Source organism: Roseibium sp. LAB1 (genome assembly GCF_054658235.1).
In genome coordinates this window covers 421,116-870,501 of record NZ_BAAGIB010000001.1, presented here as the reverse complement: position 1 = coordinate 870,501, position 449,386 = coordinate 421,116, and the positions used below count along the sequence as shown (strand labels likewise).

Below are 449,386 nucleotides of genomic sequence, written 5' to 3'. Positions count from 1 at the left end.
TCTCCGATCAGGAATTCAAGGGCGCGGTCAAGCCGGATATGCGGCAGGGACAATGTCAGGCCGTCGGCGGTCTTGTCGAGTTCCGGTGGCCGGAACCTCAGGAACTGAAGATCTGCCTGAGCGGTTTGAAAGCTTGCTCGAAGCGCTTCAGAAACTGATTCAGCTTGTCCAAAAAGTGATTCAGGGTCGTCCGGCAAGTCCCCGGGAAACATGGCGATTTCGGTTTTGCCATCATATGTGTCGCCGTTCAGCCGTTCCCCCGGTAACGGCGTTCCAAGTATGGCGGGAAGAGCTTCGCCGCGATGCTTGACCGTTGCCTCACGCGTTGCGCGGACGGCAGCCATGGCGAGAACCTCGACCTCAGCCCCCTTGAAGGTCGCGCGTTCCTCTGCCCGGGCAACCAGTCTCTTCAGGATCAACTCCAGCCGGTCGTGATCCGACCTGTGCAGGTGGTCGGCCTTGGTTGCCGCAAACAGGATGCGGTCGATCCGGCGCGACAGGATCGAGGACAGCCAGCTGCGTTTGCCGGGACGGAATGCGCCCAGCACTTCGGTCAGGGCGGTTTCCAGATCTGCGATCGCATGGGCTCCCGCGTTCAAGGCATGCAACACATCGACCAGAACGATCTGGCGGTCGAGACGGGCAAAATGATTTCGGAAGAACGGGCGTACCACATGGGTCTTGTAGGCTTCATACCGCCGCTCCATCATGGCGCGCAGGGTACCGGTGCGGGCCGGGCTCGCGTCTGCGGGAATGTCCAGCGGCGCAAAGGTCAGGGCAGGAGAGCCCTCCAGATCGCCCGGCATCAGGAACCGTCCGGGAGGCAGCATCGACAGGGCATGGGCGTCCGCACGGCAAGCCGCCAGATAGGTTTTGAAGCTTGCGGACAGCTCTTGCGCCGCCGGTTCGCTTTCCTCCGCATTGGGATCTGTTGCCGCGAGGATCTGCAAAAACGGCTCGGCGATCTCCGCCCGGTTTTCCGCGCGGGCGCGTTGCATCGCTTCGGCGGAAAAGGCGGCGTAGTCCTTGCCGAGCAGAGGCAGGTCCAGCAACCATTCACCGGGATAGTCGATCAGATCTAGATGCAGACGTCCCGGTCCGAGCTTGCGGTGAAAGTAGGAGGCGCTTTCATAGTCGATGGTCAGGCGCAGTTCCGAAACCTGACGTGTGGATTCCGGCCAGATCCGCTCGCTGACGAGAGCACGGACATGTGCCTCGTAGTCGAAGCGCGGCACAGCGTCGTCCGGTTGCGGCTGAAGCCGCGCGCCTGTCATCCTGTGCCCGGAGACGGCGCTGAACAGCGGCAGGCGGCCACCGTGAACGAGATTATGCACAAGCGCGGTCAGAAAGACGGTCTTGCCCGCCCGCGCCAGACCGGTCACGCCCAGCCGGACGCTCGGCACCGCCAGATCGGTCGCTGCATCGGCAAGGTTGGCCAGCGTCAGCCGGGTTTCTTCTGCAAGTGTCGTCAATGGGTTCACAAGGGCCTCCAGCGCGTTCATGTAGGCGCTGGCGGGGTCAAGCGCAATCTGGCTTTAGGTCGGGACGATGCTTTAGTCGGGGTCTTCCTTCAGATCCCGCGGCTTGATGAACCGCTCCAGATGACCGGTTTTGGGCTGCAGTTCAGACCAATCGGCGATGTCGAAGTCGATCACGGCAAGCGCGCCGGTAGGAAACTTTTCCTGGATGTCGGCAAGCGCACCGGCAGCGGTGGTGCCGCTCAGGCTCAGCGCAGTGTCCTCGCTGGCCGGGTTGTGGCCGATTACCATGAGGTTCTGCGCGCGGCCACCGTAGCGGCGGATCAGTCCGACATAATCGTCTTCGCTTTGCTGGTAGAGGTCGGAGACCAGATGAATCTGGGCTTCCTGGGTGAGGGTAGGCAGAAGGCGGGCCAGGGTTTCCCGTGTGCGCTGAGCAGTGGAGCACAGGATCTGGTTCGGCTGCAGGCCCTGGTCCTTCATATAGCGGGCCATCTTGACGGAAGCGGTCTTGCCACGGCTGTTCAGAGGCCGGTCAATGTCGGCCAGATCCGGATCGCCCCAGTCTGATTTTGCGTGTCTGAACAAAAGGAGCCGCATTGTTTTTCCTGGTTCCTTGGATACGGGAGACATGCCAGCGGTGCGTTAGCCGGATTGCCGGTCAGTTCTGGTTTGCCAGTGCCATTGTGAAAGCGGTTATGGCCGGTCCGATCTCCACCTCCTGCGTCGGCAGGGTGTAGGAGAGCCACAATGTATAGTCTGACTCGGCTCCAGAGAAGTACCACAGCGTTTCGCAAAGGTTCGTCGGAGTCCAGTTGCGGGTCCGGAACGAGATGCCGGATGCCGCGGCGCCCGTCAGCTTGATCGGTTCGAATCCTGCCGCCTTGTAACTGCGGGAAAAGGTCAGCGCTTCGCGGCGGCCGGTACCCTGCAGATGCTTGCGCAGGACCGCCGTGATGCCATCGCGTCCGGTGTAGATGCATCCTGCCTGACTGACGGCGTCGCCCTCCATCACCTTGATGCGATAGTAATTGCCGATCATGTCGGGGCAGCGCAGGCCGGTGAAATGTCGCAATCCGTCGACATCGCTTTGCCAGCCTGCATCCTTTTCGGGAGGCACTTGAGCATCAGCAGGCCCGCCTGCGGCGCTCGTCAGCGCAAGCATCGCGATCACCAGACATGCAGCAGCCTGTTTCGCCAAGTCAGTCTCCTCGTCACCCGAACCGGAACGTCGCGTTGTTGCCGGACCGGCACTGAACGAACGGCATGTTCGATCAGGATTTACATCCGCTTGCCCGGAGCCTTCAGGATCGTTCCCGACGTGCCATGAATGCAAGGCGTTCGAACAGGTGCACGTCCTGTTCGTTCTTCAGCAGCGCGCCGTGCAACGGTGGTATCAGTTTGGAGCTATCTTGTTGACGAAGGGTTTCAGGATCGATGTCTTCGTTCAAAAGCAGCTTGATCCAGTCGATCAGCTCAGAGGTTGACGGTTTCTTCTTCAGTCCCGGAACGTCGCGTACGTCGTAGAAGAGGCGCAGGGCCTCCGACAGGAGCCGTTGCTTGATACCCGGGAAATGCACCTCGACGATTTCCGTCATGGTGTCGGCATCGGGGAACTTGATGAAATGGAAGAAACACCGGCGCAGGAAGGCGTCGGGCAGGTCCTTTTCATTGTTGGACGTGATGATCACGATCGGACGCTGCTTTGCGCGCACGGTTTCGCCAGTCTCGTAGACGTGGAACTCCATGCGGTCGAGTTCCAGCAGAAGGTCGTTCGGAAATTCGATGTCGGCCTTGTCGACCTCATCGATCAGCAGAACCGGCCTCTGCGCAGAGTCGAACGCTTCCCAGAGTTTGCCCTTGCGGATGTAGTTGTTGATGTCCTTCACGCGTTCGTCGCCGAGCTGACTGTCGCGCAGGCGCGAGACGGCATCATATTCATAAAGACCCTGCTGTGCCTTGGTCGTGGATTTGACGTGCCACTCGATCAGCGGGGCTTTCAGGGCTGCCGCAACCTGTTCGGCCAGCACCGTCTTGCCGGTGCCGGGTTCACCCTTGATCAGCAACGGCCGCTCCAGGGCGACGGCGGCGTTGACCGCGACCCTGAGATCTTCCGTGGCGATATAGCTTTCAGTTCCTTCGAAGCGCATTTGGCCGTCCGTTTTTCCTCAATCGGCCGCAAGGTGGCAGGCCGCGCGCGGCTGTGCAAGCCCGTAAAAGGCAGGAGAGCCGGCGTACGGCAATTTTGGACATCCGTGCCTGTCCAGAGCGGAAGTTTTTGCCTGCCAGGTCGCGACCTGCCGGGTTCCTTTTTCCGCTTCTGCAAAAGCAAAATTTTCTAAGTCTCTGAAATAAAGGGGAAATGTTGGTTTTTGACAAACTGGCACGACCCTTGCGGAGGAAGGCCGATTAATGGGCGTAAGCCCGCGTCGCAGTGCCCGATCTATCAAGAGGACCGCAAATGGGTATTTATGGGGCTATCAACTCGGCTGTCTCCGGACTGGCTGCGCAGGCTACGGCTCTGGAAAATATTTCCGGTAACGTCGCGAACTCGCAGACGACCGGTTACAAACGGCTCGACACGACCTTTTCCGATCTGGTTTCCGGAGGCGGGGCGAAGCAGGCCCAGCAGGTTTCCGGTACGACCTTCGCCACGTCTCGCGCCACCAACACAGTGCAGGGCGACATCACGTCGGTCGACGTGGACACCTATATGGCGATCAACGGCTCTGGCTATTTCGTCGTGACCAAGGCGTCCGATGTGGTCGACGGCTCGACCACCTTTGCTGATGAGACCTACTACACCCGCGCCGGCGATTTCGAGCGCGACAAGGAAGGTTATCTGATCAACAGCTCCGGCTATTATCTGCAGGGCTTCCCGCTGGATCCGGATACGGGCAACGCGATCGGCGACAATCCGGGCGTGATCCGGATCGAGAATCAGCCGCTGGCAGCATCCGCAACCACGACAGTGGACTATCAGGCCAACCTGCCGCGCGTTCCTGCCACCAACGACTATGACGGCACGGATGAAGACACGGCGCTTCTGAACGCCTCCGTCGGCGCCGGTAACGTTGCTGTCGCGAACGAGACCGACTTCCTGAACAGCTCCATCTCCGGCGGGTCGATCACGATCTATAACCAGAACGGTACGGCGATGAACGTCGAGGTCCGTTACGCCAAGACCGCAAATGATGACGGTGCCTTGGTGAGTGACACCTGGAGCATGTATATCGGGACTGGCGGTGACGCTACCAACGCGTGGTACGACGTGGGCGACGTCCAGTTCGACGACACAGGTGAGATGACCACCCTGACTGCCGGTGCAATGACCGGTGCAGCAGTGAATGGTACGGGCGACGGCTTCACCATTGCGTCGCTGGACATCGGCGGAACCACGGCTACGAACGTGGAATTCTCCTTTGCCGACGGCTCGCTGACCCAGTATTCGGATCCGGACGGCTCGGCCAGTTCCGTTGCACTGGAACAGGACGGCTTCCCGGCCGGTGAACTGACCGGTGTGGCTGTTGATGCCTCCGGCCGTGTCATCGCCAGCTATTCCAACAACCAGCAGCGTCCCGTTTACCAGATCCCGCTCGCGACCTTCCAGGCCGAGCAGGACCTGCAGCGCGTCGATGGTGCCGCCTTTGCGGCAACCGCCGGATCGGGCGACGCGGATCTTTCCGGTGGCGGGCAGATCCTCGCCAAGAAGCTGGAACTCTCCAACGCCGATATTGCGGACGAGTTTTCCAAGCTGATCATCACCCAACAGGCCTATTCGGCAAACTCGAGAATCGTCACCTCTGCGGACGAAATGCTCGACGATGCCCTGAATATGGTCCGGTAACACCGCCTTGGCCGGCGGGGTCTTGACCCGCCGGCCAGCCTGGCCTGGTCGCGTATAACGAAGGAGAAGCCGCCATGGGTCTTACGAGCGCCCTGAATACTGCGGTTTTCGGAATCACCTACAATCAGCGTCAGCTGGACGTCACCGCGTCCAATATTGCTAACGCGGATACGGCCGGCTATTCGAAGAAAACAATTTCGGCGAACGTCTTTTTCGATGGCAACGGCAACGTCGCCGGAATGAACGCGACAGAAGTGCGCCGGATTGTCAACGAACAGATCCAATCCGACTATTTCAACTCTCTCGCCGACACCAGCTATTCCCGCCAGATCGCGGATTTTACTGACCGGCTGGATGATATTTTCGGAACCATCGATGACAAAAGCTCCCTGTCGTCACTTGCAGGCAATCTTTCTGCCGCACTTGCCGGCCTGGTGAACGATCCGGGCAATTATGCCATTCAGAAGGATGTGGTCTCGGCTGCGGAGGCTTTCGCCCGGGAAATCAGCTCCTCCTATGAGCAGATTGCGGGCCTGCGCCAGGAAGCGGACAACGCACTGGCCGGGCAAACGGATACGGTGAACAACCTTCTCTCGAGCATCGAGGATATCGACGAAGCCATTCAGGACGCGACCCAGTCCGGCGTATCGACCGCTGACATGGAAGACGAACGCGACCGGCTCATCGAGCAGCTGTCCGGCTATCTCGATATCGACGTTGCCAAGAACGCCAACAATTCGATCACCATCAGAACCGCCAACGGCAACCAGCTTTATGCCGACGGCCAGGCATCGACCCTGACCTTCGATGCAACGCACCTGCTGCAGCCCGGACAGGCCGGAAACGCGGTGATGGTGAGGACGCCGGGTGGAACGCAGTTTGACCTCTTGGCATCGTCCAAATCCGGTTCGATACTGGCTACTGCGGAACTTCGCGACGATATCCTGGTCGAGGCGCAGACCCAGCTGGACACGATCGCCGCCGAAGTCTCGCTTGCCTTTTCCAATGTGACCGTAGACAGCACCGCTGCGACAGTCGGCCTGGACAGCGGTTTCGATCTTGATGTGTCCGCGCTACAGCCGGGCAACACCATCACGCTGGATTACACCGACAGCAGCGGCAATCCGCAGACTGTCACCCTGGTTGCGGTGGACGATCCCGCGCTGTTGCCGCTGGACGACTCAGCCACTGCAAATCCGGGCGATACCGTCTTCGGTATCGATATTTCGAGCGGTGTTCCGGCAACCTACATCACCAACATCACCGCCGCACTTGCCGGTACCGGACTGCTGGTCAGCAATGACGGTTCGGACAACCTTCGTGTTCTGGGCGACAACACAGCGCCGACCAGCGTTGAAAGCCTGAGTGCAAATGTCACCGTGACGGCCAATTCCGACCAGGGACTGGGCCTTGCGATCTTCGTTGATCAGAGGGCTGGAACGGACCTCTTTACCGATGCGCTTGAAGATGGCGGTCAGCGGCTCGGCTATGCCGCCGGTATCCGGGTGAATCCCGATCTTCTGGCCGACAGCGCGCTTCTGGTGAACTACCAGACCACGCCGACACCGAATACGAGCAACGATCCGGCCCGGGCGCAGTTCCTGTCGAATGCACTCAGCACCGGCACGAAACACTACGACCCGGGATCAGGCATCGGCAGTGCGTCGACCCCGTTCCAGGGCACTCTGGTGGATTATGTCAACCAGACTGTGGCGTTTCAGGGCAACCAGGCAGAAGACGCAGCCACTTATGCGGATTCCAAGGAGGCGCTGACCATGAATCTCGCCATACGGTACGAGCAGAGCTACTCGGTGGATCTCGACACCGAGCTGGCCTTCATGGTTCAGCTCGAAAACGCCTATGCGGCCAATGCCCGCGTCATGCAGACCATCAAGGATCTCTTCGAAGAGCTCCTGAACATCGTTTAAGGTTGGGTGCGTTATGGCAGTTTCGAATATCACCACCTCCCGGACTTATCTGACCCGCCAGCTCGGCGAGCTCAACGATCTGCTGGCAAGCAAGACAACCCAGCTTGCCAGGGGCAAGGTCGGCACGACATACGGCGAGGTGGGCGATCGGCGGCTTCTGGACATTCAGCTGACCCAGAAGGTCAGCATGATCGAGAGCTACCAGGACACCATCACCATCGCCAATCTGCACCTGCAGACCTCGACCATGTCGCTGGAGCGGCTGGAAGACATCCGGCAGGACGCAAAATCCGCGCTCGATACCAATGATTTCGTGTTGCAGGATGACGGACAGACCCAAACCCAGTCACGTGCCAAGCTGCTGCTGAACGAAGCGCTCAACATCCTGAACACGGAAGTTGCCGGATTTTACGTCTTTGGCGGCACAGATGCCGTTCAGGACCCGGTTGCCAGGATCGATGCCATTCTGGATGGGGCGAACGGCCTCGACGGGCTGAGAACGGTCATGAGCGAGTATTCCCAGGCAAACCTTGGGGCCGGCAACAATGGCCGCGTGACGACCTCCGCGCTGACGACCAATTATGCCGGTCCGGTGCCGACCGATTCCACCTTCACCATTGCCGAAGATGGAGCGCATGACTTCGGTTTCGACATTGCATCGGTTGCCTCTACCTTGACCAACGTCGCGATCACCGGTCCTTCTGGCACCGATCCGGACAGCTTCGATGTGCAGTTTACCGGGCAGCCGGAACTCGGTGAGACAATCACGGTGGAATTCTCACTGCCGCCCGACCACAGCGAGACGATCTCCATAGAGCTGACTGCGGCCAACAGCACCGCTGAAGACGGGACGTTTGCCATCGGGGCCGATCTTGAGGAAACGGCGCAAAACCTGCGCGATGCCCTGGAAGCGGAGATCGAGCACCAGGCGCAGACGACCCTTCGCGCAGTGTCGGACGAATGGGCGGCGGAAGAGTTCTTCAAGACTTTTGGTGGCGAGGAACCCCAACGGGTTGACGGACCTCCCTTCGACAGCGCAACGGCGCTGACGGGTGGCGGATCTACGACTGTCGCCTGGTATACGGGGCGGAACACGGCGACGGACGATCCGCGCACGGACAAGAACGCAGTGATCGACAGCAATCTGACGGTCAGCTACGGCGTCCGGGCCAACGAAACGCCGCTGCAGGAACTGGTGCAGTCCCTTGCGGCTTTCGTTGCTGCGGATTTTTCCGGTGGCGCGACGATCGACGAAGAATACTACAATACCCTGTCGACCAATTTGCGCACCACCTTGCAGCCGCCGGGTGTCGATCAGTCGGGGATCACCGACATTGCAACGGACATCGCCATCACGCACCGGACGGTATCTCTGACCGATGACCGGCATGTGCAGATGAAAAGCAGCTATGAAGGCACGATTGCGGATATCGAGGGCATCGATCAGGATCAGGTCGCGGCCGAGATCCTGCAATTGCAGACCAATATCGAGGTTTCCTACAGGGCTTCGTCGATCGTCTTCAATCTGACCCTGTCCGATTACCTGTAAGATCGCCCGGAACTTCAAGCGTTTTCAGGGGCGGTCTTCGCCCACCATTGTCCGGACTGCCGGTCAGGGCCGGGAAAGGTCTTGAAATATTCCCCCATTGGGGAAACACTCTCCATGTTGCCTTTCTTCCCGACGGATATCTTCTGGTGTCCAGAACCAACCGGTTTGCCGCCGGGGCCTTTGGCAACGGTGCGTTCTTTTCATTATCCCTTTTCAACAAACGGATCGCGGCATACCGCGTAAAGATCGACACCATGGGAGGGAGAGCCGATGTGTCACGTATTTGCCGGACAGGATCCGGAACGTTATGCCAGCCAGACCCGGCGGCTGCGGCTCAACGGACAGAGCACGAGTATCCGTCTGGAGAATTCCTTCTGGGCGATTCTGGACCAGATCGCCGCATCGGAAGGGGTGACGACACCGCATTTCATCTCGACGCTGCACTCCGAAGTGATCGAGCTGCGGGGTGAACCGAAAAACTTCACATCATTGCTTCGCTGCGCCTGCCTGAAGTTTCTCGAGATTTCGTCGAACCAGCATGCGGCTTCGATCGCCGCAGAATGACATTTTGCGCTGCAGCGCAAGTTTTCTCGCTCGCAGTATAAGCATACTACCCGGCCGATAGTTGCCACGCGCTACGCTTCCCTCATGCAAATACAAGCAGAGCGGAGTAACGCGTGGCGAAAGCAATCCATTCTATGATCCGTGTTCTGGAAGAACACAGATCTCTTTCCTTTTATGAAAAAGCATTCGGACTGACCGTAGCGGATCGTCTGGATTTTCCGAATTTTACCCTGATCTACCTTCGCAACGGCGAATCCGGCTTCGAGTTGGAGCTGACGGTGAACAAGGGGCGGACCGAGCCCTATGACCTGGGCGACGGCTACGGCCATCTGGCGTTCAGCGTCGATGATCTCGACAGCGAGCATGCCCGGTTCGAAGCCGAAGGTCTCAATCCACGAAAACTGGTCGATTTCGCACCGGCAGGAGAGGTCATTGCGCGCTTCTTCTTCGTTGCGGATCCCGATGGCTATCAGATCGAGGTGCTTCAGCGCGGCGGTCGATACGAGTGACTTGAACGGGAGGAGAGCATGAAAACCGAAAACAGTCCGAGAGGCTTGACCAGACGGCAGCTTCTGGCCCGCGCGACGGCGGCGGGAGCCGCCTTCGTCACCGGGTCCGGATTTCTGGCGGCCAGAGACGGAGCCTGGGCGACGGAGCTGACCGCACTCAAGCCGGGCAGTTTCGCAACCCTGGTTCAGATGGCGCGGGACATCTATCCGCACGATCATGTCGGCGACGAATTTTACGTCATCGCCGTCAAGGGATACGACACGCCCGATCATGCCGAGGATATCGAGGCCGGTGTCGAGGCCCTGAACGGAGCAGCCCAAGGGAGAGGGCATGCCTCCTATCTCGCAATCGGCTGGGAGCGCGACAGAGCGGATCTGCTGCGGTCCATAGAGGACAGCCCGTTCTTTCAACGGATCAGGGGCGGTCTTGTGACTGGTCTCTACAATCAGAAAGCGGTCTGGCCGTTGTTTGGCTACGAGGGGGCTTCCTACGAGTTGGGCGGCTACATCGACAGGGGCTTCAACGACATCAACTGGCTTTGAGCCTGAGGGAGGAAACCAATGGCTGCACCTTTTGACCTGAATGACGACACGGTTGTTGTCGTGATCGGCACAGGCGCCGGCGGCGGTGTGCTTGCCAACGAACTGGCGCAAAAAGGCGTGAGTGTCGTGGCACTGGAGGCGGGCGGACGCTACCTTCCGGATGATTATGTCAACGACGAGTGGGAAAGCTTCGGGCAGCTTGCCTGGGTCGACCCCAGGACCACATCCGGCGACTGGCGAGTTGCCAAGGACTTTTCCGGCCTGCCAGCCTGGATCGTCAAGGCGGTCGGCGGAACCACCGTTCACTGGGCCGGGGCTTCGATCCGCTTTCAGCCGCATGAGTGGAAGGCAAAAAGCTCCTACGGCAATGTCCAGGGCGCCAACTTGCTCGACTGGCCGATCGATGCGGAGGAAATGGACCCCTGGTACACCCTGGCGGAAACCAAGCTTGGCGTGACGCGGACAGGAGGCAGGGCCGGCCTGCCGGGCAACAACAATTACCTGGTCTTTGAAAAAGGTGCCAAGGCGCTGGGGTACAAGGAAGTCCATACGGGCCGGATGGCCATCAATTCCGCCGATTACGACGACCGTATCTCCTGTCAGCAGACCGGCTTTTGTTTTCAGGGCTGCAAATGGGGGGCGAAGTGGTCCGCCGCCTACACCGATATCCCGCGCGGCGAGGCGACCGGTAACCTGGAGGTTCGTGATCACGCCCATGTCGCACGGATCCTTCATGACGATACCGGCAAGGTGACTGGTGTCGAATATTTCGACAAGGACGGCAATCTGCAGCTTCAGAAGGCACGGGTTGTCTGTGTTGCCGGCAATTCCTTCGAGAGCCCGAGGCTCCTGCTGAATTCCGCATCCTCGATGTTCCCGGACGGTCTTGCCAACAGTTCCGGTCAGGTCGGGCGCAACTACATGCGCCACACCACCGGTTCAGTCTATGCCGTTTTCGACCAGCCGGTGAAGATGTGGCGCGGCACCACGATGGCCGGCATCATTCAGGATGAAGCCCGTCACGACCCCTCGCGTGGCTTCGTGGGCGGATATGAGCTTGAAACCCTGTCGCTTGGCCTGCCGTTCATGGCGGCCTTCCTGGACCCGGGGGCGTGGGGCCGGGAGTTCACCAGTGCACTGGACGGCTATGAAAACATGGCCGGTCTATGGATCGTCGGCGAGGACATGCCGCAGGAAACCAACCGCGTCACGCTCAACCATGATGTGAAGGACAGCTGGGGCCTGCCCGTGGCGAATGTTCATTTCGACGATCATCCCAACGACGTCGCCATGCGCAATCATGCCTACAAGCAGGGTATGGCCATCTACGATGCGGTTGGTGCGACACGGACCTTTCCGACGCCGCCTTACCCGTCAACCCACAATCTGGGCACCAACCGGATGTCCGAAAAGCCGCGGGACGGTGTGGTCAACCGCTGGGGCCAGACCCACGACGTAGCCAATCTGTTCGTGTCTGACGGGTCTCAATTCACCTCGGGGGCTGCGGAAAACCCGACGCTGACAATCGTGGCACTTGCCATCCGGCAGGCCGACCATATCGCCCGGGAGATGAGCGCAGGCAATCTCTAGTCCGGCGGAGGAACTCTTCCGGGAAGCTGGACGGTCAGGCCTTCAACAAGCTTGAGGTGTTCGGCATTGTCGCCTGCGTTCTCTGGAATGCAGGCGGCTCCGGACACCCGCAGACCGCTTCCGGGACCAGGGCCGACAGGCTCACGGCTGCAAATCCTGCCCGCAGCTTGAGGACCCGCTGATCTCCGGTGGAGGCTTCCTCCGTTTCTGCCGGAGGAGGGCAGGGACAAATTGCAGTCAAGAGAAAGGCCGCCGGGGGTTCCTGGCGGCCTTTCTTGATTTCTGAACCTGTTCTTGAACCGGCACCGCCGGGATCAGGATCTCAGACCCTCGGCGATCGAGCGGTTGATGCTGATGAGGGTATCGAGCTTGTTTTCATCGTCTGTCGTCATGACCGTCATGGTCTGCTTGAAGACGAAAACGCCAAGCGTGGCGATGTTGTTCTTGATGTCCTGCGGCAGTTCGCTCTCAGGACTGGTCGCAGACGTCACAAGAATTGTCCAGAGCTTGCGATTGTACACCAGAGCGTCGTCTTTTTCCGCAAGCGAGGAATTCCCCCATTCATCCTTGATCAACTGAAGCCGGGCTGCGGCCTTCATCAGCAGATTCGCTTCCAGCTCCCTCGGTGACATCGCCACCTGGCTTGTTTTCTGGTAAGCCTGCGCTGCCTGTTTGTACATGACTGATCAGCGTCCCTTCATACTCGATGAGCTTACGTGCTTCTTTCAGTGCTTTATAGAAGGCGCCGGTTAGTATGGCGTTACTAATCCTGGTTACAAAAGGGATGGTACTCGGCGCGGCCTTCACTATGTCATTGACGAGGCTGAAGTAACTCTCCTGTATCTTCTCCAAGTCAGTAGACAGATACATCAGCTGAACGGCCAAGTAGACCCGTTTGGCTGGCGTATCCGCAGTGGCCGGCGTGAGAATATCCTTTTCTCGCAGAATGGGAGCCTGGCCTTCGATAAAGAGACGAGTGCGTTGATTGTCATTGGTGATAACGCTTTCGCCAATGATAATTCGCTCGCCCGGTTTCAGCTCGACCTTGAGCGCCATTCCGTGACCTCCACGCATCAGTATCGCTGTGAAACGTTAACGAAATCGTTAACGGTTTGCCGCCGATACCTTAATGATAACTGCCTCCGGTGTTAACCGAACAGGCTCAGGACGCTCTGATCTGCCTGGTTGGCCAGAGACAGAGCGGTCGAAGAAAGCTGCTGACGGGTCTGCAGCGCCAGCATGTTAGCACCTTCTTCGTTCATGTCTGCAATTGTTAGGTGGCCTGCGCCAACCTCAAGCGTGTTGATCAGATTTTGAGTGAAATCGGTGCGAATTTCCACAGTCGAAAGAGCCGTGCCCATTGAACGGGCCGCATTGCGAAGCTCATCAAGCGCCGCGTTGATGGCCTGAAGCGTTCGATCGATATCCGTATCAGATTTGAACTCGGATGCAGCTGCGGTCAGTGACACGGTTCCCGACGTCGATCCGAGTGTCGTTCTGTTGAAATCGCTGTTGCTGCTGGAAATGTCGAAGGACACTTCGCCGATAAGACTGATGCTGCCTCCCGAGAAGGTCGCATCCAGGCCTTTGACGTTGTTGATGAAGGTCACGAGATCGCTGACCGTGGTTTCTTCATCGATCTCCAGAGATGCAGGCTCGAAGCCGTTGCCGTCGGTGATCGTGATCGTGTCGCCAGCCTGGAAGCCGCCGGACGAGACCAGAGTTGCCGTCGAACTGAGAGGCGACACCGTCATCGTGGTCGTTGTTCCGCCAGTGTCGCCACCGTCCGTCGCCGCGCCACCGCCGGTATTGTCCTTTGAAATATAGAGCGCGTTGTCGAGGCCGGACGTGATCGTGATCGAATCCGTGGTTTCGTCGAAAGTGGCGTGAACGCCGCTCAGATCATTCAATGCGTCGACATAATCCTGCACCGTGGTGATGTCGGTACCAACCGTCAGGTTGGTGGTGCCGGAGGAGTCGGTGATGCTGACAACGTTGCCGGTTGCCCAGTCGGCGAGGTCCGTCAGGTTTGAGGACGCCTGCAAGCCCGAAAGGGAAATGGTGGTGGTACCGCTGTAGAGGTTGAAGGACGATGTGCCGGTGCCGCCGGCATCCAGATCGTCCAGGTTCAGACCATCATCCAGCGAAGTATCTGTAAAGTCGACCGGATTGACAGTGAGGTTCGAGGTGCTGTCCTCGTTGAAGATAACTTCAAGTTCGTTGCCGGCGCCTGCAAGAAGGTTCTTGCCCTTGTAGCTGGAGTCCCGCGCCATGTCCTCGATCTGCTCCAGCAGATCGTTGTACTGGCTGGTGAACAGCTTGCGTTCGTATTCACTGGAGGTCTGCAAGGCCTGGTTGGCGATGGCCTTGGCGGATTCCACCAATTTCGTGATCGACGTGATGCCCTTGTCTGCAGCGCGGATCGTCTGGACCGCCTGGCCCATGTTATCTAGCAGGTTGGACAGATCGCTTGCGCGGTCGTTCAGGGATTGCGCCGTGAAGTAGGAGTTCGGATTGTCGAGCGCCGTGTTGACTTTCAGGCCTGTTGCCAGGCGCGTTTGCGTGATCGACTGCAAATCCGCCGTCTGTTTCAGCGACAGGAGATTGTCCCGGACAGCACTGGAGAGAACAATATCAGGCATCAGACTTCACCGCTTTCCCTATTCAGGTCTCGCCAAAGGCTCATGCAGGTGTTTCAAGTCGAGCATGCACCTTTGCCGTAAATCTAAATGGAAAGTTAATCACTGATGCACGTATTAACGTCCCGTAAATAAAAGTTACCAAAAGCTTTCTTTTAAGGCCTTGATTCTGAATGACAAAAATTTTCGGTTTCAAACAGTATTTGAGGCGGTAAACGAAAACGGCGGACCAGTGGCCCGCCGTTTCCGTTGCTTGTCTGTGAGTCGTGCGTCCGACTGATTCTCTTTGAATTAGAAGAGGGATAGCACGGTCTGGTCCGCCTGCGAGGCGAAGGACAGAGAGGTTGAAGCAAGCTGCTGACGGGTCTGCAGGGCGAGCAGGTTTGCACCTTCCTCGTTGGTATCGGCCAGGGTCAAAAGACCTGCACCTTCCTGCAGAGTATTGATCAAGGTCTTCGTGAAGTCTTGCCGGATCTCTACTGTGGAGAGGTTCGTACCGAATTCGGAAGCCTGGGACCGCAGGTTGGACAGACTGGTATTCAACCGGTCTATGACGCGATTAATGTTCGTATCCGTTGCGAACCCACTGTCGGAAATCGCCTCGATCACGATACCGTCTGCGTCTGCGGTGAAGCCGGAGCTTGCGAAGTCCGTGTTGTCACTGGTCAGCGACAGGTCGGTTTCAGACGTGATGGTGATGCGACCGGAGCCGTCGTCGAACTTGGCTGAGACGCCGTTGAAATCGTTGATGAAGTTTTCCAGGTCATCAACCGTGCTGTCTTCTTCAACTTCGAAGGTGCCGAGTTCGTAGCCGTTACCGTCCGTCAGCGTCAGAGTATCGCCAACCGCAAAGGAACCGGAGTCGATCAGGGCATCCGTGGTTGAGCTGAATGCGGTCGCATCGACGAGAGTGCCTGCAAAGCTCGTGGTCGCAGAACCGTTACCACCGATGTAGAAGTCTTCATCGGAGTAGATGGTCAGCTCACCCGTGCCGTTGTCGAATTCCGCACGAACTCCGGAGATGGCGTTGAGGTTGTCAACCAGATCCTGAACGGAAGCCGTCGAGGAAACACCACCGGACAGCACGGCCGGGTTGGTGGCAGTGTCGTTGACGAAGGACAGGCTCTGGGTCGTGGAGATCAGAGTGGAGTCCGACAGGGTGGAGGAGGTGTTCAGTGCGGAGCCACCGGCGTCCTGAAGGGTAATGACGGTTTTGCCGCCCTGCAGCTGCAGGGAAGAGGTTGCGCCTTCGCCTTCTGCCAGGTCGGAAAGATTCAGGCCGGTAGAGAGTGCGGTGTCCGTGTAGTCGACCGCTTCAATTGTCAGCTTGGAAGTCGCATCTTCATTAAAGATGGTGGTCAGGTCGTTGCCGGCACCCGCAAGCAGGTTCTTGCCTTTATACGAGCTGTCCTTGGCGACATCTTCGATCTGTTCCAGCAGGGCGTTGTACTGTGCTGCGTAGGTTTTACGCTCGTACTGGCTCTGTGTCTGCAGGGCCTGGTTGGCTTTCGCCTTTGCGGTTTCGACCAGATCCGTGATGGTCTGAATGCCTTTGTCCGCGGCTTTGATCGTCTGCAGGGACTGGCCCATATCGTCCAGCAGGGTGCTGAGATCGCCTGCGCGGGAGTTCAGGCCGGACGCCGTGAAGAAGCTGTTCGGATTGTCCAGCGCAGAGTTCACCTTCATGCCGGTTGCCAGCTTGTTCTGGACGCCCGACATCAGGTCTGCAGTAGATTGAAGTGTGAGGAGGTTTTGCCGCACGGCGGCTGACAGCGTAATGTCACGCATCGAATTATCCCTTTCCTGGGTCAAATTTCAACTGCTCTTCCTGAGCAGGTTGGGACCGATCATCGAGCGTTAACCTTAATCAATGGTTAAACGCCTGAAAAATAGGGTTATCAGTACGTTAACGCTGCTGACGACCTCGCCAGAACTGTCATGGCCATTGCATTTCAGGTCCGGCTGACGGTTCCAAAAAGTATCAATGAGCTTACTGCGGGGGCGGGAGGCTTTGGGCGGGAAGGGAGCTCGCAAGCCAAGAGTTTCTGCGGGGTCGGTTACGCATGAGATCCAGGCCGTCGAAACGATCGGAAAAAAATGCAAGACCTGGCATTGGGGGCTGCAAAGACGGCCAGCGGTCGGTTGAGTGGGCATCCGGCGCCGGCAGGACGGCCTTGATCACGGCAAGGCGTGTGCGCAGATTGCGAGCCGCGTTTTCATCTGTCGGCGCGAAGGTCTTAACAAACGCGCCAGAACCGGAGTTCCCGGCAGAAGCTGCCGGAAACGGAGCGGCTGCAAAGAAACAACAAACACCTGCAATTGGGAAGAGGCAGTCGCCGGCCCTGCTTGGGGCGGCCTGGCGACGTGTCTTGCCGCGATCCGGCGGCAGGTTGTGCGAGTGCCGGAAACAAGAAAAGCGGGCCGGAGCCCGCTTTCCAATTTCGTCTTAACCGAAGTGTCTGGCTTAGAAGAGACGCAGAACGTTCTGGTCTGCCTGTGCTGCGAAGGACAGCGAGGTAGAAGCCAGGCTCTGACGGGTCTGCAGGGCCAGCAGGTTTGCACCTTCTTCGTTGGTATCGGCCAGCGTCAGCTTGCCTGCACCTTCTTCCAGCGTGTTGATCAGGTTCTTGGTGAAGTCCTGACGGTTTTCAACGATGGAGAGGTTGGTACCGAATTCAGAAGCCTGCGTTCTCAGGTTGGACAGAGCGGTGTTCAACCGGTCAACCGTACGGTTGATGTCGGTATCCGTCGCAAAGCCGCTGTCAGAGATTGCCGAGATGCCGATGCCTGTGGTGTTCGCGGTGAAGCCGGAGCTTGCGAAGTCCGTGTTGTCACTGGTCAGCGACAGGTCGGTTTCAGACGTGATGGTGATGCGGCCCGAGCCAGTGTCGAAGTCAGCGGAGACGCCGTTGAAGTCGTTGATGAAGTTTTCCAGATCATCAACAGAGCTGTCGTCTTCAACTTCGAAAGAGCCGAGCTCGTAACCGTTACCGTCCGTCAGCGTCAGAGTGTCGCCAACCGAGAAGGAACCGGAGTTGATCAGGGCATCCGAGGTCGAGGAGAACGCGGTCGCATCGACGAGAGTGCCTGCAAAGCTCGTGGTCGCAGAACCGTTACCACCGATGTAGAAGTCTTCATCGGAGTAGATGGTCAGCTCACCCGTGCCGTTGTCGAATTCTGCACGAACGCCGGAGATGGCGTTGAGGCTGTCTACGAGATCCTGAACGGAAGCCGTCGAGGAAACGCCGCCGGAGAGCACAGCCGGGTTGGTGGCAGTGTCATCGACGAAGGACAGGCTCTGGGTCGTGGAGATCAGAGTGGAGTCCGACAGGGTGGAGGAGGTGTTCAGTGCGGAGCCACCAGCGTCCTGAAGGGTGATGGTGGTTTTGCCACCCTGCAGCTGCAGGGATGCGGAAGCGCCTTCGCCTTCTGCCAGGTCGGAAAGGTTCAGACCGGTGGACAGGGACGTGTCGGTGTAGTCAACAGCTTCAATGTCGAGCTTCGAAGTGGAGTCTTCGTTGAAGATGGTTCTCAGGTCGTTGCCTTCACCTGCGAGCAGGTTCTTGCCTTTATAACCGGAGTCCTTCGCCAGGTCTTCGATCTGCGTCAGCAGGTCGTTGTACTGAGCGGCAAACTGCTTGCGCTCGTACTGGCTCTGGGTCTGCAGGGCCTGGTTGGCCTTTGCTTTTGCAGATTCAACAAGCTTCGTGATGCTCTGAATACCCTGGTCGGCTGCCTTCAGGGTCTGCGTGGACTGGCCCATGTCGTCCAGAAGAGTGGACAGGTCGTTTGCACGGGAGGTCAGGCCGGAAGCAGTGAAGAAGCTGTTCGGGTTGTCCAGCGCCGAGTTCACCTTTTTACCGGTCGCCAGTTTGTTCTGGACGTCCGACATGAACTGTGCGGTGGACTGAAGGGTGTTGAGGTTCGCGCGAACCGCGCTGGACAGAGTAATGTCGCCCATAATGTTTCCTTTCTAGGAGTACAAGATACGAGAACCCTTCCTGGGTCCGAGAACATCTATCGGCGGTTTCTTGTAACAAGTTCTAAACAAACTTGGTTAGCGCGAATTAACCTTAACAGGGGACTAAGCCGAGTAAGTAAAATCTTTGCCATATAGAGTTGAAGTCATTGTTTTGAAAAGAATATTTTTGTCTGAATGAAGATCTTAATGAGGCTCTCCGATTGCTTTGGGCGGGTGGTCAAACCGGCCTTCAAGCAGCGCAAATTTCCCCGAAGTCAGTTCCCCGACCGGAAACCTGACGGACTTGTTAACTCGCTGCCGGAAGGGGCCACGAAGTGCGTGGTGAAACAGGGATGACAGGAAGCTGCCGCCTGGCTGGCATCGGGCACCTGAGAGGGACGAGAGCCTGGCGAAGCACTCAATCAAAGGCCAGGGGAAGATGACGGGGAAGGGGAGACGAGCAGCTCTGTTGACTGGCCGGGGCGGAGATCAAGGTGCCATGCTGATCATGACTGTCGTGCAAGTGGCCGGCGGGCGGAACCAAAGGCGTGCCGAAGCACCGTTCAAAAGCGGTTGGGGCGGGAGACCGCAGTTGGTCAGATCACGCGTTGAACCGGTTGCGTCGGGGCCTGGGTCTGCTGGGTTTCGATCGACTCGTTGTAGGCTCGCAGTCGCAGCAAGGTCTCGGCTGGAATCTGCCGGACGACCTGACCGGTTTCGGTGTTGGTCGCGACATAGACCAGGCGGTCATACTCCGGATCGATGATGTTCTGGCGTTCGACAGAAGATGAGAACCGGTCGCCCAACGGGCGCCGCTCGCGCTCGTTGTTCGCGCTGCGCTGTCCGTTTTGCGTCTCGGTGGACGGTCTGACGGTCTCTTCGACCGGAAGATCCGTCTCAACAGAAGGAGCATTTCGCTCCGGTGCCCGTGCAACCGGCGTAATCGCCGTATATGTCGGCGATGGCGGCCGGGCAAATCCCGTGTCCAACATCTTTTCCTCCGGGTTACTGACTAAATTTACCCGATTGAAATTGAAAGGTAACGTAAGGGAATGAATCCTCTGTTAACGAAATAATTAGATTTTTAGGGATTGCGCTCTATCCGTTTGCAGCTGTTCCTGATTCGTTGCCGGAGGCGAATGCAGGCGGAAGGGAAGGGCCTTCGCAGGTTTCCCGAGGCTGCCAAATACACGAAAAGCTCCCGGCGTGGGAGCTTTCCTTGTCAGGTGTTCGACGGCGCAGTTTTTGCACACCGGCAAAGATAATCAAAGAGACTGGTTGACCGCGATACCGCGTGCTGACTGAGGCCCGGTCGGCGCGGAGCCATTGCGTCCATAGGTCGTTGGAGCATTAGCATTCTTCGCGCCGGCTACCTTGGCCACGGTTGCGACGATGTTGTTGGCAACGTCCCTTGCGGTTGAAAGCACCGCCAGGTTGATGCGCAGGACAGGCTGGAATTCACCGTGCTGGCGGCGCAGCGACTGGGTGGAGGCCGGCGACAGGTTGCCCAGGGCCACTGCGTGTTCCTTCGCGGTCATCATGCCACGGGTATACTCATGGATCAGTCGGGCCTTGTCCGCCTGCAGCTCACCGGCTTCCCTGAGTTTGCCTGCCCTGACCAGATCGGTTTCCATTTCTATCACGGACAAAAGAGCTTCCATCGTGCCGGACAGGGCAGTGCAGAATTGCTCTGCTTCCTGTTGGCTGGTGGGCCGTTCCAGAGAAAATGGAAAGGTGGATGCGTTGGGTTGTGCGGTCATCTTGACCCCTCCTGCAATGCGAGCAGTTCACGTTCCACGCTGTCGGCAAGACCGATACCGCCGGTCTGGGCGATGTTGCGTGCATATTCATCGACCAGAAGGCTCTGCCAGGCATCCGCCCCGTGACCGCTGCCCCAGGTGCCGCCGTTTTCAAGGCCGGTGAACATGTTCTGAAGCATGGTGTTCAGGAAAACAGCTTCAAATTCCTCGGCGGCTTCGCGAACCCGTGTCTTGTTGGTCCGGTCAACACCGCGCAGCGTGTCCAGCGGGCTCTGCTTGAAGGAAGAGGGAGAAACCAGCTCAGCCATCAGAGCACCTCGATATCGGCCTGGAGGGCACCTGCAGCCTTGATGGCCTGCAGGATCGAGATCATGTCGCGCGGACCTATCCCCAGAGCGTTCAGGCCATCGACCAGCTGCTTCAGCGTGACGGTTTGCGGAACGATGGCGAGCTTGGAACCGTCTTCATCGACACTCACGTCGGAGCGCGGCACGACGGCGGTCTGGCCGTTTGCGAAAGGCAGCGGCTGCGAGACTTGAGGAGATTCGGCGATGGTCACGGTCAGGTTGCCCTGCGCAACGGCGACCATGGACACTTTCACATCCTGCCCCATGACGATGATGCCGGAATTCTCGTCGATGACGATGCGAGCGGCAAGGTCCGGCTCGACGATCAGCTGCTCGATGTCGGTCAGAAGATCAACGATGTTGCCATCATATTGCTGCGGCAGGTCAATGCGCACCGTTGCCGGATCGAGCGGTTCGGCGGTGGGCATGCCGATCAGTTCGTTGACGGAGAGCGCGATGCGTCGCGCGGTGGTCAGATCCGGGTTGCGCAGGGCCAGGCGAAGTGTCGTCAGAGACGCCAGTTTGAAATCCAGTTCGCGCTCCACCAGACCGCCGTTGGCAATGCGCCCGGCGGTTGGAACACCGCGGACAACGGAAGCGGCGTCCGCCTGTGCGGAGAAGCCGCCGATTGCGATCGAGCCCTGGGCGATGGCGTAGACTTCACCATCGGCGCCAACCAGCGGCGTGACGAGAAGCGTGCCACCCTGCAGCGATTCAGAATCGCCAAGCGCACTGACGTTGACGTCGATCCGGGTGCCCTGGGTAGAGAAGGGCGGCAGGTTGGCCGTCACCATGACTGCGGCGACAGTGTTGGTATTGAGGTCAATGTTGCGGGTGTTGACACCGAGACGCTCCAGCATGGCCTGCAGGCTCTGCTGTGTGAAGGGCGAGTTGTTGAGCGAGTCGCCGGTACCATTCAGACCGACCACGAGGCCGTATCCGATCAGCTGGTTTTCGCGAATGCCTTCGAAATCGGCGATGTCCTTGATGCGGGAGGCGGCGTGCGCCGGTGCCAACAAGGCCGTCGCAGCAAACGCGGCTGCCGCACCCAGAAGTGCGAGCCGTTTGAACCCTCCGCAGATCACTTCACCAAATTGTCGCATTACCGATCTGGCCCGTCTTTCGTGTTCCCGGCTCCGGTGCCGGTCGACATGTTTTCGTGAAGCGCAATGCGAGAGCCGTGCCACTTTTGACAAAGGCGATGGGTCGCTGCATCAAAGTGACGGAATTCTGCGCCCTTTGCTGGTATGATGGCGAGCATATCCACGCAAAACTCTCGCTTGGAGTTAAAGAAATGCGCCTGTTGGTCGGCAAATATTGCCTCATCCATAAGGACTCATTTACCCTTACCGGCAGAATCTGACGGGCAGAGCCACTCCTTGCGCCAGAATTGCCGTCAGTCCGACTGGAAGATCGACCATGCGAATTACAGGCAATAAACCCATTACCGGCGTTCAGGGACGCGGCGCCAAGAAGCGCGTTTCGTCCGACAGTGACCAGTTCGCACCGGATCTGGGGGAAGAGGTATCGCAGTCCTCCCAGACCGCGGGTGGTGCATCCATCCAGGGCATGGATGCCCTGCTGGCCCTGCAGGAGGTCGATGACCGCGCCGAGCGCCGATCCCGCGCCGCCAAACACGGGCACAACCTTCTCGACACGCTGGAGTCTGTGCGGGCCGATTTGCTTGCCGGGCACGTCTCGGAAGACAGGTTGGAACTGCTTGCCCGGCAGGTTTCCAAGCGCCAGACCAGCGGTGATCCGGAGATTGATTCGGTGCTGGACGAGATCGAACTGCGGGTCAAAGTCGAGCTTGCAAAGCTCGGCCGATTCCAGGACTGACGGCGCGCGAATACGGATAAAATTTGCTACCAACTTGGCCAAAATTTACGCAACGTCTTGAAAGGTATAAACTTTCTTTGATGCCATTTTTAACAAATGAACCGTTGTCGACTGGCGGAACCGGCTATATATTGCGCCCGGCATAACGGTAATCCGGAGCTATCGATGACGGTTGAAATTGAGTCTGAATATCGACCCTCGGAAGACGAGCCGTTCATGAACGACAGGCAGCGCGAATATTTTCGGAACAAGCTGCTTGCGTGGAAAGAAGAGATCCTGAAGGAAAGCAAGGAGACCCTCGCCAATCTTCAGGAGGAAAGCCAGAACCACCCCGACTTTGCCGACCGTGCGTCGTCCGAAACAGACCGCTCCATTGAACTGCGTGCCAGGGACCGTCAGCGGAAACTGATTTCGAAGATCGATGATGCACTGGAACGCATTACAGACGGAAGTTATGGCTATTGCGAAGAGACCGGTGAGCCGATCTCTCTTCGGCGGCTCGAGGCGCGCCCGATCGCGACTTTGTCGATCGAGGCTCAGGAAGCCCACGAGCGTCGGGAAAAAGTGTATCGCGACGACTGATTTCCAGAAAACGGCCGGTTTGCCGCGCAGACGGCAGATCCGTAACGACTTTCAAGACCTTCCCCTCGCGGGAAGGTTTTTTTATGGCCGGGCGGCTATCCGGCTTTTGGTCATCAACAACGATCCCATCCTTTGGAGGACTGTCAGGTTCGTCTTGAAAGAAGGACTGCAAACGCCTGAGCGAGCAGGCCATCCTTCGAGACATCACGTGTGCGCTTCCTCAGGATGAGAATTGTGGGGTAGCGCCTGCTCAGTCAAGCAGGCGCTCAGTAGCCCGGACCGTCAAAGCGTTATCCGGTAAAGGGCAAACCCGTCCGCACCGTCGCCGGCCGGTTCGATGCTGACACCTTCAACGGTGGCTGCGTGTTCCGTGCCGCCCGGGCCTGTTTCGAACAGGACGGTGGTGTCCGGCATCGGCTTGAAAGACCAGTTGGCATCGGCCGACGGGTTGATCGTTCCCTGTTCGACGATATAGCGCACCAGAACGTCGCGATTGGTGTCCGGTCCGACGAAAACGACCACGTCGTCACTGATGCCCGGGAAATTGCCGCCACCACTCGCGCGGTAATTGTTGGTCGCGACCACGAAGCTTGCCTCGGGATCGACCGGAGCGCCATTGAACTGCAGGTTGACGATGCGGTTGGCTTCCGGATTGATCACTTCGCCTTTCGCGTCGTACTTCGACGGCTGACTGAGGTCGATCTGGTAGGTGACACCATCGATCACGTCGAAATTGTAGCTTGGGAATTCCGCGTTGATCAGCGTCTGGTCGGCCTTTCCCGGCTCGATTTGCCGGAAAATACCGGCAGAGCGCTCCAGCCATTCCTTCACCGTGCCGCCCTTGATGGCGACCGCGCGAACGGTGTTCGGATAGAGATAGAGATCGGCGACGTTCTTGATGGCGACATCGCCGACCGGAACGTCGGTGTAATAGTCTGGGCCGCCCCGGCCACCGGCTTTGAAGGGCGCAGCGGCGGAGAGCACCGGCAGACCTTCCCATTCTGTGCCTTTCAGCATCTGTTCGATGTACCAGATCTGCGCCTTGGATACGATCTGGACGCTTGGATCGTCAGCTACCAGTGCGAAATAGGAATGCAGCGGGGCAGAGGTCTTGCCGACAGGGCGGCGGACATAGGCAAGGGTTGCCTCGTGATCTTCCTTGACCGCGTCGAGCATATCCTGCTGGCTCTCCACCAGCGGAGTGACGGTGCGGCCTTCCTTTTCGTAGATCGGGCGTGCTTCGGTCATGAAATTGGCGACACGCCAGCCGCTGCCGTCGCGCTCGATCATCAAGTCGATCACACCCAGATGCGATCCCCAGAAGCCACCCATTGCAGCCGGCTTGCCGAACAGCGTGCCTTTTTCGCTGTCGATACCCGGCAGGCCTTCGTATTGCGGGCCGGGGAAAACCAGATGCTGGTGACCGGTGAAGACGGCGTCGATGCCGTCGACGCCGGCAAGGTGCAGCGAGGCATTTTCCATGCCTTCGGAAAAATCGTTGGCATCGATGCCAGAATGGGAGAGGGCGATTACGAGATCACAGCCCTGTTCGCGCATTTCGGGGACGAACGCCTTGGCGGCCTCGACGATGTCGCGTGCATTGGCGTTGCCTTCGAGGTGACGGCGGTCCCAGTTCATGATCTGCGGCGGTACGAAGCCGATGAAGCCGATCTTGATCGGATATGCCTTGCCGGAGCCGTCGGTGACCTGCTTTTCGACGATCACGTAAGGCTTCAGAAACAGGGCGTCGTCGCGCGGATTGCCGGCCAGTGTGGATCCCTTGACAAGGTTGGCGCAGACAACAGGGAAATTGGCACCGGCAAGTACCTTCGTCAAAAAGTCCAGGCCGTAATTGAATTCATGATTGCCGAGCGTCGCCGCGTCGAAATCCAGGACATTCATGCCCTTGATGACGGGGTGGAGGTCGCCTTCGCGCATGCCGCGCTCGTAGGCGACATAGTCCCCCATCGGGTTGCCTTGCAGAAAGTCGCCATTGTCCACCAGAACGGAGTTTGTCGCCTCGTTCCGGATATTGCGGATAAGTGTGGCTGTTCGGGCGAGACCGGCGGTGTCGACAGGTTTGTCGCTGTAATAGTCGTAGGGGAAAACATGGACGTGGAGGTCCGTGGTCTCCATCAGGCGAAGATGAGCCGTGCCTTCCTTGGCCAGAACGGAATAGGGGTGCAGAGCCGCCGTGAAGCCGGTTGCCGCAGCGCCCATTAAAAGCGAGCGCCGTGAGATTGAAAAATCTTTGAGTATGGACATGGAAAGGCTCCTGTTCGGCCGCTCGGCGATTGTTGTTGTCTTGCCTGGCGGAACAGTGCAGCCCCGGACGGATAACCGCGGGCACCCGCCAGACAGCATGCTCCTGCCGCACGGTTTTGTTCCTGAAGGATTACAACCGTGAGACGGAAATTGCTGCCCGGATCGGGAGTTTTGTCAAGTCGGTTTATGCGTGCTCAAGCACAGATCATTCGCTGATCTGTCCTGCCATCACCGAGATGGTTTCCACGTAGACGCTGGCCTTGTTCCATTGTTTCAGGACTTTGTAGTTGGCCGTACCTGGACCCCAGCCCTGGCCGCGGCGCCAGCCCTTCTTGGCCAGGTAATTGGCAGTGGAGGCAAGCACGTCCGGGATGGACCGGATCAGGTCCTTGCGGCCGTCCCGATCATAGTCGACTGCATAGCGGACATAGCTGGTTGCGAGAAACTGGGTCTGGCCGAGTTCTCCGGCCCAGGCTCCCTTCATTTCCGCCGGCTGCATGTCACGTCTCTGCACGATGGTGAGTGCCGCGATCAGTTCGGCGGTGAAGAAATCGGACCTGCGGCAATCATAAGCCAGCGTGGCGAGGGACTGAAGAACCGGCATGTTGCCGGAGAAGCTGCCGTAATTGGTTTCAAGACCCCAGATGGACAGAATAATAGGGGCCGGTACGCCGTATTTCTTTTCGATGCCCCGGAAGATGCGGGCGTAGGTCTTGCCGAGCTGTTTGCCGCGCCGGATCATCGCGTTGTTGACCCGCTTTGCATAGAACTGGTTGAAGCTGAGCTTGAAGGATTTCTGGTTCCGGTCGAGCGAGATGACTTTCTTGTTGTAATTCACATTTTTGAGTGAAGCTTCAACGACCCTTTTCTTCAGGCCGTAGCTTTGTGAATTGGCGATGAAGGACTGTTTCCATGCCTCGAAACCGCCTGGCCCGTTGCCGCAGCTGGCACTCAAGGCAGAAGACGCTGACAGAAGAACAAAACCAATAGCGAATGCAGTAATGAGGCGCATCGAATCCCCGCTGTGCCAATATGATGTGATCCCCATTCTATCCGAAAAAGCACCAGCGTCATCCGGCAGATAAAGGAAAAGAGTTCCTGCGTCGGGCAAATTCGGACGCGGTCTTCACCGGCTGTTGCCGGATCAGGGGTCGTGCCGGATAAAGTGACTGTGGGAGGTGGCGCCGGGCAAAAGGGCGCCGGCACGGTCGAATTCGCTGTCGGCATTGAAGGTTATCCGCGGAAGCGTTTCGAAGCTGGCGATCGTTTTCCGATGGTGTTCGATCTCGTTGCGAAGTCGCGCTTCCAGGTCTTCCCTGGCTGCACCTTTGTGATAGCCGTGGATACCGTGAACGATCCTGGGAACCAGGACGCTGAAACCCAGGTAGCGCAATGTGTAGGCCAACGGCCACAGCAACATCTGGATGTCGCCTTCCTTGCCGTTGTGGGCGCTTTCGCTCGCCTTGGAACCGGTCGTGACGCAGAACAGGACCGGTTTGCCTGTGAAACGGCCGGTGTCGAAGCGGTTCGACGTGTCGTGCAAGCCGCCATTGGCCAGAACACGTTCGCACCAGCCTTTCAGCATGGCGGGCGGCGCGAACCACCAGACCGGAAAATGAAACACAATGCGGTCCGCCTTGTGCAGCTTCTCGACCTCGCTGGCGACATCCCCCGGAAGTTTGTCCGTTTCACATGCTGCGGCCTGGGTCTTCAGGACGTCGTAAGGATCGGTGACGGTTTCCTTTGCATAATGCTCCGGACGTTCCGCCGGATCGAAGCCGAGCCGGTAAAGGTCGGACCACAGGACTTCGCCGCCTTCGGCGCGGCAGGCCTCTTCGGTTGCCAGCGCCCAGGCAGCATTGAAGGATGTCCGGGCGGGGTGGGCGAGAACGATCAGTGTGGTGGTCACGCGGTCGGGCCTTCCGGAATGAGCAACAAATCACGCAAGGGTTCTAAACGGTCTTTTGCGATCTGGAAATGAGAACGGGCACGATGCTCGGGGAGCGAGACATCGTGCCCGTCATCAGCCGTGCCGGCGACGCTTCTAGAACACGTCGCCGGGTCCGGCCGGGGGACCGTGAAAGGCTTGGGATCAGAACGGCAGCAGAATATCCAGGACCTGGTTGCCGACCCGCGGCTGCTGCACATCGGTAATCTGGCCGCGGCCGCCATACCCGATCCGCGCTTCTGCGATCTGCTCGCTGGCGATGCGGTTGTCGGACGTGATGTCCTCAGGCCGTACGATACCGGCAACGATCAGTTCGCGGACTTCGAAGTTCACACGAACTTCCTGCCGGCCTTCGATCACCATGTTGCCGTTCGGCAGAACCTGGGTCACCACGGCAGCGACAGTGGTCTGCAAGACTTCGTTGCGGTCGACACTGCCGTCACCCGAGAAGCTGGAGTTGCTGTTGACGTTGGCAAGATCGCTTGCGGCAGCACTTGCCGGCAGGAAGATCGTATCGATTGCGGTACCCAGAGCGCCACCGACGTCGGCCCCGCTGGACTCGGACCGCGTCCGCTCGGTCTTGTTATCGATCTCGGCCTGGTCATCGATGGTGACGACGACCGTCAGGATGTCGCCAACCTGGCTGGCGCGCTGGTCCTTGAAGAAGGCGCGGCTGCCGGACTGCCAAAGCGAGTTGGGATTGTAGTGGGCCTGCTGCGGTTCGGGCATGGGCATCTGCACCGGCCGGTAACCCGGCGTGGTGGTCGGGTCCTGAATGGCGTTCAGGGCTGGCTGCTGTCCGACATTCGCGAGTTTGTCGGCGGTGCCGCACCCTGCGGCCATGGCGGAAAGGGCGATGCTTGCCAGCAGGTGTCTGGGGAAGGTGCTCAGCATTTAGTTTTTCTCGCTGTTCAAGCTTGCAACAATCGGATTGGCGGCGTGAACGCGTACTTGGCCGCGGGAGGTAATCGTCGCCGGCACAATGCGGCGCGACTGCAGGTTCATGACATCGATAACGTCGCCCTTGGCGCCGGTATCCATGGCCTGAGCCCGCGAGGTCAGTTTCATGCCGGGCATGACGTAGGTGACCGTAATCTTCTCGCCGCGCTCGATGAGGATCGGGCGCTGAAGGTCGTTGCGGGACAGGGGTGCGTTTGCACGCAAGGTTGTGCGGGCCTGTTTGCCGACGATGTCTTCCATCTCGGTGAGGGCACCCGCAGGCACTTTGGTACGGGCTTCGCGGATGATGTTCAGATCTTCTTCGCGCACGATGTCGCCGCGGCGAACAGGCTGCACCAGAGCAATGACATCAACCATTTCCGTGGCAGTGCCGGACAGGGTCAGCGGTTCGGTGCCGAACTCGACCGCCACGGCCGCATAGATGGTGAAGCGACCGCTGGACTGGCTCCATTCGACCCGGTCGATCCGGATAGGGTCGTGGACCTTGGGATCGGCAATGACCTGGTCAGGAGCCTGCGTCAGCCGGATATCCAGCCGCTCGGCATCGATGCCGGCATTGCGGTCTGCCAGAGCCTTGCGGGCAAGGCCGGCAAGCTGGTCACGGTTCAGCCTGGTGGCACCACGAAAGACGACGACAGTTCTGAGGCCATCGGTACCGGCAGCTTCCAGGCCGGCCGCCCGGGCGCGTTCGGCAACGACATCCGCGGGCACATTGCCGGAAGTTCCCATATCCGGAGACCGGAACAGCGGTTTGGAGGCCAGTAGTCCGGCATTGGAGTAGAAGTCGCCGACAGTCACGATGTCCGACAGGGTCATGACCTGCGACCGGAGGACCGGTTTGTCGTCCGCCTGCGCAGGCAGGGCCAGGAAGCCCGCCAGCAGCAGTCCGGTTACGGCTTTCAGCAGATGTCTCATCATCGTCTCAAGCCTCGGGTTTAGCGCAGGTTCGTGGTGGTGGAGTACATCTCGTCGGCGGCCTGGATGATCTGGGAGTTCATCTCGTAAGCGCGCTGTGCGGAAATCAGGTCGGCGATTTCCGTCACTGCATCCACGTTGGCCATTTCGAGGAAGTACTGCTGCACCGTGCCGTAGCTTTCGTCGCCCGGATTGCTCGTGTCCGGTGCGCCGCTGGCATCGGTTTCCAGGTAGAGGTTGTCGCCGATGGCTTCGAGGCCTGCCTTGTTGACAAAGCGGGCAAGCTGGATCTGGCCGAGCTGCACCGTGTTTCCGGCCTGGTCGACACCCTGGACGACACCGGTGTTGGAAATGGTGACGTCCTTGACGGTCTGCGGGATGGTGATGCCCGGATTGACGGAGTAGCCGTCAATGGTCACCAGCTGTCCGTCTGCGTCACGCTCGAACGAGCCGTCACGGGTATAGGCCGTCGTCCCGTCTGGCATGTCGATCTGGAAGAAGCCTTCACCGCGGATGGCCAGATCCAGTTCCTTGCCGGTCTGCTCGAGAGAGCCCTGGGACATGATGCGGCCGGTGGCCGCGATCTTGACGCCGGACCCGATCTGAATACCTGTCGGGACGATGGTGCCGGAGTCTGAGGTCTCGGTGCCCATGCGCCGCAGGTTCTGGTAGAGCAGGTCCTGAAAGTCGGCCCGCTGCTTCTTGAAGCCCGTCGTCCGCATGTTGGCGACGTTGTTCGAAATGACTTCGACGTTCAGTTCCTGGGCCTTCATGCCAGTTGCGGCGATATGAAGTGCTTTCATGATGGTGGTCCCTTAGAGGCTCTTAGGCCTGCAGCTTGCCGAGAGTCGAGATCGCCTGCTGGCGCAACTCATCCAGATCTTTCACGATCTTGGAAGTGGAGTCGTAAGCGCGCGTCACTTCGATGAGGCGCGTGACTTCCGTGATGCCGTAGACGTTTGATCCTTCCACGGCACCCTGCACCATGCGCACTTCCTGGGCTGGTATCGGGTTCTCGCCCTTGAACATCGTGTTGCCGATCTTCTCCAGCGTCCGCGGGTCTTCAAAATCGACCACCTTGATCCGGCCGCGAATGCCGAGCCGCGTCGAGATCGTGCCGTCCTTGGCAATTTCGACACGACCGTCATCGGCGTTGAAGGTGATCGGACCCTGGTCTGTCATGACCGGGCTGCCATCCGCGGAGATCAACTGGCCGGTCGAGTCGAGCCGGAACGCGCCGCTGCGCGTATAGGCTTCGGTGCCGTCGGGCATCTGCACAGCGAAAAAACCGTCGCTGTTGAGGGACAGGTCGAATTCATTACCCGTCATCTTGATCGGACCATGCGTGAAGTCGGTCCGAGTCGTGAACATGTCGACATAGGAAATGGCGCGGTCCTGCGGCTCGAAAGCCGTGCCGTCCGCCACAGGCATGATGTATTCCGAAAAATGCAGATTCTGCGATTTGAAACCGGATGTATTGATGTTCGCCATGTTGTTGGCGATCACATCCAGGTGGTTCCGCAGGATCGATTGCCTTGATAAGGCAACTAGTTGAGCGTTCTCCATAGTGAACGGTTCCCTTCGTGCTCCCCGAGTAAGCCGGCCGATCTCCCCAGATCCGCTGGCTCGTTAAGGTTAATGCACGAGGCGTGCCAGTTTTTAAATCCTTGGGAAATCTGGGTAAAAATCGAAAGGGGCGGGTGCACGCGGCAAGAGATTCCGGCAGAAGTTAACCAGTTGGCAATTTTTGCCCGGTGACTCGCGTTAATGGCTCGGTAACCATTCGTTAACCATTAACTCTTTAGTAATAAATAAGCGCGCGCGAGCGCTTGCTGATCGGAGTGCGGAATGACAGATGAAAATGCCGCAGCCGGAGAAGACGGCGAGGATGGAGCTGAAGGTGCTGCCGGTGGCCGCAAGAAGAAGCTTATCCTGTTCGGCGGCATTGGTCTGGTGGTTCTGCTCGCCGCGGGTGGGGCGGCCTATTACTTCCTGATGGGACCGAGCGCACCGGCGCCAGTTCCCGGAGAAACGGAAGCGCCCCAGGAAGTGCAAAAGCCGGTGGTCTTCTATGACCTGCCGGAGATGACGGTGAATTTGGCGACGGAGGGGCGCACGACCTATCTGAAGGTCCGGATTGCCCTGGAAGTCGAGAACCGCGCGATGATCGATCAGATCCAGCCGTATCTGCCGCGTATCCTGGATGCGTTTCAGATCTATCTGCGCGAGCTTCGCCCTGCGGACCTGGAAGGGTCTGCCGGTTTGTTCCGTCTGAAGGAAGAATTGCTCAGGCGGATCAATCTGTCGGTCTATCCGGCGAAAGTTGAAGGGGTGCTGTTCAAGGAAATCCTTGTTCAGTGACTTTGTGAATGGCTGATATCGACGATGACGACGACCTGTCCGAAGAGGACATGGCCGATGCCTGGGGGGCAGCCCTTGCAGAGCAGGGGGCCGGCAGCGACGACGACGACGATCTCGCCGCGGCGTGGGGTGCAGCTCTAGAGGAGCAGGGCGCCGGCAGTTCCGACGACATGGCAGCCCAGTGGGCGGCCATGATCGACGACAGCGAGCCGGATCTGGAAAACGCCACGCGCGGCGCCGACCGTGTCCTCAACCAGGAAGAAATCGACAACCTCCTCGGCTTCAACATCGAGGACACGATCGCTGGCGACCAGAGCGGTATCCGCGCACTGATCAACTCGGCAATGGTTTCCTACGAGCGTCTGCCGATGCTCGAAATCGTATTCGACCGTCTCGTACGCCTGACAACGACGTCCTTGCGCAACTTCACGTCGGACAACGTGGAAGTGTCGCTCGACTCCATCAGCTCGGTCCGTTTCGGCGACTATCTGAACTCCATTCCGCTACCGGCCATTCTCGGTGTCTTCAAGGCCGAGGAGTGGGATGGCTTCGGTCTGATCACCGTTGAATCCAGCCTGATCTATTCAATCATCGACGTGCTCCTGGGCGGCGGACGGGGGACGTCCGCAGTGCGTGTCGAAGGCCGGCCTTACACCACGATCGAAACCGGTCTGGTCCAGCAGATGGTGGCGTTGATCCTTCAGGATGCGGAGCATGCCTTCGCGCCGCTGTCACCGGTCCACTTCAATCTGGAGCGCCTCGAAACCAACCCGCGCTTCGCCGCGATCTCCCGGCCTGCCAACGCCGCCATCCTTGTCGAACTCAGAATCGACATGGAGGACCGGGGCGGGTCCGTTGAAATCATGATGCCCTATGCAACGCTGGAACCGATCCGGGATCTGCTGCTGCAGATGTTCATGGGGGAAAAATTCGGTCGCGACCCGATCTGGGAAGGCCACCTGGCAACCGAGATCCATGCCGCGGAAGTCGAGGTCGATGCTGTCCTCTACGAGACCTATCTGCCGCTCGGGCGGGTTCTCAGTCTCGATATCGGCCAGACGCTCGTCTTCGACAAGGAGCCGACCGATCCGGTGATGATCAAATGCGGCAATATTCCTCTCACCGAGGGTACACTCGGGAAAGTGGACGATTCCATTGCCATCCGTGTCGCAAAGAATTTGCGCAAGCCAAAAATGACACTGGCCGCCTTTGAGCGTGCCATGCAAAGCGAAATGGGGGACCAATGAGCGCATTGCCACTCGGAATGATCATTGAAGGACTGGTTGCGGTTCTTCTGGTGATCACCATCGGCTACTGCTTCACGCTTAACCGCCGTCTGCAGCGACTGCGTGCCGACGAAGAGGTCCTGCGGGCAACCATTTCGGAGCTGATGACGGCAACGGAAATTGCCGAGCGTGCCATTCTTGGCCTGAAGACAACCGCGGCGGAGGTCGACAAGACGCTTGGCAGCCGTCTTAAGCAAGCGGAAACCATGTCTCACACTCTTGCCGAACAAGTCGGTGAAGGTGAGTTAGTATTTACCAGGATATCGCAAATTGCGGAGGCCGCTCGTTCGGCTGCTCCGCAGCGGGATGCGGTGCCGAGGAGCGATCCCTATGCGGCTCAGCCGCTTCAGGAGCCGCAACACTACGCGCAACAGGCTGCAGGCTATGGTCAGGCCGCTCCGGCGGTCGAGCCGGAACGCCGCAGGAGCAGCCGGACTTCCGACATCCGCAGTGCTGCGGCGGAAGCGACGGCGCGGCTGGAACAATTCCGTAAACGGAACGGTGCTGCTGCATGAATGTAAGACTGCTGCCTTTGTTGGGTATTTCGGCAAGCGCTTTGCTGGCCCTGAAGCTGCTTGGCTTCGCGTTGGGGCCGCAGAGCGGCAGCCTGCCCATCAATGGTGCGGTCGCACAGGAAACGCCGGGGGACGGCGGCGGGGGCACGGCGTCGTCTTCCGCGGACATGGCCGCGGATGGACCGCCACCGCCGCCACCTCCAGGTGGCGGACTTCCCGACCAGCCGGTCTTGCCGGACAGTCTTGAAATCGGCGGTTCGGCCGCCGAGCGAGCGGTTCTGGAAAGTCTCGGCAAGCGGCGCGAGTCGCTGCAGGAGCACGAAGGCCAGCTAGATCTGCGTGAAAAGCTGTTGCAGGCCACCGAAGAGCGCATTCAAAAGCGGGTCAACGAGCTGAAGAAGCTCGAGGAACGCATCGAGGCGGCTGTCGGGCAGAAGCAGGAGCAGGAAGAAAACGAGATTGCCGGCCTCGTGACCATGTATGAAAGCATGAAGCCGAAGGATGCTGCACGGATCTTCAACCGGTTGAGCTTGCCGGTCCTGCTGAAGGTCGTACGCCAGATGAAGCCTCGCAAGATGGCGGATATCCTCGGGAAAATGGATCCTGAAGCGGCCGAACGCCTCACCGTCGCGATCGCCAGTGCCTCGCCTGTCCCCGCTGCGGACAAGAAACCGATGCAAGCGCAGGCGCAAGCGCCGGAGGCGTTGCCGAAAATTCCGTCAAACTGACCGAAAAGACCGGATTCCGGCTCATCGCGTAAGGGCACGTTAACAAGACCTGACTAACAATAGTGTGTTGGCGTCATCCGAGGACAGAACATCTTGCCAGGACCGTTCCTGACATCCCAGACCGGCGGAACTCCCGCGTTTTCGGACAGGGTGCGATCTTTCGCGCGCCTGCTGGCTGCGGTCTGGCTTGTTCTTGCGTGCCTCACGAGCACCGCCTCGGCCCAGACCGACAATCTTGAACCGGTTGATCTGAGCGTCTCTCAGGAAGAAGGCTATGGCCGTATCGTCCTGACTTTCAAGGACCGCACCCTGCTGCCGATCTATGACGCGGTCATTACCGGCGGTGTCTTGCGGATTTCCTTCGAGGACCCGATCGACATCAATGTCGACGACGTGCCGTTGGACCTTGGCAACTACGTTACCATCGCCCGCCGCGATCCGGATGGCAGCGCCATTCGGTTTGCGCTGAAGAACCAGTTCCAGATCAATACGCTGGAAGCTGGTGAAAAGCTGTTTGTCGACATCCTGCCTTTGGACTGGCAAGGCTTGCCGCCGGGCCTTCCCGACGATGTCGTGCGGGATCTTGCCAAGCGTGCCGAAGAAGCGATGCGCAAGGTTCGCGCCCTCGAACAGGCACGGCTGAAGGCTCAGGAAGGCCCCGAGGTGACGCTGCACGTCGGCGAGCACCCGACGTTCACCCGGCTGGTGTTCGACTGGTCGATCAAGTTCGACACGGCTTTCGTGCGCGAAAACGACATCATCAAGGTGACGTTCAACCATCCGGCCCAGCTCGACATTGCCCATCTGCGCGCGCATCTGCCGCAGGGCGTGATCGATGCGACTTCCTTCCTGGACCAGGGCAAGCTGAAATTCCTGATGCGGGTGGAGCCTTCGGTCGATATTCGGGCGTTTCGCGAAGAGCAGACCTACGTCATCGACGTGACGCCGGAAAACATGGAAGTGAATGATCCGGCAAATGCCCTGATCAACAAGGAGCTGTCCGTCGAGGACAATGAAGACCGCAAGGACATGATTTCGGCGCCGGGCCTGCGCGACACGCGTGAGGTCAAGAACCCGCGTGGAAATCCGACGGCCGGAACGACCACGTCCGGTGGCGGTGGGGTGCTGAAGGAATCGAAGGCCGATGAATCACCGGCCTATACCGTCGTTCCGCTGGGAAACACCAGGAGCGACGACGGCGCACAAGCCCCGCAGGTGCCGCAGCCGTCGCCAGGACAGGCGCCTGACCAGTCAGCGATGCTGTCCGCCGAGCCCGATCCGGAAGCGGGCCGTGCCGGCGGACCGGATGAAAATCAGCTCGCGATGGTACCGCGTATCAAGCCGGCAATGCCTGGTGAAGCGCCGCCCGGACCAACTGCCGGTTCTGAAATGGCCGCTGCTGGTGTCGATGAGACCCCGACCGCTTCGGCGGTCGAAACGCTTCCTGCACCGGAGCTTGCCGCGGCTGTTCTGCCGACATCGGCCGATGCTTCGGCAGATGTGCTTACCACTGCCGCCATTCCTGCGACCGGTCTGACGAGCAACGCCGGCGCTGCAGGGGAAACCGGCGATGACCAGATGACCGTGGCCCAGGCCGACCCGGGGGCCTTGCCTCTTAACGAAGTGCCGCCTGCGGATGAGGAAATCGTCCGCGAGGCTCCGATGCTGGACCTGTCGACCCAGAAGATCGACGATCAGCAGCAGAACGCAGCACCCGAGAACAACGGTATTCCCACCCTGCAGCCGGTTGAGACAATCAACCGGGGCAGTCAGCCGAATGCACCTTACGGCACGACGCCGGTTCAGATCATGGACACGCCGACACTCGGCGGCAGCGATGTTCCGGCCGGGATAGAACTGCCCAGCCGGCAGCAGCAGGCGCCGGAAACCTGGCGTGCCACCGGTGGGCAGGACGTGAACCAGGAACGGCCGTCACCGGAGCAGCCGCCTGAAAATTTCGCCGAGGAAGTTCGCAATTTCGTTTCTGCCGAAGCCCGGCGCATCGGCAACACGGTCCGGGTGGTGTTCCCGTTCTCCGAGCCGGTATCCAGCGCCGTGTTCCGGCGCAATGACAGCATCTGGCTGATCTTCGATACCGATGCCACGATCGATACCCGGGGCATGGTGTCGGCGCTTGCCGAAACGGCGGAGACCATCGAGGTCCAACAATTCGAGGATTACCAGATCCTCCGGATGGACATGACAGACCCGGTGCTGGCGACGGTTGGTGTCGACGGAAACGCCTGGTCGCTCGTGATCGGTGATCTGATCCTGGAGCCTTCCATTCCGCTGCAACTGGAACGGACCGTTCGGGGCGACGGCGGCTCCGTGCTGCGTGTGCTCTATCAGGATCCGCAGAATATCCGCCAGGTGACCGACCCGTTCGTGGGCGACACGATTTCCCTTGTCACCGGTTTCGGTCCACCGCGCGGTCTTTTGAAACCGCAGACGTTTGTCGATCTCGATGCGCTGAGTTCCGCGCAGGGGATTGCCGTCGTGCCGAAATCCGACGGCTTGAAGATGAAGATCCTGGGTGATGACGTGATCATCGAAAAGGAAGGTGGTCTTGCACTCTCCAACCAGCATCTGCGTGGCGGCACCGGTTCCGGCACCACGATCGTGGATCCGGAAGAAGGCAGCTTTATCGAATTCGTTTCCCTGAGTACGGAAGGGCCGGGGGCTTATCGCACCAGACTGCAGGAACTGCAGGACAAGTTGGCCAAATCTCCTGCAGGAAAACGTCGCAAGCCGTTGATGGCCCTGTCGCGCTTCTATCTTGCCCATGAGTTTGCCCAGGAAGCGCTGGGGTTGATGAAGCTCGCACTGGAAGAAGAGCCGGCTCTTGCCGAAGACAGTTCCTTCAACCTGATGATGGGCGCCGCACAGACCCTGGCCAACCGCCCCGATGAGGCGTTTGCTCATTTGAACCGGCCGGACCTGAAGAACAGTCCCGATGCTGCAGTCTGGCAGACGATTGTCGATGTGAAGCTCGGAAACTGGACGTCCGCCCGCATTGCCATGCCTAGAGGGCGTGCGGTGGTCGGCAACTACCCGGAAGCCATCCAGACCGAATTCAAGCTCGCAGCCGCCCAGGCGATGGTCGAGGTGAATGACTTTGGCGTTGCCAACAGCGTGCTGGCCGAGATCGAACCTGCCGAGGTGACGCGAACACAGGCCGCCAGATACGATATTCTGCGTGGCCGTGTCGCTGACGCCTCCGGTCGGTCGCAGGAAGCGCTGACCGTGTTCGACCTGGTGACCAGGTCCGACGACCGGCCGCGGGCGGCCGAAGCGGAGTACCGGGCCCTCAGGATCCGCTACCGGGACGGCGAACTTAGCATGGATGACGCCATCGACCAGTTGGCAGGACTTGCTACGTCCTGGCGCGGCGATGAAATCGAACTGAAGACCTTGCGGTTTCTGGCGCAGCTCTACGCGGAACGCGGTCAGTACCGCGAAGCGTTCGAAGCCATGAAGTCTGCCGTTCAGGCGGAGCCCGACGCGGACACGACACGGCTGCTTCAGGAAGAGATGAATGGTCTCTTCAACTCGCTGTTCCTCGACGGCAAGGCAGACGAGATGCAGCCGGTGAAAGCGCTGGCACTGTTCTACGATTTCCGCGAGCTCGTGCCGATCGGCCGTCAGGGTGACGAAATGGTCCGCCTTCTGGCGAAACGGCTGGTGGAAGTCGACCTGCTGGATCAGGCGACCGAACTGCTGCGCCATCAGGTGGACAACCGGCTGAAAGGCGCAGCCCGTGCGCAGATCGCAGCTGATCTGGCGGCAATCTATCTGATGGATCGCAAGGCCGAAGAAGCTCTGCGGGTGCTCAACCGGACACGGCAGGCCAGCCTGCCATCCACGCTGGAACGCCAACGCAATATTGTCGAAGCCCGCGCGCTGACAGAAAGCGGGCGGCCCGATCTTGCGCTGGAACTGGTTCGCAACATGCGCGGGTCCGACGTCGACCGCTTGCGGGCGGATACGTTCTGGGCGGCCGAAAGCTGGCGGGACGCAGGTGAGCAGCTTGAGGCCATGCATGGCTCGCGCTGGTCCGACAACATTCCGCTGGACGACCTCGAACGCCGAGACATCCTGCGCGCCGCCATCGCCTATTCACTGGCCGGCGATCAGCTCAGCCTTGAGCGGCTGCAGACGAAATACATGACCAAGATGGCCGACAGCCCCGAGGCAATGTCCTTCGAAGTCGTCACCCGGCCGATCGAGTCTCAGGGCGTCGAGTTTCTCGAAGTCGCCAACCGGCTCGCCGATATCGACTCTCTCGAAACCTTCCTCAAGGAATACCGGCGCCAGTACATGTCTCCCGACCGCAGCCCGGATCAGTCCGCGGCCGGTCCTGTCATGGATGAGGCGGCGGGCTGAAGCTGACGTTGTGTGAAAATTGTCCGGTCGCGGGGATTGCTCTTGCACGCCGGCGTCAACTTTTGTTCAGTTGCAGTCGTTGACCATCCCAAGCGTGTTGCGATCCTTCACGCGTTCTCACCAAGACCCTGATTGTTCAGCCTCCAGGCCCGGTCCTTCCGTGTTTGGCGGTGGACGAGACGGTCCAGTGAAGCAGGCATTCGGGAACAGAGGAACGCCTTCATGTCCTTGAAAATCGTCAGACGTCTCATCCCTGAATGGGGCACGACCTATGGTCCGGCGGGGGAAGGGCCCTTTCCCGCCGTCATGGTGTTTCACGGTTCGGAAGGTGCGTGGTCCGGCTGGAGCCACCGAAATGCGGTTCTCCTGGCAGCGCACGGGTATCTGGCCTTTCCATTCGGCTATTCGAAAGGCGGCAATGCCTGGAATGCGGGAAACATCGAAAACGTTTCTCTGGATAGAAGCCTGGATGCACTTCGGGCTCTGCGCGCGTTTGAAGCCGTTGGTGAAAAGGTGGCCTTTTACGGCGTGTCGCGGGGAGCCGAACATGCCCTTTTGCTGACAGCCCTGATGGCAGAGGAAGGTCTTGCGGGTTTGCCTGATGCCGTGGCTGCGCACAGTCCGCCAGACGTCGTATGCGGGGCGTTCGACAGCAAGGCCCATCGCGACGCCGGAGACCCCGGCTGGCAGCCATGGGATCCGGGTGAGCGGGCGTGGTCCTGGCGTGGGTCTTCAGAAAACCTTCTGCCGACGAAACAGATCGAGATCGAGCGGTATGACGGACCGATTTTCCTGAGCCACGGGTCGGCCGACCGGGTCTGGTCTGTGGCCATGACAAAACGACTGGAGGCGCGGCTGCTTGCCCGTGGCCGGACCCCGGAAGTTCATATCTATGAAGGGCAGGACCATATCCCGACCAGTGCTGCTGAAAACGTACATCACGAGTATTTGCTGTCGTTTCTGGACAGGCACCTGCGCGCATCGTGAAGCAGCCGAGGCGGGTTGGTTCGCTTTGGCGCTGCGTACGCACCTGTGTTGAGCACATGGTGAACCATCACCAGGTCCGAAAACGCGGTGAGTGTATCAGGTGGCTGCTTTGAGAAGTGACTGCGGCTGCGGCTCGTCCGGGTTCATGCGCGGCTTCTTGAGTTCGGACTTGTAGCGCATGACAAGTTCGGGAATGGAACGGTTGCTCCGGTCCAGCCATTCGCAGCGGGCCTTCAGAAAATCACGATAGGTCTTTTCGTGAATACCTGTCTGAAGCATCAGGCGCATGATCGCACCGTCCGCATCCGACTTCAGCGTATCTGAGACGACTTCATCGGCAAGGTTGATCTTGCGGCTGATCAGCCAGATCGCCGCGTCGAGGCGGCCCTCCACGAACAATGTCCGCAGGATTGCATCGAAAGACAGCTCGCCATTGGCAATCTGGATGCTGGCCTCATGGCGCGAATAGGTGACGCCGTCGAGGTCGATGCTGCCGTCGTGACGTTCCTCGATGGTTTTCGCCAGACGCTGAAGCTCACCCGCTTCCAGCGCCTTCTTGAGGGGAGGCGGGATCAGTGGGCAGTTGGTCTCCAGAATATCCATCTGGGTTTGCAGAAACTCTTCGTCCTCCAGGGCGCGTCTGGCAATGCCGGCGAGCACATCAGCTTCGCTGTTCGCGAAAATCAGAAGAGCGAGCGTGCCCCGGACGGAAAAAGGCGCACTCATGTTGTGCAGAAGTTCGTGAACCACGTCACGACTTGCCCGGGCGATCATCGTGTCGGTCATCTCTTCGGAGAGATCTGGCCTTTGCGCCGCGGACTTGCGCTTGTCGTTGCCACCACTCTTCGCAATCTGCATGAGGGCGCCCTGGCTGATCATCGGCGAGCATTCGATGACCGGTTCCGACAGTTCATATTCTTCCTGTGCAAGGCGGTCGGCAAGGTCCGGGATGATGCGGTCGGTTTTGGCGAGGCGCACCACAAGTTCGTAACGGGCGGCGCGGTCCAGCTGATCGAATACCGAAAGAACAATTCTCGAAAACAGCTCCCGTTCCACCTCCGTCGGCTCGTGGTCTTCCGACCGCGCATATTCACCGACGAGCGTGCGGATGAGCTTGGATCTCGCCTCCGGCTCTTTTATCCGGGCGAGCTGTTCTAATTGTTCTCTTAACACTGTCCTGCCGCAATTAAAAAAGGGGCACAGTTCAGGCCCGCTAGGCTGTAACTATTACAGTCCTATCTTAATTTTCTTCTACTTTTAACGACTTGACCGGCGCTTCAGCCGCCGCCGAAGCTCTTTACCAGAGACCCGGCCACAAGATTCCAGCCGTCGACGAGTACGAAGAAGATCAGCTTGAACGGAAGAGAGATTACCACCGGCGGCAACATCATCATACCCATGGACATCAAAACAGATGCAATCACGAGGTCGATGATCAGAAACGGCAGGTAGAGCAGGAAGCCGATTTCAAAGGCGCGCCGCAATTCCGAGATCATGAAGGCCGGGATCAGCGTGGCCATGGAAAGATCTTCCGGGCCTTCCGGTGCTTCCTCTGCCCCGGAAAGCTCTTCAAACAGCGCGAGATCCTTTTCGCGGACCTGGGACAGCATGAAGGTGCGGAACGGGTCAGATGCACGCTCGAAGGCCTGTTCGAATTCGATGTCGCCGTCGATGAGCGGCTGGACACCGGCATCATAGGAGGCCTGCAGCGTCGGCATCATGATGAAGGCCGACAGAAACAGCGCAAGGCTGACCATGACCATATTGGGCGGAGCGGTCTGGAGACCGATTGCGGACCGCAGCAGCGACAGCACCACCACGATGCGGGTGAAGCTTGTCACCATGACGAGGATAGAGGGCGCCAGAGACAGGATGGTCAGAAGGATGACCATCTGGACGGCGCGTTCGGTCAACGTGGTGTCCTCGCCGAACCCGACCGAGATTTCCTGTGCCGCAGCTGGCCCGGCCAGAACCGCAAGCAATGCGGTCAGTATGAGCATCAGACGGATGATGCCGCCGGGACGCTGGAGCGATTGGAAGCGCATCATCCGTTTGACTGTCCACCCAGTTCGTCCAGGATCTTCGCCATTTCTTCCTCAATGGGATTTCTGTCGCCAAGACCGGCGGATGGCCTTGCCTCTGCCTTGACCGGCGGAGCCGGGCTGGTGACCGGGCTTGCCGAAACGGGTGCTGTTGCGGGTGCGAAGGTAGGTGTCGGGCTGGTTACTGTTGCGGTGGCTGTTGCGGCCTCCTGCTTCGGCTCTTCAGGCAATTCGACAGACGCTTCTTCGGCCTGCGGCGCCGGTGCAACAGGTACATCTGGTTTTACCTCAGCCGAAACTGCGGGTTCCGGCACATCTTCCAGAAGATCGCCGATATCCAGGGAGACCTCTCTGGAGGGGGCAGCTTCATCGGCAGGTTGAGACGGCGTAGAGGCACCGTCATCTTCGGCTGACGCCTTTGTCTGGTCAGCGTCATCCGGCGTGGTTGCCGTACCTGCCTCGGCAGCTTCGGTCTCCAGCACATCACTTGCATCGCCCGGGGTGGCCGCATTCGAAGCGGTTTCGTCCTCTGCTTCCTGCGATTGCTGCGTGGATGTTGCGGCTTCTTCCGGTTTCGGTCCGGTGTCTTCCGCTGGAATAACTTCAGGTTCGGTAAGTTGCGGCGCTGCGACTGCGGTTGCTATCACCGTTGTCGTTGCTGTGAGCACGGGTTCGACCTTGTGCTCCGGCAGGACCTGCTCAACAGGCTTCAGAAGTGCGGTCTTGGCGCGCGCAGCGGGCCCGGACGCCGGCGGCGTGATCGTGCCGCCGTAAGAAGGCCGATCACGGGCAGTGAAAGGTCGAGCCAGGGTCTTCAGTGTTGAAGCGGCCTTGCTTTCCTGAGGGACGGCAGCTGCTGAAACCACGGGGCGAACTTCCGGGGCCCTTGTTGGCGCTGTCGCGGCGTCGCTGGCCTGAACTTCAGCGTCACCCGAGCCGGCAACTGCAGTTTTGCTTTCAACGGCATTTTTGGCGGCTTGAGCGTCTTGCGCCGGTGTCACGGGGGCAGATGATCTCGAGACCGTTCTGTTGAAACCGTTCTGGGTGGCTGCGCGCAGCAGGTCGCTTGCGCGGTTCACTCCGCTGCCGGCTTCCGGCTTGTCCTCGCCGACCCTCGGGGAGGCAACCTGTTGAACGGGGGACGGCGTCGCTGCCGCCGGAGCCGGGCTGTGAACCGGAGCCGGAGCTGCCTCCGGTGCGCGGGCCGTCATCGGCCGGGAGGCCACCGGGTCCGGGTAACTGCGCTGAGGTGCTGCTGCGGTCTGGCTGGGGGCAGACGGCGCCGGGGCGGACGGCATCGGGGCAGACGGCGGGACAGGTGCCTGGTAAGCGGGGGCTGCGGGCGCGGGATGCTGCACCGGTGGCCGTGCCTGTGCGGCGGGTGTGGGAGGCGTTGCTTCCTGGTCTTCGAGCAGGTCGTCGGGCCGTGCCGGAATTTCCGGTCCGGGAGCAAGCGCGGCCTTGACCGGCATCGGCATGTTGGACGGGGAGGGCGCGTGCTGTCCGGTCCTTGGCTGGGTCAGAGGCGTGTTGCGGACAATATTCTGTTCCACCACCACATCGCTTGGCCCCCCGACCAGAATAAGATGTTCGATGTTGTCACGGCGAATGAGCAGCAGGCGGCGCCGGGCATCGACCGTGGCACTGTCCATGATGGCAATCCGTGGCTGCCGGTTGCGGCTTTGCGGGGCATTGGCCCCCATCAGGCGTTTCAAAACGAAAATGAACAGGCTGAACAGCAGCAGCACAACGGCCAATGCCAGGATCACTGCGATTGCCTGCGTGACGCCCCCGCTCACGTTGAATGTGGTCTCAATCCAATTATACATCTTACCCTCGTGCCGCCCCGCTTGCGGTTTGATCGCGTTTGCCGGTTACTCCGGTTTTTTGCCTCAATTGGGGAGGATTGCCTTTATCCCCAGTAATTCCGGCAGTTGCGCCGGTGCAGGCTCCTGTCTCGCAAACCTTTCGGCTTTTTTGTCTTTCCCGGTGCCGGCGAGGCTGTTTTGCCTTGTCGGCTCCGGTTCGGCCGCTTGCTGATCCGCTTCGAATCTCTCTAGGACTTAAAGTTAACAGAGGCAGGCAAATTTTGCCTGTTGGCGGGGCTGCTCTTTTCGCGAAATGCAAAGGAAAGTTGCCTCCTCCACTGGTTTTTGAAGAGTTTGGGCCGGAAGTGGTAAATGGCTGTTAACTTTTCATTAACTATTTGAACGGCAATCATTGCCGGGTTGGTTAACGAATGGTGAATCGGAATGGCCATAACGGATCTGCCGCTGTTCCAGGCATTGAAGTCGAAGATGCAGTGGCACCAGACGAGACAGAGCGTGCTGGCGCAGAACATCGCCAATGCCGATACGCCCGGTTACATGGCGCGGGACGTCAAGGAGTATTCCTTCAAGGACCATATCGGCCGGCAGTCCCTGAACCTGGCGACCACGACAACCGTATCCGGCCACATTACCGGGAAGCTGGCTGCCACGGGGTCGGCCAAGATCGAGGAAGACGACACGTTCGAAGTCACACCGAGCGGCAACAGCGTCAATCTGGAAGAGCAGATGATGCACATCACCGAAAACCAGATGGACTACCAGGCCGCGACAACGCTTTACACCAAGGGGCTCGGTCTGATCCGGACGGCGCTTTCCAAGAGCGTATGACGCAAGGCAGCACAAGCTAGAGGACCGATAACATGGACCTGATCAAATCCCTGTTCATCTCGGCAAGCGGGTTGAGAGCGCAGAACGGGCGCATGCGCATCATCGCGGAGAACATCGCCAATGCGAATTCCACCGCAAAGACGCCCGAAGAACTGCCGTACCGCCGCAAGATTCCGACCTTCAAGAGCCACTTCGACAGGGAGATGGGCGCGGATATGGTCGAGTTGGGAAAGATCGCTGAGGACAACACCGATTTCCGCTCGGTGCTGATGCCCGGACACCCGGCTGCCGATGCCAATGGCTACGTGCTTCAGCCCAACGTCAACACCTTGATCGAAACGACGGACATGCGCGAGGCGCAGCGGTCCTACGAAGCCAATCTGAACGTCATCGATTCCACGCGGAAGATGCTGCAGCGGACCATCGATATCCTGCGCGCCTGAGCGGTAGCCAAAATCCGGGAAGGGAACTTAAGTCATGTCTACTCCGTCGGTCGCAAATAATGCCTATCAGATGGCCGCCAAGCTGCAGCAGCAGGCACGGGCGATCGAGGACAAGGCAGGCGTCACCGAAGCTGCCGGTCTCGATTTCAGCAAGTTGGTTCATGAGGCTGTCGGCGGTGTTGTCGACAAGGGCCGTGTGGCCGACGACAAGGCCGTCGGTCTGGTGGAAGGCAAGGCGGATGTGGTCGATGTGGTCACCGCGATCGCCGAAACCGAAGTCGCGCTGGAAACGATGGTCGCCGTTCGCGACAGGGTGATCTCCGCTTATGAAGAAATCATGCGGATGCCGATCTGATATGAAGCGGCAAGGGGGCATCTGATGACCGCCGGTGAAGTTCTCGATCTCGCCCGCGAAGGCGTCTGGACCATGATCCTGGTGGCGGGACCGGTGATGATCATCGGCCTGTTGGTGGGGGTCGTCATTGCCCTGTTCCAAGCTCTGACGCAGATCCAGGAAATGACGCTGGTGTTCGTTCCGAAGATCCTGGCGATCTTCGTGACGATCCTGATCGCGCTGCCCTTCATGAGCCAGGTTCTGGAGGCCTTCATGAGCAGGGTTGCCGAAATGATCCTGACCACCGGTTAGGATGTGACCCTTCATGACCATCCAGCTCGATTATCTGCCGAATGTCGCCGCCATCTTCATGCTGATGTTCGCGCGTCTCGGCACGATGATCATGTTGCTGCCTGCGCTTGGCGAAAGCACGATCCCGACACGGTTCCGTTTGACCATAGCGCTGGCTCTGACGATGGTTCTCTATCCTGTTGGTGCGCCCTTTTACCCGGCCGACCTGACTGCGAACACCTACCGGATGATCGCGCTCCTGTTCGGAGAGCTGGCCATAGGTTTCGGCATCGGCCTTTGCGCGAAGATGATCACGTCCGTCTTGCAGATCGCCGGCATGATCATGGCCAACCAGTCGGGCCTCGCCTTCGCGCTTGGTACGGATTTCGCCAACCAGGGTCAGCAAGGTGCGCTGTTTGGCAACTTTCTGTCGATTCTCGGCATCACCATGGTCTTCGTCAGCGACAGCCACTATCTGGTGATTGCCGCTCTCCACGACAGTTTCACGATCTTTCCGCCTGGGCTGGCGCCGCCGGTAGGCGATTTTTCACAGAACGCGGCGGAAACCGTCGCGCACGTGTTTTCCATCGCGGTGCGCATGAGCGCGCCTTTTCTGGTTGTCGGTCTGGTTTTCTATTTCGGCCTTGGCCTGCTCAACAAGCTGATGCCGCAGATGCAGATCTTCTTCATCGCCATGCCGGTGAATATCGCGATCGGGCTTTTCATGCTTATGGCGCTCATCTCGACCCTGATGATGTTCTATCTGGATCATTTTCAGGAATCGCTCGGCAAGTTCATCGTGGGGTAGCGCTGCAGAATGGCTGACGATACCGACGACTCAGAAAAAACAGAGGACCCCACGCACAAGCGCCTGAAAGAGGCGCATGACAAGGGGGACGTACCGAAATCTCAGGAAGTCAGCACCTGGTTCACACTGGCCGGCGCGACGCTGATGATCGCCATTTTCGCACCCAGCACGGCCGTGTCCCTGGGCGAGATGATGAAAGGCTACATGGAGCATGCCCACCAGATTGCCGTGGACGGTTATGCGCTGAAGGCCCTGTGGCGAGACACTGGACAGTCCGTCGCCCTCATCGTTGGTGTTCCGCTGCTGGCGCTGGTGGTCATGGCGGTGGCGGGCAATCTGGTGCAGCACCAGCCGCTGCTGACGGCGGAAACGATCAAGCCGAAACTGTCCAAGGTCTCGCCGGCATCCGGATTCAAACGTCTGTTTTCGGCGGATAGTCTGGTAAACTTCGCCAAGGGGATGGTGAAGATCTCCATTGTCGGCGCCATCATGGTGGCGGTGATGTGGCCGCACCGCGATGAAGCGGAAGTCATGGTGTTCGCTGATACGAGCATCATTCTGGAGGAGGCGCGGGTTCTGATCCTGCAGCTTCTGGCCGCCGTGCTGGCGGTGATGACCGTCGTCGCCGGAGCCGACTTCATCTATCAGCGCAACAAATGGTTCAACAAGCAGAAGATGTCGCTGCGTGAGGTCAAGGAAGAATACAAGCAGACCGAAGGCGATCCGCAGATCAAGGGCAAGATCCGTCAGCTGCGCATGGAACGCTCGCGCAAGCGCATGATGTCTGCCGTACCGCAGGCGACGGTGGTCGTGACCAACCCGACGCACTATGCTGTGGCGCTGAAATACGAAGAGGGCATGGGCGCACCGCTCTGCCTTGCCAAGGGAACGGACGCGGTTGCGCTGAAGATTCGAGAAGTCGCCAAGGAGAGCGACATTCCGGTCATCGAAAATCCACCGCTGGCCCGGGCGCTTTATGCGACAGTCGAAATTGATCAGGAAGTTCCCGAGGAACACTACAAGGCGGTCGCCGAAGTCATCGGCTTCGTCTTCCGCATGCGCAAGCGCGCATCCTGGCGCGCCAACTAAGTTGCTCTCAAGGATAGCGGGATGAAAAAGTCCGCTGCAAACAGGTGAATTTCAACAGGACTTGGTCGCATATCAGTTGAAATCGGCTATTAAGCACAGAATGCTTATGTACGGCCCCTTCATGAACCGAATCGGGCCCGGGAGACAGGATTGATGAGTGACATGGACGGGGCGCCGAGCGGACCGATGATCAGCCGCCCGGAACGTTCCGGTAATATAGGCCTTCTCATAGGCCTCGCACTGCTGCTCGTCGGCGCTGCTGCTGCCTTTGCGGTCATGGACCGCGAAGTGGCGCAGCCGTTTATTCTTGCGCTGCTCGGCATTCTGGCCGTTGTGGGCGTATTCTGCCTGTTTGCCGGGGCTATCGGCTTTCTGCGCCTGTCCGCTCGCCCGGGCGAAGCCAACCCTTTGGCGTCCGCTTTTGTCGATACGCTTGAGGACGGGGCTCTCATCACCGATCTGGACGGCAGGCTCGTTTATGCCAACAAGGCGTATGCAGACCTGACCGGAGCTGAAACCGCTGCCGATATCCGTGTGGTCGAGCGGGTGTTCTCGTCCGATCCAGATGCCGCAGATGCCATTTTCAGGCTGTCTCAGGCCATGCGCGACAGCCGCAGGGCACAGGAAGAAATCCGCATGCCGTTTCCGCTTGGCCGGGCAGACGGTGCTGCACGCTGGTACCGGGTGTCGATACGCCCGCTGCAAGTGCCCAAGGAACGCGGCGGCGGCAAGCCGATGGCGGTCTGGCAGCTTGCCGACATCACCCGCGACCGGGCCGAACAGGAAAATTCATTTCAGGAACTGCAGCGCGTCATCAACTTCCTGGATCACGCTCCTGCCGGGTTTTTCTCCTGTGATGCGGAAGGCCGCATCGTTTATCTGAACGCGACGCTGGCAGACTGGCTCGGGTACGATCTCGCCCAGTTCGACGCAGGCGATCTGGATCTGTCCAGCATCGTGCGCGGTGACGGCACGGAGCTGATCCGCTCGATCAAGGGGCAGGCCGGCGAGGTCAAGAGTGAAACCTTTGATCTCGATTTCGTCACGCGCAACGGCCGCGGACTGCCTGTGCGTCTGCTGCACCGTGTGCCCTTCGGCGAGAACGGTCAGCCGGGCGACAGCCGGACACTGGTGCTCAACCGGTCGCGCGGCGAGGAAGCGTCCGAGGCGCTGCGGGCGGCAGAGGTTCGCTTTGCCCGCTTCTTCAACAACACGCCGATCGCCATTGCATCGCTCGACAAGGAAGGCCGGGTTCTGAGAACCAATGCGCCGTTCCTGAAGCTGTTCGGTGCGGTCGATAGCGATGACGAATCTCCCAAGCTCGAGGCCTATGTGGCCGAGAGCGGGCGCCGGGAATTGGCAAAGTCTCTGCAGGCTGCTGCGAACGGGATCGGCGAGATTGCCCCGATCGACATTCCGCTGGTCGAGGGCAATGATCCGCGTTCGGCAACCTTCTACGTCTCCGCAGTGCAGGAAGGCGAGGGCGATGGGGAAGCGGCCATTGTCTATGCGCTGGAGACCACGCAGCAGCGGGCGCTGGAAGCCCAGTTTGCCCAGAGTCAGAAGATGCAGGCGATCGGGCAGCTTGCCGGCGGTGTCGCCCATGATTTCAACAACGTCCTGACTGCGATCATCGGGTTCTCCGACCTCCTGCTGGCCAGCCACAGGCCGACCGATCCGTCCTTCCAGGACATCATGAACATCAAGCAGAACGCCAACCGCGCTGCCGGCCTGGTGCGGCAGCTTCTGGCCTTCTCGCGCCGTCAGACGTTGCGCCCGCAGCAACTGGAGCTGAACGACGTTCTGGCGGATCTCTCCATCCTGCTCGACCGCCTGCTGGGCGAGAAGGTGGAACTGAAGGTGATCCATGGCCGCGACCTTTGGCCGGTCATGGCCGATCTCAACCAGTTGGAGCAGGTGATCGTCAACCTGGCGGTGAATGCGGGCGACGCCATGGCCGACGGCGGCCGGCTGACCATCCGCACGCGCAATGTCAGCGAAGCCGAAAGCACCCAGTTCGACAACATCCGTGGCATGCCTCCGGGCGAATACACACTGGTCGAGGTGGACGACACCGGCCATGGCATCCCGCCCGACGTGATGGAGAAGATCTTCGATCCGTTCTTCTCCACCAAGGAAGTCGGCAAGGGCACGGGCCTCGGACTGTCAACGGTGTACGGCATCGTCAAGCAGACCGGCGGGTTCATCTTCTGTACCTCCGAAGTTGATGTGGGCACCAAGTTCCGCCTGTTCCTGCCGCGCCACATTCCGAAGGTGGTGGAAAAGAAGAAGCCGGAGCCCAAGGAAGCCGAACCGGAAAAGGTCAAGGATCTGACCGGTTCCGCGTCGATCCTGCTGGTGGAAGACGAGGAGGCTGTGCGCGCCTTCGGTGCCCGTGCGCTCGCATCTCGCGGCTACACGGTCTACGAGGCTGGCTCGGGCAACGAGGCGCTGGAGGTCATGGAAGAGACCGACGGCAAGATCGATCTCGTCGTTTCCGATGTGGTCATGCCGGAAATGGACGGTCCGTCGCTCTTGGTCGAGTTGCGCAAGACGCGTCCGGACCTGAAGATCATCTTCGTATCCGGTTACGCCGAGGACGCGTTCGAAGAGAACCTGCCACCGGGCGAACAGTTCTTCTTCCTGCCCAAGCCCTTCACGCTGAAGCAGCTGGCGACGACCGTAAAGGATGTCTTGAACGGATAGGCCGACCTGGTCCAGACTTGCCTCAACACCATCCGTTCGAGGCAAGAGGTCCATGCAGCTTCCAGATTTCATCCGAAAGTTTCCCGCTCTCGATGTTCCCTTCCCCGAGGACGTTGTCAGATCCTACGCAGTGCGCTCGGACGCCGGGCTGGTCGTTTTTTTCGATTTCGTGAAGGACATGGTCCTGCCTCCGCATTCGCATCTGGCGCAATGGGGCACTGTCCTGAGCGGCGAGATCGAATTTACCATCGCTGGTGAAACCAGGACGATGGGGCCGGGCGCTATCTACGACATTCCCAGCGGGGCGGAGCACAGTGCGGTCATCAAGGCCGGAACCAAGGTGATCGATGTCTTCGAGGAGCCTGACCGCTATCCGGTCAAGGGATAGCACTTGATACAGGCTCTGGGCGTTGCCGCCTGCCACTGCGTTGCGCCGGTTCAGCTCTGACGGCATTCGGGTGAGGATTGCAGTTACCCTTCCATCCCGAATGCGCTAGAGGAAGGGCACGAAAGGCTGTCTGCGACGAAAAGGGCTGACACGTTGACCGCACATCATGCATCTGGTGAAGGCGCTCCGGGCAAAGATGGAACAGCTTTCGACCAGGAGGCATCCTGGCGGCGGCTGATATCCGTCTTTGGCAGCATTGGTCTGCTGTCTTTCGGCGGTCCGGCTGCACAGATCGCGCTGATGCACCGCAAGCTGGTTGATGAGACCGGCTGGCTTTCGGAAAAAAGCTACGTCAACGCTCTCGGGTTCTGCATGTTGCTGCCAGGTCCGGAGGCCATGCAATTGGCGACTTACTGTGGCTGGAAACTGCGCGGCGTTGCCGGTGGCCTGCTGGCGGGCCTTCTGTTTGTCGTTCCCGGCGCCCTCGCAATTTTCGCGCTTGCCGCGGTTTACGGAACCTTCGGCAATGTTCCGCTGGTCAATCAGCTGTTTCTGGGTATCAAGGCAGCCGTCCTGATCGTGGTTCTGGAGGCGCTGCTACGCCTGTCAAAACGTGCGCTCACCATCAGGCGGCAATGGGTCATTGCGGCGCTCGCCTTTGTCGGGATTTATTTCCTCGCCCTGCCGTTTCCGCTGATAGTTCTGGTTGCCGGGCTTTACGGCGCGGCGTTTAGCGGTCTGCAGACCGCAAGCCAGACCGAAACCAGCGTTACCGTCGCCAGGCCGGTTGTGAAGACGCTCCGGACGGTGTGTCTTTGGCTCTTCATCTGGATCGCGCCGCTGGCGCTGCTGGATCTGGCTGGCAGCGTCCCCTTGCTGGCGGATATCGGCTGGTTCTTTTCAAAGCTCGCTGTCGTCACCTTTGGCGGCGCTTATGCGGTGCTCGCCTATATGGCCCAGGACGTTGTCGCCATTCACGGCTGGCTGAGCGCAGGCGAGATGATGGACGGGCTGGGCCTGGCGGAAACAACACCTGGCCCGCTCATTCTGGTGACCCAGTTCGTCGGCTTTCTGGCTGCCTTTCACGAGGGAGGGCTCCTGCTTGGCCTGGCTGGGGGGCTGGTTGCGCTGTGGGCGACCTTTGCTCCCTGCTTTCTCTGGATCTTTGCCGGAGCGCCCTACATCGAGTGGATCTCGGCGCAGCCGAGGCTCAAGTCGGCACTGTCGGCCATCGTCGCGGCAGTGGTCGGCGTCGTGCTCAACCTGTCGGTCTGGTTTGCGCTGCATGTCTTCTTCGAAGAGGTCACGGCCACAAAGTGGAGTGTCGTGACACTCTGGGTCCCTGACGTCGCCAGCCTCGACTGGCGTGTGCCGGTGCTGGCGGCGCTGTGTGGTCTGATGCTTCTGCGGTTCCACGTGGGTCTGGTCTGGGTGCTGCTGACGTCGGCGCTTGGCGGAGTGTTGTTGTCACAAATCGGGTGAAGGGCCTTGCCCGGTACCGGCTCACCAGCCAGCGTTGAGAAAATAGTTGGCATAGACAAATGGCCAGACGGCAAGGCAAAGGGCGAGCTTTCGCTTGTCGCTGAGACGGGCGCCGACGAGCCGGGACAGCGACCAGGAAATGAAGGCGACAAGGACAAACCTGGGTAGTCGCGCCGCTGGAGAGACAAGAAAAAGCGTTTGAGCGGGAACCGAGGCGTACCCCGCTTCGGCCGAAAGAACCTTGTAGGGGATACCGCTGAAGGCGCCACCGAGCAGTCCCTCGAACAGGCCTGCCTGCAAAAGTTGCCCGGCCATTTCAAAGGTTGATCCGGAAATCCCGGGCACAAGCAGCAGGACCTGCAACGTCTCTTCGGGAAAGTGCTGTGCGCAGGTCCAGACAATGAGGCCGCCGAAGGCAGCCGCGAAAGATGCCACAAGTGCCGCCATCATGGCCTTGCCCAGGGAGCGAAGCGCGATGATGCTCAAAAGTGCGTCAGGAGCGATGAAGAACAGCGTCGCCTCGACAAAGCTCCAGAGCGCCACCAGATAGAAAAGCGCCAGCGTACTACTCCCAGGACGCAAAGGTCTTTTCCGTCGAGAGCGCGTTAAAGCGCTCCTTCAGCTCGGTCATAAAATGAGTCCGGTCCTCGTTCCAAGTTATTGGTTCCCCGACGAAAATATCGCAGAAGAACGGTACCAGCAGAAACGATCCCTTCGGCAAGGCCTTGCCTAGGCCGTGGGTGAAAACGGGCACGACCGGTGCTTCCGGAAACCGTTCAGCAAGAAAGGAAACACCTTTCTTGAGATCCGTCATCTGTTCCGGTTCACCGCGCGATCCTTCCGGAAACAGGATCAGAACCTTGCCCTGACGCAGGACCTCGTAGCAGCCTTCCAGCGGGTCGATATTTTTCTCCTTGCGGCCACGCTCCACGGGGATGATGCCGAGAACATGTTCCGACATCCAGGCCTTCAGCGGGGTTGAGAAAAAGTAGTCGGCCGCGGCAACCGGCTTGATGTCCTTCAGCTTCGACAGTGGCATCAAGGCCATCAGCACCATGGTGTCGAGATGACTGTTGTGATTGGCAACGATGATGGCCGGACCGCTCGCCGGCAGCAGTTCCTTGCGGCGCACGTTCAGCCCGAGCAGGAACAGGACGGCGATCTTGACGAAGATGTAGAAGATCTTCTGGAGCATCAACGGAGGTTCCCAGCCTTGGTCTTTCCAGGAACGCCAAGGCCCTTTTTCGTCATCCCGGCCAAGCGTAGCGCGAGCCGGGATCGGGGAGCCGAGGGCCTCTGCAAATTGAACGAAAACAGTCTCGACGCTTTGGCTCGCCGGCCCCGGATCTCCGCTTCGCTACGTCCGGGGTGACGATGGAGGAGGGAGTGACTGCGGTGACGATGAGGCGAGTGCGTGCGCAGAGTGGGAACGGTCATCCTGACATCCCCCTTCAGTAATAGAAATAGCGGGTGAAGTGGAAGAACAGCGGCGCAGTGTAGGTCAGGCTGTCGATGCGGTCGAGAATGCCGCCATGACCGGGGATCAGGCTGCCGGTGTCCTTGACGCCGAGATCACGCTTCAGGGCGGACACGGTGACATCACCGACAAAGCCGGCCACAGGGATCAGCAAGCCTGCGGCGGCGGCGTGGATCATGTCGAAGGGTGTCACCAGCGGCGCCGTCAACAAGGCAAGCACGAAGGTCGTTGCAACACCGCCCAGGAAGCCTTCCCAGGTCTTGTTGGGGCTGACGCCCGGAATGATCTTGTGGCGGCCGAACAGTTTGCCCCAGGTGTATTGGGCAACATCGTTGAACTGTGTCAGGAACAGGAGGAACAACAACAGGCCCGGTCCGCCGGTGCTGTTGGCCTCGGTCGCCGGCAGGATCAGGAGGAAGGCGGCATGGCTGATGGAGAAGACGCACAGCATCAGGCCCCAGTTGAGGGTGCCGACGGCCCGCAGGAAGCCCTCGGTCTGCTGGGTGAGCAGGCTGACGAAGGGCAGGAACAGGAACATGTAGACCGGGATGAACACGGCAAACATGCCGTAGTAGCTGTCGTAGACCCAGAAATACTGGACGGGGATTGACAGATAGGCCCAGAACAGCACCCGCCTGTCTGCCCGGCGGGTCGGGATCATCGAGAAGTACTCCTTCAGCGCCAGGAAGCTGATCAGGGCAAAGACGATGATTGAGACCGTGTTGCTGACAAGAAACGAAACCGTGAAGATCGCCACCATCACCCACCAGCTGACGGTGCGCTGAACCAGCTCGCTCATGTTCTTGGCGGAGCGTTTCGAAATCAGGAAAACGATCACGCTGGCGAGGCAAAGAACGCCCCAGATGCCGATCAGCGCCCAATGGATGGTCAGGAGGTTCATGCGGGTTGTTTCTCCCTGATTGCCGCCCTGGCGCGGTTGAAGATGGTGATAGCGGACAGCGCCAGCCCGGCACCGAAGAGGATCTGGTAGAGGAAGGGCGCGGTCAGCCCGAAGGCTATCAGGAAACCGCAAAGACCGAAAAGCGCCGCCCGGTCGCTCTTGCCGAAGGGGCCGTCATAGCGGCGGCTTGCGCCGATCTGTACTGCGATCACGCCGGTCATTTCCCCGATGATGGCAAGCACCACAAGGGCGACGACGATAGGGCCATTGACGAAGGGCAAAAGCGCGAAGGGCAGGTAGAGTGCAGCGTCGGACAGAACATCGCCCAGTTCGTTGAGCACCGCACCAAGGTCGGATTTCTGATCGTGCTCCCGCGCCAGCATGCCGTCGATCGCATTGAGGCCCATGCGGATGAACAGAACCACCGGCAGCAAGATCAAGGGCAGAACGGCGCCCGGAAAAAGCCAGAGCAGCACGCCTTCGGCAATCGACAGGCCAAGAGCGGTCAGAGTTACCTGATTGGCCGTCACCCCGTTTGCGGCAAGCGATCTGCAAATTGGGCGAAGCAGGTCCTGAAACCGGGACTTCAACTGGTAAATTGTTGGCATTCAAAAACTTTCCCGACTAATTTTCGGGAAAGATATAGGCATAAAGCACAGGGTGCACGCTGGAATTTCAATTGCCTGCTGTCACTTCCTGACAGAATTGCGCTGCAGAAGGCGTTTCAGGTGCTCGGTGACTTTTTCCGGCTCTTCCAGCGGTGTCAGGTGGCCGCTGTGCTCCAGAACAACAAGATCCGCTTCCTGAATGAGACCAGCCATGTCCCGGTGCAATTCCGGCGGTGTCAGTTGGTCGTGACGGCCGCAAAGCACAAGCGACGGACAGGCAATGCCGGAGAGCGAGGCGCGGCTGTCGGGGCGGGCGATGTGGGTTTGGCGGATGAAGACCTCCGGACCGAGCCGTTCGGTCATCGCCCGTACCCGGTCGATCAAATCGGTATTGTTCTGATTTTCCGGCGCCAGATAAGACTGGGCCAGTTTCCTGCCGAAGCCGTGGAACCGGCCGGGTTTCGCAGCCTGGACAATCAGCTGTTCGCGCTCCGCTGCCCGTTCGGGAGTGTCAGGCAACATGGTGGTGTCGAGCAGGGCCAGATGGGTGACCCGTTCCGGTGCACGGCGCAGGATCTCCTGGGCAACGATGCCGCCGAGGGAAAATCCTGCAAGCGCGAAGCGGTCCTCGCTGGTTGCCAGAACCATTTCCGCCAGGACAGCCAGCGACTTTCCACGCGTGATATCGGCAACCCGCGGCCGGGCGACGCCAACAAGCCCGGAGATCTGCTCGCGCCACAGGTCCGCGTCGTTCAGGAGACCCGGGATCAGGACGATCTGCGGCATGTTCATGCATCGGTCTCCTGCGCGGAGGAGAGGATTGTCCGGGCACGGATGCGGACCGGCTCGTCGACCATTGCCCCATCGACATTGGCTGCTCCGTCACCGGAGGCGAGAACACGTCTGGCCCACTCGATTTCGGCGAGGGTCGGGGCGAAAGCGCGTTTGATCTCGGCGATCTGTTTCGGGTGAATGCAGAGTTTGCCGGTCATGCCGAGATCCCGCGCATGGGACGCCTCCTCGAACGTCTGTTCAGGATGGTCGAGCTGGGCTGTGACGCCGTCAATCGGGGCTGCGATGCCGGCAAGCCGGGACGCCAGAACCAGTTCGAAGCGTGCCGGAAGGAGAACCTCCTTCAGGTGTGCGCAGCCGAGGTCGGCGCAGTAATCGATTGACCCGAATGCCAGCCGCACCACTCCTTCTGTGCGGGCGAGGACCCGGGCATTGGCAAGCCCGGCAGCGCTTTCAACGAGTGCAATAACGGGGATCGCGCCACCAAGGGCAGCGTGCAGAGAGGAGACCTGCTGAGGGTCTTCCGCCTTCGGCAAAATGACGGCATCGGGTGTCAGCCGTTGAAGGGCCGCGACATCTTCCTGATGCCAGGCGGACCCAACCGCGTTGATCCGGAAGATGACCGGTTTTCCGGTGAAGACAGTCGTCAGGTTGGCGCGGGCGGCGTCTTTTTCCGCAGCCGGAACCGCGTCTTCCAGATCGAGGATGATGGCGTCGGCTTCAGTCGCGGAAGCCTTGGCAAACCTGTCTGGCCTGTTTGCCGGCACGAACAGAGGTGTCCTGACTGCCGTTACCATGCCGCTGTCGCCTCCATGGCGAGCGGGCCGCCAAGCTGTGCCGTCCAGAGTTTCATGGTTTCGCCTTCCGTTTGCGCATTCACCGTGAAATCCGCTGTGTCGAATATGGTCGAGAGGCTGCGAAACCGGAAGGTTCTCGGCGCGCTTCCTTTCAGATCTGCGGCGAACTGGCAGAGCAGCGTTGCCTGCAAGGGGCCGTGCACAATGAGGCCGGGATAGCTTTCGACATCGCGGACATAGTCCTTGTCGTAATGGATCCTGTGGCCGTTGAAAGTCATGGCCGAATAGCGGAAGAGATACGCTGCCGATGGTGTGATCTGCATGACGTGTGCGCCAACGGCGGCCGCTTCGGGCGATTGCTTCGTGGCGACCTGGCCTTGTGCCTCGCGGTAGACGATGTCCTGGCGTTCGCTCAGCACAGGTTGGCCATCTGACGTGACCTCATGGTTGACCGTGACGAAACAGAGCGGGCCGGTGCGACCCTGTTTCAAGACCACTTCCTTGACGGTCGACACCCGTCTGACCTCTTCACCGATGCGGATGCCACCGTGGAAGGTGAACTCGCCGCCAGCCCACATGCGGCGGGGCAGGGGCACGGGTGGCAGGAACCCGCCGCGGGCGGCATGGCCGTCCGGCCCAAGACCAGCCGTCGGGGCCGTGGGCTGGGCAAGGCAGAAATGGATCAGCAGCGGGGCGACGTCGCCTGGGCTCTCGCCGGACGTCCTGTCAAAGGTCGCGTTGAACTGGCGCACCAGTGTGGGGCTCAGGACTTCGGAGGACCTGTCCTCGCGCCCAATCCAGCCGCGCAGATGGTCGATGTCGAGTTCCATGGTCATGCCTCCAGGGGCTTCAGGGCCGGGATCGGGCCGTAAGTCCGCGGCGCGCTGGAAAAGATCGCAGCGGGGGCAGGGAAGGAGACAGGGCCGTTCGGGCTGTCTACGGTGATCCGCCTGAGGTGCGGATGGGTCGACAGGCCTTCCATGTCGTTGACCGAGGCCAATGCGATATTGGCATTCGTCAGCAGCCTGACGGCGGTTTCGGCGTCAACTTTCGCAAAGGCTTCGGCAACCGCGGCATCCGTTTCCTTGCGGTTGTTCACCCGCACCACGTTGGTTGCAAACCGGGGATCGGTGCCGAGTTCGGGTTTTCCGATAAAGTCGCTGCAAAGGGTTCGCCATTCCCGGTCGCTCTGAATGGCTATCAGGATTGCCGGGCCTTCCTTCGGCTGAAAGACGCCGTAAGGCGCAATCGAAGGATGGGCGAGGCCGACCCGCTGCGGGCTCTTGCCGCCTTCATGATTGAGAAGGGGGACGGTCAGCCAGTCGGCCAGAACATCGAACATGGAAACCGAGATCTGCGTGCCCTTGCCGGTGATCCCACGCTGGATCAACGCTTCCAGAATGGCGGTATAGGCTGTTGCTCCGGTGGCGATGTCGACAAGGGAGATGCCGACACGCGCGGGTTCGTTCGGCCCGCCGGTGATCGAACACAGGCCGGTTTCGGCCTGGATCAGCAGATCGTAGGCCTTGCGGTTGGCCATCGGCCCGGTTTCGCCGAAGCCGCTGATGGAGCAGGTGATAAGGCGCGGATAATCCAGCACCAGCCTGTCCGGGTCAAAGCCGAGACGGGCCAAGGCGCCAGGCTTGAGGTTCTGGATCAGGACATCGGCGTCTGTGATCAGGTGCGCCAGCTTTTCCTTGCCCTTGTCGGAACCAAGATCCAGCGTGATGCTGTCCTTGCCCCGGTTCAGCCAGACGAAATAGCTCGACTGACCTTTGGCAACATCGTCATAGCCACGGGCAAAGTCGCCCTCCGGCCGTTCGATCTTGGTAACAGTGGCCCCGGCATCGGCAAGCCGGGACGTGGCATATGGGGCGGCGACCGCCTGTTCAATGGCAACGACCTTCAATCCTTCCAGCGGCAACACCATCAGAACGACCTCGGCAGGCCAAGCACATGCTCGGCGACATAAGACAGAATGAGGTTGGTGGAGATCGGCGCAACCTGGTAAAGGCGCGTTTCGCGGAACTTGCGCTCGACGTCATATTCGCAGGCAAAGCCAAAACCACCATGAAACTGGATGCAGGCATTGGCCGCTTCCCAGCTTGCCTTTGCGGCCAGATATTTGGCCATGTTGGCTTCCGCGCCGCAGGGAGCGTCGGCATCAAACAGACTACAGGCCCTGTAGCGCATCAGATTGGCTGCTTCGACTTCGATGAAAGCTTCGGCAATCGGGAATTGAACGCCCTGGTTCTGGCCAATCGGGCGACCGAAGACTTCGCGTTCGCGCACATAGTCGGTTACCTTGTCGGTGAACCAGTAACCGTCGCCGATGCATTCAGCGGCAATCAGCGTGCGTTCGGCGTTGAGGCCGGTGAGGATGTATTTGAAGCCCTTGCCTTCCTCGCCGATCAGGTTCTCTGCCGGGATTTCCAGATTGTCGAAGAAGAGCTCGTTGGTCTCGTGGTTGACCATGTTCAGGATCGGGCGCACCTCCATGCCCGATTTCATCGCTTCCCGGATATCGACCAGGAAAATCGACAGGCCTTCCGACTTCTTCTTTACATCGGCAAGCGGTGTTGTACGCGCCAAGAGGATCATCAGGTCGGAGTGCTGCACACGGCTGATCCAGACCTTCTGGCCGTTGACGACGTAGCGATCGCCCTTCCTCACGGCAGTGGTCTTGATCCTGGTGGTGTCCGTGCCGGTGGTCGGTTCCGTCACCCCCATGGACTGCAGACGCAATTCGCCACTGGCAATCTTCGGCAGATATGTCCGGCGCTGTTCCTCCGAGCCGTGCCGCACGAGCGTGTTCATGTTGTACATCTGGCCGTGGCAAGCGCCGGAATTGCCGCCCGCGCGGTTGATTTCTTCCATGATCACCGAGGCTTCGGTGAGCCCTAGGCCGGAACCGCCATAGTCTTCCGGGATCAGCGCCGCCATCCAGCCTTCACGCGTCAGGGCGTCGACGAACTCTTCCGGATAGGCACGGGCTTCATCGATCTTGCGGTGATATTCGGCGGGAAACTGGGCACACAAGGCGCGGATACCGTCGCGAATGTCCTGGTAACTGTCTGCTTGGCTGGTCATGTCGGCTTTTCGTCTGGCGTGTTCGGTGAGCGCAGTTAAGCCGCTGAAGTGATATTGAACAAATATATGTTTTGGATAGTTATCATATAAATTTTATATGTTAGTTTGCGGACATGGACATTCGTCAGCTCCGTTATTTTCAGGAAATTGTCGCGCAAGGTTCGCTCACACGGGCCGCCGAAAGCCTTCATGTGGCGCAGCCGGCCTTGTCGCTGCACCTGAAGAACATGGAAGAGCAACTGGGCACCAAGTTGTTGACGCGCAGCCGGTCCGGTGTGACGCCAACGGAAGCCGGTGAATTGCTTTTGCAACGGTCGCGCAGCATCCTGGACGATCTGGCGCGCACAGAAGACGATATCCGCAATCTGGAATCCGATCCGTCCGGCATCGTTCGCATCGGCCTTCCGGGAACGATCAGCGCGATGGTGTCCCTGCCGCTGATCCTGGCGGCTCGCGAACGCTATCCCAGGATCACGCTGAACATCACAGAGGCCATGAGTGGATTTGTCCGCGACTGGCTCAGCGACGGCAAGATCGACCTGGCAGTTCTCTACAGCCGCTCGAAAGATCAGCGCATCCGGTCCGAGCTGCTGCTGGAGGAGGAGCTGGTGGTGCTGTGGCCCGGTGATGCTGCATGCCCGCAGGAAATGAGCCTCGCCAGTCTCGACAAGGTACCGATGGTACTGCCGAGTGGCGTTCATGGGTTGCGGGTACTGATCGACCGGACGTTCCATGCGCTGGGCTTTGCACCTGACATCGCGATGGAAATCGACTCCTTCAACAACATAAAACGTCTGGTCGCTGCCGGTTTCGGTCCGTCGATCCTGCCGCTTTATGCCGTGACCGAGGAAGTGGCGGCGGGTGCCCTTTGTGTGAGCCGTATTGCGGCACCTGGCCTTTGGCGCGGGGCCCATCTGATGTCTCCCGCCGGGCGGCCCGCCACACGGGCGCTTGAAGCCGTGCATGCTTTGCTGCGCGATGTCATTCTGGATCTGCGCGACAAGGGTGCCTGGGCTGCCTCACGACCGCCGCTGTGCCTCGTGCCACCGGGTTGATGCAGAGGCCTCCCGCGGTTTTTGTGCTGCAGTCACACGGCTGATGTCGGGCCACAATGCCTGTTTCGTCAGGCGAGCGACCACTTCACGATCCGCCCGGCAAGTGCTGCCTGTCCGGAACCAAACGCGGAGCACTATCGTTTACCCGAGACTGCCGTATGGTGGTTGCGCAAGCAGTCTGTCGATCCGCGGCAGGGCTTCCCCCTTTTCAGGAGAACCTACTGACGATGATCGACGCTGTCCTGCTGACCTCACCCCGCATTTCCACATTTGATGACCAGACCTATCTGACGAATGCCAGCAGCTTCTTCTTCGAGCGTGACGAAAGACTGTTTCTTGTCACCAGCCGTCATGTCATGGTGGATGAGGCAAGCGGGCACCATCCGTCCCGGATCGAAATCGAGGTGCACAACGATCCCGAAAACCTTGCCAGGTCGATTGGCTTTTCGATCCCGCTTTTCCGGGATGGCAAGAGCCTCTGGCGTCAGGGAGGGGATACGGCGGGAGATATCGATGTGGCCGTGATCGAGATAGACCGGCCGGCATTGCCTGGAGATATCCTCTACCGGGCTTTCGGTCCGGAGCACCTGAGCGACCCGCAGGACCATGTGGAAATTGGATCGTCCATCCTGGTTGTCGGATTTCCACTCGGGTTTCATGACACGCTGCATCATATGCCCGTTGTCCGCCATGCGGTCATCGCCTCGTCCTTCGGCTTCCGGTTTCAAGGCATGGGGTATTTCCTGACCGATGCCCGCACCCATCGCGGCACGAGCGGGGCTCCGGTCGTCATGCGCAATCCCGACGGCGCGCCGGGCGACCTGCCGTGGAAACTGCTCGGTGTTCACTCGGCCCGCCTCGACGTCGGTACGCGTGACCTCGTGCTGGATGAAGCGTTGGGCCTCAACTGCGCCTGGTATGCCGATATTCTCATGACCCTGACAGAAGCGTAAGAAGAGGGCGGCCGTCAGGCGGGTTTGAACCTGTAATGTCCGGTAATCTCGAAATCGAACAGCCGATCCTCCAGCTGTGTGCCTGCACCGATATTGTGTACCAGCATCGGCCGAGTACCGTCGGCGGACGCACGATGACTGACGATCGCCATATGCGGCAGGTTGCCGGGTAACATCTGGGAGACGATGTCGCCGGGTTGATAGTCCATTGCGGCTTCCGTAACCGGAAGCGCTGCACCCTGCCGCCTGAAGAATGTCTGCAGGTTGGGCACGCGGCGGTGGTCGATGTTCCGGTCCGGACGCTTGAGACCCCAGATTTTGGGATAGGAGGCAAAATCCGATTTCATGTCCGCGTTGACGGCTGACTGGAGGTCATAGCCGAAGGCGTCACGGTAAGCGCGAACAACCACGTCGGTGCAGACCCCGCGCTCGCGCGGCAGGTCGCCATTGGGAAACGGGAGCGAGACATAGGCCGGATCGTAGATTACGGTAACGCCGATCTGGCTTTCGGCTGCTGTTATCAACTGATCGGCCCAGGCGTCTGGCCTTGCAAACCCGGCTGCCCCTGTCAGGGGTGGTGGTGCTGCGGAGGGGCCGGCAAGGGCCAAATTGACCAGCTGAAAACCGGTTTCCACCCGATACGCCGGCAATGTTTGTGCCGCAAAGACACCACCGGTCGCGAGAACTCCGGAACCGATCAGGAATGTACGCCGCTTCATTCAAACGCTCCCAAAAACCTGAAACCGGAATAGAGACGGAGTGAGACCGGAATGGGGCGATACGGCAATTTCCAGACTTCCCGGGGGAAAAGCAGGAGTCGAATATCGTTGCGGAAGTTGAGCAATTGCGGGCATTTTGTTTTATAAAATTTAATCTGATGAGGCTTTACTGCAGCAAAAGGCGGAAAGTGTTGACGATTTTTAGGAAAATACTGTTAAAATCGACGATATTATTCTGGTTGTCTTGGCTGGTAATGCCCGCCCAAGCCGCACAGGCATCCTTGTCCTATGATCAGTTTTTCCTTCGTCACAGTGCAACGATGATCCTGATCGACCCGGACACCGGAAAAATTCTCGATGCCAACATTGCTGCGGAAAAGTTCTACGGGTTTGATCGGGACACGCTGCGCAGCATGTCCATTCAAAACTTCAACCAGCTGACCCCGGAACAAGTTGAAGCCGAACGCCAGCTTGCCAAGACAGAACACCGCAATTTCTTCATTTTCCGCCACAAACTGGCAGATGGTTCGGTCCGGAGTGTGGAAGTTCATTCGACGCCAGTGGATTACGGGGGCGGGAAGGCGCTGCTTTCGGTGGTGCACGACATCTCGGCAGACCGGGAACGACAGGAAGAGCTATGGCACTACAAGAACCGCCTGGAGGAAATGGTCGACAGCAAGAGCGCGGAACTCTCGTCGGCCTATCATGCCCGGAACCAGTGGATGCTCGGCCTGGTTGGCACGCTGGGTCTGTCGCTTGTCGTCGTCTGTTTTCTGCTGCTTGAACGAAATGGCGCGCATAAGAGGCTGCGGTCCTCGGAGCAACGTCTGCGGGAAATCATCTTCGGCACAAATGTCGGAACCTGGGAATGGAACATTCAGACCGGAGCAGCGGTCTACAATGAACGCTGGGCCGAAATCCTCGGCTACACGCTGGAGGAGCTTGAGCCGGTCAGCACGCAGACATGGCAGAGGCTAACCCACCCGGAAGACGTGGAAGAATCGTCGCAAAAGCTGTCTGAAGTCTTTTCCGGCAAAAAGGAAGCCTATGATTGCGAAATCCGCATGCAGCACAAGGAAGGCAAGTGGGTCTGGGTTCTGGACCGGGGCCGTGTTGTCGAATGGAGCAAGGACGGTCAGCCTCTGCGCATGTCCGGAACCCATGCGGACATAACCCGCCTGAAGAAGACGGAAGAGGAAGTGCGGCGCCTGGCGATGACCGATCACCTGACCGGCCTCTCCAACAGGGCCCATTTCAGTCAGAGCCTTGAGGAAAGCGTTGTCATTGCAGACCGGGAAAACCGCAAGTTCGCGCTGATGATGCTGGACCTGGACACGTTCAAGCCGGTCAACGACAGCCATGGACACCCGGTCGGCGACGCTCTGCTGCAGGCTGTTGCATCCACCATCAAGCGTTGCACGCGTGAAGGTGACGTCGTGACCCGGATTGGCGGAGACGAGTTCGCGGTGATCATCGGCGATTATGCCGAGGAGAAAGACGTACTGGCCTGTGCAGCCCGGATTTGCCGCGAAATCTCAAGGCCGATGGAAATCAAAGGCAAGAAAATCAATATCAGCATCAGCATCGGGGTTTCGTTCTACCCCGACGATGCAGAGGATGCCAAATCGCTGATCACCCATGCCGACCAGGCCATGTATGAGGCCAAAAACAGCGGTGCGAACGTGCTGACCTTTCAAGACTATAGAATGCGCGAGGCGAGCTAGAGAGCCGCAGGGGCCGGGGTGCCGGACTTCTACCCGGGTCCGGCAGATTGTTCCTCGACCTGGAGCCAGCGCGCCAGTTCCGTTTCATAGGGTGAGATATCGCCGATCTTTGCCGCGACCCAGTCCGGATTGTAATAGGTATCGAGATAGCGCTGTCCGCTGTCGCACATCAGCGTGACGATTGAGCCTGTTTCACCCGTCGCGATCATCTGGCGGGCAACCTGCAACGCACCCCACAGATTCGTGCCGGTGGAAGCTCCCGCCTTGCGGCCGATCAGCTTTTCCAGCCAAAGGATGGTTGCGACGCTGGCAGCATCCGGGACCTTGATCATGTTGTCGATGACGTCCGGCAGGAAGGAGTGTTCCACCTTGGGCCGGCCGATGCCCTCGATCCGGCTGGAACAGTTTTCGGTGAGAGTGTAGTTCCCGGTGCGGTAGGCATCGTAGAAGACCGAGTTTTCCGGGTCGACCACGGTGAGGCCGGTATCGTAGCCCCGGTAGCGGATGAACCGGCCAAGCGTTGCCGACGTGCCGCCGGTGCCGGCACTCATCACGAGCATCTTCGGTATGGGATGCGGTTCGCGCTCCATCTGGCTGAAGATGCTTTCGGCGATGTTGTTGTTGCCACGCCAGTCGGTTGCCCGTTCGGCATAGGTGAACTGGTCCATGAAATGACCGCCGAGGCTCGCGGCAAGGTCCACCGCCGCGCCGTGCATTTCAGGCGCCGAACCGACGAAATGCGGTTCGCCCCCATAAATCCGGATCTGTTCGATCTTGCTGTGTGCGGTGCTTTGCGGGACGACGGCAATGAAGGGCACACCGATCATCTGTGCGAAATAGGCTTCCGAAACAGCCGTGCTGCCCGAAGAGGCTTCGATGACGGTCGTGCCTTCGCGGATCTTGCCGTTGCACAGAGCGTAAAGAAACAGCGACCGGGCAAGGCGGTGTTTCAGACTGCCTGTCGGGTGCGTGCTTTCGTCCTTCAGATAGATATCGACGCCGGCACAGCCGAGGCCATGCAGCTTGAACAGATGCGTATCGGCGGACCGGTGCGCATCCGCGTGGATCTTTGCGACAGCATCCCGCACCCAATTGTCCATCAAGGCTCCCCCTATGGTGTTCTGCCAAGAGTGGCGCTAATGCGGTATCCCCGCAATATGGGCGATGAGTTCCAGACTGTTGCGGGCACTGAATTTTTTCATCAGGCGTGCGCGGTGGACCTCGACCGTACGCGGTGACAGCCCGAGCAGACGTGCGATTTCCTTGGTGGTGTTGCCTTCGGCCAGGAGTTTTGCCACCTGGCGTTCACGCAGGCTCATCTCGGCCAGGGGCCGGTCTTCGGAGATGTCGGCAAAGCTCCAGACCGCCCGGGCGAAGGGAGCATCGGGGTTGAGGGACTGGCCGCGCACGCGGCACCAGAACAGATCTCCGGACTTTCGGCGCATAATGCGTTCGTCCCGGTAGCGACCGCTGCCTTTCATCCGTTCCAGCCCGATCTTGCCGATGCGGAGGAATTCTTCCGAAGAGGGGTAAAGGACAGACAGCGAAGCGCCCGACAGTTCCTCCGGCAGGAAACCGAACATATCGGCAAGGCGGGCGTTGCAGCGCCTGATCTGGCGCTCTTCGGTCAAGGCCAGTCCGACAGGCGCATTGTCGAAGGCAAGCGCTGCAAGGTCGTCCATGGGCTCCCCGTTACGTGTTTTGACGGAATTTTCGCTCTAAGGGCTTGAAGAGTATCAGATAGCTGTTCCGCGGGGCCGTTTTTCTGGAAACCATATCTGGCCCGGAAGAAACAGCGGGCCGAAGGGACGAGGGAGGGGCCGGGAGGCGTTAGGCTTGGATGTCGCGAGCAAACAAGGAATTGCGACCGTTGCACTGGCCCAGCCCGGACGAAATAACGGGGGAGAGAGAACAGAATGAATCCGGCAGAATGGTTATACCGGACGGCGGCCCGAAGCCCGCAGAGCCCGGCATTGCTGCAGGGAACCGAGCGCAAGGCGACCTATCTGGAGTTTGCCCGCAGCGCAGGAGCCATCAGCGCAGCGCTTGCCGGACACGGTATCGGCAAGGGGGATCGGGTCGCGCTGTTTGCCTCAAATTCCACCCGGTATCTGGAAGCGCTTTACGGCATCTGGTGGTGCGGCGCCGCAGCCGTGCCGATAAATGCCAAGCTGCACGAGAAAGAAGCTGCCTGGATGGTGGAAAACTCCGGTGCGCGGCTTGTCTTTGCCGACAGAAAGACTGGCCGATTGTTGGCGCCACTTCTGCCGGATGGCGTGCGTCTTGTCTCGCTCGACAGTCCCGAATTCGGCGCCATGTGCCGGACAGCACCGCAAACCTTGCCCGAGCCTCTGGATCCTTCGGACCTCGCCTGGCTGTTCTACACCTCCGGCACCACCGGCAGGCCCAAGGGCGTGATGCTGACTTGCGGCAATCTTGCCTCGATGGCGCTGAGCTATTTTGTCGATGTCGACGACGTCAAACCGCAGGATGCGATCCTTTATGCCGCGCCGATGAGCCATGGCGCGGGGCTCTACAATTTCATGCACGTGATGAAAGGCGCCCGCCACGTCGTGCCGGTCAGCGGCGGGTTCGACGCCGCCGAAATCCTGCAGATCGCGCCTGTGATCGGCTCCATCTCCATGTTCGCTGCGCCCACCATGGTGCGCCGTCTGGTGGATGTCGCCAAGGCTTGCGGAACCACGGGCCGGGGGCTGCGCACCATCGTTTATGCGGGTGGGCCGATGTATGAGGCCGATATCCTGGAAGCTGTCGAGGTGATGGGTGCGCGCTTCGTGCAGATCTACGGCCAGGGCGAATGCCCGATGGGCATCACCGCTCTGCCACGCGCCGAAGTCTGCGATCGCACGCATCCGCGCTGGCGCGAGCGGCTCAATTCCGTCGGCACGGCCCAGTCGGTGGTGCGCGTTGCCATTGTCGACAGCGAAGGCCACGAGCTGCCTCGCGGTGAGGTCGGAGAAATTGCCGCGCGCGGCGACACGGTGATGCAGGGCTACTGGCGGAACGAGGAAGCGACCGCGCAGACCATTCGCGATGGCTGGCTGTGGACGGGAGACGTCGGCCGCATGGATGAGGATGGCTACGTCACGCTGCAGGACCGGTCCAAGGACGTCATCATCTCAGGCGGCTCCAACATCTACCCGCGCGAAGTGGAAGAAGTGCTGCTGACGCATCCGGCTGTGCATGAGGTTGCGGTCATCGGCCGGCAGGACCCCGAATGGGGCGAGGTCGTTGTCGCCTTTGTTGCATGTCACCCGGGCCAGAGCGTGAGCGCGGCAGAGCTGGACACGCTCTGCCTGGACCGGATTGCCCGGTTCAAGCGGCCGAAAAACTACCACTTTCCGGAAACCCTGCCGAAAAACAACTACGGCAAGATCCTGAAAACGGAGTTGAGACAACAGCTTGAAACGGAGGAAACGGCATGACAGATCTCACCGGAAAAACAGCTCTCGTCACGGGTTCTGTGCAGGGCATAGGCCTGGCAATCGCCGAGGCTCTGGCGGGTGCGGGCGCGCGTGTTGGCGTCCACGGTCTGGCGAGCCCGGAGGAGGCGCAAGCGGTGGTGGCCCGGATCAGGGCTGCGGGGGCACCGGATGCCCGGTTCTTTGCCGCCGACATGCGCGACGTGGCCGCAGTCGAGACGATGATGGCTGACGTTGCCGCCTGGGGTGGGCCGGATATCCTGGTCAACAATGCCGGTATCCAGAAGACCGTCAGCTTTGCCGAGGCGGATGTCGCCACCTGGGATGCCATCATCGGCGTCAATCTTTCGGGTGTCTACCACACGATGCGCCTCGCCCTGCCGGCGATGGCGGAACGCGGCTTTGGCCGGGTCGTCAACATTGCCTCGGTGCACGGGCTGGTCGCCTCGGTCAACAAGGCGCCCTACGTGGCCTCGAAATTCGGTGTCGTCGGCATGAGCAAGGTTGCGGCGCTGGAGTATGCGGCAAGTGGTTCAAGAACCTCGGGCGGGGTGACTGTCAATTGTATCGCGCCCGGCTGGACGGAGACCGCAATCATAGAGCCGCAGGTGGCCGCCCGCGCCGCACTTCATGGCGGCGATCGCGACAAGGGTGTTGCCGATCTTCTGGCGGAAAAGCAACCGTCTCACCGCACGTCCGACCCGTCTGAGATCGGTGCTCTGGCGCTTTGGCTGTGCAGCCCGATCGCCCACAACGTAACGGGCGTGACGATCCCGGTTGACGGTGGCTGGACGGCCCAGTGAGACGCGTCGACGCGCAAAACGGAAGACGAGCCCCGGGCCGGGGCTCGTCCTTGTGAAACGCTAAGGGAGATCAGAGATCACCGATGGCTGTTTCGCGGATTTCCGGCCACTTGGCGTAAGCGCCGGCGAGGACTTCGTCCTTCTGCTCCAGGTACTTGTCGAAGATAACGGCATTGACGAAGAGGTACAGTTTGCCGTCGACGATGTCGGCGAACCGGACGTCGCCGTCGAGTTTCTTGCCGACATAGATGCCGAAGGCACAGAAGCCGCCGAATTGCGGCAGGAAGCTTTCCGGCGCAGCGTCGAACTGTTCCTTGGTTTCGGCCGTCGCGAAGTAATAATCGACGCCGTCATGGCTGGAGGTGTGGACAGCGTCCCCTGCGCCCGGCGTTTTGCCAGCGAACATCGACACCGGGTCGATGCCGTGCATGCCGAGCGGGTTGCCATTGAGCGTCAGGCCGTTGGCAACGTTGTATTCATCGGCGGCAAGGGCGGCGGTGGACAGAACAAGGGCTGCGGCCAGGGCCGGAAGGGCAAATTTGAGTTTCATCGGTTTGATCCAGTCTTGGGTTGGGGGAGTCGGTTTGGAGGGGAAGTGCCGGTCAGGCGGAACGGGCGATGCGTTCGACCGCGTCGTCGGTCCACCAGACGCCATTGGCGACCATGCGGAAATTGATGATGGCAGCGAGATACCCGTCGCCCTCGGGCACCTTGGCGCCTGCGGTCGCATCACGAACCACCGCCACTTCGAAGCCGAGTTCCAGCAGTTCATAAAGATGGGCCTGCGTGCACAGGTTTGCGGACATGCCGGCCAGGATCACCTTGTCGATGCCGCGCTTGCGCAGCTGCAGGTTCAGGTCGTTCTGCGCCGGGCTGTAGACCTTGTGCGGCGAGCAGATGACGGTTTCACCGTCCTCGATGTATTTCTTGTACTGCGGCATCCAGTCGGCGCCGGAGCCTTCGAAGTTTTCCAGGGAAAGCGGGCCCGGGCGATCGAACATGCCGATGGAATGCATGGTCTTTTCCAACGTGCCCTCGAACTGCCACTTGTGGTCGTGCGGATAGTAGTAGTGGGGCGAAATGAACACCGGCATCGATGCGGCCTTGGCCGCCTTGAACAGCCGTTCGATGTTGTCGACCGTGCCCTGCTCGGTGACGCTTTCGCCAACGACACCCCAGGTGACGCCATCTTCGGAGAGGAAGTCGATCTGCGGATCGGTGACGACGAGCGCGGTGCGCCCGGCGGCAATTTCCATGTCGATCTGCGGCAGGCCAGGCTTTTCCGGATCGGCATAAAGAGCGCGTGCTTCTTCGGTTGCAGCTGTTGCCGAGCCGGTGGCCATGGCTACGGCTCCTGCCGTTGCCGCGCCTGCAGCACCTGCAAGCAGGCGGCGGCGGGCGTGGTCGACCGTTTCCGGTGTTACGCAGCAACCGCAGGTCTTGTCATGTTCATTGTCCAATTGAAGTCTCCTTTGCTTGGGTTGGACGGGACTTGAGGTGGACAGCGCATCACCTCGAAACGCTGTCAGGTTCGTGGCCTATTTTCCGGTGCCCGAAGGCACGGCTCTCCCGTTCCCGGCAACGGGGCCGGGGCGGCATCGGGCTTGGCCACGCTCCATGAGGCCGGCACCGGCTTACCTGTGCCGGAAAGCTGAAAATCAGACTGCTGCGAAGTCTCGTGCCTTGCAGGCTCGTTCGGGAACCTTCCGGCGGATCGAGGCCGGTTTCGCGTCATTGGCGGGCAGGGCCGGCAGGCGCACGGTCAGCACTGCGCCTCTATCGCTGCTTCCGCCACCGTACTGGGTCGCAATCTCGCCCTGTCCGCCGTTCTGGGCGGCAATCTTGCCCCGTCCACCGTTCTGGGCGGCAATCTTGCCCCGTCCACCGTTCTGGGCGGCAATCTTGCCGCCGTGCCGTTCGGCAATCAGCCGCGCGATCCAGAGACCGAGGCCGGAGGAAGGCCCGGGCCGGGTGGCCTTGGCGGAAAGTTGCGTAAAGGGGCGGAAGGCCCGGGCAATATCGGCGGCGGTAAAACCCTGACCCTGGTCGCTGATGCGCACGCTCACGCTGCCGTCTTCCACAGGTGTGATCGCGCACAGAACAGTGCCTTTGTCCGGGCTGTGGTGCACGGCATTGCCGATGAGATTGTCGAAGGCCTCGAACAGCAGCTCTGCATCGCCGCAGATCAGGCAGGGGGAGGCCGCGTCAATCTGGAGGTCGACCGCATGACGGCGGGCGAGGGGCTGATTGACGGCGACTGCAAGCGCCAGAACCTCTGCCAGATCGATCGGTCGAAGCACGCAGGAGAGCGGATCCCTGCCTTCCTTACCACGCCTGACCAGGGCGCTGAGACTGCTGGTCAGGTGCTGGAGAATGCGGTCAGCCTTTGCGGCGTTGTCCGCAATGGCGGGCTGGCCTTCCCAGGTGGCGCATTGCGCGATGTCCTCGATCAGCAACGAGAGGTTGGATAACGGGCCGCGCAGGTCGTGGGCGACGATGGAAAGTGTTCTGCCATAGGCGTTGCTGTCGCCCGTCTTGTCTTGCCGGGGCAACGCTGCCGGAATGTGTGACGATGCATGATCATGCCTGGCCGGACTGCGGGCCGTGATCTGTTCGATAATCATTTGGCGCTCCTTGTCTCAAAAGCCCTGGAGCGCTGCGGGAAAGTGCCCGGTGATGACCGCTCCGTCGTTCGATGACCTTTGAATACGCCGGGAGAGGCCTTGCGGTATCGGCCGGGCCTGCCACTGTTTTGGCCCTTTCTGCCAAGCTTGGTGAAACCTGCCAAAAGCGAGCAAACACGCCAAACCCGGCCAGGGTTGGCCGGGTCTGTCCGTGTCCCGCGGGGGAGGGCTTTAACGGGGCTTTCGGAAGCTGATAGCCGCCGGTGGCTTCAGGCGATTACGGCCTGCTGGCGGAATTGTGCTGGTGGCTGGCCGACCCAGCGCTTGAAGGCGCGGGTGAAGGTGCTCTGTTCGGAAAAGCCGGTCAGAAAGGCAATTTCGGCAATAGAGCAGCTGCTGCCGGCCAGCAGTTCCCGGGCCAGTTTCGTCTGTGCCTCGCGCAGCATGTCGCGATAGGTCAGACCTTCCTCCGCAAGGCGGCGATAGAGCGTGCGTTCGCTCATGCCGAGATCGCGTGCAATCTCGGCTGCGGAAGGCACGCCGCTGCTGAGGGTTTTTGACAGACGGTTCAGGAGATCGCGCGTCAGTGCACTGCCGGCGGGAAGCGCGTCGATTTCCGTATCAAGATGGTCCGTCAGGAAGGTGCAGACGCCCTGATCGCCAAGCCGGTTCGGCAGATCCAGCATCGGGCGGGGCATCACAATTGCGTCCTGCGCCGCACCAAAGCGGACCGGGCAGCCGAAAAATTCCGCGTAGCGCTCTGCCGCGCCCCTGCAGGGATGGCGAAAGGTGACCGCCTCAATCTGCAGGCGCGGGCCAATTTGAGACGCCAGATTATGGGCAAAGCCGGCAAGGGCACATTCGTTGCGAAGATGCAGGATCGGCTGGGGCGAGGTCTGCCCGGCAATGGAGAAGACAGCAAGCGGTCCGTCTTCCTCAAGGCAGTAGACGGCCGTGTCGGTCACCAGCCGGAAGTAGCGCTCGATCAGATGCAACGTGTTGCGGAGGGTCGGTGCTGTTTTCAGGGCAAGGCCCAGAACACCGAGATCGTCTGCCTTGATGTTCCGTGCATAGGCAAACACCAGTCCTGCCTCGTCCGGGTACCAACTGCGGATCCAGTCTAACAATTCGAAATGGGCCGTATCCGGTATCCGGCCGTCCTCGGTATGCACGACGTGGCGGACGGTGCCGTCGGCCGAGACTAGCTTGCCGTCACTGGTCATGGTCAAGCCGGCGGTGGCGGCCATGGCGCGGGCAAAGGCGGAAATGATACTGGCCATCGTCAGCCCCTCCGTGCTGAAGGGCGCACCGAGGAAGGGGCCTGATCTTGCACTGTCGCAGAACACACGCCGGATGCGGGTTCACCACCAAGGGCAATGCTTGAGACCAGACGCCGGTGTCCGGGGCAAGTGCCCGCGTCGGCAAGAGCGTGTACCGCGATCTGTATTCCGGACATGACAACCGCCTTCCTGATCGAAAACGTGACGTTGAGGAATTTTATACAGACAGGTCTGTCTATTTGTCAATAAGGCGTGATATCCTTGTGTGGGGATGGACGGGAAGGGGGCGAACAGGATAGAAAAACAGACAAACCTGTCTGTATATGGAGATGATGGTGCAATCACGCCGAGACGAGCTCGTGGATACCGCCCTCAGGCTGTTCTACACGCGCGGGTTCAATGCGACCGGAATTGACAAGATCCTCGCAGAGGCTGGGGTGGCCAAGATGACGCTCTACAAGCACTTCCGCTCAAAGGAGGAGCTTATCCTGGCCGCGCTCAACCGCCGGGACGAGCAGTTCCGCAACTGGCTGATGGGTGAAATGGAAAAAGCCTCGCCCCGGCCCAGAGACCGCCTTCTGGCCATGTTCGACGCGCTGGAGGAGTGGTTCAACGGCCGTGCCTTCAAGGGGCTCGGTTTTCATGGTTGCGCCTTCATCAATGCCGCGAGCGAGTTCGGTGACCATCAGCACCCGATCCACCGCACGGCGGCGGAACACAAGCAGAGGATTGTCGATTATCTGGAGCCGCTGTGCCGGCAGGCGGGAGCCGAAGACCCTGCAGCCCTTGCCGAACAGCTCGCCCTTTTGAAGGAAGGCGCCATCGCCACCGCTCAGGTGCGCGGCATGCCGGCCGCCTCCAGAACCGCCAAGGCAATCGCTGAAACGCTGATCCCCACCTGACGGCAGGCGTTCGGCGGCAGAGATTGCTTCAGCACTCAAAGCCCGGTCAGATGCGGAAGGCGATGCCGGTCTGCTGTTCGGCCAGCTTGCCGAAATGCAGCTTCAACAGCTTGTGGTCATCCTCGGTGGAGGTCTGGAAGCTGCGCCGTTCGGTGTCCTTGACGATCAGGAAGGCGGCGGCCCAGATGCCGATCAGGAAGCCGGTGTCGTCGCGCAGCTCCAGCCGGTGGCCGATCAGGTCACTGCCATCCAGGCCCACCGCATCCTTGCTGCCGCAAACCTCCAGGCAAATCAGTCCGTTCTCGTAGAACCGCCAGGAGATCTTGTGCAGGACACAGTCCTTGATGGCCTGATCCGACGTCCAGACGAACTCCTTCCAGGTGACCGCGTCTTTCTCCGGGCCGATCTCGCCACTGTTGTGGATGTCGGACACCATCAGCCGGTGGGTGGAAAAATCGAGCGTCGCGGAGGGGCGCGACAGCGGAATCCAGGCTGTGCCCGTGTCCCCCGTCACCGCCTTCTGCAACGCCTCAAACCTCTCCCTGGCCTCATCACCGACACCAAGTTTCCCCAGCAGGGGCTTTGCAAAAACCGAAGCAAGCTGAATCACGACCGCCTCCCGTGGTGGACGTTACCGGGTCACCCCGTTTGCCGGGACGAAAAGCAGGGTACAGGGGAGACGGGGATGTGACGAGGGGGATGACCGGAATGGGGACGAGAGGGGACTGGCGGGTTGCTTGCGCCAATTGGGTTTAGCTGACATTCGTCTGCCCTGAATGCGCTGGCGCTTCCGGCCCAAAGCTGCAATAGGGCAGGGGCTCAATTAATGTCGGCTTCGTGCCGCCCATTCAGCCGTCCGACCGTTTTTGCAACTTCCTAATAGCAGACGCTGGCAGCGGTCCGAGCCAGTCGTCAGCAGTGCGCCGTTTGTCAGAATTCTGGGCACACAACTAACCGTTGAAGCTTTTTTAGGCGGCCCTATACTGCACCAATGACATTTGTTTATTGCAGTTGGGCACTCGCGGAACGCAACCCGCCAGAGTGGGGTGAGCATGTTTGAGTCCGCAGAAAAGCTTCTGAGCGACGCCGAAGCACGGGGCATGAGGAAGGCGCTGATCATCACAGCGCTGCCGCTGGAGCTTGCCGCTGTCAGAGCGCACCTAAATCATCTTGGCTCCGTCATGACGGCCAACAAAGATGCCGTGTTCGAGTTCGAGCAATTCAGCGCCTCGGGTCAAGAATGGCTAGTGGTGACGGGTGAAAGCGGCGCTGAAGTTTTGCCTGCGGGCATTTTCGTCAAAAACGCCCTTCAGGAATTCGGCCCATTCGAGATCATCTTCTTCGTGGGAGTAGCTGCCACACGCAAACCCGACGACGCCCCGGTAGGTTCGGTGATGGTATCACGCCATGTTTATCTCGCCGAAGTCGGCAAGTACAAGGACGGGAAATTTCAGGCGCGTTCGCGCATGCTGCATGCCAATCCTATCCTTCACGCCCTTGCACAAAAGGTTGTTCGCGATGCGAAGTGGCAGGCAAGAATCGCGCCTCCCTATGCAGACACGAGTCCGGGTGAGAAGAACTATCCTGAGCCCTTCCCGCCAGACGCGGTCGTTTGCCCAATCGTTTCAGTAAACTCGGTTTCAGCAGATCCCGATTCTGCCCTTGAGGAGCATATTTCGCAGACCTATCAGGATGCGACAGGCCTTGAGATGGAAGGGTACGGCGCGCTGTTCGCCGCCGAGCGGGAACTCACGCCTTGTATAGTCATTCGCGGCGTTTCCGACGATCGTGAGCACAAGGAGCAGAAGCTCGACAAGATACACCAGCCTATAGCGGCTGGGCACGCCACCGCATTCGCACTCGAGCTTCTTGATGTGTGGAGTCTAACACAAGAGTCTCCATCACTGTATGCTCAAGCAATTGTTACTCCAACTAATCCACCAGCCGCACCAACACTGGCTAACCCTGAAGAGAATGCCGAGCGAACTGAGGTCGTGGAGCACTTGCCGGGGTCTGCAGCAGACTATCCTGCGGAACGCCGTGATCAACTGCTCGCGGCGTTCCGCAGTGCATCTGATGACGAAACAGCGGAGATTGTAGGCACGGAAGAGGGCTCCTTCCACCTCTTCATCAGTATGCTCAAGTCCAGATGGGACAAGTTGAATCCAACTGAGTTCGCCAATGCACTGGAAGAGCGCTCTGCTGTGCGAGTGTTCGGCGTAAGTACGGTGGAAGAATTCCGAAGCGCGGACGAAATCGGAACAAAGCTTCTCGCAGCCTCACAGCCGCTTTTAAACTGGCCGCAGACGCTGCCAGATGGAACATCTATCACGCGGCCAGAGCTCACGACATTGATCGCTGCGATAGACGGCCATGATTCAACGGCAATGGTCCTTCTAGGAAAGCCTGGGTCCGGCAAAACATCCTTGCTGGCCAAGCTGGCCGATACTCTCAAGGCGAATGGCACTCCGTTTTTGGCGATCAAAGCTGACCTGTTGGATGCATCTGTAAAGTCCGAAGAGGATTTGCGCGCCGTTCTCGCGTTACCCTCCCTTCCGTCCACGATGCTTACCGATCTCGCCCAAGTTAGACCCGTCGTTCTCATTATTGATCAGCTAGACGCTCTAGCAGGTTATCTCGACCTGCAGACTGGGCGCTTAAGCGTCCTCTTGAACCTGGTTCGGCAACTTGCGTCGGCGCGTAATATCAAAATTGTTCTCTCCGCGAGAACGTTTGAGTACGAGCATGACGCGCGTCTGAAGAGCGTACAAGCCTCTAGCCTCAACCTTGAGCTTCCAGCGTGGAGCGAAATCGAAAAACTTTTGAAGGAAAAGGGGATCAATGCGGCCGCTTGGCCCGCCGACGCACAGGACCTCCTGCGTACTCCGCAGCAACTAGCGACTTTCCTGAAGCTTCCCAACTCCTCCCAGAAGGAGCCGTTCCTCAAATATCATTCGATGCTTGAAATGCTTTGGCAAGAACGGCTGCTGAAAGCTCCAAACGGTCCCGAAGTTGTGAAACTGGCAAGCAGGATCGCTGAGGACATGGCGGAGAAAGAAGTTCTTTGGGTTAGTCGCGCGCGCTACGACGACCGAGTGCAGGAGATAGAGATACTACTCGCAAACGCGATTCTAAGCACACCTCCAGACACACCAGCGAGCATAGGGTTTTCTCACCAGACAGTGTTCGAGTATGCGCTCGCACGACTTTTCGCACAGAATCCCGGCGAATTGACCGCCTACGTCCTAAGCCGCGAAGGATCGCTTTTTGTTCGTCCTAAACTTTGGGCCAGCCTGACTTATCTGCGCGCGGTTGAACTCCCAACCTATGAGGGAGAAATCAAGAGCCTCTGGGATAGTGAAAACCTTCGCGACCACCTACAGCTGCTCTTGGTTGAGTTTATCGGACAGCAGACGAAACCGACGGAAATGGAGGCGGTCATACTTGGCGAAGCGCTGTCCTCTCCTGCGCAAAGACGGATCGCGCTGCAATCCATTTCCGAAAGTCCGGGGTGGTTCCACCGACTGAAGAACACACACATCGCTCAAGCGATGAAAGATCCCGGTGAGGCAGGTATAGCTGTTCCTATTCTCATGCGTGCAGGAGCCGTAGAGGATGTCATCGAACTCATTGAAGAAAACTGGCTGCCCGACCAGCAGTTTGACACATATTCCTGGTATGTCCTTGAAGACGCGAGCCCATGGTCAACACGGCACCTAGAGGCAGCAAAAAGAATCATCGACCGAACTAACATCGCACCGTTTGCATTCGATGGCCTGCTGATGACGGTCGGAGCCGAACAACCGGAATATGCGATCAAACTCGCTGCGCACAGACTGACGGTAAAACTTTCGGAGGCGAGCGCTGAGGCCGAACGTCGGGCGGCGTTACCTGAGGTGCAAGACGAGCAAAACAGGATCGTGTTTTCCCTTCAAACGCCCGGGCATGCTCTGGAGAAATCCGCTGAAGAGGGTGACGGATGGGACTCCCTTGAAGCGCTCGCGAAGGCAGCGCCTGAGGTGTTTCTGCACGAGGTCTGGCCTTGGTTTCACAATCTCCTGGAACTTCTCCGAGGGTATGAGAAAGGCAAAGTAACCAGACGCTTTCCGGTATGGGGTCTAGATCTTCGATTTGAAGAGGAGGGAACGCTAAACCTGCCAGAGCGTCCGATCTTGGGAGCACTTCGTGTCGCCCTCGAAACATTGGCTGCTGCAGAAGGCAATGGGTTCATTGATTGGCTCGCCGTTCATGGAGCTGAGAACGCTGAGCCTGCGCAGCGGCTTTTTGCAAACGCGCTCGCTGTGGAAGCAGAACGCTACGCATCAAGGTCATTTGAGTTCTTCCTACACGATCAACGGCGTTTCCACCTTGGAAATATCGAAGACCTGTCGGAAACCTCTAAGCGTCTGGTACGGAGGGCATCACCTTTCTGGACGGATGGAGAGTTGGCTCTATTCATAAAGACGGTGCGTGCCTATACGCCAGAGCCTGAAGAAGGCTTTGATGCTTCCCAGCGCAAGCACGTTATCCGCGATACAGCCAAACTGAGGCTTGAACTGCTCGAGGAACTACCACAAGACCGTTTATCGCAAGAAATCTTACGATTCATAGCCGAAGAGCAGCGGCGGTTTGGCGTTTCTAAACGAGGCTCTACCTTTAGCGGCCCGATGTCTATTGGATCACCGATGTCGTCCGAGGAAATCGGTCTTGCTAGTGATGACGATGTCATAAACGCCTTTAACGAATTGCCTGATGCCACGGATTGGGACAATCCGAAGACATGGGAAAAGGGGGGCAACATCCAACTTTCTCGCGCGTTGGCGGAGTACGCTAAAACTGATCCTGAGCGTGTTGTTTCATTGTTGTCCAAGCTCACCCCAGAAACCGGTAGCCGGGCAGCGGGCTATGCGCTCGATACGATGGCAGAACAGGCCGATCCCAACCTTATAGTCAAAACGCTTGCGGACCTCGACGATCAGGGTTTCGGAGGGGAGGAGTTTCGTGGCAATGCCGCAAGGGCAATAGAGCGCTTGATCCGCCGTGACATAGCGATCGATGACGTGACATTAGACAGGCTGATGAGTTGGCTCGCGCCGCCAACGCAAGTCGAGCCGGAAGAACCAGACGAAGATGAGGATCTTCTTGCGGAAGTCATCAGCGATGTAGGCGGGCGCGACAAGAGCGAGAGAGTCGAAAGCATCTTATGGGGCATGGGAGGCGGGTCGACTTTGCCTCAGGGGAATTATCCCATTCTCGAATCCATTGTTCGAGTTTTGCTCGCTCGGCGTGATCCCGAACGAGCCCTTGCGATCCTGAGTAAGCACTTGGAAATGGATGAAGATGAACGCGTCTGGTCAGCGCTTATCAGGTTTTTCCGGTATCTGGTGCCTAAGGACACCGCGCAGCTGTCCGCATTTTTGACCAAGCTCTATGAGAAATACCCGAATCTCGTCCATACACGTGAAACTGCTATAAGCTTCGCCTATCTGCACTGGAACATTCCCGACTTCATCCATCAAATGATGGAAAACTGGAAGGCGATGTCTCAGCCACGGATGCAACAAGCCTTTGGTGAGATTACTACCCTTGTGTGGCTCATGCAGCCCAAACTCACTTGGACTGATCCACTGATTGAATACATTGTTACCGCCGCGCCAGAACAGGCGCGCACAGGCGCTGCCTACGCTTGCATAAATGTCTGGTCTGACATCGGCAAAACGAATCTGCCAGCCGATCTGCTAATCCGCATTATTGCGCTCCATGAGGAAGAGCCGTGGGGTGTTGTCATGGACATCTTCCGGCTCGTCGACGAAATCGAGCCAACGCCCGATTGGTCCCGCCTGCTTGAAGTGATTGCGGACGAAATTCCGCGGCAAAAAACGGTCTATCCAACCTTTGTCGTGGAAAGGCTTCAAACTTTGCTGCCGCACAAGGCCGGCCTCGTTGCACGCTTAGCGCTTGCTCTCACTGAAAAATGGAAAGCTGAACTTGCGGATATGGCGACGGATACTGCCTCCGCCGCGCCAGAACTTGTCGATCTGGCGATCACGCTTCACCGGCTTTCACCTGACACGCGAGATGAAGGGATAAAGCTCTTTGAACAGCTTCTGTACCTAAACGCTTATACTGCTCGTGACACCCTCAATCAGATTGATAATCGCTTTCCAGGTCGAGGCTCGGTACCAGCCAGACGACGTTTGCCGCGTCGGAGCAGAAAGAGCGATCGTAAGGCGCGGCGGGCTGCCACTGCTTAGCTCTGAATAAAAGCTGTTTGAGTACTTCTGGCCCCAAAACCGCCTTCAGCATTGAGGTTCGATGAACGGCAGCTTTTCAACTGGTTCGGCTGGAAGTGGTCAGGCCGCTCTCCGCCTCTTTTCGGTCCTTCGTTCCAACTGCCGCGAACGTCCGCTTCCCGCCCAATTTAGACTTTCGCACATCAAGCAGCGAATGAGCGCATTGCAGATCGGGCCGAAAACTTGCGAATGTCCGGTTGGGGAACGCAAAGCTGCCCCGTCGCCTTCCACAAACAGCGACAACGCATCCGGAGACCGGGCTGTTGCCGACTTGCCGTGTCAGCCGGGATAACCCGAGGACTGACGTAAGCTTTCACTCAACGGTCGAATGCAGCTTGCTGCCAAAGGATCAGCAGGAGGGAGACGCTGTTTTTATCGCCGACGGAGCCGGAGCGCACAGCTCGGTCTCCCTCCAGGGAGTTGACCTTGTGTTACTGAAGGCAGATCAGAGCGCGGGGATGCGCAGGACCTGACCCGGATAGATCTTGTCCGGATCGGACAGCATCGGCTTGTTGGCTTCAAAGATCGCCTGATACTTGGCGCCGTTGCCGTAGACCGTTTCGGAGACCTTCCAGAGCGTGTCGCCCTTGACCACCGTGTGGAACCTGGCTTCCGGCTCGTTGCTCTCGACGGTGATTTCTTCCTCGACCTTGGAAATGCCGAGCACGTTGCCGGCGGCAAGGATCAGCTTTTCACGGGCTTCCTGGGTGGGGGCCGCACCTGCGATCTTGACGGTGTCGCCGTTGACTTCAACCTTGACGTCGCCGTCGAGGCCAAGGTCGGTAACTTCCTTTTCGATGGCTTCCGCACTTGCTTCCGGTGCATCGTCGTCGCCAAACAGCGTCTTGCCCGCATCCTTCACGAAATCAAAGAAACCCATGTCTTTTTTCCTCTAAGTCAATTCAGCCGAAATCCGCCGGTACGCCCCGGCGGAGGCAATTTCACGGTACGGAACCATATTGCAAAATTCTCCGGTGGGCGGAAGCAAATTCCGGCCGGGCAAGGCGCGGACTGCAGGAGGCGGAGGGAGAGGGCGAAGCCCTCAGGCGAAGCGCTTGGCGCCGGCAACGCAGCCCACCACCAGCGTGGTAACGAGGATCATGGTGGAGGACACCGGTTCGTGCAGCAGCAGGCTGGCCAGCATCAGCCCGAAGAAGGGCTGCAGCAGCTGCAACTGGCCAACACCTGCAATGCCGCCGATGGCAAGGCCCCGGTACCAGAAGATGAAGCCCACCAGCATGGAGAAGACAGACACATAGCCAAGACCGACCCAGGCGGGCGTTTCGACGCCCGACCAGCTGTCCGGCCATGTCAGCAACGCGAGCGTGCCCATGACGGGAAGCGACAGGGCAAGCGCCCAGGAAATGACCTGCCAGCCGCCAAGACGACGGGAGAGGGCACCACCTTCCGCATAGCCGAAGCCGCAGACGATGACCGCCGCAAGCATCAGGAGGTCGCCCTTCAGTGAAAGATCGGCGCCTTGGGACAGCGCATAAGCGGCAACCGCCGCACTGCCTGTGCAGGAAAACACCCAGAAGAGGGGTTTCGGCCTTTCGACCCCGCGCAGCACGCCGAAAAGGGCAGTTGCAAGGGGCAGGAGGCCGATGAAGACAATGGAATGCGCGGCGGTGACGTGTTGCAGGGCGAGTGCCGTCAGCAGCGGAAAGCCGACGACGACACCAAGGGCGACAATCAGCAGTGAAACCAGATCGCTCCGCTGCGGCCGCGCCTGCCGAAGAAGCAGCAGCACGGCAATGCCGAGGAATGCCGCCACGACAGCGCGGGCGGAGGTCAGGAACATCGGGCTGAAGCCGCCGAGCGCAACCCGCGTCGCCGGCAGTGAGCCGCTGAAGATGAGAACGCCCAGGAGCCCGCTGCCCCATCCTGCCATCGATGCCTGCATGTCTGGTTTTCCTGTTGTCTTGTCTTCGAGTGTTCCCGTTTGGCGGAACAAATTGCACGATCAGGACTAGTCCGGCGGGGCTGGTCAGGACAGAGACAGTGCAATACAATTTATAAAAACTGTACTGCTTACACTTGCCATACACTTCAACGGATGCAGCCATGGAACAGGACACGCGCACAGCCAGGGTGATGGGCGCCGTCAAGCGCAAGATCGCCAGCCGGGCGTTGGAGCCGGGCGAAAAACTGCCGTCCATCCGCGGCTTTGCCGCCACCATGAGGGTGTCGCCCTCCACCGTGGTGATCGCCTATGACCGGCTGGCGGCGGAAGGTGTGATCTATGCCCGTCGCGGCTCGGGCTTTTATGTTGCCGATGCCGCGCGGCCGTTCGCGGTTGCGGAGGTCGGGCCGCAGCTTGACCGGGAGATCGACCCTTTCTGGGTGTCGCGCCAGTCGCTGGATGCCGGGCCGGATGTTCTGAAGCCCGGCTGTGGCTGGCTGCCGGCGGACTGGATGCCGAACGAGGCCATGCGCCGTGGCCTGCGCGCGCTTGCGCGGGCTGGTGGGGGCCATCTGTTCGACTATGGCGAAACCCGGGGCGCTGCGAACCTGCGCCACCTGCTGGCGCGGCAGTTTTCAGAAGAAGGCCTGGAGGTGAACCCCGCCCAGGTCCTGCTCACGTCCTCCGGCACGCAGGCCATCGACCTCATCTGCCGATTCTTTCTGCGGCCGGGCGACACGGTTCTGGTCGATGACCCGTGTTACTTCAATTTTCAGGCGCTGCTGAAGGCGCACAGGGTGGAGGTTGCCGGTGTGCCGTTCACGCGCTGCGGACCGGATACCGAGCTGTTCGAAGAAGCGCTGACCCGGCACAAGCCCAAGCTCTACATCACCAACTCCGGCCTTCACAATCCCACCGGCGCGACGATCTCGCCCCAGGTTGCGCACAAGGTCCTGAACCTTGTGACAGCCCACGGCCTGGTGGTGATAGAAGACGATATTTTCGGCAGCTTTGCGCCAGAACCCCTGCCGAGCCTCGCCGTTCTCGATGGACTGGAGCGTGTCATCCGCATCGGCAGCTTTTCCAAGACCCTGTCTGCCTCCGTGCGCTGCGGTTACATTGCCGCTCGAACGGACTGGATCGAGGCTCTTGTTGACCTGCAAGTGGCCACCAATTTCGGTGGCCCAGGACCGGTCGCGAGCGATCTTGTCTATGGCGTCCTGAGCGACGGCAGTTATCGCAAGCACATGGAAGCCTTGCGGGTGCGCCTTGCGAAGAAGCGGCGCGAGGTTGCCGGTAGGCTGGAGCGGCTCGGTATTACGCCCTGGCTCAGCCCCAAGTGTGGCTTTTACCTCTGGTGCAGTCTGCCGGACGGCCGGGATGCAGCCGCCATTGCCCGCTCCGCGCTGCGCCGGAACGTCGTTCTTGCCCCCGGCAATGTCTTCAGTGTTTCACAGTCGATGACCGGGTTCCTGCGGTTCAATGTCAGCCAGATGGGAGAGGGGCGCGTGTATGAGGTGCTGGAAAGCGCAATAGAGCAAGCTGGCACCTGATGACCCGCAACCATCGGGTTCCTCTTGCGTTTGCCAGACACAAAACAGCATCTGGCCGATGCGGCATGCCCAAGTCTCGTGAGACGATTGTTCCTTCGATGGAGGTGAATGCGCCCGGTCAGACCTTGCTTGACCAAGGAGCCTCATGTGATGACTGGTACAACCGCCAAACAGACAGCCCGCCTTCACCGCATGGTCATGCCCGGGCATATCTGTCCCTACGGTCTCAAATCCAAAGACCTGCTGGAGCGGCAAGGCTATGAGGTTGAGGATCATCACCTCACGACCCGTGAGGAGACCGACGCCTTCATGCAAAAGCACGGTGTCGAGACGACCCCGCAAACCTTCATCGGAAACAAGCGGATCGGCGGGTATGACGCCCTTCGTGTCCATTTCGAACTCGACCCGCCTGAAGAGGAACGGAGCGACACGACCTACCGGCCGGTGATTGCCATCTTTTCCGTCGCGCTGCTTCTGGCGCTTGGCCTGTCCTGGCATCAATATGGAACGCCTGTCAGCTTGCGGGCAGCCGAATGGTTCGTATCGCTCTCCATGACGATCCTTGCGATCCAGAAGCTGCAGGATGTGGAGAGCTTCTCCACCATGTTCCTCAACTATGACCTGCTGGCCCGACGCTGGGTTCCCTATTCCAGAATCTATCCCTATGCCGAGGCTTTTGCCGGCATTCTGATGACGGCCGGTGCCTTGGTCTGGCTGTCGGCACCGGTGTCCTTCTGCATCGGCCTGATCGGTGCCGTCAGTATTTTCAGGGCGGTCTATCTGGAGAAACGTGAGCTGAAATGCGCCTGTGTTGGTGGCGGTTCCTCGGTTCCGCTCGGTTTCGTCTCGCTGACCGAAAGCCTGATGATGATGGCCATGGGGCTGTGGATGCCTGCTCGGGCATTGCTGCTGGGGGGATAATGCCGGGATGACGTCCTTTTCCGGTGACACGCAGCCCAATTACCAGGCGCGCATTCCTCCAATCCAGGAAATATTTGCGCTAACCATTTGACTTAAAAGATATTTATCCTGTTTCTGGTTTGGTTTTCCGTGAAAACTTAGCCAATCGACGAAGTTTTTTCTTGCGCTCAGAGTGGCTTTCGCAATACTTAGCAATATGGCTAAGCATGATCCTGACCTCTCCCTGTTGTTCCATGCGCTGTCCGACCCGACGCGCCGGGCAATGTTGACAAGGCTCGCCAGTGGCCCGGCACGGGTGACGGACCTTGCCGAACCCACCGGGCTGAAACTGCCGACGGTGATGCGCCACCTGTCCGTGCTCGAGGAGGCGGGGTTCATCACCACCGCCAAGGATGGGCGCATACGCACCTGCGCCATCGTTCCGGAAGCCATGGAACCGGTGCGGACATGGATCGATGAACAACGCGCCATCTGGGAGGCCCGCCTCGACAGGCTGGATGCATTTGTAATGAACGTCATGAAGGAGACCGGAGAATGACGCAGAACGTGGCTCTGGACAGCACAGCCTCCAACACGGCTGGCGAAGGACTAATCGGATTTGCAACGCTCAGTTTCGAGCGCGACATGGCAGCACCTGCCGAAACCCTGTGGCAGGCCTGGACGGCGCCAGCGGCCAGGGCGGTCTGGGCAGCGCCATCACCTGCAGTCACCGTGGAGTTTCTGGAGGCCGACACAAGGGTGGGGGGACGCGAGATTTCGCTCTGCAAGGTGGATGGTCAGCCCGACATGCGCTGCGAATGCGGTTGGCTGGAACTGCAGCCACCTTTGCGCAGCGTGAATTACGAAGTGATCTCGTGCCAAGGTGAAACGCAGTCGATTGCTCTGGTGACGGCAACTATCGCCGATTTGGGCGAAAGCAGCCGGCTGGCCGTGACAGTGCAGCTTTCCTCGCTGGGCTCGGATATGGAAGGCGGGTATCGGGAGGGCTTCAATGCGGGGCTGGACAACCTTGCAGGCGCTGCTGAGCGCACGATGATCCTGCAACGGGTGATCCGTGCACCGCGATCCGTCGTGTGGGGAGCCTGGATGAATCCGGAGACGCTGCCGCAATGGTGGGGGCCGGACGGTTTCTCCTGCCGCACCAAACGGATCGATTTGCGCGCAGGCGGCGAATGGGTGTTCGACATGATCGCGCCTGACGGCACGGTGTTTCCGAACCATCATCTCTACGCTGATGTCCGGCCGGATGAACGGCTCAGCTACACGCTTCTGTGGGGCGAGAACGGCCCGAAACATGCTGATGCCTGGGCCTCGTTCGAGGAAGAGGACGGAGCAACGAAGGTCACCCTCGGCATGGTCTTCAGCACAGCGGCGGAATTCCAGGAAGCGAAGGGCTTCGGCGCCGTGGAACTGGGACAGCAGACCCTGGGCAAACTGGAAAGCTTTATCCAGGCAGGCTGAGCGGTTTTGCACCTGTCATCTCGCTGGGGCGCCGAAGGTGGCCCCAGCGGACGTCTCCTGCGCACGCATCATCCGTTGCCTGGAGGGCGAGACAGTCATCAAAGCGGAGGCTCCGCAGGGCAAGCAGGTTGTATGTCGGCCTGGAGAACACCTTTCCGCTTAATCCGCCTTGCCCTTCCGCTCAATCTCCGCAAGTCTCCATTGGAACGTTCCTGCCCCTTGAACTCCGCGGAGACCCTCCATGCACATTCTCGTCATCGGCGCTGCCGGTATGGTTGGCCGAAAGCTTGTTGAAAAGCTGGCAGCGGAACCGGGCATTCTCGGTTTCGAGGTGTCGCGGCTGACCCTTGCCGATGCTGTTGCGCCCGCCGTTCCTGCGGCGCTGCCAGGTGTTGCGGAGGCGGTCACCGTGGACCTCTCCAAGCCCGGAACGGCACAGACGCTGATCGCTGTCCGCCCGGATGTCATCTTTCACCTTGCGGCCATCGTCTCCGGCGAGGCGGAGCAGGAATTTGAAAAGGGCTATGCCGTCAATCTTGACGGAAGCCGCGCGTTGTTCGAGGCCATCCGGATCGAAGGCTCGCGCGAGCCGTATTTTCCGAAGGTGATCTTTGCCTCATCGATTGCCGTGTTCGGCCAGCCGTTTCCCGAAAAGATCGGCGACGAGTTCTTCACAACACCTCTGACAAGCTACGGCACGCAAAAGGCGATCGCCGAGTTGCTGCTGGCAGACTATAGCCGCAAAGGCTTCTTGGATGGCATTGGTCTGCGCCTGCCGACGATCTGCATTCGTCCGGGCAAGCCAAACAAGGCGGCCTCCGGTTTCTTTTCCAACATCATGCGCGAGCCGCTTGCCGGGGGGGAGGCCGTTCTGCCGGTGGATGACAGTGTGCGCCACTGGTTCGCAAGTCCGCGCGCCGCAGTCGGCTTTTTCGTTCATGCCGCGCGGCTCGACACGGCTCGCATGGGCCCGCGCCGCACGGTTACGCTGCCGGGTTTGTCCGCCACAGTCGGCGAGCAGATCGAGGCATTGCGACGGGTTGCCGGAGAAAAGGCTGTCAGCCTGATCCGCCGGGAACCGGACGAAGCCATTGTCCGTATTGTTGACGGCTGGCCAACGAATTTCGATGCCAGGCGAGCCCTGGAGCTTGGGTTCCAGGCGGAAACCGGCTTTGACGACATCATCCGCATACATATCGAAGACGAACTGGAAGGCAGAATTCCATGACCGCAGACGGGTTTGACGTGAAGGGCAGGATCGCACTTGTGACCGGTGGCGGCACGGGTGTCGGCAAGGCTGTTGCCGCTGGTTTGAGCCGGGCCGGCTGGCGGGTTCTGATCAGCGGTCGTCGCAAGGATGTTCTGGAAAAGACTGCTGCCGAGCTTTCTCGCGACAGTGGCAACGAAGTGTCCTGGATTGCTGCGGATGTAGGCGATCCGGCATCCGTGAAGGCCCTTTTCGACGAGATTTCGACGACGTTCGGAAGGCTGGATCTGCTGGTCAACAACGCCGGTATCTCAAATTCTTCCGTTCCGTTGGAGGAGATTTCGTTCGAGGAGTGGAGCGCTGTCGTGGCGGCGAACCTGACCGGGGCGTTCCTGTGCACCCAGCAGGCCTTCCGGCTGATGAAGGCGCAGGAGCCGCGCGGCGGACGCATCATCAACAACGGCTCCATTTCGGCAACGACGCCAAGGCCGAATTCTGCCCCCTATACGTCGACCAAACATGCCATCACCGGGCTGACGAAATCGACAGCGCTGGATGGACGGCCTTTCGATATCGCTTGCGGTCAGATCGACATCGGCAATGCGGCAAGTGACATGACGGCAAAAATGAGCGGCGGTGTGTTGCAGGCCAATGGCGAAACCGCTGCCGAGCCGACCATCGATCCGGCACATGTCGCCAACGCTGTCACCTATATGGCCAGCCTGCCGCTGGATGCCAATGTGCTGACCTTGACGGTGATGGCGACCGCCATGCCCTTCGTCGGCCGGGGCTAGGACCGCGGCGCGAGCGGCTCTGGTTCGGGCTCAGGCTTCAGAGTCAGGCCGCTTTTTCCGGCTCGTTGCCAAGGCCGGAAAGACATGCGGCCCGGATCTCCTCGGCAAAGAGGCGCATGCGGCGGTTGAGCCGGTGTTCGCGGGCGTGGAGCAGATAGATACCCCAGGCAGGCACGGCGATGTCCGGTAGCAGGGACACCAGCTTTCCGGCAGCCAGCGCGTCCGTCACGATGAAATCGGGCAGACGGCTGATACCGTGACCCTGTACGGTCGCGTCCAGAAGAAACGCGCCACTGTTGGAATTGAGTGCAGGCTGGAATTCAATCCGCTGACGCTTGGCCTTTTGCGTTTGGAACTCCCAGGCAGCCCGGCGTGCCCAGCCGAAATGTAGAAGCCGGTGCTGCTGCAGGTCGTCAATCGACTGCGGCACTGGGTGCTGGCGCAGGTAGTCGGGGCTTGCGAACAGGCAATGCTCCACTGTGCCCAGCTTCATTGTGATGGCGTTTTGGGGCCGCGTTTCGGTGATGCGGATCGCAAAGTCATAGTTTTCTCTTGCAAGATCGACCAGCCGGTCATCGAAATCCACGGTCAGCTGAATTTCCGGGTGCCGGGCCTGGAAATCGATCAGCGCCGTGTTGAGGAATCCATGGCCGAAATCCCTCGGGATGGAAATTGCCAGGGGGCCGGAAGGGGCCGTGCCGCTGCTCAGGAAGTCGTCCTCGATCTCATCCACATCGCTGACGACACGGCTTGCGCGCTGGTACAGCTCCCGTCCGGGTTCGGTCAGGTCCCAATGCCCGGGCGAGCGATCGACCAGCCGGGTTCCATAGCGGTCTTCCAGCAGGGACAGGCGCCGGCTGACGGCCGACTTGGCAATGCCGAGCTCCGAAGCGGCTTTCGAGATACTGCCGCTGGCAACCACCTGAACGAACAGGCGCAGGTCTTCCATCTGTCCCAACATGTTCTCCAAATTAGAACGTATGGCTCTTATTTTGATATCTGGTTATGAAAATTGCAACTTCCTATCTGTGGCAGAACCTGATGTGCCGGACCGGTTCACGCGAGAGGACTCGTGGTCGGGCCTGCCGACAAGCTGATAGGAAACGTCATGACCGCAGATATTGAAATTCGCACCACGGAAATGCCCGCGGACATGCGCATTCTGCTGGATGCGTATCCGCGCGAGACCTGGGAGGCTCACCCGGGCTTCAAGGAGAAAACAAGCAACTGGCTGGGGGCACATGTGATGTTCCGGCAATTGGCGGAACTGGTGCGTCTCGAAACGGAGGCCTACCTGGAAAAACAGCGGGAACCGGTCGGTTTTGCGGCAAGACTGTCACGTTACGGTGACCTGCTGGTGCGCAATCTTCACGGGCATCATACCTGGGAAGACAAGAGCTACTTTCCGGAACTCTGTGAGGCTGACCCGCGTTTCGAAAAGGGTTTGCAGATCCTGGAACAGGATCACGAAGCACTGGACGGGATGCTGTTCCGGCTCTCGCGAACCGCCAATCGGGCTATCAAGCTGGTTCAGCTCGACGAAGCGCAAGCGCGAGAGGAAGCCGGTAAACTGCAGCCGGTGACGGAAACCATCGAAACCCTGCTCGCACGCCACCTGAGCGATGAGGAGGAACTGGCGGTGCCGATCATCCTGCACCATCGCCTGCGCGGTTAGTTGCAAATCCTGGCCGGGAGCAACTTTGCCCCCGGCCATGCCTTGGTCGTAAAGTGAAGGAACCGGAGGAAGACTATGCCGAAGCCGACTGCCGATTTGTCGAAGGAAGAAAACCAGGCCGATGCCGCCAGCCGCCGTGCGGAAGGAGAATTCGTGCGCGGTGTCAGCGGGTTTCGCTCTGCTATCGGCGATGCGGATTTTCCGGCGGAACCCGGACGTTATCACCTGTTCGTTGCGCTCAATTGCCCCTGGTGTCACCGGGTAACGCTTGCCCGAAACGTGCTCGGGCTTCAGTCCGGCGTTTCCATGGATGTTGCCTTTCCGGGACGGACGGACAAGGACGATCCGGCAGGTGAGAACCTTTGGCAATTCAGCCCTGAGAAGGTCGCGAGTCTGACGGGGGAACCCTTGCCGGAATGCACGCAGGAAACGGCGACGGGCGAAGGCCTACGGCTGGTACAGCAGATCTACCGGGCCGAAGGGTCGGAGGAACGATCGGTTCCGGTTCTCTATGACAAGAAGCAGAAGCGCATCGTCAACAATGAAAGCGCCGAGATCATCCGCATGCTGAATGCTCACGCGGGGGAGCTGGGCAGCACGATTGCACAAGACATACGCCTTGACCTTTATCCGGACGACGCCGACCTGCAGGCAGAAATCGATGCCCTGAACGAGGCGATCTATACGCGGATCAACAATGGTGCCTACAAGGCCGGGTTCTCATCCGACCAGAGTGTCTACGCGGCGGCTTACGAAAGCTATTTCATCATGCTGGCAGAGCTGGAAGACCGTCTGGCAGCCGGTGGCAGGCCGTATCTGACCGGCGACGATTTCACTGAAGCGGATCTGAGGTTGTTCCCGACGCTTTACCGGCACGACCCAGTTTATTTTTTGCGCATGAAACTGAACGGTGCGCGCATTCTGGATTATCCAAATCTGTGGCGCTGGCTGTGCAGGGTTCACGCCTTGCCGGGAGTTGCCGAAAGTTCGTCACTGATCCATTGCAGGCAGGGCTATTTCGGGCGGTCCTGGAACAACGTTGTGCCGCTGGGGCCATTCCGGCCGATGCCTTATCCGCAAGCCTATTCGCATCCTGAACTTGCAGGTCGCTAGTAATTGGCGCGAAGACGTGACTTGACCTCGTTTGTCGTCCCAAACGCGCCGTGGTCACCGGTCGGGAAGGCGGCCGTAACTCAGCCGGTACTGTTTCGGTGTCATGCCGGTCCGACGCTTGAACGCCCGCTCGAAGGCGGTCTGATCAGAATAATCCAGTTCGCAGGCGATCTGGGCCAGTGAATGACTGGTGTCGACGAGGGCGTGGCGCGCCACGCGATAGCGGCAATCGTCCAGAAGCGTTGAAAAGCGCAAGCCTTCCTCACTCAGATGTCTGTGAAGACTGCGGCGGGACAGGCCGAGCCTGCGGGCAACGGCTTCCTGGTCGGACGTGCCGGTGCCAAGCCCTTCATAGATTGCCGTACGAGTGCGCGCGGTCAAGGACTTGGCGCGGGCCTTGCCGGCAAGTGCCTGGCTGAGGCTGGCAAGAGCGTTTCTATAGTGTCCGCTGCTATCCTGTGGCATCGGTGCGGACAGGACCTTTTCAGGAAAACTGAGAGCGTTCGTTTCGCAATCGAACAGGCAGAAACTGCCCGCTGTCTGCGCCCAGACCGACAGCGGGCGGGCGGCGGTATGTTCAAAGCAGATGAGATCCGGCTGCCAGTTGGGCCCGGCACCGCGCCGAATGAGTTCGGTGAGGACGGAAAGCGTGAATTCGGCGTCCTGCCGGCGCGGCCAGATGTCAGGGTTGAGAATGCGGTAGGTGAGGGTGGCAACACCATCTTCGACGGTCAGCTGCAGATCCGTCTCGCTCTGAACGAATTTTATGAAACGTTCGAAAGTGCGCAATGCGGATCCAACGGTAGACGCGGTCAGAAGCGCATCGCCCAGTTCACCCAGGTCGCGAAGGTTCAGCATGGGACCGGATTGCCAGCCGATGCCTGGCTGGCTGAGCATGGCAGCGCCATGTTCGTAAATCTCGACAAATGCATAGAGCGGAATTTCAAACTGAGGGTGCTGCCAGGCGTCGACCGGCACGCCGCTCTGGCGTCCCAGGGCAGCCGGCTCAAGTCCCTTGTCGATCAGCATGGACTGCAGACCGCTCAAGGCACCTGATATGATTGTGGCACCTGTTGGCATGACCCCCGCCTCTCCCGAAAGTCCCGCTTTGTCCAACTGCCGCGGTAAACGGCAAGTGGAAGCGACAACTACACCAGAGTTCCGGACCTGTTGCAATTGACGAGATTCGCATTTCAAGGGGTTCGCGAAGATTGGCCAAAATTGTCGAGAAGTACGTAAAAGCACTCTCTCTAATGGCAGGCACAGAGAGATCCGGTTCAGCACCTTGAAAACTTGGGCGTCCGGACGAGGGAACAGATTTGGTGACCTGCATCGATGTGGCAGTGGCCGGCGGTGGACCCGCTGGTGCATTCACAGCGCGTGAGCTGGCTCGTGCCGGGCTCAGCGTGCTCCTGATCGACCCGGCAACCTGCCGCCCCAGGCTGGAAGGCCTCGGCGAACGGGTGGCTCAGCTTCTGATTGCCAAGGGGCTTGGCGAAGCACTGGGAGCTGCCAGCGAACCTTTACCCCGACATGTGACATGGGCCGGTCTGACCGGCACGGCCAACGGAGAGCGGCTGGTTCGCCGACATGACTTCGATGACGCCTTGCGACGTGCCTCCTTTGCAGCAGGTACAGAAACCCGGCAGGCCCGTGTTAGCCGGATCCTGAAATCCGACCGGCAAAACGGCGTACTTTTGAAGCTTTCCACCGGCGAGGAGATCAGTGCCCGGTTGCTGATCGATGCACGTGGGCGACAGGCCTCCTCCGCCCAGCGCCTGAAAGGTCCTCAAACCCTCGCAATTGCCGGGTTGACCGACGGACCTGCAGGTCCTGCCAGCACGCATGTGGAGGCGACCCCTCAGGGCTGGCTCTGGGTTGCAGAAGATCCGGACTTTGGCCGGTGGCTGCAGATTTCCATCGGTGCGGACGATCTCCCCGGATCCGGTCAAGCGGCCTTGCAGGAGCGGATGATCCGGTTCCTCGCCCAGGAACAACTTGCGGAGCGGTTTGAAGACCTCTCCTGTTCAAAGCCTCTGATCGCAAGACCGGCCGGGCTTGTTCTTGCAGCCCCGAGGTTGCCGTTGCCGGTCATTCCGGTTGGCGATGCCGCTGTTGCCATCGATCCGTTGTCCGGTCACGGACTGTTCTGGGCCTTGTCCTCCGCACTTTCCGCTGTGCCGAGTGTGTTGACCATATTCGAAAACCCGGAGGAAGGGGGGCAGCTTGCCGCCAGGTTCTACCGCGACCGAGTTGTGGAGACCTTCTGGCGCCAGGCCCGCACCGGACGCGACTTCTACCGACTGGAAACGGGTTTCTCCGCCAATCCGTTCTGGGCAGAGCGCATCAACTGGCCCGATGATGAACCGTCACATCCGCCCGTGGCTGAAACCCACCTCGAGCAACGTGTCGTTGTCGACAGCAACCGGCTGGTGGAACGCGAAGTTCTGGTGACACCGCAGGATCCCGGCGGTGTTGCCTATGTCGCGGGCATCCCGGTTGGCGATCTCAAGCCTTTCTTCCCGTCGTCCGTCTTGGCGCAACCGCCGCCACGCACGCCGTCTCCCGCGCTCAAGGCTGCCTTTGGCTGGCTTGAAAGTCGCGGACTTCTGCATGGCTCACTGAGCTGCACAAAACAACACCAGACCAAAACGAGGGAAACAGCATGATCAAACGAATGCGAAAGGGGCATCTGGCCGGCATCGCCGGGCTGATGCTTCTGTTGCCTCTTCCGGCGGGGGCGCAGGATGGTGCCACGCTTCTGGAGGAAAATTGCAGCGGCTGTCATATGGCTGACGACAATGGCGCGCTCAGCCGCATCAGCGGTCAACGCAAGACGCCCGAAGGCTGGCTGATGACCATCGTGCGCATGCGGCTCTTCCATGGCATGGAAATCGAGCCTGCCGTGCAGAGTGAACTGGTGCATTACCTGGCCGATACCCAAGGCCTCGCCCCCAGCGAGACTGATGGTCTGCGGTACGTTCTGGAGCGCGAACCAGCGGTGTTGGAACAGGTGGAAGCTCCGCTCGGCGAAATGTGCTCGCGTTGCCATTCGGCGGCCCGTTTCAAGCTTCAGCGACGGACACCGGAAGAATGGGCGCTGCATATCGACTTCCATGTCGGTCAGTGGCCGACCCTGGAATATCAGGCCCTCGGCCGTGACCGGGAATGGCTGAAACTGGCCCGCGAGGAAGTGGTGCCGCTACTGGCCGAGCGCTATCCGCTCGAGTCGGAAGCCTGGAGCAAGTGGCTGGAGGCACAAAAGCCCGAGGCCACCGGCAGCTGGGTGTTCGCAACCAGCCTGCCCGAGAAGGGCGAAGCTTATGGCACGCTTGAGGTTTCAGGTGACAGCCAGCCCTATTCGGTTTCCGGTACGCTGATGACCGTTGGCGGAGAGGAACTCACCCTTTCCGGAAAGCTCAACGTCTATACCGGCTATGAATGGCGCGCCAACCTGGACATCGGCGGCACGAAATACCGGCAGATCCTGGCGATCTCCGAAGACGGAAACAGCCTGAGCGGACGTCAGTTCCTGCATGCCGAAGACAGCCTCGGCGGTACCTTCAAGGCGGCGAAAGCCGGCGGTGCACCGGCAATTGTCGGCGTCATCCCGTCGACTGTTCCTGCGGGCAGCGCTGCCACTGTCCAGGTCGTCGGTACCGGGCTGAGTGGTGTTGCCCTAAGTGGTGCGCTTGAAGCCTCGGGCGGAGCCGCAAATGCCTATGGGGCGGCCATCGACGTGGCGCCTGCGGCAGATGCCGACGGCCTGGTGACGGTTGCCTCCGGCGATGCCGCTACCGAAGACACGCTTGCGGTCTATAGCCATGTCGACAGCCTCAAGGTGGAACCGGCCTTTGCGGTCGCCCGCGTTGGCGGCGGTGGCGGGTCTGCCGGAAAGGTTCCGGCGCGCTTCAATGCGGTCGGGTACTGGAATGGTCCGGACGGCCAGCCGGGAACCGACGACGATATCCGCATCGGCTCCGTGCCAGCCACCTGGTCGGTTGCGCCCTTCAATGAAGAGGCGGAGCACCTGAAAGACACGAAATTCGCAGGGACGATGGACGAAACGCTCGGCATCTTCGTGCCCGCCGTTGCGGGTCCCAATCCCGAGCGTCCGTTCTCCACCAACAACGCGGGCAATCTGAAGGTGCTGGCAACCAGCGGCGAGGCGACCGGTGAAGGTCAGCTCATCGTCACGGTGCAGCGCTGGAACGATCCCCCGATCCGCTGAAACAGGAGTTTGAAACCATGGGCTATCTCTTTTTTCAGCCGCAGAACGCGCATCGGGTCGAAGTGGACGGGCGACATCTGCTGTTCCACGTGCCGACGACATCTCTGTTCGAGATCGACCGGCTCGACAATGACGTGATCGACCTTTTCAGCAACCGGACGAAGGTTTCCGAAGCGGATGTTCGGGAACGCTTCGGTGGCCGGGTCGATCCGGTTGAAGTGACCGAGCGCATCCGGTCGCTGCTCGATCTTGACATCATCACCGACGGCCGCCCGCCACGGGCGGAGCGGCCGCCGATCCATATCCAGAACTTTCCGCTGACGACGATCGTTCTCAACGTCAACACCGGCTGCAATCTCTCCTGCACCTATTGCTACAAGGAGGATCTGGACACGCCGTCCAAGGGCCGGCGCATGGCCTTCGAGACTGCAAAACGCTCGATCGAATTGCTGCTGGCGGAAAGCCCGGACCGGGACAGCTACAATGTTGTCTTCTTCGGCGGTGAACCGCTCAGCAACCTGGCCCTGATCAAGGAAGTGGTCGCTTATGCGGAAGACCGCTTCGGCAATCTCGGCAAGCGGGTCGACTTTACCCTGACCACCAACGCGACGCTTCTGACGGAGGAGATTGTCGACTGGCTCAATGCCCACCGGTTCGGCCTGACTGTTTCGATGGACGGGCCGAAGGCGCTTCACGACAAGAACCGCAAGACCGTCGGCGGCAAGGGCACCTACAACGTTGTCGCCTCCAAGACAAAGATGCTGCTGGAACGCTACACCTCCCGGCCTGTCGGCGGGCGGGTGACGCTGACCCATGGCGTTACGGCGGTCTACGAGATCTGGGATCACCTCAAGAACGAGATTGGCTTCCAAGAAGTCGGCTTTTCTCCGGTGACCTCGGGCCCCATCGCTCCGTTCAACCTGACCGGTGACGAGCTGTTGACGGTTTTCGACGAGATGAAACGTCTCGGCCGGCATTATCGTGACGAAGCGCTGATGGGGCGCAACATCGGCTTTTCCAACATGCACCAGCTGATGAGCGATCTCTACGAAGGCCGGTCCAAGGCACTGCCCTGCGGGGCCGGCCTTGGCATGCTGGCGGTTGATCACGAGGGTGGTCTCAATCTCTGCCACCGGTTCACGGGCTCCGATATGGACACCTATGGAACGGTCGACAGCGGCATTGAAAAGCAGAAGCTGGCCCGCTTCATCGAGGACCGGGCCGACCGCACCGACAAGGGCTGCTCGACCTGCCGCATTCGCAATATCTGCGCAGGTGGCTGCTACCACGAGAGCTACGCCCATTTCTCCGATCCGATGAAGCCGACCTACCACTATTGCGACCTCATGCGCGACTGGGTGGATTTCGGCATCGGTGTCTATGGCGCGTTGATCGCCGGCGCACCGGCCTACTTTTCGGATCACATCATGCCTCGGAGGGCATTCGGCAAATGAGACACATGAAACCCCTGAACCAGAAAGCCGATCGTGTGGTCAATGCGGTCGAAACCGACAAGATGGACGAAGTAAGGGCCATGCAGACGGTGGTCGTGGGCTGCACATCAACGCTCGATCCCGGCTGGGAAGTCGACCCGTTCGGCGGCGTCGCAGCGCTGTGCCAGCCGATGGAAGCCGACCTCTACGGATGTTCGGACCCGTGCTGGTGGCCGGCACAGGTGCCGGACACGATCAATTCCTATCGGGACTGGAACGCCGATGCCGACAATGCCGGCAAGGACTGGCGCTCGCTCGGCACGGTTTTCCCGTCCGACAGCGAAACCTGACCGGCTGAAGCCCTTCAAGATATTCGGAGAAACCCGATGCGAAACCTGATTGCTGCGGCAAGCGCAGCCCTGGCCCTGAGCCTTACCGCTCTGCCGGCCCTCGCCAAGGACCTGATCGTCACGGTCGCAAAGCCCGACCGGCTTTACGTGATCGACGCCAAGGCGCGGACGATAGAGACCGACTGCAAGCTCGACTTCAACCTGATCCCCGGTGTCGTTGTCGTGTCGCCGGACAACAAGATCGCCTATATCCTCGGCAATCGCTGGGAAGATGTTTTCGGGATCGATCTGTCCACCTGCGAAACCGTGTTTTCCGCGCATCAGTCCGAAGGCGATATCCGGCGCAAGACAATTGCCTCCCTGGCTGTTTCCAAGGACGGTAAAGAGGTCTACACGGTGCGCAATCCGGTGCGGTTGCTCGCCGACCGCTACGAGGTTCTGGAACCGGAGATCGCCGTCTATGAGACGTCGGCCGGCCTTGACGCCAAACCGGCCCGGACCTTTCCAAGCCCGCGCCGCATGACGGTGATGGCGACCGGCCGGGACGGCATGCTCTATGCCGCCGGGCACGAGATCTATGCCATCGACCCGAAGACAGGCGAGATCTCGATCAAGATCAAGAACGCCACCTGGGACAGGCCGACCTACTCACCGCCGGACGTGCTGGCCTTCTGGCCCATCGGCACCCAGGCGGACGAGTTCATGTTGCTCTATTCGGCTGCCAAGTTCACCGACGAGACCATGAGCGAGATTGCCGATTTCGTGTGGGGGTACCAGTCGGTCGACCTGACGACCGGTGAAAGCACCATCGCCGATTTCGCCAGCCTGGAAGTGATCATGTTCTCCGCCGTGCGCGACCCCAACGACAAGAGCAAGCTTTATGGTGTCTACACCCAGCTTTCCAAACATGATGTCGACAAGAAGGAGCTGATCAAGCGGGTTGACCTGCCGCATACCTATTACTGTGTGAACATCTCCTCCGACGGCACGGAAATCTATGTCGGCGGCACCAATGACGATATCGGCGTCTACGATGCCGAAACCCTTGAGCGTATCGGCGAAATCCGTCTGCCTTCTGGCGGCGACATGGCAGCCGGCACAATGCAGGTAATCAGTACCGGCAGTTAGGTTCCGCGATAACCTTCTTTGTCATCCCTGGCAAACGAAGCGGGGCTAGCGACGTGGACTTCGTGAACGCGCGTTTGAGCGGCGGATGCATGAGGTTCCCGGGTCCCCGCTTTCGCGGGGATAACAGGGGGAGCGCAGGAGACATGGAAAGCGGATGAAGCAGGCAGTTTCCTTGCAAGGAACAGATCAGGCCGGGGCAGTGCCGTCCCGGCCTTTGCTGCTGCGTGGCCTGTTCAACCGGGTCTTCGGCACCCGTGAGGCGGCGTGGCTGGTGCCGCTGGTCGCGCCCTACCGCTGGCCGCTGGCAATGCTGTTTCTGTTTTCGCTTGTGGCAGCAGGCGCAGCACTGGTGCCGCCTTACCTGACCAAGCTCGTCATCGACCGGGGCCTGATCGCCGGGGACAAGCAGGCGCTTGTCATGTTCGTGGCCGTCCTCTTTGCCGTCGGGCTGGCTGCTTTGGCGCTGGGCGCACTCAATTCATTGATGCACTTGCGGTTTTCGGCAAGACTTCTGGCGGATCTGCGCCGTTCGGCCGTTGACAGGATCCTTGCCCAGTCGCCCCGCTGGCAGGCGAAACAATCCATCGGCGAACTCATGAGCCGGCTGGATGGTGATGCCGGGGAAGTTCAGCAATTCACGTTCGCGGTTCTGGTGAATGGAGGCGGCAGTCTGCTGAGGCTGGTGGGCGGCCTCGTCATGCTGTTCGTATTGGCACCGAAACTGGCCCTTCTGGCGCTTGCTCTGGCTCCGGTGGAGCTTTTGTTCTTCGCCCGTGCCCGGCTCGTGACCCAGGCGAAGGCACGCGACGTGCGGCAGGCTCGCGGTGTTCTGGCATCAGGACTTGCAGAGACTGTCGCCGGGCTGTCAGCCTTGCGGGCATTGAATGCGACCGGAGCTGCGGCAAAGCGAATTGAAACGCGGCAGCAGGGCCTTGTTGCAGCGCTGTTGTCGGCGCAAATGTGGAACGAGGTGACGCGCGCGGTGCCGATGGTGCTGACAGCGATCCTGCGCGGTGCGGTGTTTCTGGTGGGCGGACTTGCAGTGATCGACGGCACGATGCCCCTCGGATCTCTGATTGCCTTCACCGCTTACCTCGCTTTCCTGATCGGCCCGATGCAGTCGCTGATTTCGCTCTGGCACGGACAGGCGCGGATGAAGGCGGCACTCGACCGGCTGGACCGTATCATGAGCGCTGTTCCGGATGTGCAGGATCCGGCGTCGCCTGTGCCACTGGCCGCCGATGGCGGTGAGTTGGTGCTGGCAGGCGTTGCCTATGCACCGGACGGTGGATCTCCTTTGTTCGAGGATGTTTCCCTGATCGTGCCCAAAGGGCAGAAAGTCCGGCTGTGTGGGCCGTCCGGCATCGGCAAGACATCGCTCCTGTCGCTGGTACAGCGTCATGACGACCCGAGGAACGGAACGATCCTTCTGGATGGCACAGACCTGCGCCAACTGTCGCTTCACGACCTCCGGGCTGCGGTTTCGCTGGTTCCGCAAAAGGGCCATGTCTTTTCCGGAACCCTGGCGGACAATCTCCGTCTTGGATCGGCTGATGCGAATGAGCAAGACATGCATGCCGTTCTGCAGCTTGTGGAACTTGAAGACCGCTTCGCCGAAGAGGGACTTGAAACGGTTCTGGGCGAGGGAGGTCTGGACCTGTCAGGCGGCGAGCGCCAGCGGCTGTGCCTTGCCCGTGCCCTGTTGCAGCCGTTCCGGGTGCTGATCCTTGATGAAAGCCTTTCGGAAGTCGACGCAGACCGGGTGTCGCGGATCATGGCCCGGATCGATGCCCGGTTCGGCGACCGTACCCGCCTTGTCGTTACTCATGGGAACGCTGAACGGTATGGCTCTTTTGACGGCGAGCTGACGTTGCAGGAGAGGGAGGCGAGATCTTGATCCGGGTCGGGCTGATAGACGGCGCCTTGCCATCAGACTGGCCGGGGTTGGCAGGCCAGGAATGGTTTTGTGCGCAGGATGGAGCCGAATTGGCATCAGCGCACGCAACTGCCATGGCGCAGACCGTGTGCTCCCATGCAAAAGACGTTCAAATGCTCAATGCTGTTGTGTTTCCTGGGCAGCTCTCGACATCACTTCAAAGCGTTTGCGATGCCTTGAGCTGGCTGGCCGAGGACCCGCCCGACATCGTCCTGTGTGCCTTCGGCATGGCGCGATCTTCCATCGAGATGTCGGTGGCAGTGGCTCGGCTTCAGCAGGCGGGCAGTCTGATCGTCGGCTCTGCACCGGCACGCGGCGGCAACGCCTATCCGGCAGCGATTGATGGTGTCCTGTCCGTGCAGGGTGATGCCCGCTGCGGGCTGGATGAGCTTTCGCGGCTGGATCTGCCACACGCAGTGTTCGGTGCTTGTCCGATTGCGGTGGGACGAGAGGACATCCGCGGCGCCAGTGCAGCGGCGGCGCATCTGGCAGGATTGCTGGCAAAGTCGGCACAGGAGAGCGAAGGAAATGCCCTGTACGGACTGCAGACATTTGTTCGCTACCGAGGGCGGGAACGCCGCGGCGATGGGGCTTTGGCCGGGATGGGAGCTGCCGGCGGGTAGTCTTATTGGAAAGACGTTGGAGTTTCTGGCGATCCCGAGGAGGACCGTCAGGTCCGTCTCGTAGGATGGGCCACATACTCGCAGTCGCAGATTTTCCGAGTTTCAAAACCGTGGCAATGAAGAGGGAAAGTCCCGCCTCAACCCATGCCGTCAAAGCCTGCGCACGCTTTCCAGGACGACCTCGTCGAGACCTGCGCCACCGGTCTCGGCGTAGGCGGTCAATTGAGCGCGCATGCGCGGTTCCCAGAAATCCTTCAGATGATTGGCAACCTTCTCAGCCTGGTCAACGCCGGGCTGGGTCTTGAAGAAGGTGGCGATCTGGTTGGCCATATAGACCATCTTTTCAGGCGACATCGGCAACTCCGGATAAGACGCGCTCAGGATGCGCGTAAAGATCAAACCCGCCGTCCCGAGTAAAAGCCGCGACCGTGATACCGGCCTCATCGGCGAGGCGGAGTGCGGTCGATGTCGGGGCCGAGGCGGCAATCAGTGCTGGACAACCGGCGAAGGCGCATTTCTGCACCAGTTCCACCGACAACCTGCTGGTGAGGACAAACGCGCCGCTCGCCGGGTCGGTTCCGGCACGGGCGAGGGCGCCGATCAGCTTGTCGAGCGCATTGTGTCGGCCGACATCCTCGCGCGCCACGACCACACCTTTGCCCGGCTGGAGGAAACCGGCAGCGTGGGTGGCGCGCGTCTGGTCCCGAAGCGGCTGCAGTCTGCTGAGCGCATCGGTCGCTCTGGCCACATCCTGGCGGGACAGGACTGTTGTGGTACCATCAACCTTCGGCAAGCGCCTGAGGGCCTGCTCCAGACTGTCGATACCGCACAGGCCGCAGCCTACCGGACCGGCCATGGCGCGGCGGCGGGCAAGTAGCTTTGTCGAACGATCTGCACGCAACCACAGACGAGCCTCGATGCCTTGCCCATGTGAGACTTCCTCGAAGTCCTGGATCTCCGCGATATCTTCGATAATGCCTTCACTCAGAGCGAAGCCGACGGCGAAATCGGCGATGTTTCCCGGTGTCGCCATCATGACGGCATGAGTGGTGCCGTCGAAAACGAGGGCGATTGGGCTTTCCTCGGGCAGGCTTCGCGCGACCGACACCTGGCCGTCCGGGTGGACAGCATGGCCAGGCATGGAGCGGGAGAGCGGGCGATCCATCACCATCACTCCGCAGCCGGAAGGATCCGGCGGGAGAGCGCCGCCTGGGCGGCATAGTCTTCCTGCCAGTTGGTTGGTCCGTTGGAAAGGCTGACCTGAACCGCTGTCACCTTGTATTCCGGACAGTTGGTGGCCCAGTCGGAGAAGTCGGTCGTGATGACGTTCGCCTGTGTGTCCGGGTGATGGAAGGTGGTGTAGACGACGCCCGGGCTGACCCGGTCGGTTAGATGGGCCCGCAAGGTCGTTTCGCCGGAACGGGACGCCAGCTTTACCCAGTCGCCTTCCTTCAGGCCGCGGTTTTCCGCGTCATGCGGGTGGATTTCCAGAAGATCCTGATCATGCCAGATCACATTGTCGGTTCGACGGGTCTGGGCACCGACGTTGTATTGGGACAGGATCCGGCCCGTGGTCAGCAGCAGCGGGAAGCGCGGGCCGGATTTTTCGTCCGTCGCCACATATTCGGTGACAATGAACCGGCCCTTGCCACGCACGAAGCCGTCCACATGCATCAGTGGTGTGCCGTCAGGAGAAACTTCATTGCAGGGCCATTGTACCGAGCCTTTTTCCTCCAGCAGATCATAGGACACACCGGCAAAGGACGGCGTTGTCGCAGCGATCTCGGCCATGATTTGCGACGGATGGGAATAGGTCCAGCCGGCCCCCATGGCATTGGCGAGCATCTGGGTGATCTCCCAGTCGGAATAGCCGTTGCGCGGTGCCATCACCTTGCGCACTCGGTTGATGCGGCGCTCGGCGTTGGTAAAGGTGCCGTCCTTTTCCAGGAACGTGGAGCCGGGCAGGAACACATGGGCGTAATTGGCGGTCTCGTTCAGGAAGAGGTCGTGAACAATGACGCATTCCATGGCCGCAATACCGGCCGCCACGTGTTTGGTGTCCGGATCGGACTGAAGAATGTCCTCGCCCTGGCAATAGAGCCCCTTGAAGGTACCGTCGACGGCGGCGTCCAGCATGTTGGGAATACGCAGTCCTGGCTCGGAATCGATCTCCACGCCCCAGGCGTCCTGGAAGATTGTGCGGACGTCCTCGTTCTTGACATGACGATAGCCGGGAAGCTCATGCGGGAAGGAGCCCATGTCACAGGAGCCCTGGACGTTGTTCTGACCACGCAGAGGGTTCACGCCGACACCCTTGCGGCCGACATTGCCCGTGAGCATGGCAAGGTTGGCGATGCCCATGACGGTGGTCGAGCCCTGGCTGTGTTCGGTCACGCCGAGGCCATAGTAGATCGCGCCGTTGCCGCCGGTGGCGAACAGGCGTGCCGCCTTGCGCAGCTCTTCCGCCGGAACGCCGGTCAGGCGTTCGCTGGTTTCCGGGGCATGGCGCGGATCGCGGACGAAGTCCGCGTAGGCCAGGAACTCGTCCCAGTCGCAACGTTCGCGAATATACGCCTCGTCGAAGAGACCTTCCGTGACGATGACATGGGCGAGGGCGGTTACCACGGCAACGTTGGTGCCGGGGCGCAGCTGCAGGTGATGGGACGCCTCGATGTGGGCCGATTTCACCAGGTTGATCCGTCGTGGATCGATGACGATCAGTTTTGCACCCGCGCGCAAGCGCTTCTTCAGGCGGGAGGCAAAGACCGGGTGGCCGTCGGTCGGGTTGGCCCCAATCACGATGACGACGTCGGTATGTTCGACGGAATCGAAATCCTGCGTGCCTGCTGATGTTCCGAAAGTCTGGCCGAGGCCGTAGCCGGTGGGAGAGTGGCAGACACGGGCGCAGGTGTCGGTGTTGTTGTTGCCGAAGACCGCCCGGGTCAGTTTCTGCACCAGGAAGGTTTCCTCGTTGGTGCAGCGGCTGGAGGTGATCACGCCGATGGACTTGCGGCCGTGTTTTTCCTGAAGACCGCGCAGGCGGTTGGCGGCAAAGCTGAGGGCCTCGTCCCAGGACACTTCCTGCCAGGGCTGGTCGATGCTGTCGCGGATCATCGGGTTGAGGATGCGGTCCTTGTGGGTGGCATAGCCATAGGCGAAGCGGCCCTTGACGCAGGAATGGCCGCGATTGGCCTTGCCGTGCTTGTAAGGCACCATGCGCACCAGTTCGTCGCCGTTCAGCTCGGCCTTGAACGAACAGCCGACGCCGCAATAGGCGCAGGTGGTGACGACGGAACGCTCCGGTGTGCCCAATTCGATGACGGATTTTTCCTGGAGCGTGCCCGTGGGGCAGGCCTGCACGCAGGCACCACAGGAAACGCAGTCGGAAGACAGGAAATCGTCGAAGGCAGCACCGGGCGAAACGCGGCTTTCAAACCCCCGGCCTTCAATGGTCAATGCAAAGGTGCCCTGAACCTCTTCACAGGCCCGCACACAGCGCGAGCAGACAATGCATTTGGCCGGATCATAAGCGAAATAGGGGTTGGAAACGTCCTTCGGGACATACTCCGGGTTCGGGCCGACAGAGGAACGCTGTTCGAAGTGGTTGCGGCCCGGCTCGTAACGGACATCGCGCAGGCCGACCATGCCGGCCATGTCCTGCAATTCGCAATCGCCGTTGGCGGCGCAGGTCAGGCAGTCCAGCGGGTGGTCGGAGATATAGAGCTCTATCACCCCCTTGCGGATCTGCTTGACCCTGGACGACTGGGTGTGAACGACCATTCCCGGCGCAACCGGCGTCGTGCAGGACGCAGGTGTGCCGCGTCGTCCTTCAATCTCGACCACGCACAGGCGGCAGGAGCCGAAGGCGTCAATGCTGTCGGTGGCGCAGAGCTTGGGGACCTGAAGACCGATTTCCGAGGCGGCGCGCATGACCGATGTGCCTTCCGGCACGGTGACCTCGAAGCCGTCGATGGTTAGCGTAACCGGGGCGCCTTCCTTTGCCGGGGTGCCCATGTCGCGGTCGTCGTGGATGGTGGCGAGATCCGTCATTCGGCAGCCTCCTTCTGGCGGGAAAAGTCTTCCGGGAAGTGGGTGAGGGCACTCATGACGGGATAAGGCGTGAAGCCGCCCAGGGCGCAGAGTGAGCCGTCCTTCATGGTGTCGCAAAGATCAGTCAGAAGGCTGACCGCGCCTGCATCGCCCGCGTCGATCCGGTCGATGGTCTCGACACCGCGCACGGCGCCAATCCGGCAGGGTGTGCATTTACCACAGCTTTCCACTGCGCAGAACTCCATGGCGAAGCGCGCCATTTTCAGCATGTCGGCCTTGTCATCGAAGACGACGAGCCCGGCATGTCCGATGAGACCACCCTGACCATCGAATTCTTCATAGCCGAACGGAGTGTCGAACCTGGAGACGGGCATATAGGCTCCAAGCGGGCCGCCGACCTGCACAGCCTTGACCGGCCGGCCGCTGGCGGTGCCACCGGCAATATCGTTGACCAGCTCTCCGAGCGGCATGCCGAAGGCGGTCTCGAAAAGGCCGCCATAGCGGACATTGCCTGCGATCTGGATCGGCATGGTGCCCTTGGAGCGGCCAAGACCAAAACCTGCGTAGAACTCCGCGCCTTTTTGGAGGATCACCGGAACGGTCGCCAGTGACAGCACGTTATTGACGACAGTCGGTTTGCCGAAAAGGCCTTCGAGTGCCGGCAAAGGCGGTTTGGCGCGCACGATACCGCGCTTTCCTTCCAGGCTGTTGAGGAGAGAGGTTTCCTCGCCACAGACATACGCGCCTGCACCGGTGCGGATTTCCAGGTCGAAGATCTTGCCGGAGCCGAGAATGTTCGTCCCGAGCATTCCGGCCTTGAGGCCGATCCTGACCGCGGCTTCCATCACCTCGATGGCATCCGGATATTCGGAGCGGATGTAGACGAAGCCCTTGGTGGCGCCGGTGGCGAGACCGGCGATGATCATGCCTTCAATCAGCGTGAAGGGGTCGCCTTCCATGATCATGCGGTCGGCAAAGGTGCCACTGTCGCCTTCATCGGCATTGCAGACGATGTATTTGCGAGCCGCTTCCGCCTTGCGCACCGTGTCCCATTTGATGCCGGTCGGGAACCCCGCGCCGCCGCGGCCGCGCAGGCCTGACGTCGTGACCTCCGCGACAATCTCCTCAGGCCTGAGGCCAAGAGCCCGTTTCAGCCCGGCAAGGCCGCCATGGGTTTCGTAATCGGTCAGGCTGAGCGGGTCGATCAGGCCGCAGCGGGCAAAGGTAAGCCGGGTCTGACGGGCGAAGAAGGGAATATTCTCGACGGTGCCGAGGCTTTCCAGCGTTTCGTCAAGCAGGGCGGGAACATCCTCTGCCGTCACCGGGCCGAAGGCCTTGCGGACACCGTCCGTCTCGATCTCGACCAGCGGTTCCAGCCAGACCATGCCGCGGCTGCCGTTGCGCACCAAGGTGACATCGAGACCGCGGTTGCCGGCCTCGATTTGAATTGCTGCTGCGATGTCGTCAGCACCCAGTGCCTTTGCAGCGCTGTCTCGGGGGACGAAGATCTTCATACGCCGGCCTCCTGGAGAATGCGCGTCATGCGATCTTCTGTGACACGGCCGATGACCTTGCCGTCGATCATCGCGGCTGGGGCGCAGGCACACAGGCCAAGGCAGTAGACAGGTTCGAGAGTGACCGCACCGTTGCGGGTTGTGCCGTGCCAATCCAGCCCGAGCCTGGCCAGAACCGCTTCGCCCAGGGCTTCGCCGCCAACAGCCTGGCAGGCCTCCGCCCGGCAGATCTTGATGACGTGTCGTCCCGCGGGGGCCTTGCGGAAATCATGGTAGAAGGAGATGACGCCGTGGACTTCCGCCCTGGACAGATTGAGGGCGTCGGCAATCAGCTCGACCGCTGCCTGGGGAACATAGCCAAATTCCGCCTGCAAGCCGTGCAGCATCGGCAGAAGTGGACCTTCCAAGGCAATAAATTCTTCCATCACGGCCGAAATCTGATCGTCCGTGGGCTCTCCCGTCGCATACGGCATGCGCGTCCTCCCGTATATTTCGAGGCGCATCACACCATTAAGTTTGATTTGATATCAATAATGATTTTCCGTTGATCGATTACAAATCATAATCGATCAGGTTTTAACCGTTTCGGCTAACTTCAGTTCAGACCTCGGAAATGCGTCTTGCTTCAGATAGAAGAGCCCGCAAAACCGGGGTGTGCGGTTCGCGATAAGGGGCGACGAGACCGACAGTGTGGCCGGCGTGAACGCCGACGAGCGGGATCGTCTTCATGGGTTTTCCGGCCGTCAAAAATTCGGCGAGATCCGCCGGCAGCACGGTTATCCAGCCGCCGTCCAGCACATTTGCCACCAGCACCACCGTGGAGTTGGATTCGATCCGGGCCTCCGGCATGATGCCGGCCTCCTCGAAATGCCTATTGATGATCCGCCGGTTCTGCATGTCCGGGGTCAGCAGGCAGATCCTTTCCTCTGCCAGTTCCTTCCATTTGACCGACTTGCGCCCCGAGAAGGGCGAAGTCTCATTGCAGACCAGCATGTAGCTTTCATTGTAGAGCGGCTCGGTGCTGACCCTGCCGGTTGGTTCATTGTCGAGATAGGAAATCCCGGCATCGATATCGAGGTTTTCCAGCATCGACAGGATTTCCATCGAGTTGCGGGACAGGATGGTGAAGCGCACGTTGGGATGCTTGTTGCCGAACCATGTGGTCAGCTTTGCCGCCCAGGTCAGCGCGGTCGGAATGACGGCTATGCGAAGCTGCCCGGTCAAACCGTCGCGGGAAAAGCGCATCTCCTCGCGCAGTTGGCGGGCATCGCCAACAATCTGGCGGGCCCAGACCAGGGCACGCTGGCCTTCCGGTGTCAGGCCGCCGAAACGGGAGCCTCTGAAAAACAGCTGAACACCGAGCTGGTCCTCAAGCTGCTTGATGCCGGTCGAGAGCGTCGGCTGGGCGATGCCCAGGCTTTCGGCGGCACGGCCGAAATGCTCTTCGCGGGCCACGGCGAGAAACATCTCCAGCTTTTCGATCATCTGATGGGCTCCGGGACGGTCAAGACAGGGTAACCGCCTGTTTCATGACATTTGACCGGGTGAATTGAAAGCGGTGTTTTCGATCCGGTTTTTCAATCGACGGGGTGTTAATTGCGGCAAATCACCTGTTGAAGGATCTCGCTTGGGCCCCTGCCAGCTGCTACAGGAGTGGCCATGAACGGCACGGTCAGATTTGAAAAATGGCAGCACCGGATCGACAGGGCGGAAAGGGCACTGATCCTTCCAGATGGCTGTCGCGACGTGCTGGTGGTGTGCGAAACGGGCCAGCCGGAGAGGGTTTTTCTGACGGACCTGGATTTCCAGCCACGGATTTCCGAACTTGCCGCAGGAACGCGGATTACCGGTTTCCGGCTGCGGCCGGGTGCTGTCGTGAGAGACGACGTCCTTCAAGCCATCGAGCGGGATTGCGAACGGGTTGAAGACATCCTGGGCAATGCACTCGATGAGGCAAACGACCTGGACGAGGTGATCGTTGCCCTGACGCTGCCGGGGGCAAGTATCGAAAAGGTGTCGAAAGGGGCCGGCGTTTCGCTCAGAACGTTGCAAAGGCGGTTCCGGGAGCAGGGCCTGCCGCCGCCGGAATATTGGCGCCTTCTGGCGCGCGCCCGCAGGGCGGCAGGGTTTCTGGCCACAGACTTACCGTTGGTGGAGATCGCGTCAGTCTGTGGCTTCAGCGATCAGGCGCATATGACACGCGACCTGACGCGTTGGTTCGGCGGGTCGCCGGCACAATTGCGCCGGGACCGCCATCGCCTGATGCTGCTGTCTCAACCGGCACTCGGCAACTGGACCGGCGAGCAGATTTCTACGAGGTAGCCGAAGGGATCGGCGACATAGGACGTGATCTGTCCCCACGGTTCTTCCCGAGCGTCCTGCAATTTGGATGCACCGGCTGCGACCGCGCGGGCAAGTGACGCTGCAACGTCGTCCGTCTCGAAAGCCAGTTCGAAGACCGGTGATTTCGGGTCGGGCGTACCGGGTGTCTTGCCAAGTTGGCTCATCAGCGATTTGGAGGAAAACGCGAGTTTTGTCTCGCCGGTCGCCAGTTCGCCGTAGTCGCCGGATTCATGCAGGAACAATCGTTCCAGGCCAAAGGCCTTTTCGTAGAAATCGAGTGCGGCGGCGACATTGTCGACGTAAAGGATGGTGTATCTGAGGATCACTAGGCTCTCCCGATTTGTTGGTGTGTAGCAAGCCATAGAGCGATGCGGCCAAGCCGTCTTGAAAGATCGCGACATCAACGCCGATCATCCGTCAGTTATCCTTCAGCCAGGAGCCCGGCCAGCAGTTTGCGGGTTGCGGTTTCATAGGCCTGTCTGCCCCCTCCATTTGCAATGGCAAGTGCGGCCCGGTCGAAGGCGGAGGAGAGCAGGTCGGCCAGCGGTTCCAGCGGGATGTCTTTCAGGGCGCCGTGATTTTTTGCGTGACGCAGGCCCTCCAGAAGTGTCGCGCCACCGGTCTGCCGGTCAATCTCGGCCATTTCTGCCAGACCTAATACGGTTGGCCCTTCCAACAACATGATCCTAGCTCTGCCTGGTACGGACATTGCCGAGAAATAGGCACTGGCGCCTGACATGAAGGCATCGAGCGGTGTCTGGCCGGTGTTTGTCCGGCTGTTGATCTCTTCCGCGATCGCTTCCGATTCCCGGTGAACCAGCGCCCGCATCAGGTCAGCCTTGTCGGCGAAGTGATGATAAAGCGCCCCGCGAGTGACATCCGCCGCCTTGACGATCTCCGGTGTTCCGGTTTCCGCGTAGCCCTTTTCCACGATCAGCGCCCGTGCCGCGTCCAGCAGGGCCTTGCGCGTCTCCGCGCGCCGTTCCGCCTGCGTACGTCGTTCGCCGGATTTCTCAGTGGTTCTTCCTTGCATACATGCAGCCTGTATGTTAATTGAAAAATACATACAGACTGTATGTCTTTTTGTTGCGATTGAAAAGCCTCTGCGACAGCCGGACGTCAAACGCTTCAGGCAACTCGCATTAAGGCGCCGGCAGGAAACAGGAGAGAAACGATGAAATGCACCCAGTATTATCCGGTCCTCATGACGGACAAGGTCGCCGAGACGGTTCGGTTCTACTCTGAAAACTTCCGTTTCAAGGCGATGTTCGAAGCCGACTGGTATGTGCATTTGCAGTCGGAAGAAGACGAAAGCGTCAATCTTGCGATTCTGGACCAGACCCACGAAACCATTCCGGAAGCCGGTCGCGGACGCGGGGCAGGGGGGCTTCTGCTTAATTTCGAGGTCGAGGACGTCGACGCAGTTTACGAAGCCGCGCAGGCAAATGGGCTGCCTGTTCTACAGGTGCTGCGGGACGAGGCGTTCGGGCAACGCCATTTCATCACCTGCGATCCGAACGGGGTCCTGATCGATGTGATCAAGCCGATTCCGCCCAGTGAAGAGTTCCTGAAGCAGTTCGCCGCTGAAGCTGTACCTGCCTGACAGATCGACAGTCATGCCGGTGAGTGTGTCCGGAGCGAGGGAAAGTCTCCCACTGCTGTGACCCGCTTCGGTATCGGCCGGCATGAAAGAGGCGTGGCCGGAGACCCTGCCACGCCTCTTTTCTTTCAAGACTGATGATCAGGCCGTCACGACGAAAGCGGCGGGCAGGTGCTGCCTTGTTCGGCGCGCGATTTCAGGCCTTGCAGGCTCTGCATCGTGTTCGGGTTGCCCGGCAGGACGAAGCTCTGTTCCAGTGCCGTACGAACGTTGTTGATCACGGCAAGGTCCTGGACCGCGAGGGTCTGGCAGGGTGTGCCGGTGAAGCGGACACGGATGCGTATCACGCGCTGGCCGTTGTCGGATGGACCGAATTCGGAATCGAGCGCCGGGTTTGCACCTGTCATCGGCCGCTCCAGAACCACCATGTTGGGCTGGTCCTGCAGAACGACGGTGCCGCGTTCCTGGGCGCTGGAGACGAGTGCGGAGCGCACGTTTGCCGGATCGGCCGCAATCTTCACCGATTGCGCACCTGCCGGCACGTCCAGCCTGGGCTGATCGGGCTGTGAAGTGCGTTGAGAGGATCCGGACTGGCAGGCGGCAAGAGCAAGAGCGCAAATTGCGGATAAAAGGATAGGTCGCATGGGCAGTCCCAAGGTTAAAATGGTCATATCAAGAGCCGGTCTAGAACACGTCTTCATCAAGCACAAGAAAACTGCATGTGACCGCCACCCAGTTCTGACAGTAAACTGACATAACACTCCTAACGAAGCCTTGTGGCGGCATGGGGGCAAAGAATTTCATGACGGCCGATCAGAATGTGTCGCCCGTCTTGAATCCGCTGCCGCCGAAACTTCCACCGCTCTTGAAGCCTCCACCGCCAAATCCGCCACTGCTGCCGGATCGTTTACCGGAGCCGCCGCCGAAGCCGCCACCAAAGCCTCCCATGGATTTCGGAAGGCCGGAACCGTTCGGAAACGCCACCTGGCGGCCCTTCGGTTTGCGGCGTTTGTGGGACCGTTCCGCGCGGGACCAGTATTCAGCGCCGGTGATCGCACCCTTGACCAGTTCGCCCAGGAGAACGGTGGTCAGCTTTTCATCGGAAAAGGTCGATTCCCAACTGCCGTAGCCACTGGAGCGGAACCGTTTGATGACGTCGGCAAGTTCCGCCCTGCGCCGGCCAATGTCGCGCTGGAGTTCCCGGTCCTGGCGGATCTCGCGGATGACCTGGTCAACGCGTTCCTTCAGGTCCTCGATCCGTTGCACGATTTTCTCGTCCTCGGGCGATGGAGTGTCGAGCGCGGCGCGCCACAGGTCGTTGAGGTCGTCCGCCTGCAGGGATACGGACAGATGCTCCTCCGCCTTCTGGAAGTCGGCGTCTTCGCCGCTGGAGAATTCGGCAAGGGCGGAGGACAGCGTTTCTATGCGCCTGTCCAGGTTGTCGAGTTCGCCGTCGATACGGTCGATGTCTGCACTGAGCGTTTCAATGGTGCCCACAAGATCCGTTCCGGCCGCGTCGGTCATGGCATTACGGCTGAATTCCGCCAGCTTGTCCTGTTCTTCGCGGGCGATCTCGGCGCAGCGTTCCGCGTGGCGGGCCATCCGCTCCGGAATGCTGGTCAGCATGGCAAAATTGGCGCGGGCATCGTTGAAGCCGACAAGGCCGGCAACCCATCGGTCGAGCGAGCGCACAAGGCCGCGGTGCGTATAGGACGGTGTTCCGAACCCGCGCTGCCACAGATACATGAACAGCGGATCCGCCTTGTAGGCCTTGCCTTTTTCCTGGCGATCCCTTTCTGAGGTTGCGGCCTTGGAGGCTGCCGCCTCGGCGGTCGCAAGGGCAGCTTCCGTCTTGTCACGCTGTGCCTGGTAACCGGCGTCGCCTTCCAGGCGGCCGTCGACGGCCTCCATCAGCTCGTCCATCTGGTTTTCGGCGCTGTCGCGCGCACTGTCCAGTTCAACCCGCTTCTTCTGCAACTGGCTGCGGTCGCTTTCGCACTGACGCAATTGGTCAGTCAGGACCTTGTAGTCGGCGCTGCGCTTGTCGAGAAGCTTGCGGGCTTCCCGTGCAGCGCTGTCGAGTCGGGTGTTCAGCGCCCCGGCGCTGTCGGTGTCCAGACGGAACCGTGCAAGGTCCCGGTAGGCTTCGCTCTGGCGTTCCTGCAGATCCGTGAGGGCTCTGGTCGAGCGCTCGATCCGCTTGCTCAGCTCGGCTTCTTCCCGGCGAAGGTCGGCGAGCGACTGCTCGATCGTGCCCAGGGTCTGGCGTCCCGTCAGCATGCCGATGCCTCCCGGTGAGGCGGTGCGAACCTAACAGCTACCATTTCGTAATTGCTCCGTCCTGAACGCCGCTGCGCCATTTGATGTCGAGCTCGCCTCGCCGCTTCTGGCCAAGGACACCCTTCTGCACGATGCCGTCTTCCATCTTGTCCCGGCGAACCGCGTTGTAGATGGTTTCCGAAACGCGCTGGCCCCACTTGTCGACGAGTTCGGCCTGGCTGCTTTCCTCCGACACGATCTTGCGCTTCAGGGTCTTGCCGTCCGGATCCACAGCCTCCACCACGATGTAGTAGTTTTCGGTGTCGGGATTGGCTTCAGGAATACGGGACACGCCCGTCGGCACGCCTTCGCGGGAAATGATCCGGACTTCAAACACTTCCTGCAGACGTCCGGCCAGATCGCGCAGATCGGCTTCCGCCTTGAAGGCTGCCTCGTTGTTGCCGTCCGAAAGAGCCAGGTTTCCGTCGGTGGCCAGGCGGTTGGCGTCAGCTTCGATTTCGGTGTTTTCGGTCAGGGCGTCGATGCGTCCTACAAGTTCGGTATAGGTCGCCGGCAATGCCTGAAGCCTTGCCTGCAGATCCGCTTCCGCGCGTTGTGCAGGCAGTTTGACGATGAAGTACCAAGCTGCGACGCAGGCGATCACGACGGCAAGGGCGGCCGCCAGCCATTTTGACCAGGTGCCGCGCGAGATGTAGATCATCGCCAGGGAGCGCTGGAAACCGGCTGCAGGCGGCGAATAGACGAAGCGGTCGCGCTTCAGGTCCTCGACACCGGCCTTCAGGATATGGTCCGGAACATCGATGCCTTGCGAGGCATAGACCTGACGCAGCCGCTCAACCATGGCTGCATCGCGTTCGTCGGTTTTCAGCTCGCGGGTGACCTGCCCCTCTTCATGGCGCAGCGTGTCGACCACGTCCATCGCCATCATCAGATCGTCGAGCGGGGCGTCGGAATTGGTTGCCATGAATGCATGTCTTCTTGAAATGGGGCGGGCCGGAGGCTCCGGCCTGCCGGATTATCGTAAGATCAAAGGCCCTTGCCCTGGGCGGTCAGCTTGGCAAGCCGCCGCTTGCCGTCTTCCACGGCATTGCGGATTTCTTCGGAGTTCCTGGTCGACATCTCGCGCATTTCGTCAATGATTTCACGCGACTGGACCTGGAAGTTGACGACGGAATCGACCAGCTTCTTTACCGAGGCTGCGGCAACGGTCGGTCCGTAGCCGGCTTCGAGCGCCTTCTTCTGCACTTCGTCGCCGATGTCGGCCAGCGTTTCAAGGCTCTTGTTGATGCCATCCTTCATGGCGTTCAGCGTTTCGGTGCTTTCGTGCAGCCCCTGCAGGCCGGTGAAGGAAGCATTGAGCGCCGTCAGAACGGATTCGTTGGTGGAGAAGAAGCTGACCGACTGGGCGTAGACCCGCTCCTTGGCATTGGTGGTCTGCACCAGGCGGGCCATGATCACTTCGGACGTGTTGTAGCCGATCGTGAGGTTGTCGGAGAGGTCCTTGGCGATCTGATACCGCTTCTCCTCGTCCTGCATCTCGCGCAGCTTTTCGTCGCGTGCCAATTCAAGGCGTGCCTTTTGCGCCGGATCTTCACCGGTATAGGCTTCGACGTCTCCGGAGGAAGCTTCAAGGGCGGCCTTGGCGGCGTCGAGTTTGCCGGTGGCAATGTTCAGGAGTTCAAGCGCGGTCACTTCCGCCTGTTTCAGCGCACCGCGGAAGTCCCGGTAGGCTTCCAGGATGGTCTGTTCCCGCTCGATCTGGTCTTTTGTCGCCCGGGCAACTTCCTTGTAGGTGCCGCGAATGTCGTCGAAACGGTCGGAAATTGTGCCACGGCGGAAATCGCGCCACTTGTTGGAAAGGTTCTCGGTGAAGGAGATTTTGCCGTCGGCAAGCTGGTCGACCAGAGCCTTGGCGTCGTCCCGGATGGAATTGAATGCCTCGGTGATCTGCTCGTAACGCTCACCGATATCCATCTGCTGGACCTGTGAGCGGACAACCTCGTTGAAATTCGAGGCCTGAGCCAGCGTGCGGGTGATGATCAGCACCTTGTCCGGGGACAGGTCGGTAATCTGCTCGAGCAGGGCGTTGATCGGTGCATCCTGCTCGCTTTCCGGTGTGATGCCGATATCCCGGAGTGTCGACAGCGCGCGGTCCAGATACTGAAGCGGGGAAATGCTTCCCGCCGGGGCCGTTGCGCTCTGCGGGGATTGTGGGGCTGCCGCGTCTGTCATGTCTGACCTCCTTCAAGGACGCGGCCCGGTTTCTGGTCTTTTGCCGCAACGTCCTGTTAACGTCATAATTTCGCATGTTAGGGCAGGCTTACGCCGCTCTGTCAACGGCTTGGCACGCTTTTCGGGCCAAAGCCGGGCAGCCGGATAAGCCCCCCGTTGCCTTTCCTTAGGCCGGTTTTGCGACAAATATGTATCCATGGTGAAAGAACTGTCGAAATTGGCACATAAGCTGGCACTTCGAATCGGCTGCGAAAGGAAGCATATGCATTAAAGCCCTCCCGGCTTCTTTTTGGAAAGCGGTCGGCCTGCAAACCGGAACCGGACCTTGGTCCGAGATGTGATGGCGTCTTCATGAAGTTTCTTAAAAAATTTTTGCTGTTTGTGGTGGTCACCGTTGCCTTGGCTGGTGGCTTGCCGGCCGGAATGACGTTCGCCCAGGAGGCCGGGCAGGTGGTGCCCGACGTTTCGACACGGGCAGCCGAGTTGTTCAACAGGGCGGCAACCGCGCTTGAAGAACGCAGTATTTCCGCAAAGACACTCGATCAGCTCCGGTCTCAGCTCGTCGAGGTCCGTGACGCGAATGTCGCCATCATCGAGCGCGGCAATATTCGGGCCAGTGCGCTGGAGGCCCAGTTGAACAGCCTTGGTCCCCCACCGGCTGACGGGCAGAAAGAAGCCGAAGAGGTCGCAGCGAGGCGTCTTGAGCTGACCAATGCGCTGGCAACCGCAAACGCACCGGTGCGCAAGGCTGCGGAAATTCATGATCAGGCAGTCTTTTACATCCGGCAAGTCGACAGACAATTGCGGGCGCGCCAGCTTGCGACACTCTTCGACCGGTATCCGTCGCCACTCGCTCCCTCGACATGGGCCGCCGGCTTTCAGGAGATCTCGCAGTTCGTGAAGCGGTTCGAACGCGACGTGCAGAACGAACTGGCCCGCCCGAGCGTCTCGAAAAAACTGAACGAGACGGTGCCGCTTGCCGTCGGTCTGATGATTTTCGGGATCCTGTTCCTGTCGGTACTGCAACAACCTATTTCCCGTGCCCTGAAGCGTTTTTGCGATAAACCTGCCACTGGTGCAAAGGCGTTGATGCTGGCCGTGATTTACAATGCCAGCTTCATAGTACTGCCGACGATCGGTGCTGCAGCCCTGATTAGCGTTTTTCGCATTCTCGATATCTATCCGAACTCCGTACGCACGGCGGTCATAGCCGTTCCGGCCATGGCGCTGGTGATAATCATCGCGAACTGGCTTGGACATACGATTTTTGCACCCGGGCAAGGCCGCTGGCGTCTGCTCGATCTGGGTGACCGTGAAGCAAAGCTCGGGCTGCGTCTCTGCCAGGGACTGGGTGTTTTCATGGCCGTTGAAGTTGCGGTCGAGGCTTTCGAGCTCGACAACGCCTTCGGTTTGTCAGCGATTTCCGTTCTCTCGGCACCTCCCATTGCGGTGGCGGCTGTGCTGCTCTGGTCGCTGGCCAGCATCATCAGGTCCAACGAGACTGTGCAGGGCAAATCCGCGGAGAGCGAACAATCGGCGGAAGAACCCGAGGAAGCATCGGTGAAGCCTCAGGAATCCGGCTTCCTGCTGTTCCTGTCACTGCTGATGCGTACGTCGGCCATTCTTGCGGTCTGTGTAACGCTGCTCGGGTATGTCCAGCTTGCCAGAGTGGCGATCCTGCCGGTGATCATGACCGTCGCTCAACTGGGTTTCGGATTCTTGCTCTACCACCTTGTGCTGGTGATCGTGAAAGCGGCGCTCGGACGACGTGAGGAGGATGAGGCCCCTGTCCTGGTTTCCTTCGGGCTTATTTGCGTGCTGACGCTGGTCTTTGCGCCCCTGATCGCGATGACCTGGGGCGCGCGCGGTACTGATATCGTCGAAGTCTGGTACCTGCTTACCAAAGGCGTGCAGCTGGGTGAGGTTCACCTGTCGCTGGATTCCTTCATCCTGCTGGTCTCCATTTTCGGCATCGGCGTGGTGGTGACGCGCTGGCTGCAGAACCTGCTGAAGGGGACCGTGCTGCCGCAAACGCGCATGGACAGCGGTGCGCAGAACGCGGTGGTCACCGGAACGGGCTATGTCGGGCTTACGTTGGCGGCGCTGATCGCGGTCTCGACGGCGGGGCTCAACCTTTCAAGCCTTGCCGTTGTTGCCGGTGCCTTGTCGGTTGGTATCGGTTTCGGCCTTCAGACCATCGTTTCCAACTTCGTCTCCGGGATCATCCTCTTGATCGAGCGGCCGATCAAGGAAGGAGACTGGATCGAGGTTTCCGGGCAATCCGGCTACGTCCGCAAGATTTCCGTTCGCTCGACACGTATCGAAACCTTCGACCGGCATGATGTGATCATTCCCAATTCGGACCTGATTGCCGGCACGGTCAAGAACATGACGCTGACCAGCAAGTCAGGTCGGCTCATCCTGCCGGTGGGCGTTGCCTATGGCAGCGATCTGGAAAAGGTGAAGTCGATCCTGTTCGATGCGGCGCGAGGGCACAACACCATCGCGCGTTACCCGACCCCGCAGGTTCTGTTCATGGGGCTGGGCGACAGCTCGCTGAATTTCGAACTGAGATGTTTCCTGAAAGACATCGGCAACGTGATGACTACCAAGTCGGACCTTTATTTCACGGTCTATAACGAGCTTGGAAAGGCGGGCGTCGAGATACCGTTCCCGCAGCGCGACCTGCACTTGAAGGATATCGACCGGTTGGCGGCTGCTCTTGAACGCCGGCAGGGCATTCCGAATCCGAATCCTGCAACCGACCCCCAGGCCTGACGGGCTTTCGGGCTTTCAGCTCATGAGAGGGGAGAGCCCGAACGTATCCCTGGCAGAAGCGTCTTCAGACAAGTTCCGCGGCAATGCGGGCGGCAAGGCGGGCGTTGTTGCGTACCAGCGCGATGTTGGTGTCGAGGCTGCGGCCGCCGGTCAGCTCCAGGATGGCGCCGAGCACGAACGGGGTCACATCCTTGCCGCGAACGCCCTTGGCAGCGGCTTCCGTGATGGCCGCATCGATATAGCCGGTCATTTCCTCCCGCGGGATCTGGTTGGCTTCCGGCACCGGATTGGCGATCAGCACGCCGCCATGGTCGGGGAACCGGGACCGCATCTTCAAGAGGGTGCCGATTTCGGCAGCCGAATTCAGGGAGTAGGGCGCCTTGAGGCCGCTCGCCCTGGACCAGAACGCAGGTAGCTCTTCCGTGCCGAATGCAATGACCGGGACCCCCTTGGTTTCAAGAACCTCCAGCGTCTTGGGAATGTCGAGCAGCGCCTTGGCTCCTGCGGATACCACGCAGACCGCCGTGCGGCCAAGCTCGTCGAGGTCGGCTGAAATGTCGAAGCTGTCTTCTGCGCCCTTGTGGACACCGCCGATGCCACCGGTGGCAAAAACCTTCAGGCCGGCCGCGTGTGCAGCCATCATGGTGGCGGCGACGGTGGTCGCGCCGTAGCGCCCGGTGGCAAGGGCGAAGGTGAGGTCGGCACGCGAACATTTCATCACGTCCCTGGCCTGCGCCAGACGGTCGAGATCCGCATCGGACAGGCCCACCATGATCTTGCCGTCCATCAACGCGATGGTGGCCGGAACTGCGCCTTCCGCGCGGATGTCGGCTTCCACGTCACGGGCCGTTTCGACGTTTTTCGGAAAGGGCATGCCATGGGTGATGATGGTCGATTCCAAGGCAACGACCGGCTTGCCGCTCGCAAGAGCCTCGCGCACCTCATCGCTGTAGACAATCAGGTCTTCAATAGCGGCGGTCGTTGTGGGAGTTGTCACGGCGTGTGCCTTTCTGTTTGTCGTCCAGCCTCCGAGGCCGGGTCATTTCTGCGGGGTCTTATAGGCGCAAGACCGGACTGCGCCAAGATTGGAATTTGTCCAACTGGTCAAAAGTTGGCGATAGCATCCCACGAGAGCTCTTCTGCCAATGCGCCGGTGCTGCGCAAGGTCAGGGCTGCGGCCGCCAGACCGGCAGGGACGGCTTGCGTCAGACCGTAACCTCTGGCGAGGGCGGCGACGGTGCCGGCGGTCAGCGCGTCTCCCGCACCGGTGACATCGACAATCTGCGTTTGAAGCGGCTTAAACCTGTGAAGGATGCCGCTTTCCAGCACCAACACGTCCGAGGCTGCGCTGGTCAGGACAAAACGCCTGAGGCCGGTTTGTCCAAGGGCTGCTGCCAGATCTTCGGAAGAGGCGTCACGGGACAGACCGGCGAGCGTCGCCGCTTCGCCGCGGTTCAGCATCAGGCAGTCCAGTTTCTCTAGGACTGCCTGCAGCCGGATCGCCTTGGCGTCGGACACGGCGTTGGCAATGAGGCGGCCAGGCCGCGCAAGGTTCGTCAGCCGAACAAGCATCGCTTCGGGCAGGTTCGCATCCAGAAACCAGATGGTGCCGTCCGTTGCACTGGTAGCAAGATCCGCCACGATACCGTCAAAGAGATCCTCCGGAGCGTCCGAGAGAACACGGTCATCGACACAGGCCGCCGCCAGATCCCCCGCCGGATTATGCAGTGCAAGATACTGACCCGTGGCAAAACCCGCCCGTGTCGTCACGTGAAGCTCGAGGCCTTCCTGGCGAAGTTGGCGGGTCAGAATGTCGGCAGCACCATCCTCACCAACCGTTCCCACCAGATGTGTCCCAACGCCCAGGCGCACAAGCGCACGGGCAATGTTGGTCGCGACGCCACCGGGCTTTGCGCTCAACCGCGAGGGTGTAGAGGTTTCTGGGCGGATGGGCTCACTGGCATGTGCAATCGTATCGTAATGGATCGCACCGATTGCGATGACGGGAGAGGACTGGGCTGAAGTCACGTTCTGGACTGTCTCACAAAAGGCCGGGGTGCGAACCGGATGGTTCGGTTTTCCGGGGCAGGCAATCGTTGAAGAGGCGGGCTAGCAGATTACAACAGGGGCGGCAACAGTCGGCGGGCGGAGGCAACTGATTCTGCCTGTGGGTGGAATCACGAGATGTTCCCATTCTTTGCTGACGTTGGGTAAGTTGGAAAATGCATCAAGGAGAACATATTGGAAACAAACGGTCATTTCCATTTTAATACCAATCGGTTTTGCCTTCTTGTCAAACGAGAACAAAATGTGTACAAAAGCTCTCGTTGAAACGGCACGTCCATCGTGGAATAAGGAGCGTAAGCCATGTCGCAAAGTACACTTCGTCTCGTAGAAAGCAGCCAGATGGATAAGACAAAAGCGCTGGACGCAGCGCTCAGCCAAATCGAACGCGCCTTCGGCAAAGGCTCCATCATGAAGATGGGCCAGGGTCAGGTGGTCGAGGTGCAAGCCGTCTCGACCGGGTCGTTGGGCCTCGATATCGCGCTCGGGATCGGTGGCTTGCCACGCGGACGTATCGTCGAGATCTACGGTCCGGAATCGTCCGGTAAAACAACGCTTGCCCTGCATGCGGTTGCCGAAGCCCAGAAGACCGGCGGCATCTGCGCCTTTATCGATGCGGAACACGCACTGGATCCGATCTATGCGCGCAAGCTCGGTGTCGATATCGACAATCTTCTGATCTCCCAGCCGGATGCCGGTGAGCAGGCTCTGGAAATTGCCGACACGCTTGTGCGGTCCGGCGCCATCGATGTGCTGGTCATCGACTCGGTTGCCGCGCTGACGCCGAAGGCCGAACTTGAAGGCGAGATGGGCGACAGCCTGCCGGGCATGCAGGCCCGTCTGATGAGCCAGGCGCTTCGCAAGCTGACTGCTTCGATCTCCAAGTCGAAGTGCATGGTGATCTTCATCAACCAGATCCGCATGAAGATCGGTGTGATGTTCGGATCGCCGGAAACGACGACCGGTGGCAACGCGCTGAAGTTCTATGCATCTGTCCGTCTGGACATCCGTCGTATCGGCGCGATCAAGGACCGGGACGAAGTCGTTGGCAACCAGACCCGCGTTAAAGTCGTCAAGAACAAGCTGGCACCTCCCTTCCGTCAGGTCGAATTCGACATCGTCTATGGCGAGGGTGTTTCCAAGACCGGTGAGCTGATCGACCTCGGCGTCAAAGGCAACATCGTTGAAAAATCGGGTGCCTGGTTCTCCTACAACAGCCAGCGTCTCGGCCAGGGCCGGGAAAACGCAAAACAGTTCCTGAAGGACAATCCGGAAATGGCCGATGAGATCGAACTGGCGATCCGTCAGAACGCCGGTCTGATCGCAGAGGCGATTATCGATCCGGACGCGGCATCGGAAGAAGCCGAGGACTGATCCTCCGCTTCCGGTTGTCCTTCGCAAAAAGCTCCGGACGTTTGTCCGGTCTTCCAAGGGCCTCCTTCCGAATTCGGGAGGGGGCCTTTTGCTGTCTGGGGTTCCGGTGGGGGCGGAAACCGAAGAGGTCAGAAGATGCCGCCCGGGGGCGAATGAGGCTTTCACGCTGCCTGCACGCTGAAAATCGCCCATAACCGTGCCGGTTTCCGTTAGGTCGGGCACCTGCAACCGCTGGACAGGGTTGGAGGTCAAAGTTAAAAGGCTGTTCCGGTGCGGATCGGTGACAAGATCCCGCGCCCTCAAGATTTTCAACAGGCCCTCATTTGCGGGGCTGTGACCGATGCGAGATCCGAATGACCGGCGTAAATGAAATCCGCTCTGCCTTTCTGGACTATTTCAAGACAAACGGCCACGAAGTGGTCGAGTCCGGGCCGCTGGTGCCGCGCAACGATCCGACCCTGATGTTCGCGAACGCGGGCATGAACCAGTTCAAGAACGTCTTTACAGGTCTGGAAAAGCGTGACTATTCGCGTGCAGTGACGGCACAGAAATGCGTGCGTGCCGGCGGCAAGCACAACGATCTGGACAACGTCGGTTACACTGCGCGCCACCACACCTTCTTCGAGATGCTGGGCAATTTCTCCTTTGGTGATTATTTCAAGGACCGCGCGATCGAGCTGGCCTGGAACCTTGTTACCAAGGAATTCGGCCTGCCGAAGGACAAGCTGCTGGTGACCGTCTATGCCGAAGACGATCAGGCATTCGATTTGTGGAAGAAGATCGGCGGGCTGAGCGAAGACCGGATCATCCGTATCCCGACGTCGGACAATTTCTGGTCCATGGGCGACACCGGCCCGTGCGGACCGTGTTCAGAAATCTTCTACGACCATGGCGACCATATCTGGGGCGGACCTCCGGGCTCGGCTGAAGAAGACGGCGACCGGTTCATCGAGATCTGGAACCTCGTTTTCATGCAGTATGAACAGATGCCGGAAAAGCGTCTGGATCTGCCGCGCCCGTCCATCGACACCGGCATGGGGATCGAGCGTATCGCCGCCGTCATGCAGGGTGTTCACAACAACTATGACATCGACCTCTTCAAGGCGCTGATTGCAGCTTCAGTCAATGCGACAGGCGTGGAAGCGGAAGGCGATGCCACTGGCAGCCACCGGGTGATTGCCGACCATCTGCGGTCCACCAGCTTCCTGATTGCCGATGGCGTTCTGCCGTCGAACGAAGGCCGTGGTTATGTGCTGCGCCGTATCATGCGCCGTGGCATGCGCCATGCTCATCTTCTGGGTGCAAGCGAACCGCTGATGCACAAGCTGGTGCCTGCGCTTGTGCGTGAAATGGGCCGCGCCTATCCGGAACTGAGCCGAGCCGAAGACCTGATCACAGAGACGCTGAAACTGGAAGAGACCCGGTTCCGCAAGACGCTGGAGCGGGGGCTCGGCTTGCTCGACACGGCAACGGAAGATCTTGAGGCCGGCGCCCGCCTTGACGGGGAAACCGCGTTCAAGCTTTACGACACCTACGGTTTTCCGCTGGATCTGACCCAGGATGCGCTCAGGACGCGCGATATCTCCGTCGATATCGATGGGTTCAATGCGGCGATGGAGCGCCAGAAAGCCGAAGCGCGTGCCGCGTGGTCCGGATCGGGCAGCGCAACGACAGAAGCTGTCTGGTTCGCGCTGAAGGAAAAACACGGTGCGACGGACTTCCTCGGGTATGAGACCGAAACGGCCGAAGGCGTTGTTGCCGGTCTTGCTGCGGATGAAAAGGAAGTCGACAAACTGTCCGCCGGGGACAGCGGTTTCGTCGTTCTCAACCAGACGCCGTTCTACGGCGAAAGCGGCGGCCAGGTGGGCGACACCGGCTGGATGCTGGCCAATGGCGTCAAGGTTGCTGTGACCAACACGCAGAAAAAGACCGACGGCCTCTTTGTCCATTCGGTCACTGTGGAAGAAGGCGAGCTGGTACCGGGTCTTGCTCTGGAACTGAAGGTCGACCATTCCCGCCGCAAGTCGATCCGCTCCAACCATTCGGCTACCCACCTGGTTCACGAAGCCCTGCGAGAAGTGCTTGGCAATCACGTGGCACAGAAGGGATCTCTGGTGACCCCGGAGCGCCTGCGTTTCGACTTCTCCCATCCCAAGCCGGTGAGCGACGAGGAACTGGCGACGGTTGAGACCTTTGCCAATGAGATCGTGTTGCAGAACGCGCCGGTCGACACCCGCCTGATGGCGGTTGACGATGCCATCGAGGCTGGTGCCATGGCCCTGTTCGGCGAGAAATACGGCGAGGAAGTTCGTGTCGTCTCCATGGGAACAGCTCTGCACGGCCCGAAACAGGGCAAGTCTTACTCGCTGGAACTGTGTGGCGGTACCCATGTGAAGCGGACCGGCGACATCGGCCTGGTGACGCTGGTGTCCGAAGGTGCCGTTGCAGCAGGCGTTCGCCGGATCGAAGCGCTGACCGGGGCAGAGGCCCGTGAGTATCTGGACGCACAGGACAAGCGCATGCGGGAACTGGCCGGTCTGCTGAAGATCAGCGCTGATGATGTTCCGGCACGGGTGGCGCAGCTTGTTGAAGACCGCAGGAAGCTGGAGCGTGAACTGGCGGATGCCAAGAAGAAGCTCGCCATGGGTGGCGGCGCGGACGGCGGCACGCCGGTGAAGGACGCCGGGGCTTTCAAGCTGATGGCCCGCACCGTCGAGGGTATCAACCCGAAAGACCTGAAGGGCATGGCCGATGAGGCCAAGACCCAGCTCGGCTCTGGAGTAGTGGTGCTGATCAGTGTTGCCGAAGACGACAAGGCGGCCATCGTGACGGCCGTGACGCAGGATCTGACCGACAAGGTCAGCGCCGTGGATCTGGTGCGGATCGGGTCGGAAGCCCTTGGAGGCCGCGGTGGTGGCGGTCGGCCGGATATGGCCCAGGCCGGCGGACCGGACGGATCCAAGGCAGATGCGGCCGTTGCCGCGATCGAAGCTCACCTGGCAGGGCTCTGACGGTACGGCCGGTCATCAAGATTGAAAAAGGGCGGCCCCATCGAGGCCGCCCTTGTTTGTTTACGGCCTTGGACATTTCCCGAGGGGTGGAAATAACGCAAGCCCCTCTCTGGTCATCCCGGACGCAGCGCAGCGGAGATCCGGGATCGGGGAGCCTTACGGCCTCATTAATTCCAGCAAGACCCGTGGTTCCCCGGTCCCGGTACGCGCTTCGCTTGGCCGGGAAGACGGTGGAGGGTGCTGGTTGTTTGGTGGTTCGGAGCGGTTCAACCAAGGTAGCCCCTGGTCGCCTGCCAGTTGGTTCAGTTCAGCAGAGCGGTGATCGCCAGTGCAGCGGCCGCGACGAATGTCGAAACCAGCAACATCTTGAGCACGATGTGATGGGGCGTCGTTTCGGCGGCGCGGACCTTGTCTGTGTCGATTGTCATGGTGTCCTCCTTGAAACCGGTTGCCTATTCAAGAAGATGGGGTCTGCGGCAAATTAACCCAATCACGATCGGGTCACCCCTGTGCACAGCTTCGTGCTACGCGGGAAGGGCTGTTGGCGGGGAGGGCTTTGTCGTAGCCTGTCTTTCCGCTATTCATGAATATGCGAGCAAAATCAGAAACGGGGGGCTCGGTGTCCGGCCACGAATTCAAACGGGCGCTCTATGAGGTGCTTGAGGACACAGGCAAACGCCGCATCGGCGCGCGTGTGCTGCGGAACTTCCTGATCGTCCTCATCCTGATCAACATCGCGCTTGCGGTGCTGGAAACCGTGCCGGAAATCCGCGACATCCTGAGCACGCACCTGCGTCTGATCCAGTTGGGCAGCGGACTTGTCTTTCTGGCCGAGTATGTCATGCGTCTTTACGTGGCCGATCTCCACCCACCGTTGCGCCGTTACGGGCCGGTGTTTTCAAGGCTGCGCTATGCGATCCAGCCGGACGCGATCATCGATCTGATCGGGGCCTTGCCGCTGTTGTTCGTGGTGTTCCTGCCCAATCAGGCGGTCACGATGGTCGTCATCCTGAGGCTGCTGCGCTTCCTGAAGCTGGCCCGTTATTCACCGGCGTTGCGTTCGTTGATTTCCGCCGTCGGCAACGAGCGCAGGGCGCTGCTTGGGTCGAGCATGATCATCTTCGGGGTTATCCTTATGGCCGCCACCTTGATGTATCTGATCGAGCATGACGACCAGCCGGAAAAGTTCCGAAGCATTCTGCACGGCATCTATTGGGCGATTACCACCGTGACGACCGTCGGCTATGGCGATGTCGTGCCGGTCAGCAACCTTGGCAAGATGGTGGGAGGCATCGTCATGCTGATGGGCTATGGGCTCATCGCCTTGCCGGTGGGCATCATTGCCTCCGCATTCGCCCGCGAAATCCATAGCCGTGACTTTGTCGTCACATGGTCGATGGTGGCCCGTGTGCCATTGTTCGAGGATCTGAAGGCAACCGAGATCGCCGAAGTGTCGAAGCTGCTGCAGTCTCTGCGGGTGCGCAAGGGCGGCACGATAGCCGACAAGGGCGACGTTGCCGACAAGATGTATTTCATTGCCGATGGCGAGGTGGAAATTCGCCTGCAGCACGACACGGTTTATCTTGGCGAAGGCAGTTTCTTCGGCGAACTGGCGCTGATCAACCAGACGCCAAGGACCGCGAAGGTGGTAGCCTACAAGGACTGCCAGCTTCTGGTGCTGGAAGCTGAAGCCCTGAAACACCTGATGGACAGGGACGAGGGGCTGGCCAAGAAAATCATGGAGGAGGCCCGAGATCGCGTGGCCGCCGGCAAGCGTGTGCTGGGGGAACTGGCGGAAGAGGAATTGCAGCAGGCAGGCGTGTTCGCCTCGTCGGAGGGCGCCGAGCAGGAGCCGGAGCTCTTCCAGGGGGACAAGCCCCCGGAAGAGGCCGACACCGAAGAAGACGCTCCGGAAGATGCTGCCGACAGGGAGACCGATCGGGACCGTTAGGCCGGTCAGTAGGGCGTCAGGCCACGGGGCACTTGCGCGTAAAGCGGATCGCCCTGCCAGAAGACATCCGTGGGGCCGACGACAAAGTCGACCAGGTTCCATCGGTTGAACTGGAAACGCAGCAGCGCGAAGGTGACGAGACCGTCCATGTACTCCGCCTGCGAAGCAAAGGTCGTTCGGGAAAGGTCGATGACGCCGCCACCGGGGCGTTGCGGTGACACCTGAACAAAGGCCCAACCGTGACCGGAGCGCATCCAGTTGACCACGAATTCGACCGGAGGACCGACCCTTGCTTCCATCATCGGACGCACCGCGTCGAGTATGTCCTTGCGTTCGGCCGTGCCGCGCGCGGGCTCATGGACGGATTGTGCCGATGCGCCCAAACCGGCGCATGCCAGCAAAAGACAGCTCAAGAAAACAATCGCAAGCTTCTGAAATTTCATCAAAAATATCCTTTCTTCAGAAAATGATTCAAAGGCGGTGTGCTCTGGAACGGATCTGGAAATCGAGCAATGTGAGGCGATCCAACATTATCAAGATTACCCGGGATTAGCCGTGAGGACAGGCAAAAGACCTGCGGCATTTGCCTGTTGTCATGACACTTGCGCTAAGGGCTCGCCGGTTCGCTCATCCTGAAACTGTCCCGTTCCTTGAACCTCTGCAGCCAGGCGAACAGTCTGGGTGCGGAGCGCAGTAACAGCCGGCCTTCGTCCGCTGCCTCGAACAGGGTCAACATCGGGGCTGCATGGCAGTCGGCGAGGGTGAGTTGGTCACCCATCAGAAACGGGCCATCCGCAACAAGCGACTCCAGAGCGGTGACAATTGTCCGGGCGGGGCCGAGTGCGGAGGCGATCTTCACCTCGTCGGCGGGGGCGCCCTTTCGGGTTTTCGAAACCCGTTCGACATAGATGTCCCAGACCAGGGTTTTGTAGGCCTGACTGTCGAGGATGGATAAGAACTGGGTCATGCGTGCCCGCGGTCGAGGCGATCCGGGCTGGAGCGGTGGTCCGTCGAAAGCTTCATCGACATAGCGCAGGATGGCCGCTGTCTCGTAAAGCGTGAAATCATCGTGTTTCAGCGCCGGGATCTTGCCGAAAGGCTGCAGCTCGAGATAGCTCGCCGGTGGCCCGCCGGGGGCAAACACGTCGATCGGGATGAGCTTGAAAGCGACCCCTTTTTCGAAAAGCGCCAACCGTGCGGAGCGCACGTAAACCGAATAGTCGGCACCATAGAGTTCTATCATCAGGACCCTCCGTTCAAACGATCGAGACGCAACCGGTCCCGACTGTCAGTCAAGCGCCACAGGCTGCCAAAGGTTGCGCCAAGGACGCCGAGGCCGGTAGCGCCCCCCAGCAGGAACATGATCATGAGCTGGTATTTTACTGCTTCGCGCGGGTCTACGCCGGACAGGATCTGGCCTGTCATCATGCCGGGCAGCGACACGACGCCAGTGGCCGCCATGGCGTTGATGATCGGTGTGAACCCGGCCCGCAGCGCCTGCCGGGCGAAAGGGCGTGTCGCCTCCCAGCGGGTTCGCCCCAGCAGCAACTGGGCTTCGACTTCCCGGCGGCCACGAGCAAGTGCAGTGTGGAGCGTGTCGAGGCCGAGACTGACACCGGTCATGGTGTTGCCGAGCACCATACCAAAGAGCGGCAGCGCATATTGCGGCATCCAGAGCGGGTCGGGCCGGATGAGGCCTGCCAGGGCATAAACCGTGACCAGGGTTCCTGCGACCAGCATGGCGGCAGCACCAAGCCCCGGACCCCAGAAACCGGCCAGTCGCCGGTCCTGCCGGGCCCAGATTTCGCGGCCGGCAAAAGCCAGCATCACGGCGGCGGCCAGCAGTGTCCAGAGCAGAGACCCGGCAAGGAAGATTGCCTTCAGCACTAGCCCAACCAGGATCAGCTGCACACTCATTCTCAGGGCCGAGACGATGAGCGTCCGGGTGAGACCGAGATCCAGAACAATGGAAAAGACTGCGTTCAGAAGCAGAAACACCGATGCCGCCACGAGATCCCAGTAAGTGAGGGCGAGATAGCCGGTCATGAGGCAGGCTCCTGGGTGTTGGCTGCTCTCAGGCTGCCTTTCTCCATGACGAAGCACCTGGCGCCGAGACGTTCCGGCTGGCCGGGGTCGTGACTGACGATAAGCAGGGCGCGATTGGCTGCAAGCTGGTGTTTCAGAAGGGTTTCGACAAGCTTTACAGACGGCGGGTCCAACGCGGAGGTGGGTTCGTCCAGAAGCAGCACCTGCGGCGCGGCCTGGAGCGCACGCACAAGCGCAAGGCGCTGGCGTTCGCCGGTGGAAAGCCGGGAGACTTCCCACGGCAACGCATCGGCAAGGCCGACCTGCTGCAGCAGAACGGGGAGATCGTCAGTTTGGGTAAAATGGTCCCGGACACGATCCGCCCACCAACCGCTTTCCGCGGGCACATAGGCAACCTTGCGGCGCCATTCCGGGGCGGGAATGCTCTCGCGTTCAGTACCCTCCAGTGCGACATGGCCGGTGCTTTCGTCCAGATCGGCAATTGCCCTGAGGAAAAGAGATTTTCCGGCACCGGACGGACCGGACATTGCAACGGCTTCGCCGGCATGCAGGGACAGGTCTATCGGTCCGATCAGAGGCGTTTTCAACTCGCGGATCGTCAGCACCCGTCCTCTCCTCTGGTTTCCGGCCAGGTGAGCCTAGCGCGGGGAGGGGGCCGGGACAATCGGGTGGTTGACGTGTTGTCGCCCAAAACCGGAACACCGCGAACCATGTCCGCGGTGTTGTCGTGAATGCCTTTGAAGGCGGACCGTCAGAGTGCGGCCATGGCTTTTGCCAGGTTCTCGTCGATCTTGTCGAGGAAGCCGGTGGTGGTGAGCCAGGCCTGGTCCGGGCCGACGAGCAGGGCGAGGTCCTTTGTCATATGGCCGGATTCCACCGTGTCGATGCAGACCTTTTCCAGCGTCTGGGCAAACCGGGCAAGCTCCTGGTTGTCATCGAGCTTGGCCCGGTGGGCGAGGCCGCGGGTCCAGGCGAAGATCGAGGCAATCGAGTTGGTCGACGTACTCTCGCCCTTCTCGTGCTGGCGATAGTGGCGGGTAACCGTGCCATGGGCGGCTTCCGCCTCCACGGTCTTGCCGTCCGGGGTCATCAGTACGGAGGTCATCAGGCCAAGCGAGCCAAAGCCCTGGGCAACCGTGTCGGACTGGACGTCGCCGTCATAGTTCTTGCAGGCCCAGACATAACCGCCCGACCATTTGAGTGCAGAGGCGACCATGTCATCGATCAGCCGGTGTTCGTACCAGATGCCGGCTTCTGCGTACTGGTCCTTGAATTCGGCGTCGTAGATTTCCTGGAACAGGTCCTTGAAGCGGCCGTCATAGGCCTTCAGGATCGTGTTCTTGGTGGAAAGGTAGCAGGGCACTTTCCTGGTGAGCGCGTAGTTCAGCGACGCGCGGGCAAAATCGCGAATCGAGTCGTCGAGGTTATACATCGCCATGGCAACACCGGCGGACGGTGCGTCATAGACCTCGTGCTCGATCACCTGGCCGTCTTCACCGGTGAAGGTGATTGTCAGCTTGCCCTTGCCGGGGAAACGGAAGTCGGTGGCGCGATACTGGTCGCCGAAGGCGTGACGGCCGACGATGATCGGCTGGGTCCAGCCGGGTACCAGGCGCGGCACGTTCTGCATGATGATCGGTTCGCGGAAGATCACGCCGCCAAGGATGTTGCGGATCGTACCGTTGGGCGAGCGGTACATGCGCTTCAGGCCGAATTCTTCCACCCGGGCTTCGTCCGGCGTGATGGTGGCGCATTTGACGCCGACGCCGTGTTCCTTGATGGCGTTTGCGGCATCCACCGTGATCTGGTCGTCGGTCTCGTCGCGCTTCTGGATCGACAGATCGTAGTAAAGCAGGTCGATGTCGAGATAGGGATGGATCAGCTTGTCCTTGATGAAGGCCCAGATGATCCGGGTCATCTCGTCGCCGTCAAGCTCGACGACAGGATTGTCGACTTTGATCTTTGCCATGGAACGCATTGCCTCGCAGGTCTGGAAAAAGGGAAGGCGAAACGGAAATCTGAACGATACAAGTTGTACCGGATTTCTATTGTGTGCGCTTGTATACAATGCTGCAGCGCAAGGCAAGAGGCCTGCTCATTTCGCCCTGGAGATTGCGTTCCTTGATTTCACCCGGTTTTGCGCCAGGTGTCTGCACTCAGTTTTTGCACCCAAGGTTTTCACCCTGAGTTTTTATCAAGTGTTTTCTGACGTGGATTGGAGTCACCGCTTTTCCTGCGCGTGGCGGATTTCCTGCGCATGCGGCCTGACCAGATCCGCCACGGTTACCTGCCCAAGCTTTTCATGAAACGTTTCCCGCGCAGCTTCCAGCGCGGCTGAGGTCGCCCGGTTGGCGGCCTGTTCCAGAAGACAGGTGGGAGCGTCGCCGGACTGGCCTACGGCGAAGAGCTGTGGCGAGCCGAGGGCGGAATAAACCTCGGCCAGAGAGATACTGTCCAGGTTCTTGGCCAGCACCCAGCCACCACCGTGGCCCTTGGTGGCGCCGACGAAACCTGCTTCGCGCAGGCCAGCCATGGTGCGCCGAACCAGCGATGGATTGGTGTTGAGCATCTTTCCGATCTGGTCGGACGTTACCGGCTCCTCTGTCTGGTCCAGATGCAAAAGCACGTGAAGAACGCGGGGCAATCGACTGTCGGTTCGCATGGAAGTCTCCGTTTGGCAAACCTTATGCCGGATTCGCATACGTGACAAATCAAGACACATGAGATTGACGAGCCTGATTATGTAACTTTATAAGTAACGAAATAAGATTCACGTTATTCCGGGAGTTCCGAATGTCGCTCTTGCTCAACGATACGACCAGGGAGAAGGGCAATCGCTGGGCAGCGCTCGCTGCGCTCTACCTTGCCATGTTCATGAATATTCTCGACGTGTCGGTGGTCAATCTGGCGTTGCCGTCAATCCGTCAGGGGCTCGGAGCCACGGATACACAGCTTGAATGGGTTCTGGTCGTCTATGTGCTGGCCTTTGCCGCCGGGTTGCTGCCATTCGGCCGTTTCGGAGATGTTGTCGGCAGAGGCCGGGTGTTCCGCTGGGGTGTCGCCGGATTTACCGTCAGTTCGCTGGCATGCGGATTGGCGCCCGACATCACCTTCCTGATTGCCAGCCGGGCGCTGCAGGGGCTTTGTGCGGCGATGATGGTGCCTCAGGTACTTGCCATCGTTCACGTGATCTTCCCGGTGGAGGAAAAAGGCAAGGCCATCGGTTTATTCGGCTCCGTCAGTGCGCTTGGTGCGGTTGCCGGACCGCTGGTCGGCGGAGTGATTGTGGCTGCAGATATCTTCGGGCTGGGCTGGCGACCTATCTTCCTGATCAACCTTCCCATCGGGCTGATTTCCTTCGTTGGGGCGCATCGCTTTCTGCCGCATCTTGAAAACGAAAACCGAGCGACGCCGGATTGGGCGGGAACGCTGCTGTTTGCCGTTGCTGTGCTGGCGTTGGTGTTTCCGCTGGTGGAAGGCAGGCAATTTGGATGGCCGGTCTGGTGTTTTGCCTTGTTGGGCCTGAGTGCCGTTCTGGCCGTGCTGTTCTTTCGACTGCAGCAGCGCAGGGCGCGTCTCGGCAAAGCGCAGCTTCTGCCAGTGCTGTTGACGCAGGACAGGGTATTTGTCGGCGGTGTTACCTTTGTCGCGCTGTTTTTTTCCGGCCTTGCCGGTCTGTTCTTCATGATGGCGCTCTTCCTACAGGCAGGCCTTGGATTGTCGCCGATGACAGCCGGGCTCATCCTGGCACCGCATCCGGCGGGCGTAATGCTCGCTTCCGCGCTGACGGGCCGGTTCGGCACCCGGCTTCAGGCGCTGCGGATCAGCCTTGCCATGCTTGCCGTGCTTTGCGGACTGGTTGCGGTATGGCTACTCGTAGCCGGTGGCGTATCCCCAGGGGTGCTGTCGGGACCGTTCCTCATTGTCGGTCTTGGAACCGGAACGGCGATCCCGGCCTTGTTTCAGCTTGTGCTGTCACGGGTTTCCGGGCCGGATGCGGGAGCAGGTTCTGGAGTTCTCCAGGCCTTTCAGCAGGTCGGCATGGCCCTTGGTATCGCGGTTCAGGGCCAGATCTTCTTTCAGGTTCTGGCGGAAGGTCGCGATGAAGCCCTTTACCGGGATGCCGCCGCCGCAACGCTGCTTTATCCGGCTGGTGTGTATGCGGTCCTTACACTGCTTGCCGTTGGTCTTGCTTGCAAAGTCAAAAGCAGATGAGCGGCAGGTTCATGCAATCTGCTATCTGGAGGATGGTCGACCTTCCCCGCCGGAGACCGCCGGGAAAGATCGGGTTACCGAGCATCAGCCAGCAATCAAACCGGGCTTCAGCTTCACGATGACCCTGACGACAGCGTCCGGATCGCGGCGTCCGGCTAACGGGTCATGATAGGTGAGCACGATCGTCGCCCCGGGAGCATCGAAGCGCGAGGGCGGGTTTTCCATGCTGGAGCTCTGCTGCTGGTGCAGGTCGAGCGCGGTGATGTCGAACAGCTCCGCGCATTCGCGAACCGTCGTGCGCTGGTTCTCGTAGGTGTCGCGGGCAATCGCCTGATAGCCGCCTGCCTTAAGGGCAGTGGTCGTCGGGACGGTGCCTTTGGCGGGATGAGCGGACTGCAACGGCAAGGCCTGTTTGGTGATTGTCGACGGGATCTGCAGGAGACGGCGGATCGTGAACCGGACTTCGGACTGCGGACACGGCACGATATGCGGATAGCAGTCGTGATAATAGGCGTTTACCAGCGAAGCGCGCAGGTTCTGCTCACTCAGCCAGCTGGCGCCCATGCCCGAATAATGCCGGGTGCCAAGCATGTCCCGGCCCATGTACATGGCATTGAGGCCCTGCCAGAACCCGTCGGGCTCCCAGTCAAGGTAGTCGTCCTTGTTCTTGAAGTACATGTAGTCGCCCGGGATCGGCGGATCCTGCAGCGATGCCTTTTCAGCCATGAATTCCGTCGCCGGATTGTCGGTCCATGGCCCGACCAGCATGGTGCCGAATTGCTTTGCTATGTCACTGAAACGGTCGGACCCAAGCCCGTTCAGCAGCCCCCAGAAAACGGTCAGCTGAAAGGCTCCGGCGCATTCGCCGCGGAAGGGCAACGTGTGTCCGTCCTTCGGCAGGATGGCGGCCAGAGCGTCTTCACCAACGACCTGTTGCCAGTCGGCGTCGGTTCCCCCGGGTGTTTCGAACGTCCAGTATTTGGAAACGCGGGCATCGTCCGTCGTACCCAGCCTCGCTTCAGGCCCGGTCGCAGGATCATAATAGTCACAATCGTAGACGCCGGATGTCAGAGCGGTCATCGAGGCGACGGCGCCGACCCGCAAAAGCAGGTCTTCCCAGAAATGCTTCAGCGAGGGAAATTCGATTGGCAGGGTTTGCGCGTGGGATGCGACGATGATCTCGTCTGCGATGCGGCCCTGAATGGTTTCCTTGTGATCGCTTCCGGCGAAATCGATCAGATCGAGCTTCAGTTGTGCGGTGTCGCGTATCATTTGGCCATCAATCAGAAGACCATGTTTCACAGGTGTCTGTATCGTCATATCTGCCCCCATCAACCCTCTTTCGCCTTTTAAGCGCATTGTCAGAATATGCAGCTATTGATTTAGATTTGATGACCGACGAGAAGCGGGCGTTTGTCTGCTGGTGCTTTGATTGGAAGGGAACCGCTTAGCGTGAGCCCCAATGAATGAAGCGACAGGGCACGGGAATTTGGGAGGCCGCGACAGCAAAGGGGTGGAGCAGGCCTTGTGCCCGATCAGGCAACTTGCCTTGACGACCACCAATCCGCCTCAAACCACTTCGTCTCCAGTCATGGAGCCGTAGCCGAGGTGGGTCAGAACGTTTGAAAGATGCAGGTCCGTGCCTGTCCGGCGGGCGTGGCTGGCCGATTTGTCGAGAAGCGTGCCCACCAGACGCCCGGCGTCCGGCCGGGTTGCACTTGCTGTGAGTGCAGACAGGCGCAGCAATTCGGCGTCGTAATAGCGCTCGCTGGATCTGCGGGTGAAACGGCGCACAGCAATCAGGCGCTCGCAGGCAGCGCCAGCATCTCCGCGTTGAAGATGGGCTTCGGCAATCCAGGCTTCCGCGTAGGGACGCGCCAGCACCGCCCCGGTGTCCAGATAGGCCTTCAAACCGTCCAGCATTCTGTCCAGTCCGGACGGATCGCCTGATGTGACGTGAGCGCGGCCGAGATTGATCTCAGCCTGGGCAAGCTGCTGCGCGAAACCCTGCTTTCGGCTGAGGGAGGCTGCGGCCAGAGCATGGCTTTCGGCTTCGGCGGAATTGCCCAGGAAGTTATGGGTGGTTGACAGGAAACAGCTGCTGAAGGCCTGGCAGAAGGCGTGGTCCGACAGGAGGGCGGCCGTTTCCAGAGACAGCGCGTTGTTTCGCAAGTCGTCCGGGCGGTCCATCAGAGCGTAGCACCAGCTCAGATAGGACCGTGCCAGAATACCGAGATCCAGGCTGTACTTGGTGATCATCTCGTCGAAATCGGCAGCCATGGCAGCTTCCACCGAAGACAGCAGCAACTGTTCGGCTTCAACCAGATTACCGACATAGAAGGATCCGACGCCGGCCATGTAAAGACCGGCAGAGACCTCCAGGCCGTTCTGTCTTGCCCGGGCAATGCGCAGGAAATCATCGCTGAGCGTCTTGGCAAAGGCGATGTCCGCCTGGACGATATGCGCACCCCAGAGGCCCCAAAGCATTTGCAGCATTTCCGGCGAACCGGTCTTGTTGGAGGTCAGGGTACGCGCGCGGGTATAGACCTCATGTACTTCGTTGGAGGCAAAGCCGTGATTGGTGATCAGTTGCGGCCCCAGGAGCAGCAGGAAACGGCTGACCGCGAGATCCCTTTCGGCCGTGTTTCCAATGTTCTGTGCCAGCTCCAGCGCCTTTTGAAAGTAGCGCCCGGCTTCCCGGTGGGCGGCAACGCGAACGGCCTCGACACCGGCAACCTCCAGATATTCAAGCGCGGCCGGGATGTTGCCGGCGTGCTGAAAATGTCGGGCAATGACTTCTGCGGCGACCGGTGGATAGCGTCCCGGAGCTGCGGTAAGCGCTTCGACGACACGCGCGTGATAGCGGCTACGTACCGTCGGCTCGATGGACTGGTAGGCAAGGTCCTGAACCAGACTGTGCTTGAACTCGAACAGACCATCTTCAGGAGCGCCGACCCGGTAGACCAGATTTGATCGTTGAAAGCTCTCCAGCTGCGTTTCCAGCACCTCTTCGGGCAATCCGGTGACCCCGGCCAGCAACGGGATGCTGAACTCCCGACCGATAACGGCGGCGACAAGCAGAATGTCCCCGTTGCCTGCAAGATGCGACAGCCGGGCCGCAAGGGTTTCCCTCAAGGATGCAGGAATGAGATTTTCCGCTCCCTGTTCGAAAAAATTGCTGCCACGTTCGCACGCGATGTTCATCAGCTCTTCCAGAAAGAGCGGGATGCCGTCGCACCGGTGGACGATGGTCTCTAACTGGACATCCGTCATGTCGGACGGACGCAACAGGTCCGCCAGTGCCCGGGCTTCGGGCTCGGGCAGATGGTCCAGCCGGCAGACGGCGTTGACGGAGCTTTCCAGATGCTCAGGACCAGAACCGGGACGTTTGCTGACCAGGGACAGAATCCGGCTGTTGCCAAGTGCGCCATGGAGCGCAGTGATCAGCTGCAGTGTGCTGGGGTCCATCCAATGGGCATCCTCGAAAACGAGAATGACCGGATTGACATCCGCGAGTTGCCGAAAGCAGGAGACAAGAGTTTCGACCGGATTGTCCGCTGCGACATGCGGCTGTGTGACGTGGCTGTCGATGCCGCCGCCCTTGAGTACGGCGCGCAAGTTGGCACTGTCGCGCAGGGTGTCGAGGCCGAGGTCATTCAGAAAATTATGGATGACAGTGCTGAGCAAGGCCGGGCTTTGCATACCCTTGAGACCCAGAAACGAGTAAAGACCCTGCGCAACCGGAAAATAGGGGGTGCGCCTGTGGTGGGCGGAGCCTAGGAAACTGAGAACGAGCGGTTGATCCGCCTGAACCTTTTTCAGGAAGGCGTTCAGAAGGCTCGACTTGCCGATGCCCGGTTCGCCTTCAATGAGGATCGATTGCGCCAGGCCTGTCTTCGCGGTCGACCAGCTTTTCGCCAGAACGCGCAGTTCCTTCATGCGGCCCATGAAGAAACGGAGTCTCGTATCCCGATCACCAGTGTCGAAGCGTGTTGATGGAACGATTGCAGGAGACACTTCCCAGGCGGTTTCTTCCCCTTTGCCGAGCTGAACCTTTCGCGCCATGAAGTTGCTGCGAAAGAGCGCCCGTGCATCTGCCGAGACCAGCAGGACATTTCCCGGTGCATGCTGTTCCAGGTGTGAGGCGGCTTCGTAAACGGGGCCGGAAACGGCCCTGGGAGACATGTTCGGGCCGGAATCGAGACGAATGAAACCTTCGCCGCTGGCAATGCCGCAGCGTAAACGCGCCGGACACTTGAAACTGCTCCATTCGAAACTGCGAAGTATTTTCTGGGAAGCGAGCACTGTTCGCTCTGCATCCAGTTCGTGAGGTTGAGGCACCCCGAAGACAAGAACCTTCTGACCGCTCGGCAGATTGACGAGCTTGCCACCGAATTCGGAAGCGGCCACGGCGCATACGGTGGCGAACCGGCGGTCGAGAACCGCCAGGTGCTCCTCACTCATCTGGTTGTGCACTGCTGCCGGATCATCAAACCCGAAAACGGCAACGCTCAGGGACGCTCGGAACGAGCTGTGTGAACTATCAAGATCTGCTTGTAAATTACCGTTATCCGGAGACTTTTCAGTCTTCCGGGGCGATGGCGTCTTAGCCTTTCCGGTAGAAGAGAATGTCATTGCCACCCCGAAAATTCCAAGAATTATTCAAAAACAGAATCCGGTGCCGGTACAGTCAAAACAATTTATAGTTGCTTTGACCCAACAACAAACCACAAAAGTTACCAACAAACCAACAATGTCAAAAATACTATGCGTCAATGCTGATTTGACGCTTGGAGAGGCCCAGCGTCAGTTCAGATCGGGGCTGGAAAGGCAGTCGCCGTGTCCTGGAATCGTGCGCAGGCTACCGTTATTGGAGACATGGTCTCGATTGGCATTTCCAGGGATTGGATTTGCGTTCGTGAGAGACGTTTGCGAATTTCTGAACGGCGAACTGACCGGCCGGATTTTCACCCCGCATACGATGCGAGGTCTGACCGCAAGTAATTGCAAGGGCGTGCGTATCTGCCGCCGGGTCTCGGAAATTGCCGAGCGGCGTCAGCCGTAAACGTCAGTCGCGTGGCTTCGATAGCTGCTGGCGGTCAACAAAACCGTCGCAAGCCGGCTTCGAACGCGAATGCCTAGTCGTGGACGTCCACGAGGCCTTCGAAGAGTGCATTCTTCGCACCTTCTGACAGGCATTCCACGGTTACTGCATCAGCAAAGGCCTGCTTGTCGGAGGCTTCAACCGGGCTTTTTGCCAGCAACGTCAGGATGTCATCGCCAAGGCGCAGCAGCTCCGGCCGGACGTCCTTGATGAGGTCGGGAACGTTCTGAGGGCGGGGTTCGCCGCTGTCCCATCTTGCAATCCAGCAGGTCTGAATGTCCTTGGCGGCATCGATCTGAGCCTGGAAAAACAGCGTAACATTGTCGGCGGACAGACCGTTTTCGACAGCCTTGGCGCGGGCTGCATCCAGAACCACTTTTTCCCGCGGCAGGTCCTCGACGGGCTTGTCGTTGTCCGCTTTCCAGGCGGCAACCGGCTTCATGAAGGACAGACGCTCATTGATGGCGCTGAACAGTTCTTGCGGAGCCGCCCAGCCAGGGACGGCGGTGGCAGCAAGGAAGGAGGCCGCAAGAGCGGTCAGGGGAATCGATTTCAACATGCCGACAGACTTTCACAGGTGTGTTCCCGCTTCAAGTCTTCAGGTTGTGAGTTATTTCTTTTCAACCGACCTGCTGATTTCGGTGATCACACCGAAGGCCACGGCAGCCATTATCTTCAAAAGTCCGCTGTCGATGGCCTGTTCGCGGGTCATGTTACCAAGGAATATCCCCGGATACGGTTCTGCGATGGCGCCAAGGGCGACACCGGCGGCGAGACCGACCTGAATACAACCCAGGAAAAAGACGACGCCAGCGATAAGCGTTCCCAACTTCGTAAAGGGCATTGTAAAGTCTCACAATGTGCTTTGTATGCGATTGAGGTTACCTTTCATTATGGTTTCCGCAAGTAAAAGTAACAATTACCCTAAATATAGAAAAGTTTAATAAAACATATATATATTTTACATCTGCGTGATTTTGGCTGTAGATACTGAAATTACCTGAAGTTTCAATCTTTTGGCCGAGTGAATTTGTTTCGTGTCTCGGCTTTCCTGTTTGCCGAGACGACCGTTTTCACCCTGTATCCTCAGGGCGCAAAATTTCGGTGCAATGTCGCATTCTGGCCGAAAATGGCGAAAATTCGCTTGCAGTGTTTCGCCAATCCCTGCAAACCTAAAGCGTGCGATGGTTCCGCCCGAACAAGCGTAAGGGCGGATGAAATGGGAACACGGTGAGGCGTACCCAACAGGGACCTAGACCGTGGCTGCCCCCGCAACTGTAAGCGAAGAGCAAAGCCCTTCAAGCCACTGGAGTGATCCGGGAAGGCGGGCAGCGCAGAGACTCGCGAGCCAGGAAACCTGCCATCCAGCGGTCCCACCGGGGCCGACCGACAACATCTGCTCGCGCACGGAGGGTGCGCAATGGAGAAATGACATGCATATCGAACCCGGCATCGTCGACGGTGCCAAGATCGTTCTCAGCTACGGTACCGCTGCTGCTTCCTTCGGCCTCTTGGGCAAAATGGCCCTGGACACGATCCGCAAGAGCGGCCTCGTCAGCCTTGCCGTGCGCTCCGTCATCACGACGGTTGCCGTATTCTGCTTCTTTGAAATTCTGCCGCATTATCCGGTCGGCGTTTCCGAAGTGCACTTCATTCTGGGGTCCACCCTGTTCCTGATGTTCGGGGCCGGCCCGGCTGCCATCGGTCTTGCCGCCGGGCTTCTGCTTCAGGGCGCGCTGTTTGCCCCCTTCGATCTGCCGCAGTACGGCATCAACGTCACCACGCTGCTTGTGCCGCTGTGGGCCGTCAGCATGCTGGCCAAGCGGATCATTCCGGAAAAGACCGCGTATGTTGACGTCAGCTACGTTCAGGCCCTGGCCCTTTCCACCACGTTCCAGGCCGGTATCGTTGGCTGGGTTGCTTTCTGGGCGTTCTATGGTCAGGGCTTCGGTGCCGAGAACATGGCGTCTGTCGGCTCCTTCGGCTTTGCCTACATGCTTGTGATCCTGGGCGAGCCGCTGGCCGATCTGGCTGTTCTTGCCGCTGCCAAGACACTGGCACCGCTGACCAAGAACCTTGCGTTCGAAAGCCGTCTGCACGACGCGGCAGCCTAAGTCTCCAGGCTTTTGCTGATTTCAAACCACAAAGGGCGGCCTTGGGCCGCCCTTTTTTTGCCTGTCGGCCGGGTGAACCGGCGAACCTGTCAGAGATCCGTAGCCGCAGTCGTGCGGATCTTCTTCCAGTTGGCGTCGGCCTTGGCGATGGTGCCGGACTGGTCCTTCTGGAATTCGCGGAAGATCGCTTCGTTCAGGAACAGGTAGAGCTTGCCGTCGACAACGGCGGCGAATTGCGGGTCGCCGTCGAATTTCTTGCCAACGGAAACGCCAAAGGTGCAGAAGCCGCCGTTTTGCGGCAGATAATGGTCAGGATGCGCGGTGAACGCGTCCATGGCTTCCTGCGACGCGAAGTAATAGGCAACACCGTCGTGAACGGCGGTGTATTGCGCAGTTCCGTCAATGCGATTGCCCAGGCTGACAAAGGCCACAGGATCGACGCCGTGGAGGCCGAGCGGACTGCCGGCGGCGGTCAGCCCGCTGGAGGTGTTGTATTCGTCAGCAGCCAGCGCCGGGGCGGAGAGGACGGCAAGGCTCAGCAGCGTTGCGGCAACAGCGGATTTCATCAAGGACATTTTCTACTCCTGAAAGGATGTGAAGGTTGAAGGCCGGACTTGTTCCGGTGCCTCTACCTTGCGTCCGCTTTGCCGGTGTCTCCATGTCCGCAAGTTCCCGAGGATTTGCAGATCGTCCGGATTGCGGGGTAAAAAAACACCGGCTCGAGGGCCGGTGTTTTCACGCCAGTCTGCGGGTGGGAGACGCTGCTCAGGCAACCTGCGGAACCGTTTCCTGCGGTTTGGCAAGCCCGACCACGGTCAGAACGGCAATGGCGTTGACCAGGTAATAGGCAAAGTCGAGGCCGGTAAAGCCGAAGGCAAACGGTGCAGCCAGAAAGACGATGCCGACCGCAAAGTCGACAGCCAGATGGACCGAATAGGGCAGGATGCGAATGATCCCGGTCTGATGATCCGTCAGGATCGTCAGGGCAAGGGCCGCGAACCCGGTCAGGAAGGACAGCCAGAAGGCAAGCGGGTTGGATTGGCCAAGGTCCAGAAAAACAGGCAGGGATATCAGGCCGAGGGCGACAGGATAGTCGAGATAGGCATGCATGGTCTTGGTAACGAAGCGGAGGGACATCTTTCAAGTGCTCCAGGTTGGGTTGCCATGGGCGAATTGCCCACGTGCACAAAGATGTTGGCCTCTTCGGCTTCTATCCATGCACGAAAGTCCCTCAAAATTGACTGATCGTCCGGCAGCCTTGCGCTTTGTGAGATTGAGGCAAAAATGCCGAGGTAACACCCAAACCGGAACCCGACGCGCATGAAACACGACGCCCTGACCCAGATCCTGGACGCCTTGAAGCTTCGCGGCTCTGTCTATTTCCATACCTGCTTCTCGCCGCCCTGGGCGGTACGGGTGCCGGCTTTCGGCAATGTGGCGCGGTTCCACATGGCAATGCGCGGCGGTTGCTGGTTGGCTGTCGACGGACTGGAAAAACCGATCCGCCTTGCTACGGGCGACCTGGCAGTTATTCCGCATGGGGCCGCTCATGTCCTGAGCGATGAACCTGACCGTCCCGCTGCCGATGTGGACGAAGTCGTGCGGCAATCGGGATACACTGGTGAAGGCGCGCTCTATTATGGCGGTCCGGACGAGGAGCTGGCCTGCAAACTGTTCTGCGGCCATTTCGAATTCGAGGAAGGCTCGGTGCATCCGCTGCTGGACGCCTTGCCCGCCGTCATTCATCTGCCCAACACGCAGACGATGAATGCCTTCTGGCTGGAAGCGGTCATGCGTTTTGTTGCCAGCGAGGTGCGTGCCGGGCAGCCGGGGTCCGAGGCAATCGTCCACCGGCTGACGGAGATCATCTTCATCCAGGTGGTGCGTACATTTGTCGACAGGGAAGGGGACAGGGCCGGATGCCTGGCGGCGGTGCTCAACCCGAAGCTTGGACGCAGCATGTCCAAGATCCATCTGGCACCGGAAAAACCCTGGACGGTGGAGAGTCTTGCCCGGGAGGCAGGCATGTCCCGAACGGTTTTCGCCGACCGGTTCACAAATCTTGTCGGTATGACGCCGCTCGCCTATGTCACACACTGGCGCATGGAGCGGGCACGGCGGGATATCCGGGAGACCGATCTGCCCCTGATCGATATTGCCGAGAACATCGGCTACAGCTCGGAGGCTGCCTTCAACCGGGCCTTCAAGCGTCAGTTCAACCAGACGCCCGGGCAGGTGCGACGGCAGGGTGCGGGATCCTTCGCCTGAAATCTCTGCGACGCCGGTAGAGACAGGTGTCCTGTTCCGGGTCGTCACCCGGTCTTGTCAGCCGCGACATTCAGCTGGTCTCAAGGCTCTTCGTGAACGCTCGCCAGCAGGTTGATTATCTGGTCGCGAAGCCAGGCATGAGGCGGATCTGAGGTCATCTTGCGGTTCCAGACCATGATAATCCGGGCCGGGTCCACAGGCATGGGAGGCAAGTAGATCTCCAGATCGGAAATCGGTGCCATCCGCCGTGCGAACTGGGTGGGCAGCAGAGCGATGAGATCCGATCCGGAAACGGCGCGGCAGACGCCGCCGAACACAGGCAGCGTCATCGCAACGCGCCGCTTTCTGCCGACGCGTGCCAACGCGGCATCACCCATCGCGCTGCGCTTGCCTTCCGGAGAAAACAGCACATGTCCCAGGTCGCAGAAGAGATCGATAGGGATAGCCTCTCCAGGCGCAATGCCTGCGCGTTGGAGCCTCGGATGATTCCTTCGGGCGACCACGGAAAAACTTGAGGTGAACATCTCCCTGCTTTGAACCCACTCCGGCAACGGCGCGGCAAGAATCATAGCCAGGTCGACCCGATATTCTTCAAGCGTGTTGATGTAATTGTCCGGCACGAGATCAACCAGATGCACAAGCATTGACGGTGCGGTGTGTGCCAGATGGGCTGCAAGCCCGGGCATCAGCATCTCCGCAAAGTAGTCGCTGCCGGAAATCCTGAAACTGGCTGTCGATGTTTCGGGTCTGAAGGTTTGCGGGCCTTTCAGCAGAACGCTCAATGCCTCCAGATGATCGCGCAAGGGCACTTCCAGGCTTGCCGCGAAAGCGGTGGGTTCGAGATGCTGTCCCTTGCGAGGGAAAAGGTCGTCCTCAAGGGCCGTTCGCAGCCGCCCAAGAGCAGCGGATACTGCCGGTTGCGATAAACCCAGCCGTTCTCCGGCTCGAACGGTCGATCCTTCCTGGAGAACTGCATCCAGGACCTTCAGGAGATTGAGGTCGAAGGTCGATAAATTCACCATGGTAATAGACTATATGAGAAATATAGATTTTTCATATAGATTCTGCCGCGATAAGCTTCCTTCCACGAAAGCGCTTTCGTTTCCCGATGCTCAATGGAGGAAACGATGTCAGATATCTTGCTGGGTCCTGACGCCATCGAGTGGCTCGGAGTGACCTACCGAACCATTCTGTCGACCGGCGCGAGCGGCGGTGTCATGTCTATCGTGGATAGCGTCTCTCCACCGGGGTCCGGACCACCGAGGCACATTCACGAGGATGCCGACGAAACCTTCGTGCTGCTGACCGGAGACTGTGAATTCTGGCTTGAAGGGGAACGGTCGGTTCGAGGGCCCGGGCAGACAATGTTTGTGCCAAAGGGCAGGGAACACACGTTTCTCGTCGTCAGCGACCTGCCAAGCCGGCATCTCGTCATCCTGACCCCTGGGGGGCTTGAGAATTTCTTTGAGGAGATGGCTGCGGGCCAATTCAGAATTCCCGAAGATATGCCGGCCATCGAAGCATGCGCCCGCCGGTATCACCTGACCCTAACCGGTCCACCACTCAACGTGCAGTGAGGGCATCATGAACAGCAAGTCTCTTGGAACACTTTTCCTGGCAACCGGCGTGGTCTTCGCTCTCATGGGCATGGCCTGGGGCATCCAGATGTCCGTGACCCAGGATCACACTCTCGCGCCGGCACACGGTCACCTCAACCTGATCGGGTTTGTCGCCATGGCGATATTCGGCATCTACTACACGCTGACACCGCAGGCCGCGCAGGGCTGGCTCGGTAAGATCCATTACCTGTTGGCGGTCACGGCCGTTGTCGTACTGGTGCCGGGGATCAAATTCGCAATTGCAGACGGCGAGGAAGGTCTCGCGAAGGCCGGTTCCCTGCTGGCGGTTGCCATGATGGCTTTGTTTCTGGTTATCGTCCTGCGTAACGGGATCGGATCAAAGGACCGTTGAAGGACTTTCCCGGGAGGACCCATCCTGCCGGGGAGCCGTTTTTCGGACTGTCAGTCAGCCGTTCGTCACGCAGGTGCGCCGGCCATATACGCCGGCAAGTCGGCGACGCTGTTCAGAACAGCATCTGCCAGGGCTTCCAGGTCGCGACGTGCGCTTGTGCCTGTCAATACGCCGATGCACAGGCCGGCCCCTGCCGACCGGGCCATTTCCAGATCATGCGTGTTGTCGCCGACCACGGCGATCCGATCTGTTGCAAGGCAGGTTGCCTCGGCAAAGCCGCGTACCATTCCCGGTTCCGGCTTCGGGCCAAATCCGGTGTCGTAACCGGTTACAAAGGCGAAGCGGGGCGCAAGGCCTGTGCCGGCGAGAAAGGCACGGATGGCCGCTTCACTGTCGCTGCTGGCAACACCCAGGGTGAACCCGGATCCATCGAGAGCACCGACGGCCTCCGGAATGCCGGGGAGCGGTGCGGCATCATGCATGCAGCCGATGAAGGCCCGGTCAAGGTCTGCCGTCAGCGGGCCTTCCTGGAAGTCCGCACCGCAGGCAATCCAGGCCGCGGCGATTTCGGCGGAGTTGCCCGCCGCAAGCAGTGAGCCCGCCGCGGACTTGCCAGTCGCAAGGTCCATTCCGGTCTGTTCCAGCAGCTTTTCCGCCAGCGTACGGTCGCCCCTGGCAGCGTACAGCGAGGTTTCGCGATAGGCCGGCGCCCAGGTCGCATCGAAATCCAGAAGCGTGCCGTCCTTGTCGAACAGGATGGCCGTGATGTTGCCTGTGCCGTTATTCAACTCCGGTCTCCCGTGGATTTCAGGTTGGAACGCAAGGTGTCGAGAGTCGACTTCAGATCCTCAAAAGCCTTGTTCGAAAGGCCCGATGCCTCTGCCACGCATTGCGGTACTGCCGCGGCTTTTTCCCTGAGTGCGCTGCCTTTGGCCGTCAGGCAGACATTGACAACGCGCTGGTCGTTTGTATCGCGCACCCGGGAGACAAGCTCCATCGCTTCCAGGCGTTTCATCATCGGTGTCAGAGTGTTGTATTCGAGGCTGAGCGCATCACCGATATCCTTGACAGTGCGCTCGTTCCGGCGCCACAGCAGGGTCATCACCAGGTATTGCGGATAGGTCAGGCCAAGCTCTTCCAGCAGCGACCGGTAAAGGTGGTTGAAGGCAAGATTGGCCTCATAGACGGCAAAACAGAGGAAATCGTCGAGATCTCCACCGAGGCCGTCCGGGCTGGTGTTCGTCAAGGGCTCCGAGGCGCCTTTGTTTTCAGTGCGTTCTGACATGAACCGTTCCTAAGCAGCATTTTTTTTCTTGGCAAGCGTTGACAGAGCGAACTTGCCGATACATATACATCGCACACGATTAAATCGTGCACGAGTTAAATGGAGATCATCCGATGGGAAACAAGATCGTTGGGCCGCAGGTCAACCGTCGCCAGGCGCTGATTGGCGGCGGTGTCCTTGGGCTCGGTCTGGTGATGGCGCCGAGGTTCGGTGCCGCAAAACAACTGCTTGAACAGGAGAATCTGAAAATGACGACATTCACGACATCAGATGGCGCAGAGCTTTTCTACAAGGACTGGGGGCAGGGGCAGCCGATCGTCTTCTCACATGGCTGGCCGCTGTCGGCTGATGCCTGGGACGCGCAAATGCTGTTTTTCGGCCAGAACGGGTTTCGGGTGATTGCCCATGACCGCCGCGGCCACGGCCGCTCCAGCCAGCCCTGGGACGGCAACAACATGGACCGCTACGCGGATGATCTGGCCGAACTGATCGAGCATCTGGACCTCAAGGACGTGATCCTGATCGGTCATTCGACCGGTGGCGGCGAAGTTGCCCACTATGTTGGCCGGCATGGCAATGACCGGGTCGCCAAGGTCGTTCTCGTCGGTGCGGTGCCACCTCTGATGCTGAAGACGGCAGACAATCCGGACGGCACACCGATGGAGGTGTTCGACGGTATTCGCCAGGGAACTGCCTACAACCGATCGCAGTTTTTCAGGGACCTGACGGTGCCGTTCTATGGGTTCAACCGTGATGGGGTCGAAACCAACCAGGGTCTGCAGGAAAGCTTCTGGTTGCAGGGCATGGCCGGTGGCATCAAGGGGCAGTACGACTGTATCCGAGAGTTCTCGGAAGTAGACTACACGGCAGACCTGAAGGCCATCAAGGTGCCGACGCTGATCGTACATGGCGACGACGACCAGATCGTGCCCATCAAGGCGTCTGCCCATCGGGCTGCGGAGATCGTCGATGACGCTACCTTGAAGATCTTTGCGGGCGGCGGCCACGGTCTTGCGCAATTGCAGGCCGAGGAGTTCAACAACGACGTTCTGGCATTCATCCGCGGATAAGCGGTGTCGGTAAAAACGGGCGGCTCGGTGAGCCGCCCCTTTTCAGTTCTTGATTTCCTGGAACGAGTCTCCCCGAAAGACCCGAACCGGATTGCCGCGTTCCAGTTGGCCGTGTTTGCGGTTTTGTTCTGACCGGTTCCGGGCTGCTGCTTCCTGCTCCCTCAACAGAAACCTGGCCTTCAGCCGTTCCAGGGCGACCTGCCGGTTGCGGTGCTGGGAGCGTTCGTCGGTCGAAGCCGCCGAAATGCCGCTGGCGACATGGGTGATGCGAACCCCGCTGTCGGTGGTGTTCTGGTGCTGGCCACCGGGACCGCCGGAGCGGAAGGTCTCGATCCTCAGTTCCTGCGGGCTGAGGTCAGCGGACGGCTCCCGGTCCGTTTGCAAGGGGAAGACACCCACAAACCAGTTCTGCCGCTTGTGATGCGGGCGGAACGGGCTTTTGCAGATCCATTGCACCGTCCCGGTCCAGCGGGCAGCAAAGCGCATCGCGTCTTGCCCGCTGAGCGAGACCAGGGCAGAGGCCGGATCGTCCTTTGCTGCTGTTTCCGGCACCTCAACTTCAATCCGGAGGCCGGATTGACCGGCTTCCCTTGTCATCTTGTGCAGAACAAGTGCAAGCGCCCGGCGGCATTCGCGTGGTCCGTCACCGCTTGTCACCAGCAGCCTCAGGCAAGGCGATGTGGTCATCGGGCTGCCCTCCGGTTCTTCAGACGCTGCTGTTTGTCTTGCCGCGCCTTATCCCGTTGCTCTGTTTCGGCTTTCTTGTAGGTCAGCAGCGGTTTCAAGCTTGCCACGGCGTCAGCAAGTCCTGCCGAGGTCAGGTCTTTGACGACCTGTGCCGGATCCTTGTAGGCGTTCGGAGCTTCCTCGATCAGCAATTGGCGGTCCTCGCAGATCACAAGGCCGCCGAAGGAGGTCCTTGTCAGGGCCTGCCGGTCGGAACGGGTGGCACCTGCGCGGCCAGTCATGGAGCGCCTGTCGTATTTGCGACCCGCACCGTGGGCAAGGGAGGCAAGAGCCTCGGGCTTGCCGCCTGCCGGTTTCAGGAGATAGCTCATTGCATCCCGTGAGCCTGCAAGCGGGACAAGCGGCAGATCAGCCTTGGCGGCCCCCTTGCGATGCAGCACTCCCTTCGCGCTGACCTCGATCAGGTTGTGCGGGACATCGCAGAGCGAGCGGAGATCGCAGCGCAAGGCTTCGGCCGCCCGCTCGGCAATCAAAGCCCGGTTAAGCGCTGCCCAACGAACAGCCCTCAAGTGGGCATCCAGGTAAGCTTTCCCGGCCGAGCCTTCCGGGTCCAAGCCGGCAAAGCCATCAAGAATGCTGCCGAACACGGCCATACCAAGTGACCTGGAGCCGGAATGGACAAGCAGAACAAGGCTGCCCTTGTTCAAGCCCGCTGCGGCCGAGGGGACCTCGTCGGCAAGTGCTTCCACCATCTGCAATTCGCAGAAGTGGTTGCCACCGCCAATGGTACCAAGTGCTTGTGCGTGCAGGTCGGCAGGCAGGTCCACTGCCTTCAAGCGAGACGCGGCATCACCGTTCCATGGCCCCTCGAGTGTACGAAGTTTCTGCGCAACCTTGTCCTGCCGCAGTTTGCGGAAGGGAAGGTCGAGCTCAAACAGGCTCATGCCGCAACCGATATCGTTGCCGATGAGCTGCGGATAGACCCGATCGGCCAGAATGGCGCTTCCGACCGGGCCGTATTTGCCCGGGTGCAGATCCGGGAACGCTGCGACGTGCGATACGCCTGCCATGGCCGCGACGATCTCAAGTTGGTCTTCCGCCGCCCCTTCAATCCAGGACGCAGCGGAATAGAAACGATGGATGGGGGCCACGCCTTTGGCCGGCGCAGCACCATCCTCATGAGAAGTGCCCATGTCGGGAACCTTTTTGAAAACAGGATAAGGCTCAGGAGCAAGATGATCTTGTCCTGGTCAGCCTTCGGCGCACCGCTAACGCGGATCAGCGAAGGGTGGCGGCCTCTCTGGGCGCGCAGGTCATGTGCGACATGTCCGGGTGTCCCGTTTTCAAATCGAAATCAGTGCACGGCGTGTGCGGTGGAAACCAGGTAATGAGTTGCATCCGTGGATGCAATGGAGGAACTGGCCGGTATCCAGATCCCGGGGAGAAGTGTTGCAACAAGGCAACTGCCCTTCGGACGCTAGTGTCTGACCGTTGCCCCCCGCGCTTTCAGCAGCAGATCGAACAGAAACGGCACATTCATGGAGCCGAACCGGGTCGCACGCGCGACACCTTCGTCGGAGATCTCCGCAATGCCGAACATCTTGTACAGCCGGAAAAGATAGTTGGAAGATTGGTCCAGTTCAAAATCATAACGGGGATCGGAGAAGAACATCCGGAACGTATGCAGCGCCTCGAGCGGGAAACCCGAGTGATGCTCCCGCAGATTGTCGAACTTGGTGCAGAAGTCTTCCAGTGGCTCCCGGTCGCCGCCCAGCTCCTCCATCTGGATCCGTTGGGCAATCACGAAGTCGGCGATATGTTCCCTGCCGTAGTCGGACAGGCCGCGTTCGACCAGGTGCCCGTGGAGTTCTTCGGGCAACGGTTTTTCGGTGACACTCATGTAGCCGAGGTGCTCCAGACGGGCATACAGTTCGTTCGTGACGCTGCCTGGCCCGGTCAGGAAGACAGGTTCGCGGTCATCGTCCATGAGCTGTATGGCACCGCGCAGGGTCGAAAAATCTCCTTCGCTGAGAGCGTGCACCAGAAAACTTGTATCGGGCCACCACGTGGGGGAACGGGTGTCATCTGTGGCCGAATAGAGCGCAAACTCTTCCTTGGCCCCGTTCCGGACGACCAATTGCTGCTGCTTGTTTTGATAAGGCATTTAATATGAGCTCCCTGGCACAAAAAAGGGCGGCCGGAGCCGCCCTGTTTCTACCCAAGAGTGTATTGGCAAATCAACCGATAATGCCGTTGAGCGTTGCGCTCGGACGCATGACCGCATCCACCTTTTCCTGCGGGGCGTGGTAGTAGCCACCAGTGTCGGCGGGAGACCCCTGAACGCCGTTGAGTTCGCCAACGATGGCGGCTTCATTGGATGAAAGCGCTTCGGCTATCGGTGCGAAATGTGCCTTCAGCTCGGCGTCCTTGTCCTGTGCGGCCAGGGCTTCAGCCCAGTAGAGCGCGACGTAGAAGTGGCTGCCACGGTTGTCGAGGCCGCCAACCTTGCGGGACGGAGACTTGTCGTTATCGAGAAGCTTCTCGACAGCCTTGTCGAGCGCGTCGGCCAGAACCTGGGCCTTCGCATTGCCCTTGACGTTGGCCAGATGCTCCAGCGATGCGCCGAGGGCGCAGAACTCGCCCAGGCTGTCCCAGCGCAGGTAGTTCTCTTCCATGAGCTGCTGGACGTGTTTCGGAGCCGAGCCACCGGCACCGGTTTCGAACAGACCGCCGCCGTTCATCAGCGGAACGATGGACAGCATCTTCGCCGAGGTGCCGACTTCCAGGATCGGATAAAGGTCGGTCAGGTAGTCGCGCAGCACGTTGCCGGTGATGGAGATCGTGTCTTCACCGCTGGCAATACGCTCGGTGGTGTATTTCGCCGCATCGGCCGGAGCCATGATCTGCAGGTCGAGACCGGAGGTGTCATGTTCCGGCAGATAGGCTTCCACCTTCTTGATCAGTTCCGCGTCGTGGGCGCGGGTCTTGTCCAGCCAGAAGACGCCCGGCATGCCGGATAGGCGTGCACGGCTGACACCAAGCTTGACCCAGTCGCGGATCGGGGCGTCCTTGGTGCGGCATGCGCGCCAGATGTCGCCTTCTTCGACAGCATGTTCGATCAGGGTGTTGCCGGCAGCATCAACGATGAGGATGGTGCCGTCAGCTGGAGCCTTGAACGTCTGCGGGTGAGAGCCGTATTCCTCAGCCTTCTGCGCCATCAGACCAACGTTCGGCACGGTGCCCATCTTGGCCGGATCGAGCGCGCCGTTTTCGCGGCAGAAGTCGATCACTGCGGAATAGACGCCGGCATAGGAGCTGTCCGGGATCACGCATTTTGCATCGGCTTCCTTGCCGTCCGGGCCCCAGCCCTTACCGCCCGCGCGGATCAGCGCCGGCATGGAGGCGTCGATGATGACGTCGGACGAGACATGCAGGTTGGTGATGCCCTTGTCGGAGTTCACCATGTACATGGCCGGGCCGTTGTCGAGGGCGGCCTTGATGTCGGAGTTGATCTCGGCGGCCTTGTCGGCCGGCAGCGTGGCGACCTTGGCTTCAATATCACCGATACCGAGATCCGGATTGACGCCAAGCTCGGCAAAGGTTGCGGCGTGCTTTTCGAAGACGTCCTTCAGGAAGGCGCGGACACAAAGGCCGAAGATGATCGGGTCGGAGACCTTCATCATGGTTGCCTTCATGTGCAGGGAGAACAGGATGCCCATGTCCTTGGCGTCCTGAATTTCCTTTTCCAGGAACGCGAACAGCGCCTTGGCACTCATGTAGGTGCCGTCAACAACGTCGCCTTCATCCAGTGCAAAGTCGCCCTTGAGGACCGTAGCAGCCCCGTCCTTGCCGACGAATTCGATCTTCGCCTTGCCGGCGGATGCGGCGGAAACGGTCACGGACTTTTCGTTGGAGAAGAAGTCGTTCTCACCCATGGTGGCGACGTGGGTCTTGGAGGAGGGCAGCCATTCACCCATGCGGTGCGGGTTCTTCTTGGCGTATTCCTTGACCGCCTTCGGTGCGCGGCGGTCGGAGTTGCCTTCGCGCAGCACCGGGTTCACGGCAGAGCCCTTGATCGCGTCATACTTGGCCTTGACGGTCTTTTCCTCGTCCGATTTCGGCTCGGCCGGATAGTCGGGCAGCTTGTAGCCCTGGGCCTGCAGTTCCTTGATAGCTGCGTTCAGCTGCGGCTGGGACGCGGAGATGTTCGGCAGCTTGATGACGTTGGCGTCCGGCTGCTTGACCATGTCGCCGAGGACCGCAAGATCGTCGGACTGCTTCTGTGCGTCTGTCAGATACTCCGGGAAATTCGCCAGGATACGGCCTGCGAGGGAGATATCCTTGGTACCGACAGTCAAACCGGCTGCCTTGGTGAAGGAGCGGATGATCGGCAGGAACGAGGCGCTGGCGAGTTCCGGTGCTTCGTCGACCTTGGTGTAGATAATGTCGGCCATGACAGTCACATTTCCTAGCGTTCGAACTTTGGTCAAAGGAGTGGCGCGGAACCGCTCCCGATGAATTTCGACATGCGTATACAATTGTACGCAATCAATTGAAAGCCCTCCGGAAGGCGAAGGGTGTGAAGTCCGCTGGTGTTCTAGCAAAGCCGTTGGAAAAGGCAATCGGGAGTGAAGGAGGCGGCATTGCTCTGGAGCTGGTCCGCGCTAAGCAAACCGGTGCCCGGCATGCGGTAGATCCGCAACGGCAGACCGCCTGCAGGACAATGCGTCCCGCGTCCGGAACATCCTTTTCCCGCTGAAAGCAGTGACGGCCGGCGTCAGGCAGACTTGCGGACGAGGAAACCCTGCAGGTCGGCGACGTTCATAGGCTTGCTGAAGGCATAGCCCTGCACATAGTTGACGCCGAGCATACGCAACTTGTTGATCGTGTCTTCTGTCTCCACCCCTTCGGCAAGTGCTTCGATGCCGAGCCCGTGTGCCATGTCGACGATTGTCTTGATCAGCTTGATCTGTTCGGGATTGGAGGACAGCGGAGAAATCAGGGCCCTGTCGATCTTCAAAAGATCAGGTTTGAGCTTCGTCAGCGCGATGATGGATGCGTGGCCGGTTCCGAAATCGTCGATTTCTATTCGAATACCGAGATTGCGAAGGGCGTTGACGGTTTCGACCTCATCGTCGGACAAGGTGTCGAAGTAGACAGACTCTACCAGTTCGAATGCGATTTCGGCACGGACTTTCGGCAAGCCTTGAATGAATTCTGCAAGCCCGGGTTCCGCCAGCCTCTGATAGCTGATGTTGAAACTCACCTTCGGAAAAATGACCCCGGTGTTCTCCAGAGACTGAATGAGATCGAACGCCTTCGACATGATGTGGCTGTCAAACGCCGCAGCTCTGCCTGCCTCCTGAACCGCGTCCAGGAAAACTGCCGGACCAAGGATGCCCCGCTTGGGATGGTTCCAGCGGGCGAGCACCTCAACACCGGCAATGGCGCCCGTGCGGGTGTCGTGCTGCGTCTGGAAATAGGGCTCGAACTCGTCATTCTCCAGTCCGTAGAGCACTGCTTCGGCGGTTTTTACAAGATGTTGTGCGTCTTCCTTCAAACGCGGATGGAACACAACGGCCCTGTTCTTTCCGGCCTTCTTGGCTTCGTAGAGCGCTATGTCCGCGTCGACCATCATGCCGTCGAGGTTGCCGCCGCTGATGCTGGAATGGGTCACGCCAACCGAAGCGCCCACGCGCAGCTTGGTTTTCGAAATGACATGGGGGCGTTGCATCCAGTTTTTCAGTCCGTCCAGAAAATCCGATTGCTGGCTGGCGTCGATTGCCGGCGAAGCCACCACGAATTCGTCTCCGCCGATGCGAGCGATGATCGAATTTGGCGGCGCAATGGCATTCAGTCGTTTCCCCACCAGAACAAGCAGCCTGTCGCCTGCTGCATGGCCAACCGTGTCGTTGATGTTCTTGAAACCGTCCAGGTCGATCTGGAACAGCGTCAAGTCGGGCAGGGGGGCATCGGCCTGGTACAACTTCTCGACCGCAAGGCGAAGTCCGCGGCGGTTCATCAGGCCGGTCAGGTCGTCGTGAATGGAACGGTGGTGTGCCTCCTGCCTGGCGCTTTCCATGTGGTCGAGAAAACGTTTGAGAGAGGCGGCAATATAGATGCCGCCCAGGCAATTGATCGTTCCCAGGATGTAATGGTTCATCAGGTGCCACCAGGCATAACTGGAGGAAGGCCAGACAAGTTCAGGCTGGATGAGCGTCAGAACCGAATGATGAACGAGTGCCGCGACTGTGGTCATCAGCACCGATCGCCAGCAGACATATGCAATGATGATCGAGGTGTTGATGAAATAGAGCATATGCACTTCAAGCATATACTCGCCATTGTGGATGTCGGAGGCGACGTAGAGCCCGAACATCCAAGTGGAATTGATCGCAACCGTCACGATCAGGCGGGTCCGCAGCGCAGACGCGTCAGCCATGACGGTTGTCGTCGTGACGAGCCCGATGACAGCCAGCGGCAGCGCAACGTAAAGAACCGAGCCCCCGGTGAAGAAAGAGGCGATTATGGCTATCGCGGCAGCCAGCCAGAAATACCAGACGAGAATCCAGCTCACGGCCTGGCGGAGCCGCTGAACGTTCAGAGACGCGACATCAATCCAGAAATGTTTCAGGAACGAAGGTTTCATTCGGCTGAAAGAACCTCCGGTGACCTGGTCGCATGTTGTCCAGCGCCGCAAAGCCGCGCAAATTCGGCATTGAGCAAAAACAGCGCATTGGAGGACTGCAGGTCGTGCGACTGCTGATCCGACTGCGGAATGGCAATGACCATCCAGTCTACCGGCCCGGGTGCTGCGATGGGGGCTCCCGTAATCGCTACCGAAGTGAAGCTTTGTTGTTCAGAAAACCAAGGTGGAAAGACAGCCACTGCCTGCAGCCCCACAGCACCGGCGTTCTTGGTCACAAGAAGTCCGGCGCTGAACAGTACGGCAACGCAAAGCATTGAAATCGCGGGACTATATGTCCACAAAAAGGACCTTGGCTTCTGCACGGAATACTCTCGAACTGACACTCAACAGGTAGCATCCCATACACTTATTGAGGGTATGTAAAGTTGACCTTCTATCTTTCCTACAATTAATCTCAAACGCTAATGGTCCGGTGGCTGGGTCCCCTGGGTCAAATTTACATTGTTGTTTGAATGGAGGAGGTTATCGAACGATTTGCGGCTGTCTTGACTTCCAGAACTTCGGAAGAAGTAAGGTATCCCGAAGAAGCGTGTTTCAATCTCAAACAGTGACGCTTTCCGGCTGCCAGAATGCGGCTGCACGGTCGGGAAAGTTTATAAGCATCCGGTCCGGTTCCTGCTCATCGATCGATGAGCGGCGCAGGAATGCAGCGACATCTTCAATCACGCTGTCCAGTGCCGGGTTGTGGTGCCGGCGGACCGACTTCACTTCCCCGATCAATGTTGCCCGATCTGGAAAAGGAGAAGGTGCCTCGCCGGAGTGGTGCCGGTTCTCGACAAAAATCATCGCATTTATTCGGAGGAATGAGGCAGACCGCAGGGGCACCGCAGGCCTTTCGGTCTTTTCATCTGACGTTGCTTCCGCTAAATCCCCGCTTCATGAGCAAGAATGCACACATCAGAGACGAAGCGCGCGCGGTGACGGCAAAGCCGCCGGCGGTGATCCTGTGCGAACCGCAGCTTGGCGAGAACATCGGCACGGCGGCAAGGGCGATGGCCAATTTCGGCCTGGTGGATCTGCGGATCGTCAATCCGCGCGACGGCTGGCCGAGTGAAAAGGCAAGAGCTGCCGCAAGCCGGGCGGATCATGTCATCGACAAGGTGCAGGTTTTCGACAGCGTCGAGGCGGCCATTGCCGACCTGCAATTCGTTTTCGCGACCACCGCCCGGTCACGCGAAGTGCCTAAGCCCGTGCGCGGGCCGGACGAAGCTGCGAAAAAATCCGTAGAGCTGGGCACGAACGGCCATGCGACCGGCTATCTGTTTGGCCGGGAGCGCTGGGGCCTCAATAACGAGGAAGTGGCGCTGGCCGACGAGATCGTTACCCTGCCGGTCGATCCGGATTTTGCCTCGCTGAACATTGCCCAGGCAGTGCTGGTGTGTGCCTATGAATGGCGCAAGACCGCGACGTCCGGTGCATTGCCCTTTATCCTGTCGGAAGAAGTGCATCCACCGGCGAAGAAGGACGAAGTGCTACGCTTCTTCGAGCACCTGGAAAGTGCGCTGGACAAGGCCACCTTTTTCCGTCCGCCGGAGCGGCGTCCGCATATGGTGCGCACGCTGCGCAACATCTTCCAGAAGGCGGAGTTGACCGATCAGGAAGTGCGCGCGCTGCGCGGTGTCGTGGCCTCGCTGGAAAAACGAGAAACGCGACCGCGCAAGGACAGATCAGGTTCAGGCAGCGAAGAATAGAGGCAGACCTTGCAGGGTTCGGGACCGGTACTCTTTTTCGATTCAGGTCTTGGCGGGCTCACGGTGCTGCGCGAAGCGCGATATCTGCTGCCCTATGAGCCGCTGCTTTATGTCGCCGACGACGCGGCCTTTCCGATCGGCCGCTGGCCGGAAGCGGAGTTGAAGACCCGGATCGTTACCCTGTTCGACGAGCTGATCGCCGAACACGGCCCCAGGGCTGTGGTGATTGCCTGCAACACGGCCTTCACCCTGGCTGGAGACGCGCTGCGCGAGGCGCACCCGGATGTGCCATTTGTCGGCACTGTTCCCGCCATCAAGCCGGCGGCGGAGCGCACGTCGTCCGGGCTGATATCGGTTCTGGCAACACCGGGCACCGTGCGGCGAACCTACACCAGAAGCCTGATCGAGAGTTTTGCCAGCCAGTGCCACGTGCGGCTGGTCGGGTCGGACAAGCTGGCGGAACTTGCCGAAAAACACTTGCGTGGCGACACCGTCTGCGATGACGCGCTGCTGCCGGAAATCGCCGATTGTTTCCTGGAACAGGATGGCAAGCGCACGGACATTGTCGTTTTGGCCTGCACTCACTATCCGTTTCTTGCCAACCGTTTCCGCAAGATCGCGCCCTGGCCGGTCGACTGGCTGGATCCGGCCGAGGCAATCGCCCGTCAATTGGTGCGGGTTCTGGGCGAGGGGGCAGCCAGGGAACCCTCACGACATCTGCCGGACCGGGCGATCTTTACCTCGGGGTCGAAGGATCCTGGGCTGGTGCGGTTACTGGCGGGGTTCGGCCTCGTGCTGGACTGACCGGTCGTGCGGTAACGGTAAGATGTTTCTTGGGGGCAATCACCGGCCCGGAACTTTTTCGGCTGTCGAGCAGCAGGGCAACCTGGCGGCCATATCCCGAGGACGACCGTCAGCTTTGTCTTGAAGGTCGGGACGCTCGCTCTGATACGCACCAGCCCTCCTTCGTGACTGCGCAGCGCGCTGCCCAGGGATGAGGGCGAGTTAAGGGAAGTGAGGGCTTGCCTTTCAGGCTGCCAGGCATTTCACGGCGAGGCCGTCGTCGGAGCGTTTGGCGGCTCGTTTCAGGTCCATGATCTCGTGGTTGAGCATGTCCGGATTGAGCGTCAGGCCCTTGGGCAGGGTGAGGATGGAAATGGAACATTGCAACAGCGGGAAATGCCGCGTTGTGCCGAAGCGGTCCTGGGCTTCGATATAGCCCTGTTCCCGGTGTTCGGCATCATAGAAGCTTTCCACATCCAGACGGAAGGCGCGCTTCAGGGCCAACATGCGGGCTGCGACATCGGTCTGGTCGACATTCTGAAACCCGGCAAAGAAATCGTCTCCACCGATATGGCCGTAAAATGTGCCTGATCCCGAAACATGACGCTGCAGCAATTCGCTGAACAGGATGATCGCCCGGTCGCCCTGGCGATAGCCGTAGGTATCGTTGAACGGTTTGAAATTGTCGAAGTCGAGATAACACATGTGGCGGTCGTAGGTGCCCTTGCGGCCGCTTTCTGCAATAAACCGGGAAATGGCACCGTTGCCCGGAAGGCGGGTCAGCGGGTTCTGGTCCTGGGCTTCCTGCAGGCGTTTCTCGTGAATGATCTTCAAAAGCGAAGTGGCTGACAGAAAACCGGCATAACGGAAGTTCTCGGTGATGATGATGCCGTCCGAATTGATCGAGGAGGCAAAGGTCACCAGCAGCATGTCTGCGTTTGAATCGATATCGGCGATCGGGCAGGCGCGCACGAAGGAGCGCAGCGGGAAATCAAGCGCTGCCTTGGCATCTTCGTCATCGGGTGCTCCCGCGTAGAGATAGGCCTTCAGATCGCGTTCGTGGATCAGGCCGCGCGGTTCGTTGTTGGCATCCACAACGGGAACCACACTCGCCTCCTGGTTATTGACCACCATGTCGAGAAGATCGTTCATGGAGGCGTTCGACTGGATCGTCGGCACCTTGATCAGTTCGTTGCGAATCCGGTCCAGCTCTTCCCGGCGCTTGCGACCGACACCCGGCGCGCGCACGTGGTCATAAAAGAGCTTGGCGGAAGAGGCTTCCTGGAAGGGTTTGGCGACGAAGTAGCCCTGGATCAGGTCGCAGCCGGCTTCCCGGCAAGCCTTGAACTCGCTCTCCGTTTCAACTCCTTCGGCAATCACCCTTGCGCCCAGCACGTGCGCGAGGTTGGCCACGGTGGTCACGAACAGCTTGCGCCTGGCATCGCAATCGATCCCGTTCAGGAAGAAACGGTCAATCTTGACGTAGTCGGGTGACATGTCGTGCAGCAGGCGCAGCTCGGAAGAGCCCCGGCCGAAATCGTCGAGCGCGATCAGGAAGCCCAACTGGCGCAGGTCGTTGACGGCGTGGTGGGTGACGTCGGTGAAGGTCTGCTGATGCCGTTCGGAAAATTCCAGACAGATCTGGTTCACCTGCAGACCGGCTTCGGCGACCAGGGCGCCCAACCGCATGCGCGGGTCGTTGTCCTGGCCGAGGTCCCGTCCGTCCAGCTTGAAATAGAGTTTTGTGCCCTGGGCGATCTTCATGCTGCCGAAGCGCTTCATCGCCTTGGCCAGCAGACGGGCCTCCAGTTGGGGCAGATATCCTTCGGCGTGGGCAAAATCGATCAACTCGTCGGGGGACTGTGCCCCCACAAGATCGCAGTTCCGGATCTGGGCTTCGTAGCCATAAACAACGCCGGTGCCGATATCGACGACCGGTTGAAGCGCATAGTCCAGTTTCGCCAGCGTGTCCTTCGGCGTACGACAGAGCAAACCGGGACCTTCCGGAACAGTCTGAAGAACAGGTTGACGATTCGCTGACATTCTTGATCCTATTGCCAAGGTCCGGCTGATAAGCTTCCGTTATATGATGGGGTCTCGGACAGTCCGTTACACTGATATTATTCGCTATGGTTGTAACGGCGATTGCATAGTGAAAAGCTGCAATTAAAAATCTCTAAATGTATGCATTGTTTTCCCCATTTTGTGGACGCTACGTCACAAATTATGGCAATGAATTGCGTCTGAACCGTTAAATATGCCTGCTTGTCCGACAAAATCGTCAGAAAAGGTCAGGTTCGGCCGTGCTTTTCCGGCGCTGGCCGGGTGCATGGATTGACATTTCCGGGCTCCGCCTGTATCCCCGCGCAGTCCGGCATGCAATGCCTTCCGGATCTACGCACCCGTGGGTATCCAGCCGGCGCCGTCTAGCTGGGTCCCTGTCGATCTGACCCTCTCGTCGCAAGACGGGTTGTGACGATAAAGGAGGGCGCGTTTCCTTTTAAATAACAACGCGAATTCAAAGGAAACCGCGATGTCGAAGCGCCATAGCGTTAAGTACAAAATTGACCGCCGGATGGGCGAAAACATCTGGGGTCGTCCGAAGAGCCCGGCCAACAAGCGTGAATACGGCCCGGGTCAGCATGGCCAGCGCCGCAAGGGCAAGCTGTCCGACTTCGGTGTTCAGCTTCGCGCGAAGCAGAAGCTGAAAGGCTACTACGGCAACATTTCCGAAAAGCAGTTCCGCAAGGTTTATGCCGAAGCGTCCCGTATGAAGGGTGACACTTCCGAAAACCTGATCGGCCTGCTGGAGCGCCGTCTGGACGCGATCGTGTATCGTGCGAAATTCGTCCCGACCGTTTTCGCAGCCCGTCAGTTCATCAACCACGGCCACGTGAAGGTGAACGGCAAGCGCGTCAACATCTCGAGCTACCAGATCCGTCCGGGTGACGTGATCGAGGTTCGTGAAAAGTCCAAGCAGCTCGGCCTGGTTCTGGAAGCAGTCCAGTCCGCAGAGCGTGACGTTCCGGACTACATCGACGCCGACCACAACAAGATGACCGCGACCTATTCCCGCGTTCCGGGCTTCTCTGACGTACCGTACCCGGTACAGATGGAACCGAACCTGGTGGTCGAGTTCTATTCGCGCTAATCAGCGCCGAATACGGTTTGACGGAAAGGCCCGCCTTCTGGCGGGCCTTTTCTTTTTTGCAAGGTTCCGTCACTGACTGGCTGCTTTTTCTTTCATCCCGCCTTGCAGCACCTTGGCGCTACTGCTGTGAGAACAGCCGTTGCATATGTTTCTCAAATGCTTTTTGCGTTGGCGACTTTCGAGACTTGTCGGCAGGAACATAGATATCATCGTCGGCCAGTCTGGCCCACAATTCTGCCCGCTCCTCGGTGCTGAACCGGCGCGTCTGGTTTCCGAGCTGCCGCATGAGCTCCAGCGTTTCCGCAGCTGACTGCAATGACAGCGTTTCGCCGTCATGGAGGCCTTGCTGGTCCGGATCTGCCGTTCGGCGAACGGTCGCCGAAAAATGAAGTTCCGCTCCCGAGCGGCTTTCGGACCTGAACAGGCAGTGGAAGCTGGCTCCGCCATAAAGCGGTTCCCTGAACTTGCCAGCCCTGCCGTAATGGGTGCTGACCCTGGGGCAGTCGATCGCGTTTATCCTGCCAAGCAGGGACACGGAAACCTCCACTTTTTCGCCATCCGGGGCGACGGCGTCGAAGGTTCTCTCCTGCTTGTCGCGGAGCGTTTGTTCCAAAAGGCGTTCCGCCGAAAGCGGAGGCATGGGGCCGGTTCCGCGGGTGACCAGGAACAGGTAGTAGCCCAGCGAAAGACAGACCGCGATGACAACAAGTGGCTTGTAAGACTTGCCGCTCATGAAATCGTTCTCCTCAACGGTACGCAACAACGCGCCGGAAGGGACGAGAAGGGGTGTCTTAGATATCGTTGCGCGGTATCCGAAGCACCTGACCCGGGAAAATGACGTTCGGACTGCTTAAAATGTGCTGGTTGGCATCGAAGATCGGCTGATAGTCACCGTTACCATATTGGTCTTGCGCGATCTTTGTGAGCGTGTCGCCAGCCTTCACGGTGTAGGGCTGCCAGCCGCCGTAACCGGCCAGGATTCTCGGGCCGAACAGGATGGGAATAACGACGGACGGCCCGTTTTCGTTGCCGGTATCGTCGGTCAGGGTCAGGAACAGGCGGTTCATCTGAAACTGGTTGGTGTCCGGGATATCGATGAAACCCTGGAACTGCTTCAGGCCAAGCGCACCGACCTGGGTGAACGAGGCATATTCGTCATGGCCCTCGGAAACGCGAATGCTCAAGGTGCCTTCGAAGGCAGTCGCGTTGCCTGCGATCAGAATTTTTGAGCCGACCAAATCGAACGGCTGTGGCTGCTGGATGTCGAGAGTTGCCGTCATATCAATACCTTCTGCATGAACTGTCTCAGGTATTTTCGCTGCCCCCCAGCTAGCACCCATGAGGGTACAACGTTTTGGCGGGAAAGTGATAGATGCAACTTTGCCGAAGTGTTGCCCTGGGCAGGGCGGCGCCGGGACTTGACGGTTTTGCCCTGATCACCATGCGGCGATCAGGGCATTCGGTCGGCTATTGAACGCCGATTTCCTTGTAGTAGCGGGCCGCGCCCGGGTGGAACGTCGCCGTTCCGAGTGTCTGGGAAGCATATTCAGGCGAGAGGGCCTTGGCCCAGGGCGCATCGGTGGTGATGCTGCCAAGGTTCTCCCAGAAGGCTTTGGTGATCCGGTAGACCAGTTCTTCGTCAAGGTCCGCACGCACGCCGATCCCGACCGCCGTGTCGTTGGACATGACGGGGCCATCATTCACCTGGTTCTCGTAGAGGCCTGCCGGAATTTCGGCCCGCTGGCGGAATTTGCCTAGAAACTTGTCGACCTCTTCACCCTGATCGTCTTCCGGTCCGATGAAGCGGACAGTCTCGGTTTCGGTGAACTGGATGAACTGCTGGCAGGGGTCGATGCAGCCGTTGACATACATCTCCACCTTGCCGTCCAGGAACGACTGGAAGCCGGTTGCCCAATTGGCCTTGATGGCGTCGTAGTCTTCACCGGCGACAAGGCCAGTGGTGGCCTCGATCCAGCCTTTGGCGGCGTTGTAAGCGCCGCCGCCCTGCGGCCCGAGGAAAACCGTAGCCCCTTCGATGTCGTCCAGAACGGTAATGTCGCTGTCACCGCGCACCGCGAAGTGATACTGGCCGTAGGGGAACCACATCAGCACCTGCACGTTCTTGGCAAGCTCGGGAGCTTCCGGCTCGTTCTTGTACATGGCCGCCCCCTTGCTCATCAGGATGTGGATGGTGGGAGAGATCATGTACATGTCCAGATTGCCGCGTGCGGTTTCCATCTGGTGCAGCGTTGCCGCGCCACCACCGGCAACCTCGATCGAGACATCGTCGAGCTTGTCGGTGACGATGTTGGCGAAGGTCGCCATGGTGATCGCCTGGCCGAGGCTCGGCTCGATGGTCTGCATCTTTAGCGTGGTGTCTTCAGCCGACGCGGAGCCAGCCAGAAGCAGGCCCGCAAGGGCCGTAACAGCAAATCGTTTCATTCCGTCCTCCCGTGAATTGTCGCTCTTGTCATTGTGATGAATTGGGTGTGGAGGCTGAGCCCCGCTGCCGAATGATGTGAAAGGCGATATCCGCCAGGATCAATGCGGTGGCGGCACTTGCGATGGCCACGTTCGGCACCAGAATCAAAAGCCCGAGGCAGACGCGAAGAAGACGTTCCCAAAGGGGAAGGCGTCCCCGGTCAAACCCGGCAAGTGCGGAGGCGATGGACCACATGGCCAGCACAAATGCGGCGATGATCCAGAAGAAGGCTCCCCAGGAGACGGTGGCGAGGTCGACCATCGCCTTGCTGTCCGGTGCCCCCGTGCCGAACCAGACGAACAGCACCTGCAGCTTGTAGAGAACGGCCGGGTGATAGACGAAGATGAAAGGGATCAGGAAGCCAGCGATGCCGATGCGGGCCGCCTCGAAACCTGTGCGGATCGGGTCGGCCCCGGCAATAGGGGCGGCGGCAAAGGCGGCAAGTGCAACGGGGGGCGTGACCGTGGACATGACCGCAAAGAAGACCACGAACATGTGCAGCGTCAGCTCGGGAATACCGACTGCATCAATACCGGAAGACAGGGCGATGACGATGATGAAGTAGGTCGCTCCGGGCGGCAGACCCATGCCGAGCACGATTGCGCCGAGGGCTACGACCACCAGCACCAGCGGCAGCGGCCCGCTGGCCAGTTGAGTGAGTAGCAGCGCGAGGCGGCCTGCAAAGCCCGATACCTGGATCAGGCCGACAATCAGGCCAATGGCCGTGACGATGACGACAATGGAGGCGGCCATGCGTCCCGCATTGACGAAGGCCTGCCAAAGACGTGTTCGGGAACGGAAATCGCGGAAGAGCACCAATGCGGAAAATATGGCGGCGACAAAGCCGTAGAACCCTGCCTTGGGCACGGAGGGCTGGCTGAACAGGAAATAGGTGAGCACACCCAACGGCACGACAAAGACGAGACATTGCACCCACTCCTTGCCGGTCAGTGGCGGGCGCTGTTCTTTCGGCAGGGCGCCGATGCCGAGACGCCGGGCCTCGAAGTAGACCGTCAGGAAGGTCGCGAAGTAATACATGATCGCCGGCAGGATGGCGGCCACCACGATGTAGCGGTATTCCAGCCCGATCTGTCCGGCGACGAAGAAGGCAACAACCCCCATCACCGGCGGCATGACCTGTCCACCGGTGGAGGCCGCCGCTTCCACGGCTCCTGCGAAGGCAGGCTTGAAGCCGGATTTCTTGATGACGGGAATGGTCATAACGCCTGTGGAGACGACGTTGGAAATGGCGGCGCCGGACAAGGTGCCGAACAGCGCGGAAGAGGCGACCGCCGCATGGGCCGCACCGCCGACGAGCCCACCCGTCAACCGGTTTGCGATCTTCATGAGGAGATCGCCGGCTCCCGAGGCCATCATCACCGCGCCGAAGACGATGAAGATCAGCACGCTGCTGGAGACCACCTGCAGGGGCTGACCGAACTGGCCGCCGGTCTGCGCCCAGAAGTTCAGCACCATGGCACGCAGGCTCTGGCTGAAGGTGGAGTCGGATCCGGCCAGAATGCCGGTCCAGTCCGGCAGGTAGCCGCGAATGAAGAAATAGACCACCCAGAACAGGCAGAAGGCCACGATAAAGCCGCCGAACATGCGCCAGGTCAGATAAAGCGTGATGGCGGTTGCAATCGGAAACATCACGAAGTCTAAAGGACTGGCGCTGGGCAGGGCGCCGCCATCGGTGGCGAAGATCTTCACCATCCAGGATACGAAAGCGGCAAGCGCAAGCAGGGTCAGCGCCCAGTTGAGCCAGCGCCAGGCCGGGCCGCGATGAAGCGTCAGCAGGGAAATGGCGAAGGAGAACACGATCGGCAGACCGATGATCAGCCCCGTCGGCAGCAGGAATGAGCGCTCGAACGAGCGGTAGCCCGAGCCCAGCCAATGTTCGCGCAACAGGGCGCGCTGGTCGCGGCGCGACAGCTCGTCGAAGCCCTGTGTGGTGGCCTCGATGAACCAGCGGACAAAATCCGTGATCGGGCCGGAGGCTGCATAGGTGACGATCACCAGCACGAATAGCACGGCGAGACAGTCGGCAATCCACTTGTCGCTACGGGCGATGGCCGGGCCGTCGCCCGTTGCCGTGCTCACCTCAACGTCCTCCCTTTTCGGAGGAGACGTGATCCTGCAGGGCAGGGCCACGATAGGCCTTCGTCAGTTCCTCCGGCACTTCCGACCCATCTTTCAGGAACGGCAGGATGCCGCGCCGGGCGGACTTGCCGCGCATGGCGGCAATGTCGGCATCGGAGCGGGTTACGCGCTGTGACATGCGCCGGCCCCACCGAGCCAGAAGGTCATACATCCGGGCAATCTCGGCATCATGGCTATCTGCCTTGGCAAGATCGTGGAACTCTTCCGGGTCGTTCTCCAGATCGAACAGCATTGGCCGGAAGCCACCTTCGGCATGGATCAGCTTGTAGCGGCCGTCGAACACCATGAAGAGACGGGCATCACGGGTGGTAACACCAAGAGAGGCACACATGGGCGTGACGGAATAGTCGTATTCGCTGATAACCGCCTCGCGCCATTCAGGGGTTTCGCCGCGCAGCCAGGGCGTCAGGCTGCGGCCTTCCAGAATGTGACCGGCTTCGGCTCCGCCGGCGGCTTCCAGAAAGGTCGGGGCAAGGTCGATGGCTTCCACCAGTGCATCACAGGTGGTGCCTCTGGTGGCATCGGCTTCACTGCGCGGATCGTAGACGATCATCGGGATCTTGACGGAAGGTTCATGGAACAGATCCTTTTCACCAAGCCAGTGGTCGCCGAGATAATCGCCGTGGTCGGAGGTGAGCACGATCATCGTGTCCTCCATCCGTCCGGTCTCTTCCAGGTAATCCAGAAGCCTGCCAAGCTGGTCGTCGCATTGCTTGATCAGGCCCATGTAGGCGGGGATGACCTTCCGGCGCACGTCATCCTGCTGAAAGGCGGCCGCGATCTTGTTGGCCATGAAGGCGGCATAAACCGGATGCGCATTGTCGCGCTCAACGTCGGCGCGGATTGCGGCGGGTACATGGTTCTGCCCGTACATGTCGTGATAGGGCGCCGGGACGATGTAAGGCCAGTGGGGTTTGATGTAGCTGACATGCGCGCACCAGGGAGCCTTGGCCTGCTCGATGAAATCGATGGTACGGGTGGTCAGCCAGGGGGTCTCGCTGTCTTCCTCGCGGATGTTGGCCGGCTTGTCCGCGTTGTCGAACATCCAGCCGGAGGCCTTCTCGCCGTTTTCGACGCTGGCGTTGGCGAAGTCCGCCCAGGGGTTCTCGCCGGCATAGCCGCGAGACTTGAGGTATTCGTTGTAAGGTGAGCGTTTCTCGTCATAAAAGCCGTCCGGCCCTTCGCCCCAGAGCCCGTCGTCCCGCACCCAGACATCGAAGCCGCACTCGGCCTGCCGGGCGCCGATGATGCTGTCCGGGGAGAGCCCGAGCCGGGTCATGCCCTCCGCGTCCACCTTCATGTGGGTCTTGCCGATCAGCCAGCAGTCCATGCCCGCCTTGCGCAAGTGATCGCCGAGCGTGTGTTCGCCGACACGAAGCGGGAAGCCGTTCCATTGTGCCCCGTGCGAGGACGCATAGCGGCCGGTGTAGAAACTCATCCGGCTGGCGCCGCAGATGGGGGATTGCACATAGGCGTTGGTAAAGCGCACGCCCTTGGCGGCGACCCGGTCAAAATTCGGGGTGTGCAGATAGGGGTGTCCCGCGCAGCTCAGATAGTCAAAGCGCAGCTGGTCGTACATGACGAACAGGATATTCACTCAGATGTCCTCCCAAGGAGCCGCTTCTGCGGCCTTCTTGGGGAAAGACTAGCACTCCTGGGGTATATCTCTCAATTAACTCAAGTTCATGGGTATAACTTCAGGTTATGTCTTTTTCTCCCTGGGATCCCAGTTGCGTCCTTCCTCGCGGACGATGTCGGCAAAGGCGAGCGCAGCAGGTGTCAGTAGCCTTTCCTTGGTCCAGGTTAGCGCGATGTCTACCGTCAGCATGCTCAGATCGACAGGCAAGGCCGACACGGCCCAGCGTTGCCTGACCTCTTCGACAATGAGCGAGGGAAACGAGCAGACGATGTCGGACTGTTCGAGAACGGACAGGATACTGAGGATCGAATCGGAGCGAATGACAGGATCGGGTCCCTGCAAACCGTGCAGGCGGAAATAGTCCTGAAACAAGGGGCGGCGGCTGCTTGGACCGATGACAGCCCATCTTGCATTCTGCAGGTCCTTCGGGTTCGAAAGGTCCTTCAGATAGGACTGCTGTCCGGCTAGGAAGGTCACCGACGTGGTCAGCAGTGGCTCGACATGCAGCCCGGCCTTGGGCTGGCCGTCAGGGGCAGGCCCAATGACGAAATCCGCTTCGCCGGACCTCAGTGCGTGAAAAGCCTTGGGGGCGTGACCGCCGGTGATGTTCAGCTCAATGCCCGGAAACCGGCTCTGAAACCGGCGCATCACCGGTGGGATGATCTTGAGCGCGGCCAACGGCGACACCACCACGGAAATCGTGCCGACATATTGCCCGCGTGATTGGGCCACATCTTCCGACAGTCTCTGCAGGTCGCTTTTGATGCGGCGGCACCGGTCAATGACGGTCTGGCCTTCCAGCGTGGGGACGATGCCGCTCGGCACCCGGTGGAACAGCACCACTCCGAGATCGCCCTCGATCTTCTTCAGCGCCTTGGTGATAGCCGGCTGAGATTTTCCGAGGGCCTTTGCGGCTGCCGCGAGGCTTCCAAGGGTCGCGACCGCATCGATCAGTTCCACATATTGGGCTTTCACGCCAATGGTCTTCCGGTTGGTTACTGGCTGGGCCGGACTGTGCCAAAGATTGGCGGATCAGGCTACAGCCTCCCGGACCTGAAGGCGGCTTTGCGTCAGACGATCCCGCCACCGGCGCCGGACACTTCCGGGCGAACCTCCGCCACCTTCTGCCGGTAACCGGCCGCGCGGTAGGCCGCAACGGGATCAATGGCGCCACCGTTTTCCAGTCTTGCCATGGCCAGGATCGGCTCCACGTCGGTTCGGAAAGCGGTTTTCAGCGTTGTTGTGGCCATCAGGGCGTCATTGGAGTCCTGAAAACCGTCCAGCGCTGACCGGTCGACCAGAAGCGCCTGGGCATAGGCACGCTGCACCTCCATGGCGGAGACCATCAGGCTTTCGATGGGGTCGGTGACATTGTGAGACTGGTCGAGCATATGGGCCGGGTTGAACCCCGGAGCCTGTCGCGTTTCGGCGTCTACCAGTTCGTTGAACACCAGGAACAGCCGGTACGGATCGATGGAGCCGGTATCCAGATCGTCGTCGCCATATTTGCTGTCGTTGAAATGGAAACCGCCGAGCTTGCCGAACTGGATCAGCCGGGCAACGATCATCTCGATATTGACGTTGGGCGCATGATGGCCGAGATCGACAAGGCAAAAGGCCTTCTCGCCCAGTTCCTGCGCGATCATGTAGTTGGTGCCCCAGTCCTGCACGACGGTGGAATAGAAGGCGGGCTCATACATCTTGTGCTCGGTGAACAGCCGCCAGTCGTCCGGCAGCTTCGCATAGATGGTCTTCGCCGCATCCAGGTATCGCTCGAACTGACGCGTGAAGTTCGTCTGACCCGGGAAATTCGATCCATCGCCAATCCAGACAGTCAGGGCCCGGGAGCCGATGGCCTTGCCGATCTCGATGCATTCCAGATTGTGCTCGACCGCCTGCTGTCGGGTGCCGGCGTCGGTATGGCTGAGCGAGCCGAACTTGTAGGAAAGCGCCTGACCGTCCTGATCCTGAAAGGTGTTGGAGTTCATGGCGTCAAAGCCAAGCCCGAGCGAACTTGCCTTGGCCTTCAACTCCGCCGGATCGGCCTTGTCCCAGGGGATATGCAGGGAAACATTGGGCGTTGCGCGGGTAAGCTGCTGAATGACGCTGCAGTCTTCCAGCTTGTCGAAGATGTTGCGCGGTTCGCCCTTGCCGGGAAACCGTGCGAACCGCGTGCCGCCGGTGCCGACGCCCCAGGAGGGGACGGCAACGCCATAGGCGGCGACTTTCGCCTTGACCGTGTCGATGGAAACGCCGCGCCGGTCGAGCCGCTCGCTCAGGGTTTCATAGTCACGCTTCAGGTCGGCTTCGCGGGTCTCGTTTTCCCCGGCGACCAGCGATGTGTCGATCATCATGAGAAGATCCTTTCCTGCCCGAAGAACCTCATCCTGAGGAGGGCCGCAAGGCCCGTCTCGAAGGATGGGCCGCTTGTCTGGAGTGTGCCGCCCATCCTTCGAGACAGCGCTTTGCGCTTCCTCAGGATGAGGTCTGCTTTGTGGATGTGCCGTTTACCGCGTGAACGCCTGCACGTTGCCGGCATCGACATTGAGAATGTTCCCGGTCGACTTGGCGGAAAACTCCGAAGCAAAGAAGTAGGTCGCCTCTGCAATGTCTTCCGGCAGCACGGAGAGTTTCAGCAGCGAGCGCTGGCGGTAATGTTCCTCCAGCTCCGACGTGTCCTTGCCGTAGGCTTCGGCGCGTTCCTTCAGCCAGTCGCCGGACCAGATCTTGGAGCCGCGCAGCACCGCGTCCGGGTTGACCACATTGACGCGGATCCCTGCCGGAGCACCTTCCAGTGCGAGACAGCGGGCAAGATGCAGCTCGGAGGCCTTTGCCGTGCAATAGGCGCTGGCACCGGGAGACGCGGCGAGACCGTTCTTGGAGCCGATGAACACGATGGACCCGCCGATACCTTGGGTCTTCATCACCTTGAAGGCCGCTCGCGAGACCAGGAAATAGCCGGTCGACAGGATCGACATGTTCCGGTTCCACAGATCGAGCGTGGTGTCCTCAATGGGGGCGGAAGAGGCGATGCCGGCGTTGGAAACGAGAATATCGACCCCGCCGAATTCCAGTGCCGCGCGGGCGAAGCTGTCGGCCACGGCGTCTTCGCTGGTGACATCCATCGTCACCGTACGCACGACGTCTCTGGAATGGCGGGCGGTGAGATTGTCGGCGGCAGCGGCGAGCGCGTCCGCATCGATATCAGCCAGCACCACGCAGGCGCCTTCGCGCAGGAAGCGTTCCGCGGTGGCTGAACCGATGCCGCCTGCGCCGCCGGTGACCAGCGCGATCTTGCCGGCAAGGCTCTTGGGTTTCGGCATCCGCTGAAGTTTGGCCTCCTCCAGAAGCCAATATTCGATGTCGAAGGCTTCCTGCTCGGGCAAGCCGCAATAGGCGGAGACGCTTGAAGCGCCGCGCATGACGTTGATGGCGTTGGTGTAGAACTCGCCTGAAATGCGTGCCGTCGCCTTGTCCTTGGCAAAGGTGATCATGCCGACGCCCGGTATCAGGTAGACGACCGCATTCGGGTCGCGCAGGGCGGGACTGTCGTCGTGCTTGCAGCGTTCATAGTAGGCCGCGTAGTCGTCGCGATAGGCTTCCGCTGCCTGGCCGAGACCGGCGAGCGTTGCCTCGATATCCGGACTGGCGGGATCGAAATCGACCACAAGCGGGCGGATCTTGGTGCGCAGGAAATGGTCCGGGCAGCTGGTGCCGAGAGCGGCGAGAGATTCCATGTCGTTGGCGCAGACGAATTCCAGCACTGCGTCGCTGTCATCGAAATGACCGACCATATGCTGCTTTCCGGAGACCATGCCCCGGATCGCCGGCATCAGGCGGGCGGCAACGGCGCGCCGGTCTGCCGGGGCGAGGGCCCGGTGTTTCGAGCCACCGAAGGCGTCCTTGCCGGCTGTCTTTTCCTCGAACCAGGCAATCGCCTTGTTGATGATCTCCAACGTGGTTTCGTAGCAGGTCCTGGCATCGTCGCCCCAGGTGAACAGGCCATGGCTTTCCAGCACGACACCGCGGGCGTCCGGATTTTCCAGGCAGAATTTCTCCAGCCACAGGCCCAGTTCGTAGCCCGGGCGCTTCCAGGGCAGCCAGCCGATGTCGCTGCCGAAGATTTCCTGCGTGATTGCCTTGCTGTCGCTTGCGGCCGCAATGGCGATGATCGCGTCGGGATGCATGTGGTCGACATGACTTTTCGGCACATAGGCATGAAGCGGCGTATCGATGGAGGCTGCACGCGGGTTCAGGTTGAAGGTGCAGTGAGGAAGGCAGGCGACCATTTCGTCTTCAAACTCGACGCCGCGGTAAAGCCCTTTCAGCGCCCGCAGCTTGTCCATGTAAAGTGTCGCAAAGCCATCCATCTTGATGGTGCCGACATCGCCGCCTGAGCCCTTGACCCAGAGAACCTCGACCTGATCACCGGTGAGGGGATCCTTCTCCATCGCCTTGGCGGAGGTGTTGCCGCCGCCGTAATTGGTGATGCGCTTGTCGGACCCCAGGAGGTTGGAGCGGTAGAGCAGAAGCTCCGCTTCGCTCATGCCGGAAGCCTTCTGGTCATCCCACAGGTTGGCAAGCCGGGAACCGGCAGCGGAATTCAACATCTTTTCCTCCCAGATAAGCCTGACGGCTTGCGTCTCGTTGTTTAGAAACTCGCTTGAACGGATCTGGTTGTCAATCAAAAACGATCATTATCGATCATATTGCGCTGCAAAATGATCATTTTTGATTTTTTATGATTGACATTGACCGGTGTTGGTGGAAACGTTTGATCAATGGGAGGACCAGATGCACGAGAAAGAACGCCACAGGATCATATTGTCCGCAGTCCAGGATCGTCCGGTTGTGACGGTTCAGGAGTTGGTGGTGTTGACGGATTCCTCCGAGGCGACCATCCGGCGCGACATTGCCCAGCTTCATGTGCAGAAGAAGCTGCGCCGTGTGCGGGGCGGGGCGGAGAGCATTCATCCGCCGCAGTTCGTCGGTCTGGCGGGGCGTCCGTTCAGCGTCAACGAAACGATCAACATCGCTCAAAAGCGCGCAATCGCGCAAAAGGCCGTAGAGCTGTGCGAGGATGGCGATGCGATCATCATCAACGGCGGCACCACCACGTTTCAGATGGTGCATCCGCTGGCAACCAAACGCTGCCAGGTGTTCACCAACTCGTTTCCGATCGCAGAGCATCTCCTCAAGAATTCCAAGAACACCATCATGCTCTCCGGTGGTGTGATCTACCGCGAACAGAACATCATCCTGAGCCCCTTCGACAACGACGTGACCCGGAACTTCTATGCCAAGCGCATGTTCATGGGCGCTCAGGGGCTTGGACCGCTTGGGCTCATGGAGGCCGATCCGCTGCTTATTCAGGCCGAGCAGAAGTTGATTGGCCAAGCGGATGAGCTCGTGGTTCTGGCAGATTCATCGAAATTCAGTGCGCGTTCCAGCCTGATCCTGTGCCCGCTCGAGCGGATCTCAACCGTCATCACCGATGACGGGATCCCCGACAGCGCGGCCAACATGCTGGAACAGGCCGACATCCATCTGATCGTGGCGGAAACAAGCGCTGCGCAGACCAAGGCAACCTCGAACGGGTAGCCGGCATACTGTCCGGACCTTGGGAGGGGCCGGCAGCATTTTAGGGAGGAAGACCATGAAATTGCTCAAGTCACTTCTGGCGGCAACAGCAGTCGCCGCCGTCTGCATCGCCGCACCGGCCAGTGCAGCGGAAAAGCGCATCGCTCTCGTCGTCAAGGCGCTCGGTATCGGTTTCTTTGAAGCCGCCGCCAAGGGAGCCGAAGAAGCCGCCAAGGAACTCGGCGATGTCGAGATCATCTACACCGGGCCGACAGACACGACCGCTGAAGGCCAGATCGAGGTCATCAATGCGCTGATCGCCCAGAAGGTCGACGCCATCGCGATCTCCGCCAATGATCAGGACGCCCTGGTTCCGGCCCTGAAGAAGGCCATGGACCGAGGCATCACCGTGATTTCATGGGACAGTGGTGTTGCGCCGGAAGGCCGTCAGCTGCATCTCAACCCGTCGTCCAACCCGCTGATCGGCAACATGATCATCAAGCTGGCCGCCGATCATCTGCCCGATGGCGGTGATGTCGCCGTCCTGTCCGCTTCCGCCACCGCCACGAACCAGAACATCTGGATCGAGGAAATGAACAAGGTGAAGGACAATTATCCGGGTATCAATGTGGTTGCCACAGTCTATGGCGACGACCTTGCCGACAAGTCCTATCGTGAAGCGCAGGGCCTGATGCAGACCTATCCGGACCTCAAGGCGATCATCGCGCCGACGTCCGTGGGCATCGTTGCTGCGGCACAGGCTGTTTCTGATGCTGAAAAAGCCGGTCAGGTCAACGTGACCGGTCTCGGCCTGCCGTCCGAAATGGCCGGTCACATCAAGTCCGGTGCCTCCAAGTCCTTCGCGATCTGGAACCCGATCGACCTAGGCTACTCGGCAACCATGCTGGCCTACAACCTGTCCACCGGTGCGGCGGAAGCCAAGCCGGGTGCGGAAATCCCGATGGGCCGTATGGGCACGCTGACGCTGGACGAAAACAACGAAGGCGCGATGGCCGATCCGTTTGTCTATGACAGCTCCAATATCGACGACTTCAAGGACATTTTCTAAGCTGGTCGCCACGACCGGACATTAGAAATCTGTCAGACCCGGTGCGCACGGCACCGGGTCTTTAAAACCAGCAACGAAACTCCAGGCTTCGGGACATGGTAATGCTTGCGAACACGCAGGGCATGGCGGACACGCATCCGCAAACGGCAGACGGCGCGGGGCCGGTACTGACCCTCAGCGGCATCTCCAAATCATTCCCCGGCGTGAAGGCCCTTTCCGAGGTTTCGCTGGAGCTTTTTCCGGGTGAAGTCACCGCTCTGGTGGGCGAGAACGGCGCGGGAAAATCCACCATCGTGAAGATCCTGACCGGCATCTATCAGCCGGACGAGGGAACGATCTCGATCAACGGCACCCCGGTTTCCTTTCCCACCGCGCAGGATGCAGGACGGGCCGGGGTGACGGCCATTCACCAGGAAACCGTCCTGTTCGACGACCTGTCGGTGGCGGAAAACATCTTCATCGGCCATGCGCCGAAAACGCGCTTCGGACTGATCGACCGCAAGGAAATGTTGCGCAAGGCGCAAGCGCTGCTCGACCGGATCGGCGCAAGGATCGATCCGAATGTCACGTTGAAGGACCTCGGTATCGCCAACAAGCACCTTGTGGCGATTGCCCGGGCGCTCTCCATCGACGCCAAGATCGTTATCATGGATGAGCCGACCGCCTCGCTCTCCCACAAGGAAATCGAGGAAACCTACGAGTTGGTGGAGCGCCTGAAAGCCGAGGGCAAGGCGATCCTCTTCATCAGCCACAAGTTCGACGAGATCTTCCGCATCGCGGACCGCTACACGGTCTTCCGGGACGGCCAGATGGTTGGCAATGGCAAGATCGACACTGTTTCAGAACAGGAGTTGGTCAAGCTCATGGTCGGTCGGTCGGTCGATCAGGTTTTCCCCAAGCGCGCACCGCAGCTTGGCAAGGAAGTGCTGAAGGTTGTCGGCTATTGCCACCCGACCGAGTTCGAGGACATCGGCTTCACGCTGCGTGCGGGCGAGATCCTCGGGTTTTACGGTCTGGTCGGTGCCGGACGCAGCGAATTCATGCAGGCCCTGTTCGGGGTGACCAAACCTTCCAAGGGAGCGATCCGGATCGACGACACGGTCGCGGTCATTCGCGACCCCAACGAGGCCATCCGGCACGGCATCGTCTATGTGCCGGAAGACCGGGGCAAACAGGGTGCCATCAAGGGACTGCCGATCTTCCAGAATGTCTCGCTGCCGTCGCTCAAGGAAACCTCGCACAAGGGGTTCCTGCGGCTCGCAGAGGAATTCAAACTGGCGCGCGATTATACGCAGCGGCTGGATTTGCGCGCTGCGGCGCTCGATCAGGATATTGGCGAACTGTCCGGCGGCAACCAGCAGAAGGTCGTCATCGCCAAATGGCTTGCGACCAGGCCGAGAGTGATCATCCTGGACGAGCCGACCAAGGGCATCGACATCGGATCCAAGGCTGCGGTGCACGAATTCATGGCGGAACTTGCTGCCGAAGGTCTGGCGGTGATCATGGTGTCGTCCGAAATTCCGGAAATTCTCGGCATGTCCGACCGCGTGATCGTGATGCGCGAAGGGCGTATCGCGGCCGAATATGAAGGCGAAGACCTGACACCGGAACATCTGGTGCGGGCGGCTGCCGGCATCACGGAGGTGCGCTCATGATCCGTTCGCTGATGAAATCCCGCGAGGCCATCCTCGCCGGCGCGATATTGCTTCTGGTGATCGCCATCGCCACCCGCTTTCCCGGCTTTGTCGCACCGTCAAATCTCGCCAATGTCTTCAACGACACGGCACCGCTGGTCATACTGGCACTCGGCCAGATGGTGGTGATCCTCACCCGCTGTATCGATCTGTCGGTTGCCGCCAACCTTGCGCTCACCGGCATGGTGGTTGCCATGCTCAACATGGCCATGCCCGGCCTGCCGGTGCCGGTGATCCTGGCCCTGGCAATCAGCCTCGGCGCCTTGATGGGGCTCGCCAACGGGCTGCTTGTGTGGAAGCTGGATATTCCGCCCATTGTCGTCACCCTCGGCACCATGACCATCTACCGGGGGATCATCTTCGTGATTTCCGGCGGGGAGTGGATCAATGCCCACGAGATGAGCGATTCCTTCAAGGCATTCCCGCGAGAGATCGTGCTTGGTCTGCCGGTCCTTTCGTGGATCGCGATTGCCGTCGTGATCGGCTTCATCGTTCTGGTCGGGCGGACGCCACTCGGCAGGGCTTTCTTTGCCGTTGGCGGCAATCCGCATGCCGCGGTCTACACCGGCATCAATGTCGGTCTCACTCAATGCGCGGCCTATGTCATTTCCGGAGCGCTTGCCGGTCTCACCGGCTATCTCTGGGTGGCACGTTACGCGGTTGCCTACGTCGATATCGCCGGCGGCTTCGAGCTGGAGGTGGTCGCGGCCTGCGTCATTGGCGGCATCTCGATTGCCGGGGGCATCGGGTCGGTCGGCGGGGCGCTGCTTGGGGCGTTGTTCCTCGGCATCGTCAAGAATGCGCTCCCGGTCATCAACATCTCGCCCTTCTGGCAACTCGCCATTTCCGGCAGCGCGATCATCATTGCCGTTGCCTTCAACGCCACGTCCAGCCGGGCCAAAGGCCGGGTGATCCTGAAAAAAGCGGAGCACGCAGCATGAGCCTCGCCTCGACAGACGCAAGTGCCAAGGGACGCCAGATCCCGGACAGGCTGAAGTCACCGTTGCAGCGGTTCCTTGTGAGCTGGGAACTGCTCCTGCTGGTGGTTGCCGTTGCCGTCTTCACGCTGAACAGCTTTGCCTCGCCGTATTTCCTCGACCCGTGGAATCTCTCCGACGCGACCTTCAACTTCACCGAAAAGGCGATGATTGCCTTTGCGATGGGGCTTTTGATCATATCGGGAGAAATCGATCTTTCGGTTGCCTCGATCATCGCACTTGCGTCCACGGCCATGGGTTTTGCCGTCCAGATGGGGGCCGATACGCCGGTTCTGGTGATAATTGGTCTGGGTACCGGGCTGCTGTGCGGTGCTTTCAACGGCTTTCTGGTGACCGGTTTCGGCCTGCCGTCCATTGTCGTGACCATCGGTACGATGAGCCTTTTCCGCGGTATTTCCTATATCGTGCTCGGCGATAAGGCCTACACCGGATATCCCTCAAGCTTTGCCTTCTTCGGGCAGGGCTATGTCTGGTGGGTGATCTCCTTCGAATTCGTGCTGTTCGCTCTCCTGGCGATTGTCTTTGCGGTCATCCTGCACAAGACGAATTTCGGTCGCGCGGTTTTTGTCGTCGGCAATAATCCGGTCGGCGCGCTCTTTTCCGGCATTCGTGTGCCACGGGTGAAATTCTCGCTCTTCCTGCTCACCGGCCTGATGTCCGGCGTTGCCGCCATCTGCCTGACCTCGCGCCTCGGGGCGACAAGGCCGTCGATCGCCTTCGGCTGGGAACTGGAGGTGGTCACCATGGTGGTGCTGGGCGGTGTCAATATTCTCGGTGGCTCCGGGTCCATTCCGGGCGTGGTGATCGCCGCCTTCGTCATGGGCATGGTCACCTTCGGTTTCGGCCTGCTCAACGTGCCGGGCATCGTCATGTCGATTTTCATCGGCCTGCTGCTGATTGCGGTCATTGCCTTGCCGCGCATTGCCGGCCGGGTCCTCGCACACAGGAAGGCTTGAGCCATGGAAAAATATGCCTTCAAGATGCAGCTCAACCCGGGCATGGAAGCCGAATACCGGAAGCGCCATGACGAGATCTGGCCGGAACTGGTGGCTCTGCTGAAAGAAGCCGGCATCAGCGACTATTCCATTCATCTGGACCCGGAAACAAACATCCTCTTCGGTGTGCTCTGGCGTCAGGACAGCCACGCGATGGACGACCTGCCGAACCACCCGGTGATGCGGAAATGGTGGGAGCATATGGCCGATGTGATGGCAACCAAGCCGGACAACGAGCCGGTGGCAACGCCGCTCACAACCGTCTTTCATATGGATTGAGCGCTGATGGCAGCGATCCGGAATGTGGGCGTCATCGATATCGGCAAGACCAACACCAAGGTCGCCGTGGTCGATCTGGAGCAGCGCAGGGAACTTGGGGTCCTGACGCGGCCGAACACCGTCCTGCCGGGGCCGCCTTATCCGCATTTCGATCTGGAAGGCCATTGGGATTTTATCTGCAAGGCGCTGTCGGAGTTGCATCAGGCCCATGGCATCGATGCCCTGTCGGTGACGACACATGGCGCCAGCGCGGTTCTTCTGGACGCGGAAGGGCAGCTGGCAGCGCCGATGCTCGACTATGAGTTCACCGGTCCGGATGATCTTGCGGCTGACTATGATGCGATCCGGCCGGACTTCGCAGAGACCGGTTCGCCCCGGCTCGGCATGGGTCTCAATCTGGGTGCGCAGCTCCACTGGCAGTTGAAAACGGACCAGGATCTGCTTGGCCGGGTGGCGACGGTTCTGACCTACCCGCAATACTGGACCTACAAACTCACCGGAGTTCTTTCCAACGAGGTCACGTCCCTCGGCTGCCACACCGACCTCTGGTGTCCATCGGAAAACCGGTTCTCTTCGCTGGTGGAAAGGCTCGGTCTGACGGACAGGATGGCGCCCGTGCGCAAGGCTGGAGACAGTCTCGGTTCGCTTCTGCCGGACGTGGCCGCCCGGACCGGTCTGCCACAGGACATCAAGGTTGCCTGCGGCATTCACGATTCCAATGCCTCGCTTTATCCGCACCTGATCGGGCGTGAACCGCCGTTCTCGGTCGTCTCCACCGGCACCTGGGTCATTGTGCTGGCAATAGGCGGTGGCGAGGTCACGCTCGATCCTTCGCGCGACACGCTGATCAACGTCAACGCGTTTGGCGATCCGGTGCCATCGGCAAGGTTCATGGGGGGGCGCGAGTTCGACATGATCCTGCAAGGCCGTGAAAAAGGCTGCTCTGAAGGGGAGATCGAAACTGTCCTTTCTCGCGAGATCATGCTCTTTCCTGCCGTCGATCCGCGCTCAGGCCCTTTCCAGGGGCGGGAGCATCACTGGAGCGTCGACGATACGACATTGAGCGATGGTGAGCGCTTTGCGGCGACCTCCTTCTATCTTGCCCTGGTGACCGCGGAGTGTCTTGCCATGAGCGGGGCTGATGGCCCTGTTGTGGTCGAAGGCCCATTTGCGCAGAACCGGCTTTATCTCGACATGCTGGGGGCTGCAACAGGTCAGCCGGTTGAAGCGACATCCGGATCGGTCACCGGAACGAGCATCGGGGCGGCGCTACTGGTCGCAGACTGTGGAACTCGGCCAGCGGGAAAGACTCAAGCAGGCGGTACAGGTGGCAATTGCGTTCCGCGGATCGCGAATTACGTCCAAAAATGGCGCGAGCAGGTCTGCTGACCGCACGGCCCCCCCTTGATAAGCACGGCTTTTTCCTTTTCCCGGCAGCCTTGATCCGCTATGTCAGCGCAAGGACAGCGAACCAATAAGCCACCGAGCTTCTCAAATGAACGATATTGCCGACAGTACCGACATCGACGTGCCCGCGTTGCTCCGCAATGCGCCTTCCAGCGTTGAGTTCAAGAAGCTGCGCAAACGCCTGTTGCGCCAGGCGCGCGAGGCGATTGCCGATTTCGGGATGCTGCCGGAGGGGGCATCGCAGGAAAACCGTCCGAAATGGTTGGTCTGCCTGTCGGGTGGCAAGGACAGTTACACGCTGCTTGCAGTTCTGATCGAACTGAAATGGCGGGGTCTGCTGCCGGTCGACCTGATTGCTTGCAATCTGGATCAGGCCCAGCCCGGGTTCCCGGCAGGCATCCTGCCGAAATTCTTCGAGGACAATGGCATCGAGCACATCATCGTGCGCGAAGACACCTATTCCATTGTCACCGACAAGATCCCCGAACACCGTACCTATTGTTCGCTGTGCTCGCGTCTGCGCCGCGGTATTCTCTACCGGATCGCACGGGAGCAGGGCTGCGAGGCCATCGTGCTCGGACATCACCGGGAAGACATTCTGGAAACGTTCTTCATGAACCTCTTCCATGGCGGACGTCTGGCGTCGATGCCACCGAAGCTGATCAATGACGAGGGTGACCTGCTGGTGCTCCGCCCGCTTGCCTATGCCGCCGAAAGCGATATCGCCCGCTTTGCCACCGGTATGCAGTTCCCGATCATTCCGTGCAATCTCTGCGGCTCGCAGGACGGTCTCCAGCGCGAGGAAGTCAAACGCATGCTGCAAGGCTGGGAAAAGGCAACTCCTGGCCGCCTCGGCGTCATGGCCCGCGCTCTTGGCCACACCCGTCCGTCGCATCTTCTCGACCGCTCGCTGTATGACTTCGTCAACCTGCGCCCGGCTGAAGGTGGAGCGACAGACGAAAGCGAAGCAGAAGAACTCTGCGGCGCAAGTCTGGCGATGACGGCCAGCCTGTTCGCGGCAGAGTGATCCCCACTGACGCAGCGGCGTTCTGACGGCCCGTTCCTTCCTCTTCCAAACACCCCTTCATTGCAGGGCTTGACCCTGCAATCCATGCCGCGGCCTTTTCATGAGAAGAGGTGGCGGTGTGCGGTGATGTAGCGGCATGGATGCCATGGTCGAGCCATGGCATGACGTGGTTTGGGGAGCGGCATCGGGAAAGCACCCTGGCTCAGTCTCATCCGTCATTGCCGAACTTGATCCTGCAATCCATGCCGCGGCCTTTCCATGAGGAGAGGTGGTGGCGTGGGGCGATGTATCGGCGTGGATGCCATGGTCGAGCCATGGCATGACGAGGTGGGAAGTGGAGTCGGGAAAGGACCGTAGGTCATTCTCATCTGTCATTGCCGGACTTGATCCGGTAATCCATGCCGTAACCTTTCCGCCAGGAGAGGCGTGGCCGAGCGGTGGTGGGCCGGTGCAGTTTCAGGCAAACAGTTGCCTCAGCCACATCTCCACGCGTTGCGTGGCTGGTTTTCCCGGCGATGCGCTGTCCCTTTGCAGGAGGAAGTGCGTTCGCACGGATGGAAGGCTGACGTCGAGGGGAACGACCAGCCGTCCGCTGCCCGTCAGCCGCCCGGCGACTTTGCCCAGGAGCAGGGCGACACCGCCGCCGGCAGCCGCCAGTTCAACTGCGGCGAGGGAGGTGTCGACCGTGGCACTGGTTCCGGTGGAGGGCTGAGAAAGGCCGAGGGCGTCGAAAAAGCGTGGCCAGTGGTCATCGAACCCCAGAATGTGAATGCGCGGAAGATCGATCAGATCAGCCGGTTGCTTCAACTCACGCGCCAGATCCGGATGGCACACGGGCACGATCGTTTCCGGCCCCAGCGGTTCCGCGTGCGCACCGGGCCAGTTGCCCGTGCCGAGACGGATTTCGATGTCGGTGCCGGTCTCAAGCGCGGTATCAGCCCAGATGGCGGACAGAAGACGGATGTCGAGGGTCGGATAGGTTTTTTGAAACTCTGCCAGGGCAGGAGCGATGATGAGCACGGTTTCGGAGATCGGGGCGCGAATGGTTACGGAACCTGCCGAACGGTTGCCGAAGAGGCTGTCCGTCGAGAGGGCAAGTTCGTGCAATGCCTTGCGAACCGAGGGCAGGTAGGCCCGGCCGCTGGCTGTGAGGTTCAGCTTGCGCGTGGTCCGTTCGAAAAGCTGATGGCCAAGCTGAGTTTCGAGCGCGCTGATATGCGTGCTGACGGCAGCCTGGGTGAGGCCGAGTTCTGTCCCGGCAGCCGTGAAACCACCAAGCCGGCTGACGGCTTCGAAGCTTCTCAGCCAAAGAAGATTGGGGAGTGCCGACATTCTCTTCATTCATAAAAATAATCGGGTAATCGGCTAAATTATTATCATTTCTCTGTTTCCGAGGCGAGGCGCAAAGTGAAGTCCGGTCAAATCATGCTTCACGAAAGGGACGTCTAATGCGGGTCGGGTTTATCGGTCTGGGCAATGTCGGTGGCAAACTGGCTGGCAGCCTTCTCAGAAACGGGTTCAACGTCACGGTTCTCGATCTGAACCCGCTGCTGATGGAAAGCTTTGCGGCAAAGGGGGCCTTGCGCGGTGAGAGCCCCAGGCAGCTTGCCGAGAGCTGCGATGTCGTCATCACCTGCCTGCCCAGTCCGGCAGCCTGTGCGGCTGTCTTGGAAGGCGCTGAAGGAATTCTGGAAGGTATAGGCCCGGGCAGGATCTGGGCGGAAATGTCGACCACGGATGCCGGTGAAGTGCGGCGTCTCGCCGGGCTTGTTGTCGCCCGGGGAGCTGGGGCAATTGAATGTCCGGTGTCCGGCGGCTGTCACCGGGCGGAAACCGGAAATATCTCTATCTTTGCCGGGTGTTCTCGGGAAACCTTCGAGCGCATGCTGCCGCTCTTGACCGTTCTGGGGCGGCGTGTGCTGCATACGGGTGAGCTCGGGTCAGCCTCGGTTCTGAAGGTCGTCACCAATTATCTGGCAACGGCCAATCTGGTGTCCGTGGCCGAAGCACTGACGACCTGCAAGGCAGCCGGTATGGATCTCGGCACCGCCTATGAGGCGATCCGGATTTCCTCCGGAAATTCCTTTGTGCACGAAACGGAGGGCCAGGTCATCCTGAACGGATCTCGCGACATCTCATTCACAATGGATCTGGTCGCCAAGGATATCGGCCTCTTCCAGAAAATCGCCGAGGATCACAACGTACCGCTGGAAATATCACCGCTTCTCAACCGGATTTTTGCTGACGGGATCGACCGCTATGGTCCGCGCGAACTGTCGCCAAACATCATCCGGCGGTTGGAGGAGACGACTGGCCTTGATATCCGTGCACCGGGTTTTCCGGAGGAGATGGTTGACGACGAGCCTGAAGAAGCTGGATATGAAGTGGTGCCCGGAAGCGGCGGCGACATGAAACAGAACAGACGGGAAGCAGCAGGCGGATGATTGAAAAGCGGCAGTTCTATATCGGTGGATCCTGGGTCGATCCGGTCGAGGCAAAAACGCTTGAGGTGATCAATCCGGCAACGGAACAGCCGGTTGCCGTGATTTCCCTCGGCAGTGCCGCTGATGTGGACAAGGCGGTGGCCGCGGCCAGGGCCGCATTTGCCGGGTGGTCGGAAACAAGCGTCGAGGAACGTGCCGCGCTGCTGGAGCGGATCATCGCGATTTACAAACGCCGGTCCGCGGACATGGACGAGGCAATCCGACTGGAAATGGGCGCCCCGCGCAGCTTTGCACGGGAGAGCCAGACACCCGCCGGATCCGGCCATCTGGAAGCGACACTGGAAGCCCTGAGGCAACATGTGTTCGAGCGCCCAAGCCCTCGCGGTGGCAGCGTGCTACGGCACGAACCCATCGGCGTCTGCGGGCTTATCACGCCCTGGAACTGGCCGATCAACCAGATTGCAGCCAAGGTGGCGCCGGCACTTGCCGCCGGTTGCACCATGGTGCTGAAACCAAGCGAAATCGCGCCACTTTCCGGGCTTCTCTTTGCCGAGATCCTGGCGGAGGCTGGCTGCCCGGCTGGCGTGTTCAACCTGGTGAATGGCGATGGACCGGGTGTGGGGGCGGCGATGTCGGCGCATCCCGACATCGACATGATGTCCTTTACCGGTTCAACCCGGGCCGGTGTTTCTGTCAGCCAGAACGCTGCATCAACCGTCAAGCGTGTCGCGCTGGAGCTCGGCGGCAAGTCGGCCAACCTGCTCTTTGCCGACGCGGACCTGGAAACGGCCTTGCGCACATCGCTCTCTGGTTGTTTTTCCAACACCGGACAGTCCTGCGATGCACCGACCCGTCTGCTGGTAGAGCGGAGCGTCTATGACGAAGCTGTTGCGCTCGCCGGAAAGATCGCGGCGGAAACCACCGTTGGAGATCCGGCCGAGGAGGGCGATCACATCGGGCCGGTGATCAGCGACCTGCAATTCGAGAAGATCCAGGGGCATATCGACCGCGGTCTGGCTGACGGCGCGCGCCTTGTTGCCGGCGGCCCGGGAAAACCCAACGGGTTCGAGACCGGCTACTTCGTCAAACCGACGGTTTTTGCGGATGTCACCAACCAGATGTCGATTGCCCGCAACGAGATCTTTGGGCCTGTGTTGGTGATGATCCCCTTCGAGACGGAAGAAGACGCCATCGCGATCGCCAACGACACGCCCTATGGTCTTGCCGCCTATCTCCAGACCGGTGATCCGGAGCGGGCTAAGCGGGTTGCACGCAAGCTGCGCACTGGCAGCGTCTATATCAACGGCGCCAGCCCGGACTACGACGTGCCCTTCGGCGGCTACAAGCAGTCAGGTAACGGCCGTGAATACGGCGAATTCGGCCTGGAGGACTTCCTGGAACTGAAAGCCATAACTGCCTGAAGCCAGGTATCGGAGATATGAGGCACTAGTAGTGCCTGGTGGTGGCGAAGGGACCGGCTGGCCGGCCCCTTTTCCGCAAGTGTCCTGAACCTTACAGAACGACGATCTGGGATCCGTCCGGTACCCGGCTGTAAAGGTCGATGACATCCTGGTTGATCAGCCGGACACAGCCGCTGGAGACAGCGGAGCCGATGGTCCAGTATTCGCCTGTGCCATGGATGCGGTAGAGCGTGTCCTTGTTGCCCTGGAAGATGTACAGCGCTCTTGCTCCCAGCGGGTTCTCGATTCCGGGAGGCATGCCACCGTTGCGCCAGCTCCATTTTTCCAGTTCCGGCTGCCGCTGGATCATCTCTTCCGGCGGTGTCCACTTGGGCCAGGCGGCCTTGCGGGCGATCCGTGCCCGGCCGGACCATTCGAACCCGGCGCGACCAAGGCCGACGCCATAACGCATGGCCTTGCCGTTTTCCTGGACAAGATAAAGGTAGTAGTTGCTGGTATCGACCACCAGCGTGCCGACCTTTTCGCTGGTCTGATAGTCGACCTGCTTGCGGTAAAAGCGTTCCGGCACCTTTTTCAGGTCGGGAGCGGGGATCGGAAACTTCTCTTCCGGCATGGCACGGTACATGGCCAGGACGGCAGGGTCCTGCCAGGGGGCGAGCGGCTGCTGGGGAGCGGTCGTCATACAGCCGCTGACGGCGAGCCCCGCGAGGCTCGCCGACCCGGCAAGAAAAGATCTTCTTGAAAGGTTCGTCATGTGAAGGCTACTGGCCTGTCTCTAGATAGGGGATGGGGGGATCGGCCGGGTTCTGGCCGAGGGTGTAAACCGTGTATTGCGCTGTCGGATCGTCGCCCATGCCGAGCGAGCCCTGAGGCATGCCGGGGACCGCGATACCGCGAATGTCCGGCCTTTCCGACAGCATTTTTTCGACCGCTTCCAGCGGCACGTGTCCTTCGATGATGTATTTCCGGTCACCACCTGTAACGGCCGTGTGGCAGGCCTGCATGTTCTCCGGAACGCCTGCCTGGGTCTTTATCGAACTCAGGTCTTCCATGTCGTGGGCGACGACAGTGTAGCCGGCAGCCTCCATGGCTTCCGTCCACAGTTCGCAGCAACCGCACCAGGGCGATTTATAGACAGTGATGGTGGTGTCTTCCGCGGCCAGGGCGGCCGAGGACAGGGCCAGAAAACCACCGGCGAATGCGAGTGCCAAATACCTGTTAGCCATGGTCGGCTTCCTTTCGCGCCGTCGCATGGCAGGATCTGCCCATGACACGATGCAGAATCACATGCATGGCAACGCAACCGAACATGGGAACGGCGAGCAGCAATGCTTCGCCCACTGTCAGTCCTGTCGGTGCGGAAACGATCAGCAGGCCGGTCACAACCGCCATAAGCAGGCAGCAGCCGAGTATGAAGAGGTTGGTTCTGTTCAGATAGTTCGGAGTTCGAATTGCAGGCGCGGCATAGGATGCCTGTGTGCCGTTTTCCTGAAGACTCATGATTTTATCCTGTCTATCAGGCGAACTGTTCTCCTGCCGGTCATTCGGAATCCGGCAAGATGTCGTTCAACCTTCCAATAAATTTGGCTAAGCCGGAACATCGTGTTCCGGTGGGTGGTCAGCCTTTTATGGGAGGTTGATCTTCCGCAGTCGGCAGACCGTCCGTCAGGACGGGAGGCGACGTGGTTTCCGGGCCGGTTTCCGGCGACAGGAACTGCAGAGCCACGACGGCGAAGTGAGAGAGGCAATCCGGGCCGCAACCAAACGGTTTGGTGGTTTTTCCGGACTGGCTGTCCGGATTGCAGCATTGGGCGTGATGCGCAGTAAACTGGACTGACTTGGCTGATGCGCTCATGTCCTGCATCATCACGCGCTCCAGCGCGCGAATACTCTTGGGAACATGCGTATAGGCTGCGGCGGATGTGACCCCGGCAAAAAAACAGATCAGCAATGTGATCAGGACGTTGCGCATTTAATTTCAGTACCCGACAGGGTTTCCGATTTCCATACCTTGACTGCTCACAAGCGCGTAATCGTGAATTGAGGTCAAACCGTGGCTGGCTTCACAGACAGTCTGCGCAGCACCTATGCGTTTTGTGCAGGTGTCGGCAGCAGATGCGCGCAGGGGAGGCGCATGGATGGCACTGGACAGGCCGCCAAGTGTTCCATATCTGTTTTTCATGACCGTGCGCGTGCAGCAAACCTCGAACGACTACGGGATCCTTGTCGAACCGCTTGCGGGCGAGGTGACAGCCTGGCGGGGCGAGCATCTTCTTGCTCGTTCTTCGAAAGCGCGTGTGATGTATGAAACCCGGCTGCCACCGGCGATCTATTTTCCGCGCGACGACATTCTGGCTGAGCTTGAGCCTGCCCCGGACCGCAGAACCTTCTGCCCGTTCAAGGGAACGGCCACTTACAGTCATGTCCGGGTGGGCGATGAAACGCTGGAAAACGGCGCCTGGAGCTATCTCAACGCCTTGCCTGAGGGAAAGGCCGTCGATGGCCATGTCGCCTTCATGCCGGGTGTGGCGAGCCGTATCGATTTTCAGGGAGCCCCGGTCGATCCGCTGCCCGTCGGAAACATCACCGGTCCGACGGTCGACTGGTTGCTGCGCGAAGCCTGGGCCGCCAGAACACCGGAAGAGCTGACGGCCGCCCTTGGCCGGAAACTGGTGGAAGACGGGATCGCCGTCTGCCGCATCAGTATCCTGATCTGGTCGCTGCACCCGATGATCGCGGGCCGGCATTACGTGTGGACACGCGACGACGACAAGGTCGAAAGCTTTGCTCCTTCCTATGAGACGCTGGAGAGCCCGGCCTTTCGCCAGAGCCCGCTGCAGCATGTGGCGGATGGTTTGGGTGGAATCCGGCAAAAGATCGATTCGAACCCGGATGAGTTCAGATTTCCGATCATCGAAGATCTGAAGCAGCAAGGCGTTACCGACTATGTCGCCATGCCGCTGCCTTTTTCCGACGGGCTGATTAACGTGATGACCCTCGCGTCGGATCATCCAGCCGGGTTCACCACGGCCAACCTTGGGCTTGTGTTCGAGTGCTCGGCCCTTATCAGCCGGCTGTACGAGGTGTTCGCGCTGACCTCCAACGCGACGTCCCTGCTGGAAACCTATCTGGGCAAGAGGACGGGGGCGCGGGTTCTGGGCGGGGATATCCGGCGGGGCGACGGCGATGTCATCGACGCTGCAATCCTGTTTTGCGACCTCAGGCATTCCACCAGGCTGGAAACGGAACTTGGCCACGCCGCCTATGTCGGAGAACTCAACCGGTTCTTCGAAGTGACTACCGACATCGTCAATGCGCATGAAGGCGAGGTGCTGAAATTCATCGGTGATGCGGTGCTCGCGATCTTTCCGGCCGGCGTCGGACTGGGTGAGGCCTGCCGGCAAGCGGTCGCTAGCGCCGAGGAAATGGTCCGCCGTTTGAAGGTGCCGGACCCGGGCACGCAAGGCATTCCGTTGAACTGTGCCATCGGCATTGCCTTTGGTGAGGTTACATACGGCAATGTCGGCTCCAGGGAGCGGCTCGATTTCACGGTGATCGGCCATGCTGCCAATATCGCCGCGCGCCTGGGCGACTACGGCAAGGTCATCGGCCATGAAATCGTGGCAACTGCGGAAGTGGCGCTGGAGGCAGGGCTGCCGTCCACCTCGCTCGGGTCGGTCGAACTCCACAATGTGGCCGGGCCGGTGGCGGCACATGCCGTGACGGTGCTGGAAGACTGAACGCTGAACGGAGACTGTCCCTTGCAGCACAGCGTTCAAGCGGCGCTTAAGTCATCTGTCAAAACCGCCTGATGGCGAGGCGCGAGCAGGCCCTTGCGCGCCGGTATCAATCAATCAAACTGTTTCCTGAAGGGGGTCAGCGGACGGTGTTTTCTCCGTCGAACCCGCCCATCGGCTGATTGCGAACCAGGATCACCAGGCCTTCCTTGCTGGGGGCGGCATCCTTCAAGGCGACACCGCCGTAATTGGCGCAAAGTTCTTCGGCGCTTTTGGTTCTGGCCGGTGTGAACATTGTAAGCGCCTGGCAATCGACACGGCGCAGTTCGCTGTCGGTGTTGACTCCGCCGTTTATGACGAAGCCGGCTCCGACAAGTGCCAGAACGAAAGTAGAGGTGGCTGCAACTGCAATCTTGTTCATTGTCCCCGGTCCCATTTCCCGGCTCCGTTGGTCGATGGAGCCTTGCGATATGGTCGGAAAATGACGGAACGCACCTGTACTCACCCTGAAATCCGCATTCACCTTGCGTTCAGCTTAGGTGATTCGGCAATTTTTGCCGAGATAGTGCCTGAATTCGACCGCAATCGATTCCGGTTAATATTGGATAATATGCAGGTCTAGGTGGTTTTGACGGTGGTGAGGGCAGCTCGCGACCCCTCCGGATTTCCGAAGGAATGATCCGGGAGCGCCGGATGGAGATAGGCCTTCAATCGTTAGTCCGGACTTGTGTCGCGGAGCCGCGTTCGGCTTTGCAGTTCCGGCAGGAGGGACCTTCATACCGCATTCTATTGCATCATAGCGGCGGTATTGGGCGCATTTTCCGGGGGGGGCGGAGGTTCACGCGTTGCTGCTTGCGCGTTTGGACTGACGGCAGAGAAAAACGAAAGGGGCGGAAAACCGCCCCTTGGAATGCTGTCTTCTGAAATCACTATCGGCTCAGGCGGTCTGCTGAGTCGTCTCGATACCTTTTTCCGTCATAAGGCTCTGCAGTTCCTGATTCTGGAACATTTCGCGGATGATGTCGCAACCACCGACGAATTCGCCCTTCACATAGAGCTGCGGAATGGTCGGCCAGTTGGTGAATTCCTTCACGCCCTGGCGAAGGTCATCATCTTCCAGAACGTTGATGCCTTTGTACGGGGCGCCGACATAGTCGAGGATCTGCACGACCTGTCCGGAAAAGCCGCATTGCGGAAAGTTCGGAGTGCCTTTCATGAAAAGCACAACGTCGTTGGTATCGACTTCGTTCTTGATCCAGTCCTGGATGCTCATGGTGTCGGTCCTTTGTCTCTTTGCCGCCTATCTGGCGAATTGTGGCGGCATATTCAAGTGCTCGCGCTGCCTGCGCGGCAATGTGTCAACTCAATCCGGTGCCTTGGTCTGAAGGGCGAGGGCGTGCAGTGCGCCGCCCATATTGCCTTTCAAAGCCTCGTAAACCAGCTGGTGCTGCTGCACGCGGCTTTTGCCCCGGAACGATTCCGAGACAACATTCGCTGCATAGTGATCGCCGTCTCCAGCCAAATCCCGGATCTCGACCTGAGCATCGGGCAGTGCTGCCTTGATCAGGGTCTCGATCTCATTTGCGTTCATCGGCATCGTGCGTCCGTCCTGTTGTTAAGTTCCTGAAGGTCAAACGGCTTATGCCGTTGCCATGTAATTCGGGAACCAATCTTCGTGCGCTTTTTTCAAGTTTGCAACGGATATGGTGAGAATGCCCTCAACAGTCAAATCCGCGCCACCGGTGGTGCCGATTTGTTGAACATCCACACCACCATCCAGAATGTCTTCGAGAACGGCCTCGACCTTGTCCTGGGCAACGGTAACGACGTAACGGCCCTGGTCTTCGCCGAAGAGGGCCGCATGGGCCGGGCCATTGATCTTGACCGTCGCGCCGATGCCACCTGACATCGCCATTTCGGCGAGCGCGACACCAAGCCCACCCGAGGAAATATCGTGCACTGCCGTCAGGCGGGCCGCGCCGATGAACTGGCGCACCAGAGTGCCCCGGCGCTTTTCAGCGGCCAGATCCACAGGCGGCGGAGCGCCTTCCTCCCGGCCGAGAATGTCGGCGAGATACTGGGAAGCGCCCAGATGGGTGCCATTTCCGCCGATGAGCAGGATGGCGTCGCCTTCATTCACAAAGGCTGCACTGGCGCGTACCGTGACGTCGGGCAGAAGGCCGACACCGCCAATGGCCGGGGTCGGCAGGATCGCTTCGCCATGGGTCTCGTTGTACAGCGAGACGTTGCCGGAAACGATCGGGAAGTCGAGTTCCCGGCAGGCTTCGCCGATGCCTTTGATGCAGCCGACGAACTGCCCCATGATTTCCGGCTTTTCCGGATTGCCGAAATTGAGGTTGTCGGTTGCCGCCAGCGGTTCGGATCCGACGGCCGTCAGGTTGCGCCACACTTCGGCAACAGCCTGTTTGCCGCCTTCGAAAGGATCTGCCTCACAATAGCGTGGGGTTACGTCCACGGAGAAGGAGAGGCCCTTGCGGGTGCCTTCCACGCGGATGACACCGGCATCACCGCCTGGCGTTGCGGCCGAGTTGCCCTGGATCAGCGTGTCGTATTGCTCGTAGACCCAGCGTCGGGAAGAGCCGTTGGCGTTGCCGACCAGGGTCTTGAGAGCTTCGGCATAGTCCGCCGGTTCCTCGATTTCAGAGGCCACCAGTACGGGGCGTTTCTTCGGCTCGACCCAGGGACGGTCATATTCGGGAGCTTCGTCACCGAGTTCCTTGATCGGCAGATCGGCGACCACTTCACCCTGGTGCTTGACGATAAAGCGCAGCGTGTCAGTGGTCTTGCCGACGATGGCGAAGTCCAGGCCCCATTTCTTGAAGATGGCTTCGGCTTCGTGTTCCTTTTCCGGACGCAGCACCATGAGCATGCGCTCCTGGCTTTCCGAGAGCATCATCTCATAGGCACTCATGCGCTCTTCGCGTACCGGCACCTTGTCCAGGTCAAGTTCGATGCCGAGGTCGCCGCTGGCGCCCATTTCAACGGCCGAACAGGTGAGACCGGCAGCACCCATGTCCTGGATGGCGATCACCGCGCCGGTTTCCATCAGTTCAAGGCAGGCTTCCAGCAGGCACTTTTCGGTGAACGGGTCGCCGACCTGAACGGTGGGGCGCTTTTCCTCGATCGTGTCGTCGAATTCCGCGGAGGCCATGGTCGCGCCGCCGACACCGTCGCGGCCGGTCTTGGCGCCGAGATAGACGACCGGCAGGCCGACGCCTTCGGCCTTGGCCAGGAAAATGGCATCGGATTTTGCAAGGCCCGCCGCGAAGGCGTTGACCAGGCAGTTGCCGTTATAGCGGGGGTGGAACTCGACTTCGCCGCCGACCGTCGGAACGCCAAAGGAGTTGCCGTAGCCGCCAACACCGGAAACGACGCCGGAGACGAGGTGACGGGTGCGCGGATGATCCGGCGCGCCGAAGCGCAGGGCATTCATGGCCGCAACCGGACGCGCACCCATGGTGAAGACGTCACGCAGGATGCCGCCGACACCGGTCGCCGCGCCCTGATAGGGCTCGATGTAGGACGGGTGGTTGTGGCTTTCCATCTTGAAAACCACGGCCTGGCCATCGCCGATATCGACCACACCGGCATTTTCGCCCGGGCCCTGAAGCACGCGCGGACCTTCGGTCGGCAGGGTCTTCAGCCATTTCTTGGAGGATTTATACGAGCAGTGCTCGTTCCACATGGCGGAAAAGATGCCCAGTTCCGTGAAGGTCGGCTCGCGGCCGATCAGTTCCAGGATGCGCTCATATTCATCCGGCTTCAGACCGTGGGAAGCAATCAGGTCGGGCGTGATCTTGATGTCGTTCGGGATCATGACGTTTCACTGTTTTTGGCCAGTGTTTCTGGCCAATGGGTGGGGCCGCGACGGCACGGGCAGACGATGATGCCGCCGTTTAGCAGATTGTCCCCCAATTTGGGAGCCTTGCGGTGCAAAGAAATTCGACAAATTTGATCGCGGGCGATGCGATTGGCCTTGCAGACGTTCTTCCACCTGACAGCGCAGTGCGTTCCAACCGGCGCAAGTTCGAATTCAAGCCCGGTATCAAGGGAAAATACGGTTCGTAAAAGTCTCACCGGCAATGCGGAGATGGCTGCAATACGGGTGTTTCAGTGCATTTGGTTGTAGCCTTGACAGATTTGGACGATTGTCCTAATTCGATTTTAGGGCGATTGTCCTAATCGTGCTGGGCGCGTTCGAATGCGCCCGTTCTGAAAACCGAAAACCCTGTCAGGCAATCCGTCCTGCTGAAACGTGGAGGAGCGATCCTCCACGAACGGAACCGCCTTGCCGGTCGTTCCTGCATGCACGGGGTTTTGAGAGGAAGGAATTCCACTGGTGCAAGACTTGATGAATCAGACCCGAAAGCTTTTTGCCGCCACACTCATGGCGGCGACCCTTGCCGGTTCCCCGGCTTTCGCGGAAGGCGACCAGGTGGGGCAAAGCCCCTGGGGACCGGAAGACGAGATCGGTACGCTCAACATGATGAGCGACGCCTCGCGACTGGAGATCTTGCAGCGCATCGATGCTGGCAGGGTCTATGATCTCGGCGTGGATCTCTTTGTCGGCATGCCGGATTGTTGCAGTGCTGCCTTCGGAGATCCGACCTACCAGATGATGATGCTCCACACGCCGGCCCGCGGAGATGGCAGCAAGGAGTTGCTGTCGCATTCCAGCGAAGCCATCTCGATGAATACCCACACGGGAACCCATATCGACACGCTAAGTCATTTCGGGCTTCACGGGAAAATCTGGAATGGCGTTGGTGCCGATGAGGCGCAGGGCGTGCGTGGCTGGGCGAAATCGGGTGCGGACAAGTATCCCCCCATTGTCGCCCGTGGCGTGCTGATCGACGTGGCGAAGGCCAAGGGCGTCGATGTGCTGCCGGCGTCCTACGCCATTACGGTGGAGGATCTGAAAGCCGCACTGGAAGAGCAGGGAACCATGCTGCTGGAAGGAGATGTGGTGCTCATCCGCACCGGGCAAATGAGCCTTTGGCCGGACAAGTCGAAACTCTCGCTGTTCACCCAGTCAGGTCTTGGCCTCGAGGCGGCAAGGTGGCTGGCCGAGGAGCAAAAGGCGATGGTCCTCGGTGCGGATAACCTGGGTCTGGAAAGTTTCCCGTCCACCATCGCGGAAAATTTCGCTCCGGTTCATTCCTACCTGCTGGCTCAGAAAGGTGTCTCGTTCATCGAACTTTTGTGGCTGGAAGATCTCGCAAGGGATGGGGTGCATGAATTCGCCTTCATCACGTCCCCATTGAAACTGCGTGGTGCGACCGGCTCGCCGATCCGTCCGATTGCGATCCCCATCAAAAGCGGTAGTTGAGCCTGTATCTTTCCCCCGGCGGAGCACAGGTCTCCGCCGGGTGGGATTGCAGGGGCAGATCTTCCCGATGCGAATGCGGCCGGCATTTCCGAAGCGTTCAAACTCACCCCAGTGCGTTGTGGAGGACGTAGCCAGCATAGCCTGCATAGGCCAGGAGCATGATGGCGCCCTCGCGTCTGCAGATACGCCCGCCCGTCATGGCAAAGACCAGCAGGATCGCCGTCGCGCCCAACAAGACCCAGATGTCGAAGCTCATGATCTCCTGCGGCACCTGGAGCGGGGTTAGAACCGCCGCAAAGCCCAGAATGCCCAGGATGTTGAAGAGGTTGGACCCGAGAATGTTGCCAAGGGCAATATCTGTCTGGCGCTTGAGGGCCGCGATCACCGAGGTGACCAGCTCGGGCAGGGAGGTGCCGACGGCGACGATGGTGACACCGATCACCGCATCGCTGATGCCGGCCGCCTTTGCAAGGCTGGTGGCACCGGTGACCAGAAAGTGCGCGCCGGTCAAAATCATCACAAGCCCGCCAATGGCCATGGCGAGGTTGAGCGGCAATCCACCCGGCTTTTTACCACTCGCGACAAGCTTGACTTCGCTGCGGTGAAGCTCGGCCGAAGGGCTGTGGACACCTTTTTCCATGCGGTAGGTGACGACGAGATAGGCGGCGAGCACCAGGAGCAGCGCAAGGCCGGCTTCCCGTGCGATGAGGCCGCTGAACACCAGGCCGGCGAAGGCAAGGGCCGCCAGAGCGTTGGCCGGACCGTCGCGCATAAGAGCCGCAGGGTCCACCTTCAACGGCGAGATCACGGCGGTCAGACCCAGGATCAGCAGGATGTTGGCGATGTTCGATCCGGCAACGTTGCCGACGGCAATGCCGGGCGAGCCGTTGAGGGCGGCAAGGGCGCTGGTCATCAGTTCCGGAGTCGATGTGCCGAAGCCGACGAGCACGAGGCCGATCAGCAGTTCGGATATGCCGAAGCGCTTTGCAAGACCAACAGATCCACGCACCAGAACGTCACCGCCGGCAACCAGAAGAACCAGGCCGAGCACTATTTCAAAGGCAGTCATTTCCAGGACCTCGCACACACGTCGCTGGCAGATGGTGTGGCAGCATGTTTGCTGCAATGGCGGTGCTGGCATGATCTTTAAAATTATCGCGGGCCGAGCCGCGAACCTATGTGCAAGCATGAATTGACAGCCAAGCTGTCAATTGATAAATTGACAGTTAGGCTGTCAAAATAGAGGTGCATATGCCTGAGAAGAACAACCTGAACATGACGGAAATGCGGGATCTTATCGTGAATGTCCGCAGGACGTTCCGTCAGCTCGCCGGCATGTCGGACAGGATGCTGGAAGCGAGAGGGCTGACAGCATCGCTACGGGCAATCCTGGAGTTTCTTGCGGACGAAGGGCCAAGTCCGGTGCCAAAAATGGCAGGTGCAAAGTCCATGACAAGGCAGTCCGTTCAGGCGTTGGTCGACAGGCTGGAAGGATTGGCTCTGGTGGCGAGTTTGCCGAACCCGGAGCACAAACGCTCCGTTCTGATTTCGCTGACGGACAAAGGTGCCTCCACCTTCCGGGAAATTCTCGCAGAAGAAGGAGCGCTGCTTGTGAAAATTTGTGACGGCTGGCCGGATGGAGCACTTGGGCAGGCGAACAGCACTTTGAGAGACTTTCAAACGAAGCTTACTGAACTAGGGAGAACGGACGATGTCGCAAATCCTCAATACCCGGAATGACGGCGGTGGAGCCGAGCACCGCACAGGCCGCTTGCTGGCTAAGTTCGCCATGGCCGTGCTGCTGACAAGCCTTGCCATGACGTGGAGCTGGTCGACCATTGCTGTGGAGTTGTTTTATGCGCCGGACCTGCGTTTCACCGACGCCATTGCCGGTACCCTGGCGCTAACCGGCCTGTTTTACGGCTGTGGACTTGGTTTCAGATTGGGGCGTGACCGTGAGCACTGTTGAAGTGGGCTTGGAACCGACCAGCCATCGCGAGACCGGCAGCTGGCTTTCGGAGGTCATCGTTGGTCAGTTCAGGCGTCCGCACGGCATGCTCGGGTCTTTGGCGGGCTGGATCATGGCCAACCGGGCTTCAAATATTGCCAGAAACCGTTGGACTGTCAGTTTGATGGAACTGGCGCCGGGGGCTGAGGTTCTCGAAATCGGCTGTGGACCAGGCCGTGGCATTGGAGCGGTTCTGGAAAATATACCGCGCAGCCGCGTGACCGGTCTTGATCATTCCGCGCTGATGATCGCAAGAAGCGCCCGTCGCCATGCGACGGCTCTCAAGGCAGATCGGCTGGATCTTTGGCAAGGAGAGTTGTCCTCCTTGCCCGAGAGACGCAGGTTCGATGCGGTTTTCAGTTGTAATGTGCTGCAATTCGTCGAGGATCGGACGGCATTGCTGGAAGGGGTGCAGCGCTGCCTCAAGCCTGGCGGGGTTTTTGCCACCACCTACCAGCCCCGCGGTCAATGTGCCTCGGCGGCTGAGGGCAGGGCCTGGATCAGTCAGTTTGCGGAGGATCTTTGCACCGCCGGGTTTCAGGATGTTGACGTCAGGGAGAAGGTCTTCGGTGCCATGCCGGGCTTCTGTGCTCTCGGCAGCATTGAGGCGCAGTAAAAAGCCGGTGCAGTGAATCGCACCGGCTCAGATTTCGTCTTTAGCTGTCGCGCTGCATGGCGAAAGTGAAGGTGAACTGCCTGCCGTTGAGGTTTCCCGAACCCGTGTCCTTGGTTCCCGTAAAGACAAAACGGAAAGGTCCGCTTGCGCTGTCGTTACACGTAAAAGTGCCTTCTCCGTCGCGATGGGAAATACAGACAAAAGTGCCTTCGCAGACCCAGCCTCGGCTGTTCCTGATCTCAAGTTTGCCCGACCCGTCCAGGTAACCGGCTGCCTTGCTCGAGAAAGTTTCCGAGCCGTCGGTCGACTGTGCGTTAACTGCTGCAGTGGCCGAACTGCCCACACAGGTTCCTGCGATGAGCAAGGCGCTCAGGAGACTTATTACGTCAATCATTATTTCTCTAGCTAAATATCTGAAATCATTTGTGTTTTTAAAGCGCTGCAGGTGGTCTGAGCTAGGGTCAGTTAGAAATGGTAAGGGCAAACCTCACAATCATGGCAAGCAGTCTCTGGTGTGTCGGCAATGAGGGGCGAATGCCGGCCCGATTTGCTTGTTAGCCTGTTCTGGCAGGTGACCCTAACCCTTCGGAGCCGGGCGGATCTCCGGGTTGATGTGATAACCGGGGCCGATGGTGAGCGGTTTTGTCGGCATTGCCTTTGGCGCGACACTGGATTTGAGGCCCTTTTCGTGACGTTCGATCTCCAGGCCGGTCTTGGGATCGATGACGTGAAGAACGGCGGCATAGGTGCGCTCGGCTTCGACATCCTTCAATGACGGTGTTTCGAAACTGTAATTGCGCTTGGAGTGGGAAACGGCTTTCTCGATCTCGATCTTGCCGCCCTGGGGGTTATCGAATTCGGCAACAAGCCGTGTGCCCAGAGGCAAGGGCTTGAGCAGGCCAACGGTAAGGCCGGCCCTGATATCGGCGATGCGGTAATTGTAGATGAAACCACCGCCGGTGATTTCGGCGAAGCTGGCGTTTTCAAGGATGGATTGATTGTATCGGTAAACGGTGCCGAAGACGGCGACGCAATAGGTCACTGCGGCGGCACCGGCCAGTTTCACCCACAACGGCACGGACCCTGTCATCACAACCTCCGGTCAGTCACCTCACAATGCCAGAAGTGCCGGGGAGGGACAAGAAAACCGTGACATCCGTTCAAGCGCCAAGAGGCCGATGGGCCAGTGTTCGTCTCAACGGCGCAGGACGTTGCCGTTGCCGTTGCGCTTCAGATAATCCTCCATCGCCTCGACCAACTCGTCGCCGTAGAAGGACACCCGTTTTTCATTGCCGATTCCTGTCAGAGGCACGGCGAGCGTGAGGGTTGGCGCAAACCAAAGGTCGCGGCGATGTGCGTCCGAGATCGCCTTCCACGGAATGAGAATTGGCCTGTGACCCATCCTGAACAGGAAGATCGGGCACATGTAGAGACCGGCGTCGGACATGGTCACATCCACGCTGTTACGATAGTTGCCGAAAAGGCCGAACCTGATGGTTCGCCAGCGCCAGCTGCGCCCTTCCGGTTTCTCACTGGCGGGATAGGCCTTTGCCAGTCCCGCCCAGCCTCCGGTGTGGGCAATGACAAAAACGATGAGCGACCAGAACAGGACGAAGACAACTGCGAAGACCGGAAGGATCACGAAAGGCAAGCTGGTTTCCGACATGTTTCTTCACCTTGAAGGGGGTCTATTCGAAACTGTCGTAACAGGCTCCGCTGTCCTCCAGCAAATTTTGCAGGATGAGCAGGCCCTTGGCGGTTTCCTGCCGGGTCATCGGGTTGGTGACGCCGACGCGGACGCGATGATAGACCTTGCCCGACCGGCCGGTCTTGAATTCGTCCTCGTCGTCGATCAGCACATTGGCGGAAGAGGCAGCCGCCTTGAAGGTGCCCGATAGCCAGGGTTCGGGCAGCTTGAGCCACAGAAACGGCGCATCGGCGGCGGCACACATGTCGTAGGCGCCGAGATATTTCTGCACCAGCTCGAAACGGGCGGAGACTTCGGCAAGGATTTTCTGGCGGAAGTCGTCGGCGGCACCGGACAGGACCAGCCGGGCAGACAGTTCAGACAGGAGAAAGGAGATGCCGCCCGTCAGCATCTTGTGGGCGGTATAGATCCGCTGCGCATGAGACAGCGGGCTGGACACCCAACCACCGCGCACACCTGCCGTGACCGACTTCGACAGCGACCCGACATGGAAAGTGCGCTCCGGAGCCAGCGCGGCGAGCGGCAGCGGTGAGGCTTCGCGCAGGGAACCGTAGACTTCGTCCTCGATGATCCAGAGATTGTACTGGCGGGCGATGCTCACCAGGTCGGCACGGCGCTGTTCGCCCATCATGCCGAGCGTCGGGTTGTGCATGGTCGGCATCACGAAGAGAACCTTCGGGTGCTTTTGGGCGCAGACCCGGGCGAGGTCTTCGGGCAGGGGGCCTTCGTCATCGCGTGCGATCTGGACCGGGCGACGGCCGGACAAGGCGGCTCCACGCGCGATCGAGCTGTAGGTCAGTTCCTCGAAGGCGACCTGATCTCCGGGGGCGGTCGTTGCCGCGATGATCGCCATGATCGCCGCCTGGGCGCCTGTCGTCGGCACAATGCTGCCTTCGGGAGGCTGCCAGCCTGCTCGGGACAGCCAGATCCGCCCGGCCTGGCGCCAGCTTTCGGGGACGGAGCGGGTGTAGCTGGCAATTTCGTAAGGTGAGTCCCGGGTGATGTCGGCCGTCAGCCGGCTGATGACGCCGGCCTGGCCGATCTCGGGAGCGGAGGTGCTGTCGAACCGGATTGCCTCCGGTGACGGTACCATGACCCGTGTACCGCCAAAGGCCACGTCCTTCGGCACGGTCATGGCGCCCTGGGTCCAGGACGAGGTGGCAGAAGCCTGCGGGGAAGAACCGTTGGTCTGATGTGTTGGCCGGTCGAGGTCCGGTTTGGTGTCTTCTTCCAGCGATGGTTCAAACGTGCTGCCGAGAACGAATGTACCCCGTCCAACCTCGCCGCTGACAAGGCCGCGTTGCCGGATCAGGGCATAGGCGCGGCCAATGGTGCCGACGGTAACCCCCAGATCGTAGGCAAGGTCCCGCTGCGGTGGCAGCTTGGAACCGGCGCCAAGCGTGCCGGTGGCGATATCCTCGGCGATACGGTCTGCCAGCCGAATGTAAAGGGGCCCCTGGCCCTCGGGAATCTCTGGGTGCCAATTTGTCATGGTGACAATTTAATATATTGCATCCAAATGAGAGTCAATTCATATGATTGTAGCGCTACAATGCGCCCAATTGATGTAATTGTCACCCTGGAGATGTCTCAAATGAGTTCAATCGAAACAATATCCGGGCGCCCGATATCGCGCCTCCGGATTCCCGGCGGTCTCGCCAAAACCGCTTTCAGGTCTTTTAGGGACTGGTTCGTCAGGCGCCGGACCCGCCTGGAGCTTCTGGAATTGTCAGACGCGGCCCTTGAGGACCTCGGACTGACCCGGGAGGCAGCACTTGCCGAGGCAATGCGCCCCTTCTGGGATACCGAAAGCCGGCGCAAGGGCCGGTATTGATGCGGAGATCGTTGACGATCCCCCCGGACAAGGACCTGCTTCCCCTCGCAAGTCTTTGTTGATGCCGGACACGATGCAGCCCGTGTCCGGCATCCTTGTTTTTGCTACAGTTTTGGCGCGCCGTCAGACCGCGCCGGTATATTCACCGCGTCCCGGATAGTCGTTCTTCTGAACGAAATCGAGTGCACCGACCATTTCCTGGAAGTGCGGACGCACGAAAGGCATGGTCTGGACGGAGGCGAAGTAGAGCGTCCCGTCCGGTTTCACCAGAAAGACGCCCGGCTCGGAAAAGAGCGCAGGCTCCTCAATGCCGATCGACGTGGTGCCGCGGCTGGTGGAGATATAAAGACCCCACTCCTTGGCAACGCTCAACGGCAGGCCGTATCCGAAGCGCAGATCCGCATGGCCGACCTTTTCCGCCATCTTTTCGGTGCGGTCCTTGTCATCCGACGAAATCGCGATGGTCTTGACGCCCTTTGCCGCGAAATCGGCGGTCAGGCGGCCCAGTTCCTTCAGGTAGGTGGCGCAGATCGGACAATGCAGGCCGCGATAGAAGACCACGAGCGTCGCGAATTCCGCATTATCCGTGGACAGATCGAACGAACCGGAGCTCAGGGTTTCGACCGTCAGGCCGGGAACCGGTTGGCGTGGAACAAGCATGTTTTCCTCATTTGGCTGGGCAAGGCTTCACATTTCCCTGCCGATGACTGTAAGGTAGTGAACGAAAGCGCTATAAACATTCTGAAAAGATGCTCAGGAGTACGGAAATGTCGGTCCCTTATCGCACGTCCTTCAATGGCAGGCTGGACCGGCTGTCTTCGCTCATCGATCGGCTACGCGTACAGGTGGCCATCTCATTGTCCACCGACGACGACGACAGTCGCGATGCCAATCTGCGGATCTATGACAGCCCTGCGAGAGGACAGAGGCTGGTTTTCTGTCCGGTCCGGGATGGCGCAGCCGGACTGTCCGGAATGGAGGCCGCCGACGACGAGACGTCGCTCGTCGCGGCCCGGATCACGATCTCAGGTGTCGGCAGGCAACTTGTCAGCGCCCTGCCGGACTGCATTTCAGTGCCGATGTCGGAAGACCCGTATCTCACCGCCGTGGTGACTCCGCTGATTGAGGAAGCCACCATGCCCAGATGCGGCGGGCAGGCTGCGTTCCAGCGCCTGTGCGAAGTGGTGGTGATCCGCCTGCTGCGCCATGCCATGGAAGAAGGCAAGGCCGATACGGGCCTTTTGAACGGCCTTGCGAATCCGCGGATCGCAGCCGCCCTGGTGGCAATTCACGAGGTGCCCGGAGAACCCTGGACGCTGGAGAAACTGGCCGAGACGGCAGGCATGTCGCGCACCCAGTTCGCGGTGACCTTCAAGGAACTCGTCGGGACGACACCCATGGGCTACCTCTCCAACTGGCGGCTTGACATTGCCCGCTCGGAGCTGGAAACCGGACGGCAGGTCAAGGCCGTTGCAAGCCTGTGCGGCTTTGCCAGCCCAGCAGCCTTTTCCAGAGCCTTCTCCCGCCGGTTCGGCTATTCTCCCAAGCAAAAGCGCAGCCAGGCGGCTTGAACCGTCTGTTCGCTGAACCTCACTAGCCCCCGCTTGTCATCCCGGTTTGGCGCAAAGCGCCAAGACCGGGATCCAGTAGTCGTGGGAGCTGGCAGGTTCATGCGATGTGACCGAGGCAGCCGGTTACTGGATCCCCGCCTTCGCGGGGATGACAACGAGAGTGGAAGGCAGTTTAGGTTCGTGAGGCGCTGGCTGATTGGAGCGCGCGAGAGTACCGCATTCACACTTCGATGGTCAGGCTACAGCGTCTTTCCCAGCCCGCTTGTCATCCCGGTTTGGCGCAGAGCGCCAAGACCGGGATCCAGTAGCCTTCAGGGCTGACGGGATGGGTAAAGCAGCGGTCCAGGCGGCCGTTTACTGGATCCCCGCCTGCGCGGGGATGACAAGGAGGCTGGGAGTAGGGTGCGCCCGGCGCAGCGGAAATCAATGTGGACGGTACGAACCAACGCCACGTCGCCCAGTGCAGTTCAGCCGCGTTCCTGGACCGGTTTTTCCAGGGCGTAAATTTCGTCGTTGATGTCGTCGACCTTGCGGGCGAGCAGCGCCTGAGCGTCTTTGAGGCCAAGGTTATAGAACCTGGCCCCCAGGCTCGACGTCAGGAAATCGACCAGCAATTCGGCATCCATGTTGCCGATGTCGATATCCAGGTCGGTTTCGAGATAGCGCTTGATCTCGGAGGCGAGGCGGGTTCTGGCGTCCTTGTCGAGTGTCAGGTCCGTCATGCCCGCCTCCCGGATGGTTTTCAGGCTGCTTCCAGCAGGCTTTCGAACAGGAGGCGTCCGTCGAGGCCGCCGTTGAGCGGCTCGATCAGGTTTTCCGGGTGCGGCATCATGCCAAGAACGTTGCCCCTGGCATTCGTGATGCCGGCAATGTCGTTGATGGAGCCGTTCGGATTGGTGTCTCCGGCGTAACGGAACACGACCTGGCCGTTGTCTTCAATCTGCTTCAGCGTGTCGGCATCGGCAAAGTAGTTGCCGTCGTGATGGGCAACCGGGCAGCGCCAGACCTGGCCCTTTTCGAACTTCGACGAAAACCTTGTCGCGGTGTTGACCGTTTCCATCAGGACTTCGCGGCAGACGAAGGTGAGACCGGCATTGCGCATCAGGGCGCCCGGCAGCAGGCCTGCCTCGGTCAGGATCTGGAAGCCGTTGCAAACACCGAGTACGGCAACGCCGCTATCGGCCTTGGCCACAAGGTCCTTGAGGATCGGGGAGCGGGCCGCGATCGCGCCGGAGCGCAGGTAGTCGCCGTAGGAAAAGCCGCCGGGGACAACCACGAGATCCACATCCGGCAGGGTGCTTTCGGTGTGCCAGACGCTCTGCGGCCTGGTTCCAGTGATCAGTTCCAGCGCATGGAACATGTCACGGTCGCGGTTGGAGCCGGGGAAAACGATGACTGCGGTTTTCATTTGGGCAATCCAGTCGGTTCAGAGCAGAACAAATACGGCTATCAGGGCCGCGATTGCAGGCACCAGGATGAATATCGCCGCTTTGGTGGCCATGAAGATCAGGGCCTTGCGGGTATCGTCATCCATCGGCGGTGCCCCGGTGTTGAAGTCTCTCTCAGTCGATTTCGATCGAGTAGTTCTCGATAACGGTGTTGGCGAGCAGCTTTTCGCACATCTGCTCCAGTTCAGCCTTGGCGGCTGCCTTGTCGGAACCGGTCAGTTCGACATCGAACACCTTGCCCTGACGAACGGAGCCGACGTCGCCGAAACCGAGGCCGCCGAGCGCACCTTCGATGGCTTTTCCCTGAGGATCGAGAACACCGTTTTTCAGGGTGACGATCACACGTGCTTTCATGATTGGGATCTCCGCAGCAGACTGCAGATTCTGCAGTTGAATGACTTTGGGGCTCCCCATACACGAGGAGCCCCATTTGCGAAAGGCCTGTGTGCAGAAAACCTGCGATTTACGGCACGCGTCTGATCGTTGTCTGCTTCAGGAAGCGGCTCAGATTTGCATTTGCCCTGGAGCTTGATGTCGCAAAGGACGCAACGGCGCTGCCGCGGTCGTTTTGAACGATGATGCGCGCAGAGACATATACGTTGCCCTTGTCCGTCCGGTACCGGGCAGTCATGTCGAAGCCGGAATAGGTTTTTGTGACGACACGGCGATTGGTCTTGAAGCGCACCTGGCCCTTAGAGGCCACATTGGCGATGTTGCCGACGGCATTCATCAATTCGGCAGAAAGCAGGTTTTCCCGGATGGCCGTTTCGATATCGCCTTTGACCTTGATCGGGCCCACCACGACAACTTCAGGCGATTTGCATTTGGACGGCAGGCAAACATAGACGGCCTTGTTGCCGCTTTGCTTGCTGGCCCAACCCTTGGGTGCAAAGCTGGAGGAAATGCTGCCGGGCTTCAGGCCCGAGGTTTGACAGGCTGCAAGAAGACCGCACAGGAGTACAATCGATGCAGCTTTGAAAATGGAAGAAAATCTAAAAGACATGACGCCCCCTTGTAAAACAAGGAGGCGTCATATTTGACAATACCGCTGGTTGCAATCCTGACGTTGAGACAGGTCGAGGCGATTGCCCCGGCCTGTGTCATTGCTGCATCAGCGGCGGGTCTTACTTGACCAGGGTCGGTCCGGTACCTGCCGGGCGCTCGTTGGTCATCATGATCCCGAGCCGCTTGGCAACTTCCTGGTAGGCTTCCAGCATCCCGCCCAAGTCGCGGCGGAAGCGGTCCTTGTCCATCTTGTCGTTGGTCTCGATGTCCCAGAGGCGGCAGCTGTCCGGGGAGATCTCGTCGGCGACGACGATGCGCATCATGTCGCCTTCGAACAAACGGCCGCATTCGATCTTGAAATCGACGAGGCGGATGCCGACGCCCAGGAAGAGGCCGCACAGGAAGTCGTTGACGCGGATGGCGAGGGCCATCATGTCGTCAAGTTCCTGCGGGGTTGCCCAACCGAAAGCGGTGATATGCTCTTCGGCGACCATCGGGTCGTTGAGCTCATCGTTCTTGTAGTAGAATTCGATGATGGAGCGCGGCAGCTGAGTGCCTTCTTCCAGGCCCAGGCGGGTGGCGATGGACCCGGCGGCGACGTTGCGCACGACCACTTCAAGCGGAATGATCTCGACTTCCCGGATCAGCTGTTCGCGCATGTTAAGGCGGCGAATGAAGTGAGTCGGGATGCCGATGGCATTCAGATGGTTGAAGATATATTCGGAAATCCGGTTGTTGAGCACGCCTTTGCCGTCAACAATCTCGTGTTTCTTGTTGTTGAAGGCGGTCGCGTCGTCCTTGAAGTGCTGAACCAGGGTTCCCGGTTCCGGACCTTCGTACAGGATCTTGCCCTTACCTTCGTAAATGCGCCGGCGGCGGTTCATTGGCTATACCGTATCTTTTAGAGAAACCTTTGACGGGACATGCTTACCTTGTCTGAAAATCAGCCGGGACGATGTCCGTCAACCGGCCGATGCTTGAAGGCAGCTGGCCCTGTTTTGCGGCGCGGAACTTACCCGAAGCCGGGCAAAAGTACAATCTTATGTTTCCGGAGAGTTCGCAGACCGGTTATGCTTTTGACGCATGCGTGTACGTACTGCGTTGATTTGATCGCCTTGCGGGGATATGCAAGAGACCAAATCAGCCCCATATGGGGTGAAGTGCATCAGCGCAGTTCAGGAGACGATGAGTATGAGCACATTCGACAAGCGCGAGCAGGGATTTGAAAACAAGTTCGCGCATGACGAGGAGCTGCGGTTCAAGGCGACCGCGCGCCGCAACAAGTTGCTGGGTTTGTGGGCAGCTGGTCTTCTGGGCTTTGAAGGCGAGAAGGCCGACGAATACGCCAAGGAAGTTGTCCGGTCCGATTTTGAAGAGCCGGGCGAGGAAGACGTGTTCCGCAAGCTTCGCGAAGATTTCGATACAAACAACGTCGAGCAGTCCGATCATCAGATTCGCCGCACAATGGACGAACTGATGCACACGGCAATCGACCAGTTGCAGAAAGAAGGCTGATCGAAGCCTGCTTCGACCAAGATCTTGAAACGCCCGCCGGATACGGCGGGCGTTTTGCGTTGTCCGGAAGCCTTGCCGGCAGACACGGACTGTCAGCGGCACAGAAGAAAGTCGCTTTCTCCATTTGCGTCAACCAAGCTTCCAGAATTGCAAAAAGAGCGCTTGCGGTTGTGTAGGCAGACGGATTTGATACCTCCTCTAACGGAGGAGTCGTCCCGTGTCAGAAAATGCCTTTCTTGCCGACAAATTGCGTTCCGGAAAAGCCGTCATCACCGGCTGGTCCCAATTGTCCGCACCCATGGTTCCGGAGCTGTTTGCGCGCTCGGGCTACGAGGCGGTGACACTCGATCTTCAGCACGGCATGTATGATTTTGCCTCCGCCTGCGAGGCAATGGCTGCCATTGCCCTGGCCGGGGCACATCGCATCGCCCGCATCCCCGTCGGTGACAACGCTCTTGCCGGCCGTCTGATCGACATGGGTGCCGATTGCATCATCGCTCCGATGATCAATTCCTTCCGGGATGCGGACACTTTTGCACGGGCCGTCAAATATCCGCCGGTGGGCGAGCGCAGCTGGTCGCCATTCCGGGCAGCCATGCTGAGCGGGCAGACACGGGACCAGTATCTGGAAAACGCCAATGCCCAGACCCTGGCCTTTGCCATGATCGAAACCCAGGACGCCATCGACGCGCTTGACGAGATTCTGAGTGTCGAAAGTCTCGACGGCGTGTTCGTCGGCCCGAGTGATCTTTCTCTCGCGTTGTCGAAAGGCGCGTCACTTGACCCGAACGGGGCCCATACGGGAGAGGTTGCCGGAGAGATTGCGGAAAAGGCCATTGCCGCTGGTAAACTTGCCGGGATTTTCTGCCTCAATGCCGACAAGGTCGAGGAAGCCTACAATCAGGGTTTCCGGCTGATGTCGCACGGGGTCGACACGCTCTTTCTCGATCATTCCGCCCGGGGTGCGCTCAAGGAAGTTGCCTGGCTTTCAGAGCCCGGCGCAGGACCGACCGCCGGCTATTGATGCAGGATATTCGCGCACGTATTTGACTTGGGTCAATGCTGTAAGTTTCGTTATTACGCAAGTAATGAAATATTGAAACCGCGACGGTTCTGAGCTTTAACGGCAAGGGTGATTATGTCTCATAATCATCGCTGCTAACCGTGGTGCTCAGGACGGAGAACCGCCGCTTTCCCGATGGGAGACCCTCATGTGGAAACTGGCATTGATCCTGTTCATCATCATCGGCCCGACGCTTGCGGGCCTTGGAGCTCTGGTTCCGTTGTCGATCTATGGTGTCGGCGACTTCAACGCACTGCTGCTTGTCGGCGGCGCGGCGGCAGGCGCCGCGCTTGCCATTCCGGTGAGCTATTGGGTGGCCACACGGGTCGGAGCGCTGATGGACGCATCGTCCGCGCGCGCGTGAGCGCCGTCAGCCAAGCTTTTTCATGAAATGGGCGAAGGACATCATGCCTTCCGGCCAGGGGCCGTGGCCGCTTTCCAGGGTGATGTGGCCCGCGGCCCCGGCATCCTGGAAGGTGGTGCCCCAGACCTTGGCAAAGTGCTCGGCGCGTGCATAGTCGCAATAAGGATCGTCCCGGCTGGCAACAAGATGCGCCGGGAACGGCAGCGGGTGCTCCGGAATGGGCTTGAAATCACCGCCATCGAACTCGGCCACTAGTCCCTCGCGGTCCCAATCGGACGGCGCGACCAGATAAGCGCCGGCGATCTTGCCCTTCAGCGCATGAGCGCCATGGGCAACCAGGATGCAGCCAAGCGAGTGGGCGACAAGCACGACAGGCCGCTCGGCAGCATCGATTGCCTCGACAAGCGTTTCCAGCCATTCCTTCTTGTTAGGGCGGTGCAGTTCGGCCTGTTTCACGACCTGGGCTGTCGGCATCTTGTCGCGCCAGCGCAGCAGCCAGTGGCCCGGCAACGTCCGACCGTAACCTGGAACAAGCAGAATATCGGTGTCTGAAATTTTCACGGGCTACACCTTTTGTTTCGCTTTCAAGGATGTGCCGCTCTCTCGCAGTTTTTCCGTGCGCTTGTCAATCGGTGCAGGCAATGGGGGGATGACGATTGAAGGGAATGCAAAAAGAGCCGGCCCTGGGGACCGGCTCTTCGTTTGGCAAGCGTTGGCAGCACTCACGGCCCGTAGGGCGAGACGCATGCACGGCGCGGTCCGTGATAAGGCTGGAAGCTGTTGTCGACTGGACGGTAGGACCGGTAGCGCTGGCCGCACCACTGATAGTGGGCAGGGCTGTAGCCACGGCCATATCGCGGCGGAGCAGCGTAGCGGGGCGGGGCAACATAGCGGGGTGCGGGGGCGACGCCGAAGCCGAACGTGAAGGCCGCCGGCGGGAACCACCAACCGTTGTAGCGACGATACCCCTGGCGATACTTCCGATATCCCCGGTGGCCGTTGTAATAGTGGCGGCCCTTACGGTTGTAGTAGCCGCGATGGGGATTGTGACCTCGCCTGTGGTCGACCTGTATGACGTTTGCCGGGGCGTCCGATTGCGTCTGAACCCGCGCGGGCGCAGGCTGGTAGAACGGCAGCGGAGCGGCGAAGGATGGCAGAGCCAGGCACAAGGCGAAACCGCCGATAGCTGCATGACTTAAAACGGATTTCCAAAACGGCATCACTTACTCCATGGTACTCATGGATAGAAAACGTGGACCGTCCGGCTTCGTTCCGCGAAAGTGTCATGCTCCGTCAATTGTGATCGCAGCTCTCTCAGGAAAGAGGGCCGTAAAACCCGTGTTTCAGCGACCGTGCCCAGCCCGGACGCCCGTTTTTCTGTGCTTCTGCCGACGCCTTGTCCCAATCGTAGGTCAGGATCTTTTCCTGAAAGTTCCAGGCACCGTGGTTGTTGGTCATCAGGGCATAGCGGGCGTGCGGACTTCCGGCTTCCATGACATGCCGGTGCGGGTGGTCGTCTTCGTAGGACGGCAGGCCGACGCTGCCGGGATTGAGCAGCACCTGCCCGGTTTTCTGCAACCGGATGACCCTGGGAATGTGCGTATGACCGCAGCAGACAACAGGGGCCGTCTCGCCCTTCAGTTCCGCAAGCAAGGTGGTTTCGTCCGGAAGATGTCCTTTCGGTCCTTCCACTTTTTCGGTCAGGTAGCGGTCGTCATTGTCCGGCGTGCCATGGCACAGAAAAATCTCGTCGGTCAGGCGGATGGTCGGTTGGCTTGTTGCCAGCCAGTCGCGGCTTGCCCGGGACAGACGCTCTGCGGCAAACACGTCGGTCGGTCCCATCGTCTCGATCGGATTGTCCAGGACGATGCGGTCGTGGTTGCCGCGCACGGTCGGCCAGGCGGTCTCGCGCAGGATGGTTGCGGTTTCCTCCGGCCAGAGCGGACCGGAAATGCAATCGCCCAGATTGACGATCATGTCCGGTGCTTCCAGCTTCAGGTCTGCCAGCACGGCTTCAAGGGCCAGGACATTGCCGTGAATGTCCGACACAACGGCGATTTTCATGGTTCAGCTATCCTGTCGGCCGATCCGGCCAAGGTGGGTGATCTTGAACCCTTCCGGGTTCTTCAGGCCGTAACCCAGAACCCGGTCAAACGCAATGTGGGCCGTCCAGATGATCGAGATCGGAGCAAAATCCCAGAAGGCGTAAGGGTCAAAATCGTAGTCGGTGAGGATCACGCCTAGACCCATCATGAGGGCCGGGCCGGCATAGGTATGGAAGAGATTGTAGATCAGGGCACCGATGCGCGGATTGGCGAGATAACCCAGCATCGACAGGTCGGGCAGCAGAAAGAGAATGACGAATGTCAACCAGGGTGCCCCGGTCCAGAAATAGAGGACCAGCGCGGCAAGAAAGACGAACAGCGCCTCGACGCGCTGCCAGGCAACAAGGGACTTTTCGCCGGACACAACCGAACTCCCTTCTCAAGAGAAAAGTGAGGCGAATGCCTGCGGGCATCGCTGACTTCGTTTTACATTCCGGTGCCATCCCGGCCAAACGAAGTGCGAGCCGGGACCGGAGAGCCACAGGCTTTGCCGTGGCACTCCCGTTGCGTTGGAAATACCCTGGCTCTCCGATCCCGGATCTACGCTTCGCAGCGTCCGGGAGGACGAACCGACCGGTTTTCCAATGGCGAATTACGCTTCGCCGAACACCCGTTCGAAGATCACATCGACATTCTTGGTGTGATAGCCAAGATCGAAGCGGTCACGAATTTCTTCTTCGGACAGATACTTGCGCACATCCTGGTCGTTCAGCAGTTCGGTCAGGAAGTCGACGGAGGCTGCACCTGCCACCTGGTAGCTGTCCCAAACCTTCATGGCATTGCGCTGCACCAGGCGGTAGGCATCCTCGCGGGAGGAGCCGGCCTGGGTGAGGGCAAGCAGGATGCGCTGGGAGTGCACCAGACCGCCGAGACGGTCCATGTTGCCGATCATGCGCTCCGGATAGACCAGCAGCTTGTCGATGACACCGGTAAGGCGGGCAAGCGCGAAATCCAGGGTGATGGTCGCGTCAGGACCGATCATGCGCTCGACGGAGGAATGCGAAATGTCGCGCTCGTGCCAGAGCGCCACGTTTTCCATGGCCGGGATCGAGAAGCCGCGGACGATACGGGCCAGACCGGTCAGGTTCTCGGTCAGGACCGGGTTGCGCTTGTGCGGCATGGCCGACGAGCCCTTCTGGCCCTTGGAGAAGAATTCTTCCGCTTCCAGAACCTCGGTGCGCTGAAGATGGCGGACTTCCGTTGCCACACGCTCGATGGAAGAGGCGATCACGCCCAGGGTCGCGAAATACATGGCGTGGCGGTCACGCGGGATCACCTGGGTGGAGACGGGTTCGGCCTGAAGGCCCATGGCCTTGGCGACGTGTTCTTCCACCGCCGGGTCGATGTTGGCGAATGTACCGACCGCGCCGGAAATGGCGCAGGTGGCGATTTCCTCACGAGCGGCCAGAAGGCGCTTCTTGCAGCGGTCGAACTCGGCATAGGCTTCGGCCATCTTCAGGCCAAAGGTCACCGGCTCGGCATGGATGCCGTGGGACCGGCCGATGCAGACCGTGTCCTTGTGTTCCATCGCCCGGCGCTTGATCGCGGCGAGCAGTGCGTCCATGTCGGCCAACAGCATGTCGGTTGCCTTGACCAGCTGCACGTTGAAGCAGGTGTCGAGGACGTCGGAAGAGGTCATGCCCTGGTGCACGAAACGGGCATCGGGACCGACGATCTCGGCCAGATGGGTCAGGAAGGCGATGACGTCGTGCTTGGTCTCACGCTCGATCTCGTCGATACGGTCGATGTCGAACGTGGCGCTGCCACCCTTTTCCCAGATGGTCTTGGCCGCTTCCTTCGGAATGACCCCGAGTTCAGCCAGAGCGTCGCAGGCGTGGGCCTCGATCTCGAACCAGATGCGGAACTTCGATTCCGGCGACCAGATGGCAACCATGTCGGGACGGGAATAGCGCGGGATCATCGGCGAATGGACCTCATGTATGGAAATTCTGGCTGCGGAATAGCAGAGGGGCGCTGCCCCTTCAATGAGGAGAGGCGGTTTTTGCTTGCAGCAAGGTGCTCGAATGTGAATTTTACGGTGCACACGATGGCGATACGACTGTCTTTGAGGAGACACGGATGACGATCTGGCGGCCGGCTAACACGATTGCGGTCAAGGCGCTTGCCTTGATCTGGCAGGACGACGCGCTGCTCTTGTCCGAAGTTCGTAACGACACCGGCCGTATTACCGGCATGCGGCCGCTGGGCGGGACGGTGGAGTTCGGCGAACCCTGGCGGGACACGCTTCAGCGTGAGTTTCTGGAAGAGCTTGGCGCCAGGATCACCCTGCTCGACGACTACATCGTGATGGAGAACATCTACGATCATCACGGCGTTACAGGCCATGAAGTCTTGTTCCTGTGCCACGCCCATTTCATCGACAACAGCTACTACCGGATGGATACGATCGTTTACGACATAAACGACGATACCGTCGGGACGGCGCGCTGGATCACGCTGGACGAACTGGCTGCCAAGGGGCTCGAACTCTATCCCTCAGGATTGAAGGACAGACTGCCGGGGCAGACCGGAAAACCTGTTCCGGGCCGCCGGTTCAGCTGAGCCGGATCCCGGCAGGCCTCACGTGGCGTTGCCGTATTCCATGCGCTCGTCGGCCTTTTCCTCGGCCATGTAAAGATCGAACTTGTCCTGGTGGAGCCTCAGACGAACCGCGAGGATGTAGATCACGACCGCCAGTGCGGAGACCACGGCAATATCCGGCCCGACTGGCAGATAGCCCGCACCGCCGCCAAAGGACCCGAGCCAGGATATCAAGACGAGGCCTGCAAGATAGGGCGCAAGCCAGGCTGCTTCACGCCAGTCGAGGCTGTCGAAACCGCCCCTGCTGTTGCGGTAGATCATCAGCACGAAGCCGATGAGCAGGCAGACGCCGAGATGCAGCATCGTGTCCCAACCGCTCCAGTAGATGATCAGGCTGGCAACCACGAAGGCAAGGCACCCCGTAACAGGCGCTGCCGGCAGAACGAATGCGCGGGGCACATCGGACATCAGATGGCGGAAGGCCAGCACGGCAACAGGGCCGACGACAAAGGACAACACGATGGAAGACGTGTTGAGGGCGATCACTTCGTTGAACGGCAGAATGAAAAAGAACAGCGTGGAGACGACGAAGTTGATCAAAAGCGCAAACAGTGGCACGCCGCGCGCCGACAGGGTTTCCATGAATTTCGGAAACAGGCCGTTCTGAGCCATCGCCAGACCGAGACGGGCGTTCGAGCCGACGGAGACGAGCGCCGAGGCGAAACTGGAAATGCGGGCGCTGCTGTCCAGAATGCTGACGATCCAGAGGGCCCCGACGGCGGTTGCGAGCGCTGCCATGGGGCCAAGTTCGCCGGGGAAACTGAGCGCCGCCCAGCCTTGCTTGAGTTGCGACTGATCGAGAGCGCCAAGAAAGGCGAGCTGCAGGCCGCCATAGATCAGGAGGCAGACCACAAGGCTGATCACCAGTGCCAAAGGCACATTCACTTTCGGATTGCGGGCCTCGCCCGCCATGTCGATCACGTGCCGGAAACCGATCAGGGCGAAGATTACGCCACCGGTGGAAATCGCCGACAGGATGCCTTTCAAACCTTCCGGAGCGAAACCGCCATATTCGCTGAAATTGGCGTATCGGAACTCGGACGTGAGGATGACGGCTGCCAGCAGGGCCGGAACCAGGATCTTCACCCAGGTCAGCGCGGTGTTGAGACGGGCGAAAAAACGCACACCAAACGCGTTGAGCACGGTAAAGACTGCCAGGAGAACGCAGGCCACGGCCAACCCGGCGGGGCTGAGCAGTTCACCCGACCCGTACAGCCAGGGCGCAAGGCTCTTGGAGTAGCGCAGCACGGCCTCCACCTCGATGGTGGCGGTGGTGTTGTAGCCGACCCACGCTGTCCAGCCCATTGTCACGGAGACAACCGACCCGTGGGAGAAATGTGGCACCCGTCCGATGCCGCCTGCAACTGGCAGGATTGTCGCGATTTCGGCGAAAGTGGCGGCCAGAAGCAGCATGGCAAAGCCGCCGATTACCCAGGCAATTAGCGCCGATGGCCCGGCCGCCTGCGCGGCCATCAATGGGGCGAAAAGCCAGCCAGATCCGAGAATTCCGCTGATCGCCACAAAGGTGAGACCCAGCAGACCGATACTGCGTTGCATATGCGCCAAGACGATTCCCCCAGTCTTTAACGGGGGAAGCTTAACCGAGGGATTGTCTCGACGGAAAGACGCGATGTGGAAGTATTTGGCATGTGTCCGGCAGTCAGGGGTGAAGCCGGTGCCTGGAGCCCATCTTTCGAGACGGACCTGGCGGTCCTCCTCAAGATGAGGGGGATCGTGTGGAAAGTCTGACGTGCAAGTTGCCTCACAGCCTCACAGCCTCACAGCCCCCACCACCTCATCCTGAGGAAGGCTGAAAGCCTGTCTCGAAGGATGGGCCGCTTGCTCAGGTTGTTACCTGAAGAATTCCCGTCGACCAAAGCGCGTTCTCACGCTGAACGCCGGCCTCAAGCTTCTTCTGCAGCCTTCCGGATCGCCGAGATATTGCCGGCATAGCTTTCCACCGTGCCGCCCTTGAAGACGGCTGAGCCTGCCACGAGAACATTGGCACCGGCAGCAGCCACCAGCGGGGCGGTTTCCGGGGTGACACCGCCGTCGATCTGGAGATCGATCGGGCGGTCGCCGATCATCTGGCGGATGCGGCGGGTCTTTTCTACCTGGGAGTGGATGAATTTCTGGCCGCCGAAACCGGGGTTGACCGTCATCACCAGAATGAGGTCCAGCCGGTCGAGCACATATTCAAGGACGCTTTCCGGTGTGGACGGGTTCAGCGAGACGCCGGCCTTCTTGCCCAGATTGCGGATGGCCTGCAGCGAGCGGTCGAGATGCGGACCGGCCTCGGCATGAACGGTGATGATGTCGGACCCGGCCTTGGCGAAGGCTTCCAGGTAAGGATCGCAAGGGGCGATCATCAGGTGGGTGTCGAAGACCTTGTCCGTGTGTGGGCGCAGCTTGGCGATGACATCCGGGCCGAAGGTGATGTTCGGCACGAAATGGCCGTCCATCACGTCGAGATGGATCCAGTCGGCTCCCGCTTCCACCACATCCCGGACTTCCTGGCCGAGTTTGGAAAAATCGGAGGCGAGGATGGAGGGGGCAATCTTGATGTCGCGCGGCATGGCAAACTCCCGGACAGGCCTGACGGGCCCGTCATAGTCCCGTTTTCTGATGGTGCCGCCGCGCTAGCACTTCTGATGCGGCTGGGCAAGATGCCCGCGCCTGCCTCAATCGGTTTAGAAGCCTAAAGCCGTCCCGTTATCGCCAGATATCTGCGGTCCGGGCCCTCGAAGCCGAGGCTGTCCATCTGAATGAGGATGGCAAAGACCGGAGGGGCTTCGTCAGGAAAATGGGTGACGATCCGCTCGATCCGGTAGGCCAGCGGGCAGCGGCGGCTTTCGGGCAGGCTGTTGTCCTCGTTCAGGATGCGGGTAACGCCGTTATGCACCATGGTCAGCCGGAACCCTTTGGTGTCGGCGCCGTAACTCTGGCACTGGGCATTCGGCAAGGGGTATTCCGAAAGGGTCAGGTCAACAGGATCGTCACCGGACAGGAAACCGTCGCGGGTGGCGACCAGCATCTTGTGGGGATCGGATGTCAATTCCGTGCGTGGATTGAAGCCGACGGTCTGGCCTTTGCCCGCAATGGCTTTTTCCTGCAGCAGGGGCTGCGCGGCAAGACGGTTCTCCGCCCGGGTGCCGGACAGGGCGTTGTCAGCCGCATCGCCCGGACCCGGGTCGACGTCCTTGCGCAGGCGGAAGGGGGAGGGCGGCACCCAGGTATCGCCAATGACGTCGACAACGAAGATTTCCGAATAGGGGAAACCGGAGCCGTCCTGGACGCCGAATTGTTCGAAGGCGAAGAAGTCGCCGTTTCTGGAAAACCCGAGAAGCTGAAGCTCGGCGGTGTCTCCGGCATGCGCAACAGAAGCGAGCCCCGCGCCGGTCAGAACGAGCGTTACAGCTAACAGCAGACTGCGGTTTGTCCAGGCGGTCAGGGTCTTGATGGTGGCAGGCAGAACGGGCACGGCACTTTCCTCATGCGAAGTGTTTGACCTTGCAAGACGTAAGCCTAGCACGTCCGTCTGTCTGGTGGGCTACGTCACAGTTTTGACGTTCAGACGGCAGAACACCCGGACAAAGGGCTTCAGGAACAGCGGCAGCATGTAGATCGGAAACTGCCCGACCGCGAACCACAGCCAGGTGAATTCGGGCAGCGTGCCGCCGAAGGCAGCCACCATCAAACCCATGTTACGGGTGCCGCAGGTGTGGGCAATCGCGTAGGCGTCTTCTCGTGTCGCCGGCGAAAACAGCAGCAGGCTGAGAGCGATCTGCACCAGGGCGAGACAGAAGGTGATGGCGGTGAGGCCCAGCGTGAACAGTGGCTTGGCGGCGAAACTTGCGGCGACGCCGTCCATGGCCGCGATGGCGAACACCAGCAGCAGCAACACATTGAGACCGCTGATGTGATGGGAGGAGCGCGCCAGACGCTCTTCACCGGCGAGTTTGCGAAAGGCAAGCGATACGGCGAAGGCTCCTGTGAGCAGAAGCGACAGCTGTATGGCAAGGCCGCCGACGCTGAGAGGGAGCGCAGGCCCAAGTATCATCTCACCAATGAAGGGGGCCGTCAGCGGGGTGACAATCAGCGCGGCAACGGAAAGCGTCAGGCTGAGGGTACCGTCGAGGCCGAGCAAATAGATGAACGCCGGAGCCGCCATCACCGGTGGAGCGGCAGTTGCGATGAACAGGGCCAGCATCACATCGGGGCCGAGCGCTTCCAGACCCGAGACATCTATCAGGAGCCAGGTCAACAGGGGCGCGCCGAGCATCATCCACAGGAGGGCCGCAATCAGAAGGGCCGGCCGGCGCAGGCGCATCCGGATGGCGAAGGTATCAACCCGCAGAAAGGCCAGTGTCAGCAGGCTGAAGACGGCAACGCTCAGATAGGGGCGCAAATAGGCGGACAGGGCCGGCAAGGCCATGCCGATGAAGATACTCACAGCAAGGGCGGCCGTTCCGTTGCGCCCGATCCATGCCAGGCCTGCACCGCACCGTCGAATCATCTTAAGTTGTCCTCCGAACCGCGAGTTGTGGCAGGCACTTCCTCGCCTCTTAAAGGATCCGGATCCTGGAAGCCAGCATTACGGCACCGACCGGAACAGGCATGACAGCAAAAAACAGGCAGACGCAATCCTTCGACGTGATGGTGCTAGGCGCCGGCATCGTCGGCGTGTCGACGGCGCTGCATCTGCAACGTCTGGGCCTTTCGGTTGCGCTTATTGACCGAAAACACCCGGGCGAAGAAGCTTCTTTCGGCAATGCGGGCATTGTCCAGCGCAACGGTTTCGTACCGCATGCCGTGCCAACGCATCCGCTCAAGCTCCTGGGGATCCTGTTCGGCCGGTCGAGTGCCGTTTCCCTGGACGCGGCGACCGTCCTGCGCATGCTGCCGTGGCTTCGCCAGTTCCATGCGGCAGGCAGCGCCCGCGGGATTGAAGCCTATTCCCGTGTGGTCGCCCCGCTCCGAGCCTTCGCGGTCGAGGAACATCTCGATCTGGCACATGCGACCAATGCGGATCGCTTCTACCGCCAGGGTGGCTGGCTGCATCTTTACCGCTCGGAGCCGGCCTTTCGGGCAAGCGAGATAGAACGGCAATACGCAAGGGTGTTCGGCGTTGCCTATCGCGAGATGTCTGCCGGCGACATCGGAACGCTTGAACCGGGGCTGAATGCAAAAGGCCTGAGAGGCGTTCACTGGTCGGAAAGTTGCTCGGTCTCCAATCCCGGTGCCGTGGTCGATGCCTTCTGGCGGCACTTTGTCTATGAAGGCGGGGGGTATTTCCGCGCCGATGCCCTGAAGTTGCAACAGGAGCACGGAGGCTGGCAAATTGAGGGGGAACTCGGCACGGTGTTTGCCCGCCAGGCGGTGGTGGCTCTTGGAGCCTGGTCCATGGATCTGTTGACCCGCCTCGGGGAAACCTATCCGCTGGCAGTCAAGCGTGGTTACCACATGCATTACCGCCCGCTGTCAGGCGCGTCACTGTCGCGGCCGGTGGTGGATGTCGAAAACGGCTTTGCCCTGACGCCGACAGACAACGGCATTCGTCTGACAACAGGGGTCGAACTGGCCGAGAGGGACGCGCCGCCCAATCCGGCAGTCGTCAAGCTGGCGAAACGACGGGCCGAGGACCTGTTTCCCCTTGGCCGCGCGCTGCAGGATCAGCCCTGGATGGGGAGCAGGCCGTGCCTGCCGGATTCGCTGCCAGTGGTCGGGCCTTCCGCCAAGACACCGGGTCTGTGGCTCAATTTCGGCCATGCTCATGACGGTTTCACGCTCGGGCCGGTCACCGGTCGTCTGCTGGCCAGCCTGATTGCCGGCAAGCAGCCGTTCCTGGATCCGGCGGGATTGTCTCCGCTGCGGTTCGCCACCTGACACCCTCCGCAAGAGTTCAAGGGACGACGACCCTGTAAAGTTCATCCGGCAACAGGCCGGATGCGCGGTGTTCTTGAGGGACGGGATTTTTCGGTGTTGGCTGGTTGCGCCTCCGGTTCGGATCAGGTCCGATGGAGGCGCGGTCATTCGAAGAGAAGAGTCAGTTTTCCCGCAAGGGCAGGGCGACAGTGTCCTTGACGGTGTTGACGACAATGCGAGACTGCACATCGGACACAAGCGTATTGTCGAGCAGCTTTAGCCGCAGAAAATTGTCGTAGGTTTTGATATCATCGGTGACGACCTTGATAAGATAGTCAACCGCACCGGTGATGCGCTCGCAGGTAACGACCTCGGGCCAGTGATGCACCAGCTTGTCGAAGGTTTCCATGTTCTCGCGGCTTGGAACCGCAAGCTTGACGAAGGAATAGGCCACGAAGCCGAGACCCACGGATTCGCGGTCGATAATCGCAGTGATCTGGCGGATGATTCCTTGTTCTTTCAGGCGCTTGATCCTGCGCCAGCAAGGCGTTTGGCTCATGCCCGCTTCCTTTGCGACTTCGGCAATGGAGAGCGACGCATCCCGTTGCAGCACACGCAGAACACGTATGTCTGACGGGTCGAGAAGATATTTATCGGTCATTGGATATTTTAGGAATTTTTATTCTGCCTCTGGGTGATTGGCCGTGACGATAGCACAGAAATTGCCTGAGAAAAGGATGATATTACCTAATATGTGAGGTTGCCGCGAAGGGCCATTGCCCCAGATGTCGGTTGAGGAGGAATTCGGATGAACGTGCACATGCCAACCGTTACCCTGGAGGACAAATACGTCGCCACGGAAGGACGGGTCTATCTGACAGGCATACAGGCGCTTGTCCGGCTGGCGCTCGATCGGGCGCGTCTGGACCAGTTGGCCGGCCTGAAGACGGGCGGCTTCATTTCCGGTTACCGGGGGTCTCCTCTCGCCGGTTACGATACCGAGCTGATGCGTGCCCACCGCCACCTCAAGGAATATGACGTCGTCTTCAAGCCGGGCGTCAACGAAGAGCTGGGCGCGACAGCTGTCTGGGGAAGTCAGAAGCTGCGCGGCGAGGGCGGTGTCGGACGGGCAACTGCCTATGACGGCGTCTTCGGCATCTGGTACGGCAAGGCGCCGGGTGTCGACCGTGCCGGTGACGCATTGCGCCAGGCAAACGCTTCGGGCACCGACCGCAACGGCGGTGTTCTTGCGCTTGCCGGCGACGACCACCTGGCGAAATCCTCGATCCTGCCGGCGCAGAGCGAATTCTATTTCGAGCATGCGGAAATCCCGGTTCTGAATCCGGCCGATATCCAGGACGTGCTCGACTATGGCCTGCACGGACTGGAAATGTCCCGCTTCACCAGCCTCTGGACGGCCCTGATCTGTGTGGCCGACACGATGGATGCATCGGCGACGATCAATATCTCGCCGAACAGACTGCGCATAGTCCGTCCGCTGGAAGGCGACCCTCGCAAGGATTATCACCAGAACCGCGATCTGCTTCTCGGCAACCGTCTCGAAACCGAACGTCTGGTGCGCGACCTTCGCATTCCGGCCGCCCAGGCCTATGTGCGAACCAACGGTCTCGACCGTGTCACCTTCGGCACAAGAACCAACCCGAAATACGGCATCGTGGCGTCGGGCAAGGCCTACCGGGATTTGCTCCAGGCACTCGACCTGATGGGCATTACCGAGGACTTTGCCAAGGCGCTGGGCCTCGGGGTCTACAAGGTGGCGATGAGCTGGCCGCTGGAGCCGCTCGGCCTGCGCGATTTTGCCCGCGGCGTCGAGCGCCTGCTGGTGGTCGAGCACAAGCGCGCCTTTATGGAAAGCCAGATCAAGGAGATTTCCTATCACTGGCCGGAAATGAGCCGGCCGGAAATCTGGGGCAAGCGCCGCCCGGACGGCACGCCGTTCCTGTCGGATGTGCTGGAACTGTCTGTCGCCGAACTGATCGAAGGTCTGATGACCTGGCTGCCGGAGGACGTGGTTTCGGAAGAAATGCGCGCCGTTGCCGACCGCATGACCAAGCAGGCCATGTGGGCCCAGGGCCACGCGGAACGTGCTGCCCGCATTCCCTATTTCTGTTCCGGTTGCCCTCACTCAACGTCTACCAATACGCCTGAAGGCTCCCGCTCTCTGCCGGGGATCGGCTGTCATGCCATGACTGAAATGGCCGGACGGACGACCGAAGGGCAGATCGCCATGGGTGGCGAGGGTGTGCTTTGGGTCGGGCAGCAGCCCTTCTCAGGTGACAGCCATGTCTTTGCCAATGTCGGCGACGGCACCTATTTCCATTCCGGCATCCTGGCGATCCGCCAGGCGCTCGCGTCCAATGTTCCGATCACCTACAAGATCCTTTACAACGACGCGGTTGCCATGACCGGTGGTCAGAAGGTGGACGGCCAGCTGAGCGTGCCGCAAATCACCCGCCAGCTGGAAGCCGAAGGCGTCGAGCGCATCGCCATCGTATCGGAAAATCCTGAAACCTACGGCTCCTGGTCGCCGATCGCACCGGGCACCAAGGTGTATCACCGTGACGAGCTGATGGATGTGCAGACTGAAATGCAGTCCTTCAAGGGCGTGTCCGTGATTGTTTACGACCAGACCTGTGCCGCGGAAAAACGCCGCCGGCGCAAGCGTGGCCTGTTCCCGGACCCGGATAAGCGCCTGTTCATCAACGACCGGGTGTGCGAAGGCTGCGGCGACTGCTCTGTCCAGTCCAACTGCCTGTCGGTCGAACCGCTGGCAACGCCCTTCGGTGAAAAGCGCGTCATCAACCAATCGAGCTGCAACAAGGATTTCTCCTGCATCAAGGGTTTCTGCCCATCCTTTGTCGAAATCGAGGGGGCAGCGCTGAAGAAGCCGAAAAAGGCCGATGTCGATATCGACGCTCTGGTGGAAACCCTGCCACAGCCGACACTGGCCTCGCTCGATCGCACCTGGAACACGCTGGTCGCCGGTATCGGCGGCATGGGCGTGACCACCATCAGCGCCATTCTGGCGATGGCGGCCCATGTTGACGGCAAGCAGGCTTCCACGCTGGACATGACCGGCCTTGCCCAGAAGGGCGGCCCGGTGACCTCGCACGTGCGTTTTGCCGCCGGTAACAAGTCCATTGAAGGCCCGCGGGTTCCCGCTGCCAGCCTCGATCTTCTGATCGCCAGCGACATGGTGGTGGCCGCAAATGCGGACCAGCTCGCGCTTGCCCATCGTGGCCACATGCTGACGGTTGCCAACACCAAGGTGGCACCGACCGCGGAATTCGTGCTGAAGCAGACGCTGTCCTTTGACGAAAAGCAGATGGACAGCGCTCTGCGCAAGGCATCTGGCACATATCTGCCCGTCAATGCGGCCGACGTGGCGGAAAAACTTCTGGGCGATGCCATCTTTGCCAACATGCTGCTGGTCGGCATGGCATTCCAGAGTGGCGCACTGCCGGTGTCGGACTACGCCATCGAAACCGCGCTTGAACTCAATGGCGCTTCCGTGAAGAACAACATCAAGGCCTTCCGCGCCGGCCGCGTGCTGGCCGCCGATCCGGAAAAGCTTCTGAAGACGCTGCCGAGTGAAATCAAGCCGCGGGTCTTCACCATCGACGAAAAGATCGCGTTCAATGCCCAGGAGCTGACGTCTTACCAGGATGCCGTCTATGCGCAGCGCTATCTGGATCTCGTCGGCAAGGTCAAAGCGGCCGACGAAGCGCATGGTCCGGGTACGTTGCGCCTGACGCAGACGGTTTCCGACATGCTGTTCAAGCTTATGGCCTACAAGGACGAATATGAAGTTGCGCGGCTCTATAGCGATCCCGCGTTCAAGCAGAAGATCGCGCAGCGCTTTGAAGATCCGAAAAAGCTGAAAGTCCATCTGGCGCCGCCGTTTCTCGCGCATCGCAAGGATCCGAAGACCGGCCGTCCTCAGAAGATAGCGTTCGGCCCCTGGATCTTCTCGGCCTTCAGCTTCCTGGCGAAGTTCAAGGGCATGCGCGGCAAATGGTACGATCCGTTTGGCAGGACAGCCGAACGCAAGACCGAGCGCGCACTTGTCAGCCAGTATGAAGGCGATATCGGTGAAATCCTGCAGCGGCTGCCGGAAGGCAATTACGGTCTGCTGGTTGAACTTGCCCGGGTTCCGGACCTCGTCCGCGGCTTCGGTCCGGTGAAGGATGCCAATATCGAGAAGGCAGCCGAGAAGCGCCGCGTTCTTCTGGAGCAGCTCGACAAGAGCAACGACGGCGGCTCGGACAACAAGGCCACTTCCAAGGAGTTCCTGGCAGCAGCCGAGTAACGGTCACCCAGTGAAACGGAAAAAGAGCCGGCGCCGAAAGGTGCCGGTTTTTTGTTGCGCCCCTCAATTTCCAGGGAGAGAGGGTCGGGACGCTGTCCATATGCTCAACGCGTTGTCTTTGCGGGAGATTTAACGCCAGGGGCCGCTTATGACCGGCCTGCGCCGGATTTCCTCACGTGCTCGCAGGCCGTTGTCGCTCAGGACATCCAGAAGAAGATCGTCCGGAATGGGCTGACGTCGGGAGCGCAGAAAACGGGTGTTGCCAAGCTTCTTTCGCAGGAGTGCCACCAGTTGATAAAGACCACGTGCACGTGAGGGGGATGCTGCGGTTGCGCGGGGAAATGGGACGACGGAGGACATGGAGGACTCCAATAAAGAAATATCTTACTTTCTTTATTTGATACCCATTGATAGGGGTGTCAATAAGAAAAGAAAAATATTTCTTTATCTAAGCCTGACCATGCGGAATGGATCTGTGTCCGGGTCAGCTCGGCGTAACTCATGAGTTCAAACAAGTCGTGATTCCAGGGTGTGCCGATCTGCCCAAATGGCCCCCGTAAAACTTTTTCCGGAAAAATTATTCAGATTCAGACGCCGTGAAAACGGCTCTTCGAAGCCCGTTCGTTTTGGTGAAAATTGTTACGTGTCAAAGAGTTATAGTGAATACACGCGATATAGTTAGAATTGATCTCAATTTTTACAAAAAGACAATTACATTCTGGAAAAGCGCGTTTCGACCTTCTTTAAAACTCATCGTCATTTTCTGTACCAACGCCAAACCGGCACACTTGTGAAAATTGGTAATGAAGCATGACTGAAGCGTTGAAAACAGAACTGGTGAACTTCTCGGAGCTGACCGGTGAAGCTGGCAGCGCCCGGAGGGCCGAACTGGCCCGGCATGTCGCGACCCTGTTTGCCCTGACCTCCGACCGGTGCTCCGACGAGCAGGTTGATATTTACGACTCCGTCCTCTTGCGGCTTGTCGACATGGTGGAAGAAGAAGTTCGCCGCTATGTCGCCGACCAGATGTCCAGCCTGAGACGCGGTCCGGAAGAAACGATCCGCCGTCTGGCCGATGACGATATTGAGGTGGCAGAGCCGATCCTGCTGCGTTCAACCGTGCTGCGGGAAACCGACCTGATCAAGATTGCAGAAAAGCGCGGCAACGCGCACCGGTTCGCAATTGCACAGCGTGAAGTTCTGTCCGAAGAGCTGACCGATGTGCTGGTGCGCCGCGGCGACCTGAAGGTCAAGCGCAAGGTCGCCAGCAATGACGGCGCCTGCCTGTCGGATGCATCGATCATGGCTCTGATCAGCGATGCGGCTTCCGACGCGACGTTGCAGCTCTCCCTGAGCGAGCGTGCGGACCTTGCCGAAGCCCACATCGCCAGCCTGATTTCGGTTGCCAGCGAAGAAGTCCGGCGGAAGCTGCATGCAACCGGCCGCGGTCACGAAGCGGAGCGGGTTGAGGAAGCTGCCGACATTGCCGCGCAGCGGATGTCCAACCAGTATTGGCTGGGCCGTTACGACTTTGAAACCGCACGCAGCCGTGTCCTGCTGCTGGCCAAGCGCGGCATGGTCAACGAAGCGGCCCTGCGACGGTTCGCGTCGGAAGACAGGTTCGCGGAGGCGGTTGCCACCTTTGCCTGGCTGGTGCGATGCGGTGTCGAGGAAGTCAGCCACTGGATGGTACGCCCCGATCCGGAGCCGTTCGTCATCCTTGCCAAGGCGTCCGGTTTTTCCTCCATCACAGTGGGTTCCCTGCTGGCCATCGGCCCCTGGCGTCATCGCCTGACGCCGGATGTGCGCAGCGACGCCATGGCCATGTTCGAGCGCATGACGATTGCCGAAGCCAAGCGCAAGATGGCCCATTGGAACAGCAACGTTCTGCATTAATACGATTGAGCAAGGCGCCTCCTGCCTGCCAGGGCCCGGTTCGGATGGATCGGGCCTTTTCTTTTTCAGCCTGTCCCGATAAGCCGGCTTTCTTTCAAATGGCATAGATCCATGCCAAGAAAGACGGGACCTTTTTCGCGACTCGTCCTGGGGCTGACATGCGCTTTTCACACCATTCCAATCGCCGGCTCTGTCCGACATTCGGTGGCCGCAGGAGACCAGGCAGGGGGCCAGACAGGGGGAGGATCCTGCTGTCTGCTCTGCTTGCGCTGTTCCTGTGTCTGGGCGGGGTGTCGTCCGGTTCGCAGGCGCAAGGCATTCCCGGACTGTTCTCTGGCACCACATCCTCCAAGACGGACGCAGGCAATGAGGCGGCGGTCAACGGCGCCACGAAAAACGGTGAGGCGGCAGGAGGTGATGCACTGCCGGCACCGGCCGCCGGGACGGCACGGAATGATACGACCGGCGACGGCGGAAACCTTCTTCAGACGGTCGACGAATTTTCGGATAATGCCGTCGAAGCCCGGGACGAGCTCAAGTCCATCGTCCACAAAATTCCGATGATCCAGGACGAGATGGTGGAGACTTTGCGCTCACAAGGGGGCGAGCAGGGGCTCAGCTGGATGTCGGCAACTCTGCTGGACATCCTGGTCTCCGTGGTCCTGGGCCTTGCCGCATCCACCCTGTTGAGCCGTTGGGGCCGGCGGCAATTCGCAGCCTGGTATCGGCCGGATGCGACGACGCGTGCCGACAAGATCATCTATCTTTATTCCCGGGCGATTTTGATGATTGTCGGGGTAGGGCTGTTCTTTGCGGTTTCGGCCGGTGTCTTTCTTCTGGTGGGAACCGGTATCGAGGCGTCCAACAAGACGGCCCTGGTGATCGTCGGCACCCTGGCGGTGTTCCTGGCACTGCGTGTCGTCTGGCTGAATGTGCTGGCGCCGGACGCGGAAAGCCACCGGCTGGTGGCGCTTTCCAATCAGGAGGCAACCGGGCTCTACCGGACGCTGCTGATCGGCACCGGCATATCCCTGACAGCGGTTGCCTTCTGCCTGTGGATGGAGCGTCTGGGGCTGTCGCCCGACTTTCACAAACTGGCATTGATCGCAGCGTCCGCGCTGTCGATGGTTATCCTGTCCGGTATCGCAATGGCCTATCGGCGAGTGATTGCGCGGTTAATCCGGGGCAAGAAAGGGGCAGAAGCGCCGATCTGGCGCAGGGCTCTGGCCGGTGTCTGGCACTTCATCGCCGTTGCCTATTTCTTCCTGGCCTGGGGCATTTCGACCGTGCGCATCCTGCTCGACTTGCCGAACGCCATTGGTCTTGTCGCCGCTCCGCTGGAAGTGCTGTTGATGGCAGCTGTTGCCTATGGCCTCCTGATCCTGCTCATCGACCGGGTTCTGTTGCCCCGGCTGGACACGGTCGCCGCCCAGGAAAAGATCGCCGAGGGCATCAAGCGTGCCGAAGAGGGTGAGGGTGGCGAACAGGATGTTGCGAGCACATTGGCCCAGGCGCGTGCGGAAGCCGCTGAACGGGAAGCGCGGCGATCGCCTTTTCGGGCGCTGTTCGACCGAGGCGCCACCATTCTGGTCGTGTTTACCTCGCTGGACATGCTGGCGTCCAAATGGGGTCTGCCGCTGGCAGGCAGCGGCTCTCTGATCGGCTCCTTTGTCGAGGTGCTGCTTGTCATGTTCCTGGGGTACATGGCCTATGAGGCGGTGAAGATCGTCATCGACCGGGAAATCGCCAAGGAAGCACCGGCGGAAAAGGACGAGGAGGCGGAAGTCGGGGGAACGGGCGAAAGCCGGATTTCGACATTGTTGCCGATCTTTCGCAACTTCCTGCTCATCACCATCGTGGTGATTGCCTCGATGGTGGTGCTGTCGCAGCTCGGCGTGAATATCGCACCGTTGTTCGCTGGTGCAGGTGTCGTTGGCCTGGCGGTCGGCTTCGGTGCGCAGACCCTGATCCGGGATATCTTTTCCGGCGCCTTCTATCTGATCGACGATGCCTTCCGCAAAGGGGAATATATCGATATCGGCAGCGCCAAGGGCGTTGTTGAAAAGATCTCGATCCGGTCGATGCAACTGCGGCATCACCGCGGGGCGCTGACGACTGTTCCCTTTGGCGAGATCCAGAAAGTGGAGAATTTCTCGCGCGACTGGGCCGTGATGAAACTTGCCTTCCGCGTCACCTACGACACGGACGTGGACAAGATGCGCAAGATCATCAAGAACTTCGGCAAGGAACTGCTGGAAGACGATTATTACGGCCCCATGTTCCTGGCGCCACTCAAGTCTCAGGGCATCATGTCAATGGAAGACAGCGCCATGATCGCGCGTGTCAAATTCACGACCAGGCCCGGCAAGCAGTTCGAACTTCGCAAGGTCGTCTATGCGGGCCTTCGTGATCTGTTCGAAAAGAACGGCATCAGGTTTGCGCATCGCCAGGTGACCGTGCGCGTTGCCGGGTCTGACGAAGCGGATGAGGCAGCGACACCGGCGGCCAGGGAAGCGGCGGCTGCCGGTGCGGCCGCAGCCGGGCTGTTGAGTGATGAGACCGGCTCAGAGAACGGCGGCAATCCCGAAGACCAGCTTTAGGGGGCGGTTTTCCGGAACGGTCTGACGTCAGACTTGCGGCGACGCTGTCATAATGCTGTGCTTCACTTCTCAGGTCACGATCGTGAAGGGGGGAATGATGTTAAAAAAGATGTTTCTGGGAGCTGCGCTTGCCGTTGGACTTTCCTGTCACGCGATGGCGGGCTCCTTGCAGGACAAGGCGGGCGAAGCGGAAGCGGCACTTGAAGCCGGCAAGGGCGGGGAAGCCATTGCCTTGATGCGGCAGGCCCTTTTCGACGTGTGGTCGCAGGCTCCCGTTTCCCTGCCTAAAGCCTTGTTCGTGGAGGCTCCAGCCGATGGCTTCGGCATCTATACGCCCAGACCCGATTCCGTTTTCGCGGCGGACGAAACGCTGCGGATCTATCTGGAGCCGATCGGCTTCGACTGGAAAAAAGAGGACGGCCTGTTCACATCCCTGTTGACCGTCGACTTCGACCTGGCGTCGCCTGACGGCAAGGTGCTTGCCGGACAAAAGGGTTTCGGCCGGTTCGACTTCAAGAGCCACGTGCCCAATACCGAATATATGGCCAACCTGACGCTGAATGTCAGCGGGGCTCCGGCAGGCGACTATGTTCTGGAACTCACCGTGAACGACGAATACAGCGGCAATTCCGCAAAGGTCCGGATGCCTTTCTCGATCAAGTAGGGCTTCGGACACAGGTGATACAAAAGACCCTTCGCATTTGTGCGCCAAGTGCGTGGACCTCTTGAGCGAAATCCGATATCGGTCCCGGCAGGCGCCATGAACGGGCCGGCTGTGTTGTGTGCTGCGATCCGGCAGCCCGGGAATGCCTGCCCATTGCTGATCGAGGAAACCGGGCACACACATGAAGCTCTACGACTGTTTTGTCTTCCACAACGAGTTTGATCTTCTGGAAATCCGTTTTCGGGAAATGGGTGACCACGTCGACTTTTTTGTGCTTGTGGAAGCGAACCAGACGCAGCGGGGCGGGTCCAAGCCGTTCTATTTCGCGGAAAATCGGGAGCGTTTCGCGTCCTGGGCGGACAAGATCATCGATCTGCAGATCGAGTTTCCGGATGAATTGCCGCCAGCGCTCGGCGTCTACAAGAACCGCCGAAAATCCGATTGGGAACGTGAGAACTTTCAGCGCAACTGCATTGCGCGGGCGCTCGATGCTTGTGCGCCTGACGACCTGATGCTGTTGTCGGACGTGGACGAGATCGTGCGGTCCGACGTTCTGAAGCGGGTTCTCGACGAGCAGCTCTACAAGGGGCGCCTGCTGGTGTTCGAACAGAGCCTGCACAAACATCATCTCGATCGCATCGTGCCCGGCAAGACCTGGTTGCTGGGCTCGCGGATGCTCGAGAAAAAGTATCTGACCACTCCGCAACAATTGCGCCGGACCAAGGCCCGGATGACGAAGAAGTCCTATGTGCCGGGCTTTATTGCGCAGCCGCTGCTCAGGATCCGCAACAACAACCTGTCGGGCATCGCAAGACCGGTGAACATCCTGCCCGATGCAGGCTGGCATTTCTCTTCAATGGGCGGGCTGGAAGCGTTCCGGACCAAGCTGAATTCCGTCGTGCACGGCCAGACCGTCGATACCAGTGACCTGCAGAAGCTTTATGCGCGGGAGCTGACCGGAACCGAACTGATCCCGCTCTCTGACTTGCCTGTCTGCGTTCGCGAAGGCCGGTTCGATCACATGCTAGCCTCCGGCGCCGAGGTTGGTGCCGGGGCGGCTGACGACCGGGCTTGAGTGCCCGGCTTCGCCGTCCCGACGCTTGAGTGGAAGACCTAGACCGGGTTTGGCGTATAGAGCTTCACGTTATATTTGACGTAGTTGTGGAATATGCCACCGGACTGTGTGTCGTAGGTCAGCGTTCTGGTTTGTCCAGGTGCAGGGATCTGGCTCGAGTTCACGTTGAATGTAGTGATCAGGTCATCTCCGCCGGTGTTCGAATTGTAGAGGCTGAGACTGAATTTCGAATTGAAATTTATTGTAAAACCGATGTCCCAGACACCGCCTTTGTTGATTGAGAAATAGTCCCACAAAGGATAGCGGAAGACTTTTGCCGGTTCATCGTCGAGATGGACCATGAAGTAGATTTCGTCGCAACCGCTACTGTCCTGGATCTCGAGGCATTGGATCAGGTTGACTGTCGTGCTGTTTGCGGCCGGAGGCTGGACCATGTCAGGCAGAGTGTCGTTGAGGATGGTAAGAGTGAAACCACCATAGAAATCGATACCTCCGCCAAATCCTTCCAGGAAGTAGGCAAAGAAAGTCCACTGGCTCGGCGTTACGTTTTCCGCAACCGGCCAGTAAGGGGCTTTCACTCCCAGAGAAAAATCGACGAGTAGACCGAAGACTTCGCTTGCGCCGATGTCTGCCCCCACGCAGGCACCCGTCATGCTGGAATAGGTATTCGAGCTCAGCCCGACACCTTCGCCAAGCGCGAAAAGCGCGTCTTCTCCCACACCGACGGTGCCGCCGACGTAAATCGAGTAGTTGTTGCGGTCTGTCAGACTGAAGGCAAAGCCGATATAGCCCGATACGCCAACGAAGATTTCCGCGATCACAGAAAAGTTCAGAACAAGGCTTCGCGGTGCATATTGTGCGATCAATTGCTTGATTATCGTGCCGCCAAGACTGGCGCTGGTGTCGAAAACGTCGGTTTGGGTTGCCAGGTCCATGACTCGCGCAATCTCGGGTATCTTTACCACTTCCTTGCCGAGAGCCATGACTTCTGCCGGATGCATGCCGGGCGCGTCCTTGGCCAGTTTCTGGCCGACAGCGCTTTCCCGGAACGCGATTTTTGCCGCCTTGAGGGCGGCCTGAATTTCCTGGGTCAAAGGCGGCAGATTTGCCTGATAATCTTCCTTTGATACGGTTGCCAGCTGTTTCCTCGTGGGCAGTGCTTCCGGGAAATCCGAAGCGTCCAGCCGATGCCGGACAAGTTTTTCCAATGTGATGGTCATGTCATACGTCCTTCGGTGCGTCAGGGACGCCTGTTCATTGTGCCCAGGAAAATTCGATGGTGAATTCGGTGTAGTCTCCGTTGCCCTTGTCGGTGCCGTTGGCAGCAATCTTCTGGTTGGAAGGGTCGGCCCCGGAGGTGAACCGCGCACATCCGAGAAAATCAGTTCTGTCGATGTTGATCTTGCGATCCTGTTCGTAGATCGTCAGGTTGCAGCACCCGTCGAACTCGAGGATCAGGTCGCCATTGATGTTCCAGGTGCCGCCGGTCGGGATACTGTAGGTGGACAGAGGCGATGGTGGATATCGCACCGGAGCGCCGCCATCGGACTGTGCGAGCAGCCAGATTTCAGCCTCATCCTTGGCGTCAGCCTGTCTCACACAGTGAATGTTATCGATTTTGATCTTGTATGCGGACAATACGGAAGTCCTCCATTGCGAAGTTGCGTTCAGAAAAATTGCAACTTTTTAACGATAGAGGGCGTGCGCATCGGATTCCAGCTACCAATTCTGATCAAATCGATCCAATGCTTTCAATTTGAATGTCTTTGAAATATTCATGAATATATAATTCTTGTACTTCGTATTTATGATTTAAATTTTCATATAAAATTTTGTTTTTATAGTGAGTGTATTCATTTATTTAACGTTATGTCTTCTGGTTTATTTTCGAAGTTTCTTTTGAAGTACGCGTGTTGTCGCTGGTGCAATGGCGGAATACCCAAAACATGTTTCATGGCAGGTGGACAGTGTTGCGCTGTGTGAGGCAGTCGCTGAAGCTGTGACTGCCTTAGCGCGACACTCCGACGAAAATCGACAAATCCACGTCGCATTTGGTTTGATTGCTTGCAACGTGTTTCGGTTTCATATAAAGATATCTTTATATCGACATTGATGGCGAAGCAGATGACCGAAGAACAGACCCTCTCCGTTGACGATACCCTGGCTGCCCTGAGGGCGGTCGGTGAGGCAACACGCCTGAGGCTGATTGCGCTGCTGGCGGAGAGCGAGCTGACGGTAAAGGACGCCACGGCCATTCTCGGTCAGAGCCAGCCGCGCATATCGCGTCATCTCAAACTGCTCGCTGAAGCCGATCTTATCCAGCGTTTCCCGGAAGGATCCTGGGTTTACTACCGGCTGGCGGATGGCCCGGAAGGCCAGCTCGCCCGCGATCTGGTTGCCCGCATCTCACGGGAAGACCCGGTGCTGGCGGCCGATCAGGAACGGTTCCAGGCAATCCGCAAGGCCAAGGCCGACGAGGCTGCGGCCTATTTTGCAGCTCGCGCTCTGACCTGGGACCGGGAGCGGTCGCTTCACGTTTCCGAAGATGACGTCGAGACGGCAATGCGCAAGGCATTGGGCGACAAGCCGTTCCAGTCGTTCCTCGATCTGGGGACCGGCACCGGCCGTTTGCTGGAAGTGTTTGCTGACCAGTATGCGACTGCGCTCGGTGTCGATGCGTCGCATGACATGCTTGCGGTTGCCCGTGCGAACCTCGCCAAGGCCGGGCTCAGCAATGCTCAGGTACGCCATGGCGATGTTTATGCACTTAATGTTCCGCCGCGGTCCTTCGACGTCGTGGCGATCCACCAGGTGCTGCACTTCCTGGACGAACCGGCGAGGGCGCTTAACGAGGCTGCCCGCGCGCTGCGTCCCGGTGGCCGCCTGCTGATCATCGATTTTGCTCCGCATCAGCTGGAGTTCCTGCGCGAGAAACACGCGCACCGCCGCCTGGGCTTTGCCCATGACCAGATGGAGCGTTGGCTGGAAACGCTCGAACTGGACCTGGAACAGGTCACCGATCTCGTTCCCGGAGACGGCAACGATACCAACCTTACCGTAACCCTTTGGCTTGCGCGTGACCGCCGAATTGTCACCGACCTGCCTGCCCGAGACACGTCCCGAGAGGTCGCCTAACATGACAACCTGTTCCAACCGCCGGTCTCATCAGGCCGCACCGTCGCCGATCACAGCTTCGTTCGAATTTTTCCCGCCGAAGTCCGACAAGATGGCGGAGACGCTGTGGCAGACGGTGCAGCGGCTGGCGCCGCTCAGCCCGTCCTTCGTTTCCGTCACCTACGGTGCCGGAGGCTCCACCCGTGAACGCACACATCGCACAGTCGAGCGGATCCTCAAGGAAACCGACCTTGCTCCGGCGGCACATCTGACCTGCGTCGGTGCGGCACGCAGCGAAATAGATGCGATCGTCAAAGACTACTGGGATCTTGGTGTGCGTCATCTGGTGGCGCTGCGCGGCGACCCGCTCGACGGTATCGGCTCGCGCTACGTGCCGCATCCGGAGGGCTATGCCTATGCCTCCGATCTGGTGGAGGGCGTCAAAAAGATCGCCAATTTCGATATTTCCGTCTCTGGTTATCCGGAAAGACACCCGGAAAGCGGTAACTGGCAGAAAGAGATCGACAATCTGAAGCGCAAGGTCGATGCCGGGGCGGACCGGATCATCACCCAGTACTTCTTCGACAATGACCTGTTCGACGATTACCTGGACCGGATCGCTGCTGCCGGCATCAACATTCCGGTGATTCCGGGCATTCTGCCGATCCACAATTTCGAACAGACCATGGTATTCTCCGCCAAGTGCGGCACGTCCATTCCGCAGTGGCTTGCGCGGCGTTTTGCCGGTCTGACCAACGACCCGGAAACCCGGAAGCTGGTTGGCGTTTCGGTTGCCTGCGAACAGGTGATGGACCTTGTCGACCGCGGCATCAACGACTTCCATTTCTACACCATGAACCGGGCCGACCTGACCTTTGCCATCTGCCACATGCTGGGCATGGGGCAGCCGGAAACCAAGGAAACCCTCGCAGCCTGAGGGAGGTTAGGCAGCCGGACTGGGTGCTGAAACATCCTGGTTGTTTTTGATTTAGAGCGGATGCCCCAACACCTGGTCCCTTGCCCTCCTTTGGGTGGGGACGGGGTATCGGTACAGCCGAAACAAGCTGCGGTCTTCGGAACAGGATTGGCCGGAAACAAAGCGGGAAGCGGAGCGAGATGATCAAGTTAAGCACTGCCGATGCCATCGAGACGACCGCCTATGCGGTGCTGCGGGAGAAGGGTTTCGATCTTCATGTGGTCGACATGGGGGGCGACAAGACCCGTCTCATCGTCGCCTCGGACAAGGACCATGAGTTCCGTGGTCACTCGGCTCTCGAAATTCTGGGGCTTCTGGCCGTCTATCAGGCCCGCGGTGACGACTGGCACCCGACCGAGGACGAGGTTCACAACCGCACCAAGTTCTGGGACGCCTCCTACAACGATACCGACCGGGACAGCTGACGCGCTGTCCGGTTGCCAATTCGAAATCACGCCGGCGCCTGCCGGCCAAACCAACAGAAATTTCCGGAAGGAAACCCCGTGATCAAGTCAGACGCCTTCGAGCGCCTCCGTGACCTCGCCAAGACTCGTATTCTCGTCCTTGACGGTGCCATGGGCACGGAAATCCAGCTTCTGAAACTGGACGAAGCGGCCTATCGCGGCGACCGCTTCAAGGACTGGCCGAGCGACATCAAGGGCAACAACGATCTGCTGAGCCTGACCCTGCCGGACGCGATCCGGAAGATCCACGTCGACTACCTGGAAGCCGGTGCCGACATCGTCGAGACCAACACCTTTTCCTCCACGACGATTGCCCAGGCCGATTACGGCATGGAAGAGCTTGCCTATGAGCTGAACTTCGAAAGCGCGAAGCTCGCGCGGGAGGCTTGCGACAAGGTGACCGCGCAAGATCCGTCCCGGCCGCGGTTCGTGGCCGGTGCTCTCGGCCCGACCAACCGGACAGCTTCGATCTCTCCGGATGTGAACAACCCTGGCTATCGTGCCGTTTCCTTTGACGATCTTCGAATTGCCTATGCCGAAGCAACCCGCGGGCTTATTGCCGGTGGCGCGGATATCATCCTGGTCGAAACCATCTTCGATACGCTGAATGCCAAGGCTGCCCTTTTTGCCATCGACGAGGTCTTCGAGGAAACCGGCAAGAAACTGCCGGTGATGATTTCCGGGACGATTACCGACCTTTCCGGACGGACGCTTTCCGGGCAGACCCCGGAGGCCTTCTGGAATTCCGTCCGGCATACCAACCCGCTGACCATCGGTCTCAACTGTGCACTTGGTGCAAAGGAAATGCGCGCCCATGTGGATGAACTCGGCCGTGTCGCCGATACCCTTGTGTGTGCCTATCCGAACGCCGGCTTGCCGAATGAATTCGGTGAATATGACGAGAGCCCGGAACATATGGCCGGCCTGATCGAGGAATTCGCCTCCGCCGGTCTCGTCAACGTCGTCGGCGGCTGCTGCGGCACAACGCCCGCGCATATCAAGGCGATTGCGGAGGCCGTTGCAGACAAGAAGCCGCGCGAGATTCCGGAAATCGACATTCACATGCGCCTGTCCGGCCTGGAGCCATTCGTCGTGACGAAGGAGACAAACTTCGTCAACGTCGGCGAACGGACCAACGTCACCGGCTCGGCCAGGTTCCGCAAACTGATCAAGGAAGGCGATTACGCCACCGCGCTCGAGGTTGCCCGTCAGCAGGTGGAAAACGGCGCGCAGATCATCGACATCAACATGGATGAAGGCCTGCTCGATTCCGAGGAAGCCATGGTCACGTTCCTGAACCTGGTGGCGGCCGAGCCGGATATCGCCAAGGTGCCGATCATGATCGACAGTTCCAAGTGGACGGTCATCGAAGCGGGTCTCAAGTGCATTCAGGGCAAGGGTGTCGTGAACTCCATCTCGATGAAGGAAGGTGAAGAAGCCTTTATCGAGCAGGCCAAGAAAGTCCGCCGCTATGGCGCCGCGGTCGTCGTCATGGCCTTCGACGAGAAGGGGCAGGCGGACACTTTCGAGCGCAAGACCGAGATTTGCGCGCGCTCCTACAAGATCCTGACCGAAAAGGTCGACTTCCCGCCGGAAGACATCATTTTCGACCCGAACATCTTCGCGGTTGCGACGGGTATCGAGGAACACAACAACTACGGTGTCGATTTCATCGAGGCGACCGGCTGGATCCGCCAGAACCTGCCGCATGCCCATGTGTCGGGCGGTGTGTCGAACCTGTCGTTCTCGTTCCGCGGCAATGAAGCCGTGCGCGAGGCAATGCATTCCGTGTTCCTTTACCACGCGATCAAGCGCGGCATGGACATGGGCATCGTCAACGCCGGCCAGCTTGCGGTCTATAACGATCTGGAAACCGAGCTGCGCGAGCTTTGCGAGGACGTTGTCCTCAACCGGCGGCAGGACAGCACCGACAGGATGCTGGAAGCGGCCGAGCGCTGGAAAGGCGAGGGCGGCAAGAAGAGGGAAGCCGATCTCACCTGGCGAACCTGGGGTGTTGCCAAGCGCCTGGAACACGCGCTCGTTCACGGCATTGCCGATTATGTGGAAGAAGATACCGAGGAAGCCCGCCAGGCCTTCGACCGGCCGCTGCATGTGATCGAAGGCCCGCTGATGGACGGCATGAACGTCGTCGGCGATCTCTTCGGCTCCGGGCAGATGTTCCTGCCGCAGGTGGTCAAGTCTGCCCGCGTCATGAAAAAGGCGGTCGCCTATCTGATGCCGTTCATGGAAAAGGAAAAGGAAGAGCTCGGCCAGACGGGTCAGTCTTCCGCCGGCAAGATCCTGATGGCGACGGTCAAGGGCGATGTGCATGACATCGGCAAGAACATCGTCGGCGTCGTGCTTCAGTGCAACAACTTCGAGGTGATCGATCTCGGCGTCATGGTGCCGGCAGCGAAGATCCTCGATACCGCGCGTCAGGAAAAGGTCGACATGATCGGGCTATCCGGTCTGATCACGCCGTCTCTGGATGAAATGTGCCACGTTGCTGCCGAACTGGAACGTGAAGGGCTCGACGTGCCGCTTCTGATCGGCGGGGCGACCACATCCAAGATCCATACGGCGGTAAAGATCCACCCGAACTATGCCCGCGGTCAGGCGATCTATGTCACCGATGCGGGCCGGGCTGTTGGTGTCGCCTCCAAGCTGATGAGCGAAGGCGGACGTGCGCCCTATTATGCCAATGTTCGTGCCGAATATGCCGACATTGCCGAAAAGCATGCCGCCGGTCGGGGCGCACAGCAGCGTACGTCGCTAAAGGCTGCGCGGGACAACGCCTTCAAGGCGGACTTCCCGGGCAAGCCGCCGGTGGCGCCGAAAAAGCCGGGGACGACCGTCTTCGACGACTTCCCGCTGGAAGAGCTGGTTCCGCTCATCGACTGGACACCGTTCTTCTCCACCTGGGAGATCAAGGGCCGTTATCCGGCGGTGCTGACCGACAATCGTTACGGTCCGGCAGCCAAGGCACTTTTCGACGATGCTCGGCGCATGCTTGACGAAATCGTGGAGAAGAAGCTGCTGACGGCACGCGGTGTCGCGAGCCTGTGGCCGGCCAATGCTGTCGGCGACGATGTGCGGGTCTTCACCGACGAGAGCCGGAGCGAAACACTGGCAACGTTCCACACGCTGCGCCAGCAGATGACACGGACGGCGGGCGGCCGCGCCAATATTGCCCTCAGCGATTTCGTCGCGCCCGAGGACAGCGGCATTGCCGACTGGATCGGTGGTTTCGCGGTAACATCCGGTCATGGCGAGGACGAGCTGGCGGCGCGTTACGCCAGGGAGTCGGACGACTACAACAAGATCCTGTCCCAGTCTCTGGCGGACCGGCTGGCGGAAGCCTTCGCCGAGAAGCTGCACCAGATCGTGCGGACGGAGCTGTGGGGCTATGCGGCGGATGAAAACCTGTCCATCGAGGACATCATCGCGGAAAAATACCAGGGCATTCGCCCGGCGCCGGGCTATCCGGCCCAGCCGGATCATACGGAAAAGGATACATTGTTCCAGCTGCTCGACGCTGAACGCCTGACCGGCATCCAGTTGACCGAGAGCAAGGCCATGCTGCCGGGCTCTTCTGTTTCCGGGCTCTACTTCGGCCATGCGGACAGCCACTATTTCGGCGTCGGCAAGATCGAAAAGGATCAGGTGGCGGATTACGCGGCCCGCAAGGGGTGGGATCTGGCCTATGCGGAACGCTGGTTGGCACCGATTCTCAACTACGATCCGGCCCGGATGGTCGCCGCAGAGTAATTTCGGGGCCTGTTTCCGGTTTGAAAACGATAGCCTCCCGCGTGTCGCACGCGGGAGGCTATTTATTTTCTGCAACGAATTAAGTGACGTAAGAGAAATAAAACAAAATTTTGAAAATATGCACATTGTGCGCTCTTGTAATGCGCACGCAGTGCGCTAACATATGCTCTATCAGGTGAGTGCCGACCAAGGTTCTGCGCACACCAAAGGAGAAAAATATGAATGTGCACATTGCTAAAATAATGCTGGTTCAGCATCGCCAGGACTACAACCGGGACCGCCTTGCGTGGTTGCCGTCGCGGCTTTACCGCTCCTGGCGAGAAGCCCTTCCGAAGGTTCAGGAGACCCTCCGGTCTCTTTGAGCTGGGCCGCACCGCTAATTGGCCCCAATAAACAAGAAAAAGATCGAAGGGCGCCTCGTATGCCCCCGGCGCCCGCCCACTCCTTGCAAAACCCGGCCCTGGCCGGGTTTTTTGTTTTGTTGCCGGGGGATCAACTGCGGCTGAGGAGCAACTTCATGCCGGCAAAGCCAAAGACGCAGCCGAGGAGTGCCTGGATGCCGCGTCGCGACTTGCCATAGATCTTCACCATGAGCGGAGTGGAGAACGCGAGGGCGTAGAGCATATGGATGGCGGTAGAAAGAGCAAAGGTGCCCAGGACGATGACTGTGGCGACCCATCCCGGTGCCCCTGGCTGCAGGCCGAGCGAGATTATGGCGATCCAGGCAAGTGCAGCCTTCGGGTTGGTCATCTGAATAGTGTAGCCGCGGACCAGGTAGCCCAATGGCGAGCGCCTGCGTCCGGCAAGTTCCCGAGCATCCGTATCCTGAGGGGAGCGGGCTGCACGGAACGACTTGAAGGCAAGCCACAGCAGAAAGAAACCGCCAGCGATCTTGATTGCGGTCAGTGCCGACGCATAGGCGGCAAGCAGTGCTGATAGCCCGAGCACCGTGAGTGTTGCCCAGGTCAGCGATCCGAAGGCTACACCGAAAGCCAGTGCCAGTCCGGAAGTCCGCCCGACGCTCATCGACGTTCCCATGACCGCGAGAACATTCGGGCCTGGGCTGAGTATCCCCACCAGAAAGGCCGAATAGGCGAGTAGAATTCCGGGTAGATAGGTCGAAAGCTGATCCATTGCTGTCTCCATGAACGTTCACGGCGATCTTAGGGAGCGAATGGAGGTGATTGCTTCGGTGACGGTCGAACTATGTTTGTCGAAAGGCACCACCCTCTGCCTGAGTTTCTTGAGTTGCCTGAGTTGCCTGTAGCCGCTTCCTAAACCTGAAACAGCTTCTTCAGCTCAGCCTCGCCTTTCGGCGAAACATGCACGATCCGACTGGAGGGGTCCCGGCGCAACCAGCCGCTGTCGGTGAAGCAGGTTAGAAGCGCTGCGCCCAGACTTCCGGCCAGATGGTTGCGCCGTTCGCTCCAGTCCAGGCATGCGCGGCACAGGGGGCGGCGGCTTGCGGTGAGGGCATCCAGGTCGATGCCGATGCTCTCGACGAAACCGGTGCCGTCGGCGGTCAGGGCAAGGCCGCCAGTGTCCGAAGAGACAGTTAGAAATCCGCGCTTCTGCAGGCTGTCGAAGATGCGCACCGCCATATCGCCGGCCAGATGGTCGTAGCATACGCGGGCGGCACGCATCTGCGGGTCTCTGGGGCCTGTACGCGTGCGCAAATGACCCTTGCGGGCGGCGAGGCCCATAACGGCCTCCAGCACGGCTCCGACTTCTGGTCCGGCCAAGGTGAAATAGCGATGCCGGCCCTGTTTGGCCTGGGTCAGCAAACCGCCTTCCATCAGTTTTTTCAGGTGGGAGCTGGCGGTCTGGCCTGTGATGCCGGCTTCAGTTGCCAGTTCTGTTGCCGTCAGGGCCTTGCCGCTCAAAAGAGCACTCAGGATGTTGGCACGGGCCGGGTCGCCCATCAGTGCGCCGATACGCGCAATATCCGGTCCATCCTTCATCAGAAGTCCTCCACGGTTCGATCTGCGTCGAAGCATTGCAGACATGGGCCGTGTCACACAAGGGCTATCGACACTGCCGTGAAGGAGACTTTCGTGATTACCTGTTTCATCCGCTACCACATCGACCCGAACAAGCGCGAAGCGTTCGAGACCTATGCCCGCAACTGGGGGCAGGCGATCCCGCGTTGCGGTGCGGACCTGATCGGTTATTTCGCGCCTCATGAAGGCTCTTCGACACTGGCATACGGCGTTTATTCCATCGAGAACCTTGCGGCCTATGAAGCCTACCGGGCGCGGCTGGCTGCAGATCCTCTGGGGCAGGAGAATTACCATTTTGCCAGATCGGAAAAATTCATCTTGCGGGAAGACCGCACGTTTCTGAAACTGGCATCCACGCCGCATGCCCAGGGAGAAAAATTCAAATGATTGCCGTCATCTTCGAAGTGATCCCGCATGCGGACAAGAAACAGGCCTATCTGGACATGGCTGCCGAGATGAAGCCGCTGGTCGAACAGATCGACGGGTTTCTCTCCGTCGAACGGTTTCAGAGCCTGACCAACCCGGAAAAACTGCTGTCGGTTTCCTTTTTCCGCGATGAAGCTGCGCTCAACGAGTGGCGTCAGTTGACACAGCATCGCAAGGCACAGCGTGCCGGGCGCAACAGCTATTTCAAGGACTATCGGCTGCGGGTGGCGCAGGTGCTGCGTGATTACGGCATGGACGAGCGCGACGAGGCCCCGGCCGACAGCCGCGACGTGAACGGTTAAGCAAGCGACCATGCACAACAGATCGATCGAACTGGCGCTGCTGGGCGTGCTCGCGCTGCTGTGGGGCTCGTCCTACATGTGGATCAGCCTGGCGCTGCCGTCCTTTCCCCCGGCGACACTGATTGCCATTCGGGTGTCTCTTGCGGCAGTTGCGTTGCTGGCCATCATGGTTGTCAGGGGCATTCGCATGCCACTCGACATGCGCAACTGGAAGCAGTTCTTCATTCAGTCGCTGGTCAACAGCACGGGGCCATGGATGATGCTGGCCTGGGGGCAGCAATATGCCGGAACGGCCGTTTCCAGCGTGCTGAATTCAACCTCGCCACTCTGGGTCTTTGCCTTTTCCTTTCTGCTTTTGAACCAGGGCGAAAGGCCCGGAACCCGTCAGTTGACCGGTGCCCTGTTCGGATTTGCCGGCATCGTACTGATCGTGGGTGTCGGTGCGCTGGAGGATATCGGCAGGAACCTGGTTCCGCAGCTCGTCGTCTTGTTCGGAGCGGCACTTTACGGAATCGCCGCCCTGCGTGGCCGCGTCTTTGCCGGTCTGCCGCCCATCGTGCCGGCGGCAGGAACGCTCATCTGCGCGTCTGTGGTTCTGGTCCCGGCCAGTCTCATCGTCGACCACCCCTGGCAGTTGACGCCGGACGCAACGGGCATCATCGCGGCGTTGATGCTGTCGATTGCCTGCACCGCGCTGGCATTCCTGATCTATTTCCGTCTGTTGTCGACCCTTGGGGCCATGGGAACGGCCAGCCAGGCCTATCTGCGCTCCGGTGTCGGGGTCTTTCTAGGTGTGGTGTTCCTGTCGGAGACGCTCGACCTGGAAACCTTTGCCGGAATATGCCTTGCCATTTTCGGGGTTGTTCTGATCAACTGGCCGCGTGCGGTGAAACGGCAAGACGTTTCGGCACCAGCGCCTGCCACAAAATAACAAGGCATCCGGCCGGCGGGCTCCGGGCAGCTCAATCCGCGCATGGTGGTAGAAACTTGCGAGGAGGTGTCATGAGTGTCCTGACCGTATTTGAGGCCGGATCCCGGCCGTCCAGACGTGCAAACCCGGATTATTTCACCGGAACGGTCTGGCAGGATCCGGTGATCGAGGCTCCCGCACCCGCGCGCGTGAACGCCCTGAGAGTTACTTTTGAACCCGGCGCGCGCACCAATTGGCATACCCATCCACTGGGACAGACCCTTCAGGTGCTGGAAGGGGCGGGCTTCGTGCATCTTTGGGGGCAGGAAAAACTGTCGATCCTGCCGGGTGACGTCATCTGGATTCCACCTGGCGTCAAACATTGGCATGGTGCGGGGCCGAACACCTCACTCGTCCATTTGGCCATTCAGGAGGCACAGGACGGGACAACAGCGGAGTGGCTGGAACCGGTTGATGAGACCACCTATGCCGGCGGCCTTCAGGCGCGGAGATAGACCGGCAAGCGCGATTCAATTCTTCTTGCGGTATAGTGAGACATGCATCTTGCTGTCCGGCTGAAACGGAGATCGTGTCCAGCTGCCCCACCTTTCCACCAGTTGCAGACCGGCGAGACGCGCCATCAGGTCAAGTTCCGACGGCCAGGCGTAACGCAGGCGAAGCGGCACCAGCCGCATGCCTTCCTCTGACAGCAGAACGCGCTGGAACTCAAGCATCTGGGCCACTGGATCATGCAAGGTGGCATCCAGCCAGACCTTGTCGCGGTCCATTTGCCGGATACCGACACGCTGACCGTTTTGAAAAGTGCCGAAATCCGGCACGAACGCTTCCACCAGAAAGGTGCCACCGGGTGCAAGGCGCTTAGCGACATTTTCAAAACATCGGACCTGTGCGTCCTGTGTCTGAAGATTGAACAGTGTATTGAACACCAGGAACACGAGGTCAAAAGTACCATCAATGCCGACGTCGGCCATATCGCCGATCATGACGGGAATTTCCATGCCTCCCGGTTTCTGCCGCAACCTTTCCACCATCAGCGGTGAGCCTTCGATACCGGAAATATCAATCCCGGCTTCGGCTAGCGGGATTGCCATGCGGCCTGTGCCGATGGCCAGTTCCAGAACCCTGCCAGTTCCGGCCAGCTCGCGGATCAGGGCAACGCTCTGTGCTGTGGTTCCCGGATCGTTCCGCTCATCATAGTCATGGGCGTTCAATTCGCCGAATGTGTCGGTGTCGAAGGGCTTCATGATGGAACTCCGAAACTACGGGCCGCGAGAGAACGAGAACAAACGGAAACTCAAGCACAGACGCTGATTGTCGGGCAATTGATGCAACATTCAGCGTATGTGCTCTAGCATCGGAGCCGTGCACGGCAGAGTGGCAAAGTTGCTGCGCGCGTGATTGGTCGTTGTCTGTTGCAGATATGTTGTGCTTGCTGGCAGACTCTGGTCAAAAGGAACTTCTATTCATGAAGTGATTGCCCGATGAACATAGCCATAGTCGGGGCCGGGATAGGAGGACTGGCGACAGCCATTCTTCTGGAGCGTCTTGGTCACCGGATTTCAATATTCGAACAGTTCCGCAAACCTGTTCCCATCGGGTCCGGCTTGATGATTCAGCCTGTCGGACTGGAAGTTCTGCAGATGGCCGGTGTTGCGGACGCTGTCCTGAAACACGCAACGCCGGTCAGGCGCGTACTTGGCAGGTCTGCGCAGACTGGCAGGCGGGTGCTTGATGTCGACTATGGTGCGGTGCCGGGTCTCGGCATCCACAGGGCTGCTCTGTTTTCCGCGCTTTACGAAAAGGTTCTGACACGGGCGCTCTACTGGCATACGGATTGCCGCGTAACCGGTCATGAAGACGGCAAACTCCGCTTCGGCGATGGCAGCCTTTCCGAGCCCTTCGACCTGATTGTCGATGCCTCCGGCGCTAATTCCGTGCTCTCGCCGCTGAAGGCCCGTGCGTTGCCGTTCGGGGCAATCTGGGGAACCGTCGACTGGGTGCCCGTCAGCCTGCCGGAGGACCACCTGTCCCAGCGCTATCGCAGGGCCGACTGCATGATCGGGGTGTTGCCCGTTGGGCTTATGCCGGGACAGGACCGGCGGAAGGCGGCGTTTTTCTGGTCACTTCGCCAGGATGCCTATGACGATTGGCTGAAAGGCGGGCTGGCTGCCTGGAAGGACGAGGCCTTGTCTGTCTGGCCCGATGCCGGCCCGTTCCTGGATCAGATAACGGATCCGGAGCAAATGACCTTGGCACGCTACAGCCATGGCACCCTGCGGCAGCCCTGGGGTGAACGGATTGCCTTTGTCGGCGACGCCGCCCACCGGGCAAGTCCGCAGCTCGGACAGGGGGCCAACATGGCACTTCTGGATGCGGCAGCTCTGGCAAAGGCTTTGGAAACCTTGCCGCTTGACCAGGCCTTGCCTGCCTATGGCAGGGCCAGACGATGGCATGTGGGTGTCTATCAGGCGTTCAGTGCGATGTTCACGCCAGCCTATCAAAGCAACAGCCGTTTGCTGCCTTTCGTGCGTGACAATGTGCTGTTTCCGCTCAGCCGCATTCCACCCGTGCCTTCCGTGCTTTCGCATCTGATTTCGGGGACGCTCGTGCCGCGTGGTCTGTGAAACGGCCTATTTGCCGGCTCCAAGCGGTAATCTGACATCCGCCTGAAGGCCGCCTTCCGGACGGTTCTTCAGCTCGATCCGGCCACCGTGGGCATGGATGATCGACCGGGTGATCGCAAGCCCCAGACCAATGCCGCCGGTTTCTTCACTGCGGGATTCTTCAAGCCTTACAAACGGTTCGAAGACGTCCTTCAACTTGTCCTCGGGAATGCCGGGTCCCTTGTCCGTGATGCGGATGATTGCTTCTCCGGCGGATCTGGCCGCGTGAACGGAAACCCCGTCGCCGTACCGGATGCCGTTTTCGATCAGGTTCCTCAAGGCACGCTTGAGAGCAACAGGGCGGCAGGGCAGCACTATGCGTTCCTCCGTTTCCACGGTGCACTTGTGGCCAAGGTCCTGCTGATCACCCGCAAGCGCCTCCAAAATCGCACCAAGATCGGCGTTTTCCGCGGTTTCCGCTTGTGCATCGTCCTTTGCGAAACGCAGCGTGGCTTCCGTCATCGCAGCCATTTCTTCCAGGGTTTCAATCATCTTTTCGCGGTTCTCTTCATCCTCGATGAACTCGGCGCGCAGGCGCAACGAAGTGATCGGGGTTCTGAGGTCGTGACTGATGGCTGCGAGCATCCGGGTCCGGTCCCTGACAAACCGGGTGAGACGATCCTGCATGTCGTTGAAGGCGCTCGTCAGGGAGCGGACTTCGCTCGGACCACTCTGGGTCAGTGGTTGCTGCTGCTCACCGCGGCCGAATTTTTCGGCAGCCACGGACAGCTCTTTCAGCGGGCGGGTCACGCGGCGGACGGCAAAGCCGATAATCAGCACCATCAGCAATGCCGTGATCGACAGTTGCACGATCAGGGGCACAAAAGCCCCGGCGGGCGGGCGGTAACTGGTGGCGACATTCAACCAGCGTCCGTCGCTCATCCGGATAGACAGGGACAGGTCTTCCGGCTTGTTCATGATCTTGCGCAGGTTCGACGGGCGTTCGTGCCGGGGCACATCTCGCCATCTCGGCGGGTCGTCATCATCATGCGCCTCGCGGCCGCGCGGTCCGCGTCGTTCGTCGGCGAGGATATTGAGATGCACGGTCTGACCGTGTTCCAGCTGGTCGGCCATGTAGTCTTGCAGGCGCTTTTCGAAACGCGAGTTGCCCGGGGCCGGCGCCAGTGGCGTGTCGCCAAGCCAGAACACGGCAAACCGGCTGCTGCTTGCTACCAGGATCCGGTCCTGCAGGTTCGCGGGCGTGTCTTCCATCAGCTCTGCCAGGGAGACCGCGCGCGACAAGAGGTTGTCGCGGGCCGCGGCCACGAGCGCAATGCGGCGTTCGTCCTGAAAGATCCAGATGCTGAAGGCCTGCGCGGCGACGATCGCCGCAAGCAACAGGACGATCAACTGCGAGGCGAGGGTACTCGGCCAAAGACGGGACAGGAGCGGGCGAGCTGCCGGACGTGTGGTCATTCGGCCGTGTCTTTCACTTCGGCGGTGAACATGTAGCCCCCCCCCCAGACGGTCTTGATCAGCTTGGGGTCCTTCGGGTCAATCTCGATCTTGCGGCGCAGACGGGACACCTGGTTGTCGATGGACCTGTCGAAAACGGCGGGGGTTCTGCCGGTGGTGAGGTCCATCAGCTGGTCGCGGTTGAGCACCATCTTCGGGCGTTTCAGAAAAGCGCACAGAAGCTGGAATTCGCCGCTCGAAAGGGCCACCGACGTGCCTTCGGGATCCAGCAGTTCGCGGCGGGAGACATTCAGCGACCAGCCGTCGAAGAGAAGCCTGTCGTGCTCGATCGGATCGCGTTCCTTCGGCACAAGCGATGTACGGCGCAGAACCGCGCGAATGCGCGCAAGCAGTTCGCGGGGATTGAAGGGCTTTGTAACATAATCGTCGGCACCGATTTCCAGACCGATCACCCGGTCTGTGTCGTCTGCCATCGCGGTCAGCAGGATCACGGGCATGGAGCCGGTTTCCACCAGATGACGGCACAGGGACAGTCCGTCCTCGCCCGGCATCATGATATCCAGCACCACAAGATCGATGGACGCCGCTTTCAGGGTCTTGCGGGCCTGTGCGGCATTTTCCGCCACGGTTGCGCGCAGGCCGTTCTTGACGAGGTAACGCGCCAGGGTTTCGCGGATGTCGCGGTGATCGTCCACCACCAGGATATGCGGGCTCGGATCGCTCAAGTGTCTCTCCAATCTGGCCGGCCGGGACAGTCGTCAAACCGGGCGGGCGCTGTGATCCTTCTGTTTCTACGGTAAAAATAGTCTCCGGAACGCTCTCGTGCGACCGGAACTTGTAACAAAGTGTGTCGTAAAGCCCATTCGGGACACATGGCGACACTTCGAGCCTATTCGTGCGGTATTCCTGCGACAATTGCTTCCTACCTTCAGCTCATCAACGAACCAAGGAGTTGTTGGAATGAAACCGTTCAAGAAGATTGCAATTGCCGCCCTGGCTGCGAGCGTCGCGGGAACCGCGCTGACGGCCGGCCTGTCCGCTTCCGCCCAGAACGCGACTGCAAACCAGGACGGGGGGCAACAAGTTCAGCAAAATGACGGACCGCGTCTTGCGTTCATGGATGGCCGCGGCGGCCCGGGGCACGGCTTTGGCCGGGGGCACGGCATGCGTGGCGGCAAGGAACGCGCCGAGCGCCTGTTCGAACGTTTCGACGTCAATGAAGACGGCGTCATCACCAAGGCTGAAATCGAGGAAGTCCGGACGCAGGAGTTCGCGACGGCCGATACAGACGGTAATGGCGAGATCAGCCTGGAGGAATTCAAGGCCGAATTTCTCACCCGCTCCAACGAGCGCATGGTCAGGGCGTTTCAGTTCCTCGACCGCGATGGCGATGGAACGGTAACCCAGGAAGAAGCGGATTTTCTGGCCAACCGCATGTTCAACATGCTGGACCGTGACGGCAACGGTACCGTTGAGCGTGTTCGTGGACCGCGTGGTCCTGTCGCGGATGATGATGAAGACGATGATCGCGGCCCGCGGGGCGAAAGAGCGGAACGACGCGAGCGTGGTGAGCGTGGCGGCCGTGGTGAACATGGATGGCGCGGCGGTTCTCGTGATCACCACATGGGTCGTGGCGGTCATGGTGGCCCGGGAGGCATGTTCCTGGGCATGTTCGACATTGATACTGACGGCAAGGTGACCCGCGAGGAATTCGATGCCAAGCGCACGGAATTGTTCGCCCTGGCCGATACCGACGGCAAAGGCTCCTTCACTCTCGAGCAATTCGGGCCGCTGTGGCTTGCGATGAATGAGAATCGTGTCGTCGACATGTTCCAGCGTGTCGATGCCGACGGCAGCCTGGGGATCACAGCCGAAGAGCAGACCAAACATCAGGACCGCATGCTGGAGCGTGCCGACCGCAACAATGACGGTGTGATCACCAAGGCTGATTTCAAACGTGGCCGGAAGGGTGGTCACGGCCCGGATCGGGGCGATGGCCAAGGCGGCGGCTGGGGCAAGGGCCGCGGCCATGGTGATGGCCGGGGCCATGGTGATGGCCAGGGTCAGGGGTGGGGTAGACACCACCGCGGCTGATCTTGAGCGGAACACCTGAAACACTCCGGCCGGTTCGCCCGGCCTGAGCTGTCTCCCGTCCCTGCGGTACCCACCCCGTGGATGGGAAACGAAAAGGGAGCCGTCCCTCGCGGCTCCCTTTTTTGTCGATCTGGTTTTACCGTAATTTCAAGAATTTCCGGCAATAGTCACCCCGATTTTTCAAGGGGGACATGATGGCCAAGCCGACATTGAACGAATTCGTGACCACCAGAATTGCGGCAGGACACCTCAGTGAGGACGATGTCATCAACGTCCGCCGCTATGTTTACGGCGATATGGCGGTGTCGCTGGAAGAGGGCGAAGCTCTGTTTCGGCTGAACAATGCCAACATTAGCTACCATGACACCTGGTACGAACTGTTCCCCGAAGCCATCCTGGACATTCTGGTGCACCAGGCAAAACCCGAGGGCTATGTTTCCGAGGACAAGGCCAACTGGCTGATCAGCCAGATCATGGCAGACGGCCACATCTGCGGCAAAACGGAGCTGGACGCGGTGCTGCATGTGCTGGAGAAAGCCCGCGATGCGCCGGAATGTCTGGAACAATTTGCCCTGCGGGCCGTCGCGGACAGCGTCATATCAGGCAAGGGGCCGACGCGCTCGGGCGCGGAGCTGAAGCCGGGGGTCATTGCCGATGGCGAGGTGGAGTTGCTGCGCCGTGTGCTTTATGCGGGAGCCAGTAGCCGCGGCATTGCCATTTCCAAGGCAGAAGCCGAAGTGCTGTTCGATCTGAACGATGCAACGGTGGAATCGGAAAACGCACCGGCGTGGTCGGAGCTCTTTGCCAAGGCTGTCGCCAATTACATGATGGCGATGTCCGGCTACACGCCGCCGTCTCGCAAGGTCGCGCTCGAACGTGAAAACTGGCTGGAGCAGCCCGGCGGTTTCGAAGGCGGGCTCGCCGGATTTTTCAAGACCATGTTCAGTGGTGGTGTCGGCGGTATTCGCGATGCGTATGACGACAGGCCGGACCCGTTTGCCGAACGCGGAAACGAGATGCTTGCAGAGATCTCTGCCAATGAAGTTGTGACGGAAGACGAAGCTACCTGGCTGGTGGATCGCATCGGTCGCGACGGCATTCTGCACGAAAACGAGAAGGCGCTTCTGCGCTTCATCCGCAAGGAAAGTTCGAATATTCATCCGGCGCTTCTGCCACTGCTGGCCAAGGTCTGATCAGGCAATTCGCCTGTGTGTCAAATAACATCTTTCGGCCCCGGTGTTGCACCGGGGACGTCGAGCGGGTACCCAGGTCATGTCGAAAAAGGTAAGACCGGTTGGGCCTGTTGCCCGGGTAAGCCCCGGTCCCTTCACGCGTGAAGGCCATGTTCGGCCAGGCGGCGCCGGTGCCGTGAGGCAAGAACCCCCGACAGCGGCGGCAAAGCCGCCGCGCATTCGCGTTTGCGAAGTCGAGGGAGCATATCATGCCGACCCCATTTGAAACGAAAGCCCTGCAGCGTCCGATCGGATATTGGATCCGCTCCGCCGACAGATGTCTTACCGAGGCAATAGAGGCCATTCAATCGGATCTGGGTCTCGGGCGCAGAGAGTGGCAGGTGGTGAATACGCTGGCGGAAACCGGGACGGGCAAGCCGTTCGGCCAGTTGCTGGAGAGCCTTTCACCCATCATTGGCGACGGCGAATTACGCCTTGTCCTGACCGACCTGGAAAATCAGAACCACCTTCGGTCCGAAGGAGACGTCTGGCGGCTTACCTCCACGGGCCGGGAGGCCCACAAATGTGCGATGGAACGCCAGACAGCCTTTCGCGAAAGGGCCATGCAGGGAATTTCGGAGGCTGATTACCTCGTGGCCGTGACAGTTCTCGCCAGGCTTGTCAGCAATTGCAGCACCTCAGAAGACGCTTGAAAGGCGAGACGAACCTCTTCAAGTTGCGGGTGCCGTCATAAGGGCGGCCAGTCGAATTGGAAGGAGCTGGACATGTCACAACAGAATTTTTCACTCAAGGGAACATGCCGTTGTGGTCATGCGAGCTTCGAGATTTCGGCACCGCCGTTGATCACCAATGCCTGCCATTGCAGAGGCTGCCAGCAGATGAGTTCGAGCGCCTATTCGCTGACGGCGATCATGCCGGCACCGTCTTTCAAGGTGACGGAGGGAACACCTGTGAAGGGAGGATTGCAGGGACCAGAGGCGGATCACTATTTCTGCCCGGACTGCAAAACCTGGATGTTCACACGCATTCCGGCGTACGACGACATCGTGAATGTTCGATCGGTTCTGCTTGAGGACCTTCGCTGGACCGAACCTTTCATGGAAACAATGACCGCCAGCAAATTGCCGTGGGTCGAAACACCGGCGCGTCATCGCTATGAAGGCTTTCCGCCGCCGGAAGACTTCATGAAGCTGATGGGCGAATTCGCCGCCCATCAGCAGGTGCCCAGATAGCAGGTCGGTCTGGTCAGATTTCCTCAGCGACGCCGATCCGGTTGCCATCCGGATCGGCGAAGACGAAGTCTCAGAGGCCGTAGTCCTTGTTCTGCAGGCGCTTGACGATGCGCATTCCATGGCGCTCGCAGGCACGGCAGGCAGCATCGGCGTCGGACACCATCATGTGGGCCTGATTGAACGGTGGCGCCTGTGTCGGAACAGCTTTCGCTGGAGCGGAAGCCGTACTGTTTTCTAGTCGAGACCGTAAATGCCGGCAATGTCCCGAAGCATCAGCTTGGCAGCCAGAATGCCACCGGCGGTGTTCCAGATTGCATCGCTGACCCGGTGCACCTTGCCGGATTTCACCGCGGAAAGGGACTGCCACAGCGGATCGGCAAGCACTTCTTTTTCCAGAGACGTGCCTTTTCCATCGCCCGTGTCATAGGTGAAATAGAAGATCCGGTCGCCGTCCATATCCGGAATGCTCTCCTTGCCGGTGCGGATGGCAAATTCTTCCACATTCTGGTTCGCCGGCCGGTGAAAGCCGATGTCTTTTAGGAGCACGCCGGAGAAACTGTCGAGCTGATAGATGCGGATCTGGCCGGGCACGAAACGGATCACGGAAACTTCCTCGTTGAGGTGGTCGCCAAGTTTCACCCGAAGGTCTGCGACAGACGCATCGTAATCGGTGATGGCTGCATCCGCTTCCTGCTCCTTGCCGAGCGCTTCGGCATAGAGGCGGAAGTTGATTTTCCAGTCACCACGAAGCTCCTTGGACATGACGGTCGGGGCGATTGCGGTCAGCTGCGGATAGATTTCCTCGTGCCGCTGCTTGTTTGCCAGAATCAGGTCGGGTTCGAGAGCCGCGATCAGTTCCAGATTCACCGCGCTTTCCTTGCCGACAGGTTCCGCTCCGTCCATGGCATCGGAAATATGGTCCCACCATGGATCGCCATTCCAGGAATTGGCCGCGCCCACCGGCGTCACTCCCAGTGCCAGAAGCGCTTCCGTGCCTTCATTGGTAAGGACGACAATCCGTTTCGGGGCGTCCGGAACCGTGACGGTGCCCATGCTGTCGGTGACATCGCGAGCAATCGCAGGGGCTGATGCCAGCATCGCGCACAGCGGCAGGGCGCACAGCAGGCGTGACCAGATCTTCATTAGAATGACTCCAAAAAGTTGAATATTTGCCTCCAGTATTAAACCCGTGTATGGACGGGCCGTTGATTTGTCAATCGGAGGGGAGAGGGCGCATGAGGCGGCCGGCGATTGCACTGTGTCTGGCGCTGTGCGCGGCTGTCCTTTTCAGCCTGCATGCCGGATTGACCTTCTATACGCCTCACACGGTCCTTTCCGCGCTTGTAGGGGGCGACGGCGCAGACGCGCTGATCGTGACCACCTTGCGTCTTCCCAGGACTGCAATCGGTGTCGTTTGCGGGGCTTCGCTGGGTCTCTCCGGCCTGCTGATGCAATCGGTCACGCGCAATCCGCTGGCCGAACCCGGCCTGCTGGGTGTCAATGCGGGCGCTGCGCTGTTCGTGACTTTCGGGGTCACGGTCTTCGGTGTCTCGAGCCTGGCTGGTATCGGCGTAGCGGCGGTGCTGGGAGCGATTACAGCAACCACGCTGGTGTTTTCGATTTCCGCGTCCACTGGCGGAGCGGGCAATCCGGCAACCACGCTGCTCGCCGGCTTTACCGTCGCTGCCCTGCTGGCGTCCTTCACACAGACCTTGCTGCTGATCGACGAAAGCGCGCTGGAGACGCTGCTGTTCTGGCTGTCGGGCAGCTTCTCCGACCGGCCACTTGGTCTTTTGCAACTCGGGTTGCCACTGCTGCTCGTCGGGACCGTGGGCAGCTTTCTTCTGGCAACGCCACTGGATGTGCTGCGCCTCGACGATGCCAGTGCCCGGTCAGTCGGTGTCAATGTTGGCGTGGTCCGATTGTCGACACTTGGGCTTGCGGCCCTGCTTGCGGCCGGTGCGGTGGCCATGGCCGGGCCGGTATTGTTTCTGGGTTTGGTGGCGCCACATCTGGCACGCCGCCTGACCGATGGCGCCCTGCCGTCGACACGGCAACTGATCGTGCTTTCCCTTCTGACCGGAGCCCTGATCGCGGTTCTTGCCGATATTCTGGCCCGCATCATCGTTGCGCCGGGTGAAGCGCCGATGAGCGCTGTTCTGGCGCTGGTTGGTGTGCCGGTGCTGGTGCATCTGCTGCACCGGAGAAAAGGGCTGGCAGCGTGATCTCAGGTGTTTCTCCCCTGGCCCGGTTGATGCCAGTCATGCTGCTTCTCATCACCTTGACGCTGGCAGCAACAGGCATCGGCTCAAGCTTCATGCCGCCCGAACGCGTCGTGGCAGCCCTTGCCGGGCAGGGCAGCCGCATGGATGAGGTGATTGTCTGGACACTGCGGTTGCCCCGCGTTGCGCTTGCCATATTGGCGGGAGCCGCGCTTGCTCTTGCCGGCGCGTTGCTGCAGAGGGTCGTGCGCAATCCGATGGCTTCGCCTTCGGTTCTCGGCATCACCGACGGTGCGGCGGTCGGCGTGGTGCTGTTCCTGTGGCTGTTTTCCGATCAGGCAAACAATCTGACCGTTTCCATCCACTGGCAGCCCTTGGCCGCCATTGCCGGGGCTGCCTTGTTCGGGGCCCTGGTGATTGCCCTGGCTTCGCTCGACCGGGGCAGCAGCAAGCCGTTGAAGATCATCCTGTATGGTATTGCCTTGGCCGCACTCGCCAAGGCAGCGGTCACTCTGCTGATCATTCTGGGGCCAGTCTACCGGGCCAGTCAGGCGCTGACCTGGCTGACGGGCTCCGTCGGCGCGGCGCATTGGCAGGATGTCATGGCGGTGGGCCTCGGACTTCTGGCAGTCGTTCCCGTTTTGCTTCTGCAACGTCTCACCTTTCGGCAGCTTGTTCTGGACCCGCAGAGCGCGGCGGTGACAGGGCTGTCGCTGGACAGGGCCCAGGTGTGCCTTCTGGCGGTTGCCGTTTTCCTCACGGCCATGGCGACGGCCCATGTCGGAGCCATCGGTTTCGTAGGTCTGGTCGCACCGCATGTGGCGCGGATTTTCCACGGTCAGTTCCGGTTCGGATATCTGGCCTCCGTGGCTCTGACCGGGAGTTTCCTGGTGCTGGCAGCCGACACGCTGGCCCGGATCATCGCGCCGCCGCTGGAACTGCCCGCAGGCGCCCTGACCGCGCTCGTCGGCGCTCCGCTGTTTCTCTATCTGCTTGTAAAAGGACGGCAATCCCATGCCTGACACTCTGGCCAGTCTCGAACGTGTCAGTGCCGCATATGACGGTGCACCCGCGCTGAACGAGGTCTGTCTCGATCTGCCCGACGGCAGGATCATTGCATTTTGCGGCCCGAACGGCAGCGGCAAGTCGACCGCGCTGAAGGTGATGCGCGGTCTGCACCGGCCGGATGCCGGCAAGGTGGAAATCGCGGGCAGGGCGCTTGGCGAGTGGACGCAGAAGGATCTTGCGCGCCAGGTCGCCATGCTGTCCCAGTCGCCCGACGCCCCGTCGGACCTGTCCGTCGGGGATCTGGTGCTGATGGGACGGTTCGCCCACCGAAGCCGGTTTGGTGGCCCATCGGCAGCGGACAGGGCAGCGTGCGACCGGGCGCTGGACATCACCGAAATGGCGGATCTGAAAGACCGTGCGCTGGCGCAACTCTCCGGCGGGCAGCTGCAACGTGCCTGGGTTGCCATGACACTGGCGCAGGATGCTCCGCGCATCTTTCTGGACGAGCCGACCAACCATCTGGACATTGCACATGCGTTTGAACTGCTGGATCTCGTCAAACACCTGAGCCATTCGGAGAACCGCAGTTTCGTCATCGTCCTGCACGATCTCAACATGGCCATGCGCTATGCCGATCATGTCGTTCTGTTCGACCAGGGGCGGATTGCAGCCAACGGGCCGACGACGGAAGTTCTGACGCAGGAGATCATCTCGTCCATTTTCGGTATCGACTGCCGGATCTTGCCTCTGGACGGTCTGGAACGACCGGTCATCGTTTCCTGGGGCAAAGCCTCCGGGGGAGGCGTTTCCGCGTAGGAGCCGGCAAAATGCGCAAAATCTGCACATAGGCTGACAAGGGCCTGCAAGCGGACTTGGCACAACAGGTGTCATGACCCGTCTGGCAAAATCTTCCCCAACCTCTCTGGCCTTTCTCCTGGCCTCGCTGATCCTTGCCTATGAGCCGTTGCGCTGGCTGATCGGCACCTGGACCGATCCGTCCTATCCGTCGACCGGCGCGCTCTACCTGGCCGCGCTGGTGGCTTTGGCGCTCTGGTCTTTGACGAGCCCGGTCCGGCAGAACTCGATTGGCCACAGGCAGATGGCCGTTCTGCTTCTGCTGGTTTCCGCGCTGATCCGGCTGGCGAGCCAGGTTCTGGCGATCAACGTGATCGGCGGATTGGCGCTGGCAATTGATGTCTTTGCGCTGGCGACCCTGTTTCGGACAGGCGAGAGGCAGCGGGCCGTCTCGCCATTGTGGCTGTCCGTCCTGTTTCTATTTACGCTGCCGGTTGAGCGTATCCTGCAAAGGTTGCTCGGCTATCCTCTTCAGGAACTGTCGGCAAAGCTCTCCTGCGGCGGCCTTGGCCTTTTCTTTTCAGACCTCTCCTGCTCGGGCATCCGGATCGGACTTGCCGGCAAGGACGTTCTGGTGGACCTGCCCTGTTCGGGCACATCCGGACTGATGCTGGCCATGGCGTTTCTGGTCATCCTGAATGCGCTGTACCGGCCGAACCTGCTGACGGCGGCGCTCTGGGTCTTCATTGCGCTGGGGCTGAGCCTCATCGGCAATTCCCTGCGCATTGCATTGCTCGCTGTTGGAATAGCTTATCCAGGAAGCGTCTTCGGTGCCGATGTCATGGCACAGCCGCTGCACGACATCATCGGGTATCTGACGCTTGCCCTGTCGATGGCGCCGGTGCTGGTCTTCTATAAGCCGCGTCCTACCGAGGCGAGGGGAACCCGGGCTTTCTTCACCTTGCCGGTCCTGTCGCGGCCCATGCGGAACATGTCCGCGCTGGTGTTCCTGAGCCTTGCCTTTTTCATCATCAGCCTGCCAAGGCAGGCCCTTGATGTGTCGTCTTCCACCCGGCCCCAGCCGCTGCCTTTGACGCTGGCGGGCGAGGTCGGGATAGACCAAGCCCTGCTGCCCATCGAGGAGCAGTACTTCGAGCAATATGGCGGCCACGCGCAGAAGCGGCGCTATGGCCCGATGGCGCTGACGCTGGTGCACACATCCTCGCCGCTGCGCCACCTTCATGCCCCGGACGATTGCTTGCGCGGGCTTGGTTTCAACGTCACCTTTCTCGGCAGCCGTTTCGAACCGGTTCCGACAGCGCTCTACCGCGCCCGATCGGAAACCGGAGGCGACTGGCGGGTTGCCGTCACCTTCATCTCCAGCACCGGCCAGTCGACCCACAACATCGCCGAAGCGATCTGGCTGTGGCTGAAGCGGCCCGGCACCACCTGGACCAGCATTCAGCGGATCACGCCATGGACGCTGGACGAACCGCAACGCGCCGCCTTCGAGGCCGCCGCCGGGGCCGCACTCGACCTTAACACCCGCACGACCGGCATTGCCCCCGACCGAAAGGAGAATCGCATATGACGTTCCTGTCCAAATACGTGTCTGTCAGCTCTCTGGCAGCCTCGTTGGCCGCTGTTTTCAGCACGCTTTCGGCGCTACCCGCTGCTGCTGAGCCTGATCTCGATGATCTGTCCGGCACCGTGGTCGCCACTTCAGGCGGCAAGGAGATCCACCTGCCTCTGCTGAAGGCCGATTACAGGGTCGAGGTTGATGGCGATGTCGCCCACGTTGAGCTGACGCAAACCTTCCTGAACCCGACCAAGCTGCCGCTGAACGCGACCTACCTGTTTCCGCTGAACCAGAAAGCCGCCATCCACGCCATGCGCATGGATCTCGACGGTGAGACCATCGTGGCCCGGGTGAAGAAGAAGGAGGACGCCAAGGCCACCTTCGAGAAGGCGAAACGGGAGGGCAAGGCCGCTGCCTTGTTGACCCAGCACCGGCCGAACATGTTCACCCAGGACATTGCCCATCTTATGCCCGGCCGCCCGGTGAAGGTGACGCTGGAATACGCCCAGACCGTTCCCAAGATCGACGGCGCCTATGAACTGGTGATGCCGATGGTGGTCGGGCCTCGATATGAGGGGCAGGGAGCACAGTCCCCCATGCAGGTGTCGCAAAACTACACTGACAAGTCTGCACCGGAGGATGATGGTCCCGGATATGGAGACCCTCAAATTGCGGGTGATGTGTCAGACTCTGCAAAACCGGCCGCGTTCAAGCGCAGCGAGACGGTCTCCGGCTGGCAGATCGACAAGCTTCCGGCCTATCCCGAAGTCATCGGGCAGAACGCACCGAAGGAAATCGATCCCAGGCGCGTGTCTCTGGAGCTTGCGCTGAAGGCGCCGATGCCTGTTTCGAGACTGTCGAGCGATACCCATGCGCTGGAGGTTTCCAGCCAGGGGGACATGCAGACAGTCCGCTTCAAGTCCGGCAGGGCCATCGACAACCGGGATTTCGTGCTGCGTTATGAGCTTGCCGCACAAAGCGATGTCGCTGCCGGCGTCTTGTCCCGATACGAAGCCGATGGTGGTGGCTATTTCTCGCTGCTAATCGAGCCGCCGAAACTTCCGGCTGAAGACATGATCGGCCAGCGCGAGCTTGTCTTCGTGTTGGATACGTCCGGATCCATGACCGGGCAGCCAATCGAAGCCAGCAAGACCTTCATGACGGCAGCGATCAAGGCTTTGCGCCCGGACGACTATTTCCGCATCCTTCGCTTTTCCAACAACACCTCCCAATTTGCCGGAGATGCAGTGCTGGCAACCGAGCGGAACAAGCGGCAGGCCTTGAAGTTCGTGTCTTCTCTTGAGGCTGGCGGTGGAACGGAGATCAACCGGGCCGTCAACACCGCCTTCGATCAGGTGCAGCCGGACAACACCACCCGTATCGTTGTCTTCCTGACCGACGGCTATATCGGCGATGAGGCAACCGTTATCTCAAGTGTCGCGAACCGCATCGGCAAGGCCCGCATCTACGCCTTCGGTGTCGGCAATTCGGTCAACCGGTTCCTGCTGGATGCGATGGCGACCGAGGGCCGGGGCTATGCCCGCTATGTCGCTTTGGGAGAAGACGCCGGTGAAGCTGCGGAAAGTCTTGCCGCAAAGCTGAAGACGCCGCTCCTGACCGATATCTCCATCGACTGGAACGGGCTCAAGGTCGAGGGCCAGAGCCCGGCCCGGATCCCCGACCTGTTCGAAGGCGGATCGGTGCGCGTGATGGGGCGTTACACTTCCGGTGGAAGGCACACGATCTTCATCAATGGCCTCGTCAATGGGCATGCCGCCAGATTGCCACTTGAAATCGACCTGAAGTCCTCTGTCGACGGCAGTGCGGTTTCCAGCAGGGCATTGCCGCTGATCTGGGCACGCGAGCAGATCTTCGACAAGGAACGCGCCTATACGATCGGCGGCAGCACCGACAAGCAACTGCAGCAGGAAATCGTCGACCTGGGGCTGACCTATTCGCTCCAGACCCGGTTCACGTCCTTTGTGGCCGTATCCGAAAAGGTGGTGAATGGCGCACCGGGGGCGACGTCCCACCGAAATGTGCCCCTGCCGCAGGTGGCAGGCGTTTCCACCAATGCCTATCCGTCGCTGAACCTGTCCGGCAGTTCGGCACCGGAGCCGGAAAGCCTGTTCGGCCTGATGTTGGTTTTCCTGGCTGTGGCCGCCCGGTTTCGGCATCGCCTGGCAAAAAGCTTCCGCAAGTTGCGTGACAGGGCACGAGCCTGTCGGTCCCGTGGCAGGGACGATGTGTCTGGTGAACTGGATCTTGCCTTGCCCCGCGCCTTGCGCCGGGATGGCTGGTGGCTGGAAACCTGATCCGCGCTTCGCTATTGGTAACGCTCCCGCAGGTGACTGCGGGGGCCATTTTTCGGGAAGAGTCATTTGCCAGGTCAAACAATTCTTGTAGTCGACGACGACCCGCATATCCGGGATGTCATCTGTTTCGCGCTTCAAAAAGCGGCCTATGTGTTCGAAGTCGCCACTGACGGCAAGGAAGCGCTCGACAAGGCGCTTCTGTGCAATCCGTCTCTGATCGTTCTGGATATCGGCCTGCCGGAAATGGATGGGCTGGATGTTTGCCGCCATCTGCGCCGCACGTCAGAGGTGCCGATCCTGTTTCTGTCGGCCCGGGATGACGAAATCGACAGGATCGTCGGCCTGGAACTGGGTGCGGATGATTACGTGACCAAGCCTTTCAGTCCGCGCGAGTTGATCGCACGGGTCGGGGCGATCCTGAAACGCTACGGCGCACCTACGTCTGCCGAGACGGTCGAGGACCTGCCAGCGCTTCGGTTCGGTGCGGTCGAGCTTGACCGGTCGCAGCGCCATGTGACGGTCGGTGAAGCGCCGGTAACACTGACAGCGATCGAATTCGATATCCTGGCCACCTTGCTGGCCCGGCCGAAGATTGTCTTCACGCGCGAGCAGATCCTGCAGAGCGCCTATCGGGACAATATCCACGTTTCGGACAGAACCATCGACAGCCACATCCGCAACATCCGCGCCAAGCTCGGCGCTGCCGGCTGCGGTGATGCCATCGAGACCGTTCATGGTGTCGGTTTCCGGCTGGGGCCCTGCCGGGTGGAGACAGGGACCAGCGGATGATCCTGTCCCGCACTTTCCGAGACAAATGGCGACCGCCGCTCTCTCTTGTGGTGGCAGGGGTTCTCGGCATCATGCTGTTGGTACCGCTTGCCGGGGTCGCCTTCTTCCGGGTCTATGAGAACCAGCTAATCGAAACGACGGAAGCGGAACTGATCGGTCAGTCGGCCGCTATTGCCGCGGCCACGGCGCAACGTCTCGAAGAGATCGGCAACGGCAATCTGCCGTTGGGGCCCGAGGTGGCGAAAGCTGCGGAGGTGCCGGGAAGCCGCAGCATCTATTTGCGCAAGCCGGGTGGAAGCTGGACGCCGCAATTGCCGGAACTGGATCTCACCCGCACAGAGGTTCTTCCCCGTCGAGGACCTCCATTGCCCGCCACCGAACCGCCACATCCGGCTTATCTGACAGCCGGGCAAGCCATGAACCGCATCCTGCAAGACACCCAGAAGAAGACTTTGGCCGGGTTTCGGCTGCTTGATTTCAATGGTGTGATCATCGCCGGGCGAGAGGATATCGGCCTGTCGCTTGCCCATGTGGAGGAGATTCAAAAGGCGCTTACCGGGCGCTATGCCAGTGCGCTTCGCGAACGCATTGTCGACAATCCGCAGCCGATCTATTCCATCAGCCGGGGAACCAGCGTTCGCGTCTTTGTCGCGATGCCGATTGTCGTGAACGACCAGGTCGCGGGCGTTGTCTATGCCTCGCGCACTCCCAGCAACATCCTCAAGGAAATGTTCCTGAAGCGCGAAGCGGTCTTCTGGGTCGTCGTCTTCGTGCTGGCTGCGACTTTTGTCGTCGGTTTCATCTTTGCCCGCGCGATCACCGGGCCGATCAAGGCACTGACACGGCGCTCGCTTGCCATCGGCAACGGCGAGCGGGAGGCACTCGTGCCGCTTGCCATTCACGGCAATCGCGAGATCCACGCGCTGTCGGAAAGCATGCTGGAAATGTCCCGCAAGCTGTTCGAGCGAAACGACTATATTTCCAACTTCGCCAATCATGTGACCCATGAACTGAAGACGCCACTGACGGCCATTCAGGGGGCGGCGGAACTGTTGAAGGATGCCGGGTCGGAATTGAGTGCGGCGGACAGCGAGAAGTTCCTCGGCAATATCCTGCACGATACCGAGCGGGCGTCGAAACTGCTCAACCGGCTGCGCGAACTTGCCCGGGCTGACAGCGTCGAGATCGGAGGGCGTTGCCGGCTGAGCGAGGTTGCTGCAGAACTCAATGGCCGTTTCGAGGGGGTGGACATCGACCTGGCTGGTGAGGCGGACCTGCCGATGTCGGCGGAAAATGCCCGGATCGTGTTTGAAAACCTGATCGACAATTCCCGCCGGCACGGTGCCTCCAGGGTAGCGATCCTTCCTGAGCAGGCCGGCAAAGGCCTCACGGTTCAGGTGAATGACAATGGTGAGGGCATTTCCGAGGGAAATCAGAGCCAGGTATTTGACCTGTTCTTCACCACCCGGCGAGAAAGCGGCGGTACCGGCATGGGGCTTGGCATCGTGCAGGCCCTCCTGAAGGCTCATGGTGGATCGATCCGCCTGCTCCCGGGCGGCGGGGGCGCGACCTTCGAGATTTCTTTTCCTTTGAGGCCGTCTTCCGTCAGTCCGGCCAGCGGGAGCTGAATACCCCCGCCAGATGCTCGATCAACGCGCGCACGCGGCGGGTCAGATGCCTGTTGGGTGGATAGAGCGCATAAAGGCCGAAGGTGTCTGTCTCATAGGTCGGAAGCACGCGTTCCAGACGCCCGTCCTGCAGAGCGTCCTCGATGGCATAAAGCGGCGCGATGGTGATGCCGAGACCGCCTGTTGCCATGCGGGCCAGGGCACCAGGCGAGTTCGAGCGGACGGCACCGTTCAGCCGAACGACATGCTCTTTGTCTCCGGAATGAAACCGCCAGATGTTGAGGCCCGTCTGGTTGTTGTCGACAAGGCAGACGTGGGTCGAAAGGGCACTTGGGTCTTGCGGCCTGCCGTGCCGCTGGAGATAATCCGGTGAGGCACACAGAACCAGCGGCATTCCGGCAAGTTTGCGGGCGATCAGGGTGGAGTCCCGCAAGGCACCGATGCGGATTGCCAGGTCGAGACCTTCTTCCACCACGGCAAGTCGGTGGTCTGACAGACGCATGTCGACTTCGACATCCGGATGCTCGCGCAGGAAGGGCACCAGCGCCTCGCTCAGCCGCGTGCTGCCGAAGCCCGTCGGGGCGGTCAGCCTGATCTGGCCTGCCAGAGCGCCCTGCCGCTCGCGCACAAGCGAATCCAGATCGTCGAGCTGCTCCAGGATCGGCCGGCAACGCTCCAGATAGGCGGTGCCGACATCGGTCAGGGAAACGCTGCGCGTGGTGCGGTTGAAGAGCTGGGTCTTCAACTGGCTTTCCAGATGCCGGACATATTTGCTGACCAGCTTCGTCGACAGGCCGAGCCGCCGCCCGGCAGCGGTGAAGGATTGCTCCTGCGCAACCGCAACAAAAGCTCGCATGGTTTCGATCTTGTCCATTACTATTGTCCTCGGCGGCTCCTGCTCGTGTCAGACTATTATCCTTGATTTGTACATAATTATTGAATGAATTCGAAGATTATTTCCGTTCAAGGCGGGTGACATATTGCGGACAGCGGACCGGACCAAGACGCTTCGGCCGCAGAAAGATTCTTCAACGCAAGAGGAAGCTGGCGATGTCCAACGCAATCAAGATCCACCGTTTTCCGCTCTCCGGTCACTGCCACCGGGTGGAACTCTTTTCCAGCCTGACCGGCATCAACTTCGAGCTGGTCGAGGTCGACCTGGTGAATGGCGAGCACAAGCGCGACCCGTTCCTGCAACTCAATCCGGTAGGCCTCGTTCCCGTCATTGAGGATGGTACGACCGTTCTCGCGGACTCCAATGCGATCCTCGTCTATCTGGCACGCAAATATGCACCGGACTGGCTGCCGACAGATCCGTATCTGGAAGCGGAAGTGCATCGCTTCCTGGCCTTTGCCGCCGGTGAACTTGCCAGCGGTCCGGGCGCGGCACGTTTGATCACCGTCTTCGGAGCGCCGCTTGATCCGGAACGCGCGAAGTCTGTTGCCAAGGTGGCTTTCGATAACCTGGAAGCCCATCTCGATGGTCGCGAATGGCTCGTTGGAGACCGTCCGACGATCGCCGACATCGCCATCTACAGCTACACGGCCCATGCGCCGGAAGGTAATGTTTCGCTGGAACCCTATCCGCGCATTCGCGGTCTTTTGAAGCGTGTCGAGGCTTTGCCGGGATTTGTGGCCATGCCGGCGAGCAAGGCAGGCCTTGCCGCCTGAATTCCTGACGAATGCTGAGCGGGACCGGGCGCACCGCGGGCGTGCCCGGTCCCGTCGCTTTTTATCCCACGCATCTCCAGCCCAAGAGGAAACCAGGATGTTGAAGACGGATGCAGCCGGGAACCGGCCGGAAAACCGCTCGCCCTTTCACGATGGCGAAAAACAGGTTCAGGAGCGCCTCGGCGAAAGGGATGTCGAATTGTGGGCGCGCGGTGCGATCCGCGAGGCCATGCCCGATCAGCACCGGGCCTTTTTCGAGGCGCAGATGTTCTTGGTCGCATCTGCAAGAGATGCCGCTGGCCGTCCCTGGGCGACGGTTCTGGAGGGTTGGCCGGGGTTTGTGCGCTCGCCTGACGCTCGGTCGTTGACGGTGTCCGCGCAGCCGGTCGAGGGCGATGCGCTGGAAGGTACATTTTCCGAAGGAGCCGATGTCGGGTTTATCGGCATTGAGCTTGCGACCCGGCGGCGCAACAGGGTGAACGGCAAGGTCTCGCGTGTGGGGGCAGAAGGGTTCGGTTTCTCGGTTGGCCAGTCCTTCGGCAACTGCCCGCAATATATCAGGGCGCGGGATGTCCGCTGGAGTGCGGAGAAAACCTCTGCCCTGGCTGTTCGCAGCGACGCCCTGAACGCATCGCAACAGCAGTGGATCGGGTCGGCAGATACGTTCTTCATCGCAACCGGGTACCGGGGCGAGGGCGACGATCCGGCCTATGGCATGGACGTTAGCCATCGCGGTGGCGAGCGTGGTTTTGTCGAGGTGCTTGACGATCGTACCCTGCGGTTTCCGGACTATGCCGGCAACCAGTTCTACAACACACTGGGCAACATCCTTGGCGACCCGCGCACCGGTCTGCTGTTTCTGGATTTTACCACCGGCAGCCTGCTTCAGATGACAGGCCGGGCGACGATAATCTGGGACAAGGCGGAAGCCGCAAAGGTTCCGGGTGCACGCCAACTGGTCTCGTTCGAAATCGAGAGCATCGTCGAACTGACGTCCGCGCTTCATTTGCGCTGGCAGAAAGACGCCGATGCGATCCGTTCCTTGCGGCTGGTCGCCAAGCACAGCGAAAGCGCCGATGTGACATCATTCGTGTTCGAGGCGCGCGATGGCGGGGCGTTGCCAGCGTTTCGGGCTGGTCAGCATCTGCCTTTGGAGTTTCATCTGCCAGGTGGTCTTGGCAAGGTTCAACGGAGCTATTCACTTTCAGGCGATCCCTCCGACGGGCGCTACCGGATATCCGTGAAGCGGGAAAGGCAAGGGCTGGTCTCACGCATCCTGCATGATGTCTTTCCGGTAGGCGGCTTTCTGGATGCGGGAAGGCCTTCAGGCGATTTTGCCCTGCCAGGCGCAAAAAGCCCGCTTGTGCTGGCAAGTGCGGGCATCGGCATCACGCCGCTCCTGAGCATGCTGCATCAGCTGGCGGACGAGGAGGAAGGCAGGCCGGTGTGGTTCGTGCACAGCGCCCGCGACGGCGATCATCATGCCTTCCGAAAGGAAGCGCAGGCCCTGGCTAATGACAAGCCGAATGTTCAGATCATCACCCACTACACCCGTCCGCTGCCGTCGGACGTTCCGGGCTATGACTTCGATCATGCCGGCCGGATATCAGCAGCCGGTCTCGTGGCCCTCACGGGGAGTGCAGACACTCAGTACCTCCTGTGCGGACCCGCGGCCTTTCTGGCGGACCTTGAGGTTGGCCTGCTGCGTGAGGGTGTCGCGCAGGATCAAATCCGCTTCGAGGCGTTCTAGGTTCGGCCCAGACCTCAGCCCAGACTCAGCTCTCCGGGGCGAAGTCGACATGGATATGGTTGCCGTCCGGGTCCCAGACGTTGATGGCAACCGTTCCCGTGCCGGGCTGGACGGAGCGGCGGTAACGTTCACCGCGTTCCTTCAATGTGGCTTCGAAGGCTTCAAGGCCGGATGCCGTGAACGCAAAGTGTTCCAGCTTCAGCTTGGTCTCAGAGCCAGTGGCTTCCGGACCGTCGATGCCGACCAGATGAATAGCTGCTGCTTCACCCACATAAAGCCAGGCGCCGGGAAAGGCAAAGTCTGGCCGAGGGCCGGATTTCATTCCCAGAATGTCCTCATACCAGGCAATCAACGTGTCCAGCCGCGTTGTACGGAGGTTGACGTGATCCAGTCGTGCGATCTTCATGTGTGTTCCCTCCCGCCAATGCGATAATCCGGTCTTGCCGGTGTCGGCTTGTATATGGATTGTCTGAAGGTCTGGATGCCTGAAGTCAATGCCGCAAGGTTTCAACCTTCACCCGGTTGCATGCTCTGAAACAGCCGTCGGGATTGTCACAATTTTTATGAAATAGTTAAAGCGGCGCAAGGTGTTCCGCCCGGCTTCCGTTCGGTTGCAATGAAGCGAAAAAAGTTATCGGCAACTGGAAATTTCCTATTGCATCAGGGGGCGAACGGGCGCATATACGCCTTGCCCAAATTCGCACGTGCCCGTGGTCGTCCATGGGATGTCGAACAAGACATCTCTTAAGGGACCGCTGCCAGACAATCCGCCAAGGGGCGGGGCAGTTGAAATCCGGACGGCTTAAAGCAACGACGTAAGAGGGCTTTTTTGGTCTCTGCCGGGGTATCCAACCTCCGGCGTCACTGAAGAGGCACTTGTTACATCATTGCCCGACGTGCGGTTCGGTTTCCCGATCCAATCAACGGCATTTCCCGACGCGGGAAAGCTCTGCGCTGTTTTCCAGTTGCATTGCCCAACCGTCGCTGCGGTCAACCCGGCCTCCGGTTCCATCCCGGGGGAGGCCCGGTGCGCCTTGCAGCATCCTGCGACGTGAACGCAGCGCGCGAGCCAAGGAAATATGCGCGCCTGCGGCTGAGATTGAGAAAGAGGGAACCTTCCCAATGAGCGACCGTATCCGCGATTTCCTCCGCCGACGTGATGAAGATGGACCGTGCGTCGTTGTCGATCTCGACATCGTGCGCGACAACTTCGAAGCTTTTGCGAAGTCCCTGCCGGACACTTCCGTCTATTACGCAGTGAAAGCCAATCCGGCCCCTGAAATCCTGTCGCTTCTGGAAAGCCTCGGTTCCTCCTTCGATTGCGCCTCTGTCGGCGAAATCGAAATGGTGCTGGCAACCGGCGCTTCCGCTGACCGCATTTCCTACGGCAACACCATCAAGAAGGAGAAGGACATTGCGCGTGCCTATCAGTATGGCGTCCGCCTCTTCGCCGTCGACTGTGTCGAAGAAGTCGAAAAAATCAGCCGCGTTGCCCCTGGCTCCAAAGTCTTCTGCCGCGTCCTGTGCGACGGAGTCGGCGCCGAATGGCCGCTCTCCCGCAAGTTCGGCTGCGACCCTGAAATGGCGCCCGACGTCCTCGAACATGCGCACCGGCTCGGCCTTGTTGCCCATGGTGTCTCCTTCCATGTCGGCTCCCAGCAAGCCAACCTCACGGCATGGGATCTCGCTCTCGCCATGGCAGCAGGCGTTTTCCAGGAAATGGCGCTCCGCGGCATCGAACTGAAAATGGTCAACATGGGTGGGGGCTTCCCGACCCGTTACCTGAAAGACGTCCCGGGCGTTTCGACCTACGGCGAAGCGATCTTCCAGGCGCTGTGCAAGCATTTCGGCAACCGTCTGCCGTCCACCATCATCGAGCCGGGCCGCGGCATGGTCGGCAATGCGGGCATGATCGAAGCTGAAGTCGTTCTGATTTCGCGTAAATCCGCCAGTGACGACGTGCGCTGGGTCTATCTCGATATCGGCAAGTTCCACGGTCTGGCCGAAACCATGGACGAGGCGATCCGTTATCCGATCCGCACCCCGCGCGACGGCGACACCACCGCACCCTGCGTGCTGGCCGGCCCGACCTGTGACAGCGTCGACGTTCTTTACGAAAAGACGCCGTACGAACTTCCGGTGAGCCTGTCCATTGGCGACAAGGTGCTGATCGAGGCCTGTGGTGCCTACACCACGACCTATTCCACGGTCGGCTTCAACGGCTTCGCGCCGCTGGCGTCCTTCGTCATCTGAGGCAAGTGCCATGATCGAGATTGTGGACGAGGTACCGGATCATACCGGCGCCCGCGAGGGTCTGCTTGACCTTTGTTTCGGTGAGGACCGGTTCCGGAAAACCTCCGAGCGTCTGCGTGAAGGCCGGCTTCCGGTCTTCGCATTTTCTGCAATAGACGAATCTGGCAAGCTCGTCGGAACGGTAAGGCTCTGGTCTGTGGCGGACCGCAATGGTGCTCAAAGCCTGTTGCTCGGACCCCTTGCCGTCGATCCGGGCTGCCGGGGGCTGATGGTCGGTGACCGCCTGATGCGGCACGCCCTCAACCAGGCAGCCGTGCTTGGCCATGGATCCGTGATCCTGGTCGGCGACCAGCCGTACTACGCGCGCTTCGGTTTTGCAGCTGGCCTTCTTGACAAGGTCGCGCTGCCGGGGCCGGTGGAGTATCACCGGTTCCTGGGACTGGAGTTCGCTCCGGGGCATGTTGCCGGGCTGGAAGGTATCCTGTCGGCGTCCGGAGTGCCGGACCCGATGGCCGCGCCGACAGCACGGGAAGACGTCTTTTCGGTGTCGCAAGCAGTTTGACGTTCAAGACTTGGAGACGGCGGCGGACTTTTTCGCCGCCGTCTCTTGTTTTTTTAGGCAAAGACTTGTTTTTAAGAAAAACAGGTTCCGAGAAGTTCAATCGTCTTTCCAGAAATGAGCTTTTTCGAGAAGACTTGAAATTCCTGCAGAAACCAGCCACACCATACGAAAGGCGCAATAAGTGCGCTTCGCTGTTTGAAGGATTTCCCAACGGGCCGGACCCTCTGGAAACGACATGGGCGGCAAATCGGACAAGATTGGAGTTACGCATATGACCGACGACACCAACGACGGTGTGGCGAAGAACCCGGCACCGAAGGCCGCTGCAAAACCGGCTACGCGGCGCAAAGCGACACCGCGCAAGGCGGTGTCCAAGCCCGCAACGGTGAAGTCGGCAAGCTCCAAAACGACCTCTGCAAAGCCGACAGCTGCAAAAACAACGCCTGCCAAACCGACTGCAGCCAAAGCTGCGTCGCCGAAAGCCGCGACCTCGAAAGCTGAGACCACGAAAGCTGCGACCCGTACCCCGGTTGCCGCCAAATCAGCTTCCGGCAAAAGCGCTGCGGCGTCAAAATCAGCTCCGGAAAAACCAGCAGCAGCCAAACCTGCGGCAAAGAAACCGGCTGCCAAAGCTTCTCCTGCGATGGTCACGGACGCCAAAGCGCCTGCCAGGACAACGGCAAAATCTGCAGCCAAAAAGGCAGCTCCCGAGAAAGCTGCTCCGGCAAAGTCTGCCGCTTCCAAAGCGGTTGCGCCGGAACCCACCGCACCGAAGGCAGTGCCCAGTACCAAAGACAGCGCCGTTCGTGGCACCATCACCGGGCCCTTGGTGATGATCGGCCTGGGCTCCATCGGCAAGGGGACGCTGCCGCTGATCGAGCGCCATTTCAACTTCGACAAGAGCCGGTTTACCGTCATCGATCCGGTTGATGGCGATGCCAAGCTGGTGACCGACAGGGGGTACAGGTTCGAGAAGGTTGCCCTGACACCAGAAAACTACAAGGACGTCCTGACGCCGTTGCTGACCGAAGGCGAGGGGCAGGGGTTTGTGGTCAACCTGTCAGTCGACACCTCTTCGCTGGATCTGATGAAATTCTGCCGTAAGTTGGGTGTGCTTTACATCGACACGGTGGTCGAACCCTGGCCGGGATTTTACTTCGATGACACTGCGACGGCTGCTGACCGGACCAACTACGCACTGCGCGAGGCTGTGCGCCGGGAAAAGAAGAAGAACCCAGGCGGCACCACGGCTGTGTCCTGCTGCGGGGCCAATCCGGGCATGGTGTCGTGGTTCGTGAAAAAGGCTCTTGTCGATATCGCGACCGACACGGGGGTGAAATTCAAGGAACCGACCAGCCAGAAGGGTTGGGCGAAGCTGATGAAGAAGGTGGGTGTCAAAGGCATTCACATCGCCGAACGCGACACCCAGCGGGCTAAGGAACCCAAGCCTTTTGGCGAATTCTGGAACACATGGTCGGTTGAAGGGTTCCTGTCCGAGGGCTTCCAGCCGGCAGAGCTGGGCTGGGGCACGCATGAAACCTGGAAGCCGGCGAATGCCAAGAAGCACAAGAAGGGCTGCAAGGCAGCGATCTATCTGGAACAGCCGGGCGCCAACACCCGTGTGCGGTCATGGTGCCCGACACCTGGTGCGCAATATGGTTTCCTCGTCACCCACAATGAGGCGATTTCGATCGCCGACTATTTCTCGGTAAGCGACGGCAAGAAGGTCAGCTACCGGCCGACGTGCCACTATGCCTATCATCCGGCAAACGTCGCGGTGCTTTCGCTGCACGAGCTGTTCGGGTCCGCCGGCAAGGTTCAGGAGACGCTGCACGTTCTCGACGAAAGCGAATTGCAGGACGGCATCGACGAACTCGGCGTTCTGCTCTACGGGCACAAGAAGAACGCCTACTGGTACGGATCGCAGCTTTCGGTGGAAGAGACCAGGGAACTGGCTCCCTACCAGAATGCGACCGGTCTTCAGGTAACCTCGGCTGTTCTGGCCGGCATGGTCTGGGCACTGGAGAACCCGAAGGCAGGTATCGTCGAAACGGACGAGATGGACTACAAGCGCTGCCTCGAAATCCAGTCGCCATATCTTGGTCCGGTAAAAGGTTACTACACGGATTGGACACCTCTTGAGGGGCGACCTGGCTTCTACAAGGAAGATATCGACACCAAGGATCCCTGGCAGTTCCGCAACATTCTGGTGCGATAACCGGAAAAACAACTTTTGATATTTGTTTGCCGCCGGGTAACTCCGGCGGCTTTTTTATGTCGTTTCGAATTCTTGCAAGTTTTCGATCATAAAAATTTGTGATTTACATAACATTCTTGAAATAAATCTTGGCGGAATATGCGTCAATGGGAGCAGCCATGCGATGAGGGCTAAGTGAATATTGACCAGGCAAGACTGAACGCTGCCATCCGGGGTCTTTATGAGGCTGCGGTGTCACCCGAACTCTGGAAATCGGCCATGGAAGAGGTGACAGACGCTCTCCATGCAAAGAGCTGTCATTTCTTCTCCAACAACCTGGCAGACGCGCGGAGCGATCTATTCGTGACAGTTCGCATGGATCCTGATTTTCACAAGGATTACATGAGCACTTACGCCGAGCTCGATGTCAGGTTTCCGCGCATTTTGGACGCGCCGGTCGGCAAGGTTCTGCACGGTGATCTTCTCTGGTCCGAAGAAGAGCGCATGGCGAGCCCGGTCTATCACGAGAACCTGCTGCCCTTCGAGCTTTACGAGGTATCCGGTGCACAGCTTGCCATGCCCGGGCGTCTGAGCTGGCTCGGCTTCTCGCTCTATGAAGAAGAGCCCTGGCAACAGGAGCAGCTTGCCGCTCAGCAAATGGTTCTGAGCCACACCCGACAAGCCTTGCGAATGCATCTGACGCTGACCGAGGCTAAGGCGAACACGGATACGCTCGGCAATCTTTTGTCGGCACGTGGGCAAGGGGTCATCCTGATCGCCGCAGGCGGCAGGATCGTTTTTGCAAACTCCCAGGCCGAAGCGTTGCAGCACGAAAAGGTGCTCACGATGAGCAGCCGGGGTCTCGTCTTCCGGGACAGGGCCCTGAACCAGCGGCTCGCCCACGCGCTTGATGCGCTGCACTTCCGCTCAAGCGTTCCCTCTGGCGAGGCCGTCATGCTGACCGATACGTCCGATGATCAAATCGGGGTCAGGCTCCTGCCCGTGCCGGGAGGGATCGGCGGTGGCGGTTCCATGCTCGCTGTCCTTTGCATTCCCTTGCACAAGCAGCAAGGGCCGGACCCTTCCGAGATCAGACAATTTGCCGGGCTGTTCCGCCTGACACCCTCCGAGGAACTTGTGGTTGGCGCCATCGCTTCGGGAAAGGATCTGTCGCAGCATTGTCAGGAGCGCGGCATCTCGCTCGACACTGCCAGAAAGCACCTGAAGAACGCTATGGCGAAGGCCAATTGCCGCTCGCAGAAGGATCTATTGCGGCTGGTGGAGCGGTTCTGCTTTTTCCGGCTGCGCTGATGCGTGCAGGCATGCGCGCCAGATTTTTTCTGTTTGCCTTTTCACTGCAAGGCATTCTTGCGCATCTCATTCAAGAAAACTGTCATGACCTTCCGTGTTCAGCCCTGTCGGGGGAGTGTCCGGCGTCACAGGGCCAGCTGCCCGGGTTGAGCTAACACGGAGCAGGTTCAAACGCTGGTGACAACGGTTGCCGTCTAGTCAAAGCGGACAGGCGCGCGGACGATGGTGAAAACCCCGGGCGTAGGACCAACCCGGCCGGCCAAGGCATCGATACGAGGACAAAGACGGTGTTGAACACCCTTGAAACGCCATCGCGGACTGCCGTGCATCCTCTGGGTCCGGAAAGCCGTCACGCCGGTACTACCAGGATCCTGCACTGGATGATCGCTGCCCTGGTTCTGGCGACGTGGCCACTGGGCTATGTCATCAAATTCGTAAAAAGCGACGTGTCCCTGGACTTCTACATGCTGCATGAAGGGTTCGGCTTTCTGGTGCTCTGGCTCATGCTGGTCCGAGTGGGCAACAAGCTTGTTGCTCGCAAACCGGCAGAAGAGGGGCCGATCCTGGAACGTCTGGCTGCAGGTGCCGTTCACGGTCTGCTCTATCTGTTCCTTATCGTCATGCCGCTGAGCGGGTTCCTGGCTACCAACGCGCACGGATTCCCGCTGAGCTGGTTCGGTCTGGTTCCCGTCTGGAGCCCAATCGGCAAGTCGCCTGATATTGCCGGGGCGTTGTCGGCCATTCATTCCTGGAGCGCCTGGGCCTTGCTGGCACTTTTCGCCCTTCATATCGGAGCAGTGTTGTTCCACCACGTTCTGAAACGCGACCGGACCTTGTACCGGATCCTGTAAAGTGAGGGACTGCCCGGAGCCCGCTGACGGTTTCCCGCGGGTACGACAGGCGTCAACCGATCAGCCGCACCACTTCCAGCGCTTCATTCCTGCCCTTGACCTGGTGCTGGCCGATGGGCTGGCGCTCCAGGGTGTCATCGAGACGTTTGGCGATCTCGCCGGAGACGAGGATCACCACGTCGGCACTGCTGTCGATTTCCTTGCCCAGGCTTTCCAGCCTTGAGGCGGCATTCACCGTGTCGCCGATCACCGTGTAATTGACCCGTTCGGGCGCGCCGATGTCGCCAACGACGAGCGGTCCCATGTGAAGGCCGATGCGAATGCGCACCGGTGCTTCGCCCCGGGCAATACGAGACTGGTTGTCAGCGCGGATGGCCCGGGCCATGCCGATTGCCGCTCGCGCGGCCGGTTCGGCCGGGTTTTCCAGCCGCTCGGGAGCACCCCAGAAGGCCATCACGCTGTCGCCGATATACTTGTCGATGGTGCCACCTTCCCGGGTGATCTCGGCGCCGAGCAAGGAAAGGTGATGGTTCACGAAGGCGGCGGTCTGGGTTGCCGTCATGCCCTCCGACGCCGAGGTGAAGCCGGCAATGTCGGTGAACAGCACCGCCACGTTCCGTTCTTCCGGCGGGGCTTCTGCCCGGCCTTCTCGCAGGAGCTTCCTCACAAGCGTTTTCGGGACATATCGGCTGAAAGCAGTCAAGCCGCTGACCATGGAATTGAACCCGTTGGCAAGGTCATCCAGCTCGCGCACGAAGCTGCCGGGCAGGTGACCTGCGGAGGCCAACTCCAGATCGGCAACGGCCCGTGCCCCGAGAGCCGCCCGGCGGATCGGTTGGCCGATGCGATGAGCGAGAAAACCGGCGCCAATCAACGACAGGCCGAGCAGCGCAATGCCGATAAATATGGCATCGCTCAATTGCTCAAGCGGTTGTTCCAGAACTTCGGCGGGAAAATGAGCACCAATGGAAATCGGCAATCCGGTCGGGCCGAGGTCAGGGCTCTGGATGACGACAAATCGCTTGTTGCCCAGGGCATCAAACCCGGCGCGCATTTCATGACCCGGGCGTATGCCGTAGGCCGAGGCGTCGACAGGTTCGGTTGTTCTCAAGGTTCTCAGGAAAGTGTCCGGGACGTTCTCCAGGGCGATCAGCGGATCCGTCGGCGACAACAGACTGAACACTTCCGAAAGTGCCGGGTGAGCGATCAGGCCGTAGCTTTGCGGATTGAGCATGAACACCTGAACCAGACCGGTAGAGATGTCGCTGGTGACCTCCGACAAGCGCTCCATCGACATGGCCATGAGGATCAGGCCCTCATAGGTGTCGCCATCAGGACCAGTGGAGCGGATCGGCTGAACGTGGGCGATATAGGTATGCTGCCGCTGGGGATAGAAAGCCGGGCCGGACCAGAAGGCAGCCGTTTTGTCCCTGGAAGAGGAGATCAGTCCCGCAAGCGCATGGGTTTCGTCCGTCTTGGGCACGAATTGCGGCACGAGAATTCCGTCTGCGCGGCCTCGGTCGACCTGAATGAAATTGCCGTTCTTGTCGGCAACAATGACAAAGGAGACATGCTCCATGGCCGAAAGCACGCCGAACATGTAATCGGCCACTTCTTGAGGGCGGCGCATCAGGATGCTGCCTGTGTCCAATGCGGCGGCGGTAAAGGAACTGGCTTCCTCGACGGCTTCAATCTGGGCGGAAAAGGCCTGGTCCAGGGAATGCATGCCCGAGTTGATCAGCGAGCCGCCAAGATTGCGCACCACTTTCTCAGAAGTGGCGGCCTGAACGATCAGAACAAGCGCCGCCGTCGCAAAGACAAACCCGCCGATAACCGTCGTGAGCGTTGGCGTGATGTGAAGGCGCCTGTTGAAGGGCAAGTGCTTGGCCTGCGTACTGAATTTCGACGCACTACCCATACCCCGATAACGTGGTAAGGCAAAGTGCGGGTGTCTTGCACAAGCCGGCAACCGCTGCGGAGAAGAACCGTCGTTGCCTTAGCCGCGCAGCCGAACGACCTCAACCGCTTCCGACCTGCCCTTGACCTTGTGCAGACCGATGGCTTCCTGATCGATTGTATCGTCAAGACGTTTGGCGATCTCGCCGGAGACGAGGATCACCACATCCGCACTGCCGTCGATTTCCTTGCCGAGGCTTTCCAGCCTTGAAGCGGCATTCACCGTGTCGCCGATCACCGTGTAATTGACCCGTTCGGGCGCGCCGATGTCGCCAACGACGAGCGGTCCCATGTGAAGGCCGATGCGAATGCGCACCGGTGCCTCGCCCCGGGCAATACGAGCCCGGTTGTCAGCGCGGATGGCCCGGGCCATGCCGATTGCCGCTCGCGCGGCCGGTTCGGCCGGGTTTTCCAGCCGCTCGGGAGCTCCCCAGAAGGCCATCACGCTATCACCGATATACTTGTCGATGGTGCCGCCTTCCCGGGTGATCTCGGCGCCGAGCAGGGAAAGGTGGTGGTTCACGAAAGCAGCCGTTTCGCTCGCCGTCATGCCTTCGGAGGCTGACGTGAATCCGGCGATGTCGGTGAACAGCACCGCTACCTCACGTTCTTCCGGCGGCGCATCCGCTCTGCCTTCGCGCAGGAGTTTGCGGACGAGTGTCGCCGGAACATAGCGGTTGAAGGCCTTCAAGCCGCCGACCATGGCATTGAACCCCTTGGAGAGATCATCCAGCTCCCGGATGATGCTGGTGGGCAAGGGGGATACGGCTTCAAGGTTCAGGTCCGCCACTTCTCTGGCTGCAACCGAAGCCCGTTGCACCGGCCTCGCGATCCGCCGTGCCAGCAAAACCGCGCCGAGCAGGGAGATGACCAGAAGTCCGCCGCCCACAAGAAGCGCCATCAGCAGTTGCTTCAGCGGCTGGTCCAGGTACTCGGCAGGAAAATGCACGCCAATCCTGACCGGAAGCCCCAGCAGGTTTTTGTTCTTCTGCTCCAGAATCACGAACCGTTTGGCCCCGTCCGGGTCTGTGCCGGAATAGATATCGAGGTCCTCGGAAATGTCGAACGACGCCTTGTCGACCTGGGGCATGTCTTCGAACCCGGCCAGAAAGGCATCGGGGAGCTGAGTAACGTTAAGCAGCGGCATATCCGTGCTGAGGTCGCCAAAGGATTTATGAAGGTCCGGATGGGCGACGATTTCGTCCGATCCCTCCTTCATCAGGAATACGGTGATGTCGTCTGTCGAAACATGCCATGTTATTTCAGACATCCTGTCGAGAGACATGCCGATCATCAGGCATCCGCGGTAGGTTTTCCCGTCATGGAGAGGGCGCACGAACACATAGTAGGTGTGCTCCCGGTTCGGCATGTAGAACGGCTGGCTCCAGAAAGCTCCTGCCTGTTTGCTGGCTTGTTCTGCCAAGGGAACCAGGATGGGAACATCTTTTGCCAGCTTGATGTCGCCTCCCAGAAGCTTGCCGTCCGCATCGCCCCTGTCGACATCGACGCCTTCGCCTTTTTCATCCACCAGCACAAGAAAGGAGACCTGTTCCATCGGAGCGAGCACGCCATGAAGGTAGGCCAAAACGAGGTCCGGATCGTCAAGCGGCAAGTCCTTGCGCTCGTAGGTCACCCGGGTGAACTCGGCGGTTTCGGTGATCGCATGAAGCTGTTCGACAAATGCGGTTTCCGCCGCATCCATGCCGATGTCGACCAGTTCGCCGCCCATTCTCCGGACGACTTCCGAAGAGGTCACCGCCTGTATGATCAGAATGGCGGCCGCCGTAATCAGCACAAAGCTGCCGATGACAGTTGCAAGGGTCGGCGTAATGAAAAGTTTCCTGCGTGCTGGCACCGTAACGTCCCGATCGTAAGCATTGCCGAAAAAAGGCCATTATTTGTGGCCGGGCAGGTATCTCTTTCAAATTACAGGGCGCGGGGCAATCGGGGAACGGCGCGGAATGCCGGAAACCGGCCTCACTAACAAAAAAAGACCCGCAAGGCCGAAACCTTGCGGGTCTTTTCAATTGTGCGTCCAGCCCGTACTTCAGGTGGCTTTTTCAGTGCGGTCGAACGTATGGCCGTAGTCGACTGCAATTTCGTAGTCCGGATCTTCAAGAACAGAGACTTCGACAAGGTCACCTGCCTTGGCCAGAAGCTTCTTGCAGTCCGGAGACAGATGACGCAGGTGCAGGCGCTTGCCGGCGGCGACATATTTCGACGCCAGGGCATCAATGGCTTCGAGGCCGGAATGATCAACCACGCGGCTGTCGATGAAGTCGACAACGACGTCTTCCGGATCGTTCTGCGGATCAAACAGGTCGGCAAAACCGGTGGTGGAGCCGAAAAACAGCGGGCCGTTCAGCCGATAGACCTTCCAGCCTTCCTTGCTGGTGCCGATGCGGGCCCTGATGCGGCTGGCCGCATTCCAGGCGTAGGCGAGAGCGGAGATGATCACGCCGACAACGACGGCAACCGCAAGATCCGAGTAGACGGTTACGCAGGTCACGATGACCATGACAAGAGCGTCGATCGGCGGGATCTTGTGCATGATTTTCAAGCTGGTCCAGGCAAAGGTGCCGATCACGACCATGAACATCACGCCCACAAGGGCCGCGACCGGAATACGCTCGATCAGCGGAGAGGCGATGACGATGAAGGAGAGAAGGAAGAGAGCTGCGGAAATCCCCGAGATACGGGTACGTGCGCCGGATTTCACGTTGATCATGGACTGGCCGATCATGGCGCAGCCACCCATGCCACCGAAGAAGCCGGTGACGATGTTTGCCGTCCCCTGTGCCACGCATTCCTTGGAAGCGCCACCCTTTGTGCCGGTCAGATCTGCCACGAGGTTCAGCGTGAGCAGGGATTCAATCAGACCAATGGCCGCCAGGATCACTGCATAGGGCAGGATAATCTGCAATGTGTCGAGCGTCAGCGGGACCATCGGAATGTGGAACTCGGGCAGGCCGCCGGAAATCGAGGCGAGATCGCCGACCGCGCGCGTGTCCAGGTTGAAGCCGAGCACAAGTGCCGAGACAACGAGAATGCCGGCCAGCGGCGCTGGGAAGGCAGAGGTAATCTTTGGCAGGAACCAGATGACGGCCATGGTGAGGGCGATAAGGCCAAGCATCAGGTAAAGCTGAGAGCCTTCCATCCATGTCAGTCCACCAGCGCCATCGGGAACCTTGAACTGGCCAAGCTGGGCCAGGAAGATCACGATGGCCAGACCGTTGACGAAACCAAGCATGACCGGGTGCGGGACCATGCGAATGAATTTGCCCCATTTCAGCAGGCCGACAACGATCTGGATCAGACCCATCAGCACAACTGTTGCAAACAGATATTCAACCCCGTGAAGGCTGACAAGAGAGACCATCACAACGGCCAGCGCTCCGGTTGCCCCCGATATCATGCCGGGGCGTCCGCCGATACAGGCAGTGATCAGGCCGACAAAGAACGCAGCATAGAGACCTACCAGCGGATTGACGCCGGCAACAAAGGCGAAGGCCACGGCTTCGGGGACGAGGGCCAGGGCAACGGTGAGCCCGGCGAGAAGTTCGGTTTTGATGCGGGATGCATCCATTTTCAGGGGGTGTTCAGGCGCAAGGGCCTCCGCGCGTGCTGACACGTGCTGCTCCGGATATTTGGTGTGGTTTTTTAGGTCAGCGCCAATCCCTGCCCGGATTTCCGCTTTTGACCTGGATCAAGTTGGCGTCTTCTAATCGATTTTTTGCATCGCAGCAAGGCAGGTCGGGAACGGATTTGTCATGCATAATTCAGCGTATTTGCTGTTTTGAGAGCCGATCCGAAAGGGTTGAATAGTAAAAGACATGCGGTCCGAGCTATTGCTGCAAGGAAGGTTGAGCGAGCCTTTCTGGATATTAATTACGATATTGAAACGCTGCGGATAATAATATTTGATGCGATGAAGAATAACTGCATCTCTCTAATAATTAGAGGTTGTTTTCATGTTCATTTCTCGCTTTTGTTGCGGTTTTTTCTTGTTTTTGCTTGCCTTTTCGGTAATTTCCGCAAGAGCCGACGAGATGATCATGGCGACGGATGACTGGCCACCCTTCCGGATTTCGGAAGGAGACACTTTTGTCGGTCTGGATCTCGATCTGATCAATGAGATTGCCCGGCGCAGCAACGCCGAACTCCAGGTTGCCAAGATGCCCTGGGGCAGGGCGCTCACTGAAATGCAGAGTGGCGGCGTCGACGTGATGACCGGACTGGCATTCCGATCCGATCGGGCGAAATACATCGCCTATACGGACACACCGTACTTCAAATGCACGACCGCCTTTTACACCCTCAAGGGACTGGCCGACGAAATCCGGGTATACGACGACCTGGGTAAACACCAGGTCGGCTACGTGCTGCATTCGGCCTATTTCGACAGGTTCGACAGTGACACGGATCTGGACAAGGTAGGTGTCGCACAGGAGCAGATCCTGATCGACATGCTGATGAACCGGCGTTTCGGTGTCATGATAGGTACCGATTGTCAGGTGGACTATCTGATCAAGCGTCAGGGGTTTGCCGAAAAGATCGAAAAGGCTCCCTATAACCCCGGCAACTCGGTCGATCTTTATCTCGGCGTTTCGAGGGCATCTGATTGGTTTTCAAGGCTTGATGAGTTGAACCAGGTGCTGAAAGACCTCGTCGATGAAGGTTTTGTCGACAAGATCGCTGAGAACTATTACGGCACTCACTCCTAGATCATCACCCCTCGGGTATTCTCAGAAGTGTTTTCATGACTGACGGGCGAACGATCTGCCTGTGAGGCGCCTGTGCACGTTTTTTGATATTTCAATTGGATTGTACAACCGCATTGCAAACACCCTGCAAAGTCTGCAAATTGCTGCGTAGGGTTATCGCCCTAGATACCGGGTTGCGGAGGACGTGTCCGCAGGCGAACTGCTGAATTTGAACGAAATTGTCGTGCAGGCAGCTTAAGGAGGGCGGAATGTATCGGCTTATTTTCTGCGCCGTGCTGAGCTTTTTTCTCCTGTTGGACAACTCCCGGGCACAGGAAGTTCTCAGATTGTCCGGTTTTGAGGCGCCCAGCTTAACCCCTGTCGCACAGAGCATTCTCAGTCGGGCTTATGCGGAACTGGGGATCCGTATCGAAACTGTCATCAGGAGCCCCCGCCGGGCGCTGCTGGACGCGGCCTCCGGAAAGACCGATGGCGAGCTCGTCCGGGTCACGGCTATCGAAGCCGAGCACAGTAGCCTTTTGCGTGTCGACGTTCCGATCATTCTGGCGCGGACCTTTGCCTATGCGAACAAGCGGCAATTTCGCGGAAAGTCCTTCAAGCAACTGAAACACCTGCGTGTCGGTCACGTCTCGGGCGCGCGCTTCGCCGCGGAGCTGGCCAGCGGTTTCGCCGAGGTCTGGACAGCTGATACGCCCGAACAATTGTTCGAAATGCTTCAGCGCGACCGTATCGACCTTGTCATTGCCGGTGAAGCCACGGGCCGGCGCGTTATCCGGGACAAAAACCTGGACGGGGTTTTCCCGTTGCGGCCGTCTTTGCACGAGGTGGCCTTCTATCACTATCTGCATGAAAGGCATGCGGAGCTGGTGCCGAAGATCGAAGCAGTTCTCAGAAAAATGCTGTCCGTGCCGGTGAGTGAAGACACCGACGGTGTCGGAGAAACAACACCAGAGCAGGGTGGTGACTTCTTGCACAAGACCGGTTTGGGCTGAGGGCGTCAACCTGTGCTGTCTGGCCGCGGGCGAGGTCTTCCAATACCGCCGTTCGGCGCGGTCGAGAGCAGCGCGTTCCTGTTCGCGCTGATTGGCCACTTGCACGGCGATCTGGGCTTCCACGAGGCGGCGGCTGCTCGCCGGCGGTCGATATGCCCTGTTCGGTTTCGATGCGCTTTTGCTGCGCATCGGTTTTGCATTCATAGGCGGTGGAGGGCTGGTTTGCCAGTTGCACCCGCTGGCGCGAGACAACCAGCTCCAGCGGGAAAGCCGGTTCGTCTGAGCAGGACGCTGGCCCCCAGAAGGGGCGCCACAATTCCAATGATCACGCCAAGCAACAAGTATCCTCCGCCAAGATTCCGAAACGGAAACTATCTGACTGCGGGTGATGGACTGAGGCAACGACACACGTATGACAGGCGGCGTCCGGACCATGCCGGTGCCGACTGCAAATGAAAAAGCTCGACGGCAAACGCGGCTGGGATTAGAACCGGCCAAAAGACGTTCGGGAGGAACCATGAAGCCGACCAATCCGGTCTTCACCGGCATTGCCACCACCGTATTCGAGACCATGTCGCGGCTTGCGATGGCGCATGGAGCGGTGAACCTCGGACAGGGATTTCCAGATGTCGACGGACCGGAGGATATCCGGCAGGCGGCGGCCGATGCTTTGCTGCAGGGGCCGAACCAGTATCCGCCCATGCTGGGCGTGCCGGATCTGCGCCAGGCCATTGCCGAGGCCAACCGCCGTTTCTACGGTCTGGAAGTCGATCCGCAAACCGAAGTGATGGTAACGTCCGGTGCGACCGAAGCGCTGGCGGACTGCATTTTTGCGCTGGTGTCTCCAGGCGACGAAGTGGTGCTGATCGAACCGCTTTACGACTGCTACCTGCCGCTGGTGAAGCAGGCCGGCGGCATCCCGGTGCGCGTCAGAGTAACCCCGCCCAACTGGACCCTGGATGAAGATGCCCTCCGGGCGGCTTTCTCTGACAAGACCAAGGCTGTCCTTATCAACAATCCGATGAACCCGACTGCCAAGGTGTTTTCGGATAAGGAGCTTGAGCTGGTAGCGTCTCTTTGCCGGCAATTCGATGCGTATGCGATCTGTGACGAAGTTTATGAGCATCTGGTCTTTGACGGGCAGCGGCACACACCGCTGATGACCCTTGCGGGCATGCGCGAGCGCACTGTGCGCATCGGTTCGGCGGGCAAGACCTTTTCGTTGACCGGCTGGAAGGTTGGTTATGTCACCGGTCCGGCCACGTTGATGGACCCGATTGCCAAGGCGCACCAGTGGGTGACATTCACCACGCCGCCGCACCTGCAGAAGGCGGTTGCCTTTGGGCTGCGCAAGGATGACGGCTACTATGACGGTCTGGCGCAAGACCTGGCCGCAAAGCGCGACAGGATGGCGGCGGGGCTTGAGAACCTCGGCTTTTCCGTATTGCCCTGCGAAGCGACCTATTTTCTGACATGCGGGATTGATGGGCTCGGGCTTGGCCGGACGGATGTGGAAGCGTGCGAAACCCTGGTTACGGCGGCCGGTGTCGCGGCAGTCCCTGTTTCGGCGTTCTACGGTTCGGATGCGCCTTCTGGCTACATTCGTTTCTGTTTCTGCAAGCAGGATGCGGTGATTGACGAGGCGCTGGCGCGTCTTGCCGCATTTTTGACTGCGGCCCGTGCCGAATCCGCATAGCCTGAATTGAAGCAACCTTGGAAATGAGAAACCTGATGGACAATCCGGCTCTGGTCGACGTCACCCGCGGCACCGTGATCGAAAGCCTGCATCGGGGCAGCATCGCAATTGTCGATGGCGCCGGTAAGCTCGTTTTCGGTATCGGCAATGTGGACGCCCGGGTGTTTCCACGCTCTGCCATCAAGGCCCTTCAGGGTTTGCCTTTGGTGGAATCGGGTGCGGCGGAAGCGCTCGATTATTCCGACGCGGAACTGGCGCTTGCCTGCGCCTCCCACAATGGTGAAGAAGTTCATGCCAATTCGGCACGGGTCATGCTGATGAAGGCGGGGCTCGCCGAAGACCATCTGGAATGCGGCCCGCAGTGGCCGCAGCGCATGGAAGATGCCGCCAAGCTGATCCTGGCAAATGAAACACCCTGTGGCCTGCACAACAACTGTTCAGGCAAACATGCCGGATTCCTTGGTCTGGCCAAGGTCATGGGGGTGGAGACACGCGGCTATGTGAATGCTGACCATCCCGTGCAGCGTGAAGTCCGAAATGTGATGGAACAGATGACCGGCGACACTCTTTCCGAAGATGTCTGCGGTACCGACGGCTGTTCAATCCCGACATATGCTTCACCGTTGCGCAGCTTCGCGCGTGCCTTCGCAGCCTTCGGAACCGGTGAGGGCCTTGATCCTTTGCGGGCAGAAGCCGCGGAACGGCTGTTCGATGCCTGCATCAACGAACCTTACATGGTTGCCGGGACGGGACGTTTCTGTACCCGGGTGATGGAAACCTTCCGCGGCCGTGTTTTTGTGAAGACAGGCGCCGAAGGCGTCTTCTGCGCATCCATTCCCGAACTGGGGTTCGGCGTGTCGCTGAAGTGCGACGACGGTGCGACCCGGGCGTCGGAAGTGATGATGGCAACCGTTCTGGAAGCGATGCTGGAGCTGAACGACGAGGAAGCGGCGCTGCTTGACGGGCTTGTCAATCCACCGATCCTGACCCGGCGTGGTATCCAGGCCGGTCATATCAAGCCGCGCGAAGAGTTTCTGACAGAGTTGAAGGCAGCACTGCCCTGAGAAATCCGGCTTAGCTCGCCGGGTTCACAAACTTCTTCTTCAAGGGGCGCAAAAGCGGTGTCTCAAAGGAGGGGCCAAACCTTCCAGGAAACGGGCCGCATTCGTGACGGACGCGATGGTCCTTTTCGAATGCGGGTGTGGTCAGGACTTTCCGTTTCTTAAAGGTCTTTTGTCATCAGTATCTTGTTGCCATTTCTTTCCATTTCACTCCAGCCAAGATGGGTGTAGAGCGCGATATTCTCCGGCATGCCGACATGGGTTGCCAGATGCATCTCATGCGCCCCGTTCTCCCTGGCAAATTCCTCGGCCGCGGCGATCAGACGACGGCCGAGGCCCTGGCCCTTGACGTCCGGATCGACGGCAAGGTTCATCAGATGTGCGCTGGTGCCGCTGAGACCCAGAATGGCGCAGCCGATGATCCTGTCCGCGATTTCGGCGACGAAGACATGGTTCTCTGAAATGTCTGCGGCGATGCCGGCGGAGACGTCGGGCAAGTCCGGCAGGGTTGATTTTACCGGTGCATAGGCTGCGTCGATGCACGCTTTCAGGCGCGGTGCGTCTTGCAATTTCGCCTTGCGGATGGCTGGTTGAGCGCTTGGTTTTGTCACTGGAGTATTCTCATGGCCCATCGTCCCGGTCTGTCCTTCCATTTTACTCATGCGATAACCCGTACGCCCGCCGACAGTGTGGCCGACGGTATCCGGGCGGTGGATACGGGCAACCCGAGCGGCGAGAAATTCCGGGCAGAACATGAGCTTTATGTGCAAGCGTTGCAAGAAGCTGGGCTGACGGTCGACGTGCTGCCGCCACTGGAAGCTTTTCCAGACAGCTGCTTTGTCGAAGACCCGGCTTTCTGTCTGCCGGAAGGGGCTATCCAGCTGCGGCCGGGCACGGCCAGCCGCGAAGGTGAGGGAGCGGAGATCCGCGCTGCGCTGGAAAACCGTTTCGGCAAGGTCGTCGAACTGCCGGGAACCGGTCATGTCGATGGCGGTGATATCCTGATGCTGGATGACGTCATTCTGATCGGCCTGTCCGCCCGCACCGACCGGGAAGGCGCAGACGCCTTTGCCGGCCTCCTTGGCGAATGGGGCTACAAGGCAGAAGTCTGCGAGACGCCGGAAGGTGTGCTGCATTTCAAGACGGCCTGCTCCACACTCGGCGACGGCGTGATCCTGGCAACCAAGGTCATGGCGGACAGCGGCTTTTTTGGTGACCGCGAGATAGTGGTGGTGCCGGAAGGCGAAGACTACGCCGCCAATGTCATCCGCGTGAATGATGTCGTGATGGTGCCGGAAGGCTATCCGAAGACGTTGGCAGCGATCGAGGCTGCAGGTTTCACGACAGTGGTGCTGCCGACCCACGAAGCCCGCAAGGTCGACGGCGGTCTGTCATGCCTTTCCCTGCGGTTTGCGCTGAACTAGGCGCTCGCAGGTTTAGCAATTCCGAGGCCTGTTCGATCCCGTCTCCGGCTAGCCTTGACGTGCTTTCACGTGGAGGGGGAAAGCCCGAGGCTATACATTTCTCCGTCATGCCATGGCTCGACCATGGCATCCATTCCCTTCCGTTTCCGCTCGAAGGGCCGTCTGGGAGGATAGGTGCCGGATTGGGCCGGGCGACCCGATAGGTCAGGCTGCCACCTGATTGCCGTGAATGGTCAGGTTGTCGAATTCCGAGATATTGTTCAGTTCGCCGGTGGCTTTTTCGAGCCAGCGGAAGCCGTTGATGGCGCCCTGTTTGGAACCCTGGACGATGTTGTTGGTGATGACGGCGGATCCCGCGCCGTCGACCACGGTGACGGCAATGCCCGTGCCGCAGTCCCGGACAACGTTCTGGGAGGCCGCGATATTGCGCATGTAGGGACCCCAGCCAAGCATCAGGCCGAATTTCGGCGCGCCTTCGACAACATTGCCGGTCAGAGTGGTGTCGGCCTCCACAGCGATGCCGATGCCGAAGCCGGCGACTTCCGGCGGATAGGGGCCATCTTTCTTGATGTTGCGGATCAAGTTCCCCGAACAGACCGCCATGCGGCCGCCATCCATGAAGTTGGCAATGGAAATGCCGATGGTTCCGCCGTCGACGATGTTGTTGGCAATCACCGCTCCCTGGAAACCGAATTCGGAATAGATCGCCGTTTCGCCCGAGCGGAGACAGGAATTGCCGATGATCTGGACGTTGGAGCCGGCGTTGGACCGGATCGCAGAAAAAGCGCAGTCGGCGACCCGGTTGTTGGAGACCATGACGCCGTGGGCGCGGAAAACATTGATGCCGTTGCCGAACTGACCGGTGCCGCCGTAACGTGCGCCTATGCGTTCCACCCGGTTTCCGGAAACGATGGTGCCGTCTTCGCCCTCACGCCAGCGATGTACCCAGATGCCGCCGTTGGCGCAGTCGGTCACCGTGTTGCCGGTAATTGCCAGACCGTCGGCCTCGTTGGAACGCAGGCCCGCTTCAGCAGCTCCCGAGATCCGGCAGTTTTCGACACGGCCCGAACAGCGGTCCATCAACAGACCCATCTTGGATGAGCCGGTGATCTCGCAATTGTCCAGTGTCACGTTCCTGACGCCGATGAAATGAAGCAGGCCTTCGGTGAAATCACCGATGGAGCGGTTGGCTCCGTCAAAGGTGATACCGGTGAGGCCGACATTGGAAACGCCTTCGGCGCGGATCAACTGGCCGCCACCACCCTGATAGACCAGCCGTGTCCTGCCGGGAACGCCGACTATCAACGTGCCAGAGGGCAGGCGCAGATTGGCAACAGGATAGGTGCCGGCAGGCAGGAACAATGCCCGGCCACGCTCCACCGCCCGGTTGACGGCGTTCTGGAATTGCGCGGTCTGATCGTCGGCAGCGTTCGGCAAAAGGCCAAGATCTTCTGAATCGATGGAGCCGCGCAGATCGGCAACCTTCATCTGGGCCGCGGCAACTGTCCCGGAAAGACACAAGGCTGTCCCGGCTAGAAACGCGCGGCGGTTCAGTTTGGAAACATTTCGTGTCATCGGTCCAGCCAATTGCTCGCTCACGTCCCGGATTGGGATGTGCCTCAAGTGTCTGTGGCTGAAATCGCAAGAGCCGTGCCGGATTGGCTTCTTGGGGACATTCGATCGGAAACCGGGCGCAAAAAAACCGGCCAGGCACAAGGCCTGGCCGGTCAGTTAACCGGTCTACAGGGGCAGAAGAGACCGGTCAGAGGCTGCTCGGATCGACGGTTTCCAGACCAACCCAGTTCTCATTGGCCTTGGAAATGAAGCCCGGGATGTCCTTGTTCCAGCGTTCCTGGATCGACGGTGCGAGGTTGAGGTAGAGCTTGTTGTCGACGATCTTCCACAGATCCGGGTCACCATCGACCTTCACGCCCATGGCAGCACCGAAGGCACAGAAACCGCCGTATTGCGGCAGGTACTTTTCGGGGTTCTGCTTGAAGAGATTACGGTTCTCTTCGGAGGCGAAGCGGTAGGTGGCACCGTTGTGTACTTCGGTGATGGCGATATCGCCGTCCTGCGGAGCGCCGTTGACGAAATAGGACACCGGATCGACGCCGCGAAGGGCAAGGCCGGTGATGGTGGCGTTGACATCAAAGCCGGCACCGAAGGCGCTGGAAACAAGCCCGGTGACGACGACCAGGGCGGCTACTGAGCCGCGAATGAGGTTTGCAAACATCTGGAAACACTCCCAAGGGGTTGAACTTGTCCGGCGAAGAGGTGTTCAAGCGATCTTGAGAAAGGAACCGATTGGTTCCTAATCGGCCACACTTGACCAACCCTGCCGGTGCTTCCTAAATAGAGTTAGGAACCAAATGGTACAAAACACAAGCGCGTGACACACGGTTGAGCTTTTCGTGAAGCCGCCGGACAGGAGATGGCATGGCAAGACCTCGGGAATTCGATGCCGATGAAGCGCTGGAAAAGGCCATGGAGCTGTTCTGGGACGTTGGCTACGACGAAGCCTCGCTGTCCGAACTGCTTGATGCCATGGCCATCACCAAAGGCTCTTTCTACAAGGCATTTCAGGACAAGCAGTCGGTCTACCTGGCCGCGCTCGACAGGTATAACGATCAGGTTGTCAGCAACACGGTCGCTTTTCTTGGTGATCCGTCAGAAGGGAAGGGGCGGGACCGGATACTAGCGCTGTTCAGCCGTATCGCGGATCTCGCCCAGAAAGATGGCGACCGGCTCGGCTGCTTTCTTTGCAATGCCCTGGTTGACAAGGCCGGCGGAGCAGAGGCTGAGGCGAGGCTGCAGGCGATGACGAAGCGTCTGGAAAACGGGTTTTACCGCGCGCTTCAGGACGATGGCCTTGAGGGACCGGAAGCACGTGGCACCGCGCGCGGTGTTCTGACGGCCTATTTCGGTTTGAGAGTTCTCGGGCGGGCGGGTCTGTCCGCGGATATGGCGACAGACTGCATTCGCCAGGTCGAAAGGATGCTTGGGCGTGCGCATTGAGCAGGCCGGGAGACTCAGGTTGTTGGACACTGGGAAGCCCGGAATACCAAACTTGCTGAACGCAAATACCACCTCATCCTGAGGAGAGCTGAAAGCCGGTTTCGAAGGATGGGCGAGAAGCGCGTCGATTGGTTCTGAGGGCTGCTCCTCGCGTTGCCCTACCTGAGGCGCCTTGCCAATTCCTGCAGGATTCTCACGGCGGCTTCTTCAACGACGGGATAGGACGGTCTCGTATCGCGCGGGCCCTTCGGCAAAGCGGGAACGTGAACGAAGATGCTGGCAATGCCCGAGCCGATTGAATCCCATAGTGTGGCATTGCAAAGATAGGTTCCGGCATTGGTGGAAAGCCGCGTTGGTGCGCGGGCGGCGACAGCAGCATCGCGCAGGGCTCTGGCCGGCAGGGTCGAATTTCGCGAGCGTTCCTGTGAAACGGCCAGTTCCGGTCTTGCCGGTGCTTTGCCCAGGGCGTCCGGGCGCACTCGCACGGCCTTGTTGACAGCCCTTGTTTCAATATTGATGGTTCGCCGCGTGCCATCGACACCGAAATGCACGATGGCATCCGGCCGAATGGCGGTGCGCAGCCGGTCCGTGACGTCTTCGCGCCCTGCCCAGGTAGTCGGCAGGACATGGAAGACAAAGTCGATACCGGATTGGTGCGCACCCACGCGCTTTGCCAGCCGCCGCATCAGCCGCTCTGTCGGATTGACCGGCGCTCCCGGGAACGGCGAAAAGCCTGTGACCAGTACGGTCTTGCGCCTGGTCTCCTTCATTCGCCAAGCCCCATCAGAGTGGCCAGTTCATCGACAGCGAGCGAGACGGCGGTCTTGCCGCCACGCACTTCTTCTTCCAGCGATTTCAGCCGGTCTGCGGTGCGCGTGTTCGATGTCAGAGCTTCCATCATGCGCTGCTGAAGCATGTCCCACATCCAGGCAACCTGTTGGCCGCTGCGTTTTTCATGCCATTCACCGCTGGCCTGCATGCGCTCGCGGAATACGGTGATCTGCTCCCACAGATGATCGAGCCCTTCGTTTGCCAGGCCAGAGACCGTGATGACCGGCGGTGTCCAGGTGGGCGACTTGGGAGCCAGTATATGTAGCGCCGCGCGATAGTCCGATGCCGCGGTACGGGCGCGGGTGGCGCCATCGCCGTCGGCCTTGTTGACGGCGATCATGTCGGCGATCTCAAGCACGCCCTTCTTGATGCCCTGAAGCTCGTCACCTGCACCGGGCAGCATCAGTACCAGGAAGAAGTCGACCATATCGGCAACCGTCGTTTCCGACTGACCGATGCCAACGGTTTCCACCAGGATCACGTCGTAGCCGGCCGCCTCGCACAGCAGCATGGTTTCCCGTGTCTTTGCGGCGACACCGCCGAGCGTTCCGGCAGAGGGAGAGGGACGGATGAAGGCGTGCGGGTCGACAGCAAGCTGCGCCATGCGGGTCTTGTCGCCGAGGATCGATCCACCGGTTCGGGTGGACGAAGGGTCAACCGCCAGAACGGCGACCTTGTGGCCGGCAGCCGTCAGGTTGGACCCCAGTGTATCGATGGTCGTCGACTTGCCGACGCCCGGCACTCCGGTGATACCGACCCTGAGCGCCTTGCCTGTCAGAGGCAGCAACTCCTGGATCAGGTGCTGGGCAAGGCGGCGATGCTCGCGCTTGCGCGACTCAACAAGCGTGATGGCGCGGGCCAGCGCTGCGCGCTGACCGGCTTTCAGACCGTCCGCCAGTTTCGCGGGATCAAGAATTCGTGCCGATGTCGTCATGCCTCAAGGTGTTAGCGCAGGATTCGGCAAAGGTCACTGCCGCCAAAGGGTGAAGTCGCAATCGTGATGCGTTTGGACGTCGCAAAACACCTCAAAAACGGATGGAAACATTGAAACGCGCGTGTGAAAACGTGTTAGATACAGGCCACTTCGACGAAATTCATTTTTGGTGCTGCATGACACCCTTGTCCTATCTGAAAGCCCCGTTCTGGGTTCTGGGTCTCGCTGGAACCGACAAGTCTCCGCGCAAGAACCCGCTGCTGGGAAGCGAACGCCTGAACACCTGGGGCCTCCACAAGAAACGGGTGCAGCTCGCCGCCGATCTGGCCGCAAGCAGACGCGCAAAGCTTGCACATCTGGTGGACCGGGAGCAGCAGGCTTTCTTCGATGAGAACGGCTATTTCCTCGTAAAGAACTTTCTGCCGGAGGAGACCTTCCGTCAGTTGAAGGAAGAAGTCTTCAATCAGCCGTTCGAATCGCGGGAGATGCGGCAGGGGCAGGCGGTGACGCGGATGACCCTGCTTCCGCCGGAAGTGTTGAAGAAAAACGCCGCGCTTGCGCAGGCCGTGCGCGACCCGCGTGCCATCAACATGATCCGCTATGCCGCTTCGCAGGGCGGGCAGCCGCTCAATTTCATTCAGACCGTGCTGGTTGAACCGCTGAAGGTGAAGAAGAAGGACCCGCAGTCGGATGCCCATGCCGATACGTTCCATGCGACGTCCAAGGCCTGGTTGTTTCTGCAGGATGTCGGCGAGGACGACGGGCCGTTCTTCTTTGTGCCTGGCTCGCACAAGCTGACGAAGGAGCGGCTGGAATGGGAGTATGAATGCTCGCTGACCGCTGCAAAGGACCTGAGGTCACATCACGCCAGCGGCTCGTTCCGGATAAAGGCGGATGAGCTTTCGTCTCTCGGCCTGCCGCAGCCCAAGAAGATGGCCGTGCCGGAAAATACGCTCATCGTTGCCGATACCTTTGCCTTTCACGGCCGTACGCCGTCCGACAAACCGACGGTCCGTTCGGAAATTCACTGGCACATGCGCCGCAATCCGTTCCTGCCCTGGACCGGCGGCGACATCAAATCGTTGCCCGGACTGAAGGAGCGGGGCATGCCGGTACTGATGGATCTTGCGGATGTGGCGGAAAAGACGCTCAAGCAACGCAACGTCTGGCGCAAGGTGGGCGAGGTCATGGTGCGCTCACAGCCGCATGTATGAGGGCTGAGGCAAGCTGATTCAGGCCTGCAGCATTTCCGGGTAACAGTTGATCGCGGCACAGGTCACGTTGCAAACGGCCTCATCCTGAGGAAGCGCGTCAGCACTGTATCGAAGGATGGGCGGCAAGTACCTTATACAAGTGTCCCATCCTTCGAGACGGATCTGGCGATCCTCCTCAGGATGAGGGCAAGGCATTTCGCGGGAAAAACGGGGCACGCGCATCTGCCGGGCCTTTGGCCGGTCAGGTTTTCGGCGTCCACAGAATCCGCTGGAGCTGGGCGTCGAAGAGGTCGTTTTCAGCCGGCAGGCGGTCGAAGGGGCCGTCATAGCCCGGGATGGCGTAGACCAGTTCCACGTTCCGGTGGCCGTCGGAATGGCAAATGGCCATGCCGCGCCACAGGTTCTTGCCGACACGGCAATCGGCCCGTGAGGAGCCGATCTCGGAAAAGGTCATTCCGATACGTTCGCCATTCGGGCCCTGAAGGTGATGCGTCACGCCATGGACGGTGCGGACCTTGCCGTTCTGCCCCTTGAACACCTGCAGCACCTGAAACCCGTCACTGTTGAAGGCTGCAAGAGCCCATTCGGTTGAATTCTCATTTGCCGTCTGGATGCCCTCGGTGGTGAAACCGGGGAGGGCTGCCTCGATGGCCTTCTGGCCGTATTGGGTTTCGCCAGTGATGCCGCCGACATGATCTTCGGAAATCTGCACCAGAGTGATGTCGGACGTCCGGACCAGGCGTCCGGAGGTGCCGTCCAGATCCGAGGTCGGTGCGCAGGCCGCTCCCGTAAGAGCGAAAAGGCAGGCGAAACCGAAGGCAGTTAGACGCATAATGATACTCGGGCTATTTTGTCTGCGCCGAAATGCGCAGAAGCGATACGGGACTTACCAAGTAACATCTTGTTTGCAAAGAGAGCGATGACCCCTGTGGACAGTTCTCGCCGACTGCCGCAGGGGCTTCAAGGCTTGCACTCTCTTTGGCAGATCAGGTTTCGTCCCGGTTGATCCACTTTGGGGCATTGGGGGGCGTGTAGTTCTCGAACTGGCGGATCATATCCAGCGGAGAGGTGGCGATCTGCACCATGTCGCGCATCACCTGCTTGGTGAAGCCTTGCTGAGTCTGGTGATCGAGGAAGGTGACCAGGTGATCGTAGTAGCCTTCGGCATTGAGAAACCCACAGGGTTTCTTGTGGTAGCCGAGCTGGCCCCAGGTCCAGACCTCGAAAATCTCTTCCAACGTCCCGACACCGCCCGGAAGAGCGATGAAGGCATCGGACAGGTCGGCCATCATCGCCTTGCGTTCATGCATGGAATCTACAAGGTGCAACTCGGTCAGGCCTTCGTGGCCGATTTCCTTGTCCTGCAGGGATCTGGGCAGCACGCCGATGGCCTTGCCACCGGCCGCAAGCGCCGCGTCGGCAACGGTGCCCATCAGGCCGACCTTCGCGCCGCCGTAGACAAGCGTATAGCCCTGTTCGGCAATGACGCGTCCGGTTTCCCGCGCTACATCCGCATATGCCTCGAGCGCGCCATAGCTGGAGCCGCAAAAGACGCAAATGGATTTCATGTCTGTTCTCCGGTAGCTGACGCAACAAGCGTTGACGTCAGGGCATTTTGATCGCATTCGATCTGAGGCACAAAGGCCGGTGGCACGCGGTCCGTTCAGCCCGCGTGCCTGTGTCAAATTCAGTCTTTGGCCAGTTCATCGAGGACCCGGGCCCAGGACCGGATGCCCTTGTGGAAACTGGTCAGATTGTATTTTTCGTTTGGCGAATGGATCTGGTCATCTTCCAGGCCGAAGCCGATCAGAAGCGAATCCATGTTCAGCATGCGCTTGAAATCGCCGACGATCGGGATCGAGCCACCCATGCCGATCAGCGCAGCGTCCTTGTTCCATTCCGCTTTCAGGGCTGTCTTGCCCTTCTCCAGTGCCGGCATCGCAAAATCGAGCCTGAGGGCCGGGCTGCCTTCCTTGGCAATGAAATCCACGGTGCAGTCCGCCGGGATCTTCGAGCGCACATAGGCGCGGAAGGCTTCCTGGATCTTGTCCGGGTCCTGGTCGCCGACAAGGCGGAAGGTGAATTTTGCATGAGCTTCGGCCGGGATCACCGTCTTGGAACCGGCACCCTGATAACCACCCCACATGCCGTTCACTTCAACGGTCGGGCGGGTCCACAGGTGCTCAAGCGGCATGCGGTCCTTTTCACCGCGTGGGTATTTCAGGCCGACTTCGCCCAAGAATTCCTCGACCGAGAAACCGAGCTCGTCCCACATCCTGGTCACTTCTTCCGGCATGTCGATGACGCCGTCATAGAACCCGGGAAGGGTGACCTTGCCGTTTTCGTCATGCAGGCCGGCAATGATCGAGGCGACGATGTGGTTCGGGTTCTGGGCCGAGCCGCCATAGGATCCGGAATGCAGGTCACGGCTGGCCGCCTTGACGATGATCTCGTCACCGACCATGCCGCGCAGCATGATGGAAATGGCCGGCGTTTCGGCATCCCACATGCCGGTGTCGCAGACGAGCGCCAGATCGCAGGACAGTTCGTCCTTGTTGGCTTCAAGGAACGGATGCAGCGACGGCGAACCGGATTCTTCCTCTCCCTCGAACAGGATCGTCACGTCGAGCGGCAGGTCTCCGGTTTCTTCCAGATAGGCGCGGGCCGCCTCCACGAAGGTCATCAGCTGGCCCTTGTCGTCGGCGGAACCACGGGCGACGATGATCTTGCTGCCGTCCGGCTTTGTCTCAATGGCCGGGTCGAACGGATCGCGCTTCCACAGGTTCAGCGGATCGACCGGCTGCACATCATAGTGGCCGTAAAACAGCACGTGCGGACCGGGCTTGCCGGACTTGCGGTGGCCGACAACCATCGGATGGCCGGTCGTGTCGCGCACCGACGCTTCAAATCCGATGTCGTTCAGCTCTTTCGCCAGCCATTCGGCGGCATCGCGGCACGGGGCCTTGAAGGCCGGGTCGGTGGAAATGCTCTTGATCTTGAGGAGGTCGAACAGACGGTCGAGGCTGTTGTCGAGATTGGCATCGATGCGCGCCAAGACCTTGTCGATGGAACTCATGACGGATCCTTGAATTTTTTGAACAGATAGAAGCAGGCCCGATGGACTCGGGCGATATGAGAAGGCCCTAACAGGCCATATTGGCGCGCTGAGCGCAATTGCTTATTCTGGCGGCAGAAGTCGGCCGATGGATCGGGTCAGCTCACGTTTCAAGCGGCCTGCGTCCCTGTCCCGTCGTGGGTCGGACTACCGTCGTTGTCGGCCTCTCCATCCTGAAGCCCCTTGTCGCGCGACAGGTAGACGGTCGACGAAGGATACGCGATTTCCGATCCGTTTGCCGCGACGATCTCCCGGATGCCGAAGAGCAACTCTTCCTGGATTTCCTGGTACGTCGCAACGGTGGTGGCTTGAACATAGGCGTAGACATCGACGGTGACGGCGTAGTCGTCAAAACCGATCAGACGGACGCGAAGCGGATCCTTGATCACCTTTTCATGGGCGTACAGGTAAGCCTCGATTGCGGCAAGGACACGCTTCAGTGCTTCCTGGCTGGTCTCGTAGCGCAGTTTGAGCTTGTGCCGGAAATGGAACTGGTCTCGGTAGCTGTAGTTGATGATCTTTCGCTTTGCGAGGTCGGCATTGGCAACGGTGATCAGCGTCCGGTCAAGGGCTCTTATGCGTGTCGAGCGAATGCCGATGGATTCCACCGTACCGGCCAGATCATCGAACTGGCAGAACTCGCCGACACGCACCATCCGGTCGGCATAAAGAATGATGCCTCCGATCAGGTTTTCGATGGTTGGCTGGGCAGCGAGGGCAATTGCAAGCCCCCCCACACCGAGACCTGCGATGACGCCGTAGATCGGGATACCTATCTGCGTCGCGCCATAGCCAAGCACGACGAGTGCGATTGCTAGGGAAAACACCCGGAACCCTGTGCGCAGCAGACTGACATCCAGGCCGTCCCTGGCGGCGCCGGAGCTGCTGGAGAACCAGACGTAGAAAAGCTGCAGGACCTGATAGACCATCCAGGCGGTCGCCGACCAGATGATGGCGGTTGTCGATGTGCCGATGGCAACGAGCGGCATGCCGGTGATGTTGATCTGGTCTTCACACAGATAGCGGAACAGGCTTGCTCCCAGGATCACGAAGACCGGATTGAGGATCGCGTGGACGATGCGCGTTCCTTCATTCACCGACACCGCGCGCCACCTGCGCCACCGGACGAAGATGCCGAATACCAGCGTATAGACGACGATAAGACAGACCAGGGCAAGCCACTGCCAATAGGCCTGATCGGCGAAGTGCTGCTGCAGCAGGGGCGGGCCCGCCTCGATGACATCGTACCAGAGCGGTGCAATCAGGTTGCCGGGTGTGTAGATGTAGTATTCGAAGAGGTCTTCGCCCTTGTCCGCCTTGAGAGGCAGAACCCGAACGACCGCATAATCTTCGGGAATGCGCTCGACGGAGGATTTGGAAAACAGATACTGTCCGCGCCGCTCGCCGTCGTCCTGACGCATCAGAGTGATGCTGGTGCCCGGCAGGGTCCAGTGTTCGGGCAGATTGGCCTGGTTGCCTGCCTTGAGAGAGCTGCCGGCGGGCAAACCGGGAATGTCCTCGAAATCCGGTGCCGGGATCCTGTCCAGGATCTCCTGAAGCTGCAGAGCGATTTCCACGCTGGCATTTTCACGGGAGGTAACGGGAATACCGCTCAGGTCGAAGGTCTGTGCCACTTTTGCAAGAAGCGCACGCACCAGAACCAGTTTTTCCTCTTCGCTGTCCGACAGGAAAAGACGGTTGCTGGTGTCATAGCTGTCCCGGACCGACAGCCAGAGTGTGTTCACTTCGTTCATGATGTAGACGAAGCTCTCCAGGGTCGCCCGCGGGCTGGACGTATCAGGGGGAGAAATCGGATTGTCGCGCAAATATTCCCGGGCACGGGCAACCCGGTTCTGATCCAGCATCCCTGGCCGGTCTTGCCCCTCGATGGTTGCCGCATCAGATTCCTGGGCTCCGGCCTGCGAAGTTCCCGTCAAGACGGCAACGAACAGGGACAGCAGGAAGAGCAACTGCAGGAGTGGGCCGCAACGATACTGCTGCAGGCGCACTGCTTCGATGTGCGGTTGTGGCCTGTTTACTGGGTTACGCATGTTGCCCCGTCCGTGGTTGTCCTGTTTGCAGCCTTAACGGGAAGGGGTAACCATCCTGTTACTCAGGGGACTATTGGGGGCATCGCTTCATGCACGTGTCGGTTTGGTCTCATCGATGGCAGTCAGGACGACTTCCACTCGCGCAGGTCCGATCGTGTCTTCCAACCGGGCTGAGAGCAGGTCGCGAAAGTGATCGACGTCCTCCGCGCGGACCGGTTTATCAGGATCAAGATAGACAGCCACCCAATGCATCCGCCCGGCCTGCAGAACAGCAGCCCGGTGCAGCAGGTAGCCTTTTTCACGAGCCAGGTCCCGTGAGGCCCGTGCAACCTTGGCGTAGGTGCTGCTGGGTGCGCTGACCCCGGCGAGGTCCGCCAATGTCGTGCGGAAAGTCGAAAGCGGCTGCCAGATGATTGCGAAGATCAGCACCAGGACGATGACCGCATCGCCGATCGGAACGTAAGGGCCAAGGATTGTGCCTGACAGAAAGGGCAGGGAGAGCAGGGCAGCCCCCGAACCGACGCTGAGTGCACCGTCGATGAGCGCGGCGCGGGCTTCGGTCTTCAGGATCGCACTGTGCCGGCCGGTCTTCCGGTAGGCACGATGAAAATTGACCGCAAGGCCGAGGCAGATGCTGACGATCACGACCGCATAGACGGCAATCGGCCCGAACACCAGTTCCGGGACCGTGCCGCCGGAGATGAACGTCCAGATCTTGGAGACTGCGACAAAGGCGGCAAAGACCAGAACCCCGATCAGGATGAGGCTTCGGAAGGTAACATAGAGGACCTCGTCGAAGTCGTGGCCCCAGGGTCTTGACCGTGTCGGCGGCAAGCCAACCCTTGCGCCAATGCGAGCCGCCGCAATGGCGGAAATGAAGTTGACCGCCGAATAGAGCCCGTCCACCAGCATGGCATCTGACCTCGACGCCCATGCGGTCAAGAGACCGGCGGCGGCCATGAACAGGTTTGCCCACTTGCCGACGCCAAGCGCCCGGCGCTCGATCTCAATGTTATTGGTCGCTCCAGCCGACATGGCCTGGTCTAGTTGCCTCTCTTCAGAGAGCCTAGCAGACCGCGAACCAGTGCACGGCCCAGCGAGGAACCGAGGCTTCTGGCAGCGGATTTCAGACCGGCTTCAAAGGCCGTGTCACGCTGGCCACGGCGGTTGCTGCGCCGCTCCCGGCTTTCCTGGCGCGGCCTGTCGTCCCGTCCGAAGTCAGGAAGCTGGAACCCGGAGCGGGTTCGGCGAGGCTCGCCATGCTTTTGGGCGTAGCTGTCTTCCTTTTCCTGGCGCCGCTGCTCCTGACGCTGCGCCTCTTCTGCACGACCCATCAACACTTCATAGGCGGACGTGCGGTCGCGGGTGCGCTCGTAGGTGCCGAAGACGGGGCTGGACTGGATCAGCGCCCGCCGTTCCCCTTGGGTGACCGGGCCGAGCCGCGAGCAGGGCGGGCGGATCAATGTGCGCTGAACGACCGAGGGAATGCCCTTTCCTTCCAGCGTCGAGACCAACGCTTCGCCGACACCAAGTTCGGTGATGACGCGTTCGGTGTTGAGATCCGGGTTGGGCCGGAAGGTTTCGGCAGCCGCCCGCACGGCCTTCTGATCACGCGGGGTGAAGGCGCGCAGGGCATGCTGGATGCGATTACCGAGCTGGGAAAGCACGGTTTCCGGCACGTCCAGCGGGTTCTGCGTGACGAAATAGACACCGACACCCTTCGAGCGGATCAGCCGCACAACCTGCTCCACCTTCTCGATAAGCGCCTTTGGGGCGTCGGAGAACAGAAGGTGAGCCTCGTCGAAAAAAAACACCAGTTTGGGCTTTCCCGGATCACCGACTTCCGGCAGTTCCTCGAAGAGTTCGGACAATAGCCAGAGCAGGAATACGCCGTAGAGACGGGGGGCGGACATGAGTTTGTCGGCAGCAAGAATGTTGACGACACCTCGGCCGTCGGGGGCCGTCCGGATAAAATCACGAATGTCGAGGGCCGGTTCGCCGAAGAAGTTTTCGCCGCCCTGGCGCTCCAGCACAAGAAGCCGGCGCTGAATGGCGCCAACGGAAGCCTTGGAGACATTGCCGTAGATCGTAGAGAGCTCCGAAGCCCGCTCCGCCACGTGGGCGAGCATGGCCCGGAGATCCTTCAGGTCCAGCAACAGCAGGCCTTCGTCGTCTGCCAGCTCGAACAGGACGTTCAGAACGCCTTCCTGGGTATCGTTGAGTTCCAGAAGGCGGGAAAGAAGCAGTGGTCCGATTTCGGAAATTGTGGTGCGGATCGGGTGACCCTGCTCTCCGAGAAGGTCCCAGAACACTGTCGGGAAGGCTTCATAGGTATAGTCGTCGGCAATCCCGACGTCGCTGGCACGTTTTTCCAGGAAATCCTTGGAAACTCCGGCGGTCGCAAGGCCGGACAGGTCGCCTTTGATATCGGCGCAGAAAACGGGAACACCGGCCTTGGAAAAACCCTCGGCAAGTATCTGCAGCGATACCGTCTTGCCTGTGCCCGTTGCCCCGGCAATCAAGCCGTGGCGATTGGCGAGCTTGAGCGTAAGCGTTTCTTCCCTGGTGCTGGAACCGATGAAAATACTGTCTTTTGCCGTCACGATTACCCCCGAATCCCTGCATCTTGCCGCAGCCTAGAGCCTTTCGCGACCAGATTGAAACATTCTGTTGCCGGGCAGCCGCACACGAGTGCGCACGCCGCATGCGGCATAGTCGAGCAGAAAGGGAATTGCCCATCGACGCGGACACCTTGGGGCTTGTATAGAGAACCCAAACAGGCGCCGGGTGACAAGGTGCCGGACATTTGATCAGGAGATTTTCATGGAAGAGCTCATCAACCGGATCATGGCGGCCGCGGGCATTGAAGAAGATGTTGCCAAAAACGCTATCGGCATCATTCTGGGATTCTTGAACAAGGAAGGTCCGGAAGACAAGATGCAGCTTATCTTCGATGCCCTGCCAGGGGCGAAGGAGCTGGTCGATGCGCGGGCTGAAGCAGGCTCCGGCGGCGGGTTCCTCGGCGGTCTTGGAAGCATGATGGGCGGTGGAATGGGGGCCATGGCCGCACTCAACGAGCTGACCAATGCCGGTCTCGATATGGATGGCGTTCAAAGTGTTGTCAAAGAACTCGTTTCATATGCTAAGGAAAAAGCAGGGGACGATGTTGTGAATGAAGTGGTTTCACAAATTCCGGGGCTGAGCCAGATCGTCTGACTGTCCCAGGGTTCGGTTGCCGGTTGATTAGGGAGTTCTGAGCACATGTCTTATTCCATCGATGAAATCGAAGGTATCGGCTCGACCTATGCTGCAAAGCTGGGTGAAGCCGGTATCAAGACGACGGAAGCCTATCTGGAGCGTGCGAAGGACCCGAAAGGGCGCAAGGCACTGGAAGAAGAAACCGGCATCGACGGTAAGCGGATCCTGAAATGGGCCAACATGGCCGACCTGATGCGTATCAGCGGCGTCGGTGAGGAATATTCCGAACTCCTGGAAGCTGCGGGCGTCGACACGGTGAAGGAACTGAAGCATCGCAACGCCGCCAATCTGGCGGAGAAGATGAAAGAAGTGAACGAGGAGAAAAAGCTCGTTCGCCAGGTTCCGAGCGAAAGTCAGGTCACCAAGTGGGTCGACCAAGCCAAGGAATTGCCGCCGATGATGACCTACTGAGGTCAGCAAGTCGGCTTAATGCGACTGCAGGAAAAGGCGTGCGGACAGCGCGTCTTTTTCATTTTTGGGTGCGCCCTGTCGAGCGTGCTGGCGAAGGCGAATGGTCAGTGTAATCCATTCAAGCCTGATGGTGTCATTGTCTTGTGGTGCCGAAAGCCAAAAAAGGCGCACCGAAGTGCGCCTCTGTTGCATGTCTCGAAAAGCAGTCGGTCCACGATCCGCTGTTAGACGCTGATCTGTCCGTAACGAAGCGCTTCGACCACTGTGTGGGTCTTGTTTGATGCGTTCAGCTTGACGCTGGCATTCTGCAGATGTGCATGGACGGTCCGCTGCGAGATGTCGAGCACGTCTGCGATTTCTCCGGCCGTCTTGCCGTAGGCGGTCAGTTCAAGAACCCTGCGTTCGCGCGTGGACAAGGCGCCCGGGCGCTGTCCGGAAATGACGCCAAGCTCGCGCAGACGCGAGAATGCGGCGGCGGCAAGAACTTCCAGGTTGGACAGATCGTACTTGTTGACCTGCAGAGACGGGCCGCTCGCAAAGACGAATGCCTGGAAGGGATAGAGTTCCGTCACCGGGATGACGACGATCTGGCTGCCTTCTCCGGCGGATGCCAGGAGGTCGGAATGTTCCATGTCGCCGGCGGAAATCGTCCAGACGCGGGCCCGGTTGGACCCGAGGCCAAGCATCAGTGCGCTGTCGTTAGCTGAAAGCGAGGTGCTTTCAATTCCGTCATTGCGTTGATCGGGCCACCGGAACCTTTGAACGAGATTGTCGATCGGACGGTTCGGCATCGGCAGACCGGTAATAAGGATATGTGTCGCCCCCATGCGACGAAGGTTCGATTCCAAGATATCGAGGACATGATGGGCGGCGTTTGCTTCCGAGATTGCTCTCAGCTTGCTCTTCAATTCCGTTTGATCAAGCATCGTGCACATCCTTTGCGGCTTTAGTTGCCGCTTCTTTGCGGGTGTCCCTAGCTTGACCGGAACATCCGCTGATGGGTGGAAACCGTGGCCCGTCAAACCCAATCAGGTGGGTGTCAGACCCGGCTGCCGCGCATTTTTTATGAGGGTAGAATTTCCCATGCGTCAGCAGCTATACGCTACAATACAATTGATGATCGTACCAATAGGGAAAACTGGCAAATTTAGCTTATTCCGCCAAAAATTTGACAAGTTGCCGCCTAGAAGAGGCCAAATTGTCCTTTTGCAAAGTGTTTAACGACTTCGTAAGCGTAAGTCTAAAAACAGACTTTGTAGATAATTTATTATTTTGTGCGTCTAATTAATTCTACTGACGAATCGCGCTTCGAAAATGCCGACGTTGCTTCGTGTCATGATCCTGCGATCCTGAAATCCTTACCCATTCTGCTGAGTTGCCAAGCTTCGGGGCCAGGGACTAAAACGGGGCCAGGGAGTAATTGCGATGCCTAACAGCTTTACCGGACCTGACAGTTTTTATTCTGCCGACGCGGATGCCTGGTGGGCCGCCGTGGACAGGGCGCTCAAGGGCGGTGCCCGGCAGAAGCTTTACGGGAAAACCGAAGACGGGCTGGAAATCGCTCCTCTTTATGAACGCAGGACAGACAGTCCCGCCCGCGCCTTGAGGGCAGCCGCCGGCGACTGGTCCGTTGTCCAGCGGATCGACATTCCCGATCCAGCAAAGGCGAATGCGCAAATTCTGGAAGATCTGGAGGGAGGCGCGAGTGGCCTCGATCTGGTTTTCCGCGGTGCAGCCGCCTCCTACGGCAATGGCATACGGGTCGATGACATTTCCGGTCTCGACCGTCTGTTAAAGGGTGTCGAACTGGATCTCATCAACGTGCGCTTCGAAGCGGGACGCGAAAACGTCGAGATTTTTGCTTCAATTCTCGCGCTGATTGAAAAGCGGAAGATCGATCCGGCAAACGTTCGGCTCACGGCCGGGATAGATACCTACAGTTGGGTGGCGGCCAATGGCGTTGCACTGGCCGACATGGAAAATGCGTACAGGCATTTCCGTGATCTTGTGATTTCGGCTCATGAGTTCGGCAGCCCGGCGCGGGCGTTGAAAGCCGATGGCCGTATCTGGCACGAAGCGGGGGCAACGCCAGCGCAGGAACTTGCACTGGTTCTGTCGACTGCCACAGCGCATTTGCGCATGCTGGAAGGCACACGGCTGGCGCCCGAGCAATGGGCAGACAAGATTGCTTTCAGCCTGATTGCGGAAGCAGATCAGATCGGCACGATTGCCAAGGCGCGTGCCATCCGCTCTCTCTGGGCCGCTGTTCTGGACGGGGCAGGACTGCCGCAGGCAAATCTGCCGCTGCATATGTCGACTTCCTACAGAATGCTGACCCGCCGTGATCCGTGGGTCAATCTTCTGCGCAACACGGTGGCAACCTTTGCGGCGGGTGTCGGCGGTGCGGACAGCATCTGCGTCCTGCCGCACACGCTGGCTGTCGGCCTTCCTGACGGGTTCGCCCGCAGACTGGCCCGCAACACGCAGTCCATCCTTCTGGAGGAAAGCAACCTTGCCAAGGTCGTCGATCCGGCAGCGGGCTCGGGTGCCATTGAAGACCGGACCGATACGGTTTGCGAGGCTGCCTGGTCCCTGTTCCAGGAAATCGAAGCCGCCGGCGGTCTGTTCGAGGCGGTGCGCAAGGGACTTGTGCACGAGCGGATAGGAACTGCGAAGGCGAGCCTCACCAAGGCCGTTTCCTCCAGAAAGCGTCCAATCACCGGGGTGAGCGAGTTCCCGGATCTGGCGGAAAAGAAAGTCGCCGTGCTGAAGTCGAGCGAAGAAGATCTGGCCGGTGTGAGCGCTCCGCGTGGAGATCTGCCCGAACCTGGCAACGGTGAGCGCTTCACTGTCCTTCGCAGGCTTGCCCTGGAAGGCGTGCCGTTGAACGAGCTGGGCATGCGGCTCGATCTGTTGCCGCGTGACTATTCCCTGCCGAAGCTGGAAACGGCGCGCATTTCGGAACCGTTCGAGCAATTGCGTGCCAGAGCCGAGGCATTCGAGAAAGCTGCTTCGGCAACACCAACGGTTTTCCTGGCCTCCCTTGGAACCCTGGCACAATTCTCCGCCCGCGCGACCTGGACGGCGAACGCCTTTGCCGCAGGCGGGGTGAAGCCCGCGGGACCGGCTGTCTATGCTTCCCTTGAAGACCTTGTTGCCGCCTTCCGGCAAAGCGGGGCGCTGCTGGCCTGCCTGGTTTCGACCGACGATGTCTACGAGGCCCAGGCCGAAGAGGCAGCGCGTGCGCTCAAAACGGCTGGGGCCAACTATCTTTATCTTGCAGGCCGCCCGGGAGAGCGGGAAGATGCCTTTCGCGAGGCCGGTGTGGCTGCATTCGTCTTTGCCGGGTGTGATCTGCTGGCCATCCTGAAAGATGCGTTTGACCGGCTGGAGACCCATCAGGGGGTCGAGCTGACAGATCTGGAGGTCCAATCATGAGCAGGATCCCGAATTTCGCCGACAAGCCGTTCCGGAAAGTCGTGAAGGCTGCCGATGCCGGCTCACAGGAAAGCTGGCAGACGCCGGAAGATATTCTGGTGCCACCGGTCTACGGCGCACAGGACCTCGAAGGCCTGAAGCATCTGGACACCTGGCCGGGCCTGCCGCCATTCCTGCGCGGTCCTTATCCGACCATGTATGTGCAACAGCCCTGGACCGTGCGTCAGTATGCCGGCTTTTCGACGGCGGAGGACTCCAATGCCTTTTACCGGCGCAATCTTGCCGCCGGTCAGAAGGGCCTTTCGGTGGCCTTCGACCTTGCCACGCACCGCGGGTACGACAGCGATCATCCGCGTGTTTCGGGTGATGTCGGCATGGCAGGGGTGGCGATCGATTCCATCTATGACATGCGTACGCTCTTTTCCGGCATTCCGCTGGACAAGATGAGCGTCTCCATGACCATGAACGGCGCAGTGCTGCCGGTGCTGGCGCTTTACATTGTGGCGGCGGAAGAGCAGGGCGTTGCCCAGAAGGACCTCTCGGGCACCATTCAGAACGATATTCTGAAGGAGTTCATGGTCCGCAACACCTATATCTATCCGCCCAAGCACTCCATGCGGATCATCTCGGACATCTTCAAATACACGTCCCAGAACATGCCGCGCTTCAATTCGATTTCCATTTCCGGCTACCACATGCAGGAAGCGGGGGCGACGGCGGATCTGGAGCTGGCTTATACGATTGCCGACGGCATCGAATATGCCAGGGCCGGTGTCGCCGCCGGCATGGACATCGACCAGTTCGCACCGCGGCTGTCCTTCTTCTGGGCGATCGGCATGAACTTCTTCATGGAAATTGCCAAGCTGCGTGCCGCGCGCCTGATCTGGGCGACCCTGATGGAAGAAAACTTCCAGCCGAAGAACCCGAAATCCCTGTCGCTGCGCACCCATTCGCAGACCTCCGGCTGGTCACTGACGGCACAGGACGTCTTCAACAACGTCATTAGAACCTGTGTGGAAGCCATGGCGGCAACGCAGGGGCATACGCAGTCGCTGCACACGAATGCGCTGGACGAGGCGCTGGCTCTGCCGACCGATTTCTCAGCACGTATCGCCCGCAACACGCAGCTGTTTCTGCAGCAGGAAAGCGGCACGACGCAGGTGATCGATCCCTGGGGCGGTTCCTATTATGTCGAGAAGCTGACGGCAGACCTTGCCGAAAAGGCCATGGCGCATATTCGCGAAGTGGAGGAACTCGGCGGTATGGCGAAAGCCATCGAGAAGGGCATTCCGAAGCTGCGCATCGAGGAGGCGGCCGCCAAGACCCAGGCACGCATCGACAGCGGTGCGCAGACTGTGGTCGGCGTCAACAAGTTCAAACCGGACAGCGAGCAGGCAATCGACGTCCTGAAGGTCGACAATGCCCAGGTGCGCGCTGCCCAGATCGACAAGCTCAAGCGGCTGCGTGAAGAACGCAACGAGGCCGAAACCCAGGCCGCTCTGGACGCCCTGACCCAATGTGCGGCCTCAGGCGACGGCAATCTGCTGGATCTTTCCGTCAAGGCTGCACGAGCCAAGGCGACTGTGGGCGAGATCTCGCTGGCAATGGAAAAGGTGTTCGACCGGCACAAGGCCGAGATCAAGTCGATTGCAGGGGTCTACAAACGGGAGGCCGGGGCCATGTCCGGGACCATCGACAAAGTCCAGAAACTGGTGGAAGCCTTTGAAGACAACGACGGCCGCAGGCCGCGTATTCTGGTCGCCAAGATGGGGCAGGACGGTCACGACCGCGGTCAGAAGGTGATCGCCTCCGCTTTTGCGGATCTCGGGTTCGACGTCGATATCGGGCCGTTGTTCCAGACACCGGAGGAAGCTGCCCGGCAGGCGGTTGAAAACGATGTTCATGTGGTCGGCGTATCGTCGCTGGCCGCGGGCCACCTGACACTGGTTCCGGCATTGAGGCGGGCACTGGCGGAAGAAGGCCGGGAAGACATCATGATCGTCGTCGGTGGTGTGGTGCCGCCGCAGGATTATGACGAACTCTACAAGTCTGGCGCGGCTGCAATCTTCCCACCGGGAACGGTGATTGCGGAAGCTGCCATCGGTCTAATCGGCAAGCTCAACGAACAGCTGGGATATGGTTCCGCGGAAGCTGCGGAGTAAAGCGCGCTCGGGCGATCGTCAGGTATCCTGGAACTTGCTCACCGGAACCGGCGGTTCCAGATACATGCCGAAGAGATAAGGCCCCATACGCCAGCGGATCTCCGTGAAGACACGTGTCAATTCCTTGTTGTCGTCGATCAGCACCCTGTCCGGTACCGGGAGGTCCGGATCCTGGACGACGATCCCGATGTCGCCGTTTTCAAGATCGTACAGAGTGCATTCGCTCAACAGCGTGCTGTCAAGATTGAGCAGCTTGCCGGATCGCAGCCGCGCTCTCGTTGCAGGCACCGGCCTGCCTTCAAGGGGGGAATTTGATCGCGTCATGGCAGAAGACTGCTCGCTCCATCGGCCTCGTTGAAATTACCGAGGATGTTCTAGGCAGCGAAGCTTGTGCAGGACTGGAAGAGGTACCGGCTAAGGAGATCCTCACCCAGGCTGTGCGGAGGCCCTCCCTTGCGCGGGATTTCGTTTCAGCCACACTCGGGCCGTCATGTCGATAGACGCCATCAAAACATGGGCGAAGCGTATCAAGCGCGATCTCCATGCCCTTTACCTGGCCAGCCGGGACCCGAGGGTGCCCTGGTACGCGAAGGCTCTGGCCGTTGCGACCGCGGCCTATGCCTTGTCACCGATAGACCTGATACCGGACTTCATTCCGGTGATCGGGTATCTCGACGATCTGCTGCTGGTGCCACTTGGCATCTATCTTGCTGTGAAGCTCATTCCGCCGCAGGTGATGGAGGAGTGTCGCGCGGCAGCTGACAGGAGATCCGGGAAGCCGCCTGCCAGCCGGATGGCAGCAGTGCTGGTCGTGTTGATCTGGATCGGCGCGGCGTTGGCTGCTCTTCTGTGGCTCTGGCGGCTTCTTCCGGCCTAATTGTCAGAAGTTTTTTCCGGCTCGTAAATCAGGATGTCACCGGGTTGGCAGTCGAGTACTTCGCAGATCTTTTCCAGGGTCTCGAAGCGCACACCTTTCACCTTGCCGGACTTGAGCAGCGATACATTCTGCTCGGTTATGCCGATCCGCTCAGCCAGCTCCTTCGACCGCATCTTCCTGCGGGCGAGCATTACATCCAGTTCAATGATGATGGGCATGATGGGACCCCGGCGCTGTCGCTAAATTATTTTTCGATATTCTTCTGCGAGCTGGGCGGCCTCACCCATGATCCAGTTGAGCAAAGCAAGAGTGTCCCGAGAATCATGCTTGATATTTCACCGCCATCAACCGCTGCGTCAACAATCCATTGTGCTTGCGGTTGGTCCAAAGGCGCTGTGAGAGCCGTGCCGGGACCACTCGCAAGGACGTGAAGAGTGCAGGCAAAGAACGAGATGACGAAGGGTGCAAGTCCCTTGCGCGCTTTGGAGGAAGAAATGTCATCGCGTGGTACCAGCGCGAAATGGGACCGCGTGGTCCACGCATTCTTGATTGCCTCTGCGCCGTCCTGAATGATGCCGGGTTTCTTCAGCCCGGCACCACCTTTGATGATGATCATCCCAGATCCTCCATGGCCTTGCTCAAATGAACTGCTGGTTTTCGTCCGCAATCAGGGCCGCTTCGCGCAGGATCCAGCCGAACAGCAGCATCAGGGCGCCCAGAACGAGAAAGAAGATCTCTCCACCGTCGAGACTGATGTCGACAGTTCTCTGGCCCGGGGGAAAATCATAGGTCAGAATGACGGAGCCGATCGGATCGCTGATCAGGTCAAAGACCGCGAACACGATCAGCCAGATGCCGAAGGAAATCACGTTTGCCAGCGTCTTCGGCGAAAAGAACTCCATCTTCTGGAACCGCTTGAACACCTGACGGACGTTCCAGCCGACCGCCAGGAGCAGACCGAAAGCAATTGCCGCCAGCGCGGAGATCCAGATGCGCTGTACCTGCGGAATGTCGCCAAGCATGCGTTCGGTATCGGCAACGTCCAGGGTTTCTTTTGCACCGATCATCAAGTCGTTGGGCAGGGCGATGCCGATTGTGACGATCACACCCAGGACCAGCAGGATCAACAGGATGAGGGTGACAGCCCATTTCATGAATGCGGACACGCGCCGGATCCGCGTCAGCCGCTTTTCGCGTTCTGCCCATTCAAGTTCGCTCATCGGTAACTCCGCATCGTGTCATTGCGGCACCGTGTCTAGTTCATCTGACTGGAAAACACAAACTCAAAACATTGCTATTGACAAAAAAATTATTGCAATCATTTTTTAAATTATCGTTTTACAATAATTTTTCAGATATGTGAGACGATAAAGTTGTCATACATGAAGTGAGATCACTGATGGTAAGGTCCTTTGCCAATTATGTTTTTCGTGTTCCACCGGCCATCGGGCACAGCCGGTCCGGGCGGCGCCCCGGGGTGATCAGGCGAATCCTGCGGAGCCACTGGCTGTTGGAGCCTCTGGTTCTTTGTGCTGTTCTGGGTGTGCTTGTCGTCGGGGCGAGCGCTGCCGATTTGGATACTTACGAGCCGCCAGTCTATGCGCCGGTGCCCCAGTCGCTCTGGGCGGGTCCCTACCTCGGTTTTGAAGGTGGCGTTTCGCAGACGGTGACCGATGTCAAATCGGGTGGTCGATCTAAGGATTTCTCGAGAGTCGACGCGGCCTTCGGTCTCTTCGGCGGCTACAACTGGGAAGTCTCGCGCTTTGTCCTGGGTGTTGAAGGTGGGGCTGCTTATCTCGGGACTCGGGAAAAGAGAAATCATCCGACACTGGGCGCCGTGGAAACCGGATCCAAATGGACAATCAATGCCAAGGTCCGGGCAGGGATGCCGATCAGCAACGTCATGCCGTATCTCAGCCTCGGCATTGCCGCGACGGAGCACAGCCTCAAGGCAAACGGGACGGAGAGAAACTCTGTTTCCATCGGCCCAGTTGTCGGCGGTGGCGTCGAGGTTGCGGTCACGGACGCGTGGCACCTGCGGGCGGACTACTCGATGACCGGCATTCTGGACGAGAAGGCCAGATACGGCGGCGCAAATGTTGAACGGGCGGCGGGAAATCACCGACTGATGATAGGTCTGTCCCGCTCTTTCTGATCTGCCGCCCCGGGAAATCGCCGGGCTCGTTGGTCCGGCGGTAAGGAACGGCTGCACTCTTCCCACCGAGTGCAGCCGTTTCCCTTTGTTTTTTACCTCGTCACCCGTAGACCAGGTTGGGCAGCCAGGTGATCAGCCCCGGGAACAGCATGCACAGCACCAGACCAACCACCTGCAGAGCCAGGAATGGGAGGGCAGACTTGAAGATGTCGGTCATCGGAATGTCGGCCGGTGCGACGCCGCGCAGATAGAAGAGCGCGTAGCCGAAGGGCGGTGACAGGAAGCTCATCTGCATGTTGACCAGGTAGAGAACGCCGAACCACAGCACCAGATCGTCCGGGTTGTCGAGCCCGAAGGATGCCGCACCCAGTGCCTTGATGATCGGAACGAAGATCGGCACGCAAAGGAGCAGGATGCCGACCCAGTCCAGGAACATGCCCAGCACGACCAGCACGATCTGCATGATGATCAGGATGCCCCAAGGGCCGAGGCCGGTGGCTTCCAGGGCGCCTTGCACGAATTGCTGACCACCTTCCAGAACGTATAGCCCGACGAAGATGGTTGCTCCGAACATGATCCAGATCACCATGGCCGAGGCCTTCAGCGTGGTTAGTGATGCCTCGCGCAGTGTCTGCCAGTCGAGATTTCGGTGGATGGCAGCAACGATGATAGCGCCGAAGGTGCCGATGCCTGCGGCCTCGACCGGCGTCGCGACACCAGTGAAGATCACGCCCAGTACGATCACGATCAGGGCGATCGGAGCGGACATGTTCGACAGCAGCCGGACCTTTTCCTTGAACGGAATGCGTTCTTCTTCCGGGATCGGCGGTCCCTTCCTCGGATCGATCATGCAGCTGACGATCACATAAAGGATGTAGAGGCCGGACAGCAGCAGCCCGGGTATGACCGCGCCAATGAAGAGCTCTCCGACGGATTGTTCGGCCACCACTGCGTAGATGATCGCAAGGATGGACGGCGGGATCAGGATGCCGAGCGTGCCACCGGCCATGATCGAGCCCATGGCGATCTTCGGGTCGTAGTTTCGTTTCAGCATGGCAGGCAGGGCAATGATGCCCATGGTGACCACGGCTGCCCCGATGACCCCGACCATGGCCGCCAGAACGGTGGAGGCAATGATGGTTGCCGCCGCCAGGCCGCCTTTCACGCCGCCGAGCACCTTGTAGATGACATCGAACATGTCGTTGATGATGCCGGCCCGTTCCAGCATCGATGCCATGAAGATGAACAGCGGGATCGCCGAAAGCTGATAGTTGGTCATCAGTGGAAAAATGCGGGACGGCACGATGTTGAGCGCCCGTTCGTCACCAAGGACGAACAGAAACACACAGGCGAGCCCTCCGGTGACGAAGGCCAGCGGCAGGCCTGCCATGAGCAGGACCAGCAGCGAGCCGAACATGATGAGTGTCAACCACTCAATTCCGATTTCAAGTCCCATGGATCAAGCCCTGCCCATCACTGCGCGGATGTCCTGCGCGAATTTGGAAATTCCCTGGAGCACCAGCAGCAACCCGCCGAGCACCATGACCCACTTCATCGGCCAGAGCGGCACTTCCCATTCGTTGAAGCTGATTTCGCCCCAGCGGATATTCGGATCGGTCCACTGGGCAAGGTTCCAGCTTGCAACGACATCACTGAAGCCGATTTCACCGCGCGCCCAGTCAGAGACCAGCGAGTTTCCGGAGGGAACCGCGATGGCATCGAACGCGAAGATCCACGAGGTGACCAGCAAAGTGCCGGCGAAGATGAAGAAGAAGACGGATGTCAACAGGTCCACGATTGCCTTGCGGCGCGGCGAGAGCGGTGCATAGAAGACATCGACCCGCACATGGGATTCCGTCAGCATGGCGTAGGATCCGGCGATCAGGTACTGCATGCCGAACATGAGATACATCGCCTCGTGGGCCCAGTTGGTCGGGCTGCCGAAGACGTAGCGGCTCATGACTTCGAAGTAGTACACAAGAACGGCGATCACCGCCCAGTAGCTGACAAACTCGCCGCAATAGAGCGACAGCCGGTCGATCCAGCCGGTCCAGCCGGCTGAAACGTGATCGGCATCGTCCTTGCGCTCGGCTTCTTCCAGCTCCTTGAGCTTCTTTTCCGCTTCGCTGAGTTCCGGGTCCGGCGGCAGGTTCTCGTTGGCTTTCGAGACCAGCCGGGGAAGCAGCAATGCGTCCACGGCTACGCCGGCCAGCAGCAGCCAGAAGGCGTATTTGGCAACATTGCCCCAGAAGTTCAGGGTGCCTCGGGCGCTTGCGGCTGCCGGGCGGGCGGTTTCCAGGATTGTCTCTGCCTCGGAAAGGCGGGCCTTGCCCTGTTCGACACGCTGTTCGGCGCGCTGGACATCCCGTTCGGCGCGTCGCTTGGCAAAGCTGCCTTCTTCGGCCTGCGCTTCCGCGTCAGCGAGCTTTTGCCTCAGCGCTGGCAGGTCGGCTTCGGCGGTCTTGACCCTTTCCCCCTCGCGCTCAAGCGTCCGTTCGGCCTGGCGCACGGCATTCGCCATATCGGACACAACCGAACGGGCATCCTGGCTTTGCGCATTGGCGTAAAGGATCAGGATGAAAACCGGGATATAGATCAGGCCGATCAGGCTTTTCAGGTAAAGCCGGTGCAGCCCCAGAATGCCGGCGGTGACGAGAATGAAATAGCCGAGCACCAGCGAATATCGCCGTTCAGTCGGCTTTGGCCGCTTGGCAAGGGCTGCGGCGATCAGCGGAAAGATGATCAGTCCCAGCCAGTAGGCCCAATGCGGCAAGGTAAAGTCCAGATGAGGCATGCCTCTCCCTTCCCCAGGGGAAGTTGCCCCCTGTTGAGTTGAACAGGACCCGCGCGGCTGGCCGCGCGGGTCCGTTTTCCGAGACGTCGTCTGGGATCAGAGGTCGAGCTCTAGGCCCTCGACCTGCTCCGGCGTGACGTAGCCGAGGGAACCGGACATCATGTAGTCGAGCTGAATCTTGAACAGACGTGCGCTGTCCTTGTCCCGGTTCGCATAGTTGAACCAGATCGGTACGGCGACTTCGGTCATCAGTTCGACATCGTCCTGGCTGAGCCGGGTGATTTCGGTGCCGTCGGCCTCGAATTTCGCCCAGGCTTCCTGGTCCGCCTTCTGGATGGCCGCATGGTGCATGTCGGAGTAGACATGGGTTTCCATCTCGACGAATTGCTTCATCTGCGGGCTGAGGGCATTCCATGCCTCCATGCCGACGGTGATATCCATCAGGTCGACCGGCTGATACAGCGACATGAAGCCGGGAGGGCCCATGGAGATGTATTTGGTGACCTGGCTGAAGCCGAGGGCATAGTTGACCGCCGGACCGACATAGTCGGCAACGTCGATGGTGCCCTTTTCCAGTGCCGGGAAGATTTCCGACCCGGGAAGAACCGTCGTTTCAGCTCCGATTTCGGTGAAGACTTCAGCGACCATGCCGCCGGGCAGGCGCATCTTGCGACCGCGGAAGTCGTCAATGGAGCGGATCGGCACCTTGGAGTGGATGATGTTGGGGCCGTGGTGCACCGGGCCGACGAACATCATGTTCTGCGCGGCGTAGAGTTCACGGGCGATTTCCAGACCACCGAGGGAATAGTAGAAAACATCCCATTCATGCGGGTTGCGCATGCCGAGCGGATAGCTCGTCAGGAAAGTGGCTGCGGGGATGATGCCCTGGGCATAGATCGTGAACGGGTTGACCGCGTCCAGAACGCCATTCTTGACGGCGTCGTAGAGCTGGAAATCGCCCACAACATCATTGGCGCCGAAAGGCTGGAATGCGAGTTCACCACCGGTCTTTTCGACAATGGTTCCGCACCAGTCCTTGAAGATCTGCAGACCGGCGCCTCCAGGCCAGGACGTCTGGATCTTCCAGGTCGTGGTCTGCGCCTGTGCCGACGCAATATGCGGCGCAGCGAGTGTCGCTGCTCCGACCGTGCCGGCACCTGCGAGTGTCCGCAGGGCCTGCCTGCGAGTCGTAAGTTGTTTCATGGTTTCCTCCCAAATAGGTCTGGGAGCAAATGAGCGGTCGCGCTGGGCGCGTTCAAACGCCCCTTCTTCTCCGCGGTAACAAACCAGCTGTTTGTGTTCTTAAGCAGTTGTTTTGTAACTTGTTCGGGATGACCTCGAGGAAGTCTGTCGCTCTTCTTTTCCTCCCAACCAAGGAGAGGATATTACACTTACGAAATCCTGCAACCTTGCCGGATACTCAAAACATCTTTTCCATTTTGGAAAAAATGGCCGGAACTGTTTTGGAAATGGAGAAGCTGCGAGCCGAAGAGGTTGCCCTTCCTCAAGGGAAGGGGCTTGGGGTCAGCCGAGCGTGGCAAGTCCAGTCAGATCGGCCAGAACCGCTTTGGGAGAAAGGTCCGGATATTCGTCAGGCATGCCCATCCTGTTCATCCACACCGTGCGGAAACCGAATGCGGTCGCACCTGCGATATCCCACCGGTTGGACGACTGGAAGGAGACTTCTTCCGGATAGATCCGGAAGTGGGTCGTGACCATTTCGTAGACCTGTGGATCGGTCTTGAAGGTCCGGAGCGCGTCAACGGAAAAGATTTCATCGAAGAGTTCCGTCAGACCGGCAGCCTTGGCGGCTGCTTCCAGCATGGCGGGGGATCCGTTCGACAGGATCGCGATCTTCGCACCGGTCGCCTTGAGGTTGGTCAGAACCTGCGGCACTTCCGGGTAACAATCCAGTTCCCAGTAAGCGCTGAGAAGATCTTCGCGCAGGGACTTGTCCGCGGAGGGCACCAGGGCAAATGCGGTGTCCAGGCCTTGCTGGGTCAGTTCCCAGAAGTCCAGATACTTGCCCATCAAGGCACGCACCCAGGAGTATTCAAGCTGTTTTTCCCGCCAGAGAGACGACAGTCTCTGAGCGTCCGGTCCAAGCTTTTCCGCGTGTTTGCGGACGGCGGCATGCACATCGAACAAGGTTCCATACGCATCGAACACGTAAGCAGCATGCGCCATCTTCAAGACCTCCAAGTCCTTTAAGGAAACCGCGGAAGAGAACAGCCTGAAAGTTCCTGCGTCAAGCGCAGCTGTCTGCGACAAAGGTCGCAGGCAGGACTTATCTCTAACTTGTGCCCTGTTATTGCACCGGAGGCAGCGTGATCGCGCCGTCCTTTTCAACCGGCCAGAACGGGTTAAAGGCTATTTCGAGCAAGTGACCGCCGGGAACTTCCACATAAGAAGAATACCCGCCCCAGAAGGCTTTCTGAGGTTCTTTGACCGGCCTGGCGCCGGCGGCCAGCGCTTTCAGGAAGCTTTCGTCTACCTCGGCTTCCGATCTGCCGTTCCAGGCGAGGGTGACCGCACCGGTGGGGCTGTCGGTCACCGACCGTCCGATTTCCTCTTCCAGGGCGGTGCGTCCGTAAAGCGCAAACACACCGCCGGGAACCTGAAAAAAGGCCACATCCGGGCCCGGCGACGAATGGACCCGCCATCCCAGTCCGTCTTCGAAGAAGCGACGTGCTTCGGAAACGTCTTCGACAACGAGCGTGGTCACGGAAATACGCTGTTCCATCCTGATCTCCCAAAAGTGAAGAGGGAACATATAGAGAACTTCGTGCGCCGGGAGTCAATGGCTGGTGGGCGAGGTCATGGGATGGAGTGCCGGCGAAATGATGGTCGTCACGCCTGATTTCCGGAAGTCTCTCCTAGAAAAATTGATATCGATTTATGTGCCTTTTTGGTGATTTTTATCCCGATAACGTCGGATCTTGCGAAGAATGACAGCAACTTTCTTGATTTCTGCGGTAAGCTATTGACCTGCAGGAATGAGCGGTGTTGTTTCGGCGGACAGACTGCACAACCGCAGCGCAGAAAAGGGACGAGACATGAGCGGATGGAGTGACACCTGGACCTGGATTGACGGGACTTGGCACGAGGGCAACCCACCGATCATGGGCCCGCGCACTCACGCATCCTGGCTCGGATCCAGCGTTTTTGACGGCGCCCGCTACTTCGAAGGCGTGATGCCGGACATCGACCTGCACTGCAAGCGCGTCAACGACAGTGCGGTCGCGCTGGGCATGAAGCCGACCATGCAGGTGGGGGAAATGGTTGAACTCACCAAGGAAGGTTGCGCGAAATTCGGCGGCGATCAGCAGATCTACGTCAAGCCGATGTATTGGGTCGAAAACGACGGACCCGGTGTGATTGTTGGAGACCCGGACAGCACGCGGTTCTGCCTGTGCCTGTTCGATGCGCCGATGGCCCCCAAGGACGCGGCAATGAGCATCACGCTGTCGCCGTTCCGCCGTCCGACGGTTGAATGCATGCCCGTCAACGCCAAGGCCGGTTGCCTTTATCCCAACAACGCCAGGGCGATGCTGGAGGCCAAGGGGCGTGGCTTCGACAACGCGGTAGTCCGCGACATGCTCGGCAATGTCGCGGAATTGACCTCTGCCAACATCTTCATGGCAAAGGAAGGCAAGGTTCACACGCCGGTCCCGAACGGTACCTTCCTCAACGGTATCACCCGTCAGCGCGTTATCCAGTTGCTGCGGTCTGTCGGCTACGATGTGTTCGAGCGGACCATGGAGTATGGCGAGTTCCTGGAAGCGGACGAGATCTTCTCAACCGGAAACTACAGCAAGGTGACGCCGGTCAAGCGGATCGAGGAGCGCGACTTGCAGCCAGGTCCGATTGCGGCACGCGCGCGCGAGCTCTACTGGGAATTCTCCCACGCCTGAACGGGACGCGTCATCGGACAACGAGCGCCGCGGCAACCACAAGAGCCGCGGCTGCCGCCAGAGACGAGGCGGTGAAAGAGCCGGTCATATGGTGCATCTGGCCCGCGATCCAGGGGCCGGCCATCTGCCCGACACCAAAACTTGCTGTCAGAACTGCAAGCATCTGCCGAATTGCTGCCGGCCCATCCCCACTGACTTCACGTCGTGCTTCCATCAGGCCAAGGGCCGTGATGCCCATGAAGGTTGCCCCCAGAAGCGCAGCGCCCAGCAGGAAAAGGGTCGGCGCAGAGCTCAGAGCTGTCAGGGCCACGCCTGCCGATTCCAGCACGCAGGCAAGTGCAAATCCCTTTCGAGTGCCCAGCCGGCCCGCGATCCTGTCCCAGACGTAGATCGAAGGCGCAGCACAAAGGCCGACGGTCAACCAGACATAAGCTTCGGTTGATTGAAGCGCCGGATCGGCGCGCGCGATCGTACTGACGAAGGTCGCGGTGATGACATAGCCGAAACCGAACAGTCCATAGGCAAGTATCAGTCGGACACGGCTGGCGGAGCCAAAGGGAGAGGTCGGGGCTTCGCCTGCGGGGCTTTTCGCAGGTGTTGAGCCGGGGAGGGAGGCAGGCTCTGCGGTCACGAGGAAACCGGCCACCAGCAGGAAGCAGAGGGTTGCCGCACCGCTGGCCAGCCAGAGCATGCGCCAGTCCGCACCCAGATGAGCAAGGCAGGCGACTAGAAGAGCGGAGAAGGCGATCCCGCAGCCGACGCCGGCAAAGTGGAGCGCGCTCAATCCGCCTCGTCCTGCTGCCGTCAGCCGTTCCAGGATCAGGCTGGTGGAAAAGACCAGCGCAAAGGCGCTTGCAACTCCGCTTGCAAACCGGATCAACAGAAACAGCGACAAAGAGGTTGTCAGCGCCATGGCGGCGCTGGTGACGGCGCTGGCAAGCAGCCCGCCGAGAAACCACATCCGGGGATTGCCGGGCAGGGATTTCGAGGCACCGGCAAGGGCACCGACCAGATACCCGAGAAAATTAGCAGACGCGATCAAACCAGCATCGTCCGGGGGTAATTGCAGCCCGTCGGTCATGAAAGGCAGGATCGGTGTGTAGACGAACCGGCCAATGCCCATCGCGGCGGCAAGGGCGAGAAAACCGCCAAAGGCCAGGGCAGCGGGAGCGCGCGGGGTGGTTGACATGGGAATCCGGTCGTGAGGCGATAGATGATGACTGACAGGCAGCCGTGGCTATCTTGCACGATCGCTCCGCTTTGTCATTTCCAGGTACGAGTTGCGGTAGGGGAGGCGCGGAGCTGGTTGGTGGCAAGCGATGCTGGGGAGACCCGATTGGGCGACCAGTCCGAGCAAGGCTCGGCAGTGGAATGCGAAAGCCCCGCAATGCGTCCATTGCAGGGCTTTTTGCTTCAGGAAGAAGGTGATCAGTTGCTGGTGCGGACCGGTTGAACAACGGGGGCGACAAGACGGGTATTGGTACGTTTTGCCTTGCGCAGGGCATTGGTTCGCATCGACTGGACCTTGAAACCGGGCAACTGGGTCATGCTGGACTTATGAATACCATCACAATGATCCATGCTTTCACCGTAGCAGCTGTTCGGGTAGCCGCTGGTCTTGTCGTTACACCACGAAATCCAGTTGTTGTAGCACTCTCCAAGAGAACTTCCGTTGCTGGGGCCGGCCTGAGAAGAAATGGTGGTGGCAAGAAGAATGCCGCCCGAGACGAGTAGTGCGATTGTATAAGTATTTTTAAAATTCATAACTATCTCCAAAAGAAATATGATCTGTATTGATCATGAGTGTTGATATAATTCATACTTTTTCAAATGTTCGTGCTGGATATCACACTATTTTGCTTTCGAAAATTACAGGTCACGTTCCTGTGAGTGGCGCAACCACAGCCGTGTGGAAGCGTTCCCCTCGTGGGAAGTGTCAATGGCAGATCGTACGTCCTAAAATAAAAAGAAAAAATTTCTTTATTTTGGAGTTCGGCGCTTGCCGTCACGGCCCAGCAATCCTATTTTGCCGCTCGACGCGGCCGTTCGGGCATCCAGTCAAGATGCAGGAATGTCGCCGCTGGTCACCGACCTTTTAAGGAGTTTGTCATGTCTTTCGAATTGCCTGACCTGCCGTATGCATATGACGCGCTGGCCCCTTACATGTCTGCTGAAACCCTCGAGTTTCACCACGACAAGCACCACCAGGCCTATGTCACCAAAGGCAACGAGCTGCTCGCCGGCAGTGGCCTGGAAGGCAAGTCCCTGGAAGAAATCGTGAAGGGAAGCTACGGCAAGAACGCTCCGCTGTTCAACAATGCCGGCCAGCACTACAACCATATCCATTTCTGGAAGTGGATGAAGAAAGACGGCGGCGGCAGCTCCCTTCCGGGTGCACTCGCGTCCGCAATCGACAGCGACCTGGGTGGGTTCGACAAGTTCCGCGCCGATTTCATTGCTGCCGGTGTTGGCCAGTTCGGCTCCGGTTGGGCCTGGCTCGCAGTCAAGGACGGCAAGCTGGAAATCATGAAGACGCCGAACGGTGAAAACCCGCTGGTGCACGGCGCAGCGCCGATTCTCGGCTGCGATGTGTGGGAACACTCCTATTACATCGACTATCGCAACGCGCGTCCGAAATACCTGGAAGCTTTCATCGACAACATGATCAACTGGGACTACGTCCTGGAGATGTACGAAGCGGCAACCAAGTAATCCGGGAAACATCCCGTTTTGCGAAACCCCGGCCTGAAAAAGGCCGGGGTTTTTCTTTGGCTGTTTCGTCAGCGTTGACGCTGTGTTTACCGATCTGAGCCCAGATCACGCGACCGTGACTTTATGACCGGGCGTTACATGGGCTGTACTCGCTCAGGTGAATCATGGCCGAAAAGCACGTTCCACGAGAGGGAGAAACTGATGCGAATGATCAAATCCGCTGTTGTAATGGGTCTGGCTGCCGGGATTGGCCTTGCCGGAACCATGGCTCAGGCGTCTGACGATCCGATCGCAACACGGCAGGCCATCATGTCGTCGGTAGGGGCCGCTGCAGGTCTCGGAGGCGGCCTGATGAAAGGCGAGATTGCCTATTCGCCCGCTGCCGGAAAAGCCGCCATCGCAACCGTGCGGGCTGCTTCCCTGACGTTTGGAGATTATTTCCCTGCAGGCTCTGATCAGGGTGAGACCGGAGCTGCTGCGGCCATTTGGGAAGATCCGGACGGGTTCTCGGCAGAGCTGGCCAAATTTGCGGATGCGACCGCAAAAGCCACGGAAGCATCAGGCAAGGACGGTCCTGCTGATGTCGAGGCCTTCAAGGCGGCTATGGGACCGGTGTTCGGTTCTTGCAAATCGTGTCACGAAACTTACCGTAAGAAAAACTGACCGACTGCATTGCGGGGCGTTTTGCGCTTCGGTTGCAAGAGCCAGGTCTCTGGCTGTGAGATAGATCAGCGACTTTTCACCCCGTTCGGGTTGAAGAGCCGCTGATTTGGCGTTTCGGTGCCCGCGAAATCCAGGGAGGCCCCATGAAAAAGGCTGTATTTGTGCTCGTCGTGCTTGCTGTTGTCGCGGCGGGTGCGGGTTGGTTCCTGTCGGCACCGACGAAGCTGAGCGACGCCCAGCTCACTGCCTTTGCACAAGGAGATGCAGCGCAGGGAGAGCTTGTTTTCTGGGCAGGCGGTTGCACCTCCTGTCATGCCGCCAAGGGAGCAGAAGGTGACGACAAGCTGAAACTTGGCGGCGGCCTGAGGCTTGAGACGCCGTTCGGAGTGTTTGTATCCCCCAATATCTCACCCAGCCCGGCAGACGGAATCGGAGCCTGGTCGCTCGCGGATTTTGCCAATGCCATGACGCATGGCACATCGCCGGATGGGCAGAACTACTATCCGGCCTTTCCTTACACGTCCTACGCCCGCATGTCGGCCGAAGACGTCGGCAATCTTTTTGCCTTCATGAAAACGCTCCCGTCCGTCGACGGCAAAGCGCCGCCGCATGAACTCGGTTTCCCCTTCAATATCCGCCGGGGTCTGGGATTGTGGAAACGCCTTTTCCTTGATCCGGCGCCGGTCATTGCCGCCCCTGCGGGCGGAGCCGATATCGAGGCGGCCAAGTGGGACCGGGGACGGTATCTGGTGGAAGGGCCTGGCCACTGTGGTGAGTGCCATACGGCACGGAACCTGGCGGGTGGGCTGGAGCTGAAAAACTGGCTGGGCGGAGCGCCTGCTCCTACTGGGGAAGGACGCATTCCCAACATCACTCCGGTGGAGGGCGGCTTCGGCAGCTGGAGCGCCGCCGACATTGCCTATTATCTGGAAAGCGGTTTCACGCCGGAATACGATTCAGTCGGTGGTGAGATGGTGCACGTCCAGGAAAACATGGCCAAGCTTCCAGCCAGCGATCGAGAAGCGATCGCCGTATATCTGAAGGCCATCCCACCCGTTGCACGAATGGCCAACTGACAACACTTTGCGAACCCCAGACATTCCATGATCCAGCCACAGCAAATTTCGATTGTGCCCGTTGAGACCGAAGAAGACCTCGCCCCGATTCGGCGCCTGTTCCGCGCCTATGTCGACTGGCTGGGGATTGACCTGTCCTACCAGGGGTTTGAACAGGAGCTTGCCAATCTACCAGGCAAATATGCTCCGCCATCCGGGGCGTTGTTTCTGGCCAGGGACGGGGAGGGGCCTGTTCTCGGTTGCGTCGGTCTGAGGGCGTTCGGGCAGGATGGCGCTTGTGAAATGAAGCGGCTCTACGTGTTGCCGGAGGGGCGTGGCCGGGGTGTAGGTGGCGCCTTGGTGGATGCTGTGGTCGGAGCGGCGGCAGCCGCCGGATACCGGGAAATGTTGCTGGACACGCTGCCAACCATGACGGGAGCCATCAAGCTCTACAAATCAGCGGGTTTTGAGGAAGTTGACGCCTATTACGATACCCCCATTTCAGAGACGGTTTTCTTTACAAAAAACTGGGGGCGTAATGGGATTGAGTGCCTACAAACAAAACCACCTGCGAGCAGGTGGCCAAGTTTCATTTTTTATTTTTGGGTCGGTATGCCCGTGCACAGTTATTCGAATTTTTGAACGCGTCTCTCCAGCAGGTTGTAGAGTTGGAGTAGTACTATTCAACTAAGGGATAATACGTAGTTATTGAGGCGGTAGCAAGTTTTTCGTCAATCAGACTGCAATGACCGCCTCAACTTCGACCTTCAGATCCGGGTGAAAGAGGCCGGAAACACAGATCAGCGAACTGGCCGGAACTGCGTCGCCGTATATCTCGGTCAGGGTGTTCCGAATCTCCGTCAAGTCGGTGATATTGGTGATGAAAAGAGTTACTTTCACCAGGTCTTTCAGCGATCGTTCGTAGTGCGCCGCGATGGTATTCAACTGATCGAATACGGCCCTTGTCTGCGGACTGGCTGCCGCTGATTGTGCTTGCGTACCAAAAGCCGTGAAGCCGGACGTATAGACGGTTTGCCCATGGCGAACGGCGTGGGTGTAGGGCCCTGCAGGCAGGCCCAGTTCTTCGAAATTCTGTCTGGTCAGGGACATTCTGGTTCCAGTTCTGATTAAGGCAGGCGGTCTGCCAGGAACAGCGTTGCCTTTTGAACCGGCGGGCCAAGAAAAAAGGCGATGACGGCGGCCGCAGGCCAGGCAAGACGGAAGGCATTCATCCATTGCCAGAAAAACCTGTCGCTCCAGCCGAGATTGAGGAATGTGACCCAGCACGACATCAGAAGCGACAGGCCCAGTGACATCAGGAATGTCGCGATCAATCTGTTCTTCATGGCCACCTACCTTTCAGCTGAAACGCTGGTGCCGATCTCGCCAAGTTCCTCGATGTAGCTGACCTGTGTCAGGTTCTGGGCGAGATAGGCCTTGGTGTGGGGCATTTCGAAGTGGGCTGCCAGGGCGTCCTTGTTTGTCCAGCTTTCCCAAAGGGTGAACTTGCCGGGGTCCTGCAGGTTCTGTCGGATTTCGAAAAAGTTGCAGCCCGGTTCGTGCTGTGTTTCGGCCACCAGGCGACGCAGTTCCATTTCGGCCCTGGCCAGGTCTGCGCCCTGCTGCAGTTCGATGCCGGCGCTGATGAAATAATTGCCCATGGGTGTCTCCGTTGTGTGTGTAGGACGAAGACAGATTTATTGATTTCCATTATCTCAATCTATATCAAATAATGAGAGTTTAAATTGCGAAAACGGAATCATGCTTGACGACATAGCCCTGTTTGTCCATATCGCGCGTTATCGTAGCCTTGCCAAAGCGGCTGCGCACCTGGAGTTGCCGGCGGCGACGGTGACCCGGCGCCTGGCGAAGCTGGAAGAGACAATCGGAACCCAGTTGGTCTTCCGTTCTGCGCGCAAATTTGCCCTGACGGTCGCGGGCGAAGCCTATTTCGAGGCGTTTGCCGATCTCGTTCAAAACGCGGAGGTGACACTGGAGGGGTTGAGTGCCGACCTTCACGGTCTTCAGGGAACCTTGAAGGTTGCGGCGCCCACCAATATTTCCATCGGCATTCTGCAGCCCATGTGGTCCGGGTTTCTTGAGGCCTATCCGGAGATCCGGCTGACGCTGACGCTCAGCAACGAGAACAAGGACCTGCTCGAACACAAGGTCGATATCGCCATGAGGGCGGGGCCGCAGACCGACGAGCGGCTTTATCAGAAACGCCTCGGGGTGGTGGCAACTGTGCTTGTGGCAGCGCCAGCCTACCTTGAGCAGGCTGGCGCCCCGGAGACACCGGAGCAGATCGGCCAGCACAAGGTGGTTCGGGTGTCCACGTTACCGCAATGGCAACTTACGAACAAAGAGACGGGCAAGCGCGAGACCGTGCCGGTCGATGCCCGTATCGTTGTGGACGACATCAGTCTTGCCCGCCAGCTTGCCGGTGACGGTCACGGGCTCGCCCTGTTGCCCGCGAGCGAGATTTCCGACGACCTGATCTCTGGCCGTCTGAGACCGGTGCTCGCCAATTGGCAGGGGCAGCAGCGGGACATCTTCGCGGTGTGGCCGACCGGCAGACTGCTCAACGCCCGGGCACGTTGCCTGCTGGATTACATGGAGCCGTTCATGGCTGCGCTTCCCGTGTTTCAGGGGACCGTCCTTCAGCGTGATCCAACCAGATCCGCCTGATGCCTTACGCGGTATAGGGATTGCAGCGGATGTAGCGCGGCTGGTCGATATAGCCGGACATGATGGAGAGCCACGCCTTGCATTCGCCTTCCGACTTGAAGCAACCGGCCTGGGAGATGATGTACTTCTGGCCGAAGTTGAAGACCTTGCCGCCGGCAATGCCTTTCCAGCCGCTGCCGGTAAAGCTGCGGCAGTCATATGGCGTGTTGTAGGTGCTGGGGATGTCCTGCCGGTTCTTGGTGAAGGTCGGGGAGAACAGCAGCGTTTCGACCACATTGCCGCCCGAGGTGTCATACGACTGGCACGCAGCAAGGCTGAGAACTGCGGCCATCATCGGAACCAGGCGCAACCCCTTTTTCAGCCCGTGGGCGATGCGGTGCGGAAGAGGGCGGTAGCTGGTCATCACAGGCTCCAGTGAACAGGATCGGCACGGTCGAAGACCGTTCAATTGATTGATTTGCAACAGCTCTCACATGAGCCGAAGACTTGGTCAAAATCAAGTCACGTTCGCTCGGGTGCATGCGGTGCCCACACGTGAACAGCCTTGGGGCTTTCGGGCGCGCGGACTGTGCCGCGCCCCCGAATATTGTTCCGGTCTGAGCCTTGTCAGGCCTTGTCGGTCACCAGGAGAGCAAATGCCTGGCTCTCGGCAACTTCCTTCAGCCGGTCGAAGCGGCCCGAAGCGCCGCCGTGGCCGGCTTCCATGTTGGTTTTCAGCATCAGAAGATTGTCGCCGGTCCCTGTCGCCCGCAACTTGGCGACCCATTTTGCCGGTTCCCAATAGGTCACCCGCGGGTCGGTCAACCCGCCAACCGCCAGGATGGCAGGATAGGCCTTTGCCTCGACGTTGTCGTAGGGCGAATAGGAGGCGATGTATTCGTAGGCACCCTTGTCCGTGATGGGATTGCCCCATTCGGGCCACTCCGGCGGGGTGAGCGGCAGGGTATCGTCAAGCATGGTCGACAGAACGTCGACGAAGGGAACCTCGGCAATGATCCCGCCGAACTTTTCCGGCGCCAGGTTCGCGATCGCGCCCATCAGCATTCCGCCGGCCGACCCGCCCTGGGCGACGATGCGCTCATGCGAGGTGAAGTTTTCCGCAACCAGGTGGTCTGCCGCGGCAATGAAGTCGGTGAAGGTGTTCTTCTTGTTCTCGCGCCGGCCATCCTTGTACCAATGGAAGCCCTTGTCCTTGCCACCGCGAATATGGGCGATGGCGTAGACGAAGCCCCTGTCGACCAGCGACAGGCAATTGGTGTTGAAGCTTGCCGGTACGGTGATGCCATAGGAGCCATAGCCGTAAAGCAGCAGCGGTGCGGAGCCGTCGAGCCTGGTGTCCTTGCGGTACAGCACGGACACAGGCACAGTTTCGCCATCGGCGGCAGGTGCCATCAGACGGCGGGTGACGTAATCGCCTGCATCGTGCCCGGAAGGCACTTCCTGTTCCTTGCGCAGAACCCGTTCGCGAGTCTCGACATTGTAGTCGAAGGTTTGCGAAGGCGTGGTCATAGAGGAATAGGTGAAGCGGATCGTGTCGGTGTCGAATTCGTAACCGCCGCCAAGGCCAAGCGAATAGGCCTCCTCGTCAAAGGCAATGGTGTGTTCGATGTTGTCGGCAAGCCGGCGGATCACGATGCGCGGCAGACCGTCTTCGCGCTCCAGCCGTGTCATGAACGTCTTGTAGACGCAGTGGGACAGGATCAGGCAGCCTGGCTTGTGAGGCACGAGGTCAGACCAGTTTTCGCGGCCGGGATTGCTCTTCGGCGCGGTGACGATCTTGAAATCCTCGGCACCGCCTGCGTTTGTCAGAATGAAAAGCGTATCGCCATGATCGTCGATCGAATATTCGATGCCGGTTTCGCGCTCGGCGACCAGCACCGGTGCCGCGGTCGGATCGGTTGCCGGGATCATCCAGACTTCGGACGTTTCATGGTCGTGAATATCGATGACAATCGTGTCGCCCGACTGGGTCTTGCCGACCCCCATGAAGAAGCCGGCATCCTTTTCCTCGTACACGAGCACGTCGGCGGCAGGATCGGTGCCTATCTCGTGGCGGAACAGCTTTGAAGGCCGATGATTGGCGTCCAGGCGAATGTAGAACACATACCGGCTGTCTTCGGAGAAGACACCGCCACCGCCCGTGTCTTCGATGGCGTAGTCAAAGTCCTTCGCCGTTTCGGCGTCGCGCAGTCTCAGCGAATAATATTCCGACCCCTTGTTGTCATAGGCCCATGCAATGAGCTTGTGATCCGTCGACTGGCTCACACCGCCGATCCGGAAATAGGACGTGCCCTCGGCTTCCTTGTCGCCGTGGAGAAGAACAGTTTCCGCACCGCCGTCACGCGGGGTGCGGAAGAAGACCGGCTGCTGGCCACCGGTTTCATACTTGAGGCCGTAGGCGAAGGGGCCGTCGGGAGCCGGAACTGAGCTGTCGTCTTCCTTGATGCGGCCGCGCATCTCGGCAAAGAGCTGTTCCTGCAGTGCCTTTGTCGGAGCCATCCGGGCATCGTGGTAGGCATTTTCCGCTTCCAGGTAGGCGCGGATATCGGCGTCAAGCACGGACGGGTCTTTCATGACCTCCTGCCAATTGTCCGCCCTCAACCAGGCGTAGTCGTCCTGGCGGGTAATGCCGTGAGTCTCAAGGGTGACGGGGCGCGCATCGGCGCGGGGGGGGAGGGCATCCTGTTTCATGGCTCGGAGGTAAGATTTTTGAGCCCCGAAGGCAAGAGGGACAATCCTGTCAGGGGGGCGGACAACTTTATCTTTTGACAGCCTTCTGAAGTGTCCGGCGGTTGATTGTGTACGTGCTGGCTTGCAAGACACGCTTCCTTCACGCCCCTGATTTTTGCGCTTGAGAAAGCGTTTCAGGCTGCCGTTCTGGCTTGTTTTCCCCTCCATCACCAACGCCAGCGGCGAAAGTCTTTGACAATTTCCGGACGTTCGCGCACTTAGAAAGAGATGGTTCCCGACTCCGAACTCCGGACCGGGATTAAAAGGGAACACGGTGCGACCACGCCGAAAGGCACCAAATCCGTGACTGCCCCCGCAACTGTGAGCGGCGAGCAAACCTGAAAGCGCCACTGGGGAGACCCCGGGAAGGATCAGGCAAGCCACGACCCGCAAGTCAGGAGACCTGCCATTTCACCTTAAACCTAAACCCGGGCGGGGTGCCCCGGAGGAGTGAGTGACATGGCTATTCGGCATCTGCCGGCAAAGTTGCACATTCGGTTCCTGACTGCCCCGCGAAATCGCGGAGGGCGATATGAACCGGAAACTGTCTGTTGAAATCTCAAGACTTGCAAACCTCCTGACAGAAGCCGACCCGCTGGCGGCGCGCGCAGTGCGTGCGATGGCGCCGGACGGAAGGCAAAAACCAGTTGCAAACAAGATTCAAGGTAATGTAATAACATTACAAAATGAATGTACCATTTCCTCCCCACTCGGCAGCGCCGCGCGCAGTCTTGCCGGTCAGACGTTTGCCCGTCTCCAACCGGCTGCCCGCTGTCAGGCAGAAGGAGTGGAGGTGCGCCATGAGCAATGACCCGCACAAGATTTTTGTCTGCACGACATGCCGTCACAAAGGACAGAGTTGCCACCCCGGCTATGGACTTATCTGCAAATTGAAGAGTGCAATGGCACAGGCCGTCCCTGTTGTTGGAGACGATTTCGAGATATCCGGAACAGCCAACATGGAGACCTGTTCGCGACCTTGCACGCTGGCGTTCAAGGCAACCGACAAGGCGATCTATCTGTTTGGTGACATAGAAGACGATACCGACATCGAAGAACTGGTCGACTACGCCAATCGTTATCGCCAGATCGAGAACGGATATGAGACGACCGGTGAACACCACGGCAAGCGTTGGAACGCTTCGCAAGGCCGGGTTCCGGCAGCGATGATTGTCTCAAAAGCTGATGGAACGGCTTACTCATGACTGGGGTTGATCTCTTCGTCCGCGAGGTCAGCTGGCAGACGGGGCAGGGGAAGACCATCCTGCACCCGGTCAGCTTCGACCTGGCTGCAGGTAAGGTTCTGGGAATTGCCGGTGCAAATGGTGCCGGCAAATCCACTCTTTTGCGGCTTCTTTACCGCTTCTTGAAACCGAAGTCGGGTGACATCCTGCTGGATGGCCGAAACCTCTGGCACATGAGTGCCAGAGAAGCAGCGCAAACGATTGCCGCCGTGCTGCAGGAACAGCCGACAGACTTTGCCCTTTCGGTTCGCGAGATCGTCGCCCTTGGCCGGCGCCCCCACGCGACCGGATTTGCCAGCGCAGGCAAACGGGATGCCGAGATCGTCGACAATTGTCTCAGGCAAATGGATCTGTTGCCCTATGCGCAAAGGGCTTTCGGCACCTTGTCCGGCGGTGAAAGGCAGCGCGTGATGGTGGCTCGCGCCCTAGCGCAGGAACCGAAGCTTCTCGTTCTGGATGAGCCGACCAATCATCTTGATATCCGTCATCAGCTCGAGATCGTGGAGCTGATCGCCGATCTGAACATCACCATTGTCACTAGCCTGCACGACCTCAATCTGGCTAACCGTGTCTGCGACGAGGTCTTGTTGCTGCATGAGGGGCGGCTGGTTGCCCACGGAGCGCCGGAGAGGGTGCTGACCCCCGGCAACATCGAGCAGGCCTATTCGGTACAGGTCCGGCTGGAACACCTGTCTTCCAGCCAAGAGCGCTACCTGACCTTCCATCTTTGAATTCCTGGAGAAATTAATGAAAAAAATTGCCTTGGGCCTCGCGCTCACCTTTCTGGCCTGCCCTGCATTTGCGCAGACCACCGTGCAGAGCTGCAACCGTTCGGTCACCTTCGATGCACCGCCAAAAGCCGCCGTTTCGAATGATGTCAATCTGACCGAGATGATGCTGGTGCTCGGCCTGCGTGACCGGATGGTCGGGTATACCGGGATTTCCGGCTGGAAGACCCTGGACGCGGAAATGCGCGAAGGCGTGGCCGAGCTTCCGGAACTCGCTTCAAAATATCCGAGCAAGGAAGTGCTGATCGGGGCAGATGCGGATTTCTTTTTCGCGGGCTGGAACTACGGCATGAAGGTTGGTGGCGAAGTGACGCCCGAAACGCTGGAGCCCTTCGGCATCAAGGTCTATGAGCTGACCGAATCCTGCATCCATGTCGGCGACAAGCCGAAGGCCTCGCTTCAGGATCTCTATAACGACCTGATCAACCTGGGAAAGATCTTCGGCGTGGAAGACACCGCCTACGACCTGGTAGCCTCTTACAAGCTGGAGCTGGATCGGATCGCGGCCACGGTGCCCGCCGATGAAGACCCCTTGAAGGTCTTCGTATACGACAGCGGCGAGGACAAACCATTCACCGCCGGGCGGTATGCCATGCCGACAGCGCTTATCGAGGCTGCCGGTGGCGTCAACGTAATGGATGATTTCGAAAAGAGCTGGGCGACCGTCGATTGGGAAACCGTGGTGGAGAAAGATCCGGACATGGTCGTGATCGTCAACTACGGCGAAGTGACAGCGGAACAGAAACGGCACTTCATGGAGAGCAATCCTGCCCTTGCTGGTATCTCGGCGGTCAGGAACGACCGCTTTGTCGTGCTGGACTATGTCGAGGCAACCCCGGGTCCGCGAAACCTCAAGGCCGTCGGAAAACTCGCCGAAGCCTTCTGGGGAGAGTGACCTTGCTGATGACGCCTCTCGCAGGCGCGGCGGGCAGGAGTGATGATCCATCATGACTGTGCTGAAGACTAAATGCTCCGAACCCCGCTGGTTCCGGAGCAATGGCGTTCTGCTGTCGGCAGGGGTGCTGGTTCTCGGGTTGTCCATCGTGGCAGCCATCGGCGCGGGGGCCGTCGCAATACCCGGCAGCACTGTTTTCAAGATCCTCGCCAACGGCACGGTGCCTGGCCTTTTCGAGACCGACTGGTCCAAGGGCCGGGACGCCATCGTCTGGGAAATCCGCTTTCCCCGCGCCCTGCTGGCTGGTTTTGTCGGCGCCGGTCTGGCGGTGGTCGGCGCTGCCTTGCAGTCCGTCACGCGCAATCCGCTGGCGGATCCTCATCTGCTTGGTATTTCTTCCGGAGCGGCGGCGGGGGCCATTCTTGCGCTTTTGCACACAGGCCTTTTTCTTGGCCTCATGACCGTTCCACTGATGGCTTTCGCCGGCGCGCTTGCAGCAACCTTCCTGGTGCTAGGTGTGACCAGGTTCGCGTCTGCCACCAGTGCCGACCGGCTGGTGCTTGCGGGTGTCGCCGTTTCCTTCATCATCATGGCGATCGCCAATATCCTGATTTTCCTGGGTGATCCGCGGGCAACGCATACGGTTGTCTTCTGGATGCTCGGGGGGCTCGGCCTTGCCCAGTGGTCCCAACTGCCGTTCCCGCTTGGCATTTTGTTGCTGGTAACGCCGTATTTTCTGGTGCGTGCCGCCGACCTCAATGCAATGACCATCGGCGACGAAACCGCATCGACGCTCGGCATTCCGGTTGCCCGGTTCCGCCTGACAGTGTTTGTGCTGGGGGCGCTTATCACCGGTGTGATGGTGGCCTTTTCGGGCATCATCGGTTTTGTCGGGCTAATGGTGCCGCATATCGCCCGCTTTCTTGTCGGCGGCAATTACAGCCGGGTTCTGCCGGCGTCCATGATGCTCGGCGCAATCTTTCTGATCTGGGCGGATATTATCGCCCGCACGCTGCTGTCCCCCGAGGATATGCCCATTGGAATTGTCACGGGCCTGATCGGCGGCATTTTCTTCGTGCTCCTGCTGCGCTCCCGGACAGGGCAGGCGCACTAGAAAGCGCCCCCGATGCCTCATCAAAAGAGCAACGCAAACCCTTCAGGGCGTTCAATCGCTTTCGATTGCACGCCCGTCGTTCCAACCGGTCAGGCCGGCCTGGGGTGGATTGGTGCGATATCCGCGCACGGCTGGCCGGACTCCGGAGAGGTTGCATCCTGCGGGTCTTAAATCCGATCGTGTTGGTATAGTGTTGGCGAAACGAAAACAGACGCGGCACATCCATGGAAAAACTTCCAAGCAATCTTGCAGAATTCACCCATATCCGGATCATAATCGGCATGGTGATCGGTCTTGGCGTCGCGCGTCTGCTCAATGGCCTTGCACGGTATGTGCAGCATCCCGGAAAGGAAGAGATCTACAGCGTGCACCTGGGCTGGTCGCTGTTCATGCTGTTGTCCGTTGTCCATTTCTGGTGGTTCGAATTTGCACTCGGCCGCATTCAGGTCTGGACGTTCGAAAGCTACCTGTTCGTGATCGCATTTGCCGCGCTCTACTTTTTTATCGCCGCAGTGCTTTATCCGGACAAGATGGGCGAATACGCCAACTACAAGGACTATTTTCAGGCGAGGAAGACCTGGATCTACGGTTTGCTTGCACTGATGTTCATGCTCGACATCGTGGATTCGCGCCTGAAGGGCATCGACTATTTCAACGATCTGGGAACCGCGTATCTGGTGCGCCAGCTCACGATAGTCGTGCTGCTGCTGGCTGCGACAAAGATCCAGAAGGCAGCTTATCACATGGGCCTGGTCAGCGTGGTCCTGCTGTCGCAGGTCTGGCTCATCACGAGCAATTTCAGCGTCTTGAAGTAACAAGCTTCCCGGAAACGTTCACCGGAGGGCGCGGCCTCAGGCTGCAGCACCTGACGGCTTCATTTTTCCGCGCATGAAGATGAAGATCATCACCGCCATGTTGAGAAAGTTCCACGCAATGCCGTTCAGGAACGCAGCCTGATAGGAGCCGGTAAGGTCGTAGATCCAGCCGGACAGCCAGCCACCAAGCGCCATGCCGAGAATGGTCGACATGATCACCAGGCCGACGCGCTGTCCCGCTTCGCGGGCAGGAAGGTATTCGCGCACGATCACGGCATAGCTGGGCACGATGCCGCCTTGCGACAGGCCGAAGATGAGCGACACCAGGTAAAGCGACGCCAGACCGTTGAACGGAATGAACAGGAACAGCGCGGCGCATTGCAGCACGGATCCGATCAGCAGGGTCATGACCCCGCCGATCTTGTCGGCGATGTAGCCGGACGTCAGACGGCTGACGACACCCGCCCCGGTCATCAGGGCGATCATGTCTGCGCCGGGCGCGACGCCATAACCCAGATCGACGCAATAGGCGACGATGTGGACCTGTGGCATTGACATGGCGACGCAGCAGGCAAGACCGGCGACGACCAGAAGCGCCTGCAGGACTGCGGGAGGCAGTCCGGTGTCCTGACGGCCGAAACGGGCCGTGGTATTGCCGGTGCTCAACGAGGTGTCAGGGGGCGGTCTGCGCAGCAGCAGCGCCAGCGGCACCATGGCCACCAGGCAGATGACGCCGATCAGGATATAGGTCTGGCGCCAGTCGGACGTTGCAAGGCTCCACTGGATCAGGGAAGGCCACAGCACGCCGGCGAGATAGTTGCCACAGGCGGCGCAGGCTACGGCAAAACCGCGCCGTTTCAGGAACCAGTGCGAGATATCCGCAATCAACGGGCCGAATGTGGCCGAGGTGCCCAGGCCGATCAGCAGCCCCTGCGCCAAAGAGAACGACCAGACGTCCGGCGCATAGGCTGCCAGTACGAAACCGGCGCCAAGCGACAGGGCGGAGCCGATGACGGGTATGACGATCCCGTAGCGATCGACCACACGGCCCAGCAGATAGTTGCCGGCGGCAAAACCGAACATGGTGGCGGTATAGGGCAGGGAGGCGTCGGCACGGTCGATACCGAAATCCGTCTGGACGGCGGGCAGAACGATGACGACTGCCCACATGCCCGCGCCACCAAGGGTGCTGAGCAGGATCGATATTGCCAGCCGGAACCAGGCGTAGGGCCCGTCCTGGACGTATGGATCGGATGCGGTGGCAAGGGACATGATCGGGTACCGGGAAAGTGCAGAACTTCCTGCGTAACAGGTTAGCCTGTGTGGAACCAACAAATATCCTTGAAGCTACCGACCACAAATTCAAATGAGTGCACGAAGGCGGGCATGCCGCCTTCGTGCTCGAGCAATCTCTTGCTGGAAGTTTATGCGGTTGCTTCCAGGGTTTCGGCGATGAAATCGCTCAGGGGCCGGGAGGGATGACCGATCAGGTCCTCAAGAGCCGTGGAGGCCGTGAAGAGGTCGCCTTCCGAAGCGCCTCTGTCAGCGTCTGCCAGAACGTTGGCGAATCCTTCCGGCAGGCCTGCCTGGACGAGAATGCCGGCATAATCGGCTTCCGTGAGGTTGTTGAACGGTATCTCCCGGCCGGATTGGCTGGAGAGTTCAGCTGCCACATCGGCAAGGCTGAAGGCAGGCGAACCTCCAAGCTCAAGCGCTCGTGTGCTCAGGTCGCTGCCGGCAATGGTCCGGGCTGCTGCTTCCGCGTAGTCTTCGCGACCGGCAGCGGAAAACTTTCCGTCACCACTTGCGCCGACAACGGCGCCGTGTGCGAGGGCTGCTGCAATGGTGCCGCCGAAATTCTCGACGTACCAGCCGTTGCGCAGCACGGCGTGGGCAATGCCGCTTTCGCGCAGGAGCCGTTCTGTTTCGGCATGTTCTGCACCAAGCTGGAGGCTGGACTGCGGCACGTTGAGCAGGCTGGTGTAGACGATGAAGCGGACACCTGCTGCTTTTGCCGCGTCGATGACTGCCTTGTGCTGCGTCACGCGTTTGCCGACTTCCGAACCGGATATAAGCAGAAGCCGGTCAACACCTTCCAATGCAGCCGGCAAGGTGGCGCTGTCGTCGTAGTCCCCCTTCACCACCGAAATCCGGTCCGAAGCGAGATCGCCGGCTTTTTCCGGTGAACGGACGAGCGCGCGAACCGGCTGAGCGGTGAGGCCTGCAAGATGTTTGAGGACGAGACGGCCCAACTGGCCATTGGCACCCGTGACTGCGATCATCTTATTTCTCCTTGAAGGTTGATCGTTTGAAATCCAGCGGATGCTGCCCATGTAGACGGATAACTAACTTTTTGTTAGTACGTACAAAAAGGTTAGTTTTGAGATTTTTTCAATCTCGCGTCAAAAAGATGGACATCGCGATGACCGACATGGACGAAACCGAACCCAGATGCTTGCTCAACAGCGGAGCACCCTTGTCCGAGCTGATACAGAAGGGGGAATTGCTCAACCAGAACTGTCCGTCCCGAGAGATCCTGAGGCATCTGACCAGCCGCTGGGGCGTGCTGGTGCTGATCGCGCTCCTGGAAAAAGACCGGCGGTTTTCGGAAATCCGCCGCACCGTGGGCGGTGTCAGCGAAAAGATGCTGGCGCAGACACTTCAGACCCTGGAAGCAGACGGCTTCGTCAACCGGTATTCCCATCCAGTGGTGCCGCCGCATGTCGATTACAGCCTGACACCAATCGGTCGGGAAGCAGCATTAAAAGTGCGCGAATTTGCCGACTGGATCGAGGTCAATATCGCGAGAATACTGTCTGCCAAGCCCGGCGTATCCGGAGCCGAGGCGGCAGAATAGAAGCGTGAATGCACATCCGGCATGAGCAACCGGACGTCAGGTGTCAGCGGGTGTATCGGTCGATGATCTGCCAGTATCTCGGATCGCGCCAGACTTTGGAGACGGCCGCAGACAACCGGCCCCTGATCTGCGGATCAAGATCCTTGTTGGCTGCAAGCCACTGGACGCCATGGGTGACAGGTGCGCCGATGACGAGACTTGCCGGGTCGTAACCCTGCTGGCGGAACATGTAGCTCGCACGAACCGACATGGTGTACCAGGCGTCGATCCTGCCGGTTTTGAGCATGACGCTCATCTGCTCGGCTGTTGGAATTTCCTCGACATTGCGAACCCCGAAACGGTGCAGAATATGGCTGCGCTGGCTGCCGAGATGGACGCCGATCACCTTGCCGCTTTCAATCGCCTTCTCAAAGGAGTCCAGCGGCTGATCCAGGGTTACGAAGGCACTTTCCGTGTACAGGAGGGGGGCGATATACTGGAATTTCTCGCTGCGTTTCCTGGAATAGGCAGCAGTGAAGAGAAGCGAACCGGGCGTGTTTTCCGCAAGCAGCTGCGCGCGCCTCCAGGGGGCAAAGCGGACCTTGATATCGATCCCGGCTTTTTCGGCAACAAGCTCCATCAGCTCGACCGAAATTCCCTTTTCCTGTTCGTTGATGGACAGCGGGGGCAGGTAGCCGGTGAAGGCGGTCAGTTCCTCTGCGTCTGCTGCCGACGGCAGGACAGCCTGAGCCAGAAATCCGAAGCCCAGCCCCAGTACCAGTGCGCGTACTGTCGCGAAAGCAAAACCCTGTAGTACAGACAAGACCCACCCCGATGTTCTAGAAGTTAATGCTGTTATTATTATCAGGGGTGTGTAACTGAATTCTAAAACTGCAAACTGTTCTTCAAATAAGCTTTTAATGCATGCATTAAACCACCCTGCCGGATGATCTTGTCCGGCAGGGCACCGATAATGGGATTATTCCGTCTTGGCAGGCGGCCTGCCGCCGTGAACGAAGTTCATGGCATGACCGTTGAGGCAATAGCGCAGACCCGTCGGCGGCGGCCCGTCCGGGAAGACATGGCCCAGATGCGCATCGCAGCTGCTGCAGCGGATTTCGGTCCGGATCATGCCGTGGGACTGGTCTTCAAGCTCGCGTATAGCGTCCGGCTCGACGGCTTCGAAGAAGCTGGGCCAGCCGCATCCGGAATCAAACTTGGTGTCCGACATGAACAACGGCGTTCCGCAGCACACGCAGTCGTAACGGCCGATGAGCTTGTTGTCCCAGTAGGGGCCGGTGAAGGGGCGCTCGGTACCGGACTGACGGGTGACATAGAACTGCTCCGGCGTAAGCTGTTCCATCCATTCTGCAGTGGTCTTCCTGATGGGGGGAGAAGCTTTGTCGTTGCGGGTGGCTTCGTCGCTCATTCGGCATTCCTTGTTTGACGTTTTTCAGAGAAATAAGCGCGTGTGCAGACGGCTTCAAGCTGGAGACGATAACGGTTTCGTCAACCTTCGACGGCATTAGGAGCCTGTGCATTGCTGGAAAAATGATGCTGTGTGTCGCAGGTGCAGGTCCGGACACTAACGGGACAGGTGGTTCAGGACGGTCTTGACCCGGTTGCCGCCTTCCTGGCGCGCCTGGAAAACGCAGTTTTCGGCAGCGGCGAGGATGAATTCGGAACTTTCCGACACCCCGGTCTGTTCGACAACGGCACAGGCAGCACCGACGGATGCCGTCACGATGCCGTTTCCAGCAGTGTTGTCCGGATTGGGAATGCCCAGGTCCTGGATTGCCACCTGAAGATAGGCGCTGATGGTCTCGGCACCCATTTCGTGGGTTCTGGGCAGCAGGAGCGAAAATTCCGCAGTCGCGGTTCGCGCTGCGATGTCCGCTGGTCGGCGCGCTGTTTCCTTCAGAGTTTCAGCGACCTTGGTGAGGCAGTCCTCGGCGGCGCTGGGGCCATAGTGTTCCGCAAGCGCCTCGAAACGGTCGAGCGAAACCTTGATCAGGCTGGTATGGGTCTTTTCGCGCAGCGCGATCGCCCATTCGCGTTTCAGGCTGTCCTCGAAGGCGCGGCGGTTGAACAGCCCGGTAAGCGGATCTGTCTGCGTTGCCGCATCCAGCTGATATTCCAGCTCCTTGCGTTTGGAAATGCTGTGGAAATAAATGGCGAAAGCATAGGGCGTGCCGGAGGCATCCTTCATCAGGTGCGTGGTCACCTCAGCCCAGACCATGGGACCGAAGGCAGAGCGTAGCTGAAGATCTGCATGGGGCAGGGGGGCATTCGCATCGCTGCTGCCGGACAGAATCCGGTGCAGAAGATCCGCGTCCGTGCAGGGACTGGCCAGATAGACCAGATCGCTCAGGTGATCGGCTAGTTTCTCCGCGCTCCACCCGAACAGCCGCTCGGCAGCGGGCGAGATGAAAGCGGGTGTGCCGTCGAAACCGATCAGCACGAGGGCCTCGTTGCTCAGTTTGACCAGCGTTTCGAAGTCGATGCTGGACGGGCGGAGAAGATCCGTCCCCGAAGGCGTATCCCTGTTGCTATCCAACACCATCTTTCCTTGCCTCGCTCGAATTCCGTGGCAACGCGTCCTCAGTTTGAAACTGAACGGTATTCAAGCTTTGAAATCAAGTGGCAAGCTGCCTTTCTTGGATGGGGGCACGCTGTACAATGTTGGCTGTCGTATTTCTGGCGCCGATACCGCAGCTTTCATCGGTGATATGTTTTCAGCATAGAATAAATCTGTCAGATCCGGTCCTGTCACTCATGCCCCTGACAAAAGCGCGAATGTGACGCGGGTGAAATAACTGAAAATCGACAGACATAAGCTTGAACACGCAATTTCAACTGCCTAAGACATGTCATAACCCATCGGGACCGTTATTATCCGGCGGATCGGGGCTGATTCGAGTAGGCCCGTTTCCGTCGTTTCTTTAAAAACCGTGACGAAAGATCAGCATGACGCCAGCAATGATCGACGACACCACTCTTTATGCCGTCCTTGCGCCCTTTGCTGCGGCTGTGGTTGCGCCTTTTCTGACGCGCTGGTTCAAGCACAACGCGGCCTGGTTGCTGGCAATCGTGCCAGCCCTGATCTTCCTGCATTTCACAGGGTTCGTGGAACCGGTGTCGAAAGGGGAAAGCTTCGTCGCGGCAAAGGCCTGGGCGCCAAGCTACGGCGTGAACTTCTCCGTCTATGTGGACGGCTTGTCGACCCTGTTCGCCTTGCTGATTTCCGGTATTGGAACGTTCATCATCCTCTATGCCGGCGGTTACCTCAAAGGTCACCCACAACAGGGCCGGTTCTTCTCTTTCCTGTTGATGTTCATGGGGTCCATGCTAGGCCTCGTTCTCGGCAACAACCTGATTTCGCTGTTCATCTTCTGGGAGCTGACGTCGATCACGTCCTTCCTGCTGATCGGTTTCGATCACCTGCGTGCTGCATCACGCCGCGCCGCGCTTCAGGCTCTGGTCGTCACCGGCGGCGGCGGCCTTGCGCTGCTGGCCGGGTTCATCCTGATCATTTCCGCGACGGGCGAAATCGAGATGTCGGTGCTGCTGGCATCACCGGACATCATCAAGAACACCACACTTTATCTGCCGATCTTCCTCCTGGTTCTGGGTGGTGCGTTCACCAAGTCGGCACAGTTCCCGTTCCATTTCTGGCTGCCCAACGCCATGGAAGCGCCGACGCCGGTCTCCGCTTACCTGCACTCGGCGACCATGGTGAAGGCCGGTGTCTATCTGTTGATGCGCATGCATCCGCTGCTTGGTGGAACAGAACTCTGGACGACGGTCCTGCCGCTGTTCGGCGGAATGACCCTGCTGGTCGGCACGATCCTGGCGGTGCGCCAGACCGACCTGAAACTGATGCTCGCCTACACGACGGTGGCATCGCTCGGGCTTCTGGTCATGTTGACCGGGACCAGTCAGGAAAAGGCGCTGGAAGGCGCGGTTCTCTATCTTCTCGCGCATTCGCTCTTCAAGGGCGCGCTTTTCATGGTGGCCGGTACGATCGACCACGAAGCCGGCACTCGTGACATCACGAAGCTGGGCGGTTTGCGGTCAGCCATGCCGATCACGTTCGTGGCCGCCTGTCTGGCAGCGCTCTCCATGGCGGGCCTGCCGCCTTTCATCGGCTTCATAGCCAAGGAAGTGCTTTACTACGGCACCTGGGGCTGGCTGGAACTCGGCCTGCCGATCACCGTCACCGCGATTGTCGGCAATGCACTTATGCTGGTGATTGCAGCTGCGGTCGCCATCAAGCCCTTCCTCGGCCCGAAAGTGGAAACGCCAAAACATGCGCACGAGGGACCCGTCCTTCTGTTCGCCGGACCTGTTTTCCTCTCGGTGACCGGGCTTGGGCTTGCCTTGATCGCCCATACGACCGGTGAACTGTTCATCGGGCCCACCCTGTCGTCGCTTGTCGGTGAAACCACGCAAGTTGAACTGCATCTGTGGCCGACGTCGATCAATGCGCCGCTGCTGCTCTCACTGGTCACAATCGGTCTCGGTATCACGCTGTACACCCAGATTGATCGGCTCCGCAGCCTGATCGGGACGATCCTGACAGCAATCGGCTGGGGCCCTGACAAGGGGTTCGACCAGTTCGTGGCGGGTATCGTCGGATCGTCCTGGCGGATTACTCGCGTGCTGCAATCGGGCAAGATGCAGACCTACATGATGTTGACCTTCATCTTCACAGGGGCCGCGGTGCTGTTGCCCGGCTTCCTGACGGGCAGCCTGCCGGCGATGCCGAAGATGCCGGACTACCGGTTCTATGAATGGGGCATCCTGCTGATCGCCTTCTTCGGTCTGATAGCGGTGCTGGTTGCCAACACACGTCTGACCGCCATCGTCTCGCTCGGCATCCAGGGCTTCGCGGTTGCCCTGATTTTCATGATGTTCGGCGCACCAGACCTGTCGTTCACGCAGTTCATGGTGGAAACACTATCTGTCGTCATTCTGGCGCTGGTCATGACAAGACTGAACCTGTCACCAAGTGATCACCGGCACGGCCTTGCCGCGATTGGCACCGGCATTGTGGCGATTGGTGTCGGTCTCGGCCTGACACTGACGCTTCTTGCCATAACACAGCAGCCTTTTGACACGCGCTTGTCCGACTTCTTCGCGCAGTTCAGCCGCTCCATCGCCCATGGCCGCAACATCGTCAACGTGATCATCGTCGACTTCCGCGGCTTCGATACGCTTGGTGAAATCGCGGTGGTGGTTCTGGCCGGTCTGTGCGTGCTGGCACTGATACGGGTCCGCACCAAGCCTGAAAAACCGATCGAGAAACCGAAGACGGTCGAACCACCCACTCCAGCCCGGACAGGGGAGGCTCACTGATGCGTACGATCATCTTCCGCACCATTGCGCCCTATCTGTCTGCACTGATGGTCCTGTTTTCGATCTTTGTGCTGTTACGCGGTCATAACGAGCCGGGCGGCGGGTTCATCGGCGGTCTGATCGCCGCGTCGGCTCTTGCGATCTTCGGTATCGCCTGCGGTGTCGCCTCCGTGCGCCGCGCCATTGTCTTCCACCCAATGGGCGTTTCCGGTTTCGGGCTGTTCCTGGCAGCCTTGGCCGGCCTGCCGTCGATCTTCAAGGCGCAAGCCTTCATGACCAGCCAGTGGCTGGAGCTGCATATGTTCGGTGTGGAAATCGCATTGTCCACGCCGTTGTTCTTCGACATTGGCGTTTATCTGGTGGTTGTCGGCGCAATCGGCTCCATTGCACTGGCGCTTGAAGAAAGAGAGGCCGACTGATGGAAAGTGGCGTCGTCATCCTGATCGGCCTGTTCTTCACCGTGGCCATCTATCTGATGCTGTCCAAGCAGCTGGTTCGCATTCTTCTTGGCATCGCCATTCTGGGCAATGCCGTGAACATGCTCATCTTTACCAACGGGCGTCTGACCCGCGAAGTTCCACCACTTATTCCGGAGCATCTCTATTCTCCGGAAACCGCAACGGCCAATCCGCTGCCGCAGGCGCTGGTGCTGACGGCGATCGTGATTTCCTTCTCGTTCTTTGCCTTCCTGCTGGTACTGGCCTTCCGGGCCTACCAGGAGCTGGGAACCGATGAAGTCAACGAGATGCGCATCGCCGAACCTGAACACGACCAAACTCCGCCGCAAGGGTACTAAGCTACATGGCCGGTTCTTCCGTTTCCGTCGATCTTTCCCAGGCCATGATCACCACGCCGGTTGCAGCGGGTGACTGGCTGGTGGTCGCGCCTTCGCTGATCACCATTCTGGGTGGTGCGCTGTGCCTGATGCTGCGCAAGAATACCGATTTGCAGCCCAAAGTCGGCATCGGGTTCCTGGCGCTGCTGGTGCTGGCAAACCTGGCTCTGCTGATCCGCGTGCTCGATCATGGTGTGATCACCATGGTCATGGGGAGCTGGCTGCCGCCCTTCGGTATCGCCTTTACCGTTGATACGCTCGGGATCACGCTTTCGCTGATCGGCTCCATCGTTGCCTTTTGCGCAGGTGTTTTCGGGGCGGCTACCGTCGACAGCACCGGACGCAGATACGGCTTTTATCCGTTTCTCCTGCTGCTGATGACAGGTGTCTGCGGCGCTTTCCTCACCGGCGATATCTTCAACCTCTATGTCTGGTTCGAGGTTCTGCTGATTTCGTCCTATGGGCTTCTGGTTCTCGGTAACGACCGGATCCAGCTCGATGGTGCGGTCAAATACGGTGTCCTGAACCTGATCGGTACCAACCTCTTCCTGATTGCAACAGGCCTGCTTTACGGAATTTTCGGTACGCTCAACATGGCAGACCTCGCCATGAAGGTGGCTGCTCTGGAAAACCCGGCCTCCGGCACGCTGGCGACGGTTGCCGCGCTCTATTTTCTGGCCTTTGCCATGAAAGCGGCTGCGTTTCCGGTCAATTTCTGGCTGCCGGCTTCCTATCATACGCCCAATGTGGTCGTGTCGGCGGTGTTTGCCGGTTTGCTCACCAAGGTCGGCGTTTATGCGTTGATACGCATCTTTGTCCTGATCCTGCCGGCCTCTCGCGGCTACATGGCAGATGTAATCGCTGTGGTCGCCATCGCCACCTTGCTGACGGGCGCAATCGGTGCATTGGCGCAAAGTGAAGTGCGACGGCTGCTCGGCTATGTGGTCATCGCCGGTATCGGGTCCATGCTCGCCGGTGTGGCTGTCGGTTCGACGCTGGCGGTGTCCGGTGCCATATTCTACGCGGTTCACTCGATCATCGTCATGACGGCACTCTATCTGGCAGCGGGGATCATGAACATGATGGGCGGTTCCTACGATCTGAGACAACTCGGCGGGCTTTATCAGAAGAGCGCAGCCTTCGCGGCCGTGTTTCTGGTGCTTGGTTTTGCCGTATCCGGACTGCCGCCGTTCTCCGGTTTCTGGCCGAAGGTCATCCTTGTGGATGCCGCCTTTGCCGACGGCCGGGCCTGGTTGGGGGCCTCCATCCTCGTCAGTGGTTTCCTGACTACCCTTGCGATGGGCCGGGTCTGGATCTTCGCTTTCTGGCGCGGTGGACCTGAAGGCACGGCGGATGGACAGGCCGTTGCCATATCGGGAGAGGCGGGCAGTCAACTTTCGGGAGCTGCAGTGTGGTTGCCGCTCGGAATTCTGACCGCGCTTGTTATCTATTTCGGCGTGCAGCCGGAATGGATGCTGGAGCTTTCAACGCGAGGGGCAAGCGGCATTGTTGAGCCGTTTGGCTACCTGCGTTCGGTTTTTGGAGGCCAGGGATGACCAGTCTCTTTCTCATCAACATTCTTCTGATGCTGGCCTGGGGCGCTGTCACGGGCAGCTTTTCCGAAGTCAATCTGGCCTTCGGCTTCGTGCTCAGTTTCGGGGCGCTTTATCTCATCCGCGAACAGGTCGGTACGGGGGCCTATTTCCACCGGGTCTCCAAAGGGTTCAGTCTGGCAGTGCTCTTCGTCTACGAACTTGTGCTGTCTGCCTGGCGGGTCGCGATCATCGTGCTCAAGCCCAAGATCGAACTGCAGCCCGGCATCATCGCGTTTCCCCTGACGGTCGACAGGGACTTCGAAATCACGATGCTGGCCAACCTGATCACCCTGACGCCGGGCACATTGTCCGTTGATGTCTCTGAAGACCGGAAGACGCTGTATGTGCACTGTATCGACGTCCCCGATCCGCAAGCCACGATCGACGACATCAAGAACGGATTTGAACGCAAGATCCTGGAGGTGTTCAGATGACGCCGTTTGAGACCTTTGCTTCCCAGTTCCTGCATGTCAGCGTCCATATAGCCTTGGCTCTGCTGACGATTTCCTTCATCATCATCGTGGTGCGGACAGTCAAGGGACCGAGCCTTCCTGACCGCGTGGTCGCCCTTGACATGCTGGTTGCCGTTGGCATCGGCTTCATCGCCGCCATTGGCGTGTCCACCGGCTTTTATCTTTACATCGACATTGCGATTACGCTCGGCCTCGTCGGCTTCCTCGCGACGGTCGCCTTCGCACGTTTCGTCCTGAACCGCGGCCTTGCCGGGGACAAGACGATCATGGACGAGGTCGAGGAAAGCATTAAGCGTCAGGAGGCAGGACAATGACTGCTGCCATTGAAATCATTACCGGGATCATGCTTGTCATCGGTGCTTCCTTCGCGCTGGTCGCTTCGATCGGTATCATCCGGCTGAAAGATGTTTACATGCGAATGCATGCGGCCTCCAAGGCCGGTACGCTGGGGTCCGGTGTCATGTTGCTTGCGCTGGCAGTCCACGCGGGCGACCTGGCCGTTGTCACGCGTGCGATCGCCGGAGTGGTATTCTTCCTGCTCACCGCCCCAATTTCGGCTCATTTGTTGGCAAAAGCTGCATACGCAGCCGGCTACCGTCCCTGTGCCGATACCGAGGTAGATGCCTTGGCAAAAATTGTCCGGCCGAAGAGCTGAGGCATGATGAGTGGCAATGGTCCTGAAAGACAGATTTCCTGACAATACTATCGGTCCATTGTCAAACTAGGTGCGTTAGGTAGAGCCAATATTTGTACAATTTGATTTTTATTGCTTCTGATCGATTTTTATTTGAATTACGGGGTTGTCGTCCAACGAAAGCGGCTATATAAGGCAGTGACGATTGCCTGCAAAGTAGAATCGTTTTTGATTTCTGGGCCCGCAAGTAACTGAATTTCTAGTTCCGCTTTCGGCAGACATTTTTTGCAGGTAAACAACAAAGCTAATTTTGAAATCAGTAGAGAACGGGTGAAATATGACTGACAGTCCGGTGGATGCGAATCTGATTGATCTTACGGCAGACATCGTCTCAGCCTACGTGAGCAACAACACCGTAGCGTCAACAGATCTGCCTGGCCTGATCAACGAAGTTTACGGTGCGCTGCAGAGAACAGCCAGCACCTCGACGGAACCCGAGCCCGAGCCGCTGAAGCCAGCCGTGCCGGTGAAGAAGTCGGTCATGCCGGACTACATCATCTGCCTGGAAGACGGCAAGAAGTTCAAGTCGCTGAAGCGTCACCTGCGCACCCACTACAACATGACCCCGGAAGAATACCGCGAGAAGTGGGACCTGGGTGCCGACTATCCGATGGTTGCGCCGAACTATGCGGCTGCCCGTTCGGAACTGGCCAAGAAAATGGGCCTCGGCCAGCAGCGCAAGCGCTCCAAGTAAAATCGTCTCGGTTTCGGCTGAGAGAAAAAAGAGCTGCCTTTGGGCAGCTCTTTTTGTTTTTGCGGCGCTTTTGGGAGGTGTCGCCGGGGGGGCTTGCCGGACAAAATCGCAGGTAACTGCGCTCAGGCAGCAGCGAGCGCCCCTTGGGCATCGGTACGGATGCGTCCGACCATTGATTTGAGGCCATTTGAGCGTTGCGGTGTCAGGTGGTCCTGCAAGCCCAACGTGGCGAATATGGCTTCGACATCGGTGTCCAGAATCTCCTGGGCAGTCTTGCCGCTGAACAGCGATGTGACGATGGCGACCAGACCCTGAACGATCAGTGCATCGCTGTCGCCCCGGAAGCTGAGCACGGGGGTGCCGTCGCTTGTCTTGTCGATTGAGGTGATCAGCCAGACCTGCGACACACATCCACGCACCTTGTTGGTGTCGGTCTTTTCGGCTTCGGAAAGATCAGGCATCTCCTTGCCAAGGTCGATGAGGTATTTGTAACGATCTTCCCAGTCGTCGAGAAAATCAAACGTCTCAAGGATTTCGCTCAAGGATGTGGTCATGGCACCGGTCTTTGAAGGTCTTGTCCGCCTTCATATAACTCGTGAGCGGCAAAGTGCAAATGCCGGCAGGTGCCGTGGAGGAGAAGAATAAAGATACGCCGCAGATGAAATGGGCAGCTTTCCATCTGCGGCGCAGCGGAACAAGCCGCTGAAGTGAAGCCGTCTTTGCGTTGCTGCTGTGCAGCAGCGCTCCAGCGGGGGCGCAATCGGCCGTTTTCGGATCCAGGAGGTCGTAGGATCGTGAACGGCCAGTCCGCTCAGGTCTTTTGGCCTGAGCGTGGTTTGGGCCGTGGCACCGGCCCAAGTACTGCCTCTAGCGAAGAGACGTTATCGAAGACCGGCTGCCATGACGGGCTGCCGGCAAATATCTGAGGTGCCTGACCTGAGGGCTGAGTGGAAGTGTCGTTGGTTCCGGATACGGGTGTCGACCCGGTCACCAGTTGTTCGCTTCCGGATTTTTCGGAGATCTGAGTGTCGAGAAACTCATAGACAATCCTGGCGCCGTCGCGAGCGCGGCTGCCGATTGCCGTCAGTGCATCGCCTCCCGTTTCGCAGGCCCGCGGATTGCGTCCGCAAAAGCCGCTGATGTCCGACATCGTTGCCTGTGCCGCCAGGAAGGCGGACACCGGATCGATGGTTTCCACCGAGGTATCTTCCCGATCCGACCCGAGGGGAATCAGGACAAGCACCAAGGTGAGCCAAAAGGCCGTCCTCAAGAGAAAGAGCATGTCGCTACCCATAGTCTGTTCAGTCTTGCGTGCCTTTGTGCCGTTGGCACGCTTGTTATGAAGGTACATTACCAACGACATGAGAATCCCCGGTTGAACGGGAAGAGCCAATTTTCATAAAATAAATCAGGTATTTAAGTCGTATTTTCTGAAATATTGATTCAAATTTTAGCCATTGGCAGTCAAGCTATTGAGATGACGAGACTTTTTGGAAAAAAGCGCGATTTGGATTCATCCTTTATCGTTCCTTAAGTGCTGCAACCGACAATGGCCCTACAAAAGGTGCGAGCGGAAATTTCCGTGGTTGTTGTGTGGTAGTGTAGAGTGCGTAACCTTCTGAAAAACTTGCGAAATGTCTGGGAGCATTGGGTGGCTCGTGTGGATGGAATGATTCATCCCGAAGCTGCGGCCGATCCTTTTCTTGCACCGTTGCATCGTTCGTTCCTGCTCAGCTGTTTCGCCAGCGGCGCGGCTGCTCTTGTGGTGCTGCCGTTGCATCTGGCTCTTGCCGGTCCTCCTCAGGCGCCGACCTTGCTGGCGTTGGCGTGGATGCTGAGCCAATGGCCTTTGGCGCTCTATCTGTCGCAATCGGGGGCGCTGTCGAAGGCTGCGGGACTGTCCGCTTCCATGTTCGCGCTGTTTGTTGCCGGGGTCTGCGCGGTTACCGGAGGTGCGCAGTCCTTTGCGTTGGTCTGGCTGCTGGTTCCGCCGATGGAGGCAGCGCTCGCGACAAGCCGGCGGACGGCACTTGCAGTCACCGGGCTTTGCGGCGCATCGGTCCTTGGCCTGACCTTTCTTCCCCTGCCTGTCCTTTCGGCAGCGTGGTTTCCGGGACTGGCCGCACCGATCGCGACACTGGCGGCTCTTCTTTATGTCGGGCTCTTGTCCTTGCGCATCGCGCTCGACCGGGCTCTTGCACAGAAACTTGTCCGGGCGACGGAAGAAAAGCGCCTCCAGATCAGTCAAAGCGTTTCCGACATCTATTGCGAACTCGACCCGAGTGGTGCGCTCAAGGTCATTGGTGGCCCGGTCAAGGACGTTCTGGGTCATCTGCCGGTGGAAAGTGACGAGGATTGGCTGTTTCCTCGCCTTCATGTCGCGGATCGCCCGCTTTACCTTACCTGTCTTTCCGAAGCCCGTTTGAACGGTGCAGTCCAGACTTTTGAAGCACGGCTGAGGATCGGTGCAAATCGCCCCGGAGAAGCCGGGCAGGCCGACTACCGCCGGCTTGAGGTCCAATTGCGTCCCGGCCGGCAAAGTGGTGCGGTTGCCGCAAATACCGCTGCGCTCCTGCTGACCCTTCGGCCGCTTGAAGCCATCGAGCCGCTGGCAAGACCGGACGCCGGAACGTCCATTGAATGCAGCAATCGTGCGGATCGTATCTCGCGGGACATGCTCGAAACTGCGGGTGCGGAGGCGTCACAGGCGTTTTCCGATATTCTGGCACAGTCCGAACGGCTTGATCGCCTGGGGTTCGAAACATCCGACCCCGCACTCAAGCAGGCCGTGCAGGCGTTGCGTCAAAGCGGTGAGCGTGGTCTGGCTTCGCTGACCGCAGCGCTTGATCTGGTTCCTGTCGAAAAATCCAAGAGCGAGCCTGATATTACCGGAGTCGATGTCGAGACCTGTCTCAATCAGTGTGTGGACATGGTGGCGACGATTGCCATGCGGCGGGGTGTTGCGCTGGAAGTGGAAACCGGTCAGGAGCCCTTGTTGGTGGCCGCTGACAGGAAACTGCTGCGCCAGGCCATGTGTTTCCTGCTTGCAGATATGGTGGAGACCTCTGAAACAGGAGCCGTGCTGAATGTCGGTGTGCAACTGCATAGCAGTAGCGCCGACTACATGTTCTCGGTGAAGAACAGGCAGTCGAGCCTGTGCTGGAGCGCTGAGGCGTCGGCAACCGTGCTCGGCCTTTCCAGAACCCTGCTGGAGCGCATGGGCGGCAGCCTTTCGGTTCAGACCGTTCTGGGGCAGGGGGAAAGCGTGACTGTGACCCTGCCACTCCGGGGCCAGGCCCAATTGGGCACCGATCAACCCGGAAAGATGCTCCGTGTCGGGCAACTGGCAAGATCGGCATAGGCGGCGTAATGGCAAGAGCAAAAAAAACGACGAAGAAGGCCAAGGCACAGCAGGTGAAGCAGTCAGAGTCGCTGATGGCGAAGGCTGGTCACATGGCGCTCGACAATCCTGTTGCTGCGGGCGGTACCGTTGTGATGGGACTGACGGCGTGCCTGATCGTGGCCAATGCGGTCGGCCTTCAGCCAGGCCGGCATCCGGCGCCCCTGTTCACAACCCGGGATCGGCCGGACACCATGCAGCTGCCCGAACCGGATGGCAGAAGTCCGGGGCTCCAGGTGCAGGAGATTTCCACTCTGGTGCTCGACCTGCAGATTTCCTTGCGCAAGATAGGCCTTTATGAAGGCCCGCTCGACGGGCTGAACGGCCCGGCGACCGAACGCGCGATCCGCGGCTTCGAGCGGCAGGCCGGACAGATCGAAACCGGTGAGGCAACGGAAGCCCTTCTGGCCCTTGTGCTCATGCAGGGCGAAAGCCCCACCTTCATACATGGCGGGCCCGTTCCACGTCCCAAACCCGGCTTCTCCGGCACGGCAAGGCAAGACAGCGCGCTGGCCGGCGATGGGGGAGCAGACGTTGGTGGCGACGCTGGGGTGGACTCGGATCCAAAGCTGAAGAAGATCCAGCAGGCATTATCCGACCTCGGCTACGGTCCACTGAAGGCGGATGGCCTGATGGGGGCCAACACGACTGCTGCCATCAGGCGGTTCGAGTTCGACCGGGGACTGCCCATGACCGGGGAACCGGGAGCGAAAGTGATCGAACGCCTGGAAATGGTCAGCGGCCGGTCGCTGTCCGGCTAACGCATCGGGCAAGCCGTGCCCGCCGCCGATGCTCTGGTTGCTGTCTGCCGCCATCTGTCGTAGATCAACCGCATCTTTTTTGACCGTTGGATTTGCCGCGGTATCGGCAGGGGCGGACGGCATGCGGGTTACGTCTGAGTTTTTTGTCAGCGCACTGGTCCGGCGCGTGTTCGGAGAAGGCGGCTTTGCCGCTGTTTCCAAGAGAGGCGCCCATGAAGCCGGTGCCGTCTTCATTTGTGTCGACCGCCTTGACGGTAGCTTCGACTTCTACGGTCCGGCACCACAATCCATGTTCAGCAACCTGCCGCAAGGACGCCTCTTCGAACGGATCTTCGAACGGGCGGACAGGGAGACGATCGACAAGAGACTCGCAAGCGAAGCGCGGATGGACCCGGACTATTGGCTGGTGGACATTGAGGCGCGTGACGGTCAAATCGATCTGCCGCTTGTACAGGATGAGCCGCAACCCGGCGCAGATCTCTTCCGCTTTTGAGGCAGATTTTCTTTTGGGCGTTCAGCCCTCCCGCAAGACCGTGCTTGAACGGGTGCTATCAGGAACGGGTCGACTTGCGACCTGATTCAGTATGAGCGAAACCGGACTTCTGTCCGTCCGATACCGTCGCCGCATCGCGGCGAGTGCTTTCCTGATACTGTGAGTCAAGCCGTGCAGACGCCGGCTGTGTGCCCTGATCGTGCAGGATCCACTGTCCGACCAGAACCTCTGCAGCGCCCTGGCTGAGCGTGCGATAGAGGCGCAGAAGGCCGCGCAGTCTTTCCAGCGACAGGTTTTCACCCAGCATGCGGATCAACACAGTCGTGACTTCGGATGCCGTCATTCCAAGTGCCTTCAGCGCGACGGTCAGGCCTTCCGCCTGGTCGTCATGCATCAGAAGATCGCAGGTGGCCTGCGGCAGTCCGAGCCCCTGACCCAGTAGATCCGCAAATCGGGACCGTTGCTGGAAAATGGCTTCGCCCACCATAGCATCCCGCAATTTCAGGCGCGCGGTATCCGTGCGTCTGTCGGTTGCGGATCCGGGGGTTTGTGCCTGTTTGACCAGGCTGGTCATCTCCGCCGCAGCAATAGCCTTCGATTTCAGCGGAGCAGGTAAATGCAGGAATTGTCCCATGAGTCCATCCGGGTTTAATGCGTCCTGACCTGCCAATTCTAAACCAAGAGTGGCAACGATGTCACTACGACAACTGAGTTTTGTCTGGTGGGCTTGTGTCAGGGTGACGTCTTCCCGGTCGAGAAGGATGCGGATTACCGAGGCTCCCGCGTGTTCGCACAATGTCGTGATGACCGATTCGCGCAAGGATGGCCGGTTGGCCACCGCTTTGCGCAGGGAATCCGGGCCAGCTTCCGCAACCTTCAAAAGGAGATCCACAGAAAGCCTTGGACTGTAACGAAGAGCAGGATAGGCCGTCAGTTCATCATCATCCGAGGCGAGTTGGGACAGGAGGTCATCCGGAATTTCCGGGTGTGCGGCCAGAAGATTTGAAATCCGGCGTCTGTCCGGCAACGAGGTTTTCGGCAGGAAATTGGACGCCAGTTCCAGAAAAATGCGTTTTTCTTCAACGTCATGCCGGTTTCTTCCCGCAAACAGTTCACTTGCGGCCAGCAGCACGCCGCGATCGTCGCCCTTGTGAGTGCTGGACCTGTCGGAGGAAGTGGAATTCGGCACAGGCTGACTGAAATGTTGGGTTTGGCGCATGACACCCGTCTACAAAATACAAAAGACCGGACCACCGGAGGAACTTGCTTCGTTCAAATTGCAGGAAAAGCGTTAGCATGCTGTTAACCCTGACAACTTCTTAATGAAGAGCAGGAAGTAATGCGTCGCCCGTTTGACCGTTCCCCGCCGGTAATACGCCGTCAGGGGAGATCGGAACCGAAGGAGGAGACGATGGGCACCTTGTTGGACTTTGCATCAGCTCAACGCCCCGCTGCACGCGTGGGCTATCGTTCCAATCAGCGCGGAATGGCAAGCCGAGAGACCTTTGGAGAAGTTATCCTCTTCCCAGGTGTCCGGTACGAGCGCCACGACCTTGATCTTGCCGCACGAATCGCGACCATCGGAAAGGCGGCCGGACCTGCTGGCTCCGACAAGGACTGACGGTCCAAGCCTCTCCAGCCGCGCAGGAGAGATTTCTTTTTAGCGGCCTGGAGAAACGCCCGATGGGCAATGGCAATGCGGATAAATCCGCCACCGCATTCCTCGCGGAGAGCGGTCGCAGACAAGGGCAGGGTGCTATCGCCGCCGCTGCCATGCTGTTTGCCGTCAGCCTAGCCGCCTGTACACGCCCGACGGGGGACTTTGACCGGGCCAGACCGTCCGTCATTCACGACAGGGTAATGCCTGCTGCCGGCAATGAAGCGGCACGCCTTCGGGGCGACCCGGTTTCCAAGTTCAACTACACCAATGACGAAAAGCTGTTGCGTAACCGCGGCTGGACGTTGATCCGTCCGCCATGGACCAAGGACTGGATCGGCGGAACCATGGTTGAGCTGTCGCGAACACGCGTTCTGCCGGAGGTGGAAGGGCGTGTGCCGCCCGATCTCTACCTGATCTATCTGCGGTCGGACAAATTCCAGTCTTCCGATGCCCGCTACGACAAGATTGCCGCCGATGCATCCGGTGACGCCGAGCTTGTCATGCCATTTTGTGAAGTTGCCTTGCGAGTAAAGACCGCGGACGACGAGCGTCTGCGGGTGCTGCAGAACAAGCCGGTAAAAACCGAAGAAACCTATGAAGGTGCCAAGGCGCGCGTCTGGGAAAACAGGGTGATGATCAAATGGGTCGGCCAGGCGCTGCGCTACCGTATCATCGCCTACAAGAAGGCGCTCGACGGCCTTGAAATCGAAACGCCGACCCGTGACCGCGTCTGGAAGGTCAACAACGCCATTCGGGAACTTGAAGGTCAGGTCCGAATTGCCGAAGCCGGTTGCGATCCGGACAAGCGGTATGGTGACGACAAGCCCGTTCGCAGGTCTCGGATCTACACAGGATGGGGCACGGAGCGTGCACCCGTCGTAAAATAGCGGCCATTCGATTTCCTGGTCTGAATTCTGACATCATCCTGATCGCACATACTCTCCACGTCAGTTATCCGGATGCCGGGAAATCTTTCTGGCACAGCTCGGATTTATGCTTTTCCACAGGCGCCACACTCGGTCGCCATGGATCGTCCAGAACACCTTTGAGTAATCTTGGGCGCATTTTCTGCTTCAAGAATTGGAAGAGAATTTATTTCGCGGGCTAATCGTATCCGGCATTTTTCAACGAATGCCTGAAACTCGTTCTTTTTACGAATTCTCGAGATCTGAGTTCATGGTTTACTTGCCGGATTTCTGTTTTTGTCTAATTGACTTTCCTTAAGGGTATGCGCGCAAAAGTTTTATTTATTGCATTGCAAAAAAATGTGAACACTAAAAAAAGACGCGTGATCACAATCGCTTAGCCTAATTTTCGTCGTTTTTTCGACAAAAGAATGACGATACAGGAAAATTGTCACTTGCCGATGTTCGGACGCCGAACTAAACCGTTTAGTTTACAGGGTGGTCACTCCCGGGAACCTGAAGGTGGTCGAATGAGTCCGAACATCACGCTTCTCGTCAAAGAAGCGCTCTCCCATCAACATGCAGGGCGTATCGGGATCGCCCTGAACATGTTCGAGGAGATTTTGAAGCTCGACCCCAAGAATCCGCAGGCAAATTTCTCGTTGGGCATCGCTGCCTATCAGAACGGCGATGTCGGCCTGGCCATTGAGATGCTTCGCAAGGCGGAGCGCAAGGCCGGCAAACATCCTCAGGTGCATCAGTTGCTAGGGCTGGCACTCATGAACGCCGGCGATCTGGCCGGGGCGATGAAATCCCTGAAGAAGGCCGTGACCCTTGCGCCCAAAGCGGCTGATTTTCATGCTCATCTGGGCGATCTGTACACGCTCAAACGTCAGCCGGTCCTGGCACGTCAGAGCTTTCAGCGTGCATTGGCGGTTGATCCGGAAAATGGCTATGCCCTTGTCGGAATGGGGCAGCTCGATATCACCGTCGGCCAGATCGACGAGGCTATCGGGTGGTTCGAAAAGGCCATCGCCCTGGGCAAGGAGCTTCCTTCGGCGCTTCACTGCCTCACCATGGCGCGAACCTACCGGGAAACGCCGTCTGAACTGGCCAAGATCGATGACCTTTTGAAGCAGGCAGCGTCACTGCCTGCACCGGAGCACGCTCACCTGCATTGGGCGGCCGGCAAGATCCATTATGACCTGGGTGACACGGCTCGCGCTGCCCAACATTATCGTTCAGCCCGCCGCTTGCGGTACCAGTCCTTCGATCAGAAGGCTCATGAAGAGCGTATCGCCTTCATGAAGGACGTGTTCGACGAGTCCTTTTTCGCGGAGCGGACGGAATTTCAGGACACCTCGGAGCGGCCTGTTTTCATATTCGGCATGCCGCGTTCGGGGACAACCCTGGCCGAACAGATCGTAAGCCGGCATTCACGCATCGCCAGCGGCGCGGAAATTCCCTATTTCCGGCTGCTTCAGCAGGATCTTGGCCTGCGAGGAGCGCCAACCGCCGCCCTGGAAAGTCGATTGAAGAGCCTCGACCCACGTGAGTTCAAGCAATTTGCCCGGCAGTATCTAGCCGAGTTGAGCACAATCGATCGGCGGTCGGATCGTGTCACCGACAAGATGCCGCATAATTTCGAAATGCTCTGGCTGATGAGCCTTCTGTTTCCGAAGGCCGCTTTCATCCACTGCGTTCGCTGCCCTGCCGATATCTGTGTTTCGCTGCTGTCGCATTCACTTTCACCTGCGCATAACTACGCCATGACGCAGAAGTCCCTTGGCCGGTACTTTGTTACATACGACAGCTTGATGAAGCACTGGGAGAAAGTGCTCCCGGCACATATCCATACGCTTTCCTACGAGGATCTTGTTCACAATCAGGAACAGGAAAGCAGGGCGCTGCTGGCGTGTACGGGCATGGACTGGGAAGAGGAATGTCTGGAGTTCTACAACGGCGACAGTCCTGTGACGACGTTCTCCAATCTCCAGGTGCGAAAGCCTATGTTCCGGTCGTCAATCGGGCGCTGGAAACGTCACAAGGATCTCCTCGGCGATCTTTTCGAGGCACTTGGCCCGCTATCGCCGCTCAAGGAAGCAGCGCCTGCCGGAACCGGGGCTGGATACGGTCAGCAACATATGCTGACGACAGGGATTCCGGACAACGACGTATCCCACCTGCGGAATGCGGTTTCGCCGGCATCGTGAACCGTGCCGGTGGCGGTGCAGGAGCCGCCCCGGGAGGCCGTCCCGATCGACCAGCCTGGCGCGATTGCAAATAGTCTCAGCGAATAGAGCCGCAGCTTGCGGCCTTGAGAGCTCGATCGATGCTGTCGGCCCGTGTCGGGTGTGGGACGTAGGCTCGCAGCAGCGCGAACCCACTCAACGGTTTTTCCGTTTCTATAACGATCAGATCCTCCAGGTTTTCCGGCGGATTTTCACGCAGGATCGAAAGTTGTTCCGTGGTCAGCACAAGCATTGACAGACGCTCGGCACCCGCCGTGCGGTTGTTGAGGCTGTAGACGGCTTCTCCGGCGGCGTTGAACAGGCCGATCGACCAGAAGGGCACGGGAATGCTGGCATCGAAAAGGACCGGTCCGTCGGCCAGCTGAAACCGGCATGCTGCGTGTTTCATGGCCGGATCCAGATCGGGCAGGGCCTCGTTGCCGGGGTGAACGTCGGGCAGCAGATTGAACTGCCTGTCCGATCCATAGGCGGCGATATTGTCATATGCGCTGTGCAGCACGTTCTGGGGAATGCTCAGCACCACCAGTATGTGAATGATGGCCGCAAGACACAGCGTCGCCAGCAGGCCGACAGACAAGGAGAAGCGGGTGGACAGGGTCATGGGCACCCCAGCCTTTCAATGACGGGCATGCTGACACCGTCAAGCGCTGCGCCGGTGGTGACCGGAGCGTCATAGACCCTCAACACGAACCGAAGTCCGTCTGCTGCCCTTGCATCGGTTGCCAGGGGTAGCCAGTTGCCGGAGTGGGGGCGGGTGGCAGCGATGATCTCGAATGTACCGTCCGCGTTGCGCAGCAGCGTGTCACTTGCAAGGTTCACCCGGCCGGACATGGTCTTGACCAGGCGGCCGTGGCCATCGACAGCCGTCAGGGTCCAGAGCCGGGCCGAGGGTGTCTGGCCGGCGATACGGTAGACACAGGTCGGATCAAGCTGGTGGCCGTTGCTGTCCTGGCGGGCGACCAGAGCCAGGCCTTCACCCGATGCCAGGGGAATGACGGCTCCCCTGGTGTAGATGGCTACGGAATAGGGATCGGCCTCGGACGTTCCCGCTTTCGGATAGGCATGCCAGGGGCCGATGGTGACAGCATTGAGCGGTTGTTCACGCTCGATGATCAGGTAGGCCGAGCTTATGCCCAGAAGTGATGCAAGGACGACGACAAGCGTCACCGTGGCAAGCGTGCGAAAGGGATTGCCCCGATGTGATCGGATGGCACGGGGAAGCCCTTCGTCATACCAGTCTGCCTCGCCATGCGCGGGCCGGAAACCTGTCTCGCTCATTGCACCGCCGCGACATCAGTTTTGGCGGACCCTTGTGCAGGGGCCGCGTCGGCGCTCTTCTGGTCAAGCAGCAGGCGCAGGTCCTGACCAATCTTGAGCAAGAGATCCTGCGTGCGCCGTTTCAGAACCCGCGGCTGGGCGGCATCGCTGGTGTCAGTTGCCAGCCTTGACGGCGCTGTTCGGGTGAGGCGGGGCAGGCTTTCCGGGTCAACGCCGGGCATGCGCGCCAACTCGATGCCGTTATGGGCAAAAGCATTGTATTTCTGCCAGGCCATGGCAGGAAGGCTGCCGCCGGTGACACGGCGGGTTGAGGTGAAATCGTCATTACCGAACCAGACGGCCGTGGCAAAGTTGCCGGTATAGCCGACAAACCAGGCGTCGCGGTATGCATTGGTCGTGCCGGTCTTGCCGGCAGCCACCACGCCGTCAATCTGTGCCCGGCGAGCGGTTCCGGCCTCAACCACGTTGACCAGGATCTCGTTAATCTCGTGAACCTTGTCCTCCGGCAGAACGCGTTCTGCTGGCGGTTCGTCGCGTTCGCGACGGTAAAGGACCTTGCCGGCGCTGTTCTTGATTTCCAGAACCGCGTAGGCTGGTGCCTTTATGCCGCCGTTGGCGAAAACGGAATAGGCCGAGGCCATGTCGATGACGGAAACTTCAGACGATCCGATGGGAAGCGATACGGAGTTTTCCAGTTCGTGGGTAAGGCCCATGCGATACGCCGTGTCGATGATCTTCTGCCGGCCGAAATCCAGCGACAGGATCACCGGGATGGTGTTGATGGATTTGGTGAGCGCGGTTTTCAGCGTGACGGCGCCACGGTAACTTCTTGAATAGTTCTTGGGCGACCAGTTGCCGATCCACACCGGCCTGTCCGACACCACGCTGTCCGCGCTGTAGCCGTTCATGAAAGCCGTCATGTAGACGAAGGGTTTGAAGGACGACCCGGGTTGGCGCAGTGCGTTGACCGCGCGATTGAACTGACTTTCGCCATAGGAACTTCCGCCGACCATGGCAACGACTGCGCCGTCGGGGATCATCGAAACCATCGCGGCTTCATGGGCGTCGCGCAATTTGCCGTTTTCCCGAAGCACGGTTTCCACCGCCAAATCCGCCTGTCGCTGCAGTGCCGGATCCAGGGTAGTGCGCACCGTCACGATGCGATCCCGCGCGAGAGCCGGATAGCGACGCGCTAGCTTCTTGACCTCGTCGAGTGCCCAGTCGAGGAAGTATTCAGGCAATTGCTCCTGGGACCTGTCCACGGCGAGGGCCGGATTGCGGCGCGCACCGATCACCTGGCCTTCGGTCAGGAAATTCGCCTGCACCATGTTGGACAGGACTTCATTGGCCCGGGCACGGGCTGCGGGCAGGTTGATGTGGGGAGCGTATTTGGTCGGTGCCTTGTAGAGGCCGGCGAGCATGGCGCTTTCGGCAAGCGTCAGTTCACGCACATTCTTGTTGAAATAGAATTCGGCGGCCGCCGTCACGCCGAACACACCACCCCCCATGTAGGCGCGGTCGAGGTAGAGTTTCAGGATTTCCTGCTTGGACAGGTTCGCCTCCAGCCAAAGTGCCAGATAGGCTTCCTTGATCTTGCGGCTGAGGCTGCGTTCGTTGGTCAGAAAGAGGTTCTTGGCCAGCTGTTGCGTCAGCGTCGAGCCACCCTGGACGACGCCGCCCGCACGGGCGTTTTCCACCATGGCGCGGAAGGTGCCGAAGAAATCGATGCCGAAGTGGCTGAAGAAACGGCGGTCTTCGGTGGAAAGGGTGGCCTTGATCAGAGAATCGGGAATTTCCTCAAGCGGTACGCTGTCGTTGAGCACGATGCCGCGCCGGCCGATTTCCTTGCCGAAGCGATCGAGGAAGGTTACCGCGAAATCGTCCGTCGTCTTCCAGTCCGCATATCGTGTTGCCTCAAAGGCAGGTTGGGCGAAGGCCAGCACCACGATGAAACCGACAAGGCCATAGGTCAGCCCGTCCGACGACAGTTCGGCGAGCACCCGCCATATCCCCTTGGCCCGAAAGCGGCGCAAAAAGGCGTCATAGCCTTCGAAGATCCGGCGAATGGCAGTGCCGCTCTTCCACAGTGCCGTGTCGATAAGGGCATCGATCGCCAGGAAAAAGCGGCGGATTCGATTGCGCTTTTTCGGCGGCTTCTGCACCGGCGCCCTGCCGGTCTCGACATCGTCTGATTGCGGTTTGTCCGTCACGCGAACAAGGTCTCCGGATCAAAAGGGACCAGCCCAAGCTAGCTGTTTTTCGGGTTCGTGCAAACAGGTCACCAGGATCACTGTTTCGTGGCTTCAGTTTACCAATCTTTCTTGCAAATTCATTGAGGAAAAGCAGCCTGTTTTTCTGCCCGGGTTGCTCAGGACCCGATAGCATGATACGCGCCGACGTTCCCGGCCCAAGAAAGGCGCGCACGACCTCATGATTGCGGACGATACCTCAAGCGAGCTTCCGTTCTGGAAAACCCGGACACTGGAAGACATGACGCAGTCCCAGTGGGAATCGCTTTGCGACGGCTGCGCACGCTGCTGTCTGAACAAGCTGGAGGACTGGGACACGGGAGAAATCGTCTGGACGGATGTTGCCTGTACGCTGCTAGATGGCACGAGTTGCCGCTGCAAGGATTACGACAACAGGGCGTCCATCGTTCCGGATTGCATTCAGCTCACACCGGGCGAAGTGCGTAGTTTGACCTGGCTTCCGCCCACCTGTGCCTACCGGCTGGTGCGGGATGGCAAGGACCTCTACTGGTGGCATCCGCTGGTGTCGGGGGACCCTGAAACGGTCCATCAGGCCGGTATTTCGGTACGCGGGCGCACGATCCCGGAAGATGGCATGGCGCTGGAAGACTACGAGAACCATGTCGTGTTCTGGCCGGGGGAAGAGCCTGAGAGCGCTCAGGGATAATTACTCCCGCTCAGGAAAAGACAAGACGTAAGGCCTGATTTTCAGCTACCTCATTGCCTGAGCAGGAAAGCCTCGACATGGCGGCGGAGCCGGTGTTCCAGTTCCGATCTGTCGGTCAACTGATGGCTTTTCACCAGAATTGCCCCATGGATCATAAAGGCAATCAGACCATCGACCATTTCCTTCGGTGACCGGTCCTGCCTCAGATCCGGCTTCAAGTCACTCTGCTGCTGCCAGAAAGCCAGGAACTTCTCCAGTTCCGCATCCAGCGCGTCCAGCGTCTCGACAAAAGCTGCAGCGCAATTGGGTTTGGTGACGCCGATATTGTCCAGAAACAGCCGCAGGATTGTCGGGCTGTCGGTGATGACCGCGATCAGCGCCATCATGCGCCGGGTCAGCAGGCCGACGGGATCCGTCAGGCTCTCCGGTTCGGTCTCTTCAGCGGTCGTTGCCGCGCGCAATGCGTTCAGCCGGTCAAGCAACACGTAGGACAGAAGGCCGTCCATGTCGCCGAAATGCGAAAACACGGTTCCCTTGGCAACACCTGCCTCCTGGGCGACCGCCTCGGCAGTGACGAGTTCCAATCCGTGTTTGTGGCTGAGATCGCGTGCGGCGGCGAGGACCCGTGCCCTTGTCTCGATGCTTCGCTGCTGGGGTTTGCGAGTCATGACTATCCATTAAATTGACCGTGGTCAAAAAATATCTTGACGGATGCGGCGCACAATGTCAAAAAATGACCATGGTCAATTTTGGCGCTTTGGTGCCTGCAAACTCATGAAGGTTGGACATGACACGAATACTGGTATTGGAAGGACACCCGGCCAGGGACACCTTCTGCGGTGCTCTTGCAGCGGAATATGCCGATCATGCGCAACAGGGCGGCAACGACGTTCGCGTCCGGCATCTTGCGGACCTGAAGTTCGACGCCGATTTCGGAGTGTCATCCTTCAAGGATGTCAAGCCTCTTGAACCTGATCTGGAAGCGCTGTGGCAGGACATTGTGTGGTGTGAGCATCTCGTGCTGACACATCCACTTTGGTGGGGTGGCCTTCCGGGCAAGCTGAAAGGCCTGTTCGACCGGATCCTTCTTCCGGGAATGTCCTTTCAATACGTGAAAGGCAAACCCTTGCCCGAAAAGCTGCTCAAGGGGCGCACCGCGCAGGTTTTGGTGACCTCCGACACGCCTGGCTGGTATTTTACGTGGATCTATGGCGCTGGAGCAAAAAAGCAGACCGAGAAACAGATCCTCGACTTCTGCGGTCTCAAGCCCAGGGGCTACCACATGTTCTCACCAATCCGCGGATCGAGCGAGGAAGCAAAGCGGAAGATGCTGGGACGGGCAGCTGCGCTGGGACGCAAGGCTGCGTAACGCCCGTTCCATCCGTTTTCGCAAATTGGAAGCCTTTGAACGTCTGCATTTTTACTGCACCAAGTTCGGGCTTCCGGTTGCTGCCTGTGCCGCAAGAAACGTTCGCCCAAGCTGCTTTTCGTTGAAAGTCACGCTATCGCGCAGGCAGGGCGCCAATCAGCCCCTTCACGCGGCAGGTGTCATTTTTTGAATGTCAGCGAAACCGTCCCCACGGTGATCCCCGCCTTCATGACCTTGGCGGTATTTTTGACCGTGTTGCGGTCCACCTGTTTCAACGTGTCGTCGAACCTGAGCAGCAAGGGACCGTTTTCGGTCTCGAGGCTGGCGACATAGGAAAAACGAAGGGCTCCATCCGAATTGGTGCGGACGTTGGCCGGCCCAAGAACATCGGCTCTTTGGCCTATGTAGCGGTCTTCGGCAACTTTCTGAAAAAACCAGGTCTTGGTGTCGCGTTCGCCATCGTCATAGACGAAATCCTCGCGAAGCCTGAGTGTGAAGGTGCGCCGGTTCCACGTTCCCGTCAGCATGACGGTGAACGGGCGGTAGACCCCGGCGATCTTGCTTTCGAAAACGCCCTTGCCGATGGTTTTGCCGCGAAAGAAGTCTTCCAGGACCAATGGCTTGGCATGTGCGGGCACAGAGGCGGCAACACCAATGGCAAACAGGGCAAGGAGCAGAAATCGGCGGGCATAGTTCATGACGGGCAGAACCTCCTTCAGGAAAATCTGCCCAGCTTACGCAGCCCGGCGCGTATCGGATCTGGCGGCGGGACTTTCCCGGCGGTCAGCTTCCGAAGCGTTCTTTCCAGGTGGGGACCGGATCGTCGGTCGCCGGGGAGGCGTTGTAGACACCGCGGGCGATGGCACGTGCCAGGCAAGAGGCTGCCGCTGCCCCGAGCTGGACCATGTCCTCCAGTCCGTTTTCCATCCGGCGCTGACCCGTGGACAGCGCGAAGACCAGGTCTCCGTCGAGGGGGGTATGGGCCGGCCAGAGCGCGCGGGCCAGGCCGTCATGCGCCATAACCGCAAGCCGTTTTGCCTCACCCTTTGTCAAAATGGCGTCTGTCGCAACGGCTGCAATCGTCGTGTTGGCACCAGCCTTGAGGCCGTCCAGCTTGGTGCGGACCGTGATGGCGTCCTGCGGCAGTGGATGGGCCATGCCGAGGCCTCCGAATTCGTCGCCGATTTCAAACGGGGCGGCCCAGAAGTGAGCGCTGTCACCGACAGTTGCCCGCCCAAGAGCGTTCACCGCCACAATGGCCCCGACCGTGATGCCGTTGTCCAGCACATGGGAGGCGGACCCGAGCCCCCCCTTCAGATTGGCTGTGGTGGCGCCAGTGCCGGCGCCGACCGAGCCGAGGGAGAAATCATGACCGATAGCATCAAGTGCGGAGCGCCCGAGGTCCCGGTAAGGGGCCGCCTGACCCCAGCTCTTGTCGCCGCCGTTCAGAAGATCGAACAGGATGGCCGTTGGCACGATCGGCACCCGGACCGGGCCGATCTGAAAGCCGTAGCCGAGTTCGGCAAGGCGCCCCTGAACACCTGCGCCTGCATCCAGACCAAAAGCGGACCCACCGGCGAGCACGATGGCGTCGATCTTCTCGACGGTCTGTTCCGGTTCCAGCAGGGCGATCTCGCGGGTGCCCGGCGCACCGCCGTGAATGGCAACGGAAGTGACCGCGGGTTCGTCCGGTACGAGCACGGTTGCGCCGGATTTCAGTTCGAGATCGGAGGCATTGCCGATCTTCAGGCCCGGAACATCGGTGATCAGATTACGTAAACCGGCCATGGGCTGACGGTCCTTGATTGAAGGTGGATAAAAGGGAGTTTGATCGGCTGTGTGTCAGGTGTCGAGGCTTTTGTAACCCCGGCGGACATAGAGAAGCGATTTGCCGGGGTCGGTCATGCGCAGGTCGGCAACGGTGCCGACGATGATCGAATGCGTGCCCATTTCCGTGACTGAATGAACCTCGCAATCGACGCTGAGACGCGCGCTGTCGAGAGCCGGGCAGCCGGTGGCAAGACTTGTCCAGTCGCCTTTCTCGAACCTTTGAGGCATCTCCAGCTTGTCACGGCCGGCGAAGGTGTCGGAAATTTCCTCGTGATCGTCACTGAGCGTGTTGAGGCAGAAGCAGCGGTTTTGAAGAACCGCGCCATGAATGCGCGTTTTCTTGTTGAGACAGATCAGAATGCTGGCGGGTTCATCGCTGACCGAACAGGCGGCGGAAACGGTTGCGCCCATGCGGCCGCCGGGGCCATCGGTGGTCACCACGTGCACGGCCGCGGCAATCCGGCTCATGGCTTCCCGGAAAATAGCGGTATCCAGTGGAAGCCTGTCCTGATCTCCGGGATCTGAAGAGGATGGGGACATCAAGTCGGCTCCTGGGCGGCTCTGCGGGAATCATTCGTCTGTCTGACGCGGACGGGAGTTTAGGCGGCCAGACCGGGGATGCCTAGACCATGCTGTGGTCAACTCAACGCAGGCAAGTTGTTCTGATATTTCAAGGTTAATCACCTTCTGATAGTGCGCACGAGACCGATTGCATATGTGTTGTTATGAAGCCAGATGCCCGGCACTTGCCGTTTCATATGGGGCAAGAGACCGGCTTTTGCCACCTTCGCCACAAGTCCGGATTGAGCTGCGGACCGGCCCGCGCTAGGGGTAGAGGAGCGATCATCGCACACCGGGGAGACGAATGACCTTACAGCAGCTTATGGCTAGCGTTGGCTTACTTGCTTACGGCGTTGTTGCGACACCCGCTGTTGCCGACATAAGGATCGCAGTCGCTGGACCGATGAAAGGCCAGTTTGTCGCCTTCGGCGAAGAAATGCGCACCGGAGCGGAAAAGGCGGTTGCTGATCTGAATGCGGCCGGTGGCGTCAATGGCGAGACATTGGTTCTTGAAATCGCCGATGACGGCTGCGATGCGGACCAGGCGGCGGCCGTTGCCAACCAGCTGATCGGCAAAGGTGTCGTCTTTGTTGCCGGGCATTTGTGTTTCAACAGTTCGATCGCCGCCAGCGAAGTCTATGCCGGTGCCGGGATTCTGCAGATGTCACCGGCGACAACCTTGCCGAAATTCACCGACGAGCGGCCGGGGGACGGCATCTTCCGTCTCGCTCCCAGGGACGACCGGCAGGCAGAAGTGGCCGGCCGGTTCCTCGCGGAGAACTTCAGCGGCAAGAGAATTGCCTTGCTTCATGACAAGACTGCCTATGGCAAGGGGCTCACTGATGCGGTCAAGGCGGTGATAAACGGCCTCGGGACAAGCGAAAGCATGGCGCTCGGCTTCGACGCGGGAGGCGATGACTTTCGCAGTCTCGTATCGCAACTGAAGCTACAGGCTGTCGATGTCGTCTATCTCGGCGGCTATCACCCGGAAGCAGGCTTGATCAAGCTGGAAATGGAACGTCAGGGACTGGATGCCGTCCTGGTGGCCGGGGACGCGCTGATGACGGCGGACTATTGGTCCGTTGCTGGCGAGGCGGGCAACGGAACCTTGCTGACCTATCCGGAAATTCCCCGTGATCGACCGGAAGCGCAAAGTCTCGTCGAGGCTCTGGAAGATGCGGGCCTGTCAGCCGACCGCTTCACGTTAACAACCTATGCTGCCATTCAGGCCTGGGCACAGGCCGTTGAGGCGGCCGGCAGCACGGCCTTGCCGGAAGTTGCTACCGCTCTTCGGAGCGCGACCTTTGACACGGTTGTCGGTGCCGTGACATTTGACGAAAACGGTGACGGCAATTTGCCGGATTACATCGTCTACGAATGGCGGGATGGTGTGCCGCAAGCCCGATAGCGGGAAGCGCTTGCAGATAACAAGAGCACGCGGCCTGGAGTGGCGCGCGTGCTTCTTAAAAAGGTCGATCGGTGCGGTTCAGCTTCGGGTGCCGGTGCCGCTGATCTTGAGGTTGACCTTGTCGGCATAGATCGGCAGTCCGGCCTCCATGCCATAAAGGCTGCGGAAAAATCCGCCTGAAACTTCGAAGCCGACCTTTCCGTTGGCCTTGCTATCGTTGATCGTCACAGAAAGCTTGGTGCGTTTCTGCTGACCGCGAAGGCTCAAGACACCCTCGACTTCCGCCGTGTTCTGTCCGGTGATGCGCACCCGGGTGCTCTGGAAGGTCGCAACCGGATGGTTGGCGACGTCGAACATAGCCGAACTTTTCAGGAAACCGGTGACCTTGTCGTTATTTGTGTGAACGCTTCTCAGGTCGACCTTCACGACAACGCGGCTCTTTTCCGGACGGTTCTGGTCAAGTGTCATCTTGCCCGACACGGTCTTGAATTCGCCTGTCACAGGACCACGGCCGAGCACTCGGACAGAAAAGCCGGTAGCCAGTTGTGCAGGTGAAAGCAGGTAAGTGCCTGTCAGCGTACCGGCAAGGGCCGGCAGCGGAGCTGCTGCGAGTGCAGCCAGACAGGCGAGGGTGGTTGCGGTTTTCCGAAAATGGCGGCCGAAACCGCGGATGGCGGCAGATGTATGGGTCATTCGACAGGTCCTTGAACTAGATCAACGATGCAACTCGTGCGGTGAGGTTCCGCAAATTTCACGACTTTGGCCCGCTTTCTGGAGCCGTGGATGCAGTCTCTCACGTGGCACGGCCAGGCACGGTGACGCCCATCACAGGCGAAGATTCAGCCGCTTGACCGGTATTGGCTTGGCCTCGGGGTAACCAGACAGTCGGTCCGTATTGTCCCATGTGGCCGGGATGCGCATTAACCGTTTGGTAAGAAAATAGGCCCTTCCAGGTTCTTTCAAGGGAAAGGGCAAGGTAATCTGCAAGCACCTGCACGGAGTTTGTAATGCGTCTGATCTCCTTGTTCCAGTTATTCATTGCCACATTGCTGTTTGCCACGACCGCGATCCTGACTGTTTCAGCGAATGCCGCCGAAGTGGTGGGCTTCTCGGATGCACGATTTCGTGCCGGAACCATCGTCATCAAGAATTCCGAAAAGCGGCTTTATCTGGTGCTCGGCAGCAACCGGGCGATCCGTTACAAGGTCGCTGTCGGAAAAAGGCAGAAATCCTGGATTGGTGAGGCCTTTATCACGGCAAAATATGTAAAGCCCGACTGGGCTCCGTCAGAAGAAGTCCGCCGTGACTTTCCGAATTTGCCGACGGTCATTCGCGGAGGCGCACCCAACAATCCGATGGGCGTTGCCGCAATGACGCTTTCCAACGGAAACTACGCCATTCACGGCACCAACCGGCCCGGTTCCATCGGGCGCGCGGTGTCCTACGGCTGTATCCGGATGGCCAATCACGACATTCAGGACCTGTTTCAACGCGTAACCGTGCGCACGCCGGTTGTGGCGTTGCCCTGATCTCGCTTCTGGTGTTCAGGCTTGCCGTTCTTGCCGCGAAGGATCAGTCGTCCTGGGGATCAGTCGTCTTGGTGTCGGTCACGCCTGGAGGCGGTTGATGACCAGGCGTTTTCCGGTGGTTTCTTGCGGTCCAGATAAGTGCCAAGCAGCAAGACTGCCCCAAGCAAAACACAGCTGGCGCCAGCGAAAATGAGCTCGAACGGGGCTTGTTCGGAAGGAGATACCTGCAGTTTGTTAAGCACCACTATGCCGATGATCATGGGCAGCAGGTAGAGCGCAAGCGCGGTGAATTGAAGATAGAAGCTGGAACGGCCGGGTTGCAGTACGATCCGGAACGGTGGTTGATTGCGCATTTGCACCAGAAGATCCAGCGAAACCAGCCACATTCCGAACTGGGTAATCATCGACAGCTCGTTCCCCCACAGAAAGAACGAGTAGACCGTCTCGGCAAACCCGAACGACAGGATCGCAAGGCAGACGGACACCAGGAGCAGCCTGACAATCGTGTGCCGTTCCTGGGAAAGTTCAAAGCCGAAACAGCAAATCAGGAAAATGGCGGTTTCGATGGAGAAGCGCCCATACATGCCGACGGCTTCCAGGGACTGGCTGAGCCAACTGTCTTCGTAAAACGTAATGTGATCAGGAAACAGGGCTTCGGCTATGCGAAGGCCCGCCAGCAGGATCATCAGCCAGCACAGAATGCCTTTGAGCCAGACCGAGTGCGCCCATTGAGGCCGGAAGAAAATGGACCCGGCAAGGACGAGAAATCCCATTGCCGTAAATGGATGTGTCGACGGCTTGGGGCCGGAAAACGGATCACCGGAAGACAGAAAGATGTTGTGACCGAGGCCGAACAGGATGACGAGTAGGATCGAGCAGCCAATTACTTGATGGTAGACTGTTTTATCGAGATCCTGGTCGCTGTTCTTGGTCATTGTCGGCAGCAGTTCAAGCGAAGACAATTATCATCATGCCTCTTGAACGTAGCGCAGATCAGTCGGAATTTCGAGGATTAGTTCGCACGACAAAACGCTCCATGACGTAGAGACAGCATGTCGCATTTAGTTTCGTAAGTTTGAATATATGATTTGGTCGAGGCCAGCAAACGACCTCCCTGGACCCTGCCAGCATCAAGTGCCCCAACACGATGCCGGTAGGGTCTCCTCCCTCAGCGCCTTCTCTGGAACCGCGACAGCGCAGCTTGAACGCCGTGTGAGCGACGGTTCGGCTGTTTCACGACTTCAACCAGCGTTTCGGATTGGCGCTGCTGTCGCGGCCGCCGGATCCCGAGAGGGCAGCGACAAGATCGGCCACGGCGTCGAGCGAATGGACCGCTCTGAATTCGTCCACATTCGGCAGCATCGCGCGAATGCCCTTCGCCTTTGCCTCGAAGCCCTCGAAACGGAGCAGGGGGTTGAGCCAGATGAGCCGTCGGCAGGAGCGGTGCAGCCGATCGATTTCCCGCTCAAGATCCTCGTCCGTGTCCCGCTCCAGGCCGTCGGTTATCAGAAGCACGGTCGGCTTGCCGGAGAGAACGCGGCGCGACCAATGCCGGTTGAAATCATGCAGTGCGGAGGCGATGCGGGTACCGCCCGACCAGTCCTCCACGCCTTCCGAGCAGGCTTCCAGCGCTTCGTCGGGATCCTTCATTCTCAGTTGCCGGGTGACATTGGACAGCCGCGTGCCGAACAGGAAAGTGTGCACATCCCGCCGTTCCGCCGTCAGGCCGTGGAGAAAATGCAACAACAGCCTGGAGTACTGACTCATGGAGCCGGAGATATCGCAAAGAGCGATAAGCGGCGGGCGTTTTTCCACCGGCTTGCGGAACTTGAGATCGATGATGTCGCCGCCTGCGCGCATGGACGCGCGCAAGGTGCGGCGTGGATTGACCTTGCCTTTTGAGGCCGGTTTCAAACGGCGGAGCCTGATCTTGTCCATCGGCATGGTCATGGCCCGAAGAGCCAGCTTCGCCTCGGCAATTTCATCTGAGGTCATCTGGGCAAAGTCCTTGGATTGCAGCAATTCCTTGCCGGAGACCGTGAACTTTGCGTCGACCTCGATCTGCGGAACCGTTTCTTCGGCAACCCGTTCCTGCGCTGCCTGAAACGCCTGGGAAACACGTGTCTGACCGGCCTTGGGTTTTTCCGGAGCACCCCGGGGCGGGGCGACCGGCGACAGGATCGCCAGCATCTTTTCGATCAGGCCGCGGCTCTGCCAGTAGATCCGGAAGGCCTCGTCAAACAGGACTTTCTGTTCGCGTTTGCGCACGAAGACAGCATGCAGCGTCCAGTAAAGATCTTCCCGGCTTTCGATGCCAGACACTTCGACGGCCGCCACCGCATCTACAACAGAGGCTGGACCCACGGGAACGCCGGCCTTGCGCAAGGTACGGGCGAAATAGACGATGTTGTCCGTGATCCGAGAACGCAGTTCAGGTGAGGCTGGCATAGCTGCCTCCCACACGAGTGTGCTGGAACCCTTGCACTTTAGTCACTGCGTCACACCGCCGGCATGGACTGCTGGTGCGGCGCATCCTTGCGGATGTCGTCGATCATCTGACGCACTTTTGATCCACGCACCCGTTCGATGTCGTCCTGGTATTTGAGCAGAACGCCAAGCGTGTCGGATGCCATGTCCGGATCCAGCGCCATCTCGTTGAGTTCGGAAAGGGCCGTCGCCCAGTCCAGGGTCTCTGCGACACCGGGCTGCTTGAACAGGTCCTCGTCGGCGCGCAGCTTCTGGACGAAAGCGACGACTTCGCTGGCAAGACGCTGGGCAGCACCGGGAACCTTGCGGCGGACAATCTCCAACTCGCGCTCGGCATCGGGATAATCGACCCAGTGGTAGAGACAGCGCCTTTTCAGGGCGTCGTGAATTTCACGCGTGCGGTTGGTCGTGATGATGACGATCGGCGGTTCGGCAGCCTTCACGGTGCCGAGTTCGGGGATAGTCACCTGATTGTCGGCCAGCACTTCCAGAAGAAAGGCCTCGAAGGCTTCATCGGCCCGGTCAAGTTCATCGATCAGGAACACCGGCGCGCCGGAGAGCGATGGCTCCAGAGCCTGCAGCACCGGACGCTTGATCAGGAAGCGCTCATCGAAGATGGACTTGGAAAGCTCGGTGTGTTCGGTGTCGCCGGAAGCTTCCGCAACGCGGATTTCCACCATCTGGGCGGGATAGTTCCATTCATAGACGGCGGAGGCCACATCAAGGCCCTCGTAGCACTGCAGACGGATCAGGTCTCGTCCGAGCGTGGTGGACAGGACCTTGGCAATTTCCGTCTTTCCGACACCGGCTTCGCCTTCCAGAAAAAGGGGGCGTTTCATCTTCAGGGCCAGATGCAGCACGGTGGCAAGCGACCGGTCGGCCACATAGCCCGCCTGGTCCATCAGGGCGAGAGTGTCGTCAATGGAAGCCGGCAACTGGTTCATAATTCCTCCGGTGAACGGGTTGTTACCCCGGTTATATAGAGAGACGGGCAGCAATAACATTGCCCTTGTGAGCACATTTTCCGTGGCCACAGTGTTCCCCCTAATGGGTTTCCGGTTCCGAACCTTCTATAAAAGCGAAACTGATTCAAGGGAGGGAAGTAGAGTGTCGTGCAACAAGCCGTTTTTGGGTGTCGCCGTCATCCTGTTCGCCGCATCGTCTGCCGTGGCGTCTGACGGAGCCTATCCGACCGATCCGGTGAGTCTTGCTACCGGACAGGAACTTGCGGAAATCCATTGTGCAACGTGCCACGCGGTCGGCCGGGACGACCAGAGTGCGCAGGCGGGGGCGCCCGCCTTTCGTGATCTCGCAAGCCGCTATCCGCTGGAAAGCCTGGAAGAGCCTTTGGCGGAAGGCATCGTGACCGCACACGACAACATGCCTGAATTCGCCTTCGAACCGGATGACATCGACGCTTTTCTGGGGTATCTGAGCTCCATCCAGACGAAATGACCGGTAAGCCACCTGTTGTTAGCAATGCCGTTAGAGTGCTGCTAAAATGCTGTTTTTAAACAGTTAATATCCAAAAGTCGGGTTTGGTTAACCCAATTTCCGTGACAATCTTTCTTTGCACAGAAGAAAGGATTGGCATGAAAACCAGCTCTGACTTTGAAAAGCGCCTTCTCGGCTACGGACTGATGACGGCGGAAATCCTCTACCGTCTTCCCGATCACCCCAAACTCCTGCAGAGCTTCCTCTGGCAAACGGAAGATCTGGCACCGAAGTTTCCGGAACTGAACCGGTTTCTGGTGTTCTGGGAACGGGAAATAGAAGGCCGCATTCACTCGGTGCGCGTTGCGCATCAGACGCTGATCTCGCCGGTGGATTTCCGGTATGCGGACGGAGAGTTCGTCTTGCATTGAGTGGGGAAGCGAGGGGATCAGCGCGCGCTGAGACCAAGTCCTTCGCCGTCACGCATGATGGCTTTTGATTGAGGGGTGAAATCGGATCCGTCCCCCTCATGCAATACAAACCCCGGCATCAGCCGCAAGGGTGCCTTGCTGGCGCGGATGGCGCGGACGAGAATGCGTGTTGCCGCCGCGTCCTGTCGCGGACGCAGCGGGATCACTTCAACTGCGCCGAAACGGCCCTTGAGCACGCTCAACAACTCCTGCAGCCCGTCAGCCCGGAAAATCACCGTCAGGCTGCCGCCTTCCTTGACAATGTCCGTTGCCGTTCTGGCCCAGGGCTCCAGACCCCGGTCATCCAGCATATGTGCGCCAGCACGAGCTGAGTTGGGCGATGCCCGGAAACGGTCTGCCTCGTAGTAGGGAGGGTTCATGATGATATGGTCGGCCAACGCGGGCGTGAGACCCGCAGCGTGGCGCACACTTCCCTTTGCAGTAATGTCGGCTTCCAGGAGGGATACACGGGCTGAAAAAGCACTGTTGGCCGGATCTTCCAGACCTCGTCTGGCAAGGGCGAGCACGGTGTCGTCGATGTCAACCAGCGTCACGTTAATTTCCGGCAGGCGCGCGGCGGCGCAAAAACCGGCCGTGCCAACGCCGGAGCCAAGATCGACAACATGCCCCCTGGTACCGTCCGGCAGGGCAGCTGCCAGATAAACCGCGTCAAGACCAGCCCTGTGCCGGCCGCGTCTGGGCTGGTGCACGTAGACCTTGCCGCCGAGAAAGGCGTCGTGGGTCGTTTCCTGCGTTTCGCTGCCGGTGATTTCCGTCGGCGTGTTCATGTCAGACCTGGCCGCCTTCCGGCCTCAGTTCATGTTCCAGACCCGCGTCGCGCACCAGCTTGCGCGCCACCTGGATCTGGTCGGAATCGACAAGGATACGGCGAGGGATCATGGCCAGGGAGCCTTCGAGGATGCTCATGTTGCCGTCTGCGACAAAATGTTTGATGCCGGCGTCTTCGAGAATCGATTCCAGAAAGGAGATCAGGACGGGATCGTTTGTTCTGACTAGTTCTTCCATAAGATTCCCGGCGTTAGCGGTCCATGTCCTGCGGCCGAATGAAGGGGGCCGTTCAAACGGTTTACAGCAAAACCAGCTGATTGCGGCATTTCAACAGTTTGTCAATGGATTGGCGGCTTGCCCCGAAGCCGTTCGCAACATATTGTCCGCTCAAATATTCAGGGAGTGCCATTAGTGGCCGTTGTTGCAACTTATACAGACGATCAGCCGCGCCGTCCGAGCATTCAGTCGCTCGTTGATCTGGTGTCCGGCGGCATGGGCGAGGTCAACCAGCTGATCCTGTCGAAGGCAGGATCGAATGTTGAATTGATCCCGGAAATCGCCAAGCATCTGATTTCCTCCGGTGGCAAGCGGCTTCGGCCGATGCTGACGCTGGCCTGTGCGGACATGTTCGGCTACCAGGGCGATGGCCATGTGACACTGGCTGCCAGTGTGGAATTCATGCACACCGCCACGCTGCTGCATGACGACGTTGTCGACGAGAGTGACATGCGCCGGGGCAAGCTTGCCGCGCGCAAGCTCTGGGGCAACCAGGCCAGTGTGCTTGTCGGCGATTACCTGCTTGGTCAGGCCTTCAAGATGATGGTGGACGTCGGTTCTCTGGAAGCGCTTCGCATCCTGTCCACCGCCTCGGCAGTCATTGCGGAAGGCGAAGTGCTGCAGCTTGGCGCCGCAAAGAATATAGCGACGACTGAAGCCGACTATCTGCGGGTTATCGAAGCAAAGACTGCTGCGTTGTTTGCAGCGGCCGCCGAAGTCGGCCCGGTTATCGCCGGCCAGTCAACCGAAATGAAACGCGCCGCCCGGACCTATGGCATGGAATTGGGCTATGCGTTCCAGCTGGTTGACGATGCGCTGGACTATGGCGGGTCATCGGCTGACCTCGGCAAGGACGTCGGCGATGACTTCCGTGAAGGCAAGATCACCTTGCCGGTGGTGCTGGCCGTTGCCCGGGGCACCGATGCCGATCGCGACTTCTGGAGACGTTGTCTGGAAGGCGAGGAGATCCAGGACGGTGATCTGGAGCAGGCTATCGAGCTGTTGAAGAAATATGATGCCCTGGCCGAAACAGTTGAACGGGCAAAGGACTACGGCAACAAGGCCCTTGCAGCCCTCGATACGCTTCCGTCAGGAGCCCATAGCGATGCCTTGGGCGATGCTGTTGCCTTCTGTATCTCCCGTGTGAGCTGACGCTCGCAAGGATCTGATTTTAAGCTTAAATCGAAAAGTCGCCGTTGATGTAACGGCGGCTTTTTTTGTGACAGTTACCGGTTGGGTATACGCTTGGTCACGATAGCGGACCAGAGGCGATCCACCAGTCCGGATGGGCGCTGCGCAGAGCGCGTTCGATATCCATGCTGTCCTTGAGTTCGCACAAGCCGAAGCAGGTCGCACCGGAACCGGACATTCTTGCAAGTTCGATGCGGGTGTCGGCGTCCAGTTCTGACAGCACCAGGCCGATTTCCGGACACAGGCCCTTGGCCGCGTCCTGCAGATCGTTGCGGCAGCTCGCCAGATAGGCGACCAGGGACGCCAGCGTTTCGAATTTTTCCGGCATGAGGTCCATTGGAGGATTGTCACGCCGCTCCAAGGAATTGAAGACTTCCGGGGTGGAAACACCGACCCGCGGGTTTACAAGTACTATGCCGCAGGACGGCAGGTCCGGGCCGGCGTTGAGGTTGTCGCCGATACCCCGCATGATCTGGGGTTCTGGAAACAGGCAAACGGGAACATCCGCCCCGAGCGTCAGCGCCAGTTCGTGCAGGTCTTCCTCGGCAAGATAGATGCCGGTGAAATCTTCCAGGAGACGCAAGGTGGTTGCCGCGTCGCTGGAACCACCACCGATGCCGGACGCGACAGGCAGGCGCTTGGTGAGGGTCAGGCGAACCTGCGGAACGTCAACGCCTGCCTTCTCGGCGAAGTTGCGCACGGCTTTCAGAATGAGATTGTCTTCAACCGGGCCGGTGAGGTCCCGCGCGAACGGGCCTTCGACGCGCAAGTCCAGCGCGTCGGCGGCTTCGACAGCAAGCCTGTCGCCGATCTGAGGGAAGACCACGAGCGAATCCAGCAGGTGATAGCCGTCAGGCTGCCTGCCGGTTATGTGCAAAGCCAAGTTGACCTTGGCCCGGGCCAGCTCCACGCGGGGGGAAGACTTAGAGGCAGGGGCCATGAGAGTGTCCGGTCAACCGCCGTTCTTGCCGGTCTCGGCTTTGGCGGCATCCGTTCCGGGAACCTCCTGCAAGCCATTGGCGATCTTGTCGAGGATCTTCGGCAATTCTTCTGCGTCCGGTCCCAGGTCGCGGGCATGGTTCCACTGGAAGCGCGCCTCGTTGCGGCGGTCGACCATCCAGTAGGCATCGCCCAGGTGATCGTTGATGACCGGATCGGCCGGGCGCAGTTCGATAGCCCGCTCCAGTTCCTTCACCGCTTCCTCGTAGCGGCCGAGCCGGAAATAGACCCAGCCAAGGCTGTCGACGATATAACCGTCCGTCGGCCGCAGTTCGACTGCCTTCTGGATCATGCCCAGGGCTTCATCCAGCTTCAGACCCTGATCGACCAGGGAATAGCCGAGATAGTTGAGTACAAGTGGCTGGTTGTCGTTGAGTTCGAGCGCCTTGCGGAAATCGGCTTCGGCTAGCTCCCATTTCCCAAGTCTTTCCCGGGCGATGCCGCGGAAATAGAGAAGCAGCCAATGCTGGCTCTCCAGGTTGGAAATGGTGTCGAGACCCTTGGTGTAGGTTGCCTCAGCCTCGTCGTAGATTTCGTGAGCACGCAGGATATTGCCGAGCGCAATCACGGCTTCAAGATCTGACGGGTCCTGTTTGATCAGCTCTTCCAGATGGCTGCGGGCCTCGTCGACCATCTCAAGGGCGTTGTAGTTCATGCCGACCTGGATTTCGGCTTCGCGCTTCAGCACGCTGTCGTCGGGCACCATCATCAGGGCCTCGATGGCCCGTTCCGGCTGCTCCATCCGTTCAAAGACGCTGCCGAGGGCAATGGCCGCGAATTCGGCCTTGGGATCCAGGTAAAGCGCAAGCTGCAGGTAGGAGGTGGACAGTTCCTCTCCGCCGTCACGGCCGATCACCGCACCGAGGCCATAGAGAATTTCCGCCATGCCTGCAGCCGGATCGGTTACCAGTGGCGGAATGATCTCACCGCTGGTGATGGCCTTGCGCGTCTCGTCAAGCTTGGGATGGCCGCGGAACTGCGCGTCGTATTGATCGAGCACATCAAGCGCTTCCTTCTGGCGCCCATTGGCGGCCAGGAGGCGCGTGTAGGCGTCCACGACGCGCAGGGCGCCCTGGTCAATCGCATAGGCGCTTTCGGCGGCTTCCAGCGCTTCCTTGCTGCGGCCAGCTGCAAACAGGAGATGAGCCTTGTGGGTCGACTTGAAGACTTCGAACCAGTCCGGCCCCTCAAGGCCGTCGATCATTGCGACGGCTTCATCGATCTTGCCACTGCCATAAAGGGTCCAGGCGCGGGAGATGCCGATGGAAAGCTGGGCGAGCGGGCCGTTCCTGCCCCGTTCAAGTTCTTCGTTGGCCTTTTCATAGCGGCCGTCCAGCATTTCCTGTGCGCCGAGCGTCAGCTGGGCGAGAAAATTCTGCAGACCCGCGTTCTCCAGTTCCTTGGAGTAGACAACGGCCTGTTCGACATCACCGTTGGCCAGCTTCAAGAGGAAGGTGCGCTCCAGCAGCATCGTGTTGCTGGGATCGGCCGCCAGAGTTTCTTCATAAAAGGCCGCCGCCTGGGCATAGTCTTTCTGGAAACCGGCCAGGCGACCGGACAGATAGCTGCCGGACAGGGTGAAAGGCAGGTCGGAAGGAGTGCCGAGGCTTTCCGGTTCGGTGCTCGTTTCGGCAAATGCCGTTGCGGGAAGAAGGGCGAGCACGCTGACCAGCGCAAGCAGTTTCCGGCGGAGAGGACTGCGATCCCTAGTCGAAACGGCACCGGTCGGATTTGTCATCATTGTTCGCACTTCTATCCCTGAATCTGGTGGGTTTACTGCTTATTACCTTTGACAATGGCGTCTTTAAGGCTGCCCGGCAAGGCAGCCGGGATAACTTTCTGCGGGTTTAAATCCTTTTGATTTTGCTCAACGTCGGAAATGCTAAGACTTAGGACCAATCATAACTGCTTTCGCTGAAAAAGGGCTTGAAGACAAGCAGTTGCCGTAGCAGGAATGTGCAGTGCAAAAAGATCGGGCGCGCGCGTGTCCCGGTCACTGCCGGAAAGAAAATGCGAGTTGGCTGCGTGCGACGTGTCGCAGACCGAACTAGGCGAGGAGAGTGTCAGATGACCAAGTGGGTCTACAGTTTCGGCAATGGTTCTGCAGAAGGTGCTGCGGACATGCGTAATCTTCTTGGCGGGAAGGGCGCAAACCTTGCTGAAATGAGCAGCCTGGGTCTGCCCGTGCCACCGGGCTTCACGATCACCACGGAAGTTTGCACCTGGTATTACGACCACGAAAAATCCTATCCCGAAACGCTGACTGCGCAGGTTCTTGAGGCGCTGGACAGGATCGGCGAGGAGACCAGCCGCAAATTTGGCGATCCGGAGCGGCCGCTGCTTGTTTCCGTTCGCTCGGGCGCTCGCGTTTCCATGCCCGGCATGATGGACACTGTGCTTAACCTCGGCCTTAACGACCAGACGGTCGAAGCGATTGCGCGAGAGGCGGGCGACCGGCGTTTTGCCTACGACAGCTATCGCCGTTTCATCCAGATGTATTCAGACGTGGTGCTGGGTCTCGACCATCACGAGTTCGAAGAGATCCTGGAAGAATACAAGGATCGCAATGAATTGACGCTCGATACCGAAATCGATGCGGACGCCTGGCTGGGCATTATCGAGAAGTTCAAGGCCTTGGTGGAAGAGGAACTGGAAAAGCCGTTCCCGCAGGACCCGCAGGAACAGCTCTGGGGCGCGATCGGCGCCGTATTCAGTTCCTGGATGGTGTCGCGCGCGGTCACCTATCGCCGCCTGCATGACCTCCCGTCGTCCTGGGGAACTGCTGTCAACGTTCAGGCGATGGTCTTCGGCAACATGGGCGAGAGCTCTGCAACCGGTGTTGCCTTCACGCGCAATCCGTCCACCGGTGAAAATGCCCTTTATGGCGAATTCCTCGTCAACGCCCAGGGCGAAGACGTGGTTGCCGGTATCCGCACGCCGCAGGATATCACCGAGAAAGCCCGCATCGGGGCCGGGTCTTCCAGCCCGTCGCTGGAAGCGCTGATGCCGGAGGCCTTTGCAGAATTCCAGACCTATTGTGCCAAGCTGGAAGCCCATTACCGGGACATGCAGGATCTGGAATTCACCATCGAAAAGGGCAAGCTGTGGATGCTGCAGACCCGTTCCGGCAAGCGCACCGCCAAGGCGGCGCTGAGGATCGCGGTCGACATGGTGGCGGAAGGGCTGCTGGGTGAGGAAGAGGCCATCGGCCGCGTAGAGCCGGCAGCGCTCGACCAGTTGCTGCACCCAACCATCGATCCCAAAGCAAAGCGCGACGTGATCACGACCGGCCTGCCTGCGTCTCCGGGCGCTGCGTCCGGGGCTATTGTCTTCTCCTCCGACGAGGCGGAGAAGGCCAAGGCGGAAGGCCGGAAGGTGATCCTCGTGCGCGTGGAAACCAGCCCGGAAGACATTCACGGCATGCATGCGGCCGAAGGCATCCTGACCAGCCGTGGCGGTATGACAAGCCATGCGGCTGTGGTTGCGCGCGGCATGGGCAAACCCTGTGTCGCCGGGGCAGGCATGCTGCGGATCGACTATCGAAACGGCGTGATCAACGCTGCCGGACGGCAGCTCAAGGAAGGCGACATCATCACCATCGACGGTGCCACCGGGCAGGTGCTCGTCGGCGAGGTCGAAATGTTGCAGCCGACGCTGTCGGGCGATTTCGGAACGCTGATGGGCTGGGCCGACAAGGTGCGCCGCATGCGCGTGCGCACCAACGCCGAAACGCCGCAGGATGCCAAGGTGGCGCGGGAATTCGGTGCCGAAGGCATCGGCCTGTGCCGCACGGAGCATATGTTCTTCGAAGGCGAGCGCATCGTGGCCGTACGCGAGATGATCCTGGCGGAAACCGAAGCCGGCCGCCGGACGGCACTTGCCAAGCTGCTGCCGATGCAGCGGCAGGATTTTACCGATCTCTTCGAGATCATGCACGGGCTGCCGGTGACCATCCGTCTGCTGGATCCGCCGCTGCATGAATTTCTGCCGAAATCGGAAGAGGAACTGGCCGACGTCGCCAAAGCAATGGGTGCTGACCCGGAGCTGCTGCGCGACCGTGCACTGGCTCTGGAAGAATTCAACCCGATGCTTGGCCATCGTGGTTGCCGCCTGCTGGTGTCTTATCCGGAAATCGCGGAAATGCAGGCGCGGGCCATCTTCGAGGCGGCTGTAGAAGCCGCGAAGAAAACCGGTGCACCCGTGGTGCCGGAAATCATGGTTCCGCTGGTCGGCCTCAAGGGTGAACTTGACCTCGTGCGCCAGAGCATCGAAGCGATGGCAAAGGCGGTGATGAGCGAGACCGGTGCGGTACTCACCTATCAGATCGGCACGATGGTGGAACTGCCGCGGGCCGCGCTGAAGGCTGCGGAAATCGCCCAGTCGGCCGAGTTCTTCTCCTTCGGCACAAACGACCTGACACAGACCACCTTCGGTATTTCGCGCGACGATGCGGCCTCCTTCCTGGGCACCTATCAGACGCGTGGTCTTCTGGAGCAGGACCCGTTCGTCTCGCTCGATCAGGAAGGCGTCGGGGAACTTATCAAGATCGGCGTCGAGCGAGGCCGGTCCACACGTCCCGACATCAAGCTCGGCATTTGCGGAGAGCATGGCGGCGATCCCGCCTCCATCTTCTTCTGCGAAAGCGTCGGCCTGGACTATGTCTCCTGTTCGCCCTTCCGTGTGCCGATCGCCCGGCTGGCGGCTGCGCAGGCGGCCCTGAAGCACAAGTCCGGAAGCTGAATGGGGCTGGGAAGTCCGGTCGAGGTCAGGGAGAGTGCGGTGTGAGCGATGCCTATCCCACGCTGGACACCCTGCGCGCGGGCGGCAAGAGGCAGCTCGCGCGGGTACTCAGCCGGTTGGAAAGCCATGCCGGGGAGGCTGAAACCGCAGCCTTTCTCGATCGTGCTGCCGGTGAAGCCAGCGCAAAGGTACTCGGCCTCACTGGTCCGCCTGGCGTCGGTAAATCCAGCCTGACGGACGCGCTCATCAAGGCGTGCCGGGCGGCAGGGCAGACGGTGGCGGTGCTCGCAATCGACCCGTCTTCCGCTGTGACCGGCGGAGCGCTGCTTGGCGACCGGACGCGATTGAAAACCGACCCGTCCGACGACGGCGTTTTCGTCCGTTCCATGGCCGCGCGTGACAGACTCGGCGGTCTGTCCGATCACACCGTCGCGGCGATTGCCGTTCTCAGGTGCGTATGCGATTGCGTAATCGTTGAAACCGTCGGTATCGGCCAGTCGGAAGGCGATCTGAAACAGGCGGTCGACACGGTGGTGCTGTGTATCCAGCCCGGATCGGGTGACAGCCTGCAGTTCATGAAGGCCGGCATCATGGAATTGCCGGATATCGTAGCGGTTACCAAGGCCGACATGGGTGCGCTCGCGCGCCGGGCTGCCTCGGATGTTGCCGGCGCCTTGTCGCTGAGCGACACGGCTGACACGCAAGGGTGGAAGGTTCCCGTGTGCGAAGTTTCCGCTCAGACTTCCAGCGGAATTGATGAACTGGTCGGGCATTGGACGCGTCATCATGACCACATTGCCTCCGGCGATTCGTTGCAAGGGCAGCGGACCGAGCAGCACGTGGCCTGGTTCAAGGATATGGTGCGCACCGAGTTCGGTCACGCAGGCCTGAAGCTCGCCGCTGGTGCGGGACAGGACTGGCTGATATCAGCCGAGACCGCTCCCTTCGCGAGCTTTTACCGCTTTGCCAGCAAGGTCAGGCCGCTGCTGGAAGTTTGAGCCCCCCGGAGAAGTGCGTCCCTGGCAGGCGCTGCTATCGGCCCGGGGCGAGAAGGCAGGCTGAATTCCCGCCGGGACCTATCATGCTTCCGCTGCGCGGGCCTGGTAGCTCAGATCAGTGCCGAAGCCGGGGCTGCTTGCGCGGTGAAACTCTTCCAGGAACTGCGTCAGGGCCGTATCGGTCAACGGACGGGAGATGTAGTAGCCCTGCATGCGATTGCAGTCGTGCGCCTGCAGGAAGCGGATCTGGTCCTTGGTCTCGATGCCTTCGGCGACAATGGTCATGCCGAGCGCCTTGCCGAGCTGGATGATCGAAACCAGAATGGCTTCGGCCTCGGCATTGCCGTTCATGTCGGAGACGAAATCCCGGTCGATCTTGAGCGTGTCGAAAGGGAACCGGCGCAGATAGCTGAGGCTTGAATAGCCTGAGCCGAAATCATCGAGCGCGACCTTCACGCCCAGGTTCTTCAGCCTGCGCAGCGCTTTCAACACCGAGTCGTTGCGTCCGGCAAAGACACTTTCCGTCACTTCGATTTCCAGGCGCTGCGGCGGCAGGTTGTTGGCGGCGAGGATTGCCATGACCTTTTCAACGAAGCGCGGATGCTTGAACTGGTTCGGCGAAACATTGACCGACACGGTGATGCCCGGCCAATCATGTGCCTTGGAACAGGCCTTGTTGAGCACCCAGATGCCCAGATCGTTGATCAGCCCGGTTTCCTCTGCCACGGGAATGAACTGGGCCGGGGAAATGACGGTGCCATCTTCCTTGGTCCAGCGGGCCAGCGCCTCGACACTGACGATCCGTTTGGCCGACGTGTCGGATTGCGGCTGATAGGCAAGGTCCAGTTCGTCGTTCTTGAGCGCCAGCCGGAGTTCGCGGGAGAGCCGGTCCTTGGACTGGACGTGGTGCTCCATGTTCGGTTCGAAGAAAGACCGGCGGTTCCGGCCATTCGCCTTGGCATCGTATAGCGCGATATCGGCCTTGCGCAGCAATTCATCCGGATCGTTGCCGTCGCGCGGGGCGACCGCTGCACCCATGGACAGACTGGCATGAAGCTCACGCCGGCCGATCATGATTGGCCGGCCGATCTCGTCCTGAACCTGATCGAGAATGTACTCCAGCCAGACATCGTCTTCGCAGTCCTTGATGACCATCGCGAATTCGTCGCCGCTGATGCGCGCGACGATCCCGGTTTCAGGAATGACGCGCCGCAGCCGCTGGGCGACGGCGGTGATCACCTTGTCGCCGGCGGAATGGCCAAGCGTGTCGTTGATGTCCTTGAAATGGTCGAGGTCGATATAGACGACGGCGGTGTTGGTCCCATTGGCAGCGCTTTCGTCCAGTATGTCCGTCAGCAGTGCATGGAACCGGGCACGGTTCGGCAGGCCAGACAGGGCGTCGTGGCGGGCTGCATGCACGGCCTTGGCCTCACTGCGTGCCAGACGCTTGGTCATCTGACGGGTAAAGATGGTCACTGCGATGACGACGGCGGCGATCATGAAGGCGGCTAGCGCCAGAAACGGATTGATCCGTCGTATCATCTGGGTACCGGGCTCGGTCGTCTGCCAGGCAATCAGGCCGACATCCTGTCCAAGTGGCGACCTGAGCAGATAGCGGCCGACACCCTCGCGAACGGTCTGGTTGTTGGCCAGAACAAATCCGTCAAGACGCGACATTTCCGAGATTTCCGCCAGTTTCTCCCCGCGCAAGGGCACCATGCTGACCAGTACAGCGGGCGGAAACCGTACCCGGGAGATCGACTGGATCTGCGGCATGACGGCGGCTGCACTGAAGAGATAAGGTTCACCAGCCAGAGAGATGACGCCGGTTTCGGCAATCGACCGGCGGGCATCGCTGCTTTGCGGCACGAAGCTGTAAAGACCGGACGGCGTGCGGCGGAAGGAAATGATGTAGCGGGCGCGAACCTTGGCAATTGCGGGCTTGAGTTCCTGGAACAGCTCCTGCGTCATCCACTTGTTGGTGTGGTTCTGCGCATAGACTGTCTGAACATCATAGTCGCGGTTGATCAGGATCGACTTGGTGAAGCCGTGGTTCTGGAACAACCAATGCATCAGGTTGTTGTAGATCCAGCCTTCATCGGGGTTGATCTGGTTCACCCGGTGATAGGCTTCGTCCCAGATCACGACGCCGTTCTGCTGCTTGACCATATAATTCTGGGTCAGTTGCAGGGCGCCGGCAATGAGCTTGTTCTGGGATTCAACAGCGGTTTCGTCTGACAGACGGGCAGACCAGTGCAGCAGGCCAAAGATACCGAACACGGATATCATGACGATAACAACCATCGGAATGATGATCGCGTTTGCTATCTGGCCGCCGGAGTTTTTAGACGAATTGTACATATACGAGCCCGGTTACTTTGGGCCGAGTATTGTCGATCTGGGTTAAGGAATGCCCCAAATTCTAAGTAAATTAAGGGTAAAGTCTCAGGAGGGCGGATCCGGTTTTGCAAGCAGCCTGAAAGATCTTTGCTGCGCAGGCCCGTAACCTGTGCCTATCCTTTGTTCCGGCGGGTCAGATCAGTTGCAAGCTGCGGAAGCTGACATTGGTTCGCAGACCGACGATGATGTGGTCATGAACCTCGATACCAAGCGGACCAGCGATATCAACGATTTTACTGGTCATCTGTATGTCGGCGCGGGACGGGGTCGGATCACCCGACGGGTGGTTGTGCACCAGGATCAGCGCAGTGGCTGAAAGCTCCAGGGCGCGCCGGATCACTTCACGCGGATAGACAGGTGTGTGATCGACGGTTCCCGTCTGCTGAACCTCGTCCGCGATGAGGGCATTTTTCTTGTCGAGAAACAGGACCCTGAACTGCTCGACGGGAGCAAGCCCCATGGACACCTGAAGGTAGTCCATGACTTTCTGCCAGCTGTCGAGAACCTGCCGTTTTTCCAGGCCGGCCTTGTGAAAACGGATCACGGACGCATGCACGGCCTGAAGTGCGTCAATGCTGATGTCCGAGAGACCCGGAATTTCCTTCAGCCGTTCCCTGGGCGCGGCCAGGACGGCCGGAAAGGACCCGAAGCGCTGCAACAGCGCCTTGGCGATCGGCTTGGTGTCCTGACGGGGCAGGGCGGAAAATAACAGAAATTCCAGAAGCTCATAATCGGCGAGCCCCTGCTCGCCCGATTTACGAAACCGTTCCCGCAGCCTTTGGCGGTGTCCCTTGTGGTCGCCACCGGTTGAGGCCGGTGTTTCACTGGCGGAAATCGTCTCTTTCATGAGCTCCTGCGTCAGCTGCTGTCAGATGACGGCACATCGCCAATAATCCGGGTTTCTGGCAGGATCGTCAGTCCGTTTGCAGGCCCGGCTTGTGAATGCCTTTGGGGGAGGTAGTGAAGATCTGGCAGCCTTCAGGCGTAATGCCGATGGAATGTTCGAACTGTGCGGACAGGGACCTGTCCCTTGTGACGGCGGTCCAGCCATCGCTGAGAACCTTCACGTGCGGGCGGCCCAGATTGACCATCGGTTCGATGGTAAAGATCATGCCCGGCTTCAGTTCAACGCCTTCGCCAGGACGCCCGTAATGCAGGATGTTGGGGGTATCGTGGAACAGCAGGCCAAGGCCGTGGCCGCAGAAGTCGCGCACCACCGAGCAGCGTTCCGCCTCGACAAACGTCTGGATGGCGGCGCCGATGTCGCCCGTGGTGTTGCCGGGCTTGGCCGCCTCGATACCGCGCATCAGCGATTCATAGGTCACATCGATCAGACGCTCTGCGGCACGCTTCAACTGGCCGACCGGGTACATCCGGCTCGAGTCGCCGTGCCACCCGTCCAGAATGAAGGTGACGTCGATGTTGACGATGTCGCCCTCGCGCAGAGCCTTGTCGTTGGGAATACCGTGACAGACAACGTGGTTGATCGACGTGCAGGAGGACTTGGTGTAGCCGCGATAGTTCAGCGTTGCCGGAATGGCGTTGTGATCCATGCCATACTGGTAGACGAAGTCGTCGATTTCCTGGGTTGTGGTGCCCGGTTTGACGATGTCGGCCAACTCGTCCAGACAGGCTGCAGTCAGCTGTCCTGCGCGCATCATGCCTTCAAAATCCTCAGGACCGTACAAACGTACCTGACCCGTGTTTTTCAAAGGGGCTTCCGAAGCGTCGATATAGCTGACCATGGGGTTTACCGTGTCTCACAATTATCCGGTGCCATTGTAAGCCGACACGGCCCTTTTCGGCACCAATTATCCGTTACCTGTTCACATACCGTCCAAAGCGCTCAATTTCCAGCTTCTGTTCCAGCAAAATCAGGCTGACGTGGAAACTTCCTGCTTGCCCGGTGAAAAGCTGCAGTGCCTTCTTGCGCTTTTCCGGCAGGAGAGCTAGGGGAAGGGAAAAGCGGGCGTGGTGGAATTGGTAGACACAAGGGACTTAAAATCCCTCGGCCCTAGGCTGTACGGGTTCGAGTCCCGTCGCCCGCACCATACGTTGTTGCGCTATTGGCCTTCGGCCTGCTTGAGCGCGATCCGGTTCCAGATTACGCTTCTCACCCGCTGCTCTGATCTTGACCTCTTGCCTTTCCGGCTGGTTGAGCGCAAGTTTTGTGTCCAACCCAGATTTTCCATCCCTTCGCCTGCAGCCCGCAGATTTTTTCCGGATTGTCATGGATCCGTTGAACCACTGTCACAAATTGCGCGCGAAAGAGCGTTAGATCATCGGTCGTTCAACCGGACTCAGATTTGTTTCCGGGCCCAGTTCGCTCCCGGTTCCGCGGAGCTGTCTTTCTTTGCGGTCCGCTTCCGGACCATCCTTGAATTCGCTTGCCCCGTTCGCCGGAAGGAGTTTCCATGACTTATGCCGACAATCGCGTGCCCTCCGGCAGCGCTCTGACTGTTCTGAAAAACGCCCGGCTCGTGCTCGCGGATGAAGTCGTCAGCGGTCACATTGCCTTTTCCGATAAAGGGATCGTCTCGGTTGATCAGGGCAACGGGCCGCAGACCGGGTTCGATCTCGACGGTGATTACCTGCTGCCGGGGCTGGTCGACATTCACACCGACCATTTCGAAAAACATGTCTTTCCGCGCGCTCATGTGCGCTGGGATCCGCTGCGGGCGGCGATGGCTCATGATGCCCAGATCATCGGCAGCGGCATCACCACCGTATTCGACAGCCTGTGCGTTGGCGCGACGATCAAGAACCCTGAGCGCCGCGAAATCCTGGCTCCGATGATCGACGCCCTGGAAACGCTTCAGGCTGGGGGCATGCTGAAATCGGAACATCTGGTGCACCTGCGCTGCGAGATCACCGATGGCGAGACGCCTCGCCTGACCGAGGAAAACATCGGCAAGGACATCGTGCGCATGGTGTCGGTGATGGAACATCTGCCGGGCCGGCGCCAGAGCAAGGACGTTGAAGCCTATATCCACCGGCGCATGGCCGACACGGGCGAAACGCGCGCCGTTGCCGAGCGGGAAACGCAGGCGCTCCTGAATTTTTCAGACGAGATCAGCTCGAAGGTTCGTCCGGCGGTGGTCGCGCTGGCACATGCGCACAAACTGCCGCTGCTCAGTCACGACGATACGGAACTTGAGCATATCGACGAGGCACTTGGGGAAGGCATCAGCGTTTCGGAATTTCCCTGCACACTGGAGGCAGCCCGCAAGGCCAAGCGCCATGCCATGCATGTCGTTGGCGGTGCGCCCAACGTCATTCGCGGCGGGTCCCAGTCAGGCAATATCGCCGTCAGCGATCTGCTCGCCGAAGACCTGGTCGACATTCTGGCGTCGGACTACGTCCCGCGCTCACTGCTCGACTGCGCCTTCCTCGTCGGGCTGGGAGAGGCGTTTCAAGCCGACCTGCCGGCAGCTATCCGGATGGTCTCGAAAACCCCGGCCGAAGTTGCAGGGTTGTCGGACAGAGGCGAGATCGCACAGGGCAAACGCGCCGACCTGCTTCATGTCGGCGTCCTCAACGGACATCCCTTCATCAAGCAGGCCTGGCGGAACGGGCAGCGGGTGCTTTGATCGTTCAACGCTGCTGCGCGTTTCTTGCATGTTTTCGAGACTGATTGCGTGGTGAGGTCTCGGCATGGATGCCATGGTCGAGCCATGGCATGACGGATGGGGTGAGGTGTCGAATGTCCTCATCCAAGGCCTGTTTTCTGATCAGCTAAGGCGGATTCGGATATGTTGACTTTCCTGTCGACATAGATCGCGAAATGAGGCCGCAGAACGGATGCTGCTCACAGGCATGGGCATGACGGTAGGTTGAAGTGTTTTGTTCTAAAAAACTCCCGTCGTCATTGCAGGGCTTGACCCTGCAATCCATGCTGCTTCCTATCCGTATGTGAGGCGGTTTTGGGTTTACATGCTTGCCAGTCGCAAGAACGGGACGCTCTATACAGGCGTAACCAACGACTTGGCACGGCGTATTCATGAGCATGAAACGGGACAAGGATCGAAGTTTGCCGCCCGCTATGGTGTCGTTCGGCTCGTCTGGTATGAGGAACACCCCACCGCTCCGCAAGCAATTGCCCGCGAAAAGGCTATTAAGTCGTGGCCGCGCAAATGGAAGATTGATCTGATACAGCAGGAAAATCAGGATTGGTTCGATCTCAAGCGGTTCCTGAATTCCTGATGACTTTTCGACAGACGCCGATTTGACGAGAAGTCTTGGCCTGGATTGCAGGGTCAAGCCCTGCAATGACGGACTAGGAGTTCCACAGGTCTAATATTCCTAGTCCGCCGTCATGCCATGGCATCCATGCCAATGCCGGTACCCACGAGCTGACGCTGTTCGTCTTATGAGAAGTTTGCCGCGCACTAACACAAAGTTGCGTAGTGGCAATGCCGATCATGGATAATCTCGGCGCTCCCCCAAGTGAAAATCACGTCCGCCCTGGTTCCACGCCAATGATCCGCCGCCGCAGGAAGCCGGAGAAACCGTCGATCAGGTAGACCATGAAGATGATCAGGAAAATGATCGTCCAGGCTTCCGGCCAGCGATAGGCATGGATGCGGTCGGCAAGGAGGAAGCCGATGCCGCCGGCGCCGACGATGCCGAGAATGGTGCCGCTGCGCGTATTGGATTCGAAATTGTAGAGAATGATCGACAGGATCACTGGAAGGGCCTGCGGAAGGACGGCGAAGCGGATTGTCTGCAGGGTGCCGCCACCGGAGGCGCGTACGCCCTCGGCTGGCTTTTGGGAGGTGTTCTCGATGGCTTCCGAAAAGAGTTTCGAGAATGTACCGATTTCCGACACTGCGATTGCCAGAATGCCGGCAAGAGGGCCAAGGCCGAACGCGCGGATGAAGACGAGGGCCAGGATCAACTGTTCAATGGCCCGCAGGGCATCGAAGCCGCGCCTGACGCCAAGCCGGAGCCAGGACAGAGGCAGGATGTTCCTGGCCCCCAGAAACGCCAGCGGAAAAGCGATCACTGCGCCCAGAAGCGTGCCCATGAACGCCATGGCAACAGTTTCCGCAAGACCTTTCAGGATTTCCTGCCATTCCGCCCAGCTTGTCCAGATATGAGGCGGAAACATGAAGGCGAGCACATCCCCGAAGCGGCTCGCGCCATGAAGGAGCCTTTCGGGGGCAAAGCCGAAATCCCACAGGCACCAGCCTGTCAAAAGAAGGAAAGCCGTCCAGCCGGCAAGCCGGATCAGGCGTGTTCGGCGCGGCGTGGAGAAGGCGCCGGGAACCAGCGCTTTGGCGTGGACGACGTCGGGGGTTGGAGCGGTCATGGTCAGATGCCCTTTCCGGTCAGGCCGATGATGCGGTGGCGAACTTTTTCGCTCAGCATGTCGATGACAATCACGGTGATGAAGACGATCAGGAACAGGGCCGAGAGGTCGGTGTATTCCTGCAGGGACATGGCCACGCGGATCTCCTGGCCAAGGCCGCCTGCACCGACGAAGCCGATGATGGAAGAGGAACGGACGTTGATCTCGAACCGCAGCAGCGTGTAGCTGATGATGTTCGGGACAACCTGGGGCACGACGCCGTAGCGGATCTGGTCGAACCACGATCCGCCCGAGGCCCTGATGCCTTCCAGCGGGCGCATGTCGGCATTCTCGTTGGCTTCGGAATAAAGCTTGCCGAGGGCTCCGGTGGCGTGAAGGCCGATGGCGAGAACACCGGCCAGAGGACCGACGCCGAAACAAAATACGAAGATGAGCGCCCAGACCAGATCCGGAACCGTTCGGATGATTTCCAGGAACCGCCGCGTGACGTTCAGCACAAGTGTGTTGGGGGACAGGTTCCGTGACGCCGGGAAGCTGAGCAGAAACGCACCGACGATGCCAAGCAGCGTTGCCATATAGGCGATCAGGATCGTTTCCAGAAGCAGCCAGAGCCAGACCTTCCAGCGCCAGAACCAGTCGGCAAGATCCGCCCCGAGTGTCTCTCGGTGAAGCTCCGGCAAGGTCTTGTGGAGATACTCTCCCAGCCGCGGCAGGCCTGCCCAGATCTTCCACATGGAAACGCGCTCGCCACCGGGAAGGGTGACGTCGGTCATGTCGAAGAAGCCGCCGATCCAAGCCGTGGCAAAGAAGCAGAGAGCAAAGAGCAGGGTCGTCACCAGGTTCAGCCGCAGGGCTGACCGGCGGGCGACGGCGTAGTCGCGTTCGAACTGTTTTAGGGCGGGGGTAAGGGCTGTCATGGCCACTGCCGTTGCTTGAACTTGGAATGAAGGTGCCGATGGATCGCCGCAGACGAAAGTCGGAAAGACACCGCCGCGCATTGCGACATGTTGCGGTGCGACGCGAAGCGGAACCTTGAAATACGGGCGGCGAGTTCTGAAACTGCCGCCCGTGACGTCAATCAGCGCTTACGTCAGCTTCAGCCGCCGCGACGCTGTTTCTTCAGCCAGTCGCGCATATCAACAATCCACTGGTATCGGTCGTGATCAACCTCGATCCAGCCTTCCTGCGTGCTGTCTTCACCACCGGTCATTTCGATGAAGGCCAGCGTGTCCTTTTCCGGGATCTCCATGAGGGCGGTGCGCATGGCGTCGATCAGGCCCTGTGGCAGGTTCGTGCGGGCGGCCAATGGGCCGGACGTGATTTCAGGCGATTTCCAAATGGTGCAGATCGAATCCTTTTCGATCATGCCCTTGGTGACCATGCGCTGAGGAATGCCGTCTTCCTCGTTGGTGATGTAAGTGGCGGCAGCGTCATACTGTTTGTTGTAGACGCCGAGCACACCGGTTTCGTGAGCACCGGAGAAAGGAATGGCACCGAAATAGGTTTTCGGCTCATAGCCCTGTTTGCTGAGGTTGAAGTAAGGCACGGCATAACCGGACGTGCTGTCCGGATCAGCAAAAGCCAGTGTCTTGCCCTTCAGGTCCTCAAGGGTCTTGTAGCCGCTGTCGCAACGCACGGCGACGACCGAGAAATATCCGGTGGAACCGTCCTTCTGCAGGCGGGAGACAAGCGGAACGACACCGCCGTTGGTTTCGGTGTAGGCGGCGGCATAGGAAGACGACCCGAAGAAGGCGAATTCGATCTGGTCGGCCGCCATGGCCTGGATCACGCCGTCATAGGATCCGGCGGTGAAGATTTCGACATCGACGCCGAGTTCGTTCTCCAGGTACTTTTCGAAAGGCGTGTAACGGGCGATCCGGTCCTTTTCGTTTTCACCGGACAGGATACCGAACTTGACTGTCTTGTACTGGTCCTTCCAGCTTGCCGCCAGGGCCGGGGAGGCTGCAAGCACGGCAACGGATACGGCTGCTGCAAAAATGGCCTTCATCTTAAGTCTCCTTAGGTGCCGGCTGGTCCGGCAGGTTGTGCGGCGCAAGCCGCTCCAGATCGCGAGAGCGTTCACGTGTTTCGCGAGGATCAGGTTCCGACCGCCTTCATCGGCGGCCTTGAAGAAGCTGTTGCAAGGGAGGTGGAGGTCACTGCCTCTTTGATGTCACCGGAAAGATCGTCGGTGCCGTAGATCTGACGAACCTTCTCGCTCGTCAGGGCGTCCGGTGTGCCATCGAACTGAACCCGTCCGTCCTTCATCGCGACAATCCGGTCGCAATAGGCGCGGGCGGTATCGAGCGTGTGCAGGTTGACCAGAACCGTCAGGCCGTCCGTCCGGTTGATTTCGCGCAAGGCGTCCATCACGCGGCTGGCATTGGCCGGATCGAGTGAAGCAATCGGTTCGTCGGCCAGCATGATGCGCGGGTTCTGCACCAGCGCCTTGGCGATGGCGACGCGCTGCTGCTGCCCGCCGGAAAGGGTTCCCGCTCTTTGCAGCGCCTGGGGCACAAGGTCCAGCCGGTCCAGGGCTTCGATAGCGCGGGCGCGGTCCTCGTCGGTAAAGGATCGCGTCATGGAGCGCAGGAACCCTGTGTGGGCGATGCGGCCAACCATGACATTGGTCAGCACATCCATGCGCTCGACGAGATTGAACTGCTGAAAGATCATGGCGCAGGACGCGCGCCAAAGCCGCAGATCGCGACCCTTCAGGGCCGTGATGTTCTGTCCCTCGTTGAGGATCGTCCCCCGGCTGGGGTCGGCCAGCCGGTTGATCATGCGCAGGAACGTGGACTTGCCGGCACCGGACCGGCCGATCACGCCGACCATCTGTCCCTTGGGGATGGCAAGGGAGACACTGTCCACCGCGGTCAGGTCTCCAAAGACTTTAGATAATTGCTCAATGACCAGCATCGGTCCCTCCGAAAAACGGAGAGCGAACTAGCAGACATGTGCCGAGATCAGATGTCTATACGATTATACTTTTATGAAGTTTTACGACAATGATGCAATTAAGATTTGCCGGAAAACAAATAAGCTCAAGATTTATTTGGCAGATATAAGATGAATGAACATTTTTGTTTGAGATTATGTTCTAAGCGGATGTTAATTTCGCAAAAATTACATATTACAGTCACGTTCAGCGGTGCCCATGCCGTTGGCTCCCTCTGCCTTGCCGGCCTTGTTTCGGTTGACTGAGGAGTTCCCGTCATGCGCTTTTTGAAATCCGGTGCACTTGCGGCTGCCGTTCTTGCCGTTTCCCTGTCTTCATCCCTGGCTGATACCTTCAAACTGGCCGTTGCCGATGTGGAAGGGCTGGAGCGGCTGCAGGTCGAATGGGGTCCGTTCAGGGACGCCCTTGAAAATGCCACGGACCACACTTCGAGCTCTTTCCGGTCACCAGTCGAACTGCGGCCGCAGAAGCCTTGCGTGCCAAACGCGTCGACTTCGTCGTGACCGACCAGACTGACTATATCGTGACCAACACGCGGACCGAAGCCCGCCTGCTGATTGGATGTGTCCGGCGCCGGGCGTCGCTGGCGTGATTGAAAGACTGCAAGGGCGGGGACAAGTCAGGGTTTCGGATATGGGCTGCGGCGATGGCCGTCACGTCCTGGCCTTCAACGTGATCTGTCACGGCGACCCGTCGAACGTTCGTACTGCCATCCCGGAAATTGCCCGGGTTCTGAAACCTGGCGGGATCTATCAGGGGACGATGCTGTTGAAGCGCAAAGCCAACTTAGGCATCGGGACGGAAGGTGCCGCCGACACGTGGATCCGGGATGGTGACGACGACAAGGATCACCCGCATTTCTGTTGCAGCGCGGGTGAGCTGGTGACGCTGTTCGACAGGTTTGAGCTCAGTTACCTGGAAGACAAGATGCGCCAGAAACCCGGATCGTGGCATTGCGCATGATCGCGGACCTCGACCGCTGACGACACGGGACGCGGCGGCGGGCGTTATTCGCCCGCCGGTTCCGGCAATGGTTCATCCGTTTCCGGATTGAGGGTCTGATCGGCGTCGGCAGTCGGCTGGCGCGTGAAGCCCTTAAGATCGGCAAATTCACGTGCATCGCGCTGGATTTCCACCGGACTAAGCGCGTAGCCGGTTGCCAATTCGGCAAGCGATCGCAGTGCATGCATATGGATGCGTTCATAGCCATGGCTTGCATCGACGCCGAAGGTGATCAGCGCCGTGCGCACATCCGCGCCCGCTTCGATGGCGGTTGCCGCATCCGAGCGGTAAAAACGGAAGACATCCTTCTGGAACTTGATGTCATTGTCCCGGCACAATTGAACCATCTTGCGAGTGAGATGATAGTCGAACGGCCCCGTCTGATCAGCCATGGCTATGGTGACGCCAAATTCGTCCGAGTTCTGGCCCGGGGCGGTGGTGCCGTTGTCGATGGCGACCAGCGACGCAATGTCCGGTGTCAGGATCGATTGAGCACCGTGGCCGGTTTCTTCCGCAATCGTGAACAGCCAGAACACGTCTACCGTCGGTTCTATGTCGGATTCCACCAGCGCCTTGATCGCCGACAGCATCACCGCGACCCCGGCCTTGTTGTCGAGGTGGCGTGAGACGATGAAGCCGTTTTCCAGGAACTCAGGCGCCGGGTCGATGGAGACGAAATCTCCGATGTCGATGCCGAGCCGCTTCAGGTCGTCTACCGACTTGGAATAGGCGTCGACGCGCAGTTCCACATAGGGCCAGCCGACCGGCAGTTCATCGACACCGTTGTTGTAGGTGTGACCAGAGGCCTTCAGCGGCAAAATGGTGCCGGTATAGGCACCGCTTTCGGAAAAGATCGTCGTGCGGGCGCCTTCTGCGAAACGGGCGGACCAGTGTCCAATGGGCACAAGCTCCAGCCGGCCATTGTCCTTCAGGGATTTTACCTGGGCACCGAGCGTGTCGAGATGCGAGACGAAGGCCCGGGCAGGCCGGCGTGATTTGCCCGACACTCTGGCCCGTACGCCGCCGCGGCGTGTAATCTCGTAAAAGACGCCGAGCGCTTCCAGTTCCTTGGAAACATGTCGAACGATCTCGTCCGTATAGCCGGTCGGGCTCGGGATTTTCAGCAGTTCGCCCAATCTGTCGTTCAAATAGGAAATATCGATATTCAGCAAGGTCATGTTACGGCCCGGTTCAAGGTCGTCCTGACGGGCTGGGGCACCGACAGGGGAAACAGAAAGTCCACGAAGCGCTCTGCGGTTGGCTGAGGTTCGTGGTTGGCGAGCCCCGGCCGCTCGTTCGCCTCGATAAAGCGGTACTCCGGTTGTCGCGGGTCTTTGACCATCAAGTCAATGCCCGTCACCGGAATTTCAATGGCCCGTGCCGCCTTGATCGCCGCTTCAATGAGGGCGTGGTGGGTTTCACCGGTCACATCGTGAATGGTGCCACCGGTGTGAAGATTGGCGGTGCGCCGGACCGGCAGGGTCTTGCCTTCCGGCAGGATATCTTCCAGCTGAAAGCCGTTCGCGCTGAGGCAACGCTGGACCTCGTCATCCACTTCGATTTTCGATTCTCCTCCCGTCGCCGCGGCCCGGCGTCGGGACTGTATTTCGATCAGCTCGCCGATCGTGGCCTTGCCGTTGCCGGTGACTTCCGCCGGCTTGCGCAGGGCGGTCGCAACCACCTTGTAGTCGATCACCACAAGTCGCAGGTCCTGACCGGTAACAAACTCCTCCACCAGCACGTCGTTGGAATAGGTTCGGGCAACATCGACGGCGGTCATCACGTCTTCAGTGGTTGTCAGACCGATGGCGATACCCTTGCCCTGTTCGCCGCGCGCAGGCTTGACCACGACCGAGCCGTGAAGGTCCAGAAACGCGGCGATCTCGTCGGCGGATCCAGCCAGGATCTGGTCAGGCACGCTGACACCGGCCCGTTCGACGATCCGGCGAGTGGTTGCCTTGTCGTCGCAAATGGACATGGCAACCGCGCTGGTGAATTCGCTCAAGGATTCCCGGCAGGCAACCGAGCGGCCGCCATAGGACAGGCGGAAGAAACCACCTTCCGCGTCGATGATCTCCGCCTGGATGCCGCGCCGCCGTGCTTCGTTCACGACAATCGTGGCATAGGGGTTGAGCTTGTCTTCAACGGCGGGGCCGGCAAAGAGCGCTTCGTTGATGGTGTTCTTGCGCTTGATGGTGAAATAGGGAACCCGTTCGAAACCGAGTTTGTCGTAAAGGCCAATTGCGAGTTCGTTGTCGTGCAGGACCGATAGGTCCATGTGCGGAGTGCCCTTGCCCTTGAACACTTCCGCCATCCGCCGGACCAGGGCTTCGCCAATCCCCGGAAACCGCGCCTGCGGAGAAACCGCAAGGCACCAGAGCGAACTGCCGAGATCGGCGCCGTTGGTGGCCCGGTCGTGATCGACGCCCATAGCGGTACCTACAATGACGCCGGTTTCGTCTTCCTCGGCCACAAGCACCGTGATGGTGCGCGGATCGAGTTGCGACCAGAAGAATTCCGGCGGCACCGGCACCATGCCGCGGCTAAGATAAAGCTCGTTGATTGCCTCCGCGTCGCTGCGTGACGACAGACGGCGCACGGTGAAACCCTTGCGCCGGTTGCGGGCGGGGCGATAGGTCGACAGCTCGAGGCGGAACGTGTGCGAGGGGTCGAGGAACAGTTCCTGCGGAGCCGAGCCGACCAGCACATGCGGGTCGCGAACGTAAAAGGCAATGTCACGCCGGTCCGGCCGCTCGTTGCGCAGCACCTCGACCAGCTTGTCCGTCTCGCTGTAAGTGTTGGCAAACACCAGCCGTCCCCACCCGCAATCGATGAAGCGGTTCTTCTGTGCTTCCGTCTCGTCCAGCCGGTATTCCGGCTTGAGACCATGTTCGCGCATGCGTTTCAGTCGGTGGTCGAACGCGCCTTTCGGTCGCGAAGGTTCATTCTCGGCCATGTTCAGACCTCCTGTGCCTGCAGCCACATTTCCAGCAGCGCGACCTGCCAAAGTTCCGATCCACGCAGAGGCGTGATGTATTTGGTCGGGTCGTCATAAAGTTTCTGCAGGTAAACCTCGTTGAAGAGGCCTCGTTCCCTCGCGGCCTGACTGGAGAGCGTGTCGCGCACCATGTCGAGATAATCACCCTGGATGTATTTTAGGGCAGGTACCGGGAAATAGCCCTTCGGCCGGTCGATCACGGCGCTCGGGATTACCTGGCGCGCGGCTTCTTTCAGAACGCCCTTGCCTTCCTGGGCAAGCTTGAATTCCGCCGGGATGCGGCCGGCAAGTTCAACGAGTTCATGGTCGAGGAACGGGACGCGCGCTTCCAGGCCCCAGGCCATTGAATGGTTGTCGACGCGTTTGACCGGGTCGTCCACCAGCATGACGTTGGTATCGAGCCGCAGGGCCTTGTCGACCGGGTCCGCCGCACCGGCACGGGCAAAGTGGTCTTCGACGAAGGCAAGGCTTTCGTCCCGTGCACAGTGGTAGGCCGGCGAGACAGCCTCTGCCATCTGGGCTTCCGTGCGGTCAAAGAAGGCCGTGGCATAATCGGAAACCGGGCTGTTTGAGCCGCTGAGCTTCGGATACCAGTGGTAGCCGGCAAATACCTCGTCAGCACCCTGGCCGGACTGGACCACGGTGATATGCTTGGAAACCTCACGCGACAACAGATAGAAACCGATGTTGTCATAGGAGACCATCGGCTCCGACATCGCCTTGATCGCCCCGGGCAGGTTTTCCTGCAGCTCGGAGGAGGGGATGAAGATCTGCTGGTGATTGGTTCCGTAGTGTTCGGCGATCAGGTCCGAATACTGGAATTCGTCGCCCTTTTCGCCATGGGCCTCTTCAAAGCCGATGGAGAAGGTGGCAAGGCCCTTTTGGCCTTCCTCGGCCAGCAGACCGACGATCAGGCTGGAATCCACACCGCCGGACAGAAGAACGCCGACGGGCACGTCAGCCACCATGCGGCGGCGAACCGCGGTGCGCAGGCTTTCCAGAACCTCGTCGCGCCAGTCGTTGGCGCTGCGGGCGAGGTCTTCCGCCGACTTTTCAAACCGCGGCTCCCAATAGGTGTGCTCGGAAGAGCTGCCATCAGCCTCAAGCGTCCGCACCGTGGCGGCGGGCAGCTTGCGTACGCCGTTCAGGATTGTGCGTGGTGCAGGTACGACGGCGTGCCAGCTCATGTAGTGATGCAGGGCGACGCGGTCGATCGACTTGTCGATGCCGCCACCGGCCAGCAGGGCGGGCAGGGACGAGGCAAAGGCAAGACGCCCGTCCGCTTCACTAAGGTAAAGCGGCTTGATGCCGAACCTGTCGCGCGCAAGGTGAATACGCCCGCTGTCATGCTCGTGAATGGCGATGGCGAACATGCCATGGAACCTGGAAAAGCAATCCTTGCCCCACTCGGCCCAGGCCTTGAGTATGACTTCGGTGTCGCTGGTGGAAAAGAACGAATACCCACGGTCGATCAGTTCGGCTCGCAGGTCCTGGTAATTGTAGATGCAGCCGTTGAAGACCAGGGACAGGCCAAGCGCCATGTCGGTCATGGGCTGCGTACCACGTTCGCTGAGGTCAATAATTTTCAGACGCCTGTGGCCAAAGGCAACCCGGCCGCGCTGCGTCACACCCATACCGTCGGGGCCGCGCGCCGCCATTGCATCCGCCATCCGGCTGACCCGGACCACGTCTGCCTGACTGCCATTGAAAACCACTTCGCCGCAAATGCCGCACATATTGAAAAAAATCTCCGTTTTGTAACTGGACGCGCACTATATAGAGCTCTAATCATTAGAGTTCAAATTAATAGAGGTGTAATGATGCAGGCGATGCAGTCATCGCAAGTGGTCAAGGCTCTCCGGAAGATCGTCCGGGCCATTGACTTGCGCTCCAGGGAAGTGTCCAGGCTGACCGGGCTCACGATCCCGCAAATCGTTGTTTTGCAAGGCATTCGGGATCTGGGGGAGGTCACGACCAAGGCCCTTTCCGACAACGCTGACCTGAGTTCGGCAACTGTGGTAACCATTCTCGACAAGCTGGAAGAAAAGGGCCTCGTCGAACGGTACAGATCTGTGTCGGATCGGCGAATCGTCCATACTCGGCTGACGGACAGAGGAACGGAAGTCGCCTCGAACCTGCCGGGTCTTCTGCATGAAGAATTTGAAAGAAAATTCGATAATCTGAATGCTGCGGACCGCGCTCATCTCGTGTCTTCAATCGAGCAGATTGCCGAGATGATGAATGCGCACAATCTGGATGCGGCACCAATCCTGATGACAGGCAAGGTTTCCGGCTGAAGTCATGCCCGTTTTTTTGAAGCGCGGCTTGATTTCAGGCTTGCACGGAAGCTTTGCAGATGTGTCTGAATGAGATTTGCAGGCACCGCAGGCGAACAGAAGTAGCCTTGGACTCCATCACAGGCATGGGTCACCGTCAGCGCGAATTCTCCTGCTGTTTCGGCTCCCTCCGCGATTACGCGCAGTCCCAGGCTACGGCCAAGGCGGACGATTGCTTCGAAAAGTTGCTCGCGTTGCGGGTGGCTATCTGCCCCGGAAATGAAGGCGCGGTCGATTTTCATTTCCTGGAACGGCAGGCGGTGCAGGTAATTCAGCGATGAATAGCCTGAGCCGAAATCGTCCAGAGACAGTTGAACGCCAATCCGCTGAAGTTCCGACAGGATATTCAGCACCAGTTGCTCCCTGGTGTCGACAAAGACATTTTCTGTCAGTTCCAGGCACAGATAACTGGACGGCAAACCGTGATCGTCAAGGGTCTGACGAACAGTCTCGGCAAAGTTGGACTGGCGGAACTGAAGCGGCGACACGTTGACGGAAACCTGGCCGAAATCGAAGCCAGCCTGCCGCCATTCAGCGGCCTGCTTGCAGGCTGTTTCCAGCACGTATTGTCCAAGCTCCAGGATAAGCCCGGTTTTCTCTGCAATCGGAATAAACTCACTTGGGGGGATCAGGCCGCGCTTCTCGTGTGGCCAGCGCATCAGGGCTTCCAGGCCGATGAGACGGCCGTCCGCCGGGCAGATCTGTGGTTGGTAATGCAGGACGAGCTGACGGGTCCGGAGCGCCGCCCGCAGAAGCGTTTCCGTCAGCATTTCGCTCTGCACCTGCTCGTTGAGCGGCGGGGAGAAGAATTCGTATCGCGGCCCGGAATGTCGTTTCGCCGCCCTTAGTGCAAGTCCGGCCATCCGGTGTGCGGTTTCCGCGTCTTCGGCATCCTGCGGCAGGAGGGCAATGCCGATGCTCGGTTCCACACGGATCTCGCCTTCTTCCAGTTGGAAGGGCACTGACAGCATGTCGATTGCCTGAACCGCATAGTCTTCTGCGATCGCGCCCTTGCCGTCGAAGGGGAGCAGAATACAGAAGTCGTCTGCCGAGATTCGCGCAATCTGGGCACTAGGCCCGAAAATATTCGCCAGCCGGGCGTAGGCTTGCAGCAGCACCCGGTTGCCGACCTGCTGGCCGAAGGCATCGTTGATCTTGGCAAAGCCGTTGAAATCCAGATGGATCAAAGATGCGGAAAAAGTGCCCGACCTTGCCCGCTGCAAGGCAGCACTCAGGTCAGTGAAATATCTGGCCCGGTTGCCCGCAGTGGTTACCGGGTCCGTATAGGCAAGCTTGTGGAGCTTGTCCTGAAGGTCCGTGACCTTCTCCAGTCCATGTGCCAGATCTCCGATTTCATCCCGCCTGTCGGTAAAGGGAATACGCTTGGGCTGAGTACCGGCTGCCAGTTCATCGGCAATCTTGGCCAGACGGCGAAGGGGCCGCAGTTCAAAGCGCAACACGAGCCCTCCGACCAGGCTGACGGCGAACAGAATTACGATGGCCGCAGTCGCTATCCGGGTTTTCAGACGATTTTCCGCCAGCGCCAAGTCATCTACCCAGCCGACATCAACGGCGACCGCACCGGCAATCCCGCCGCCATCGGTCACAATGGGGGTCAGATACGCGAGGCGGAACCTGCCCTGGACCGGCACATTGCCGGAAAAAGGCTGACCGGTGGAAAGACTGGCAAACGCGGGATGGCCTTCACGAATGGAAAAAGCCGGTGGGGTTCTACCCTTCGGGTGAGAGAAGGTGGTTGCAACGCGATCGAAGGTGGCGGTCTCTGGCGACCATCTGAAGAGGTTGGCAGCTCCCTGATTGGTCTTGCCGATAGTTTCGATCAGGGCGTCCAGCTTTTCACCGGGCCGAAGCAAATCCTCGGTGGCAGTCTCGGAAAGATGAATGACGACTGGGGTGCCGTTTTCGGCAAAATCAGGATGCAGCCCATCCTGCGTACCGTAGCGCAGTATCGAAGCGGCCGCGCGTGCTGCCCGGTCAAGCCTGATGGTGGCGTTTTCCTGCGTGGTCCTGGACAGATCAAGATAGGCGAGTCCGGAAACCAGGCTGATGCTGCCGAGCACCATCACGACCAGTGTCACGCTGATCCTGAATACAAGCGAATGTAGGCCGAGCCGTTCTATTGCACCAAATCCTTGTTAATTTCACGTATAGGAAGCTGTGCTGGCAAACAGCACGTAAAAGTAATTCTTATTCGCTACGAAATCCTGAACAAGGTCAAGAAACTTGGCGTTTTGCAGTGAAGCAGCGGTGCGATTGAACTTTCAATTTTCATCGAACCGCATTGGCCGGATGGGTCCGGAACGCTTGGGCGACGGCCATCGAAAGCGGGTGCAGCACTTCAATTGATCTGGATACGGATGGCGTTGCCGGTCATCTTCCGGGGAACGCGTGCCAAAGCCATTGGAAAATCGGCGGAAAGGCGTTAGGACGGGTGGTTGGTGAGGCAATTCGCGGAAAGGCCGACCGGCACGTGTTTTTCGGGAAGACTGATACTTGATTTCTCTCAGACCAGTTTTGAACGTTCTCGGATTTCTGTATGTCGGCCTGGCAACTGCCATGCTCATTCCTGCAATCGTGGACGTTGCCCAGAAAAACGCAGATTGGCAGGCCTTTGTCTTTTCCGCGCTTCTGACGGGCATGATCGGCATGCTGTTGTCGCTTGCGGTCGGCGGGTCGCTGCGCGAGGGGCTGGACACCCGGCAGACTTTTGTTCTCACAACGCTTGCATGGACAACCTTGCCGGCATTCGGCGCGTTGCCGTTCCTCTGGCTGGGTATTGGATATGCGGACGCGGTGTTTGAGGCGGTTTCCGGCTTTACCACCACGGGGTCCACCGTTCTGACGGGTATCGACAGCCTGCCGCCGGGTCTGCTGGTCTGGCGTTCGCTGATGCAGTGGATGGGCGGTGTCGGTATTATCGTCATGGCCATCGTTCTTCTGCCGTTCCTGAGGATCGGCGGAATGCAATTGTTTCAAAGCGAAAATTCCGACCGATCGGAAAAGATCGTCAGTCGCTCGGTGGAACTGATCCGGCTGATCGGGCTCGCCTACCTGTTCCTGACCTTTTTGTGCATCGTGGCCTATCTGATTACCGGGATAGAACTCTTCGATGCGTTCAACCATGCCCTGACCACGATTGCGACGGGTGGATTTTCCACCCACGACCAGTCCTTTGGCTATTTCACCAACCCTGCCTCCGGCTGGGTTGCCATTGTCTTCATGATTATCGGCGCCTTGCCGTTCGTGCTGATCGTGCAGGCCTTGCGCGGCCATCCGCTGCAGCTCTGGCGCGATCCGCAGGTAAGGGCTCTGTTGGGGTTCCTGGCTGTAGTGGCCTTGACGCTGACCGTTTATCTCGGCCTCAACATGCACTTTCCCTTTGACGAGGCGTTGCTGAGGGCCACCTTCAACGTGGTCTCCATCGTGACCGGAACCGGCTATGCGCTGGGCGACTATTCGCAATGGGGCGCGCCGGTCGTCGGGATAGCGCTGCTGCTGATGTTCGTCGGCGGTTGTACCGGTTCAACGACTGGCGGCATCAAGATTTTCCGCTTCCTGGTTTTCTTCGGCACGGTTCGCGCTCATCTGCGCCGGATGGTGCGGCCGCACCGGATCATGTCGGAAGAATACGGCGGCACGAGACTGACGCCTGAACTGTCCTTCTCGGTTCTGGCCTTCCTCGTCGTCTACATGGGGTCCGTCGGCATCATCACCGTTGCCCTGTCCTTCTTCGATCTGGACCTTGTAACTGCCATCTCCGCCGCGGCAACTTCCGTAGGCAACGTCGGTCCCGGACTGGGGCCGGTGATCGGCCCGTCCGGTCATTTTGCTCCCCTGCCGGACGGTGCCAAGTGGCTCTTGTCCTTTGCGATGTTGGTTGGACGTCTGGAGCTGTTTACAATCCTTGTTCTTCTGGATCCGGATTTCTGGTCCAAGTGACCGTCCGTTTCGCCTGAGTTTGAAGTGCCGTTCGGCTTTGATGCCTATTGGAGTGACTTGCCATGAAGTTTTCCGCACCTCTAGTCAGCGGCCGCCTGGTCAAGCGTTACAAGCGTTTCCTTGCCGACGTTCTTCTGGATGACGACGGTGGGGCAATCACGGCCCATTGTGCCAATCCGGGCTCCATGCTCGGTTTGAAGGAACCCGGGTCCCGTGTCTGGCTGTCGGCTTCCGACAATCCGAAACGCAAGCTAAAATACTCCTGGGAAGTGATCGAGGCAGATGGTGCCCTGGTCGGCATCAACACGGCGCATCCCAACAAGCTGGTCGAAGAAGCGCTTGAGGCCGGTCGCATTGCCGGGCTTGCCGGATATCATAACCTGCGCAGGGAAGTGAAATACGGCAAGAACTCGCGCATCGATATTCTGCTGGAAGGCGCGGGCGGCGAGAAAACCTATGTGGAAGTGAAGAACGTCCACCTGATGCGCGAGGCAGGGCATGCGGAATTTCCCGACAGCGTGACGGCGCGCGGTGCGAAACATCTCGTGGAGCTGGGCGACATGGTGGCCGAGGGGCACCGCGCAGCAATGGTGTTCCTGGTGCAGCGGCCCGATTGCAGCCGGATGAGCCTTGCGGACGATATCGACCCGACCTATGCCGCCGCCTTCGCCGAGGCCCGACGGGCAGGGGTAGAAGCCTACGCCATTGGCTGTGATGTCCGCCTCGACGGTATCGATGCAGTCAAGCCTGTCGAGATCCTCGCCTGAGCGAGAGGCCTGCCCGGGTCTGAGCGTTGGGCAAAGTCTGAGCGTGGGCTTTGATCGTCATGCCTGCCGAACGACGATCGGGGTCCCGTCCGGTACGCGGTTGTAAAGATCTATGACATCCTGCTGGAGCAGGCGTACGCATCCGGAAGAAACCGCCTTGCCGATGGACCAGGTTTCCGACGTGCCGTGGAGGCGGTAGAGCGTGTCGCGGTTACCCTCGAAAATATAGAGCGCCCGAGCGCCAAGGGGATTGTCGAGGCCCGACGGCATGCCGTTCTTGTATTTCTCCAGCTCTGGCTGGCGTTCGATCATTTCTTCCGGCGGTGTCCATTTGGGCCAGACGGCCTTGCGGGCAATGCGGGCACGTCCACCCCAGGCGAACCCCGCCCTGCCGATGCCGACGCCATATCGCATCGCCTTGCCGCCTTCCATGGTCAGATAAAGAAACCGGTTGGGCGTATCGACGATGATCGTGCCGGCAGGCTCGGGAGCGGCATAGTCGACCATTTGGCGGTAGTAGACCGGATTGATCCTGGACAGGTCTACTGCCGGGATCGGGTAGGGTTCTTCAGGCATTGCCCGGTACATCTGAAGATACTCGGGAGAAATGCGCACAGGTCCTCCCGGACCATTGGCTGTGTAAGTCGGACCTGAAGCCAGTTGTCCGGTTCGCTGGCTGGAAGCACAGCCGGTTGCAAGGGCGGCTGCGGTGGAGGCAAGGAACAAACGTCTGTTTAGCATTCCGTTTCCCGAACTAGGCTTTCGTAGCGTTTCTTGGGCATGTGTTCCTACAGGCAACGCACGACAGCCACCAAAGTTCTGATTTGCCTGATTTAAATTTTGGCAATCATTCGTGTCTGTCGGGAAAAAATTAGTCTTTCAGACGCAAATCGACCGGCCAAAACGCAATGCCTGACCGGTCGATTATCGATTTATCAGCAGATTTTCGGCAGAAACGTGACAGGACTTCGCCGGTCCGTCAGGTCTGGATCAGCCGGCGGTTTCCTTGGAAAGCGGCGGCTGGAACTGCCAGCCCATGTCCCAGGGGAAATAGATCCAGGTGTCCTGCGAGACTTCGGTGATGAAGGTGTCGACCATGGGCACACCGACCGGCTTTGCATAAACGGTCGCGTAATGTGCCTTCGGCAGCATGTCCCTGACCACCTTGAGGGTTTTGCCGGTGTCGACCAGATCGTCGATCACCAGAACGCCGCTGCCTTCGCCGTCTTCCAGATCGATGACCTTCGGGTCGATCGGCTTGATGACCTTGAGCGAGCCCTGGCTGTCATAGTCATGATAGGAGGCAATACAGACGGTCTCGATCGTGCGGATACCGAGTTCGCGCGCCACGATACCGGCCGGAACCAGTCCACCACGGGTGATGCAGACGATTGCCTTCCATTCGCCTTCGCTCGACAGGCGCCAGGCAAGAGCGCGGGAATCTCTGTGAAACATGTCCCAGGAAACAGGGAACGCTTTGTTTTGGGCTGGGTTTTCCATTTCTAGTCCTTCAGATTATCCCGATAGGTCGGCGACAGCTTCCGCCACGTCCTTCACTGCGGCCATCAGTATCGCTTCGTCCCGTGAGCGGATCACGATTTGTGTAGTGAATTTCCCGTCTGTCGCTCTCGGATAAGAGCCGATCAATGTTTGCGGATGGGCATCCTGAATGGCGGAAAGACGCTCGGCAATGCGGCTTTCAGGCATGTCGGCGGCAACGGTTTCCGACAGCATTTTCTTGCCGGTTCTAAGGCCCGGTGCGAGCGCGTCCATCATCGCCTGCATGATGGAGGGAACGCCTGCCATAACATGCACATTCTCCATCCGGAAACCTGGGGCCTTCGACACCTTGTTTTCGATAAGGTCGGCGCCTTCGGGAATCCGTGCCATCCGCTGGCGGGCCGGGGTGAACTGGCCCGGCGGGTAATGGGGTTCCATGATCGCGACGGCGCGCGGATCGAGATTCAACGGAACGCCGAAGGCTTCCGCGATGCTTTCGGCGGTAATGTCGTCATGAGTGGGGCCGATGCCACCGGAGGTGAACACGTAATCGTAGCGTGCCCTGAGAGCATTGACCGCGCCAACAATCTCCGGCATTTCGTCCGGGACGATGCGCACTTCCTTGAGATCGATACCGAGCGCCGTCAGGTAGTCGGCAAGGAAGCCGATGTTCTTGTCTTTCGTGCGGCCGGACAGGATTTCATCCCCGATGACCAGAAACGCAGCGGTTACAACGTCATCTGCCCTCTGACCGGTCATCTTCGCACTCCCTGACACATGGATGGGGATTGGCTTTATCCCAGCTTGAGGCCGGGCTCAAGCGAAAGCGGGTCTATTGTCCGGGAGTCCAGCCATAAATATCGTCAAACCGTGCCGCCAGGCTTGTCGGTTTCGACAGGCGCAAAACGGTGTCGCGGGCAAAGGCCATCGCGCCGCCGTAGTGGAACGTACGGGCATTTTTAAACGAAATGCCCTGGATGTGCTGCACTCTTTGCTTGCGTTGCCGCTCGTAGGCCCTGAAGGCCGCCGGGATATTGTCGACGTCCTTTGGCATGTGCTGCGCCAGTACCGTGGCATCTTCGATGGACATTGCGGCACCCTGAGCCATGAACGGCAGCATCGCATGGGCGGCATCGCCAATCAGTGCAACGTTGCCATGGGTCCAGGGCCCCGCAGCATCCACGCTGCACAAGGCCCATTTCAACCAGGTCTCGGCGACCGTGAGGAGGTTGCGAACCTCTGTCGGCCAGTCCCGGAAGATCTTCAGAAGGGTTTCCTTGTCGGCTTTTGCAGACCAGGTTTCGTCTTTCCAGCTTTCTTCGACAAGCCCAACGATGTTGAGTTCCCGCCCACCGCGGACCGGGTAGTGCACCAGATGGGCATTCTTGTGGAACCAGAGGCCTGCGTCCCGCCGCCAGCGCACGGGAACCGCGTCGATCGGCACGGTTGTCCTGTAGGCGACCTGGCCGCTGAAATGGGCATCTTCGTGTCCAGGGATGAGCCGCCGGGTCTTGGACCAGACGCCATCGGCACCAACAAGTGCCTTGCAGTGCAGGTTTCCCGCGACTTCGGCATCCTGGAACAGGCAGATCAGGTGGTCGTAAGGCGAGGGTGTCAGATCGATCACTTCACTGGAAAGGCGGAGGGAGATGCCGTCAGTGGCCTTCACCCGGTCCAGGAGCACGCGCTGCAGATCTGCCCGGTGAATCTCCCAAAACGGAAAGCCGTGACGGTCCTTCAGGAAGGTGCCCATGGAAACCCTGGCGAGTTCTTCACCGGAATTCGCAGACCAGATCTTCACAAAGTCCGGGGCATAGGCGTGCGGGGCAAGCTCCTCCAATACGCCAATCCGGTCCAGCGCCGAGCAGGCATTGGGGGATAGCTGAAGACCGGCGCCGACTTCCGAAAGTTCCCGGGCCTTGTCCATCAGGACGATCTCATGTCCTTGAGCGCGCAGACACAGGGCGGCCGTGAGACCACCTATCCCGGCGCCGGCAATTATGATCGGATAACCGGTCTCACCATTCTTGCTCATGGACTGATTATTATTTTACGCCGCAGCAGGCGTCCAGCTGCAATCTGAAGGCGAGGATTCGGTTGCCTGCAGCGTGTTGTCGAATTTGTAGAGCGTCGAGCAGTAGGGGCAGACCACTTCGTTCTCACTGCCCATGTCCAGAAAGACATGGGGATGGTCAAACGGAGGATTTGCGCCGATGCACATGAACTCCCGTGCGCCGATCGCCACAGAATCGTGTCCGCTGGAGTTCTGGAAATGCGGGACGACATGATCCGCCATGTTGAAATTCCTCTGTCTCTAAAGGGTCGGACCCCGATAACAAATTTTGCGGACCATATCCATTTGTAAAATATATGGGTAGACCCGGAATCTGTGATCCACAGCCGCAGGCCGACTGCGCTCCCCGCCGGAATTGGGCTTTGCCATCGCTGCCTAAACCCCTTAGTGTACCGTGCAATTGTGTTTTCCGTTTACGTAAGGGTTAGTGTCTTAGATGCCTCAATTCGAGTTCGACGGTGTGAGGATCGCCTATCAGGATCAGGGCGAGGGTGATCCGATCCTGCTGATCCACGGGTTCGCGTCCAACAAGCAGGTGAACTGGCAGTATCCCGGGTGGGTTGACCTGCTGGTTGGCGATGGCAGGCGCGTGATCACCATCGACAATCGGGGTCATGGCGACAGCCAGAAATTCTACGATCCTGCCGCCTATGGTGCGCCGGTCATGGCGGAAGACGCCAAGCGTCTGCTCGATCATCTGAACATCGAGCGCGCCGATGTCATGGGGTATTCGATGGGTGCCAGGATATCCGCGTTTTTGACCCTCAATCATCCGGGCAGGGTGCGGCGTGCAATCTTCAGCGGTCTCGGCTACGGCATGATTTCGGGCATCGGCGATCCGGAGCCGATTGCCACCGCGCTTGAGACTGACCGCATCCAGGATATTTCCGACCGGACGGGCCGGGCCTTCAGGGCCTTTGCGGAACAGACCGGATCCGACCGGCGCGCACTTGCTGCCTGCATGCGTTCCTCGCGGCAGAAAATAAGCGAGGAAGATGTCTCGCGCATCGAGCGTCCAGTGCTCATTGCCGTCGGTACCAAGGATGACATCGCCGGTTCCCCGCACAAGCTGGCAGCCCTGATCCCGCATGCCGAAGTTCTGGAGATCCCGGGACGCGATCACATGGTTGCGGTGGGAGACAAGGTACACAAGCAGGGCGTTCTGGCGTTCCTGAACAATATCGAAGCATAAGGCCGGACACTGCCGGACACCCAGAAGCAGGTGTCCGGGGAATTGGATGACGAGGGAGGTTTCATGGGTCCGAAGCGTGTTGAATTCCAGGGCGCGGAAAAGAACGGTCTGATTGCAGATCGCTACGGGGCAGGTGATCTGCCAGTGATCATGCTACACGGTGGTGGCCAGACACGGCATTCCTGGGACGGTGCAGCACGCAGGATCGCGGATCTCGGCCACCCGGTCTATTCGCTGGACCAGCGTGGTCACGGGGAAAGCGACTGGGTCGCCTCCGCAAACTACGCATTCGATGATTTCGCAAGGGATCTTGTGGCTGTCACACATCAGGTCGGTGCCCTGCACCGGGCCAGTCCGGTTGTCGTCGGCGCTTCGCTAGGCGGTTTTGCAGGCATGCTGGCGGAAGGACAGGAAAACACCGGTGGTCTTGCCGCATTGGTGCTGGTGGATATCACCCCGCGGATCGACATGGGGGGGGTTGCCAAGATCCTCGGTTTCATGGGTGACAGGGTGGACGACGGTTTTGCTGATGTGGAAGAGGCGGCTGATGCGATTGCGCGTTACCTGCCCAACCGGTCGCGTCCCAAGGACCTGTCCGGCCTGTCAAAGAACCTGCGTCTCCACGCCGATGGCCGGTATCGCTGGCACTGGGACCCGGCTTTCCTGAAGTCCAAGCATCATCAGGACGCAACCCGGGCGGCACAATCCCAGGAACGCATGCTGGAGGCAGCCGGAAATCTGTCCCTCCCGGTTCTGCTGATCCGCGGACAGAATTCCGAACTGGTGTCGATGGACCATGTGCGCGAATTCCAGGCGCTGGTGCCTCATTCCAAATTTACCGACATTCGCGACGCCGGTCACATGGTTGCCGGCGACCGCAACGATGTATTCGCCGGCGCGGTCGAAGACTTCCTGATTGCGCTCAAATCCGATGCTGCAATGGCCTGAGGCAAAATTGCCGGTAGGGGGCGGATCCTGAAAACAGGAGTCGTTTCAACTTTTTGGCCAAGGAGGTTCAGAGGTTGATTCAGGCTTCTGCTTCGCTCGGGCGCTGCACTCAGTTGCCGGTAAACACCGGGGCTCTCTTTTCCAGAAAGGCCCTGCAGCCCTCTCGGTAGTCCGCGCTGTCGATGCAGGCTTGCGCATTGGCGAAGTCGGCGGCCGGATCGGTTTGAATGCCTGGTTGGGCTAGGCGGTTGATGGCCTGCTTTGCCGCCTTTAGGGAGAGAGGCGCATTGGCGCAGAGCACCTCGCTCAGTGCAATGACGCGCTGGTTCAGTTCCTGATCATCCACCACTTCATTGACGAGGCCCATGTCGAGCGCCTCTTCAGCTTTCAGGCGCACGGCTGAAAACAGCAATCGCTTTGCGTTCGACGGGGATACGGCTTCCAACAGATCACCGAGCGCTTCGGGCGGATAGGCAAGACCGAGCCTTGCCGCGGGGATGGCGAAAAAGGCTGAGCGAGATGCGATGCGCAGGTCGCAGGCAAGCGCCAGGCCGAGGCCACCGCCGAGGCAGGGGCCTTCTATTGCCGCAATCACCGGAACGGGAAGAGACTTCAGAGCCCTGAAAGCTTCGACGTTGATGTCGTCGTAGCGTTTTGCTGCTTCCGGCGTTGAGCGGATGGCTTCGAATTCCGAGATATCGGCACCAGCACAAAAGCTCTTGCCTCCGGCACCACGCAGGATGCAAACGCGGACGGCCGGGTCCCGGGCCAGTTCGGACAGAAGATCCGGAAATGCCTGCCAGGCGGCAAGTGGCAACGCATTTTTTCTGTCGGGAGCATTTAACACAAGCTCGGCAATCTGACCGCTGCGAACAACCATGGGGTTGTCGGTTGAGGAGGATGGGGACGTTTGTGTCGGCATGATTTAACCTCAAATTGCGATTTCAGTTTGCAATGTGCTGAAAATCTTCAGATATCGGGGTTCATTCGAAACGGTCATATCTGATATCAGGAAGTTTGATTTGGGAATATCAGACGACAGTCCTATTTTAAGGACTACACGTGACGGCTTGAAAAGGAGACAGGCCATGTCGGCACCGATCAGCAAGACCGGTTTGAAACAAGTTCCGACCCATGATCCGGTCTGGCATCAATTGCGTGATGAAGCACAAGCCATGGTCGCGGCAGAGCCCGCCCTGTCGTCCTTCGTCTACGAAACGGTTCTGAACCATGACAGCCTTGAAGAGGCCGTGGTACACCGCCTTGGCGACCGGCTGGGCCGGGATATCGTTTCCGCATCCTTGATCCGCCAGACCTACCTTGAAGCGCTGGCAGACGAGCCGGAGCTGGCAAAGATCTTCCGTGTCGACATTGTCGCCGTCTTTGACCGCGACCCGGCATGCTTCCGTTTCCTGGAGCCTGTCCTTTACTTCAAGGGCTTCCATGGTCTGCAGACGCACAGGCTGGCCAACTGGCTGTGGCGCCGGGGCCGCAAGGATTTTGCACTCTATTTGCAAAGCCGCTGCTCCGAAGTGTTCCAGATCGACATTCATCCGGCCGTTCCTGTCGGGCAGGGTATCTTCATCGACCACGGCACGGGTATCGTCGTTGGCGGCACTGCGGTGATCGAGGATGATGTGTCGATCCTGCAGGGCGTGACCCTTGGCGGGACCGGCAAGGAGGATGGTGACCGTCATCCGAAAATCCGCCGTGGTGTCTTGCTCGGTGCAGGCGCCAAGGTTCTTGGCAACCTGGAAATCGGCCATTGCTCGCGTATTGCCTCGGGGTCGGTGGTGCTTCAGGACGTGCCGGCAAACACGACCGTTGCCGGAGTTCCGGCCAAGATTGTCGGCAAGGCCGGCTGTGCCGAACCGGCCCGCAGCATGAATCAGTTGCTGGGTGAGGATGCCGGTCAAACGAATTGAATTTCCGATTTCAGGAAGACGGGGAAAGCTTGCGGAAAGGCTTTGGCATTTCCGTCGGCTCCTGTAGGGTCCGCGCCAGAATGATGCTGAAGGCCAAGAACAGGAGAGCGCCGTGAAACCCGATGAAATCCGAAAAATCGAAGCCTATCTGCGTTTGAAATTCGAGAACAAGACCATCAAGGTACAGGCTCGCCCGCGCAAGGACGACTCCGCCGAGGTTTACATCGGTGATGAATTCATCGGCGTAATCTTCCGGGACGATGAGGACGAGGATCTGAGCTGGAACTTCCAGATGGCGATCCTGGAGATCGATCTGGACGAAGTCTGAAGTTAGGGCTTTTCGATAGTGAACTGAAAAGGCGGCTTCCGGAGGGAGCCGCCTTTTTCGTATCTCGTTCATCAGTGCGGCAGGTCTACTGCACCTTGTAGCCATCGATGCTGGCAACGATGTCGCCGTCGAGGCGGCGCCAGTCGGGCAGAAGAGACTGATCGAAACTATATCGCAGCTCAAGGCCGGAGGCGAAAACGATGGCGCGATGGCAGCCGGCTTTCCCGGAAGAGGGGTCCTTCCGGCAGCGTGCGATGAAACCGTTTTGTACCGCCGGGTCGTAGACGATGAGATCCGTTGCGGACGCGCCGCGCGCAGACAATCTCAGCACCTTCAGGCCGGCGGGCCCCTTCATCTCGCCGCCACGTGCCAGACGCCTGTAGAACGGATCGAGCCTTGCTCTCAGGCTCTCCCGACCGGGATTGCTTTCAAGTTCCACCTGGATCGGGTTCGTTCCGCCCACAGCGGCCGTACTTGCAGACCAGTTGAGGTTCAGGCGCAATGTTTCAAACGCTGCGTCGGCACCCAGGGCCTGGCGTTTTTGAAGTCCCGTCGCGATCAGGTTCAAGGGAAGTTCAAAGCGGGTCGACCCGACGGCAAAGCGGACCGGCTGGTCCTGTCTGACACCTGCATCCGCAGGCCAGCCGGAGGACCAGGAATAGATCTTTCCGGCAACGTGAGCCGTGCCCAGCACGCACATTGCCAAAGCCAGCCAGGTGAAATGGCGGGGGTCGGTTCTGATCGGTCCTGGCAGAGAGACGGGGATCACGACTTCAGTCCCTTTGTTGGCTGTGCGCATATCTGGGACAGACTGTCCTGAAACGGTACAGATGTCCCGCTAGGGGAAGCCGTCACTGCCACTTGAAGTGGCTGTATCGAAGGGATTTTGCGCATTTGCCGTTCCGGCACAGTCTTTGCTCTTGACCCTTTAGGAATTCTTAATCACTTTCCGCGTGAAAGAGTTAACAAGGGGTTAACGGGCGTGTTGTTCAATCTTCTTATCGTTGGATATATCGCGTGCGCCGGATTTGTGGCTTCCGGTGTACTGGGTAGCCTCTATCAGTTGGTCACCAAGCAGCCGCCAAAGTTTGCCTTTGACGGAGAGGGCTTGCTGTCGTTCCTTGCCGGCATGTTCCTTTGTGTGTTTGCCGGTCCCTTCATCATCATGCGCAACGCCATTCGCGGACGCAGGATTGAAAAACGGCCGTTGGGCTGGTTGGTAGCGTCTTCCACCATTGCCGGCATGTGGAGCATGTGTTCCGGTGTTATGGTAATCAACGTCGCACTGATGATGGTTGGTTACACCTGAGGTCTCATGCCGATTTTCGCACTTGACGGACGTACGCCTGTTTTTCCTGAAAACGGGGAATATTGGATCGCACCGAATGCAACGCTGATCGGCGATGTCGTTCTTCAGGAAGCAGCGAGTGTCTGGTTCAACGCGGTTCTGCGCGGCGACAACGAGCCGATTACCGTCGGCATGCGCTCCAACGTGCAGGACGGCTGTGTCTTTCACACGGATATGGGCTTTCCGCTGACCATCGGCGCAAATTGCACGATCGGCCACAAGGCCATTCTGCATGGGTGCACCATCAAGGACAATTCGCTGGTCGGTATGGGGGCGACGATCCTGAACGGCGCCGTAATCGGTTCCAACTGCATTATCGGCGCCAACGCGCTGATCGCTGAAGGTAAGGAAATTCCGGACAATTCTCTCGTGGTCGGCGTGCCTGGCAAGGTCGTGAAGACATTGCCGCTGGAAGCAGCGAACGGAATTGCGAATTCCGCTGACGGCTATGTGCGCAACTGGCGGCGCTTCAAGTCGGGACTGCGCGAACTCTGACCCTATTCGACCCGATCGCTCTTGACCTGATCCCTTTTGAACGGGGCCTGAAAAGGCGGGAACCGGCCTGCGGGGGGCGGGCCGGTTCCCTGGATCCGGTCGTGGTAGGGATGGGGAGGGTGGGGACGCGACCGGATCGTCCTAGAGGCCGGCTGACGCCGGACCAATCCCAAACCTAGTTGGACACGCTACTGACTGTGGTCACACGCGTGTCGGCAATACCTGTCCACTGCACTGGCGAGCTGGCGGACTGACGTTTGATGTAGCGATAGGGTGTCGAATACCAGGGCAGGACAGCCTCGATCTGGTTGTCGAGGATCATGTCGCCATGGTCCGTACGTACGGTCAGAACCGCATGTCCAGAGTTCTGCGTGTCTTTTGCAACGGTGATGAGAAGGGCGCTTTTCGGCCAGCCGGCTTCAATCAGAACACGCTGCTTTTCAAGAACGTACTCCTCGCAGTCGCCATATCCGTCGACGGGATAAGTCCAGTACTCTTCCTTGCCGAACAGGTCCTGATCGGTCATCGGGTGGACCCTGCGGTTGACTTCCTTGTTGATGGCGATGAGTTCGTTCCAGCGGGACTCATCCAGCTTCACGACAACCGGCTTGTACTTTTCCTTCGGACAGGCCCATGCGTTGTCGCGGCAGAATTGCTCATATCCGACCGGTGGTTTGACGACCGTTTTCATGTCCATGAAACGGCCCGGATCTGCTTGTGCAACCGATCCCAGGACGGTGCACGACAGTAACATTGCAGATGCGAATACAGTTCTGTGAAGTAATTTCATCGTAACGCCCTCCCCAAGGCTGACGTAACGATGACCTAATGATTTTTACTTGGAGAAAATCTCCAAAGTAAAACTCTACTCGTATTTGATCGGTGTTTGATTTTGTTTTTATAGTTATTTGAGATTACTTTAATTCAAGTTGGCAGAAAATTTTCGTAAAATTTGATCTATCCTCTGCAAGCCCCTGAAAAATCGAAATTTCAACTGTCTTCGGAAGTCATGTGACCCGTGCCGGATCATTCGGAAACTGGCCGGAAACAGACCCGTTGGCCAAACCCTGTCTGAGGAAAAGCGGGCGAAAGATTTTTGACTTTTTTGAAACGGGGAGCCTGAAACGGACGATCCTGATCGGGAAAGCCGTGCAGAAACAAAATGACCCGGCTTCTGGCCGGGTCTTTGAGACTATTTCCGATTGGCTCGGGTAAGGCTGGTAAAAGCTGCTGTCAGCTTTCCTCCGGTGCCGATATGTGCTGTTCCAGCAATTCGCGGCTTTGAACGGCTGCAAATTCAACCGCGATGCCGCCTTCGATGCGGCGAATGACGCGCGCATGCATTTTGCCGAGTGTGATGGCGTCGCCCATTTCCGGCACGATGTCCGTGGCGATTGCCGCGCCGGACAGGGACACGTCGATGATCCGGCAGACATGCTCCGAGCCATCCGGGAGGATCATCTTGGTCATCGGGTTCTTGGGCACGAAGCGGTCGTGGCGGCGGTCTTCGGGAAGATTGAGCTCGTCCCGGTTGGCAAGCCAGGTCAGAACGTTGGCGATCTTGTCGCGTTTGCGAACCGTATTGCGCAATTCAACCGCAAAGCCGCCGTCGATCAGGCGGGATATCTTGCCTTCCACGCGGCTCAGATGGTCAAGATAGGCAATTACACGTTCGCCAACCCTGCCGGCGACCGGTGTGATCATGGCCATGCCGCCTGGCGACATGTCTATAACCTGGCAGGGATATTCGCGCCGATCTTCAAGCATGAAGCGGCCCAGTATGTTGACCTGGACCCGTTGATGGCGCCGGCGGTCAGTGACTTGAAGCGATCTGCTTCCCTCTGTTGCTGTTGCCACTCCGGCGCTCATGCCTGTTCTATCCAAAACGATGCGCAAATCGCATTTTCCCCGGCTGAGATGCGATTCAAAAGACGTCTGTCAAAGCACTTTAAGTAGCTGGGGTTAACGATGTGTAAGAGTGTAGCTCAGAAGGGCCTCAGGTCCAGACTTGGGATCGATAAAAATGCGGGCATGGCCACGACGGCATTATTTCGAGAGATTTTCGGCCTGAAAGCAGAGAAATCAGAGAGTAAAAATCCGGAAGGGTCCACATTGTTACAGCTGAAAAAGCGCTGCAATTCACCGGTGCTTGAAATGATATCGGGCCGGCTGATTCTCAACCGGCCCGATATCTGAATGCAAACAGGGACGTTACCAGAGATGGTTTGGAAAGCGGATCAGGACTTTCCGCCGGAATAGACGGTCAGATGTCCGACCTTGCGCTCGGCTCCGTTCGGAAGGGGCGGGGTCGGCATCGCCATGCCTTCTGCGGTAAAGCGAGGCAGGATCGGATTGAGCGTCGATGCTGGAGAATCGACGAAGTAAGGACGCTCGTCCGGCCAGACCAGGCGTAGACTGCTGATTGACTGGCTCAAAATGGGATGCAGGCCGATCCAATAGGGTTTTTCCATGGGCGTGCAACTTCCCAGGATGCGGATCCTGCCTTCGCCCGGAACGTTCAGCGGAACCAGCAGCATTTCCATTTGCAGGATCTGTCCGCGTTCCGTGTGGCCGTTGATGCCGATCACGGCGGCAGCCGCATCTTCAGTGATGGCGGCGATCAGGCTTTCCAGGGCTTCACGGTCTTTCGCACTCCAGCCCCGCAGGAAATTGCGGCCCTTGAGTTCCCTGCAATGTGCGGAACACAGACGCGTTCCGGCCAGGCGGTAGCGTACGTCCTTCGATCCGTTCGTCTCCAGGATGAAGGTGTCACCAAGAAGGCCACGTATTTCCCCAGGATCGACTTCGCTGCGGTTCGGTGCCGGGCGGGCGCCGCGAAGATTGTCCCAGTAGTTGTAAAGAGTTTGCGTTACGCCGTGTTTCATCTGGTTCGCCTCTTTGCCATTCTTGCGCCCGGTGTTTCGTCTCAAGACAGTGCTTGTTTCAAAACGGGACGAATTTGGTTCCCTGTTGGTTTTTGACCTTTACAAAGCAGGGGGCGTGCCAAGTGCCTGGCGGCACGAAAGCTTGGTGGCGGGTCGGAAATTAAGGTTAATTTTGAGTAAAACTTGTTTTAAAGGGTTTTGCCTGTCAGCTTAATAAACAGTTCACATAGACAGCGGGTGGGAGGAACCCGCTGTTGCAGGTCAGGCCGCGGGCCGATAGGTACAGCCGCGAAGAGCTGCCTCGGTAAAACAAGCGCCGACCGGAGTGAACAACTGTCCTGAACGGGCGTCGTGGGGACGCGACCGGTTTTGGGGGGCATCGCAAAGCGCTGGTCACCTTTTAAGGTGGCCGGCGCTTTGTATTTTCAGGTCTTTTGGGGAGCGACCATCGGGGTCGAATTCACCATTTCCCGGTTTCGCAGAACCTGTCAGTCGAACCACTCTTGTTTTGTCTTCGATCTGGCTTAGAAGAAGGTCAGGAAAGGCAGAGGGTCCATGAACGTTTACCGCATCGACGAGGAACGCGCCCGGCGCGAAAAAGCACAGAAGGAACAACGTCCTCAACGGCCGTCCGGTCCGCCTGTCTTCAATCTTCCCAACATCATCGTCTGGCTTGGCGGTATCCTGATTGCGATCCATGTTCTGCGGGAACTGATCCTTCCGGCATACCTGGACAATCTGATCATCGAACTGTTTGCGTTCTGGCCGGTAAAATATGCCTACCTTGGCAACCTGCAGCCGCTCGACCTGGTCTCCAGCCTGTGGGCTTTTGTTACCTACAGTCTGCTGCATGGCGGTGCCATGCACATCATTTTCAACCTGCTCTGGATGGCCATCTTCGGCAGTGCGGTTGCCAGACGGTTCGGCGTAGGGCGTTTCCTGGTATTTTCGGCTGTCTGTTCCGTTGGCGGGGCAGCTGCCCACCTGGCGACCCATTGGGGGGAAGGGGCCCCGATGATCGGTGCTTCTGCGGCTATTTCCGGGCAGATGGCAGCAGCCATCCGCTTCGTGTTCGAGCGTGGCGGCCCGCTGGGAGCGATCCGCAGCAACGATCCGACGGCTTATTTTGTTCCGGCACAGCCGCTGGCGGAATGCCTGCGCAACCAGCAGGTTCTGGTTTTCGTTGCGGTTTGGTTCGGGCTCAATCTGTTCTTCGGCCTGATGAGCGGACCCGTCGCGGGGCAGCCGGCAAGTGTTGCCTGGCAAGCCCATATCGGCGGCTTTGTTGCGGGCCTTGCCCTGTTCCCGTTTTTCGATCCGGTCCCGCAGCGGCGGAATTCCTGACACCGGCCGCACCAGCCTTCAAGATGCAAGGTCAACAGTTTGCGCGGCCTGATTTTTTTGCCATGATACCGGAAGACTGGAGGATGTCCTGTCGGATTCGAATGGACGTCTGGCCCCAGTCGGTGCGAAAGTGGTCGAGCAGCCGGAACAACTCCTCCCGGAGACCGGCTGGCAGACTGCATTCAGGTCGATCAACTGTTGACGTTTGATCGCTTCCGATTGAGCGTCGGTTGATCTGGTCCGGTAAAACGGGCCGATTGATGCCATGGGAGGTGATTGAATGACCGTAGCCGCAATCCTGAGTGGGAAAGGCCACGATATTATCACAGCGCGCAGCGACGCGTTGCTCAGCGAAATTTGTGAAACCCTGGCAAAACACAAGATCGGTGCCGTGGTTGTTTCTGACGAGGACGGTACCGTGGACGGCATTGTGTCAGAGCGGGACATCGTCCGTGTTGTCGGGACACAGGGCGTGTCGGCGCTGAAATTGCCGGTCTCCAACGTCATGACAAAGAGCGTTGTCACCTGCACCGAAGAAAACAACATCAACGAAGTCATGGCCCGCATGACACAGGGCAGGTTCCGCCATATGCCCGTGCTGAAAGACGGCAAGTTGAGCGGCGTGATTTCCATCGGCGATGTCGTCAAGTTCAAGATCGCGCAGGTTGAGCTCGAAGCCGAGCAGATGCGCAGCTACATCACGATGGCCTGATATGAAAAAGGCTGGCTCGAGGGCCAGCCTTTTTGCTTCGATCAGTTGATCTATTCTTCCTGCCGCGTTGCCAGAAACGCGGTGGCTTTTGCCAGCATTTCGTCGGGTTTTTCCCCGTGCCATGCCGATTGGGACATGTCCGGCAGGCGGTGAGCAATGCCCTTGTGGCAATCGATGCAGGTTTTCTCGCCGGTGAACAGGAACCGTTGGTGTGCTTCCGATGCACGTCCGCTCTGGCGGGTTATGTCCATGGAATCGGCGGAATGACAGTTCCGGCATTCCAGAGAATTGTTCGCCTTGAGCCGGGCCCATTCGTGCTGGGCCAGTTCAAGCCGATGTTCCAGAAACTTTTCCCGCGTGTTGATCGTTCCGAAGATCTTGCCCCAGACTTCCTTTGAAGCCTGCATCTTGCGGGCGATCTTGTCAGTCCATTCGTGCGGTACGTGACAATCCGGGCAGGTGGCCCGCACGCCCGAGCGGTTGGAATAGTGGATCGTCGATTTCAGCTCGGCAAAGACGTTGTCGCGCATCTCGTGACAGCCCGTGCAGAACTTTTCGGTATTGGTCAATTCCAGCGCGGTGTTGAAACCGCCCCAGAATATGATGCCCATGATAAAGCCGCCAAGCGTCAGAAAGCCGAGACTGTAATGTACGCTTGGACGGCGGATGGTGGTCCAGAGCCTTTTGAGGAAGGCCAGCATTATTTGGCTCCCTCTTTCGATTTCACATATTCAAGCACTTCGTCGACGTCGACAAAGTCGTTCTCGACCAGCGGCCGGGCGTCGGTCTGCGGCACGTGGCACTGATTGCAGAAGTACCGGCGGGGTGTCACCGAGGCCAGAAACTGGTTGTCCCGGTTCATGAAGTGCGTGATCGACACCATGGGCGCCTGGCTGACTTCAATCGCCGTGCGGGCATGACAGCTCAGGCACTTGTTGGAGTTCTTGTCGATCTGATAGCCCTCGATCGTATGCGGGATCAGCGGGGGCTGTTCGGGATAGTTCCGCACCTGGCGTATGTCCGAGTTGACCGGCTTGGGCATGGGCGCGGGTGTTCCGTTGTCAGCCAGTGGGGTTGTCGGTCGCAGGGTGGCGATGTTCTCCTGGGCCGCTGCAGCTGCGGCAACCAACAGGGCGGCGCAGGCAAGGCCGATTGCAAAGCGTTTCATGGCTCACCTCACACTGCTTCTACGCGCACGGCGCATTTCTTGAAATCGGTCTGCTTCGACAGCGGATCCGTTGCGTCCAGCGTGACCTTGTTGATCAACTGACGTGCGTCGAACCAGGGTACGAAAATCAGTCCCTTGGGTGGTTTGTTGCGGCCCCTGGTTTCCACACGGGTGAGTATCTCTCCGCGCCTGGACTTGACCCGAACCTCTGCACCGCGCCTCAGGCCGAGCGCTTCGGCATCGTCGGGGTGCATGAAGCAGAGGGCATCGGGTACGGCCTTGTAGAGTTCGGGGACGCGCTGCGTCATTGAGCCGGAGTGCCAATGTTCCAGCACCCGGCCGGTGGACAGCCAGAAAGGATAGTCCTCATCCGGGCTTTCCGCTGGCGGTTCGTAGGGCAGGGCGAAGGCGACGGCCTTGCCGTCCGGCTTGCCATAGAAATCGAACTCCGCCCCTTCCTTCACATAAGGGTCGTATTTGCCGTTGTAGCGCCAGCGGGTTTCCTTGCCGTCGACCACGGGCCAGCGGAGACCGCGAACCTGGTGGTAGGTGTCGAAGTCTGCCAGGTCGTGGCCGTGTCCGCGGCCGAACTGGGCATATTCCTCGAACAGGCCCTTCTGGATGTAAAAGCCGAAGTCATCGGCTTCGTGGTTGGCATAGTCTTCCGCCCGGTCGCTGTTGGGGAAAGCGTTCACATTGCCGTTTTCGAACAGAACCTCGTACAGCGTCTTGCCCTTGTAGTCCGGGTTGTCTGCCAGAAGCTCGGGCGGCCAGACTTCGTCCGTCGTGAAGCGCTTGGAAAATTCGACCAGCTGCCACAGGTCCGACATCGCTCCTTCCGGGGCATCGACAAGCTGGTGCCAGAACTGGGTCCGCCGCTCGGCATTGCCATAGGCGCCTTCCTTTTCAACCCACATGGCGGTTGGCAGAACAAGGTCGGCGGCCTCTGCCGTCACGGTCGGGTAGGCGTCGGACACGACGATGAAGTTTTCCGGGTTGCGATATCCCGGAAGACCTTCTTCCATCATGTTCGGGGCGGCCTGCATGTTGTTGTTGACCTGAACCCAGTAGCAGTTGATTTCGCCGTCCTTGAGTTTCCGGTTTTGTAGAACGGCGTGAGCACCGATCCATTCCGGAACTGTTCCGGCCGGCAGCTTCCAGATCTTTTCTGCCGTTGCCCGGTGCTCCGGATTTGCGACCAGGAGGTCGGCTGGCAGGCGGTGGGCGAAGGTGCCGACCTCGCGGGCGGTGCCGCAAGCGGATGGCTGACCGGTAAGGGAGAAGGGGGAATTGCCAGGCTGGGCAATTTTTCCGGTCAGGAGATGGATGTTGTAGATCAGGTTGTTCATCCAGACACCGCGAGTGTGCTGGTTTACGCCCATGGTCCACAGCGACATTACCTTGGTGTCGGGATCGGCATAAAGCTCCGCTATCTGCTGAAGCCGCTCCCTGGAAACGCCAGACTTCTCGGCTGCGTAGTCCAGCGTGTAGGGTTTTACGAATTCAGCGAACTCTTCAAGCGTCATCGGTTCGGAATCGCCGCTGCCGGCGTTGGCCGCTGCCACTTCAAGCGGATGGTCCGGCCGCAGGCCATAGCCGATGTCCTGCGCTCCCTTGCGGAAATTGACGTGGCTGGAAACGAAATCCTCGTTCACTGCGCCGGACTGGATGATGTGATTGGCAATATAGTTCGCGATGATCATGTCCGTTTGCGGAACGAACACGCCTGGTATGTCCGCCAGATCGAAGCTGCGATGCTCGAAAGTGGAAAGCACCGCGACCTTGACATGTGGATGGCTGAGGCGCCGGTCCGCGATCCTGGTCCACAGGATCGGGTGCATTTCCGCCATGTTGGAGCCCCACAGCACGAAGGCATCGGCGTTTTCGAAATCGTCGTAACAGCCCATGGGTTCGTCAATGCCGAAGGCCCGGATGAAGCCGACGACGGCAGAGGCCATGCAGTGGCGCGCGTTGGGGTCGATATTGTTGGAGCGGAAACCGGCCTTCATCAGTTTGGAAGCGGCATAGCCTTCCCAGACCGTCCATTGGCCCGACCCGAACATGCCGACTGCCTTGGGGCCCTTGGCCTTGAGGGTCGCCTTCCATTTCTCGGCCATGATGTCGAAGGCCTCGTCCCAGGACACCGGCTCGAAATCGCCGTCCTTGTCGAACTTGCCGTTCTTCTTGCGCAGGAGGGGGGTCGTCAGCCGGTCCTTGCCGTACATGATCTTCGACAGGAAATACCCTTTGACGCAGTTGAGGCCCCGGTTCACCTCCGCTTCCGCATCGCCATGGGTGGCGACGACACGGCCTGCTTTGGTGGCAACCATGATGGAGCAGCCGGTGCCGCAGAAGCGGCAGGCGGCCTTGGACCATTTCAGGTCGGTCAGGTGCGCGTGGGTGACCAGGTTCTGCGCGGCTGCGGGGACGGGAAGGCCCGCGGCAGCCGCGGCGGCCGCCACCGCCTGCGCCTTGATGACATCGCGTCTGCTTATTCCGCTCATTATGAGTCTCCTTGAAGGGAGGTGGGTGCAGCCTCGGGCGCACCGTCTGTCTGGTGGTAAACTAGGGATGCGCTCACGACGCCGGTGAACCGCTGGATGTCCGTAAGGGCCTGAACGATTTCCGCTTCGTTCGCGGTTTCCAGCGTGACGATGAGGCGTCCCTGGTCATCGGAATGGGCGATCTCGGCTCCGCCAATCGCGAGAACAGCACGCTCGACATCGGATATCGACTCGGTCCGCGCGTGGACGAGCAGACTGGCTATGTGGACAGTTACGTTCATGCTGTCTCCGCGTCCTGATCGGGATGAACAATGGCCAGGGCATCCTGCGGACAGACCGGCAGGCAGGCGCCGCAGCCCGTGCAGGCCGCCGTTTCGATTCGAAGCCGGCCAAAGGGTCGTTTGGTGAGATCTATTCTGATCGCCGAGGCAGGGCAGATATCGCGGCACACCTGGCACGCAATGCCATGATCCTGCAGGCAACCCGGCTGAAACTCAGCCTTCAGCGGCCAGGCCGGTGTACGCGCCGTGTCGAAGACATCATGCGCGCATGCGTCGGCGCACTTGCCGCAGAATGTGCAATCGCCACCATCGAAGACAACTTCCGGCCGTCCGGTGCTATCCGGTCTCAGGATAGATTCGGGGCAGGCGTCGCTACACGCATTACAGCCGGTGCAATGCGCAGCGACCGAGGCTTCGTCCGTCCAGGGTGGGCGAAGTCTCTGGATCTCCGGTTGGCTGGGCAGTTTCAGGAATGCTCTGCGGCTGGCCGAAAAATGAGGATCTGTGGGCATGACATCAGCCCGCCGGCGGCCCTAAGACCAGTTGTGACATCCAGATGATAAAGCCGTAACCGCCAACTATTGCGACGGAAAGCGCGGGGGCAAGCACAACCGCCAACAGGATGAACGCAATCCGTTCGTCCCGTTTGCTCGGAACACTGTTCTCCGCCATGGCCTCTCCCTCAGCTCGCGGTCGATCAGGAATCAGGCGCAGGATATTTTTGTTGATGTTCGCGCCTGATCAAAACTTAGGCGCAAGACAGGCTGTCGAGATATACGGGAAACTACTTATACGTTTATTGCAAAGTTGCGAAACTTTATACGTGTCAACACCTTGCACGAGGCATACGGTTCGGCGGATGCCCGGAAAACCGCGCTCAATTGTTCCCGTAGACCACGTCGGGATCATAGACACGGTCGGCTTCAACGCGTTCGAGACGCACCGATCCGTCGTCGCTCTTCACAGTTTTTCTGTAGAAACAAGAGCGATATCCCACGTGACAAGTCGCACCGTTGCCGGCAACCGAGACCTTCAGCACAAGGGCATCCTGATCGCAATCGGTCAGGATCTCGTGCACCGTCTGGATCTGACCGGAGGTTTCACCCTTTTTCCAGTAACTCTGGCGCGAACGGCTCCAGTACCAGGCTTCTCCGGTCTCGATTGTCCGCTTCAGGGCTTCGGCATTCATGTAGCCGACCATCAAGACCTCACCAGACGATACATCGGTAACGACAGCCACGATCAGCCCGTCCCGGTCGAACTTCGGCATCATCAAGTCGCCGGATTCGACCGTTTCCTTGTCGCTGCGCTCTGTCAGATGGATGTTGCACATGGGAAGAAAGCCCTTGCCGTCGTTGAAAACGCAAGGGCTTGAAAGTCAGAGGCCCTTGCCGCGTACCAGAGACATGAATTTCGCCTGCTCGGCAGGGTCGTCCTGAAATACGCCGGTGAATTGTGTGGTGATCGTGGAAACACCGGGTTTCTGGACACCGCGCATGGTCATGCACTGGTGTTCTGCTTCCAGCATCACGGCCAGGCCACGCGGGGCCAGAGCGTCGTCAATGACCGATGCGATCTGCGCAGTCAAGTTTTCCTGCGTTTGCAGACGCTTGGCGTAGATGTCAACAACGCGCGCAAGCTTGGAAAGACCAACGACACCTTCTGCCGGGTAATAGGCGATATGTGCCTCGCCGATGAAAGGCAGCATGTGGTGCTCGCAATGGGAATGGAACGGTATGCCGCGCACAAGGACGATGTCCTTGTAGCCGCCAACGTCTTCAAACGTCCTTGCAAGGTGCTCTGCCGGATCTTCGAAGTAACCGCTGTAAAGCTGGCTCAGCGCCTTGACCACGCGCTTCGGTGTTTCCACAAGACCTTCGCGGTCCGGGTCGTCACCGGTCCAGGCCAGAAGCGTGCGCACAGCAGCTTCGGCTTCTTCACGGCTTGGCCGATGCAACTGATCCGGTGACTTTCTTTCGAAGGTTTTTTCTACCGGCTTGAGGACAGCGTCCATTGGGATCCTCGCAATTTTACCCTTGTCACTCGTCATACGGCGCCCGCTGGTGCACAGATCAGAAGGTTCGGGCTTTCAAGCCGCGGACCCTTATCATACTCCAGGCAAAAAGCGAACGCACAGTTTCTGAGCGGGAGGAGCCGGTTTCTAGCGTGCATGCGTCATGCGAAAGACCAACTGCGACCACTCTGCCCCTTGCGAATTTGCCGTGGCGTCTGATGTATATATATGAAAGCAGTGCGCCATCAATGTGTCGCGCATCACAGGCATTCACGAAGAGGCGAGTTATGCTCGACGACATTTATAACGCGAAGATCCTCGAATTCGCAGGAAATATCCCGCGGATCGGCCGTCTCGAGCATCCGGACGCAAGCGCAAAAGCCCATTCCAAACTGTGCGGTTCCACTGTCATCGTGGATCTTTGCATGAAGGACGGCGTGGTGACGGATTTTGCTCATGACGTCAAAGCCTGCGCGCTTGGTCAGGCGTCTTCCTCGATCATGGCCCGGAACGTCATCGGCGCGAGCGGGGCTGAACTGCGCGAGGTGCAGAAGACCATGCGGGCCATGCTGAAGGAGGGTGGAGAGGCGCCTTCGGGCCGTTTTGAAGATCTGAAGTTTCTGGAACCGGTGCGCGAGTACAAGGCCCGGCACGCGTCAACGATGCTGACATTCGATGCCGTCGTCGATGCGCTCGACCAGATCGAAGTCAAGAAGAAGGCAGACGGTGCCGCAGCTTGAGGTCATCTACACCGGATCGGACCGGGAAAAAGGCCACGGAACGCTTGGGGGCCGATGCGGTCCTACATGTTCATGGGGCCATCGGTTTCGCAGCTGGACAAGTTGGGCTTCTCATGGCAGCTCCCTTCAGAAGACAGGAGCGGCCAATACTCGGTGAGATCGGATGATGGGCAAACTATCCCCTTCCAGATGGCTTTCGAACGTTGCCTTTGAACATCGATAATGTGCAATAGACACAGCCCCAAAAACACACCTAAAAACCGGCTGGGTCCAGGCGGGATGATCGCAATCGCCCTGATCTGGATCTACCGTCATTCCCTGTCGCTCTTCATGGGGCGCACCTGCCGCTATGCGCCGACCTGCTCGGATTATACCGAGCAGTCCATTCGCAGGTTCGGTTTCTGGGCCGGGGGCTGGGTCGGCCTGTCTCGCGTTCTCAGATGCAATCCCTGGGGTGCTTCCGGTTTCGACCCGGTTCCCGACACCCTGCCGCCGGATGCGCGCTGGTTTTTGCCATGGCGCTACGGTCATTGGACCGGCAGGCACATACCGAAGGAACACCGGCTGGACTAGACACCCGGTCAGGTAAAAGTTGACCTAGGGTCAGGTCAATGCAACGCTTGCTCTTCAGGCCAAAAGGCGGAGGGAAGAATGAGCGGACGCGACTTCCATTTCGTAATGATCAAACCAACCCATTACGACGACGACGGTTACCCGATCCAGTGGCTTCGTTCTGCAATTCCCTCCAACACGCTCGCCAGTCTGAACGGCTTGGCAGAAGCTGCGCGAGACCGCGCAGTACTTGAGAAGGATGTTCGCATCCACCTTCACACCTACGATGAAACCAACAAGCGGGTTCATCCCGAAAAGATTGCGGCTCAGATCCGAAAGGCAGGCGGAAAGGCCCTGATCGCGCTGGTCGGGGTCCAGTCAAACCAGTTCCCCCGGGCGAGCGACCTTGCGCGCAGATTTCTGAACCTGGGCCTGCCGGTTGCCATCGGTGGATTTCACGTATCGGGTTGCATTTCCATGCTGGATGAGATGCCAGCGGAAATGGTCGAGTTACAGCGGGAAGGCGTCGTCTATTTTGCAGGCGAGGCGGAGGACGGACGGCTCGACACCGTGTTTCGGGACGCCTTTTCAGGGGATCTGAAACCGCTCTATGATTTCATGGCGGACTTGCCTTCGCTGGAGGGGGAGCCGACACCGATCCTTCCCTCTCAGCACATCCGTTTCACTGCCGGATCGCATTCAAGTTTCGATCTTGGCCGTGGTTGCCCGTTTCAGTGTTCCTTCTGCACGATCATCAACGTGCAGGGTCGCAAGAGCCGGTTTCGGTCGGCCGACGATCTGGAGCGGATCATTCGCGACAACGTCGCACAGGGCATCGACCGCTTCTTCATCACCGACGACAATTTCGCCCGCAACCGTGAATGGGAGCGGCTGTTCGATCGGCTGATTCTGCTGAGGGAGCAGGAGAATTTCGACATCAAGTTCATCATCCAGGTGGATACGCTCTGCCACAGGATTGACGGTTTCATCGAGAAAGCGGCGCGGGCCGGCGTCAACCGGGTCTTTATCGGTCTTGAAAACATCAATCCGGACAATCTGCTGGCCGCGAAGAAGCGGCAGAACAAGATCACCGAATACCGCGAAATGCTGCAGAAATGGCGGGCGCATGGTGCGACCACCTATGCCGGTTACATCATCGGCTTTCCGGGTGATACGAAAGAGTCGGTCCTGCATGACGTCGAGATCATCAAGAAGGAGCTTCCTCTCGATCTGCTCGAGTTCTTCTACCTGACACCATTGCCAGGCTCCGAGGATCACAAGGTGCTGCTCGACAAAGGCATCTGGATGGATCCGGATCTCAACAAGTATGACCTCAATCACCGGGTGAACCATCACCCGAAAATGAGCGACGAGGATTGGGAGGATGCCTATCGGCAAGCCTGGGCAAGCTACTATTCAGATGGCCACATCGAGACGGTTCTGCGCCGGGCCGCTGCACACCGAAAGGGCCGTCCGGGCAACAAGCTGTTCCTGATGATGTGGTTCAAGCTGATGGTCGAATGCGAGGGCGTTCATCCGCTGGAAGGCGGCTACTTCCGTCTGAAATTCCGGACCGACCGACGCGGTGGCCTGCCGCTTGAAAATCCGCTTGCCTTTTATCCGCGCTATCTGGCCGAAATCGTCGCCAAACATTGGATCTATCTGTCCGCCGTCTGGCGGGTTTACCGGATCTACCGGAAGGTCAAGGCATCGCCTGACAGGCGGACCTATTCCGACCTTGCCATCGCGCCGATGAACCGGAGCGAAGAAGAGGATCTGGCGATGATCCGGGAAACGCGTGGCGGCGCGGAAGCGGTTGCCAAACAGCTTCGCGATGCAGCGCTCTCCAAGGCCGGAAAAGACAGGGCGAAGGCAGCTTCGGCCCTATGATGGAGAGGCCGTAGCCTTGCGCCGAAGCAGCCGCCAGCCGAAGGTCATGCCCATCGCGGCAATGATGATCGCAGCCGCTCCGACAAGCTGCAGCGGTTTCAGCTGATGGCCGAAGGCAGCATAATCGATAAGGATCGCCACCACCGGATAAATGAAGGAAAAGGCACCTTGCAGATAGGTCGGCAGCTTCTGCACGGCGCCATACATGAGGATATACATCAACCCCGTGTGAACGGCGCCAAGCGTGACAAGCGAGCCCCAGGCGATTGTACCTTCCGGCAGAGCGTTCCAGCTGACGAAGGGGGCAAGCATCAGGATGCCGACACAGACCTGTACCAGGGCGATCAGCTGTGGAGGCGTTCCCGTCAGCTTCTTGGTCAGCAGGGCTGCGACAGCCCAGAAAAAGGCTGCGCCGAGCGAGAGTGCTATGCCGAGTGCATAATTTGAACCGGCGTATTCGACAGCGCCGGGTTTTGCCTGGACGATCAGCAGGACACCGGCAAAGGCAATGACCAGCCAGCCGAGCTTGTTGACGGTGATCCGTTCTCCCAGAAACAGAATGCCGAAGCCGACCAGGATGAACGGCTGGGTATTGTAGACAGCGGTTGCCACGCCGATGGATGCCTCGGAATAGGCAGTGAAGAGCATTGCCCAGTTCACGACGATGGCAACGCCCCCTATGGCGGCAACGGCCAGTTTTTTCCAGGTCAGGTGCCGGTGGAGTAGGCCCTGGGCAGAACAGATGACAAGCAGCGCCAACGCACCGAAGGCGCAGCGCCAGAACACAACGTCGATGGCGCCCTGGCCGGAAAGGACCACGAAAAGTCCTATCGTTCCCAGAATGGTCATGGCGGCAGTCATTTCGGTGGCGCCGCGCATTGTCTTGTCCATTTTTGCCTCCAAGCGTTTCAGGATGGCCTTCATTCTGCCAAGGAGATGGATGCGAGTACTTTTGAAAAATCAACAGAAACTGGTATTGTTTTGTGGAATGTAAGCTTATCTGCCGATTGGTGTTTCGAAATGAAGATGGATGAGACGGATATCAAGATCGTTGAAGCCTTGATTGACGACGCGCGCATGTCGTTGAAAGACCTGGCCGCTCACGTGGGATTGTCGTCGCCCGGTGTTTCGGAGCGGATCCGCCGTCTGCAGGAGCGCGGCGTCATTCGCCGCTTTACCGTGGATATTGATCCGAAGGTGCTTGGATACAGTCTGCAGGCGATCGTGCGCATTCGACCACTGCCTGGAAAGCTGCATATCGTGCAGCAACTCATTCAGGAAATTCCCGAGTTTTGCGAGTGCGACAAGGTCACGGGAGAAGACTGTTTCGTCGCCCGACTTGCCATTCCTTCCATCGATCAGCTCGACGGAATTCTGGACCGGATTTCGGACAAGGCGGAAACCAGCACCTCGATTGTCAAATCCCAGCCGATCCGCCGCCGTCCGCCGCCTTTGGCTGTGGCTGAGAAGGCCTCTTGAGGCCTGCGTTTCCGGGCCGTTAAGGCCTGAATGCAAAATGTGTTGCCGCAACGAAAATTCTCAAAGACAGCACCTGCAAATCGGTGTATTCCGCAAAGGCCGCCGACCGGTCCGTGCAGTCTCGAAACTGCCTCAGGGCCGTCGCCAATGTTGGATGGAGACCGGGTGCGGCGCACCGGCCTTTGGGTCTTTCAAGGCACCATGGACAAGGCTTCGCCCCAGGCCGAAACCGGGGATATTCTCATTCGCACTGCCGAGCCCGGCGATCTCGCCGAGCTGTTTCGCATTGAAAACGCCGCCTTCGCCGGCGATCGCATTTCCCGGCGAAGCTTCAGGCGATTTCTGGAGAGCCCTCGCGCACGCCTTTTGGTCGCAACCGGTCCAGACGGACTGGTTGGGTACGCGCTGCTGCTCTTGCGCCAGGCAACCGCGCTGGCGCGGCTCTATTCGCTTGCTGTGGATCCGGCCTGCCGGGGGCAGGGGCTTGGCGCAAAGCTGCTGGAAGCGTCCGAAGTTGCCGCCTTCGACAGCGAACGCATTGTGCTGCGGCTTGAGGTGCGGGCGGACAACGAGGCCGCCATCGCACTTTATCGGCGCAGCGGCTACCGCATGCTTGGCAGGGTGGAGGCCTATTACGAGGACGGTTGCGCGGCGCTGCGTATGGAAAAGCTGCTGCATGGCCCGGTACTGGGCACAGGCAACGCGCCGTATTACTCCCAGACGACCGAATTCACCTGTGGTCCGGCCTGTGCGCTGATGGCGGCCCGGCACTTCGACCGGTCGGTACCCGCGGAACCGTTGACAGAGCTCACGCTCTGGCGGGAGGCGACGACGATCTATCTCGCCTCGGGACATGGCGGCTGCGGCCCGTTTGGCCTTGCCAATGCCTTGGCGCGGCGCGGGCTTGCCGTCGAGGTTCGGCTGTTTCCCGATGATCTTCTGTTTCTCAACTCCGTCCGCAATCCGGAAAAGCGCAAGGTGCTGACACTGGTTCAGGAAGGGTACCGGACGGAAGCCGGTCAGCTTGGTGTTGTGCGCTCGGAAAACCCCTTGGAAGCAACAGCACTGGCGACCGAGATTTCAGGTGGAACGCTCGCGATCGTGCTCATTTCCGGCTACCGCATGTTCGGCCAGAAAGTTCCGCACTGGGTGCTCGTACACGATGCAGACGACCGCCATCTGATCATTCATGATCCGTGGCTGGAGCGGGAACGCCACGAAAGCCCTGCAGATGCCGCCAACCTTCCCATTCCCTTTGCCGAATTCGACCGCATGGCCCGTTGGGGCCGGACAGCGGTTCGTGCCCAAATCCTGATACGAAAGGACGCCTGATCCTATGTCTTCCTGGGTCATTCTGGTCGACAACCTCAAAGACCTCTCCAACACGGAAACGCCACACAAGGTCATGACCGTGCGGGAGTATCTGACACACCCGAAGCTGTTCACCGGCGCCAAGCCGACCATTCTCAACCTGGCCCGGTCCTACGCCTATCAGGGGGCTGGTTATTACGCTTCGCTTCTGGCCGAGGCGCGTCAGCACCGGGTGGTGCCGGTTGTCGAGACCATGATCGAACTGTCCCGCAAGCAGCTCTATCAGCATGCCTTGCCGGAACTTGAAGACCGGCTGAACCGCTGTCTTCGCAAGATGGCGCCGGAAGCTGCCGGTGCGGTTACAAGACTGCTGGTCTATCTCGGCCAGGTTGGAGATCCCGCGCTTGAGCCGTTCGCCCGGCTGCTGTTCGACTGGTTCCGCGCTCCGGTGCTGGAAGTGCTGCTGGAAGAGGGCGAGTGGCGCAGCATCAAGCGGATCCGCGTGCTGGCAGTGAACGATCTCGTGGCTGATGAACGTGCGCATTTTCTGGCTGCGGTCGAAAGCTACACGACGCGTCCATGGCGGGCTCCCAAACAGCGCGCCTTGATGAAATATTCCATGGCCGTACTTTCCGACTCCAGGGAAGAACTGCCGCCGTCTTCCATCGCCTCGCTGAAACACATGGCCAAGGTGGCAGCGCGCCACGGCGTTGAAGTCGTGCCGATCGGCAAGGGAGATCTCGACAAGCTGGCGCAATACGACGCCTTGTTCATTCGCGAGACCACCAACATCGACAATCACACCTACCGTTTTGCCAGGCGCGCCGTACAGGAAGGCATGCCGGTGATCGACGATCCGGTTTCGATGATCCGCTGTACCAACAAAGTCTATCTGACCGAGCTTCTGGCAAGCCATGGCATCGCGACACCCAAGACCATCGTTCTGTCTTCCCTGAAAGAAGCGGACGATCTGGAAGCCAGGCTCGGCTCACCGATCGTTCTGAAGATCCCTGACGGATCGTTCAGCCGCGGTGTTTTCCGGGTGACGGGCGCAGAAGCCATCAAGGAGAAGCTGAAGGAGCTTTTCCAGGAAAGCGCCATTCTGCTTGCCCAGGAATATTGCCCGACGGACTACGACTGGCGCATTGGTGTGCTGGACGGCGAGCCGTTGTTTGCCTGCCAGTATCTGATGGCCAAGAAACACTGGCAGATCGTGCGCCACGAGACCGGCAAGAAAGCCGTTGAAGGCGGGTTCAAGACGGTTTCCATGGCCGAAACGCCACCGGCCGTGATCGATATAGCGGTCCGTGCTGCACGCCTGATCGGTGATGGTCTTTACGGGGTCGACCTCAAGGTGATCGGAGAGCGGGTGGTTGTCATTGAGATCAACGACAATCCAAACCTCGATCACGGGGTCGAGGATCTTGCCGAGAAGGATGCAGTCTGGGATCAGCTGATCCGCTGGTTCGTGCGTCGCCTCGAAGTGCGGTAAGGCAACATCAAAGGCCCATTCAAGGGAAATGCTTCGGAAAAGGTTGCCGGATTAGTCTGAATCCCGTATGCCCGGCCCGTTCCACTTCCTTTGAACAGCTTACCTGCCTTGTCTGCAGGAGTGAGCAGGAGAAAACCGATGATTGAACTTACTTTCCCCGACAATTCCGTGCGCGAATACGAGGCAGGCACCACTGGTCTGGCCGTCGCCGAAGGCATTTCCAAGTCGCTGGCCAAGAAGGCCGTGGCAATGGCTCTCGACGGGGAACTGAAAGATCTCACCGACCCGATCAGCGGCAATCACCAGATCGAGATCGTCACCCGCGATGACCCGCGCGCCCTGGAACTGATCCGCCACGATGCGGCCCACGTCATGGCTGAAGCCGTGCAGGAGCTTTGGCCCGGTACCCAGGTGACCATCGGTCCGGTGATCGAAAACGGCTTCTACTACGACTTCAAGCGCGTCCATCCGGACACGGGCGCCGACTGGCCATTCACGCCGGAAGAGCTGCCGGTCATCGAAAAGAAGATGCGCGAGATTATCGGCCGGGGTGCCCAGTTCACCAAGGAAGTGTGGAGCCGTGACGAAGCGAAACGCTATTTCGCTGCCAAGGGCGAGGACTACAAGGTCGAGCTGGTCGATGCCATTCCTGAAGACCAGGAGCTCAAGATCTACAAGCAGGGCCAATGGCTGGACCTGTGCCGGGGCCCGCATATGGTCTCCACCCGGCAGATCGGCGATGCCTTCAAGCTGATGAAGGTGGCCGGAGCCTACTGGCGCGGCGACAGCAACAACGAGATGCTGACGCGCATCTACGCAACGGCCTGGCACAGCGAGAAGGAGCTGAAAGGCTACCTTCACATGCTGGAAGAAGCCGAGAAGCGCGACCACCGCAAGCTGGGCCGGGAAATGGACCTGTTCCATTTCCAGGAAGAAGGTCCGGGCGTGGTCTTCTGGCACCCGAAGGGCTGGGACATGTTCCAGAGCCTGATTGCCTACAAGCGCCGGGTCCTGAAGGACACCTACAAGGAAGTGAACGCACCGCAGGTGCTGCACACGTCGCTCTGGGAAACCTCCGGTCACTGGACCTGGTACAAGGAGAACATGTTCTCCGTGCAGTGTGCCGATCCGGAAGCCGAGGACGAGCGCGTCTTCGCGCTGAAGCCGATGAACTGCCCCGGTCACGTGCAGATCTTCAAGCACGGGCTGAAGAGCTACCGCGACCTGCCGATGCGTCTTGCCGAATTCGGGACGGTGCACCGGTATGAACCGTCGGGAGCGCTGCACGGCCTGATGCGGGTGCGCGGCTTTACACAGGATGACGCCCACGTTTTCTGCACCGAAGAGCAGATGGCGGACGAATGCCTGAAAATCAACGATCTGATTCTGTCGGTCTACAAGGACTTCGGCTTTGAAGAGATCGTGGTGAAATTGTCCACCCGCCCGGAAAAGCGCGTTGGCACCGACGAGGCGTGGGATCATGCCGAAGCGATCATGTCCGATGTTCTGAAGCAAATCGAAGCCCAGTCGGGTGGCCGGGTGAAAACAGACATCCTGCCGGGCGAGGGCGCTTTCTACGGGCCGAAGTTCGAATACACCCTGCGTGATGCCATCGGTCGTGAATGGCAGTGCGGCACGACGCAGGTCGACTTCAACCTGCCGGAACGCTTTGGTGCCTTCTATGTCGACAAGGACGGCGAGAAGAAGACGCCGGTGATGATCCACCGCGCGATCTGCGGCTCCATGGAACGGTTCCTTGGCATCCTGATCGAGAACTTCGCCGGGCACTTCCCGCTGTGGTTCGCCCCGCTCCAGATCGTGGTCGCAACGATCACATCGGAAGCGGATGACTACGGCCAGGAAGTCGCGGATCTGCTCAAGGCGAAAGGTCTCAAGGTCGAGACCGATTTCCGCAACGAGAAGATCAATTACAAGGTCCGCGAACATTCGCTGGCCAAGGTGCCGGTGATCATCGTTTGCGGCATGCGCGAAGCCGAGGAGCGGACCGTGAACGTTCGCCGTCTTGGTTCCAAGGACCAGACCCCGATGGGCCTCGACGAGGCGATTGCGGCGTTTGTCGAAGAAGCGACACCGCCGGACCTGAAGTAAGGTTTTCCCCGTCATTAAGGGAAAATCTGACAGCTTGCACATTGCCCTGGCAACAGGGCAATGTGCCGTCACAATCATGAAACAGGATATCTGGTATTGGGTTCCGGATTTGTCACAGTTTCATCAGGGTCAAGACGACTGCCGTGAACTACGCTGAATTCAGTTACGCCAATCCCGAACATCCTGCGCTCAAGCGTTGGACCATTCGCACCATCGAAGGACTGTCCGGCCGCCGGAAGCTGGTCAATGTCTACCAGGTGTGGAAGGAGACGATGGTCGGTACGTCCGACTACATCTGGAACGATCTTCTCGGCCTGATCAACCTCAACGTAGCAGTTGCCGATGGCGAATGGCCGCCGAAGGATCTGCCTGAAGGGCCGCTGGTGCTTATCGCCAATCATCCCTACGGCATTGGTGACGGTCTTGCGATCCTGGCTCTTGCCGAAAAGCTGGGCCGTCCGTTCAAGATCCTGATCAACAACGAGTTGCTGAAGGTGCCCGAAGTCCGGCCGTTTTCGCTGCCGGTCGATTTCGAGGAAACCAAGGAAGCCCTCAAGACCAATATGGCCACCCGCAAGGAGGCCCTGCGTCTCCTGCAGGAGGGCACAACGATCATCGTCTTTCCCGGAGGTGGCGTGGCGACGGCTGCAAAACCCTTCGGCCGGGCGGAAGAACTGCCCTGGAAAACTTTCACCGCGAAGATGATCCGCTCTTCAAGAGCGACCGTGTTGCCGCTTTATTTCGACGGTCAGAATTCCTGGCTGTTCCATCTGGTCAGCAAATATTCCCTGACCCTGCGCCTGGCGCTGCTGGTGCGCGAATTCCGCCGCATCCTCGGTTCGGTGATGACGGCTCGCGCGGGCAGGGCTATCCCGTTTGAAACGCTGTCGGGGTTTGGAGACCAGAAGGAAATCATGGATTTCCTGCAGACCAAGGTCATGGAGATGGCTCCACCGGCACGGACCCGGCGCTTGTTGGGCCGGCGGCAGTAATCCCGTTCTCAAAATTGGATGTGCGACAGTCAGAGTGCCAACGGCAACTCAGTTGCTGATGCTGGATTGCTGCTGGCTTGCCAGTTCGCTGATGGATGTCACCACTTCAACTTCCCGGTCTTCACCCGGCTCTACCTGGAAAGTGTGCAGATAGGTGCGGCCGTTGTTGCGGGCGAGGGCTTCATATTCGCCTTCTGCCAGTACGAAATCGGGGAATGCTCCGGTTGCTTCCACAACGACGTCACCACCAGGGCTCAGGACAGACCATGTTGTGTTGGCGATGGCTTCACCGCCGCGTTCGTTGACCAGCTTGAGCGTGATGCCGGCAGCCTTGTGGAAGATCGTTGCCTCGGTCAGCTTGCCGGGCAGAACCTGGATGTCGGCCCGGACGACCGCGTTCACGTCGCCGTATTTGCTGACGACATGATAGGTATTGGCGCTGAGACGAAGAATGGAGCCCGGCTTGACGTTGCTGGCGATCAGGTTGCGTTCGCCGCGCTGATTGAACTCCATGCCGTAGAGATCGAAGGCAACAGCACGTCCGTCGAGGTCTTCACCATCCTTGAGGGCTGCGCCGAACTTGATGCCGCCCGCATTGAGCGTCACCATCTTCGACTGAACTTCCTTGCCGATGACAATGCGGTTGGTTGCCTGGGCGAAGCCGTAAGCGGTGTGGATCAGGTAGGTGCCCGGGTCGAGACGGAATTCGGCATCACCGCCCTGGGAGGTGGCCACCAGTTGCAGGCGGCCGTCGGCATTGGTCGTTTCCGAATAGATCCGCCAGATGAGCCCTTCGTTCAGGGGAGGGCTGTCGGGCGTCAGCTTTGCCATCAGGTACAGAGCACCCTGCCGCAAACCGCCCTTGATGCCAGGGGAAGACGCCCGGGCCGGAGCATAGGGGACAAGCGTGTCGGAGAAGAGGGGCTCAGGCTCGCGGTCGAGCAGATTGATGATCGGGTTTTCGGGAGGCGTGGAGGGTGCATTCGGGTCCGGTTTTTCGGCAGGTGCCGGAGGAATGTCCGATGTCTGTGCCTGGGAAGCAGGAGCAACGCCCATCGAAAAGACGGCACTCAGCATCATACAGAACGCGGTGCTTTTAACGGCACGCTTCAAAGCCGATCGGCCGGAGAGAGGTTCTGAATTTACCATGCCCACGTCGTTATCATTTTGACTCGCAGACTTTTACCAGTCTTTTGAGGCATTCGTCACCTGAAACCGACCCTGGAGACCCGGTCTGTCCAGCCTTGTGCATGCGCACAGGGGGCAGGGTAACGACTATGTTTCTGTTTCCAGTACGTTTTTCCGAATTCTCGTCGCACTTTGAGCATCCTCGGGGCAAAGGCGATATTTCCGAGATTCACCGCACTGCAGCGTTGCCCCTTAATGCGCCTGAAAATTGGGCAAATTCAAGACGCCGCGATCAAAGTTGACAATTACGGTCAATGAATTAGGTGGATCTTACGATTGCAACAGGCGGACAGGACCTTTTCATGCCGAGTAACAGCGCCGGATCGCCGGCAACTCTGGACTTTCTGCGCCAGCGGCGCTCGCATCCCTCCGTCACCATGACGGCGCCCGGGCCGAGCGAAGAACAGATCAACGATATTCTGACCATTGCTACGCGTGTGCCCGACCACGGCAAGCTGGCACCGTGGCGCTTTGTACTTTACGGGCCGGACCAGGGTGCGAAGATCGGCTCCTGGCTGGCTGACCGGTATGAAAGCCTAAACGGCCCACTCGACGGTGAACAGCGGGAAAAGGAACTGACCCGTTTTACCCGCGCACCCTTGGTGATCGGCGTCCTCAGCCAGGCGGCAGAGCACCCGAAAATCCCCGTCTGGGAACAGCAGCTTTCCGCTGGTGCTGTCTGCATGAACCTTCTCACGGCGGCAGCGGCTTCCGGGTTTGCATCCCAGTGGCTGTCCGAGTGGTTCGCCTTTGACGAGGAAGCCGCCCGTTTTCTGGGAGCGCGCGCGGGAGAACGGTTTGCCGGGTTCGTTCACATCGGAACCCCGACGCAGCCACCTTTCGAGCGTCCACGCCCTGACCTTGCCGACCTTGTATCCACCTGGACAGAGACCAACTGACCCATGTTCTATGAAACGGAAAAAAACGACCACGGCCTGCCGCATAACCCGTTCAAGGCGATTGTCGCGCCGCGGCCCATCGGCTGGATCTCCACGCTCGACATGGACGGCAAGGCCAATCTGGCACCTTACAGCTTTTTCAACGCCGTCTGCGATACCCCGCCGATCGTGATGTTCTCCTCAAGCGGATACAAGGACAGTGTCTCGAACATTGACGCGACCGGTGAGTTCGTCTGCAACATGGCGAACCACGGTCTCAAGGATGAAATGAACCAGACCTCCGCGGCTGTGCCGCACGAGATCTCCGAGTTCGATCTGTCGGGACTGGAGATGGCGTCTTCCCACCTGGTCAAGGCTCCTCGCGTGGCAAGGGCTGTTACCGCTCTGGAATGCAAACACCTCCAGACCCTGCGGTTGAAGACGCTGGCTGGTGCGGAAACGGACAGCTACGTGGTTTTCGGCCAGGTGGTTGGCGTTCACATCGACGAAAGCGTTATCGTCGACGGAAAGGTCGATGTGACGCTCTACAAGCCGCTATCCAGGCTTGGCTACATGGACTACGCCGTGGTGAACGAGGTGTTCCAGATGGGGCGGCCCAAAGCTTAACGCCAATTCGAACGATTATGGCCAAAACGGGCGCCGGCAATGTCGGCGCCATTTTTTGAGACTTGCCGACTCATGGAAAACAGCGTTATTCGAATGCAGTAGTCGATTTTTTTCCTGGTGCGTTTTTCCAAAGGAAATGGCCGGTAGTCCCTTGTCTGTCCACATTACCGGCTTTCGACATAAGTAGTTCTGACCAGGCACAAAAGAAAAAAGACCCGCCTGTAGTTGCTTAGATCCCCACCTGTGTGTTGTTAAGGTTTTGTTAACCTTTTGGGCGTGAAAGTTAACGCTGAAAGTTAACGAAGTGATAATTTGGTTCCGTCGAGGAGACAGGGTCATGCGAGTTGCTGACACCGCCTCGATCGCGTCTAGGATCGAGCTTGCGTTTCAGTCTGCGAGTACTTCAACGGGTACGTCATTCGACTACCTGGTCAAGACAGCTGCGCGAGAATCGTCATTCAACCCAACGGCAAAGGCCAGGACATCCAGCGCCACAGGGTTGTTCCAATTCATTGAATCCACCTGGCTGGAAACAATGAAGGAAGCCGGTCCGAAACACGGTCTTGATAAATACGCAGATCAGATCCAGCGCTCCAAGAGCGGAAAATTCTATGTCAGCGACCCGCAAATGCGGCGGGAAATCCTGGACTTGCGCAAGGATCCTGAAATTTCGTCGACGATGGCAGGGGCACTCACGCAGAAGAATGCCCAGTATCTGGAACGCAGAATCGGACGTGAACCGACCGACGGCGAGCTCTACATGGCTCATTTCCTCGGAGCAAACGGAGCAAGCAGACTGATCGGTGCAGCCGGCGCCAACCCAGACATGCGTGCCGACAAGGTTTTTTCGGCTCAGGCCCGCGCCAACAAGCCGATCTTCTATCATTCGAACGGCAAGGCCCGGTCGATGCAGGAGGTTTACGAGGTCATCGTTTCCAAGCATGACGCCGTGACGATGATTGCGCAGGCCAGCACAAACAAGAACCTGAGGACATCCGGAGAGCTTACACAGGTCGCGACGCTGCCCAACGCAAAGCCAGCGGACGGCGCGTCAATGATCAACCAGAAGTCTTTCGATCATCTGGCTGGAGATCCTGCTGCGGCCTTTGCGATGCGGGCCAAGCCCGCCGGGCCGGGCCAGATTGCCAGGGCCGACAGCACAAGCCCTCAATTGCCACAGGGGGAATTGTTTCAACTGGCACAGACCAACGTACCGTTGCCCGAGCGCGGTACGGAGCAAGCTGCAACTTCAACTGCGAGCGCAGCCTTTCTGGAAGAGAGTGTCGGATCGGTGACCTCTGATCGCCCGGTGCCGCAGAATAGGCGGCAAGCGGCCATCGACGGTGAAGATTTCGATGCAAGCAACCGGGTTCTGTCGGCCTTCCAGGCGACGGAGACGGCCAACCCGTTCGAAGCGCTTTTCCGCAACGACGAGGCCTCGAATCAGGCAGGCGTCAACCCGCGTTTTGCGTCGGCTTTCGCGGCAGTGGAAGAAGCTGCTCTTGTCAGCGCCCTGTCCGGAGCTTCCAACCAGGTGCAGGCGCAGGAACTGGCGCTGGTCAATCAGGGCGGGCCGCTGGACCTGACCCGCTTCCTCCGCCTGAAAGCCGAAGAGGAGCAAAAGGACCTGCTTCCGCCGGCTTGAAGACAGGTCGGCGAGGACAGGCAGTCGAAAGATGGTCAACCTGCCTGAGAGATCCTGCCCATCATGCACGGGGAGGAGCGGGCGCAAGCCAGAGAACCTGGCAAAATTATGGTGAACCGATCGTTAAGCCTTTGATGTCAGACTGTCACTCGACACTTGGGAAGATTGTTTTACCGCCATGAACGCACATGACTTTCACCCTCTGAACGAAGTTGACGAGCGCACCTTGGATATACGGGCCGCGCAAGAATTCGCGGACCGTTATTTGGCTGCCGAACCGGGCAGTCAGGAACAGATCAGCATGGCTGCAGCCCTGACGATTCTTCTCGACGATCCCAGTCGCGCCGTCCGCAAGACGATTGCGAGCCTTCTCGCGTCAAGTGCCTACGCACCAGGCCACGTTGTCCGCTGCCTTGCCAGCGATGTCGACGAGGTGGCATTGCCGGTGCTGAAGTATTCACCCATTCTGACGGAAGTGGAGTTGGTCGACCTTCTTGCGGAAGGCAGTGATGCCGTTCAATGCGCCATTGCCTCGCGCGAAGGCCTGCCGGCTTCGGTTTGTGCCGCCATCTGCGAGGTCGGCTGCGAACAGGCTTGCCGGGTACTGTTGGAAAACAGAAGTGCCCGAATTCTTCAGTCATCTCTTCTGCGTATCGCGCAAAGGTTCGAAGACCGTCCGGATCTGTGCGACCAGCTGCTGAAAACCCGTGATCTGCCCCTGACCACACGCTACCAGTTGCTGATGCGGCTTGCGCAGAACCTGGACGACCATCCGATCGTGCTGGAGCGTGTTCCGGAAAACCAGCGCCACACGTTTTTGAGTGATGCGGAAGACAAGGTCGTGCTGCGGCTTGCACTTGAAGCCGGTGCCGATGATCTGCCGGATTTTGTCGAACATCTTCGTATCAATGGCAAGCTGACCACCCGGCTTTTGTTACGCGCCGTCTGTTGTGGCCGCTTGCGGTTTTTCGCTGCAGCTCTTGCCAACCTGGGCCAGGTGCCGCTGCCGAGGCTGTGCAAACTTCTGGTGACCGTTCGCCGATCGGCGCTGCAGGCCATGCTCCGCAAGGCTGGTCTGCCTCTGCGGGCACACCAGGCCTTCCTGCTGGCCATCGATATTGCCCGGCAGGCGGATGCCGATTTCACCTATGATCTGGCGCTGGACGAAGCCCGCATGCTGACGGAAACACTGCTTTCGGAAATGCAGGACGGCGCCCTGGGGGCGGACGAAGACGTCACCGCATTCCTGCGCCGTTTCGCCATCGACGTGGCTCGCCTGGAAGCACGGCTGCTCGTCAAGAACAGCGGGCTGCAGGTGACAGCGGCCGCCTGAGCCGCCGTCAAGTTCCATATCAAAAGCTCGACGTTACTTCCAGAAACAAGCAGGTAGTGTGCCTGTTTTGAGGTTGCGATTGCAGACGACTTGCCGCCCGCAAGGGTGCGTGATGGTCGCGGTGATCTGCCGGTTGTTAAAATGAACCAGTCTTCGGGAAGATGCTGTCGGATTGGCGGGGCAAGCGCTGCCTGATTGTGCGGTCTTGCCGGTGTTGGACTTCTCGTTTGATTTTGACGGTTTCTCCTGACGAATGGCGATGCACTTGCCGTTTTTCAGTTCCTGGTTCCGGCCGCATGTCAGCGGACAGACACGGCCTGTCGACTGCTTCAGTCGGTCAAGTATGGTTGGGTCCGGGTCCAGAGATGCAAGATCGACCCCCGCTTCATTGCCAAATGTTCTCAACGCCTGCCGGCTGCGGTTTCCCCAGTCACCGTCCACGCGTCCGACAGAACAGCCGATGCGGTTCAATTCCGTCTGCATCGCTGTTGCAAGTTCTTCAGGTGAGAGTGACCGGCTGCTGCTTGGTGGCGCTATGTCTGTTGCTGATGTGGTTGGAACCGTCTCCTGCTGAGGCAGGGCAGCAACTGCAATCTCCTGAGCAGGGGAGGCAGGCCTGGAAGCTTCAGTCGCCTTGACCGCCTTTGCCGCGGCAGCTGCTTCGGCAGCCGCCTGGGCCTGCTGTTCCAGCGACGTTATCTTCAGCCTTGCAAGCTTGGCGTAAATCCCCTCCGGATATTGCTCAAGATAGGTTTCATACATTTCCGGCCGAGTGGCGTTCTGGATCGATTGCCAGAAAGCGATTTCGGCGGACGTGTCGGGTTTCGCGTTCCGAGCAGCTTCCGCCTCGCTGCGTCTTTTGAGTTCATCGATCCGGATCCGCGCTATATCCGCGAACTGGCCCTCGGGGTAACGCGTCAGGTAGGTCTCGAAATAGGCGATGGATTCGCCGGACTTGATCGAATCCCAGTAGGCCAGCTCGATTTGCGGGTTGATCGCTGGCTTTTCCGGTTCAATGGGCTCCACCATCTCAAGCTGTTTGAGGATCACTTCGCCGGTGAGCGAGGAATTGTCCCAGGGAACCTGTTGTCCCTTGGTGGCTTCCAGAACGTCCCTGCGAACCATGACGAGGTCTCGGGTAATATCCTGTCCGGGCGTGCCGAGATGTTTCAGCAGGGCAGTCGTGAAGGGGCTGTTCTTGCCGTCGCCATCAAGCGCAACATTGCCTGGCTGCGTGGCAAAGGAAATAAGCGATCCGACACCGGAGCCGATCTTGGCAAGGCCCCGGCCAACCGATCCGGAGCGGGTGCCCATGGACCGTGCCAGGTTTTCAGCCAGCGGATTGTTTCGGCAGGCGTCCAGAAACACCAAATTGACCTTTGTGGAATGCTCCATGGCATTGAGAACAAGGTTCGCCGGCATTGCCTCGAATTCCAGGTCCACATAGGAACTCAACTCGGCATCAATCGGCACCAGATAGTTCTCGCCATTCACCTGCAGGCCATGACCGGCGTAGAAGAACAGGGCGAGATCCGCGCCTTCGAGTTTGGCGATGAACTCCCGCACGGTCTTTCGCATATCCCGAAGCGACAGGTTGGTGCCGGTTACGACCTCAAAATCCAGACTGGCCAGTTTCTCGGCCATGCCCTTGGCATCGTTGTCGGGGTTGGTGAGCTTGGTGACATGTTCATAACCGGAATTGCCGATCACAAGCGCCACACGGCGTTCGGCATGTGCCGCACTTGCGGCAAACGCAAGAAGCAACAGGCATGCAAGTATCTGCTTCACAGGCGTTTCTCCAGACCTATCGGCACTCGGGAGCTGTTGGGCAAAAGGTATGCCGGCTACTCTCCCGTAGGGCACTCCGGCAAGCCGGGATCGTAGTTCAGATCATGGGCTTGCCGGAATATTTCAACTTCGAACATTCGTAAATCAGACTTCAGCCGAGCGGTTAAATCCAGTTACAGGTCAATATCCAGCTGGCCTTCGAGCCTTTGCAAGCAAGCTTTCTGCCGCATGGGTGCGTCAATGTCTGTCGTCCGATGCCGGGCACTCTGCCGATGATCTTGTTGCCATATACGGTTGGGTTTTTCGGGCAACTGTCGGCGGTTTTGGTCTTGGTGCTCGGCTTTGCGCTGTTGTTGGACGGTTCAGGCTTTCTGTTGGCGACACAGCGGCCGTTCTTCAGTTCCTGGTTCCGTCCACAGGTGAGCGGGCAAACGCGTCCGGTTGATTTCTTGAGCTGTTCCAGAATCGATGGATCCGGGTCGAGTGATGCCAAATCGATACCAGCTTCGCGGCCATAGGTTCTCAGTGCCTGGCGGCTTCTGTTGCCCCAGTCGCCGTCAACACGGCCAACCGAACAGCCGACCCGGTTGAGTTCGGTCTGGAGTGCCGTTGCAAGATCTTCAGGCGAGAGCAACGCTACCGGTGCAAGCGAGGTTGTTGACGGCGCCTGATCAGGCGTCAGGGCGGCAACGGTGATTTCGTCAGTCGGCTTGGCCGTCGTTCTTTCAGGCGTTGCATTCGCTGCTGCCGAAGCGACCGCCTGGGCTTCTGCCTGAGCTTGAGCCTTGCGGCGCGCGTCGGCTTCCGCCTGGCTCTTGATCGACTGGATTTTCAGCTGGGCAAGGTCGGCATAGATCCCGTTCGGGTATCTGCCGAGATAACTCTCGAACATCTCCGGCCGGGTCGAATTCTGGATTGTTTGCCAGTAAGTGATCTCAGCCGTGGCGTCCGGCTTCGCCTGCTTGGCCTTGTCGCTTTCAGCCTTTGCCTTGATCTCGTCCAGTCGGATCCGGGCTATGTCAGCGAACTGGCCTTCCGGGTAGCGCGACAGATAGGTTTCGAAGTAGGCTGCCTTCTGCCCGGACTTGATCGAGTCCCAATAGGTCAGCTCGATCTGCGGGTTGATCGCGGGCTTCTCCGGTTCGACAGGCTGCACCATCTCAAGCTGTTTGAGAATGACTTCGCCAGTCAGTGAAGAATTGTCCCAGGGAACCTGCTGGCCCTTGGTGGCTTCCAGAACGTCCCGGCGCACCATTACCAGATCGCGGGTGATATCCTGACCGGGCGTGCCGAGATGCTTGATCAGGGCAGTTGTAAACGGGCTGTTCTCGCCATCGCCGTCAAGCGCGACATTGCCCGGCTGGGTGGCGAAGGAAACCAGGGAGCCGACCCCGGAGCCGATCTTTGCAAGGCCACGCCCGACCGCACTGGAGCGCGTTCCCATGGACCGGGCAAGGTTTTCCGTAAACGGGTTGTTCCGGCAGGCATCCAGAAAGACAAGGTTGACCTTCGTGCTCTGCTCCATGGCATTGAGCACGAGATTTGCGGGCAGGGCCTCGAAATCAAGGTCGAGATGGGTGCTGAGTTCGGCATCGACCGGGACGAGATAGTTCTCGCCGTTCACCTGAATGCCATGGCCCGCGTAGAAGAACAGCGCGAGATCTGCGTTGTCGAGCTTCTTGATGAACTCGCGCACGGTCTGGCGCATGTCCCGCAAGCTCAGGTCGACACCTGTGACGACATCGAACCCGAGGTCCGTCAGCTTGTCCGACATGCCCTTGGCATCGTTGTAGGGGTTCTTCAGCTCCGCGACATTCGCGTAGCCGGAATTCCCTATTACGAGTGCTACCCTTCGTTCGGCATGTGCGGAAGTCAAAGTCAGCAATAAAAGAAAAAAGAAACAAAAAAAATGTTTCACGGCCATTCTCCATGAATAACCGGATGCTATGCGTGGCTGATTTCTGTGTCAACCAACTCTTTGACGTCGCGGCAGAAATACAGTTTTTGGTTGGCGATTGGGCCGGTTAGACGTCTTCAGGTTTTGGCGGGAACTGCGCCAGATATTCTTCCGTTACGCCTTGCAGGGTTTCCAGAAGCTCTACGCCGGTCTTGTTGGCTTCATCCTTGGCACCTTCCGCCACCATGGCGCGAATGGTTTCGACATAGCGTTCGACAAGGGCCAGGGGCAACTTGTCCGGCGAGGGCACGGTTTCGATCAGATGGCAGAAACTGGCTGCAACCTGACCGACAAGCGGAAAGCCCAGTGTCAGGGCCTGGCCCTTGATGTTATGTGCAGCCTGAAACAGGGTGGCGAGGGTTTCTTCGTTCAATCCCTCGGTGCGGACGACCTCCCAGGCATGGAGCAGGGTGGCGCTTTCGTTGTCCATCCAGGTGCCGAAATGGGAAGACAAGCGCTCCAGCGCTGCCTCCGCAGCCTTCACCGGGTCGAATTTCTTCGCTTCGCGAGGCGTCAGTTCCCGAACCTTGCTGCGCAGGTCAGATGGCGGGGACAAGATTTCATATTCCTGGTCCTTGGCAGTGTCGGCCATGACGGCAAATGTCCTCGTTATCCTGGCTCGGTCCGGCGGTTGCGGCACTTAAACGGCATAACTGTCGTGCCACTTGCCGGAGCCCGTGGCCCGCAGTATCGGCAATCATACTTAACAGGGTGTTTCCGTTACGGTGTTTGGAAACTAATAGCGGAACATTTCTGTGAGGATACGTTCGTCCCAGCCGTGATCGGAATCGAACATGATCACGCCTTCGGCCTCTGCGGCTTCCCGGACTGAAACGTGGGTCACATGGCGGATTTCGGTGTGATCTGCCGAGGCGCTGACTGGTCGTTTGCCCGCGTCCAGTATCTCGATATCGACCTTGGCACCGTTCGGCAGAATTGCGCCGCGCCAGCGACGTGGGCGGAAGGCGCTGATGGGTGTGAGGGCCAGCAATTGTGCCGTGATCGGCAGAATCGGGCCGTGTGCGGAGAGATTGTAGGCGGTGCTGCCGGCCGGGGTCGCAACAATGATGCCGTCGCAGACCAGCTCTTCCAGACGAACGCGGCCGTCAACGGAAATGCGCAAACGGGCTGCCTGCGATGTCTGGCGCAGCAGTGACACCTCGTTGATGGCAAGGGCATGGTGGACGCCGTTCGCGGTTGTCGCGGTCATTTCCAGCGGACGAATGGTCGTGATGTCCGCCATGGCGAGGCGCTCGTTCAGGTCGTGTTCCCGGTACTCGTTCATCAGGAAGCCGACCGAGCCGCGGTTCATGCCGTATATCGGCTTGCCACTGCCCATGTGCTTGTGAAGCGTCTGCAGCATCAGGCCATCACCGCCGAGGGCCACTATGACATCGGCTTCAGCCACCGGAACGTTGCCGTATCGGGCGGACAGATCCTCCTGCGCCTTGAGCGCTTCCTCCGTGTCGCTGGCCACGAAGGCAAGCTTGTCGGTGGAAACCGGGCGGAAGTGTTCGGTACTTGAAGGAGGCGCAGATTGGTACATGAGCCAAGGGGTCTTTGCGTCTGGCAGTCTGTCGGCCGGAAATCTGTCCGCGTCGCGAAGCTGTTCCATGCCGAATTCAGGGAGTAGCACCATAGCCGGGCAACCGGCAGAGGTGCAGAGAAAATTTGTCTTTCGGTTCAGATTGTGCCCGTCGGCTGAATTGTCGTCAGTTATCCGTATCAAGCAATGACCGGAGAGCCGGGGCTGCCGGGGCACCGTCATCGCCACAACTCGGGTTGGCCAAAAGGTCCTGCCATTCCAGAAAAGGCACAATGGCAGAGCGGACGTCGTCGATCTTGGCTGACATGATGCCGGCAACACGAAGCCCGTTCGGCGTATCCACAAGTAGCGGGCCACCCGACGCGCCGGCTTCCGAGGCGCAATCCGTTACCCAGCTGTCCTCGGCTGTTCCCATGACCCGGCACGCGGGAACGACGGTTGGCAGGTACCGGCGGCTGCGGCGGTAACCCGCGGATTGAAACCGTGTGTCCTTGGTCAGGACTGAGGCCTCGTCCAGCGAAAGCACGGGGACGGGTGGTAATGTGCTGGGCTCCTTCAGCAAGATGATACCGACATCTTTGTGAACGTCCCGCAATCTGGGTTTCTGCCTTGGCTCGTATCCTGGCGCGGTTAAGGCGCAGGCAGGTTCCAGACGGGCCGAGTATTCGTCCCGCCGAACGCCGGCCATGAACAGAAGGTCTTCAATCGGATACGGCCTGCTGGTCGTCTTGTTGTACAGGCAATGGGCGGCTGTGAGCACGATATCGGGTGCGATCAAGGTGCCGGTGCACATGGCTGTCGACCTGAAGCCGGAAACGTTTACCCGGCCAATGGACGGCCAGGGTGGATCGATCGAGTCGATGACCTTGAACTCAATTGGGGCCGCGGACGCATGCTGGTGCGAGAGCAGAGCGACCAGTGCCACGCCCAAGGCACGGAGAGCACTCCGTCCAATCTCGGTAAAAAGCCGATTTTCCCGCAAAGTCGCGCACATGCTTCAGAGCCCCAGTGGAGGGTTCATTCTGTCGTTCGTCGCTTAACGTCGCCCTAAGCGGATCGGCCAGGATCCGCGCTATTCCTGATAGTAGTCCCAGACCAGGGTGCGGGCCAGCGTCTCGTCGTTGTGGCGCATCCGGGTCCCCACAAGCGCGTCAAGGTTGTCAATGACAAGGTCAGGATGACGGGCCGCCTCGTTGGCGGGAGTGGCCTGCGCAGGCGCAGCTTTCATGAGGATGTTCGGCATGCCGGTGAAATGCACGAACTGCCATTCGGATCCGAGGCGGCAGAGCGCGGCGGATGAGCCCTCGTGAGCAGATGCCGGGAATTTCTCGGGCCACTTTTTCAGAAACTGCCGGTAATCAAACTCCCACAAGGCGGCATCACGCCAGGAAAGCGGTGTCTGGCCGGACAGGTAAGGCAGCAGGCTTGCTCCGTCCGGGGCGTGCTCGGGGGCAACGTCCAGCAGGTCCAGCAGTGTCGGGAAGATATCGGTTGAAGAAGTGAAGGCTGAGACCCGGTTCGCCCTTGCTCCGCCCGGAGCCCGGATCATCAGTGGAATGTGATAACTTTCACGGTAGAAACCGCCTTTGCCGAGCATCCAGTGGTCGCCCATCATTTCCGCATGATCGGAGGTGAAGACGATCAGCGTGTTGTCGAGGGTTTCAAGTGACTGGAAGATCCGGCCGAGCTGCGCGTCAACTTCGGTGATCATGCCGAAGTAGAGCGCACGAAGCCGCCTGAGATCGTGCTGCGTCAGATCGCGCACGAAGTCCTTGGTGCCCGGCATGTGGAAGGGAAGCTGCTGATAGTCCTGCAAGGCTGCCAATAGCGGATGAAAGGCCGCTTCTTCCATAGCTGACGGCGCTCCGGTGAAGCCGGGACCGTCATCCGGATTGTAGAGGGAGATATAGGGGGCAGGGACTGCGATTGGCGGATGCGGACGCAGGAAGGAGACATGGGCCATCCACGGTCTGTCTTCCTCCTGCTCGCCGAGCCATGTCAGAAACGCATCCGTCATGAAGGCGGTCTGGGTTTCGTCCCTGGAATACTTGGCTGCCTTGAGGCTGACCTTTTCCCCATCTTCTGGCTCAACGTGGTGGATGGTCGGAAAGCTCGCCGGGTCATGCCCGCGTGCGGCCATCCAGGAGAGCCACGGCTTGTCGTCCTCGGCCAGGGGCTGGCGCACCTGGAAGCCGGGCAGAACTCCTTCGTAGGTGGACAGGGCGGGGTCGTTCGGGTCGTGCAGGCGCGGGTCCGGGGCGGTGTCGGTGTAGCCGAACAGCGTCGGCGTGTATCCCGCACGGCGCGCGGCGCGTGCAATATTGTCGAAGCGGTCGTCCAGCGGGGCGCCGTTCCAGACCACCCGGTGGTTCATCTGGTAGAGCCCGGTATAAAGCGACGCCCTTGCCGGGGAGCAGGGCGCGGTTGCCGCATAGTGCTGCTCGAAGACGGTTGCGGTTTCGGCAAAGGCATCAAGGTTCGGCGTCCTGACAACCGGGTGGCCAACGGTGCCGAGGCAGTCGCCGCGCCACTGGTCGGCGGTGATCAGCAGGATGTTCGGACGGGTCATGCCGTTTCCAGTTTCTCGATCAGCGCGGGCAGATCCGCGACCGTGTCGATCACGTAATCCGCTCCGGCTTTCCTGAGCTGTACCGTTGCATGCTGGCGCAGGGCGTCAACCTCATCTTCTGATAGTGCGGCAAGTTCTTCCGGTGTCCTGCCGGCGTAATTGCCCGAAAGGGCAAGGCCCACCGTCAGGCAACCGGCTGCCACGCCTTCGGCGATTCCGGGTTCCGTATCGTCCACCTTGATGACCGCGCTCGGCGGATAGGCGACCAGATCGACGAAGCACTGATACATGCCGAGCGGACCGGGACGGCCTTCCGGCAAGTCGTCGGCGCAGATCAGGTTGTCCGGTTCGTAGCCCTGTGCGGCGGCTTTCGGCAGCACGCGCTCCATGATCGAACGGGTGTAGCCAGTGGTCGAGCCGATCTTGATGCCCTTGGCGCGCAAGGATCTGACAACGTCGGCAGCACCTGGAACGAGATCGGAAAAGTCTGCGACAACCTTCTCGTTCATCGGCACGAAGACCTTGTAGACCTTGTCGACATCGGCATCGGTCGGCGCATCGCCATATTTGGTGGTCCATTGGGCGCAGATGTCGGGATCATCCATCATGGAGCGGATGTGATCCCATTTCGGTTTGCCCATCGGGCCGCGTGCCTGCTCGATGGTTGCTGTAATTCCGAATGTCTCGAAAGCTTTTACGAAGACACCCATTGGGGCAAAGGAGCCGAAATCGATCATGGTGCCGGCCCAATCGAAGACCACGGCTTTGAACTTGCTCATGTTGGTTCCTTAGGCGTAGAGATCGGCAATGGTTTCCTCGCCGATGGCGAAGGCGGTTGAGGCGCCGCAACCGGCCGTGACAACGACGATGCGGGTGGCATCGTCCGGCGCATCGGTGAAGCGCCAGCGGTCGGGGGCCGAGGCATAGGTGCCGATCCAGGTTTCCGAGATATCATAGGGGCCGAGATCGAGGATCGTCTCCATCTCGTCCAGGATCAGATCGTTCACGGTCTTGTCGATAAAGGGGTCCGGTGTCGGGCTGTAGTGGTGGCTGTCGCCGACAACAAGGCTGCCGTCTTCGGATTGCACCACGATCAGGTGGATGCCGTTTTCCCGGTGTTCCCTCATGTCCGTGTCCAACCGGGTTTTCAGCGGGGCGGCCTCGGGCAATTCCGCATAACCGAGATAGCGGGCAAGGCCGAGATCGGACATGACGGCGGTGCCAAGTTCAATCCGCTTGCGAGGGGCCACGCGCAACATCTGAAGTTTGCAGCGTGTAACGTCGTAGGAGGTGATCCTGTCGGCAAATAGCGTTGTGCTATCGTCACCGGGACAAATGATCACCGTTTCAGCGTGAACCGTTCCGCGCGAGGTTTTCAGTCGCGGTGTCGCGACCGAGTTGACGCTTGTCTGCCAGAGAAAGTCGACCTGGTGAACTTCTTCCAGCCAGTTGGCAATCTGTGGAAGAGCATCTTTTGATTCTACTCGCACTTCCAGAGGCGAATAAAGGGCGCAGGTGATCGTTTCCTGCTTCAGCCGGGGAACCTTGAGGGAGGCTTCCGCCGGGGTCAAGCGGAGGCAGTCCGCACCCATTTCAGTCTTCAGAAAGGCATCGATGACGGCTTCCGATTCCGGCAGCCGTGCAGTCACGGTCAAGCCTTCATGCAGCAGCCGAATACGCGCGCCTTTGGCAACGTCCGCCCAGATCTGCCGGCTGCGTGATGCTTTCTGCCAGCAATCGCCTGCCTGCTGTCCGGTTACGGTCACGAAGCCGAAGTTGCGGATGGATGCGCCGTTGGCGTAGCTGTCGCGATCGATCACGACAACTTTCTTGCCATGCCTGGCGGCGGCCAGTGCGTGTGCAAGCCCGACGATTCCCGCCCCGACGATCGCAAGGTCATATGATCCCTGTTTCATTCAGAAGGTCTCTGGAACAGTGTTGGTGGTGTCCGAAGAACGTGTCGTGCGTTTTTATCGCAGGCGATGGAAACGACATCTACGGACTGCGGTTAGGGTGTCGGGATCAGAAAACACGGTTGGTTTGGAAGGTCTATGAAAATAAGATATGTATAAGTTTTTGTTATGAAGTAGGTGGTGACGTCAATCTATCATGCATTGCGTAAGCGGTTTCGAAAAGCTTCGACGGCGGCCACCTTGCCCATGTCTTTCTGCCAGACGCAAAAATGATGTGCGTTGAGGCTGGTGTCGTCGATCTGCACGGCGACACAGCCGTCGCGTTCGGTAATTTCTGCTTCCAGGGCAACACCGATGCCCGCACCGGATCTGACTAGTGTTGCAATGGAGCCCCAGGAACCAAGCGCAAGTTTGGTCTTGGGTCTGACGCCGGCAAGCGTCGCGGCTGCTTCGAACAGGCGCCGTGTGCCGGAACTTCCCTCTCGCTGGAGGAGGGGAAGTTCGGCGATGTCCGCCCATGTGACACTGTCTTTGCCGGTCAATGGGTGCTGGGGAGGGGCTGCCAGAACAATGCGGGTCTTGATGATCAGGTCACCTTCAAGGCCAGCCGGAATCTCTCTGCCGGTGATGAAACCGATATCGAGGCCCCCATTTTCAATCAGGTCGACGATATCCTGGCTGGCAAGAGCGCGCGCTTCGATGGTGATGGTCGGGTGTCTTTCCATGAATGACGAAATCTTCGGGATGGCGAGCTGATAAGTGGAATAGCCGATCCTGAGTTCTCCGGTTGCCAGTGTGCGATGGCGAGAGAGTTCGATTTCCAGATCACCAGCCAATGCCAGGACGGCCCTGATACGCGGCAGAAGGTCTTCAAGGGCCGGGGTCGCGGACACTGAATAGCCAGTTTTTATCAGGAGTTTCGTCTTGAAGCGGGTTTCCAGACCCTGAATGTGGTTGGAAATCGAGGGCTGGGAGACGCCGATTTCCCTGGCTGCTTCCGTGAAACTGCCGGTACGCACCACTGCTTCCAGTGCGCGCAGTTGCGCGAGGCTGAGATTGCCTGTCGTGCGGACCGGTTCCTTTGTCACGAGGGGTCAGGCCGACAGATCGGCGACAGGAGCCCGGCAGGTGCCTGTCTGTTCCAGATGATGAGCGACGCGGAGCGCCAGATCCTCACGCCATGCCGGCGCGATCACTTGAACCCCGATGGGCAGCTTGGCCCCCTCAAGCCAGACCGGTACCGTCACTGCCGGAAGGCCGATGAAGGAGATTGGCTGCGTGAACAGGCCGATGTTCGGCCGGGCCGGCATGGTCTCGCCGCCGATCGTGAAGGTCTTGGTGCCGGATGGCAGGGCCGGGAAGGGCGTTGCCGGAGCCAGCAGAACGTCGACGTTTTCGAAGATCTTGCGGAAAAGGTCACGGAACCAGCTACGGAAGCGCTGGGCCTGCTGGACCCAGATTGCCGGCACCATGGTTCCGGCCAGGAAGCGGTCACGGGTCTCCGGATCGAAATCCTGGGGTCGGTTCCTGATGCGCGAATAATGCAGGGTGGAACCTTCTGCGGCGGTAATGACATAGGCCGCGGCGCGAGCGCGGGCTGCTTCCGGAATATCAATCTCCAGGCTGGCGCCAAGGGCCCTTGCGACAAGATCGACGGCATCGAGAGCATCGGGAAGAGCCTTTTCGCGAAAATATCCGCCGGCAACTGCGATGCGCAGCGGGCCGATATCCTCCGCAAGCCTTGCGTGGGTTTCAATTTCCGGATGGTTTGCCTGAGCTGGATCTGTCGGGTCATAACCCTGCAGAACGTCGAAAATCAGCGCCAGGTCCTCGGCGGAGCGGGTTAGCGGGCCGAGGTGGTCCAGACTGCCGGCAAAGGGATAGGTGCCGGCGCGGCTGAGACGCCCGTAGGTCGGTTTCAGGCCGAACAGGCCACAGAAGGAAGCAGGCACGCGGATGGAGCCGTTGGTATCGGACCCCATGGCAAGTGGCACCATGCCGGCAGCAGCGGCTGCGGCGGAGCCGGAGGATGAACCGCCGGTCATATGACCGGTGTCGTGTGGATTGCGGCAATTGCCGTCATGTGCGCTTTCGCCGGTGAAATCGTAGGCGTATTCGCCCATGTGGGTCGCGCCAACAAGAACCGCCCCGGCCTCTTTCAGTTTTCGCACCAGCGTGGCGTCGGACGATGCCGGCGGGTTTTCACGATTGATCTTCGCTCCGGCGCGCGTGGTCAGGCCTTCGACATCGTAAAGGTTCTTGACCGCGTAAGGCACGCCTGCCAGCGGCAGGTTGCGGCCCTCGGCAATCGCGTCATCGACGGCACGTGCTTCCATCAGTGCGCGCTCGCTCAACACATCGGTGAAGGCGTTGACCCTGGGGTTGAGGGTCTCAATTGCCTGAAGAGCGGCGTAAGCAACTTCCAGTGCCTTGATGTCACCGCTGTTGATGGCAGTTGCGGTCTGAACCGCCGTGCGGGTGTTCAATTCGTTGCTGTCACCGCTCATGGGACATAGACCGGTGCGGTTTCGTCATGATCATCCAGCGGAAAGCTCAGAACGGCATCGGCGGCTTTCTCGATCGCGGCAATGTGCATTTCCACAACCGGGCGCCAGTCTTCTTCGATTGTCAGCCCCAACATCTTTTCCATGTGGGCCACATGCGCCGTGGGCTCAAACGTGTCCGCCATCCCGCTGTCCTTTATCCCAAATTTTCTCAATGCATCTTTCAAAGCCTGCAAGGCCGTGTCCAGAGAAGATTTTGCCTTTTGTCACCTGATGTTCCGGCCGCCCGTTTTCATCGCGCCGGGGCTGGTCAAGAATGACGGCCCCCAGCCGGATTGTTGCGACGCAGCATTTTTGTTGCATAAAAATTAGCCCTGCGCATAATGTCGGCATGAGCGGCGGGCTTTCCATTCTGGTTATAGACGACAACAAGATCCGTGCCTCCATCATCGAGCAGGGATTGCGCGATGCTGGGCACGACAAGGTCATTCTTGTGCACCAGATGGAAGGGCTGGTCCGTCAGATCGCGGATATCAATCCGGACGTGATTGTCATCGACCTGGAAAACCCGAATCGGGACCAGCTCGAGCATATGTTTCAGGTGTCGCGCGCGGTGCGGCGGCCCATTGCCATGTTCGTCGACAAGTCGGACAGCCATTCCATCGAGGCTGCTGTCGATGCAGGTGTATCGGCCTATATCGTCGACGGGCTGAAGCGAGAACGGGTCAAATCGATCCTCGACATGGCCATCAGCCGTTTCCGTGCGTTTTCCAGGCTAACAGAGGAGCTGGAGGAAGTGCGCTCTGAACTTGCAGACCGGAAAACCATCGACCGTGCCAAAGGCATCCTCATGAAATCGAAGGGGCTCAGCGAACAGGAGGCCTACGACCTTTTGCGCCGTACGGCCATGAACCAGAGCCGGAAGATCATCGACGTGGCGCAAAGCCTGGTGATCGCCAGCGGATTGCTGGGAGACTGATGTGATGACAACAAGAACGACCGGACGGGGAGAGGCGGCCAATCAGGGGACTGGAGGATCATGGACACGAACTTGAAACCCGTTATTGCCGGTTTTATTCCGCTCCTGGACAGTGCCGTCGTCGTGGCTGCCGCCGAACTTGGTTTTGCCGAGCAGGAAGGCATTGCGCTGAAGCTTATCCGTGAAACGTCGTGGGCCAACATTCGCGACCGTATTTCCGTTGGGCATTTCGATGTGGCCCACATGCTGGCGCCAATGCCGATTGCCTCCAGTCTCAACCTGACCAGTCTCGCGGTGCCGATGCTTGCGCCCATGCTTCTTGGATTGGGAGGCAACGCCATAACGGTGTCGAATGCGCTTTGGGCGGAGATGACTGCAGTCGGGGCGGATCCTGACGGCGATCCGGTATCAACCGGCGCGGCGCTGGCAAGGGTGATCGCTACCCGGCAGGAGGCGGATGCGCCACTCCTGCATTTCGGCGTGGTCCATCCCTTTTCAGGCCATGCATATGAATTGCGCTACTGGCTGGCGGCGGCTGGCATAAATCCCGACCGGGATGTCGAGATTACCGTGCTTGCGCCGCAAGTCATGGCTGATGCACTGGCAGCGGGGCAGCTTGATGGCTATTGCGTCGGCGAACCCTGGAACACGGCGGCCGTCGATGCGGGCACGGGTCGCATTGCGACCTACAAGCAGGCGATCTGGCCGGACAGTCCGGAGAAGGTGCTTGGCGTTACACGCAAATGGGCCGAAGCCAATCCGGAAACGCTGGCCGCGCTGATGCGGGCTTTCTCGGCTGCTGCCGACTGGTGCGCCGATCCGCAGAATAATGTCGAGTTGGCGGACATTCTGGCCAGGCCGGATCTTCTTGGCTGTCCCGCCGAGATTTGCCTTGCTGCATTGTCTGGGCGGATCACGCTCGGGCCAGGGGTGGTGAAGGTCGTTCCGGATTTCCTGACCTTCTCGGGCGGCGTAAAGGCGGCGCCCATGCCGGTGCATGGCAAATGGTTCTACGAGCAGATGGTGCGGTGGGGTCAGGTTGAACGCTCCGAGCAGGGAGAAAGGGAAGTGGAGGAGATCTTCTCCCCTGGTGCCTATCTGTCGGCTCTGGATCTCGCGGGCGTCTCGACGGATGTGGCGATCGAGATGTTCGACGGAGTGCGGTTCTAGCCGCCGAAAAAGTCCGGTTCACCAGGTGCTCGTTTGCGCTGCATTGCACAAAAAACATTCAACTGCCTGCGAACTTAGCCGATTAAAAATGCAGTGGATGTGCAGGCTCTGAAACCCCTGTTTTTGTAAGTGTCTATAATCAAGAGGAAATTTCATTTACTCAAAACTGGCACGCTTCGTGCTTTTAGCTGGGTGAGGCCAACGTAGGCCTACCAGATATCGCACTCACTGCCGGGTGCACAGGCAAAGCCGCCGATCTGAACCGCATGGGAATTCCTCCCGCGTGCTGGTTCGGTCGGCGGCTTTTTTATTGCTCCTGTGCCCGGTTGAAGACGGTGCAGGACGAAAGAGGGACAGGACGCGACAATGAAAAAGACCCTGAATTTTACTCGCCGAACCGCACTGGGTGCCCTGATGGCCGCCACCGCACTGGTGTCCGCTTCCAGTGCTTTTGCGGAAATGCTGGACGTGGAAAAGGACGAACTGACTTTCGGCTTCATCAAGCTGACAGATATGGCCCCGCTCGCTGTTGCGTATGAGCTTGGCTATTTCGAGGAAGAGGGGCTGTTCGTTACGCTTGAGCCACAGGCGAACTGGAAGGTTCTTCTCGACCGGGTCATCACCGGTGAGCTGGACGGGGCTCACATGCTGGCGGGCCAGCCGCTGGCGGCCACCATCGGTTTCGGCACGAAGGCGCACATCGTTACCCCTTTCTCCATGGACCTCAACGGCAACGGCATCACCGTTTCCAACGAAATCTTCGAGATGATGAAGCCGCATCTGGAAATGCAGGATGACGGCAAGCCGGTCCACCCGATCAAGGCCTCCGCGCTGAAACCTGTCGTCGACAAGTTCAAGTCCGAAGGCAAGCCGTTCAACATGGGCATGGTCTTCCCTGTTTCCACCCATAACTACGAGCTGAGGTACTGGCTGGCGTCCGGCGACATCAACCCGGGCTTCTATTCAAATTCCGATATTTCCGGCCAGATCCAGGCAGATGCGCTGTTGTCCGTGACGCCGCCGCCGCAGATGCCGTCAACGCTCGAAGCCGGCACCATCTACGGCTACTGCGTTGGCGAACCCTGGAACCAACAGGCTGTTTTCAAGGGGATCGGTGTTCCGGTCATCACCGATTACGAGATCTGGAAGAACAATCCGGAAAAGGTCTTCGGTCTTACGCAGGAATTCACCGAGCAATACCCGAACACGACGCTCGCACTTACCAAGGCGTTGATCCGGGCGGCCAAGTGGCTGGACGAGAACGACAATGCCAACCGTATGGAAGCTGTCGAGATCCTGTCCCGGTCGGAATATGTCGGCGCGGACAAGGAGGTCATCGCCAACTCCATGACCGGCACCTTCGAGTACGAGAAGGGTGACAAGCGTGATGTTCCGGACTTCAACGTCTTCTATCGCTACTTCGCGACCTATCCCTACTATTCCGACGCTGTCTGGTACCTGACCCAGATGCGTCGCTGGGGGCAGATCTCAGAGTACAAGCCGGACAGCTGGTACGAAGAGGTCGCCAAGTCCGTCTACCGTCCGGACATTTACCTGAAAGCCGCAGAACTGCTGGTCGAGGAAGGCCATGTGGCCAAGGAAGATTTTCCCTGGGACACGGACGGTTACCGCGCACCGACCCCGGCCGCGGACATCATCGATGGCATTCCCTACGACGGCAAGCAGCCCAACGCCTACATCGACAGCCTTCCGATCGGCCTGAAGGGCAAACAGGTAGTCGACGGCAACCAGGTCGTGGGCGGCTGATTTCCCCTCAACTGGAGCGGCGGACGAGCAGCCCCGCCGCTCCCTCTTTCTCATTCGATACGAACCGACAGATTTCGAACAAGGATCGCCATCATGGCCAATGCCGATACCGCAGGCAGTCAGGACCTTGCCCGCGCCGCGCGACGGGAAAAACTCTTCACACGGATCAACAAGGCCGCCGGCTGGCTGGACGCACTCGGCCTGTCCTGGACCGTGCCGCTTCTGAAAATCGCAGCGGGTGACAGCCCGAGAGAACAGTTGGGTGAACTGAAGCGCGTACTCGTGATCCCGCTTCTGGGGATCGCTGCCTTTCTCGTGCTCTGGGGGGCGCTGGCGCCGCAGGTGCAGACGTCACTTGGCGCCGTTCCCGGGCCCGCAGCGGTCTGGTCCCAGGCGGTCAACCTCTGGGACGACCATGTGCGCGAACGTGAAAAGGCGGATGCCTTTTACGAGCGCCAGGACCAGCGCAACGCGAAATACGAAGCCGAAGGCAAGACCGACAAGGTCAAGTGGCGCGAGTATACCGGCAAGCCGACCTATATCGACCAGATCGGAACCTCGCTGAAGACAGTCGGCCTTGGCTTCCTGATTGCGACGCTTATTTCGGTGCCCCTCGGGATTGCTTCGGGTCTGTCGCGCTCCTTCAACGGTGCCATCAACCCGCTCATTCAGATTTTCAAGCCGGTGTCACCGCTGGCCTGGTTGCCGATCGTGACGATGATCGTGTCGGCAACCTACGCCGATCCGGTGGACTGGCTGTCGAAGTCTCTTCTGATTTCGGCGGTTACCGTCACGCTGTGTTCCATGTGGCCGACGTTGATCAATACGGCACTTGGTGTTGCCTCCGTCGACAAGGACCTGATGAACGTTGGCCGGGTCCTGCAGCTTCCCACCTGGAAGACCGTCACCAAACTGGTGCTGCCGTCTTCACTGCCGCTGATTTTCACAGGGCTTCGCCTGTCGCTGGGCGTGGGCTGGATGGTCCTGATTGCTGCGGAAATGCTGGCGCAGAACCCGGGGCTTGGAAAATTCGTCTGGGATGAATTCCAGAACGGGTCTTCCCAGTCACTGGCCAAGATCATGGTGGCTGTTCTGACCATCGGCGTCATCGGTTTCATGCTCGACCGGCTGATGTTCGCCCTGCAGCGTGCCTTCACATTCTCGGCCAACCGATAAGGAGACGGATATGTCCTTTCTGGAAATTTCCGGTGTCTCCAAGTCCTACGGTGAAAATGCCACCCGGACGGATGTGCTGGACGACATCAACCTGAAAGTGGAAGAAGGCGAGTTCATTGCCATTGTCGGATTTTCCGGCACCGGCAAGACCACGCTGATCTCTCTTCTGGCCGGCCTCATCGAGCCGGACAAGGGCGGCATCATCTTCAAGAACAAGGAAATCAACGGACCGCACCCGGATCGCGGAGTGGTGTTTCAATCCTATTCGCTGATGCCGTGGTTGTCGGTCTTCGGCAATGTTGCGCTGGCGGTCGACAGCGTTTTCAAGAAGAAGAGCTCGGCTGAGCGCAAAGCCATTTGCGACAAGTATATCGGGATGGTCGGTCTGGGACATGCCAGGGACCGCAAGCCTTCGGAACTTTCCGGCGGCATGCGCCAGCGTGTGGCGGTCGCCCGGGCTCTTGCCATGCAGCCGGAGTTGCTGCTGCTGGACGAGCCGCTGTCTGCGCTCGATGCGCTGACCCGCGCAAAGCTTCAGGACGAGTTTGCCGCGATTTGCGAGCAGGAAAAAAAGACCATCGTCCTCATCACCAATGATGTCGACGAAGCGATCCTGCTGGCCGACCGGATCATTCCGCTGAAGCCCGGTACGCCGGCAACGCTTGGACCGGAATTCAAGGTGCCGTTCAAACGGCCACGGGACCGGGGTGAGCTCAATCACGACGATGATTTCATCCGTCTGCGTGCAGATATCACTGAATATCTGATCGAGGCGGGCGCCGAGCGTGGGGCAGATCTGGAACGGGACATCGTCCTGCCGGACATCGTTCCGATCACCCAGCGTCCCGGAAAAGCCTCGGGCAAGTCTTCAGGCAAGTCTTCAGGCAATGCCGAGGACAAGCTGCCGTCGGCCTACGAGCGCGCGGCAGGGTCGGCAATCGAAGAACGTTATCTCGACTTTTCCCAGCTCAAGAAGGTCTATCCGACGCCGAAAGGGCCACTGACTGTGGTCGACGGGTTCGATCTCAAAATGAAAAAAGGTGAGTTCATCACCCTGATCGGCCATTCGGGTTGCGGCAAGTCGACGGTTCTGTCGATGGTGGCCGGTCTCAACAAGATCACGGAGGGAGCCATTGTTCTCGATGGCACTCACGTGACCCAGGCAGGCCCTGACCGGGCGGTGGTTTTTCAGGCGCCGAGCCTGATGCCCTGGCTGACGGCGTATGAGAACGTCGAGCTGGGTGTCGACAAGGTCTATCCGGATGCGTCCCGCCAGGAGAAGCGGGACGTGATCGAATACTACCTCGGCAAGGTCGGCCTCTCCGACGCCATGTACAAGGCGGCATCCGAGCTTTCCAACGGCATGAAGCAGCGTGTCGGCATTGCGCGGGCCTTTGCCCTGTCGCCGAAACTGCTGCTGCTGGATGAGCCCTTCGGCATGCTCGACAGTCTGACCCGCTGGGAGCTGCAGGACGTCCTGATGGACGTCTGGAAGCGCACCCAGGTGACAGCGGTCTGCGTCACGCACGATGTGGACGAGGCCATCCTGCTCGCCGACCGCGTGGTGATGATGTCGAACGGGCCCAATGCCCGCATCGGCAACATCATGGAAGTGGATCTGCCGCGACCACGGTCGCGCAAGGAACTGCTCGCCCACCCGGATTACTACGCCTACCGCGAAGAGCTTCTGGACTTCCTGGAAGCTTATGAGGGCGGCGCCGATCCGAGCGAAGACCAATTGAAATCCATCCAGGAAAAACGCGCTGCGCGCATGGCACGGCAAAAGGCCGTGGCCGAAGCCGCCGAGTGACGTGCAGGAGGGAAACCTGAAATGAGCAAACAGAAACTTGTCGTCGTTGGTGCCGGAATGGCGTCCGGCCGCATGCTCGAGCATCTCTTTGAAAACGCTTCCGACGCATATGACGTCACGCTTTTCGGGGCTGAGCCGCGAGGAAACTACAACCGCATCATGCTTTCACCCGTTCTGGCGGGCGAAAAGTCCTTCGATGAGATCGTGACACATGATGCAGACTGGTACCGGCAGAACGGCGTGAACTGCCGCTTCGGAGAAACGGTCACCGGGATCGACCGCAACAGCAAGACAGTCCGGACAGCGCAGGGCGAAACCCCTTACGACAAGCTGGTCGTCGCAACCGGTTCAGCCCCCTTCATCATTCCGATTGCCGGCAAGGATCTGCCCGGTGTGCGGGCGTTCCGGGACCTTGATGACGTAGACGCAATGGTTGCGGCGGCGGGCAAACCGGACGCCAAGGCCGTCGTGATCGGCGGTGGTCTGCTCGGGCTCGAAGCCGCCGCAGCCCTCAGGTTGCGAGGCATGGAGGTTGTCGTTCTCCACCTGATGGGGCATCTGATGGAGCGGCAGCTTGATCCCGCAGCCGGCTTCCTTTTGCAGAAGGAACTCGAAGGCCGGGGCATCAAGATCCATTGCAAGGCGCAGACAAAGGCCATCCTTGGAGAGGGGAAGGCCGAGGCTGTCCTTCTGGAGGATGGGACGGTCTATCCCGCCGATCTCGTGGTGATGGCAGTCGGCATCCGGCCAGAGACACGCATCGCGACCGATGCCGGCATTCTGGTTGACCGGGGGATCGTCGTTGACGATCAGATGCGCAGTTCGGATCCCGACATTCTGGCGATCGGCGAATGCGTCGAACATGCAAAGACCTGCTACGGCCTGGTCGCACCGCTTTATGATATGGCGAAAGTCGCGGCCAAGACGCTTTGCGGCGATGAAGCAGCGTTCCGGCCGGTGGAAACCGCCACGCAGCTCAAGGTTACGGGGGTCACGCTCTATTCCGCCGGCGATTTTGCGGAAGGCGATGACCGCGACGAGATCGTTCTGCGCGATGCCTCAGCAGGGGTCTACAAGCGCCTTGTGCTCAAGGACAACAAGATCCTCGGCGCTGTGCTCTACGGTGAAACATCCGATGGCGGCTGGTTCTTCGATCACTTGAAAAAGGGAACCGACGTCTCGGACATGCGCGAGACGCTGATTTTCGGCCAGGCCTATCAGGGAGGAGCCCCCCTGGACCCTACGGCGGCCGTTGCAGCCTTGCCGGATGATGCAGAAATCTGCGGCTGCAACGGCGTTTGCAAGGGCAAGATCGTCACGACGATCAGGGAAAAGGGACTGACGACGCTGGATGGTGTGCGGGCGCACACCAAAGCGTCGAACTCCTGCGGCACCTGTACCGGACTGGTCGAGCAGCTGATGCAGGTGACCTTGGGCGATGCCTACAACCCGGCGGCGGTCACGCCGATGTGCGGCTGCACCTCGCTGGGCCATGACGAAGTGCGCCGGCTGATCAAGTCGAAGGAGCTGAAATCCATTCCCGCCGTGATGCAGGAACTGGAATGGACCACCTCCGGCGGCTGCGCCAAGTGCCGGCCTGCGCTCAACTATTACCTGGTTTCCGACTGGCCCGATGAATATGCGGACGACTACCAGTCCCGTTTCATCAATGAACGCGTTCACGCCAACATTCAGAAGGACGGCACCTATTCTGTCGTCCCGCGCATGTGGGGCGGCATGACGTCTTCCAAGGAACTTCGGGCAATTGCCGATGTCGTCGACAAGTTCAACATTCCGGCGGTGAAATGCACCGGTGGTCAGCGGATCGACATGCTGGGTATCAAAAAGGAAGACCTTCCGGCTGTCTGGGCGGATCTGGGCAAGGCCGGTTTCGTCTCCGGTCAGGCCTACGCTAAGGGCCTGCGGACCGTGAAGACCTGCGTCGGGACGGATTGGTGCCGCTTCGGCACGCAGGATTCCACAGGCCTTGGCATCAAGCTGGAAAAATTCATGTGGGGGTCCTGGACACCCGCCAAGCTGAAGATGGCCGTCTCCGGCTGTCCGCGCAATTGCGCGGAGGCAACCTGCAAGGACATCGGCATCATCTGTGTCGACAGCGGCTTCGAGATCCACTTTGCCGGGGCCGCCGGTCTCGACATCAAGGGTACGGAAGTTCTCGGACTGGTGAAGACCGAGGATGAGGCAATCGAGCATGTTGCGGCGCTGACCCAGATGTACCGCGAACAGGGCCATTACCTGGAGCGCATCTACAAGTGGGCGAAACGCATCGGGTTCGACGAGATCCGGCGCCAGATCATGGACGATGCGGCCATGCGCAAAGCCTATTTCGACCGCTTCGTTTTCTCCCAGAAATTCGCCCAGGTCGATCCGTGGTCGGAGCGCGTCTCCGGCAAGGACAAGCATGAGTTCAAGCCGATGGCTGTTTTGACGAAGGAGGCTGCCGAATGACCGCCGACATCCGCAACTGGGTCCATATCGGCACCCTTGAAGACATTCCTAGGGAGGGAGCCCGGTGCGTGAAGAACGGCGACATGACCATCGCCGTCTTCCGCACCGCCAAGGACGACGTCTTCGCACTGGAAGACAAATGCCCGCACAAGAACGGGCCTCTCAGTCAGGGGATCGTGCACGACGGATGCGTGACCTGCCCGCTGCACAACTGGGTGATTTCTCTG

Annotated in this window: 426 protein-coding genes, 1 tRNA gene, 1 pseudogene and 2 riboswitches (2 of these 430 only partly in view); of the genes and pseudogenes, 199 read left to right on the top strand and 229 right to left on the bottom strand. The window is 59.5% G+C overall.

All coding sequences use genetic code 11. The features are described from left to right. The 4 genes from ACYQ54_RS04145 to ACYQ54_RS04130 form a co-directional block, all read right to left on the bottom strand. A protein-coding gene (locus ACYQ54_RS04145) for a YcjX family GTP-binding protein (RefSeq protein ID WP_460079612.1) crosses the window boundary here: on the bottom strand, positions 1–1,502 show its 5' portion. The gene continues 13 nt to the left of window position 1, outside the view; the window shows 1,502 of its 1,515 coding nt (coding positions 1–1,502); the start codon lies at positions 1,500–1,502; its stop codon lies beyond the left edge, outside the window. Positions 1,503–1,553: 51 nt separating this feature from the next. Next, positions 1,554–2,078 carry a SixA phosphatase family protein gene (locus tag ACYQ54_RS04140; protein ID WP_460079611.1) on the bottom strand — a complete coding sequence of 175 codons (525 nt, stop codon included), beginning with the start codon at positions 2,076–2,078 and terminating at the stop codon, positions 1,554–1,556. A gap of 61 nt (positions 2,079–2,139) precedes the next feature. Continuing rightward, entirely contained in the window at positions 2,140–2,679 is a 540-nt protein-coding gene (locus ACYQ54_RS04135) for a hypothetical protein (RefSeq protein ID WP_460079609.1), read from the bottom strand. A gap of 103 nt (positions 2,680–2,782) precedes the next feature. Next, positions 2,783–3,628 (bottom strand): AAA family ATPase, encoded by an 846-nt coding sequence (locus tag ACYQ54_RS04130; RefSeq protein WP_330559919.1) that lies wholly within the window; start codon positions 3,626–3,628, stop codon positions 2,783–2,785. Between the two features lie 311 nt (positions 3,629–3,939). Between ACYQ54_RS04130 and ACYQ54_RS04125 the strand changes: the two genes are divergently transcribed. The 7 genes from ACYQ54_RS04125 (at position 3,940) to ACYQ54_RS04095 (ending at position 12,008) form a co-directional block, all read left to right on the top strand. Continuing rightward, positions 3,940–5,325 (top strand): flagellar hook protein FlgE, encoded by a 1,386-nt coding sequence (locus tag ACYQ54_RS04125; protein WP_460079608.1) that lies wholly within the window; start codon positions 3,940–3,942, stop codon positions 5,323–5,325. A gap of 74 nt (positions 5,326–5,399) precedes the next feature. Then, positions 5,400–7,253: a flagellar hook-associated protein FlgK gene (flgK, locus tag ACYQ54_RS04120; RefSeq protein ID WP_460079606.1), complete on the top strand. Its 1,854-nt coding sequence runs from the start codon at positions 5,400–5,402 to the stop codon at positions 7,251–7,253. A gap of 13 nt (positions 7,254–7,266) precedes the next feature. After that, entirely contained in the window at positions 7,267–8,802 is a 1,536-nt protein-coding gene (locus ACYQ54_RS04115; protein WP_460079604.1) for a flagellar protein, read from the top strand. A 270-nt stretch (positions 8,803–9,072) separates the two neighbouring features. Beyond that, positions 9,073–9,366, top strand: a complete 294-nt coding sequence (locus tag ACYQ54_RS04110; protein ID WP_006932702.1) for a ribbon-helix-helix domain-containing protein — start codon at positions 9,073–9,075, stop codon at positions 9,364–9,366. A 113-nt stretch (positions 9,367–9,479) separates the two neighbouring features. Then, positions 9,480–9,875: a VOC family protein gene (locus tag ACYQ54_RS04105; RefSeq protein WP_460079603.1), complete on the top strand. Its 396-nt coding sequence runs from the start codon at positions 9,480–9,482 to the stop codon at positions 9,873–9,875. Between the two features lie 18 nt (positions 9,876–9,893). Then, a complete protein-coding gene (locus ACYQ54_RS04100) occupies positions 9,894–10,418 on the top strand; it encodes a Twin-arginine translocation pathway signal (protein WP_460079601.1) in 525 nt (174 codons plus the stop codon). Positions 10,419–10,436: 18 nt separating this feature from the next. After that, positions 10,437–12,008, top strand: coding sequence for a GMC family oxidoreductase (locus ACYQ54_RS04095; protein ID WP_460079600.1), 1,572 nt, complete (start codon positions 10,437–10,439; stop codon positions 12,006–12,008). Positions 12,009–12,322: 314 nt separating this feature from the next. Here ACYQ54_RS04095 and flaF read toward each other — a convergent pair whose 3' ends face one another. The 9 genes from flaF to ACYQ54_RS04050 form a co-directional block, all read right to left on the bottom strand. Beyond that, entirely contained in the window at positions 12,323–12,640 is a 318-nt protein-coding gene (flaF, locus tag ACYQ54_RS04090; RefSeq protein WP_460079598.1) for a flagellar biosynthesis regulator FlaF, read from the bottom strand. Further along, positions 12,570–13,064, bottom strand: coding sequence for a flagellar biosynthesis repressor FlbT (gene flbT, locus ACYQ54_RS04085; protein ID WP_006932693.1), 495 nt, complete (start codon positions 13,062–13,064; stop codon positions 12,570–12,572). Before flbT ends, flaF begins: the two co-directional genes overlap by 71 nt. Before the next feature lie 92 nt (positions 13,065–13,156). Continuing rightward, complete coding sequence (locus ACYQ54_RS04080) at positions 13,157–14,650, bottom strand: flagellin N-terminal helical domain-containing protein (RefSeq protein ID WP_460079595.1); 1,494 nt, start codon at positions 14,648–14,650, stop codon at positions 13,157–13,159. A gap of 288 nt (positions 14,651–14,938) precedes the next feature. Continuing rightward, positions 14,939–16,435 (bottom strand): flagellin N-terminal helical domain-containing protein, encoded by a 1,497-nt coding sequence (locus tag ACYQ54_RS04075; RefSeq protein WP_460079594.1) that lies wholly within the window; start codon positions 16,433–16,435, stop codon positions 14,939–14,941. Positions 16,436–17,111: 676 nt separating this feature from the next. Continuing rightward, entirely contained in the window at positions 17,112–18,608 is a 1,497-nt protein-coding gene (locus ACYQ54_RS04070) for a flagellin N-terminal helical domain-containing protein (protein ID WP_460079592.1), read from the bottom strand. A gap of 596 nt (positions 18,609–19,204) precedes the next feature. Further along, on the bottom strand, positions 19,205–19,600 hold the full coding sequence (locus ACYQ54_RS04065; protein WP_460079590.1) for a hypothetical protein: 396 nt from the start codon (positions 19,598–19,600) through the stop codon (positions 19,205–19,207). Positions 19,601–19,873: 273 nt separating this feature from the next. Then, positions 19,874–20,368, bottom strand: coding sequence for a flagellar protein FlgN (locus ACYQ54_RS04060; protein ID WP_460079589.1), 495 nt, complete (start codon positions 20,366–20,368; stop codon positions 19,874–19,876). Continuing rightward, complete coding sequence (locus ACYQ54_RS04055) at positions 20,365–20,676, bottom strand: rod-binding protein (RefSeq protein WP_460079586.1); 312 nt, start codon at positions 20,674–20,676, stop codon at positions 20,365–20,367. Before ACYQ54_RS04055 ends, ACYQ54_RS04060 begins: the two co-directional genes overlap by 4 nt. After that, a complete protein-coding gene (locus ACYQ54_RS04050; RefSeq protein WP_460079584.1) occupies positions 20,676–21,818 on the bottom strand; it encodes a flagellar basal body P-ring protein FlgI in 1,143 nt (380 codons plus the stop codon). Before ACYQ54_RS04050 ends, ACYQ54_RS04055 begins: the two co-directional genes overlap by 1 nt. 316 nt (positions 21,819–22,134) lie before the next feature. Between ACYQ54_RS04050 and ACYQ54_RS04045 the strand changes: the two genes are divergently transcribed. After that, complete coding sequence (locus tag ACYQ54_RS04045; protein ID WP_460079583.1) at positions 22,135–22,554, top strand: flagellar assembly protein FliX; 420 nt, start codon at positions 22,135–22,137, stop codon at positions 22,552–22,554. Positions 22,555–22,719: 165 nt separating this feature from the next. Then, positions 22,720–23,136 carry an RNA polymerase-binding protein DksA gene (gene dksA, locus ACYQ54_RS04040; protein WP_460079581.1) on the top strand — a complete coding sequence of 139 codons (417 nt, stop codon included), beginning with the start codon at positions 22,720–22,722 and terminating at the stop codon, positions 23,134–23,136. A gap of 282 nt (positions 23,137–23,418) precedes the next feature. On the opposite strand, the gene ACYQ54_RS04035 is transcribed toward dksA, so the two are convergent. From ACYQ54_RS04035 to flgF, 7 genes are all read right to left on the bottom strand, one after another. Then, the gene (locus ACYQ54_RS04035) at positions 23,419–25,401 is read right to left on the bottom strand and encodes a bifunctional 2',3'-cyclic-nucleotide 2'-phosphodiesterase/3'-nucleotidase (protein WP_460079580.1); all 1,983 of its coding nucleotides are present in this window, start codon (positions 25,399–25,401) and stop codon (positions 23,419–23,421) included. Between the two features lie 205 nt (positions 25,402–25,606). Continuing rightward, positions 25,607–26,413 carry a lytic murein transglycosylase gene (locus ACYQ54_RS04030; protein ID WP_460079578.1) on the bottom strand — a complete coding sequence of 269 codons (807 nt, stop codon included), beginning with the start codon at positions 26,411–26,413 and terminating at the stop codon, positions 25,607–25,609. A 132-nt stretch (positions 26,414–26,545) separates the two neighbouring features. After that, entirely contained in the window at positions 26,546–27,310 is a 765-nt protein-coding gene (locus ACYQ54_RS04025) for an NAD(P)H-dependent oxidoreductase (RefSeq protein WP_460079577.1), read from the bottom strand. 183 nt (positions 27,311–27,493) lie between these two features. Further along, complete coding sequence (gene flgH, locus ACYQ54_RS04020; protein ID WP_460079575.1) at positions 27,494–28,243, bottom strand: flagellar basal body L-ring protein FlgH; 750 nt, start codon at positions 28,241–28,243, stop codon at positions 27,494–27,496. After that, positions 28,244–29,224: a flagellar basal body P-ring formation chaperone FlgA gene (flgA, locus tag ACYQ54_RS04015; protein ID WP_460079574.1), complete on the bottom strand. Its 981-nt coding sequence runs from the start codon at positions 29,222–29,224 to the stop codon at positions 28,244–28,246. It lies immediately after the preceding gene. Between the two features lie 20 nt (positions 29,225–29,244). After that, positions 29,245–30,027 (bottom strand): flagellar basal-body rod protein FlgG, encoded by a 783-nt coding sequence (flgG, locus tag ACYQ54_RS04010; protein ID WP_460079572.1) that lies wholly within the window; start codon positions 30,025–30,027, stop codon positions 29,245–29,247. A gap of 22 nt (positions 30,028–30,049) precedes the next feature. After that, positions 30,050–30,790, bottom strand: a complete 741-nt coding sequence (flgF, locus tag ACYQ54_RS04005; protein ID WP_460079570.1) for a flagellar basal-body rod protein FlgF — start codon at positions 30,788–30,790, stop codon at positions 30,050–30,052. Between the two features lie 282 nt (positions 30,791–31,072). Between flgF and ACYQ54_RS04000 the strand changes: the two genes are divergently transcribed. The 6 genes from ACYQ54_RS04000 (at position 31,073) to ACYQ54_RS03975 (ending at position 39,484) form a co-directional block, all read left to right on the top strand. Next, entirely contained in the window at positions 31,073–31,585 is a 513-nt protein-coding gene (locus ACYQ54_RS04000) for a flagellar basal body-associated FliL family protein (protein ID WP_460079569.1), read from the top strand. A 50-nt stretch (positions 31,586–31,635) separates the two neighbouring features. Then, a complete protein-coding gene (gene fliM, locus ACYQ54_RS03995) occupies positions 31,636–32,832 on the top strand; it encodes a flagellar motor switch protein FliM (RefSeq protein WP_460081673.1) in 1,197 nt (398 codons plus the stop codon). Beyond that, positions 32,829–33,386, top strand: coding sequence for a DUF6468 domain-containing protein (locus ACYQ54_RS03990; protein WP_460079567.1), 558 nt, complete (start codon positions 32,829–32,831; stop codon positions 33,384–33,386). The genes fliM and ACYQ54_RS03990 overlap by 4 nt, the downstream gene beginning before the upstream one ends. After that, positions 33,383–34,114: a MotE family protein gene (locus ACYQ54_RS03985; RefSeq protein ID WP_460079565.1), complete on the top strand. Its 732-nt coding sequence runs from the start codon at positions 33,383–33,385 to the stop codon at positions 34,112–34,114. Before ACYQ54_RS03990 ends, ACYQ54_RS03985 begins: the two co-directional genes overlap by 4 nt. 93 nt (positions 34,115–34,207) lie before the next feature. Beyond that, positions 34,208–38,497: a hypothetical protein gene (locus tag ACYQ54_RS03980; protein ID WP_460079564.1), complete on the top strand. Its 4,290-nt coding sequence runs from the start codon at positions 34,208–34,210 to the stop codon at positions 38,495–38,497. Positions 38,498–38,719: 222 nt separating this feature from the next. Beyond that, complete coding sequence (locus ACYQ54_RS03975; protein WP_460079562.1) at positions 38,720–39,484, top strand: alpha/beta hydrolase family protein; 765 nt, start codon at positions 38,720–38,722, stop codon at positions 39,482–39,484. A 96-nt stretch (positions 39,485–39,580) separates the two neighbouring features. On the opposite strand, the gene ACYQ54_RS03970 is transcribed toward ACYQ54_RS03975, so the two are convergent. The 3 genes from ACYQ54_RS03970 to ACYQ54_RS03960 form a co-directional block, all read right to left on the bottom strand. Next, the gene (locus ACYQ54_RS03970; RefSeq protein WP_460079559.1) at positions 39,581–40,657 is read right to left on the bottom strand and encodes a DUF2336 domain-containing protein; all 1,077 of its coding nucleotides are present in this window, start codon (positions 40,655–40,657) and stop codon (positions 39,581–39,583) included. Positions 40,658–40,761: 104 nt separating this feature from the next. Further along, positions 40,762–41,529: a flagellar type III secretion system pore protein FliP gene (gene fliP / locus ACYQ54_RS03965; protein WP_460081671.1), complete on the bottom strand. Its 768-nt coding sequence runs from the start codon at positions 41,527–41,529 to the stop codon at positions 40,762–40,764. Continuing rightward, entirely contained in the window at positions 41,529–43,355 is a 1,827-nt protein-coding gene (locus ACYQ54_RS03960; protein ID WP_460079556.1) for a prolipoprotein diacylglyceryl transferase, read from the bottom strand. The genes fliP and ACYQ54_RS03960 overlap by 1 nt, the downstream gene beginning before the upstream one ends. A 423-nt stretch (positions 43,356–43,778) precedes the next feature. Between ACYQ54_RS03960 and flgB the strand changes: the two genes are divergently transcribed. The 9 genes from flgB to chrA all read left to right on the top strand — a co-directional run bounded on the left by flgB (position 43,779) and on the right by chrA (position 51,724). Then, positions 43,779–44,183: a flagellar basal body rod protein FlgB gene (flgB, locus tag ACYQ54_RS03955; RefSeq protein WP_460079554.1), complete on the top strand. Its 405-nt coding sequence runs from the start codon at positions 43,779–43,781 to the stop codon at positions 44,181–44,183. 32 nt (positions 44,184–44,215) lie between these two features. After that, positions 44,216–44,626, top strand: coding sequence for a flagellar basal body rod protein FlgC (gene flgC, locus ACYQ54_RS03950; protein WP_006932653.1), 411 nt, complete (start codon positions 44,216–44,218; stop codon positions 44,624–44,626). Between the two features lie 34 nt (positions 44,627–44,660). Beyond that, complete coding sequence (locus tag ACYQ54_RS03945; RefSeq protein ID WP_460079551.1) at positions 44,661–44,981, top strand: flagellar hook-basal body complex protein FliE; 321 nt, start codon at positions 44,661–44,663, stop codon at positions 44,979–44,981. A gap of 24 nt (positions 44,982–45,005) precedes the next feature. Continuing rightward, on the top strand, positions 45,006–45,272 hold the full coding sequence (fliQ, locus tag ACYQ54_RS03940; RefSeq protein WP_460079548.1) for a flagellar biosynthesis protein FliQ: 267 nt from the start codon (positions 45,006–45,008) through the stop codon (positions 45,270–45,272). 13 nt (positions 45,273–45,285) lie between these two features. Further along, positions 45,286–46,059 (top strand): flagellar biosynthetic protein FliR, encoded by a 774-nt coding sequence (fliR, locus tag ACYQ54_RS03935; RefSeq protein ID WP_460079546.1) that lies wholly within the window; start codon positions 45,286–45,288, stop codon positions 46,057–46,059. Between the two features lie 9 nt (positions 46,060–46,068). Beyond that, positions 46,069–47,148, top strand: coding sequence for a flagellar biosynthesis protein FlhB (gene flhB, locus ACYQ54_RS03930; RefSeq protein ID WP_460079544.1), 1,080 nt, complete (start codon positions 46,069–46,071; stop codon positions 47,146–47,148). A 153-nt stretch (positions 47,149–47,301) separates the two neighbouring features. Continuing rightward, positions 47,302–49,854 carry a cell cycle histidine kinase CckA gene (cckA, locus tag ACYQ54_RS03925; RefSeq protein ID WP_460079541.1) on the top strand — a complete coding sequence of 851 codons (2,553 nt, stop codon included), beginning with the start codon at positions 47,302–47,304 and terminating at the stop codon, positions 49,852–49,854. Positions 49,855–49,906: 52 nt separating this feature from the next. Continuing rightward, the gene (locus tag ACYQ54_RS03920) at positions 49,907–50,242 is read left to right on the top strand and encodes a cupin domain-containing protein (RefSeq protein WP_460079538.1); all 336 of its coding nucleotides are present in this window, start codon (positions 49,907–49,909) and stop codon (positions 50,240–50,242) included. A gap of 153 nt (positions 50,243–50,395) precedes the next feature. Further along, entirely contained in the window at positions 50,396–51,724 is a 1,329-nt protein-coding gene (chrA, locus tag ACYQ54_RS03915; RefSeq protein WP_460079535.1) for a chromate efflux transporter, read from the top strand. A gap of 21 nt (positions 51,725–51,745) precedes the next feature. On the opposite strand, the gene ACYQ54_RS03910 is transcribed toward chrA, so the two are convergent. The 9 genes from ACYQ54_RS03910 to ACYQ54_RS03870 all read right to left on the bottom strand — a co-directional run bounded on the left by ACYQ54_RS03910 (position 51,746) and on the right by ACYQ54_RS03870 (position 59,389). After that, a complete protein-coding gene (locus tag ACYQ54_RS03910; RefSeq protein ID WP_460079533.1) occupies positions 51,746–52,306 on the bottom strand; it encodes a hypothetical protein in 561 nt (186 codons plus the stop codon). Next, complete coding sequence (locus ACYQ54_RS03905; RefSeq protein WP_460079531.1) at positions 52,290–52,919, bottom strand: lysophospholipid acyltransferase family protein; 630 nt, start codon at positions 52,917–52,919, stop codon at positions 52,290–52,292. Before ACYQ54_RS03905 ends, ACYQ54_RS03910 begins: the two co-directional genes overlap by 17 nt. 256 nt (positions 52,920–53,175) lie before the next feature. After that, positions 53,176–54,102, bottom strand: coding sequence for a phosphatidate cytidylyltransferase (locus tag ACYQ54_RS03900; protein WP_460079529.1), 927 nt, complete (start codon positions 54,100–54,102; stop codon positions 53,176–53,178). Then, entirely contained in the window at positions 54,099–54,710 is a 612-nt protein-coding gene (locus ACYQ54_RS03895) for a CDP-alcohol phosphatidyltransferase family protein (protein WP_460079527.1), read from the bottom strand. The genes ACYQ54_RS03900 and ACYQ54_RS03895 overlap by 4 nt, the downstream gene beginning before the upstream one ends. An 81-nt stretch (positions 54,711–54,791) precedes the next feature. Next, complete coding sequence (locus ACYQ54_RS03890; protein WP_460079524.1) at positions 54,792–55,502, bottom strand: alpha/beta fold hydrolase; 711 nt, start codon at positions 55,500–55,502, stop codon at positions 54,792–54,794. Beyond that, entirely contained in the window at positions 55,499–56,299 is an 801-nt protein-coding gene (locus tag ACYQ54_RS03885; protein ID WP_460079521.1) for an HpcH/HpaI aldolase/citrate lyase family protein, read from the bottom strand. Before ACYQ54_RS03885 ends, ACYQ54_RS03890 begins: the two co-directional genes overlap by 4 nt. After that, positions 56,293–57,129 (bottom strand): HTD2 family dehydratase, encoded by an 837-nt coding sequence (locus ACYQ54_RS03880; RefSeq protein ID WP_460079519.1) that lies wholly within the window; start codon positions 57,127–57,129, stop codon positions 56,293–56,295. The genes ACYQ54_RS03885 and ACYQ54_RS03880 overlap by 7 nt, the downstream gene beginning before the upstream one ends. 2 nt (positions 57,130–57,131) lie before the next feature. Further along, the gene (locus tag ACYQ54_RS03875; protein WP_460081668.1) at positions 57,132–58,226 is read right to left on the bottom strand and encodes a CaiB/BaiF CoA transferase family protein; all 1,095 of its coding nucleotides are present in this window, start codon (positions 58,224–58,226) and stop codon (positions 57,132–57,134) included. 2 nt (positions 58,227–58,228) lie between these two features. Continuing rightward, on the bottom strand, positions 58,229–59,389 hold the full coding sequence (locus ACYQ54_RS03870) for an acyl-CoA dehydrogenase family protein (protein WP_460079516.1): 1,161 nt from the start codon (positions 59,387–59,389) through the stop codon (positions 58,229–58,231). Positions 59,390–59,502: 113 nt separating this feature from the next. Here ACYQ54_RS03870 and ACYQ54_RS03865 point away from each other — a divergent pair, with 113 nt between their 5' ends. Together ACYQ54_RS03865 and ACYQ54_RS03860 are read left to right on the top strand one after the other, a co-directional pair. Further along, the gene (locus ACYQ54_RS03865) at positions 59,503–60,444 is read left to right on the top strand and encodes a LysR family transcriptional regulator (RefSeq protein ID WP_460079513.1); all 942 of its coding nucleotides are present in this window, start codon (positions 59,503–59,505) and stop codon (positions 60,442–60,444) included. Positions 60,445–60,671: 227 nt separating this feature from the next. Next, complete coding sequence (locus ACYQ54_RS03860) at positions 60,672–61,397, top strand: S1 family peptidase (protein ID WP_460079511.1); 726 nt, start codon at positions 60,672–60,674, stop codon at positions 61,395–61,397. Between the two features lie 14 nt (positions 61,398–61,411). Here the strand turns inward: ACYQ54_RS03860 and ACYQ54_RS03855 are convergent, their stop codons facing one another. Continuing rightward, positions 61,412–62,116 (bottom strand): DUF1287 domain-containing protein, encoded by a 705-nt coding sequence (locus ACYQ54_RS03855; protein ID WP_460079510.1) that lies wholly within the window; start codon positions 62,114–62,116, stop codon positions 61,412–61,414. 254 nt (positions 62,117–62,370) lie between these two features. Between ACYQ54_RS03855 and ACYQ54_RS03850 the strand changes: the two genes are divergently transcribed. Beyond that, positions 62,371–63,840: a diguanylate cyclase domain-containing protein gene (locus tag ACYQ54_RS03850; protein ID WP_460079508.1), complete on the top strand. Its 1,470-nt coding sequence runs from the start codon at positions 62,371–62,373 to the stop codon at positions 63,838–63,840. A 29-nt stretch (positions 63,841–63,869) separates the two neighbouring features. On the opposite strand, the gene ACYQ54_RS03845 is transcribed toward ACYQ54_RS03850, so the two are convergent. Then, on the bottom strand, positions 63,870–64,940 hold the full coding sequence (locus ACYQ54_RS03845) for a PLP-dependent cysteine synthase family protein (protein WP_460079507.1): 1,071 nt from the start codon (positions 64,938–64,940) through the stop codon (positions 63,870–63,872). Positions 64,941–64,976: 36 nt separating this feature from the next. Continuing rightward, on the bottom strand, positions 64,977–65,522 hold the full coding sequence (locus ACYQ54_RS03840; protein ID WP_460079506.1) for a LuxR C-terminal-related transcriptional regulator: 546 nt from the start codon (positions 65,520–65,522) through the stop codon (positions 64,977–64,979). A 234-nt stretch (positions 65,523–65,756) separates the two neighbouring features. Here ACYQ54_RS03840 and ACYQ54_RS03835 point away from each other — a divergent pair, with 234 nt between their 5' ends. Beyond that, positions 65,757–67,286 carry a class I adenylate-forming enzyme family protein gene (locus tag ACYQ54_RS03835; RefSeq protein ID WP_460079505.1) on the top strand — a complete coding sequence of 510 codons (1,530 nt, stop codon included), beginning with the start codon at positions 65,757–65,759 and terminating at the stop codon, positions 67,284–67,286. Next, positions 67,283–68,086 carry an SDR family NAD(P)-dependent oxidoreductase gene (locus ACYQ54_RS03830; protein WP_460079503.1) on the top strand — a complete coding sequence of 268 codons (804 nt, stop codon included), beginning with the start codon at positions 67,283–67,285 and terminating at the stop codon, positions 68,084–68,086. The genes ACYQ54_RS03835 and ACYQ54_RS03830 overlap by 4 nt, the downstream gene beginning before the upstream one ends. Positions 68,087–68,156: 70 nt before the next feature. Here the strand turns inward: ACYQ54_RS03830 and ACYQ54_RS03825 are convergent, their stop codons facing one another. The 4 genes from ACYQ54_RS03825 to ACYQ54_RS03810 form a co-directional block, all read right to left on the bottom strand. Further along, positions 68,157–68,636, bottom strand: coding sequence for a YHS domain-containing (seleno)protein (locus ACYQ54_RS03825; protein ID WP_460079501.1), 480 nt, complete (start codon positions 68,634–68,636; stop codon positions 68,157–68,159). Positions 68,637–68,688: 52 nt separating this feature from the next. Further along, positions 68,689–69,546 (bottom strand): cysteine hydrolase family protein, encoded by an 858-nt coding sequence (locus ACYQ54_RS03820; protein ID WP_460079498.1) that lies wholly within the window; start codon positions 69,544–69,546, stop codon positions 68,689–68,691. 198 nt (positions 69,547–69,744) lie between these two features. Further along, positions 69,745–70,710 (bottom strand): sensor histidine kinase, encoded by a 966-nt coding sequence (locus tag ACYQ54_RS03815; RefSeq protein ID WP_460079496.1) that lies wholly within the window; start codon positions 70,708–70,710, stop codon positions 69,745–69,747. A gap of 269 nt (positions 70,711–70,979) precedes the next feature. Continuing rightward, a complete protein-coding gene (locus tag ACYQ54_RS03810; protein WP_460079494.1) occupies positions 70,980–71,990 on the bottom strand; it encodes an AraC family transcriptional regulator in 1,011 nt (336 codons plus the stop codon). 332 nt (positions 71,991–72,322) lie between these two features. Here ACYQ54_RS03810 and ACYQ54_RS03805 point away from each other — a divergent pair, with 332 nt between their 5' ends. Next, complete coding sequence (locus ACYQ54_RS03805; RefSeq protein WP_460079492.1) at positions 72,323–72,892, top strand: TetR/AcrR family transcriptional regulator; 570 nt, start codon at positions 72,323–72,325, stop codon at positions 72,890–72,892. Between the two features lie 46 nt (positions 72,893–72,938). Here ACYQ54_RS03805 and ACYQ54_RS03800 read toward each other — a convergent pair whose 3' ends face one another. After that, positions 72,939–73,502 (bottom strand): hypothetical protein, encoded by a 564-nt coding sequence (locus tag ACYQ54_RS03800; RefSeq protein WP_460079491.1) that lies wholly within the window; start codon positions 73,500–73,502, stop codon positions 72,939–72,941. A gap of 442 nt (positions 73,503–73,944) precedes the next feature. Between ACYQ54_RS03800 and ACYQ54_RS03795 the strand changes: the two genes are divergently transcribed. After that, the gene (locus ACYQ54_RS03795; protein WP_460079490.1) at positions 73,945–79,146 is read left to right on the top strand and encodes a phosphorylase family protein; all 5,202 of its coding nucleotides are present in this window, start codon (positions 73,945–73,947) and stop codon (positions 79,144–79,146) included. Between the two features lie 484 nt (positions 79,147–79,630). Here the strand turns inward: ACYQ54_RS03795 and lysM are convergent, their stop codons facing one another. Beyond that, complete coding sequence (lysM, locus tag ACYQ54_RS03790) at positions 79,631–80,065, bottom strand: peptidoglycan-binding protein LysM (RefSeq protein WP_460079487.1); 435 nt, start codon at positions 80,063–80,065, stop codon at positions 79,631–79,633. A 162-nt stretch (positions 80,066–80,227) separates the two neighbouring features. Beyond that, positions 80,228–81,088: a DMT family transporter gene (locus tag ACYQ54_RS03785; RefSeq protein ID WP_460079485.1), complete on the bottom strand. Its 861-nt coding sequence runs from the start codon at positions 81,086–81,088 to the stop codon at positions 80,228–80,230. A gap of 161 nt (positions 81,089–81,249) precedes the next feature. On the opposite strand from ACYQ54_RS03785, the gene ACYQ54_RS03780 reads away from it, so the two are divergent. From ACYQ54_RS03780 to ACYQ54_RS03755, 6 genes are all read left to right on the top strand, one after another. After that, entirely contained in the window at positions 81,250–82,641 is a 1,392-nt protein-coding gene (locus ACYQ54_RS03780; protein ID WP_460079483.1) for an aminotransferase-like domain-containing protein, read from the top strand. A gap of 150 nt (positions 82,642–82,791) precedes the next feature. Then, on the top strand, positions 82,792–83,562 hold the full coding sequence (locus tag ACYQ54_RS03775; RefSeq protein WP_460079481.1) for a MauE/DoxX family redox-associated membrane protein: 771 nt from the start codon (positions 82,792–82,794) through the stop codon (positions 83,560–83,562). Positions 83,563–83,758: 196 nt separating this feature from the next. After that, the gene (locus tag ACYQ54_RS03770; RefSeq protein WP_330559841.1) at positions 83,759–84,100 is read left to right on the top strand and encodes an ArsR/SmtB family transcription factor; all 342 of its coding nucleotides are present in this window, start codon (positions 83,759–83,761) and stop codon (positions 84,098–84,100) included. Then, positions 84,097–85,023, top strand: a complete 927-nt coding sequence (locus tag ACYQ54_RS03765) for an SRPBCC family protein (RefSeq protein ID WP_460079479.1) — start codon at positions 84,097–84,099, stop codon at positions 85,021–85,023. Before ACYQ54_RS03770 ends, ACYQ54_RS03765 begins: the two co-directional genes overlap by 4 nt. Positions 85,024–85,264: 241 nt before the next feature. Beyond that, complete coding sequence (denD, locus tag ACYQ54_RS03760; protein WP_460079477.1) at positions 85,265–86,251, top strand: D-erythronate dehydrogenase; 987 nt, start codon at positions 85,265–85,267, stop codon at positions 86,249–86,251. Further along, positions 86,248–87,024, top strand: coding sequence for an SDR family oxidoreductase (locus ACYQ54_RS03755; protein WP_460079475.1), 777 nt, complete (start codon positions 86,248–86,250; stop codon positions 87,022–87,024). The genes denD and ACYQ54_RS03755 overlap by 4 nt, the downstream gene beginning before the upstream one ends. A gap of 43 nt (positions 87,025–87,067) precedes the next feature. On the opposite strand, the gene ACYQ54_RS03750 is transcribed toward ACYQ54_RS03755, so the two are convergent. After that, positions 87,068–87,985, bottom strand: coding sequence for a LysR family transcriptional regulator (locus ACYQ54_RS03750; RefSeq protein WP_460079474.1), 918 nt, complete (start codon positions 87,983–87,985; stop codon positions 87,068–87,070). Between the two features lie 147 nt (positions 87,986–88,132). On the opposite strand from ACYQ54_RS03750, the gene ACYQ54_RS03745 reads away from it, so the two are divergent. Beyond that, positions 88,133–88,699 (top strand): hemerythrin domain-containing protein, encoded by a 567-nt coding sequence (locus ACYQ54_RS03745; protein WP_460079472.1) that lies wholly within the window; start codon positions 88,133–88,135, stop codon positions 88,697–88,699. Positions 88,700–88,774: 75 nt separating this feature from the next. Beyond that, positions 88,775–89,812: a glutathione S-transferase C-terminal domain-containing protein gene (locus ACYQ54_RS03740; protein WP_460079470.1), complete on the top strand. Its 1,038-nt coding sequence runs from the start codon at positions 88,775–88,777 to the stop codon at positions 89,810–89,812. A gap of 54 nt (positions 89,813–89,866) precedes the next feature. Here ACYQ54_RS03740 and qhpR read toward each other — a convergent pair whose 3' ends face one another. After that, positions 89,867–90,892, bottom strand: a complete 1,026-nt coding sequence (qhpR, locus tag ACYQ54_RS03735) for an AraC-like transcriptional regulator QhpR (RefSeq protein WP_460079468.1) — start codon at positions 90,890–90,892, stop codon at positions 89,867–89,869. A gap of 242 nt (positions 90,893–91,134) precedes the next feature. Between qhpR and qhpG the strand changes: the two genes are divergently transcribed. From qhpG to ACYQ54_RS03700, 7 genes are all read left to right on the top strand, one after another. Beyond that, complete coding sequence (gene qhpG / locus ACYQ54_RS03730; RefSeq protein ID WP_460079466.1) at positions 91,135–92,481, top strand: flavin-dependent monooxygenase QhpG; 1,347 nt, start codon at positions 91,135–91,137, stop codon at positions 92,479–92,481. Then, positions 92,478–94,043 carry a quinohemoprotein amine dehydrogenase subunit alpha gene (gene peaA / locus ACYQ54_RS03725; protein ID WP_460079463.1) on the top strand — a complete coding sequence of 522 codons (1,566 nt, stop codon included), beginning with the start codon at positions 92,478–92,480 and terminating at the stop codon, positions 94,041–94,043. The genes qhpG and peaA overlap by 4 nt, the downstream gene beginning before the upstream one ends. Positions 94,044–94,060: 17 nt before the next feature. Further along, positions 94,061–95,497 (top strand): quinohemoprotein amine dehydrogenase maturation protein, encoded by a 1,437-nt coding sequence (peaB, locus tag ACYQ54_RS03720; RefSeq protein WP_460079461.1) that lies wholly within the window; start codon positions 94,061–94,063, stop codon positions 95,495–95,497. After that, entirely contained in the window at positions 95,494–95,826 is a 333-nt protein-coding gene (qhpC, locus tag ACYQ54_RS03715) for a quinohemoprotein amine dehydrogenase subunit gamma (RefSeq protein WP_460079458.1), read from the top strand. The genes peaB and qhpC overlap by 4 nt, the downstream gene beginning before the upstream one ends. 36 nt (positions 95,827–95,862) lie before the next feature. Further along, positions 95,863–96,954, top strand: a complete 1,092-nt coding sequence (gene peaD / locus ACYQ54_RS03710; protein WP_460079455.1) for a quinohemoprotein amine dehydrogenase subunit beta — start codon at positions 95,863–95,865, stop codon at positions 96,952–96,954. A gap of 154 nt (positions 96,955–97,108) precedes the next feature. Further along, the gene (locus ACYQ54_RS03705; protein ID WP_460079454.1) at positions 97,109–98,851 is read left to right on the top strand and encodes an ABC transporter ATP-binding protein; all 1,743 of its coding nucleotides are present in this window, start codon (positions 97,109–97,111) and stop codon (positions 98,849–98,851) included. 152 nt (positions 98,852–99,003) lie between these two features. Beyond that, the gene (locus tag ACYQ54_RS03700; RefSeq protein ID WP_460079452.1) at positions 99,004–99,513 is read left to right on the top strand and encodes a hypothetical protein; all 510 of its coding nucleotides are present in this window, start codon (positions 99,004–99,006) and stop codon (positions 99,511–99,513) included. Positions 99,514–99,663: 150 nt separating this feature from the next. Here ACYQ54_RS03700 and ACYQ54_RS03695 read toward each other — a convergent pair whose 3' ends face one another. The 6 genes from ACYQ54_RS03695 to ACYQ54_RS03670 form a co-directional block, all read right to left on the bottom strand. Next, positions 99,664–99,867 carry a formate dehydrogenase subunit delta gene (locus tag ACYQ54_RS03695; protein WP_460079450.1) on the bottom strand — a complete coding sequence of 68 codons (204 nt, stop codon included), beginning with the start codon at positions 99,865–99,867 and terminating at the stop codon, positions 99,664–99,666. Then, positions 99,857–100,678 carry a formate dehydrogenase accessory sulfurtransferase FdhD gene (fdhD, locus tag ACYQ54_RS03690; RefSeq protein WP_460079449.1) on the bottom strand — a complete coding sequence of 274 codons (822 nt, stop codon included), beginning with the start codon at positions 100,676–100,678 and terminating at the stop codon, positions 99,857–99,859. The genes ACYQ54_RS03695 and fdhD overlap by 11 nt, the downstream gene beginning before the upstream one ends. A gap of 5 nt (positions 100,679–100,683) precedes the next feature. Continuing rightward, entirely contained in the window at positions 100,684–103,527 is a 2,844-nt protein-coding gene (gene fdhF / locus ACYQ54_RS03685; RefSeq protein WP_460081665.1) for a formate dehydrogenase subunit alpha, read from the bottom strand. Positions 103,528–103,559: 32 nt separating this feature from the next. After that, entirely contained in the window at positions 103,560–105,077 is a 1,518-nt protein-coding gene (locus ACYQ54_RS03680) for a formate dehydrogenase beta subunit (RefSeq protein ID WP_460079447.1), read from the bottom strand. After that, a complete protein-coding gene (locus tag ACYQ54_RS03675) occupies positions 105,074–105,550 on the bottom strand; it encodes a formate dehydrogenase subunit gamma (protein WP_460079445.1) in 477 nt (158 codons plus the stop codon). The genes ACYQ54_RS03680 and ACYQ54_RS03675 overlap by 4 nt, the downstream gene beginning before the upstream one ends. A 127-nt stretch (positions 105,551–105,677) precedes the next feature. Continuing rightward, positions 105,678–106,562 (bottom strand): LysR family transcriptional regulator, encoded by an 885-nt coding sequence (locus ACYQ54_RS03670; RefSeq protein WP_460079444.1) that lies wholly within the window; start codon positions 106,560–106,562, stop codon positions 105,678–105,680. A gap of 174 nt (positions 106,563–106,736) precedes the next feature. Between ACYQ54_RS03670 and ACYQ54_RS03665 the strand changes: the two genes are divergently transcribed. Then, the gene (locus tag ACYQ54_RS03665; protein WP_460079442.1) at positions 106,737–107,399 is read left to right on the top strand and encodes a helix-turn-helix domain-containing protein; all 663 of its coding nucleotides are present in this window, start codon (positions 106,737–106,739) and stop codon (positions 107,397–107,399) included. Here ACYQ54_RS03665 and ACYQ54_RS03660 read toward each other — a convergent pair. Both ACYQ54_RS03660 and ACYQ54_RS03655 read right to left on the bottom strand, forming a co-directional pair. Continuing rightward, the gene (locus ACYQ54_RS03660) at positions 107,351–107,746 is read right to left on the bottom strand and encodes a VOC family protein (RefSeq protein WP_460079440.1); all 396 of its coding nucleotides are present in this window, start codon (positions 107,744–107,746) and stop codon (positions 107,351–107,353) included. The genes ACYQ54_RS03665 and ACYQ54_RS03660 overlap by 49 nt on opposite strands. Before the next feature lie 95 nt (positions 107,747–107,841). Further along, positions 107,842–108,453, bottom strand: coding sequence for a TetR/AcrR family transcriptional regulator (locus ACYQ54_RS03655; protein WP_460079439.1), 612 nt, complete (start codon positions 108,451–108,453; stop codon positions 107,842–107,844). A 141-nt stretch (positions 108,454–108,594) separates the two neighbouring features. Between ACYQ54_RS03655 and ACYQ54_RS03650 the strand changes: the two genes are divergently transcribed. Continuing rightward, on the top strand, positions 108,595–109,023 hold the full coding sequence (locus ACYQ54_RS03650; RefSeq protein WP_460079437.1) for a VOC family protein: 429 nt from the start codon (positions 108,595–108,597) through the stop codon (positions 109,021–109,023). A gap of 146 nt (positions 109,024–109,169) precedes the next feature. Here ACYQ54_RS03650 and ACYQ54_RS03645 read toward each other — a convergent pair whose 3' ends face one another. The 4 genes from ACYQ54_RS03645 to ACYQ54_RS03630 all read right to left on the bottom strand — a co-directional run bounded on the left by ACYQ54_RS03645 (position 109,170) and on the right by ACYQ54_RS03630 (position 113,532). Continuing rightward, the gene (locus ACYQ54_RS03645; RefSeq protein WP_460079435.1) at positions 109,170–109,664 is read right to left on the bottom strand and encodes a hypothetical protein; all 495 of its coding nucleotides are present in this window, start codon (positions 109,662–109,664) and stop codon (positions 109,170–109,172) included. A gap of 169 nt (positions 109,665–109,833) precedes the next feature. Continuing rightward, entirely contained in the window at positions 109,834–111,300 is a 1,467-nt protein-coding gene (locus ACYQ54_RS03640) for a coiled-coil domain-containing protein (protein WP_460079433.1), read from the bottom strand. A 37-nt stretch (positions 111,301–111,337) separates the two neighbouring features. Beyond that, positions 111,338–112,264, bottom strand: a complete 927-nt coding sequence (locus tag ACYQ54_RS03635) for a DUF6384 family protein (RefSeq protein WP_460079432.1) — start codon at positions 112,262–112,264, stop codon at positions 111,338–111,340. Positions 112,265–112,326: 62 nt separating this feature from the next. Next, entirely contained in the window at positions 112,327–113,532 is a 1,206-nt protein-coding gene (locus ACYQ54_RS03630; protein WP_460079430.1) for a cell surface protein, read from the bottom strand. A gap of 351 nt (positions 113,533–113,883) precedes the next feature. Here ACYQ54_RS03630 and ACYQ54_RS03625 point away from each other — a divergent pair, with 351 nt between their 5' ends. Next, positions 113,884–116,310, top strand: coding sequence for a DUF3772 domain-containing protein (locus ACYQ54_RS03625; protein ID WP_460079428.1), 2,427 nt, complete (start codon positions 113,884–113,886; stop codon positions 116,308–116,310). A gap of 64 nt (positions 116,311–116,374) precedes the next feature. Here ACYQ54_RS03625 and ACYQ54_RS03620 read toward each other — a convergent pair whose 3' ends face one another. Together ACYQ54_RS03620 and ACYQ54_RS03615 are read right to left on the bottom strand one after the other, a co-directional pair. Next, positions 116,375–117,307: a pseudouridine-5'-phosphate glycosidase gene (locus tag ACYQ54_RS03620; RefSeq protein ID WP_460079427.1), complete on the bottom strand. Its 933-nt coding sequence runs from the start codon at positions 117,305–117,307 to the stop codon at positions 116,375–116,377. Between the two features lie 107 nt (positions 117,308–117,414). After that, a complete protein-coding gene (locus tag ACYQ54_RS03615) occupies positions 117,415–118,338 on the bottom strand; it encodes a PfkB family carbohydrate kinase (protein WP_460079425.1) in 924 nt (307 codons plus the stop codon). A gap of 339 nt (positions 118,339–118,677) precedes the next feature. Between ACYQ54_RS03615 and recA the strand changes: the two genes are divergently transcribed. Then, a complete protein-coding gene (gene recA, locus ACYQ54_RS03610; RefSeq protein WP_460079424.1) occupies positions 118,678–119,748 on the top strand; it encodes a recombinase RecA in 1,071 nt (356 codons plus the stop codon). A gap of 353 nt (positions 119,749–120,101) precedes the next feature. Beyond that, the gene (gene alaS / locus ACYQ54_RS03605; protein ID WP_460079422.1) at positions 120,102–122,759 is read left to right on the top strand and encodes an alanine--tRNA ligase; all 2,658 of its coding nucleotides are present in this window, start codon (positions 120,102–120,104) and stop codon (positions 122,757–122,759) included. A gap of 302 nt (positions 122,760–123,061) precedes the next feature. Here the strand turns inward: alaS and ACYQ54_RS03600 are convergent, their stop codons facing one another. After that, positions 123,062–123,187, bottom strand: a complete 126-nt coding sequence (locus tag ACYQ54_RS03600) for a hypothetical protein (RefSeq protein ID WP_460079421.1) — start codon at positions 123,185–123,187, stop codon at positions 123,062–123,064. 191 nt (positions 123,188–123,378) lie between these two features. Between ACYQ54_RS03600 and ACYQ54_RS03595 the strand changes: the two genes are divergently transcribed. Then, the gene (locus ACYQ54_RS03595) at positions 123,379–124,710 is read left to right on the top strand and encodes a cyclic nucleotide-gated ion channel (protein ID WP_460079420.1); all 1,332 of its coding nucleotides are present in this window, start codon (positions 123,379–123,381) and stop codon (positions 124,708–124,710) included. Positions 124,711–124,715: 5 nt separating this feature from the next. Here the strand turns inward: ACYQ54_RS03595 and ACYQ54_RS03590 are convergent, their stop codons facing one another. The 6 genes from ACYQ54_RS03590 to ACYQ54_RS03565 all read right to left on the bottom strand — a co-directional run bounded on the left by ACYQ54_RS03590 (position 124,716) and on the right by ACYQ54_RS03565 (position 129,418). Next, on the bottom strand, positions 124,716–125,153 hold the full coding sequence (locus ACYQ54_RS03590; protein ID WP_460079418.1) for a hypothetical protein: 438 nt from the start codon (positions 125,151–125,153) through the stop codon (positions 124,716–124,718). Between the two features lie 164 nt (positions 125,154–125,317). Next, a complete protein-coding gene (locus tag ACYQ54_RS03585; protein ID WP_460079416.1) occupies positions 125,318–125,953 on the bottom strand; it encodes a glutathione S-transferase family protein in 636 nt (211 codons plus the stop codon). Further along, positions 125,953–126,756 carry an ABC transporter permease gene (locus ACYQ54_RS03580; protein ID WP_460079415.1) on the bottom strand — a complete coding sequence of 268 codons (804 nt, stop codon included), beginning with the start codon at positions 126,754–126,756 and terminating at the stop codon, positions 125,953–125,955. Before ACYQ54_RS03580 ends, ACYQ54_RS03585 begins: the two co-directional genes overlap by 1 nt. Next, positions 126,753–127,361 carry an ABC transporter ATP-binding protein gene (locus tag ACYQ54_RS03575; RefSeq protein WP_460079413.1) on the bottom strand — a complete coding sequence of 203 codons (609 nt, stop codon included), beginning with the start codon at positions 127,359–127,361 and terminating at the stop codon, positions 126,753–126,755. Before ACYQ54_RS03575 ends, ACYQ54_RS03580 begins: the two co-directional genes overlap by 4 nt. Positions 127,362–127,507: 146 nt before the next feature. Further along, a complete protein-coding gene (locus ACYQ54_RS03570; RefSeq protein WP_460079412.1) occupies positions 127,508–128,725 on the bottom strand; it encodes an NADP-dependent isocitrate dehydrogenase in 1,218 nt (405 codons plus the stop codon). A 252-nt stretch (positions 128,726–128,977) separates the two neighbouring features. After that, positions 128,978–129,418, bottom strand: a complete 441-nt coding sequence (locus ACYQ54_RS03565) for an Rrf2 family transcriptional regulator (protein ID WP_460079410.1) — start codon at positions 129,416–129,418, stop codon at positions 128,978–128,980. Between the two features lie 131 nt (positions 129,419–129,549). On the opposite strand from ACYQ54_RS03565, the gene ACYQ54_RS03560 reads away from it, so the two are divergent. After that, the gene (locus tag ACYQ54_RS03560; RefSeq protein WP_460079409.1) at positions 129,550–130,971 is read left to right on the top strand and encodes an MFS transporter; all 1,422 of its coding nucleotides are present in this window, start codon (positions 129,550–129,552) and stop codon (positions 130,969–130,971) included. 84 nt (positions 130,972–131,055) lie between these two features. Here the strand turns inward: ACYQ54_RS03560 and ACYQ54_RS03555 are convergent, their stop codons facing one another. The 4 genes from ACYQ54_RS03555 to ACYQ54_RS03540 form a co-directional block, all read right to left on the bottom strand. Beyond that, entirely contained in the window at positions 131,056–132,243 is a 1,188-nt protein-coding gene (locus ACYQ54_RS03555) for a hypothetical protein (protein WP_460079407.1), read from the bottom strand. A 297-nt stretch (positions 132,244–132,540) separates the two neighbouring features. Continuing rightward, positions 132,541–135,435 (bottom strand): AAA family ATPase, encoded by a 2,895-nt coding sequence (locus ACYQ54_RS03550; protein ID WP_460079405.1) that lies wholly within the window; start codon positions 135,433–135,435, stop codon positions 132,541–132,543. A gap of 674 nt (positions 135,436–136,109) precedes the next feature. Next, complete coding sequence (aroQ, locus tag ACYQ54_RS03545) at positions 136,110–136,634, bottom strand: gamma subclass chorismate mutase AroQ (protein WP_460079404.1); 525 nt, start codon at positions 136,632–136,634, stop codon at positions 136,110–136,112. Positions 136,635–136,685: 51 nt separating this feature from the next. Further along, positions 136,686–136,919 carry a hypothetical protein gene (locus tag ACYQ54_RS03540; protein WP_460079401.1) on the bottom strand — a complete coding sequence of 78 codons (234 nt, stop codon included), beginning with the start codon at positions 136,917–136,919 and terminating at the stop codon, positions 136,686–136,688. Positions 136,920–137,243: 324 nt separating this feature from the next. Next, positions 137,244–137,454: riboswitch (cobalamin riboswitch) on the top strand. Positions 137,455–137,508: 54 nt separating this feature from the next. Here ACYQ54_RS03540 and ACYQ54_RS03535 point away from each other — a divergent pair. Next, the gene (locus ACYQ54_RS03535; protein ID WP_460079399.1) at positions 137,509–138,189 is read left to right on the top strand and encodes an energy-coupling factor ABC transporter permease; all 681 of its coding nucleotides are present in this window, start codon (positions 137,509–137,511) and stop codon (positions 138,187–138,189) included. Between the two features lie 89 nt (positions 138,190–138,278). On the opposite strand, the gene ACYQ54_RS03530 is transcribed toward ACYQ54_RS03535, so the two are convergent. Continuing rightward, positions 138,279–138,764 carry a YHS domain-containing (seleno)protein gene (locus ACYQ54_RS03530; protein WP_460079398.1) on the bottom strand — a complete coding sequence of 162 codons (486 nt, stop codon included), beginning with the start codon at positions 138,762–138,764 and terminating at the stop codon, positions 138,279–138,281. Positions 138,765–138,954: 190 nt separating this feature from the next. Beyond that, positions 138,955–139,326, bottom strand: coding sequence for a hypothetical protein (locus ACYQ54_RS03525; RefSeq protein WP_460079396.1), 372 nt, complete (start codon positions 139,324–139,326; stop codon positions 138,955–138,957). A 183-nt stretch (positions 139,327–139,509) separates the two neighbouring features. On the opposite strand from ACYQ54_RS03525, the gene ACYQ54_RS03520 reads away from it, so the two are divergent. Then, entirely contained in the window at positions 139,510–140,457 is a 948-nt protein-coding gene (locus ACYQ54_RS03520) for an AraC family transcriptional regulator (protein WP_460079395.1), read from the top strand. A gap of 80 nt (positions 140,458–140,537) precedes the next feature. Here ACYQ54_RS03520 and ACYQ54_RS03515 read toward each other — a convergent pair whose 3' ends face one another. Further along, a complete protein-coding gene (locus ACYQ54_RS03515) occupies positions 140,538–141,479 on the bottom strand; it encodes a LysR family transcriptional regulator (protein ID WP_460079393.1) in 942 nt (313 codons plus the stop codon). 105 nt (positions 141,480–141,584) lie between these two features. On the opposite strand from ACYQ54_RS03515, the gene ACYQ54_RS03510 reads away from it, so the two are divergent. After that, positions 141,585–142,034, top strand: a complete 450-nt coding sequence (locus tag ACYQ54_RS03510) for a cupin domain-containing protein (protein ID WP_460079392.1) — start codon at positions 141,585–141,587, stop codon at positions 142,032–142,034. A gap of 7 nt (positions 142,035–142,041) precedes the next feature. Continuing rightward, positions 142,042–142,428, top strand: coding sequence for a hypothetical protein (locus ACYQ54_RS03505; protein ID WP_460079390.1), 387 nt, complete (start codon positions 142,042–142,044; stop codon positions 142,426–142,428). A gap of 65 nt (positions 142,429–142,493) precedes the next feature. On the opposite strand, the gene ACYQ54_RS03500 is transcribed toward ACYQ54_RS03505, so the two are convergent. Together ACYQ54_RS03500 and ACYQ54_RS03495 are read right to left on the bottom strand one after the other, a co-directional pair. Then, on the bottom strand, positions 142,494–143,216 hold the full coding sequence (locus tag ACYQ54_RS03500; RefSeq protein ID WP_460079384.1) for an HAD family hydrolase: 723 nt from the start codon (positions 143,214–143,216) through the stop codon (positions 142,494–142,496). Beyond that, a complete protein-coding gene (locus ACYQ54_RS03495) occupies positions 143,213–143,713 on the bottom strand; it encodes a MarR family winged helix-turn-helix transcriptional regulator (protein WP_460079379.1) in 501 nt (166 codons plus the stop codon). Before ACYQ54_RS03495 ends, ACYQ54_RS03500 begins: the two co-directional genes overlap by 4 nt. A gap of 248 nt (positions 143,714–143,961) precedes the next feature. Between ACYQ54_RS03495 and ACYQ54_RS03490 the strand changes: the two genes are divergently transcribed. Next, positions 143,962–144,783: an alpha/beta fold hydrolase gene (locus tag ACYQ54_RS03490; protein ID WP_460081664.1), complete on the top strand. Its 822-nt coding sequence runs from the start codon at positions 143,962–143,964 to the stop codon at positions 144,781–144,783. A 42-nt stretch (positions 144,784–144,825) separates the two neighbouring features. Here ACYQ54_RS03490 and prfH read toward each other — a convergent pair whose 3' ends face one another. From prfH to ACYQ54_RS03455, 7 genes are all read right to left on the bottom strand, one after another. Then, complete coding sequence (gene prfH, locus ACYQ54_RS03485; RefSeq protein WP_460079377.1) at positions 144,826–145,470, bottom strand: peptide chain release factor H; 645 nt, start codon at positions 145,468–145,470, stop codon at positions 144,826–144,828. After that, positions 145,467–146,663: an RNA ligase RtcB family protein gene (locus ACYQ54_RS03480; protein WP_460079375.1), complete on the bottom strand. Its 1,197-nt coding sequence runs from the start codon at positions 146,661–146,663 to the stop codon at positions 145,467–145,469. The genes prfH and ACYQ54_RS03480 overlap by 4 nt, the downstream gene beginning before the upstream one ends. Before the next feature lie 284 nt (positions 146,664–146,947). Next, on the bottom strand, positions 146,948–147,634 hold the full coding sequence (locus ACYQ54_RS03475; protein ID WP_460079373.1) for a hypothetical protein: 687 nt from the start codon (positions 147,632–147,634) through the stop codon (positions 146,948–146,950). Positions 147,635–147,707: 73 nt separating this feature from the next. Beyond that, positions 147,708–149,924, bottom strand: a complete 2,217-nt coding sequence (locus ACYQ54_RS03470) for an NADP-dependent isocitrate dehydrogenase (RefSeq protein WP_460079372.1) — start codon at positions 149,922–149,924, stop codon at positions 147,708–147,710. 323 nt (positions 149,925–150,247) lie between these two features. After that, positions 150,248–152,119 carry a putative bifunctional diguanylate cyclase/phosphodiesterase gene (locus ACYQ54_RS03465; RefSeq protein ID WP_460079370.1) on the bottom strand — a complete coding sequence of 624 codons (1,872 nt, stop codon included), beginning with the start codon at positions 152,117–152,119 and terminating at the stop codon, positions 150,248–150,250. Further along, complete coding sequence (locus ACYQ54_RS03460; protein WP_460079368.1) at positions 152,116–152,394, bottom strand: hypothetical protein; 279 nt, start codon at positions 152,392–152,394, stop codon at positions 152,116–152,118. The genes ACYQ54_RS03465 and ACYQ54_RS03460 overlap by 4 nt, the downstream gene beginning before the upstream one ends. A 325-nt stretch (positions 152,395–152,719) precedes the next feature. Beyond that, positions 152,720–152,965, bottom strand: a complete 246-nt coding sequence (locus tag ACYQ54_RS03455; protein WP_460079366.1) for a hypothetical protein — start codon at positions 152,963–152,965, stop codon at positions 152,720–152,722. A 92-nt stretch (positions 152,966–153,057) separates the two neighbouring features. Here ACYQ54_RS03455 and ACYQ54_RS03450 point away from each other — a divergent pair, with 92 nt between their 5' ends. Both ACYQ54_RS03450 and murI read left to right on the top strand, forming a co-directional pair. Then, on the top strand, positions 153,058–153,870 hold the full coding sequence (locus tag ACYQ54_RS03450) for an RNA methyltransferase (RefSeq protein ID WP_460079364.1): 813 nt from the start codon (positions 153,058–153,060) through the stop codon (positions 153,868–153,870). Between the two features lie 9 nt (positions 153,871–153,879). Continuing rightward, entirely contained in the window at positions 153,880–154,674 is a 795-nt protein-coding gene (gene murI / locus ACYQ54_RS03445; protein WP_460079361.1) for a glutamate racemase, read from the top strand. A 225-nt stretch (positions 154,675–154,899) separates the two neighbouring features. On the opposite strand, the gene ACYQ54_RS03440 is transcribed toward murI, so the two are convergent. Continuing rightward, positions 154,900–156,696, bottom strand: coding sequence for an EAL domain-containing protein (locus ACYQ54_RS03440; RefSeq protein WP_460079359.1), 1,797 nt, complete (start codon positions 156,694–156,696; stop codon positions 154,900–154,902). A gap of 490 nt (positions 156,697–157,186) precedes the next feature. On the opposite strand from ACYQ54_RS03440, the gene rpsD reads away from it, so the two are divergent. After that, positions 157,187–157,804 (top strand): 30S ribosomal protein S4, encoded by a 618-nt coding sequence (gene rpsD, locus ACYQ54_RS03435; protein ID WP_460079357.1) that lies wholly within the window; start codon positions 157,187–157,189, stop codon positions 157,802–157,804. Between the two features lie 118 nt (positions 157,805–157,922). On the opposite strand, the gene ACYQ54_RS03430 is transcribed toward rpsD, so the two are convergent. The 8 genes from ACYQ54_RS03430 to ACYQ54_RS03395 form a co-directional block, all read right to left on the bottom strand. Next, the gene (locus tag ACYQ54_RS03430) at positions 157,923–158,537 is read right to left on the bottom strand and encodes a hypothetical protein (RefSeq protein WP_460079355.1); all 615 of its coding nucleotides are present in this window, start codon (positions 158,535–158,537) and stop codon (positions 157,923–157,925) included. 58 nt (positions 158,538–158,595) lie between these two features. Continuing rightward, positions 158,596–159,084, bottom strand: a complete 489-nt coding sequence (locus ACYQ54_RS03425) for a LysM peptidoglycan-binding domain-containing protein (RefSeq protein WP_460079353.1) — start codon at positions 159,082–159,084, stop codon at positions 158,596–158,598. A 187-nt stretch (positions 159,085–159,271) separates the two neighbouring features. Next, entirely contained in the window at positions 159,272–160,246 is a 975-nt protein-coding gene (locus ACYQ54_RS03420) for a TAXI family TRAP transporter solute-binding subunit (protein ID WP_460079350.1), read from the bottom strand. A 28-nt stretch (positions 160,247–160,274) separates the two neighbouring features. Then, positions 160,275–162,386 (bottom strand): TRAP transporter permease, encoded by a 2,112-nt coding sequence (locus tag ACYQ54_RS03415; RefSeq protein ID WP_460079348.1) that lies wholly within the window; start codon positions 162,384–162,386, stop codon positions 160,275–160,277. Between the two features lies 1 nt (position 162,387). Beyond that, positions 162,388–164,043 carry a sulfatase-like hydrolase/transferase gene (locus ACYQ54_RS03410; RefSeq protein ID WP_460079346.1) on the bottom strand — a complete coding sequence of 552 codons (1,656 nt, stop codon included), beginning with the start codon at positions 164,041–164,043 and terminating at the stop codon, positions 162,388–162,390. A 105-nt stretch (positions 164,044–164,148) separates the two neighbouring features. Further along, positions 164,149–165,060: a LysR family transcriptional regulator gene (locus tag ACYQ54_RS03405; RefSeq protein WP_460079343.1), complete on the bottom strand. Its 912-nt coding sequence runs from the start codon at positions 165,058–165,060 to the stop codon at positions 164,149–164,151. Positions 165,061–165,155: 95 nt separating this feature from the next. Next, entirely contained in the window at positions 165,156–166,439 is a 1,284-nt protein-coding gene (gene rhaI / locus ACYQ54_RS03400) for an L-rhamnose catabolism isomerase (protein ID WP_460079341.1), read from the bottom strand. Between the two features lie 153 nt (positions 166,440–166,592). After that, positions 166,593–168,695 (bottom strand): bifunctional rhamnulose-1-phosphate aldolase/short-chain dehydrogenase, encoded by a 2,103-nt coding sequence (locus tag ACYQ54_RS03395; RefSeq protein ID WP_460079340.1) that lies wholly within the window; start codon positions 168,693–168,695, stop codon positions 166,593–166,595. A 184-nt stretch (positions 168,696–168,879) separates the two neighbouring features. Between ACYQ54_RS03395 and ACYQ54_RS03390 the strand changes: the two genes are divergently transcribed. From ACYQ54_RS03390 to ttcA, 8 genes are all read left to right on the top strand, one after another. Beyond that, positions 168,880–169,686, top strand: a complete 807-nt coding sequence (locus tag ACYQ54_RS03390; RefSeq protein ID WP_460079338.1) for a DeoR/GlpR family DNA-binding transcription regulator — start codon at positions 168,880–168,882, stop codon at positions 169,684–169,686. Positions 169,687–169,741: 55 nt separating this feature from the next. Next, positions 169,742–170,734, top strand: coding sequence for a rhamnose ABC transporter substrate-binding protein (gene rhaS, locus ACYQ54_RS03385; RefSeq protein WP_460079336.1), 993 nt, complete (start codon positions 169,742–169,744; stop codon positions 170,732–170,734). Between the two features lie 101 nt (positions 170,735–170,835). Next, entirely contained in the window at positions 170,836–172,389 is a 1,554-nt protein-coding gene (locus tag ACYQ54_RS03380) for a sugar ABC transporter ATP-binding protein (RefSeq protein ID WP_460079334.1), read from the top strand. After that, positions 172,386–173,369, top strand: coding sequence for an ABC transporter permease (locus ACYQ54_RS03375; RefSeq protein WP_460079332.1), 984 nt, complete (start codon positions 172,386–172,388; stop codon positions 173,367–173,369). The genes ACYQ54_RS03380 and ACYQ54_RS03375 overlap by 4 nt, the downstream gene beginning before the upstream one ends. Continuing rightward, a complete protein-coding gene (locus ACYQ54_RS03370; RefSeq protein WP_460079330.1) occupies positions 173,366–174,382 on the top strand; it encodes an ABC transporter permease in 1,017 nt (338 codons plus the stop codon). The genes ACYQ54_RS03375 and ACYQ54_RS03370 overlap by 4 nt, the downstream gene beginning before the upstream one ends. 3 nt (positions 174,383–174,385) lie before the next feature. After that, positions 174,386–174,700 (top strand): L-rhamnose mutarotase, encoded by a 315-nt coding sequence (rhaM, locus tag ACYQ54_RS03365; protein ID WP_460079329.1) that lies wholly within the window; start codon positions 174,386–174,388, stop codon positions 174,698–174,700. A 6-nt stretch (positions 174,701–174,706) separates the two neighbouring features. Further along, a complete protein-coding gene (locus ACYQ54_RS03360) occupies positions 174,707–176,089 on the top strand; it encodes an FGGY-family carbohydrate kinase (RefSeq protein ID WP_460079327.1) in 1,383 nt (460 codons plus the stop codon). Between the two features lie 106 nt (positions 176,090–176,195). Further along, positions 176,196–177,134, top strand: a complete 939-nt coding sequence (ttcA, locus tag ACYQ54_RS03355; protein ID WP_460079326.1) for a tRNA 2-thiocytidine(32) synthetase TtcA — start codon at positions 176,196–176,198, stop codon at positions 177,132–177,134. 456 nt (positions 177,135–177,590) lie between these two features. Here ttcA and ACYQ54_RS03350 read toward each other — a convergent pair whose 3' ends face one another. Then, positions 177,591–178,466 carry a LysR substrate-binding domain-containing protein gene (locus ACYQ54_RS03350; protein ID WP_460079324.1) on the bottom strand — a complete coding sequence of 292 codons (876 nt, stop codon included), beginning with the start codon at positions 178,464–178,466 and terminating at the stop codon, positions 177,591–177,593. Between the two features lie 116 nt (positions 178,467–178,582). Between ACYQ54_RS03350 and ACYQ54_RS03345 the strand changes: the two genes are divergently transcribed. Then, positions 178,583–179,578: an NAD(P)-dependent oxidoreductase gene (locus tag ACYQ54_RS03345; protein WP_460079322.1), complete on the top strand. Its 996-nt coding sequence runs from the start codon at positions 178,583–178,585 to the stop codon at positions 179,576–179,578. Then, the gene (locus ACYQ54_RS03340) at positions 179,575–180,999 is read left to right on the top strand and encodes an aldehyde dehydrogenase family protein (protein WP_460079320.1); all 1,425 of its coding nucleotides are present in this window, start codon (positions 179,575–179,577) and stop codon (positions 180,997–180,999) included. Before ACYQ54_RS03345 ends, ACYQ54_RS03340 begins: the two co-directional genes overlap by 4 nt. A 91-nt stretch (positions 181,000–181,090) precedes the next feature. On the opposite strand, the gene ACYQ54_RS03335 is transcribed toward ACYQ54_RS03340, so the two are convergent. The 4 genes from ACYQ54_RS03335 to ACYQ54_RS03320 form a co-directional block, all read right to left on the bottom strand. Continuing rightward, on the bottom strand, positions 181,091–181,753 hold the full coding sequence (locus tag ACYQ54_RS03335) for a L,D-transpeptidase (protein ID WP_460079318.1): 663 nt from the start codon (positions 181,751–181,753) through the stop codon (positions 181,091–181,093). Between the two features lie 7 nt (positions 181,754–181,760). Further along, positions 181,761–182,225 carry a DUF411 domain-containing protein gene (locus tag ACYQ54_RS03330; protein WP_460079316.1) on the bottom strand — a complete coding sequence of 155 codons (465 nt, stop codon included), beginning with the start codon at positions 182,223–182,225 and terminating at the stop codon, positions 181,761–181,763. Continuing rightward, positions 182,218–182,499, bottom strand: a complete 282-nt coding sequence (locus tag ACYQ54_RS03325) for a hypothetical protein (RefSeq protein WP_460079315.1) — start codon at positions 182,497–182,499, stop codon at positions 182,218–182,220. Before ACYQ54_RS03325 ends, ACYQ54_RS03330 begins: the two co-directional genes overlap by 8 nt. A gap of 118 nt (positions 182,500–182,617) precedes the next feature. Continuing rightward, positions 182,618–182,971, bottom strand: coding sequence for a hypothetical protein (locus ACYQ54_RS03320; RefSeq protein WP_460079312.1), 354 nt, complete (start codon positions 182,969–182,971; stop codon positions 182,618–182,620). A 166-nt stretch (positions 182,972–183,137) separates the two neighbouring features. Between ACYQ54_RS03320 and ACYQ54_RS03315 the strand changes: the two genes are divergently transcribed. Next, positions 183,138–184,739, top strand: a complete 1,602-nt coding sequence (locus tag ACYQ54_RS03315; protein ID WP_460079309.1) for a DUF427 domain-containing protein — start codon at positions 183,138–183,140, stop codon at positions 184,737–184,739. 136 nt (positions 184,740–184,875) lie between these two features. Here the strand turns inward: ACYQ54_RS03315 and ACYQ54_RS03310 are convergent, their stop codons facing one another. The 4 genes from ACYQ54_RS03310 to purL form a co-directional block, all read right to left on the bottom strand. Further along, positions 184,876–185,157 (bottom strand): antitermination protein, encoded by a 282-nt coding sequence (locus tag ACYQ54_RS03310; protein WP_460079307.1) that lies wholly within the window; start codon positions 185,155–185,157, stop codon positions 184,876–184,878. A 516-nt stretch (positions 185,158–185,673) separates the two neighbouring features. Continuing rightward, a complete protein-coding gene (gene grxD / locus ACYQ54_RS03305; RefSeq protein WP_460079304.1) occupies positions 185,674–186,009 on the bottom strand; it encodes a Grx4 family monothiol glutaredoxin in 336 nt (111 codons plus the stop codon). A 90-nt stretch (positions 186,010–186,099) separates the two neighbouring features. Continuing rightward, entirely contained in the window at positions 186,100–186,333 is a 234-nt protein-coding gene (locus ACYQ54_RS03300) for a BolA family protein (RefSeq protein ID WP_006932469.1), read from the bottom strand. Positions 186,334–186,375: 42 nt separating this feature from the next. Then, positions 186,376–188,574, bottom strand: a complete 2,199-nt coding sequence (purL, locus tag ACYQ54_RS03295) for a phosphoribosylformylglycinamidine synthase subunit PurL (RefSeq protein ID WP_460079301.1) — start codon at positions 188,572–188,574, stop codon at positions 186,376–186,378. Positions 188,575–189,108: 534 nt separating this feature from the next. Between purL and ACYQ54_RS03290 the strand changes: the two genes are divergently transcribed. Next, positions 189,109–190,086 (top strand): cyclase family protein, encoded by a 978-nt coding sequence (locus tag ACYQ54_RS03290; protein WP_460079299.1) that lies wholly within the window; start codon positions 189,109–189,111, stop codon positions 190,084–190,086. Between the two features lie 103 nt (positions 190,087–190,189). Here the strand turns inward: ACYQ54_RS03290 and ACYQ54_RS03285 are convergent, their stop codons facing one another. Beyond that, positions 190,190–191,155, bottom strand: a complete 966-nt coding sequence (locus tag ACYQ54_RS03285) for a calcium/sodium antiporter (protein ID WP_460079297.1) — start codon at positions 191,153–191,155, stop codon at positions 190,190–190,192. Positions 191,156–191,337: 182 nt separating this feature from the next. Between ACYQ54_RS03285 and ACYQ54_RS03280 the strand changes: the two genes are divergently transcribed. From ACYQ54_RS03280 to ACYQ54_RS03270, 3 genes are read left to right on the top strand one after another with little or no spacing between them, the layout of a single operon-like run. After that, on the top strand, positions 191,338–191,826 hold the full coding sequence (locus ACYQ54_RS03280) for a MarR family winged helix-turn-helix transcriptional regulator (RefSeq protein WP_460079296.1): 489 nt from the start codon (positions 191,338–191,340) through the stop codon (positions 191,824–191,826). Further along, on the top strand, positions 191,798–192,055 hold the full coding sequence (locus ACYQ54_RS03275; RefSeq protein WP_460079293.1) for a hypothetical protein: 258 nt from the start codon (positions 191,798–191,800) through the stop codon (positions 192,053–192,055). Before ACYQ54_RS03280 ends, ACYQ54_RS03275 begins: the two co-directional genes overlap by 29 nt. Next, positions 192,042–192,710: a class I SAM-dependent methyltransferase gene (locus ACYQ54_RS03270; protein ID WP_460079290.1), complete on the top strand. Its 669-nt coding sequence runs from the start codon at positions 192,042–192,044 to the stop codon at positions 192,708–192,710. The genes ACYQ54_RS03275 and ACYQ54_RS03270 overlap by 14 nt, the downstream gene beginning before the upstream one ends. Positions 192,711–192,750: 40 nt before the next feature. On the opposite strand, the gene ACYQ54_RS03265 is transcribed toward ACYQ54_RS03270, so the two are convergent. From ACYQ54_RS03265 to ACYQ54_RS03250, 4 genes are all read right to left on the bottom strand, one after another. After that, entirely contained in the window at positions 192,751–193,104 is a 354-nt protein-coding gene (locus ACYQ54_RS03265) for a hypothetical protein (protein ID WP_460079288.1), read from the bottom strand. 183 nt (positions 193,105–193,287) lie between these two features. Then, positions 193,288–193,800 (bottom strand): hypothetical protein, encoded by a 513-nt coding sequence (locus ACYQ54_RS03260; protein ID WP_460079286.1) that lies wholly within the window; start codon positions 193,798–193,800, stop codon positions 193,288–193,290. Positions 193,801–193,905: 105 nt separating this feature from the next. Beyond that, positions 193,906–194,376, bottom strand: a complete 471-nt coding sequence (locus tag ACYQ54_RS03255; RefSeq protein WP_460079284.1) for a hypothetical protein — start codon at positions 194,374–194,376, stop codon at positions 193,906–193,908. A 22-nt stretch (positions 194,377–194,398) separates the two neighbouring features. Then, on the bottom strand, positions 194,399–195,910 hold the full coding sequence (locus tag ACYQ54_RS03250) for an aminotransferase-like domain-containing protein (protein ID WP_460079281.1): 1,512 nt from the start codon (positions 195,908–195,910) through the stop codon (positions 194,399–194,401). Between the two features lie 102 nt (positions 195,911–196,012). On the opposite strand from ACYQ54_RS03250, the gene ACYQ54_RS03245 reads away from it, so the two are divergent. Further along, on the top strand, positions 196,013–196,252 hold the full coding sequence (locus ACYQ54_RS03245) for a DUF1127 domain-containing protein (RefSeq protein ID WP_460079279.1): 240 nt from the start codon (positions 196,013–196,015) through the stop codon (positions 196,250–196,252). A 123-nt stretch (positions 196,253–196,375) separates the two neighbouring features. On the opposite strand, the gene ACYQ54_RS03240 is transcribed toward ACYQ54_RS03245, so the two are convergent. Further along, entirely contained in the window at positions 196,376–196,912 is a 537-nt protein-coding gene (locus ACYQ54_RS03240; RefSeq protein ID WP_460079276.1) for a peroxiredoxin-like family protein, read from the bottom strand. A 107-nt stretch (positions 196,913–197,019) separates the two neighbouring features. Here ACYQ54_RS03240 and ACYQ54_RS03235 point away from each other — a divergent pair, with 107 nt between their 5' ends. Further along, the gene (locus ACYQ54_RS03235; protein WP_460079274.1) at positions 197,020–197,823 is read left to right on the top strand and encodes an AraC family transcriptional regulator; all 804 of its coding nucleotides are present in this window, start codon (positions 197,020–197,022) and stop codon (positions 197,821–197,823) included. A gap of 467 nt (positions 197,824–198,290) precedes the next feature. Here ACYQ54_RS03235 and ACYQ54_RS03230 read toward each other — a convergent pair whose 3' ends face one another. The 6 genes from ACYQ54_RS03230 to purC form a co-directional block, all read right to left on the bottom strand. Next, positions 198,291–198,545 carry a DUF2164 domain-containing protein gene (locus ACYQ54_RS03230; protein ID WP_460079273.1) on the bottom strand — a complete coding sequence of 85 codons (255 nt, stop codon included), beginning with the start codon at positions 198,543–198,545 and terminating at the stop codon, positions 198,291–198,293. A gap of 20 nt (positions 198,546–198,565) precedes the next feature. Next, complete coding sequence (gene purQ, locus ACYQ54_RS03225) at positions 198,566–199,231, bottom strand: phosphoribosylformylglycinamidine synthase subunit PurQ (protein WP_460079272.1); 666 nt, start codon at positions 199,229–199,231, stop codon at positions 198,566–198,568. An 18-nt stretch (positions 199,232–199,249) separates the two neighbouring features. Next, positions 199,250–199,357 (bottom strand): phosphoribosylformylglycinamidine synthase-associated small membrane protein, encoded by a 108-nt coding sequence (locus ACYQ54_RS03220; RefSeq protein ID WP_460079270.1) that lies wholly within the window; start codon positions 199,355–199,357, stop codon positions 199,250–199,252. Between the two features lie 28 nt (positions 199,358–199,385). Beyond that, on the bottom strand, positions 199,386–199,628 hold the full coding sequence (purS, locus tag ACYQ54_RS03215) for a phosphoribosylformylglycinamidine synthase subunit PurS (protein ID WP_460081662.1): 243 nt from the start codon (positions 199,626–199,628) through the stop codon (positions 199,386–199,388). Between the two features lie 106 nt (positions 199,629–199,734). Continuing rightward, positions 199,735–200,274, bottom strand: coding sequence for a hypothetical protein (locus ACYQ54_RS03210; protein ID WP_460079268.1), 540 nt, complete (start codon positions 200,272–200,274; stop codon positions 199,735–199,737). Between the two features lie 121 nt (positions 200,275–200,395). Continuing rightward, positions 200,396–201,160 (bottom strand): phosphoribosylaminoimidazolesuccinocarboxamide synthase, encoded by a 765-nt coding sequence (gene purC, locus ACYQ54_RS03205; RefSeq protein WP_460079267.1) that lies wholly within the window; start codon positions 201,158–201,160, stop codon positions 200,396–200,398. A gap of 307 nt (positions 201,161–201,467) precedes the next feature. Here purC and ACYQ54_RS03200 point away from each other — a divergent pair, with 307 nt between their 5' ends. The 3 genes from ACYQ54_RS03200 to ACYQ54_RS03190 all read left to right on the top strand — a co-directional run bounded on the left by ACYQ54_RS03200 (position 201,468) and on the right by ACYQ54_RS03190 (position 203,218). After that, positions 201,468–201,791 (top strand): DUF1476 domain-containing protein, encoded by a 324-nt coding sequence (locus ACYQ54_RS03200; RefSeq protein WP_460079266.1) that lies wholly within the window; start codon positions 201,468–201,470, stop codon positions 201,789–201,791. Positions 201,792–202,008: 217 nt separating this feature from the next. Continuing rightward, positions 202,009–202,815 carry an HpcH/HpaI aldolase family protein gene (locus tag ACYQ54_RS03195; RefSeq protein WP_460079264.1) on the top strand — a complete coding sequence of 269 codons (807 nt, stop codon included), beginning with the start codon at positions 202,009–202,011 and terminating at the stop codon, positions 202,813–202,815. Positions 202,816–203,002: 187 nt separating this feature from the next. Then, positions 203,003–203,218, top strand: a complete 216-nt coding sequence (locus ACYQ54_RS03190) for a hypothetical protein (protein ID WP_460079262.1) — start codon at positions 203,003–203,005, stop codon at positions 203,216–203,218. 6 nt (positions 203,219–203,224) lie between these two features. Here the strand turns inward: ACYQ54_RS03190 and ACYQ54_RS03185 are convergent, their stop codons facing one another. The 5 genes from ACYQ54_RS03185 to purB all read right to left on the bottom strand — a co-directional run bounded on the left by ACYQ54_RS03185 (position 203,225) and on the right by purB (position 207,244). Then, a complete protein-coding gene (locus ACYQ54_RS03185; protein ID WP_460079259.1) occupies positions 203,225–203,779 on the bottom strand; it encodes an RBBP9/YdeN family alpha/beta hydrolase in 555 nt (184 codons plus the stop codon). Between the two features lie 161 nt (positions 203,780–203,940). Continuing rightward, positions 203,941–204,438 (bottom strand): BA14K family protein, encoded by a 498-nt coding sequence (locus ACYQ54_RS03180; RefSeq protein WP_460079257.1) that lies wholly within the window; start codon positions 204,436–204,438, stop codon positions 203,941–203,943. A 94-nt stretch (positions 204,439–204,532) separates the two neighbouring features. Continuing rightward, entirely contained in the window at positions 204,533–205,282 is a 750-nt protein-coding gene (locus tag ACYQ54_RS03175; RefSeq protein WP_460079254.1) for a metallophosphoesterase family protein, read from the bottom strand. 3 nt (positions 205,283–205,285) lie between these two features. Further along, complete coding sequence (locus ACYQ54_RS03170; protein WP_460079251.1) at positions 205,286–205,687, bottom strand: DUF4260 domain-containing protein; 402 nt, start codon at positions 205,685–205,687, stop codon at positions 205,286–205,288. Between the two features lie 228 nt (positions 205,688–205,915). After that, complete coding sequence (purB, locus tag ACYQ54_RS03165; protein ID WP_460079249.1) at positions 205,916–207,244, bottom strand: adenylosuccinate lyase; 1,329 nt, start codon at positions 207,242–207,244, stop codon at positions 205,916–205,918. A gap of 158 nt (positions 207,245–207,402) precedes the next feature. Here purB and ACYQ54_RS03160 point away from each other — a divergent pair, with 158 nt between their 5' ends. Next, positions 207,403–207,885, top strand: coding sequence for an NUDIX hydrolase (locus ACYQ54_RS03160; protein ID WP_460079247.1), 483 nt, complete (start codon positions 207,403–207,405; stop codon positions 207,883–207,885). An 18-nt stretch (positions 207,886–207,903) separates the two neighbouring features. Here the strand turns inward: ACYQ54_RS03160 and ACYQ54_RS03155 are convergent, their stop codons facing one another. The 4 genes from ACYQ54_RS03155 to ACYQ54_RS03140 form a co-directional block, all read right to left on the bottom strand. Beyond that, positions 207,904–209,481, bottom strand: coding sequence for an APC family permease (locus ACYQ54_RS03155; RefSeq protein ID WP_460081659.1), 1,578 nt, complete (start codon positions 209,479–209,481; stop codon positions 207,904–207,906). Between the two features lie 347 nt (positions 209,482–209,828). After that, positions 209,829–210,500, bottom strand: coding sequence for a ribulose-phosphate 3-epimerase (rpe, locus tag ACYQ54_RS03150; RefSeq protein ID WP_460079246.1), 672 nt, complete (start codon positions 210,498–210,500; stop codon positions 209,829–209,831). Positions 210,501–210,622: 122 nt separating this feature from the next. Continuing rightward, the gene (locus ACYQ54_RS03145) at positions 210,623–211,405 is read right to left on the bottom strand and encodes a DUF2259 domain-containing protein (RefSeq protein ID WP_460079244.1); all 783 of its coding nucleotides are present in this window, start codon (positions 211,403–211,405) and stop codon (positions 210,623–210,625) included. 69 nt (positions 211,406–211,474) lie between these two features. Continuing rightward, complete coding sequence (locus tag ACYQ54_RS03140; protein ID WP_460079242.1) at positions 211,475–212,440, bottom strand: sodium:proton symporter; 966 nt, start codon at positions 212,438–212,440, stop codon at positions 211,475–211,477. A gap of 101 nt (positions 212,441–212,541) precedes the next feature. On the opposite strand from ACYQ54_RS03140, the gene ACYQ54_RS03135 reads away from it, so the two are divergent. After that, on the top strand, positions 212,542–213,810 hold the full coding sequence (locus ACYQ54_RS03135) for an NAD(P)/FAD-dependent oxidoreductase (RefSeq protein WP_460079240.1): 1,269 nt from the start codon (positions 212,542–212,544) through the stop codon (positions 213,808–213,810). A 160-nt stretch (positions 213,811–213,970) separates the two neighbouring features. Here the strand turns inward: ACYQ54_RS03135 and ACYQ54_RS03130 are convergent, their stop codons facing one another. Continuing rightward, positions 213,971–214,450, bottom strand: coding sequence for an Lrp/AsnC family transcriptional regulator (locus tag ACYQ54_RS03130; protein WP_248159419.1), 480 nt, complete (start codon positions 214,448–214,450; stop codon positions 213,971–213,973). Positions 214,451–214,597: 147 nt separating this feature from the next. Between ACYQ54_RS03130 and ACYQ54_RS03125 the strand changes: the two genes are divergently transcribed. Beyond that, positions 214,598–218,119 carry an indolepyruvate ferredoxin oxidoreductase family protein gene (locus tag ACYQ54_RS03125; protein ID WP_460079239.1) on the top strand — a complete coding sequence of 1,174 codons (3,522 nt, stop codon included), beginning with the start codon at positions 214,598–214,600 and terminating at the stop codon, positions 218,117–218,119. A gap of 129 nt (positions 218,120–218,248) precedes the next feature. Here ACYQ54_RS03125 and ACYQ54_RS03120 read toward each other — a convergent pair whose 3' ends face one another. After that, entirely contained in the window at positions 218,249–218,479 is a 231-nt protein-coding gene (locus ACYQ54_RS03120; protein WP_460079238.1) for a hypothetical protein, read from the bottom strand. Positions 218,480–218,929: 450 nt separating this feature from the next. Between ACYQ54_RS03120 and ACYQ54_RS03115 the strand changes: the two genes are divergently transcribed. The 4 genes from ACYQ54_RS03115 (at position 218,930) to ACYQ54_RS03100 (ending at position 224,354) form a co-directional block, all read left to right on the top strand. Next, entirely contained in the window at positions 218,930–220,015 is a 1,086-nt protein-coding gene (locus tag ACYQ54_RS03115; RefSeq protein ID WP_460079237.1) for a DUF2336 domain-containing protein, read from the top strand. A 158-nt stretch (positions 220,016–220,173) separates the two neighbouring features. Then, positions 220,174–222,615: a mechanosensitive ion channel domain-containing protein gene (locus ACYQ54_RS03110; protein WP_460079234.1), complete on the top strand. Its 2,442-nt coding sequence runs from the start codon at positions 220,174–220,176 to the stop codon at positions 222,613–222,615. Between the two features lie 97 nt (positions 222,616–222,712). Next, positions 222,713–223,279 (top strand): hypothetical protein, encoded by a 567-nt coding sequence (locus tag ACYQ54_RS03105; RefSeq protein ID WP_460079233.1) that lies wholly within the window; start codon positions 222,713–222,715, stop codon positions 223,277–223,279. Between the two features lie 181 nt (positions 223,280–223,460). After that, complete coding sequence (locus ACYQ54_RS03100; protein WP_460079231.1) at positions 223,461–224,354, top strand: glycosyltransferase family 17 protein; 894 nt, start codon at positions 223,461–223,463, stop codon at positions 224,352–224,354. Positions 224,355–224,392: 38 nt separating this feature from the next. Here the strand turns inward: ACYQ54_RS03100 and ACYQ54_RS03095 are convergent, their stop codons facing one another. After that, the gene (locus ACYQ54_RS03095; protein ID WP_460079230.1) at positions 224,393–225,574 is read right to left on the bottom strand and encodes a hypothetical protein; all 1,182 of its coding nucleotides are present in this window, start codon (positions 225,572–225,574) and stop codon (positions 224,393–224,395) included. A gap of 34 nt (positions 225,575–225,608) precedes the next feature. After that, positions 225,609–225,992, bottom strand: coding sequence for a hypothetical protein (locus tag ACYQ54_RS03090; RefSeq protein ID WP_460079227.1), 384 nt, complete (start codon positions 225,990–225,992; stop codon positions 225,609–225,611). A 486-nt stretch (positions 225,993–226,478) separates the two neighbouring features. Here ACYQ54_RS03090 and ACYQ54_RS03085 point away from each other — a divergent pair, with 486 nt between their 5' ends. The 4 genes from ACYQ54_RS03085 (at position 226,479) to metH (ending at position 232,676) form a co-directional block, all read left to right on the top strand. Next, positions 226,479–227,489, top strand: a complete 1,011-nt coding sequence (locus ACYQ54_RS03085; protein ID WP_460079226.1) for an ArsR/SmtB family transcription factor — start codon at positions 226,479–226,481, stop codon at positions 227,487–227,489. 1 nt (position 227,490) lies between these two features. Then, positions 227,491–228,405 (top strand): methylenetetrahydrofolate reductase [NAD(P)H], encoded by a 915-nt coding sequence (gene metF, locus ACYQ54_RS03080; RefSeq protein WP_152510404.1) that lies wholly within the window; start codon positions 227,491–227,493, stop codon positions 228,403–228,405. A gap of 179 nt (positions 228,406–228,584) precedes the next feature. Next, a complete protein-coding gene (locus ACYQ54_RS03075) occupies positions 228,585–228,869 on the top strand; it encodes a hypothetical protein (RefSeq protein ID WP_460079223.1) in 285 nt (94 codons plus the stop codon). A gap of 78 nt (positions 228,870–228,947) precedes the next feature. Continuing rightward, a complete protein-coding gene (metH, locus tag ACYQ54_RS03070; protein ID WP_460079221.1) occupies positions 228,948–232,676 on the top strand; it encodes a methionine synthase in 3,729 nt (1,242 codons plus the stop codon). A 492-nt stretch (positions 232,677–233,168) separates the two neighbouring features. On the opposite strand, the gene ACYQ54_RS03065 is transcribed toward metH, so the two are convergent. Both ACYQ54_RS03065 and ACYQ54_RS03060 read right to left on the bottom strand, forming a co-directional pair. Continuing rightward, positions 233,169–233,810, bottom strand: a complete 642-nt coding sequence (locus tag ACYQ54_RS03065; RefSeq protein ID WP_460079218.1) for a LysE family translocator — start codon at positions 233,808–233,810, stop codon at positions 233,169–233,171. Positions 233,811–233,950: 140 nt separating this feature from the next. Further along, on the bottom strand, positions 233,951–234,637 hold the full coding sequence (locus ACYQ54_RS03060; RefSeq protein ID WP_460079215.1) for an ArsR/SmtB family transcription factor: 687 nt from the start codon (positions 234,635–234,637) through the stop codon (positions 233,951–233,953). 93 nt (positions 234,638–234,730) lie between these two features. On the opposite strand from ACYQ54_RS03060, the gene ACYQ54_RS03055 reads away from it, so the two are divergent. From ACYQ54_RS03055 to ACYQ54_RS03040, 4 genes are all read left to right on the top strand, one after another. Then, on the top strand, positions 234,731–235,063 hold the full coding sequence (locus ACYQ54_RS03055; RefSeq protein ID WP_460079212.1) for an NIPSNAP family protein: 333 nt from the start codon (positions 234,731–234,733) through the stop codon (positions 235,061–235,063). Next, positions 235,060–235,404 (top strand): antibiotic biosynthesis monooxygenase family protein, encoded by a 345-nt coding sequence (locus ACYQ54_RS03050; RefSeq protein ID WP_023000915.1) that lies wholly within the window; start codon positions 235,060–235,062, stop codon positions 235,402–235,404. Before ACYQ54_RS03055 ends, ACYQ54_RS03050 begins: the two co-directional genes overlap by 4 nt. 10 nt (positions 235,405–235,414) lie before the next feature. Next, entirely contained in the window at positions 235,415–236,335 is a 921-nt protein-coding gene (locus ACYQ54_RS03045) for a DMT family transporter (protein ID WP_460079209.1), read from the top strand. 80 nt (positions 236,336–236,415) lie between these two features. Continuing rightward, positions 236,416–236,829: a (R)-mandelonitrile lyase gene (locus tag ACYQ54_RS03040; protein WP_460081657.1), complete on the top strand. Its 414-nt coding sequence runs from the start codon at positions 236,416–236,418 to the stop codon at positions 236,827–236,829. Positions 236,830–236,844: 15 nt separating this feature from the next. On the opposite strand, the gene ACYQ54_RS03035 is transcribed toward ACYQ54_RS03040, so the two are convergent. Then, positions 236,845–237,579, bottom strand: coding sequence for a class I SAM-dependent methyltransferase (locus ACYQ54_RS03035; RefSeq protein WP_460079207.1), 735 nt, complete (start codon positions 237,577–237,579; stop codon positions 236,845–236,847). A 237-nt stretch (positions 237,580–237,816) separates the two neighbouring features. Between ACYQ54_RS03035 and ACYQ54_RS03030 the strand changes: the two genes are divergently transcribed. After that, positions 237,817–238,959 (top strand): FAD-dependent oxidoreductase, encoded by a 1,143-nt coding sequence (locus ACYQ54_RS03030; protein ID WP_460079204.1) that lies wholly within the window; start codon positions 237,817–237,819, stop codon positions 238,957–238,959. 6 nt (positions 238,960–238,965) lie between these two features. Here ACYQ54_RS03030 and ACYQ54_RS03025 read toward each other — a convergent pair whose 3' ends face one another. Together ACYQ54_RS03025 and ACYQ54_RS03020 are read right to left on the bottom strand one after the other, a co-directional pair. Then, entirely contained in the window at positions 238,966–240,414 is a 1,449-nt protein-coding gene (locus ACYQ54_RS03025; protein ID WP_460079202.1) for an ATP-binding protein, read from the bottom strand. After that, positions 240,411–241,139 (bottom strand): response regulator, encoded by a 729-nt coding sequence (locus tag ACYQ54_RS03020; RefSeq protein WP_460079199.1) that lies wholly within the window; start codon positions 241,137–241,139, stop codon positions 240,411–240,413. Before ACYQ54_RS03020 ends, ACYQ54_RS03025 begins: the two co-directional genes overlap by 4 nt. A gap of 235 nt (positions 241,140–241,374) precedes the next feature. Here ACYQ54_RS03020 and ACYQ54_RS03015 point away from each other — a divergent pair, with 235 nt between their 5' ends. The 4 genes from ACYQ54_RS03015 (at position 241,375) to ACYQ54_RS03000 (ending at position 244,933) form a co-directional block, all read left to right on the top strand. Further along, positions 241,375–242,508 carry an EF-hand domain-containing protein gene (locus ACYQ54_RS03015; RefSeq protein ID WP_460079198.1) on the top strand — a complete coding sequence of 378 codons (1,134 nt, stop codon included), beginning with the start codon at positions 241,375–241,377 and terminating at the stop codon, positions 242,506–242,508. Between the two features lie 194 nt (positions 242,509–242,702). Next, complete coding sequence (locus ACYQ54_RS03010) at positions 242,703–243,701, top strand: hypothetical protein (protein WP_460079195.1); 999 nt, start codon at positions 242,703–242,705, stop codon at positions 243,699–243,701. A gap of 248 nt (positions 243,702–243,949) precedes the next feature. Then, positions 243,950–244,393 (top strand): hypothetical protein, encoded by a 444-nt coding sequence (locus ACYQ54_RS03005; RefSeq protein WP_460079192.1) that lies wholly within the window; start codon positions 243,950–243,952, stop codon positions 244,391–244,393. Between the two features lie 72 nt (positions 244,394–244,465). Further along, positions 244,466–244,933, top strand: a complete 468-nt coding sequence (locus ACYQ54_RS03000) for a GFA family protein (protein WP_460079189.1) — start codon at positions 244,466–244,468, stop codon at positions 244,931–244,933. Positions 244,934–245,003: 70 nt separating this feature from the next. Here ACYQ54_RS03000 and ACYQ54_RS02995 read toward each other — a convergent pair. Together ACYQ54_RS02995 and ACYQ54_RS02990 are read right to left on the bottom strand one after the other, a co-directional pair. Further along, positions 245,004–245,117 (bottom strand): annotated as a pseudogene (locus tag ACYQ54_RS02995) (VOC family protein); the annotation flags it as partial. A gap of 50 nt (positions 245,118–245,167) precedes the next feature. Then, a complete protein-coding gene (locus ACYQ54_RS02990) occupies positions 245,168–246,076 on the bottom strand; it encodes an ABC transporter substrate-binding protein (protein WP_460079187.1) in 909 nt (302 codons plus the stop codon). 92 nt (positions 246,077–246,168) lie between these two features. On the opposite strand from ACYQ54_RS02990, the gene ACYQ54_RS02985 reads away from it, so the two are divergent. The 7 genes from ACYQ54_RS02985 (at position 246,169) to ACYQ54_RS02955 (ending at position 255,269) form a co-directional block, all read left to right on the top strand. Next, entirely contained in the window at positions 246,169–247,158 is a 990-nt protein-coding gene (locus ACYQ54_RS02985; protein ID WP_460079184.1) for a FecCD family ABC transporter permease, read from the top strand. 38 nt (positions 247,159–247,196) lie between these two features. Further along, a complete protein-coding gene (locus ACYQ54_RS02980; RefSeq protein ID WP_460079182.1) occupies positions 247,197–248,177 on the top strand; it encodes a FecCD family ABC transporter permease in 981 nt (326 codons plus the stop codon). Further along, complete coding sequence (locus ACYQ54_RS02975) at positions 248,170–248,979, top strand: ABC transporter ATP-binding protein (RefSeq protein ID WP_460079179.1); 810 nt, start codon at positions 248,170–248,172, stop codon at positions 248,977–248,979. The genes ACYQ54_RS02980 and ACYQ54_RS02975 overlap by 8 nt, the downstream gene beginning before the upstream one ends. 73 nt (positions 248,980–249,052) lie before the next feature. Further along, positions 249,053–250,549 (top strand): exosortase T, encoded by a 1,497-nt coding sequence (gene xrtT / locus ACYQ54_RS02970; RefSeq protein ID WP_460079176.1) that lies wholly within the window; start codon positions 249,053–249,055, stop codon positions 250,547–250,549. Next, positions 250,546–252,852 carry a VIT and vWA domain-containing protein gene (locus tag ACYQ54_RS02965; protein WP_460079173.1) on the top strand — a complete coding sequence of 769 codons (2,307 nt, stop codon included), beginning with the start codon at positions 250,546–250,548 and terminating at the stop codon, positions 252,850–252,852. The genes xrtT and ACYQ54_RS02965 overlap by 4 nt, the downstream gene beginning before the upstream one ends. 66 nt (positions 252,853–252,918) lie before the next feature. Further along, on the top strand, positions 252,919–253,641 hold the full coding sequence (locus ACYQ54_RS02960; protein ID WP_460079171.1) for a response regulator: 723 nt from the start codon (positions 252,919–252,921) through the stop codon (positions 253,639–253,641). Then, a complete protein-coding gene (locus ACYQ54_RS02955; protein WP_460079168.1) occupies positions 253,638–255,269 on the top strand; it encodes a HAMP domain-containing sensor histidine kinase in 1,632 nt (543 codons plus the stop codon). The genes ACYQ54_RS02960 and ACYQ54_RS02955 overlap by 4 nt, the downstream gene beginning before the upstream one ends. On the opposite strand, the gene ACYQ54_RS02950 is transcribed toward ACYQ54_RS02955, so the two are convergent. Next, a complete protein-coding gene (locus tag ACYQ54_RS02950) occupies positions 255,247–256,143 on the bottom strand; it encodes a LysR family transcriptional regulator (protein ID WP_460079166.1) in 897 nt (298 codons plus the stop codon). The two genes, ACYQ54_RS02955 and ACYQ54_RS02950, sit on opposite strands and share 23 nt — an antisense overlap. 176 nt (positions 256,144–256,319) lie before the next feature. Between ACYQ54_RS02950 and ACYQ54_RS02945 the strand changes: the two genes are divergently transcribed. Together ACYQ54_RS02945 and ACYQ54_RS02940 are read left to right on the top strand one after the other, a co-directional pair. Continuing rightward, positions 256,320–256,940 carry a glutathione S-transferase family protein gene (locus ACYQ54_RS02945; protein WP_460079164.1) on the top strand — a complete coding sequence of 207 codons (621 nt, stop codon included), beginning with the start codon at positions 256,320–256,322 and terminating at the stop codon, positions 256,938–256,940. 97 nt (positions 256,941–257,037) lie between these two features. After that, positions 257,038–258,690: a pyridoxamine 5'-phosphate oxidase family protein gene (locus ACYQ54_RS02940; RefSeq protein ID WP_460079161.1), complete on the top strand. Its 1,653-nt coding sequence runs from the start codon at positions 257,038–257,040 to the stop codon at positions 258,688–258,690. A gap of 25 nt (positions 258,691–258,715) precedes the next feature. Here ACYQ54_RS02940 and ACYQ54_RS02935 read toward each other — a convergent pair whose 3' ends face one another. Continuing rightward, positions 258,716–259,096 (bottom strand): VOC family protein, encoded by a 381-nt coding sequence (locus ACYQ54_RS02935; protein WP_460079158.1) that lies wholly within the window; start codon positions 259,094–259,096, stop codon positions 258,716–258,718. A 716-nt stretch (positions 259,097–259,812) separates the two neighbouring features. Between ACYQ54_RS02935 and ACYQ54_RS02930 the strand changes: the two genes are divergently transcribed. The 5 genes from ACYQ54_RS02930 (at position 259,813) to ACYQ54_RS02910 (ending at position 265,864) form a co-directional block, all read left to right on the top strand. Next, complete coding sequence (locus ACYQ54_RS02930) at positions 259,813–260,943, top strand: type III PLP-dependent enzyme (protein WP_460079155.1); 1,131 nt, start codon at positions 259,813–259,815, stop codon at positions 260,941–260,943. A 10-nt stretch (positions 260,944–260,953) separates the two neighbouring features. After that, positions 260,954–261,505, top strand: a complete 552-nt coding sequence (locus tag ACYQ54_RS02925; RefSeq protein ID WP_460079153.1) for a GNAT family N-acetyltransferase — start codon at positions 260,954–260,956, stop codon at positions 261,503–261,505. A gap of 832 nt (positions 261,506–262,337) precedes the next feature. Next, entirely contained in the window at positions 262,338–263,723 is a 1,386-nt protein-coding gene (locus tag ACYQ54_RS02920; protein ID WP_460081655.1) for a homospermidine synthase, read from the top strand. Positions 263,724–263,897: 174 nt separating this feature from the next. Beyond that, positions 263,898–265,013, top strand: a complete 1,116-nt coding sequence (locus tag ACYQ54_RS02915; protein ID WP_460079151.1) for a helix-turn-helix transcriptional regulator — start codon at positions 263,898–263,900, stop codon at positions 265,011–265,013. Positions 265,014–265,300: 287 nt separating this feature from the next. Then, positions 265,301–265,864 (top strand): cytochrome b, encoded by a 564-nt coding sequence (locus tag ACYQ54_RS02910; protein WP_460079148.1) that lies wholly within the window; start codon positions 265,301–265,303, stop codon positions 265,862–265,864. Between the two features lie 52 nt (positions 265,865–265,916). Here ACYQ54_RS02910 and ACYQ54_RS02905 read toward each other — a convergent pair whose 3' ends face one another. From ACYQ54_RS02905 to ACYQ54_RS02895, 3 genes are all read right to left on the bottom strand, one after another. After that, positions 265,917–267,743 carry an adenylate/guanylate cyclase domain-containing protein gene (locus ACYQ54_RS02905; RefSeq protein ID WP_460079146.1) on the bottom strand — a complete coding sequence of 609 codons (1,827 nt, stop codon included), beginning with the start codon at positions 267,741–267,743 and terminating at the stop codon, positions 265,917–265,919. A 117-nt stretch (positions 267,744–267,860) separates the two neighbouring features. After that, positions 267,861–269,675 carry an adenylate/guanylate cyclase domain-containing protein gene (locus ACYQ54_RS02900; protein ID WP_460079144.1) on the bottom strand — a complete coding sequence of 605 codons (1,815 nt, stop codon included), beginning with the start codon at positions 269,673–269,675 and terminating at the stop codon, positions 267,861–267,863. Between the two features lie 192 nt (positions 269,676–269,867). Next, positions 269,868–271,406, bottom strand: a complete 1,539-nt coding sequence (locus ACYQ54_RS02895) for a SulP family inorganic anion transporter (RefSeq protein WP_460081653.1) — start codon at positions 271,404–271,406, stop codon at positions 269,868–269,870. 469 nt (positions 271,407–271,875) lie between these two features. Between ACYQ54_RS02895 and ACYQ54_RS02890 the strand changes: the two genes are divergently transcribed. From ACYQ54_RS02890 to ACYQ54_RS02875, 4 genes are all read left to right on the top strand, one after another. After that, positions 271,876–272,544, top strand: coding sequence for a substrate-binding periplasmic protein (locus ACYQ54_RS02890; RefSeq protein WP_460079142.1), 669 nt, complete (start codon positions 271,876–271,878; stop codon positions 272,542–272,544). 248 nt (positions 272,545–272,792) lie between these two features. Further along, positions 272,793–273,536, top strand: a complete 744-nt coding sequence (locus ACYQ54_RS02885; RefSeq protein WP_460079141.1) for a substrate-binding periplasmic protein — start codon at positions 272,793–272,795, stop codon at positions 273,534–273,536. A gap of 517 nt (positions 273,537–274,053) precedes the next feature. Beyond that, on the top strand, positions 274,054–275,232 hold the full coding sequence (locus tag ACYQ54_RS02880) for an aminotransferase (RefSeq protein WP_460079139.1): 1,179 nt from the start codon (positions 274,054–274,056) through the stop codon (positions 275,230–275,232). 35 nt (positions 275,233–275,267) lie between these two features. Then, positions 275,268–276,296, top strand: coding sequence for an asparaginase (locus ACYQ54_RS02875; protein WP_460079137.1), 1,029 nt, complete (start codon positions 275,268–275,270; stop codon positions 276,294–276,296). A gap of 158 nt (positions 276,297–276,454) precedes the next feature. On the opposite strand, the gene ACYQ54_RS02870 is transcribed toward ACYQ54_RS02875, so the two are convergent. Continuing rightward, a complete protein-coding gene (locus ACYQ54_RS02870) occupies positions 276,455–276,904 on the bottom strand; it encodes a GNAT family N-acetyltransferase (protein WP_460079135.1) in 450 nt (149 codons plus the stop codon). Between the two features lie 12 nt (positions 276,905–276,916). Between ACYQ54_RS02870 and ACYQ54_RS02865 the strand changes: the two genes are divergently transcribed. Next, a complete protein-coding gene (locus tag ACYQ54_RS02865; protein ID WP_460079133.1) occupies positions 276,917–277,717 on the top strand; it encodes a dimethylarginine dimethylaminohydrolase family protein in 801 nt (266 codons plus the stop codon). Positions 277,718–277,921: 204 nt separating this feature from the next. On the opposite strand, the gene ACYQ54_RS02860 is transcribed toward ACYQ54_RS02865, so the two are convergent. After that, positions 277,922–279,292 carry a TIGR03808 family TAT-translocated repetitive protein gene (locus tag ACYQ54_RS02860; protein WP_460079131.1) on the bottom strand — a complete coding sequence of 457 codons (1,371 nt, stop codon included), beginning with the start codon at positions 279,290–279,292 and terminating at the stop codon, positions 277,922–277,924. A 187-nt stretch (positions 279,293–279,479) separates the two neighbouring features. Then, the gene (locus ACYQ54_RS02855; RefSeq protein ID WP_460079129.1) at positions 279,480–279,953 is read right to left on the bottom strand and encodes a YHS domain-containing (seleno)protein; all 474 of its coding nucleotides are present in this window, start codon (positions 279,951–279,953) and stop codon (positions 279,480–279,482) included. Between the two features lie 203 nt (positions 279,954–280,156). Between ACYQ54_RS02855 and ACYQ54_RS02850 the strand changes: the two genes are divergently transcribed. Continuing rightward, positions 280,157–280,735, top strand: a complete 579-nt coding sequence (locus tag ACYQ54_RS02850; RefSeq protein WP_460079126.1) for a TetR/AcrR family transcriptional regulator — start codon at positions 280,157–280,159, stop codon at positions 280,733–280,735. A 158-nt stretch (positions 280,736–280,893) separates the two neighbouring features. Here ACYQ54_RS02850 and ACYQ54_RS02845 read toward each other — a convergent pair whose 3' ends face one another. Continuing rightward, the gene (locus ACYQ54_RS02845; protein ID WP_460079124.1) at positions 280,894–281,505 is read right to left on the bottom strand and encodes a pyroglutamyl-peptidase I; all 612 of its coding nucleotides are present in this window, start codon (positions 281,503–281,505) and stop codon (positions 280,894–280,896) included. After that, positions 281,502–282,500, bottom strand: a complete 999-nt coding sequence (meaB, locus tag ACYQ54_RS02840) for a methylmalonyl Co-A mutase-associated GTPase MeaB (RefSeq protein WP_460079122.1) — start codon at positions 282,498–282,500, stop codon at positions 281,502–281,504. The genes ACYQ54_RS02845 and meaB overlap by 4 nt, the downstream gene beginning before the upstream one ends. 176 nt (positions 282,501–282,676) lie before the next feature. Between meaB and ACYQ54_RS02835 the strand changes: the two genes are divergently transcribed. Continuing rightward, positions 282,677–283,714 carry a phytanoyl-CoA dioxygenase family protein gene (locus ACYQ54_RS02835; protein WP_460079119.1) on the top strand — a complete coding sequence of 346 codons (1,038 nt, stop codon included), beginning with the start codon at positions 282,677–282,679 and terminating at the stop codon, positions 283,712–283,714. Positions 283,715–283,955: 241 nt separating this feature from the next. Here the strand turns inward: ACYQ54_RS02835 and ACYQ54_RS02830 are convergent, their stop codons facing one another. From ACYQ54_RS02830 to ACYQ54_RS02805, 6 genes are all read right to left on the bottom strand, one after another. Further along, positions 283,956–284,546 carry a DUF1131 family protein gene (locus ACYQ54_RS02830; RefSeq protein WP_460079117.1) on the bottom strand — a complete coding sequence of 197 codons (591 nt, stop codon included), beginning with the start codon at positions 284,544–284,546 and terminating at the stop codon, positions 283,956–283,958. 154 nt (positions 284,547–284,700) lie between these two features. Beyond that, the gene (locus ACYQ54_RS02825) at positions 284,701–285,282 is read right to left on the bottom strand and encodes an LOG family protein (protein WP_460079115.1); all 582 of its coding nucleotides are present in this window, start codon (positions 285,280–285,282) and stop codon (positions 284,701–284,703) included. 119 nt (positions 285,283–285,401) lie between these two features. Then, the gene (locus ACYQ54_RS02820; protein WP_460079114.1) at positions 285,402–286,790 is read right to left on the bottom strand and encodes a dipeptidase; all 1,389 of its coding nucleotides are present in this window, start codon (positions 286,788–286,790) and stop codon (positions 285,402–285,404) included. 149 nt (positions 286,791–286,939) lie between these two features. Then, the gene (locus tag ACYQ54_RS02815; RefSeq protein WP_460079112.1) at positions 286,940–288,880 is read right to left on the bottom strand and encodes a mechanosensitive ion channel family protein; all 1,941 of its coding nucleotides are present in this window, start codon (positions 288,878–288,880) and stop codon (positions 286,940–286,942) included. Positions 288,881–288,967: 87 nt separating this feature from the next. Next, positions 288,968–289,915, bottom strand: coding sequence for a cation transporter (locus ACYQ54_RS02810; RefSeq protein WP_460079110.1), 948 nt, complete (start codon positions 289,913–289,915; stop codon positions 288,968–288,970). A gap of 8 nt (positions 289,916–289,923) precedes the next feature. Then, on the bottom strand, positions 289,924–291,483 hold the full coding sequence (locus ACYQ54_RS02805) for a helicase HerA-like domain-containing protein (protein WP_460079107.1): 1,560 nt from the start codon (positions 291,481–291,483) through the stop codon (positions 289,924–289,926). 220 nt (positions 291,484–291,703) lie between these two features. Here ACYQ54_RS02805 and ACYQ54_RS02800 point away from each other — a divergent pair, with 220 nt between their 5' ends. Both ACYQ54_RS02800 and ACYQ54_RS02795 read left to right on the top strand, forming a co-directional pair. Continuing rightward, complete coding sequence (locus ACYQ54_RS02800; RefSeq protein WP_460079105.1) at positions 291,704–292,096, top strand: DUF2780 domain-containing protein; 393 nt, start codon at positions 291,704–291,706, stop codon at positions 292,094–292,096. A gap of 45 nt (positions 292,097–292,141) precedes the next feature. Continuing rightward, positions 292,142–292,549, top strand: a complete 408-nt coding sequence (locus ACYQ54_RS02795; RefSeq protein ID WP_460079102.1) for a DUF4332 domain-containing protein — start codon at positions 292,142–292,144, stop codon at positions 292,547–292,549. A 224-nt stretch (positions 292,550–292,773) separates the two neighbouring features. On the opposite strand, the gene ACYQ54_RS02790 is transcribed toward ACYQ54_RS02795, so the two are convergent. After that, a complete protein-coding gene (locus tag ACYQ54_RS02790; RefSeq protein ID WP_460079100.1) occupies positions 292,774–293,475 on the bottom strand; it encodes a LuxR C-terminal-related transcriptional regulator in 702 nt (233 codons plus the stop codon). 499 nt (positions 293,476–293,974) lie between these two features. On the opposite strand from ACYQ54_RS02790, the gene ACYQ54_RS02785 reads away from it, so the two are divergent. Both ACYQ54_RS02785 and scpA read left to right on the top strand, forming a co-directional pair. Next, on the top strand, positions 293,975–295,987 hold the full coding sequence (locus ACYQ54_RS02785; protein ID WP_460079098.1) for a methylmalonyl-CoA mutase family protein: 2,013 nt from the start codon (positions 293,975–293,977) through the stop codon (positions 295,985–295,987). Continuing rightward, a complete protein-coding gene (gene scpA / locus ACYQ54_RS02780; RefSeq protein WP_460079096.1) occupies positions 295,984–298,149 on the top strand; it encodes a methylmalonyl-CoA mutase in 2,166 nt (721 codons plus the stop codon). Before ACYQ54_RS02785 ends, scpA begins: the two co-directional genes overlap by 4 nt. 18 nt (positions 298,150–298,167) lie before the next feature. On the opposite strand, the gene ACYQ54_RS02775 is transcribed toward scpA, so the two are convergent. Next, on the bottom strand, positions 298,168–298,437 hold the full coding sequence (locus ACYQ54_RS02775; RefSeq protein WP_460079095.1) for a hypothetical protein: 270 nt from the start codon (positions 298,435–298,437) through the stop codon (positions 298,168–298,170). Between the two features lie 202 nt (positions 298,438–298,639). Between ACYQ54_RS02775 and ACYQ54_RS02770 the strand changes: the two genes are divergently transcribed. After that, positions 298,640–299,026, top strand: coding sequence for a YkvA family protein (locus ACYQ54_RS02770; RefSeq protein WP_460079093.1), 387 nt, complete (start codon positions 298,640–298,642; stop codon positions 299,024–299,026). On the opposite strand, the gene ACYQ54_RS02765 is transcribed toward ACYQ54_RS02770, so the two are convergent. The 3 genes from ACYQ54_RS02765 to ACYQ54_RS02755 are packed head-to-tail and all read right to left on the bottom strand — an operon-like array spanning position 299,023 to position 300,246. Next, positions 299,023–299,244 (bottom strand): helix-turn-helix domain-containing protein, encoded by a 222-nt coding sequence (locus ACYQ54_RS02765; RefSeq protein ID WP_460079092.1) that lies wholly within the window; start codon positions 299,242–299,244, stop codon positions 299,023–299,025. The genes ACYQ54_RS02770 and ACYQ54_RS02765 overlap by 4 nt on opposite strands. 26 nt (positions 299,245–299,270) lie before the next feature. Beyond that, a complete protein-coding gene (locus ACYQ54_RS02760; protein WP_460079090.1) occupies positions 299,271–299,642 on the bottom strand; it encodes a hypothetical protein in 372 nt (123 codons plus the stop codon). A 22-nt stretch (positions 299,643–299,664) separates the two neighbouring features. Further along, on the bottom strand, positions 299,665–300,246 hold the full coding sequence (locus tag ACYQ54_RS02755; protein ID WP_460079087.1) for a DUF2975 domain-containing protein: 582 nt from the start codon (positions 300,244–300,246) through the stop codon (positions 299,665–299,667). 179 nt (positions 300,247–300,425) lie between these two features. Between ACYQ54_RS02755 and ACYQ54_RS02750 the strand changes: the two genes are divergently transcribed. Then, positions 300,426–301,181, top strand: a complete 756-nt coding sequence (locus tag ACYQ54_RS02750; RefSeq protein WP_460079084.1) for an outer membrane protein — start codon at positions 300,426–300,428, stop codon at positions 301,179–301,181. 100 nt (positions 301,182–301,281) lie between these two features. On the opposite strand, the gene ACYQ54_RS02745 is transcribed toward ACYQ54_RS02750, so the two are convergent. The 5 genes from ACYQ54_RS02745 to ACYQ54_RS02725 all read right to left on the bottom strand — a co-directional run bounded on the left by ACYQ54_RS02745 (position 301,282) and on the right by ACYQ54_RS02725 (position 306,718). Beyond that, entirely contained in the window at positions 301,282–302,637 is a 1,356-nt protein-coding gene (locus ACYQ54_RS02745; RefSeq protein WP_460079081.1) for a TRAP transporter large permease, read from the bottom strand. 3 nt (positions 302,638–302,640) lie between these two features. Next, positions 302,641–303,975, bottom strand: a complete 1,335-nt coding sequence (locus ACYQ54_RS02740; protein WP_460079079.1) for a TRAP transporter small permease subunit — start codon at positions 303,973–303,975, stop codon at positions 302,641–302,643. A 96-nt stretch (positions 303,976–304,071) separates the two neighbouring features. Then, entirely contained in the window at positions 304,072–305,178 is a 1,107-nt protein-coding gene (gene dctP, locus ACYQ54_RS02735; RefSeq protein ID WP_460079076.1) for a TRAP transporter substrate-binding protein DctP, read from the bottom strand. A gap of 321 nt (positions 305,179–305,499) precedes the next feature. Continuing rightward, on the bottom strand, positions 305,500–306,162 hold the full coding sequence (locus ACYQ54_RS02730; RefSeq protein WP_023000980.1) for a haloacid dehalogenase type II: 663 nt from the start codon (positions 306,160–306,162) through the stop codon (positions 305,500–305,502). Between the two features lie 121 nt (positions 306,163–306,283). Then, the gene (locus ACYQ54_RS02725; protein ID WP_460079074.1) at positions 306,284–306,718 is read right to left on the bottom strand and encodes a VOC family protein; all 435 of its coding nucleotides are present in this window, start codon (positions 306,716–306,718) and stop codon (positions 306,284–306,286) included. A gap of 313 nt (positions 306,719–307,031) precedes the next feature. Here ACYQ54_RS02725 and ACYQ54_RS02720 point away from each other — a divergent pair, with 313 nt between their 5' ends. Beyond that, a complete protein-coding gene (locus ACYQ54_RS02720; protein WP_460079072.1) occupies positions 307,032–307,889 on the top strand; it encodes a branched-chain amino acid aminotransferase in 858 nt (285 codons plus the stop codon). A gap of 10 nt (positions 307,890–307,899) precedes the next feature. On the opposite strand, the gene ACYQ54_RS02715 is transcribed toward ACYQ54_RS02720, so the two are convergent. Then, positions 307,900–309,078: a YbfB/YjiJ family MFS transporter gene (locus tag ACYQ54_RS02715; RefSeq protein ID WP_460079070.1), complete on the bottom strand. Its 1,179-nt coding sequence runs from the start codon at positions 309,076–309,078 to the stop codon at positions 307,900–307,902. A gap of 239 nt (positions 309,079–309,317) precedes the next feature. Beyond that, the gene (locus ACYQ54_RS02710) at positions 309,318–309,653 is read right to left on the bottom strand and encodes a hypothetical protein (RefSeq protein ID WP_460079069.1); all 336 of its coding nucleotides are present in this window, start codon (positions 309,651–309,653) and stop codon (positions 309,318–309,320) included. A gap of 345 nt (positions 309,654–309,998) precedes the next feature. Here ACYQ54_RS02710 and ACYQ54_RS02705 point away from each other — a divergent pair, with 345 nt between their 5' ends. From ACYQ54_RS02705 to ACYQ54_RS02690, 4 genes are all read left to right on the top strand, one after another. Continuing rightward, positions 309,999–310,601 carry a superoxide dismutase gene (locus ACYQ54_RS02705; protein ID WP_460079066.1) on the top strand — a complete coding sequence of 201 codons (603 nt, stop codon included), beginning with the start codon at positions 309,999–310,001 and terminating at the stop codon, positions 310,599–310,601. A gap of 201 nt (positions 310,602–310,802) precedes the next feature. Next, on the top strand, positions 310,803–311,264 hold the full coding sequence (locus tag ACYQ54_RS02700; protein WP_460079064.1) for a c-type cytochrome: 462 nt from the start codon (positions 310,803–310,805) through the stop codon (positions 311,262–311,264). 143 nt (positions 311,265–311,407) lie between these two features. Further along, positions 311,408–312,340, top strand: a complete 933-nt coding sequence (locus ACYQ54_RS02695) for a c-type cytochrome (protein ID WP_460079063.1) — start codon at positions 311,408–311,410, stop codon at positions 312,338–312,340. A gap of 27 nt (positions 312,341–312,367) precedes the next feature. Next, a complete protein-coding gene (locus ACYQ54_RS02690) occupies positions 312,368–312,961 on the top strand; it encodes a GNAT family N-acetyltransferase (RefSeq protein ID WP_460079060.1) in 594 nt (197 codons plus the stop codon). Positions 312,962–313,054: 93 nt separating this feature from the next. Here ACYQ54_RS02690 and ACYQ54_RS02685 read toward each other — a convergent pair whose 3' ends face one another. From ACYQ54_RS02685 to ACYQ54_RS02675, 3 genes are read right to left on the bottom strand one after another with little or no spacing between them, the layout of a single operon-like run. Continuing rightward, the gene (locus ACYQ54_RS02685) at positions 313,055–313,429 is read right to left on the bottom strand and encodes a RidA family protein (protein WP_460079058.1); all 375 of its coding nucleotides are present in this window, start codon (positions 313,427–313,429) and stop codon (positions 313,055–313,057) included. A gap of 17 nt (positions 313,430–313,446) precedes the next feature. Next, positions 313,447–313,665: a DUF2798 domain-containing protein gene (locus ACYQ54_RS02680; protein ID WP_460079055.1), complete on the bottom strand. Its 219-nt coding sequence runs from the start codon at positions 313,663–313,665 to the stop codon at positions 313,447–313,449. 6 nt (positions 313,666–313,671) lie between these two features. Continuing rightward, complete coding sequence (locus tag ACYQ54_RS02675; protein ID WP_460079054.1) at positions 313,672–313,980, bottom strand: putative quinol monooxygenase; 309 nt, start codon at positions 313,978–313,980, stop codon at positions 313,672–313,674. Between the two features lie 100 nt (positions 313,981–314,080). Here ACYQ54_RS02675 and ACYQ54_RS02670 point away from each other — a divergent pair, with 100 nt between their 5' ends. Beyond that, positions 314,081–315,007 (top strand): LysR family transcriptional regulator, encoded by a 927-nt coding sequence (locus tag ACYQ54_RS02670; RefSeq protein ID WP_460079051.1) that lies wholly within the window; start codon positions 314,081–314,083, stop codon positions 315,005–315,007. A 4-nt stretch (positions 315,008–315,011) separates the two neighbouring features. Here ACYQ54_RS02670 and ACYQ54_RS02665 read toward each other — a convergent pair whose 3' ends face one another. Together ACYQ54_RS02665 and ACYQ54_RS02660 are read right to left on the bottom strand one after the other, a co-directional pair. After that, a complete protein-coding gene (locus ACYQ54_RS02665) occupies positions 315,012–315,410 on the bottom strand; it encodes a hypothetical protein (RefSeq protein ID WP_460079049.1) in 399 nt (132 codons plus the stop codon). A 203-nt stretch (positions 315,411–315,613) separates the two neighbouring features. Further along, positions 315,614–317,698, bottom strand: a complete 2,085-nt coding sequence (locus ACYQ54_RS02660) for a S9 family peptidase (protein WP_460079047.1) — start codon at positions 317,696–317,698, stop codon at positions 315,614–315,616. A 251-nt stretch (positions 317,699–317,949) separates the two neighbouring features. Continuing rightward, positions 317,950–318,162: riboswitch (cobalamin riboswitch) on the top strand. 107 nt (positions 318,163–318,269) lie between these two features. Here ACYQ54_RS02660 and ACYQ54_RS02655 point away from each other — a divergent pair. From ACYQ54_RS02655 to ACYQ54_RS02630, 6 genes are all read left to right on the top strand, one after another. Then, positions 318,270–318,548 carry a hypothetical protein gene (locus ACYQ54_RS02655; protein ID WP_460079045.1) on the top strand — a complete coding sequence of 93 codons (279 nt, stop codon included), beginning with the start codon at positions 318,270–318,272 and terminating at the stop codon, positions 318,546–318,548. Continuing rightward, complete coding sequence (locus ACYQ54_RS02650) at positions 318,538–318,942, top strand: DUF1636 family protein (RefSeq protein WP_460079043.1); 405 nt, start codon at positions 318,538–318,540, stop codon at positions 318,940–318,942. The genes ACYQ54_RS02655 and ACYQ54_RS02650 overlap by 11 nt, the downstream gene beginning before the upstream one ends. Beyond that, entirely contained in the window at positions 318,939–319,712 is a 774-nt protein-coding gene (locus ACYQ54_RS02645) for an ABC transporter ATP-binding protein (protein ID WP_460079042.1), read from the top strand. Before ACYQ54_RS02650 ends, ACYQ54_RS02645 begins: the two co-directional genes overlap by 4 nt. Before the next feature lie 16 nt (positions 319,713–319,728). After that, positions 319,729–320,664, top strand: coding sequence for an ABC transporter substrate-binding protein (locus ACYQ54_RS02640; protein ID WP_460079039.1), 936 nt, complete (start codon positions 319,729–319,731; stop codon positions 320,662–320,664). A gap of 52 nt (positions 320,665–320,716) precedes the next feature. Then, positions 320,717–321,778, top strand: a complete 1,062-nt coding sequence (locus tag ACYQ54_RS02635) for a FecCD family ABC transporter permease (protein WP_460079038.1) — start codon at positions 320,717–320,719, stop codon at positions 321,776–321,778. Between the two features lie 224 nt (positions 321,779–322,002). Further along, positions 322,003–322,593 carry a hypothetical protein gene (locus tag ACYQ54_RS02630; RefSeq protein ID WP_460079035.1) on the top strand — a complete coding sequence of 197 codons (591 nt, stop codon included), beginning with the start codon at positions 322,003–322,005 and terminating at the stop codon, positions 322,591–322,593. Positions 322,594–322,629: 36 nt separating this feature from the next. Here ACYQ54_RS02630 and ACYQ54_RS02625 read toward each other — a convergent pair whose 3' ends face one another. Together ACYQ54_RS02625 and ACYQ54_RS02620 are read right to left on the bottom strand one after the other, a co-directional pair. Then, complete coding sequence (locus ACYQ54_RS02625; RefSeq protein ID WP_460079033.1) at positions 322,630–323,865, bottom strand: MFS transporter; 1,236 nt, start codon at positions 323,863–323,865, stop codon at positions 322,630–322,632. A gap of 152 nt (positions 323,866–324,017) precedes the next feature. Next, positions 324,018–324,875, bottom strand: a complete 858-nt coding sequence (locus ACYQ54_RS02620; protein WP_460079030.1) for an SDR family oxidoreductase — start codon at positions 324,873–324,875, stop codon at positions 324,018–324,020. Between the two features lie 140 nt (positions 324,876–325,015). On the opposite strand from ACYQ54_RS02620, the gene ACYQ54_RS02615 reads away from it, so the two are divergent. Further along, positions 325,016–325,450 carry a winged helix-turn-helix transcriptional regulator gene (locus tag ACYQ54_RS02615; protein ID WP_460079028.1) on the top strand — a complete coding sequence of 145 codons (435 nt, stop codon included), beginning with the start codon at positions 325,016–325,018 and terminating at the stop codon, positions 325,448–325,450. 43 nt (positions 325,451–325,493) lie between these two features. Here ACYQ54_RS02615 and ACYQ54_RS02610 read toward each other — a convergent pair whose 3' ends face one another. From ACYQ54_RS02610 to ACYQ54_RS02600, 3 genes are all read right to left on the bottom strand, one after another. Further along, positions 325,494–326,252, bottom strand: coding sequence for a substrate-binding periplasmic protein (locus ACYQ54_RS02610; protein WP_460079026.1), 759 nt, complete (start codon positions 326,250–326,252; stop codon positions 325,494–325,496). A gap of 156 nt (positions 326,253–326,408) precedes the next feature. Then, a complete protein-coding gene (gene msrB / locus ACYQ54_RS02605; RefSeq protein ID WP_460079024.1) occupies positions 326,409–326,858 on the bottom strand; it encodes a peptide-methionine (R)-S-oxide reductase MsrB in 450 nt (149 codons plus the stop codon). A 156-nt stretch (positions 326,859–327,014) separates the two neighbouring features. Further along, positions 327,015–327,992 carry a GGDEF domain-containing protein gene (locus ACYQ54_RS02600; RefSeq protein WP_460079022.1) on the bottom strand — a complete coding sequence of 326 codons (978 nt, stop codon included), beginning with the start codon at positions 327,990–327,992 and terminating at the stop codon, positions 327,015–327,017. Between the two features lie 404 nt (positions 327,993–328,396). On the opposite strand from ACYQ54_RS02600, the gene ACYQ54_RS02595 reads away from it, so the two are divergent. From ACYQ54_RS02595 to ACYQ54_RS02560, 8 genes are all read left to right on the top strand, one after another. Then, positions 328,397–330,787: a putative monovalent cation/H+ antiporter subunit A gene (locus ACYQ54_RS02595; RefSeq protein WP_460079021.1), complete on the top strand. Its 2,391-nt coding sequence runs from the start codon at positions 328,397–328,399 to the stop codon at positions 330,785–330,787. Then, positions 330,787–331,206, top strand: a complete 420-nt coding sequence (locus ACYQ54_RS02590) for a Na(+)/H(+) antiporter subunit B (protein WP_460079018.1) — start codon at positions 330,787–330,789, stop codon at positions 331,204–331,206. Before ACYQ54_RS02595 ends, ACYQ54_RS02590 begins: the two co-directional genes overlap by 1 nt. Continuing rightward, positions 331,206–331,583, top strand: coding sequence for a Na+/H+ antiporter subunit C (locus ACYQ54_RS02585; RefSeq protein ID WP_460079016.1), 378 nt, complete (start codon positions 331,206–331,208; stop codon positions 331,581–331,583). Before ACYQ54_RS02590 ends, ACYQ54_RS02585 begins: the two co-directional genes overlap by 1 nt. A 5-nt stretch (positions 331,584–331,588) precedes the next feature. Continuing rightward, the gene (locus tag ACYQ54_RS02580) at positions 331,589–333,178 is read left to right on the top strand and encodes a Na+/H+ antiporter subunit D (protein ID WP_460079015.1); all 1,590 of its coding nucleotides are present in this window, start codon (positions 331,589–331,591) and stop codon (positions 333,176–333,178) included. Then, complete coding sequence (locus tag ACYQ54_RS02575) at positions 333,175–333,651, top strand: Na+/H+ antiporter subunit E (RefSeq protein WP_460079013.1); 477 nt, start codon at positions 333,175–333,177, stop codon at positions 333,649–333,651. Before ACYQ54_RS02580 ends, ACYQ54_RS02575 begins: the two co-directional genes overlap by 4 nt. Further along, positions 333,648–334,004 carry a cation:proton antiporter gene (locus ACYQ54_RS02570; protein ID WP_460079011.1) on the top strand — a complete coding sequence of 119 codons (357 nt, stop codon included), beginning with the start codon at positions 333,648–333,650 and terminating at the stop codon, positions 334,002–334,004. The genes ACYQ54_RS02575 and ACYQ54_RS02570 overlap by 4 nt, the downstream gene beginning before the upstream one ends. Beyond that, positions 334,001–334,345, top strand: a complete 345-nt coding sequence (mnhG, locus tag ACYQ54_RS02565; protein ID WP_460079010.1) for a monovalent cation/H(+) antiporter subunit G — start codon at positions 334,001–334,003, stop codon at positions 334,343–334,345. Before ACYQ54_RS02570 ends, mnhG begins: the two co-directional genes overlap by 4 nt. A gap of 316 nt (positions 334,346–334,661) precedes the next feature. After that, positions 334,662–335,078, top strand: a complete 417-nt coding sequence (locus ACYQ54_RS02560) for a Ros/MucR family transcriptional regulator (protein ID WP_006939826.1) — start codon at positions 334,662–334,664, stop codon at positions 335,076–335,078. A gap of 122 nt (positions 335,079–335,200) precedes the next feature. Here ACYQ54_RS02560 and ACYQ54_RS02555 read toward each other — a convergent pair whose 3' ends face one another. Together ACYQ54_RS02555 and ACYQ54_RS02550 are read right to left on the bottom strand one after the other, a co-directional pair. Next, positions 335,201–335,632: a SufE family protein gene (locus ACYQ54_RS02555; protein WP_460079008.1), complete on the bottom strand. Its 432-nt coding sequence runs from the start codon at positions 335,630–335,632 to the stop codon at positions 335,201–335,203. 257 nt (positions 335,633–335,889) lie between these two features. Then, on the bottom strand, positions 335,890–336,441 hold the full coding sequence (locus ACYQ54_RS02550) for a DUF5330 domain-containing protein (protein ID WP_460079007.1): 552 nt from the start codon (positions 336,439–336,441) through the stop codon (positions 335,890–335,892). 297 nt (positions 336,442–336,738) lie between these two features. On the opposite strand from ACYQ54_RS02550, the gene ACYQ54_RS02545 reads away from it, so the two are divergent. The 3 genes from ACYQ54_RS02545 to ACYQ54_RS02535 all read left to right on the top strand — a co-directional run bounded on the left by ACYQ54_RS02545 (position 336,739) and on the right by ACYQ54_RS02535 (position 339,732). Then, on the top strand, positions 336,739–338,439 hold the full coding sequence (locus tag ACYQ54_RS02545) for a sensor histidine kinase (RefSeq protein ID WP_460079005.1): 1,701 nt from the start codon (positions 336,739–336,741) through the stop codon (positions 338,437–338,439). A gap of 8 nt (positions 338,440–338,447) precedes the next feature. Beyond that, positions 338,448–339,239, top strand: a complete 792-nt coding sequence (locus ACYQ54_RS02540) for a peptidoglycan-binding domain-containing protein (protein ID WP_460079003.1) — start codon at positions 338,448–338,450, stop codon at positions 339,237–339,239. A gap of 121 nt (positions 339,240–339,360) precedes the next feature. Continuing rightward, positions 339,361–339,732 carry a DUF1491 family protein gene (locus ACYQ54_RS02535; protein ID WP_460079001.1) on the top strand — a complete coding sequence of 124 codons (372 nt, stop codon included), beginning with the start codon at positions 339,361–339,363 and terminating at the stop codon, positions 339,730–339,732. 58 nt (positions 339,733–339,790) lie between these two features. Here the strand turns inward: ACYQ54_RS02535 and ACYQ54_RS02530 are convergent, their stop codons facing one another. Continuing rightward, positions 339,791–340,951, bottom strand: a complete 1,161-nt coding sequence (locus ACYQ54_RS02530; protein ID WP_460078999.1) for a DUF2336 domain-containing protein — start codon at positions 340,949–340,951, stop codon at positions 339,791–339,793. A gap of 192 nt (positions 340,952–341,143) precedes the next feature. Here ACYQ54_RS02530 and ACYQ54_RS02525 point away from each other — a divergent pair, with 192 nt between their 5' ends. The 3 genes from ACYQ54_RS02525 (at position 341,144) to ACYQ54_RS02515 (ending at position 344,510) form a co-directional block, all read left to right on the top strand. Then, a complete protein-coding gene (locus tag ACYQ54_RS02525; protein ID WP_460078996.1) occupies positions 341,144–341,353 on the top strand; it encodes a hypothetical protein in 210 nt (69 codons plus the stop codon). A gap of 62 nt (positions 341,354–341,415) precedes the next feature. After that, a complete protein-coding gene (locus tag ACYQ54_RS02520; RefSeq protein ID WP_460078994.1) occupies positions 341,416–342,279 on the top strand; it encodes a hypothetical protein in 864 nt (287 codons plus the stop codon). A 548-nt stretch (positions 342,280–342,827) separates the two neighbouring features. Then, the gene (locus tag ACYQ54_RS02515; RefSeq protein WP_460078991.1) at positions 342,828–344,510 is read left to right on the top strand and encodes a tetratricopeptide repeat-containing sulfotransferase family protein; all 1,683 of its coding nucleotides are present in this window, start codon (positions 342,828–342,830) and stop codon (positions 344,508–344,510) included. 76 nt (positions 344,511–344,586) lie between these two features. Here the strand turns inward: ACYQ54_RS02515 and ACYQ54_RS02510 are convergent, their stop codons facing one another. The 3 genes from ACYQ54_RS02510 to ACYQ54_RS02500 are packed head-to-tail and all read right to left on the bottom strand — an operon-like array spanning position 344,587 to position 348,037. Next, on the bottom strand, positions 344,587–345,150 hold the full coding sequence (locus ACYQ54_RS02510) for a DUF1254 domain-containing protein (protein ID WP_460078989.1): 564 nt from the start codon (positions 345,148–345,150) through the stop codon (positions 344,587–344,589). Beyond that, a complete protein-coding gene (locus tag ACYQ54_RS02505) occupies positions 345,147–345,827 on the bottom strand; it encodes a DUF1214 domain-containing protein (RefSeq protein WP_460078986.1) in 681 nt (226 codons plus the stop codon). The genes ACYQ54_RS02510 and ACYQ54_RS02505 overlap by 4 nt, the downstream gene beginning before the upstream one ends. Continuing rightward, complete coding sequence (locus ACYQ54_RS02500; protein WP_460078984.1) at positions 345,824–348,037, bottom strand: transglycosylase domain-containing protein; 2,214 nt, start codon at positions 348,035–348,037, stop codon at positions 345,824–345,826. The genes ACYQ54_RS02505 and ACYQ54_RS02500 overlap by 4 nt, the downstream gene beginning before the upstream one ends. A 220-nt stretch (positions 348,038–348,257) precedes the next feature. On the opposite strand from ACYQ54_RS02500, the gene ACYQ54_RS02495 reads away from it, so the two are divergent. Next, positions 348,258–348,743 (top strand): YcgN family cysteine cluster protein, encoded by a 486-nt coding sequence (locus tag ACYQ54_RS02495; protein ID WP_460078982.1) that lies wholly within the window; start codon positions 348,258–348,260, stop codon positions 348,741–348,743. Between the two features lie 50 nt (positions 348,744–348,793). On the opposite strand, the gene ACYQ54_RS02490 is transcribed toward ACYQ54_RS02495, so the two are convergent. Then, positions 348,794–349,411: a TetR/AcrR family transcriptional regulator gene (locus ACYQ54_RS02490; RefSeq protein WP_460078980.1), complete on the bottom strand. Its 618-nt coding sequence runs from the start codon at positions 349,409–349,411 to the stop codon at positions 348,794–348,796. Positions 349,412–349,530: 119 nt separating this feature from the next. Here ACYQ54_RS02490 and ACYQ54_RS02485 point away from each other — a divergent pair, with 119 nt between their 5' ends. Beyond that, a complete protein-coding gene (locus ACYQ54_RS02485) occupies positions 349,531–350,112 on the top strand; it encodes an NAD(P)H-dependent oxidoreductase (protein ID WP_460078979.1) in 582 nt (193 codons plus the stop codon). Positions 350,113–350,291: 179 nt separating this feature from the next. Here ACYQ54_RS02485 and ACYQ54_RS02480 read toward each other — a convergent pair whose 3' ends face one another. The 3 genes from ACYQ54_RS02480 to ACYQ54_RS02470 all read right to left on the bottom strand — a co-directional run bounded on the left by ACYQ54_RS02480 (position 350,292) and on the right by ACYQ54_RS02470 (position 352,482). After that, positions 350,292–350,810 carry a DUF3833 family protein gene (locus ACYQ54_RS02480; protein WP_460078977.1) on the bottom strand — a complete coding sequence of 173 codons (519 nt, stop codon included), beginning with the start codon at positions 350,808–350,810 and terminating at the stop codon, positions 350,292–350,294. A gap of 85 nt (positions 350,811–350,895) precedes the next feature. Beyond that, positions 350,896–351,900: a P1 family peptidase gene (locus ACYQ54_RS02475; RefSeq protein WP_460078975.1), complete on the bottom strand. Its 1,005-nt coding sequence runs from the start codon at positions 351,898–351,900 to the stop codon at positions 350,896–350,898. Between the two features lie 54 nt (positions 351,901–351,954). Beyond that, a complete protein-coding gene (locus ACYQ54_RS02470) occupies positions 351,955–352,482 on the bottom strand; it encodes a flavin reductase (protein ID WP_460078972.1) in 528 nt (175 codons plus the stop codon). A gap of 325 nt (positions 352,483–352,807) precedes the next feature. Between ACYQ54_RS02470 and ACYQ54_RS02465 the strand changes: the two genes are divergently transcribed. Continuing rightward, on the top strand, positions 352,808–353,911 hold the full coding sequence (locus ACYQ54_RS02465; protein ID WP_460078971.1) for a branched-chain amino acid ABC transporter substrate-binding protein: 1,104 nt from the start codon (positions 352,808–352,810) through the stop codon (positions 353,909–353,911). Between the two features lie 78 nt (positions 353,912–353,989). Here the strand turns inward: ACYQ54_RS02465 and ACYQ54_RS02460 are convergent, their stop codons facing one another. After that, positions 353,990–354,604 (bottom strand): YceI family protein, encoded by a 615-nt coding sequence (locus ACYQ54_RS02460; protein ID WP_460078969.1) that lies wholly within the window; start codon positions 354,602–354,604, stop codon positions 353,990–353,992. A gap of 314 nt (positions 354,605–354,918) precedes the next feature. On the opposite strand from ACYQ54_RS02460, the gene ACYQ54_RS02455 reads away from it, so the two are divergent. Continuing rightward, positions 354,919–355,440 carry a L,D-transpeptidase gene (locus ACYQ54_RS02455; protein ID WP_460078966.1) on the top strand — a complete coding sequence of 174 codons (522 nt, stop codon included), beginning with the start codon at positions 354,919–354,921 and terminating at the stop codon, positions 355,438–355,440. 59 nt (positions 355,441–355,499) lie between these two features. On the opposite strand, the gene ACYQ54_RS02450 is transcribed toward ACYQ54_RS02455, so the two are convergent. The 3 genes from ACYQ54_RS02450 to ACYQ54_RS02440 all read right to left on the bottom strand — a co-directional run bounded on the left by ACYQ54_RS02450 (position 355,500) and on the right by ACYQ54_RS02440 (position 358,871). Continuing rightward, complete coding sequence (locus ACYQ54_RS02450; RefSeq protein ID WP_460078965.1) at positions 355,500–356,402, bottom strand: hypothetical protein; 903 nt, start codon at positions 356,400–356,402, stop codon at positions 355,500–355,502. A 271-nt stretch (positions 356,403–356,673) separates the two neighbouring features. Continuing rightward, the gene (locus tag ACYQ54_RS02445; RefSeq protein WP_460078962.1) at positions 356,674–357,888 is read right to left on the bottom strand and encodes a vWA domain-containing protein; all 1,215 of its coding nucleotides are present in this window, start codon (positions 357,886–357,888) and stop codon (positions 356,674–356,676) included. Positions 357,889–357,938: 50 nt separating this feature from the next. Next, positions 357,939–358,871: an AAA family ATPase gene (locus tag ACYQ54_RS02440; RefSeq protein ID WP_460078960.1), complete on the bottom strand. Its 933-nt coding sequence runs from the start codon at positions 358,869–358,871 to the stop codon at positions 357,939–357,941. Between the two features lie 163 nt (positions 358,872–359,034). On the opposite strand from ACYQ54_RS02440, the gene ACYQ54_RS02435 reads away from it, so the two are divergent. Then, a complete protein-coding gene (locus ACYQ54_RS02435) occupies positions 359,035–359,382 on the top strand; it encodes a c-type cytochrome (RefSeq protein ID WP_460078957.1) in 348 nt (115 codons plus the stop codon). A gap of 137 nt (positions 359,383–359,519) precedes the next feature. Continuing rightward, on the top strand, positions 359,520–359,792 hold the full coding sequence (locus ACYQ54_RS02430) for an usg protein (RefSeq protein WP_460078955.1): 273 nt from the start codon (positions 359,520–359,522) through the stop codon (positions 359,790–359,792). A gap of 17 nt (positions 359,793–359,809) precedes the next feature. On the opposite strand, the gene ACYQ54_RS02425 is transcribed toward ACYQ54_RS02430, so the two are convergent. Together ACYQ54_RS02425 and ACYQ54_RS02420 are read right to left on the bottom strand one after the other, a co-directional pair. Further along, entirely contained in the window at positions 359,810–360,619 is an 810-nt protein-coding gene (locus ACYQ54_RS02425; protein ID WP_460078952.1) for a tRNA1(Val) (adenine(37)-N6)-methyltransferase, read from the bottom strand. A gap of 1 nt (position 360,620) precedes the next feature. Beyond that, on the bottom strand, positions 360,621–360,857 hold the full coding sequence (locus tag ACYQ54_RS02420; protein WP_460078951.1) for a putative signal transducing protein: 237 nt from the start codon (positions 360,855–360,857) through the stop codon (positions 360,621–360,623). A gap of 174 nt (positions 360,858–361,031) precedes the next feature. Here ACYQ54_RS02420 and ACYQ54_RS02415 point away from each other — a divergent pair, with 174 nt between their 5' ends. Continuing rightward, on the top strand, positions 361,032–362,048 hold the full coding sequence (locus ACYQ54_RS02415; protein WP_460078949.1) for a polyprenyl synthetase family protein: 1,017 nt from the start codon (positions 361,032–361,034) through the stop codon (positions 362,046–362,048). 97 nt (positions 362,049–362,145) lie between these two features. Here the strand turns inward: ACYQ54_RS02415 and ACYQ54_RS02410 are convergent, their stop codons facing one another. Together ACYQ54_RS02410 and ACYQ54_RS02405 are read right to left on the bottom strand one after the other, a co-directional pair. Then, entirely contained in the window at positions 362,146–363,027 is an 882-nt protein-coding gene (locus ACYQ54_RS02410) for a 4-(cytidine 5'-diphospho)-2-C-methyl-D-erythritol kinase (RefSeq protein ID WP_460078947.1), read from the bottom strand. Positions 363,028–363,039: 12 nt separating this feature from the next. Further along, entirely contained in the window at positions 363,040–364,827 is a 1,788-nt protein-coding gene (locus ACYQ54_RS02405; protein WP_460078944.1) for a tetratricopeptide repeat protein, read from the bottom strand. 326 nt (positions 364,828–365,153) lie between these two features. Here ACYQ54_RS02405 and ppdK point away from each other — a divergent pair, with 326 nt between their 5' ends. Next, positions 365,154–367,826, top strand: a complete 2,673-nt coding sequence (gene ppdK, locus ACYQ54_RS02400; RefSeq protein ID WP_460078943.1) for a pyruvate, phosphate dikinase — start codon at positions 365,154–365,156, stop codon at positions 367,824–367,826. Positions 367,827–367,867: 41 nt separating this feature from the next. Then, the gene (locus tag ACYQ54_RS02395) at positions 367,868–368,824 is read left to right on the top strand and encodes an ArgK/MeaB family GTPase (RefSeq protein ID WP_460078941.1); all 957 of its coding nucleotides are present in this window, start codon (positions 367,868–367,870) and stop codon (positions 368,822–368,824) included. Between the two features lie 81 nt (positions 368,825–368,905). Here the strand turns inward: ACYQ54_RS02395 and ACYQ54_RS02390 are convergent, their stop codons facing one another. From ACYQ54_RS02390 to map, 3 genes are all read right to left on the bottom strand, one after another. Continuing rightward, positions 368,906–371,185 carry a bifunctional diguanylate cyclase/phosphodiesterase gene (locus ACYQ54_RS02390; RefSeq protein WP_460078939.1) on the bottom strand — a complete coding sequence of 760 codons (2,280 nt, stop codon included), beginning with the start codon at positions 371,183–371,185 and terminating at the stop codon, positions 368,906–368,908. 172 nt (positions 371,186–371,357) lie between these two features. Further along, positions 371,358–372,071 carry a RadC family protein gene (gene radC, locus ACYQ54_RS02385; RefSeq protein WP_460078937.1) on the bottom strand — a complete coding sequence of 238 codons (714 nt, stop codon included), beginning with the start codon at positions 372,069–372,071 and terminating at the stop codon, positions 371,358–371,360. 67 nt (positions 372,072–372,138) lie between these two features. Then, positions 372,139–372,969, bottom strand: a complete 831-nt coding sequence (gene map, locus ACYQ54_RS02380; protein WP_023001049.1) for a type I methionyl aminopeptidase — start codon at positions 372,967–372,969, stop codon at positions 372,139–372,141. Positions 372,970–373,189: 220 nt separating this feature from the next. Between map and ACYQ54_RS02375 the strand changes: the two genes are divergently transcribed. The 3 genes from ACYQ54_RS02375 (at position 373,190) to ACYQ54_RS02365 (ending at position 375,427) form a co-directional block, all read left to right on the top strand. After that, positions 373,190–373,275 (top strand) — tRNA-Leu (locus tag ACYQ54_RS02375). 363 nt (positions 373,276–373,638) lie between these two features. Continuing rightward, positions 373,639–374,814, top strand: coding sequence for an alpha-D-ribose 1-methylphosphonate 5-triphosphate diphosphatase (locus ACYQ54_RS02370; protein WP_460078934.1), 1,176 nt, complete (start codon positions 373,639–373,641; stop codon positions 374,812–374,814). A 343-nt stretch (positions 374,815–375,157) separates the two neighbouring features. Then, positions 375,158–375,427, top strand: coding sequence for a GIY-YIG nuclease family protein (locus tag ACYQ54_RS02365; RefSeq protein ID WP_460078932.1), 270 nt, complete (start codon positions 375,158–375,160; stop codon positions 375,425–375,427). Between the two features lie 250 nt (positions 375,428–375,677). On the opposite strand, the gene phnE (ACYQ54_RS02360) is transcribed toward ACYQ54_RS02365, so the two are convergent. From phnE (ACYQ54_RS02360) to phnC, 4 genes are all read right to left on the bottom strand, one after another. Next, positions 375,678–376,535, bottom strand: a complete 858-nt coding sequence (phnE, locus tag ACYQ54_RS02360; RefSeq protein WP_460078930.1) for a phosphonate ABC transporter, permease protein PhnE — start codon at positions 376,533–376,535, stop codon at positions 375,678–375,680. A gap of 2 nt (positions 376,536–376,537) precedes the next feature. Continuing rightward, a complete protein-coding gene (phnE, locus tag ACYQ54_RS02355; RefSeq protein ID WP_460078929.1) occupies positions 376,538–377,452 on the bottom strand; it encodes a phosphonate ABC transporter, permease protein PhnE in 915 nt (304 codons plus the stop codon). 179 nt (positions 377,453–377,631) lie between these two features. Next, a complete protein-coding gene (gene phnD / locus ACYQ54_RS02350) occupies positions 377,632–378,543 on the bottom strand; it encodes a phosphonate ABC transporter substrate-binding protein (protein WP_460078927.1) in 912 nt (303 codons plus the stop codon). Positions 378,544–378,632: 89 nt separating this feature from the next. Continuing rightward, positions 378,633–379,454 (bottom strand): phosphonate ABC transporter ATP-binding protein, encoded by an 822-nt coding sequence (gene phnC / locus ACYQ54_RS02345; RefSeq protein WP_460078926.1) that lies wholly within the window; start codon positions 379,452–379,454, stop codon positions 378,633–378,635. Positions 379,455–379,751: 297 nt separating this feature from the next. On the opposite strand from phnC, the gene ACYQ54_RS02340 reads away from it, so the two are divergent. Both ACYQ54_RS02340 and ACYQ54_RS02335 read left to right on the top strand, forming a co-directional pair. Then, a complete protein-coding gene (locus ACYQ54_RS02340; RefSeq protein ID WP_460078924.1) occupies positions 379,752–379,997 on the top strand; it encodes a hypothetical protein in 246 nt (81 codons plus the stop codon). Between the two features lie 130 nt (positions 379,998–380,127). Further along, a complete protein-coding gene (locus ACYQ54_RS02335; protein WP_460078923.1) occupies positions 380,128–380,457 on the top strand; it encodes a hypothetical protein in 330 nt (109 codons plus the stop codon). Positions 380,458–380,501: 44 nt separating this feature from the next. Here ACYQ54_RS02335 and ACYQ54_RS02330 read toward each other — a convergent pair whose 3' ends face one another. The 3 genes from ACYQ54_RS02330 to ACYQ54_RS02320 are packed head-to-tail and all read right to left on the bottom strand — an operon-like array spanning position 380,502 to position 385,230. After that, positions 380,502–381,674 carry an osmoprotectant NAGGN system M42 family peptidase gene (locus ACYQ54_RS02330; RefSeq protein WP_460078921.1) on the bottom strand — a complete coding sequence of 391 codons (1,173 nt, stop codon included), beginning with the start codon at positions 381,672–381,674 and terminating at the stop codon, positions 380,502–380,504. Further along, entirely contained in the window at positions 381,671–383,452 is a 1,782-nt protein-coding gene (gene ngg, locus ACYQ54_RS02325) for an N-acetylglutaminylglutamine synthetase (RefSeq protein WP_460078920.1), read from the bottom strand. The genes ACYQ54_RS02330 and ngg overlap by 4 nt, the downstream gene beginning before the upstream one ends. Before the next feature lie 2 nt (positions 383,453–383,454). Next, entirely contained in the window at positions 383,455–385,230 is a 1,776-nt protein-coding gene (locus tag ACYQ54_RS02320) for an N-acetylglutaminylglutamine amidotransferase (RefSeq protein WP_460078919.1), read from the bottom strand. A gap of 81 nt (positions 385,231–385,311) precedes the next feature. Here ACYQ54_RS02320 and ACYQ54_RS02315 point away from each other — a divergent pair, with 81 nt between their 5' ends. Next, positions 385,312–385,791, top strand: coding sequence for a MarR family winged helix-turn-helix transcriptional regulator (locus ACYQ54_RS02315; RefSeq protein ID WP_460078917.1), 480 nt, complete (start codon positions 385,312–385,314; stop codon positions 385,789–385,791). A 2-nt stretch (positions 385,792–385,793) separates the two neighbouring features. Here the strand turns inward: ACYQ54_RS02315 and ACYQ54_RS02310 are convergent, their stop codons facing one another. Then, positions 385,794–387,929: a bifunctional diguanylate cyclase/phosphodiesterase gene (locus tag ACYQ54_RS02310; protein ID WP_460078916.1), complete on the bottom strand. Its 2,136-nt coding sequence runs from the start codon at positions 387,927–387,929 to the stop codon at positions 385,794–385,796. A 436-nt stretch (positions 387,930–388,365) separates the two neighbouring features. On the opposite strand from ACYQ54_RS02310, the gene ACYQ54_RS02305 reads away from it, so the two are divergent. After that, a complete protein-coding gene (locus ACYQ54_RS02305) occupies positions 388,366–389,790 on the top strand; it encodes a TrkH family potassium uptake protein (protein WP_460081650.1) in 1,425 nt (474 codons plus the stop codon). Between the two features lie 62 nt (positions 389,791–389,852). Then, positions 389,853–390,557: a DNA/RNA nuclease SfsA gene (gene sfsA / locus ACYQ54_RS02300; RefSeq protein ID WP_460078915.1), complete on the top strand. Its 705-nt coding sequence runs from the start codon at positions 389,853–389,855 to the stop codon at positions 390,555–390,557. 57 nt (positions 390,558–390,614) lie between these two features. Here sfsA and ACYQ54_RS02295 read toward each other — a convergent pair whose 3' ends face one another. The 5 genes from ACYQ54_RS02295 to ACYQ54_RS02275 form a co-directional block, all read right to left on the bottom strand. After that, positions 390,615–391,298, bottom strand: coding sequence for a L,D-transpeptidase (locus tag ACYQ54_RS02295; protein ID WP_460078913.1), 684 nt, complete (start codon positions 391,296–391,298; stop codon positions 390,615–390,617). Positions 391,299–391,547: 249 nt separating this feature from the next. Continuing rightward, positions 391,548–392,057, bottom strand: a complete 510-nt coding sequence (gpt, locus tag ACYQ54_RS02290) for a xanthine phosphoribosyltransferase (RefSeq protein WP_460078911.1) — start codon at positions 392,055–392,057, stop codon at positions 391,548–391,550. 15 nt (positions 392,058–392,072) lie between these two features. Then, a complete protein-coding gene (locus tag ACYQ54_RS02285) occupies positions 392,073–392,816 on the bottom strand; it encodes a competence/damage-inducible protein A (RefSeq protein WP_460078910.1) in 744 nt (247 codons plus the stop codon). 73 nt (positions 392,817–392,889) lie between these two features. Next, on the bottom strand, positions 392,890–394,092 hold the full coding sequence (locus ACYQ54_RS02280) for an FAD-dependent monooxygenase (protein ID WP_460078908.1): 1,203 nt from the start codon (positions 394,090–394,092) through the stop codon (positions 392,890–392,892). A 15-nt stretch (positions 394,093–394,107) separates the two neighbouring features. Next, positions 394,108–394,353, bottom strand: a complete 246-nt coding sequence (locus ACYQ54_RS02275) for a zinc-finger domain-containing protein (protein WP_460078907.1) — start codon at positions 394,351–394,353, stop codon at positions 394,108–394,110. Positions 394,354–394,567: 214 nt separating this feature from the next. Here ACYQ54_RS02275 and ACYQ54_RS02270 point away from each other — a divergent pair, with 214 nt between their 5' ends. Together ACYQ54_RS02270 and ACYQ54_RS02265 are read left to right on the top strand one after the other, a co-directional pair. After that, positions 394,568–395,323, top strand: coding sequence for an alpha/beta fold hydrolase (locus ACYQ54_RS02270; RefSeq protein WP_460078905.1), 756 nt, complete (start codon positions 394,568–394,570; stop codon positions 395,321–395,323). A 63-nt stretch (positions 395,324–395,386) separates the two neighbouring features. Next, positions 395,387–396,271: an alpha/beta fold hydrolase gene (locus ACYQ54_RS02265; protein ID WP_460078903.1), complete on the top strand. Its 885-nt coding sequence runs from the start codon at positions 395,387–395,389 to the stop codon at positions 396,269–396,271. Between the two features lie 109 nt (positions 396,272–396,380). On the opposite strand, the gene ACYQ54_RS02260 is transcribed toward ACYQ54_RS02265, so the two are convergent. Next, complete coding sequence (locus ACYQ54_RS02260; RefSeq protein WP_460078902.1) at positions 396,381–397,193, bottom strand: enoyl-CoA hydratase; 813 nt, start codon at positions 397,191–397,193, stop codon at positions 396,381–396,383. Positions 397,194–397,359: 166 nt separating this feature from the next. Between ACYQ54_RS02260 and cysE the strand changes: the two genes are divergently transcribed. Then, the gene (gene cysE, locus ACYQ54_RS02255; protein ID WP_460078901.1) at positions 397,360–398,196 is read left to right on the top strand and encodes a serine O-acetyltransferase; all 837 of its coding nucleotides are present in this window, start codon (positions 397,360–397,362) and stop codon (positions 398,194–398,196) included. A gap of 112 nt (positions 398,197–398,308) precedes the next feature. Then, positions 398,309–398,524, top strand: coding sequence for a DUF3126 family protein (locus ACYQ54_RS02250; RefSeq protein WP_460078899.1), 216 nt, complete (start codon positions 398,309–398,311; stop codon positions 398,522–398,524). Between the two features lie 85 nt (positions 398,525–398,609). Here ACYQ54_RS02250 and ACYQ54_RS02245 read toward each other — a convergent pair whose 3' ends face one another. Beyond that, positions 398,610–399,323 carry a hypothetical protein gene (locus tag ACYQ54_RS02245; RefSeq protein ID WP_460078896.1) on the bottom strand — a complete coding sequence of 238 codons (714 nt, stop codon included), beginning with the start codon at positions 399,321–399,323 and terminating at the stop codon, positions 398,610–398,612. Positions 399,324–399,410: 87 nt separating this feature from the next. Between ACYQ54_RS02245 and ACYQ54_RS02240 the strand changes: the two genes are divergently transcribed. Next, positions 399,411–399,833, top strand: coding sequence for a DUF6949 family protein (locus ACYQ54_RS02240; protein WP_460078895.1), 423 nt, complete (start codon positions 399,411–399,413; stop codon positions 399,831–399,833). Positions 399,834–399,839: 6 nt separating this feature from the next. Next, a complete protein-coding gene (locus tag ACYQ54_RS02235) occupies positions 399,840–400,367 on the top strand; it encodes a gamma carbonic anhydrase family protein (RefSeq protein ID WP_460078893.1) in 528 nt (175 codons plus the stop codon). A gap of 175 nt (positions 400,368–400,542) precedes the next feature. Here the strand turns inward: ACYQ54_RS02235 and ACYQ54_RS02230 are convergent, their stop codons facing one another. From ACYQ54_RS02230 to ACYQ54_RS02220, 3 genes are all read right to left on the bottom strand, one after another. Continuing rightward, positions 400,543–401,064, bottom strand: a complete 522-nt coding sequence (locus ACYQ54_RS02230; protein ID WP_460078891.1) for a transglutaminase-like cysteine peptidase — start codon at positions 401,062–401,064, stop codon at positions 400,543–400,545. Positions 401,065–401,600: 536 nt separating this feature from the next. Continuing rightward, on the bottom strand, positions 401,601–402,236 hold the full coding sequence (locus ACYQ54_RS02225) for a PilZ domain-containing protein (RefSeq protein ID WP_460078889.1): 636 nt from the start codon (positions 402,234–402,236) through the stop codon (positions 401,601–401,603). Between the two features lie 368 nt (positions 402,237–402,604). Further along, positions 402,605–403,252 carry a PAS domain-containing protein gene (locus ACYQ54_RS02220; protein ID WP_460078888.1) on the bottom strand — a complete coding sequence of 216 codons (648 nt, stop codon included), beginning with the start codon at positions 403,250–403,252 and terminating at the stop codon, positions 402,605–402,607. A 555-nt stretch (positions 403,253–403,807) separates the two neighbouring features. Between ACYQ54_RS02220 and ACYQ54_RS02215 the strand changes: the two genes are divergently transcribed. Further along, a complete protein-coding gene (locus tag ACYQ54_RS02215; protein ID WP_460078886.1) occupies positions 403,808–404,596 on the top strand; it encodes a rhomboid family intramembrane serine protease in 789 nt (262 codons plus the stop codon). A gap of 280 nt (positions 404,597–404,876) precedes the next feature. Continuing rightward, positions 404,877–405,308 carry a CBS domain-containing protein gene (locus tag ACYQ54_RS02210; protein WP_460078883.1) on the top strand — a complete coding sequence of 144 codons (432 nt, stop codon included), beginning with the start codon at positions 404,877–404,879 and terminating at the stop codon, positions 405,306–405,308. 50 nt (positions 405,309–405,358) lie between these two features. Here the strand turns inward: ACYQ54_RS02210 and ACYQ54_RS02205 are convergent, their stop codons facing one another. The 8 genes from ACYQ54_RS02205 to folE all read right to left on the bottom strand — a co-directional run bounded on the left by ACYQ54_RS02205 (position 405,359) and on the right by folE (position 411,275). Beyond that, entirely contained in the window at positions 405,359–406,009 is a 651-nt protein-coding gene (locus tag ACYQ54_RS02205; RefSeq protein ID WP_460078881.1) for a cytochrome c3 family protein, read from the bottom strand. Continuing rightward, complete coding sequence (locus tag ACYQ54_RS02200) at positions 406,009–406,476, bottom strand: nitrate reductase cytochrome c-type subunit (protein WP_460078878.1); 468 nt, start codon at positions 406,474–406,476, stop codon at positions 406,009–406,011. Before ACYQ54_RS02200 ends, ACYQ54_RS02205 begins: the two co-directional genes overlap by 1 nt. Before the next feature lie 8 nt (positions 406,477–406,484). Beyond that, on the bottom strand, positions 406,485–408,980 hold the full coding sequence (gene napA / locus ACYQ54_RS02195; RefSeq protein ID WP_460078877.1) for a periplasmic nitrate reductase subunit alpha: 2,496 nt from the start codon (positions 408,978–408,980) through the stop codon (positions 406,485–406,487). After that, positions 408,980–409,261 (bottom strand): chaperone NapD, encoded by a 282-nt coding sequence (locus tag ACYQ54_RS02190; RefSeq protein ID WP_460078876.1) that lies wholly within the window; start codon positions 409,259–409,261, stop codon positions 408,980–408,982. Before ACYQ54_RS02190 ends, napA begins: the two co-directional genes overlap by 1 nt. Next, positions 409,258–409,773, bottom strand: a complete 516-nt coding sequence (locus ACYQ54_RS02185; RefSeq protein WP_460078874.1) for a ferredoxin-type protein NapF — start codon at positions 409,771–409,773, stop codon at positions 409,258–409,260. Before ACYQ54_RS02185 ends, ACYQ54_RS02190 begins: the two co-directional genes overlap by 4 nt. Positions 409,774–409,777: 4 nt before the next feature. Continuing rightward, positions 409,778–409,933: a periplasmic nitrate reductase, NapE protein gene (napE, locus tag ACYQ54_RS02180; RefSeq protein WP_460078871.1), complete on the bottom strand. Its 156-nt coding sequence runs from the start codon at positions 409,931–409,933 to the stop codon at positions 409,778–409,780. 205 nt (positions 409,934–410,138) lie between these two features. Beyond that, positions 410,139–410,594 carry a phosphoribosyl-AMP cyclohydrolase gene (gene hisI / locus ACYQ54_RS02175; RefSeq protein WP_460078869.1) on the bottom strand — a complete coding sequence of 152 codons (456 nt, stop codon included), beginning with the start codon at positions 410,592–410,594 and terminating at the stop codon, positions 410,139–410,141. Between the two features lie 45 nt (positions 410,595–410,639). Next, complete coding sequence (gene folE, locus ACYQ54_RS02170; protein WP_023001090.1) at positions 410,640–411,275, bottom strand: GTP cyclohydrolase I FolE; 636 nt, start codon at positions 411,273–411,275, stop codon at positions 410,640–410,642. A 287-nt stretch (positions 411,276–411,562) separates the two neighbouring features. Here folE and ACYQ54_RS02165 point away from each other — a divergent pair, with 287 nt between their 5' ends. The 3 genes from ACYQ54_RS02165 (at position 411,563) to ACYQ54_RS02155 (ending at position 414,457) form a co-directional block, all read left to right on the top strand. Beyond that, entirely contained in the window at positions 411,563–412,015 is a 453-nt protein-coding gene (locus tag ACYQ54_RS02165; RefSeq protein WP_460078866.1) for an iron-sulfur cluster assembly scaffold protein, read from the top strand. 279 nt (positions 412,016–412,294) lie between these two features. After that, the gene (yidD, locus tag ACYQ54_RS02160) at positions 412,295–412,588 is read left to right on the top strand and encodes a membrane protein insertion efficiency factor YidD (protein ID WP_460078865.1); all 294 of its coding nucleotides are present in this window, start codon (positions 412,295–412,297) and stop codon (positions 412,586–412,588) included. Between the two features lie 78 nt (positions 412,589–412,666). Then, positions 412,667–414,457: a B12-binding domain-containing radical SAM protein gene (locus ACYQ54_RS02155; RefSeq protein ID WP_460078863.1), complete on the top strand. Its 1,791-nt coding sequence runs from the start codon at positions 412,667–412,669 to the stop codon at positions 414,455–414,457. Here the strand turns inward: ACYQ54_RS02155 and ACYQ54_RS02150 are convergent. Further along, a complete protein-coding gene (locus ACYQ54_RS02150; protein ID WP_460078861.1) occupies positions 414,452–415,348 on the bottom strand; it encodes a DMT family transporter in 897 nt (298 codons plus the stop codon). The genes ACYQ54_RS02155 and ACYQ54_RS02150 overlap by 6 nt on opposite strands. Before the next feature lie 135 nt (positions 415,349–415,483). Here ACYQ54_RS02150 and ACYQ54_RS02145 point away from each other — a divergent pair, with 135 nt between their 5' ends. From ACYQ54_RS02145 to ACYQ54_RS02125, 5 genes are all read left to right on the top strand, one after another. Further along, a complete protein-coding gene (locus ACYQ54_RS02145) occupies positions 415,484–415,936 on the top strand; it encodes an Lrp/AsnC family transcriptional regulator (RefSeq protein ID WP_460078860.1) in 453 nt (150 codons plus the stop codon). A gap of 147 nt (positions 415,937–416,083) precedes the next feature. Further along, positions 416,084–417,268: a GNAT family N-acetyltransferase/peptidase C39 family protein gene (locus ACYQ54_RS02140; protein WP_460078858.1), complete on the top strand. Its 1,185-nt coding sequence runs from the start codon at positions 416,084–416,086 to the stop codon at positions 417,266–417,268. A 4-nt stretch (positions 417,269–417,272) separates the two neighbouring features. Beyond that, positions 417,273–418,739, top strand: a complete 1,467-nt coding sequence (locus ACYQ54_RS02135) for a RimK family protein (RefSeq protein WP_460078856.1) — start codon at positions 417,273–417,275, stop codon at positions 418,737–418,739. Positions 418,740–418,877: 138 nt separating this feature from the next. After that, positions 418,878–420,848 (top strand): threonine--tRNA ligase, encoded by a 1,971-nt coding sequence (gene thrS, locus ACYQ54_RS02130; protein WP_460078853.1) that lies wholly within the window; start codon positions 418,878–418,880, stop codon positions 420,846–420,848. Between the two features lie 143 nt (positions 420,849–420,991). Further along, positions 420,992–421,840 carry a lysophospholipid acyltransferase family protein gene (locus tag ACYQ54_RS02125; RefSeq protein WP_460078852.1) on the top strand — a complete coding sequence of 283 codons (849 nt, stop codon included), beginning with the start codon at positions 420,992–420,994 and terminating at the stop codon, positions 421,838–421,840. A gap of 48 nt (positions 421,841–421,888) precedes the next feature. Here ACYQ54_RS02125 and ACYQ54_RS02120 read toward each other — a convergent pair whose 3' ends face one another. Beyond that, positions 421,889–422,920, bottom strand: a complete 1,032-nt coding sequence (locus tag ACYQ54_RS02120) for a hypothetical protein (RefSeq protein ID WP_460078850.1) — start codon at positions 422,918–422,920, stop codon at positions 421,889–421,891. A 410-nt stretch (positions 422,921–423,330) separates the two neighbouring features. On the opposite strand from ACYQ54_RS02120, the gene ACYQ54_RS02115 reads away from it, so the two are divergent. The 4 genes from ACYQ54_RS02115 (at position 423,331) to ACYQ54_RS02100 (ending at position 427,511) form a co-directional block, all read left to right on the top strand. Then, positions 423,331–423,927: a nitroreductase family protein gene (locus ACYQ54_RS02115; protein WP_460078848.1), complete on the top strand. Its 597-nt coding sequence runs from the start codon at positions 423,331–423,333 to the stop codon at positions 423,925–423,927. 3 nt (positions 423,928–423,930) lie between these two features. Further along, positions 423,931–424,533, top strand: a complete 603-nt coding sequence (locus tag ACYQ54_RS02110) for a flavin reductase family protein (RefSeq protein WP_460078846.1) — start codon at positions 423,931–423,933, stop codon at positions 424,531–424,533. Between the two features lie 337 nt (positions 424,534–424,870). Continuing rightward, a complete protein-coding gene (locus ACYQ54_RS02105; protein WP_460078843.1) occupies positions 424,871–426,178 on the top strand; it encodes a transglycosylase SLT domain-containing protein in 1,308 nt (435 codons plus the stop codon). A 265-nt stretch (positions 426,179–426,443) separates the two neighbouring features. After that, positions 426,444–427,511 (top strand): DUF2336 domain-containing protein, encoded by a 1,068-nt coding sequence (locus ACYQ54_RS02100; RefSeq protein ID WP_460078842.1) that lies wholly within the window; start codon positions 426,444–426,446, stop codon positions 427,509–427,511. Between the two features lie 33 nt (positions 427,512–427,544). Here ACYQ54_RS02100 and ACYQ54_RS02095 read toward each other — a convergent pair whose 3' ends face one another. The 11 genes from ACYQ54_RS02095 to ACYQ54_RS02045 form a co-directional block, all read right to left on the bottom strand. After that, positions 427,545–429,299 carry a caspase family protein gene (locus tag ACYQ54_RS02095; protein ID WP_460078840.1) on the bottom strand — a complete coding sequence of 585 codons (1,755 nt, stop codon included), beginning with the start codon at positions 429,297–429,299 and terminating at the stop codon, positions 427,545–427,547. Positions 429,300–429,462: 163 nt separating this feature from the next. Further along, a complete protein-coding gene (locus ACYQ54_RS02090; protein ID WP_460078839.1) occupies positions 429,463–431,223 on the bottom strand; it encodes a caspase family protein in 1,761 nt (586 codons plus the stop codon). Positions 431,224–431,323: 100 nt separating this feature from the next. Beyond that, positions 431,324–431,848, bottom strand: coding sequence for an Hpt domain-containing protein (locus ACYQ54_RS02085; protein WP_460078837.1), 525 nt, complete (start codon positions 431,846–431,848; stop codon positions 431,324–431,326). Positions 431,849–431,992: 144 nt separating this feature from the next. After that, on the bottom strand, positions 431,993–432,802 hold the full coding sequence (locus ACYQ54_RS02080) for an NAD kinase (protein WP_460081648.1): 810 nt from the start codon (positions 432,800–432,802) through the stop codon (positions 431,993–431,995). 166 nt (positions 432,803–432,968) lie between these two features. After that, complete coding sequence (locus ACYQ54_RS02075) at positions 432,969–433,727, bottom strand: trypsin-like serine peptidase (protein ID WP_460081646.1); 759 nt, start codon at positions 433,725–433,727, stop codon at positions 432,969–432,971. A gap of 147 nt (positions 433,728–433,874) precedes the next feature. Then, positions 433,875–435,371 carry a sulfatase-like hydrolase/transferase gene (locus ACYQ54_RS02070; protein WP_460078835.1) on the bottom strand — a complete coding sequence of 499 codons (1,497 nt, stop codon included), beginning with the start codon at positions 435,369–435,371 and terminating at the stop codon, positions 433,875–433,877. After that, a complete protein-coding gene (phnX, locus tag ACYQ54_RS02065; RefSeq protein WP_460078833.1) occupies positions 435,368–436,150 on the bottom strand; it encodes a phosphonoacetaldehyde hydrolase in 783 nt (260 codons plus the stop codon). Before phnX ends, ACYQ54_RS02070 begins: the two co-directional genes overlap by 4 nt. A gap of 9 nt (positions 436,151–436,159) precedes the next feature. After that, complete coding sequence (locus tag ACYQ54_RS02060) at positions 436,160–437,287, bottom strand: TIGR03364 family FAD-dependent oxidoreductase (protein ID WP_460078831.1); 1,128 nt, start codon at positions 437,285–437,287, stop codon at positions 436,160–436,162. Positions 437,288–437,478: 191 nt separating this feature from the next. Beyond that, positions 437,479–438,372 (bottom strand): LysR family transcriptional regulator, encoded by an 894-nt coding sequence (locus tag ACYQ54_RS02055; protein ID WP_460078830.1) that lies wholly within the window; start codon positions 438,370–438,372, stop codon positions 437,479–437,481. A gap of 6 nt (positions 438,373–438,378) precedes the next feature. Continuing rightward, positions 438,379–439,791, bottom strand: coding sequence for an AtzE family amidohydrolase (locus tag ACYQ54_RS02050; RefSeq protein ID WP_460078828.1), 1,413 nt, complete (start codon positions 439,789–439,791; stop codon positions 438,379–438,381). Then, positions 439,788–439,973: a DUF4089 domain-containing protein gene (locus ACYQ54_RS02045; protein ID WP_460078825.1), complete on the bottom strand. Its 186-nt coding sequence runs from the start codon at positions 439,971–439,973 to the stop codon at positions 439,788–439,790. The genes ACYQ54_RS02050 and ACYQ54_RS02045 overlap by 4 nt, the downstream gene beginning before the upstream one ends. A gap of 206 nt (positions 439,974–440,179) precedes the next feature. Here ACYQ54_RS02045 and ACYQ54_RS02040 point away from each other — a divergent pair, with 206 nt between their 5' ends. From ACYQ54_RS02040 to nirD, 7 genes are all read left to right on the top strand, one after another. Continuing rightward, positions 440,180–440,767 (top strand): ANTAR domain-containing response regulator, encoded by a 588-nt coding sequence (locus ACYQ54_RS02040; RefSeq protein WP_152510539.1) that lies wholly within the window; start codon positions 440,180–440,182, stop codon positions 440,765–440,767. Positions 440,768–440,827: 60 nt separating this feature from the next. After that, complete coding sequence (locus tag ACYQ54_RS02035; RefSeq protein ID WP_460078824.1) at positions 440,828–441,937, top strand: CmpA/NrtA family ABC transporter substrate-binding protein; 1,110 nt, start codon at positions 440,828–440,830, stop codon at positions 441,935–441,937. Positions 441,938–442,303: 366 nt separating this feature from the next. Next, entirely contained in the window at positions 442,304–443,704 is a 1,401-nt protein-coding gene (locus ACYQ54_RS02030) for a CmpA/NrtA family ABC transporter substrate-binding protein (RefSeq protein WP_460078822.1), read from the top strand. 93 nt (positions 443,705–443,797) lie between these two features. Continuing rightward, the gene (locus ACYQ54_RS02025; protein ID WP_460078821.1) at positions 443,798–444,880 is read left to right on the top strand and encodes an ABC transporter permease; all 1,083 of its coding nucleotides are present in this window, start codon (positions 443,798–443,800) and stop codon (positions 444,878–444,880) included. Between the two features lie 10 nt (positions 444,881–444,890). Further along, complete coding sequence (locus ACYQ54_RS02020; RefSeq protein WP_460078819.1) at positions 444,891–446,690, top strand: ABC transporter ATP-binding protein; 1,800 nt, start codon at positions 444,891–444,893, stop codon at positions 446,688–446,690. A 21-nt stretch (positions 446,691–446,711) separates the two neighbouring features. Beyond that, positions 446,712–449,159, top strand: coding sequence for a nitrite reductase large subunit NirB (gene nirB / locus ACYQ54_RS02015; RefSeq protein WP_460078818.1), 2,448 nt, complete (start codon positions 446,712–446,714; stop codon positions 449,157–449,159). Then, positions 449,156–449,386, top strand: partial view of a nitrite reductase small subunit NirD gene (gene nirD / locus ACYQ54_RS02010; protein WP_460078817.1) — the 5' portion only. It continues 111 nt past the right edge of the window; only the first 231 of its 342 coding nucleotides appear in the window; the start codon lies at positions 449,156–449,158; its stop codon lies off the right edge, out of view. Before nirB ends, nirD begins: the two co-directional genes overlap by 4 nt.

Bases quoted from the DNA above. Each gene is read 5' to 3' on its own strand.
- ACYQ54_RS02715 (WP_460079070.1), bottom strand. From the start codon at position 309,078: ATGTCAACCACCCCGCGCGCTCCCGCTGCCCTGGCCTTTGGCGGTTTT.
- ACYQ54_RS03895 (WP_460079527.1), bottom strand. From the start codon at position 54,710: ATGCCAACAATTTACCAGTTGAAGTCCCGGTTTCAGGACCTGCTTCGC.
- ACYQ54_RS02930 (WP_460079155.1), top strand. From the start codon at position 259,813: ATGAGCGACCGTATCCGCGATTTCCTCCGCCGACGTGATGAAGATGGA.
- ACYQ54_RS03235 (WP_460079274.1), top strand. From the start codon at position 197,020: ATGTCGGTCCCTTATCGCACGTCCTTCAATGGCAGGCTGGACCGGCTG.
- ACYQ54_RS03645 (WP_460079435.1), bottom strand. From the start codon at position 109,664: ATGCGACCTATCCTTTTATCCGCAATTTGCGCTCTTGCTCTTGCCGCC.
- ACYQ54_RS03210 (WP_460079268.1), bottom strand. From the start codon at position 200,274: ATGTCTTTTAGATTTTCTTCCATTTTCAAAGCTGCATCGATTGTACTC.
- ACYQ54_RS03825 (WP_460079501.1), bottom strand. From the start codon at position 68,636: ATGAAACTCAAATTTGCCCTTCCGGCCCTGGCCGCAGCCCTTGTTCTG.
- ACYQ54_RS02365 (WP_460078932.1), top strand. From the start codon at position 375,158: ATGCTTGCCAGTCGCAAGAACGGGACGCTCTATACAGGCGTAACCAAC.
- flgH (WP_460079575.1), bottom strand. From the start codon at position 28,243: ATGCTGAGCACCTTCCCCAGACACCTGCTGGCAAGCATCGCCCTTTCC.
- ACYQ54_RS02045 (WP_460078825.1), bottom strand. From the start codon at position 439,973: ATGGCGGACACGTTTGAGCCCACGGCGCATGTGGCCCACATGGAAAAG.
- ACYQ54_RS02510 (WP_460078989.1), bottom strand. From the start codon at position 345,150: ATGACCCTGTCCACCCGCTTCTCCTTGTCTGTCGGCCTGCTGGCGACG.
- ACYQ54_RS03440 (WP_460079359.1), bottom strand. From the start codon at position 156,696: ATGTCAGCGAATCGTCAACCTGTTCTTCAGACTGTTCCGGAAGGTCCC.
- aroQ (WP_460079404.1), bottom strand. From the start codon at position 136,634: ATGTTGAAATCGATTCCCCTGACCGCTCTTGCGGCCTCCTTCCTTGCT.
- ACYQ54_RS02420 (WP_460078951.1), bottom strand. From the start codon at position 360,857: ATGGAAGAACTAGTCAGAACAAACGATCCCGTCCTGATCTCCTTTCTG.
- ACYQ54_RS02455 (WP_460078966.1), top strand. From the start codon at position 354,919: ATGCGTCTGATCTCCTTGTTCCAGTTATTCATTGCCACATTGCTGTTT.
- ACYQ54_RS03540 (WP_460079401.1), bottom strand. From the start codon at position 136,919: ATGCCCTTTACGAAGTTGGGAACGCTTATCGCTGGCGTCGTCTTTTTC.
- ACYQ54_RS02030 (WP_460078822.1), top strand. From the start codon at position 442,304: ATGAAAAAGACCCTGAATTTTACTCGCCGAACCGCACTGGGTGCCCTG.
- ACYQ54_RS02205 (WP_460078881.1), bottom strand. From the start codon at position 406,009: ATGCTGGCCTTCCTCAAAAGGCTCTGGACCACCATCCGCCGTCCAAGC.
- ACYQ54_RS03630 (WP_460079430.1), bottom strand. From the start codon at position 113,532: ATGACAGACGCGGCAGCCCCACAATCCCCGCAGAGCGCAACGGCCCCG.
- ACYQ54_RS03775 (WP_460079481.1), top strand. From the start codon at position 82,792: ATGACTGGTACAACCGCCAAACAGACAGCCCGCCTTCACCGCATGGTC.
- ACYQ54_RS03650 (WP_460079437.1), top strand. From the start codon at position 108,595: ATGAAATGCACCCAGTATTATCCGGTCCTCATGACGGACAAGGTCGCC.
- ACYQ54_RS02080 (WP_460081648.1), bottom strand. From the start codon at position 432,802: ATGTACCAATCTGCGCCTCCTTCAAGTACCGAACACTTCCGCCCGGTT.
- ACYQ54_RS02445 (WP_460078962.1), bottom strand. From the start codon at position 357,888: ATGCCAGCCTCACCTGAACTGCGTTCTCGGATCACGGACAACATCGTC.
- ACYQ54_RS03985 (WP_460079565.1), top strand. From the start codon at position 33,383: ATGAATGTAAGACTGCTGCCTTTGTTGGGTATTTCGGCAAGCGCTTTG.
- ACYQ54_RS02020 (WP_460078819.1), top strand. From the start codon at position 444,891: ATGTCCTTTCTGGAAATTTCCGGTGTCTCCAAGTCCTACGGTGAAAAT.
- ACYQ54_RS02655 (WP_460079045.1), top strand. From the start codon at position 318,270: ATGAACCGGAAACTGTCTGTTGAAATCTCAAGACTTGCAAACCTCCTG.
- map (WP_023001049.1), bottom strand. From the start codon at position 372,969: ATGGTCAGCTATATCGACGCTTCGGAAGCCCCTTTGAAAAACACGGGT.
- ACYQ54_RS03745 (WP_460079472.1), top strand. From the start codon at position 88,133: ATGACCGCAGATATTGAAATTCGCACCACGGAAATGCCCGCGGACATG.
- ACYQ54_RS03880 (WP_460079519.1), bottom strand. From the start codon at position 57,129: ATGGAACTCGACATCGACCATCTGCGCGGCTGGATTGGGCGCGAGGAC.
- ACYQ54_RS03885 (WP_460079521.1), bottom strand. From the start codon at position 56,299: ATGGTAACGGCAGTCAGGACACCTCTGTTCGTGCCGGCAAACAGGCCA.
- rpsD (WP_460079357.1), top strand. From the start codon at position 157,187: ATGTCGAAGCGCCATAGCGTTAAGTACAAAATTGACCGCCGGATGGGC.
- ACYQ54_RS02845 (WP_460079124.1), bottom strand. From the start codon at position 281,505: ATGAAGGAGACCAGGCGCAAGACCGTACTGGTCACAGGCTTTTCGCCG.
- ACYQ54_RS02985 (WP_460079184.1), top strand. From the start codon at position 246,169: ATGAGGCGGCCGGCGATTGCACTGTGTCTGGCGCTGTGCGCGGCTGTC.
- radC (WP_460078937.1), bottom strand. From the start codon at position 372,071: ATGAAAGAGACGATTTCCGCCAGTGAAACACCGGCCTCAACCGGTGGC.
- ACYQ54_RS02855 (WP_460079129.1), bottom strand. From the start codon at position 279,953: ATGTTTGCAAACCTCATTCGCGGCTCAGTAGCCGCCCTGGTCGTCGTC.
- ACYQ54_RS02625 (WP_460079033.1), bottom strand. From the start codon at position 323,865: ATGTCCCTTGCCACCGCATCCGATCCATACGTCCAGGACGGGCCCTAC.
- ACYQ54_RS02430 (WP_460078955.1), top strand. From the start codon at position 359,520: ATGAAAACCAGCTCTGACTTTGAAAAGCGCCTTCTCGGCTACGGACTG.
- ACYQ54_RS02140 (WP_460078858.1), top strand. From the start codon at position 416,084: ATGTTGGATGGAGACCGGGTGCGGCGCACCGGCCTTTGGGTCTTTCAA.
- xrtT (WP_460079176.1), top strand. From the start codon at position 249,053: ATGACCCGTCTGGCAAAATCTTCCCCAACCTCTCTGGCCTTTCTCCTG.
- ACYQ54_RS03815 (WP_460079496.1), bottom strand. From the start codon at position 70,710: ATGATTATCGAACAGATCACGGCCCGCAGTCCGGCCAGGCATGATCAT.
- ACYQ54_RS02295 (WP_460078913.1), bottom strand. From the start codon at position 391,298: ATGCTAAACAGACGTTTGTTCCTTGCCTCCACCGCAGCCGCCCTTGCA.
- ACYQ54_RS02040 (WP_152510539.1), top strand. From the start codon at position 440,180: ATGAGCGGCGGGCTTTCCATTCTGGTTATAGACGACAACAAGATCCGT.
- fdhF (WP_460081665.1), bottom strand. From the start codon at position 103,527: ATGGGCACCCCGGCAAAGGAAGGCGCCCCGGTTACGCTAACCATCGAC.
- ACYQ54_RS03655 (WP_460079439.1), bottom strand. From the start codon at position 108,453: ATGCAAGGAAGAACCACTGAGAAATCCGGCGAACGACGTACGCAGGCG.
- ACYQ54_RS03495 (WP_460079379.1), bottom strand. From the start codon at position 143,713: ATGTCAGAACGCACTGAAAACAAAGGCGCCTCGGAGCCCTTGACGAAC.
- ACYQ54_RS03750 (WP_460079474.1), bottom strand. From the start codon at position 87,985: ATGTTGGGACAGATGGAAGACCTGCGCCTGTTCGTTCAGGTGGTTGCC.
- ACYQ54_RS03520 (WP_460079395.1), top strand. From the start codon at position 139,510: ATGAAACACGACGCCCTGACCCAGATCCTGGACGCCTTGAAGCTTCGC.
- ACYQ54_RS03855 (WP_460079510.1), bottom strand. From the start codon at position 62,116: ATGAAGCGGCGTACATTCCTGATCGGTTCCGGAGTTCTCGCGACCGGT.
- ACYQ54_RS03250 (WP_460079281.1), bottom strand. From the start codon at position 195,910: ATGACAAATTGGCACCCAGAGATTCCCGAGGGCCAGGGGCCCCTTTAC.
- ACYQ54_RS02895 (WP_460081653.1), bottom strand. From the start codon at position 271,406: ATGGATGCATCCCGCATCAAAACCGAACTTCTCGCCGGGCTCACCGTT.
- ACYQ54_RS02765 (WP_460079092.1), bottom strand. From the start codon at position 299,244: ATGCCCATCATCATTGAACTGGATGTAATGCTCGCCCGCAGGAAGATG.
- ACYQ54_RS02830 (WP_460079117.1), bottom strand. From the start codon at position 284,546: ATGCGTCTAACTGCCTTCGGTTTCGCCTGCCTTTTCGCTCTTACGGGA.
- ACYQ54_RS03105 (WP_460079233.1), top strand. From the start codon at position 222,713: ATGTTAAAAAAGATGTTTCTGGGAGCTGCGCTTGCCGTTGGACTTTCC.
- ACYQ54_RS02890 (WP_460079142.1), top strand. From the start codon at position 271,876: ATGGCGACGGATGACTGGCCACCCTTCCGGATTTCGGAAGGAGACACT.
- ACYQ54_RS04055 (WP_460079586.1), bottom strand. From the start codon at position 20,676: ATGGCTGAGCTGGTTTCTCCCTCTTCCTTCAAGCAGAGCCCGCTGGAC.
- ACYQ54_RS04000 (WP_460079569.1), top strand. From the start codon at position 31,073: ATGACAGATGAAAATGCCGCAGCCGGAGAAGACGGCGAGGATGGAGCT.
- ACYQ54_RS02785 (WP_460079098.1), top strand. From the start codon at position 293,975: ATGCCTAACAGCTTTACCGGACCTGACAGTTTTTATTCTGCCGACGCG.
- ACYQ54_RS02405 (WP_460078944.1), bottom strand. From the start codon at position 364,827: ATGATGACAAATCCGACCGGTGCCGTTTCGACTAGGGATCGCAGTCCT.
- ACYQ54_RS03920 (WP_460079538.1), top strand. From the start codon at position 49,907: ATGCAGCTTCCAGATTTCATCCGAAAGTTTCCCGCTCTCGATGTTCCC.
- ACYQ54_RS03015 (WP_460079198.1), top strand. From the start codon at position 241,375: ATGAAACCGTTCAAGAAGATTGCAATTGCCGCCCTGGCTGCGAGCGTC.
- meaB (WP_460079122.1), bottom strand. From the start codon at position 282,500: ATGACGACATCGGCACGAATTCTTGATCCCGCGAAACTGGCGGACGGT.
- ACYQ54_RS02590 (WP_460079018.1), top strand. From the start codon at position 330,787: ATGCGTACGATCATCTTCCGCACCATTGCGCCCTATCTGTCTGCACTG.
- denD (WP_460079477.1), top strand. From the start codon at position 85,265: ATGCACATTCTCGTCATCGGCGCTGCCGGTATGGTTGGCCGAAAGCTT.
- ACYQ54_RS03785 (WP_460079485.1), bottom strand. From the start codon at position 81,088: ATGCAGGCATCGATGGCAGGATGGGGCAGCGGGCTCCTGGGCGTTCTC.
- ACYQ54_RS03665 (WP_460079442.1), top strand. From the start codon at position 106,737: ATGAACGGCACGGTCAGATTTGAAAAATGGCAGCACCGGATCGACAGG.
- ACYQ54_RS02990 (WP_460079187.1), bottom strand. From the start codon at position 246,076: ATGAAGATCTGGTCACGCCTGCTGTGCGCCCTGCCGCTGTGCGCGATG.
- ACYQ54_RS03380 (WP_460079334.1), top strand. From the start codon at position 170,836: ATGCTTGCGAACACGCAGGGCATGGCGGACACGCATCCGCAAACGGCA.
- ACYQ54_RS03340 (WP_460079320.1), top strand. From the start codon at position 179,575: ATGATTGAAAAGCGGCAGTTCTATATCGGTGGATCCTGGGTCGATCCG.
- ACYQ54_RS02670 (WP_460079051.1), top strand. From the start codon at position 314,081: ATGCTTGACGACATAGCCCTGTTTGTCCATATCGCGCGTTATCGTAGC.
- ACYQ54_RS02475 (WP_460078975.1), bottom strand. From the start codon at position 351,900: ATGGCCGGTTTACGTAATCTGATCACCGATGTTCCGGGCCTGAAGATC.
- ACYQ54_RS02265 (WP_460078903.1), top strand. From the start codon at position 395,387: ATGGGTCCGAAGCGTGTTGAATTCCAGGGCGCGGAAAAGAACGGTCTG.
- ACYQ54_RS03780 (WP_460079483.1), top strand. From the start codon at position 81,250: ATGGAACAGGACACGCGCACAGCCAGGGTGATGGGCGCCGTCAAGCGC.
- flgK (WP_460079606.1), top strand. From the start codon at position 5,400: ATGGGTCTTACGAGCGCCCTGAATACTGCGGTTTTCGGAATCACCTAC.
- ACYQ54_RS02285 (WP_460078910.1), bottom strand. From the start codon at position 392,816: ATGACCGGTCAGAGGGCAGATGACGTTGTAACCGCTGCGTTTCTGGTC.
- ACYQ54_RS03450 (WP_460079364.1), top strand. From the start codon at position 153,058: ATGAGCAAGAATGCACACATCAGAGACGAAGCGCGCGCGGTGACGGCA.
- ACYQ54_RS02035 (WP_460078824.1), top strand. From the start codon at position 440,828: ATGGACACGAACTTGAAACCCGTTATTGCCGGTTTTATTCCGCTCCTG.
- ACYQ54_RS02570 (WP_460079011.1), top strand. From the start codon at position 333,648: ATGACGCCGTTTGAGACCTTTGCTTCCCAGTTCCTGCATGTCAGCGTC.
- ACYQ54_RS03765 (WP_460079479.1), top strand. From the start codon at position 84,097: ATGACGCAGAACGTGGCTCTGGACAGCACAGCCTCCAACACGGCTGGC.
- ACYQ54_RS03255 (WP_460079284.1), bottom strand. From the start codon at position 194,376: ATGTCGGAAACCAGCTTGCCTTTCGTGATCCTTCCGGTCTTCGCAGTT.
- ACYQ54_RS03830 (WP_460079503.1), top strand. From the start codon at position 67,283: ATGACAGATCTCACCGGAAAAACAGCTCTCGTCACGGGTTCTGTGCAG.
- ACYQ54_RS03795 (WP_460079490.1), top strand. From the start codon at position 73,945: ATGTTTGAGTCCGCAGAAAAGCTTCTGAGCGACGCCGAAGCACGGGGC.
- phnE (WP_460078929.1), bottom strand. From the start codon at position 377,452: ATGACAGCCCTTACCCCCGCCCTAAAACAGTTCGAACGCGACTACGCC.
- ACYQ54_RS04115 (WP_460079604.1), top strand. From the start codon at position 7,267: ATGGCAGTTTCGAATATCACCACCTCCCGGACTTATCTGACCCGCCAG.
- ACYQ54_RS03635 (WP_460079432.1), bottom strand. From the start codon at position 112,264: ATGGCAACCAATTCCGACGCCCCGCTCGACGATCTGATGATGGCGATG.
- flgC (WP_006932653.1), top strand. From the start codon at position 44,216: ATGGACCTGATCAAATCCCTGTTCATCTCGGCAAGCGGGTTGAGAGCG.
- ACYQ54_RS03470 (WP_460079372.1), bottom strand. From the start codon at position 149,924: ATGGCCGACATTATCTACACCAAGGTCGACGAAGCACCGGAACTCGCC.
- ACYQ54_RS03680 (WP_460079447.1), bottom strand. From the start codon at position 105,077: ATGAAGATCTTCGTCCCCCGAGACAGCGCTGCAAAGGCACTGGGTGCT.
- ACYQ54_RS02825 (WP_460079115.1), bottom strand. From the start codon at position 285,282: ATGAAATCCATTTGCGTCTTTTGCGGCTCCAGCTATGGCGCGCTCGAG.
- ACYQ54_RS02090 (WP_460078839.1), bottom strand. From the start codon at position 431,223: ATGGCCGTGAAACATTTTTTTTGTTTCTTTTTTCTTTTATTGCTGACT.
- purC (WP_460079267.1), bottom strand. From the start codon at position 201,160: ATGAACCGCCGCCGGCGCATTTACGAAGGTAAGGGCAAGATCCTGTAC.
- flbT (WP_006932693.1), bottom strand. From the start codon at position 13,064: ATGGCGCTCAAGGTCGAGCTGAAACCGGGCGAGCGAATTATCATTGGC.
- ACYQ54_RS03475 (WP_460079373.1), bottom strand. From the start codon at position 147,634: ATGCCTTATCAAAACAAGCAGCAGCAATTGGTCGTCCGGAACGGGGCC.
- ACYQ54_RS03565 (WP_460079410.1), bottom strand. From the start codon at position 129,418: ATGCGAACCGACAGTCGATTGCCCCGCGTTCTTCACGTGCTTTTGCAT.
- ACYQ54_RS02860 (WP_460079131.1), bottom strand. From the start codon at position 279,292: ATGACACGAAATGTTTCCAAACTGAACCGCCGCGCGTTTCTAGCCGGG.
- qhpC (WP_460079458.1), top strand. From the start codon at position 95,494: ATGAGACACATGAAACCCCTGAACCAGAAAGCCGATCGTGTGGTCAAT.
- ACYQ54_RS02690 (WP_460079060.1), top strand. From the start codon at position 312,368: ATGATCCAGCCACAGCAAATTTCGATTGTGCCCGTTGAGACCGAAGAA.
- ACYQ54_RS02945 (WP_460079164.1), top strand. From the start codon at position 256,320: ATGTCCAACGCAATCAAGATCCACCGTTTTCCGCTCTCCGGTCACTGC.
- ACYQ54_RS02650 (WP_460079043.1), top strand. From the start codon at position 318,538: ATGAGCAATGACCCGCACAAGATTTTTGTCTGCACGACATGCCGTCAC.
- ACYQ54_RS02060 (WP_460078831.1), bottom strand. From the start codon at position 437,287: ATGAAACAGGGATCATATGACCTTGCGATCGTCGGGGCGGGAATCGTC.
- ACYQ54_RS02695 (WP_460079063.1), top strand. From the start codon at position 311,408: ATGAAAAAGGCTGTATTTGTGCTCGTCGTGCTTGCTGTTGTCGCGGCG.
- ACYQ54_RS02440 (WP_460078960.1), bottom strand. From the start codon at position 358,871: ATGAACCAGTTGCCGGCTTCCATTGACGACACTCTCGCCCTGATGGAC.
- ACYQ54_RS04050 (WP_460079584.1), bottom strand. From the start codon at position 21,818: ATGCGACAATTTGGTGAAGTGATCTGCGGAGGGTTCAAACGGCTCGCA.
- ACYQ54_RS03075 (WP_460079223.1), top strand. From the start codon at position 228,585: ATGATCAAGTTAAGCACTGCCGATGCCATCGAGACGACCGCCTATGCG.
- ACYQ54_RS03050 (WP_023000915.1), top strand. From the start codon at position 235,060: ATGATTGCCGTCATCTTCGAAGTGATCCCGCATGCGGACAAGAAACAG.
- ACYQ54_RS03990 (WP_460079567.1), top strand. From the start codon at position 32,829: ATGAGCGCATTGCCACTCGGAATGATCATTGAAGGACTGGTTGCGGTT.
- ACYQ54_RS03430 (WP_460079355.1), bottom strand. From the start codon at position 158,537: ATGAGCGGCAAGTCTTACAAGCCACTTGTTGTCATCGCGGTCTGTCTT.
- ACYQ54_RS02070 (WP_460078835.1), bottom strand. From the start codon at position 435,371: ATGACCCGTCCGAACATCCTGCTGATCACCGCCGACCAGTGGCGCGGC.
- ACYQ54_RS02190 (WP_460078876.1), bottom strand. From the start codon at position 409,261: ATGAACGTAACTGTCCACATAGCCAGTCTGCTCGTCCACGCGCGGACC.
- ACYQ54_RS03865 (WP_460079513.1), top strand. From the start codon at position 59,503: ATGGACATTCGTCAGCTCCGTTATTTTCAGGAAATTGTCGCGCAAGGT.
- ACYQ54_RS02025 (WP_460078821.1), top strand. From the start codon at position 443,798: ATGGCCAATGCCGATACCGCAGGCAGTCAGGACCTTGCCCGCGCCGCG.
- ACYQ54_RS03395 (WP_460079340.1), bottom strand. From the start codon at position 168,695: ATGTTGAATTCCGCTGCCGGTTCCCGGCTTGCCAACCTGTGGGATGAC.
- recA (WP_460079424.1), top strand. From the start codon at position 118,678: ATGTCGCAAAGTACACTTCGTCTCGTAGAAAGCAGCCAGATGGATAAG.
- ACYQ54_RS03290 (WP_460079299.1), top strand. From the start codon at position 189,109: ATGAATCAGACCCGAAAGCTTTTTGCCGCCACACTCATGGCGGCGACC.
- ACYQ54_RS02320 (WP_460078919.1), bottom strand. From the start codon at position 385,230: ATGTGCGGCATTTGCGGCGAAGTGGTTTTCAATGGCAGTCAGGCAGAC.
- msrB (WP_460079024.1), bottom strand. From the start codon at position 326,858: ATGAGCGACGAAGCCACCCGCAACGACAAAGCTTCTCCCCCCATCAGG.
- qhpR (WP_460079468.1), bottom strand. From the start codon at position 90,892: ATGCCAACAGGTGCCACAATCATATCAGGTGCCTTGAGCGGTCTGCAG.
- ACYQ54_RS02620 (WP_460079030.1), bottom strand. From the start codon at position 324,875: ATGATCGCAGTCACGGGTGCCAATGGCCAGTTGGGCCGTCTCGTCCTC.
- ACYQ54_RS02480 (WP_460078977.1), bottom strand. From the start codon at position 350,810: ATGAACTATGCCCGCCGATTTCTGCTCCTTGCCCTGTTTGCCATTGGT.
- ACYQ54_RS02745 (WP_460079081.1), bottom strand. From the start codon at position 302,637: ATGGGACTTGAAATCGGAATTGAGTGGTTGACACTCATCATGTTCGGC.
- ACYQ54_RS04045 (WP_460079583.1), top strand. From the start codon at position 22,135: ATGCGAATTACAGGCAATAAACCCATTACCGGCGTTCAGGGACGCGGC.
- ACYQ54_RS03190 (WP_460079262.1), top strand. From the start codon at position 203,003: ATGTGGAAACTGGCATTGATCCTGTTCATCATCATCGGCCCGACGCTT.
- ACYQ54_RS02675 (WP_460079054.1), bottom strand. From the start codon at position 313,980: ATGGGCAATTATTTCATCAGCGCCGGCATCGAACTGCAGCAGGGCGCA.
- flhB (WP_460079544.1), top strand. From the start codon at position 46,069: ATGGCTGACGATACCGACGACTCAGAAAAAACAGAGGACCCCACGCAC.
- flaF (WP_460079598.1), bottom strand. From the start codon at position 12,640: ATGTCACCGAGGGAGCTGGAAGCGAATCTGCTGATGAAGGCCGCAGCC.
- fliP (WP_460081671.1), bottom strand. From the start codon at position 41,529: ATGCGCTTCCAATCGCTCCAGCGTCCCGGCGGCATCATCCGTCTGATG.
- ACYQ54_RS02220 (WP_460078888.1), bottom strand. From the start codon at position 403,252: ATGAAACACGGCGTAACGCAAACTCTTTACAACTACTGGGACAATCTT.
- ACYQ54_RS02965 (WP_460079173.1), top strand. From the start codon at position 250,546: ATGACGTTCCTGTCCAAATACGTGTCTGTCAGCTCTCTGGCAGCCTCG.
- ACYQ54_RS03390 (WP_460079338.1), top strand. From the start codon at position 168,880: ATGCACGAGAAAGAACGCCACAGGATCATATTGTCCGCAGTCCAGGAT.
- ACYQ54_RS02315 (WP_460078917.1), top strand. From the start codon at position 385,312: ATGATGCAGGCGATGCAGTCATCGCAAGTGGTCAAGGCTCTCCGGAAG.
- ACYQ54_RS03300 (WP_006932469.1), bottom strand. From the start codon at position 186,333: ATGCCGATGAACGCAAATGAGATCGAGACCCTGATCAAGGCAGCACTG.
- ACYQ54_RS03350 (WP_460079324.1), bottom strand. From the start codon at position 178,466: ATGTCGGCACTCCCCAATCTTCTTTGGCTGAGAAGCTTCGAAGCCGTC.
- ACYQ54_RS02120 (WP_460078850.1), bottom strand. From the start codon at position 422,920: ATGATGCTGAGTGCCGTCTTTTCGATGGGCGTTGCTCCTGCTTCCCAG.
- ACYQ54_RS02425 (WP_460078952.1), bottom strand. From the start codon at position 360,619: ATGAACACGCCGACGGAAATCACCGGCAGCGAAACGCAGGAAACGACC.
- ACYQ54_RS02115 (WP_460078848.1), top strand. From the start codon at position 423,331: ATGCCGAGTAACAGCGCCGGATCGCCGGCAACTCTGGACTTTCTGCGC.
- ACYQ54_RS03140 (WP_460079242.1), bottom strand. From the start codon at position 212,440: ATGATTCGACGGTGCGGTGCAGGCCTGGCATGGATCGGGCGCAACGGA.
- ACYQ54_RS03115 (WP_460079237.1), top strand. From the start codon at position 218,930: ATGACTGAAGCGTTGAAAACAGAACTGGTGAACTTCTCGGAGCTGACC.
- ACYQ54_RS02865 (WP_460079133.1), top strand. From the start codon at position 276,917: ATGGCCCATCGTCCCGGTCTGTCCTTCCATTTTACTCATGCGATAACC.
- ACYQ54_RS03200 (WP_460079266.1), top strand. From the start codon at position 201,468: ATGAGCACATTCGACAAGCGCGAGCAGGGATTTGAAAACAAGTTCGCG.
- ACYQ54_RS02880 (WP_460079139.1), top strand. From the start codon at position 274,054: ATGAAGCCGACCAATCCGGTCTTCACCGGCATTGCCACCACCGTATTC.
- ACYQ54_RS03480 (WP_460079375.1), bottom strand. From the start codon at position 146,663: ATGGGCACTTCTCATGAGGATGGTGCTGCGCCGGCCAAAGGCGTGGCC.
- fliR (WP_460079546.1), top strand. From the start codon at position 45,286: ATGACCATCCAGCTCGATTATCTGCCGAATGTCGCCGCCATCTTCATG.
- ACYQ54_RS04030 (WP_460079578.1), bottom strand. From the start codon at position 26,413: ATGCGCCTCATTACTGCATTCGCTATTGGTTTTGTTCTTCTGTCAGCG.
- ACYQ54_RS03770 (WP_330559841.1), top strand. From the start codon at position 83,759: ATGGCTAAGCATGATCCTGACCTCTCCCTGTTGTTCCATGCGCTGTCC.
- ACYQ54_RS03560 (WP_460079409.1), top strand. From the start codon at position 129,550: ATGTCGCTCTTGCTCAACGATACGACCAGGGAGAAGGGCAATCGCTGG.
- dksA (WP_460079581.1), top strand. From the start codon at position 22,720: ATGACGGTTGAAATTGAGTCTGAATATCGACCCTCGGAAGACGAGCCG.
- ACYQ54_RS03345 (WP_460079322.1), top strand. From the start codon at position 178,583: ATGCGGGTCGGGTTTATCGGTCTGGGCAATGTCGGTGGCAAACTGGCT.
- napE (WP_460078871.1), bottom strand. From the start codon at position 409,933: ATGGCGGAGAACAGTGTTCCGAGCAAACGGGACGAACGGATTGCGTTC.
- ACYQ54_RS02595 (WP_460079021.1), top strand. From the start codon at position 328,397: ATGACGCCAGCAATGATCGACGACACCACTCTTTATGCCGTCCTTGCG.
- ACYQ54_RS02700 (WP_460079064.1), top strand. From the start codon at position 310,803: ATGCGAATGATCAAATCCGCTGTTGTAATGGGTCTGGCTGCCGGGATT.
- ACYQ54_RS02150 (WP_460078861.1), bottom strand. From the start codon at position 415,348: ATGGACAAGACAATGCGCGGCGCCACCGAAATGACTGCCGCCATGACC.
- ACYQ54_RS03580 (WP_460079415.1), bottom strand. From the start codon at position 126,756: ATGACCGGCTATCTCGCCCTCACTTACTGGGATCTCGTGGCGGCATCG.
- ACYQ54_RS03695 (WP_460079450.1), bottom strand. From the start codon at position 99,867: ATGTCGCCTGAAAAGATGGTCTATATGGCCAACCAGATCGCCACCTTC.
- ACYQ54_RS02585 (WP_460079016.1), top strand. From the start codon at position 331,206: ATGGAAAGTGGCGTCGTCATCCTGATCGGCCTGTTCTTCACCGTGGCC.
- ACYQ54_RS02490 (WP_460078980.1), bottom strand. From the start codon at position 349,411: ATGACTCGCAAACCCCAGCAGCGAAGCATCGAGACAAGGGCACGGGTC.
- ACYQ54_RS02635 (WP_460079038.1), top strand. From the start codon at position 320,717: ATGACTGTGCTGAAGACTAAATGCTCCGAACCCCGCTGGTTCCGGAGC.
- ACYQ54_RS02270 (WP_460078905.1), top strand. From the start codon at position 394,568: ATGCCTCAATTCGAGTTCGACGGTGTGAGGATCGCCTATCAGGATCAG.
- rhaI (WP_460079341.1), bottom strand. From the start codon at position 166,439: ATGATGATCGACACATCGCTGGTCGCCGGGGAAAACGAGACCCGCGAA.
- ACYQ54_RS02800 (WP_460079105.1), top strand. From the start codon at position 291,704: ATGGAAGAGCTCATCAACCGGATCATGGCGGCCGCGGGCATTGAAGAA.
- ACYQ54_RS04075 (WP_460079594.1), bottom strand. From the start codon at position 16,435: ATGCGTGACATTACGCTGTCAGCCGCCGTGCGGCAAAACCTCCTCACA.
- flgA (WP_460079574.1), bottom strand. From the start codon at position 29,224: ATGAGACATCTGCTGAAAGCCGTAACCGGACTGCTGCTGGCGGGCTTC.
- ACYQ54_RS02815 (WP_460079112.1), bottom strand. From the start codon at position 288,880: ATGCGTAACCCAGTAAACAGGCCACAACCGCACATCGAAGCAGTGCGC.
- ACYQ54_RS02135 (WP_460078856.1), top strand. From the start codon at position 417,273: ATGTCTTCCTGGGTCATTCTGGTCGACAACCTCAAAGACCTCTCCAAC.
- ACYQ54_RS02505 (WP_460078986.1), bottom strand. From the start codon at position 345,827: ATGAGCGAGACAGGTTTCCGGCCCGCGCATGGCGAGGCAGACTGGTAT.
- ACYQ54_RS02165 (WP_460078866.1), top strand. From the start codon at position 411,563: ATGCTCGACGACATTTATAACGCGAAGATCCTCGAATTCGCAGGAAAT.
- ACYQ54_RS02515 (WP_460078991.1), top strand. From the start codon at position 342,828: ATGAGTCCGAACATCACGCTTCTCGTCAAAGAAGCGCTCTCCCATCAA.
- ACYQ54_RS03110 (WP_460079234.1), top strand. From the start codon at position 220,174: ATGCGCTTTTCACACCATTCCAATCGCCGGCTCTGTCCGACATTCGGT.
- phnX (WP_460078833.1), bottom strand. From the start codon at position 436,150: ATGAGCAAGTTCAAAGCCGTGGTCTTCGATTGGGCCGGCACCATGATC.
- ACYQ54_RS02885 (WP_460079141.1), top strand. From the start codon at position 272,793: ATGTATCGGCTTATTTTCTGCGCCGTGCTGAGCTTTTTTCTCCTGTTG.
- ACYQ54_RS03510 (WP_460079392.1), top strand. From the start codon at position 141,585: ATGTCAGATATCTTGCTGGGTCCTGACGCCATCGAGTGGCTCGGAGTG.
- rhaS (WP_460079336.1), top strand. From the start codon at position 169,742: ATGAAATTGCTCAAGTCACTTCTGGCGGCAACAGCAGTCGCCGCCGTC.
- ACYQ54_RS02575 (WP_460079013.1), top strand. From the start codon at position 333,175: ATGACCAGTCTCTTTCTCATCAACATTCTTCTGATGCTGGCCTGGGGC.
- ACYQ54_RS03180 (WP_460079257.1), bottom strand. From the start codon at position 204,438: ATGCCGTTTTGGAAATCCGTTTTAAGTCATGCAGCTATCGGCGGTTTC.
- ACYQ54_RS02950 (WP_460079166.1), bottom strand. From the start codon at position 256,143: ATGGACAAGATCGAAACCATGCGAGCTTTTGTTGCGGTTGCGCAGGAG.
- ACYQ54_RS03700 (WP_460079452.1), top strand. From the start codon at position 99,004: ATGCTCAATGCTGTTGTGTTTCCTGGGCAGCTCTCGACATCACTTCAA.
- ACYQ54_RS03330 (WP_460079316.1), bottom strand. From the start codon at position 182,225: ATGGCTAACAGGTATTTGGCACTCGCATTCGCCGGTGGTTTTCTGGCC.
- ACYQ54_RS02340 (WP_460078924.1), top strand. From the start codon at position 379,752: ATGCGCTTTTTGAAATCCGGTGCACTTGCGGCTGCCGTTCTTGCCGTT.
- phnE (WP_460078930.1), bottom strand. From the start codon at position 376,535: ATGACCGCTCCAACCCCCGACGTCGTCCACGCCAAAGCGCTGGTTCCC.
- ACYQ54_RS03465 (WP_460079370.1), bottom strand. From the start codon at position 152,119: ATGAAACCTTCGTTCCTGAAACATTTCTGGATTGATGTCGCGTCTCTG.
- ACYQ54_RS03030 (WP_460079204.1), top strand. From the start codon at position 237,817: ATGAACATAGCCATAGTCGGGGCCGGGATAGGAGGACTGGCGACAGCC.
- ACYQ54_RS04035 (WP_460079580.1), bottom strand. From the start codon at position 25,401: ATGTCCATACTCAAAGATTTTTCAATCTCACGGCGCTCGCTTTTAATG.
- ACYQ54_RS03490 (WP_460081664.1), top strand. From the start codon at position 143,962: ATGACGACATTCACGACATCAGATGGCGCAGAGCTTTTCTACAAGGAC.
- ACYQ54_RS02740 (WP_460079079.1), bottom strand. From the start codon at position 303,975: ATGCCTCATCTGGACTTTACCTTGCCGCATTGGGCCTACTGGCTGGGA.
- ACYQ54_RS02465 (WP_460078971.1), top strand. From the start codon at position 352,808: ATGACCTTACAGCAGCTTATGGCTAGCGTTGGCTTACTTGCTTACGGC.
- gpt (WP_460078911.1), bottom strand. From the start codon at position 392,057: ATGGAAAACCCAGCCCAAAACAAAGCGTTCCCTGTTTCCTGGGACATG.
- ACYQ54_RS03525 (WP_460079396.1), bottom strand. From the start codon at position 139,326: ATGTCCCTCCGCTTCGTTACCAAGACCATGCATGCCTATCTCGACTAT.
- ACYQ54_RS02235 (WP_460078893.1), top strand. From the start codon at position 399,840: ATGCCGATTTTCGCACTTGACGGACGTACGCCTGTTTTTCCTGAAAAC.
- ACYQ54_RS03850 (WP_460079508.1), top strand. From the start codon at position 62,371: ATGCCCGCCCAAGCCGCACAGGCATCCTTGTCCTATGATCAGTTTTTC.
- ACYQ54_RS03240 (WP_460079276.1), bottom strand. From the start codon at position 196,912: ATGCTTGTTCCACGCCAACCGGTTCCCGGCCTGACGGTCGAAACCCTG.
- ACYQ54_RS02875 (WP_460079137.1), top strand. From the start codon at position 275,268: ATGGACAATCCGGCTCTGGTCGACGTCACCCGCGGCACCGTGATCGAA.
- ACYQ54_RS02935 (WP_460079158.1), bottom strand. From the start codon at position 259,096: ATGAAGATCGCACGACTGGATCACGTCAACCTCCGTACAACGCGGCTG.
- ppdK (WP_460078943.1), top strand. From the start codon at position 365,154: ATGACCAAGTGGGTCTACAGTTTCGGCAATGGTTCTGCAGAAGGTGCT.
- ACYQ54_RS03280 (WP_460079296.1), top strand. From the start codon at position 191,338: ATGCCTGAGAAGAACAACCTGAACATGACGGAAATGCGGGATCTTATC.
- ACYQ54_RS03530 (WP_460079398.1), bottom strand. From the start codon at position 138,764: ATGTCCTTGATGAAATCCGCTGTTGCCGCAACGCTGCTGAGCCTTGCC.
- ACYQ54_RS04070 (WP_460079592.1), bottom strand. From the start codon at position 18,608: ATGGGCGACATTACTCTGTCCAGCGCGGTTCGCGCGAACCTCAACACC.
- ACYQ54_RS03285 (WP_460079297.1), bottom strand. From the start codon at position 191,155: ATGACTGCCTTTGAAATAGTGCTCGGCCTGGTTCTTCTGGTTGCCGGC.
- ACYQ54_RS03805 (WP_460079492.1), top strand. From the start codon at position 72,323: ATGGTGCAATCACGCCGAGACGAGCTCGTGGATACCGCCCTCAGGCTG.
- ACYQ54_RS02920 (WP_460081655.1), top strand. From the start codon at position 262,338: ATGATCGGCCTGGGCTCCATCGGCAAGGGGACGCTGCCGCTGATCGAG.
- ACYQ54_RS03810 (WP_460079494.1), bottom strand. From the start codon at position 71,990: ATGGCCAGTATCATTTCCGCCTTTGCCCGCGCCATGGCCGCCACCGCC.
- ACYQ54_RS02550 (WP_460079007.1), bottom strand. From the start codon at position 336,441: ATGTCGTTGGTAATGTACCTTCATAACAAGCGTGCCAACGGCACAAAG.
- ACYQ54_RS02410 (WP_460078947.1), bottom strand. From the start codon at position 363,027: ATGGCCCCTGCCTCTAAGTCTTCCCCCCGCGTGGAGCTGGCCCGGGCC.
- ACYQ54_RS02555 (WP_460079008.1), bottom strand. From the start codon at position 335,632: ATGACCACATCCTTGAGCGAAATCCTTGAGACGTTTGATTTTCTCGAC.
- ACYQ54_RS02665 (WP_460079049.1), bottom strand. From the start codon at position 315,410: ATGACCAGCTACCGCCCTCTTCCGCACCGCATCGCCCACGGGCTGAAA.
- ACYQ54_RS03905 (WP_460079531.1), bottom strand. From the start codon at position 52,919: ATGCTCCAGAAGATCTTCTACATCTTCGTCAAGATCGCCGTCCTGTTC.
- ACYQ54_RS02210 (WP_460078883.1), top strand. From the start codon at position 404,877: ATGACCGTAGCCGCAATCCTGAGTGGGAAAGGCCACGATATTATCACA.
- ACYQ54_RS02260 (WP_460078902.1), bottom strand. From the start codon at position 397,193: ATGCCGACACAAACGTCCCCATCCTCCTCAACCGACAACCCCATGGTT.
- ngg (WP_460078920.1), bottom strand. From the start codon at position 383,452: ATGGCCGAGAATGAACCTTCGCGACCGAAAGGCGCGTTCGACCACCGA.
- fliM (WP_460081673.1), top strand. From the start codon at position 31,636: ATGGCCGATGCCTGGGGGGCAGCCCTTGCAGAGCAGGGGGCCGGCAGC.
- ACYQ54_RS03010 (WP_460079195.1), top strand. From the start codon at position 242,703: ATGGCCAAGCCGACATTGAACGAATTCGTGACCACCAGAATTGCGGCA.
- ACYQ54_RS03860 (WP_460079511.1), top strand. From the start codon at position 60,672: ATGATCGACGCTGTCCTGCTGACCTCACCCCGCATTTCCACATTTGAT.
- ACYQ54_RS02850 (WP_460079126.1), top strand. From the start codon at position 280,157: ATGGCAAGACCTCGGGAATTCGATGCCGATGAAGCGCTGGAAAAGGCC.
- phnD (WP_460078927.1), bottom strand. From the start codon at position 378,543: ATGAAGGCCATTTTTGCAGCAGCCGTATCCGTTGCCGTGCTTGCAGCC.
- ACYQ54_RS03505 (WP_460079390.1), top strand. From the start codon at position 142,042: ATGAACAGCAAGTCTCTTGGAACACTTTTCCTGGCAACCGGCGTGGTC.
- ACYQ54_RS02835 (WP_460079119.1), top strand. From the start codon at position 282,677: ATGACACCCTTGTCCTATCTGAAAGCCCCGTTCTGGGTTCTGGGTCTC.
- peaB (WP_460079461.1), top strand. From the start codon at position 94,061: ATGGGCTATCTCTTTTTTCAGCCGCAGAACGCGCATCGGGTCGAAGTG.
- ACYQ54_RS03945 (WP_460079551.1), top strand. From the start codon at position 44,661: ATGTCTACTCCGTCGGTCGCAAATAATGCCTATCAGATGGCCGCCAAG.
- ACYQ54_RS02615 (WP_460079028.1), top strand. From the start codon at position 325,016: ATGACCGACATGGACGAAACCGAACCCAGATGCTTGCTCAACAGCGGA.
- ACYQ54_RS03555 (WP_460079407.1), bottom strand. From the start codon at position 132,243: ATGATACGCGACACCGCACAACTGAAGCTCGATCTGATCGATTTCGCC.
- ACYQ54_RS02530 (WP_460078999.1), bottom strand. From the start codon at position 340,951: ATGCGCCAAACCCAACATTTCAGTCAGCCTGTGCCGAATTCCACTTCC.
- cckA (WP_460079541.1), top strand. From the start codon at position 47,302: ATGAGTGACATGGACGGGGCGCCGAGCGGACCGATGATCAGCCGCCCG.
- ACYQ54_RS03230 (WP_460079273.1), bottom strand. From the start codon at position 198,545: ATGACGGACCTGACACTCGACAAGGACGCCAGAACCCGCCTCGCCTCC.
- ACYQ54_RS03600 (WP_460079421.1), bottom strand. From the start codon at position 123,187: ATGACAATCGACACAGACAAGGTCCGCGCCGCCGAAACGACGCCCCAT.
- flgB (WP_460079554.1), top strand. From the start codon at position 43,779: ATGGCCATAACGGATCTGCCGCTGTTCCAGGCATTGAAGTCGAAGATG.
- ACYQ54_RS03550 (WP_460079405.1), bottom strand. From the start codon at position 135,435: ATGAGTGAGGAGCACCTGGCGGTTCTCGACCGCCGGTTCGCCACCGTA.
- ACYQ54_RS02230 (WP_460078891.1), bottom strand. From the start codon at position 401,064: ATGGACATGAAAACGGTCGTCAAACCACCGGTCGGATATGAGCAATTC.
- ACYQ54_RS02105 (WP_460078843.1), top strand. From the start codon at position 424,871: ATGCGAGTTGCTGACACCGCCTCGATCGCGTCTAGGATCGAGCTTGCG.
- ACYQ54_RS03125 (WP_460079239.1), top strand. From the start codon at position 214,598: ATGAACGTGCACATGCCAACCGTTACCCTGGAGGACAAATACGTCGCC.
- ACYQ54_RS02185 (WP_460078874.1), bottom strand. From the start codon at position 409,773: ATGCCCACAGATCCTCATTTTTCGGCCAGCCGCAGAGCATTCCTGAAA.
- ACYQ54_RS03160 (WP_460079247.1), top strand. From the start codon at position 207,403: ATGACGATCTGGCGGCCGGCTAACACGATTGCGGTCAAGGCGCTTGCC.
- ACYQ54_RS03375 (WP_460079332.1), top strand. From the start codon at position 172,386: ATGATCCGTTCGCTGATGAAATCCCGCGAGGCCATCCTCGCCGGCGCG.
- ACYQ54_RS02760 (WP_460079090.1), bottom strand. From the start codon at position 299,642: ATGATCATCATCAAAGGTGGTGCCGGGCTGAAGAAACCCGGCATCATT.
- ACYQ54_RS02660 (WP_460079047.1), bottom strand. From the start codon at position 317,698: ATGAAACAGGATGCCCTCCCCCCCCGCGCCGATGCGCGCCCCGTCACC.
- ACYQ54_RS03705 (WP_460079454.1), top strand. From the start codon at position 97,109: ATGAAGCAGGCAGTTTCCTTGCAAGGAACAGATCAGGCCGGGGCAGTG.
- scpA (WP_460079096.1), top strand. From the start codon at position 295,984: ATGAGCAGGATCCCGAATTTCGCCGACAAGCCGTTCCGGAAAGTCGTG.
- peaD (WP_460079455.1), top strand. From the start codon at position 95,863: ATGCGAAACCTGATTGCTGCGGCAAGCGCAGCCCTGGCCCTGAGCCTT.
- ACYQ54_RS03335 (WP_460079318.1), bottom strand. From the start codon at position 181,753: ATGACGAACCTTTCAAGAAGATCTTTTCTTGCCGGGTCGGCGAGCCTC.
- ACYQ54_RS02640 (WP_460079039.1), top strand. From the start codon at position 319,729: ATGAAAAAAATTGCCTTGGGCCTCGCGCTCACCTTTCTGGCCTGCCCT.
- ACYQ54_RS02085 (WP_460078837.1), bottom strand. From the start codon at position 431,848: ATGGCCGACACTGCCAAGGACCAGGAATATGAAATCTTGTCCCCGCCA.
- ACYQ54_RS03845 (WP_460079507.1), bottom strand. From the start codon at position 64,940: ATGGACAATTGGGTGCGGGATGCTGTCGCAAAGATCCACGCGGATGCG.
- ACYQ54_RS02155 (WP_460078863.1), top strand. From the start codon at position 412,667: ATGAGCGGACGCGACTTCCATTTCGTAATGATCAAACCAACCCATTAC.
- ACYQ54_RS03425 (WP_460079353.1), bottom strand. From the start codon at position 159,084: ATGACGGCAACTCTCGACATCCAGCAGCCACAGCCGTTCGATTTGGTC.
- ACYQ54_RS03060 (WP_460079215.1), bottom strand. From the start codon at position 234,637: ATGAAGGATGGACCGGATATTGCGCGTATCGGCGCACTGATGGGCGAC.
- ACYQ54_RS02390 (WP_460078939.1), bottom strand. From the start codon at position 371,185: ATGTACAATTCGTCTAAAAACTCCGGCGGCCAGATAGCAAACGCGATC.
- ACYQ54_RS03590 (WP_460079418.1), bottom strand. From the start codon at position 125,153: ATGAAATTTCAGAAGCTTGCGATTGTTTTCTTGAGCTGTCTTTTGCTG.
- ACYQ54_RS02685 (WP_460079058.1), bottom strand. From the start codon at position 313,429: ATGTCCCTGACCAGACAGAATTTCGAAGAACTGGGCCTGCCTGCAGGG.
- rpe (WP_460079246.1), bottom strand. From the start codon at position 210,500: ATGCCGCGCGACATCAAGATTGCCCCCTCCATCCTCGCCTCCGATTTT.
- ACYQ54_RS03625 (WP_460079428.1), top strand. From the start codon at position 113,884: ATGAAGTTTCTTAAAAAATTTTTGCTGTTTGTGGTGGTCACCGTTGCC.
- mnhG (WP_460079010.1), top strand. From the start codon at position 334,001: ATGACTGCTGCCATTGAAATCATTACCGGGATCATGCTTGTCATCGGT.
- grxD (WP_460079304.1), bottom strand. From the start codon at position 186,009: ATGAGCATCCAGGACTGGATCAAGAACGAAGTCGATACCAACGACGTT.
- flgG (WP_460079572.1), bottom strand. From the start codon at position 30,027: ATGAAAGCACTTCATATCGCCGCAACTGGCATGAAGGCCCAGGAACTG.
- fdhD (WP_460079449.1), bottom strand. From the start codon at position 100,678: ATGGATCGCCCGCTCTCCCGCTCCATGCCTGGCCATGCTGTCCACCCG.
- purQ (WP_460079272.1), bottom strand. From the start codon at position 199,231: ATGAAAACCGCAGTCATCGTTTTCCCCGGCTCCAACCGCGACCGTGAC.
- peaA (WP_460079463.1), top strand. From the start codon at position 92,478: ATGATCAAACGAATGCGAAAGGGGCATCTGGCCGGCATCGCCGGGCTG.
- ACYQ54_RS02600 (WP_460079022.1), bottom strand. From the start codon at position 327,992: ATGGTGTTGGATAGCAACAGGGATACGCCTTCGGGGACGGATCTTCTC.
- yidD (WP_460078865.1), top strand. From the start codon at position 412,295: ATGATCGCAATCGCCCTGATCTGGATCTACCGTCATTCCCTGTCGCTC.
- ACYQ54_RS02200 (WP_460078878.1), bottom strand. From the start codon at position 406,476: ATGAAACGCTTTGCAATCGGCCTTGCCTGCGCCGCCCTGTTGGTTGCC.
- ACYQ54_RS02245 (WP_460078896.1), bottom strand. From the start codon at position 399,323: ATGCGCACAGCCAACAAAGGGACTGAAGTCGTGATCCCCGTCTCTCTG.
- thrS (WP_460078853.1), top strand. From the start codon at position 418,878: ATGATTGAACTTACTTTCCCCGACAATTCCGTGCGCGAATACGAGGCA.
- ACYQ54_RS02975 (WP_460079179.1), top strand. From the start codon at position 248,170: ATGCCTGACACTCTGGCCAGTCTCGAACGTGTCAGTGCCGCATATGAC.
- ACYQ54_RS03890 (WP_460079524.1), bottom strand. From the start codon at position 55,502: ATGAACATGCCGCAGATCGTCCTGATCCCGGGTCTCCTGAACGACGCG.
- napA (WP_460078877.1), bottom strand. From the start codon at position 408,980: ATGAGCGGAATAAGCAGACGCGATGTCATCAAGGCGCAGGCGGTGGCG.
- ACYQ54_RS03960 (WP_460079556.1), bottom strand. From the start codon at position 43,355: ATGTATAATTGGATTGAGACCACATTCAACGTGAGCGGGGGCGTCACG.
- ACYQ54_RS02730 (WP_023000980.1), bottom strand. From the start codon at position 306,162: ATGGCGCATGCTGCTTACGTGTTCGATGCGTATGGAACCTTGTTCGAT.
- ACYQ54_RS02460 (WP_460078969.1), bottom strand. From the start codon at position 354,604: ATGACCCATACATCTGCCGCCATCCGCGGTTTCGGCCGCCATTTTCGG.
- flgF (WP_460079570.1), bottom strand. From the start codon at position 30,790: ATGGAGAACGCTCAACTAGTTGCCTTATCAAGGCAATCGATCCTGCGG.
- ACYQ54_RS03130 (WP_248159419.1), bottom strand. From the start codon at position 214,450: ATGACCGATAAATATCTTCTCGACCCGTCAGACATACGTGTTCTGCGT.
- ACYQ54_RS03325 (WP_460079315.1), bottom strand. From the start codon at position 182,499: ATGAGTCTTCAGGAAAACGGCACACAGGCATCCTATGCCGCGCCTGCA.
- ACYQ54_RS02495 (WP_460078982.1), top strand. From the start codon at position 348,258: ATGATTGCGGACGATACCTCAAGCGAGCTTCCGTTCTGGAAAACCCGG.
- ACYQ54_RS02645 (WP_460079042.1), top strand. From the start codon at position 318,939: ATGACTGGGGTTGATCTCTTCGTCCGCGAGGTCAGCTGGCAGACGGGG.
- ACYQ54_RS03245 (WP_460079279.1), top strand. From the start codon at position 196,013: ATGAGTTCAATCGAAACAATATCCGGGCGCCCGATATCGCGCCTCCGG.
- ACYQ54_RS03835 (WP_460079505.1), top strand. From the start codon at position 65,757: ATGAATCCGGCAGAATGGTTATACCGGACGGCGGCCCGAAGCCCGCAG.
- ACYQ54_RS03455 (WP_460079366.1), bottom strand. From the start codon at position 152,965: ATGATTTTTGTCGAGAACCGGCACCACTCCGGCGAGGCACCTTCTCCT.
- ACYQ54_RS02335 (WP_460078923.1), top strand. From the start codon at position 380,128: ATGGGCTGCGGCGATGGCCGTCACGTCCTGGCCTTCAACGTGATCTGT.
- ACYQ54_RS02980 (WP_460079182.1), top strand. From the start codon at position 247,197: ATGCTGCTTCTCATCACCTTGACGCTGGCAGCAACAGGCATCGGCTCA.
- ACYQ54_RS02050 (WP_460078828.1), bottom strand. From the start codon at position 439,791: ATGAGCGGTGACAGCAACGAATTGAACACCCGCACGGCGGTTCAGACC.
- ACYQ54_RS03570 (WP_460079412.1), bottom strand. From the start codon at position 128,725: ATGGCAAAGATCAAAGTCGACAATCCTGTCGTCGAGCTTGACGGCGAC.
- ACYQ54_RS02710 (WP_460079069.1), bottom strand. From the start codon at position 309,653: ATGAATTTTAAAAATACTTATACAATCGCACTACTCGTCTCGGGCGGC.
- ACYQ54_RS02145 (WP_460078860.1), top strand. From the start codon at position 415,484: ATGGATGAGACGGATATCAAGATCGTTGAAGCCTTGATTGACGACGCG.
- ACYQ54_RS03320 (WP_460079312.1), bottom strand. From the start codon at position 182,971: ATGCGCAACGTCCTGATCACATTGCTGATCTGTTTTTTTGCCGGGGTC.
- ACYQ54_RS02275 (WP_460078907.1), bottom strand. From the start codon at position 394,353: ATGGCGGATCATGTCGTCCCGCATTTCCAGAACTCCAGCGGACACGAT.
- ACYQ54_RS03135 (WP_460079240.1), top strand. From the start codon at position 212,542: ATGACAGCAAAAAACAGGCAGACGCAATCCTTCGACGTGATGGTGCTA.
- purL (WP_460079301.1), bottom strand. From the start codon at position 188,574: ATGATCCCGAACGACATCAAGATCACGCCCGACCTGATTGCTTCCCAC.
- ACYQ54_RS03100 (WP_460079231.1), top strand. From the start codon at position 223,461: ATGAAGCTCTACGACTGTTTTGTCTTCCACAACGAGTTTGATCTTCTG.
- ACYQ54_RS04060 (WP_460079589.1), bottom strand. From the start codon at position 20,368: ATGACCGCACAACCCAACGCATCCACCTTTCCATTTTCTCTGGAACGG.
- ttcA (WP_460079326.1), top strand. From the start codon at position 176,196: ATGAACGATATTGCCGACAGTACCGACATCGACGTGCCCGCGTTGCTC.
- ACYQ54_RS03670 (WP_460079444.1), bottom strand. From the start codon at position 106,562: ATGATCGAAAAGCTGGAGATGTTTCTCGCCGTGGCCCGCGAAGAGCAT.
- ACYQ54_RS04110 (WP_006932702.1), top strand. From the start codon at position 9,073: ATGTGTCACGTATTTGCCGGACAGGATCCGGAACGTTATGCCAGCCAG.
- ACYQ54_RS02280 (WP_460078908.1), bottom strand. From the start codon at position 394,092: ATGAGCAAGAATGGTGAGACCGGTTATCCGATCATAATTGCCGGCGCC.
- ACYQ54_RS03370 (WP_460079330.1), top strand. From the start codon at position 173,366: ATGAGCCTCGCCTCGACAGACGCAAGTGCCAAGGGACGCCAGATCCCG.
- ACYQ54_RS03675 (WP_460079445.1), bottom strand. From the start codon at position 105,550: ATGCCGTATGCGACGGGAGAGCCCACGGACGATCAGATTTCGGCCGTG.
- alaS (WP_460079422.1), top strand. From the start codon at position 120,102: ATGACCGGCGTAAATGAAATCCGCTCTGCCTTTCTGGACTATTTCAAG.
- metF (WP_152510404.1), top strand. From the start codon at position 227,491: ATGACAACCTGTTCCAACCGCCGGTCTCATCAGGCCGCACCGTCGCCG.
- ACYQ54_RS02560 (WP_006939826.1), top strand. From the start codon at position 334,662: ATGACTGACAGTCCGGTGGATGCGAATCTGATTGATCTTACGGCAGAC.
- ACYQ54_RS03515 (WP_460079393.1), bottom strand. From the start codon at position 141,479: ATGGTGAATTTATCGACCTTCGACCTCAATCTCCTGAAGGTCCTGGAT.
- ACYQ54_RS04095 (WP_460079600.1), top strand. From the start codon at position 10,437: ATGGCTGCACCTTTTGACCTGAATGACGACACGGTTGTTGTCGTGATC.
- ACYQ54_RS02535 (WP_460079001.1), top strand. From the start codon at position 339,361: ATGCGGGTTACGTCTGAGTTTTTTGTCAGCGCACTGGTCCGGCGCGTG.
- ACYQ54_RS04125 (WP_460079608.1), top strand. From the start codon at position 3,940: ATGGGTATTTATGGGGCTATCAACTCGGCTGTCTCCGGACTGGCTGCG.
- ACYQ54_RS02750 (WP_460079084.1), top strand. From the start codon at position 300,426: ATGGTAAGGTCCTTTGCCAATTATGTTTTTCGTGTTCCACCGGCCATC.
- folE (WP_023001090.1), bottom strand. From the start codon at position 411,275: ATGGACGCTGTCCTCAAGCCGGTAGAAAAAACCTTCGAAAGAAAGTCA.
- ACYQ54_RS02680 (WP_460079055.1), bottom strand. From the start codon at position 313,665: ATGAAGAACAGATTGATCGCGACATTCCTGATGTCACTGGGCCTGTCG.
- ACYQ54_RS02330 (WP_460078921.1), bottom strand. From the start codon at position 381,674: ATGACCTTGCTGAATATCGATATTTCCTATTTGAACGACAGATTGGGC.
- ACYQ54_RS03120 (WP_460079238.1), bottom strand. From the start codon at position 218,479: ATGTCCTCCGTCGTCCCATTTCCCCGCGCAACCGCAGCATCCCCCTCA.
- ACYQ54_RS03315 (WP_460079309.1), top strand. From the start codon at position 183,138: ATGGCACTGGACAGGCCGCCAAGTGTTCCATATCTGTTTTTCATGACC.
- ACYQ54_RS02540 (WP_460079003.1), top strand. From the start codon at position 338,448: ATGGCAAGAGCAAAAAAAACGACGAAGAAGGCCAAGGCACAGCAGGTG.
- rhaM (WP_460079329.1), top strand. From the start codon at position 174,386: ATGGAAAAATATGCCTTCAAGATGCAGCTCAACCCGGGCATGGAAGCC.
- ACYQ54_RS02470 (WP_460078972.1), bottom strand. From the start codon at position 352,482: ATGTCCCCATCCTCTTCAGATCCCGGAGATCAGGACAGGCTTCCACTG.
- ACYQ54_RS03175 (WP_460079254.1), bottom strand. From the start codon at position 205,282: ATGAAAATCGCCGTTGTGTCGGACATTCACGGCAATGTCCTGGCCCTT.
- ACYQ54_RS02580 (WP_460079015.1), top strand. From the start codon at position 331,589: ATGGCCGGTTCTTCCGTTTCCGTCGATCTTTCCCAGGCCATGATCACC.
- ACYQ54_RS03755 (WP_460079475.1), top strand. From the start codon at position 86,248: ATGACCGCAGACGGGTTTGACGTGAAGGGCAGGATCGCACTTGTGACC.
- purB (WP_460079249.1), bottom strand. From the start codon at position 207,244: ATGATCCCGCGCTATTCCCGTCCCGACATGGTTGCCATCTGGTCGCCG.
- ACYQ54_RS02925 (WP_460079153.1), top strand. From the start codon at position 260,954: ATGATCGAGATTGTGGACGAGGTACCGGATCATACCGGCGCCCGCGAG.
- ACYQ54_RS03265 (WP_460079288.1), bottom strand. From the start codon at position 193,104: ATGATTGACGTAATAAGTCTCCTGAGCGCCTTGCTCATCGCAGGAACC.
- ACYQ54_RS03360 (WP_460079327.1), top strand. From the start codon at position 174,707: ATGGCAGCGATCCGGAATGTGGGCGTCATCGATATCGGCAAGACCAAC.
- ACYQ54_RS04130 (WP_330559919.1), bottom strand. From the start codon at position 3,628: ATGCGCTTCGAAGGAACTGAAAGCTATATCGCCACGGAAGATCTCAGG.
- ACYQ54_RS03275 (WP_460079293.1), top strand. From the start codon at position 191,798: ATGTCGCAAATCCTCAATACCCGGAATGACGGCGGTGGAGCCGAGCAC.
- ACYQ54_RS04140 (WP_460079611.1), bottom strand. From the start codon at position 2,078: ATGCGGCTCCTTTTGTTCAGACACGCAAAATCAGACTGGGGCGATCCG.
- cysE (WP_460078901.1), top strand. From the start codon at position 397,360: ATGTCGGCACCGATCAGCAAGACCGGTTTGAAACAAGTTCCGACCCAT.
- ACYQ54_RS03260 (WP_460079286.1), bottom strand. From the start codon at position 193,800: ATGACAGGGTCCGTGCCGTTGTGGGTGAAACTGGCCGGTGCCGCCGCA.
- ACYQ54_RS03045 (WP_460079209.1), top strand. From the start codon at position 235,415: ATGCACAACAGATCGATCGAACTGGCGCTGCTGGGCGTGCTCGCGCTG.
- ACYQ54_RS02630 (WP_460079035.1), top strand. From the start codon at position 322,003: ATGGAAAAACTTCCAAGCAATCTTGCAGAATTCACCCATATCCGGATC.
- ACYQ54_RS02820 (WP_460079114.1), bottom strand. From the start codon at position 286,790: ATGAGTTCCATCGACAAGGTCTTGGCGCGCATCGATGCCAATCTCGAC.
- ACYQ54_RS03585 (WP_460079416.1), bottom strand. From the start codon at position 125,953: ATGATAGAACTCTATGGTGCCGACTATTCGGTTTACGTGCGCTCCGCA.
- dctP (WP_460079076.1), bottom strand. From the start codon at position 305,178: ATGAAACAACTTACGACTCGCAGGCAGGCCCTGCGGACACTCGCAGGT.
- ACYQ54_RS02370 (WP_460078934.1), top strand. From the start codon at position 373,639: ATGACTTATGCCGACAATCGCGTGCCCTCCGGCAGCGCTCTGACTGTT.
- ACYQ54_RS02520 (WP_460078994.1), top strand. From the start codon at position 341,416: ATGGGCAATGGCAATGCGGATAAATCCGCCACCGCATTCCTCGCGGAG.
- ACYQ54_RS02755 (WP_460079087.1), bottom strand. From the start codon at position 300,246: ATGAGCGAACTTGAATGGGCAGAACGCGAAAAGCGGCTGACGCGGATC.
- ACYQ54_RS03085 (WP_460079226.1), top strand. From the start codon at position 226,479: ATGACCGAAGAACAGACCCTCTCCGTTGACGATACCCTGGCTGCCCTG.
- hisI (WP_460078869.1), bottom strand. From the start codon at position 410,594: ATGTGCAACATCCATCTGACAGAGCGCAGCGACAAGGAAACGGTCGAA.
- ACYQ54_RS02720 (WP_460079072.1), top strand. From the start codon at position 307,032: ATGAGCGGATGGAGTGACACCTGGACCTGGATTGACGGGACTTGGCAC.
- ACYQ54_RS02225 (WP_460078889.1), bottom strand. From the start codon at position 402,236: ATGAGCGCCGGAGTGGCAACAGCAACAGAGGGAAGCAGATCGCTTCAA.
- prfH (WP_460079377.1), bottom strand. From the start codon at position 145,470: ATGACCACATCGCCTTGCCTGAGGCTGCTGGTGACAAGCGGTGACGGA.
- ACYQ54_RS03025 (WP_460079202.1), bottom strand. From the start codon at position 240,414: ATGACCACACGTCCGGCAGCTCGCCCGCTCCTGTCCCGTCTTTGGCCG.
- ACYQ54_RS02940 (WP_460079161.1), top strand. From the start codon at position 257,038: ATGTTGAAGACGGATGCAGCCGGGAACCGGCCGGAAAACCGCTCGCCC.
- ACYQ54_RS04100 (WP_460079601.1), top strand. From the start codon at position 9,894: ATGAAAACCGAAAACAGTCCGAGAGGCTTGACCAGACGGCAGCTTCTG.
- ACYQ54_RS04065 (WP_460079590.1), bottom strand. From the start codon at position 19,600: ATGTTGGACACGGGATTTGCCCGGCCGCCATCGCCGACATATACGGCG.
- ACYQ54_RS02770 (WP_460079093.1), top strand. From the start codon at position 298,640: ATGTCGATAGACGCCATCAAAACATGGGCGAAGCGTATCAAGCGCGAT.
- ACYQ54_RS03420 (WP_460079350.1), bottom strand. From the start codon at position 160,246: ATGAAACGATTTGCTGTTACGGCCCTTGCGGGCCTGCTTCTGGCTGGC.
- ACYQ54_RS03155 (WP_460081659.1), bottom strand. From the start codon at position 209,481: ATGCAACGCAGTATCGGTCTGCTGGGTCTCACCTTTGTGGCGATCAGC.
- ACYQ54_RS02110 (WP_460078846.1), top strand. From the start codon at position 423,931: ATGTTCTATGAAACGGAAAAAAACGACCACGGCCTGCCGCATAACCCG.
- ACYQ54_RS03900 (WP_460079529.1), bottom strand. From the start codon at position 54,102: ATGAACCTCCTGACCATCCATTGGGCGCTGATCGGCATCTGGGGCGTT.
- ACYQ54_RS02215 (WP_460078886.1), top strand. From the start codon at position 403,808: ATGAACGTTTACCGCATCGACGAGGAACGCGCCCGGCGCGAAAAAGCA.
- ACYQ54_RS03740 (WP_460079470.1), top strand. From the start codon at position 88,775: ATGCCGAAGCCGACTGCCGATTTGTCGAAGGAAGAAAACCAGGCCGAT.
- ACYQ54_RS03000 (WP_460079189.1), top strand. From the start codon at position 244,466: ATGTCACAACAGAATTTTTCACTCAAGGGAACATGCCGTTGTGGTCAT.
- ACYQ54_RS02790 (WP_460079100.1), bottom strand. From the start codon at position 293,475: ATGCTTGATCAAACGGAATTGAAGAGCAAGCTGAGAGCAATCTCGGAA.
- sfsA (WP_460078915.1), top strand. From the start codon at position 389,853: ATGAAGTTTTCCGCACCTCTAGTCAGCGGCCGCCTGGTCAAGCGTTAC.
- nirB (WP_460078818.1), top strand. From the start codon at position 446,712: ATGAGCAAACAGAAACTTGTCGTCGTTGGTGCCGGAATGGCGTCCGGC.
- ACYQ54_RS02955 (WP_460079168.1), top strand. From the start codon at position 253,638: ATGATCCTGTCCCGCACTTTCCGAGACAAATGGCGACCGCCGCTCTCT.
- ACYQ54_RS03870 (WP_460079516.1), bottom strand. From the start codon at position 59,389: ATGACCAGCCAAGCAGACAGTTACCAGGACATTCGCGACGGTATCCGC.
- ACYQ54_RS02485 (WP_460078979.1), top strand. From the start codon at position 349,531: ATGACACGAATACTGGTATTGGAAGGACACCCGGCCAGGGACACCTTC.
- ACYQ54_RS03640 (WP_460079433.1), bottom strand. From the start codon at position 111,300: ATGCTGACGGGACGCCAGACCCTGGGCACGATCGAGCAGTCGCTCGCC.
- phnC (WP_460078926.1), bottom strand. From the start codon at position 379,454: ATGCTGGTCATTGAGCAATTATCTAAAGTCTTTGGAGACCTGACCGCG.
- ACYQ54_RS03005 (WP_460079192.1), top strand. From the start codon at position 243,950: ATGCCGACCCCATTTGAAACGAAAGCCCTGCAGCGTCCGATCGGATAT.
- ACYQ54_RS03095 (WP_460079230.1), bottom strand. From the start codon at position 225,574: ATGACCATCACATTGGAAAAACTTGTCCGGCATCGGCTGGACGCTTCG.
- ACYQ54_RS03035 (WP_460079207.1), bottom strand. From the start codon at position 237,579: ATGAAGCCCTTCGACACCGACACATTCGGCGAATTGAACGCCCATGAC.
- ACYQ54_RS02725 (WP_460079074.1), bottom strand. From the start codon at position 306,718: ATGGAACAGCGTATTTCCGTGACCACGCTCGTTGTCGAAGACGTTTCC.
- ACYQ54_RS03310 (WP_460079307.1), bottom strand. From the start codon at position 185,157: ATGAACAAGATTGCAGTTGCAGCCACCTCTACTTTCGTTCTGGCACTT.
- ACYQ54_RS02810 (WP_460079110.1), bottom strand. From the start codon at position 289,915: ATGTCGGCTGGAGCGACCAATAACATTGAGATCGAGCGCCGGGCGCTT.
- ACYQ54_RS03220 (WP_460079270.1), bottom strand. From the start codon at position 199,357: ATGGATGACGATACCCGCAAGGCCCTGATCTTCATGGCCACCAAAGCG.
- ACYQ54_RS02795 (WP_460079102.1), top strand. From the start codon at position 292,142: ATGTCTTATTCCATCGATGAAATCGAAGGTATCGGCTCGACCTATGCT.
- ACYQ54_RS03535 (WP_460079399.1), top strand. From the start codon at position 137,509: ATGCATATCGAACCCGGCATCGTCGACGGTGCCAAGATCGTTCTCAGC.
- lysM (WP_460079487.1), bottom strand. From the start codon at position 80,065: ATGGGTTTCTTTGATTTCGTGAAGGATGCGGGCAAGACGCTGTTTGGC.
- ACYQ54_RS03840 (WP_460079506.1), bottom strand. From the start codon at position 65,522: ATGGACGACCTTGCAGCGCTTGCCTTCGACAATGCGCCTGTCGGACTG.
- ACYQ54_RS03065 (WP_460079218.1), bottom strand. From the start codon at position 233,810: ATGGATCAGCTTTCGACCTATCTACCCGGAATTCTACTCGCCTATTCG.
- ACYQ54_RS03975 (WP_460079562.1), top strand. From the start codon at position 38,720: ATGTCCTTGAAAATCGTCAGACGTCTCATCCCTGAATGGGGCACGACC.
- ACYQ54_RS02705 (WP_460079066.1), top strand. From the start codon at position 309,999: ATGTCTTTCGAATTGCCTGACCTGCCGTATGCATATGACGCGCTGGCC.
- ACYQ54_RS04080 (WP_460079595.1), bottom strand. From the start codon at position 14,650: ATGCCTGATATTGTTCTCTCCAGTGCTGTCCGGGACAATCTCCTGTCG.
- ACYQ54_RS02525 (WP_460078996.1), top strand. From the start codon at position 341,144: ATGGGCACCTTGTTGGACTTTGCATCAGCTCAACGCCCCGCTGCACGC.
- fliQ (WP_460079548.1), top strand. From the start codon at position 45,006: ATGACCGCCGGTGAAGTTCTCGATCTCGCCCGCGAAGGCGTCTGGACC.